At 46.0% G+C, this 359,944-nt stretch carries 386 protein-coding genes, 9 tRNA genes, 3 rRNA genes, 1 other RNA gene, 3 pseudogenes and 3 riboswitches; of the genes and pseudogenes, 182 read left to right on the plus strand and 220 right to left on the minus strand.

Going from position 1 to position 359,944, the window contains the following annotated elements; all coding sequences use genetic code 11:
* Positions 1-148, minus strand: a 148-nt coding sequence (locus ICN47_RS02290; protein WP_304608913.1) for a ubiquinol-cytochrome c reductase iron-sulfur subunit N-terminal domain-containing protein, incomplete at its 3' end; no start/stop codon positions are given.
* 137 nt (positions 149-285) lie between these two features.
* On the opposite strand from ICN47_RS02290, the gene mscL reads away from it, so the two are divergent.
* Entirely contained in the window at positions 286-708 is a 423-nt protein-coding gene (gene mscL / locus ICN47_RS02295) for a large conductance mechanosensitive channel protein MscL (protein ID WP_216218305.1), read from the plus strand.
* Positions 708-1,886 carry a trypsin-like peptidase domain-containing protein gene (locus ICN47_RS02300; RefSeq protein ID WP_216218306.1) on the plus strand — a complete coding sequence of 393 codons (1,179 nt, stop codon included), beginning with the start codon at positions 708-710 and terminating at the stop codon, positions 1,884-1,886. The genes mscL and ICN47_RS02300 overlap by 1 nt, the downstream gene beginning before the upstream one ends.
* A 3-nt stretch (positions 1,887-1,889) precedes the next feature.
* On the opposite strand, the gene ICN47_RS02305 is transcribed toward ICN47_RS02300, so the two are convergent.
* The 4 genes from ICN47_RS02305 to ICN47_RS02320 are packed head-to-tail and all read right to left on the minus strand — an operon-like array spanning position 1,890 to position 5,097.
* A complete protein-coding gene (locus ICN47_RS02305; protein ID WP_216218307.1) occupies positions 1,890-2,624 on the minus strand; it encodes an amino acid ABC transporter ATP-binding protein in 735 nt (244 codons plus the stop codon).
* 39 nt (positions 2,625-2,663) lie between these two features.
* Entirely contained in the window at positions 2,664-3,332 is a 669-nt protein-coding gene (locus ICN47_RS02310) for an amino acid ABC transporter permease (protein WP_216218308.1), read from the minus strand.
* An 11-nt stretch (positions 3,333-3,343) separates the two neighbouring features.
* Positions 3,344-4,132 (minus strand): amino acid ABC transporter permease, encoded by a 789-nt coding sequence (locus ICN47_RS02315; protein WP_216218309.1) that lies wholly within the window; start codon positions 4,130-4,132, stop codon positions 3,344-3,346.
* A 56-nt stretch (positions 4,133-4,188) separates the two neighbouring features.
* Entirely contained in the window at positions 4,189-5,097 is a 909-nt protein-coding gene (locus tag ICN47_RS02320) for an amino acid ABC transporter substrate-binding protein (RefSeq protein WP_216218638.1), read from the minus strand.
* 204 nt (positions 5,098-5,301) lie between these two features.
* Here ICN47_RS02320 and ICN47_RS02325 point away from each other — a divergent pair, with 204 nt between their 5' ends.
* The gene (locus ICN47_RS02325; RefSeq protein WP_216218310.1) at positions 5,302-7,377 is read left to right on the plus strand and encodes a tetratricopeptide repeat protein; all 2,076 of its coding nucleotides are present in this window, start codon (positions 5,302-5,304) and stop codon (positions 7,375-7,377) included.
* A gap of 17 nt (positions 7,378-7,394) precedes the next feature.
* Here the strand turns inward: ICN47_RS02325 and ICN47_RS02330 are convergent, their stop codons facing one another.
* The gene (locus ICN47_RS02330; protein WP_216218311.1) at positions 7,395-7,538 is read right to left on the minus strand and encodes a hypothetical protein; all 144 of its coding nucleotides are present in this window, start codon (positions 7,536-7,538) and stop codon (positions 7,395-7,397) included.
* A gap of 133 nt (positions 7,539-7,671) precedes the next feature.
* On the minus strand, positions 7,672-8,856 hold the full coding sequence (locus ICN47_RS02335) for a porin (RefSeq protein ID WP_216218312.1): 1,185 nt from the start codon (positions 8,854-8,856) through the stop codon (positions 7,672-7,674).
* A gap of 208 nt (positions 8,857-9,064) precedes the next feature.
* Here ICN47_RS02335 and ICN47_RS02340 point away from each other — a divergent pair, with 208 nt between their 5' ends.
* The gene (locus tag ICN47_RS02340; protein WP_216218313.1) at positions 9,065-10,546 is read left to right on the plus strand and encodes a tetratricopeptide repeat protein; all 1,482 of its coding nucleotides are present in this window, start codon (positions 9,065-9,067) and stop codon (positions 10,544-10,546) included.
* On the opposite strand, the gene tatC is transcribed toward ICN47_RS02340, so the two are convergent.
* From tatC to hisB, 12 genes are all read right to left on the minus strand, one after another.
* Positions 10,522-11,313, minus strand: a complete 792-nt coding sequence (gene tatC, locus ICN47_RS02345; protein WP_216218314.1) for a twin-arginine translocase subunit TatC — start codon at positions 11,311-11,313, stop codon at positions 10,522-10,524. The genes ICN47_RS02340 and tatC overlap by 25 nt on opposite strands.
* Before the next feature lie 7 nt (positions 11,314-11,320).
* Positions 11,321-11,797, minus strand: coding sequence for a Sec-independent protein translocase protein TatB (gene tatB, locus ICN47_RS02350; RefSeq protein ID WP_216218315.1), 477 nt, complete (start codon positions 11,795-11,797; stop codon positions 11,321-11,323).
* 37 nt (positions 11,798-11,834) lie between these two features.
* Entirely contained in the window at positions 11,835-12,068 is a 234-nt protein-coding gene (tatA, locus tag ICN47_RS02355) for a Sec-independent protein translocase subunit TatA (RefSeq protein ID WP_216218316.1), read from the minus strand.
* Positions 12,069-12,084: 16 nt separating this feature from the next.
* Complete coding sequence (locus ICN47_RS02360; protein ID WP_216218317.1) at positions 12,085-12,441, minus strand: histidine triad nucleotide-binding protein; 357 nt, start codon at positions 12,439-12,441, stop codon at positions 12,085-12,087.
* A gap of 3 nt (positions 12,442-12,444) precedes the next feature.
* Positions 12,445-12,846: a phosphoribosyl-ATP diphosphatase gene (locus ICN47_RS02365; protein WP_216218318.1), complete on the minus strand. Its 402-nt coding sequence runs from the start codon at positions 12,844-12,846 to the stop codon at positions 12,445-12,447.
* Between the two features lie 17 nt (positions 12,847-12,863).
* Complete coding sequence (locus ICN47_RS02370) at positions 12,864-13,256, minus strand: type II toxin-antitoxin system VapC family toxin (RefSeq protein WP_255538899.1); 393 nt, start codon at positions 13,254-13,256, stop codon at positions 12,864-12,866.
* Entirely contained in the window at positions 13,256-13,513 is a 258-nt protein-coding gene (locus ICN47_RS02375; RefSeq protein ID WP_216218320.1) for an antitoxin, read from the minus strand. Before ICN47_RS02375 ends, ICN47_RS02370 begins: the two co-directional genes overlap by 1 nt.
* A gap of 86 nt (positions 13,514-13,599) precedes the next feature.
* Entirely contained in the window at positions 13,600-13,995 is a 396-nt protein-coding gene (hisI, locus tag ICN47_RS02380) for a phosphoribosyl-AMP cyclohydrolase (RefSeq protein ID WP_216218321.1), read from the minus strand.
* Positions 13,996-14,016: 21 nt separating this feature from the next.
* Complete coding sequence (hisF, locus tag ICN47_RS02385; RefSeq protein ID WP_216218322.1) at positions 14,017-14,775, minus strand: imidazole glycerol phosphate synthase subunit HisF; 759 nt, start codon at positions 14,773-14,775, stop codon at positions 14,017-14,019.
* On the minus strand, positions 14,775-15,536 hold the full coding sequence (hisA, locus tag ICN47_RS02390) for a 1-(5-phosphoribosyl)-5-[(5-phosphoribosylamino)methylideneamino]imidazole-4-carboxamide isomerase (RefSeq protein WP_215358861.1): 762 nt from the start codon (positions 15,534-15,536) through the stop codon (positions 14,775-14,777). Before hisA ends, hisF begins: the two co-directional genes overlap by 1 nt.
* A gap of 20 nt (positions 15,537-15,556) precedes the next feature.
* A complete protein-coding gene (gene hisH / locus ICN47_RS02395; RefSeq protein WP_216218323.1) occupies positions 15,557-16,216 on the minus strand; it encodes an imidazole glycerol phosphate synthase subunit HisH in 660 nt (219 codons plus the stop codon).
* Positions 16,217-16,267: 51 nt separating this feature from the next.
* A complete protein-coding gene (gene hisB / locus ICN47_RS02400; protein ID WP_216218324.1) occupies positions 16,268-16,855 on the minus strand; it encodes an imidazoleglycerol-phosphate dehydratase HisB in 588 nt (195 codons plus the stop codon).
* 116 nt (positions 16,856-16,971) lie between these two features.
* Between hisB and hisC the strand changes: the two genes are divergently transcribed.
* Entirely contained in the window at positions 16,972-18,039 is a 1,068-nt protein-coding gene (hisC, locus tag ICN47_RS02405; protein ID WP_216218325.1) for a histidinol-phosphate transaminase, read from the plus strand.
* 14 nt (positions 18,040-18,053) lie between these two features.
* Here hisC and hisD read toward each other — a convergent pair whose 3' ends face one another.
* The 16 genes from hisD to ICN47_RS02485 form a co-directional block, all read right to left on the minus strand.
* The gene (gene hisD, locus ICN47_RS02410) at positions 18,054-19,379 is read right to left on the minus strand and encodes a histidinol dehydrogenase (RefSeq protein ID WP_216218326.1); all 1,326 of its coding nucleotides are present in this window, start codon (positions 19,377-19,379) and stop codon (positions 18,054-18,056) included.
* 11 nt (positions 19,380-19,390) lie between these two features.
* A complete protein-coding gene (hisG, locus tag ICN47_RS02415; protein ID WP_216218327.1) occupies positions 19,391-20,017 on the minus strand; it encodes an ATP phosphoribosyltransferase in 627 nt (208 codons plus the stop codon).
* A 20-nt stretch (positions 20,018-20,037) separates the two neighbouring features.
* Positions 20,038-21,312 carry a UDP-N-acetylglucosamine 1-carboxyvinyltransferase gene (gene murA, locus ICN47_RS02420; protein ID WP_216218328.1) on the minus strand — a complete coding sequence of 425 codons (1,275 nt, stop codon included), beginning with the start codon at positions 21,310-21,312 and terminating at the stop codon, positions 20,038-20,040.
* A 47-nt stretch (positions 21,313-21,359) separates the two neighbouring features.
* On the minus strand, positions 21,360-21,608 hold the full coding sequence (locus tag ICN47_RS02425) for a BolA family protein (protein ID WP_216218329.1): 249 nt from the start codon (positions 21,606-21,608) through the stop codon (positions 21,360-21,362).
* An 11-nt stretch (positions 21,609-21,619) separates the two neighbouring features.
* Positions 21,620-22,408 carry an ABC transporter permease gene (locus ICN47_RS02430; protein WP_216218330.1) on the minus strand — a complete coding sequence of 263 codons (789 nt, stop codon included), beginning with the start codon at positions 22,406-22,408 and terminating at the stop codon, positions 21,620-21,622.
* Entirely contained in the window at positions 22,405-23,157 is a 753-nt protein-coding gene (locus tag ICN47_RS02435) for an ABC transporter ATP-binding protein (protein WP_216218331.1), read from the minus strand. Before ICN47_RS02435 ends, ICN47_RS02430 begins: the two co-directional genes overlap by 4 nt.
* A 4-nt stretch (positions 23,158-23,161) precedes the next feature.
* Entirely contained in the window at positions 23,162-23,419 is a 258-nt protein-coding gene (locus ICN47_RS02440; RefSeq protein ID WP_216218332.1) for a lipid asymmetry maintenance protein MlaB, read from the minus strand.
* Between the two features lie 26 nt (positions 23,420-23,445).
* On the minus strand, positions 23,446-24,078 hold the full coding sequence (locus ICN47_RS02445; RefSeq protein WP_216218333.1) for a phospholipid-binding protein MlaC: 633 nt from the start codon (positions 24,076-24,078) through the stop codon (positions 23,446-23,448).
* A gap of 64 nt (positions 24,079-24,142) precedes the next feature.
* The gene (locus tag ICN47_RS02450; protein ID WP_255538900.1) at positions 24,143-24,847 is read right to left on the minus strand and encodes a VacJ family lipoprotein; all 705 of its coding nucleotides are present in this window, start codon (positions 24,845-24,847) and stop codon (positions 24,143-24,145) included.
* Between the two features lie 41 nt (positions 24,848-24,888).
* Complete coding sequence (gene mlaD, locus ICN47_RS02455; RefSeq protein WP_216218335.1) at positions 24,889-25,371, minus strand: outer membrane lipid asymmetry maintenance protein MlaD; 483 nt, start codon at positions 25,369-25,371, stop codon at positions 24,889-24,891.
* 21 nt (positions 25,372-25,392) lie between these two features.
* Positions 25,393-26,187, minus strand: a complete 795-nt coding sequence (gene mlaE, locus ICN47_RS02460; protein ID WP_370626257.1) for a lipid asymmetry maintenance ABC transporter permease subunit MlaE — start codon at positions 26,185-26,187, stop codon at positions 25,393-25,395.
* 2 nt (positions 26,188-26,189) lie between these two features.
* Entirely contained in the window at positions 26,190-27,041 is an 852-nt protein-coding gene (locus tag ICN47_RS02465) for an ABC transporter ATP-binding protein (protein WP_216218337.1), read from the minus strand.
* Positions 27,042-27,050: 9 nt separating this feature from the next.
* The gene (locus ICN47_RS02470) at positions 27,051-28,514 is read right to left on the minus strand and encodes a glutamate synthase subunit beta (RefSeq protein ID WP_216218338.1); all 1,464 of its coding nucleotides are present in this window, start codon (positions 28,512-28,514) and stop codon (positions 27,051-27,053) included.
* A 38-nt stretch (positions 28,515-28,552) separates the two neighbouring features.
* Positions 28,553-33,298: a glutamate synthase-related protein gene (locus ICN47_RS02475; protein WP_216218339.1), complete on the minus strand. Its 4,746-nt coding sequence runs from the start codon at positions 33,296-33,298 to the stop codon at positions 28,553-28,555.
* A gap of 195 nt (positions 33,299-33,493) precedes the next feature.
* A complete protein-coding gene (locus ICN47_RS02480) occupies positions 33,494-34,198 on the minus strand; it encodes a transposase (RefSeq protein WP_216218340.1) in 705 nt (234 codons plus the stop codon).
* A gap of 12 nt (positions 34,199-34,210) precedes the next feature.
* Positions 34,211-36,544, minus strand: a complete 2,334-nt coding sequence (locus ICN47_RS02485) for a penicillin-binding protein 1A (protein ID WP_216218341.1) — start codon at positions 36,542-36,544, stop codon at positions 34,211-34,213.
* A 126-nt stretch (positions 36,545-36,670) separates the two neighbouring features.
* On the opposite strand from ICN47_RS02485, the gene ICN47_RS02490 reads away from it, so the two are divergent.
* Genes ICN47_RS02490 through aroB form a run of 4 tightly spaced genes read left to right on the plus strand, consistent with a single transcriptional unit; the run spans position 36,671 to position 40,112 of the window.
* Entirely contained in the window at positions 36,671-37,378 is a 708-nt protein-coding gene (locus ICN47_RS02490) for a hypothetical protein (protein ID WP_216218342.1), read from the plus strand.
* The gene (locus ICN47_RS02495) at positions 37,375-38,484 is read left to right on the plus strand and encodes a secretin and TonB N-terminal domain-containing protein (RefSeq protein ID WP_255538901.1); all 1,110 of its coding nucleotides are present in this window, start codon (positions 37,375-37,377) and stop codon (positions 38,482-38,484) included. The genes ICN47_RS02490 and ICN47_RS02495 overlap by 4 nt, the downstream gene beginning before the upstream one ends.
* 12 nt (positions 38,485-38,496) lie before the next feature.
* Positions 38,497-39,021, plus strand: a complete 525-nt coding sequence (locus ICN47_RS02500) for a shikimate kinase (protein WP_216218343.1) — start codon at positions 38,497-38,499, stop codon at positions 39,019-39,021.
* An 8-nt stretch (positions 39,022-39,029) separates the two neighbouring features.
* Positions 39,030-40,112 carry a 3-dehydroquinate synthase gene (gene aroB, locus ICN47_RS02505; protein ID WP_216218640.1) on the plus strand — a complete coding sequence of 361 codons (1,083 nt, stop codon included), beginning with the start codon at positions 39,030-39,032 and terminating at the stop codon, positions 40,110-40,112.
* Between the two features lie 6 nt (positions 40,113-40,118).
* On the opposite strand, the gene cyaY is transcribed toward aroB, so the two are convergent.
* Positions 40,119-40,532 (minus strand): iron donor protein CyaY, encoded by a 414-nt coding sequence (cyaY, locus tag ICN47_RS02510; protein WP_255538902.1) that lies wholly within the window; start codon positions 40,530-40,532, stop codon positions 40,119-40,121.
* A 17-nt stretch (positions 40,533-40,549) separates the two neighbouring features.
* On the opposite strand from cyaY, the gene ICN47_RS13080 reads away from it, so the two are divergent.
* Complete coding sequence (locus ICN47_RS13080) at positions 40,550-40,744, plus strand: lipoprotein (protein ID WP_223146611.1); 195 nt, start codon at positions 40,550-40,552, stop codon at positions 40,742-40,744.
* Positions 40,734-42,032, plus strand: coding sequence for a diaminopimelate decarboxylase (gene lysA / locus ICN47_RS02515; RefSeq protein ID WP_216218344.1), 1,299 nt, complete (start codon positions 40,734-40,736; stop codon positions 42,030-42,032). Before ICN47_RS13080 ends, lysA begins: the two co-directional genes overlap by 11 nt.
* 67 nt (positions 42,033-42,099) lie before the next feature.
* Here lysA and ICN47_RS02520 read toward each other — a convergent pair whose 3' ends face one another.
* Entirely contained in the window at positions 42,100-42,825 is a 726-nt protein-coding gene (locus tag ICN47_RS02520) for a cytochrome c (protein WP_216218345.1), read from the minus strand.
* 115 nt (positions 42,826-42,940) lie between these two features.
* On the opposite strand from ICN47_RS02520, the gene yihA reads away from it, so the two are divergent.
* Both yihA and hemB read left to right on the plus strand, forming a co-directional pair.
* Positions 42,941-43,573: a ribosome biogenesis GTP-binding protein YihA/YsxC gene (gene yihA, locus ICN47_RS02525; RefSeq protein WP_216218346.1), complete on the plus strand. Its 633-nt coding sequence runs from the start codon at positions 42,941-42,943 to the stop codon at positions 43,571-43,573.
* Between the two features lie 10 nt (positions 43,574-43,583).
* On the plus strand, positions 43,584-44,609 hold the full coding sequence (gene hemB / locus ICN47_RS02530; protein WP_216218347.1) for a porphobilinogen synthase: 1,026 nt from the start codon (positions 43,584-43,586) through the stop codon (positions 44,607-44,609).
* A 7-nt stretch (positions 44,610-44,616) separates the two neighbouring features.
* Here hemB and dsbD read toward each other — a convergent pair whose 3' ends face one another.
* The 53 genes and pseudogenes from dsbD to ICN47_RS02795 all read right to left on the minus strand — a co-directional run bounded on the left by dsbD (position 44,617) and on the right by ICN47_RS02795 (position 84,695).
* Complete coding sequence (dsbD, locus tag ICN47_RS02535) at positions 44,617-46,290, minus strand: protein-disulfide reductase DsbD (protein WP_216218348.1); 1,674 nt, start codon at positions 46,288-46,290, stop codon at positions 44,617-44,619.
* Positions 46,287-46,637: a divalent-cation tolerance protein CutA gene (gene cutA, locus ICN47_RS02540; protein WP_216218349.1), complete on the minus strand. Its 351-nt coding sequence runs from the start codon at positions 46,635-46,637 to the stop codon at positions 46,287-46,289. Before cutA ends, dsbD begins: the two co-directional genes overlap by 4 nt.
* Before the next feature lie 69 nt (positions 46,638-46,706).
* Positions 46,707-47,102 carry a 50S ribosomal protein L17 gene (rplQ, locus tag ICN47_RS02545; protein WP_216218350.1) on the minus strand — a complete coding sequence of 132 codons (396 nt, stop codon included), beginning with the start codon at positions 47,100-47,102 and terminating at the stop codon, positions 46,707-46,709.
* 16 nt (positions 47,103-47,118) lie between these two features.
* The gene (rpoA, locus tag ICN47_RS02550; protein WP_071464451.1) at positions 47,119-48,099 is read right to left on the minus strand and encodes a DNA-directed RNA polymerase subunit alpha; all 981 of its coding nucleotides are present in this window, start codon (positions 48,097-48,099) and stop codon (positions 47,119-47,121) included.
* A gap of 23 nt (positions 48,100-48,122) precedes the next feature.
* On the minus strand, positions 48,123-48,746 hold the full coding sequence (gene rpsD / locus ICN47_RS02555; protein ID WP_216218351.1) for a 30S ribosomal protein S4: 624 nt from the start codon (positions 48,744-48,746) through the stop codon (positions 48,123-48,125).
* Between the two features lie 117 nt (positions 48,747-48,863).
* A complete protein-coding gene (gene rpsK, locus ICN47_RS02560) occupies positions 48,864-49,271 on the minus strand; it encodes a 30S ribosomal protein S11 (protein ID WP_011901923.1) in 408 nt (135 codons plus the stop codon).
* A gap of 18 nt (positions 49,272-49,289) precedes the next feature.
* Complete coding sequence (gene rpsM / locus ICN47_RS02565; protein WP_096673340.1) at positions 49,290-49,655, minus strand: 30S ribosomal protein S13; 366 nt, start codon at positions 49,653-49,655, stop codon at positions 49,290-49,292.
* A 24-nt stretch (positions 49,656-49,679) separates the two neighbouring features.
* A complete protein-coding gene (gene rpmJ, locus ICN47_RS02570; protein WP_012357167.1) occupies positions 49,680-49,796 on the minus strand; it encodes a 50S ribosomal protein L36 in 117 nt (38 codons plus the stop codon).
* 34 nt (positions 49,797-49,830) lie between these two features.
* Complete coding sequence (gene infA, locus ICN47_RS02575; protein WP_068320132.1) at positions 49,831-50,049, minus strand: translation initiation factor IF-1; 219 nt, start codon at positions 50,047-50,049, stop codon at positions 49,831-49,833.
* A 4-nt stretch (positions 50,050-50,053) separates the two neighbouring features.
* Positions 50,054-51,391 (minus strand): preprotein translocase subunit SecY, encoded by a 1,338-nt coding sequence (gene secY, locus ICN47_RS02580; RefSeq protein WP_216218352.1) that lies wholly within the window; start codon positions 51,389-51,391, stop codon positions 50,054-50,056.
* Positions 51,392-51,409: 18 nt separating this feature from the next.
* Entirely contained in the window at positions 51,410-51,850 is a 441-nt protein-coding gene (gene rplO / locus ICN47_RS02585) for a 50S ribosomal protein L15 (protein ID WP_216218353.1), read from the minus strand.
* A gap of 24 nt (positions 51,851-51,874) precedes the next feature.
* Positions 51,875-52,066 carry a 50S ribosomal protein L30 gene (gene rpmD / locus ICN47_RS02590; protein ID WP_216218354.1) on the minus strand — a complete coding sequence of 64 codons (192 nt, stop codon included), beginning with the start codon at positions 52,064-52,066 and terminating at the stop codon, positions 51,875-51,877.
* A gap of 24 nt (positions 52,067-52,090) precedes the next feature.
* Positions 52,091-52,609, minus strand: a complete 519-nt coding sequence (gene rpsE / locus ICN47_RS02595; protein WP_068947703.1) for a 30S ribosomal protein S5 — start codon at positions 52,607-52,609, stop codon at positions 52,091-52,093.
* Between the two features lie 18 nt (positions 52,610-52,627).
* Positions 52,628-52,981, minus strand: coding sequence for a 50S ribosomal protein L18 (gene rplR, locus ICN47_RS02600; protein WP_215360615.1), 354 nt, complete (start codon positions 52,979-52,981; stop codon positions 52,628-52,630).
* 13 nt (positions 52,982-52,994) lie between these two features.
* Entirely contained in the window at positions 52,995-53,528 is a 534-nt protein-coding gene (gene rplF / locus ICN47_RS02605; RefSeq protein WP_216218355.1) for a 50S ribosomal protein L6, read from the minus strand.
* 10 nt (positions 53,529-53,538) lie between these two features.
* Entirely contained in the window at positions 53,539-53,934 is a 396-nt protein-coding gene (rpsH, locus tag ICN47_RS02610) for a 30S ribosomal protein S8 (protein WP_216218356.1), read from the minus strand.
* 24 nt (positions 53,935-53,958) lie between these two features.
* Positions 53,959-54,264, minus strand: coding sequence for a 30S ribosomal protein S14 (gene rpsN, locus ICN47_RS02615; protein WP_216218357.1), 306 nt, complete (start codon positions 54,262-54,264; stop codon positions 53,959-53,961).
* Positions 54,265-54,273: 9 nt separating this feature from the next.
* Positions 54,274-54,816: a 50S ribosomal protein L5 gene (gene rplE, locus ICN47_RS02620; RefSeq protein WP_015420243.1), complete on the minus strand. Its 543-nt coding sequence runs from the start codon at positions 54,814-54,816 to the stop codon at positions 54,274-54,276.
* Between the two features lie 16 nt (positions 54,817-54,832).
* A complete protein-coding gene (gene rplX / locus ICN47_RS02625; RefSeq protein ID WP_011901911.1) occupies positions 54,833-55,141 on the minus strand; it encodes a 50S ribosomal protein L24 in 309 nt (102 codons plus the stop codon).
* Positions 55,142-55,150: 9 nt separating this feature from the next.
* Entirely contained in the window at positions 55,151-55,519 is a 369-nt protein-coding gene (gene rplN, locus ICN47_RS02630; RefSeq protein WP_011901910.1) for a 50S ribosomal protein L14, read from the minus strand.
* A gap of 183 nt (positions 55,520-55,702) precedes the next feature.
* Complete coding sequence (gene rpsQ / locus ICN47_RS02635) at positions 55,703-55,972, minus strand: 30S ribosomal protein S17 (protein ID WP_011901909.1); 270 nt, start codon at positions 55,970-55,972, stop codon at positions 55,703-55,705.
* Positions 55,973-55,984: 12 nt separating this feature from the next.
* Positions 55,985-56,179 (minus strand): 50S ribosomal protein L29, encoded by a 195-nt coding sequence (gene rpmC, locus ICN47_RS02640; RefSeq protein WP_215362451.1) that lies wholly within the window; start codon positions 56,177-56,179, stop codon positions 55,985-55,987.
* 14 nt (positions 56,180-56,193) lie between these two features.
* Positions 56,194-56,607, minus strand: a complete 414-nt coding sequence (gene rplP / locus ICN47_RS02645) for a 50S ribosomal protein L16 (protein ID WP_100379479.1) — start codon at positions 56,605-56,607, stop codon at positions 56,194-56,196.
* 2 nt (positions 56,608-56,609) lie between these two features.
* Positions 56,610-57,437 (minus strand): 30S ribosomal protein S3, encoded by an 828-nt coding sequence (gene rpsC / locus ICN47_RS02650; RefSeq protein WP_216218358.1) that lies wholly within the window; start codon positions 57,435-57,437, stop codon positions 56,610-56,612.
* A gap of 8 nt (positions 57,438-57,445) precedes the next feature.
* Positions 57,446-57,778, minus strand: a complete 333-nt coding sequence (rplV, locus tag ICN47_RS02655; protein ID WP_216218642.1) for a 50S ribosomal protein L22 — start codon at positions 57,776-57,778, stop codon at positions 57,446-57,448.
* 7 nt (positions 57,779-57,785) lie between these two features.
* Positions 57,786-58,064, minus strand: a complete 279-nt coding sequence (rpsS, locus tag ICN47_RS02660; protein ID WP_046329379.1) for a 30S ribosomal protein S19 — start codon at positions 58,062-58,064, stop codon at positions 57,786-57,788.
* Positions 58,065-58,084: 20 nt separating this feature from the next.
* Entirely contained in the window at positions 58,085-58,915 is an 831-nt protein-coding gene (rplB, locus tag ICN47_RS02665) for a 50S ribosomal protein L2 (RefSeq protein WP_216218359.1), read from the minus strand.
* Between the two features lie 2 nt (positions 58,916-58,917).
* The gene (gene rplW / locus ICN47_RS02670) at positions 58,918-59,232 is read right to left on the minus strand and encodes a 50S ribosomal protein L23 (protein WP_216218360.1); all 315 of its coding nucleotides are present in this window, start codon (positions 59,230-59,232) and stop codon (positions 58,918-58,920) included.
* Positions 59,229-59,849, minus strand: a complete 621-nt coding sequence (gene rplD / locus ICN47_RS02675; RefSeq protein WP_011901901.1) for a 50S ribosomal protein L4 — start codon at positions 59,847-59,849, stop codon at positions 59,229-59,231. The genes rplW and rplD overlap by 4 nt, the downstream gene beginning before the upstream one ends.
* 11 nt (positions 59,850-59,860) lie before the next feature.
* The gene (gene rplC / locus ICN47_RS02680; RefSeq protein WP_216218643.1) at positions 59,861-60,517 is read right to left on the minus strand and encodes a 50S ribosomal protein L3; all 657 of its coding nucleotides are present in this window, start codon (positions 60,515-60,517) and stop codon (positions 59,861-59,863) included.
* A 197-nt stretch (positions 60,518-60,714) separates the two neighbouring features.
* The gene (gene rpsJ, locus ICN47_RS02685; protein WP_011901899.1) at positions 60,715-61,026 is read right to left on the minus strand and encodes a 30S ribosomal protein S10; all 312 of its coding nucleotides are present in this window, start codon (positions 61,024-61,026) and stop codon (positions 60,715-60,717) included.
* 115 nt (positions 61,027-61,141) lie between these two features.
* Positions 61,142-62,332, minus strand: a complete 1,191-nt coding sequence (tuf, locus tag ICN47_RS02690) for an elongation factor Tu (protein WP_011901887.1) — start codon at positions 62,330-62,332, stop codon at positions 61,142-61,144.
* 50 nt (positions 62,333-62,382) lie between these two features.
* Positions 62,383-64,485, minus strand: coding sequence for an elongation factor G (gene fusA / locus ICN47_RS02695; RefSeq protein WP_216218361.1), 2,103 nt, complete (start codon positions 64,483-64,485; stop codon positions 62,383-62,385).
* 27 nt (positions 64,486-64,512) lie between these two features.
* Positions 64,513-64,983, minus strand: coding sequence for a 30S ribosomal protein S7 (gene rpsG / locus ICN47_RS02700; RefSeq protein WP_015420229.1), 471 nt, complete (start codon positions 64,981-64,983; stop codon positions 64,513-64,515).
* A gap of 150 nt (positions 64,984-65,133) precedes the next feature.
* A complete protein-coding gene (gene rpsL, locus ICN47_RS02705) occupies positions 65,134-65,514 on the minus strand; it encodes a 30S ribosomal protein S12 (protein ID WP_011901896.1) in 381 nt (126 codons plus the stop codon).
* 177 nt (positions 65,515-65,691) lie between these two features.
* On the minus strand, positions 65,692-69,954 hold the full coding sequence (gene rpoC, locus ICN47_RS02710) for a DNA-directed RNA polymerase subunit beta' (protein ID WP_215362448.1): 4,263 nt from the start codon (positions 69,952-69,954) through the stop codon (positions 65,692-65,694).
* A 1-nt stretch (position 69,955) separates the two neighbouring features.
* Positions 69,956-74,056, minus strand: a complete 4,101-nt coding sequence (rpoB, locus tag ICN47_RS02715) for a DNA-directed RNA polymerase subunit beta (protein ID WP_216218362.1) — start codon at positions 74,054-74,056, stop codon at positions 69,956-69,958.
* A 227-nt stretch (positions 74,057-74,283) separates the two neighbouring features.
* Positions 74,284-74,661 (minus strand): 50S ribosomal protein L7/L12, encoded by a 378-nt coding sequence (rplL, locus tag ICN47_RS02720; RefSeq protein ID WP_215293444.1) that lies wholly within the window; start codon positions 74,659-74,661, stop codon positions 74,284-74,286.
* Positions 74,662-74,820: 159 nt separating this feature from the next.
* A pseudogene (rplJ, locus tag ICN47_RS02725) lies at positions 74,821-75,336 on the minus strand (50S ribosomal protein L10); the annotation flags it as partial.
* Positions 75,337-75,572: 236 nt separating this feature from the next.
* The gene (gene rplA / locus ICN47_RS02730; protein ID WP_215348179.1) at positions 75,573-76,274 is read right to left on the minus strand and encodes a 50S ribosomal protein L1; all 702 of its coding nucleotides are present in this window, start codon (positions 76,272-76,274) and stop codon (positions 75,573-75,575) included.
* A gap of 2 nt (positions 76,275-76,276) precedes the next feature.
* Complete coding sequence (gene rplK / locus ICN47_RS02735) at positions 76,277-76,708, minus strand: 50S ribosomal protein L11 (RefSeq protein ID WP_011901890.1); 432 nt, start codon at positions 76,706-76,708, stop codon at positions 76,277-76,279.
* A 166-nt stretch (positions 76,709-76,874) separates the two neighbouring features.
* Positions 76,875-77,447 (minus strand): transcription termination/antitermination protein NusG, encoded by a 573-nt coding sequence (gene nusG / locus ICN47_RS02740; protein WP_255538903.1) that lies wholly within the window; start codon positions 77,445-77,447, stop codon positions 76,875-76,877.
* 9 nt (positions 77,448-77,456) lie between these two features.
* Positions 77,457-77,834, minus strand: a complete 378-nt coding sequence (gene secE, locus ICN47_RS02745; RefSeq protein ID WP_216218364.1) for a preprotein translocase subunit SecE — start codon at positions 77,832-77,834, stop codon at positions 77,457-77,459.
* Between the two features lie 20 nt (positions 77,835-77,854).
* A tRNA-Trp gene (locus ICN47_RS02750) sits at positions 77,855-77,930 on the minus strand.
* Between the two features lie 14 nt (positions 77,931-77,944).
* Positions 77,945-79,135 (minus strand): elongation factor Tu, encoded by a 1,191-nt coding sequence (gene tuf, locus ICN47_RS02755; protein WP_011901887.1) that lies wholly within the window; start codon positions 79,133-79,135, stop codon positions 77,945-77,947.
* Positions 79,136-79,198: 63 nt separating this feature from the next.
* A tRNA-Thr gene (locus tag ICN47_RS02760) sits at positions 79,199-79,273 on the minus strand.
* Positions 79,274-79,291: 18 nt separating this feature from the next.
* Positions 79,292-79,365: transfer RNA gene (locus tag ICN47_RS02765), tRNA-Gly, on the minus strand.
* A gap of 5 nt (positions 79,366-79,370) precedes the next feature.
* Positions 79,371-79,455: transfer RNA gene (locus tag ICN47_RS02770), tRNA-Tyr, on the minus strand.
* Positions 79,456-79,560: 105 nt separating this feature from the next.
* Positions 79,561-79,674, minus strand: a 5S ribosomal RNA gene (rrf, locus tag ICN47_RS02775).
* Positions 79,675-79,779: 105 nt separating this feature from the next.
* Positions 79,780-82,653: ribosomal RNA gene (locus tag ICN47_RS02780) — 23S ribosomal RNA — on the minus strand.
* A 267-nt stretch (positions 82,654-82,920) separates the two neighbouring features.
* Positions 82,921-82,996: transfer RNA gene (locus ICN47_RS02785), tRNA-Ala, on the minus strand.
* Between the two features lie 30 nt (positions 82,997-83,026).
* A tRNA-Ile gene (locus ICN47_RS02790) sits at positions 83,027-83,103 on the minus strand.
* Positions 83,104-83,162: 59 nt separating this feature from the next.
* A 16S ribosomal RNA gene (locus tag ICN47_RS02795) occupies positions 83,163-84,695 on the minus strand.
* The 16S, 23S and 5S rRNA genes sit together here with 5 tRNA genes alongside, the layout of an rRNA operon.
* Before the next feature lie 483 nt (positions 84,696-85,178).
* Here ICN47_RS02795 and ICN47_RS02800 point away from each other — a divergent pair.
* Positions 85,179-85,835 carry a GNAT family N-acetyltransferase gene (locus tag ICN47_RS02800; RefSeq protein ID WP_216218365.1) on the plus strand — a complete coding sequence of 219 codons (657 nt, stop codon included), beginning with the start codon at positions 85,179-85,181 and terminating at the stop codon, positions 85,833-85,835.
* On the opposite strand, the gene ICN47_RS02805 is transcribed toward ICN47_RS02800, so the two are convergent.
* The 3 genes from ICN47_RS02805 to ICN47_RS02815 are packed head-to-tail and all read right to left on the minus strand — an operon-like array spanning position 85,832 to position 87,459.
* Positions 85,832-86,179 carry a c-type cytochrome gene (locus ICN47_RS02805; RefSeq protein ID WP_216218366.1) on the minus strand — a complete coding sequence of 116 codons (348 nt, stop codon included), beginning with the start codon at positions 86,177-86,179 and terminating at the stop codon, positions 85,832-85,834. The genes ICN47_RS02800 and ICN47_RS02805 overlap by 4 nt on opposite strands.
* 15 nt (positions 86,180-86,194) lie before the next feature.
* Positions 86,195-86,839, minus strand: coding sequence for a BON domain-containing protein (locus ICN47_RS02810; protein ID WP_216218367.1), 645 nt, complete (start codon positions 86,837-86,839; stop codon positions 86,195-86,197).
* Between the two features lie 17 nt (positions 86,840-86,856).
* The gene (locus tag ICN47_RS02815; protein WP_216218368.1) at positions 86,857-87,459 is read right to left on the minus strand and encodes a phosphoheptose isomerase; all 603 of its coding nucleotides are present in this window, start codon (positions 87,457-87,459) and stop codon (positions 86,857-86,859) included.
* 107 nt (positions 87,460-87,566) lie between these two features.
* Between ICN47_RS02815 and rsmI the strand changes: the two genes are divergently transcribed.
* Entirely contained in the window at positions 87,567-88,469 is a 903-nt protein-coding gene (rsmI, locus tag ICN47_RS02820; protein ID WP_216218369.1) for a 16S rRNA (cytidine(1402)-2'-O)-methyltransferase, read from the plus strand.
* A 45-nt stretch (positions 88,470-88,514) separates the two neighbouring features.
* Here the strand turns inward: rsmI and ICN47_RS02825 are convergent, their stop codons facing one another.
* Positions 88,515-89,006 carry a cytochrome c5 family protein gene (locus ICN47_RS02825; protein WP_216218370.1) on the minus strand — a complete coding sequence of 164 codons (492 nt, stop codon included), beginning with the start codon at positions 89,004-89,006 and terminating at the stop codon, positions 88,515-88,517.
* Between the two features lie 103 nt (positions 89,007-89,109).
* On the opposite strand from ICN47_RS02825, the gene ICN47_RS02830 reads away from it, so the two are divergent.
* The 3 genes from ICN47_RS02830 to ICN47_RS02840 all read left to right on the plus strand — a co-directional run bounded on the left by ICN47_RS02830 (position 89,110) and on the right by ICN47_RS02840 (position 90,637).
* A tRNA-Arg gene (locus tag ICN47_RS02830) sits at positions 89,110-89,185 on the plus strand.
* Between the two features lie 82 nt (positions 89,186-89,267).
* Complete coding sequence (locus ICN47_RS02835) at positions 89,268-90,410, plus strand: fatty acid desaturase (protein WP_370626245.1); 1,143 nt, start codon at positions 89,268-89,270, stop codon at positions 90,408-90,410.
* Positions 90,411-90,451: 41 nt separating this feature from the next.
* Positions 90,452-90,637, plus strand: a complete 186-nt coding sequence (locus ICN47_RS02840) for a hypothetical protein (RefSeq protein ID WP_129560400.1) — start codon at positions 90,452-90,454, stop codon at positions 90,635-90,637.
* 52 nt (positions 90,638-90,689) lie between these two features.
* Here ICN47_RS02840 and ICN47_RS02845 read toward each other — a convergent pair whose 3' ends face one another.
* Positions 90,690-91,334 carry an MBL fold metallo-hydrolase gene (locus tag ICN47_RS02845; RefSeq protein WP_216862598.1) on the minus strand — a complete coding sequence of 215 codons (645 nt, stop codon included), beginning with the start codon at positions 91,332-91,334 and terminating at the stop codon, positions 90,690-90,692.
* A gap of 81 nt (positions 91,335-91,415) precedes the next feature.
* Here ICN47_RS02845 and gcvH point away from each other — a divergent pair, with 81 nt between their 5' ends.
* Complete coding sequence (gene gcvH / locus ICN47_RS02850; protein ID WP_216218371.1) at positions 91,416-91,808, plus strand: glycine cleavage system protein GcvH; 393 nt, start codon at positions 91,416-91,418, stop codon at positions 91,806-91,808.
* Between the two features lie 10 nt (positions 91,809-91,818).
* On the opposite strand, the gene priA is transcribed toward gcvH, so the two are convergent.
* The 26 genes from priA to dnaA form a co-directional block, all read right to left on the minus strand.
* Positions 91,819-93,948, minus strand: coding sequence for a primosomal protein N' (gene priA, locus ICN47_RS02855; RefSeq protein ID WP_216218372.1), 2,130 nt, complete (start codon positions 93,946-93,948; stop codon positions 91,819-91,821).
* A gap of 264 nt (positions 93,949-94,212) precedes the next feature.
* Complete coding sequence (gene hemE / locus ICN47_RS02860; RefSeq protein WP_216218373.1) at positions 94,213-95,325, minus strand: uroporphyrinogen decarboxylase; 1,113 nt, start codon at positions 95,323-95,325, stop codon at positions 94,213-94,215.
* A gap of 15 nt (positions 95,326-95,340) precedes the next feature.
* The gene (locus tag ICN47_RS02865; protein ID WP_215299186.1) at positions 95,341-95,757 is read right to left on the minus strand and encodes a F0F1 ATP synthase subunit epsilon; all 417 of its coding nucleotides are present in this window, start codon (positions 95,755-95,757) and stop codon (positions 95,341-95,343) included.
* A 21-nt stretch (positions 95,758-95,778) separates the two neighbouring features.
* The gene (gene atpD / locus ICN47_RS02870; protein WP_011901874.1) at positions 95,779-97,179 is read right to left on the minus strand and encodes a F0F1 ATP synthase subunit beta; all 1,401 of its coding nucleotides are present in this window, start codon (positions 97,177-97,179) and stop codon (positions 95,779-95,781) included.
* 55 nt (positions 97,180-97,234) lie between these two features.
* Complete coding sequence (gene atpG / locus ICN47_RS02875) at positions 97,235-98,104, minus strand: F0F1 ATP synthase subunit gamma (protein ID WP_216189007.1); 870 nt, start codon at positions 98,102-98,104, stop codon at positions 97,235-97,237.
* A 17-nt stretch (positions 98,105-98,121) separates the two neighbouring features.
* A complete protein-coding gene (gene atpA, locus ICN47_RS02880; protein ID WP_216218374.1) occupies positions 98,122-99,663 on the minus strand; it encodes a F0F1 ATP synthase subunit alpha in 1,542 nt (513 codons plus the stop codon).
* Between the two features lie 45 nt (positions 99,664-99,708).
* Positions 99,709-100,245 carry a F0F1 ATP synthase subunit delta gene (locus tag ICN47_RS02885; RefSeq protein WP_216218375.1) on the minus strand — a complete coding sequence of 179 codons (537 nt, stop codon included), beginning with the start codon at positions 100,243-100,245 and terminating at the stop codon, positions 99,709-99,711.
* Between the two features lies 1 nt (position 100,246).
* On the minus strand, positions 100,247-100,717 hold the full coding sequence (locus ICN47_RS02890) for a F0F1 ATP synthase subunit B (protein WP_215360594.1): 471 nt from the start codon (positions 100,715-100,717) through the stop codon (positions 100,247-100,249).
* A 63-nt stretch (positions 100,718-100,780) separates the two neighbouring features.
* Positions 100,781-101,047, minus strand: a complete 267-nt coding sequence (atpE, locus tag ICN47_RS02895; RefSeq protein WP_028818346.1) for a F0F1 ATP synthase subunit C — start codon at positions 101,045-101,047, stop codon at positions 100,781-100,783.
* A gap of 42 nt (positions 101,048-101,089) precedes the next feature.
* Complete coding sequence (gene atpB / locus ICN47_RS02900) at positions 101,090-101,980, minus strand: F0F1 ATP synthase subunit A (protein WP_216218376.1); 891 nt, start codon at positions 101,978-101,980, stop codon at positions 101,090-101,092.
* Between the two features lie 34 nt (positions 101,981-102,014).
* The gene (locus ICN47_RS02905; protein WP_216218377.1) at positions 102,015-102,503 is read right to left on the minus strand and encodes an ATP synthase subunit I; all 489 of its coding nucleotides are present in this window, start codon (positions 102,501-102,503) and stop codon (positions 102,015-102,017) included.
* Positions 102,496-103,389 (minus strand): ParB/RepB/Spo0J family partition protein, encoded by an 894-nt coding sequence (locus tag ICN47_RS02910; RefSeq protein WP_216218378.1) that lies wholly within the window; start codon positions 103,387-103,389, stop codon positions 102,496-102,498. Before ICN47_RS02910 ends, ICN47_RS02905 begins: the two co-directional genes overlap by 8 nt.
* A gap of 22 nt (positions 103,390-103,411) precedes the next feature.
* Positions 103,412-104,182, minus strand: a complete 771-nt coding sequence (locus ICN47_RS02915; RefSeq protein WP_216218379.1) for a ParA family protein — start codon at positions 104,180-104,182, stop codon at positions 103,412-103,414.
* 19 nt (positions 104,183-104,201) lie between these two features.
* Positions 104,202-104,870 carry a 16S rRNA (guanine(527)-N(7))-methyltransferase RsmG gene (rsmG, locus tag ICN47_RS02920; RefSeq protein ID WP_216218380.1) on the minus strand — a complete coding sequence of 223 codons (669 nt, stop codon included), beginning with the start codon at positions 104,868-104,870 and terminating at the stop codon, positions 104,202-104,204.
* A complete protein-coding gene (gene mnmG, locus ICN47_RS02925; RefSeq protein WP_216218381.1) occupies positions 104,867-106,786 on the minus strand; it encodes a tRNA uridine-5-carboxymethylaminomethyl(34) synthesis enzyme MnmG in 1,920 nt (639 codons plus the stop codon). Before mnmG ends, rsmG begins: the two co-directional genes overlap by 4 nt.
* 106 nt (positions 106,787-106,892) lie before the next feature.
* Positions 106,893-107,630 carry a TSUP family transporter gene (locus tag ICN47_RS02930; protein ID WP_216218382.1) on the minus strand — a complete coding sequence of 246 codons (738 nt, stop codon included), beginning with the start codon at positions 107,628-107,630 and terminating at the stop codon, positions 106,893-106,895.
* A 123-nt stretch (positions 107,631-107,753) separates the two neighbouring features.
* The gene (locus ICN47_RS02935; protein ID WP_216218383.1) at positions 107,754-108,683 is read right to left on the minus strand and encodes a branched-chain amino acid ABC transporter permease; all 930 of its coding nucleotides are present in this window, start codon (positions 108,681-108,683) and stop codon (positions 107,754-107,756) included.
* 2 nt (positions 108,684-108,685) lie between these two features.
* Entirely contained in the window at positions 108,686-109,606 is a 921-nt protein-coding gene (locus ICN47_RS02940; RefSeq protein ID WP_216218384.1) for a branched-chain amino acid ABC transporter permease, read from the minus strand.
* Positions 109,607-109,624: 18 nt separating this feature from the next.
* Positions 109,625-110,845 (minus strand): ABC transporter substrate-binding protein, encoded by a 1,221-nt coding sequence (locus tag ICN47_RS02945; RefSeq protein ID WP_216218385.1) that lies wholly within the window; start codon positions 110,843-110,845, stop codon positions 109,625-109,627.
* 22 nt (positions 110,846-110,867) lie between these two features.
* Positions 110,868-111,572: an ABC transporter ATP-binding protein gene (locus ICN47_RS02950; protein ID WP_216218386.1), complete on the minus strand. Its 705-nt coding sequence runs from the start codon at positions 111,570-111,572 to the stop codon at positions 110,868-110,870.
* On the minus strand, positions 111,569-112,330 hold the full coding sequence (locus ICN47_RS02955; protein ID WP_216218646.1) for an ABC transporter ATP-binding protein: 762 nt from the start codon (positions 112,328-112,330) through the stop codon (positions 111,569-111,571). The genes ICN47_RS02950 and ICN47_RS02955 overlap by 4 nt, the downstream gene beginning before the upstream one ends.
* Before the next feature lie 101 nt (positions 112,331-112,431).
* Positions 112,432-112,656: a DUF3717 domain-containing protein gene (locus tag ICN47_RS02960; protein WP_216218387.1), complete on the minus strand. Its 225-nt coding sequence runs from the start codon at positions 112,654-112,656 to the stop codon at positions 112,432-112,434.
* Between the two features lie 15 nt (positions 112,657-112,671).
* Positions 112,672-113,166 (minus strand): SET domain-containing protein, encoded by a 495-nt coding sequence (locus tag ICN47_RS02965; RefSeq protein ID WP_216218388.1) that lies wholly within the window; start codon positions 113,164-113,166, stop codon positions 112,672-112,674.
* 3 nt (positions 113,167-113,169) lie between these two features.
* On the minus strand, positions 113,170-115,668 hold the full coding sequence (gene gyrB, locus ICN47_RS02970) for a DNA topoisomerase (ATP-hydrolyzing) subunit B (RefSeq protein ID WP_216218389.1): 2,499 nt from the start codon (positions 115,666-115,668) through the stop codon (positions 113,170-113,172).
* A gap of 11 nt (positions 115,669-115,679) precedes the next feature.
* A complete protein-coding gene (gene dnaN / locus ICN47_RS02975) occupies positions 115,680-116,795 on the minus strand; it encodes a DNA polymerase III subunit beta (protein ID WP_216218390.1) in 1,116 nt (371 codons plus the stop codon).
* A 264-nt stretch (positions 116,796-117,059) separates the two neighbouring features.
* The gene (dnaA, locus tag ICN47_RS02980) at positions 117,060-118,487 is read right to left on the minus strand and encodes a chromosomal replication initiator protein DnaA (protein ID WP_216218391.1); all 1,428 of its coding nucleotides are present in this window, start codon (positions 118,485-118,487) and stop codon (positions 117,060-117,062) included.
* 222 nt (positions 118,488-118,709) lie between these two features.
* Between dnaA and rpmH the strand changes: the two genes are divergently transcribed.
* The 7 genes and pseudogenes from rpmH to mnmC form a co-directional block, all read left to right on the plus strand.
* Complete coding sequence (gene rpmH, locus ICN47_RS02985) at positions 118,710-118,844, plus strand: 50S ribosomal protein L34 (protein WP_011903922.1); 135 nt, start codon at positions 118,710-118,712, stop codon at positions 118,842-118,844.
* Between the two features lie 8 nt (positions 118,845-118,852).
* Entirely contained in the window at positions 118,853-119,170 is a 318-nt protein-coding gene (gene rnpA / locus ICN47_RS02990) for a ribonuclease P protein component (protein WP_255538904.1), read from the plus strand.
* A gap of 1 nt (position 119,171) precedes the next feature.
* On the plus strand, positions 119,172-119,405 hold the full coding sequence (gene yidD, locus ICN47_RS02995; protein WP_216218392.1) for a membrane protein insertion efficiency factor YidD: 234 nt from the start codon (positions 119,172-119,174) through the stop codon (positions 119,403-119,405).
* A 15-nt stretch (positions 119,406-119,420) separates the two neighbouring features.
* Positions 119,421-121,094: a membrane protein insertase YidC gene (yidC, locus tag ICN47_RS03000; protein WP_216218393.1), complete on the plus strand. Its 1,674-nt coding sequence runs from the start codon at positions 119,421-119,423 to the stop codon at positions 121,092-121,094.
* Between the two features lie 43 nt (positions 121,095-121,137).
* A complete protein-coding gene (gene mnmE, locus ICN47_RS03005) occupies positions 121,138-122,499 on the plus strand; it encodes a tRNA uridine-5-carboxymethylaminomethyl(34) synthesis GTPase MnmE (protein WP_216218648.1) in 1,362 nt (453 codons plus the stop codon).
* Between the two features lie 90 nt (positions 122,500-122,589).
* Positions 122,590-124,455: a phosphoenolpyruvate carboxykinase (GTP) gene (locus tag ICN47_RS03010; RefSeq protein WP_216218394.1), complete on the plus strand. Its 1,866-nt coding sequence runs from the start codon at positions 122,590-122,592 to the stop codon at positions 124,453-124,455.
* Positions 124,456-124,495: 40 nt separating this feature from the next.
* Positions 124,496-125,497 (plus strand): annotated as a pseudogene (gene mnmC, locus ICN47_RS12920) (FAD-dependent 5-carboxymethylaminomethyl-2-thiouridine(34) oxidoreductase MnmC); the annotation flags it as partial.
* A gap of 59 nt (positions 125,498-125,556) precedes the next feature.
* Here mnmC and ICN47_RS03015 read toward each other — a convergent pair.
* Together ICN47_RS03015 and dprA are read right to left on the minus strand one after the other, a co-directional pair.
* On the minus strand, positions 125,557-128,229 hold the full coding sequence (locus ICN47_RS03015; RefSeq protein WP_370626246.1) for a DNA topoisomerase III: 2,673 nt from the start codon (positions 128,227-128,229) through the stop codon (positions 125,557-125,559).
* Positions 128,230-128,434: 205 nt separating this feature from the next.
* Entirely contained in the window at positions 128,435-129,121 is a 687-nt protein-coding gene (gene dprA, locus ICN47_RS03020; RefSeq protein WP_255538905.1) for a DNA-processing protein DprA, read from the minus strand.
* Between the two features lie 71 nt (positions 129,122-129,192).
* On the opposite strand from dprA, the gene def reads away from it, so the two are divergent.
* Genes def through ICN47_RS03050 form a run of 6 tightly spaced genes read left to right on the plus strand, consistent with a single transcriptional unit; the run spans position 129,193 to position 135,615 of the window.
* The gene (gene def / locus ICN47_RS03025; protein WP_216218396.1) at positions 129,193-129,708 is read left to right on the plus strand and encodes a peptide deformylase; all 516 of its coding nucleotides are present in this window, start codon (positions 129,193-129,195) and stop codon (positions 129,706-129,708) included.
* A gap of 7 nt (positions 129,709-129,715) precedes the next feature.
* A complete protein-coding gene (gene fmt / locus ICN47_RS03030; protein WP_216218397.1) occupies positions 129,716-130,729 on the plus strand; it encodes a methionyl-tRNA formyltransferase in 1,014 nt (337 codons plus the stop codon).
* The gene (gene rsmB / locus ICN47_RS03035) at positions 130,726-132,039 is read left to right on the plus strand and encodes a 16S rRNA (cytosine(967)-C(5))-methyltransferase RsmB (protein ID WP_216218398.1); all 1,314 of its coding nucleotides are present in this window, start codon (positions 130,726-130,728) and stop codon (positions 132,037-132,039) included. Before fmt ends, rsmB begins: the two co-directional genes overlap by 4 nt.
* Positions 132,036-132,617: a DUF4390 domain-containing protein gene (locus ICN47_RS03040; protein WP_216218399.1), complete on the plus strand. Its 582-nt coding sequence runs from the start codon at positions 132,036-132,038 to the stop codon at positions 132,615-132,617. The genes rsmB and ICN47_RS03040 overlap by 4 nt, the downstream gene beginning before the upstream one ends.
* Positions 132,614-134,929, plus strand: coding sequence for a PAS domain-containing sensor histidine kinase (locus ICN47_RS03045; protein WP_216218400.1), 2,316 nt, complete (start codon positions 132,614-132,616; stop codon positions 134,927-134,929). Before ICN47_RS03040 ends, ICN47_RS03045 begins: the two co-directional genes overlap by 4 nt.
* A 2-nt stretch (positions 134,930-134,931) precedes the next feature.
* A complete protein-coding gene (locus tag ICN47_RS03050) occupies positions 134,932-135,615 on the plus strand; it encodes a response regulator (RefSeq protein WP_216218401.1) in 684 nt (227 codons plus the stop codon).
* Between the two features lie 26 nt (positions 135,616-135,641).
* Here the strand turns inward: ICN47_RS03050 and ICN47_RS03055 are convergent, their stop codons facing one another.
* Positions 135,642-136,226, minus strand: coding sequence for a DNA-3-methyladenine glycosylase I (locus ICN47_RS03055; RefSeq protein ID WP_216218402.1), 585 nt, complete (start codon positions 136,224-136,226; stop codon positions 135,642-135,644).
* A 116-nt stretch (positions 136,227-136,342) separates the two neighbouring features.
* On the opposite strand from ICN47_RS03055, the gene ICN47_RS03060 reads away from it, so the two are divergent.
* Positions 136,343-136,418: transfer RNA gene (locus ICN47_RS03060), tRNA-Phe, on the plus strand.
* 130 nt (positions 136,419-136,548) lie between these two features.
* Here ICN47_RS03060 and ICN47_RS03065 read toward each other — a convergent pair.
* The 3 genes from ICN47_RS03065 to ICN47_RS03075 all read right to left on the minus strand — a co-directional run bounded on the left by ICN47_RS03065 (position 136,549) and on the right by ICN47_RS03075 (position 137,631).
* Entirely contained in the window at positions 136,549-136,896 is a 348-nt protein-coding gene (locus ICN47_RS03065) for a DUF3024 domain-containing protein (RefSeq protein ID WP_072582001.1), read from the minus strand.
* 103 nt (positions 136,897-136,999) lie between these two features.
* Positions 137,000-137,311 carry a helix-turn-helix domain-containing protein gene (locus tag ICN47_RS03070; RefSeq protein WP_370623372.1) on the minus strand — a complete coding sequence of 104 codons (312 nt, stop codon included), beginning with the start codon at positions 137,309-137,311 and terminating at the stop codon, positions 137,000-137,002.
* Positions 137,308-137,631, minus strand: a complete 324-nt coding sequence (locus ICN47_RS03075) for a type II toxin-antitoxin system RelE/ParE family toxin (protein WP_072582000.1) — start codon at positions 137,629-137,631, stop codon at positions 137,308-137,310. Before ICN47_RS03075 ends, ICN47_RS03070 begins: the two co-directional genes overlap by 4 nt.
* A gap of 237 nt (positions 137,632-137,868) precedes the next feature.
* Here ICN47_RS03075 and ICN47_RS03080 point away from each other — a divergent pair.
* The 4 genes and pseudogenes from ICN47_RS03080 to ICN47_RS03095 form a co-directional block, all read left to right on the plus strand.
* Positions 137,869-138,114: pseudogene (locus ICN47_RS03080) on the plus strand (BrnT family toxin); the annotation flags it as partial.
* 11 nt (positions 138,115-138,125) lie between these two features.
* Positions 138,126-138,335, plus strand: a complete 210-nt coding sequence (locus tag ICN47_RS03085) for a BrnA antitoxin family protein (RefSeq protein WP_068949841.1) — start codon at positions 138,126-138,128, stop codon at positions 138,333-138,335.
* Positions 138,336-138,471: 136 nt separating this feature from the next.
* Complete coding sequence (locus ICN47_RS03090; RefSeq protein WP_216218403.1) at positions 138,472-139,578, plus strand: patatin-like phospholipase family protein; 1,107 nt, start codon at positions 138,472-138,474, stop codon at positions 139,576-139,578.
* A 145-nt stretch (positions 139,579-139,723) separates the two neighbouring features.
* Positions 139,724-140,155, plus strand: a complete 432-nt coding sequence (locus ICN47_RS03095) for a DUF3106 domain-containing protein (RefSeq protein ID WP_216218404.1) — start codon at positions 139,724-139,726, stop codon at positions 140,153-140,155.
* Positions 140,156-140,234: 79 nt separating this feature from the next.
* Here the strand turns inward: ICN47_RS03095 and ICN47_RS03100 are convergent, their stop codons facing one another.
* The gene (locus ICN47_RS03100; protein WP_216218405.1) at positions 140,235-140,585 is read right to left on the minus strand and encodes a DUF3147 family protein; all 351 of its coding nucleotides are present in this window, start codon (positions 140,583-140,585) and stop codon (positions 140,235-140,237) included.
* A 362-nt stretch (positions 140,586-140,947) separates the two neighbouring features.
* Here ICN47_RS03100 and ICN47_RS03105 point away from each other — a divergent pair, with 362 nt between their 5' ends.
* The 10 genes from ICN47_RS03105 to ICN47_RS03150 all read left to right on the plus strand — a co-directional run bounded on the left by ICN47_RS03105 (position 140,948) and on the right by ICN47_RS03150 (position 148,417).
* Positions 140,948-141,640: an ion channel gene (locus ICN47_RS03105; RefSeq protein ID WP_370626259.1), complete on the plus strand. Its 693-nt coding sequence runs from the start codon at positions 140,948-140,950 to the stop codon at positions 141,638-141,640.
* Positions 141,640-142,224, plus strand: a complete 585-nt coding sequence (locus ICN47_RS03110) for a uracil-DNA glycosylase family protein (RefSeq protein WP_216218407.1) — start codon at positions 141,640-141,642, stop codon at positions 142,222-142,224. The genes ICN47_RS03105 and ICN47_RS03110 overlap by 1 nt, the downstream gene beginning before the upstream one ends.
* Positions 142,225-142,328: 104 nt before the next feature.
* Positions 142,329-142,742 (plus strand): DUF2306 domain-containing protein, encoded by a 414-nt coding sequence (locus ICN47_RS03115; protein ID WP_216218408.1) that lies wholly within the window; start codon positions 142,329-142,331, stop codon positions 142,740-142,742.
* A gap of 105 nt (positions 142,743-142,847) precedes the next feature.
* A complete protein-coding gene (locus ICN47_RS03120) occupies positions 142,848-143,228 on the plus strand; it encodes a VOC family protein (RefSeq protein WP_216218409.1) in 381 nt (126 codons plus the stop codon).
* A gap of 154 nt (positions 143,229-143,382) precedes the next feature.
* Positions 143,383-143,772 carry a tautomerase family protein gene (locus tag ICN47_RS03125; RefSeq protein ID WP_216218410.1) on the plus strand — a complete coding sequence of 130 codons (390 nt, stop codon included), beginning with the start codon at positions 143,383-143,385 and terminating at the stop codon, positions 143,770-143,772.
* Positions 143,773-144,023: 251 nt separating this feature from the next.
* Positions 144,024-144,590 carry an SRPBCC family protein gene (locus tag ICN47_RS03130; protein WP_216218411.1) on the plus strand — a complete coding sequence of 189 codons (567 nt, stop codon included), beginning with the start codon at positions 144,024-144,026 and terminating at the stop codon, positions 144,588-144,590.
* Positions 144,591-144,762: 172 nt separating this feature from the next.
* The gene (locus ICN47_RS03135) at positions 144,763-145,719 is read left to right on the plus strand and encodes a sodium-dependent bicarbonate transport family permease (protein WP_216218412.1); all 957 of its coding nucleotides are present in this window, start codon (positions 144,763-144,765) and stop codon (positions 145,717-145,719) included.
* A 149-nt stretch (positions 145,720-145,868) separates the two neighbouring features.
* Positions 145,869-146,552, plus strand: a complete 684-nt coding sequence (locus ICN47_RS03140; protein WP_216218413.1) for a DUF2461 domain-containing protein — start codon at positions 145,869-145,871, stop codon at positions 146,550-146,552.
* 102 nt (positions 146,553-146,654) lie between these two features.
* Positions 146,655-147,563: a DMT family transporter gene (locus ICN47_RS03145; protein ID WP_216218414.1), complete on the plus strand. Its 909-nt coding sequence runs from the start codon at positions 146,655-146,657 to the stop codon at positions 147,561-147,563.
* A 38-nt stretch (positions 147,564-147,601) separates the two neighbouring features.
* Complete coding sequence (locus tag ICN47_RS03150; RefSeq protein ID WP_216218415.1) at positions 147,602-148,417, plus strand: carotenoid biosynthesis protein; 816 nt, start codon at positions 147,602-147,604, stop codon at positions 148,415-148,417.
* Between the two features lie 23 nt (positions 148,418-148,440).
* Here ICN47_RS03150 and ICN47_RS03155 read toward each other — a convergent pair whose 3' ends face one another.
* A complete protein-coding gene (locus ICN47_RS03155; RefSeq protein WP_216218416.1) occupies positions 148,441-148,761 on the minus strand; it encodes a cupin domain-containing protein in 321 nt (106 codons plus the stop codon).
* A 150-nt stretch (positions 148,762-148,911) separates the two neighbouring features.
* On the opposite strand from ICN47_RS03155, the gene ICN47_RS03160 reads away from it, so the two are divergent.
* The 12 genes from ICN47_RS03160 (at position 148,912) to ICN47_RS03215 (ending at position 158,153) form a co-directional block, all read left to right on the plus strand.
* Entirely contained in the window at positions 148,912-149,673 is a 762-nt protein-coding gene (locus ICN47_RS03160) for a YoaK family protein (RefSeq protein WP_216218417.1), read from the plus strand.
* Positions 149,674-149,888: 215 nt separating this feature from the next.
* Entirely contained in the window at positions 149,889-150,572 is a 684-nt protein-coding gene (locus ICN47_RS03165) for a haloacid dehalogenase type II (protein WP_216218418.1), read from the plus strand.
* 10 nt (positions 150,573-150,582) lie between these two features.
* Positions 150,583-150,981, plus strand: coding sequence for an MAPEG family protein (locus ICN47_RS03170; RefSeq protein ID WP_216218419.1), 399 nt, complete (start codon positions 150,583-150,585; stop codon positions 150,979-150,981).
* Positions 150,982-151,024: 43 nt separating this feature from the next.
* Positions 151,025-151,591 (plus strand): hypothetical protein, encoded by a 567-nt coding sequence (locus ICN47_RS03175; RefSeq protein ID WP_216218420.1) that lies wholly within the window; start codon positions 151,025-151,027, stop codon positions 151,589-151,591.
* Between the two features lie 28 nt (positions 151,592-151,619).
* Complete coding sequence (locus ICN47_RS03180; protein WP_216218421.1) at positions 151,620-151,877, plus strand: EF-hand domain-containing protein; 258 nt, start codon at positions 151,620-151,622, stop codon at positions 151,875-151,877.
* Positions 151,878-151,997: 120 nt separating this feature from the next.
* Positions 151,998-152,390: a nuclear transport factor 2 family protein gene (locus tag ICN47_RS03185; protein ID WP_216218422.1), complete on the plus strand. Its 393-nt coding sequence runs from the start codon at positions 151,998-152,000 to the stop codon at positions 152,388-152,390.
* 38 nt (positions 152,391-152,428) lie between these two features.
* On the plus strand, positions 152,429-153,268 hold the full coding sequence (locus ICN47_RS03190) for a hypothetical protein (RefSeq protein WP_216218423.1): 840 nt from the start codon (positions 152,429-152,431) through the stop codon (positions 153,266-153,268).
* A gap of 21 nt (positions 153,269-153,289) precedes the next feature.
* Positions 153,290-154,126: a DUF5522 domain-containing protein gene (locus ICN47_RS03195; RefSeq protein ID WP_216218424.1), complete on the plus strand. Its 837-nt coding sequence runs from the start codon at positions 153,290-153,292 to the stop codon at positions 154,124-154,126.
* A 36-nt stretch (positions 154,127-154,162) separates the two neighbouring features.
* A complete protein-coding gene (locus ICN47_RS03200; protein ID WP_216218425.1) occupies positions 154,163-154,903 on the plus strand; it encodes a hypothetical protein in 741 nt (246 codons plus the stop codon).
* 34 nt (positions 154,904-154,937) lie between these two features.
* Positions 154,938-155,084: a hypothetical protein gene (locus tag ICN47_RS03205; protein ID WP_216218426.1), complete on the plus strand. Its 147-nt coding sequence runs from the start codon at positions 154,938-154,940 to the stop codon at positions 155,082-155,084.
* A gap of 132 nt (positions 155,085-155,216) precedes the next feature.
* A complete protein-coding gene (locus ICN47_RS03210) occupies positions 155,217-156,494 on the plus strand; it encodes a glutamate carboxypeptidase (protein ID WP_216218427.1) in 1,278 nt (425 codons plus the stop codon).
* Between the two features lie 75 nt (positions 156,495-156,569).
* Positions 156,570-158,153, plus strand: a complete 1,584-nt coding sequence (locus ICN47_RS03215) for an alkaline phosphatase (RefSeq protein ID WP_216218428.1) — start codon at positions 156,570-156,572, stop codon at positions 158,151-158,153.
* Between the two features lie 6 nt (positions 158,154-158,159).
* On the opposite strand, the gene ICN47_RS03220 is transcribed toward ICN47_RS03215, so the two are convergent.
* Complete coding sequence (locus ICN47_RS03220; protein WP_216218429.1) at positions 158,160-158,933, minus strand: amidohydrolase; 774 nt, start codon at positions 158,931-158,933, stop codon at positions 158,160-158,162.
* A 51-nt stretch (positions 158,934-158,984) separates the two neighbouring features.
* On the opposite strand from ICN47_RS03220, the gene ICN47_RS03225 reads away from it, so the two are divergent.
* The 3 genes from ICN47_RS03225 (at position 158,985) to ICN47_RS03235 (ending at position 161,358) form a co-directional block, all read left to right on the plus strand.
* A complete protein-coding gene (locus tag ICN47_RS03225) occupies positions 158,985-159,947 on the plus strand; it encodes a tripartite tricarboxylate transporter substrate binding protein (protein WP_216218430.1) in 963 nt (320 codons plus the stop codon).
* 28 nt (positions 159,948-159,975) lie between these two features.
* A complete protein-coding gene (locus tag ICN47_RS03230) occupies positions 159,976-160,770 on the plus strand; it encodes a substrate-binding domain-containing protein (RefSeq protein ID WP_216218431.1) in 795 nt (264 codons plus the stop codon).
* Between the two features lie 24 nt (positions 160,771-160,794).
* Positions 160,795-160,885: riboswitch (glycine riboswitch) on the plus strand.
* Between the two features lie 3 nt (positions 160,886-160,888).
* Positions 160,889-160,992, plus strand: a riboswitch (glycine riboswitch).
* Positions 160,993-161,166: 174 nt separating this feature from the next.
* Positions 161,167-161,358 carry a hypothetical protein gene (locus ICN47_RS03235; protein WP_216218432.1) on the plus strand — a complete coding sequence of 64 codons (192 nt, stop codon included), beginning with the start codon at positions 161,167-161,169 and terminating at the stop codon, positions 161,356-161,358.
* Positions 161,359-161,417: 59 nt separating this feature from the next.
* On the opposite strand, the gene ICN47_RS03240 is transcribed toward ICN47_RS03235, so the two are convergent.
* From ICN47_RS03240 to ICN47_RS03250, 3 genes are read right to left on the minus strand one after another with little or no spacing between them, the layout of a single operon-like run.
* Complete coding sequence (locus ICN47_RS03240; RefSeq protein WP_216218433.1) at positions 161,418-162,062, minus strand: histidine phosphatase family protein; 645 nt, start codon at positions 162,060-162,062, stop codon at positions 161,418-161,420.
* A gap of 21 nt (positions 162,063-162,083) precedes the next feature.
* Complete coding sequence (locus ICN47_RS03245) at positions 162,084-162,479, minus strand: GNAT family N-acetyltransferase (RefSeq protein ID WP_216218434.1); 396 nt, start codon at positions 162,477-162,479, stop codon at positions 162,084-162,086.
* A complete protein-coding gene (locus ICN47_RS03250; protein ID WP_255538906.1) occupies positions 162,476-163,000 on the minus strand; it encodes an MOSC domain-containing protein in 525 nt (174 codons plus the stop codon). The genes ICN47_RS03245 and ICN47_RS03250 overlap by 4 nt, the downstream gene beginning before the upstream one ends.
* Before the next feature lie 62 nt (positions 163,001-163,062).
* On the opposite strand from ICN47_RS03250, the gene ICN47_RS03255 reads away from it, so the two are divergent.
* Positions 163,063-163,935, plus strand: coding sequence for a DMT family transporter (locus ICN47_RS03255; RefSeq protein ID WP_216218435.1), 873 nt, complete (start codon positions 163,063-163,065; stop codon positions 163,933-163,935).
* Between the two features lie 42 nt (positions 163,936-163,977).
* On the opposite strand, the gene ICN47_RS03260 is transcribed toward ICN47_RS03255, so the two are convergent.
* Positions 163,978-164,160, minus strand: coding sequence for a hypothetical protein (locus tag ICN47_RS03260; RefSeq protein WP_216218436.1), 183 nt, complete (start codon positions 164,158-164,160; stop codon positions 163,978-163,980).
* Positions 164,161-164,304: 144 nt separating this feature from the next.
* Here ICN47_RS03260 and ICN47_RS03265 point away from each other — a divergent pair, with 144 nt between their 5' ends.
* From ICN47_RS03265 to ICN47_RS03275, 3 genes are read left to right on the plus strand one after another with little or no spacing between them, the layout of a single operon-like run.
* Positions 164,305-164,649 (plus strand): DMT family protein, encoded by a 345-nt coding sequence (locus ICN47_RS03265; protein ID WP_370626260.1) that lies wholly within the window; start codon positions 164,305-164,307, stop codon positions 164,647-164,649.
* Positions 164,646-164,870 (plus strand): DUF2798 domain-containing protein, encoded by a 225-nt coding sequence (locus tag ICN47_RS03270; RefSeq protein ID WP_216218437.1) that lies wholly within the window; start codon positions 164,646-164,648, stop codon positions 164,868-164,870. The genes ICN47_RS03265 and ICN47_RS03270 overlap by 4 nt, the downstream gene beginning before the upstream one ends.
* A complete protein-coding gene (locus ICN47_RS03275) occupies positions 164,867-165,106 on the plus strand; it encodes a hypothetical protein (RefSeq protein WP_216218438.1) in 240 nt (79 codons plus the stop codon). Before ICN47_RS03270 ends, ICN47_RS03275 begins: the two co-directional genes overlap by 4 nt.
* A gap of 18 nt (positions 165,107-165,124) precedes the next feature.
* Here the strand turns inward: ICN47_RS03275 and ICN47_RS03280 are convergent, their stop codons facing one another.
* A complete protein-coding gene (locus ICN47_RS03280) occupies positions 165,125-166,753 on the minus strand; it encodes a peptide chain release factor 3 (protein WP_216218653.1) in 1,629 nt (542 codons plus the stop codon).
* Between the two features lie 58 nt (positions 166,754-166,811).
* Positions 166,812-167,549: a pseudouridine synthase gene (locus tag ICN47_RS03285; protein ID WP_216218654.1), complete on the minus strand. Its 738-nt coding sequence runs from the start codon at positions 167,547-167,549 to the stop codon at positions 166,812-166,814.
* Positions 167,550-167,649: 100 nt separating this feature from the next.
* Between ICN47_RS03285 and ICN47_RS03290 the strand changes: the two genes are divergently transcribed.
* A complete protein-coding gene (locus tag ICN47_RS03290) occupies positions 167,650-168,978 on the plus strand; it encodes a dicarboxylate/amino acid:cation symporter (RefSeq protein ID WP_216218439.1) in 1,329 nt (442 codons plus the stop codon).
* A 20-nt stretch (positions 168,979-168,998) separates the two neighbouring features.
* On the plus strand, positions 168,999-169,622 hold the full coding sequence (locus ICN47_RS03295; RefSeq protein WP_216218440.1) for a carboxymuconolactone decarboxylase family protein: 624 nt from the start codon (positions 168,999-169,001) through the stop codon (positions 169,620-169,622).
* Positions 169,623-169,628: 6 nt separating this feature from the next.
* On the opposite strand, the gene ICN47_RS03300 is transcribed toward ICN47_RS03295, so the two are convergent.
* The 4 genes from ICN47_RS03300 to can are packed head-to-tail and all read right to left on the minus strand — an operon-like array spanning position 169,629 to position 173,413.
* A complete protein-coding gene (locus ICN47_RS03300) occupies positions 169,629-171,047 on the minus strand; it encodes a serine/threonine-protein kinase (RefSeq protein WP_216218441.1) in 1,419 nt (472 codons plus the stop codon).
* 14 nt (positions 171,048-171,061) lie between these two features.
* Positions 171,062-171,814, minus strand: a complete 753-nt coding sequence (locus ICN47_RS03305) for a metallophosphoesterase (protein WP_216218442.1) — start codon at positions 171,812-171,814, stop codon at positions 171,062-171,064.
* A 38-nt stretch (positions 171,815-171,852) separates the two neighbouring features.
* Complete coding sequence (locus tag ICN47_RS03310; RefSeq protein WP_216218443.1) at positions 171,853-172,740, minus strand: lipid A biosynthesis acyltransferase; 888 nt, start codon at positions 172,738-172,740, stop codon at positions 171,853-171,855.
* Between the two features lie 7 nt (positions 172,741-172,747).
* The gene (gene can / locus ICN47_RS03315; protein WP_216218444.1) at positions 172,748-173,413 is read right to left on the minus strand and encodes a carbonate dehydratase; all 666 of its coding nucleotides are present in this window, start codon (positions 173,411-173,413) and stop codon (positions 172,748-172,750) included.
* A gap of 22 nt (positions 173,414-173,435) precedes the next feature.
* Between can and ICN47_RS03320 the strand changes: the two genes are divergently transcribed.
* The 3 genes from ICN47_RS03320 (at position 173,436) to ICN47_RS03330 (ending at position 174,637) form a co-directional block, all read left to right on the plus strand.
* Positions 173,436-173,732, plus strand: a complete 297-nt coding sequence (locus ICN47_RS03320; protein WP_216218445.1) for a DUF167 domain-containing protein — start codon at positions 173,436-173,438, stop codon at positions 173,730-173,732.
* 141 nt (positions 173,733-173,873) lie between these two features.
* A complete protein-coding gene (locus ICN47_RS03325; RefSeq protein ID WP_216218446.1) occupies positions 173,874-174,239 on the plus strand; it encodes a hypothetical protein in 366 nt (121 codons plus the stop codon).
* Positions 174,240-174,316: 77 nt separating this feature from the next.
* Complete coding sequence (locus ICN47_RS03330; protein ID WP_011903860.1) at positions 174,317-174,637, plus strand: HU family DNA-binding protein; 321 nt, start codon at positions 174,317-174,319, stop codon at positions 174,635-174,637.
* 69 nt (positions 174,638-174,706) lie between these two features.
* Here ICN47_RS03330 and rodA read toward each other — a convergent pair whose 3' ends face one another.
* The 5 genes from rodA to ICN47_RS03355 are packed head-to-tail and all read right to left on the minus strand — an operon-like array spanning position 174,707 to position 180,274.
* Positions 174,707-175,858: a rod shape-determining protein RodA gene (gene rodA / locus ICN47_RS03335; protein WP_216218447.1), complete on the minus strand. Its 1,152-nt coding sequence runs from the start codon at positions 175,856-175,858 to the stop codon at positions 174,707-174,709.
* The gene (gene mrdA, locus ICN47_RS03340) at positions 175,840-177,747 is read right to left on the minus strand and encodes a penicillin-binding protein 2 (RefSeq protein ID WP_216218448.1); all 1,908 of its coding nucleotides are present in this window, start codon (positions 177,745-177,747) and stop codon (positions 175,840-175,842) included. The genes rodA and mrdA overlap by 19 nt, the downstream gene beginning before the upstream one ends.
* Positions 177,748-177,755: 8 nt before the next feature.
* A complete protein-coding gene (mreD, locus tag ICN47_RS03345) occupies positions 177,756-178,280 on the minus strand; it encodes a rod shape-determining protein MreD (RefSeq protein WP_216218449.1) in 525 nt (174 codons plus the stop codon).
* Complete coding sequence (gene mreC, locus ICN47_RS03350) at positions 178,277-179,206, minus strand: rod shape-determining protein MreC (protein ID WP_216218450.1); 930 nt, start codon at positions 179,204-179,206, stop codon at positions 178,277-178,279. The genes mreD and mreC overlap by 4 nt, the downstream gene beginning before the upstream one ends.
* 24 nt (positions 179,207-179,230) lie before the next feature.
* Positions 179,231-180,274 carry a rod shape-determining protein gene (locus ICN47_RS03355; RefSeq protein WP_011903855.1) on the minus strand — a complete coding sequence of 348 codons (1,044 nt, stop codon included), beginning with the start codon at positions 180,272-180,274 and terminating at the stop codon, positions 179,231-179,233.
* 61 nt (positions 180,275-180,335) lie between these two features.
* Here ICN47_RS03355 and gatC point away from each other — a divergent pair, with 61 nt between their 5' ends.
* The 12 genes from gatC to ICN47_RS03415 all read left to right on the plus strand — a co-directional run bounded on the left by gatC (position 180,336) and on the right by ICN47_RS03415 (position 191,640).
* The gene (gene gatC / locus ICN47_RS03360; protein ID WP_216218451.1) at positions 180,336-180,629 is read left to right on the plus strand and encodes an Asp-tRNA(Asn)/Glu-tRNA(Gln) amidotransferase subunit GatC; all 294 of its coding nucleotides are present in this window, start codon (positions 180,336-180,338) and stop codon (positions 180,627-180,629) included.
* Complete coding sequence (gene gatA, locus ICN47_RS03365; protein ID WP_216218452.1) at positions 180,626-182,143, plus strand: Asp-tRNA(Asn)/Glu-tRNA(Gln) amidotransferase subunit GatA; 1,518 nt, start codon at positions 180,626-180,628, stop codon at positions 182,141-182,143. Before gatC ends, gatA begins: the two co-directional genes overlap by 4 nt.
* Positions 182,143-183,612: an Asp-tRNA(Asn)/Glu-tRNA(Gln) amidotransferase subunit GatB gene (gene gatB, locus ICN47_RS03370; RefSeq protein ID WP_216218655.1), complete on the plus strand. Its 1,470-nt coding sequence runs from the start codon at positions 182,143-182,145 to the stop codon at positions 183,610-183,612. The genes gatA and gatB overlap by 1 nt, the downstream gene beginning before the upstream one ends.
* A 33-nt stretch (positions 183,613-183,645) precedes the next feature.
* Positions 183,646-184,320: a DUF484 family protein gene (locus tag ICN47_RS03375; RefSeq protein WP_216218453.1), complete on the plus strand. Its 675-nt coding sequence runs from the start codon at positions 183,646-183,648 to the stop codon at positions 184,318-184,320.
* The gene (locus ICN47_RS03380) at positions 184,301-185,302 is read left to right on the plus strand and encodes a tyrosine recombinase XerC (RefSeq protein WP_216218454.1); all 1,002 of its coding nucleotides are present in this window, start codon (positions 184,301-184,303) and stop codon (positions 185,300-185,302) included. Before ICN47_RS03375 ends, ICN47_RS03380 begins: the two co-directional genes overlap by 20 nt.
* 66 nt (positions 185,303-185,368) lie before the next feature.
* Complete coding sequence (locus tag ICN47_RS03385; RefSeq protein ID WP_216218656.1) at positions 185,369-186,412, plus strand: GTP-binding protein; 1,044 nt, start codon at positions 185,369-185,371, stop codon at positions 186,410-186,412.
* Between the two features lie 233 nt (positions 186,413-186,645).
* Complete coding sequence (gene dksA, locus ICN47_RS03390) at positions 186,646-187,023, plus strand: RNA polymerase-binding protein DksA (RefSeq protein ID WP_216218657.1); 378 nt, start codon at positions 186,646-186,648, stop codon at positions 187,021-187,023.
* 13 nt (positions 187,024-187,036) lie between these two features.
* Complete coding sequence (gene argB / locus ICN47_RS03395; protein ID WP_216218455.1) at positions 187,037-187,939, plus strand: acetylglutamate kinase; 903 nt, start codon at positions 187,037-187,039, stop codon at positions 187,937-187,939.
* Positions 187,940-187,948: 9 nt separating this feature from the next.
* Complete coding sequence (gene slmA, locus ICN47_RS03400) at positions 187,949-188,599, plus strand: nucleoid occlusion factor SlmA (RefSeq protein WP_216218456.1); 651 nt, start codon at positions 187,949-187,951, stop codon at positions 188,597-188,599.
* Complete coding sequence (locus ICN47_RS03405) at positions 188,596-189,735, plus strand: homoserine O-acetyltransferase (protein WP_216218457.1); 1,140 nt, start codon at positions 188,596-188,598, stop codon at positions 189,733-189,735. The genes slmA and ICN47_RS03405 overlap by 4 nt, the downstream gene beginning before the upstream one ends.
* A complete protein-coding gene (gene metW, locus ICN47_RS03410; protein WP_216218458.1) occupies positions 189,732-190,325 on the plus strand; it encodes a methionine biosynthesis protein MetW in 594 nt (197 codons plus the stop codon). Before ICN47_RS03405 ends, metW begins: the two co-directional genes overlap by 4 nt.
* Positions 190,288-191,640: an MFS transporter gene (locus tag ICN47_RS03415; RefSeq protein ID WP_370626248.1), complete on the plus strand. Its 1,353-nt coding sequence runs from the start codon at positions 190,288-190,290 to the stop codon at positions 191,638-191,640. Before metW ends, ICN47_RS03415 begins: the two co-directional genes overlap by 38 nt.
* A gap of 2 nt (positions 191,641-191,642) precedes the next feature.
* Here the strand turns inward: ICN47_RS03415 and ICN47_RS03420 are convergent, their stop codons facing one another.
* Positions 191,643-192,431, minus strand: coding sequence for an exodeoxyribonuclease III (locus ICN47_RS03420; RefSeq protein ID WP_216218459.1), 789 nt, complete (start codon positions 192,429-192,431; stop codon positions 191,643-191,645).
* Positions 192,432-192,439: 8 nt separating this feature from the next.
* Between ICN47_RS03420 and pyrE the strand changes: the two genes are divergently transcribed.
* Positions 192,440-193,108 carry an orotate phosphoribosyltransferase gene (gene pyrE, locus ICN47_RS03425; protein WP_216218460.1) on the plus strand — a complete coding sequence of 223 codons (669 nt, stop codon included), beginning with the start codon at positions 192,440-192,442 and terminating at the stop codon, positions 193,106-193,108.
* On the opposite strand, the gene dapF is transcribed toward pyrE, so the two are convergent.
* Genes dapF through ICN47_RS03440 form a run of 3 tightly spaced genes read right to left on the minus strand, consistent with a single transcriptional unit; the run spans position 193,105 to position 195,798 of the window.
* Positions 193,105-193,986: a diaminopimelate epimerase gene (dapF, locus tag ICN47_RS03430; protein ID WP_255538919.1), complete on the minus strand. Its 882-nt coding sequence runs from the start codon at positions 193,984-193,986 to the stop codon at positions 193,105-193,107. The two genes, pyrE and dapF, sit on opposite strands and share 4 nt — an antisense overlap.
* 29 nt (positions 193,987-194,015) lie before the next feature.
* Entirely contained in the window at positions 194,016-194,915 is a 900-nt protein-coding gene (locus ICN47_RS03435; protein ID WP_216218461.1) for a lipid A biosynthesis acyltransferase, read from the minus strand.
* A gap of 22 nt (positions 194,916-194,937) precedes the next feature.
* Complete coding sequence (locus ICN47_RS03440) at positions 194,938-195,798, minus strand: lysophospholipid acyltransferase family protein (RefSeq protein WP_216218462.1); 861 nt, start codon at positions 195,796-195,798, stop codon at positions 194,938-194,940.
* A 202-nt stretch (positions 195,799-196,000) separates the two neighbouring features.
* On the opposite strand from ICN47_RS03440, the gene metK reads away from it, so the two are divergent.
* The 3 genes from metK to metF all read left to right on the plus strand — a co-directional run bounded on the left by metK (position 196,001) and on the right by metF (position 199,711).
* Positions 196,001-197,167, plus strand: coding sequence for a methionine adenosyltransferase (metK, locus tag ICN47_RS03445; protein WP_216218463.1), 1,167 nt, complete (start codon positions 196,001-196,003; stop codon positions 197,165-197,167).
* Positions 197,168-197,234: 67 nt separating this feature from the next.
* Positions 197,235-197,340: riboswitch (S-adenosyl-L-homocysteine riboswitch) on the plus strand.
* Between the two features lie 61 nt (positions 197,341-197,401).
* Positions 197,402-198,847: an adenosylhomocysteinase gene (ahcY, locus tag ICN47_RS03450; protein ID WP_216218660.1), complete on the plus strand. Its 1,446-nt coding sequence runs from the start codon at positions 197,402-197,404 to the stop codon at positions 198,845-198,847.
* A gap of 27 nt (positions 198,848-198,874) precedes the next feature.
* Entirely contained in the window at positions 198,875-199,711 is an 837-nt protein-coding gene (metF, locus tag ICN47_RS03455) for a methylenetetrahydrofolate reductase [NAD(P)H] (protein ID WP_216218464.1), read from the plus strand.
* Here metF and ICN47_RS03460 read toward each other — a convergent pair.
* Entirely contained in the window at positions 199,694-200,311 is a 618-nt protein-coding gene (locus tag ICN47_RS03460; RefSeq protein ID WP_255538907.1) for a 5-formyltetrahydrofolate cyclo-ligase, read from the minus strand. The two genes, metF and ICN47_RS03460, sit on opposite strands and share 18 nt — an antisense overlap.
* 82 nt (positions 200,312-200,393) lie before the next feature.
* On the opposite strand from ICN47_RS03460, the gene ICN47_RS03465 reads away from it, so the two are divergent.
* The 3 genes from ICN47_RS03465 to ICN47_RS03475 are packed head-to-tail and all read left to right on the plus strand — an operon-like array spanning position 200,394 to position 204,408.
* Positions 200,394-202,352 (plus strand): lytic transglycosylase domain-containing protein, encoded by a 1,959-nt coding sequence (locus ICN47_RS03465; RefSeq protein ID WP_216218465.1) that lies wholly within the window; start codon positions 200,394-200,396, stop codon positions 202,350-202,352.
* Positions 202,353-202,372: 20 nt separating this feature from the next.
* Entirely contained in the window at positions 202,373-203,284 is a 912-nt protein-coding gene (locus tag ICN47_RS03470) for a complex I NDUFA9 subunit family protein (RefSeq protein WP_216218466.1), read from the plus strand.
* Positions 203,281-204,408 carry a polynucleotide adenylyltransferase gene (locus ICN47_RS03475; protein ID WP_216218467.1) on the plus strand — a complete coding sequence of 376 codons (1,128 nt, stop codon included), beginning with the start codon at positions 203,281-203,283 and terminating at the stop codon, positions 204,406-204,408. Before ICN47_RS03470 ends, ICN47_RS03475 begins: the two co-directional genes overlap by 4 nt.
* A 4-nt stretch (positions 204,409-204,412) precedes the next feature.
* Here the strand turns inward: ICN47_RS03475 and ICN47_RS03480 are convergent, their stop codons facing one another.
* Complete coding sequence (locus ICN47_RS03480; protein ID WP_216218468.1) at positions 204,413-205,600, minus strand: class I SAM-dependent methyltransferase; 1,188 nt, start codon at positions 205,598-205,600, stop codon at positions 204,413-204,415.
* Between the two features lie 25 nt (positions 205,601-205,625).
* Between ICN47_RS03480 and ICN47_RS03485 the strand changes: the two genes are divergently transcribed.
* From ICN47_RS03485 to ICN47_RS03520, 8 genes are all read left to right on the plus strand, one after another.
* Positions 205,626-206,444, plus strand: coding sequence for an SDR family oxidoreductase (locus ICN47_RS03485; RefSeq protein ID WP_216218469.1), 819 nt, complete (start codon positions 205,626-205,628; stop codon positions 206,442-206,444).
* Positions 206,445-206,465: 21 nt separating this feature from the next.
* Positions 206,466-206,861 carry a dihydroneopterin aldolase gene (locus ICN47_RS03490; RefSeq protein WP_216218470.1) on the plus strand — a complete coding sequence of 132 codons (396 nt, stop codon included), beginning with the start codon at positions 206,466-206,468 and terminating at the stop codon, positions 206,859-206,861.
* Positions 206,862-206,890: 29 nt separating this feature from the next.
* Positions 206,891-207,799, plus strand: a complete 909-nt coding sequence (gene ttcA, locus ICN47_RS03495; RefSeq protein WP_216218471.1) for a tRNA 2-thiocytidine(32) synthetase TtcA — start codon at positions 206,891-206,893, stop codon at positions 207,797-207,799.
* A complete protein-coding gene (glmU, locus tag ICN47_RS03500) occupies positions 207,796-209,283 on the plus strand; it encodes a bifunctional UDP-N-acetylglucosamine diphosphorylase/glucosamine-1-phosphate N-acetyltransferase GlmU (protein ID WP_216218472.1) in 1,488 nt (495 codons plus the stop codon). Before ttcA ends, glmU begins: the two co-directional genes overlap by 4 nt.
* Positions 209,283-211,115, plus strand: coding sequence for a glutamine--fructose-6-phosphate transaminase (isomerizing) (gene glmS, locus ICN47_RS03505; RefSeq protein WP_216218473.1), 1,833 nt, complete (start codon positions 209,283-209,285; stop codon positions 211,113-211,115). Before glmU ends, glmS begins: the two co-directional genes overlap by 1 nt.
* Before the next feature lie 129 nt (positions 211,116-211,244).
* Positions 211,245-212,786: an efflux transporter outer membrane subunit gene (locus ICN47_RS03510; protein WP_216218474.1), complete on the plus strand. Its 1,542-nt coding sequence runs from the start codon at positions 211,245-211,247 to the stop codon at positions 212,784-212,786.
* Positions 212,764-214,095: an efflux RND transporter periplasmic adaptor subunit gene (locus tag ICN47_RS03515; RefSeq protein WP_255538908.1), complete on the plus strand. Its 1,332-nt coding sequence runs from the start codon at positions 212,764-212,766 to the stop codon at positions 214,093-214,095. The genes ICN47_RS03510 and ICN47_RS03515 overlap by 23 nt, the downstream gene beginning before the upstream one ends.
* A 7-nt stretch (positions 214,096-214,102) precedes the next feature.
* Positions 214,103-217,138 (plus strand): efflux RND transporter permease subunit, encoded by a 3,036-nt coding sequence (locus ICN47_RS03520; RefSeq protein ID WP_216218475.1) that lies wholly within the window; start codon positions 214,103-214,105, stop codon positions 217,136-217,138.
* A gap of 7 nt (positions 217,139-217,145) precedes the next feature.
* Here ICN47_RS03520 and ICN47_RS03525 read toward each other — a convergent pair whose 3' ends face one another.
* Genes ICN47_RS03525 through ICN47_RS03535 form a run of 3 tightly spaced genes read right to left on the minus strand, consistent with a single transcriptional unit; the run spans position 217,146 to position 218,630 of the window.
* Positions 217,146-217,808 carry a glutathione S-transferase family protein gene (locus tag ICN47_RS03525; RefSeq protein ID WP_216218476.1) on the minus strand — a complete coding sequence of 221 codons (663 nt, stop codon included), beginning with the start codon at positions 217,806-217,808 and terminating at the stop codon, positions 217,146-217,148.
* A 28-nt stretch (positions 217,809-217,836) separates the two neighbouring features.
* Entirely contained in the window at positions 217,837-218,337 is a 501-nt protein-coding gene (locus ICN47_RS03530; RefSeq protein ID WP_216218477.1) for a flavin reductase family protein, read from the minus strand.
* A gap of 8 nt (positions 218,338-218,345) precedes the next feature.
* Positions 218,346-218,630 carry a hypothetical protein gene (locus tag ICN47_RS03535; protein ID WP_216218478.1) on the minus strand — a complete coding sequence of 95 codons (285 nt, stop codon included), beginning with the start codon at positions 218,628-218,630 and terminating at the stop codon, positions 218,346-218,348.
* Positions 218,631-218,717: 87 nt separating this feature from the next.
* Between ICN47_RS03535 and ICN47_RS03540 the strand changes: the two genes are divergently transcribed.
* Positions 218,718-219,701 carry an MDR family oxidoreductase gene (locus ICN47_RS03540; RefSeq protein WP_216218479.1) on the plus strand — a complete coding sequence of 328 codons (984 nt, stop codon included), beginning with the start codon at positions 218,718-218,720 and terminating at the stop codon, positions 219,699-219,701.
* Positions 219,702-219,717: 16 nt separating this feature from the next.
* Positions 219,718-220,803, plus strand: a complete 1,086-nt coding sequence (locus ICN47_RS03545; RefSeq protein ID WP_216218480.1) for an MBL fold metallo-hydrolase — start codon at positions 219,718-219,720, stop codon at positions 220,801-220,803.
* Here ICN47_RS03545 and ICN47_RS03550 read toward each other — a convergent pair.
* Positions 220,715-221,161 (minus strand): PhaM family polyhydroxyalkanoate granule multifunctional regulatory protein, encoded by a 447-nt coding sequence (locus ICN47_RS03550; protein WP_216218481.1) that lies wholly within the window; start codon positions 221,159-221,161, stop codon positions 220,715-220,717. The genes ICN47_RS03545 and ICN47_RS03550 overlap by 89 nt on opposite strands.
* A 74-nt stretch (positions 221,162-221,235) precedes the next feature.
* Between ICN47_RS03550 and ICN47_RS03555 the strand changes: the two genes are divergently transcribed.
* Both ICN47_RS03555 and metH read left to right on the plus strand, forming a co-directional pair.
* Positions 221,236-222,300 carry a homocysteine S-methyltransferase family protein gene (locus ICN47_RS03555; RefSeq protein WP_216218482.1) on the plus strand — a complete coding sequence of 355 codons (1,065 nt, stop codon included), beginning with the start codon at positions 221,236-221,238 and terminating at the stop codon, positions 222,298-222,300.
* Entirely contained in the window at positions 222,297-225,047 is a 2,751-nt protein-coding gene (gene metH / locus ICN47_RS03560) for a methionine synthase (RefSeq protein ID WP_216218483.1), read from the plus strand. Before ICN47_RS03555 ends, metH begins: the two co-directional genes overlap by 4 nt.
* Here metH and ICN47_RS03565 read toward each other — a convergent pair.
* Positions 225,044-225,361, minus strand: coding sequence for a DUF1840 domain-containing protein (locus ICN47_RS03565; protein WP_216218484.1), 318 nt, complete (start codon positions 225,359-225,361; stop codon positions 225,044-225,046). The two genes, metH and ICN47_RS03565, sit on opposite strands and share 4 nt — an antisense overlap.
* 35 nt (positions 225,362-225,396) lie before the next feature.
* Here ICN47_RS03565 and argS point away from each other — a divergent pair, with 35 nt between their 5' ends.
* Genes argS through ICN47_RS03580 form a run of 3 tightly spaced genes read left to right on the plus strand, consistent with a single transcriptional unit; the run spans position 225,397 to position 228,406 of the window.
* Positions 225,397-227,124 (plus strand): arginine--tRNA ligase, encoded by a 1,728-nt coding sequence (gene argS / locus ICN47_RS03570; protein WP_216218485.1) that lies wholly within the window; start codon positions 225,397-225,399, stop codon positions 227,122-227,124.
* 38 nt (positions 227,125-227,162) lie between these two features.
* Positions 227,163-227,765 (plus strand): SPOR domain-containing protein, encoded by a 603-nt coding sequence (locus ICN47_RS03575; protein WP_216218487.1) that lies wholly within the window; start codon positions 227,163-227,165, stop codon positions 227,763-227,765.
* Entirely contained in the window at positions 227,762-228,406 is a 645-nt protein-coding gene (locus tag ICN47_RS03580) for a thiol:disulfide interchange protein DsbA/DsbL (protein WP_216218488.1), read from the plus strand. The genes ICN47_RS03575 and ICN47_RS03580 overlap by 4 nt, the downstream gene beginning before the upstream one ends.
* Positions 228,407-228,409: 3 nt before the next feature.
* Here ICN47_RS03580 and ICN47_RS03585 read toward each other — a convergent pair whose 3' ends face one another.
* Genes ICN47_RS03585 through ICN47_RS03605 form a run of 5 tightly spaced genes read right to left on the minus strand, consistent with a single transcriptional unit; the run spans position 228,410 to position 233,197 of the window.
* Positions 228,410-229,186: an SDR family oxidoreductase gene (locus ICN47_RS03585; RefSeq protein WP_216218489.1), complete on the minus strand. Its 777-nt coding sequence runs from the start codon at positions 229,184-229,186 to the stop codon at positions 228,410-228,412.
* The gene (locus tag ICN47_RS03590; protein ID WP_216218490.1) at positions 229,183-230,472 is read right to left on the minus strand and encodes a cyclopropane-fatty-acyl-phospholipid synthase family protein; all 1,290 of its coding nucleotides are present in this window, start codon (positions 230,470-230,472) and stop codon (positions 229,183-229,185) included. The genes ICN47_RS03585 and ICN47_RS03590 overlap by 4 nt, the downstream gene beginning before the upstream one ends.
* A complete protein-coding gene (locus ICN47_RS03595; protein WP_216218491.1) occupies positions 230,469-231,254 on the minus strand; it encodes a DUF1365 domain-containing protein in 786 nt (261 codons plus the stop codon). Before ICN47_RS03595 ends, ICN47_RS03590 begins: the two co-directional genes overlap by 4 nt.
* Positions 231,255-232,643: an FAD-dependent oxidoreductase gene (locus ICN47_RS03600; RefSeq protein WP_216218492.1), complete on the minus strand. Its 1,389-nt coding sequence runs from the start codon at positions 232,641-232,643 to the stop codon at positions 231,255-231,257.
* The gene (locus tag ICN47_RS03605) at positions 232,640-233,197 is read right to left on the minus strand and encodes a glutathione peroxidase (protein WP_255538920.1); all 558 of its coding nucleotides are present in this window, start codon (positions 233,195-233,197) and stop codon (positions 232,640-232,642) included. The genes ICN47_RS03600 and ICN47_RS03605 overlap by 4 nt, the downstream gene beginning before the upstream one ends.
* Positions 233,198-233,303: 106 nt before the next feature.
* On the opposite strand from ICN47_RS03605, the gene rfaE2 reads away from it, so the two are divergent.
* The gene (rfaE2, locus tag ICN47_RS03610) at positions 233,304-233,792 is read left to right on the plus strand and encodes a D-glycero-beta-D-manno-heptose 1-phosphate adenylyltransferase (RefSeq protein ID WP_216218494.1); all 489 of its coding nucleotides are present in this window, start codon (positions 233,304-233,306) and stop codon (positions 233,790-233,792) included.
* On the opposite strand, the gene ICN47_RS03615 is transcribed toward rfaE2, so the two are convergent.
* Positions 233,789-234,601, minus strand: a complete 813-nt coding sequence (locus tag ICN47_RS03615; protein WP_216218496.1) for a type III pantothenate kinase — start codon at positions 234,599-234,601, stop codon at positions 233,789-233,791. The two genes, rfaE2 and ICN47_RS03615, sit on opposite strands and share 4 nt — an antisense overlap.
* Positions 234,598-235,398, minus strand: coding sequence for a biotin--[acetyl-CoA-carboxylase] ligase (locus ICN47_RS03620; RefSeq protein WP_216218498.1), 801 nt, complete (start codon positions 235,396-235,398; stop codon positions 234,598-234,600). Before ICN47_RS03620 ends, ICN47_RS03615 begins: the two co-directional genes overlap by 4 nt.
* Positions 235,399-235,435: 37 nt before the next feature.
* Between ICN47_RS03620 and ICN47_RS03625 the strand changes: the two genes are divergently transcribed.
* From ICN47_RS03625 to ICN47_RS03655, 7 genes are read left to right on the plus strand one after another with little or no spacing between them, the layout of a single operon-like run.
* Positions 235,436-236,530 carry a VanZ family protein gene (locus tag ICN47_RS03625; protein WP_216218500.1) on the plus strand — a complete coding sequence of 365 codons (1,095 nt, stop codon included), beginning with the start codon at positions 235,436-235,438 and terminating at the stop codon, positions 236,528-236,530.
* A gap of 16 nt (positions 236,531-236,546) precedes the next feature.
* Positions 236,547-236,855, plus strand: coding sequence for a ferredoxin (locus ICN47_RS03630; protein ID WP_216218502.1), 309 nt, complete (start codon positions 236,547-236,549; stop codon positions 236,853-236,855).
* A 22-nt stretch (positions 236,856-236,877) separates the two neighbouring features.
* The gene (locus ICN47_RS03635) at positions 236,878-237,594 is read left to right on the plus strand and encodes an alpha/beta hydrolase (RefSeq protein WP_216218503.1); all 717 of its coding nucleotides are present in this window, start codon (positions 236,878-236,880) and stop codon (positions 237,592-237,594) included.
* Between the two features lie 19 nt (positions 237,595-237,613).
* Complete coding sequence (locus ICN47_RS03640; RefSeq protein ID WP_216218505.1) at positions 237,614-237,880, plus strand: DUF493 family protein; 267 nt, start codon at positions 237,614-237,616, stop codon at positions 237,878-237,880.
* A gap of 10 nt (positions 237,881-237,890) precedes the next feature.
* On the plus strand, positions 237,891-238,535 hold the full coding sequence (gene lipB, locus ICN47_RS03645) for a lipoyl(octanoyl) transferase LipB (protein WP_216218507.1): 645 nt from the start codon (positions 237,891-237,893) through the stop codon (positions 238,533-238,535).
* Positions 238,532-239,542, plus strand: coding sequence for a lipoyl synthase (lipA, locus tag ICN47_RS03650; RefSeq protein ID WP_216218508.1), 1,011 nt, complete (start codon positions 238,532-238,534; stop codon positions 239,540-239,542). The genes lipB and lipA overlap by 4 nt, the downstream gene beginning before the upstream one ends.
* Entirely contained in the window at positions 239,535-240,122 is a 588-nt protein-coding gene (locus tag ICN47_RS03655) for a hypothetical protein (RefSeq protein ID WP_216862600.1), read from the plus strand. The genes lipA and ICN47_RS03655 overlap by 8 nt, the downstream gene beginning before the upstream one ends.
* A gap of 11 nt (positions 240,123-240,133) precedes the next feature.
* On the opposite strand, the gene ICN47_RS03660 is transcribed toward ICN47_RS03655, so the two are convergent.
* Positions 240,134-240,388 (minus strand): accessory factor UbiK family protein, encoded by a 255-nt coding sequence (locus ICN47_RS03660; RefSeq protein ID WP_216218509.1) that lies wholly within the window; start codon positions 240,386-240,388, stop codon positions 240,134-240,136.
* Between the two features lie 259 nt (positions 240,389-240,647).
* Between ICN47_RS03660 and ICN47_RS03665 the strand changes: the two genes are divergently transcribed.
* From ICN47_RS03665 to ptsP, 8 genes are all read left to right on the plus strand, one after another.
* Positions 240,648-241,496 (plus strand): TorF family putative porin, encoded by an 849-nt coding sequence (locus ICN47_RS03665; RefSeq protein ID WP_216218510.1) that lies wholly within the window; start codon positions 240,648-240,650, stop codon positions 241,494-241,496.
* A gap of 25 nt (positions 241,497-241,521) precedes the next feature.
* Positions 241,522-241,860: a P-II family nitrogen regulator gene (locus tag ICN47_RS03670; protein WP_011903792.1), complete on the plus strand. Its 339-nt coding sequence runs from the start codon at positions 241,522-241,524 to the stop codon at positions 241,858-241,860.
* A 13-nt stretch (positions 241,861-241,873) separates the two neighbouring features.
* The gene (locus tag ICN47_RS03675; protein WP_304608912.1) at positions 241,874-243,358 is read left to right on the plus strand and encodes an ammonium transporter; all 1,485 of its coding nucleotides are present in this window, start codon (positions 241,874-241,876) and stop codon (positions 243,356-243,358) included.
* A gap of 104 nt (positions 243,359-243,462) precedes the next feature.
* Entirely contained in the window at positions 243,463-244,761 is a 1,299-nt protein-coding gene (gene gshA / locus ICN47_RS03680; protein ID WP_216218512.1) for a glutamate--cysteine ligase, read from the plus strand.
* Between the two features lie 28 nt (positions 244,762-244,789).
* Positions 244,790-245,731: a glutathione synthase gene (gshB, locus tag ICN47_RS03685; RefSeq protein WP_216218513.1), complete on the plus strand. Its 942-nt coding sequence runs from the start codon at positions 244,790-244,792 to the stop codon at positions 245,729-245,731.
* 1 nt (position 245,732) lies between these two features.
* Positions 245,733-246,155 (plus strand): PTS sugar transporter subunit IIA, encoded by a 423-nt coding sequence (locus tag ICN47_RS03690; protein WP_216218514.1) that lies wholly within the window; start codon positions 245,733-245,735, stop codon positions 246,153-246,155.
* Between the two features lie 14 nt (positions 246,156-246,169).
* Complete coding sequence (locus tag ICN47_RS03695; protein WP_216218515.1) at positions 246,170-246,439, plus strand: HPr family phosphocarrier protein; 270 nt, start codon at positions 246,170-246,172, stop codon at positions 246,437-246,439.
* Between the two features lie 2 nt (positions 246,440-246,441).
* Positions 246,442-248,193 carry a phosphoenolpyruvate--protein phosphotransferase gene (gene ptsP / locus ICN47_RS03700; protein ID WP_216218516.1) on the plus strand — a complete coding sequence of 584 codons (1,752 nt, stop codon included), beginning with the start codon at positions 246,442-246,444 and terminating at the stop codon, positions 248,191-248,193.
* A gap of 3 nt (positions 248,194-248,196) precedes the next feature.
* Here the strand turns inward: ptsP and ICN47_RS03705 are convergent, their stop codons facing one another.
* Genes ICN47_RS03705 through gpmA form a run of 3 tightly spaced genes read right to left on the minus strand, consistent with a single transcriptional unit; the run spans position 248,197 to position 251,108 of the window.
* Entirely contained in the window at positions 248,197-248,949 is a 753-nt protein-coding gene (locus ICN47_RS03705) for a HesA/MoeB/ThiF family protein (RefSeq protein WP_216218517.1), read from the minus strand.
* Between the two features lie 24 nt (positions 248,950-248,973).
* Positions 248,974-250,407, minus strand: coding sequence for a S41 family peptidase (locus tag ICN47_RS03710; protein WP_216218518.1), 1,434 nt, complete (start codon positions 250,405-250,407; stop codon positions 248,974-248,976).
* Between the two features lie 11 nt (positions 250,408-250,418).
* Positions 250,419-251,108, minus strand: a complete 690-nt coding sequence (gene gpmA, locus ICN47_RS03715; protein ID WP_216218519.1) for a 2,3-diphosphoglycerate-dependent phosphoglycerate mutase — start codon at positions 251,106-251,108, stop codon at positions 250,419-250,421.
* Positions 251,109-251,130: 22 nt separating this feature from the next.
* On the opposite strand from gpmA, the gene ICN47_RS03720 reads away from it, so the two are divergent.
* Genes ICN47_RS03720 through ICN47_RS03735 form a run of 4 tightly spaced genes read left to right on the plus strand, consistent with a single transcriptional unit; the run spans position 251,131 to position 253,388 of the window.
* Positions 251,131-251,544 carry a rhodanese-like domain-containing protein gene (locus ICN47_RS03720; protein WP_216218520.1) on the plus strand — a complete coding sequence of 138 codons (414 nt, stop codon included), beginning with the start codon at positions 251,131-251,133 and terminating at the stop codon, positions 251,542-251,544.
* 8 nt (positions 251,545-251,552) lie between these two features.
* Positions 251,553-251,807, plus strand: a complete 255-nt coding sequence (gene grxC, locus ICN47_RS03725) for a glutaredoxin 3 (RefSeq protein ID WP_216218521.1) — start codon at positions 251,553-251,555, stop codon at positions 251,805-251,807.
* Between the two features lie 32 nt (positions 251,808-251,839).
* Positions 251,840-252,343 (plus strand): protein-export chaperone SecB, encoded by a 504-nt coding sequence (gene secB / locus ICN47_RS03730; RefSeq protein ID WP_216218523.1) that lies wholly within the window; start codon positions 251,840-251,842, stop codon positions 252,341-252,343.
* A gap of 22 nt (positions 252,344-252,365) precedes the next feature.
* Positions 252,366-253,388, plus strand: coding sequence for an NAD(P)H-dependent glycerol-3-phosphate dehydrogenase (locus ICN47_RS03735; protein ID WP_216218525.1), 1,023 nt, complete (start codon positions 252,366-252,368; stop codon positions 253,386-253,388).
* Between the two features lie 3 nt (positions 253,389-253,391).
* Here ICN47_RS03735 and trmL read toward each other — a convergent pair whose 3' ends face one another.
* Together trmL and ICN47_RS03745 are read right to left on the minus strand one after the other, a co-directional pair.
* Entirely contained in the window at positions 253,392-253,862 is a 471-nt protein-coding gene (gene trmL / locus ICN47_RS03740) for a tRNA (uridine(34)/cytosine(34)/5-carboxymethylaminomethyluridine(34)-2'-O)-methyltransferase TrmL (protein WP_216218526.1), read from the minus strand.
* A gap of 7 nt (positions 253,863-253,869) precedes the next feature.
* Positions 253,870-254,628: a ComF family protein gene (locus ICN47_RS03745; protein ID WP_216218527.1), complete on the minus strand. Its 759-nt coding sequence runs from the start codon at positions 254,626-254,628 to the stop codon at positions 253,870-253,872.
* Between the two features lie 23 nt (positions 254,629-254,651).
* Here ICN47_RS03745 and ICN47_RS03750 point away from each other — a divergent pair, with 23 nt between their 5' ends.
* The 7 genes from ICN47_RS03750 (at position 254,652) to ICN47_RS03780 (ending at position 260,241) form a co-directional block, all read left to right on the plus strand.
* Positions 254,652-255,452 carry a class I SAM-dependent methyltransferase gene (locus ICN47_RS03750; RefSeq protein ID WP_255538909.1) on the plus strand — a complete coding sequence of 267 codons (801 nt, stop codon included), beginning with the start codon at positions 254,652-254,654 and terminating at the stop codon, positions 255,450-255,452.
* Between the two features lie 181 nt (positions 255,453-255,633).
* A complete protein-coding gene (gene coxB, locus ICN47_RS03755) occupies positions 255,634-256,791 on the plus strand; it encodes a cytochrome c oxidase subunit II (protein WP_216218529.1) in 1,158 nt (385 codons plus the stop codon).
* Positions 256,792-256,831: 40 nt separating this feature from the next.
* Complete coding sequence (ctaD, locus tag ICN47_RS03760; RefSeq protein WP_216218530.1) at positions 256,832-258,451, plus strand: cytochrome c oxidase subunit I; 1,620 nt, start codon at positions 256,832-256,834, stop codon at positions 258,449-258,451.
* 1 nt (position 258,452) lies between these two features.
* On the plus strand, positions 258,453-258,566 hold the full coding sequence (locus ICN47_RS12930) for a cytochrome oxidase small assembly protein (RefSeq protein ID WP_255538910.1): 114 nt from the start codon (positions 258,453-258,455) through the stop codon (positions 258,564-258,566).
* A gap of 15 nt (positions 258,567-258,581) precedes the next feature.
* Positions 258,582-259,166, plus strand: a complete 585-nt coding sequence (locus ICN47_RS03770) for a cytochrome c oxidase assembly protein (RefSeq protein WP_216218533.1) — start codon at positions 258,582-258,584, stop codon at positions 259,164-259,166.
* Positions 259,163-259,357: a DUF2970 domain-containing protein gene (locus tag ICN47_RS03775; RefSeq protein WP_216218534.1), complete on the plus strand. Its 195-nt coding sequence runs from the start codon at positions 259,163-259,165 to the stop codon at positions 259,355-259,357. The genes ICN47_RS03770 and ICN47_RS03775 overlap by 4 nt, the downstream gene beginning before the upstream one ends.
* A gap of 29 nt (positions 259,358-259,386) precedes the next feature.
* Positions 259,387-260,241, plus strand: a complete 855-nt coding sequence (locus tag ICN47_RS03780; RefSeq protein ID WP_216218536.1) for a cytochrome c oxidase subunit 3 — start codon at positions 259,387-259,389, stop codon at positions 260,239-260,241.
* Positions 260,242-260,305: 64 nt separating this feature from the next.
* Here ICN47_RS03780 and ICN47_RS03785 read toward each other — a convergent pair whose 3' ends face one another.
* Positions 260,306-260,518, minus strand: coding sequence for a twin transmembrane helix small protein (locus ICN47_RS03785; RefSeq protein WP_216218537.1), 213 nt, complete (start codon positions 260,516-260,518; stop codon positions 260,306-260,308).
* A 24-nt stretch (positions 260,519-260,542) separates the two neighbouring features.
* Between ICN47_RS03785 and ICN47_RS03790 the strand changes: the two genes are divergently transcribed.
* The 5 genes from ICN47_RS03790 to ICN47_RS03810 are packed head-to-tail and all read left to right on the plus strand — an operon-like array spanning position 260,543 to position 264,596.
* A complete protein-coding gene (locus ICN47_RS03790) occupies positions 260,543-261,334 on the plus strand; it encodes an SURF1 family protein (protein ID WP_255538911.1) in 792 nt (263 codons plus the stop codon).
* Positions 261,331-261,984 carry a hypothetical protein gene (locus tag ICN47_RS03795; protein WP_216218538.1) on the plus strand — a complete coding sequence of 218 codons (654 nt, stop codon included), beginning with the start codon at positions 261,331-261,333 and terminating at the stop codon, positions 261,982-261,984. The genes ICN47_RS03790 and ICN47_RS03795 overlap by 4 nt, the downstream gene beginning before the upstream one ends.
* Positions 261,984-263,114, plus strand: coding sequence for a heme A synthase (locus ICN47_RS03800; protein ID WP_216862601.1), 1,131 nt, complete (start codon positions 261,984-261,986; stop codon positions 263,112-263,114). Before ICN47_RS03795 ends, ICN47_RS03800 begins: the two co-directional genes overlap by 1 nt.
* Complete coding sequence (gene cyoE, locus ICN47_RS03805) at positions 263,111-264,004, plus strand: heme o synthase (RefSeq protein WP_216218539.1); 894 nt, start codon at positions 263,111-263,113, stop codon at positions 264,002-264,004. The genes ICN47_RS03800 and cyoE overlap by 4 nt, the downstream gene beginning before the upstream one ends.
* 1 nt (position 264,005) lies before the next feature.
* On the plus strand, positions 264,006-264,596 hold the full coding sequence (locus ICN47_RS03810; RefSeq protein WP_216218540.1) for an SCO family protein: 591 nt from the start codon (positions 264,006-264,008) through the stop codon (positions 264,594-264,596).
* Between the two features lie 9 nt (positions 264,597-264,605).
* Here the strand turns inward: ICN47_RS03810 and rpoH are convergent, their stop codons facing one another.
* The gene (gene rpoH / locus ICN47_RS03815) at positions 264,606-265,529 is read right to left on the minus strand and encodes an RNA polymerase sigma factor RpoH (RefSeq protein WP_216218541.1); all 924 of its coding nucleotides are present in this window, start codon (positions 265,527-265,529) and stop codon (positions 264,606-264,608) included.
* Between the two features lie 92 nt (positions 265,530-265,621).
* Positions 265,622-266,512, minus strand: a complete 891-nt coding sequence (gene ftsY, locus ICN47_RS03820; RefSeq protein WP_216218542.1) for a signal recognition particle-docking protein FtsY — start codon at positions 266,510-266,512, stop codon at positions 265,622-265,624.
* Positions 266,513-266,575: 63 nt separating this feature from the next.
* On the opposite strand from ftsY, the gene ICN47_RS03825 reads away from it, so the two are divergent.
* The 5 genes from ICN47_RS03825 to ICN47_RS03845 are packed head-to-tail and all read left to right on the plus strand — an operon-like array spanning position 266,576 to position 270,736.
* Positions 266,576-267,943, plus strand: coding sequence for a pitrilysin family protein (locus ICN47_RS03825; RefSeq protein ID WP_216218544.1), 1,368 nt, complete (start codon positions 266,576-266,578; stop codon positions 267,941-267,943).
* Complete coding sequence (locus ICN47_RS03830) at positions 267,943-269,292, plus strand: pitrilysin family protein (RefSeq protein WP_216218546.1); 1,350 nt, start codon at positions 267,943-267,945, stop codon at positions 269,290-269,292. Before ICN47_RS03825 ends, ICN47_RS03830 begins: the two co-directional genes overlap by 1 nt.
* A gap of 3 nt (positions 269,293-269,295) precedes the next feature.
* On the plus strand, positions 269,296-269,919 hold the full coding sequence (rsmD, locus tag ICN47_RS03835; RefSeq protein WP_216218547.1) for a 16S rRNA (guanine(966)-N(2))-methyltransferase RsmD: 624 nt from the start codon (positions 269,296-269,298) through the stop codon (positions 269,917-269,919).
* 36 nt (positions 269,920-269,955) lie between these two features.
* Complete coding sequence (coaD, locus tag ICN47_RS03840) at positions 269,956-270,462, plus strand: pantetheine-phosphate adenylyltransferase (RefSeq protein ID WP_216218548.1); 507 nt, start codon at positions 269,956-269,958, stop codon at positions 270,460-270,462.
* Positions 270,463-270,469: 7 nt separating this feature from the next.
* Complete coding sequence (locus tag ICN47_RS03845) at positions 270,470-270,736, plus strand: YfhL family 4Fe-4S dicluster ferredoxin (RefSeq protein ID WP_216218550.1); 267 nt, start codon at positions 270,470-270,472, stop codon at positions 270,734-270,736.
* On the opposite strand, the gene pth is transcribed toward ICN47_RS03845, so the two are convergent.
* The 6 genes from pth to ICN47_RS03875 all read right to left on the minus strand — a co-directional run bounded on the left by pth (position 270,733) and on the right by ICN47_RS03875 (position 275,664).
* Entirely contained in the window at positions 270,733-271,323 is a 591-nt protein-coding gene (pth, locus tag ICN47_RS03850; RefSeq protein ID WP_216218552.1) for an aminoacyl-tRNA hydrolase, read from the minus strand. The two genes, ICN47_RS03845 and pth, sit on opposite strands and share 4 nt — an antisense overlap.
* Positions 271,324-271,418: 95 nt before the next feature.
* Positions 271,419-272,066 (minus strand): 50S ribosomal protein L25/general stress protein Ctc, encoded by a 648-nt coding sequence (locus ICN47_RS03855; protein ID WP_216218553.1) that lies wholly within the window; start codon positions 272,064-272,066, stop codon positions 271,419-271,421.
* A 136-nt stretch (positions 272,067-272,202) separates the two neighbouring features.
* On the minus strand, positions 272,203-273,159 hold the full coding sequence (locus ICN47_RS03860) for a ribose-phosphate pyrophosphokinase (protein ID WP_216218555.1): 957 nt from the start codon (positions 273,157-273,159) through the stop codon (positions 272,203-272,205).
* Between the two features lie 64 nt (positions 273,160-273,223).
* Positions 273,224-273,300 (minus strand) — tRNA-Gln (locus tag ICN47_RS03865).
* A gap of 5 nt (positions 273,301-273,305) precedes the next feature.
* Positions 273,306-274,190: a 4-(cytidine 5'-diphospho)-2-C-methyl-D-erythritol kinase gene (ispE, locus tag ICN47_RS03870; protein ID WP_216218557.1), complete on the minus strand. Its 885-nt coding sequence runs from the start codon at positions 274,188-274,190 to the stop codon at positions 273,306-273,308.
* Entirely contained in the window at positions 274,183-275,664 is a 1,482-nt protein-coding gene (locus ICN47_RS03875) for an outer membrane lipoprotein LolB (RefSeq protein ID WP_216218558.1), read from the minus strand. Before ICN47_RS03875 ends, ispE begins: the two co-directional genes overlap by 8 nt.
* Positions 275,665-275,699: 35 nt before the next feature.
* Here ICN47_RS03875 and mutM point away from each other — a divergent pair, with 35 nt between their 5' ends.
* A complete protein-coding gene (gene mutM / locus ICN47_RS03880; RefSeq protein ID WP_216218559.1) occupies positions 275,700-276,536 on the plus strand; it encodes a bifunctional DNA-formamidopyrimidine glycosylase/DNA-(apurinic or apyrimidinic site) lyase in 837 nt (278 codons plus the stop codon).
* Positions 276,521-277,663, plus strand: a complete 1,143-nt coding sequence (gene mutY / locus ICN47_RS03885) for an A/G-specific adenine glycosylase (protein ID WP_216218560.1) — start codon at positions 276,521-276,523, stop codon at positions 277,661-277,663. Before mutM ends, mutY begins: the two co-directional genes overlap by 16 nt.
* Here mutY and rapZ read toward each other — a convergent pair.
* The 9 genes from rapZ to ICN47_RS03930 all read right to left on the minus strand — a co-directional run bounded on the left by rapZ (position 277,608) and on the right by ICN47_RS03930 (position 284,015).
* Complete coding sequence (rapZ, locus tag ICN47_RS03890) at positions 277,608-278,498, minus strand: RNase adapter RapZ (RefSeq protein WP_216218562.1); 891 nt, start codon at positions 278,496-278,498, stop codon at positions 277,608-277,610. The two genes, mutY and rapZ, sit on opposite strands and share 56 nt — an antisense overlap.
* 3 nt (positions 278,499-278,501) lie before the next feature.
* Positions 278,502-279,488, minus strand: coding sequence for an HPr(Ser) kinase/phosphatase (gene hprK, locus ICN47_RS03895; RefSeq protein ID WP_216218563.1), 987 nt, complete (start codon positions 279,486-279,488; stop codon positions 278,502-278,504).
* Positions 279,485-279,946, minus strand: coding sequence for a PTS sugar transporter subunit IIA (locus ICN47_RS03900; RefSeq protein WP_216218564.1), 462 nt, complete (start codon positions 279,944-279,946; stop codon positions 279,485-279,487). Before ICN47_RS03900 ends, hprK begins: the two co-directional genes overlap by 4 nt.
* Before the next feature lie 35 nt (positions 279,947-279,981).
* Positions 279,982-280,305: a ribosome hibernation-promoting factor, HPF/YfiA family gene (gene hpf / locus ICN47_RS03905; RefSeq protein ID WP_216218565.1), complete on the minus strand. Its 324-nt coding sequence runs from the start codon at positions 280,303-280,305 to the stop codon at positions 279,982-279,984.
* A 182-nt stretch (positions 280,306-280,487) separates the two neighbouring features.
* A complete protein-coding gene (gene lptB, locus ICN47_RS03910; RefSeq protein ID WP_216218566.1) occupies positions 280,488-281,255 on the minus strand; it encodes an LPS export ABC transporter ATP-binding protein in 768 nt (255 codons plus the stop codon).
* Positions 281,252-281,800, minus strand: coding sequence for an LptA/OstA family protein (locus ICN47_RS03915; protein WP_216218567.1), 549 nt, complete (start codon positions 281,798-281,800; stop codon positions 281,252-281,254). Before ICN47_RS03915 ends, lptB begins: the two co-directional genes overlap by 4 nt.
* A 1-nt stretch (position 281,801) precedes the next feature.
* A complete protein-coding gene (gene lptC, locus ICN47_RS03920; RefSeq protein WP_216218568.1) occupies positions 281,802-282,443 on the minus strand; it encodes an LPS export ABC transporter periplasmic protein LptC in 642 nt (213 codons plus the stop codon).
* Positions 282,444-282,446: 3 nt separating this feature from the next.
* The gene (locus tag ICN47_RS03925; RefSeq protein WP_216218569.1) at positions 282,447-283,019 is read right to left on the minus strand and encodes an HAD family hydrolase; all 573 of its coding nucleotides are present in this window, start codon (positions 283,017-283,019) and stop codon (positions 282,447-282,449) included.
* A 3-nt stretch (positions 283,020-283,022) separates the two neighbouring features.
* Complete coding sequence (locus ICN47_RS03930) at positions 283,023-284,015, minus strand: SIS domain-containing protein (RefSeq protein ID WP_216218571.1); 993 nt, start codon at positions 284,013-284,015, stop codon at positions 283,023-283,025.
* Between the two features lie 11 nt (positions 284,016-284,026).
* Between ICN47_RS03930 and ICN47_RS03935 the strand changes: the two genes are divergently transcribed.
* The gene (locus ICN47_RS03935) at positions 284,027-286,009 is read left to right on the plus strand and encodes a monovalent cation:proton antiporter family protein (RefSeq protein WP_216218572.1); all 1,983 of its coding nucleotides are present in this window, start codon (positions 284,027-284,029) and stop codon (positions 286,007-286,009) included.
* A gap of 30 nt (positions 286,010-286,039) precedes the next feature.
* Here ICN47_RS03935 and uvrA read toward each other — a convergent pair whose 3' ends face one another.
* Positions 286,040-288,928: an excinuclease ABC subunit UvrA gene (gene uvrA, locus ICN47_RS03940; RefSeq protein WP_216218573.1), complete on the minus strand. Its 2,889-nt coding sequence runs from the start codon at positions 288,926-288,928 to the stop codon at positions 286,040-286,042.
* A 37-nt stretch (positions 288,929-288,965) separates the two neighbouring features.
* On the opposite strand from uvrA, the gene ICN47_RS03945 reads away from it, so the two are divergent.
* The gene (locus tag ICN47_RS03945; RefSeq protein WP_216218574.1) at positions 288,966-290,150 is read left to right on the plus strand and encodes an MFS transporter; all 1,185 of its coding nucleotides are present in this window, start codon (positions 288,966-288,968) and stop codon (positions 290,148-290,150) included.
* Positions 290,151-290,230: 80 nt separating this feature from the next.
* A complete protein-coding gene (ssb, locus tag ICN47_RS03950) occupies positions 290,231-290,686 on the plus strand; it encodes a single-stranded DNA-binding protein (RefSeq protein ID WP_216218575.1) in 456 nt (151 codons plus the stop codon).
* A 51-nt stretch (positions 290,687-290,737) separates the two neighbouring features.
* On the opposite strand, the gene queF is transcribed toward ssb, so the two are convergent.
* The 3 genes from queF to ilvA are packed head-to-tail and all read right to left on the minus strand — an operon-like array spanning position 290,738 to position 294,018.
* Complete coding sequence (queF, locus tag ICN47_RS03955; protein WP_216218576.1) at positions 290,738-291,565, minus strand: NADPH-dependent 7-cyano-7-deazaguanine reductase QueF; 828 nt, start codon at positions 291,563-291,565, stop codon at positions 290,738-290,740.
* 5 nt (positions 291,566-291,570) lie between these two features.
* Positions 291,571-292,482 carry a 5'-nucleotidase gene (locus tag ICN47_RS03960; RefSeq protein ID WP_216218578.1) on the minus strand — a complete coding sequence of 304 codons (912 nt, stop codon included), beginning with the start codon at positions 292,480-292,482 and terminating at the stop codon, positions 291,571-291,573.
* 15 nt (positions 292,483-292,497) lie between these two features.
* Positions 292,498-294,018 (minus strand): threonine ammonia-lyase, biosynthetic, encoded by a 1,521-nt coding sequence (gene ilvA / locus ICN47_RS03965; RefSeq protein ID WP_216218579.1) that lies wholly within the window; start codon positions 294,016-294,018, stop codon positions 292,498-292,500.
* 134 nt (positions 294,019-294,152) lie between these two features.
* Here ilvA and ICN47_RS03970 point away from each other — a divergent pair, with 134 nt between their 5' ends.
* The 13 genes from ICN47_RS03970 (at position 294,153) to rnpB (ending at position 309,982) form a co-directional block, all read left to right on the plus strand.
* On the plus strand, positions 294,153-297,992 hold the full coding sequence (locus tag ICN47_RS03970; protein WP_216218580.1) for an FAD/FMN-binding oxidoreductase: 3,840 nt from the start codon (positions 294,153-294,155) through the stop codon (positions 297,990-297,992).
* Complete coding sequence (locus ICN47_RS03975) at positions 297,993-298,391, plus strand: gamma-butyrobetaine hydroxylase-like domain-containing protein (protein ID WP_216218582.1); 399 nt, start codon at positions 297,993-297,995, stop codon at positions 298,389-298,391.
* Entirely contained in the window at positions 298,391-299,134 is a 744-nt protein-coding gene (gene ubiE, locus ICN47_RS03980) for a bifunctional demethylmenaquinone methyltransferase/2-methoxy-6-polyprenyl-1,4-benzoquinol methylase UbiE (protein WP_216218583.1), read from the plus strand. Before ICN47_RS03975 ends, ubiE begins: the two co-directional genes overlap by 1 nt.
* Positions 299,135-299,201: 67 nt before the next feature.
* Entirely contained in the window at positions 299,202-300,119 is a 918-nt protein-coding gene (locus ICN47_RS03985) for a Tim44 domain-containing protein (RefSeq protein WP_216218584.1), read from the plus strand.
* Between the two features lie 53 nt (positions 300,120-300,172).
* A complete protein-coding gene (locus tag ICN47_RS03990; RefSeq protein WP_216218586.1) occupies positions 300,173-300,793 on the plus strand; it encodes an SCP2 domain-containing protein in 621 nt (206 codons plus the stop codon).
* Positions 300,794-300,796: 3 nt separating this feature from the next.
* Positions 300,797-302,386 carry a ubiquinone biosynthesis regulatory protein kinase UbiB gene (gene ubiB, locus ICN47_RS03995; RefSeq protein ID WP_370626250.1) on the plus strand — a complete coding sequence of 530 codons (1,590 nt, stop codon included), beginning with the start codon at positions 300,797-300,799 and terminating at the stop codon, positions 302,384-302,386.
* A 40-nt stretch (positions 302,387-302,426) separates the two neighbouring features.
* Positions 302,427-303,080: a DUF502 domain-containing protein gene (locus tag ICN47_RS04000; RefSeq protein ID WP_216218587.1), complete on the plus strand. Its 654-nt coding sequence runs from the start codon at positions 302,427-302,429 to the stop codon at positions 303,078-303,080.
* 15 nt (positions 303,081-303,095) lie between these two features.
* Positions 303,096-304,895 (plus strand): aspartate--tRNA ligase, encoded by a 1,800-nt coding sequence (aspS, locus tag ICN47_RS04005; protein ID WP_216218588.1) that lies wholly within the window; start codon positions 303,096-303,098, stop codon positions 304,893-304,895.
* Positions 304,896-304,917: 22 nt separating this feature from the next.
* Positions 304,918-305,361, plus strand: a complete 444-nt coding sequence (gene nudB / locus ICN47_RS04010) for a dihydroneopterin triphosphate diphosphatase (protein WP_216218590.1) — start codon at positions 304,918-304,920, stop codon at positions 305,359-305,361.
* 37 nt (positions 305,362-305,398) lie between these two features.
* Positions 305,399-307,222 (plus strand): ABC transporter ATP-binding protein/permease, encoded by a 1,824-nt coding sequence (locus tag ICN47_RS04015; RefSeq protein WP_216218591.1) that lies wholly within the window; start codon positions 305,399-305,401, stop codon positions 307,220-307,222.
* Between the two features lie 9 nt (positions 307,223-307,231).
* The gene (locus ICN47_RS04020) at positions 307,232-308,566 is read left to right on the plus strand and encodes a glycerate kinase (protein ID WP_216218592.1); all 1,335 of its coding nucleotides are present in this window, start codon (positions 307,232-307,234) and stop codon (positions 308,564-308,566) included.
* Between the two features lies 1 nt (position 308,567).
* Positions 308,568-309,626, plus strand: a complete 1,059-nt coding sequence (pyrC, locus tag ICN47_RS04025; RefSeq protein WP_216218593.1) for a dihydroorotase — start codon at positions 308,568-308,570, stop codon at positions 309,624-309,626.
* A 49-nt stretch (positions 309,627-309,675) separates the two neighbouring features.
* An RNA gene (gene rnpB / locus ICN47_RS04030) (RNase P RNA component class A) lies at positions 309,676-309,982 on the plus strand.
* On the opposite strand, the gene ICN47_RS04035 is transcribed toward rnpB, so the two are convergent.
* Positions 309,983-310,405: an OsmC family protein gene (locus ICN47_RS04035; protein ID WP_216218594.1), complete on the minus strand. Its 423-nt coding sequence runs from the start codon at positions 310,403-310,405 to the stop codon at positions 309,983-309,985.
* A 409-nt stretch (positions 310,406-310,814) separates the two neighbouring features.
* Between ICN47_RS04035 and rplM the strand changes: the two genes are divergently transcribed.
* From rplM to erpA, 4 genes are all read left to right on the plus strand, one after another.
* Positions 310,815-311,243 carry a 50S ribosomal protein L13 gene (rplM, locus tag ICN47_RS04040; protein WP_011903721.1) on the plus strand — a complete coding sequence of 143 codons (429 nt, stop codon included), beginning with the start codon at positions 310,815-310,817 and terminating at the stop codon, positions 311,241-311,243.
* Between the two features lie 9 nt (positions 311,244-311,252).
* Positions 311,253-311,654, plus strand: a complete 402-nt coding sequence (gene rpsI, locus ICN47_RS04045; protein ID WP_072582726.1) for a 30S ribosomal protein S9 — start codon at positions 311,253-311,255, stop codon at positions 311,652-311,654.
* A gap of 120 nt (positions 311,655-311,774) precedes the next feature.
* A complete protein-coding gene (gene argC / locus ICN47_RS04050) occupies positions 311,775-312,833 on the plus strand; it encodes an N-acetyl-gamma-glutamyl-phosphate reductase (protein WP_216218595.1) in 1,059 nt (352 codons plus the stop codon).
* A gap of 80 nt (positions 312,834-312,913) precedes the next feature.
* Positions 312,914-313,288, plus strand: coding sequence for an iron-sulfur cluster insertion protein ErpA (gene erpA / locus ICN47_RS04055; RefSeq protein WP_068319574.1), 375 nt, complete (start codon positions 312,914-312,916; stop codon positions 313,286-313,288).
* 19 nt (positions 313,289-313,307) lie between these two features.
* On the opposite strand, the gene ICN47_RS04060 is transcribed toward erpA, so the two are convergent.
* Complete coding sequence (locus ICN47_RS04060) at positions 313,308-314,438, minus strand: anhydro-N-acetylmuramic acid kinase (protein ID WP_216218596.1); 1,131 nt, start codon at positions 314,436-314,438, stop codon at positions 313,308-313,310.
* Between the two features lie 86 nt (positions 314,439-314,524).
* On the opposite strand from ICN47_RS04060, the gene tyrS reads away from it, so the two are divergent.
* The gene (tyrS, locus tag ICN47_RS04065; RefSeq protein ID WP_216218597.1) at positions 314,525-315,757 is read left to right on the plus strand and encodes a tyrosine--tRNA ligase; all 1,233 of its coding nucleotides are present in this window, start codon (positions 314,525-314,527) and stop codon (positions 315,755-315,757) included.
* 11 nt (positions 315,758-315,768) lie between these two features.
* Here the strand turns inward: tyrS and ruvB are convergent, their stop codons facing one another.
* The 10 genes from ruvB to ICN47_RS04115 all read right to left on the minus strand — a co-directional run bounded on the left by ruvB (position 315,769) and on the right by ICN47_RS04115 (position 325,320).
* Entirely contained in the window at positions 315,769-316,836 is a 1,068-nt protein-coding gene (gene ruvB, locus ICN47_RS04070; protein ID WP_216218598.1) for a Holliday junction branch migration DNA helicase RuvB, read from the minus strand.
* A gap of 17 nt (positions 316,837-316,853) precedes the next feature.
* Positions 316,854-317,435 carry a Holliday junction branch migration protein RuvA gene (gene ruvA, locus ICN47_RS04075; RefSeq protein ID WP_216218599.1) on the minus strand — a complete coding sequence of 194 codons (582 nt, stop codon included), beginning with the start codon at positions 317,433-317,435 and terminating at the stop codon, positions 316,854-316,856.
* 29 nt (positions 317,436-317,464) lie between these two features.
* Entirely contained in the window at positions 317,465-317,983 is a 519-nt protein-coding gene (gene ruvC, locus ICN47_RS04080) for a crossover junction endodeoxyribonuclease RuvC (protein ID WP_216218600.1), read from the minus strand.
* A 15-nt stretch (positions 317,984-317,998) separates the two neighbouring features.
* Positions 317,999-319,579, minus strand: coding sequence for a bifunctional phosphoribosylaminoimidazolecarboxamide formyltransferase/IMP cyclohydrolase (gene purH / locus ICN47_RS04085; protein ID WP_216218601.1), 1,581 nt, complete (start codon positions 319,577-319,579; stop codon positions 317,999-318,001).
* Positions 319,580-319,634: 55 nt separating this feature from the next.
* On the minus strand, positions 319,635-319,874 hold the full coding sequence (locus ICN47_RS04090; RefSeq protein WP_216218602.1) for a helix-turn-helix domain-containing protein: 240 nt from the start codon (positions 319,872-319,874) through the stop codon (positions 319,635-319,637).
* A 49-nt stretch (positions 319,875-319,923) separates the two neighbouring features.
* On the minus strand, positions 319,924-320,940 hold the full coding sequence (gene dusB / locus ICN47_RS04095; protein WP_216218603.1) for a tRNA dihydrouridine synthase DusB: 1,017 nt from the start codon (positions 320,938-320,940) through the stop codon (positions 319,924-319,926).
* 153 nt (positions 320,941-321,093) lie between these two features.
* The gene (locus ICN47_RS04100; RefSeq protein WP_216218604.1) at positions 321,094-322,251 is read right to left on the minus strand and encodes an FAD-dependent monooxygenase; all 1,158 of its coding nucleotides are present in this window, start codon (positions 322,249-322,251) and stop codon (positions 321,094-321,096) included.
* A 1-nt stretch (position 322,252) separates the two neighbouring features.
* A complete protein-coding gene (pepP, locus tag ICN47_RS04105; protein ID WP_370626252.1) occupies positions 322,253-323,608 on the minus strand; it encodes a Xaa-Pro aminopeptidase in 1,356 nt (451 codons plus the stop codon).
* Positions 323,601-324,323, minus strand: a complete 723-nt coding sequence (gene murU / locus ICN47_RS04110; RefSeq protein ID WP_216218606.1) for an N-acetylmuramate alpha-1-phosphate uridylyltransferase MurU — start codon at positions 324,321-324,323, stop codon at positions 323,601-323,603. Before murU ends, pepP begins: the two co-directional genes overlap by 8 nt.
* Positions 324,316-325,320 (minus strand): aminoglycoside phosphotransferase family protein, encoded by a 1,005-nt coding sequence (locus ICN47_RS04115; RefSeq protein ID WP_216218607.1) that lies wholly within the window; start codon positions 325,318-325,320, stop codon positions 324,316-324,318. Before ICN47_RS04115 ends, murU begins: the two co-directional genes overlap by 8 nt.
* Positions 325,321-325,353: 33 nt before the next feature.
* Between ICN47_RS04115 and ICN47_RS04120 the strand changes: the two genes are divergently transcribed.
* Genes ICN47_RS04120 through rsmA form a run of 4 tightly spaced genes read left to right on the plus strand, consistent with a single transcriptional unit; the run spans position 325,354 to position 331,097 of the window.
* Entirely contained in the window at positions 325,354-327,858 is a 2,505-nt protein-coding gene (locus tag ICN47_RS04120; protein WP_216218608.1) for an LPS-assembly protein LptD, read from the plus strand.
* Positions 327,855-329,336, plus strand: a complete 1,482-nt coding sequence (locus tag ICN47_RS04125) for a peptidylprolyl isomerase (protein WP_216218609.1) — start codon at positions 327,855-327,857, stop codon at positions 329,334-329,336. The genes ICN47_RS04120 and ICN47_RS04125 overlap by 4 nt, the downstream gene beginning before the upstream one ends.
* On the plus strand, positions 329,314-330,312 hold the full coding sequence (gene pdxA, locus ICN47_RS04130; protein ID WP_216218610.1) for a 4-hydroxythreonine-4-phosphate dehydrogenase PdxA: 999 nt from the start codon (positions 329,314-329,316) through the stop codon (positions 330,310-330,312). Before ICN47_RS04125 ends, pdxA begins: the two co-directional genes overlap by 23 nt.
* An 8-nt stretch (positions 330,313-330,320) precedes the next feature.
* Positions 330,321-331,097 (plus strand): 16S rRNA (adenine(1518)-N(6)/adenine(1519)-N(6))-dimethyltransferase RsmA, encoded by a 777-nt coding sequence (rsmA, locus tag ICN47_RS04135; RefSeq protein WP_216218611.1) that lies wholly within the window; start codon positions 330,321-330,323, stop codon positions 331,095-331,097.
* Positions 331,098-331,119: 22 nt separating this feature from the next.
* Here the strand turns inward: rsmA and ICN47_RS04140 are convergent, their stop codons facing one another.
* The 9 genes from ICN47_RS04140 to ICN47_RS04180 are packed head-to-tail and all read right to left on the minus strand — an operon-like array spanning position 331,120 to position 341,078.
* Positions 331,120-331,854, minus strand: coding sequence for a 1-acyl-sn-glycerol-3-phosphate acyltransferase (locus ICN47_RS04140; RefSeq protein WP_216218612.1), 735 nt, complete (start codon positions 331,852-331,854; stop codon positions 331,120-331,122).
* 7 nt (positions 331,855-331,861) lie between these two features.
* Positions 331,862-332,434, minus strand: coding sequence for a D-glycero-beta-D-manno-heptose 1,7-bisphosphate 7-phosphatase (gene gmhB, locus ICN47_RS04145; protein WP_216218613.1), 573 nt, complete (start codon positions 332,432-332,434; stop codon positions 331,862-331,864).
* Positions 332,431-334,569, minus strand: coding sequence for a glycine--tRNA ligase subunit beta (glyS, locus tag ICN47_RS04150; RefSeq protein WP_216218614.1), 2,139 nt, complete (start codon positions 334,567-334,569; stop codon positions 332,431-332,433). Before glyS ends, gmhB begins: the two co-directional genes overlap by 4 nt.
* A gap of 13 nt (positions 334,570-334,582) precedes the next feature.
* Positions 334,583-335,467, minus strand: a complete 885-nt coding sequence (gene glyQ / locus ICN47_RS04155; RefSeq protein WP_216218615.1) for a glycine--tRNA ligase subunit alpha — start codon at positions 335,465-335,467, stop codon at positions 334,583-334,585.
* A 60-nt stretch (positions 335,468-335,527) separates the two neighbouring features.
* The gene (lnt, locus tag ICN47_RS04160; RefSeq protein ID WP_216862602.1) at positions 335,528-337,048 is read right to left on the minus strand and encodes an apolipoprotein N-acyltransferase; all 1,521 of its coding nucleotides are present in this window, start codon (positions 337,046-337,048) and stop codon (positions 335,528-335,530) included.
* 8 nt (positions 337,049-337,056) lie between these two features.
* Entirely contained in the window at positions 337,057-337,896 is an 840-nt protein-coding gene (locus tag ICN47_RS04165) for an HlyC/CorC family transporter (protein WP_216218616.1), read from the minus strand.
* A 56-nt stretch (positions 337,897-337,952) separates the two neighbouring features.
* On the minus strand, positions 337,953-338,423 hold the full coding sequence (gene ybeY / locus ICN47_RS04170) for an rRNA maturation RNase YbeY (protein ID WP_216218617.1): 471 nt from the start codon (positions 338,421-338,423) through the stop codon (positions 337,953-337,955).
* Positions 338,407-339,759, minus strand: coding sequence for a tRNA (N6-isopentenyl adenosine(37)-C2)-methylthiotransferase MiaB (gene miaB / locus ICN47_RS04175; protein ID WP_216218618.1), 1,353 nt, complete (start codon positions 339,757-339,759; stop codon positions 338,407-338,409). The genes ybeY and miaB overlap by 17 nt, the downstream gene beginning before the upstream one ends.
* 56 nt (positions 339,760-339,815) lie before the next feature.
* A complete protein-coding gene (locus tag ICN47_RS04180; RefSeq protein WP_216218619.1) occupies positions 339,816-341,078 on the minus strand; it encodes a putative Na+/H+ antiporter in 1,263 nt (420 codons plus the stop codon).
* 58 nt (positions 341,079-341,136) lie between these two features.
* Between ICN47_RS04180 and ICN47_RS04185 the strand changes: the two genes are divergently transcribed.
* Positions 341,137-341,556 carry a rhodanese-like domain-containing protein gene (locus tag ICN47_RS04185; protein WP_216218620.1) on the plus strand — a complete coding sequence of 140 codons (420 nt, stop codon included), beginning with the start codon at positions 341,137-341,139 and terminating at the stop codon, positions 341,554-341,556.
* A 7-nt stretch (positions 341,557-341,563) separates the two neighbouring features.
* Positions 341,564-341,953: an OsmC family protein gene (locus tag ICN47_RS04190; RefSeq protein WP_216218621.1), complete on the plus strand. Its 390-nt coding sequence runs from the start codon at positions 341,564-341,566 to the stop codon at positions 341,951-341,953.
* Positions 341,954-342,021: 68 nt separating this feature from the next.
* Here ICN47_RS04190 and ICN47_RS04195 read toward each other — a convergent pair whose 3' ends face one another.
* Both ICN47_RS04195 and ICN47_RS04200 read right to left on the minus strand, forming a co-directional pair.
* On the minus strand, positions 342,022-342,309 hold the full coding sequence (locus tag ICN47_RS04195) for a glycine zipper domain-containing protein (protein ID WP_216218622.1): 288 nt from the start codon (positions 342,307-342,309) through the stop codon (positions 342,022-342,024).
* 46 nt (positions 342,310-342,355) lie between these two features.
* Positions 342,356-342,718, minus strand: a complete 363-nt coding sequence (locus tag ICN47_RS04200) for a Rap1a/Tai family immunity protein (protein WP_216218623.1) — start codon at positions 342,716-342,718, stop codon at positions 342,356-342,358.
* 135 nt (positions 342,719-342,853) lie between these two features.
* Between ICN47_RS04200 and ICN47_RS04205 the strand changes: the two genes are divergently transcribed.
* Genes ICN47_RS04205 through ICN47_RS04215 form a run of 3 tightly spaced genes read left to right on the plus strand, consistent with a single transcriptional unit; the run spans position 342,854 to position 345,557 of the window.
* The gene (locus tag ICN47_RS04205; protein ID WP_216218624.1) at positions 342,854-344,056 is read left to right on the plus strand and encodes an ammonium transporter; all 1,203 of its coding nucleotides are present in this window, start codon (positions 342,854-342,856) and stop codon (positions 344,054-344,056) included.
* 43 nt (positions 344,057-344,099) lie between these two features.
* Entirely contained in the window at positions 344,100-344,624 is a 525-nt protein-coding gene (locus tag ICN47_RS04210; protein ID WP_216218625.1) for a gamma carbonic anhydrase family protein, read from the plus strand.
* Between the two features lie 3 nt (positions 344,625-344,627).
* The gene (locus tag ICN47_RS04215; RefSeq protein ID WP_216218626.1) at positions 344,628-345,557 is read left to right on the plus strand and encodes an AEC family transporter; all 930 of its coding nucleotides are present in this window, start codon (positions 344,628-344,630) and stop codon (positions 345,555-345,557) included.
* Here the strand turns inward: ICN47_RS04215 and maiA are convergent.
* Positions 345,528-346,205: a maleylacetoacetate isomerase gene (maiA, locus tag ICN47_RS04220; protein WP_216218627.1), complete on the minus strand. Its 678-nt coding sequence runs from the start codon at positions 346,203-346,205 to the stop codon at positions 345,528-345,530. The two genes, ICN47_RS04215 and maiA, sit on opposite strands and share 30 nt — an antisense overlap.
* A 90-nt stretch (positions 346,206-346,295) precedes the next feature.
* On the opposite strand from maiA, the gene ICN47_RS04225 reads away from it, so the two are divergent.
* On the plus strand, positions 346,296-346,925 hold the full coding sequence (locus ICN47_RS04225) for a trimeric intracellular cation channel family protein (RefSeq protein WP_216218628.1): 630 nt from the start codon (positions 346,296-346,298) through the stop codon (positions 346,923-346,925).
* Here the strand turns inward: ICN47_RS04225 and ICN47_RS04230 are convergent.
* Positions 346,912-348,510 (minus strand): gamma-glutamyltransferase family protein, encoded by a 1,599-nt coding sequence (locus ICN47_RS04230; protein WP_216218629.1) that lies wholly within the window; start codon positions 348,508-348,510, stop codon positions 346,912-346,914. The genes ICN47_RS04225 and ICN47_RS04230 overlap by 14 nt on opposite strands.
* Before the next feature lie 210 nt (positions 348,511-348,720).
* On the opposite strand from ICN47_RS04230, the gene ICN47_RS04235 reads away from it, so the two are divergent.
* The gene (locus tag ICN47_RS04235; RefSeq protein ID WP_216218630.1) at positions 348,721-350,391 is read left to right on the plus strand and encodes an MFS transporter; all 1,671 of its coding nucleotides are present in this window, start codon (positions 348,721-348,723) and stop codon (positions 350,389-350,391) included.
* A gap of 52 nt (positions 350,392-350,443) precedes the next feature.
* Here the strand turns inward: ICN47_RS04235 and ICN47_RS04240 are convergent, their stop codons facing one another.
* Both ICN47_RS04240 and ICN47_RS04245 read right to left on the minus strand, forming a co-directional pair.
* A complete protein-coding gene (locus tag ICN47_RS04240) occupies positions 350,444-351,055 on the minus strand; it encodes an MOSC domain-containing protein (protein ID WP_216218631.1) in 612 nt (203 codons plus the stop codon).
* Between the two features lie 34 nt (positions 351,056-351,089).
* Positions 351,090-351,869: a transporter substrate-binding domain-containing protein gene (locus ICN47_RS04245; protein ID WP_216218632.1), complete on the minus strand. Its 780-nt coding sequence runs from the start codon at positions 351,867-351,869 to the stop codon at positions 351,090-351,092.
* Positions 351,870-351,963: 94 nt separating this feature from the next.
* Here ICN47_RS04245 and ICN47_RS04250 point away from each other — a divergent pair, with 94 nt between their 5' ends.
* Both ICN47_RS04250 and ICN47_RS04255 read left to right on the plus strand, forming a co-directional pair.
* Positions 351,964-352,371 carry a hypothetical protein gene (locus ICN47_RS04250; RefSeq protein WP_216218633.1) on the plus strand — a complete coding sequence of 136 codons (408 nt, stop codon included), beginning with the start codon at positions 351,964-351,966 and terminating at the stop codon, positions 352,369-352,371.
* Between the two features lie 295 nt (positions 352,372-352,666).
* Positions 352,667-353,878 (plus strand): site-specific integrase, encoded by a 1,212-nt coding sequence (locus ICN47_RS04255; protein ID WP_216218634.1) that lies wholly within the window; start codon positions 352,667-352,669, stop codon positions 353,876-353,878.
* Between the two features lie 132 nt (positions 353,879-354,010).
* On the opposite strand, the gene cadR is transcribed toward ICN47_RS04255, so the two are convergent.
* Positions 354,011-354,409 (minus strand): Cd(II)/Pb(II)-responsive transcriptional regulator, encoded by a 399-nt coding sequence (cadR, locus tag ICN47_RS04260; protein WP_068949421.1) that lies wholly within the window; start codon positions 354,407-354,409, stop codon positions 354,011-354,013.
* 98 nt (positions 354,410-354,507) lie between these two features.
* On the opposite strand from cadR, the gene ICN47_RS04265 reads away from it, so the two are divergent.
* The 3 genes from ICN47_RS04265 to ICN47_RS04275 all read left to right on the plus strand — a co-directional run bounded on the left by ICN47_RS04265 (position 354,508) and on the right by ICN47_RS04275 (position 358,242).
* On the plus strand, positions 354,508-356,688 hold the full coding sequence (locus tag ICN47_RS04265; RefSeq protein ID WP_215311369.1) for a heavy metal translocating P-type ATPase: 2,181 nt from the start codon (positions 354,508-354,510) through the stop codon (positions 356,686-356,688).
* A gap of 41 nt (positions 356,689-356,729) precedes the next feature.
* A complete protein-coding gene (locus ICN47_RS04270; protein WP_068949419.1) occupies positions 356,730-357,230 on the plus strand; it encodes a hypothetical protein in 501 nt (166 codons plus the stop codon).
* A gap of 445 nt (positions 357,231-357,675) precedes the next feature.
* On the plus strand, positions 357,676-358,242 hold the full coding sequence (locus ICN47_RS04275; RefSeq protein ID WP_216218635.1) for a site-specific integrase: 567 nt from the start codon (positions 357,676-357,678) through the stop codon (positions 358,240-358,242).
* A gap of 24 nt (positions 358,243-358,266) precedes the next feature.
* Here ICN47_RS04275 and ICN47_RS04280 read toward each other — a convergent pair whose 3' ends face one another.
* Positions 358,267-359,214 carry a hypothetical protein gene (locus ICN47_RS04280; protein WP_216218636.1) on the minus strand — a complete coding sequence of 316 codons (948 nt, stop codon included), beginning with the start codon at positions 359,212-359,214 and terminating at the stop codon, positions 358,267-358,269.
* 143 nt (positions 359,215-359,357) lie between these two features.
* Between ICN47_RS04280 and ICN47_RS04285 the strand changes: the two genes are divergently transcribed.
* The coding region (locus tag ICN47_RS04285) for a hypothetical protein (RefSeq protein ID WP_216218637.1) at positions 359,358-359,944 on the plus strand (587 nt) is incomplete at its 3' end.

Consider the following 359,944-nt stretch of genomic DNA (forward strand, 5'->3'; position numbering starts at 1 on the left):
CAGCGGCTCCGGCGGCTTTAGCGCGCTCGGAAGGCTCAAAACTGTCCACAAAAGGGTAAAGGGCTGCGGCTGCACCTACGCCACCAACCGCCGATGTGGCGATCAGCCAATTACGGCGATCCTTGTCCATACTGGGCTTGTCACTCATTTACAAAATTCCTAGAAAGGGTATTTATGGGTGGAAATTGCTTAAAGGTAGGATTTTAAAGTAAAAAGTGGGGTAAGCAAGAAAGTTATGGGGTTAATCTCGGGTTAATCTGTATACAAGCAGAAAGGAAGGCAATTATGGGCGTTTTAAAGGAGTTTCGGGACTTTGCCGTCAAGGGCAACGTCATTGATTTGGCCGTTGGTGTGATTATTGGTGGGGCTTTTGGAAAAATCGTCGATTCCCTGGTAAATGACATCGTGATGCCGGTTATTACGACCCTTTTGGGTGGTCACATTGACTTTACGAACCTGTTTATCGTTCTGGGTCACGTACCAGAGGGCGTACCCAGAACCTTTGACGCCCTCAAAAAGGCTGGGGTTCCCATATTTGCTTATGGCAATTTCATCACCATTTCCATTAATTTCATCATCTTGGCTTTTGTCATTTTTCAAATGATCAAAGTGGTTAACAAGATTCGCATCATCGATGCCCCACCAGCTCCGCCAACACCAGAAGATATTGTGTTGCTACGTGAAATTCGCGATAGCCTCAAAAAATAATGTTCAATCGACTTTGGTTACTCTTTGCCCAAGCAGTCACCATTTTTTTGGCTGCCTGGTTTATTGCAATTACGCTCAAGCCAAATTGGTTATCAGGCATTCAAAGCACCTCCTTAGTCGATAGCATTACCTTAAGAGAAGGTGCTTATGATGCAGGCAGCATTAGCCCCGGGTCCTATCATGATGCAGTTAAAAAATCGATGCCAGCAGTCGTTAATATTTTTACGAGCAAAGCATCTAGCAAATCAAAAACTCGCAAAGGCAGTAATGGCAATCCTGCAGATCCTTTGTTTAAATTCTTTTTTGGTGATCAGCCTCCAGACGAGGAGCCCAGTTCCAGCCTAGGTTCTGGAGTATTGGTGAGTCCTGAAGGGCTCATTCTGACAAACCATCACGTCATTAGTGATGCAAGTGATATTGATGTTGCATTGGCTGATGGTCGTAAATTAAAAGCGCAAGTCATTGGTAGCGATCCCGAAACAGACATTGCTGTTTTAAAGATTGAAGCAAAACATTTACCCACTCCAATCACGCTTGGAAAAATAGAGTCTGTTCATGTGGGCGATGTAGTGCTTGCCATCGGCAATCCATTTGGTGTTGGTCAAACGGTTACCTCAGGAATTGTTTCTGCGATGGGTCGTGATCATGTAGGTATCAATACCTTTGAAAATTTTATTCAAACGGATGCAGCAATTAATCCCGGTAATTCGGGTGGCGCTCTCATTGATACCCGCGGCAATCTCATTGGAATTAATACCGCTATCTTTTCTAACAATGGCGGCTCGATGGGCATTGGCTTTGCGATACCCGTCAATCTAGCTAAACAAGTAATGGAATCCATCCTCAGCAATGGCGCTGTCACACGCGGTTGGATTGGAGTCGAGCCCCAGAACCTTTCTAAAGAGCTTGCAGAGTCTCTTGGCTTGGCAGGTAATACTGAGGGCGTAATACTGTCTGGAGTGCTTGAGGGTGGGCCTGCAGACCGGGGTGGAGCTAAGCCCGGAGATGTCCTTATCGCCGTGAACAATCAGACCACCAAAGACGTCCGGCAATTACTCAATCAAATTGCTCAGCTCGGGCCTGGTAATGAGGCCACAATTAAGGTTTTACGCAAGACGAAAGAATTGGAGCTCAAGGTCAGCATTGGCAAACGACCTAGGCCCAAAATGCACGGCTAGAATTTAGTTCGACAATATCTTAGATAAAAAGTCTTTTGCCCTAGACGAGCGTGCCTCTGGATTGCCGAAGAATTCATCCTTACTGCAATCTTCAATAATTCTGCCCTGATCCATAAAGATCACGCGATTACCTACTTTGCGCGCAAAACCCATTTCGTGCGTCACGCAGCACATCGTCATACCTTCATTGGCTAGCTTCACCATAACATCCAACACTTCTCCAACCATTTCTGGATCAAGCGCGGAAGTTGGCTCATCAAATAACATGAGGATAGGATCCATACTTAAAGCTCGCGCAATGGCTACCCGCTGTTGCTGACCCCCAGAAAGTTGGCCAGGATATTTATCTTTCTGCGCAATTAAGCCCACCCTTTCAAGATACTTCAGGCCATGGGTTTTGGCTTCATCAGCAGAACGTCCTAATACTTTGATTTGAGCAAGTGTCAGGTTTTCCGTAATGCTTAAGTGTGGAAATAATTCAAAATTTTGAAATACCATACCAACACGTGAGCGTAATTTAGGAAGATTAGTTTTAGGGTTATGGAGATCAATTCCATCAACCGTAATTTCACCTGCCTGAAAAGGCTCCAAAGCATTGATCGTTTTAATCAGCGTTGATTTGCCTGATCCTGATGGACCGCAAATCACTACTACCTCACCTTTGTTGATTGAGGTGCTGCAATCCGTTAGAACCTGAAAGGAGCCATACCATTTCGAAACGTTTTGAAGTTCAATCATGATGGTCTATGTAGTGTGTAACAAATATAGAAAAATAAATTAGCGAATGATCGCAACTTTGGCCTGAATCTTACGAACAATTTTAGAAAGCGAGAAGCAAATAACAAAATAAGTCGCAGCCGCCAAGATATAGGTCTCAATCGGACGACCATAGTTTTTGCCAGCAATTTCAAAGCCTTTAAGCAAGTCGTAGGCACCAATGGCATATACCAAAGAAGTGTCCTGGAACAAGATAATGGTTTGAGTCATAAACACTGGGATCATGTTCCGAAATGCTTGGGGCAAAACAATTAAGCGCATGTTTTGACCGTAGGTCATGCCCAATGCTTCACCAGCATAAGTTTGCCCTTTAGGTACCGACTGAATACCAGCGCGGACAATCTCCGAAAAGAAGGCTGCCTCAAAAGCAATAAAGGTAATCGTTGCAGAAAGGTCGGCACCAATGGGTCTGCCAATCAGCATTGGAATAAGTAAGAAGAACCAGAGAATCACCATGACCAACGGAATCGAACGCATGGTGTTCACATAAATCGTTGCTGGATAGACTAAGGCCGGACGTCCAGATAAACGCATTAAGGCCAAGAAAGTACCCACCACAATGCCACCAACAGTAGCCAGTACGGTTAACTGCACACTAAATACCAATCCCTTGAGGATGTATCCGGTAAATAGTTCCCAGTTGTAGAAGCTTAGATCTAGACTCAACATATCAGATCCATTTAATGTGCTACAGCATCGTTAGATGCACTGATAAAGCCTGGTATGCGACTTCTCTTTTCGATCAGCGCCATCACTCGGTTTACCCCGAAAGCAGAGAGCGCGTATAAGGCAGTCACTGCTAAATAAATTTCCACGCCATGAGATGTCTCTTCTTGCGCTTGCATTGCAAACAAGGTGAGCTCGGGAACAGATACCGCAAACGCCACTGAAGAATTTTTAACTGCGTTCATGCTCTCTGAAGTCAATGGTGGAATCACAATCCGCAAAGCCATTGGCAAGATGATGTAACGATAGGTTTGCGCTGTAGTTAAACCTAAGGCAGTGGCTGCAGCGCGCTGACCACTAGGTAGTGACTGTATGCCCGCCCTCACTTGTTCCGCAATCCGTGCAGAAGTGTAAAAGCCCAAGGCAATACTGACTAACCAATAGGAGGGCAGCAACTTCAAAGGAACAATAAATGCGGGGATGACGTGATACCAAAGAAATACTTGAACTAAGACTGGGATATTTCTAAATAACTCTACCCAAGCAGTAGCAAAACGCACTAGCACTCTGCTGCCTCTGCCGGTATCCGGAAGGGTGCGTAACGTACCCATGACAGCGCCCACTATCAGCGCGATCGTCAGTCCTAGGCCAGCAACTGCCAAGGTCCAACCCCAGGCCTTCATTAACCAATCTAAATAACTTGGATCAGCGTTTTGGCCCAGCCCAAATAAAGCGGAGAAGCAGTGATCAACCACTTCTCCGTCTAAAGTGCTTTTACAAAAAATGCCTAAATCTAATGCCATATAGTTAGCTCGCCATTAAGAGGGTTTTTCTATGTTGACGAGCAACACTGGAAAAATTATTTCTTCTGCTGATAATCTTCCGCCGGTTTGTCATTTGGGTTAGCCCAAGCATTTTTAGTCGCTGGAGATAACTCAAGACCCACTACGATATTTTTTGGTGGAATTGGCTTTAAGAACCACTTGTCCCACAACGCAGGCATTTTGCCATTTGCAACAATCTTCGCAATCGCAGCGTTTACAGCAGCTTTGAATTCTGGATCATTCTTTGGAACCATGATGGCGATTGGCTCTGTGCTCAACACTTCACCAACAATTTTGTAGTCTTTTGGATTTTTTGAGTTAGCGATGTTGCCTGCCAAGATGGAACCATCCATCACGAATGCGTCAGCACGGCCAGACTCCAAGAGCAAGAAGCTATCAGCATGGTCTTTGCCATACACTTCATCGAAGTTCACGCCATTGGCTTTTTCATGTTTGCGCAATAACTGAACAGATGTAGTGCCTGTTGTTGTTGCTACTTTTTTGCCTGCCAACTGAGAAATAGAATTAATTCCAGAGTTTGCTTTAACGGCAATACGCACTTCTTCAACATACAAAGTGTTAGCAAAACCAACATCTTTTGCACGACCTGCATTGTTCGTTGTTGTTCCGCACTCAATATCCACCGTACCATTTTGAACCAAGGGCACACGATTTTGTGATGTGACTGGCTGGTAGTTAATACGCAATGTGCTCATGCCTAATTTGTCTTTAATATCACCCAAAATCATGCGGCAGATTTCAACGTGATATCCATCAAAGCGGCTATCGCCAGTGGTGTAGGACATCGGAATAGAAGATTCGCGAACGCCCATGGTGACTGCGCCGGATGATTTAATTTTGTCCATGGTGGCACTTGCAGCAACGGTAGCGCCTGAAATTGCCACGAGGGCTGTCAAAGCAAAAATCTGGCTTATTTGTTTCATTTTCATGAGGTGCTCTTCCAATAATAAGTAAGGGGTGAACCAATTTAAATGGCTAAAAATGCCACATCGGTTTCAATCTAGCATTATCTACAATTATTAACAATTGTCATCTCTACCAAGGCCGAATGTGCCCCAAAATCAAGCCTCCCAAAGAGCTCTGAATATATACAACATTCAAATATTGTTTTTATGGACAATGGGCATATGTCGCCATTCATTCTAAAAATCATTGAAACTCTTCGCCAAAGCAGTGCTGCTCTGCCGAAAGAGCTGATTTTGGAAGCCATCAGTGAAAATGCTGAAAATCTCGATACGCTATTTAATATTGCGATCGAATGCGCTCAAAACAACCGGCTTGAGCAAGCAATAGGCATATTGACCCAATTGGCCCAATTCAGAAAAGAGGATCCTGGGATTTTTTATAGCCTGGGGTTTATTGCCTCCCTCAAACACGAGCATGAAAAGGCGATTGAGCTTTATGACAGAGCCATTGAATTAGATCCGCAAGATCCAGCGGCGCTAATCAATAAGGGCGCCTCACTCAATGAGCTAAAGCGCTATGAAGAGGCCTTAATTGCCCTAGACAAGGCCATTGCCTTAAATCCTGGCGCTGGACAAGCTTGGTCAAATAAGGGTACCGCACTAAATGCGCTGAAGCGCTATGAAGAGGCTCTCGCCCACTATGACAAAGCGCTCAAACTAAATCCTGGCTATGTAGAGGCCTTACTCAACAAGGGCGTGACCTATGCCGAGCTGAAGCGCTATGAAGAGGCTCTCGCCCACTACAACCAGGCTCTTGCACTTCATCCTGGCGATGTAGAGGCCTGGTCTAACAAAGGTACTGCACTCCATGAGCTCAAGCACTATCAGGCTGCTGCGGAGAGTTTTAAAAGAGTCATAGAGCTAGATCCTCAATTCCCTTTTGGAAAGGGCGTTCTCCTACATGCCAAGTTGCACGCCTGTGATTGGGCCGACATTGACGATTTATACCGCAGCATTTGCAGGAATATCTCTGAAAATAAAAAATCAGCAGATCCCTTTGGGTTCCAAGGCATTTGTGATGATGAAGCTCTATTAAAAAAATGCGCAGAAATTTTCTCACTGGCCAAATTTCCGCCACAAAAAAAATTACATTCAGGGCAAGCCTCCAAAAATCATCCCAAAATTCGGATTGGCTATCTTTGCGGGGAGTTCAGAGAACAAGCCACTGCTATTTTGATGACTGAGCTCTGGGAGCTGCATGATAAAAAACAATTTGAAATTTATGCCTTTGATAATGGCTGGGACGATCAGAGCCCTAGGCGAAAAAGAATCGAAGATGCCTTTGATGGGCTGATAGACATCTCCCGAATGTCAGATGCGCAGGCAGCTAAGGCCATCTTAGATAAAGAAATCGATATTCTGGTCAATTTAAATGGCTTCTTTGGCAGACCAAGACAAGGCGTCTTTGCTAGAAAGCCCGCGCCCATTCAGGTGAATTACCTTGGCTTTCCTGGAACCATTGGCGCAGACTACATTGATTACCTCATTGCCGATAGCGTCGTCATTCCTGATGACAGCAGACAGCACTACTTTGAAAAAATCGTGCGCTTGCCGCATTGCTACCAAACCAATGACTCCAAAAAGATCATTTCCGATAAGCAATTTACTCGGGAAGAATTAGGCTTGCCAAAAGAAGGTTTTGTATTTTGCTGTTTTAACAATAGCTACAAAATTCTTCCGCAGACCTTTGATATCTGGATGAAGATACTGCACGCTGTTAAAGACAGCGTCTTATGGCTGATTGAAGATAACCAAGAAGCTAATCAAAATTTAAGAAAAGAAGCTCAGGCAAGAGGCATTGATCCAGCACGAATTATTTTTGCAAAACGCCTTTCGCTAGCCGATCATCTCGCAAGACATCGCTGCGCAGACTTATTCTTAGATACGCTTCCCTATAATGCACACACCACTGCGAGTGATGCACTTTGGGCTGGCCTTCCAGTCATTACATTAACGGGGAGCACTTTCCCCGGCCGAGTCGCTACAAGCCTACTGAAGTTCATCGATTTACCTGAGCTCATTACGAGCTCATCTGCAGCGTATGAAAACTTAGCGATTGAATTGGCGAATAACCCAGAAAGACTTGGGCAAATCAAACAGCAGTTAGATCGAAATCGACTCACTGCCCCATTATTCGATGCGCCGCTATTCACGAAAAATATGGAAGCGGCCTATGCAGCCATGCATCAACGCGATCTGGCGGGATTGCCGCCAGAGCATATCGATCTTAAAAACTAGCTTGCGCTAGCCCTCAATTAATTGCCGCCTATACAGGCAACCGGCATATCTAAAAATGGTGTGCCTTGAACGCAATTTACGCCCACAGGCGAAGTGCTCAAACATCCACTTAAAGCGACAGTGGTGATTGCCAATACAGTGAGGATTAGAGTCTTTTTCATAAGTGCACCTTTAGTTACCTGAATTTAATTCCCGCATAGAAGCTTCTAGGAATTAAAAAACCCACCGTGTTGCCACGGTGGGTTTTTGTACAACTGATTTCTAAATTCAATACTAGCTTACGCTAGCGTTAAATTAGAAAGTGTGACGTACACCAACTGCGAATGCTGAAACATTCAAAGATGGGTTAACTGGAGCAGCAGAGCTCTGGTTGTTTGAACCGTAGATACCATAAACGTTTGTACGCTTAGATAAATAGTAGTTCAAACCAGCTTGCCATGCTACAAAGTTAGATGATGGGTTGCTTGCACCGAAAGTAGTGATGCGACCGTTACCAACGTTAGCCCAACCTTCGATTGTTGGAGTAATGTATGAACGAACACCAATCTGTTGTGCACGACGTTGTGCGTAGTAGTTAGTGTTAACTGTATCTGTTGCTTTACGGTTCATGTATTGCAAGTAAGCCTTCAAGATACCGAAGTCATAAGTAGCTGCAGCATATGCTTGGTTGTCTTGTGTGTTTACGCCACCGTTAGGAGCAGACCAGAGTGATGGAGCTGGGTTTGTAACAGATGTTACGCCACCTTGTGTGTCGCTTGACTTGAGCTTGTTAGCAGCCAAAACAACATACAACTTGTTCCATGTGTAGTCAGCCTTAACGCCCCAACCAGTGTGGTTAGCTGATGTAGATGTTGTGTTTGTTGGAGTTACAGTTGTGCCGTTCTGTGTGTAAGAAGCGCCCAATGTGAAACCAGCAAAGTTGTCTGATTGTGCATTAACAGTGTTTGATGTACGAACTGTCAAACCGTCTGTTGCGCCGCCAGGACCACCAGCAGCTGCAAATGGTTTTGCACCAGCGTTACCGTTACTACCAGACATTGTCTGTGGGTAAACAGCAGAACCAGGCATGTTGTTAGTCTGACCTACGTCAGTTGCTGACAAAGCTTGGAAAGCTTGAGTGTATTGTGTACCGATTGTGAATGTACCAGCGCCGTTCTTTTTCAAACCAACGAAAGATTGACGGTTGTTCCATACAGAAGCGGATTCGTTAGTTGGCTGTAAACCAGTCTCAACTGTGAACAGAGCAGACATACCGCCGCCCAAATCTTCAGTACCTTTGAAACCCAAACGGCTTGTCTGCTCCATTGAAGAAGCGATGATGCTGTTTGAAGCTTTTGACTGCGCGTTTGTACCAGCACCGTCAGATTTTTGGTTTGCGTAACCAGCATCCAATACACCGTAGATTGTTACGCTGGATTGTGCTTGTGCTGCGCCAGCAATAGCTGAGAGCGCTGCAACTGCTAATAGCGATTTTTTCATTCTGTAAATCTCCATAAATTAAAAGTAATGCCCGAATAAAACTGGGACCTGTGAATTTTGCTTGTTTTGCTAGCCCAATCTCGTGGTCAGGGCAATTAGGAGCTCTTTTTGCTTGTCAAAAGGTAGTTTTTTGGCTTTCTTCGTTGTATCACGGCAACAAGACCACTGTTTTCTGTCATTTTTGGGCTTTGAATGCCAAAATTGTCATATGGCAAGCCGTGAATTCTTAAAAATCCTGAGTTCCGCCCGAATGGGTGATGTATTTGCGCAACAAAAACTAGCCTCAGCTTACTTAACAGGGGAGTTTAAAACCCCAATTCAGCCCTCCAATGCCTTGATTTGGTTAGAAAAATCCTATATTTCCATTCAAAATCAAGGACTTAAAGAAAACATCTCAAATGAGGCTCAAATTTTGGAGCTTTGGGGCCAAGTTGCCACTATTCCACTCATGGAGACCTTCAATTCCCCTTCATTCCAGTTTGGCTGGGAGGTTTTTTGGAAGCTTTCTACAAATGAAGTGGTGTCTGACGCCCAGCTTGCTGCGAAATGGCAGCTAGCCAACTTACTGATCAACCCTGAATACAGCGCGACACAATCTCAATTAGTAGATTGGCTGAAAAAACAAACAGCGATTTCTGTAGAGCAAATATCCAATTTGGATTTTGTGGGTTTGCAAAAACTCGCCAAGCAATTCTTGCAAGAACTTGCAGACAGCGAAACATCGCATTCGGTTGCAGCAAAAGAACTTCTCATCAAACTACAACCCAAGAATGAGGCACTCTCTTCTCTCTGGGCGGCATGGATTGAAAATCAAAATGAAGAAGCGCTAGCCCAAGCTGCTGAATTAGGTCTTACTAGCGCAAGATTCACCTTAGGTTTGCGTCTTGCACAGCTCGATGATGTCAGTATCACTCCGGATAATGTAAAAGCCTCCAAATCAAATGCCTCTCTTAAGAAAGCAGCTTACTGGCTAGAGCTCGCTGCTAAGGATGGAGATCGCGACGCGTGGTATGCGTTAGGTGAGATTTATCGTCGCCCCCAATTTTCTGGATACAACGCTGCAGAAAGTGATCGCTGCTTTGATAGTGCTGCTGATCTAGGTCATCCACAAGCCCAATTTCGTAAAGCGGCAAATTTATGGCGCAAACGCGAGAAGCTTGATGAAAAGGTGCGAGGACTCCAGGCATCGTATTGGGTATGGCATGCACACCAACAAGGTGTGGCTGAAGCAAAAGAACTACTCTCGAAAATTTTAGAGAGCTGCCCAGTCCCCAAGAAGAATGAATGGCGTGAATTAGCGCTTTGTGCTGAGCAGGCTTTAAATCATCATGCAGAACATAAATTAGATCTGGATTGGATTTTGTTGTGCCATCGACTCATCATCGCCAATCAATTTAATTTCACCAAGGCGGAATTACTGCTTTCTGATGTTGGTCAACTTCAACATGAGCACTGTGTCGTAGTAGATATCCGCTGGGAGTTACCCAAAATATTGCCGCGTCTGATTCAGATTGAAACGATTCAGCAACGACGCGCCCTACTTGCTGCAGGCAAGATCTTTGCTGGCTCAGAATTAGATATTGAGGGGAACTTACGCCAGAGACGCTATCGCTTTGATCGCGTTACTCAATGGCTGACGTCTACCTTCTCAAAAAACCTCGTAAATCAAGAAGACGCTGAGTTGGCCTGAGAATCTGCAGTATCGTCTTCAGAGGGTTTTGGAACGTATAAGCGCGCAACCAACAAACCCAGTTCATATAGCAAGGTCATCGGGACCGCTAAGAGCAGCTGGGATAAAACGTCTGGGGGCGTTACAACTGCCGAGATCACAAAAGCCCCAACGATTACATAAGGACGAATTTCTCTAAGCTTGGCCAATGGGACGATCCCCATGCGCACCAGCACCACAACCACTACTGGAACCTCGAAGGTAATGCCGAAAGCCAAAAAGGTTGTCATGGCAAAGCTAAGATAGTTATCAATATCTGTAGACATCTCCGCACCTAAGGGTGCGTTGTAGCTAGCCATGAATTTAAATATGGTTGGGAAGACTAAGAAGTAAGCAAACGCCATGCCGATGATGAATAAGGTGTAGCTACTAACGACCAAAGGCAAAATTAGTTTGCGCTCATGCAGATAAAGTCCGGGCGCAATGAATGCCCAGATCTGATACATCACTACCGGCAGCGCAATCAAGAATGCCACCAACATCGTCACTTTCATTGGTACAAAAAATGAGCCAGTTACATCGGTCACGATCATCTTGCCGCCAGCAGGCAATGCCTCTAAAAGCGGCTGTGCGAATAGATGAAAAATATCTGGCGCCCAATACACCAAGCAAATAAAGACGGTGATGATGGCCAAGGCGGCCTTAATGACGCGATCGCGCAACTCAAATAGGTGCGAAAGGAAGGATTCTTGTAAACCTGAATCTTCAGTGGAATTATCTTGCGTCATGAATTAATTATTTGCCTGCTGTGTGATGAAAGCGCTTCATTCTGGCTGCGCCTGATTGCACACGAGTACGAATTCCTGCTGAGCGCTTGAACCAAACCGGCCTAGCAGCTCGGCGCACACCCCAACTACTCCTACCCTGACGTTTTGTTTTACGCAAAACCTCCTGCTCATCGAGCGGCGTTTTTTCAAAGGTCGTTTCAAAAATATCTGCTTGATCGCTCAGATGCGTGCCAGCCTCTTGAACGGTTGAGTTAATACTGTTTTCAACTTCTTTGAGCGCTGAGGCGCTTTCTTCTCGGAGCTTTTTAAATTCCTCAATCTCCATTTGGCGATTGACTTCCGATTTGACGTCGGCCATATAGCGTTGAGCTCGGCCAAAGAGATTACCGGCCATACGCGCTACCTTTGGTAGGCGCTCTGGTCCAACTACAACTAATGCCACAACTGCAATCAGCGCAAGTTTTGAAACTCCAAGATCAATCATTTAAGAACCGCATGAATTTCTATCTGCGCAATGGCAATTATTTATTTACATCTTTAGCGTGAACATCAACTGTCTTATCTGCAGAAGCAGCGCTTTGTTGAAGTTGTTCGGCTGTTTGATCTTTAGATTCCTCAGATGCCTTCATGCCATCTTTAAAACCTTTAACAGCACCACCCAAGTCTTGGCCAATATTGCGCAATTTCTTGGTGCCAAACACCAACATCACGATGACCAACACAATTAACCAATGCCAAATGCTAAATGAACCCATTCTTAATCTCCTAGGATTATTTGTTCCAAGGACGCGGACCGCCCATCACATGCAAATGCAAGTGATAAACCTCCTGCCCTCCATCTGCTCCATTATTTACCATTAATTTAAAGCCACCATCCTTACCCGGACGGCAACCTTGCTCTTTGGCAAGACGGGACGCTAATTCCATCATTCTACCCAGCAAAGGTGCATCTATGCTTTCCACAGACTCCAACATGGGGATATGTTTTTTGGGAATCATCAAGAAATGCACGGGTGCTGCTGGGTGGATATCTTTAAATGCGTAGATTTCCTCGTCCTCATAGACCTTTTGTGACGGGATCAAACCCTGCGAAATCTTACAAAACAGGCAATTTGGATCATGACTCATGGCCTATTCCTTGCCAGATGCTTTGCGTGCTGCCTTTTCCTCAATGCCTGAGGTGCCTAAACGACGATCCAGTTCTTCAATGACATCCTCTGGGCGCAAATTGAACTGAGATAGAGCAATGAGGCAGTGAAACCACAAATCCGCCATTTCGCCCACCAGCAGCTTTTTTTGCTCAGAAGCGAGATGAGAGCTGCGAACATCTTTAGCAGCCATCACTGTTTCAGTGGCTTCTTCACCAATCTTTTTCAAGATGCCATCATCGCCCTTAGAAAAGAGTAAGGCGGTATATGAAGTCTTGGGGTCTGCCTGACCAGATTTAAATGCATCACGGCGTTTGTCAACTACATCAGCCAGATGCGCGAAAGCGGAATCCAAATTTTTAGGTGTTTTATTGGTGCTATCCATCGTTATTTTTTGAACAACTATGTCCAATCTTCAACTTTCAATTTTTTGACTCTTGTAAAAGCCTTGTCATTTGTTACTAAGATGGCGCCTATTGAACATGCATGTGCTGCTATCAGCATATCAAGAGCTCCAAGACTATCGCCTTTAGCCTCTAGCTCTGCCCTCAAGTTACCATAATGCTGAGCCGCATCGCTGCTCCAAGTTAGTACATCAACTCTTTTTAAAAATTCTTGCACAACCTTATGAAGATTTTTAGCTTCTGGCTTACGAGCCAATCCGTAGCGCAGCTCTCCCTCGGAAATCACTGACAAGCATAGACTATTCAAGGGTAGCTCAGTAATTCTTTTGGTAACGCCTGGATGTTGCTTCAGAAAATAACTTACCGTATTCGTGTCCAACATATATGTCATCACTTAAGTCCATCCAAAGGATCGCGATTTTGTACTCCTTGCTGACGATCTTGGGGGCTCAAGAAATCCGCCGGAACCTCGGCCTGCTGCAGGGCTAGGAAAAAGTCACTCCAGTTATCTGGTTTACGCGAGAGAATGAGGTCGCCAGTAGCGGGATCGCGCCGAATAAATACCTCCCGTCCCTCAAAGCGAAATTCGGCAGGCAAACGTACGGCCTGGCTCCGCCCATTCATAAATATCTTTGCAGTTTGACCCATCGCTTAAACTCCTTGGTATATATCAAAGTATATACCATTTTATCAAATCAGCTCGGCAATATCTACCTTTTATAAGGTCTATTGGGTCAGTCTTTGCTGATTTTGCTCCAATTGGATTGCCCACTATCCCATTGCCTAAAGAAGCAACTGTGCTCCCCAGTATGGCAAGCAATGCCATCCTTCTGCTCAACCATCAGGACGATCGTATCGCCGTCACAATCTAAACGAATTTCTTTTACTTTTTGCGTATGGCCAGACTCTTCGCCCTTGTGCCATAACTTTTGTCTTGAGCGAGTCCAATAAACAGCCTCACCTAAACGCAAGGTTGCTAATAAAGCATCGCGATTCATCCAAGCCATCATCAAAATATCTTTGCTACCGACTTCTTGTGCAATGACTGGAACCAAACCTTGCTCATTCCAGGTGACCGCGTCTAGCCATGGGCCAGCTGGTAAAGAGGCAATAGGGGTAAATGTGCTCATGGATTAACTTTACCGCGATTTTTAAATGCGGACTGGAATACCTTGCGACGCCATGTATTCCTTGGCTTGCTGTACCGTATATTCACCATAGTGAAAAATACTTGCAGCTAATACTGCATCTGCGTGGCCCTTAGTGATCCCATCGACTAAATGCTGTAAGTTACCAACACCCCCCGATGCAATCACCGGCACAGATACAGCATCACTAACAGCAGCAGTGAGCGCTAAATCAAATCCATCTTTACTACCATCACGGTTCATACTGGTTAACAAAATTTCTCCAGCGCCACGCTGTGTAACTTCTTTAGCCCACTCCACGACATCTTTGCCCGTAGCCGTGCGGCCGCCATGGGTAAACACCTCCCAATTGCCCGCCTCAGTTTGCTTGGCATCAATTGCCACCACGATGCATTGCGAACCGTAATAAGCTGCCGCATCAGATACTAAATCAGGGTTAGCCACCGCAGAAGAATTCATACTTACTTTATCGGCACCGGCATTGAGTAAGCGACGCACATCCGCTACAGCACGTACGCCACCGCCAACAGTGAGCGGAATGAAGACTTGAGATGCAACATCTTCAATGATGTGTAAAATGAGATCGCGCCCATCGGAAGTTGCAGTGATATCTAAAAAGGTAAGTTCGTCTGCGCCTTGAGTGTCATAACGCTTAGCAATTTCTACAGGATCACCTGCATCGCGTAATCCAATAAAGTTGACGCCCTTAACTACACGTCCTGCTGTGACATCAAGGCAAGGAATAATTCTTTTGGTTAACACTAGATAATTTTCTTTGCGTACTTGAGCGTTAACTCATCAGCATATTTTTGCGCAGCTGCGAGATCCAGATCGCCGGCATAAATAGAACGCCCTGCAATCACACCCATCACACCCTCTTCTTCAGCTTTGCATAGTGCTTCGATATCTTGATTATTCGATAGGCCACCACTGGCAATTACCGGAATACGAATGGCTTGAGCCAATTTAATGGTAGCTTCAATATTGACGCCCTTGAGCATGCCATCTCGACCAATGTCAGTATAGATAATGGCTTCAACGCCCCAATCTTCAAATTTCTTGGCCAGATCAATCACTTCATGGCCTGTAATCTTGCTCCAACCATCGGTTGCTACCTTGCCATCACGTGCATCCAAGCCAACCATGACATGACCAGGAAATGCAGTGCAAGCATCTTGTACAAAGCCTGGATTTTTAACAGCGGCCGTTCCAATAATGACGGTACTAATACCATCATCAAGTAAGCGCTCAATCGTTTCGAGGTCACGAATGCCACCACCCAATTGCACCGGAATTTCATTGCCCACTGCCTTCAGAATAGATTTAATAGCAGATTCATTTTTTAGTTTGCCGGCAAATGCACCATTCAAATCGACTAGGTGTAAGCGACGCGCACCTTTGCTAATCCAATGGGCTGCCATAGCACCCGGGTCTTCAGAGAAAACCGTGGCTTTATCCATGTCACCTTGTTCCAATCGAACACAGTGGCCATCTTTAAGATCAATTGCGGGAATGAGCAGCATAGAGAGACGTTAGTAATAAATTAAGGTTGCCAAGAAACAAAATTTTTATAAAGCTTTAAACCGTATTCCGCACTTTTTTCCGGATGAAATTGTGTTGCAAAAATATTACCCCGCGCCACCGCAGAAGTAAACCAATCACCATATTCAGTAGAACCCGCACAATCTTCTTGGCGCTGCGGTACAACATAGTAGCTATGGACAAAGTAAAAACTGCTTAAATCTGGAATGCCTTCCCAAAGGGGGTGTTTGCCATCCTGACGTACTTGATTCCAGCCCATATGGGGAACCTTATAAGCAGATCCGTCAACCTGTTTTTTACCAAGCAACTCAAAGCGACGCACCTCACCTGGAATCAGGCCTAAACAAGGTGTCCACTGCTCTTGGCTAGAACGCACTTCAGCACTCTGATCAAAAAGCATTTGTTCGCCGACACATACCCCTAAGAGTGGCTTGCTTTTTGAAGCCTCAAGCAATGCTTCTAACAAGCCAGACTCTTCGAGATGTTTCATGCAATCGGGCATCGCGCCTTGACCAGGCAACACCACACGATCTGCTGAGCGAATATCTTCAGGCTTGTGCGCAATCAAAACATTGTCATCAGGAGCGACATGATGAAATGCCTGATACACGGAACGTAAGTTACCCATTCCGTAATCGACGATCGCAATGGTTTGCGCCAAAGTTAGCCTATTGTCTGCTGTTGTCTACTGGGCAACTAGGGGGTGTCTAAATTAGAGACTACCTTTAGTTGAAGGAACGGCACCAGAAGCACGTGGGTCAATTTCTAAAGCCATACGCAATGCGCGGCCAAATGCCTTGAACACGGTTTCAATCTGGTGGTGCGCGTTAATGCCGCGCAAATTATCGATGTGTAAAGTCACGCCAGCATGGTTCACAAAACCTCGGAAGAACTCAATACTGAGATCAACGTCGAAGTCCCCCACGCGGGAACGGGTAAAGGGCACATTAAATTCCAATCCAGGACGCCCAGAAAAATCGATTACGACTCGAGATAGGGTTTCGTCCAAGGGAACATAAGAATGGCCATAACGGGTAATACCAGCTTTATCACCTACTGCCTTGGCAAAAGCCTGACCTAGGGTGATGCCAACATCCTCAACTGTATGGTGATCATCAATATGTGTGTCGCCTTTGGCGACCACTTTTAGGTCGATCATGCCGTGACGGGCAATCTGATCGAGCATATGATCCAAAAATGGGACTCCAGAGGCTAAATCAGCCTTACCGGTGCCATCCAGATTGATGGCAATTTGAATTTTGGTTTCCGAAGTGTTTCGGGTAACGTCGGCTTGCCGCATGCTTCATTGCGCCGCGAGGCGAAGTGTTGATTGAAGCCTCATAATATCATTCCTAGAAGACTTACAAATGCAGATATTGCCTCACTTTCTTTCTGATTTTTGACCCGAGTACCCTCATGAGCCGTTTTTGGAGCCCTGTTGTTCAAACCTTAACCCCCTACGTTCCCGGGGAGCAGCCGCAAATGCAGCGGCTAGTAAAGCTCAACACCAATGAGAGCCCCTATGGGCCCTCCCCAAAAGCACTTGCTGCAATTGGCGACCAAAACACTGCGGATTTACGTCTTTATCCAGATCCAGAAGGTGCAAAGCTCAAACAAGCGATCGCTAATTTGCATGGCTTAAATCCAAACCAAGTGTTTTTAGGTAATGGCTCCGACGAAGTATTGGCCCATGTTTTTGCTGGCCTACTGAAACAAAGTAAGCCAGTGCATTTTCCAGATATCACCTATAGCTTTTATCCGGTGTACTGCAAGCTCTTTGGCATTGATTACCAAACCATTCCGCTTGGCAAAGATTTTGAAATCAATCTAGCCGATTACAAAACATCGAATGGTGGAATTATTTTCCCTAATCCGAATGCGCCAACCGGCAGAGCAATTACTCGTTCAGAAATTGAAACACTTCTGGCGCGCAATACAGATTCAATGCTGGTGATTGATGAGGCTTACGTAGATTACGGAACTGAATCTTGCATCCCGCTTTTACAAGGTGCGCAATGCCCAGAAAATCTATTGGTGGTGCATACACTATCAAAGTCACGGGCACTGGCGGGACTCCGCGTTGGATTTGCGGTAGGTCACCCCGCCTTAATTGAAGGCTTAGAGCGAGTCAAAAATAGCTTTAACTCCTATCCACTGGGGCGCCTGGCGCTTGCAGGCGCTACTGCTGCCATTGAAGATCAAGCCCATCTAGAAGCTAGCTGTGCAAAAGTGATTCAAACGCGACAGACCTTAGTAGCCGCACTAGATAAGCTGGGATTTGTCACACTACCTTCAACGGCAAATTTTATTTTTACGCGCCATCCTCAACATGCTGGCGCAAAAATCTATCAAGCCTTGCGTGATCGCGGCATTATCGTGCGCCATTTCAAATTGGCACGTATCGAAGAATTTCTGCGCATCACCATCGGTACAGATGAGCAGAGTCAAGAATTGATTTCTGCCCTACAAGAAATTCTGGCTTAGTTTCTTTTCTGAATTTACTTTTTGAGACGCATCTCAGCAGCACGAGCATGCGCTTGCAAGCCCTCGCCGTGAGCTAGGGTACTGGCTACTGCGCCTAAGGTTTGCGCACCAGCTTCGCTGACTTCAATCATGCTCGAGCGCTTAATAAAATCATAAACACCCAGTGGCGATGAGAAACGTGCCGTGCGTGCTGTAGGTAAAACATGATTCGGGCCAGCGCAATAATCTCCGAGGGATTCGCTGGTGTAATTACCCATAAAAATGGCGCCAGCATGACGAATTTTCTCAGCCCACTTGCGTGGCTCTGCTGCACAGATCTCTAAGTGCTCAGCAGCGATGTCATTGGCAATATCGCAAGCTTCATTCATGTCTTTTACCTGAATCAATAAAGCGCGATTTATCAGCGAGGCTTCTATAACCTTGGCTCTAGGCATTTCAGGAAGTAGCTTGTTAATACTCGCTTGCACTTGCTCAATAAAGGCTGCATCAGGGCACAACAAAATAGATTGGGCCTGCTCATCATGTTCAGCTTGTGAGAACAAATCCATGGCTACCCAATCTGGATTACTCGTGCCATCGCACAGAACCAAAATTTCTGATGGGCCAGCAATCATGTCAATGCCAACAGTGCCAAATACTCTGCGCTTTGCGGCTGCAACATAGGCATTGCCAGGACCAACAATCTTATCGACAGCAGGAATCGTCTGTGTACCAAAAGCTAGCGCACCAACAGCTTGAGCACCACCAATAGTGAATACGCGATCAACGCCTGCCAAGTAGGCAGCAGCCAAGACCAGCGGGTTACGAGCGCCCTCAGGAGTAGGCACTACCATGATGACCTCTTTAACGCCCGCCACTTTTGCGGGAATTGCGTTCATTAATACAGAAGAGGGATAAGCCGCTTTGCCGCCAGGAACATAAATCCCCACACGATCAAGTGCAGTCACTTTTTGACCTAGACGCGTACCATCCGCTTCTTCATATTCCCAAGAATGACAACCCGCTTCAATTTTTTGCTTTTCGTGATATGCCCGCACCCTTTGCGCAGCTGTATCTAAAGCGATTTTTTGATCTGCAGGCAAGGCCACGTAAGCTTGCTCTAAATCTTTGCGAGAAATTTCTAATTCGGAAACGCTAGCAGTATTTAAACGATCAAACTGCTTAGTGAAATTGAGTACTGCCTCATCACCCTGAGCCTTGACTGCTGCCAAGATCTTCAAGACTGCAGCATCAATGGCCTCATCATCTGCCATTGGCAATGAAAGACTAGACAATAAAGTATCTTTAAAGCCTGGCTCCAGACTATTGAGACGCTTTACTTGAATGGGAGTAGAAGACATTTAAATGGGGCTTATTTCAGCAACTCAAAAATTGGCTGCAGCTGTGCATGCTTCCGCTTATACGAAGCTTGATTGACCACTAAACGCGCACTGATATCAGCAATCGGCTCAACCTCAACCAAGCCGTTTGCACGCAACGTATTTCCGGTAGAAACCAAATCCACAATCGCATCTGCTAAGCCCACTAAAGGCGCAAGCTCCATCGATCCATAAAGGTGGATCGTATCAATATGGACGCCTTTATTCGCAAAGTGTTCTTGCGCGCAATTGACATACTTGGTGGCCACTTTTAAACGAGAGCCTTGTTTCACTGCCGCAGCATAATCAAAACCTTCGCGTACGGCCACTGACATACGACATTTCGCAATGCCCAAATCAAATGGCACATAGAGACCCGCAGTGCCCTTTTCCATCAATACATCAAGGCCGGCAACCCCAAAGTCTGCTCCACCAAATTGCACATAAGTCGGCACATCTGAAGCGCGCACAATAATTAAACGCACATCCGGATTGGTTGTTTCAATAATGAGCTTGCGTGACTTTTCTGGATCCTCGAGCGGCACAATACCGACCTTCGATAGGATCTCTGCTGTTTCTTCAAAGATGCGCCCCTTCGATAGGGCTAGAGTCAATTTCATGGACTAATTATCCACTAGGCTTACTTTATGCGCTGAATATTGGCCCCTAAGAGGGTCAACTTTTGCTCCATACGGTCATAACCACGGTCTAAATGGTAAATCCGATCCACCTGAGTTTCGCCTTGAGCAGCCAAACCAGCAATCACCAAACTTGCTGATGCCCTCAAATCGGTCGCCATCACAATAGCCCCGGAAAGCTTTTCTTCGCCCTGCACAATTGCAGTATTGCCCTCAATTGCAATTTCAGCTCCGAGGCGATTGAGCTCTTGAACGTGCATGAAGCGATTCTCAAAAATGGTTTCAGTAATCGTCGAGCTTCCATTGGCTATTGCGTTTACCGCCATGAGCTGAGCCTGCATATCCGTTGGAAACGCGGGGTATTCAGAAGTACGAAAGCTCACAGCTTTAGGACGCCCTTGCATGGACGCTTTAATCCAGTCGGGCCCAACTTCCATTTCTAAACCAGCATCTTTGAGTTTGACAATGACTGCATCCAAGGTATCAGGACGGCAATGCTTTACCAATATCTCACCACCAGCAGCAGCTACCGCGCATAAAAAGGTTCCTGCTTCAATGCGGTCAGGAATGACTGAGTGTTCTGCACCGTGCAGTTTTTCTACTCCTTCAATGACTAAACGATCGCTACCAATTCCTGAAATCTTCGCGCCCATCTTCACTAGCAGTTCTGCTAGGTCACCAACCTCTGGTTCGCGCGCTGCATTTTCTAAAACGGTTGTTCCTGATGCAAGGGTTGCTGCCATCAGTAAATTTTCTGTTCCCGTCACCGTAATCATGTCGGTCAAAATAGAAGCGCCTTTTAATCGACCAAGCGGTGGCTTCGTTTCTGCTTGTATATAGCCACTCTTGATCTTAATGGTGGCCCCCATAGTCTTGAGGCCTTTGATGTGCTGGTCAACAGGGCGGGCACCAATAGCACAGCCACCTGGTAAAGACACCTTGGCACTATGCATTCTAGTGAGCAAGGGGCCCAACACTAGAATGGAAGCACGCATGGTTTTCACCATCTCATAGGTTGCTTCAGAACTTTTGATAACGCCGGCATTTAAAACTAAATGGCTGTGATCGGCCTGATCAGGAAATGTTACTGTCACGCCAATTTCTTGCAAAAGCTTGAGCATCGTGCGCACATCTTGCAGATCTGGAACATTGCGCAAAACAATGGGCTGGTCCGTTAACAAGCATGCGCATAGAATGGGGAGTGCTGCGTTCTTAGCGCCAGCAATGACAACCTCACCCTTCAGTGGGGTTCCGCCAACCATTCTTAATTTGTCCATGAAACGATTCCAGTAAAAACTTTTATGTAATAAAGAGTCAAGCTATTTTATGCGGCAGGATTTTGCGCAAATTCTTCTGGGGTATATGCCTTAATGGATAAAGCATGCACTTCTGCCTTCATACGATCGCCCATTGCCCCGTATACCAACTGATGGCGCTGAATCAAGCGCTTACCCTCAAACTGGGGGCTGACAATTGTGGCAAAAAAATGTTGTCCATCTCCCTCTACCTTAATGTGGGTGCACTCTATCCCTTGCTGGATATAGCCCTCAATCTGTTCTGGGGTTGGCAACATCTACTTCTCCTTTAATGTCTGAGCTTATAGCCCTTTTGTAGCATCCGTAAAGCAATAGCCGCAACCACTACAAAGAAAGAGCCTACGATCAATAAACTTGTCCATGGGGAAATATCAGACACCCCAAAGAACCCATAACGGAATCCATCAATCATGTAGAAAAAGGGATTGAAATGCGACACCGCTTGCCACGCTGGTGGCAAAGAATGAATGGAATAAAAAACGCCCGACAGCATCGTAGCAGGCATGATGAAAAAGTTTTGAAAAGCGGCTAGCTGATCATACTTATCCGCCCAAATACCAGCGATCAAACCCAAGCTTCCTAAAATTGCTGCACCCAGGAAAGCAAATATAAAAATCCATAGAGGATATTCAAGGCCAGGCAAACCATACCAAGCGGTAATGAGAAAAACACCTAAACCGACCACGATCCCACGAAATACTGCAGCTAGGATGTAGGCAGCATAAAACTCAAAGTGGCTTAATGGGGCTAGCAATACAAAGACTAAGTTACCAGTAACCTTCGATTGAATCAAGGAGGATGAGGTATTGGCAAAAGCGTTTTGCAACACCGTCATCATGACTAAACCCGGAATCAAAAAGGCGGTGTAACTCAGACGCCCATAAATTTCTTTACCTTCAAGCACATGACCAAAAATCATGAGGTACAAAATTGCTGTGAGTACTGGTGCTGCTACCGTCTGAAAAGCAACCTTATAAAAGCGCTTGATTTCTTTACGCAATAAAGTCGGAAAGCCACTGCCGTATTCCAAAACAGGCTTATTCAGTGCATTTTTCATCTAGCACCTCCCGACATGATGTTCACAAACACATCTTCTAAATCGGTTTTACCTTCGCCATCCTTCTTCACAGAACCATAACGAGTCAATAAGTTTGCAGTGGTATCCAAGGCAACAATCTTGCCTTGCTTAAGCATGGCAATGCGTTGGCACAAAGCTTCCGCCTCTTCTAAATAGTGAGTGGTCAACACAATCGTGTGGCCGTCTTGATTAAGTCTGCTAATAAATTGCCACAAGGATTGACGCAACTCAACGTCCACCCCTGCAGTAGGCTCATCCAAAATAATGACTGGGGGGCGATGTACCAAAGCCTGAGCAACTAAGACTCGACGCTTCATACCGCCCGATAAGGAGCGCATATTACTATCGGCTTTATTGGTGAGATCCAGGTTAGCCATAATCTCATCAATCCAAGCATCATTATTCTTAATGCCAAAGTAGCCTGACTGAAAGTGCAAAGTCTCACGCACAGTAAAGAAGGGATCAAAGACTAACTCTTGCGGCACAACACCCAACATACGGCGGGCATCACGAAAATTCTTTTGTACGTCGGCACCCATGATGGCGGCATGCCCATGATCTGGTCTGACCAAACCAGCCAAGATAGAAATTAAAGTAGTTTTACCAGCGCCATTGGGGCCAAGTAAACCAAAAAACTCGCCCGGCTCAATAGCCAATGAAACATCATTTAGGGCCTGAAGCGCGCCATAGTTTTTGGAAATACTCCGTATAGAAATTGCTGAGTGCATGCTGTTACAAACCTAGCAATGCAGAGACGCCATAGACGCCAGACAAGACTTTTAATTTTTCAGGTGCATGCACTACAGAAATAGATTGACCTTGAGCTTGCAAGGTTTTCTGCCAAGACAATAAAACTGTCAGAACGGTTGAATCAAAATCTTTCAGGGAAGAGCAATCAATATATGTCAACGTCGCAAGATTAGATAAGCCCTCTTGTTGAATTTGCAGGGCATTTTCCTGCGTGACTACCTGAGGCAAAAAGAAGGGCATGTTTATCTATTTCTAAAGGTAGGTGATTATTTGCCAGTCGCCAACTGCTTGTTGCGATCTTGTAAAAACTTAACTAAGCCATCGATACCATTTTGGCTAATCTGATTAGAAAATTGATTACGGTAAGCCTCAACTAGCCAAGCACCCATGATGTTCATGTCATAAACCTTCCAGCCATTGGCGCCTTTTTCCAAGCGGTAATCTAAAGGTACTGGATCGCCACGACCAATCACAACGGTTTTAACAATAACTTCTTTGTCATCAGGGGCGGCACGCAGCGCTTTAAATTGCACCGTCTGGTCACGCAGTTGACTCAATGCTCCAGAGTATGTGCGCATCAATAAATTTTTAAATTCAGCCGTAAGAATGGCCTGCTGCTCAGGCGTTGCTTTTTTCCAATTAGGACCCATCGCCATCTCAGTAGTGCGGCGCATATCGGTAAAAGGAACAATCTTCTTCTCAACCAAATCCATGACTTTGGGGATATTGCCTTTTTGAATATCAGGATCTGATTTCACAGAACTCATAACATCAGACACGACCATTTTGATCAAAGCATCAGGAGGGGTATTTTGATCAGGAACTTGAGCAAAGAGCGCCCCAGAAGACAGGATTAATCCTGCAGCAATCCATTGAAAAATTGTTTTAGTGATTTTCATAAGCTTTCGTCCGATTAACGCTATGTACATTAAGGCTAATTTTAGCCCTTTCAAGGCGCAACAGTTATTCGTAAGGATTTTCGTAAACCGGCATCAAAGGCTCTTCATCTTCGCGACCTTCTTTAATCTGATACTCACGACGCTGCAGATAGGCATCGCGCATAAAGCTATATTTATCAATAGCGGCACCGTCCAATAGATCGCCCGCTTCGTAATAGGTGTTGCGCGTATTTACAACCCGCAAACCAGTGATGCTATTGCGTAGACCAACATCAGGAATGTACTTAAACAAGTAATCAGACTCTAAATCGGCGCCCGTACCAAAAGTGTCACGCACCGTGCTGGGCCCAAAAAATGGCAGCACAACATAAGGACCGGCGGGGATACCCCAGACACCAAAAGTTTGACCCCAATCTTCTTTATGCTTCTCCAGACCCCCAGGTGTTGCCACATCCATCAAACCACCAATACCAAATATGGTATTGACGGCGACGCGCATGATGTCATTGAAGGCATAGTCAGGTTTGCCTTGTAAAAGATTTTGCAAGGCGGTGTAAATATCGCTGTAGTTACTAAAAAAGTTATAAATGCCCTCGCGCACAATCTCTGGCAAGATAAACCGATAAGCCGCCACTACAGGCTTTAGCAGATATGCATCAAGTCCTTCGTTAAATTCAAATACCGAGCGATTGAAGGGCTCCCAAGGATCATTCGGGGACGGCTCAACACCAGCAGGTATCGATGCGCAGCCTACAACGAGGCAGGTCATGCTAAGCAATAGCAAGCGCTTTAGTCTAACCATCCAAGGAATCACTTTGCTGCGCCCTTATCTTGGCCACTATCAGCAGCCTTGTTATAGAGGAACTGACTAATTAAATTTTCAAGCACTACTGCAGATTGCGTCTGGCTAATTTTTCCGCCTTCTGCCAACATATCGTCAGAGCCACCAGCTTCGAGACCAACGTATTGCTCACCCAATAAACCAGAGGTCAAAATTTTTGCTGCAGAATCTTTTGGAAATTTATAAGAATCTTCAATGGTCATCACCACAGTAGCTTGATATGTTTTGTCATCAAAGGAAATATTGGCAATCCTTCCAACAACGACACCAGCACTCTTGACTGGTGCGCGAGGCTTCAGGCCGCCAATGTTGTCAAATCGTGCAGAAATTTTATAAGTAGGTGCAAATGACACAGCGTTCATATTGCCTACTTTTAATGCCAGAAAGAAAGCTGCCAACAAACCAATAGCAACGAATAATCCGACCCAAACATCAATTGCACTTTTTCTCATAAGAACCTCAGTTTATTCTTTCTAATTTGAGAACATCATGGCAGTTAGCAAGAAATCTAATGCTAAAACCGCTAATGATGAAATCACTACCGTACGTGTTGTTGCTTGCGAAACACCCTCTGGTGTTGGTCGTGCTTCGTAGCCTTGATAAAGTGCGATAAATGTCACAGCCACCCCAAACACAATGCTCTTAATGAGGCCATTACCAATATCAGAAAATAGGTCAACGCCGCCTTGCATCTGAGACCAAAACGCCCCGGAATCTACGCCAATCAAAGGAACGCCCACAAAGTAACCGCCGATGACGCCCACAGCTGTAAAGATAGTTGCCAGGATTGGCATAGAAATAATGCCAGCCCATAATCTTGGCGCAATCACACGTGCCAAAGGATCTACCGCCATCATTTCCATTGCGCTAAGTTGCTCGCCCGCTTTCATCAAACCAATTTCTGCAGTCAATGAAGTTCCTGCGCGACCCGCAAACAATAGTGCGGTTATTACAGGACCTAATTCTCGAGTCAAAGACAGGGCCACCAATAGACCCAAGGCCTGTTCAGAGCCATAACGATTTAAGGTGTAGTAACCCTGAAGCCCTAATACAAAACCAACAAATAATCCGGAGACAGCAATGATGACAAAGGAGTGATTGCCAACAAATAAAATTTGATCGATCACTAAACGCGGTCTTTTCAGTAAAAATCCAGAGCGCCAAATAACTGCAAAAAATACTCGTGCTGCAAGACCCAAAGCGCTGATATTGCTGCGAATAAAAAATCCGAGGTTGCCCAGCACATCCAAAATTTTAGATAGCGCCATCATCAGACCTTCACTCCAAAATCTTCTTCCAAGGTATTTCCTGGGTAGTGGAACGGTACTGGACCATCCGGTGAAGCATCTAAAAACTGTCTTACGAAAGGATCTGAAGAGCGGCTGAGTTCTTCGGGAGTGCCTTCTGCACCAATACGGCCATTGGCAATAAAGTAAACGTAGTCCGCAATTTCAAAGGTTTCTTCAACGTCATGCGTGACCAACAAACTGGTAGCACCCAGGGCGTTATTGAGATCACGAATTAAGCGCGCCGTAATGCCAAGTGAAATCGGATCCAAGCCAGCAAAAGGTTCGTCATACATAATCAAAGGGGGATCTAGAGCAATCGCTCTAGCAAGGGCAACGCGTCTTGCCATCCCGCCAGAAATTTGGGAAGGCATTAAATCACGCGCACCGCGTAAACCGACTGCATGCAATTTCATAAGCACCAAAGAGCGCAATAACTCTTCACTCAAATTGGTATGCTCGCGCAAAGGAAAAGCAACATTCTCAAAAACACTGAGGTCAGTAAATAAAGCGCCAAACTGAAACAGCATTCCCATACGGCGTCGAGCTGCCATAAGCTCAACGGTGTTCATCTTGCCAATATCATGACCTTCGAATAAAACCTGACCTGATTGCGCTGTGAATTGACCGCCGATGAGGCGAAGAATAGTAGTCTTGCCGCAACCCGATCCACCCATAACCGCCACAACTTGACCTCGTCTGAACTCCATGTTGAGTCCAGACAAGATTTGGCGACCGCCAGGGGAGTAGGAAAAGTCAACGTCCTTGATGGCGACAACGACTTCGCCAGCGACTTTTTTACCTAAATCCAAAGAGTTTGACTGACCACTGTTCATATCTCCCTATTATCTAGGCAAAACAGATGACCCCATTAAATACTGGTCTACTGCTTGGGCACACTGACGACCCTCGCGAATGGCCCAAACCACCAGGGATTGGCCGCGACGCATATCGCCTGCAGCAAATACCTTCGGAACGTTCGTTTGATAGGCATTTTGACCCTCAACAGTCGCTTTTGCATTGCCGCGGGCATCTTTTTCAACACCAAAGGCATTTAACACTTGCTGCACTGGAGACACAAATCCCATCGCTAAAAGCACTAAGTCGGCCTTAATCTCAAATTCAGAATTTGCCACTTCTGCCATTTTTCCGTCTTTCCACTCCAGGCGGACGCCAATGAGCTTCTCGACTTTGCCATTTTTACCTTCAAAACGCTTGGTTCCTACGGACCAGTCACGCTCACAACCTTCCTCATGGGATGAAGAAGTGCGTAACTTGGTTGGCCAATATGGCCAGACCAAAGGCTTGTTTTCTACTTCTGGTGGCTGTGGCAACAATTCAAATTGGGTAACTTGTGTAGCACCATGACGGTTAGATGTACCAACGCAATCAGATCCCGTATCGCCACCACCAATAACCACCACATGCTTATCCGTTGCACGAATTTCATTTTTAAAGTCGCCGGCATTCTCTTTGTTCTGCGGAATTAAAAATTCCAAAGCATAGTGAACGCCAGATAATTCACGACCAGGCACAGGCAAATCACGTGGCTGCTCAGCGCCACCTGTAATTACCACGGCATCAAAATCTTTCATCAACTGTTCAGGTGAAACAGTCTTGGTGGAGTAATTCTTGACCTCAACACCCATTGCTTCTTTGCCAACAAAGACGCCTGTTTCAAATTTGACGCCCTCAGCTTGCATCTGCTCAACACGACGATCAATCAACCACTTTTCCATTTTGAAATCGGGAATACCGTAACGAAGTAATCCACCAACGCGATCGTTCTTTTCAAATACCGTTACATCGTGTCCAACGCGCGCGAGTTGTTGAGCTGCCGCCATACCAGCAGGGCCGCCACCGACAATCGCTACTTTTTTTCCGGTCTTGGTTTTAGAAGGTTGTGGTTTAACCCAGCCGCTTTCCCAGCCCTTATCAATAATTGCATGCTCAATAGACTTAATGCCCACCGGCGCACGGTTGATGCCCAAAGTACAAGCCGCTTCACAAGGTGCTGGACAAATACGGCCAGTGAACTCAGGGAAGTTATTGGTTGATTGCAAAACATCTAAGGCATTTTTCCAGTCATTATGGAAAACCAGATCATTGAAATCAGGAATGATGTTGTTGACTGGACAACCGTTATTACAAAACGGAATACCGCAGTCCATGCAACGCGCGCCTTGAACCTTTGCTTCCTCGTCCGTTAATGCAGCAACGAATTCTTTGTAGTGATGGAGACGTTTAACGGGCGCTTCGTATGTTTCATCGACACGCTCAAACTCCATAAATCCAGTGACCTTACCCATATCTAATCCTTAGTATCTTTTCTTAATAGCCGTATTAATTAAGCAGCAACTGTTTTGTTTTGAGTCTTTTCCCACAGCTCACCTAAAGCACGCTTGTACTCGGTTGGGAGAACTTTGATAAAGCGACCACGAGCATTTTCCCAATCAGCCAAGAGCGCTTTTGCACGCTCTGAACCAGTGTGACGGAAATGACGCTCAATCAATGTTTTCAAAATTTGCTCATCGGTTAAACGCTCGCCACCATCTTTGACATCAAGTGGGGCATGCCATTGCGCCTGAGGCATCTTGGCAATTTGCTCAGCAGAAGGCAATACTTTTTCTAAAGTGGCCATGCTGGTATTGCAACGCTTCTCAAACAAGCCATCCTCGTCATAGACATAAGCGATACCGCCACTCATACCGGCAGCAAAGTTACGACCAGTTGTACCCAGTACCACCACGGTTCCACCAGTCATGTATTCACAACCGTGGTCGCCCGTACCTTCGACAACCGTAGTAGCGCCAGAGTTACGAACCGCAAAACGCTCACCTGCAACGCCGTTGAAGAAAGCCTCACCAGCAATCGCACCATACAAAACGGTATTGCCAACGATGATGTTCTTCGCAGTATCGCCACGGAACTCATGTGGCGCGCGGACAATCACACGTCCGCCAGATAAGCCCTTACCTACATAGTCATTGCCATCGCCTACTAAATCCAAAGTGATGCCATGCGCCAAGAAGGCTGCGAAGCTTTGTCCAGCGGTGCCATTTAATTGAATATGAATGGTGTCATCAGGCAAACCGGCATGACCATAACGTTGAGCAACTTCTCCTGAGAGCATTGCACCTACAGTACGGTTTACGTTCTTCACAGGAACAATAAAGGAGACCTTTTCGCCACGCTCAATCGCCGGCTCGCTCTTCTCAATCAAAATATTGTCGAGTGCGCTAGCCAGGCCATGATCTTGAGTAAGCACTTGATAACGTGGCACATCAGCAGCCACCTTCGGCTCAGCAAAAATCTTGGTGAAATCTAAGCCATGAACTTTCCAGTTATCAATACCCTTGCGAGCATCCAAGAAATCAACACGTCCAATTAAGTCATCAAACTTACGGATACCCAATTGCGCCATGATTTCACGAGCCTCTTCCGCAATAAAGAAGAAGAAATTCACAACATGCTCTGGCTTGCCAGAAAACTTCTTACGCAATTCTGGATCTTGTGTAGCAACACCGACAGGGCAAGTATTCAAATGGCACTTACGCATCATGATGCAACCCTCAACCACCAATGGGGCTGTCGCAAAACCAAACTCGTCAGCACCCAAGAGGGCACCAATGACTACGTCACGACCGGTCTTCATCTGACCATCAGCTTGAACCCGAATGCGGCTACGCAAGCCATTGAGAACCAAGGTTTGCTGTGTTTCAGCCAAACCCAACTCCCATGGTGAACCAGCGTGCTTGATTGATGACAAAGGAGAAGCCCCAGTACCGCCATCATGACCAGCAATCACAACGTGATCAGCTTTAGCCTTGGCAACACCCGCAGCAATCGTGCCAACACCCACTTCAGACACCAACTTCACAGAGACGTCCGCTTTTGGATTGACGTTCTTTAAGTCATGAATCAGTTGGGCAATATCTTCAATCGAATAAATATCGTGGTGTGGAGGAGGTGAAATCAAACCGACACCTGGTACTGAGAAGCGTAACTTACCAATATAGTCAGTCACTTTACCGCCTGGTAATTGACCACCCTCACCTGGCTTAGCACCTTGTGCCATCTTGATCTGCAATTGATCAGCAGAACGCAAGTATTCAGCAGTGACGCCAAAGCGACCAGAAGCAACCTGTTTAATTTTGGAGCGCAATGAATCGCCATCCAACAATGGGATATTGGCCTCAACAACATCGCTTCCCAAAATACTCGATAAGGTTTCACCCTTCTTAATGGGAATACCCTTAAGTTCATTCACGTAGCGATTTGGATCTTCGCCACCCTCACCAGTATTAGACTTACCGCCGATACGGTTCATCGCAATCGCAAGTGTTGCATGCGCTTCGGTAGAAATAGAACCTAATGACATCGCGCCCGTAGCAAAACGTTTGACGATTTCTTTAGCTGGCTCTACTTCATCCAATGGAATTGCTTTTGCTGGATCAATCTTGAACTCAAACAAACCGCGCAAAGTCATCTGGCGCTTAGTTTGATCATTAATGATGTTCGCGTACTCTTTATAAGTCTGATAGCCCTTATCCGCACCGATACGAGTCGAATGCTGCAATTTAGCAATGGTGTCTGGAGTCCACATATGGTTCTCACCACGAATGCGGAAAGCATACTCACCACCAGCATCTAACATATTGGTCAAGACTGGATCGCTACCAAACGCTGCGCTATGCATACGCAGCGCTTCTTCAGCCACTTCAAATACACCAATACCACCCACATTGGACGGGGTACCTTTGAAATACTGATCAATCACATCATGATTCAAACCAATGGCTTCAAATATCTGCGAACCGGTATAGGACATATAAGTCGAGATGCCCATCTTGGACATGACTTTTTGCAAGCCCTTACCAACTGCTTTAACGAAGTTCTTAACAGCCTTTTCACCAGACAACTCACCTGACAAACCTTTTGCCATCTCTGCCAATGTTTCCATTGCGAGGTATGGATGAACTGCTTCAGCGCCATATCCAGCCAAGAGTGCAAAGTGATGTGTCTCGCGAGCGCTACCAGTTTCAACCACCAGACCAACGCTCGTACGCAAACCTTTTTGTACCAAATGCTGATGAATTGCTGAGGTTGCCAACAAAGCAGGAATAGCTACATGGTTCTCATCAACCTGACGATCACTCACAATCAAGATGTTGTAGCCAGAACGCACTGCATCCGCTGCCTCTGCGCACAAAGAAGCTAGGCGAGCTTCAATACCAGCCTTGCCCCAAGATGCTGGGTAGCAAATATCCAATTCATATGAGCGGAATTTACCGTTTGTGTAATGCCCAATATGACGGATCTTAGTGATGTCATCAAAATCTAGAATTGGCTGACTCACTTCCAAGCGCATTGGAGGGTTGATGTTGTTTGTGTCTAACAGGTTCGGCTTAGGCCCAATGAAAGACACCAAAGACATCACCATGTTTTCGCGGATAGAGTCAATCGGAGGATTGGTCACTTGCGCAAACAATTGCTTAAAGTAGTTATAGAGTGGCTTGTTCTTGTTAGATAGCACCGCCAATGGGCTATCGTTGCCCATTGATCCAATTGCCTCTTCACCATTCATCGCCATTGGCGCCATGAGGTATTTAATATCTTCTTGGGTGTAACCAAAAGCCTGCTGACGATCAAGTAATTTTGCTGCTGGACGAATATTGGTTTTCTCGTCTACCAAATCCGCTTTGCTTGCGTCCACTTCGTCAAGCTTCACACGAACTGCATCAATCCAGCTCTTATAAGGCTTGGCTTTTGATACTGCATTCTTGAGCTCAACGTCATCAATAATGCGACCTTGCTCCATGTCAATCATGAACATCTTGCCAGGCTGCAAACGCCACTTTTGAACAATCTTGCTTTCCGGAATAGGCAGTACACCTGCCTCAGATGCCATGATCACTAAATCATCATCCGTTACGTAATAGCGCGCTGGACGCAAACCATTGCGATCTAAAGTTGCACCAATTTGACGACCATCGGTAAATGCCATTGCAGCTGGGCCATCCCATGGCTCCATCATGGCAGCGTGATATTCATAGAAAGCACGGCGATTGTCATCCATCAATGCATGCTGTTCCCATGCCTCTGGAATCATCATCATCATGGCTTGAGCCAATGGATAACCTGCCATTACCAATAACTCTAAACAGTTATCAAAGCATGCTGTGTCTGACTGACCTGGATAAATTAATGGCCACAATTTTTTTAAATCATCGCCCAATACTGGGGAACTAATAGCACCTTCACGGGCGTTCACCCAGTTCACGTTTCCTTTAACAGTATTGATCTCACCGTTGTGCGCAATCATGCGATACGGGTGAGCTAATTCCCATGCAGGGAACGTATTGGTAGAAAAACGCTGATGCACTAAGGCTAGTGCGGATACGGTGCGCTTATCTTGCAGATCTTGGTAATAAGCACCTACTTGATTTGCTAAGAGCAAACCTTTGTAAACAATCGTACGCGCTGACATAGATGCAACAAAATATTCTTTGCCATGCTTCAAATGCAAATCTTGAATCGCATGACTTGCTGTTTTACGAATCACATATAACTTACGCTCAAGTGCATCGGTCGTCATGATGTCGCGGCCACGACCAATAAAAATTTGCCGAATAAAAGGTTCAGTCATCTGTACAGTTGGGGACATCGGCAACTTCACATCCACCGGAACATCTCTCCAACCCAACACAACCTGACCCTCTAAACGGACTGTGCGCTCTAATTCTTGTTCGCATGCTAAACGGGAGGCATGCTCCTTAGGCAAGAAAATCATACCGACGCCATACTCACCGAAGGGTGGCAATGTAACGCCCTGCTTAGCCATCTCTTCGCGATAGAGCGTGTCAGGAATCTGAATCAAGATTCCGGCACCGTCACCCATCAAAGGATCGGCGCCGACTGCACCGCGGTGATCTAAGTTCTCAAGAATCTTCAAGCCTTGAGCAACAATCTCGTGCGATTTTTTGCCTTTGATGTGGGCAACGAATCCTACGCCACAAGCGTCATGCTCATTTTGGGGATCATATAAACCATGAGCGATTGGACGAAGATCTGAATTGAATTGTGTAGTCATAGTATTTCCGAGGGGCGACAAAGGCCTGATTACTTTTGGAGGATCAAATATAGGTGAATACCCATGCTGATGCAATAGAAATAAAATTAATCTGTCCCATTTAATTATGTGCCGCACCAAAATGAATTACTGAAAAAGGGACAGAGTCAAGAAAATCACCTCGGCAAGGTAAATTTAGTACAACTTAAAAGCTTTCTAAGCTTTTGAATTTAAAGTAATTATTTTTCTCGGGCGCCCACGGTGACGAATTTGGGCCAGCTCAGGGCTGTCTTTAAAGAGCTTTTGGGCGTAAATATCACTCACCCAAGGTTTGGAACGAACCAAGGACTCGGTGATTTGCCTGTCTTCCCAATGGGGTGCGCCCTCTTTTACAAAGGTAGCCCAACCCATTTGCCTTTCAAAAGGCGTATTACCTAATCGCCAAAAGTTCTGATGATCGACTAACCAGGGTTCAGAGTTTCCGCCAATGTGACTAACAAAACTTGTCCAACTGGAGTCTTGTGGACTGGATTCATAACCAGATCTCACTGGATTTAATTCAATGTAACGCTGGCAACGTAAAAAATAATCAGGATCAATTAAGGACGAGCGATAGCGTCCTTCCCAAATAGTTCCTGATCGTTTGTGCTGTTGATTGAAATATTGCGCATAGCGCCTTCCCAAAGACTGCATGGTTTTTGCAAGTGAATCTTCTTTTTGCGGGGTTAACAATAAATGCACATGATTGGGCATTAATGCAAAAGCATGTACTGAGCAAGAAAATTGCTTAGCAGCTTCTCGCAGCCACTCTAAATAAATACGGCGATCTTCTTCGCTAAAAAAAAGTACTTCTCGATTATTACCACGCACCATGACATGCATTGCCTGACCTGGTATGACCGTGCGCGCTTGCCGAGCCATGATGTCAATACGCTACTGAAGTTCGCGTACGCCGCCGCCGTTAGAGAACTCAGGGATAAACCAATCGCCATCGACCTGTGTTACTCCACTGGGCACTTCACGTGCCTCTTGTGGCACATCCTTCAAGGCAATACCCATATAAGAAATCCACATAGGCAAAGCCAAGCCACCACCAGTTTCACGATCACCTAAGCTCGCTGGCTTATCAAAACCAATCCACGCGATCGCTACAACTTTAGGGTTGTAGCCAGCAAACCAAGCATCATGTGATTCATTGGTTGTACCGGTTTTTCCAGCAATATCATTACGGCCTAACTTAGCACGAGCGGATGCTGCAGTTCCCGTCTTCGTTACCTCTTGCAGCATGCTATCCATCACAAAGGCAGTGCGAGCGTCTAAGACTCTTGTTGCATCTTCGCGAGCATGGGTTGGCTTCGCTTCAAATAAAACTACGCCTTTGGAGTCGACCATCTTGTCAATCAGAAATGGGTCAACGCGATAGCCGCCATTGGCAAATACGCTATAGGCTGATGCCATTTGTAGTGGAGTAACAGATCCCGCGCCCAATGCCATTGTCAAATAGGGTGGGTGCTTTTCTGGTTCGAAACCAAAACGCTGAATATATTCCTGTGCATAAGAGGGGCCAATAGCGCGAATGATGCGTACTGAAACTAAGTTTTTAGATTTAGCTAAGGCATTGCGTAAACGCATCATGCCGTCATACTTCCCATCGTAATTCTTTGGCTCCCAAGCTTGGCTGCCAGTCTCCATGCTGCCGATAGATAGAGGTGCATCATTTACGACAGTGCTTGGAGAAAAACCTTTTTCAATTGCGGCTGCATAAATAAAAGGCTTGAAGGAGGAACCTGGCTGACGCAGGGCTTGAGTAACGTGATTGAATTGATTGCGGCGGAAATCAAAGCCACCTACCAAAGACAGGATGGCTCCGGTTTCAGCGTTCATAGAGACAAAAGCAGCCTCTACTTGCGGCAACTGCGCCAACTTCCACACTCCACCATCTGATAGCAATCTCACGATCGCGCCTGGACGTAAACGTTTTTTAGGCTGAGCGCTATCAGTGAGCGATGCTGTAGCCAACTTCAGACCTTCGCCTTTAATTGCAATCACATCACCTGTTGAAATCATGACCTGCATTTCTTTTGGTTTGACATCGAGCACAACACCAGACTGCAAATCATCTAACTGTGGGTAAGCCAAAAGAGCTTCATCGATTGCGCGTTGACGTTTTACGGGATCCTCAGGCAGTGTGATGAATCCCTCTGGTCCGCGATAGGCATGACGTAAGTCGTACTCAAAAATGCCACGGCGCACTGCTTTATAAGCCGCTTCCTGATCAGCCTTCAAGATCGTCGTATACACATCGATACCTTGAGAGTAGATTGCATCGCCATACTGCGTAAAGAGTAATTGCCGAACCATTTCAGCAGGGAAATCTGCCCGCACACTGAATTCATTGCCTAGGCCGCGAATATGTAACTCCTCAGCGATCGCCTTTTGATAATCCTCTTGTGAGATATAGGACAAATCGCGCATCCGCTGCAAGATATATTCTTGACGAATCTTGGCGCGCCGGAAATTGGTCACGGGGTTATAGGCTGATGGCGCCTTAGGCAATCCTGCCAACATAGCCGATTCTGCAATAGTGATGTCTTTTAGTTCTTTACCAAAGTAAATTTGCGCCGCACTAGAAAATCCGTAAGCCCTTTGGCCCAAGAAAATCTGATTCATATAGATCTCAAGGATCTTGTCTTTGGTCAGTTGTGATTCAATTTCCCAAGACAATAAGACTTCATATATTTTGCGGCTAAATGTTTTCTCATTGCTGAGAAAGAAATTTCGTGCGACTTGCATCGTGATAGTGGAGGCGCCCTGAGAAAGGTTGCCACGCAGATTGGTCACTGCCGCCCTAAGGATGCCAACATAATCAACACCCCCATGTGAATAAAAACGATCATCCTCAATAGCGAGAACTGCATTACGCATACTTTGTGGAATCTCATTCAAAGGAATCACCTTACGGCGCTCCTCACCAAACTCACCAATCAAAACCTTATCCGCTGTATAGATCCGCAAAGGCGTTTTCGGGTTGTAATCCGTTAAGGCAGAAATCTTGGGCAAATTGGGTTTAGCAATTAAAAATGCATAGCCCATTAATAGCGCCACCACCACTGCAAACACCACGCCAATAATGAGTAGGGCTTTGACTAATGGATTGCTAGAAGATCTTTGAGGATGTGCTTGTGCCCCATATTGCCGAGGACGTCTGTCAGGCTGACGGGGGGTTCGCTGATTGATCGGCGGCTTGTCTTTAGGGGGTAGAGCCATATGTCCAAATTATAGGGCGCTTAAGCAATTCCCTTAAAAGCTCCAAAACCCTGGTTTTAGAGTTTCCCAAAAGGCGCTTTCCGATCCCAATTTAAGCTTTAGCCGATGGTTTTTATATTCCAAGAAATGAAGAATATTGCCATGCCATCACGCCATATTTCCCCACAATCTTTTGACTCTATTTTGAGCGAACTCGGTGATGATCCAGCCATCCCAGATCCCCATGGAATTCGTAAATCTGGCGCCCCAAAGACCGCCATTCCTCAAGCCCCAAACCCTTCAAAATCTCCCTCTTTTTTCGATCCCGTACGTCAGCCTGAACTCCTCAATCAAGTAAAAAAATTAGGGGCTTTCTTAGCTTTAGCCCTGTGTTTTGTGGGCTTGATCTTCGGCTTATTTTTGGCTTACGACAGCTCTAAAAGCAGCTCAGATACACAAGCCGGGGACTCCAATATCCAGATATTGAAACTACAAACGGAATTGGCCTTAATGCGCAAGGAGCTTGATGAAGATTTTGATTCTCTATATGAGGAAATAGAATTATTAGAAGTGAGTATTCACTCATTAAAGGAGATAAAGCCCAATTCCAAGGCATTCACAAAGCCAAAACCCCATCCTCATGAGCAGGAGTTACGTCGTTGGCGTTATTTAGGCAGCAGTCAAATGGGGGACATCCAGCAGGCCCTTTTCCATCAGGGCAAATCTCATGCCCTGTTTTCTAAAGGCGCTTTGGTTCTAGGTGAATGGCGTCTTACTTCAATCGAAAAAGAGCTTGTCACCCTTACTCACCCACAAGGCAAATCTCTTGTTCTTCACACCATGAAAAGCGAATGACTAAAACCCAAAAAAGATGGCTTCACCTACTGCTGACCCTGGTCATTTCTATCTCCTTTTTAGGGCGCCCAAGCTACGGAAATATGCCAAGCCAAAACTTGGCACAAATGCCAGTTAGCTTACATTTCTCAGATATCGAAGTTACCGAGCTTTTACAGGTTTTGGCAAAGCTTGGTGGCAGCAACTTTTTACTGAGTGATTCCATCAAAGGGAAGGTTTCTATCAACCTTAACAACACCCCTTGGCAAACCGCACTTCACTCCATTTTGGCTAGCAGGGGTTTGCGCATTATTCGTAATGGCGATATTTATTGGATTGGACCACATGCTGAAATCCTGGCTTTTCAAAAATATCGTCGTGAGGATGCAGCACTTCCTTTTGGAGGAGATCACATTCATAGCCCAAGACAAATTTTGATCGAAGCTCGGATTGTTGAGGCGGATGAGCGCTTTGCAAAGGAGCTTGGGGTTAAGCTGGGATCTCAGGCCAATGCCCTTGGTGGCAATACCGATCGAAACATCGTTGGCAGCCTAGATTTGAGTGGTGCTGGTCTGAGTGGATTTAACCCTGCGAGCATGGCGGCAACCCTGGTTTCTAAAAATGCTCAGCGGCTTTTGCAGATCGAACTCTCCGCCCTGGAGTCAGAGGGACAAGGCAAGATTTTGTCCAACCCGCGCATCATGACAGGGGATCAGGTAAAGGCCACGATTGAACAAGGTACTGAGCTACCCTATCAAACGACCTCACAAAGCGGCAGCAAACTCCAGTTCCGAAAGGCCAACTTACGTTTAGAGGTACTTCCGAAGATTCATCCAGATGGAAAAATTTCCATGCTCGTTGGGATCAATAAAGACACTATTGGCATGAAAACTGAGCAGGGATATGCCATTGATACCAAAAGCCTGAGTTCAGAGGTGACCGTAGAAAACGGGGGCACCGCCATTATTGGCGGAATATTTCAAACTACAGAGCGGGAGGATGAGGTGAAGGTTCCGCTCTTAGGAGATATTCCTATTATTGGTCACTTATTTCGCCATAAATCCACATTACAAGATAAAACGGAGCTACTAGTCTTCTTAACACCCACCGTTCTAGACAAACCCTAATAAAATCGAAGGGTGAACTCTTCAACCAACAATATCTTCCTGATTGGCCTCATGGGCGCCGGAAAGTCGACCGTTGGTAAAGTGCTGGCAAAAAAATTAGGGCGCCGATTTTTAGATGCTGACCATCTGATTGAAGATCGTTGTGGCGTGAAGATTCCCGTTATCTTCGAAATGGAAGGTGAAGAAGGATTTCGCAAACGCGAAGCACAAACCATTCGTGAAGTGACTGCCGAACATGACATTATTTTGGCAACAGGTGGTGGTGCTGTTCTTCTGCCAGAAAATCGTCAAGCACTCAGCGAACAGGGCACCGTCATTTATTTGCACGCTAATCCCATTGAACTATGGCATCGCACTAAGGGTGGCGAGGGACGTCCTTTATTAAAAAGTGGTGACCCTAAAAAAATTCTAGAAAACTTATATGCGGTTCGCGACCCTCTCTATCGTGAAATTGCTGACCATGTCATTGAAACTGGAAAACCCAGCGTTAATCAATTGGTCAACACCTTAATCATGCAGCTTGAACTTTCGAACTAAATACGATGATGAAAACACTTGAAGTTGATCTTGGTAGCCGTAGTTATCCTATTTACATTGGGGCTGACTTAATTGATCAACCCGCTTTATTTAGCGCCTGTGAAAAAGCAACTTCCATCTACATTGTTACCAATACCACCGTTGCCCCACTGTATGCAGAGCGGCTTACGAAAACCTTAGCAAGCTTTGGTAAAGCGGTAAAAACAATTGTCTTGCCAGATGGGGAGTCTTACAAAGACTGGAAAAACCTTCAACTCATATTTGATGATCTTTTAAAGTTTGGTGCTGATCGCCAAACCATGTTGGTGGCATTAGGTGGTGGTGTGATTGGGGATATGACTGGCTTTGCTGCGGCGAGCTTTATGCGGGGCGTGCGCTTCATTCAGGTGCCTACGACATTATTAGCGCAGGTAGATTCTTCAGTCGGCGGAAAAACGGGCATCAATCATCCGCTTGGGAAAAATATGATTGGCGCGTTTCATCAGCCAGCCGCAGTGATTGCCGATTTAAATACCTTAAAGACATTGCCTGCCCGCGAACTCTCTGCTGGACTAGCTGAAGTAGTAAAGCATGGCGCTATTGCTGATGCCGTCTTTTTAGATTGGATTGAGGCCAATGCAAGTGCTTTGTTGGCATGCGATACCGATGCTATGGCTCATGCTGTTTTACGCTCCTGCGAAATTAAATCTGCTGTGGTCTCCGCCGACGAGCGTGAGGGAGGCATTCGAGCGACTTTAAATTTTGGCCACACTTTTGGTCATGCTATCGAAGCAGGCATGGGCTATGGCGAATGGTTACATGGTGAAGCCGTAGGTTGCGGCATGGTCATGGGCGCCAATCTATCCTGCCGACTCAATCACATTAGTCAAGACGATGTAGCACGGTTGACCAAGATTATTCAGTCCATGAACTTACCGATCGTGCCCCCCAAATTTGGCGCAGCCCGATATATGGAATTGATGCAAGTTGATAAAAAAACAGAGGGCGGACAAATTCGCTATGTGATTCTTGAGAAGATCGGCAAAGCACAAATTAAGAGTGTGCCCGATGCACAGGTGATTGAAACTTTAGCAGCCACAGGGGCTGCTTAAAAGAGCTTAGTTTTTTTCCAATTCAATATTGATAGCCTGACCTGCTTGAGCACTAGCAAACTGCGACAGATCACTCAATAGCTCGCATCCCGTTTTAGTATCGAGCCATAAAGGTTGAGCCATAGATCCAGCCCAGCGATAGTGATACCCACCCGATTTAGCGGCAACCCAAATCTCGTGTAAAGGCGGCTGGGTATTGACTACGATGACGCTTTTATCCCGAAAGCGAATATTGATGACATTGCCACCTTGACGCTCAACATCTAAATCCAGATCCAGCGCATCATCTGCCGACTCAAGCGCCATTTCTATAGAGTGTAATAAATGGGCTCCTAACTGATGGAATTGCTTGTCATCAATGCTTTCAACGCTTAAATTATTTGGATTCATCCCAGAGCCCTGCATGCTATATTCAATCATTCGTTTTAGAGACATTCATGATAGCGATTATTCATAGAGCCCTTGGCATTAGTTTCCTAATATCCCTTGTTGGATGTGGGGTTAGGGGTCCATTGGTTTTGCCAATTATTCCGCCAGTTCCTCCAGCGCCCACCGCGCCCGAACCCAAGGGAATCCTCTATCCACCCCAGGCTCCTGAAGCCGCCCAAACACCAACAAGCAATGACAAGTAAAGCCATACCACTACCACAATTAGCTGGATTTACGGAGCGTAATGGCTCTTGGTATGCTGAAGAAGTTCCTTTGGCAGATTTAGCGAATGAATTTGGCACCCCGCTTTACGTCTATAGCCGTAAAGCCCTCACCGAAGCCTATCAAGCGTATGACCGCGCATGCGTAGATGCAAGCGGTAAGCGTCGCGCACGAGTTCATTACGCCATGAAAGCCAATAGCAATTTAGCGGTAATTGATTGCTTTAAAAAATTAGGCGCTGGCTTTGACTTAGTGAGTGGCGGAGAGCTGGCTCGTGCTTTAGCAGTTGGCGCCGATCCTAAAAGTCTGGTCTTTGCAGGCGTTGGTAAATCAGCTGCAGAAATTGCACAGGCTCTTGAGGCCGGTGTGAAATGTATCAACGTGGAATCGATCGCTGAGCTTCATCAGATTAATCGCGTTGCTAGCAAGCTCAATTGTCGCGCGCCGATTTCCATACGAGTCAATCCAGATGTGGATGCACAAACACATCCTTATATTTCCACGGGATTAAAGGGGAATAAATTTGGTATTGCGTATCACGAAGTTTTAAATACTTATCGTGAAGCGACTCAACTCTCTCAGATTGATGTTGTTGGAATTGATTGTCATATTGGCTCTCAAATTACGACTACTGCACCCTACTTGGATGCTCTAGATAAAGTCTTGGACTTAGTAGAGCATTTAAAGAAAGAGGGCATTGTCATTCACCACCTTGATCTTGGTGGTGGGCTGGGCATTTCTTATAGCGATGAAACGCCGCCTGATATCACCGAGTTCACCAATACCTTGCTCAATCGCGTAGCCGAGCGTGGTTTTGGACATCTCGATGTTGTATTAGAACCCGGTAGATCTCTTGTAGGTAATGCCGGCATCTTGCTAACCAAGGTGGAGTATTTAAAGCCTGGTGTTGAAAAGAATTTTTGCATTGTGGATGCAGCGATGACTGAGCTCATGCGCCCCGCTCTTTACGAAGCGCATCATGGCATTGTTCCAGTGCAAAAAAAGGCGGCGAAGGCCTCTACTTATGATGTCGTTGGCCCCGTTTGCGAATCTGGCGACTGGCTTGGAAGAGACCGTAATCTTGCAGTGGAAGAAGGTGATCTGCTCGCAATTCTATCGGCAGGTGCTTATGGCTTTGTAATGGCCTCTAACTACAACACCCGTCCAAAACCTGCTGAAGTCATGGTCGACGGAAAAAATGTTTATGTCATTCGAAAGCGTGAAAACACCAAAGACTTATTTGCTAGCGAGACAGTGCTACCAAAATAAAACTGAAAAAAATTGGCAATAAAAAACCCCGCTACATCAGCGGGGTTTTTGTTTTTTACTGAGTGGCTTAACGCAAACCAGCCATGTAATCAGAAACAGCCTTCATTTCTAAATCAGACATTTTGCCCGCAATCGTCGTCATCATCGGACCATTTTTACGAGTGCCATTACCAAACGCAAGCAATTGGGTATATGAATACTCAGCCCATTGCCCACCCAAACGTGGATACTGATTTGGAATACCAGCACCAGTTGGGCTATGACAAGCAGCACACGCTGGCACGCCTTTAGCAGCGATACCGCCGCGATAAATACTTTGACCTAATTCGATCGTGTCTTTATTTTGAGCAACGCCTAATGATGGCTCTTGCTTAACTAAGAAAGCAGCAATATTGTTCATATCTTGCTCAGTCAAAGTAGCAGCCATACCCATCATGACTGGATTTGCACGAGTGCCTTCTTTAAAGTTTCTGAGTTGCTTTGCAGTATAGGCAGCATGTTGAGCAGATAACTTAGGCCATGTTCCTGTGGCGCTCTGACCCTTAGGGCCATGACACGTAATACAAGCAACTACGCCACGGCTTGCGTCACCAGCAGAATACAGAGCCTCACCGGCAGCTGGATCGACTTTAGGCTTGCCTGGAACTGCAGCTTTAGCTTCAGCCATAGGTGCTGCGGGCGCAGCATCTGCAGCATTCGCAAGACCAGCAATACCTGTCAATGCAAAAAATGAGAGGGCTACAAATCCAGCGCGTAAGCTAGTTAATTTGGAGATTTGGGAGGTTTGACGCATTATGTTTACCTTGGCAAAAATTCCTAAAAGTGTTTGGGCCCTACATTTACAACCTTTTTACCCAACACCATGAGATATTTCATGATTTTGCGTGATTTTACAATAGCTTCTGGACATGTCTAAACTCTTTCAAGCCCGCTTCGCGACCACAGTCAATGACACCCATTGCCTGCCTGCCACTCCACTCCGTGAGGTGGCTTTTGCTGGTCGATCCAACGCCGGTAAATCCAGCGCTATAAACGTCCTGTGCAACCAAAAAAGGCTGGCTTTTGCTAGTAAAACCCCTGGTCGCACCCAACATATCAATTATTTCGGTCTTTTTGCTAAAGATGACCTTTTAGCCTATTTAGTCGACTTGCCAGGGTATGGCTATGCTGCGGTTAATCATGAGACCAAATACCACTGGAATGCCCTCCTAAGCGATTATTTGCAGGAGCGTGAGCAGTTAGTCGGGATGGTGCTGATTGTGGATGCTAGGCGTGGCATTACCGACCTAGATGAACAAATGATTCAATGGTTTGTGCCAACCGGCAAACCTATTCACATATTGCTTAGTAAATGCGACAAACTGAACAATAGTGAATGTAAGCATGTCCTTGAAGCCGTTCGCAAGCAACTCCAGCAATATGATCCAGCTTTACCAGAGGGCACAGGGGACTCAAAACAACTTACGGCACAATTATTTTCAAGCACCAAACGCATTGGTCTTGAAGAAGCCGATAATTTAATTATTAAATGGTTATTTTAAGCAGAAACTCATGAAGATGAAATCACCAACTAATTCTGTATTGCAATTTCCGGCTCACCGTCCACGTCGTATGCGTCGTGACGATTGGTCTAGACGCCTGATGCAAGAAAATCATCTTTCAGTCGATGATTTAATTTATCCCGTGTTCCTGCTTGAAGGTAAAGGGCAATCTCAAGCCGTCGCTTCAATGCCTGGTGTCAATCGTGTATCCCTAGACCTGCTGTTGCCTGTTGCGCAAGAGTGTGTAGATTTAGGCATTCCAGTGATGGCGCTTTTTCCAGTAATCGACGCCCCTCTCAAAACTCCCGATGGAAAAGAAGCAAGTAATTCCAACGGCTTAATTCCAAACGCGGTTCGTGAACTCAAAAAACTGTTTCCGAATTTAGGCATCATGACTGATGTTGCCTTGGATCCCTATACAAGTCATGGACAAGATGGTGTACTTGATGAGCATGGTTGCATTCTGAATGATGAGACCACCGCCATCTTGGTACAACAAGCACTTACACAAGCAGAAGCAGGCGTCGATATTGTTGCGCCCTCAGACATGATGGATGGACGTATTGGCAAGATTCGTGAAGCGCTTGAACAAAAGAAATTGATCCATGCGCGCATCATGGCTTACTCAGCCAAATATGCCTCTGCGTTTTACGGTCCCTTTAGGGACGCTGTGGGCTCTGCAAAGAACCTTGGTAAGGCAGATAAAAAAACCTACCAAATGGACTACGCCAATACTGACGAGGCTTTGCGGGAGGTTGCCATGGATATTAGCGAAGGTGCTGATATGGTCATGGTGAAGCCAGGTATGCCTTATCTAGATATTGTTCGTCGGGTTAAAGAAGAATTTAGTTACCCCACTTTTGCCTATCAAGTCAGCGGTGAATACGCCATGCTTAAAGCAGCCTCACAAAATGGTTGGTTAGATCACGACGCAGTCATGATGGAATCTCTGATGGCATTTAAGCGTGCCGGCGCTGATGGTGTTCTCACTTACTTTGCGCTAGAGGCTGCACGCTTAATCAAGTCAGCAAAGTAATTCAGGTTTACTGCGACTCAGATATCTTTTTGAGTCGCTCAACAAAGCGTTGTGGAGGCATATAACCAATCACACGCTGATCTTGTAACTCCTGGGAATCTTGATTGAATATCAAAATTCCGGGTGGCCCAAACAATCCAAAACGTTTTAATAAAGCCTGATTGTCCGGGCTATTTTTAGTGACATCAGCTTGTAGCAATACAAACTGTTGCAAGACCTTACTCACCTCAGGATTTGAAAAGGTATTGACTTCCATTTCTTTACAACTGATACACCAGTCTGCATAAAAATCTAGGAGTACTAATTTTTTTGCTTCTTTTGCTGTACGCAGTTGTGCTTCAAGTTGGGTCGGAGACTGAATCACTACAAAAGACAAATCCCCCACCTGATGAACGCGCTGACCATTTACTGTTTTGGCTGAATCAGCAACATTGTTTTTTTGGAGCAAAGGTGAAGCAATCCAAGCTGCAGTAGCGACCAACAAAACACCTAAGGTGCGTTGTAACCAGATCATCCAAATCCCTGTTGAGGGAATTAAAATTCGGGCCTCAACAGCAATAAAGAGTAATGGCAGTCCCATACCCAAAGCCATGATGAAGAGCAGGCCTGCTCCCAAGCTGATAGAGCCTGTTTGCGCAATAAAGGCCAAAACACCTGCTAAAGGCGCTGTAATACAGGGACTGGCCACCAGCGTGGAAATACCCCCCAAGGCAAAAGCCCCTATGACATTGCCACCTTGATGGCGCCCTGCTAACCTATCTACCTGCTGATGCCAAGAATGAGGCAACCTGAGCTCATACAGACCAAATAAACTGCCTGACAGGGCTAAGAGCAGTACAGAGAAGGCGACCAAAGCAATTGGGCTCTGTAAAGCTCTTTGAACGCTAGCACCGAGCGCCGCCATCAAGACGCCAGCCAAAGCGTAGACCAGAGCCATCCCCAAAACATAAGACAGCGCCAAAACACTGGCACGAGACTTAGAAACAGTTTTGCCACCTTGTGATCCAAAGATCACGCTCGACAAAATCGGCAACATGGGCAATACGCAGGGTGTGAATGCCAAGGCCAAACCCAAAATAAAGAATGCTAAAAATAAATAGGTTGTTGACGTGCCCTCTAAGAATCGGCCAATAGCATTAACGTCATCACGCTCACGCCACAAGTCTGCCAAACCAAAATTTCCGGGCGTGCTTTGAACTGGTGGATTTTCCAGCAGCTCAGGTATAGGTGCGGCTTTGACGCCAGGGCCCGCGAGTAAAAATTTTAGGGTCATTGGCGGATAGCAAATACCCGCTTCAGCACAACCTTGAAGTGATACTTCAATATGGATAGGCTTGCCCGGTAGCGGCTTCACTTCCAATAAAACCATGAAAGGCTGCTTGTAGATCTGTAATTTTTTCTGAAAAGTTTCATCAAACTTTTCGATTCCCATAGGCAGAGAGGGCTTTATATTCATTAGCTTCTCAGCTTGCGAGCCAGCCTCAAATTTTAAGGACTCTTGATAAATGTAATAGCCCTTGGCTGGAAGAAATTCAATTTCAATTTGATTGGAATTCTCAAGCCAAGTCGCTTCGACCCGAAAGGCTTTTTCTGGCGGCAGAAAATCTTGTGCGGCAAATACATGGACTGACACCAACACCAGTAATGCAAAAACTAATTTAAGGAATGATCGAATTCTCATACCTTTGAATTTACCTCAGCTTGCACCCACTTGCCGTATTGCTGTGCATATTGCTCTGGCGAAAATGCGAGGATCTCTGGAAGATCGTAGGGATGATGTTCTTGGATATATTTAGTAATCTCTGGCCACTTGCTCTCGGTAGTTTTTGCGGACAAGAGAACTTCATGGTCTTCGCAAACATTACCTTCCCAACGATAAACAGATTGCATGCCATCCACCAGTTGCACACAAGCTGCCAATCTCGCCTCCACTAATGCACGGGCCAATTCCTTAGCAGCCACCATATCAGGCAGGCTTGTAACTACCACGAGCAGCTTATTGGGATTAACCGGAGGGTTTTGAGACATACCGTATTTATAAACCTATCAATGAAAAAAGCCAGACCGAAGCCTGGCTTTTCAACGCAACTGAAAGACTTAAGCCTCTTCAGCTACTACTGCTGTTTCATCCACTTCTGGGCGATCAACCAACTCAACCAAAGCCATTGGCGCGTTATCGCCATGACGGAAGCCAAACTTCAAGATACGAAGGTAGCCACCTGGACGTGTTGCATAACGTGGGCCGAGCTCTGTAAAGAGTTTGGTCACGATATCGCGATCACGTGTGCGATTGAATGCCAAGCGACGGTTTGCCAAGTTGTCTTTTTTACCCAAGGTAATCAAAGGCTCAACAACCATGCGCAATTCTTTTGCTTTTGGCAAAGTCGTTTTAATGACTTCGTGCTCCAAAAGTGAATTGGACATGTTGCGCAGCATCGCCAAGCGATGTGAAGATGTTCTATTTAGTTTGCGTAAGCCGTTTCCGTGACGCATGATGCTTCCTTTCTAATTATTTCTCGAGGTTAGCTGGAGGCCAGCTTTCGAGTTTCATGCCAAGACTTAAGCCACGAGCAGCCAATACATCTTTGATTTCATTCAAAGATTTACGACCCAAATTAGGCGTCTTCAACAATTCATTCTCTGTACGTTGAATCAAGTCACCGATGTAGTAAATGTTCTCAGCCTTCAAGCAGTTTGCAGAGCGAACTGTGAGCTCGAGATCATCAACCGGACGCATCAACATTGGATCAACCATTGAAGAGCGGCTTGGTGCGAGATCACCAGAAACTTCGCTGCTTTCGAGGGCTGCGAATACAACTAACTGATCAACTAAGATGCTAGCTGCTTGACGAATTGCTTCCTCAGGAGACAACACACCGTTAGTTTCGATAGTCATTACGAGACGATCGAGGTCGGTACGTTGCTCAACACGAGCAGACTCAACAGCATAGCTAACACGACTTACTGGACTAAATGAAGCATCCAATACGATGCGACCAATGATCTTAGTAGTTTCGTCGTTGTATTGACGAACGTTACCAGGAACATAGCCACGGCCTTTTTCAACCTTGATCTGCATGTCCAACTTACCACCAGCAGATAAGTGAGCAATAACGTGATCAGGATTAATGATTTCTACGTCATGTGGCAAATCGATATCTTTTGCGGTAACAACGCCTGGGCCTTCTTTGCGCAAATTGATAGTAACTTCGTCACGTGACTGCAACTTAAATACGATACCTTTGAGGTTGAGCAAAAGGTTTACAACGTCCTCTTGAACACCATCTAATGTGGAGTACTCATGAACTACACCTGCAATAGCTACTTCAGTTGGCGCATAACCAACCATCGAGGACAAAAGTACGCGACGTAATGCGTTTCCGAGTGTGTGGCCATAGCCACGCTCGAACGGCTCCATAACAACCTTAGCTTGGTTGGCGGTAAGCGCTTCAACAGAAATAATTTTTGGCTTGAGCAAATTTGTTTGCATATTTTTTCCTTGAGAGTGCCTAATTAGCGTGAATACAATTCGACGATCAAACTTTCATTAATTTCACCGCTGATATCTTCGCGGTCAGGCACTTGCTTAAATGTTCCTTCGAGCTTAGTTGCATCAACTGACACCCAAGTAATGGCGGCCATTTGTCCAACTAAATTCAGTGATTCAGTAATACGTGCTTGCTTCTTCGCTTTTTCACGAATAGCAACAACATCACCAGGCTTAACCTGAATAGATGGAATATTCACTGGGCTACCATTGAGCAAGATTGCGCAATGGGATACCAACTGACGTGCTTCAGCGCGTGTTGAACCAAAGCCCATGCGATAAACCACGTTGTCTAAACGTGACTCAAGCAACTGGAGCAATGTTTCGCCAGTGTTGCCCTTACGACGCTCAGCTTCTGCGAAGTAACGACGGAATTGACGCTCTAATATTCCATAGATACGCTTAACCTTTTGCTTTTCACGCAATTGATTACCGTAATCAGATGTTCTTGAGCCAGATGTACGACCATGCTGACCAGGCTTAGTATCTAACTTGCACTTGTCTGACAGGGCGCGACGTGCGCTCTTTAAAAATAAGTCGGTACCTTCCCGACGTGCTAATTTGGCCTTAGGCCCTAAGTAACGTGCCACGATGCTTTCCTTTCTTTGCCGCAGTCTTTCGACCGGCGGTGAGTTCACCCTTTTAAATCAGGCGAACAGTGGGCTTTAATAAAAAACTACTAAAACTTGTACTGCCTACTTCCTAGCTTAGATACGACGACGCTTAGGAGGACGGCAACCATTGTGTGGAACTGGAGTAACGTCTTGAATCTCAGTGATCTTGATACCCAATGAGTTCAATGCACGAACAGCGGATTCACGACCTGGGCCTGGACCCTTGATCTGAACTTCCAAGTTCTTGATACCGCATTCAACGGCTGCTTTACCAGCAACTTCAGCAGCTACCTGAGCAGCAAAAGGTGTTGATTTACGTGAGCCCTTGAAGCCCTGGCCGCCAGAAGTTGCCCATGAAAGCGCATTTCCCTGACGATCAGTAATCGTAATAATGGTGTTGTTAAAAGAAGCGTGAACGTGTGCAATACCGTCAGCAACGTTCTTTTTAACCTTCTTACGAGCGCGCTGTGAAGCGGCAGAAGCGGATTGTTGTTTTGCCATGTCAATAAACTTTCTTGATTATTTCTTCAGTTGCACGCCAGACTTGCGTGGGCCCTTACGGGTGCGCGCATTAGTCTTAGTACGTTGACCACGTACAGGCAAGCCCTTACGATGACGTACGCCACGGTAGCAACCTAAGTCCATCAAACGCTTGATGCTCATAGTTACTTCACGACGAAGGTCACCTTCAGTGATGAACTTACCTACTTCATCACGCAACTTTTCCAAGTCAGCGTCAGTAAGATCTTTTACTTTTTTGTCGATAGCAACACCTGTGGTTTTGCAAATTTTGTTAGCACGAGTAGTGCCAATGCCAAAAATTGCTGTCAAACCGATGACAGTGTGTTGATGATTTGGGATATTTACCCCAGCGATACGTGCCATGAGATTTCCTCTTAATTAACCAGATCAGCCTTGACGCTGCTTATGACGTGCATCTGAAGAACAGATCACACGCACAACACGTTTGCGCTTAATGATCTTGCAATTTCTGCAAATACACTTAACGGATGCTAAAACTTTCATAACTCACCTCTTAAAAATAGGTACTACTTAATCTTTACTTCGCGCGGAAAATAATTCTGGCTCGCGTCAGGTCGTAAGGAGTCATCTCCACCGTCACCTTGTCTCCCGGCAAAATTCGGATGTAATGCATCCGCATCTTTCCGGAAATGTGGCCTAGAACTACATGTCCGTTTTCCAGCTTCACGCGAAACATCGCGTTCGGCAAATTCTCTACAACTTCTCCCGCCATCTGAATGACATCGTCTTTTGACATTCAGTTAAGCGCCCATCTTAAAGTTAGCTTTTTTCATCAAAGAGCCGTACTGCTGTTGCATAACAAATGACTGAACTTGCGCCATGAAATCCATTGCAACAACAACAATAATCAACAACGAAGTGCCGCCAAAATAAAACGGCACGTTGTACTTTAAGACCAAGAATTCTGGCAACAAACAAACCAAAACCATATAAATAGAACCAGCCAGGGTTAAACGCACCAAAATCTTATCGATATAACGCGCTGTCTGATCACCAGGACGAATACCTGGAACAAATGCACCACTCTTCTTCAAGTTATCTGCAGTCTCACGGCTGTTAAAGACCAGTGCGGTGTAGAAAAAACAGAAGAAAATGATTGCAGCTGCGTACAAAATTGTATAAACCGGTTGTCCTGGGGCCAATGTTGCTGCCAAATCTTTAATAATTCTGCTGAACATATTGGTTGGCTCGCCAGAAGTAAACCAGCCGGCAATCGTTGCAGGGAACAAAATAATCGATGAAGCAAAAATTGGAGGAATAACACCGGCCATATTTAACTTCAATGGGAAGTAAGAAGATTGGCCACCATAAATCTTGTTGCCAACTTGGCGTTTAGCGTAGTTCACTAAGATACGACGCTGACCACGCTCTACAAACACCACAAAATAAGTCACTGCTACGCAAATAACAACGATGAGCAATGCAGAAATAATATTCATTGAACCAGTACGTACCAGCTCTAACAAGCTAGCTAATGCATTTGGCAAGCCAGAAACAATACCGCCAAAAATAATGATGGAGATACCGTTGCCTAAGCCGCGCTCAGTAATTTGCTCACCAAGCCACATCAAGAACATCGTGCCGGTTACCAAAGTAACTACAGTATTTACTTCAAACATTAAGCCTGGGTTAATTACTAAACCTGGTTGCGCTTGCAATGCAACGGAAATTCCTAAAGCCTGGAAAGTTGCCAACAACACAGTACCGTAACGGGTGTATTGGGTAATCTTACGTTGACCAGCTTGACCTTCTTTTTTCAAAGACTCCAAAGAAGGAACAACAATCGTCATCAACTGCATGATGATCGATGCAGAGATATAAGGCATGATTCCCAAAGCGAAAACCGTAAAGCGTGACAACGCTCCGCCTGAGAACAAGTTAAACATTCCCAAAATACCGTCTTTTTGGCCAGCAAATAATTGCGCCAACTGATCAGGGTCGATACCAGGAACTGGAATATGAGCACCCAAACGGAACACGAGCAGGGCCAACACCAGGAAAATCAAGCGATGGCGTAATTCGCCAAACTTGCCTCCTGCTGCTGCAGTGCTTGCGTTATTGGTAGGTGCTAATGCCATATTTATTAAAGTGACCTATTAAGCCAATTCAACCAATTTGCCGCCAGCTGCTTCAATAGCTGCTTTTGCGCCAGCAGTTGCTGTGATGCCCTTTAGGGTCACAGCAATCTTGAGTTCACCAGTTTTAATAACTTTAATAGCGTTGATTTGCTCACCAGCAAAGCCATGAGCCTTCAATACCAAGAGATCTACCTCTGGCAAGTTGATTTTTGCTAAGTCGTTCAAAGTAATTTGACCAACGTGACGACGTGTCAAAGACACGAAACCGCGTTTTGGCAAACGACGATACATAGGCATCTGACCGCCCTCGAATCCGACCTTATGGAAACCACCAGAACGGGATTTTTGACCTTTGTGACCACGGCCAGCAGTTTTACCAAGACCAGAACCAATGCCGCGTCCAACGCGACGACGGTTTTTCTTGGAGCCTTCTGCAGGTTTGATTGTGTTGAGTTGCATATTCTTCGCCTATTTACTTGCTAGTTATGAGCCAATGACTTTAACTAGATAAGAAACTTTATTAATCATGCCGCGAACAGCTGGGGTGTCTTCCAATTCAGAAACTGAATTGATACGACCTAGGCCTAAGCCACGTACAGTTGCACGATGGCTTTCGCGTGTACCGATCAAGCTGCGTACTAATTGCAGTTTGACTTTGGAGTTAGATGTTGTCATTTGTATATTCCTAATCTTTTGGTCTTAGCCGAGAATCTCTTCAACTGACTTACCGCGCTTAGCAGCAATCTCAGCAGGAGTACTCATCTTGCTCAAACCATCAATCGTTGCACGAACCAAGTTGTATGGGTTTGTAGAGCCAAGTGACTTAGCAACCACGTTTGTAACGCCCATTACGTCGAAGATCGCGCGCATTGGGCCGCCGGCAATAATTCCAGTACCGTCTTTAGCAGGTGAAATCAAAACACGTGATGCGCCATGCTGGCCAGTAACCGTGTGTTGCAAAGTACCCTTGCGCAAGGAAACTTTGATCATCTTGCGACGAGCTTCGTCCATTGCCTTTTGAACAGCAACTGGAACTTCTTTTGATTTGCCCTTACCCATGCCGATGCGACCATCGCCATCGCCAACTACAGTGAGAGCAGCGAAGCCGAGAATACGGCCACCCTTAACCACTTTAGTCACACGATTAACAGCGATCATCTTCTCGCGAAGACCATCATCACGCTCTTCGTTTTGCATCTTAGTTTGCATTTTTGCCATGTTTTTTCCTAAACCCTATTAGAACTTCAGGCCGGCTTCACGCGCAGCTTCAGCTAAGGCCTTAATACGGCCGTGGTAACGATGACCGGAACGATCAAAAGCAACATCAACAACGCCTGCCTTAACAGCACGCTCAGCAACTAACTTGCCGATTTGTTTTGCCGCTTCAGCGTTGCCGCCGTTTTTGATCGCTTGGCGCAAATCTTTTTCCATTGTTGAAGCAGCTGCTACAACTTTGGTTCCGCATGGGCTATAAACCTGAGCAGAAATATGTGTATTGCTACGGATAACTGTTAAGCGATTTGCCAATGCTTCGGCAATGCGAATACGAGTCTGCCGAGCACGTCTTTGTCTGGATTCGTCTTTATTCATTTTCTAATCTCGCTTACTTCTTCTTGGTTTCTTTCAGATGCACAACTTCGTCAACGTAGCGAACACCTTTGCCTTTGTATGGCTCTGGTGAACGGTATGCGCGAACTTCAGCAGCGACCTGGCCAACTTGCTGCTTGTTGGAGCCTTTAATAATGATTTCAGTTTGCGATGGAGTCTCCGCTTTTACACCCTTTGGCAGGTTGTAAATAATGTCGTGTGAGAAACCCAACTGCAATTTCAATGTTTCGCCTTGGGCAGCAGCACGGTATCCAACGCCTACTAAACTGAGCTTGCGCTCAAAGCCAGTAGTTACGCCAACAACCATGTTGTTAACCAAAGCACGTACTGTACCTGACTGAGCACCAGCTTCTGGTGAGTCGTTATTTAAAACAACTGTCAATACGCCATCTTCTTGTTTCAAACCAACAGAAGGATGCAAGTTATGAGTCAAAGTACCCAATGGGCCTTTAACAGTAACGGTTGCACCGTTGATGTTGATTTCAGCGCCCTTAGGAACTGTAATTGGTGATTTACCTACGCGGGACATATTTCGCTCCTTAAGCTACGTAGCAAATAACTTCGCCGCCCACGCCTGTTGCACGTGCTTTACGGTCTGTCATTACGCCTTGAGGGGTTGAAATAATTGCAATGCCCAAGCCATTCATTACTTCTGGAATGTCATGACGGCCTTTATAGATACGTAGACTTGGTGTTGAAACACGGTCAATACGCTCAATAACAGGACGGCCTGCATAGTATTTGAGATCAATATGGAGCACTGGCTTAGCTGCTTCACCTTTGATTTCAAAATTCTCGATATAGCCTTCATCTTGCAACACTTTTGCGATGGCTACTTTAACTTTTGACGACGGCATCAAGACTACGGGTTTCTGCACTGCTTGCGCATTGCGGATCCTTGTCAACATGTCGGCGATTGGATCGCTGATACTCATGAGTTCTCCTAATTCTTTCGCCGCTTACCAGCTGGCCTTGGTTAAACCGGGGATTTCGCCACGGAAGGCGATTTCACGAATCTTGCTACGAGCCAAACCGAATTTACGGAATGTGCCACGTGGGCGACCGGTTAATGAACAACGATTTCTTTGACGAATCGGGCTTGCATTACGTGGAAGTGCTTGTAGCTTCAAGCGTGCTTCGTAGCGCTCTTCATCGCTACGAGCTTGATCAGCAATGATCGCTTTCAGTTCAGCACGCTTGGCAGCGTACTTCTCTACAGTTTTTGCGCGCTTATTCTCGCGCTCAATCAGGGATAGTTTTGCCACGTTAGCCTCTTAATTGCGGAAAGGGAATTTGAATGCTGCCAACAAAGCTTTTGCTTCTTCGTCGGTTTTAGCAGTCGTCGTAATACTGATATTGAGGCCGCGAAGCGCATCAATTTTGTCGTATTCGATTTCAGGGAAAATAATCTGCTCTTTAACGCCGATGTTGTAGTTACCACGGCCGTCAAATGCCTTACCGGAGATTCCACGGAAGTCACGTACGCGTGGCAATGCAACAGTAACGAAACGATCCAAAAATTCGTACATGCGCTGACCGCGCAATGTCACCATGGCACCAATTGGGTAGCCTTGACGAATTTTGAAACCTGCAATAGCCTTTTTAGCTTTAGTTACTACTGGCTTTTGGCCTGCAACTTTAGTTAAATCACCAACTGCATTTTCGATAATCTTCTTGTCGTTCACTGCATCGCCTAGGCCCATATTTAGGGTTACCTTGGTGATACGTGGAACTTCCATTACTGACTTGTAGCCAAACTTAGCGATCAAATCAGCAACAACTTTAGCTTGATAGTGCTCTTGAAAACGTGTGCTCATAATTTCTCCGTGCCCCTTATGCGCTTAACGTTGCGCCGGTGGTTTTGAGGAAACGCTGTTTTTTACCATCAACGAGTTTGATACCAACACGTGATGGCTTGCCGTTACCGTCAACCACTGCCACATTAGAAATGTGAACAGGCATAGTCTTGTCAATCATGCCGCCGGTTACACCTGCAGCTGGGTTTGGCTTAACGCTCTTTTTATAAATATTTACGCCTTCGATCACTAATTTGTTCTCGAGAACGGCCGTTACTGTTCCTTGCTTGCCCTTATCGCGGCCAGTCAACAGAACTACGGAATCACCTTTACGAATCTTTTTCATATCAGCCTCTTAAATAACTTCGGGGGCGAGAGAAACGATCTTCATGAACTTTTCAGTACGCAACTCGCGCGTCACTGGTCCAAAGATACGTGTGCCAATTGGCTCTAACTTAGCGTTGAGCAATACCGCAGCGTTTGCATCGAACTTAATCAATGAACCGTCTGGACGGCGAACACCCTTAGCAGTTCTCACTACTACGGCGTTATAAATGTCACCTTTTTTTACACGGCCACGTGGAGCAGCGGATTTCACGCTTACTTTGATGACATCACCGATACTGGCGTAACGACGCTTAGAGCCGCCCAATACCTTGATGCACAAAACTTCACTGGCGCCAGTATTATCGGCAACCTGTAATCTACTTTCGGTTTGTATCATTTCTAATCCCCAACTTATTGGCCAAAGGCAAACAGTCTTGGTTCCGTCTATGGGCTTTAACGAAAGTTAGAGCCCGGAATTAATGAAAAACACTGCTTCTCCAATAAAACTAGAGAAGCCTTCTATTCTACTACGCAAAACAGGGATTTGGGAAGAAACTTCGCCAAAATCCCCAATATTTCTTTAAATACCTTTTGAAGCTTCAACTAAACGGGTCACAACCCAAGATTTAGTACGTGAAATTGGCTTAGATTCAGCAATTTCAACGGTATCACCCATCTTGTATGTGCCAGCTTCGTCATGAGCATGGTACTTTTTGGATTGGCCAACATACTTACCAATCACTGGATGCTTAACTTGACGCTCAACTAATACCGTCACAGTTTTTTGCATTTTGTCACTAACAACGCGGCCCACGAGGGTGCGGCGCAAGGGTTTAGATAATTCTGTCATATCCCTTTTTCCTTATTTCTGTGCAGTCTTTTGGGCGATAAAAGTCTTCACACGAGCGATGTCGCGCTTATTTTTACCCAATTGGCTGGTATTTGTGAGTTGCTGAGTGCCTTTTTGCATGCGGAGCTTGAAACCGGTCTTAAGCAACTCGGTTAACTCTGCATTCAAAGCAGTCAGATCTTTTGAAGCTAATTCTGTATTTTTCATAATCTCTATCCCGATCAACCTAAGTGGCGAATCACGAAAGTGGTCTGTAAAGGCAACTTAGCAGCAGCAAGCTTAAACGCTTCGCGCGCCAAAGTTTCGTCCACTCCATCCATCTCGTACAAAATCTTGCCTGGTTGAATTTCAGCTACGTAGTACTCTGGATTACCTTTACCGTTACCCATACGTACTTCAGCAGGTTTTTGTGAAATTGGCTTATCTGGGAAAATGCGAATCCAAATACGGCCACCACGTTTAATGTGACGAGTCATTGCACGACGTGCTGACTCGATTTGACGCGCAGTTAAACGACCGCGTCCAACGGCTTTTAATCCAAAGTCACCAAAGGCTACAGAACTACCGCGTGTTGCTACGCCAGTGTTACGACCTTTTTGTTCCTTACGATACTTACGACGCTTTGGTTGTAGCATGCTTACTCTCCTGACTTCTGCGTATCTGCGGCAGGTGTTTCAACCTTGCGCACACGCTTTACTGCTGGCTTAGCAGCAACTAATGGCTTGTCAGCGCCAGCAGCTGGTTTACGAGCAGCTGTTTTGCTTGGAGCACGACGAGTTTTCTTTTCTTCGGCAGCAGGTTCAGCGGATGGAGTTGCTACTTGAGCTTCTGCACCACGACCTAATGTGTCGCCTTTGTAAACCCAAACTTTTACACCAATAATGCCGTATGTTGTTTCAGCTTCTGATGTTGCGTAATCAATGTCAGCCTTCAATGTATGAAGCGGAACACGACCTTCACGGTACCATTCGCGACGAGCAATTTCAGCGCCGTTCAAACGACCAGAAGACATGATCTTGATACCTTGTGCACCAAGACGCATTGCGCTTTGCATCGCACGCTTCATTGCACGACGGAACATGATGCGCTTCTCTAACTGTTGAGTAATAGAGTCAGCAATCAATTGCGCGTCAACTTCAGGCTTACGAATTTCTTCGATATTCACATGAACTGGAACGCCCATACGCTTTTGTAATTCGCGGCGGAGAACTTCAATATCTTCGCCTTTTTTACCGATTACAACACCTGGACGTGAGCTATAGATAGTGATGCGTGCATTCTTTGCAGGACGCTCGATAACTACTTTGCTTACTGATGCATTCTTCAACTTCTTCTTGAGATAGATGCGGACATCTACGTCCTCTTTCAGCATCTTTGCGAAGTCAGTATTGTTTGCATACCAACGTGATGTCCAATTCTTCGTTACCGCGAGTCGGAATCCGGTGGGGTTTATCTTTTGGCCCATATATTTCCTTAGTTACTCAAGGTCACGCTAATGTGACAAGTTTGTTTTTCAATTTGATTGCCACGACCCTTAGCGCGTGCGGTAAAGCGCTTCAATGAAGTGCCTTTATCAACAATAATTGCTGAAACCTTGAGCTCATCAATATCAGCACCAGAATTGTGTTCAGCGTTGGCCATTGCGGACTCAACAACTTTCTTCACAATGAAGGCAGCTTTCTTAGGGCTGAATTGCAAAATGTTTAATGCGCGAGCAATTGGCAAACCACGAATTTGGTCGGCGACCAAACGTGTCTTTTGCGCAGAAATGCGGGCACCCTTGTGAATAGCTTTAACTTCCATCATCATCCCCTTACTTCTTCGTTACTTTCTTGTCAGCAGCGTGACCTTTGAAAGTACGGGTCAAGGCAAATTCGCCTAACTTATGACCCACCATGTTTTCTGATACATAAACCGGAACGTGCTGACGACCGTTATGAACAGCAATTGTCAGACCAATAAAGTCTGGAAGAATTGTTGAACGGCGTGACCATGTTTTGATCGGCTTCTTGTCTTTGTTGGCTTGTGCGACTTCAACTTTGTTTACCAAGCTGGCTTCGCAAAATGGGCCTTTTTTAGCTGAACGTGTCATATCTATTTTTCCTTAATCGCTTAGCGCTTTTGACGGCGTTGAACGATCATCGATGTTGTACGCTTGTTACGACGTGTACGATAACCTTTGGTTGGAGTGCCCCATGGAGATACAGGTACACGGCCTTCGCCAGTTTTACCTTCACCACCACCGTGTGGGTGATCTACTGGGTTCATTGCCACACCGCGAACGGTTGGGCGAATACCACGCCAGCGATTTGCACCTGCTTTACCGATAACTCTCAGGCTATGCTCTTCGTTACCAACTTCACCAATGGTGGCGCGGCACACAATCAGAACACGGCGAACTTCACCGGAACGCAAACGAACCTGAGCGTATACACCTTCACGCGCTAACAATACTGCTGAACCACCAGCAGAACGGGCTACTTGAGCACCCTTACCCGGCATGATTTCTACGCAGTGAATTGTGCTACCAACTGGAATATTGCGAATTGGCAAATTGTTTCCAGATTTAATTGGCGCTTCTGAACCGCTCATTAAAGATTGGCCAACAGTCATACCTTTAGCAGCAGGAATATAACGACGCTCACCATCAGCAAACACGATCAACGCAATGTTTGCGCTGCGGTTTGGATCGTATTCCAAGCGTTCAACTTTTGCTGGAATACCATCTTTGTCGTTGCGTTTGAAGTCAACAACACGATAGTGATGCTTATGACCACCACCTTTATGACGGGTAGTGATGTGACCGTTATTATTACGGCCCGCTTTTTGGAACTGTGGCTCTAGCAATGGTGCAAAAGGTTTACCTTTATGGAGGTCAGGATTGACCACCTTTACCATTGAACGACGACCTGGTGAGGTCGGTTTTGTCTTCATCAAAGGCATGATTAATTCGCCTCCGCTTCAAAGTTAATTTCTTGACCTGGCTTCAAATTCACGTAGGCCTTCTTAGTGTGGTCACGACGACCTTCAAAACGGCCATAGCGCTTAGGCTTACCCTTTTGATTTACGATTTGAACTGAGTCAACTTGCACTTTGAAGAGCAATTCAACTGCCTGTTTTACATCGCTCTTGTTTGCGTCGCGAGCTACTTGGAAAACTACTTGTTCGTTCTTCTCTGCAACCATAGTGGCTTTTTCAGAGATAACCGGTCCAAGCAGAACCCTCATCAGGTTGTGATCGTTTTTACGGACTTGGCTCATTTCAGCAACTCCTCAATTTTTGCGATCGCAGCTTTGCTTACTAATACTTTTTTGTATTGAACCAAAGCTAATGGATCAGCATGCTGTGGCTCACATACAGCAACCTTATGCAGATTGCGTGATGCCAAGTACAAATTCTCGCTAACCTGATCAACAATAATCAAGACTGAATCCAAGCCCATTGCTTTAACTTTGTCAGCCAAAACTTTAGTCTTTGGAGCGTCAAGAGAAAATTGATCAACTACATTCAAACGACCTTCGCGAGCTAACTGAGACAAAATAGATCTCATACCAGCGCGGTACATTTTCTTGTTTACTTTTTGGCTGAAATTCTCTTCTGGAGAATTCGGGAATATACGACCACCCCCACGCCACAGCGGGGAAGAGCTCATACCAGCACGTGCACGACCAGTACCCTTTTGACGCCAAGGTTTTTTGGTTGTGTGCTTAACTTGCTCACGGTCTTTTTGCGCACGGTTACCACTACGTGCATTTGCTTGATAAGCCACTACAACTTGGTGTACCAATGCTTCGTTATATTCACGTTCGAATACTTCTGGTGAAGCTTGTACGCCTGCACCTAAAGTACCGTTGTCTTGGAGAAGCTTAAGTTCCATATTCGCTCTCCTTATTTCTTCTTCAACGGTGTCTTCACCGCTGGAGTAACAATAACTTTACCGCCTGGGGCGCCTGGAATAGCGCCTTTAACCATGATGAGATTACGTTCTGCATCAATGCGTGCGATGACTAAATTTTGAACTGTTTTGGTAACGTCACCCAAGTGACCAGTCATGCGCTTACCAGGGAAAACACGACCTGGATCTTGCGCCATACCGATTGAGCCTGGTACGTTATGTGAACGTGAGTTACCGTGGGATGCGCGACCAGAAGCGAAGTGATAACGCTTAATGGTTCCGGCGTAGCCCTTACCGATAGATACGCCTTGCACGTCCACTTTTTGACCAGCAGTAAAAGCAGCTTCAGCAGGAATTACTTGTCCTGGTGTCATTTCTGCGATTTTTGCTGCATCTAATGTGAATTCGTTGAGACCGTTACCAGCCATCACCCCTGCTTTAGCGAAGTGACCAGCCATTGCTTTGGTAACGCGAGTAGCTCTACGTGTGCCATGTGCCAACTGGATAGCATCATAGCCATCAGTTGCCTGGGTCTTGATTTGAGCGATTCTGTTGTCGCTCACGTCAATTACGGTTACAGGGATTGAATCCCCTTCGTCCGTAAATAGACGGGTCATGCCGACCTTGCGGCCGATTAAGCCTAAGCTCATATTCATGCTCCACGCCGACTTCGATTGGTCGGCAAAATTAATTTAAGTGATTTACAAGTAAAAGTACTTCTAAATCAATAACTTATAACGTTTTTAATGCTGATAAAACCTTCAAATTCGCCCAAATAATTGAGTGAAGCCTTAGATTCTATCCCGAAAAGCCAGTCTTGACAAGCAAAAAGACTGGAAACAACAAATTACTGCAACTTAATTTCGACGTCCACACCTGCTGGAAGATCTAATTTCATCAAAGCATCTACAGTTTTCTCTGTAGGATCAACGATATCCATCAAACGGAGATGGGTACGGATCTCTAACTGATCACGGGATGTCTTGTTCACGTGTGGTGAACGCAAGATATCAAAACGCTCAATACGGGTTGGCAAAGGTACTGGACCCTTAACAACTGCACCGGTACGCTTAGCTGTATCAACGATTTCAGCTGCAGACTGGTCAATTAAACGGTAATCAAATGCTTTAAGGCGAATACGAATTTTTTGGTTTTGCATATTAATTCCAAAGAGCGTTGTGGTGCTGCCACGTTATACATCTAAAGAGCTCGGTGACATCAGCAGCACTGATGTCACCGGTTAGCAAACCGCTAAATAATTTAATACTGACTACTTAAGCCAAAATCTTTGCAACCACGCCGGCGCCAACAGTACGGCCACCTTCACGGATCGCAAAACGTAAACCTTCTTCCATCGCGATTGGTGCGATGAGTTTTACGGTAATTGTGACGTTATCACCAGGCATCACCATTTCTTTGTCTTTTGGCAACTCGATTGAACCCGTTACGTCCGTTGTACGGAAGTAAAACTGTGGACGATAGTTGTTAAAGAATGGTGTATGACGACCACCTTCATCTTTACCCAAGATGTAAACCTCGGCTGTAAAGTGAGTATGTGGGGTGATTGAACCTGGCTTAGCCAATACTTGGCCACGCTCAACTTCTTCACGTTTTGTACCGCGCAATAAGATACCAACGTTATCGCCTGCTTGACCTTGGTCGAGCAATTTGCGGAACATTTCAACACCAGTACAAGTGGTCTTGAGTGTTGGCTTGATACCAATAATTTCAATCTCTTCACCAACCTTAACGATACCGCGCTCGATACGACCTGTAACAACAGTACCGCGACCAGAGATAGAGAACACGTCCTCTACTGGCATCAAGAACGCACCGTCAATAGCACGCTCTGGAGTTGGGATGTAGGTATCTAAAGCTTCAGCCAATTTCATGATGGCTTCTTTACCCATTGGGCCTTCGTCGCCTTCTAAAGCTAACTTAGCAGAACCTTGAATGATTGGTGTGTCATCGCCTGGGAAGTCGTATTTAGATAGAAGTTCACGAACTTCCATTTCTACGAGTTCTAACAATTCAGCGTCATCAACCATGTCGCACTTGTTCAAGAAAACAACGATGTAAGGAACACCAACTTGGCGTGCCAAGAGGATGTGCTCACGAGTTTGTGGCATTGGGCCGTCAGCAGCAGAGCAAACTAAAATTGCGCCGTCCATCTGAGCAGCACCAGTAATCATGTTCTTAACGTAGTCAGCATGTCCTGGGCAATCGACGTGAGCGTAGTGACGGTTTGCTGTCTCGTACTCAACGTGCGCTGTATTAATCGTAATACCGCGTGCTTTTTCTTCAGGAGCAGCATCGATCTGATCGTATGCTTTAGCTTCGCCACCGAATGCTTTTGAAAGCACGGTTGCAATTGCTGCTGTCAAAGTCGTTTTACCGTGGTCAACGTGACCGATGGTGCCTACGTTTACGTGCGGTTTTGTCCGCTCGAATTTTTCTTTTGCCATTTTTGTCTGCCTTCTTTAGCTAGTCAATATTCAAAATTAATGTGGATAGATTACTTCGCTTTAGCAGCCATGACTGCTTCAGCAACGTTCTTAGGTGCTTCGGAATAATGCTTAAATTCCATGGTGTAGGTAGCGCGACCTTGGGTCAACGAGCGCAAGCCAGTTGAGTAACCAAACATCTCTGCCAATGGCACTTCAGCACGAACGATCTTGCCGCCGCCTGGAATGTCATCCATACCTTGCAAAATACCGCGACGTGATGAGAGGTCACCCATTACGTTACCCATGAAATCTTCTGGTGTTTCTACTTCAACAGCCATCATTGGTTCTAGCAACACTGGTGCTGCTTTGCGCATACCGTCTTTGAATGCCATTGAACCCGCCATCTTAAATGCGTTTTCATTGGAGTCAACGTCATGGTATGAACCGAAAAATAATGTTGCTTTGATATCTACAACTGGATAGCCAGCCAAAATACCGGAGTTCAATGTTTCGCGAATTCCTTTTTCTACTGCAGGGATGTATTCACGTGGAACTACACCGCCCTTAATAGCATCAATAAATTCAAAACCTTTTCCTGGCTCTTGTGGCTCAAGCTTCAATACCACGTGACCATATTGACCACGACCACCAGATTGCTTAACGAATTTACCTTCGATTTCTTCGCAAACCTTGCGAATAGTTTCGCGGTAAGCAACTTGCGGCTTACCAACAGTAGCCTCAACGCCAAATTCACGACGCATACGGTCAACCAAAATTTCCAAATGGAGCTCGCCCATTCCAGAAATAATTGTCTGGCCAGACTCTTCATCTGTCTTAACGCGGAAAGAAGGGTCTTCTTGTGCCAAGCGGTTCAAAGCAAGGCCCATTTTTTCTTGGTCAGGCTTAGTTTTTGGCTCAACAGCCTGTGAAATCACTGGCTCTGGGAATACCATGCGCTCCAAAATCACGATGCTATCTGGATCACACAAAGTTTCACCAGTAGTTGCGTCTTTTAGACCAACTGCTGCAGCGATATCGCCTGCGTAAACTTCTTTAATTTCTTCACGTTGGTTTGCGTGCATTTGCAACAAACGACCAACACGCTCTTTCTTACCCTTGATAGGGTTGTAGATAGTGTCGCCAGATTTCATTACGCCTGAGTAAACACGGAAGAAGATGAGCTGGCCAACAAATGGGTCAGTCATGATCTTAAATGCCAATGCAGAGAATTTCTCAGCATCATCAGCTTTACGGGTTGTTGGTGTCCCATCTTCCAATTCACAAGGAACTGGTGGAACATCCAATGGGGATGGCAACAACTCAACCACCGCATCCAACATCGCCTGAACGCCTTTGTTTTTGAAAGCAGTTCCACACATCATTGGAATGATTTCGTTAGCAATCGTGCGTTGACGCAATGCTGTTTTGATTTCTTCTTCAGTCAGCTCTTCACCGCCGAGATACTTTTCCATCAACTCTTCTGAACTTTCGGCGGCGGCTTCAACCATCTTTTCGCGCCACTCATCTGCAGATGCTTTTAATTCAGCAGGAATTTCTTCGTAGGTAAATTTAGTTCCTTGTGAAGCCTCATCCCAATAGATAGCCTTCATCTTTACCAAATCCACAACGCCTTTGAAGTTTTCTTCTGCGCCGATAGGAATTTGGATCAAGATAGGGTTTGCCTTCAAGCGCAACTTCATCTGGTCATAGACCTTGAAGAAATTGGCGCCTGTACGGTCCATCTTGTTTACAAATGCCAGACGTGGCACTTTGTACTTGTTAGCCTGACGCCAAACAGTTTCTGATTGTGGCTGTACACCACCTACCGCACAATAAACCATGCAAGCGCCGTCCAAAACGCGCATTGAGCGCTCAACTTCAATAGTGAAGTCTACGTGTCCTGGGGTATCAATAATGTTGATACGGTGCTCTGGGAAATTACCAGCCATGCCCTTCCAGAACGTAGTAGTAGCAGCAGAAGTAATCGTGATACCACGCTCTTGCTCTTGCTCCATCCAGTCCATGGTTGCAGCGCCATCATGCACTTCACCAATCTTGTGATTAACACCGGTGTAGAACAAAACGCGTTCTGTTGTTGTTGTCTTACCTGCGTCAATGTGCGCAGAAATACCGATATTGCGGTATTTGTCGATAGGGGTTTTACGTGCCACTGTTGGTGCCTTTTCTTTACTATTTGATTAGAAGCGGAAATGTGAGAAAGCTTTGTTAGCTTCTGCCATACGGTGAACTTCTTCACGCTTCTTCATTGCGCCGCCACGACCTTCAGCAGCCTCTAATAATTCGTTGGCCAAACGTTGCGCCATCGATTTTTCACCGCGCTTTTTAGCGGCTTCGCGCACCCAGCGCATTGCCAAAGCTGAACGGCGTGATGGGCGAACTTCAACAGGAACCTGGTAGTTAGCGCCACCAACACGACGGCTCTTCACCTCAACCATTGGCTTAACGTTGCCCATGGCTGTTGAGAATACTTCGAGTGGCTCTTTATTTGCTTTTTTCTCGATGTGATCAAAGGCACCGTAAACGATACGCTCTGCAACCGATTTCTTGCCGTCCAACATGAGGACGTTCATGAATTTAGCTACTTCTACATTACCGAATTTTGGATCCGGCAAAATTTCCCGTTTGGGAACTTCACGACGACGTGGCATAACAACTCCTTCAGTTCAGTTAGGGGTGGCCCACATGGATCACCCGCTCCGGTTGTCCTACTATTTAGAAAAACTTCTAAACGGAACAACCACTTACTTGTCTTTTAAGTCTGACAAACGAAGACTTACTGCAAATACTTTAAGTTGCTATTAAGCAGCTTTCTTAGCGCGCTTAGCACCGTACTTAGAACGTGATTGCTTACGGTCTTTAACACCTTGCAAGTCAAGCGAACCGCGAACGATATGGTAACGAACACCTGGCAAATCCTTTACACGACCACCGCGAATTAACACTACTGAGTGTTCCTGGAGGTTATGGCCTTCACCACCAATGTATGAAATAACTTCAAAACCATTGGTTAAGCGAACTTTGGCTACTTTACGAAGCGCAGAGTTAGGCTTTTTAGGAGTGGTTGTGTACACACGTGTGCAAACACCACGGCGCTGCGGACTGTTTTCCAGTGCAGGGCTCTTGCTTTTAACGATTAGCCTGGATCTTGGCTTGCGTATTAATTGATTAATTGTTGGCATAAAATAGCTCGGTTAGTACTTCTTTGTTGCTTTCTTCAAGAAAATCAATGACTTAGAGAATTTCTAGGTCAAAAAGACCCTCTTCTGAATCAGTAGAACTCAGCATTCTAGCCTGGCCAGCCTTTTCCGTCAACCTAATGGGGAAAAAACTGGCCATTTCTGGCCAAAAACACCAAATTAGCTTGGATCAGCCTCCCCAGCAGGAGCAACGACTTCAGCCTCGATTTCTACAGGCATATTGGCCATTGCTTCTTCTTCAGCGGCAATCATTTGAGCGCGATCGCGCTCGAATTGCTCTCTGACCTTGCGGGCACGGCGATAAGACAAGCCGGTACCAGCTGGAATCAGACGACCAATAATGACGTTTTCCTTGAGGCCACGGAGCGTATCGGTCTTGCCCATAATTGCGGCTTCGGTCAATACACGGGTGGTTTCTTGGAAAGAAGCCGCTGAAATAAAGCTGTCTGTCGACAAGGACGCTTTGGTAATACCCAATAAAACGTTCTCAAACTGAGCTGGGCGCTTACCTGCAGCGATCACTAGATCGTTAGCATCGTAAAGTTTTGAACGCTCAACCTGTTCACCAGTGATGTAAGCGGTATCGCCACCATCAGTGATTTGTACGCGGCGCAACATTTGACGCACGATTACTTCAATGTGCTTGTCGTTAATTTTTACGCCTTGCAAACGGTAAACGTCTTGAACTTCATCCACGATGTAGATAGCTAATTCTTCAATACCTCTGAGTGTCAAGATATCGTGCGGATCGGCAGGGCCTTCCACAATCATCTCGCCCTTATTCACAACTTGACCGTCATGAACGAGAACTTGCTTCTCTTTAGGAATCAAGAATTCATTAGCTTCGCCATCCATATCGGTAATCACTAAACGCTGCTTACCTTTGGTTTCTTTACCGAAGGAAACTGTTCCAGTGACTTTCGCCAATACGGCTGCATCTTTTGGTGAACGTGCTTCGAACAATTCTGCAACGCGTGGCAAACCACCAGTAATGTCGCGAGTCTTTTGTGATTCGATTGGAATACGTGCCAGTACTTCACCGACTTCAACTTTTTGACCATCTTTAACGGTGATCAAAGCGCCCACTTGGAGGCCGATGTTTACTGGATGATCTGTACCGGCGATCATCACTTCGTTACCCTTGTCATCAACTAAGTTGATCATTGGGCGAACGCCTTTGCTTGCTGCAGAACGACGCTTACCGTCAATTACCACCAAAGTGGAAAGACCGGTAACTTCGTCTACCTGCTTAGCAACAGTTACACCTTCTTCAACGTTGTCGAAGCGAGCGATACCAGCGTACTCAGAAATAATCGGACGTGTTAAAGGATCCCAAGTTGCCAAACTTGCGCCGGCCTTGACTGCTGCATCTTCTTTTAACAAGAGCGTTGCGCCGTAAGGCACTTTATGACGCTCACGCTCACGACCATTCTCATCAACGATCAAGGCTTCACCAGAACGTGAAATCACGATCTGCTCACCCTTCGCGTTCTTCACAACACGCATCGTGCCGGAGAACTTCAATGCACCGTTAGATTTGGCTTCAATATTGCTTGCAACCAAAGCACGTGACGCTGCACCACCGATGTGGAAGGTACGCATAGTCAACTGTGTGCCTGGCTCACCGATAGACTGGGCAGCGATCACGCCAACTGCTTCACCAACGTTGACCAAACCACCGCGACCTAAATCACGTCCGTAGCACTTAGCGCATAAACCAAAGCGAGTTAAGCAAGACAATACTGTGCGAACTTTAACTTCGTCGATACCCAATGCAACGATTTGATCAACATGATCTTCGTCAAGCAATGTGTCATTCGGAACGATCACTTCTTGTGTATCCGGGTGAACGATGTCACCGATACATACGCGACCCAAAATACGATCACGCAATGCTTCGATAATTTCGCCGCCTTCAACAAGCGCCTTCATAGTTACACCATTGGTTGCGCCGCAATCATCTTCGATCACTACGAGATCTTGAGTAACGTCGCACAAACGACGTGTCAAGTAACCCGAGTTCGCTGTCTTCAACGCGGTATCAGCCAGGCCTTTACGAGCGCCGTGGGTTGAAATGAAGTACTGCAATACGTTCAAACCTTCACGGAAGTTCGCAGTAATTGGGGTTTCAATGATGGAGCCATCAGGCTTAGCCATCAAACCACGCATACCAGCCAACTGACGAATCTGCGCCGCAGATCCACGCGCACCAGAGTCCGCCATCATGTAGATAGAGTTAAAGGATTCTTGACGCACAGTTTTACCGTTACGGTCGAGTACGTCAACGTGTGATAACTCATCCATCATCGCCTTACCAACCTGGTCACCAGCAGCACCCCAAATATCAACCACGTTGTTATAACGCTCTTGATTGGTTACGAGACCTGACATGAACTGCTTGTCATACTCTTTAACCTTGGCAGAAGCCTCAGTGATGATGCGCTCTTTAGATGTTGGGATCAACATATCGTCAATCGCAACAGAGATACCTGCGTTGGTTGCCAAACGGAAACCAGACTGCAAGAGGCGGTCAGCAAAAATAACAGTTTCACGTAATCCACACTTACGGAATGAAGTGTTAATCAAGCGTGAGATTTCTTTTTTCTTCAAAGGCTTGTTGATTTCCTCGAAAGACATACCTTTAGGCAAAATCTCAGACAAGATTGCACGGCCAACTGAAGTTTGATAGATCTTGGTTTTTTCAGCAAAACGGGCATCGCCCTCTGCTTTCTTATCCACGATCTCAAACTCAGTAATACGGACAGCAACGCGTGAGGCCAATTCAACTTGACCTGCTTCGTATGCGCGCACTACCTCAGTAATATTAGCGAAAACCATGCCTTCGCCTTTACCGTTGATCTTGTCGCGAGTAGCGTAGTACAGACCCAACACCACGTCCTGTGAAGGAACGATAGATGGTTCGCCGTTAGCTGGGAACAATACGTTGTTCGAAGCCAACATCAATGTACGTGCTTCCATTTGCGCTTCGAGCGACAAAGGAACGTGAACCGCCATTTGGTCACCGTCAAAGTCGGCGTTAAATGCCGCGCAGACTAATGGGTGCAATTGGATTGCCTTACCTTCAATCAGCATTGGCTCAAAAGCCTGAATACCAAGGCGGTGCAATGTAGGCGCACGGTTCAACATGATTGGATGTTCACGAATCACTTCTTCGAGAATGTCCCAAACGATTGGAGTCTGACTTTCAACTTCTTTCTTCGCAGCCTTAATCGTGGTTGCAATTCCTAAAGTCTCAAGCTTGTTGAAAATGAATGGCTTGAACAATTCCAAAGCCATCAATTTTGGTAAGCCGCACTGATGCAATTTCAATGTAGGGCCAACCACGATGACTGAACGACCAGAGTAGTCAACGCGTTTACCCAACAAGTTTTGACGGAAACGACCGCTCTTACCTTTAATCATCTCAGCCAAGGACTTGAGCGGACGCTTGTTAGCGCCAGTCATAGCCTTACCGCGACGACCGTTGTCGAGCAATGAGTCAACCGCTTCTTGCAACATCCGTTTTTCATTACGAACGATGATCTCTGGAGCGCGCAACTCTAACAAACGCTTGAGACGATTGTTACGGTTAATAACGCGACGATAGAGGTCGTTCAAATCGGAGGTAGCAAAGCGTCCGCCATCCAATGGCACCAATGGGCGCAATTCTGGTGGCAATACTGGCAATACTTCCATGATCATCCAGTCAGGCTTAATACCTGAAGTCTGGAACGCCTCGAGCACCTTTAAGCGCTTAGCGTATTTCTTGATCTTGGCATCACTACCAGTGGCTTTTAAATCAGCACGAATAGTCTCTACTTCACGATCGATATCAATCGAACGCAAGAGATCACGAATACCTTCAGCGCCCATGATGGCGGTAAATGCACCGTCACCATACTCTTCAGTCTTAGCAATGTATTCATCTTCAGACATGATCTGACCGCGCTTCATTGCGCCTTCAGGAGTCATACCAGGATCTACAACTACATATGCTTCAAAGTAAAGAACGCGCTCGATATCCCGCAATGTCATATCGAGAACCATACCTAAACGGGATGGTAAAGATTTCAAGAACCAAATGTGTGCTACAGGGGCTGCCAACTCAATGTGGCCCATGCGCTCACGACGTACCTTAGCGAGAGTAACTTCAACGCCGCACTTCTCGCAGATAACGCCACGGAACTTTAAGCGCTTGTACTTACCGCATAAGCACTCGTAGTCTTTAGTTGGTCCAAAAATCTTGGCGCAGAACAAACCATCACGCTCGGGCTTAAAAGTCCGGTAGTTGATGGTTTCTGGTTTGCGTACTTCACCAAAAGACCATGAGCGAATTTTCTCAGGAGATGCGAGACCAATTTTGATGACATCAAACTGCTCTTCGCCCTGCGTTTGCTTAAATAAATCGAGCAATGCTTTCATATCAGTTGCGCTCCATGTCAATGTCAATACCCAACGAACGGATTTCTTTTACCAGCACGTTGAAGGATTCGGGCATGCCAGCATCAATCGTGTGCTCGCCCTTGACGATGTTTTCGTAAACCTTAGTACGGCCTGCGACGTCATCGGACTTCACTGTCAGCATTTCCTGCAAGACATATGAAGCACCGTATGCTTCGAGGGCCCAAACTTCCATCTCACCAAAGCGCTGACCACCAAACTGGGCTTTACCGCCCAATGGCTGTTGCGTTACTAATGAGTAAGGTCCGGTTGAACGTGCGTGCATCTTGTCGTCGACCAAATGGTGGAGTTTCAAGACATGCATTACACCGACAGTCACTGGACGCTCAAACTGATCGCCAGTGCGGCCATCGCACAAAATCATTTGCTGACGCGATGGTGTCATCTTCAAAGATGTCGCAACATCTTGTGGATAAGCCAACTCGAGCATGCGTCCGATTTCTGCTTCTGTAGCACCGTCAAACACTGGAGTTGCAAATGGCAAGCCTTGGCGGAGATTCTCAGCCAAAACAGTAATTTGCTCATCAGTGAAGTTGTCGATGTCTTCAATGCGGCCGGTTTCGTTGTAAAGCTGCTTTAAGAACTTACGCAGTTCAGCTTGTTTAGCTTGCTCACGAACCATCTCGTCGATACGCTTACCAATACCTTGGGCAGCCCAACCTAAGTGGGTTTCCAAAATCTGACCAACGTTCATACGGGAAGGAACACCCAGTGGGTTCAAGACGATATCTACTGGACGTCCGTCAGCCATAAATGGCATATCTTCGGCAGGCGCGATTTTAGAAACCACCCCTTTGTTACCGTGACGACCAGCCATCTTGTCACCTGGTTGCAAGCGACGCTTAACAGCCAGATACACCTTAACCATCTTCGTTACGCCAGGCTGTAAATCATCGCCTTGGGTAAGCTTAGTACGCTTCTCTTCGAAAGCCTCGTCAAACTGCTTACGTTTTGCTTCGATAGAAGATTTAATGGCTTCAACTTGTGAGGCAATTTCCTCATCCGCTGGACGAATATCAAACCAATGGTATTTTTCCAAATCAGCAAGGTAACCCTTGTCAATCTTGGTGCCTTTAGCTAATTTCTTAGGGCCGCCGTTAGCAACTTTGCCAATCAACAGCTTTTCTAAACGCATGAAGGCATCGCCTTCAACAATACGCAGCTGGTCGTTTAAGTCCAAACGATAGCGTTGTAATTCTTCTTGAATAATTGCTTGTGCACGTGCATCGCGCTCAATACCTTCACGAGTGAAGACCTGAACGTCAATAACAGTACCAATCATTCCTGAAGGAACGCGCAAAGAAGTATCTTTTACGTCAGATGCTTTTTCACCGAAGATCGCACGGAGGAGCTTCTCTTCAGGAGTGAGAGTTGTCTCGCCCTTTGGAGTTACCTTACCAACCAATACGTCACCAGCTTCAACTTCAGCACCGATGTACACAATACCGCTCTCATCCAAACGGGAGAGTTGTGACTCTGCCAAATTGGAAATATCGCGTGTAATTTCTTCTGAACCAAGCTTGGTATCGCGCGCAACAACCGACAACTCTTCAATATGGATAGAGGTGTAGCGGTCATCAGCAACCACCTTCTCAGAGATCAAGATTGAATCTTCGAAGTTGTAACCGTTCCATGGCATAAATGCCACAGTCATGTTTTGACCCAAAGCCAATTCACCTAAATCGGTAGATGCGCCGTCAGCAACTACGTCGCCACGGGCTACACGATCGCCAACCTTTACGATTGGGCGTTGATTGATGTTGGTATTTTGGTTTGAACGGGTGTACTTGATGAGGTTGTAAATATCCACACCAACTTCACCGGCTGCTGTTTCGTCATCGTTTACACGAATAACAACACGGTTTGCATCAACGTAATCGACGATACCGCCGCGATTAGCCAATACAACAGTGCCTGAGTCTACCGCAACAATACGCTCTAAACCCGTACCAACCAATGGCTTATCTGGACGCAAGCAAGGAACTGCTTGACGCTGCATATTCGCACCCATCAACGCACGGTTCGCATCATCGTGCTCTAGGAATGGAACGAGTGAAGCAGCAGCAGAAACGATCTGGCTAGGAGCAACGTCGATGAAATCGATACGCTCTGGGCTAACCATCATGGTTTCACCAGCTTGACGAGCAGAAACCAATTCGTCAGCCAACTTACCATTTTTGTCGATCGTTGCGTTTGCCTGAGCAATCACATACTTCGCTTCTTCAATCGCGGAGAGATAAACCACTTCATCGCTTACCTTGCTATTGGAAACTTTACGGTATGGAGTCTCTAAGAAACCATGCTCATTCAAACGCGCAAATAACGCGAGTGAGTTGATCAGACCAATGTTTGGTCCTTCTGGAGTTTCAATTGGGCAAACACGTCCGTAGTGGGTTGGATGCACGTCGCGCACTTCGAAGCCTGCGCGCTCGCGGGTCAAACCACCAGGTCCCAATGCAGAAATACGACGCTTGTGCGTGATCTCTGAGAGTGGGTTAGTTTGGTCCATAAACTGGGACAGCTGTGAAGAACCGAAGAACTCACGAATCGCAGAAGAGATTGGCTTGCTGTTAATCAAGTCATGCGGCATGAGGTTTTCTGTTTCGGCTTGACCGAGACGTTCTTTAACCGCACGCTCAACACGTGATAAACCAGCACGGAATTGGTTTTCAGCCAACTCACCGACGCAACGTACACGACGATTACCTAGGTGATCGATATCGTCTACTTCGCCTTTGCCGTTACGCAAATCTACGAGTGACTTAATAGTGTCAAGAATATCCTCGTTCGACAGAACCATTGGGCCTTCCATTTCTGGACGGTTCAAACGGCTATTGACCTTCATGCGACCAACACGTGACAAATCGTAGGTATCTTCGCTGTAGAACAGGCGCTGGAACAAGGCTTCAACAGCATCTTCTGTTGGAGGCTCACCAGGACGCATCATGCGATAGATAGCGATACGCGCCGCTGTTTGATCAGCAGTTTCATCAGTACGTAATGTCTGAGAAATGTATGCGCCAGAATCCAAATCATTGGTGTAGATGGTTTCTAATTGCTTGATACCTGCATCACGTAATGTCGCCAACAACTCTTCAGTGATTTCATCATTAGCGTAAGCCAAGATTTCACCTGAGTCTGGATCAACAATATTGCGTGCTACTACACGACCTACTAAATAGTCATCTGGAACAACAATGTTCTTAGTCTTGGCTGCTTCGAGTTCACGAATATGCTTTGCATTGATACGCTTGTCCTTTTGAATAACGACAACGCCATTCTTATCAAGCACATCAAAGTTAGCCAGTTGGCCACGTAAACGCTCTGGAACAAATTCCATTGAGGCGCCATTAGCGGTCAATGAGAAATGATCAAAGTTGAAGAAGTTCGCAAGAATCTGTTCGTTGTTTAAACCAATTGCTTTGAGCAAAATGGTGACCGGCATCTTACGACGACGGTCAACGCGGAAATAAAGGATATCTTTTGGATCAAACTCGAAATCGAGCCATGAACCACGGTAAGGAATGATACGTGCTGAGAACAGCAACTTACCAGAACTGTGGGTTTTGCCCTTATCGTGCTCAAAGAACACGCCTGGGGAACGGTGCAACTGAGAAACAATCACGCGCTCAGTACCGTTAATCACAAAAGAGCCATTTTCTGTCATGAGTGGAATTTCACCCATGTAGACTTCGCTCTCTTTTACCTCTTTAACCTTAGTAGGCGCTTCGCGATCATAAATAATCAAGCGAACTTTTGCGCGTAAGGCTGAGTGATATGTGTAACCACGTTGTTGACATTCTTTTACGTCAAACGGCGGTTGTGACAACTGGTAAGACACGTATTCCATACGTGCATAGCCATTGTTAGACACAATTGGGAACGCTGAAGTAAAGGCAGCTTGAAGTCCCTCAGTAAGACGAGACATTGCTGGCTTTTCAGCCTGTAAAAATTTAGCGTAGGATTCCAGCTGCGTTGCGATCAGGTACGGAACCTGGTGGTTGTTAACTCGCTTAGCAAAGCTTTTACGGACTCGCTTGCGTTCGGTGAAGCTATAGTTCATTTCATCTCCGAATTCAGCGACTGTACAAAGATTTGGCGATTGGCCACTACCAATCACTGGCGGACAACACTAAATCGTTTCGATCTAGTGTCCGACCAAACTTGCATTCTGCAGTCGTATCAGAAGGCAAACCCGATTTCAATCAGAAATGAAATCGGGTTTGACCACTAATGGTCAAACCCAACATAGCTAACGCTCCTTTTTGAGAAGCGCTAGCGGAGTTTGTATTACTTGAGTTCTGCTTTGGCGCCAGCTTCTTCAAGCTTCTTCTTAGCTTCTTCAGCAGTTTTCTTGTCAACAGCTTCTTTGATTGGCTTCGGTGCACCGTCAACCAAGTCCTTAGCTTCTTTCAAGCCAAGACCAGTAATTTCGCGAACTGCCTTAATTACTGAAACCTTGTTTGCGCCAGCTTCGAGCAAGTTAACAGTGAATTCTGTTTGCTCTTCAGCAGCAGCACCGCCACCACCAGCACCAGCAGGACCAGCAACAGCCATCGCTGCAGCTGAAACGCCAAACTTCTCTTCGAACGCTTTAACCAAGTCGTTCAAATCCATAACGGACATGCTACCTACTGCTTCAATGATTTCTTCTTTAGTAATCGCCATTTTTAGCTCCTAATACTTAAATAGTTAATCTGTCGCTTATTCAGCGGCAGGGGTTTCGTTTGCTTCTGTTCCAGCTTCTGGGGCTGCGGCTGCAGGCTCAGCGGCTGCTTCTGGAGCGGCGGCTTCAGCAACAACTTCTGCTGGGGCTGCTGCTTCAACTGCAGGCGCTGCTACAGGAGCGGGCGCTCCTTCTGCCTTTTGTGCTGCTACTGCGCCCAATACGCGAGCCATCGCAGAAACAGGTGCCAACATCACACCTAACAACTGAGATAACAACTCGTCGCGGCTTGGAATTGTTGCGAGGGCTTTTACGCCTGCAACGTCTAACAACTTGCCGTTATATAAGCCAGCTTTAATGACTAGCAAATCTTGAGTCTTAGCAAAACTCTGCAATACTTTTGCCGAAGCAATCGGATCAGCAGAGATGCCGTAAATCAAGGGGCCAACCATCGAATCAGCAAGAGGCTCAAACTGTGTGCCTTGTGCAGCACGGCGTGCCAATGTGTTCTTCAAAACGCGAAGATATACACCTTGGTCACGTGCGCTAGCACGTAGCTTTGTCAACTGCTCTACTGGAATACCACGGTATTCAGCGAGCACGACAGTTTGGGCTCCAGCCAATTGAGCGCCGACATCAGCAACAATCGCTTTTTTGTCTTGTACATTCAAAGGCACGGTTTAACTCCATAAAAACCAACTGTTTCCAGTTGGGGTTACACACCAGCGTCTGATCATTTGTTCACAAAGTTCTTGTGAAAATCTTTTCAGGGTCGCCATCTGCGCTGGCTATTACTTTCGTAACGATTAAGAATTAACTCTTTACAAGCAACTAATTCACCAACGGTCTTTGATGTTCGACTCTCACTCAAAGAGCAGGAGTCGACCCAAAGTTCTTTTTTGTTACAAGCTAATTAAGCTGCAGCCTGTAACGATGCTTGGTCAACACGTACGCCTGCACCCATGGTGCTGCTTACGGCAACCTTCTTTAAATAAATGCCCTTAGATGCAGGAGGTTTTGCTTTATTCAAAGCCTCAAGCAATGCGAGCAAGTTGGATTTCAAAGCGGTTGGCTCGAATGAACGGCGGCCAATGCTTGCATGCACGATACCGGCTTTGTCCACACGGAACTGAACTTGACCTGCTTTTGCATTCTTAACTGCAGTAGCAACGTCAGGAGTAACGGTTCCAACTTTTGGGTTCGGCATCAAACCACGTGGGCCCAATACTTGACCTAAAGTACCAACAATTTTCATTGTGTCTGGAGATGCGATCAAAATATCAAAATCAATTTTGCCGCCTTTAATTTGCTCAGCAAGATCTTCCATGCCAACGATTTCTGCGCCAGCAGCTTTAGCTTGTTCAGCCTTCTCGCCTTGAGCAAAAACAGCTACACGAACATGCTTACCTGTACCAGCTGGGAGCACTACTGCGCCACGCACAACTTGGTCAGATTTCTTAGCATCAATACCCAACTGAACAGCAACGTCGATAGACTCATCGAACTTTGCAGTTGCACACTCTTTAACGAGGTTCAATGCATCGTCTAATGAATAGAATTTATTGCGATCAACTTTAGATTGAATTGCTTTAACGCGTTTAGATAACTTAGTCATGATTAGAGACCTTCCACAGTGATGCCCATGGAACGGGCGCTACCAGCGATTGTTCTAACAGCTGCGTCCATATCGGCCGCTGTCAAATCTGGCATTTTTGCTTTAGCGATTTCTTCCGCTTGAGCACGTGTAATTTTTCCTACCTTATCGGTATGGGGACGTGGTGATCCTTTTTCGATCTTCGCGGCCTTCTTAATCATGATGGTTGCTGGAGGAGTCTTCATGATGAATGTGAAGCTCTTATCAGCGAACGCTGTAATCACGACTGGAATTGGCAGGCCTGGCTCCATGCTCTGAGTTTGAGCATTGAACGCCTTACAGAATTCCATAATGTTAAGGCCGCGTTGACCCAAAGCTGGACCTACGGGTGGTGATGGATTTGCTTTACCTGCAGGGATCTGCAGTTTAATAAAGCCAATAATCTTCTTTGCCATGTGTGCTCCTTAAAGCGCGCCTAACCTCAATAGGAAAGACCGCTGTTGAGTAAACGCTTCGCTAGTTTTTGGCTTTCTAGCTCCGCTCCTCGGTTAATTACAAAAACTAAATAACCACCTAAAACTACTAACTGCTGCACTGCAAAACTGGACTAAGTCCTTGTTTTTACATCTTTTCTACTTGACCGAACTCCAGCTCAACTGGGGTACCGCGGCCAAAAATTGTAACAGAAACGCGCAATCTTGACTTCTCATAATTGACTTCTTCGATATTTCCGTTGAAATCAACAAATGGGCCTTCTTTAACGCGTACGATCTCACCAACCTCAAATAGGGTCTTCGGCTTCGGTTTATCCACCCCAGCCTGCATTTGATCCATGATTTTGGCTACTTCAGCCGTCGAGATTGGGCTTGGGCGGTTACGAACACCACCTACGAAACCCGTCACTTTTGGCGTATTTTTCACCAAATGCCAGCTCTCATCGGTCATTTCCATTTCAATCAGGACATATCCCGGGAAGAAACGACGCTCAGAGACTGATTTTGTGCCGGATTTGATCTCAACAACCTCTTCGGAAGGGACCAAAATACGACCAAACTTTTCTGGCATGCCAGAACGAGCAATTCGCTCTTCAAGCCCTTTTTTCACACTTTTTTCCATTCCGGAATAAGCATGAATAACATACCAGCGCATATTGCCAGTTGCTTGTGGGTTTACGGCCAATTCAGAATCAATCATTTTTCTTACTCACTTCCAGCCTAGTAGCACTGAAAAAACTAGCCATTCAATTAATTTGTCTGCAAGCCATAAAAATAAGGACATGATCAGAACAAAGCCAAATACGACTAGAGTCATTTGGGTTGTCTCTTTACGAGTTGGCCAAACAACCTTTTTTACTTCATACCAAGAATCTTTTGCATAGGCAATGAAACGACGCCCATCCGGTGAAATTGCCACAATCATCACTGCAGCTGCAATGCCGCCAAACAAAACTGCTAAGCGCACCAATAAAGATTGGTTGACCAGCGTGTAATAAAGCACTAACGCTGCAACGACAATTAAAGCAGCGAGTACGGATACCCAGCTACTTTTTTCTTCAGAGTGACTTGCTGTTTGTTGAGACATATAACTTTCAGTTCAAATCGTGGCAGGGGCGGAGGGCATCGAACCCCCAACCTTTGGTTTTGGAGACCAACGCTCTGCCAATTGAGCTACACCCCTTTATAAAAAACTACTTAAGCCAAAATCTTTGCAACCACGCCGGCGCCAACAGTACGGCCACCTTCACGGATCGCAAAACGTAAACCTTCTTCCATCGCGATTGGTGCGATGAGTTTTACGGTAATTGTGACGTTATCACCAGGCATCACCATTTCTTTGTCTTTTGGCAACTCGATTGAACCCGTTACGTCCGTTGTACGGAAGTAAAACTGTGGACGATAGTTGTTAAAGAATGGTGTATGACGACCACCTTCATCTTTACCCAAGATGTAAACCTCGGCTGTAAAGTGAGTATGTGGGGTGATTGAACCTGGCTTAGCCAATACTTGGCCACGCTCAACTTCTTCACGTTTTGTACCGCGCAATAAGATACCAACGTTATCGCCTGCTTGACCTTGGTCGAGCAATTTGCGGAACATTTCAACACCAGTACAAGTGGTCTTGAGTGTTGGCTTGATACCAATAATTTCAATCTCTTCACCAACCTTAACGATACCGCGCTCGATACGACCTGTAACAACAGTACCGCGACCAGAGATAGAGAACACGTCCTCTACTGGCATCAAGAACGCACCGTCAATAGCACGCTCTGGAGTTGGGATGTAGGTATCTAAAGCTTCAGCCAATTTCATGATGGCTTCTTTACCCATTGGGCCTTCGTCGCCTTCTAAAGCTAACTTAGCAGAACCTTGAATGATTGGTGTGTCATCGCCTGGGAAGTCGTATTTAGATAGAAGTTCACGAACTTCCATTTCTACGAGTTCTAACAATTCAGCGTCATCAACCATGTCGCACTTGTTCAAGAAAACAACGATGTAAGGAACACCAACTTGGCGTGCCAAGAGGATGTGCTCACGAGTTTGTGGCATTGGGCCGTCAGCAGCAGAGCAAACTAAAATTGCGCCGTCCATCTGAGCAGCACCAGTAATCATGTTCTTAACGTAGTCAGCATGTCCTGGGCAATCGACGTGAGCGTAGTGACGGTTTGCTGTCTCGTACTCAACGTGCGCTGTATTAATCGTAATACCGCGTGCTTTTTCTTCAGGAGCAGCATCGATCTGATCGTATGCTTTAGCTTCGCCACCGAATGCTTTTGAAAGCACGGTTGCAATTGCTGCTGTCAAAGTCGTTTTACCGTGGTCAACGTGACCGATGGTGCCTACGTTTACGTGCGGTTTTGTCCGCTCGAATTTTTCTTTTGCCATTTTTAATCTGCCTTTAGTTAACTCTTAAACCAAACACGAAATACACAATTAATAAATCAAACATGGTGCCCATGGGCAGGATCGAACTGCCGACCTCTCCCTTACCAAGGGAGTGCTCTACCACTGAGCCACATGGGCGAAATCACAAACAAATTCTGGAGCGGGATAAGAGAATCGAACTCTTGACCGAAGATTGGAAATCTGCTGTTTTACCATTAAACTAATCCCGCACATCTGGTGGAGGGGGTAGGATTCGAACCTACGTAGGCATAGCCAACAGATTTACAGTCTGCCTCCTTTAGCCGCTCGGACACCCCTCCGCGAACCCAATATTCTGACTCCAAATGGAGTTTCTGTCAATCACTCTAAACGCTTTGCACAAGTAAAAACGCCCAGACCTAAAAGGGTCTGGGCGTCGCATTGGTGCCCGGCAGTTACCTACTTTCACACGGGTAATCCGCACTATCATCGGCGTAGAATCGTTTCACTGTCCTGTTCGGGATGGGAAGGAGTGGTTCCAATTCGCTATGGTCACCGGGCGTAGAGGGTCGAGTTGCTGATAAATCAACAACTCTATTTGAGTAAGCATGTAATAAGGATGCAGATTAAATCCGGCAAACATCCAACACAATAGTGCTGGTTATAGGATCAAGCCTAACGGGCAATTAGTATCGGTTAGCTTAATGCATTACTGCACTTCCACACCCGACCTATCAACGTTGTGGTCTTCAACGACCCTTTATGTAGGTTAAACCTACGGGAGATCTCATCTTCAGGCAAGTTTCCCGCTTAGATGCTTTCAGCGGTTATCTCTTCCATTCATAGCTACCCTGCGATGCTTCTGGCGAAACAACAGGTACACCAGCGGAATGTCCACTCCGGTCCTCTCGTACTAGGAGCAGCCCCCGTCAAATCTCCAACGCCCATGGCAGATAGGGACCAAACTGTCTCACGACGTTTTAAACCCAGCTCACGTACCTCTTTAAATGGCGAACAGCCATACCCTTGGGACCGGCTACAGCCCCAGGATGAGATGAGCCGACATCGAGGTGCCAAACACCGCCGTCGATATGAACTCTTGGGCGGTATCAGCCTGTTATCCCCAGAGTACCTTTTATCCGTTGAGCGATGGCCCTTCCATACAGAACCACCGGATCACTATGACCTGCTTTCGCACCTGCTCGACTTGTCGGTCTCGCAGTTAAGCACGCTTTTGCCATTGCACTTTAGGTACGATGTCCGACCGTACCAAGCGTACCTTCGTACTCCTCCGTTACACTTTGGGAGGAGACCGCCCCAGTCAAACTGCCTACCATGCACTGTTCCCGACCCGGATAACGGGCCAAGGTTAGAACCTCAAATAAATCAGGGTGGTATTTCAAGGTTGGCTCCAGCGAAACTAGCATTCCGCTTTCAACGCCTCCCACCTATCCTACACAGACCGATTCAAAGTCCAATGCAAAGCTACAGTAAAGGTTCATGGGGTCTTTCCGTCTAGCCACGGGTAGATTGCATCATCACAAACATTTCAACTTCGCTGAGTCTCAGGAGGAGACAGTGTGGCCATCGTTACGCCATTCGTGCAGGTCGGAACTTACCCGACAAGGAATTTCGCTACCTTAGGACCGTTATAGTTACGGCCGCCGTTTACTGGGACTTCAATCAAGAGCTTGCACCCCATCATTTAATCTTCCAGCACCGGGCAGGCGTCACACCCTATACGTCCACTTTCGTGTTTGCAGAGTGCTGTGTTTTTATTAAACAGTCGCAGCCACCTTTTTATTGCAACCCTTTCGTCCTCCCCTTGTACAGGGTCAAACTACCAGGGCGTACCTTATCCCGAAGTTACGGTACAAATTTGCCGAGTTCCTTCTCCTGAGTTCTCTCAAGCGCCTTAGAATACTCATCTCGCCCACCTGTGTCGGTTTGCGGTACGGTCTTGTTAGACTGAAGCTTAGAGGCTTTTCTTGGAACCACTTCCAATTGCTTCGCGAATAAATTCGCTCGTCTCACGCCCTTGAATTACGCTACCGGATTTACCTAATAGCCATCTCCAACGTAAGAACCGGGACTTCCAACACCCGGACAACTTTCCGCGATCCGTCCCCCCATCGCATCTAACAATGGTCAAGGAATATTAACCTTGTTCCCATCAGCTACGCATCTCTGCCTCGCCTTAGGGGCCGACTCACCCTGTTCCGATGAACGTTGAACAGGAAACCTTGGGCTTACGGCGAGGGGGCTTTTCACCCCCTTTATCGCTACTCATGTCAGCATTCGCACTTCTGATACCTCCAGCATCCTTTACAAGACACCTTCACAGGCTTACAGAACGCTCTCCTACCATCACATTGCTGTGATCCGCAGCTTCGGTTATATGCTTAGCCCCGTTACATCTTCCGCGCAGGACGACTCGATCAGTGAGCTATTACGCTTTCTTTAAAGGATGGCTGCTTCTAAGCCAACCTCCTGACTGTTTTAGCCTTCCCACTTCGTTTCCCACTTAGCATATATTAGGGACCTTAGCTGGCGGTCTGGGTTGTTTCCCTCTTGACACCGGACGTTAGCACCCGATGTCTGTCTCCCGTGCTTGCACTTGTAGGTATTCGGAGTTTGCTATGGCGCAGTAATCCGCAATGGACCCCACTACCATGACAGTGCTCTACCCCCTACAGTGATACACGAGGCACTACCTAAATAGTTTTCGGAGAGAACCAGCTATTTCCAGTTTTGTTTAGCCTTTCACCCCTATCCACAGCTCATCCCCTAACTTTTCAACGTTAGTGGGTTCGGTCCTCCAGTACGTGTTACCGCACCTTCAACCTGGCCATGGATAGATCAACTGGTTTCGGGTCTACACCCAGCAACTAGCGCCCTATTCGGACTCGCTTTCGCTACGCCTTCCCTATTCGGTTAAGCTTGCTACTGAATGTAAGTCGCTGACCCATTATACAAAAGGTACGCAGTCACCCCTTACGAGGCTCCTACTGTTTGTATGCACACAATTTCAGGATCTATTTCACTCCCCTCCCGGGGTTCTTTTCGCCTTTCCCTCACGGTACTTGTTCACTATCGGTCGATTACGAGTATTTAGCCTTGGAGGATGGTCCCCCCATATTCAGACAGGATTTCTCGTGTCCCGCCCTACTTGTCTCTAGCCTAGTACCACTCAATGATTTTCACATACGGGACTATCACCCTTTATTGTTGGACTTTCCATTCCATTCTGTTAATTACTGAGCTATCACTAGAAGGCTCTTCCCATTTCGCTCGCCACTACTCTGGGAATCTCGGTTGATGTCTTTTCCTCTTGCTACTTAGATGTTTCAGTTCACAAGGTTCGCTTCTCATACCCTATGTATTCAGGTATGGATACCACAAAAGTGGTGGGTTTCCCCATTCAGAAATCCCCGGATCAAAGCTTATTTACCAGCTCCCCGGGGCTTATCGCAGGTTATAACGTCTTTCGTCGCCTGTAATCGCCAAGGCATCCATCATGTGCACTTATTCACTTGATCCTATAACGAGCACCATTGCTAGTACCTGTTACAGGTTTACTTCTACTTCTGACATGTTTGCCGTAATCCAAACTGTAAGTACTTTGTTAAGAACTTGGTAAAACTCGTTTGTATTACTGATTGATGATTCAATCTTTACCCTTATTACATTGTCAAATGTCCTCTCAAAGAAACATTTGACACTTTGCTTACTCAAATTTTTAAAGAACAGCCATAAATGGCAAAACTAAACAATCGTTAGATCGCTTAGTTTTGACATTTAGATGATGGTGGAGGATGACGGGATCGAACCGACGACCCCCTGCTTGCAAAGCAGGTGCTCTCCCAGCTGAGCTAATCCCCCAACGTCCCACTAAGTCTTGTTTCTGGCTGGTGGTGGGTCTGGTAGGACTTGAACCTACGACCCCTGCGTTATCAACACAGTGCTCTAACCAGCTGAGCTACAGACCCGTGGCTTTTATTGTCAACCGATAAGTGTGGGCACTATAGCTCCAGCATCTTTTCTCTAGAAAGGAGGTGATCCAGCCGCACCTTCCGATACGGCTACCTTGTTACGACTTTACCCCAGTCATGAACCCTGCCGTGGCAGTCGCCCTCCTTGCGGTTAGGCTAACGGCTTCTGGCAAAACCCACTCCCATGGTATGACGGGCGGTGTGTACAAGACCCGGGAACGTATTCACCGCGACATTCTGATCCGCGATTACTAGCGATTCCAGCTTCACGTAGTCGAGTTGCAGACTACGATCCGGACTACGATGCATTTTCTGAGATTAGCTCCCCCTCGCGGGTTGGCAACCCTCTGTATGCACCATTGTATGACGTGTGAAGCCCTACCCATAAGGGCCATGAGGACTTGACGTCATCCCCACCTTCCTCCGGTTTGTCACCGGCAGTCTCTTTAGAGTGCTCTTGCGTAGCAACTAAAGACAAGGGTTGCGCTCGTTGCGGGACTTAACCCAACATCTCACGACACGAGCTGACGACAGCCATGCAGCACCTGTGTTCACTTTCTCTTACGAGCACCTAATGTATCTCTACTTCGTTAGTGACATGTCAAGGGTAGGTAAGGTTTTTCGCGTTGCATCGAATTAATCCACATCATCCACCGCTTGTGCGGGTCCCCGTCAATTCCTTTGAGTTTTAATCTTGCGACCGTACTCCCCAGGCGGCTGACTTCACGCGTTAGCTACGTTACTCAGGATGTAAATCCCGAACAACTAGTCAGCATCGTTTAGGGCGTGGACTACCAGGGTATCTAATCCTGTTTGCTCCCCACGCTTTCGTGCATGAGCGTCAGTGTTATCCCAGGGGGCTGCCTTCGCCATTGGTATTCCTCCACATATCTACGCATTTCACTGCTACACGTGGAATTCTACCCCCCTCTGACACACTCTAGCTATACAGTCACAGGCGCCATTCCCAGGTTAAGCCCGGGGATTTCACGCCTGTCTTGTATAACCGCCTGCGCACGCTTTACGCCCAGTAATTCCGATTAACGCTCGCACCCTACGTATTACCGCGGCTGCTGGCACGTAGTTAGCCGGTGCTTATTCTTCAGGTACCGTCATTCCCGGACTGTGTTAGAGCCGGTGTTTCTTCCCTGACAAAAGAGCTTTACAACCCGAAGGCCTTCTTCACTCACGCGGCATTGCTGGATCAGGGTTTCCCCCATTGTCCAAAATTCCCCACTGCTGCCTCCCGTAGGAGTCTGGGCCGTGTCTCAGTCCCAGTGTGGCTGATCGTCCTCTCAGACCAGCTACTGATCGTCGCCTTGGTGGGCTTTTACCCCACCAACAAGCTAATCAGGCATCGGCCGCTCTAATCGCGCGAGGTCTTTCGATCCCCCGCTTTCCCCCTCAGGGCGTATGCGGTATTAGCACAGCTTTCGCTGCGTTATCCCCCACGATAAGGTACGTTCCGATGTATTACTCACCCGTTCGCCACTCGCCACCAGGTGCAAGCACCCGTGCTGCCGTTCGACTTGCATGTGTAAGGCATGCCGCCAGCGTTCAATCTGAGCCAGGATCAAACTCTTCAGTTTAATTCCTGTGATCCTTGCGGATCGTCGCACTCATTCAAGAAATTGACTTGGTAATAAAACCAAATCTTTTTACTGTCTATGAGTACTATTTATTTACATCTGTCCCGAAGGACTGGATGCTTTCACTTAGTACCCACAATTATCGGTTGACTAATTTTTAAAGAGAGCTGACTTGTTTCGTATTTCAAAAAACATTCAGCGGAGAGGTGAAACTATAGCGCACTTATTTCGGGTCGTCAACACCTTTCGTAGTCTTTTTCCTTAAAAAGGCGTAGTTTTTTCTGATCCTTAAAATAAACTCAATGAAATCAGACAGATAGAAATTAAAAAAATATTTCACTTTTTTTAAAAATTTCAGGGTTTTGGAGCATTTCCATCCTTTTTGCTCTCTAAGCCTTCGTTTTTAACCCTTCAAATGCAGTATTTTGGCCACACCCTAGGGAAAACCCTGAATTTTTCACCAAACCCTGCTAATATATTGCTATGCACAATAAATTAGCGAATGATCACTTACCTAGCCAGCCCTACACGGCAGGACAGGCGGTCCCTGTACGCGAGCTTCATGCCGGACACAGGGCCGAGATCCTGAATCATTTATTACAACTAAATGAAGATGATCGCCGCCTCCGATTTGGTACACAAACCCCGGATGAGGTGATTGCCCACTATGTTGAGCACCTAGACTTCAATAAGGACAATGTATTTGGCGTATTTGATGACGACCTTCGCTTGATTGGTATGGCCCACTTGGCATATTTGCCAGAAACCAAAGGTCAGGCGCGTGCCGCAGAATTTGGCGTTTCAGTATTGCCAGAAGGGCGCTCGCAAGGGCTTGGAACAGCACTTCTGCAACGCTCTGCCGTGCATTCACGCAATACCCGCATTGAAACCTTGTATGTACATTGCCTTGCAAATAACAAAGCCATGATGCATCTGGCCCAGAAGGCCGGTATGCGCGTTGAATATGCCTACGGTGATGCTGATGCTTACTTGAAGCTATCGCCTGCCAGCCCTGCAACCATAGTTGAAGAAGCAGCAAATGAGCAATGGGCTGACTTGGACTACGCAATGAAAGCCAACCTCAAGAAATCTAATCAAGCATGGTGGTGGTTCTTAGGCAGACCTGGTCTAGCGCGCTAATTTGCGCTTGGCGCGCCGCGCAATATCCAACTCGTTAAGAGAGATAAATCAGCGTCGCTTAATTTGGTATTTGCAGGCATGGGCACAACGCCCCATGAGCCTGCGCCACCTTTCAATATCTTATTTTTTAAAAATGATTGCGCACCGGAATCATTTTTATATTTCAAAGCAATCGATTCAAAGCTTGGGCCAACAATTTTTTTATTAATTGCATGGCAACCTAAGCAAGCATTTTTTTTCGCAACTGAAAATGCATTCTGATCCTCGCTAGCTGCATGAGTGGTTTGCAAACAGAAAACCAAAACAACAAAAATTATTTTGGCAAAAATTTGCAGCGCACTCATCAGACTTATTAAAAATTACTGGAACTTCGGCGGGCTAGAGGGCTGCGCTTCATCAGCCTTACCGGCATTTTCTAAACGTGTTTTTTCTGCATTAGAAATAATGTCAAAGTATGCGTACACATCTTTCACGCCATTGGTATTGCTCGCAATTTTTTTAGCTAAGTCTGCTTCACCTTGAGTCAAAATTCCCATCAAATAAACGCTGCTTCCTTCCGCAACAATGACCATGGAGTTAGATGGCAGCTGTTGCGTAAAAATCATTTGTGTTTTGATTTTTGACTCGAGATAGGTATCGTTTGCGCGCATGGTGTATGTGCTATTCGGCCCAATGATGAGCTCATTAAATACAGAGCGTGCATTCTTCATGCCCTTGATATAAGACTCAGCATCGCTTTTGATTGCTGCATCTTTCACCTCACCAGTTAACAACACCTTCTGATTAAATGAGGTCACGTTAATATGCGCATTGTCACCAAACTTTTTATCAAATGCGCCATTTGCCTCTAGCTCTATACCCTTATCAATGGCCTGTACACCGGGCGTACGACGATCAGCCAGCACTGTTGCTGTAGCAGCTACACCGCCTACTGCAATCACCCCGCAGGCGGACAATTGTGAAACAGCAATACAGGCGACCAATAACTTACTGAAGTTTTGCATTTGATACTTTCTAAAAATTAATCGAGCAGAAGATGGTCGACGCCATCACATAATCCATGAAGTAACACTAAGTGGGTTTCTTGAATGCGCGCAGTTCGAGTAGATGGTGCACACAGATGAATATCGTCAGCATCTAAAAGGCTTGCAATTTTTCCACCACCGTTACCAGTCAAGGCGATAATTTTGATGTCCATTTTTTTGGCTGCTTCGATAGCCTTCACGACATTCTTAGAATTGCCTGAAGTAGAGATTCCCAAAAGAATGTCGCCTTTTTTACCCAAGCCTCTGACTTGCTTACTAAAGACTTCGTCGTAGCTGTAGTCGTTACCAACTGCGGTCAAGATAGAAGTATCTGTGGTGAGGGCAATTGCTGCTAGTTCTTGGCGCTCTCTTTCAAAGCGTCCAATTAACTCCGCTGCAAAATGCTGAGCATCTGCTGCAGATCCGCCATTACCGCAAGCCATAATCTTGCCGCCTGCACGCAAGCAATCAACCATGGCTACTACGCCACGGGCAACCGCTTCTGGAAGAACTTTTTCAGCCTCTTGCTTTACTGCAATGCTGTCTAAAAAATGTTGGGATGCTCTTTGGCGCAACCGTTCAATTGTGTTTTTATCCATAGCAATATTATGCGCCAAAGGCCGAACAAGTCGCTATGAGGGCAGGGGAAACCAAAAGCAACGTATCCTCTTACCTATTGACCTTTCTTACGCACAAAATACCCCCTATGGACGCTGGCGCATTCGAATTTTTAAAGCAGCAGGATTTACCTGCTGGAGCGCTCTATATGGTTGCGACCCCAATAGGAAATTTAGGGGACATTACTTTGCGCGCCCTGCACGTCCTTAACACAGTGGATGGTATTGCCTGCGAAGATACTCGTCATAGCGCATCACTCTTGCAGCAATTTGGCATCCACAAAAAATGTCTTGCGCTCCATGAGCATAATGAGATCAGCGGTGCTCAAACGGTGATTCAACATTTAGCCAACAATGAACGCTGGGCCTATATATCGGATGCAGGCACCCCTGGAGTATCGGATCCCGGTGCACGGCTGGTAAATGAGGTTGAAAAAGCAGGTTTTAGAGTCATTCCCATTCCTGGGGCGAGCGCTGTTGCTGCATCTATTTCAGTATCTGGTTCTGTGATGCTCAACTCTGAAGGGCGCTTTCAATTCCTAGGATTTTGGCCTAATAAAACAAAAGAGCGTGACAGTCTTTTACAAGACATCAGCGCTAGTAAAAAAACGAGCATCTTTTTCGAGTCTCCGCACAATATTCGAGAAACACTAGTGCTTTTAGCAAACCATTTAGAGCCCGGGCGAAAAGTATTGGTTGGTCGCGAACTCACTAAAAAATTTGAACAAATTGTTGCGCTTGAGGCGGCTCAATTAACGCAATGGGTAAACGATGCTGAAAGCTTAAAGGGGGAGTTTGTTATTTTGATAGCAGGGCGCCAAGCCAGTTCTGATGAGGCTCCAGACCATGCTGCTCTATTAAAGTGGGCTAATGCCTTAAGTCCTTATTTAGGTAGCAAAGAAATTGCAGCCGTCCTTTCACAAGCCCTGGGTCTTCCTAAAAAAGAAGCCTATCAGGTTGCGCTAGATGCGAAAGATGCCAGCAAGTCATAAGAAAAAAGCTGGCCTATAGCCAGCTTTTTGTAATGCCGCAATGAATTATTTTGCAGCTGGTGCGCTTGGCTCCGCCAACTTACCGCCAGCAGAATTTGCTAGGTAGACAACAGCACGCCCTAATTCGTAATCACTAATGTCTGCAGGGTTTGAACCGCCACGCGCCGGCATTGCCCCTTTACCCTTCAGCACGGAAGTCATTAGGCCATCATAGCCCTTACCTAAGCGTGCAGACCAGGCGCTCGTATCACCAAATTTAGGTGCGCCAGCAGCACCGGTAGCATGGCATGCAGCACAAACTGCTTTATAAACTTGCTCGCCCGTTTGCATCTCGCGTGGGCCGCTTGCATCTTTAAAATTTAATTGGCCAACCGGCTTAATCAGCTGCTCGGTGGTGGTTGAAGCATCGCCACGCTTACCATTATTAACAAATATCATTAGCAACAAAATAATGATCAAGGGTACAAAAAAGCTTGCAAACACCATGATGATGAGTTGTTTTGGGGACTTAATTAGATTTCCGTGCTCGTTACTCATAGGAATTTATCGTTTGGGGTGTTTAAGGTTGTTTTGCCGTGATTATAACTAGAGAGTAGGGGTATAGGCACTTACAATAGCGGGGTATCCGTTTTTTCTGCTGGCGCCCGTAGCTCAGTGGATAGAGTATTGGCCTCCGAAGCCAAGGGTCGCAGGTTCGATTCCTGCCGGGCGCGCCAAAACTGTGGGGTTTTTTGACCTATGTCATGCGTAAAATCGTGAAAACCGCTATCATTTGCGTCTAACTTATTGATTCTTATCGTGTCTACACATCTAAATTCAGCCCTTTCAGAGCCCTCTTTAACTAACCCATTGCCTCCTGAGGCGCCATTACCACACCGAAAAATCATTCGGGGCTGGTTAATTCCAATGGCTCAAGGCGAGACCGGGCGCGCAATCATGCTTTTAGCCATTGATGCGGCTTTATGGCTTGGCTGTATTGCTGGCACGATTTTTGTTGAAAACATCCTGCTCAAAATCATTTTTGGATTGATTGCTGGTTTTGTTACAGGCCGCATTTTTATTTTGGGCCATGATGCCTGCCATCAAAGCTTCACCCCTAACCGCGAGCTTAATAAAGTTCTGGGTCGTATTGCCTTTTTGCCATCTCTAACCCCATATAGTCTTTGGGATGTAGGGCATAACGTAGTTCATCATGGTCAAACCAACTTAAAGGGTTTTGACTTTGTCTGGGCGCCTTTGTCAAAGGCAGAATACGACGCGCTATCCCCAGGACGTAAGGCTCTAGAGCGCCTTTACCGTAGTGGCTGGGGGCCTGTGTTCTATTACCTCCTAGAGATCTGGTGGAGACGTGAGTATTTCCCAAACGCTAAGAACAAACCTGGCGATCGCCCTATTTTCTTAAAAGACAACTTGCTTGTGACTGCTTTTGCAATCGCTTGGATCGGCTGTCTTATTGCTGGCGCAATCGCAACTGACCAATCTATTTGGATTGGTTTAATTACTGGCTTTGCCGTTCCTTTTCTGTTCTGGAATGGGATGATTGGTTTTGTTGTCTACGTACACCATACCCATCCTAATGTGTCTTGGTATGACAAAAAATCAGAGTGGTTACGTGCGCAGCCTTTTGTATCCACAACCGTGCACCTGACCTTTAACTGGATTTGGGGTTCATTAATGCACCACATCATGGAGCACACCGCCCATCACGTGGATATGAGCGTACCCCTCTATCGCCTGCAAGAAGCCCAAACAACCCTGGAAACTATCCTTCCTGAGCGTATATTTGTACAAAAGTTCTCTTGGGGTTGGTATTTCGATACCGCCCGTAAATGCAAGCTATATGACTTTGAGAACAAGGCTTGGCTCGATTTTGATGGCAATAAGACGGCTGATTCCGTCCAAGTTGTGCTCAGCCCAGCCCCAGTGGGACAAAACGGGTAAAATAGATCTTCTGTATAAGATTTTCCTTACCCGGATTGCCCATGACTACCTCGACTCCTGCTGCTACCCAAGACACTTCCCAGAGCCTTAAATTTTGCTCTTCTTGCAGTCGCGAAAAGCGACTAGAGGGTGGCACATGGATTCCAACGAGCAATCGTAAGCAACGCTGGATCTGCGCTAGCTGTTTATACAATCGTACGCACCGTACTGGCTCTGCAAAAACCTAATCTGTCGTTTTTGCTTTTTTAAATTCAGAGTTTAATTCTTAGGCGCTAGCTTCTACGCGCCATCTCCTACATATGGGTTTGTTTTGCGTTCTGCGCCGAACGTAGACATTGGCCCATGTCCAGGAACAAACTGTACATCATCTCCTAATGGCCACAACTTCGTTTTGATTGCATGAATTAAATCGGCATGATTCCCACGAGGGAAATCGGTTCTCCCAATTGAGCCAGCAAATAAAACATCGCCAACAATTGCAAGGCGATCAGCCTTGTCAAAAAAAACTACATGTCCAGGTGTGTGTCCGGGACAATGAAAAACTTCAAGATCAACATTACCCAGTTGCACATGATCTCCATCGCTTAACCAGCGATTAGGCTCAAATACTTTGGCATGACCAAATCCAAATCGCACGGTTTGCTGGGGTAACTGATCAATCCAAAAACGTTCATCCACTTGCGGCCCCACGATAGGGACTCCTAGCTGGTCTGCAAGATCCTTGGCTGCGGCACAGTGATCAAGGTGTCCATGGGTTAACAAGATCTGCTTTACGGTACCGCCCATCTGTTTGACGCCTTCCAAAATCTTATCAAGATCGCCTCCAGGATCAACCACGGCAGCATCACCAGTCTCTTGACATACCAAAATTGAACAATTTTGTTCATACGGCGTTACGGGAACAATTCCTAATTTGATTGGCATAAGCAGAGGACAGAAAAATTAATTGTTTGTGAAGTGCACAGTGTAGGGGACTGAGCATAAAATATTCCCAAAGGATAAACAATGAATACCCAAGACACTTTTAAATTTGCAGAAACGCACGAGTGGGCTGACCCAGAAAATGATGGCCTCGTTTGGGTTGGTATCAGCAACCATGCACAAGAAGCATTGGGTGATGTGATGTTTTTTCAGGCGCCCAAGATTGGCCAGCAAGTAAAGCAAGGTGAAGCCATTGCAGCAATTGAATCTGTTAAAGCGGCAAGTGACATACATGCGCCCGTTAGCGGTGAAATTGTTGCGCTAAATGATGCAGTAGATGCAGCGCCTGAGCTAGTCAATGAAAAGCCTTACGCAGTGTGGCTATTTAAAATTAAACCTGACTCCAATGCCTCATTATCTTCAGAGCTTGAACAATTGATGAGCCTTGATCAATACCAATCCGGCCCAGGGGCGTAAGCCAAGTCGATTAGATCGCAATCGGGTCGCGCTCGATAAGCCAGCGAATGCGTTCAAGTTTGCTAATGCGCCCTTGAGACCCTTCTCGTAAATCACGATCCACCGCCTCCAATACCTCTTGAAGTAATTTACGGTTTTCTGACTCAATCACGAGTTGTGCCCGTTCCGTTCCTGCTACACGCATCACTGCCTTAGGCACTGGGTCATAGACCTTGAGCCCTTGAACCATCAGTCCTCCAGCCCGTAAGCGGCCTTTGAGCTCAGTCAAAAACTGAAGGGCCTTCGCTAGGCTTTTGGCTTCTGCGTGAACTAGGCCCTGATAAGAGAAGGGGGGCAATTTTGCTTCATCTCTTTCATTGGCCGTATAGGCTAAAAATCCATCAACATCGTGACGTAATAAATACTGAAAAACGGCTGCCTCTGGGTACTGTGTTTCGATATAAATATCACCACCTGCTTGACCTTCTACGCCAGCCCGGCCTGCACGACCAGCTACTTGCACTAACTGTGCAAACAATCTTTCGGCCGCTCGAAAATCTTGTGAGAATAATCTGCTATCGGCATCGAGCACAGCTACCAATCCAATGTTTTGGTAATCATGTCCTTTTGCGATCATTTGGGTTCCCACCACGAGATCTACATTACCAGCATGAATCTCCTGAAACAGTTCTTCAGCGCCTTTGCTCTTCTTACTTGAATCGGTATCAATTCTCAGCACTCTTGCGGCTGGCCATATTTCTTCGATGGAGTCCTCTATTTTTTGCGTTCCTTGACCCAGGACCTTGAGGTCAGCATTTCCACAATCGGGACAATGCTCTGGAATAGCCTTCACTAAACCACAATGGTGGCAACTTAATACGGGCTTTCTGCTTAATGCCCCCGCTTTATGCATCACCATATAGAAGCTGCATTGTTGGCATGAAGATAGCCACGAACAGGCGCTGCAACTCAATACCGGTGCGTAACCTCTTCGATTAATCAATATTAAGCTTTGCTTCTTCTGCTCTAAATTTTTAGTAATGGAATTGACTAGCGTCTTAGTGATGGGGCTTTTATTTACCGGCCTGCCAGCATCTCCTGGACTAAATTGATTTTGTGGATCTCGGGTGTTGATGAGATGGACTTTCGGCAGACTTGCTCCCTGGGCGCGCTGATCTAAACGAATATATTCATAGCGTCCAGCCCTAGCAGCCATCCAGGTTTCGAGCGAAGGCGTTGCAGATGCAAGAAGGATTGGTGCCTTCACATCATGCGCACGCCATATAGCTAAGTCTCGCGCTGAATATCGAATGCCATCTTGTTGTTTATAAGATGGGTCATGTTCTTCATCCACCACAATCGCTCTTAAGTTTGGCATGGGCGTGAGCGCTGCCAACCTTGTTCCCAAAATAATTTGTGCCTTACCTGTCAATGCCTCATACCAGGCAACACCTCTTTGCTTTTCAGGAACAGCACTGTGTAAGACCGACATTTTTTTATCTGGAAAATAGGCGCGTACACGTCTCTCAAGCTGGGGAGTTAAATTAATTTCCGGCACCAGGATTAAAACCTGTGCGCTCTCATCCTCTAGGATTTCACTTAACCAATTTAGAAATACTGCCGTCTTCCCGCTACCGGTTTGACCCTGCAACAAAATGGCTTTGAATTGTTTTTCTTTACTGCAATTGCTTAATGACTCTAGTGCGCGCTTTTGTTCTTCATTTAATTGCGCCGTACTAATGTATCCCTCACTCAGAGCGTTTTCATTTTTTTTCTTTTTGCGTACTTCGGCAGCAGCTAATTTCTGAGGAATTTTTTCCCAGTCTTCAGGCTTTTTCCACATCTGCGGAATAGTCGGAATGATAGTTTCGCCAAGAGCATGAATGTAATACTGGCTAGCAAAATTCATCAGCCTCAATGCCGCAGGATCCAAAGGTGGCAGTGGAGCAATAGCCTCGACCTCTTTTAATTTTTCAATATCAAAATCAGAGTGAGCGCTTACTTTAATTACCATACCAATCAATGAGGAGCGTCCAAAAGGAACTTCTACAAGTTGGCCGATTGTTGGCTTAAGGCCTAGTTTTTGAGCACCCCATATGTAGTCAAAGCCCTGGGCCAAGGGCTTATCTACAACTACTTGAACTACGATGGGAGGGCTCATTTTTTACTTCGATTTTCTATTTTGCTTGTGGATAAGTCTGTGGATATCATCCGATGATTCTGATTTTTAAGCTAATTTACCAGCAATTCAATTTTGCACTCTTTTGGAGCTTTTTATTTATTTTTTATATAAATCAAAAGCTTAAGAGACTATCCGAAAGTTATAGATCACATTTATTGCCAATCTCACTGAATTTCGAATGGTGAGCCAATCTGTGCATAACTTTCAATCAAAATTTGATTTCAAGTTAGCAATTACTCAGGATTAGTGCTTTGATCTAAGAGCCTTGGAGTGATTGATGACCGTTTCGGCCAAAACAGAAACACTTTCAGGGGGGGTAAATTGGGAGATGCCGTGACCTAAATTAAAGACATGGCCATCTAAAGAATGAAGGCCAGGTTTTAGGGCTGGGGCAGCCGCCAAGTCGTCCAGCAGCAGACTAGCCTGTTTAGCTATTTGCTCAGGCTCAGAAAAGAGAATGAGGGGGTCTAAGTTGCCCTGTAGTGCAAGCGGTTTACCTAGGGCAAGCAGCTGTTTCCGGGCTTTGCTCAGGGACATCATCCAATCGATGGCAATCACATCTGCGCCAACTTGAGCCATATCGTTTAGCCAAATACCGCCACCCTTGGTGAACATAATGACAGGGATTTTTTGACCCTCAAATTCACGAGGCATTAAGGCAATCACTTTTTGCATTGCAGCCAAAGACATTGTTTGATACCAACCATCTGGGAGCATGCCACCCCAAGTATCAAAAATCATTAATGCTTGCGCACCTGCTTTAACTTGTTCAATTAAATACGCCGCAACAGACTGTGCGTTGATATCCAAAATATGTTGCAACAAATCTGGACGACTAAACATCATCGTTTTAGCATGACGAAAATCATCTGCGCTAGAGCCATCAATCATGTAGCATGCCAATGTCCATGGGCTTCCGGAAAAACCAATCAATGGAACGCGTTGCTTGCCATCAACCATTAATGCTTTGCGAATTTCTGAAACGGCATCAAATACGTATTTCAGCTGATCCATATCCGCTACACGCAACTTCTTGACGGCTTCTTCATCGCGCAATGGATGATCAAAACTGGGGCCTTCGCCTGCAGTAAATTTCAAGCCCAATCCCATCGCATCGGGGATGGTCAAAATATCGGAGAACAAAATAGCCGCATCCAAAGGATAGCGATCCAAAGGCTGAAGGGTTACTTCAGTTGCGTATGCAGGATTTTTTGCAAGCCCAAGAAAGCTTCCAGCTCTAGCTCGGGTGGCATTGTATTCGGGGAGGTATCGGCCAGCTTGACGCATGAGCCAAAGCGGTGTTTGATCAACCGCTTCGCCCAGGCAGGCCTTTAAAAACCGATCATTTAACAACAAGGAAGTGACCGGTAATTATTTTTTACGACGGAAACGAGCAATTGCAGCCAACTGTGCCGCTGCCATTGCAAACTCAGATTGGGCCAAAGCCAAATCAAAGTCAGTGCCACGATTTTGCATTGCTTCTTCAGCGCGCTTTTTAGCTTCAGTTGCTTTAGCTTCATCGAGATCATGACCACGAATAGCAGTGTCTGCCAATACAGTCACATGGTCTGGCTGAACTTCTAAATAGCCACCCGCTACGAAAACAAACTCTTCATCACCATCGGCTTTTTCAATACGAACTGAGCCTGGACGAATACGTGTAATCAAAGGAGTGTGGCCGCGTAAAATGCCGAGCTCACCACTTTCGCCAGGAAGCGCAACAAACTTGGCTTCCCCGCTGAAAATAGACTGCTCAGCACTTACTACATCGACGCGTATGGTTGACATAATTTCCCTAGATGAATTCGATTAAAGCTTCTTAGCTTTCTCGATGGCTTCATCAATTGAACCCACCATGTAGAACGCTTGCTCTGGCAAGTGATCCAATTCACCGCTACAAATCATCTTGAAGCCGCGGATGGTTTCTTTCAATGGCACGTATTTACCTGGTGAGCCAGTAAATACCTCAGCAACGTGGAAAGGCTGTGACAAGAAACGTTGAATCTTACGAGCACGTGATACAGCCAACTTGTCTTCTGGTGACAATTCGTCCATACCCAAAATCGCAATAATGTCGCGCAATTCTTTGTAACGTTGCAATGTCATCTGTACGTCGCGAGCAACTTCATAGTGCTCTTGACCAACCACTTGTGGGTCGAGCTGACGGCTAGTTGAATCCAATGGATCAACCGCTGGGTAAATACCCAATGCTGCGATGTCACGTGACAACACCACTGTGGAGTCTAAGTGTAAGAAGGTTGTCGCTGGTGATGGATCGGTCAAGTCATCCGCAGGAACGTAAACGGCCTGAATAGAGGTAACGGAACCAGTCTTAGTAGAGGTAATACGCTCTTGCAATTTACCCATCTCTTCAGCCAAAGTAGGTTGGTAACCCACAGCAGAAGGCATACGACCGAGCAACGCAGAAACTTCAGTGCCGGCCAAGGTGTAACGGTAGATATTATCAACGAAGAACAAAATGTCACGGCCTTCGTCACGGAACGCTTCCGCCATGGTCAAACCAGTCAACGCAACGCGCAAACGGTTGCCAGGAGGCTCATTCATCTGACCAAACACCATCGCCACTTTGTCGATAACGTTCGATTCTTTCATCTCGTGATAGAAGTCATTACCTTCACGAGTACGCTCACCAACACCAGCAAACACGGACAAGCCTGAGTGTTGCTTAGCGATGTTGTTAATCAATTCCATCATGTTCACGGTCTTACCAACACCCGCACCACCGAACAAGCCAACCTTACCGCCTTTAGCAAACGGGCAAACTAAGTCAATAACCTTAATACCGGTTTCTAACAAGTCAACAGAAGGTGAAAGCTCATCAAACTTCGGTGCTGGCTGGTGAATTGCACGACGCTCTTCAGTTGCAATCGGACCGGCATCGTCAATTGGGCGGCCCAAAACGTCCATAATGCGACCTAATGTAGCTGGACCAACAGGAACAGAAATTGGCTTGCCAGTAGATTTCACTTCCATGCCACGACGCAAGCCATCGCTTGCACCCATGGCAATAGCGCGAACTACGCCGTCGCCGATTTGTTGCTGAACTTCAAAGGTCAAACCTTTTTCAGCAAATGATTTTTCACCGCTCTCAACTAATGTCAACGCATCATAGATGTTTGGCATTTTGTCACGTGGGAACTGAATGTCCACCACTGGACCGATACATTGCACGATATTTCCGTTACTCATCGCATTTCTCCGCTTTTAATTCCTGAATTCTTTCGTATTCCTAAACGCTGACCGCTTAAACCGCAGCCGCTCCGCCAACAATTTCTGACAACTCTTTGGTAATAGCAGCCTGTCGTGTTTTGTTGTATTCCAATTGCAATTCGCCAATCACGTTCTTTGCGTTATCTGACGCGGCCTTCATTGAGACCATACGAGCAGATTGCTCAGAAGCCATATTTTCAGCAACAGCCTGATAAATCATTGCTTCAACATAACGCTTTAGCAAGCCATTCAAAATCGACTCAGCGTCAGGCTCATAAATGTAATCCCAAGAGTTTCCTGCTTTATCTTCAGGCGCCAGTGCTGCTGGCTCCAAAGGCAAAAGCTTCTCTAAAACAGGCTCTTGTTTCATTGCATTCACAAAGCGGTTGTATGCCAAATAAACAGCATCAATCTCGCCTCGCTCAAACGCCTCTAATTGGGCAACAATTGCGCCAATCAAAACATCCATATGGGGTGTATCGCCAATCTGGATTGTTTGAGAAATCAGTTTTGCTTTTGAGCGATTCAAAAACTGCAGGCCTTTTGAACCTATTGCCGTGTAGACAATCTCAATATTCTTTTCCTGCAAATCGCGCACTTGGTTGGTGATAAAGCGCAGCACGTTGGTATTTAAACCGCCGCACAAGCCTTTGTCTGTCGTAACCAAAATGGTGCCAACTTTCTTAACTTCACGAGTAGCCATGTAAGCAGGGCGAAACTCTGGATTAGCTTTTGAAAGGTTGGCAACAATCTCACGAATTTTTTCGGCATAAGGGCGCGCATTACGCATGCGCTCCTGGGCGCGACGCATCTTGGATGCGGCGACCATTTCCATTGCCTTCGTGATCTTGCGCGTGTTTTGCACGCTCTTGATCTTTGATCGTATCTCTTTTGTGCTTGCCATGATTTATGCGAGCCCTCTTAGAAAGAGGCAGAACGCTTGTAATCCTCAATTGCAGCACGCAAAGCAGCTTCGTCATCTTTGCTCAAGTCTTTGGTTTCTTCAATACGCGCAACTAAGTCAGCATATTTAGATTTCAAATGGTCTTGCAAACCTTTTTCGAATGCCAATACGTTCTTCACTTCGAGGTCATCGAAGTAGCCATTGTTCACTGCGAACAATGAAGCGGCCATTTCCCAAACTTGGAGTGGCTTGTATTGAGCTTGCTTACACAATTCAGTAACGCGACGACCACGCTCGAGCTGCTTACGGGTTGCTTCATCAAGGTCAGAAGCGAACTGAGCAAACGCTGCCAATTCACGATATTGCGCCAAGTCGGTACGAATACCACCAGACAATTTCTTAATGACTTTAGTTTGTGCAGCACCACCAACGCGAGATACAGAGATACCAGCATTAATCGCAGGACGTACACCAGCGTTAAACAAGTCAGTTTCCAAAAAGATCTGACCGTCAGTAATCGAAATCACGTTCGTTGGAACGAATGCAGAAACGTCGCCAGCTTGAGTTTCAATAATTGGCAACGCTGTCAAAGAACCAGTCTTACCTTTTACTGCACCGTTAGTGAACTTCTCAACATATTCAGCATTTACACGAGCAGCGCGCTCGAGCAAGCGTGAGTGGAGGTAGAACACGTCGCCAGGATAAGCTTCGCGGCCTGGTGGGCGGCGGAGCAACAAGGAGATTTGACGATAAGCAACTGCTTGCTTGGTCAAGTCATCGTAAACAATCAAAGCATCTTCGCCGCGATCGCGGAAGTACTCGCCCATGGTGCAACCTGCGTATGCAGAGAGATACTGCATCGCTGCAGACTCAGAAGCACTCGCTGCAACAACAACGGTGTACTCCATCGCGCCCAATTCTGTGAGCTTACGAACAACGTTAGCAATAGTGGAAGCTTTTTGACCAATCGCCACGTAAACGCAATAAACGCCTTTACCTTTTTGGTTGATGATCGCGTCAACCGCAACTGCTGTCTTACCAGTTTGGCGGTCACCAATGATCAACTCACGCTGACCGCGGCCGATTGGAACCATCGCATCAATCGCCTTCAAACCTGTTTGCACTGGCTGACTAACGGATTGACGTGCAATAACGCCTGGAGCCACTTTTTCGATAAAGTCAGTTAACTTGGTATTGATTGGGCCTTTGCCGTCAATTGGTTGACCGAGAGCGTTAACAACGCGACCGAGCAACTCTGGGCCGACTGGAACTTCCAAAATGCGGCCAGTACATTTAACTGGATCGCCTTCTTTAATGTGGGTGTACTCACCCAAAACTACAGCACCAACAGAATCACGCTCAAGGTTCAAAGCGAGGCCGATAGTGTTGTTAGGAAACTCCAACATTTCGCCCTGCATCACACCAGACAAGCCATGAACGCGGCAAATACCGTCGGTCACTGAAATTACAGTGCCTTCGTTGCGAACTTGGGAGTCAACGCCCATTTCGCTAATTCGGCTTTTGATCAGCTCGCTGATCTCGGAAGGGTTGAGTTGCATTACTTACTCCTGGGTCTTATTTCGTATGTTCTTAATAGGGATAACTTATGCGCCAAGACTTGCTTGCATTTGAGCTAACTGTGCTTTCACTGAACTATCCATTACCTCATCACCAACTTGAATGCGAACACCGCCAATCAATGTAGGATCAACCTGAATAGTAGGGCGCAATTCTTTACCCCCAAAGCGCTTCTTCAAACTTGACAACAAATCATTTAGTGCAGAACCCTCTAAAGGGAATGCACTGGTAATCATTACTTCTGCTGCACCTTCGCTCTTGTTCTTCATTGCCTCAAATTGACTTGCAATTTCAGGCACGGCTGCCAAGCGATGGCTCTGGTTTACCAAATTCAAAAAGCTGGCAACCGTAGGATCTAACTTGGTTTTCACCATGCCAGAAAGTAGTTTGCTCAAATCATCGGCGGAAACTTTTGGATTGTTGGATAAAGCAGCAACCTCTGGCAAAGCAGCAAGCTGTGCCAACTCGTTTAACTGCTCCAAAGATCCAGCAAGCTGCGCCGGCTTTACGCTTTGAAAAAGCGCTTCAGCGTAAGGACGTGCAATGGTGGCTAATTCAGCCATATCAAAGTTCTGCCTTTAGTTGATCAAGTAATTGGCCGTGTGCTTTTGCATCAACTTCACGACGCAAAATTTGCTCGGCACCTTTTACGGCAAGAACAGCTACTTCAGCACGCAACACTTCACGTGCGCGTGTTACTTGTTGTGCTGCATCTTGCTGCGCTTGAGAAATGATTCGAGCGGCTTCAGCTTGTGCGTTAGCGCGAATTTCTTCGGCTGACATTTGTGCACGTTTTTCAGCTTCAGCAACGCGTTGAACACCTTCTTGGCGTGCTTTAGATAATTCTTGCTCCGCTTCATTGCTGGCTAATGCAAGCGCTTCTTTGCCGCGCTCGGCAGCAGCTAAGCCATCAGCAATTTTGCTTGAACGCTCATCTAATGCCTTAACAAGTGGTGGCCACACAAAACGTGCAACAACCCACCATAAGACAAAGAAAACGATCATTTGCGCGAATAGGGTCGCGTTCAGATTCACGATATTCCTTTCAGTATTGTTGAGAACCGTTGGATGACCCGTTGGTCACCCACGCCAAAACAATTACTTAATAACTGCGAGCAGTGGGTTTGCGAAAGCAAACAACATTGCAACACCAACGCCGATCAAAAACGCAGCGTCGATCAAACCAGCCAAAAGAAACATTTTGGTTTGTAATTCGTTGATCAATTCTGGTTGACGGGCAGCGCCCTCAATGAACTTACCACCCATTAGGCCAATGCCCAAACAGGCTCCTAATGCGCCGAGGCCGATGATGAGGCCAATACCGATAGCGGTTAGTCCTTGAATGTTGGCTAAGAATGCTTGCATGTTTACTCCTAAGTATTGAAGGTGAGGTTAAAAATAAAAAAGTTAATGGTGACTATGGGCTTGCCCAATGTAAACCAAGGTCAACATCATGAAAATAAATGCTTGTAACAAAATAACCAAGATGTGGAATATCGCCCAAGCCGAGCCAGCAATAACGTTGCCAACAAAGCCAAGCATGTACAAATCTAAGTTAAAGGTCCACATACTTCCCAAGAGGGCGATGAGCAAAAAGAGTAGCTCACCTGCGTACATATTTCCGAAAAGTCGCATCCCCAAGGAAACGCCCTTGGCAATGTATTCGATAATGTTTAAAACCAAGTTGAAAGGTGCCAAGTACCACTTTGCGCCAAAAGGAGCGGAAACCAACTCGTGCAAAAATCCTCCTAGGCCCTTTACTTTGAAGCTATAGAAGAAAACTAGTAGTAGAACTGAGAACGATAAGCCGAAGGTGGCATTTAGATCGGTAGTAGGCACGATCTTGTGGTGCGGAACGTGAACGCCAAAACTGCCAATAAATTGATTTACGCCAAAGATCCAATCTACTGGCACTAAATCCAAAGTATTTAGGAGAATGATCCAGCAAAAAACGAATAGGGCTAGCGGCGCAATGAAAGTGCGGTCGCCATGAACAATGCTCTTAGTTTGGTTATCAACCATCTCAACCAGCATTTCCACTAAACACTGAAAGCGTCCTGGCACCCCAGGGGATGCTCTGCGAGCAGCAAGAACCAAGAGAAAAACGGTAATCAACCCCATTAAAGAGGTCCAAAAGATAGTGTCTAAGTTAATAACACTGAAATCAATGACTGAGTTTTGCGCCCCACCAATATTATTCAGGTTTTGTAAGTGCTCAGCAATATAAGCAGTAGGTGTAAGCGGTTCGCTAGCCACATGATGGGCTACCTCTGCTGCTGCGTTGACTTCGCTAGACATCTCTGAACTTGTCCTTATCTATATTTACCACTTGTTACCTCCAAAACCACGCTAACAAATAACACTTAAGCGTAGCTAAATAGGTGACAAGCAATGGAATCCATTTCAAATCAGGTTGCTTTAGGGCAAAGCCAATAAACAGGAGAATGGTTGCTAGGATTTTTAAAAATTCGCCAGAAACCACTGCCGCTAAATATCCACCAGGGCTTGATTTGACATTCTTTTTTGCTGCATCTAAGCGCACCAAAAACAACGCAGAGGGCAAAAACCCAATCAAGCCACCCACTAAAGCCGAATAAGTATAAACGACTCTTTCTGCCGATTCAGAAAAAAAATAACAAAAACTAGCAATAATCAGGGTAAGCACCACCTGACTTGTAACAACGAGCCATCCATTGATTGAAGTAAAGCTTTTAGGCTTTGCTTTTCGCAATGCATCCATCTCAGACTTGCTGAGGGTCTTAAATGAGTCGTCGTCTAGATCTTCCCATTCGATAGCCTTGATGGGGCGTTCTTTATTCAAGGCCTATACCCAACTTTTTTAGTAAAGAATCTAATTCATCAAATTGACTAAAACGGATTCTGAGCTCGCCCCCCCTACCTTGGAGCTTAAATTCAGTGTTTAGCCCAATCAAATCTGCAATTTCCTGCGTTAGACGGTGCATGTCAGGATCGTGATTTGGCGAAACAATACCCATCTTATTTTTTGCTTTTTTATCCCCAATCTGCCCCCCAGCGATAGCTAAAGCAGTAGACATTCTTTCTGCCTCGCGGACTGAAAGGCCTTGCGCAGCGATTCTTTGCGCCAAAGCAACCTGGCTAGCACCCGGCAAAGGCAAAAGCGCGCGGGCGTGACCCATATCAATATCGCCAGCCAGTAGCATGGCCTGTACTGGTTTTGCCAATTGAGCCAAGCGCAGTAGGTTTGTAATGGCGCTGCGAGACTTACCAACCGCTTTTGCTGCCTGTTCGTGCGTAAACCCAAACTCTTCAATCAGTCTGGCTAAGCCCTGAGACTCCTCCAAAGGATTTAAGTCTTCGCGCTGCATGTTTTCAACCAAAGCCATTGCTGCAGCGGCCTGATCGTCAGCGCTAGAAACCAACACAGGAACCTCTGTTAAGCCGGCAATCGTTGCCGCTCTAAAGCGTCGCTCACCAGCGATGATTTCATATTTACCAGCGCTCACTAAACGCACTAGCAGCGGTTGCATCACACCTTGCTCACGAATACTTTCCGCTAACTCCTGCAGGGCGCCCGCTTCCATTTTTTGACGCGGCTGATATTTACCCGCTTGTAAGGCAGACAATGGCAAACGATTAATTTCAGCTGAAGAAGATGCTTTCTGCGACTTCTCTCCAAGTAGCGCTTCTAATCCTCTACCCAAACCTTTTTTCTTAATTGCAACCATGGTCTTTTAATCTTTCCAGAAATTACATTTGCTTAATACGTTCAATCATTTCGGAGCCAAACTCTAGGTAGGCTTTTGCACCTCGCGAGGATTTATCAAAAGCCACCCCTGGAAGCCCGTAGGACGGGGCTTCAGCCAAGCGGACATTACGCGGAATAATCGTCTTAAATACTTTATCGCCAAAATGCTCGAGCAACTGCTCTGACACTTGCTGTTGCAGCGTCATGCGTGAATCAAACATCACGCGCAGCAAACCAATAATGACTAAGTCTGGATTTAAATTTGCATGGACTTGCTTAATGGTATTTACTAAATCGGACAAACCTTCCAGCGCAAAATATTCACACTGCATTGGAACGATGACGCCATTGGCAGCACACAATCCATTTAAGGTTAGCAATGACAATGCAGGTGGGCAGTCAATCAAAATAAAGTCATAGTCATTCGCAACTTGTGCAAGCGCATCTTTCAAGCAAGATTCGCGCGCATCCATATCCACCAGTTCAATTTCAGCGCCTGCTAAATCTCGATTAGCAGGCAGTACATCGTATGCAGAACTTTCGCAGCGTTGTGCGCAATCTTTTACCGAAGCAAGCCCTATCAATACTTGATAAATACTTCCGCTGAGGTCAGCCTTTTCAATCCCAGACCCCATGGTCGCATTACCTTGAGGATCTAAATCGACTAGTAATACTCGTTGGCCAAGTCCTGCCAAACCAGCGGCTAAATTAACAGCTGTCGTGGTTTTACCAACGCCGCCTTTTTGATTTGCGATACAGAATATTTTTGCCATAGCTGCTTTGTAACTTTGCCTAAGGGGTGAGGGGGGATTTTCTCATGGGGCGCAACACCAAAAGGCGACGCTCCGCGGATAAATTAGGAATGTGCAGCGGTTCATCGGCCAACAACTGCCAATCGTCCATGCAAACTTCTTGCATTTCTTCGTCTGCACGCTTGCCTTTCATGGCAAATACCAAGCCACCGGCCTTAAGCAATGGCAATGAAAGATCTAAAAAGCGTGCAAGGCTTGTAAATGCACGAGAAATAACAGCATCAAATTGGGCTGTTTGCTGCACTGCAACATCTTCAACCCGCTCACTGAGCACTTCAATGTTTTTTAACTTCAACTTTCCACGCACATGCTGCAAGAAAGCAGTCTTCTTACGAACGGCCTCTATTAAAGTAAGTTGCCACTCGGGCTGCACAATAGCAATCGGTATTGCTGGAAGGCCGCCACCCGATCCCAGGTCAGCAATCTTGGGGCTTGAATCGCCCAGAAATTGCCTCATGATTGGCAAAACAGCAATAGAATCAATAAGATGGAGCCTTACAGAGTCTTGCTCACCCTCAATTGCCGTCAGGTTATGCACCTGATTCCAGCGGCCCATTTCTTGCAAAAAGAGCTCTAAATCAGCGATGTTAGTGTCACTTAAATTCAGACCCAACTCCTGAATACCTAGAGCAAGTAAGCCCTCGTTCATGCGGTTTCCTGGGAGCGTCCCAAACCCTTTTTGAGGTGAACCAATAACAAAGAAAGCGCCGCAGGAGTGACTCCTGAAATTCTACCAGCCTGACCCAGAGTGGCGGGCTTGTGTAAGTTAAGCTTTTGCTGAACCTCTTTAGAGAGGCCCAATACCTGGGTGTAGTCCAAGGACTCTGAAAGGGGGAAGGACTCATTGTGCTCTTGACGAGCAATTTCCTGCGCCTGACGGTCAATATAGCCTTGGTACTTTACCGAAATCTCGACTTGGTCACTAATTTGGGCAGCCAAACCCAGGTCATCATCCAACACTCCTGGAGACCATATTCCATTACCCAAAGCAGTAATTGCCTCATAAGTAACGCCCGGACGCCTCAAAAGCTCGGCCAAACTGCATTCATGGGACAGGTCTTGGCCCAATAAATTCGAAACTAGGGGCGCAGCCTCATGTTTTGGCCCAATCCAAATATCTTGTAAACGAGATGTTTCACGTGAAACAGCCTCTTGTTTTCTGCAGAAGACTTCCCAACGATAGTCGTCTACCAATCCAAATTCGCGCCCAATAGTGGTTAAACGCATGTCTGCGTTATCTTCACGAAGGCTCAAGCGATATTCGGCCCTGCTAGTAAACATACGATAGGGCTCTTGTACTCCCCGAGTAATTAAGTCATCCACCAATACGCCTATGTAGGACTCGCTGCGCTTTGGAATCCACGGCTCTTTACCTTGGGAAGCCAATCCAGCATTAATTCCAGCCAACATCCCCTGTGCAGCAGCCTCTTCATAGCCTGTTGTCCCGTTGATTTGACCCGCGAAATACAAACCTCCGATAGCTCGGGTCTCCAAGCTATGGCGTAATTGGCGGGGATCAAAGAAGTCATACTCAATGGCGTAGCCTGGACGAACAATCACGGCGGCCTCTAAACCACGAATACTGCGAACCAAATCCCACTGAACATCAAAGGGTAGGCTGGTGGAGATTCCGTTTGGATAAAACTCGTTTGTTGTGAGACCCTCAGGCTCCAAAAAGATTTGGTGGCTGTTTCTAGAAGCAAAGCGATGAATCTTGTCTTCAATAGAAGGGCAATAGCGGGGGCCTACACCCTCAATCACGCCGGTATACATTGGAGAGCGATCTAGACCACCCCGAATAATGTCGTGGGTCTTCTCATTTGTATGAGAAATCCAACAGGGAACCTGCTTTGGGTGCTGCTCCGGACGACCCAAATAGGAAAAGACTGGAACCGGGTCTAAATCACCCGGCTGTTCTAGCATGACTGAAAAATCAATCGTGCGGCCATCAATGCGTGGGGGCGTTCCTGTCTTGAGCCTTCCTTGTGGGAGCTTTAACTCTTTTAATCGTGCAGATAAGGAAACGGCTGCCGGATCTCCAGCGCGGCCACCCGCATAGTTGTTTAAGCCTACATGAATCTTTCCATCCAGAAAGGTTCCTGCAGTTAAGACCACTTTTTTAGCTGAAAACTCCAGGCCCATTTGGGTAACAACCCCCTGAACCTGGTCACCTTGAACTAAAAGGTCGTCAACAGCCGCTTGAAAAAGGGTTAGGTTTTTTTGATTCTCAAGACGTCGGCGAATTGCTGCTTTATATAAAACCCGATCGCCCTGAGCGCGAGTTGCTCTTACGGCGGGACCCTTGCTTGAATTCAGGATCCTAAACTGGATACCGGCCTCATCGGTTGCGGCCGCCATTGCACCGCCCATAGCGTCAATCTCTTTAACCAAGTGGCCTTTACCAATGCCGCCAATCGAGGGATTACAACTCATAGCGCCTAGGTTCTCAATGCTATGGGTAATTAATAGGGTATCGCATCCCATGCGCGCTGCAGCGAGGGCAGCCTCAGTCCCGGCATGACCGCCGCCAACTACGATGACATCAAAACTTTTGGAATAACGCATGATTTGCCTCAGATAGGGCGATGATCATAGCATTTTGTTTGTTTCACGTGAAACAAAAAGAGGGTCTATTTATCAGCTATAAAAATAAATTTTTTAAGTCATTGATTTAATTGATGAAATAGGCATTCCATGCCGATTTTGCAATCAATACACTCACAATAAGCAGAAAAGCTTTTCTGACAAACGCGCTTCCATGCTTAATTGCCAGGCGGCTACCGAACTGACTACCAACAATATTGGCAATCATCATGGCAAAGCCAAGCGTCCAATTAATTTGGCCTAAGCTGGCCAACATCAGAATTGCAGCCAAATTGGTTGCCACATTCACCAACTTAGTTGCTGCAGAGGCATGCAAAAAATCAAACCCAAAAAAGCGCACAAAGCCAAATAACAAAAAGCTCCCAGTTCCTGGACCAAAAAATCCATCATAAAAGCCAATGATTAAACCGAGTAACACGCCCTTAATTTGCTGGTAACGACTAACGCCTTTCGGGGCATGCGCCTCGCCCAAGGAGGGTTGGAACCATGTGTAGAGAAGAAGAAACAATAAAACAAACGGCAAAGCCTTGCGCAAAGGTTCTGCTGGAAAATTACTAACTGCGTTTGCCCCCAATAGCGAGCCCACAAAACCAGCAACAATGGCAGGACCCACAATCCCCCACGGAAGCGCAACATGGCGCAGGAATCGCCGCGCAGCATTAAAGGTCCCACCAACCGCGGCAACCTTATTCGTCGAAAGCAAAGTTGCAGGCGTAACATTGGGGTACGCAGCAAAAAGGGCGGGGACCTGAATCAGCCCGCCGCCGCCAGCAACAGCATCCACAAGGCCTGCGAAGAAAGCCATCGCCAAAAGCAATGGCCATATAAAGATAGAAAATTCGATGAGAGTCTCTTTAGGTTCTTTTAATTAAATGAGTGCGGCGATTGCGCCGCACTAAAACCAAATAATAAAAGGAAAAACAAAAAACTAGTTTTTGTTTTTGAAGTGCTCAGCAATTTCACCAACTACGCCACGACGGAATGCCAAAACACAAATTACAAAAATGAATCCAGTTGCAATCGTGCTCCACGAACCAATGTTGGCTAAATAGTTTTGTAAACCTACAACGATGCCTGCACCCACTACCGGACCCAGAATGGTTCCCATGCCACCAAGCAGTGTCATCAACACGACTTCGCCTGACATATGCCAGTGAATATCGGTCAGCGTTGCCAACTGAAATACTAAAGACTTCATAGACCCAGCCAAACCCGACAAGGCTGCGGAGATAACAAAAGACATTAACTTAAAACGGTCTACGTCGTAACCAAGAGAAATAGCGCGAGGCTCATTTTCGCGGATAGCTTTTAAGACCTGGCCAAAAGGGGAATACACAGCGCGCATGATGATGGCAAAGCCAATCAGGAAGACGGCCAACACAAAGTAATACATTGCCACGTCATTCTTTAAATCAATCAATCCAAATAAATCTCCACGTGGCACGCCCTGAATGCCATCTTCGCCACCAGTAAACGGAAGCTGCACCGCCAAGAAATACACCATCTGGGAAAGCGCCAAGGTAACCATCGCAAAGTAGATACCCTGTCTGCGAATAGCTAAAGACCCAATTAAAAATCCTAAGGCGCCCGAACCCAAAACACCGAGAAGAATTCCTAGCTCGGGGGAAAAGCCAGCCTCTTTACAAAGGTAAGCAGTGATGTAGGCTGACGTTCCAAAAAATGCCGCATGACCGAAAGATAAAAGTCCGGTAAAGCCCAATAGCAAATTAAATGCACAAGCAAAGAGGGCGAAACACAAAACCTTCATTGCAAAAACCAAATAAATGAAATCTTGGAATGGGAGCAGCAACGCAATCACCACCAAGATGGCATAAAGTAATTTTGTTTTTGAGTTCATGATTATTTTTCCCGCCCAAAAAGTCCAGCAGGACGAATCAATAAAACAATTGCCATGATCACAAAAATCACAACGCCTGATGCTTCTGGGTAGAACACTTTTGTCAGACCTTCAATCAATCCCAAAGCCAGGCCAGTCAAAATGGCGCCCATGATGGAGCCCATGCCGCCAATCACCACCACAGCAAAAACAACAATGATGAGGTTTGAACCCATCAGAGGATTAACTTGAAAAATTGGGGCGGCTAATACACCTGCAAAACCGGCAAGTCCTACGCCATAGGCATAGGCCAAAGAAATCATCAGCGGCACATTAATACCGAACGCTTGCAATAGTTTTGGGTTCTCGGTTCCGGCACGTAAATAAGCGCCTAATTTAGTTCTTTCAATCACATACCAGGTGGAGAAACAAACTGTCAGAGAGATAAAGACAACCCAAATTCGGTACTTGGGCAAAATGATGCCAATGGACTCTAAAGGGATTGCGCCTTGCAATATCTCTGGGGCTGGATAGCTCTCACCAGAGATGCCATACCAATGGCGGAACATGCCTTCAATAATTAGCGCTAGACCGAATGTCAGCAATAGGCCGTATAAATGGTCAAGGTGGTACAAGCGGCGCAACATCGTACGCTCAAGAATCAGTCCGAAGCCAGCCATCACCAGCGGCACCACAATTAATGCAAACCAATAATTAATGGATAGTTCTGGAAAGCCTAACCATTGACTGATTTGCGTTAGACCAATCCAGGCAATAAAAGCACCCATGGTGTACTGAGCACCGTGGGCAAAATTAATGATGTTGAGAAGGCCAAAAATAATGGCCAATCCCAAACTCAATATGGCATAAAACGAGCCATTAATAAGCCCCACCAAGAGCTGGGCTACCAGCCCTTGAGGGGTAATTCCGAGAAGTTCAAACATTCTTGATTTCTAAGTTGCTTACTTGTTAACTAATTTGCACTTCGATTGTGAAAGTGGCAACGTAGCTTCTGCTGCCGGAATCACTGCGCGAACATAGTAGTAGTCCCATGGGCTCTTAGAGTCTTCAGGCTTCTTGACTTCAAGTAAATACATGTCGTGCTCAAATTTACCGTCAGCACGGATCTTGCCTTTAAACAAACCATCATCAATGTTGGTTGATTTAAGAGCCTTCATAACAGCCTGAGTATCATCAGTGCCGGCTTTCTGAACTGCATTTAAGTAAGCAAGAACGGATGAGTAAACGCCTGCCTGGACCATTGTTGGCATACGCTTGTGTTGCAAGATAAAGCGCTTAGAGAATGCGCGTGTTTTGTCATCTTTATCCCAATAGAAGCCCTCTGTGAGGAACATACCTTGTGCAGCAGGTAGACCCAAAGAGTGCACATCGGAGATAAACATTAACAAAGGAACAACGGTTTGCTTTTTGTTAATACCAAATTCAGAAGCCTGTTTAACAGTATTGATGGTGTCTTGACCCGCATTTGCTAGGGCCACCACATCAGCGCCACTAGCCTGAGCCTTTAACAAGTAGGAGGAAAAATCGCTATTTGGGAAAGGGTGCTTACTGGTTCCCAAAACCTTACCGCCATTGGCATTTACAACCGCTGTCGCATCTTTCTCAAGAGCTGCGCCAAAAGCATAGTCAGCGGTAATGAAGTACCAATTCTTCTTGCCCTGCTTTACAACTGCCTTACCAGTGCCGTTTGAGAGCGCATAAGTGTCATAGGCCCAATGAACGTTATTGGCAGTACATTTTTCATTGGTAATGGGTAATGAGCCAGCGCCTGAAACCAAAGTAATTTTGTTTTTTTGCTCTGCTACTTCCATTACAGCCAAGGCCACGTTAGTAGAAACCAACTCCACGATGACATCGACGCCATCTTTGTCGTACCACTCGCGAGCCTTATTGGCCGCAATGTCTGCTTTGTTTTGGTGGTCAGCACTTACAAGCTCAATCTTCTTGCCGAGCACGGTACCATCTTTAGAAAAGTCAGCGATTGCCATCTTTGCAGCAATCACTGCTCCAGGGCCCGCTAAATCTGAATAGGTTGAAGACAAATCAGTCAACACACCAATCTTAACCGTGTCATTGCTGACCTTTGACGCTTGCGCAAATGCTGGGTTTGAACCAAAAATGGTTGCCGCAACCAGACATGCGGTTATTTGCTTTAACTTCATTCCTATCTCCTATAGAAAACAACTAAACACCAAGGTACTCATTTAATAGAGCCGCCTTTTCAGTCAACTCATTTTGATTTACTACCTCAACCACATTGCCGTGCTCAACCACATAATGACGATCAGCCAGGGGCGCTGCAAAGCGGAAATTCTGCTCAACCAGCACAATCGTGAAGCCCTTATTGCGCAGGCTAGTAACAACCTCCCCTAGTTTTTGCACAATGACGGGCGCCAAGCCTTCAGTGATTTCATCGAGCAAAAGTAGTTTTGCGCCTGTTCTCAAAATCCGAGCCATGGCCAACATTTGTTGCTCGCCGCCAGACAATCGAGTGCCCGGGCTGTTGCGTCTTTCGTAGAGATTGGGAAACATCTCATAGATTTCATCTAGGCCCATGCCGCCTGGAGCAATCTCAGGCAAAAGTAATAAATTTTCCTCCGTACTAAGGCTGGCAAAGATGCCCCGCTCTTCTGGGCAAAAGCCTACGCCAAGTCGGGCAATCTTATATGTTGGCATGGAGATTGTTTGAGTGCCGTACACCTCAACCGAGCCAGTCCTTTTGCTAGTTAACCCCAAAATCGTTTTGAGGATGGTGCTACGTCCGGCGCCATTTCTACCAAGCAAGGTGACAACCTCACCATCACGAACAGCAAAATTGACACCGTGCAGAATGTGGGACTCGCCATACCAAGACTCTAGGTTTTTAACCTCTAGCGCCAAGTTGCTCATAAAGTCTCGCTCCCATGGCTTCCCATATAGGCCTCGACCACCAATGGGTTGTTGGAAACCTCGTGGTATGAGCCCTCAGCCAACACTGAGCCGCGCTGTAATACCGTAATACGATCCGCAATTGAAGATACAACCTTCATATTGTGCTCAACCATCAAAATCGTGCGGCCTTTGGCCACGCGATCAATCAATTCAGTCACACGTTCCACATCCTCGTGGCCCATACCCTGAGTTGGCTCATCCAACAACATCAGTTCAGGCTCCATGGCCAAGGTAGTTGCAATTTCAAGCGCTCGCTTACGGCCATAAGCCAAATTAAGCGTTTCTTCATTAGCAAAGCCTTCAAGACCAACCTCGTGCAACAACTCTAGAGCGCGCTCATTGAGAACATTAAGTGAGTCGCCAGATTTCCAAAAGTGGAATTCGGTGCCAAGCCCTTGCTGCAGAGCAACACGAACATTTTCTAAGACTGTTAAATGGGGAAAAACCGCCGAAATCTGAAAAGATCGAATAACCCCGCGACGGGCAATTTGTGCGGGCGCTTCTTTTGTGATGTCCAATCCATTAAACAAAATTTGCCCGCTACTAGGCTCTAAAAATTTTGTCAGCAAATTAAAGCAGGTGGTCTTGCCAGCCCCATTGGGGCCAATCAAGGCATGTATGGTTCCCCTGGTGACATCTAAGTTGACGTCACTTACCGCAGAAAATCCCTTGAAAGATTTTCCTAATCCAATTGTTTTTAATATTGTTTCTTGCAATCTCGTACCCTCTACCCCTTCTTTGGGGCAAGACACCGAGGATACCGCAAGATGGTCTTGCTTTATATAGCGATAACCCTAAATTTAAAGGGGATGAAGACCTATGAGGATTGGTTTGTTTTTATAAACTGCTGAATAGCAGCTTGTGCAACGGGATCCAAAACATCCACCGGCATGCGTTGGGCGCCTTGAATAATCATGAGTGCATACGGTTTTGCGAGCGCGGTTGCCTGGGCACAAAGGCGTAACTCCTCACCTTCTGCAGGTGACTGAGCGCGCCAATAATTTATAGCCGCCTCAAGCTCTTGAATGGTTACGTAAAGCATTGCGAGCTGTTCAGATTATTTATCGTCGAGCGCGAGCATGGTGCCACGACATTTCTTGGCACCACAGCGACACTCATAATCTTTTTTCATTTGCTTGGTAATCCGACCCTCAATATCTAACGAGTAGTCGTAAAACAATTCTTCACCCACTTTTAACGCGCGCTTGGCGTAAATAAATACGCGCGGCTCACCATTAATCTTGTTTTCCTTTGTTTCGCAGCTTGGTTTGCAGGAGTGGTTAATCCAACGAGCGGCGTTGCCGCCATATTTCGCATCAATAACGCGACCATCATCTAAGGAAAAGTAAAAGGTGTGATTTGGATCTTTTGGATCGTGTGGGTGGCGCTTCTCCGCCAGCTTCCAACTAATTCGCTCGCCTTTATATTCAATAATGGCTTGGCCTTTTTTGATGGGCTTGACAACAAATACCCCCTTGCCATGAATTGGCGAGGTTTTAACAACAATAGAGGATCGATCCACTTTAGGTGGTTTTAGTTTTTTAGATTTCATAACTTAAACGTCTAGGTTACGCGCAATCAGTGCGTTCTTTTCGATAAATGCTCGACGCGGCTCCACCTCATCACCCATGAGTGTTGTAAAGACCTGATCCGCAGCAATAGCGTCCTCAATCTTTACTTGCAGCAGGGTACGAGAGCTTGCATCCATTGTGGTTTCCCAAAGCTGGGATGGGTTCATTTCTCCCAAACCCTTGTAGCGCTGACGACTCAAAACACGCTCAGCCTCTGACAGCAACCAAGAGAAAGCCCCCCGGAAATCGCTAATCGTTTGCTCTTTTTGGTTTTTATCTGGATCACCGCGGCGAACCTTAGATCCCGGCAAAACCTTGCCAGATAAAACTGCCGCAGCATTAGCAAGGCTTTGGTAGTCGTCGCCATGAACAAAATCAGAATTAATTGAAGAGAGCTTTAGGTTTCCGTGAATGCGGCGGGAAAGCAAAAGTCTAAAGCGCTCAGTACGGTCTTCTTTTTGAACAATGATTTCTGGTGGTAATGCTAGTGCATTTAAGGACTCTGCTAAAGCCAATCTTAGGCGCTCGGCAGACTCGTTGGCAGAAGCTTCGGTATCAAGATTTAATTGGGTTCCAGATGCAATGGCACGCAACGCATCCTCATCAATAGTACGGGAAAGTCGATCAACAATCGATTGAATCACTTGATAGTGTTTTGCCAACTCATTTAAAGCTTCGCCTTCGATTACTTCACCTGTTGGAGTTTGAAGTGAGGCTGTTTCTAACGCAATCTTCAATAACAACTGATTCAACTCGGCATCATCTTTAATGTATTGCTCATTCTTACCAAACTTCACTTTGTATAAAGGAGGTTGAGCAATATAGATATGACCACGCTCAATCAACTCTGGCATTTGTCTATAGAAGAAGGTTAACAGGAGTGTGCGGATGTGACTTCCATCAACATCCGCGTCGGTCATGATGATGATGCGGTGATAACGCAACTTATCCGCCTTGTACTCTTCAATACCAATTCCTGTACCCAAGACGGTAATTAAGGTGACCACCTCTTGGCTTGCCAGCATTTTGTCAAAGCGGGCTTTTTCTACGTTAAGGATTTTTCCTTTGAGTGGAAGAATGGCCTGAAAACGACGATCGCGACCCTGTTTAGCAGAGCCGCCAGCGGAGTCGCCCTCAACAATAAACAGTTCAGATTTAGTTGGGTCTTTTTCTTGGCAATCCGCCAATTTTCCAGGTAATCCAAGGCCATCCAAAACACCCTTGCGTCTTGTCATATCGCGCGCTTTGCGAGCCGCCTCGCGTGCACGTGCAGCATCAACAATTTTTCCGCAGAGAATTTTTGCGTCTGCGGGACGCTCTTGAAGATAGGAGCTTAAGGCTTCGGCAACAATTTCTTCTACTGGCCCACGAACCTCGCTGGAAACCAATTTGTCTTTAGTTTGGCTGGAGAATTTAGGTTCTGGCACTTTGACTGAAAGCACACAAGCCAAACCTTCACGCATGTCATCACCAGAAATCTCCACTTTTGCCTTCTTGGCAACTTCATGCTCATCAATATATTTATTGATAACACGTGTCATCGCGGCGCGTAATCCAGTGAGGTGGGTTCCACCATCACGCTGAGGAATGTTGTTGGTGAAACACAGTACTTGTTCACTAAAGCTGTCATTCCATTGCATAGAAACTTCAGCAGTAATTTGTCCACCTAGATCCGATGGGCGATTTCCTTCAGCATAAAAAATATTTGGGTGTAAAACGTTTTTATTTTGGTTGATGTATTCAACAAAACCTTTAACACCGCCCGAGAATGCAAAATCTTCTTCTTGACCGGTGCGCTGATCAATCAACTTAATGTGTACACCGTTATTTAAGAAAGAAAGTTCGCGAATACGTTTTACTAAGATCTCATAATGAAATTCTACGTTGCCAAAAATGGTTTCGTCCGCTAAAAAATGAACTTCTGTTCCTGATAGCTCTGTATCACCGGTAACGGTGATTGGTGATGTAATAACGCCATTCTCATCTTGAATGTTGCGATTTTGAATAACGCCGCGCGCAAACTCCATGTAGTGCGCTTTGCCGTCACGACGAATGTTGAGCTTCAACCATTTCGAGAGTGCGTTAACGCAACTAACGCCCACACCGTGAAGACCGCCTGAAACTTTATAGCTGTTCTGGTCAAACTTACCACCAGCATGCAACTCAGTCATCACAATCTCAGCAGCACTGCGTTTGGGTTCGTGTTTATCGTCGTATTTAATGCCAGTTGGAACACCGCGTCCATTATCAACAATAGAAATGGAATTATCTGTTTGAATGACTACGGTAATTTCAGAACAGTAACCCGCTAATGCTTCATCAATCGAATTATCTAAAACCTCAAACACAAGGTGATGAAGACCTGTTCCATCAGAGGTATCTCCGATATACATCCCTGGACGTTTACGAACAGCCTCAAGACCCTCTAAGATTTGAATCGATGCGGCACCGTACTGCTCAACTACTTTTTTTTCTTCAGTCATTTTTTTCTAAATTAAATACGCATTGGCATCACAACATACTTAAAGTTCTCTGAGCCAGGCAGAGTAATTACAGCACTGCTGTTTGCATCACCCAAACTAATTTGAATCTTTTCATTCTTTAGGTTTGATAAAACATCAAGTAGATAACTTACGTTAAAACCAATTTCTACCGCATCACCACCATATTCAACTTCAATCTCTTCTTGTGCCTCTTCTTGCTCAGCGTTGGTGGATTGAACTGTAATGCGATTTGGTGATAAAGAAAAACGTACGCCCTTAAATTTATCGGTGGTCAAAATCGCAGCGCGCTGAAGAGCGGCTTGCAAAACATCACGGCCGACAACTAAAGAGTTCTTTTGACCTTTTGGAATCACTCTTTGGAAATCTGGAAATTTACCTTCAACCAATTTTGAAATTAGCTCGATATCACCAAAAGTAAATTTCACTTGGTTTGCGGTTAAGCTAATTTCCAACATCTCATCCGAGTCCTCAAGAAGGTGTTGACACTCTAAAATTGTTTTACGAGGAATAATGATTTCCTGTCTTTGACCAGATCCTGATGGAGCTTCTGTTAGCTCAACACGAGAATAGGCAAGACGATGCCCATCAGTAGCAACTGCAACCACCTCTTTACCTTCAACAACAAGCAACATACCGTTTAAGTAATAACGAATATCTTGCTGTGCCATTGAAAAGTGAACTTGACTAATCAACTGACGAAAACTTTTTTGCGACATCTTCCAGGCGGCAGTAACCTCGCCAACGCTTTGTATCACTGGAAATTCTGTTGCAGATAAGGTTTGTAAAGAGAAACGGCTTTTGCCGCTCTGAACAACCATACGGTTGTCTTTTAAATTCAATGCAACAGGACCTTCAGGTAGGGCCCTCAAAATATCTAGTAGTTTGCGTGCTGCAACTGTTGTTGTTACATCTTCAGAGCCAACGCCAAAGTTTGCGTTGGTTGTAATTTGGATTTCAATATCTGTGGAGATAAAAGAAACTTTCTCACCATTCTTTTTAAATAAAAGATTAGCCAAAATAGGCAACGTATGTCGACGTTCAACAATGCCACTAACAACCTGAAGGGGTTTTAGTAGGTTATCGCGAGAAGTGTTAACTAGTTGCATTGCTTTTAAATCCTTGTATATATCTTATTAGTAGTAGTAATAAGGCGCTAAATTTCGGTGGATAAGTCAAAAACCTTATATAAAACAACAGACTAAAGACAAAAAAACCTGTGGAAAACCTTTGTATAAACACTGAATAAAATGGGGATAACTTTTATTCAACACCCTATTTTTGCATGAAGCGTGAGCTTTCCACAATTTATCCACACACAATCCCCAAACTTATCCCTAGGGTTGTCCACAACCTTATCCACAGACCAAAAACTAAGCCTTTAAGGTTTGCTCAATCACATGGATTTCATGGTTGAGCTGACTATCGTGTGAGCGCTCCTCTGTAATCTTTCGAACGGCATGTAAAACCGTTGTGTGATCGCGCCCACCAAACAGTTCCCCGATCTCAGGAAGGCTTTTTTGAGTCAACTCTTTTGCCATAAACATCGCTATTTGGCGTGGCCGCGCTATATTGGCAGGACGCTTTTTAGAGTACATATCTGCCACCTTAATGCTGTAGAAGTCTGCCACTGATTTTTGGATATTCTCTACGGAAATTTGGCGGTTTTGGATTGATAGGAGGTCTTTGAGGGCCGTTCTGGCAACCTCAATAGTGACCTCTCTGCCATGAAAGCGTACAAAGGCCAGAATCTTGCGTAAGGCCCCTTCTAATTCGCGCACGTTAGAGCGCAGGTGCTTGGCAACAAAAAACGCCACATCCTCGCTCATCGGAATGCCTTCGCTAATAGCTTTTTTCATCAAAATAGCCACCCGCATTTCAAGCTCTGGCGGCTCAATTGCTACGGTGAGGCCAGAGTCAAAGCGGGAAATGAGGCGATCATCAATGCCGGCCATCTCTTTCGGGTAAGTATCACTTGTAATAATGACCTGTGACTTATTGCTTAAAAGGGCTTCAAAGGCGTAAAAGAATTCTTCTTGAGTGCGAGATTTACCACTAAAAAACTGAATGTCGTCTATTAGCAAAAGATCTAAGGAGTGGTAATAACGCTTAAATCGATCGAAAGCCTTTTGTTGATATGCACGCACCACATCAGATACATATTGCTCAGCGTGGATGTAACGAATTCTGGCGTTTGGCTTCTCTTTTAAAAGATGATTGCCGATAGCGTGGATTAAGTGCGTTTTACCTAGCCCAACACCCCCATACAAGAACATGGGGTTATACGAGGTGCCTGGGTTATGTGCAACCTGAATAGAGGCAGCGCGGGCCAGTTGATTGGCTTTTCCGGTAACAAAAGTCTCGAACGTGAGGTTGGGATTGAGTTTTGAGTGATCTTCAATTTCAAAAGATTGCTCCTCAACCAAAATGACTGACTCGGTTTCAAGGGGTTCATTGGGCTCAACCACCACTAACTCAACCGTCGGGCTTGGTTTGGCGCTTGAGGCGCCACCCTCTACATCTAGTACAAAATTGACATTAATTGGGAGACCAAAATACTGAGAGGCAAGCTCTTGGAAGCGATCCGCAAACGTTTTTTTAATCCAATCTAACTTAAAGCGGTTAGGAGCGCCTATTGTTAGTGAGTGACCACTCTCTTCATAAGACATGAAGGATAGAGGCTGTATCCAGGTTTTAAATTGTTGTGGCGATAGTTCGCGGGATAGGGCGCCAATGGCGCTATCCCAAAAACCCAGGGGGCTAATTGAATTCAAGGCGGGGGGATTTTGTAAGTTGCTCATATTTTTGGAGGATCCATTGTAGCGATGCCACAAAGTTATCCACAAGCTTAAAAATCGTGGAAAAGCTGTGGATAACTTGTGTATAAGGAGAAAAATACCTTTTAAATTAAGGATTTAAGGAAAAATCACACAAAAATAGAGAAAAACACCTACATATTCGTTAGGATAGGTTGACCTTTTGCTCCGCAACAAGGAAAATACTTGGTTTTCCCGGGATCTATCATGAAAAGAACATACCAACCCTCAGTAACACGTCGTAAACGCACCCACGGTTTTCGTATTCGTATGAAAACAAAAAGTGGACGCGCAGTTTTAAATGCTCGTCGCGCAAAAGGCCGCAAACGTCTGGCCGTTTAATTTAGACATTGAACAGCGCAAGGATTTCTGAATTACTAAAAACACGCCCCAAGACAAGTTTGTATTGGGGTATGTATTTGGCTTTGGCCGAAGAAGGTAAAAAGCCAGATCTGGGAGTAGCAGTTGCCAAGAAGTTGGCCAAGCGAGCAGTTGATCGAAATCGCTTAAAGCGAATGATTCGTCAGCTGGTTTGGACGGCTCAAGCTACAACGCTAAATCGCGATGTGGTGGTGAAGCTGAAAAAACCTATCGGGCGCGAAACCCGCGGCAGACTCAGAAAAAAAGAAAAAGATCTTTTGCGCCAACAAATGACCGAGTTGATTTAAAGTGCGCCTTTTAAATGCGTCAGCAATCAAGCTGGTCAAACTCTATCAATTGGTTTTAAGTCCTTATTTAGGTGTGCATTGCAAGTACGTACCTAGCTGCTCTCAATACGCTTGTGACTGCTTTACGCATTTTGGTTTTATAAAAGGCCTTGGCCTTAGTGCTTGGCGTGTGTTGCGCTGTAACCCCCTGTCACACGGCGGTTATGATCCTGCGGTAAAACAAACATCTCATTAATTTAAGTGAACACAAATGGATTTTAAAAAAACAATTCTTTGGGCCGTGTTTTCAATGTCGGGCCTCATGCTCTACAACAACTGGCAAGTTCACGAAGGTAAGCCCTCTTTATTTGGTGGCACCCAAGTTAGCGCTCCAGTGGGCGCCGAAAAAGTAACCAGCAGCAATAAGGCAGACCTACCCGTACAAATTGTTGGCAATACCGCCCCACCAGCTGAACCAGTGGTCAGCACTGCGAGCATTGAAAATACAGAAAAGTTTGTTTTACAAAACGATGTGTTGTCTTTGGAAATTAGTTCTAATGGCGCCAGCGTGATTGATGCAAAGCTATTAAAAGAATTAACTGCTGACCAAAAGCCAGTTGAAATTTTTCAACACACACCAACACACACCTACATTGCACGTTCAGGCTTAATTGCACTAGGAGCCAACAATCTGCCTAACCACACCAGTATTTTTAAATTGGTTCAGTCGGGTAAAGACGGTTCTGGCAGGCCCTTCTTGGTTCTCGCGAGCGAAAAAGATGGCGTTAAATTAGAAAAAACCTTCATTCTCAATCCTGGTAGTTATGTTGTTGATGTAGGACACCGAGTTACTCAGGCCAAACCTTCAGCTGCCCCGTTGGTTTTGTATACCGAGATTGTTCGTGATGCATCACAAGAGGCAAAAATTGGCCCCTTCGGTGGCGCCTTCTCTGCTAGCACTTTTACTGGCCCAGCAATCTATACCGATGGCGACAAATTTAAAAAAGTTCCGTTTACTGATATTGAAAAAAATAAATTTACTCCGCCAGCCCAAATCTCTGCAGGCCATCCTGCTTGGGTTGCCATGGTGCAGCATTACTTTGCTAGCGCCTGGATTCCTGGAGATAAGTTAGTACGTGAGATTTATTCGGGGAAGATTGATAACAACCTATATCGGGTTGGTATCCAAACCCAGTTGGCAGGTCTCGAGCCGGGCGTGGTATTTGTAGAAAAAGCACGACTATTTGTTGGTCCACAAGAAGAGCGTGTTTTAGAAACCATTGCTCCCGGCCTTGAGTTATTAAAAGACTACGGCTATCTCACTATTTTGGCTAAACCGATTTTTTGGTTGCTTGAAAATATTCATACCTATGTTGGCAATTGGGGTTGGTCCATCATCCTCCTTACGATTTTGATTAAGTTGGTGTTCTTCCCACTGTCTGCTGCAAGCTATAAATCAATGGCGCGCATGAAAGAGGTGCAGCCCCGCTTAACGGCGATGAAAGAGCAGTACAAGGGAGAGCCACAAAAGCTTAACCAAGCCATGATGGAAATGTATCGCAAGGAAAAAATTAACCCTTTAGGCGGTTGTTTACCAGTAGTGATTCAGATCCCAGTCTTCATCTCCTTGTATTGGGTGCTCTTGTCGTCCGTCGAAATGCGTGGCGCCCCTTGGATTCTATGGATACATGACCTTTCAATCCCTGATCCTTATTACATCTTGCCTTTGGTGATGGCCGTTTCCATGTTTGTTCAAACAAAGCTGAACCCAACACCACCAGACCCAATTCAGGCCAAGGTGATGATGTATATGCCGATCGTATTTTCAGTCATGTTCTTTTTCTTCCCTGCTGGTTTGGTGTTGTATTGGGTTGTTAATAACCTATTGTCAATCGCACAGCAATGGCAAATTAATCGGATGTTTGGAAAAAAACACACCAAGTAATTTTTTATCAGCATAACGATCCAATGGAAAATGCACAGCAATGATGACAAGACAATTGCCCATCATTGCTGTAGCAACAGCTCCCGGTAAGGCCGGGGTTGGTGTGGTCCGCATCAGCGGAAAAAATTTAGAGGCCATTACAAAGGCGCTCTTTCAAAAAACACTCAAGCCAAGACAAGCCAACCTTCTTACCTTGCGTGACTACGATGGCCAAGCCATCGACGAGTTGATTGCTATTTATTTTTCCGCACCCGCTTCTTTTACTGGCGAAGATGTCTTAGAGCTTCAGTGCCATGGCGGCCCACAGCTCCTTGAGTTAGTGATGCGACGCTGCCTTGAGCTTGGAAAAGGCGAAGGGCTGGTCATTGCTGATCCTGGAGAGTTTACGCTCCGCGCTTATCTCAACAACAAGATTGATTTGGCTCAGGCAGAGGCAATCGCAGATTTAATCGATGCACAAAGTGAGGCCGCTGTTCGTGGGGCGGCACGCTCCTTACAGGGTGCTTTCTCTGACGACATCAATGCCTTGATTGAGGAGATTACGCAGTTAAGAATCTTGGTTGAATCTACCTTAGACTTTCCAGAAGAGGAAATTGAGTTCTTAGAAAACGCGCAAGCACGCCAGCGTCTGTTGGTAGTAAAAACAAAGTTACAAACTTTGCGAGCGGGAGCTAAGCAGGGAAAAATTTTGCGAGATGGTATTCAGCTCGTCTTAGCTGGAGCGCCGAACGTTGGCAAAAGCTCTCTCTTAAATAGGTTGGCTGGCGAAGAGGTTGCCATCGTGACGCCGATTGCTGGTACGACGAGAGATCGCGTAAAGGAAAGCGTCAATATTGAGGGCGTCCCGATTCACATCATTGATACCGCTGGCCTAAGGGAGACCCAAGATGTGGTCGAGGCAAAAGGGATTGAAAGATCTTGGGACGCCATTCGGACTGCCGATTTAGTCATTTTTTTGAATGATGCTGATACAAAAACAGATCTCAATGGTCTTCGAGAGCAGATTTTGGGCCAAATTTCCTCAAAATGCCCTGTTTTAGAGGTATTTAACAAAATGGATTTGCTGTCAGAGGTGCCCAAAACCTCCCCAGCGAATGCTTTATTCATTTCCGCCAAAACTGGCGATGGAATAGAGACTCTTAAGCAGAAAATTCTAGAGGCCGTAGGCTGGGGCGGACCCCAAGAGGGGTCTATTTTGGCCAGAAGAAGGCATTTAGATTGCATAGGGCGTGCTGCTGAACATATTGAAAAATCAGAAGAATTCGCTGCAAATGGCAACAATTCGCTTGAATTATTCGCAGAAGAGCTCTTTTTGGCCCAAAATCACCTGGGTCAAATCACCGGAAAGCTTCTTCCAGACGATCTTTTGGGCAAAATCTTCAGCCAATTCTGCATTGGTAAATAAAGGGTTCACCCCCTCCGAGGCCAAAGGCGCAAATATGTTCAAAATGTTAAAATCGTCGGATTAAAAAATTTAATCTTCATAGGAAAACACATGACCACAGCTACCAGCGGACAAATGAACGTCAATGCGCCAGCTTACGTAAAAAATAAGCGCTTAATTGATTGGGTTGGTGAAGTTGCCGCCCTGACAAAACCAGATCACATTCGCTGGTGCGATGGATCTCAGGCTGAGTACGACGAGTTCTGTGAGTTATTAGTTCAGGCGGGTGTATTCAAGCGCCTCAATCCAGCAAAACGTAAAAATTCTTTCTTGGCCCTTTCTGATCCTGAGGATGTGGCCCGCGTCGAAGATCGTACTTTTATTTGTTCCGCGAAAAAAGAAGATGCCGGTCCAACCAATAATTGGGTTGAGCCAAGCGAAATGCGTGCGACATTACAACCACTGTTTGATGGTTGCATGCGCGGTAGAACAATGTATGTAGTGCCATTCTCAATGGGCCCAATTGGCTCACCAATTGCACATATCGGCGTTGAGTTATCTGACAGTCCTTATGTTGCAATCAACATGCGCTTGATGACCCGTATGGGTAAAGCGGTGATTGATCAGCTTGGCGCTGATGGCGAGTTTGTTCCTTGCATTCACACTGTTGGTAAGCCATTGGCTGCCGGCGAAAAAGATGTTGCATGGCCCAACAATAAGAACAAGTACATCGTGCATTACCCAGAAACTCGTGAGATCTGGTCCTTCGGTTCAGGTTACGGCGGCAACGCGCTGCTAGGTAAGAAGTGTTTTGCATTGCGCATTGCTTCTACTATGGGCCGTGAACAAGGTTGGTTGGCAGAGCATATGCTGATTTTGGGCGTAACTTCCCCTGCTGGTAAGAAATACCATATCGCGGCTGCATTCCCATCTGCTTGTGGCAAAACAAACTTCTCCATGATGATTCCTCCAAAAGGATTCGATGGCTGGAAAGTAACAACGATTGGTGACGACATTGCTTGGATCAAGCCTCGCAAAGACCCTGTTACTGGCAAAACCCGCTTGTTTGCTATTAACCCAGAGTCTGGATATTTTGGTGTGGCTCCTGGCACAAACCGTCAAACCAATCAAAACTGTATTGATTCATTAAACCAAGACGTGATTTTCACCAACGTTGGTTTAACGGATGATGGTGATGTTTGGTGGGAAGGTCTGACAGAAACACCTCCTGCACATTTGATCGACTGGCAAGGCAAAGACTGGACCCCTGCTGATGGCGCATCTGGCCGTAAAGCTGCACATCCAAATTCACGTTTCACTGTTGCTGCAACGAACAACCCTGCAGTTGATCCTAAGTGGGATGATCCAGAGGGCGTTCCAATTGATGCGTTCTTGTTTGGCGGTCGTCGTTCAAACACAGTGCCATTGGTTAGCGAGGCGCGTGATTGGGTTGAAGGCGTTTACATGGCTGCAACTCTGGGCTCCGAAACTACAGCTGCAATTACTGGCCAAATTGGTGTAGTACGTCGTGATCCGTTTGCCATGATTGCATTCGCTGGCTACAACATGAGCGATTACTTCCAGCATTGGCTGAACATCGGTAAGAAGTTAGAGGCTGATGGCGCAGTATTGCCGAAGATTTATTGTGTAAATTGGTTCCGTAAAGATGAGAATGGCAAGTTTGTATGGCCGGGCTTTGGTGAGAACATGCGTGTTCTTTCTTGGATCTTGGAGCGTGCAGAAGGCAAAGCAAGCGGCAAAGAAACGCCATTTGGTATTACTCCTGAGTACAGCGATATGCACTGGGGCGGCCTTGATTACTCTGCTGATAAATTTACTAAGGCCATTACCGTTGGAATTGACGACTGGAAGAATGAGCTGAAGTTGCATACAGAGTTGTTTGATCACCTTGGCGATCGTTTGCCAAAAGAGATGAAAGAAACTCGCGCAAAAATCGAAGCACGATTAAACGCTTAAGTTTTCAATAGCACTAAACGCTTTATCTAGATTCAGTTAAATGACCAAACCCCAACACCATGAAATAGTGGTGATTGGGGCAGGCATTTGTGGTGCAACCATTACCAATGAGTTGCTCGAGCGCGGCAAAGCAGTTTGTATTGTCGATGCTGCACCCTCCCCTGCAAGCGCTTGCTCAAGTCATGCATACGCAATCGCACATCCCCATATAGGTAAAGGCTCTCCGCGTTTATTGCGCTTAACGCGCATTGCATTTTTATTGGCCCAATCTCGTTGGGGCAAGGTATGGAATCAACATGGCATCTTTCAGCCCACCAAAAAAGATAAAGTGTTTGATCGCGCAGAGATGCTTGACTACCTCAGCGCTTTAGAGCTTGATGGAAGTATGGCGTTGCCATTAAGTGCAGATGAAGCAAGTGAGATTTGTGGAATTGCGCAAAGCGGGGTTTGGCTACCGCGTGGTGCGTCTTTAAATTTATCTGATGCTACCAATCAGGCATTAAAGAATCACGATCGCCTAAGTTGTATTTGGAATACGCGCGTAACGCGTTTGGAAAATCTCAATAATCAATGGCTTTTATTTAACGAAAAGAATGAAGTCATTGTGTCAGCCGATAAGCTAGTCATCGCCGCGGCCATGGAAAGCAAGGCGCTTCTAAACGGCATTGGAATTCGAGTGCCATTAAAGCCTGTGCGCGGCCAATTGAGTATTTTTTCTATTGAGAAAAATGATCCATGGGTAGAAAAATTACCAAATGTTGGCATTTCAGGGGATGGCTACTGTCTACCGGCAGAACAAATGTCCGATGGCAGTTATCGCTGGATTGTTGGTTCGACTTTCGATGAAGGAGAGGATGACCTTTCTTCCCGAGGTGTGAGCGATGACTTCAATCGCGAGCAGGCCAAAGGTTTGGTAGATTATTCGCAAGGCAAGCGCGAGGGCTTGCAGAGCTCAGGTGATTTTGTTGGGGTACGTTGTGTGGCCGGCGATCGCTTGCCGATGATTGGGGCCCTTACGCAGCGGCCCGGAATCTATTTGGCTACCGCCCTGGGCTCCAGAGGAGTTCTCTGGTCAGCCCTGGCGGCCAAGTTAATCAGCGCTCAAGTGCTAGAGGAAGACTTGGGCTTGCTGACGCGCTTTGGTTTTGCTGCAGATTTAGTTGCGGCACTAGCGCCCGCCCGTTTTTTTGCTGGTGCCTTAGCGGCGCCTGCAGCCTTAGGGGCTTTAGCCTCAAATTCAAAACCTGTTTTTCCTTCGGCACCCAAAACAAGATAGGCTTTAAAGCCACGGCCAGTACGGTTTGACTTAAAGTTGGTCAACAGATCTGTGCGGCCTTCTTTGAGTAGCTTCTGAATTTGTTCCGCAGAAATTTCTTGCTGCAAAACGACTTTGCCAGTTTTGAAGTCACAAGATTTATTAGGGCCGGTATTGTTTTCGCAAACATAACGCATGCCATCTTCATAAACGGCACCAGAACATTTTGGACAAACGCCCAATGCTAGGCGGCCTGTGAAATCAATCGCCTCAGTTTCTTCATCTTGAGTATTACCAAAGTCAAACTCAAGCTTGAAGCCTGCGTTTGGATAGTCGGCATCATCTTCTGGAATTTCAGATAGTTTGATGATGGCGGCAAATGGACGCCCCATTTTGCTACGGAAACCTTGCAGTGGGCCAATGGTTTTTTCACGCAATAGTTCTTCTACTTCTGGATATTCAAATGCGCGTCCACCAGGCGTCTTGCTGATAGTAAAACCACATTTTTCACAAGCAAACCGGCGATAGTTTTCTTTGACCGAACCCTTACAGTGTGGGCACGGCGTAGACATCGTCGCATAGTCACCCGGAATCGTATCGCTGTCGTATTCTTTGGCGCGCTTGACGATGCGCTGAGTCATCTGCGCAATCTCTTGCATGAAGGTGTCGCGATTCATCTTACCTTGCTCAATCAGCGACAGCTTGTTTTCCCAGCTACCAGTAAGGTCTGGGCGAGTGAGCTCTTCTACGTCCAAGCCGCGCAGCAAAGTCATCAATTGAAAGGCTTTGGCAGTTGGAATCAGCTCACGCGCTTCACGAACCATATATTTTTCTGCTAACAGTCCTTCAATGATTGCCGCGCGAGTAGCAGGGGTGCCAAGGCCTTTTTCTGCCATAGCTTCACGCATCTCATCATCATCAACCCACTTACCGGCACTCTCCATTGCTGAGAGTAAGGTCGCTTCGGTATAGCGAGCCGGTGGCTTGGTTTTAAGTGGTACTGCAGCGATGGTTTCTGTTTGAACGCTCTCACCTTCTTGTACAGGTACCAACTCATCGTCTGCCTGATTAGATCTGCCGTATACGGTTAGCCACCCTGGATTAACCAGTACACGCCCTTCAGTTTTGAAGTGATGGCCAGAGGCTTCGGTGATACGGGTCGTGACCCGGAATTCTGCGGCTGGATAAAAGACCGCCAAGAAACGACGTACGACCAAGTCATATAACTTAAATTCAGGCTCACTTAAATTCTTTGGTGTTTCCAGCGTTGGAATAATCGCAAAGTGATCTGAAATTTTGGTGTTATCAAAGATGCGTTTGTTTGGCTTGATCCAACCATAACCCGCCTTTGCTTTTGGATCCTTCGGATCGCCCTGCAGAATTTGTTTAGCAAAAGGACGATATTCTTGTGAGTGCTCAGCCAGGATTTCCATGGTTTGCTTCACGGTATCCAAATAATCCTCTGGCAATGCTTTTGCATCGGTACGTGGATAGGTCAATACTTTATGACGCTCATAGAGCGCTTGGGCCAAACCCAAGGTATTTTTTGCAGAAAAACCAAAGCGGGCATTTGCTTCGCGTTGCAAGCTCGTTAAGTCAAAGAGCTGTGGCGCGAGTTGAGTTGCGGGTTTGGCCTCTTCGGTGACGGTGGCCTTCTTATCGCGGCAGGCAGCAACAATGCTTTGCGCAGCCGCTTCGCTCCACAGGCGATTCTCGCGTGCGTCGGGTTCGGTCACATCTTTCTTAAATTTGGGATCAAACCAGCGACCCTCGTAGATCCCAGCCGAAGCAATAAATTCTGCTTTTACTTCCCAGTAGTCTTTAGAAATAAATTTTCGAATCAACTCTTCTCGCTCAACCACAATAGAGAGTGTAGGCGTTTGCACACGACCTACTGTAGTTAAGAAAAAACCACCACTCTTGCTATTAAAGGCTGTCATGGCGCGCGTGCCGTTAATGCCTACGAGCCAATCAGCTTCAGAGCGACAACGTGCTGCATCAGCCAAGGGTTGCATTTCTACATCTGAGCGAAGATTTGCAAAGCCATCTCGGATGGCTGCTGGCGTCATCGATTGCAACCAGAGCCTTTGGATCGATTGCGATGCTTTGGCGTGTTGTGCAATCAAGCGAAAAATTAACTCACCCTCACGTCCCGCGTCACAGGCATTAATTAATGAAGTAATGTCTTTGCGTTTAATTAACCTTTGAAGGACTTTGAGACGCGATTCGGTTTTGACGATCGGGCGCAAATCAAAGTAAGGGGGGACAACTGGCAAATTGGCAAACGACCACTTACCGCGTTTAACGTCAAACTCTTCGGGGGCTGCTATTTCTAGAAGGTGGCCAACAGCGGATGAAATAACGAAGTCGTCGTTCTCAAAATAATCCTCATGTTTGGTAAATCCGCCAAGTGCTTTAGCAATGTCATTGGCTACCGAGGGTTTCTCGGCAATGATCAGGGCCTTGGGGTGATCCACGGTTGAGGTTTTGGAGCTGCTTTTGGTAGATGCTTTAGCCACGCGTTTGCCTAAATTTGAGTCTGAAATGATGTTTTTAATAGCGAAAAAGGTGAACCAATTTAACCTAGAGGGGGCTTTGGTCCGCTACTTACCCCTTTTTTATTATTAACCGATAAATTAAGAAAAGTCCAAAATAGCGCCATTTTGACCTTATGTCGCCCCTAGTTTTTAAGGATTTTTGCTTAAAAACCCACTTTAAAGTACCTTAAATAGGGTTTTTCCTAAAAATGAGCTCCTCCAGAACCTCTTCTGGATTGCAGACCAGCTTGGCCCCTTGCTGGATGAGCTTATGGCAGCCGCCCGAAAGTGGGTTATTAATAGCGCCAGGAAGGGCAAAAACCTCTCTTCCCATCTCAGCAGCAAGACGTGCGGTAATGAGTGAGCCAGACTTTTCTGCGGCTTCAATGACTACCACGCCCAACGCGAGTGCTGCAATGAGGCGATTTCGCCTGGGGAAGTGAAAAGGTTTTGGCCCCGCACCCAAGGGGAGTTCAGAAATTAGGAGCCCCTGCCGACTGATGGCCCTTGCAAGGCCCACATGCTCCCTTGGGTAAGTAAGGTTTAGGCCTGTCCCACAAACTGCTGCTGTTAAGTGGCCCTGTCCAAGCCTAAGGACTGCTTGATGTGCTGCCCCATCAACCCCCTTAGCAAGCCCCGAGATGACCAGGGCGCCCGCTTTTGATAGCGCTTGCGCGAAGAATGCAGCATGGCACAACCCGCTGCTGCTGGCTGCACGAGAGCCCACAATTGCAATCATGGGCATATTCAATAGGTGAGCATCTCCATGGATGAAGAGTTGCTTCGGGGGGTCATATAAGTCGTTCAGGCGCACAGGGTAACAACTATCGTTTCGCTGGATTTGTAGGATTGGTCTTGGGCAGAGGTTTTGCATCAAATGATTTTGACTTTCAAAAAAATTGCCACAATCAGCACGAGCTGATTGGTCTGTTGGATAATTCCGACATGGCTTTATTAACTGTCCTTTGCTATCCAGATCCGCGTTTGCATAAAGTTGCCAAACCCGTGGCACAAGTAGACTCGCGCATTAAAAAAATTGTGGCTGACATGGCTGACACAATGTATGAGGCGCCGGGTGTAGGTTTGGCCGCAACACAAGTAGACATTCATGAGCGCATTGTGGTGATTGATGTCTCAGACGAGCAAAATGAATTAATGGTTTTTATTAATCCAGAAATTACTTGGGCGAGTCCTGAAAAAAAATCATGGCGTGAAGGATGTCTCTCTGTTCCTGAGTTTTATGATGAAGTGGAGCGTCCTGCCCAAGTCAAAGTAAAGGCCCTAGACATTAACGGCAAAGAGTTTGAGATTGAAGCCGATGGTCTTTTGGCCGTGTGCTTACAGCATGAGTTAGATCATCTTCAGGGAAAAGTATTCGTTGAATATTTATCTATGCTCAAGCGCACGCGCATTTCACAAAAACTAAAAAAGCGCGCCAAAGAATTATTGGAAGAGCGCTAAGCGCCCCATGAAAATCGTCTTTGCTGGAACTCCACAGTTTGCTGCGCAAGCACTGCGGGCTATTGTTGATGCAGGCCATGAAATTGTATTGGTTCTAACGCAGCCTGACCGTCGTGCAGGTAGAGGCATGCATTTGCAAGCTAGTCCCGTTAAAGAATTTGCGCTTGAAAAGAATATTCCGGTTCTGCAGCCACAGACGCTTAGACGTAACAGTGCTGATATACAAAAACAAGCAGAGGCGGAATCTGCTTATCAGCAGTTATCTACGATCGAGTTTGATGTGATGGTGGTTGTGGCTTATGGCTTGATATTGCCGCAAGAAATTTTAGACATTACACAGCGTCCTGCGCGCTATGGAAGTTTTAATATTCACGCCTCTTTGCTGCCGCGTTGGCGGGGTGCCGCCCCCATTCAGCGAGCGATCGAAGCGGGCGACTCTAAGACGGGTGTTTGCATCATGAAGATGGATGCTGGTCTAGATACAGGCGATACCGTGTTGGTTGATGAGCTTGTCATTAATCCAGAGGAAACTAGCGCCACGCTGCATGATCGATTGTCGGCAATGGGCGCTAAGCTCATTGTGGAGACCTTAAATGCCTTAGAGCAAACAAAGGCGCTGAATAGCACACCGCAAAATTCCGATGGCATTACTTATGCTGAAAAGATCTTAAAAAGTGAAGGCGAGATCGATTGGTCATTTAGCGCACAGGAGATTGATTACAAAATTCGCGCCTTTAATCCCTTCCCGGGCGCAACAGCCACTATCGATGACCTCTCTTTAAAGTGCTGGACCTCTCGTATTCCTACCAAAGGGTCTTATAGCGAGAACGGACATGTGGGCGAAGTGTTAGGGTTTAGTGAAGAGGGCGTCCTTATTCAATGTGGACAAGGCGTCATTGAAGTTTTAGAAATGCAAAGACCTGGCGGAAAAAAAATGAGTGCAACTATGTGCATGCAATCACTGCTAGACCAAGAAAAAGTTTTACGCTTTCAGGCAATAACTCAGAGCAAATCCATTTGACCGATCAAACAAAACTCCGCAGCCTTCCCCTTTCTGAAGCCATTACTATCGCTGCACAGGCTGTGGGAGAAGTGTTCAGTGGTAGATCGTTAACAGAGGTTTTAGATCAGCTAGAGGCGCATGAGCGCCCCATTGTTCAAAGTCTCAGTTTTGATGCATTACGTAAGTGGGTGCGTTCACATGAGTTGATCAAAGAGTTCATACCTAAGCCACCACCGCCAGAGGTAGATCATTTGCTAAGCGTTGCCATTGCCTTATTTTTGCAGGGCAAAGAAGATGGCAATCATTACCCTGCACACACCATTGTTGATCAAGCCGTCAAAGCCTGTAGTGAATACGACAAAACCATGTATGCCAAAGGCTTGGTAAATGCCGTTTTGCGTAAAGTGAGTTTGCTAGTACAAAAATTAGAGAGCGATCAATATCCTCCTGACCCCATCCCGATGTTTGCACCGGCATGGTGGCGTGCAAATCTGAAGCGACATTATCCAAAGCAATGGCAATCAATATTGTTTGCTCAGGCAAAGCGTGCGCCCTTAATTTTGCGAGTGAATCAAAAACAGCACACACGTGTCGAATATCAGAACCTATTGAACGATGCCGGTATTTCCTCTGTTGGAGTTGATGAGGTCGCTGGAGTTCAACTGCCGTCAGCGCTGTTGTTGACTAAGCCAGTCCCTGTTGGAGAATTGCCAGGTTTCTACACCGGGGCAGTGTCCGTTCAAGATGCCGGTGCGCAGTTAGCTGCCGTATTGTTAAATCCACAACCTGGAGATCTGGTGTTAGATGCTTGCGCTGCACCAGGCGGCAAGACTGCGCACTTGTTAGAGCTAGCCGATTGCAAATTGCTTGCCTTGGAGCTGGATCAAGAGCGCTTGGGAAAAATTGGTGGAAATTTAGATCGTTTGCGCTTGCAGTCGAATTCCGTTCGCATCCAACAGGGCGATGGTTCTAAGGCTGGTTGGTGGGATGGCATAGCTTTTGACAAGATATTGCTAGATGCACCTTGCTCAGCATCAGGGATTGTGGCGCGTCATCCAGACATTCCATTTTTGAGGCGTGAGGCAGACATCAAGTCTTTACAGCAAAAACAGCGCGCCATTCTGAATCAAGCATGGAAGATGCTCAAGCCAGAGGGACTCATGCTCTATGTCACCTGCTCAATCTTTCCAGAAGAGGGTGAGGAGCAGGCTATATGGTTTGCTGCAGAGCATAGCAATGCGGTACGATTAGCTGCTCCAGGGCAAATTTTGCCTACAGAAGTAAATGACGGGTTTTACTACGCCTTGTTTAAGAAAAATGGACCATGAGCCACAGAATTAAACAATTTGTCCTTTTGGGTTTGATGTTGTTGGGCATCTTTGCGACAACAGTCAACGCCGAAGGAATCAAAATTAAATCCTTTGAGTTAGAAAAGGTAGAGGGCGACTGGCTATTAAGCGCGTCTTTTCAGATCGAGCTAGCACCAGGCTTAGAGGATGCAGTAGAAAAAGGCGTGGTCTTATATTTCCAAACAGAGTTTGAGTTAACCCGTGGGCGCTGGTATTGGTTTGATGAAAAGTCCGTGATCGCTCAACGACAAACGCGGCTTTCTTATCAGCCACTGACACAGCAATATCGAATTGCTTCAGAGGGCTTTACATTTTCAGCGCCAACCATTGCTGAGGCGCTACAAGCAGTTGGAAGCGTTGGCGGCTGGCACGTTATTGATAACGCTCAGCTTGACCAAAGCAGATCCTACCAGGCAGGCCTGAGGATGAATCTGGATCTGAGCAAGTTACCAAAACCGTTTCAGGTCAATGCATTAAATAATCGCGATTGGAGTGTATCCAGCGACTGGTACCGCTTTCCTTTCTCACCTACAGGCCCCAATTTAATTAAGCGATGAGATTATTTAAGCTCGACTTTTTGGTAACCAAATCTTGGAGAAAAAAAGTCATTCCAATGGCGATCGGAATGATTGGCGCTTTTGCTTTGCTCCTATTGGTATTGCTCTCTCTCGCATCATCCAATACTCAATTTTTCGATAAGTACTTTATTTGGCTTTATGCCGCCAATGTAGTGATCGGCATTTGTTTAATGCTGGTTATTTTGATATTGGTTGGGGTAATTGCGGTTCGTTGGTATCGAGGACACTTCGGTACACGCTTAATTGCCAAGCTCGCCATGATCTTTGCTTTGGTTGGCGTGGTTCCGGGTTTAATCTTATATGGCGTTTCATTGCAGTTCGTCTCACGGAGTATTGAAACTTGGTTTGACGTTAAGGTTGAGTCTGCGCTGGAGGCGGGCCTAGAGCTAGGTCGCGCCACATTGAGTAGCTCCTTGTTTGAGCTTCAAGATGAGGGGCGAATTGTGATTGAACAGATTCGCAGTATTCCCAATCAAGCAAGTCCAGCTGAACTAACGCTGTTGCTATCGCGGATGCGGGATCAGTTCGGCATTCAAGAAATTACCATTTATGACAGCCATCAGGCTGTAGTTGCAACGGCCGCCTTCGGAGCGCTATTAAAGCAATCGCCATCACCAAGCGCTGAGATGATGAATCAAGCATCTAAGATTGGTGCCGTCAAATATATTGAAGAACCTTCTGCCTTGAATGGCTCGCAAGAATATCAATTGCGTGTGATCCTGCCCCTAGTTAAAGACGGCACCACAAGCACGCGGGGTTTTGGACTTAATACTCAATACCAAAAAGAACTTTGGTATTTGCAATTGGTAAAAACAGTTCCCGAAGGCATTACTAAAAATACCCAAGCAGTCCAAGCCGCCTATAGCGACTACCAAGAAAAGTCCCTGGGTCGATCAGGGCTACGAAAAATGTTTGTTGGAACGCTCACGCTGACTTTGTTCTTTGCCGTGTTTGTGGCGATTACCTTAGCGCTTACCTTGGGGCGTCAATTAGCGCGTCCTTTATTGATGCTCTTAAAGGGCACCCAAGCAGTTGCGCAGGGTGACTTATCGCCCAAGCCAGAACTCGATACGGGTGATGAGTTAGGGATGCTCACTAGGCAATTTAATGTGATGACCAGACAGCTGGCCGATACACGCACTTCTTTGCAAGAATCCAAATCCTTCTTAGAGACCGTGCTGGGAAATTTAACGGCTGGCGTATGTATCTTTGATAAAGATTACAACGTGGTTTCTAGTAATGCAGGAGCAGACCGTATTTTTGGGCAAGACCTCGCCAGCATAGGAGGCATGCCTTTAAGCCACAGTCCAACCCTCTTGGAGTTTGAAGAAGCGATTAAGGGGGGTTTTGCCACCATGAAGCTTGCGGTTGCGAGTGAGGGTACAGATAAGCCTAGTAAGACGGATAAAGCCCAAGCCAGTGGCGCAGTCTGGCAAAAACAAATTCAGCTACATGCTACCAACGAGTATGAGAATGAGCTTGGCGTGACTTTGTTCGTTCGCGGCACGGAGTTAACGCCTGAATTGCGTATGGTGGTTTTTGACGACATTACCGACGTAGTAACAGCGCAAAGGTCTATCGCTTGGAGTGAAGTAGCGCGGCGTTTAGCACACGAGATTAAAAATCCATTAACGCCGATTCAGCTCTCCGCAGAAAGACTGCAACATAAGTTGGCGGGTAAGTTGAGTCCTGAGCAAGAGGACATGATTAATCGGAGTACAGAAACCATCATTGGCCAAGTGCAGGCTATGAAAGAGATGGTTAATGATTTTAGAGATTTCGCGAAGACACCAAGTCCGCAGCTAAAGCCTATTTCCATCAATACCTTGACCAAAGAGATCTTGGGTTTGTATGAGGGTAGCCCCATTCGAACACAGTTGGATCCAGGTTGTCCCGATATCATGGGCGACCCTACACAATTGCGACAAGTGATTCACAATTTGCTCCAAAATGCCCAGGACGCTACGCTAGAAGGTGAAAATCCTGATGCATCTGTTGAAGTAAAAACAGAGTTGGTGCCTTATGGCGAGCAAAGTGGAAAAGTACAAAATGCAGTGCGCTTAACAATAAGTGATAGTGGAACTGGTTTTCCAGCTAAGATATTGGCAAGAGCATTTGAACCATATGTAACGACGAAGAGCAAAGGTACTGGATTAGGTTTGGCAGTGGTTAAAAAAATTATTGAAGATCACTCTGCCAAAATCGAAATACGAAACCGTATGCAGGGAGATGTAGTGGTTGGCGCACAAGTATCAGTTCTATTTATGAATCTAGCAAAAGAGGCAGTCTAAGCATGGCTAGTATTTTGGTTGTGGATGACGAGATGGGAATTCGTGAGCTTCTCAATGAGATTCTGACGGATGAGGGGCACACTGTTTATTCGGCAGAGAGTGCGGTACAAGCTCGTACCATTCGCGAGCAGATGCGCCCTGATCTCGTGCTATTAGATATTTGGATGCCAGAAACCGATGGGATTACTTTGTTGAAGGAGTGGTCTAAAACTGGTCACCTCACGATGCCAGTAGTCATGATGTCTGGCCACGCCACGATTGATACTGCAGTTGAAGCCACGCGCATTGGCGCTCTGAATTTCTTAGAAAAGCCTATTGCCCTTCAAAAGCTACTGAAGACAGTGAACAAAGCTTTAGAGCTTTCACCAAAATACGTTGAGCCCGAAGAAGAAAAAGCAATTCAAGCTAGTGCTAGCGCTGTACCAAAAGCTGCGGCAAGTGAAGCGCCTGCTCAGGCAGCCCCCGAAGGCGAATACATCAGTGGGATTGCAAAAACGTATTTTGATCTGCCTCTTAGAGAAGCCCGTGATCTCTTTGAGAAAGCCTACTTTGAACATCAAATGCAAATGATGGGCGGTAGCATGACCAAGATTTCTGACTACACTGGTCTCGAGCGTACCCACTTGTATCGCAAGCTCAAAGCCTTGGGCATTGACACCTCGCGCAATAAAGGTGAAAGTCAATAAAGCACCCCCAATCGCAGTAAAGAGCCTTAAGCATCCTCATTCTTTTTTACAGCAGAATATCGATGACAAGAGACGAGATGATCATTGATCATTCCGCTAGCTTGCATAAAGGCATAACAAATAGTTGTGCCTACAAACTTAAAATCAGCTTTTAGCAATGCCTTGCTCATAGCATCTGATTCGGGCGAACTTGCCGGTACCTCGCTTAAAGAACGACGCTTATTTTGAATAGGTTTGTTTTTAACAAATGACCAAAGAAATTGATTAAATGGTTGCCCGCTTTTTTCTAGCGCCAAATAAGCTTTAGCGTTACCAATCGTGGCGGCTACTTTAAGGCGATTGCGAATGATTCCAGGATTTGATAACAATTCTGTGACCTTCTGATCGTCATATTGAGCGATCTTCTTTGGGTCGAAATGGTTAAATGCTTCGCGATAACTTTCACGTTTCTTTAATACGGTAGACCAAGAAAGGCCAGCTTGGGCACCCTCTAATATCAGCAATTCAAATAACTGCCTGCTGTCATGAAGTGGAACCCCCCATTCAGTATCGTGATACTGGCGATACAGATCAAAACCCTCACACCAGGGGCAGCGAATCAGTGTTTTCATAGCTTGATTCTAAGGGGTTGATTAGACGGCGATAAAAGACCAGTTCGCCCTAGACCAAGCAGAGTAAACAACCTTTTCCAGCCTAAATGATAGTTTCATTTATAATTCCCAGTCTTGGCCTGGTAGCTCAGTCGGTAGAGCAGAGGATTGAAAATCCTTGTGTCGGTGGTTCGATTCCGCCCCGGGCCACCAAGAATTCAAAAAGAGAGCTTCTAGCCCTCTTTTTTCATTTGAAAGTTAGCATCGACACTATAAATCTTTTTTTTATTCTGGAGTAGCTAATAGTCAAGGCAATGCAACTAGGGTGACTAACCCAAGCTTGTTATCCAAAGAAACAGCCATATTGATCGGCATCAATAACTTGTAGTGCCTCATTGAGATCTTTTGAGATTGGATTTGGCTCATAGGCTTGCCATTTTCCGCTGGCTCGCATCCAATAAATATGCCACAGAGCCTCAGACTGTATATACCGAAATTTTACAAACGGTCGTCGAGTTAACTCTCCTGGTTTTCCACGCCACAAAGGGCGAACTTCAAAAACACTTACAGTCTGGCCATCGATTTCGTAATCGTAATCAAGATCTTTTTTGATTTCAAGTGGAGCCAGAAGCAGACACCACTGCCCGACCAAATAGTCAATATCCCCTAGCTGTTCAATGCTAAATGCCATATCTGATTAGTTGTCCCAGAAAGTAAAACTGATCAATCAATTTTATTTCAAACATAGCCATTATGAATTATGGGTGAAATGATTACAGTAGATATAGACGTCCTCAGACTAAATGAAGCTCAACTCTCTTGCCCAAGGCCGCCGCATACTTTCTTAGGGTAGTTAGGCTTGGGGAATGTTTGCCGGTAGCCAGAGAGCTTTCTAATCTAGCAATAGCCGGGGTTTGCGTTCCCATCTTTTTTGCCACTTGAGCTTGCGTTAATCCAGCCTCTTTCCTTGCCGTAAGAATCTCATCAAGAATAGCAAATTCAGTGCGATCAAGTTCTTTGACTGCGGCTTTTACAGCTGGCTTTTTAAGCATTTTGCTTATCATTTGTTTATGGGTAAGCATTTTTGTTTTCTTCTGTGTTGTCATTTTTTCCACTCCTTCATACGTGCTTTCGCAATCTTTAATTCTTTCTCAGGCGTCTTTTGAGTCTTCTTAATAAAGCTATGGAGCATCACTATTTCTTTCTCCACCATCGTACAAAAGAAAACTCGGGCGATACCTTCAGCCCCTTTAAGTCTTAATTCAAATAAGCCGCCGCCAAATGAATCCGTATGAGGCAAGCCTAAATTCGGCCCATGCTCAATCATTCGAGTGGTCAATCCAATATAGCGAGCTTGAAGCGTGTCGGGAAGATTCATAATGTCTTCTTGAACCTGCTCGCTGTAATAAAGGATGGAATAGCTCATCCGTGTATGTTAACAAATTTGTTAACATTGAGCAAGAGTAAATTGTCTTTTAAAGCAACAGTCTAGAGGCGGAATTAAACATCCTCGGCCCTGGTCTATTCCGCCCCGGGGCACCAAACTCAAATAATGCCCTGCTTCGTGCGGGGCATTTTCTTTTGGTCAGGCGGACTTGTTCCTTCTAATTAATATATGTACAATGTACATATAACTTAGTTACGATTTGAATGGGAACCCAGAAAAGCTTCAGCCAATCTGAAGAAACACGGTATTTCATTTGAAGAGGCGAAATCTGTGTTTTATGATGAAAGTGCTAAGTTAATTTCCGACCCCGATCATTCGGAGGACGAAGACAGATTTATCTTGCTGGGAGCAAGCCATTCTCTTCGTGTGATTTTGGTTTGCCATTGTTATCGAAGCGAGGGTAATATCGTTCGTATTATTTCGGCTCGTAAGGCAACCCCTAAAGAGTCAAAAGCTTATTAAAGGTGATGAAGATGCGTAAAGAATATGATTTCTCAAAAGCCCGTAAAAATCCATATGCTTCTATGCTCAAGAAGCCCATAACCATAAGATTGGATGAGGATTCAGTGAGTTACTTCAAATCTGTATCAGAAGAAGTTGGAATTCCTTATCAAAGCCTCATTAATCTCTATTTGAGAGATTGTGCCGCTTCGCATAAGAAATTAAACCTTAGCTGGAAGTAGTCTAGGGGTAGGATGAGAATCTCCTAAGGTCTTGGTCGATTCCGCCCCGGGCCACCAAGAAACACCAAAACCACCTTCGGGTGGTTTTTTATTTGTGGAGTCTGCTATAAATTGACTAATCATCAATGGAGCCGATATGACCCAATCTTCGCGCCGTAATTTCTTAAAAACATCAGCCATTAGTTCTGTGGCTATTGCTGGGAGCTCTGGGGCCGTAATTGATTATGCTCAAGCACAGACAAAAACTTCAAAATTCAACATTGATCAAAAAGCAGCAGAAATATCTAAAAAATTATTTTCTACTGATGGCCTCGCAATACCAATTGCTACCAAGCCCACTATTTCAAAGCTAGCAACGGGCTTAGATCGCACGATGGTACTTGGTGGTGGCGGAGAATATTACATCGCTTGGTATTGTGGATTTTTTCATGGACTGTATGAGGCCGGATTGGATATGGCTCAAATACCAGAAATGGTTGTCGGTACCTCTGCTGGCTCCTACGTAGGATCATCGCTGCTATCTGGCGAGTTTTATCGCCTGCGCAAAGAGTTTGATTTTTTTGGAAAGTTCCCAGAAATATTTTCTAAAATGGCGCCAGTAGCGACTCCCAATATTAGCCAGATGAGAGCCGATCAAATTAATATGAGCGCTACTGATGGCAGTATTGAGACACGCAAAATAATTGGTGCTGCTGCCTTAGCCGCTGACAATAAATTAAATAGTAATCGCATCGAAAAATTAGCGGCATTATTAACAGGCGATAGTAAAACAAATTGGCCGGTCAGTAGGATGTTTACAACGGGGATAGATTGCTATACGGGCGAGCGTTTGGTTGTAGGCCAGCAAACTGCCCAAAAAAATAATATTGCTTTAGCACATGGCGCGGCGGCAAGCAGTTCATTGCCGGGGGTTGCTGGACCAACATTATTGGGTCAGCGCTATGCTATGGATGGTGGTATTTGTTCTAATCCTGCCCATGTAGATTTGGTAGCTGGATCCAAGAGAGCATTGATAATTACATTGACTAACGGCTCTACAGGAGCAATTCTGACAACAATTCCACACCCAATTGCCCAAAATATTAAAGACGTTGAGATAACAGGCACAAAGGTAAGGTGGATTATTGCGGGCACGCCTCCCGGCGTCAATCTTCTTGATCCAAAACAGATTGAGGGTGCGTTACGAACTGGGTATGAGCGCTCAAAAATTGAGGCCCCAGGTATTAAGGCGTTTTGGGCGTAGGATTGGCATCCCAGGTCCTGGTCGATTCCGCCCCGGGCCACCAAGAAATACCAAAACCACCTTCGGGTGGTTTTTTATTTGGGCCGACGGATGAGGATCTATTGGTCGGGACTAGAATGAGGAATAACCAACAAGAGGGGGTGTTATGAGTTCTAAGAAATTTGTAGTTGGACTGCTATTTGGCCTTTCAGTGTTTTCCTTGGCCGGTGCGGCAATGCCCGAACCACCAAATCCATTGGCAAACAGCAACCTGACATTTGATCAACGCCTTGAGCAAATGAAACAAACTGATGCCGCATTGCTTAAGGCAACTCCAGAAGAGCGTAAAGAATACTGGCATAAGATGCGCGATCAAATGAAGGCTTTAAGCCCTGAAGATCGCAAGTTGGTTCACGAGAAAATGAAGGCTCAATGGCAATCAATTACTCCTGAGCAAAAAGAAAGAATGAAAGCCGAGAGAAAGGCTTTCTTTGATGGATTAACGCCTGAAGAGCAGGCTGAGATGAAGGCCCGTAAAGCCAAATGGGAAAATATGAGTCCAGAAGAAAAACAGAAGTGGCATAAGCAGTCTAGCTAGGATTGGGCATCTTAGGTCCTGGTCGATTCCGCTCCGGGCTGCCAAGAAATATCAAAACCACCTTCGGGTGGTTTTTTATTTACAACAGATTTATTCCAAAACTTTTCATCACCAGGGCAAATAAGCCAAAGCAGATGGCTGTTGCCACTACACACGCACCCATGGCCACCCAGAACCCTAGCCTTGGTAGCAAGTAAGGAAACAATAGAAACATTGGTAGCGTTGGAATCACATACCAAAATGTGTAATAGGCGTGATTAGCAATTTTTTCATCAGGTTGATTTTCTACATAGAGCCATACCAGAGTTAAGAGTGTCATTAGTGGCAATGCCGCAATAAAACCACCTAACCTATCACTTCGTTTGGCAATCTCAGAAATGAATACAACCATTCCTGCTGTTAATAGATACTTTGTAATGATCCAGGTCATTTGGGCCTTTAGGGGAAATAGTTATTCAATAGTCTAAAGCAGGATTAAGCATCGTTTACCTTGGTCGATTCCGCCCGGGCCATCAAGAAACACCAAAACCATTTTTGGGTAGTTTTTAATTTGTGCCTTAGAGTTTTATGTGTGCTGGCAGGCTCTATGGGTTAAGCTATTTCCATGGATAAAAATAATTTCATGAATACCCCTGTCAAGCGATCTTCAACATCACTGTTTTCAAATGCGTTTATAGATTTCTATCATTTAGTGGTGCAGATGACATGGCCACGTTTTTTAGCTTCTTTCGCCATTGTATTTTTAGCCATTAATTTATTTTTGGTTTTTTATATTGTCTTCAAAGCGACTCCATTAGCGGGCTTAAAGGTATTGGGTTTCTAGAGTATTTTTTCTTTAGCGTTCAAACCTTAGCCACTATTGGTTATGGAAGCATGTATCCCCAAACACTCTACGGACATATTTTGGTCACTCTTGAGGCAATGATTGGGTTGTTGGGTGTCGGCATGTTTGCGGCCCTCGCATTTGCCCGAATTTCATTACCAAGGTCGCGTGTGGTTTTTAGTAATACAGCAGTAATAAATAATTTTGAGGGTCAACCAGCCCTTATGTTTAGGACGGCCAATGAGAGAAACAATCGCATCATTGGCGCTGAAGTAGAGTTGAGCCTGTTCATACAAGAGACCACTAAAGAAGGCCAAAGCATGAGGCGGATATATGACTTAAGTCTAGCCCGCAACCATACGCCTATGCTGGCTCTAACATGGCTTGTGATTCATCCGATTGATGAGAAGAGTCCTTTATCAAAGATGTCTCAAAAGGATTTATCAAAAGCAGACTTTGCTTTAGTCGCAACCGTTAAAGGTTTGGATGAGACTGTTTCACAAACAATTCATTCCAACCACACCTATACATTTGAAGATATTCGGTGGAATCATCGCTTTGTAGATTTGTATCATAAAAATGAGTCAGGCATGAAAGTTCTTATTGATCAGACTTTGATTCACGATACGATAGAAGAAGCAAGACAGCCTAATTTCAACTGATGACCCAAGTCCTCACCAAGCTGGTTAAAGAAATCCGTTCTTGTACCTTGTGTACAGAGCATTTACCTTTGGGCCCAAGACCCATTATTCAGGTGAGTAGCTCAGCAAAGATTCTTGTTGTTGGCCAAGCCCCCGGTAGCCGAGTTCATGAAACCGGAATTCCATTTAACGATCCTAGTGGCGATCGTCTTAGAGAGTGGATGGGCATTGATAAAAATGCCTTTTATGACTATAAGAAGATTGCTCTTGTTCCCATGGGCTTTTGTTTTCCCGGAACAGGTAAGTCAGGCGATCTACCTCCAAGACCGGAATGTGCCGAAACATGGCGAGTAAAACTATTAGAGCAACTGCCCAATATCAAGCTAACGATTATTGTTGGTCAATATGCTCAAGCATGGCATTTAGACAAAAGCAGTAAAGAGAATTTGACTGAAACAGTTATGGCATGGAAGAGCTATTGGCCCAAAGTGATTCCTTTGCCACATCCAAGCCCCAGAAACAATATTTGGCTAAAGAAGAATCCCTGGTTTGAGGAAGAGGTTTTACCTTCGCTCAGAAGGAAAGTGAAAGCGGTATTGAAGTAGGGTTGGACATCTTTAGCCCTGGTCGATTCCGCCCCGGGCCACCAAGAAAAATTAAAACCACCTTCGAGTAGTTTTTTTCATTTCTCCAGCAGTAGAATTCTTTGATGAATTTAGTCCTATTTTCCGAAGCTAGCCCAATAATTCTTCTCCATCTGATGTTTGCCGTGTTGGTAATAGTCATTGGGGCAATACAGTTTATTTGTAACAAAGGCACAACCCTTCATAGGGGGTTAGGTTACGTTTGGATTATCGCAATGCTTGTGATTTGCCTTTCTTCCTTTGGGATTAAGACAATCATGCCCAGTGGAATTTTTGGCGACTTTTCCCCAATTCATTTATTAAGTATTTGGGTTTTATTTCAGTTGGCACGCGGCATCTACTTTGCTCGCAAGCATGAGATTGCTCGTCATCGAAAGTGTATGGTCTATACCTATGTTGGAGGACTTCTTATAGCCGGGGCATTTACATTAATGCCAGGTCGTTTTTTATATAAAGTGCTGCTAGCGCCCTGGATCTAGGGTTAGACATCCTCGGGCCTGGTCAATTCTGCCCCGGGCCACCAAGAAACACTAAAACCACCCGAGAGTGGTTTTTTCATTTGGGGATTTAGATAGAATTTAGTTATGACACCCCAAACAAACCCCGTCACTTGGTTCGAAATCTACGTTGAAGACTTGGCTAGGGCCAAAGCCTTTTATGAAGCAGTCTTTAGCTGTTCTCTGGCATCGGAAAAAACGAATGGTAGTTTTGAGGCTTATCGATTTCCTGGGGGCATGCCCGGTAACGGCGCAATGGGTACATTGATGAAGCATCCAATGCGCAAGCCATCGCATGAAGGAACGCTGGTTTATTTTCATTGCGATGATTGTGAAATCCAGTCTGAACTTGCTAAGAAAAATGGCGGTCAAGTTTTTAGGCCAAAGTGGAGCATTGGTAAGGAAGGATTTATTGCCATTATTGGCGACACAGAAGGCAACGCCATTGGACTTCATTCATTTAAATAAATCAGGATTGAGTATCCTCAGCCCTGGTCGATTCCGCCCCGGGCCACCAAGAAACACCAAAACCACCTTCGGGTGGTTTTTTATTTAGGGCTCGCTTAAGCTGGGCGCAATGAAATGAATCTGTTTAAGATGGATGAATCTAGGGAGGATGGTGATGCCATTAGTCAGAATTGATTTAAGCAAAAAACACTCTGAGAGCTTTGCTCAGCAAGTCGGAGATATTGTCTATAACGTGATGCAAGAGCAAATCAATGTTCCTGAAGATGACAAATTTCAGATTATCACTAGACATGATGCATCGGAATTCAATATTCCAAAAAGCTATTTAGGTATTGAATATTCAGAGGACATCATTTTTATTCAGGCAACCATCAGCTTCGGCAGATATACGGATCTTAAGAAGAATCTGTATAAAGCCATTTGTGAGGCCTTAGTAAAAAATCTGAAGGTCAGACCTCAGGATATCTTTATAAATCTGCTTGAAGTAAATAAAGAAAATTGGTCATTTGGGAATGGCGAAATGCAGTATGCCGATAAGGATTAAATGTCCTTACACTCGATTTCGCCATCCTGTAAGAGCTAATAAAAAACTATAGGAAATGGAGATTTGGCGATTGCTAGCTGTAAGTTGGAAAGCAGAAAAACTTCTTACTTATCGCATCCTCTGATGTCTGCTTGACCATCCCTTGGATTACTTTATAAGATTTACTTCGAAAGACGTGTTCTGCAGCACACATTGGCCTATCCGAGGCGTCTTTTAAAACGGCAAAATCCATAAGATTCTAAAATCAGCTAATGAAATGGTTTTTAACAATTGCCTTAGCCTTCTTTATCTCTCAGAGTGTTGCTCAAGAGAATTTCAATCCCTTTGATGTTCGGGTGAATGTGACCCTAGTTGATGGTCGCTTTCATACTCAGGCAAGTTATTCCGTGCCAATGAATATTTGTAGTGCCTATGCATTTATTACGGACTATGAGGGCTCAAAAAATATCCCAGGAATAATTGAAGCAAGGGTTATTTCAAGAGTTGGCAATAAGGTTCGCGTATACAGGGTGATTGAAGAGCAAATTCTATTTTTTCCTATAGAGATGAAATCAACAGTCGAATATATAGAGCTAGCGAATAAATCCCTCGCTTTTGAGCAGATCAGTGGGGACAATAGGTCCTATAAAGGAACTTGGAAATTACTAGAGGAAAAAGATAAAACAGTCTTTAAGTATGACGCTCAAATTGAACCTAACTCAATCGTTCCCTCAGCCATCATTGAGTATTTTATAAAAAATAGTATGCGGGGACGATTTGAAGTCATGGCACAAAAAGCCAGTCAATTTAAGTCTATTGAAGCCATAGCCTGTAAATAGCTGTCGCTCTTTCTGCGCGCATTGACTCAATTAGCAGCACCACTTGAGGATCTGATTGAGCACGACTCTGACCACCTAGAGGCAATAGAAACCATCTTCTGGTGGTTTCTATTTAGTCCCCAGATTGCATGGGGCTAATGCGAGAATCTCCAAAATTGCCTAAGATGTCGATATGAATAATTTCTTAGATCCAGCAATCCTCTTTTTTGTTTTTGGTGCTTTTGCGGGTGCTGTGAAATCGAATTTAGAAATTCCTCAGCCCATCGCCAGATTTTTATCTTTATATCTCTTAATGGCTTTGGGTTTAAAGGGTGGCTTTGCGCTTCATAAATCGGGTTTTACTCTTGAGATTGGTTTAGCGCTTGGATTGGCTGTATTTCTAGCAATCATCATTCCTCTAATGGGTTATACAGTTTTAAGAGCCAAGCTCAATGACTATGATGCGGCCGCTATTAGCGCTACTTATGGCTCTGTTAGCGCTGTTACTTTCATCACCGCCACACAAGCACTTGATCAATATGGCATTGCCTTTGGTGGACACATGGCGGCGGCAATGGCCTTGATGGAATCGCCCGCCATCATTCTCGCCATCTTATTGGCAAATAAAGCGAGAGCATCCGCTACGAATTCAAAACAGGCCACAGGAATGTCAAAGATTCTTCATGAATCATTTACGGATGGCGCACAACTTCTTTTGTTAGGATCAATGTTGGTTGGTTTAGTGAGTGGTGACGCTGGCCAAAAAATAATGGCGCCATTTTCAATCGACTTATTCAAGGGGATGCTCGCGTTCTTTCTTCTTGATATGGGCTTGATGGCGGCCAAGAACTTTGAGGGATTAAAAGGCAAGCCTCCAATTACTTTGTTTTATGCAATTGGAGCGCCTTTAGTTCATGCGTCTATTGCATTAGGGCTATGTAAGTTGCTAGGCTTACCGCTCGGCGACACAGTCTTGTTAATGGTCCTGGCTGCCAGCGCCTCTTATATTGCTGTGCCGGCCGTATTAAGACATGCACTTCCCGAGGTAAATCCTGCTTTATATATGGGGATGTCATTGGGAATTACTTTTCCCTTCAATATCATCCTGGGAATTCCGCTTTATACCTATGTTGCTGGGCTTACTTATTAATTGGATTCACATCCTTTTGACTCAGGTGCGATTCTGTTCCGGGTCGCTAAGAAACACCAAAACCACCTTCGGGTACTTTTTTCATTTGTGGGTATGATTAATCGTACTTCTTTATTGCCTATAAATTAAAAGATAAAAATCATAATTCGATGACAAGTTTTTCTGGATTTGATCCAAAAGCATTTAAATTTCTCGAAGAGTTAACCCACAACCAAAATAGAGTATGGTTTGGTGAACATCGCTCTGAATACGAACAGTTTGTGCGCGAGCCAATGAAGTGCTTTACAGATGTTTTGTCTGAAAACCTCGCCAAGAAAGAAGTGCCTGTATGGGGCGATCCCAAAAGGTCTCTTTTTAGAATAAATCGTGACGCGCGCTTTTCAAAAGCCAAGCACCCATACAACATGCATGCCAGTGGTTTATTTACCAGAACCGGTGACAAACATTCCCCCGGCGTTTTGTATTTTCGTTTAGATCCTCTCGGCAGTAGATGTGCTGCGGGATATCTTCAGCCTGAAGCCCATATTCTGAAAAAACTTAGACTGGGCATTCTAAATAATCCAAAATCTTGGATAGCTTTGGAAAAAGCACTAAAGCGAAAAGGCTATGAGCTTGATTATTCGCATACCTTGGCCCGCATTCCTAGAGGTTTTAGCGATGTGCCAGCAGATCTAGAGCGAGCTATCAAATTAAAGGGATGGATTATTAGAAAGCAGTTGCCACGGTCGGTGATTTGTTCGAAAGAATTAATTAAAGAGGTAACCGGCTTTGCTAAAGATATGCTGCCATTATTAAGTTTTGGTTGGCATGCTTTAGAAAAGTTTTCTGATTAGAGTCAGAGTCTCGCGCCCTAGCGCACCAAGAACCACTCAAACTACTTTTGAGTGGTTTTTTCTTTTGGCGTTAGATGAACTCATCTACAGTATTCTTCGAAGATGAAAACAGCCAATTTCTCACAGATGACGCCCTTACTGGCTTTAAAGCTGGTGATGGTTGCCGCATTGTGGGGCGGTACTTTTATCGCGGGAAGGGTCTTGGCTCAGTCATTGCCTTTAACGATAGCGGCGTTTGGCAGATTTTTTGTGGCCTCAATACTGCTGGTCATTGTTGCAGTAAAGATGGAGGGTAAATTACCACGCCTAAACCGTGAGCAAATGTTTTTAACTGCCGCTTTAGGTTTTACAGGGATTTTTCTTTACAACATTTGTTTTTTTGGCGCATTAGCAAGAGTACCCGCGGGCCGCACTTCTTTATTTGTAAGCCTTACTCCAATTGTGACGGCGGTTTTGGCCGGCCTCATTTTTAGCGAGAGACTTGGGTTGCGTCGCTGGATGGGCATAGTGGTGGCGCTATTTGGGGCAATGGTTGTGATTACACGCGGCGATTTGATCAGCAGTTTTACTGACATCGGTCAATCGCTTGGACTGGGTGAGTTCATGATGTTGGGAGCCGTTTTTAGTTGGGCTGCTTACACATTAATTTCACGTAAGGTCTTAGAGACGCTCTCTCCCATCATTGCTAGCACTTACGGCATCTTATGGGGCTTTGCGTTTTTAAGTATTGGCGCAATTAGAGAGTTCAAAGATATAGATTGGATGCTTCTGGATTGGCGTGTATGGACTTCAGTTTTCTACTTAGGTGCGTTTGGTACTGTACTCGCATTCGTTTGGTATTACCAAGGTATTCAAGCGGTAGGACCTTCGCGCACAGCCATCTTTACCAACTTGGTTCCGGCATTTGGTGTTCTATTTTCGGCAACATTGCTTGGTGAGCCCATATTAATTTCAATGGTGGTTGGTGGCCTTATCGCAGTCTTAGGGGTTTCGCTGGTGAACAAGAAATAGCGTTATGCTAAAACCATAGATATCTAAAGGAGGCTTGAATGAAGCTAATCACATGTTGGATCTTGCTTTTGCTTTGTTTAATTGCCAGTCTTTATCCGTTTCCCAGCCCTACACCTTTAACAACTTTTGCTGCTTCTAATATTGCCGTTGTATTTTGCTTACTACACTGCAGTATGTGGGCTGGGTGGTCAACAACCATCAAGATATTCCTTGTAACCTGGCTGACCGGTTGGTTTACTGAGGTGCTTGGCGTTAACTTTGCATTTCTGTATGGACCCTATCACTACGCTGACTTACTTAGCGGCCCCTTGGTGCTTGGCGTACCACCCATGGCAATGTTGATTTATTTCCCGCTGGGTTATGCCTGCTTCATTATGGGGAGGGCGATTGTTGGGGGTTTGTCAACCAAGGTATCTGGGATGCGATTGCTGGGCGTTGCTATTTTTGCTGGACTGGCAATGACAACGCATGATTTTTCGAATGACCCATTTATGTCTACCGTTAAAGGAATATGGGTGTGGCCCAATGGCGGCGCTTACTTTGGCGTTCCTCTTCAGAATTTTATTGGGTGGTTCGTGTTGACGAGCTTCTTTTCAATCATCGTTGGATTGATAGCCAATGGCGCTAAGGCCATGAGCTATGTATCTATTCCCAAAGCACCCACCTTCTTCTTGCCAGCAATCTTGCTGTATTTAATATTTGAACTGCCACAGATGTTGCGCCCCATTTTGCTGGAAGCAACACCAATCAATTTATCCGGATCTGGAATCGCCATGTTTGCCACAACCATTCCAGTGATGGCCGCTTTACTTGCTCTTTATGGCCAACATGCTCAAGAAGAAGGGCGTCAATAGATCGCCCGATTCAACAGCTGAAATTAACTGGCCCTCTCAACAGAAAAGAATCTCATCTTTTCGCTTAAAACTTTGGGTCGATGTTTGTGCGCTTCTCCTTCGGGCACGATGAACACATCTCCAGCCTTATAGCTAAATACTTTTCCAGCGATATCGAGCTCAACCCCTCCTTCGATGACGTAGCCAATATGCCCCTTTAGGCACCAATCGGCGTGAACCATTGCTTTGTCCCACTCAACCAGCCTCACCTGAGTTTCGCCTTGTTGAATGCGCTTGTAGCGCATTCCATCTCCCGCCTCAAACCAGGGTATGCCATCGAACACAATTTTATAATTTTGGGGCATATTCATTTTTAATTTCCTATATGGCTTATCGATACCAATATTTAAACAGCATTCACGATTGATTGGTTTATTTATCCTTAGTTCGGGTAGATTCCGCCAATGGCGATCAACATAGGGCTTATGTAGTGTGGGTCGTAGAATAGAGACTCAATGCCAATTCAGTTCATTCAGCTTTTAACCAGCGCACAAAGGTCTCATAAGACTAACATTCAGCTGGGGGCGTATATGGCATTCGTTGCTGGCGCAGTAAATGCTGGTGGATTTCTGGCGATTGCTCGTTACACCTCTCATATGAGCGGCATCATTTCGGCAATTGGGGATGACCTAGCTCTCAATGACTTTATTTCTGTTTTGGGCGGCATCTCACTTTTATTCTCATTTCTATCAGGCGCCGCAACCACTGCCATTATTGTTAATTGGGGCCATCGAAGGAAAATTCACAGTGAGTTTGCTCTGCCCTTATTGGTTGAGGCTGTCTTACTGTTGGTATTTGGTTTGGTTGGCGCCAATCTGAATGTATATCTGCCTTTAACGGTCCCAGCGATTGCCCTGCTTTTGTGTTTTGTGATGGGCTTACAAAATGCTATCGTTACAAAGGCCTCTAGAGCTGAAATTAGAACCACGCATATGACAGGTGTCATTACCGATATCGGCATTGAGCTAGGTAAATTAATCTACTGGAATAAATCTATTGAGGCCAATCAGCTGAGTTATGTCAAAGCAAATAGAGAAAAGCTCAAAACCCACTTATTCATTTTTGGAATGTTTTTAGTTGGTGGAATTATTGGGGCAGTTAGTTTTAAGAAGGTTGGCTATATTTCGGTGGTGCCGCTTTCCCTATCTCTCGTCTTTATTGCCGGCTTACAGATTTACCGAGATATAAGAGCAATGATGAGGGATCGATCGTCCTGAACCCCATGGCCTACTAAGAAATACTAAAACTATCCTCGAAAGACTATCCAGTCAATGCCGGTGTCGGTATCCCCAAGATTAGCGGACTTAAGTTAGTGTTGTTAACAAAGCAGCTTTCCTAAGCCTCAGTCGATTCTGCGACTGGTGAGTATTTGCATTCATACCATGAAGACGTTTTTTAAACGACAATATAAAAAATAAATGCTGGAGACAAAATGTATAAATTAATAGCGTTTGATGCTTATGGAACATTATTTGATGTCTATTCCATGGGGCAGTTGGCAGAAGAATTTTTTCCGGGCCATGGACAAGCTTTTGCTTTGATGTGGCGCGATCGTCAAATTGAATACACCCGCTTGGTAACCATGAGTGATCCAAATCCTCATGGCAGCAAGTACTACCTCCCATTTTGGGAGCTGACGATTCGCTCCTTGCGATATGTATGCAAGCGGATGGACTTAAATCTTAGTGCCGATAAAGAGCGGCGCCTGATGGATCAGTATGCCAAGCTCACGGGTTTTGAAGATAGCCTAAGTGTTCTTAAGACAATCAAGCAAAAGGGAATTTCTACGGCTATTTTGTCTAACGGCAGTAGAGAGATGTTGGCAACGGTGGTTGAAAGCAATGGCTTAAAGCCATACTTAGATCAAGTGGTCACTGTCGAGGAGGTGCGTTTATTTAAAACGGCTCCACAAGCCTATGCGCTATTGCAAGAAGCGTTTCCTGTGAAGAAAGAAGAAATTCTCTTTGTATCTAGTAATGCCTGGGATGCGCTAGCGGCAAAGTGGTTTGGTTTTGATGTATTTTGGGTCAATCGTCTTGGTCATCCTTTTGAAGAGATTGGTGAAGTGCCAAACTATGAAGGCAATTCGCTAAGCAAAGTTTTAGAAGTTATTTAGGGAGAAATGAATGCTAATAGTTACCTCAATCATTGCCGCTGTATTAACCATCATCTTCGTCAGACTATCGTTTGCCGTCATTGGCCTGAGAAGAAAGAATAAGGTTGGCTTAGGAAGTGGTGGCCACGAAGATCTCGAAAGGGCCATTCGTGCCCAGGGTAACTTTGCTGAATATGTTCCATTCGGCATCATCTTGATTGCTTGCCTTGAAGTTAATGGAGCGCCATGGTGGTTAGTGGCTATTCCCGGGATTACCTTAATCGCCGGACGCCTCATTCACGCCAAAGGTATTCAGGTGCCTCCACCAGATTTTAGTAAGCGCGTATTGGGCATGAAATTGACTTTTGTGACGCTTATCACGTTAGCCGTTTTAAATGTAATGTGGACCCTATATACATTACTTGGATAGCATCCATTTAGTAGGGGCAGCTGATTAATGGTAAAAAGTAAGCATGGGCCAATATTTTCAAAGCTTCAAATTATTAGCAGTGCTTACTTTGGGGTATGGCCTTTTCTATTTTGCAAATAATCTCTCGACTGAATTTTTATATTTAACCCCGGGTGCGCACTTAGTTCATTTGCCAAGTGGCATCAAAATATTGATGACTTTGATTGCTGGCCCCATTGGCGCCCTTGCAATCTTTATTGTTTCTAATGTTTGGGGTGTCTTGATACCCTTCCCTGGACAGTTTGGGCTAGTATTTTTGCTATCTATTGGCAGCGCAGGTGTGCCCTGGCTTGTTTGTAAGATTTGTGCTGAGAAGTTCAGACTTCATGGGGATCTCTCTAATCTGACGATACGCGCTCTAGTCAGCATCTCATTAAGCTATGCCATTTTGAATAGCCTAGTAACCCAATCTATTTTGTATTTAGGCGGCGAGTCTCCAGACTTATGGGGCGGTATTGGAGTAATGGTATTGGGAGACCTAACGGGTATCCTGTTAATAGTCTCGCTGGCTAGACTATTAGCTCCTAGCATTAAAGCGCGCGCGTCAAGACTTGATCATGATCAAGGCTAGCGTTTATAAAAAGCAAAAAAGGATTCAAATGAAAACTATCAATGCAGTAATCGCTGCCCTATTGCTAGCGCCTCTTATGGCTATGGCGCAATCTCCTGCCCCAGCTGATGCAGGAAAAGCTAGCCCAGCTCCACGCTCATTCGTGGTGATCGATAAAAATAAGGATGGCCACATTTCTAGAGAAGAAGCGCAGCAAGCGGGCATCTCTACCGTAAATTTTGATGCTGCCGATAAAGATAAGGATGGCAGATTAAATTTGAGCGAATGGACTTTAATCAAGTTTTAATGCCGCAGGTGCTTTGGGCCTAAAGCAGCTGCATCTCCCATGGGAATGTTCTTGGCCTTGCTTTGCTCCAATGCTTGCAAATAGACTCTTGTATGATGAGTTTCATCACTTGGGAAAATTATGGATAAGCAGACTGATCAAGGTAATATCGCGCTAGAGGCCGAAGCATTGGAGCGTCTTTCAGTCAAGCTTATTCAAGATAAAAATTGGGATGCCCTTGAAAAGATGCTTGATCCTGCATGGCAATTTGTTAGCATGAATGGCGCCTGCGATCGCGCTAGTACGATGTCTTTGATGAAACAAATGAATCTTGGCCCAGTTAAATTTAAAGACTTCAAGGCTACGCAGGCAGGCGACAATCTTATTGTGAGCTTTTGGCTTGCGGCCTTAGAGTTCTGTGATGGGAAAGAGCTCTCCCCAAATTATTCTCCGCGCTTAAGTGTTTGGAAAAAAGTGACCAATCAGTGGTTGTGTATTGCCTATGCTGATCTCATTGCTAAGAGCGGCAATTGAGATAAAGATTTCATTCTTTAGTTGCCAAGAATCATTTGATGAAGAAATTGAATATTTGCCTTGTGAGGCCCGATAACTATATTCACTCCTATGCTTTTTTGGAGTTGGGTGAGTTACTCTTTTTCTCTTTAAAGGAGTTGGGCTATGAGGCAAACTTTGGCTTTAATCATGTTGATCCTGATGCCAGCAATATATTGATTGGTTGTCATTTGCTGGACCCTAGCTTCATTCCGCAAATCCCCAGTTCCACCATTATTCTGAATACCGAACAAATCTATAGCGATACGGGCGCATGGAATGAGGCTGTCTTTCCCTGGGCCAAGCAGTTTCAGGTATGGGATTACAGCCCCAGAAACATTGAAAAATTCAAAGAGCTTGGTATCGATGGAGTAAAGCTTTTGAAGATTGGCTATCAGAAGGAGCTCGCCAGACTCAACACTTCCCCTAAGACAAAAGACATCGATGTCCTGTTTTATGGCTCTGTAAACGAAAGACGCAAGGTAATATTAGATGCGTTAGAGGCCAAGGGCCTAAAGGTAAAGGTCTTATTTGGGGTATATGGCAAAGATCGTGATGAGTGGATTGAGCGATCAAAAATTGTGTTGAACCATCATTACTATGAGGCTCAAATTTTTGAAATCATTCGGGTGTTTTATTTGTTGACGAACTCGGTGGCGGTTGTAGGGGAGGTCAATGAAACGACCTCAATAGATTTGATGTGCAAAGAAGGTATTAGCCCCGCTACATTTGAAGACTTAGTGAGTCACTGCGTAGAGTTAGTTCAAAATGATGCCTTAAGAGAAGGCTTACAGCTTCAGGCCTTTCATTCGATCGCAAGATTTCCGCAAGCATTGTTTACTCAAGCACTACTTGAGTAAAGATCGGCAAGTAAAGTACCTATGTCTAATATTGAAGCGCTACATCTTGCTGCCTGTGAGGCAGGTCGGGATACCTATCTAGATCCTGCAACGGGATACCAGGTGCTCACTAGTAAGGCTTTACTCAGACAAGGCGCTTGTTGTGGAAACTCCTGCAGACACTGTCCCTACGGGCATATTAATGTCAGCGATCCTAATCGTATCAAGCAACAATTGGCTTCACCCGTTCTGATGAATTGGTCAAGTAAAGCAAAATCGATAGACGTATTGTTTTGGTCTGGCGGCAAGGATAGCTTCTTGACTCTCGCAGGTCTACTACAAGAAAAACGCACTGTTGTGCTGCTCACAAGCTTCGGGTCTATAACCAATCGGGTTTCGATCCAAAATATCCACATTAAAAATATTGCTAAACAGTCCGAGTTTTTGAAGCTACCCCTTTGCTTGGTTCCGCTAGCTCCCAATACTGACTACAAAGCCAGCATTCAAGAGGCTTTACAAATGATCATTGCTCAGACCGGAGCCAAGATAGAGCGCTTGGTATTTGGTGATCTGCATCTGCAGAGCATTCGTCAGTGGCGGGTTGATACATGGCCTGAATATGAAATTGCTACACCGCTTTTTGATCTTCCTTATGAGGGGCTCTTGAATAGGCTGTGGCAATTACAAAAAGAAATGGATTTATCGATTACGCTTTCTACAGAATTAAGTTTGGCCAAAGAGACGCTGGCAATAGGGACGCCCTATACCCAGTTGCTGGTGGAGCAGCTCAAGGAAAACAATGTAGATGCGATGCTTGAAAACGGCGAAGCACATACTTTAGTTTTTCCCAGAGCTTGGAAAATATTTCAACCGGAGTAAGTGTTGAGTTCTAAACAAATACATAAACTTCTTGTAATGGCTGCTTTATTGCTGGTGACTATTTCTAGTCGTACACAAGGAATTGAAGACGCTCATTTAAGTTGGGAAAATGCGATTGTATTTGCTGCAGATCATTCAGAAATTAAAACAGTACTGCAGCTATCTAGCTTAAAGACACGCTTTCCCGTAGTAATTTATTTACATGGGTGTGCTGGCATTAATAAAGATGCTTTAAGTTGGGGCTCTTATATTTCCTCGTTAGGATTTATTGTTATTTTGCCCAACAGCATGGCCCGTACTGGACGAGTATCTAATTGTGATCCTAAGCTTAAACAAGGCAATGGAAAATTTCCTTTAGCGAGAAAGTATCGACAAGAAGAAATTACCTATGCACTCCAGGAGACCCTTGCTAGTCCATGGGCCCAGATAAGCAATATTTTTCTGATGGGGCATAGCGAAGGCGGCATTGCTGTTGCACAGTCTCCACATTCAGAGTTTGCGGGAGAAATTATTTCTGGCGCTACTTGTACAAATAAAAACAATCCTCTGTACGATGCTATTTATGCGCCCTTAAATATGCCTGTCCTCGCAGTGGCATCGCTCCAAGACGAGTGGCACGATAATAAGCCAGCGGTGATGGGAAGGTGTATAGATAAGGCACGCGGTAGATCCTATTTTGTGCAGGTAGATTTACCGGGAAGTGTTCATCCTACCTATGGAAGCCCTATAGCTAGGAATGCAGTAAATGACTTTTTGATGAATTTTTTAAAGAAATAAACTCAATGCTAATGTTGTGCAGATCGAGGTCTATATGAAAAAATTATTTTCTTTCGTAGCATCTTTGTTGCTGGCCATGCTTCTCACGGGTTGCTTAGCGAGTAGCTATTCGCCGGTTGGCGTTAACTGCGTGCCTGGCACACCCTTTTTAGATATGCCAGTAGCCTGCATTGGCTTTTAATCTAGAACTGGTAGCCCAGACCAAAAAGTAGGTTTGTTGTAGTTGCGGTGACTGTTGAATTCAGTAATGCGTTTAGATAGAGGTTGAGTTTGGGCGTAATATATCCAAAATAATAAACACCAGGGGACAGCAATGAAAAAACGAATCCTAATATTAAGCATGCTAATCGCAGGTGCGTCCGGGGTTTTTGCGGCACCTCAAGAGCCAGTATTTGCGGTAGTAGAGAAAGAACAAACGCCTTACTTAGGTACGCTGAAAGAGTTGGTATCTATTGAGTCAGGAAGCAGAGATCGCGAAGGCTTAGATAAGATTTCTCAACTCATCTTTAATAGATTGAAGGCTTTGGGTGGACAGGTTGAGTTCATCGAGCCCGGGGCCGATATGTATCGGATGCATGACACCCCAGATAGGCCTGGTCGTATGGTTAAGGCTGAATTTAAAGGGGCAGGTACCAAAAAGATTTTATTGATTGCCCACATGGATACCGTGTATTTAAAGGGCATGTTGGCAAAACAGCCCTTTCGGATTGATGGCGATCGTGCCTATGGGCTAGGTATCTCGGATGACAAGCAAGGCATCGCCTTAATTTTGCATACCCTAGATGTTTTAAAGAAAACAAAATTTAATGAGTATGGAAAGATCACTGTTCTTATTAACGGTGATGAAGAGATTAGCTCTCCTGCGGCCAGAGCGTTGTTTTCAAAGTTGGGCGCTGAAAACGACGTGACATTCTCATGCGAGGCATCTCAAGCAAAATCTGATCGTATTGCTTTAACTACTGCTGGTATTGCTGCGGTGAATTTAAACATCACTGGTAAGGCATCTCACGCTGGCGCTGCGCCAGAATTAGGCCGCAACGCCTTAGATGAGTTGTCATTCCAGATTCAGCAAATGCGCGACTTATCTGATCCTAAAGAAGGCATCAAAATGAATTGGACCTTGGCGACTGCGGGCACCAATCGCAATGTCATTCCTTCAGTAGCATTTGCTACGGCAGATGTCCGGGTCATGAAAAAAGAAGATTTTGATGTGGTGGAGAAAAAGGTCCAGGAGCGCGCTAAAACTCAACAAATCCCTGATACTAAAGTTGCTGTGAGCTTTGAACGCCGCCGCCCACCTTTGCTTACAAGTCCCCAATCATTGCAAATGGCTGAGTATGCAAAAAAAGTATATGCAGAGTTAGGCAAGGATTTGATATTGGGCACTGTGGCTGCGGGTGGCGGAACCGATGCTGCATTTGCCGCATTTAATACTCAAAATGCAGTCATTGAGAGCATGGGAGTACAGGGCTTTGGCGCCCATTCTAATGATGATGAGTACATTTTGATTAACTCTATTACCCCAAGGATGTATTTGCTCTCACGCATGATCATGGACGTCTCTCGAAATAAAGTGGGCGGCCAGAACTAAGTAAAGCTGGGTTTAATTAGGACATAAATAGCCCACTTGTTGGGCTATTTTTTTAGGCGCACAATGGATTCAATCATGAGCGGGCTACAGAAAACGAGAAGAGAGCTGATAAAGGCGCTAGCGTTAGCGACCATTGCAATACCTTTATCAAATTCAGTTTGGGCTCAAAAAAAGTTTGACAAGAATCCATTTATTCTTGGTGTGGCTAGTGGCTCGCCTACTGATCAATCCATTGTGTTGTGGACTAGGCTAGTTGATGAAGGCGTATTCGGCAGTAATTTACCCAATGAGCCAATAGAGGTGAAGTGGGAGTTGGCATTAGATCGAGAATTTTCTAAGATCATAAAGTCTGGCGTTTCACTGGCTGTACCAGCACTTGCCTACTCCGTACATACTGAAGTCAAAAAGTTGCCAGCCAATCAATGGTTCTTCTATCGATTTCAGGTGGGCGGTGCAATCAGTTCGGTTGGTAGGACTAGAACGCTTCCTGCAGCCGATCAAGCGGTGGCACAGCTAAGGCTAGCTTACGCATCCTGTCAGCAATATGAGCATGGGTTTTTCAGTGCCTATAAACACATGCTTGCTGAAAATCTAGACCTAGTTCTATTTTTGGGCGATTACATTTATGAATATGGTCCGAGCTGGAAAGGCGTACGAGTACACGATTCTCCCCCAGTGATTTCGCTGGAAGACTATCGCAAAAGATATGTTCTGTATAAGCAAGATACAAATTTACAGGCCATGCATGCCGCTTGTCCATGGCTTATGACTTGGGATGATCATGAAGTACAGAACGACTATGCAGGATTAAATCCCGGTACATTTGGCCCCTACGTTTCTGACTTCCCCAAGCGGCGTGCAGCAGCCTACCAGGCCTACTACGAACACATGCCAATCCCTTCCTCAGCATTGATAGACGGTGTCGATGGCCTTATAAAAGGCTCCGAGATGCGTATTTATGGTGACTTTCGTTATGGAAAGTTGGCCAACATTTGCGTATTGGATGATCGCCAATATCGAGATTCAGATGTTTGTACGCCATCTGGCAATGGTTCCTCTACCTTCGATCCAAAGACTTGTCCAGAGCTCGAGAATGCCGGTCGAACGATCCTGGGTGATACACAAGAAAAGTGGTTAGTGGGAAAGCTAAAGGATTCTGATAAAAATATTTGGAATGTCGTAGGTCAGCCAACGCTATATGCTCAGCGATACTTGCCGAGCAGCGATAAATTGCTGATTTGGAATGATGGTTGGGATGGATTTCCGGCGGCTAGAAAAAGAATTGATCAAGCGCTCATCGATAACAAAGTAAAAAACCTGGTTATCTTCGGAGGCGATGTTCATGAAAACTGGGTGGGCTATATAAAGGCCGACTACAACAAGCCTGATAGCACAGTATTGGGGGTGGAGTTTTGCGGCACCAGCATTACCTCGATCGGTGATGGCGGAAAATATTTAGACGCACGTTTAGCCAGAAATCCCCATTTTGTTTTTGCTGAGGCTACTAAGAAAGGTTATGGAGTAGCAGAGTTCACCCCGAATGCTTTAACCGTCAATCTCAGGGTAGTAAGCAATGCCCAGCAAGAAGATGCCACCATTGAAACACTGGCCAAGTTTTTGGTTCGCGCCGGATCCAACAAGATTGAGCGCATATCTTAAGTTTGATTAGAGGTGGTATAAATTTTGTGGATTTGCCGTCAATATCAGACGAAGCAGTTGTTCATCGCCCGCTAATTTTTGGAGATCGACTAATTGTTGAGAGTATGTTTGACTTGTCTCAAAGCGGGTGTGCGGCCAATCACTTCCCCATAATAGTTTTGTATCGCCAATACATTGACGCCAATAATCTAAGATCTTCGCATGATCAAGCTGTGGAGTTCTGTATTGAGCACTGAGCTTAACCCATAGCTTGTTGACATGTTTTTGAATACCTGCGTCCTCGAGAGTAAATTCTGAATTTGTTTTGGGCCTGCCAAAGTGATCTACAACAATCACCGTATCTGTTGGTATCTCTAGCAGCAAGTTATTGAGCAAGCCGTCATCATGATGGATCTCTAGATGTAGCTCAGACTCATTGAGTAGTTCAATGAGTTTCCAGTTTTGATGGATGATGGTTGATGGGTCTGATTCACCATAAAGATTGAGGCGGGCGCCAACAATGCCCTGATCCTGAAACTCAAGCACCTGGGCTCTAGAGGCACTTGGTTCAAGTACGGCGATGCCCCGGAGCTCTTTTGGACTCTGTTGCAGCGCGCCGAGCAAGAATGCGTTGTTAAATCCCAGAAAGCTAGGCTGCACCAGAACTCCACCATCGATGCCTTCTTTCGCCGCCAAGGTCTGCCATTGATCAATCAGAGCATCGTAGCAAACGGGATAGCGACTTTTGGTCTGATCGATTGCATCAGCTAAAAAAACATGGAAATGGGAATCAATTTTCATTTTGAGTATGCTACTTTATATTCCACATAAAAATGAGAACTTGGAGACACCATGAAGTTGCTGGCAAAAGCCCTATTTTTATTGCTATTGTTTGGCGCAGGTTCAGTGCATGCCCAAGAATGGCCTAATCGCCCCATTAGCTTGATCGTGAGTTACCCGCCAGGCGGAACTGCAGATCTCATGGCTAGAACGATTGCCGGCCCTTTAGGTAAAGCCTTAGGTACTTCGGTCGTCGTTGAGAATAGGCCAGGGGCCAGCGGTCAGATTGCGGCAGCGTATGTATCTAAAGCCAGTGCTGATGGGTATACCTTGATGCTAGATGCCTCCTCCTATTCTGTGAATCCCTCTTTATTTCCAAAGCTGCCTTATGACCCTAATCGTGACTTCAAAACTTTGGGCATCCTGGCCCAATATCCAAATGTACTTTTAGTGCATCCTAGCTTTCCTGCTAAATCCGTAAAAGACATGGTTGCCCTGGCAAAAGCCAAACCGAATGGAATTGCGTATGCATCCTCTGGCAATGGATCGGCACAACATTTAGCGGGTGCATTGTTTGAGGTCAAAGCTGGCGTTGAGATGCAGCATGTTCCCTATAAGGGCGGCGGTCCAGCATTAAATGATGTGGTTGGGGGTCAGGTGCCAGTATTTTTTGGCAGCGTTGCATCCACTAAGCAGTACGTAGAGACTGGCAAATTAAATGCTTTGGCCGTCACTGGAAAAAAACGGGCTTCATCGATGCCGAACGTTCCAACCATGGCAGAGGCAGGAATAGTGGGTTATGAGGTTTATGAGTGGAATGGCATCTTTGCACCTGCAGCGACTCCTGCCGTCATACTGACAAAAATTTCAGATGCCATTGCAAAGGTAATGCAATCTCCCGAAGTCAAAGAAAAGGTAAGCAGTCTGGGCGGTGAAGTATTTCAGGGCAATGCAGACACTGCAGATAAGTTTATTAAAGCGCAGATGGTGGAATGGTCAAAGTTAGTCAAGAGCGGAAAAATTTCTGTTGATTAATATTCATAAAAGAATTTTTAGAGCATTCATGACATTACAGAACACCATCAAAAAATCTGCACTTGTTTCCCTGGCCAGCTTATTTTTTGTAAGCACGACATTTGCTGCTGATATTCATGTCATTACCTCCGGCGCCTTTGCAGAGGCATTAAAAACCTTAGTCCCGGAGTACGAAAAGCAATCACCCAATAAAGTCATAATTTCTTATGGCTCGTCGATGGGTGCGGCGCCCGATGCCATTCCTGCTAGATTGGGGCGGGGCGAGAAGTTTGATGTTCTGATTCTGGCAGGGCCTGCTTTGGATGACTTTATTAAAAGTGGGGCCGTGCAGCCTGGCACTAGAGTAGACCTAGTTGCTTCGGTGATGGGGGCGGTAGTCAAGGCCGGAGCGCCTAAACCTGATATCAGTACGATGGAAAAATTAAAGCAAGCATTGATTAATGCAAAGTCAGTCGCTCATTCGGCTAGCGCTAGTGGCGTGTACTTATCAACAGAACTGTTCCCTAAGATGGGCATTGCTGAGCATATGAATAAAACCGCCAATAAGATTCATAGTGAACGCGTTGCATCAGTAGTCGCAAGAGGCGATGCAGAGTTAGGTTTTCAGCAAGTAAGTGAATTACTTCCTATTCCTGGGGTGGAATTCATTGGTGAGTTACCGCCTGAAGCACAAAAGACCGTATTGTTTTCCGCAGGTATCACAACTAATGTCAGCAACTTAAATGCATCACGAGACTTAATTGCTTTTCTAGCATCACCTAAAGCTGCGCCCACTATTCAAAAAGCAGGCCTTAAGCCAGTATTGCCAAGTTTGCCTTGGTAAATCGCTAAAAATATCAGGATATAATTTACTGAAGCAGGAGAGTGAGGGGTATCCCTCCACCGAAGGCGCAAACTCCCATGAACGCTCAGGTATCCAACAGGAAGGTACTGCTTATCCTAAATAGCCGTCTGGAGAGTCACCATCTTTATGGTGCGCCGAAGGAGCAAGCACTAAGCCAGGCTTAGTGTGAATCTCTCAGGTATCAGGGACAGGGGGAGCGGCATCCATCCACATGCATGGCATGTGTCTGATGGGCTGCTATTGGGAGAATCTAGAATGCAAAACCTTTGTAATTAATTCAGTAATGACTTTCATGTTTTGAAAAGTCGTTTTTTATTTCTTAATTTGTTCTATTGCTGATGAGCAATAGGGCGCTTACTGATTAAAGGTATCTGTATGACAAACAAATTTGTTGAAGAAGCACCCTATCACCCAGGTTATGAAGATGCTAGTTTTAAAGGTCAAGTTTCGCCAATCGCTGCCGAATTGGATGGCTTTAGAAAAAGTAATTCTCGCTATTTAAATTTTGCTGATGTGATTGTTGATTTCTGCGCATCAGAGCAGAATAAATTTCATCCAGTTAGATAAGTATTCTCTTGAACAAAACACTTATTGAGGATCTCTTCAATAAGTGTTTTTTGTAGGTGCTAGAGATCTAAGTTATCAAGAGCCAAACTCTCGAGATGGGTGGTATCTGCCCAGCGCTCTACCGTCCAAGCATTGCCATCATGGCTTATCCAGTTGAGGGATGCATTAGGTACTGATACTGCTTTCTCTGCCTCTAAGGGCTGATTGCTGGCCAGTCGATACATCATGTCCAAAGCGCCACCATGACTCACGAGCAGGATTGTTTTGCCGAGATGCTCTTGGCGGATTGCTTCTAGCGCAGATTGAATACGCTGTGCAAACTGCGTAATACTTTCGCCACCACGTAAATCTTGATGAATGTCTCTGCTGATGTGACTTTTCCAGAGTTCAGGTTCGCGCTGCGGCGCTTCATCTGTTCTAAGTCCTTGTAATACGCCGAGGTGACGCTCTCTTAAGGAGGCATTCACAATGGCCTTGGTATTAAATAGTTCTTCTATAGCGCCAGCAGTCTTTGCTGCACGCTGAAGGTCGCTGGTATAGAGCACATCAAACTTTAGATCGATGGCTTTAATAGCTTTAGCCATTTGCGCCGCCTGCGCTTCACCGCGTTGGTTTAAATCAATATCGGTGTGGCCTTGCATGCGCCTTTCAGCATTCCAATCGGTTTCACCGTGACGAACTAAACAGAAGCGAGTTGTTTTCATGCCGCCATCATAAAGGCTAATTTATTTTTTAAGCATCCAAGCGCGTGGGTTGTGCTCAAAGCCAAGATGCGGATAGTAGTCGTTAGCCTTAGGTGCTGCCAATAAGACAATCATGCAATGTGGACCTAGTCGTATTTTGGTTTCTTCAATGAGTTGTTTGCCAATACCCTGCTGTTGGTATTCTTCGTCGACTGCAAGGTCTGCAAGATAGGCTACATAAGCAAAATCAGTCAGTGTGCGGGAGATACCAACCAGTTTTTCTCCATCCCATGCGCTAACTGTAAGATTTGCGTGCTTTAGCATGGCCTCAAATGTTTCGGGATGATCGATTGGTCTACGCTCACCCAAGGTAGAGCGAACATACAAATCAATCGCCTGATCTACGGTAATGTCAGCATGATCTTTGTAGGTAATCATGAAGATGCCTCCTGGATGTAAGTAAGTAGATCGCCAATGTTGATGGATCCTGACTGAAGAATCTCGGCACGTAGGCCGCCGCGCCCTTCAAAGGCATCCATAAAGCTAGGCTTATTTACAAGCTGGGCAGGTCTTTGGCAGGGGGTGCAGAGTTCAGTGCCCTTGCATGCGATATTGCCCAATAAGAAAGTTTTGCCAAGCAGTTGATTGAGCTCATCCGGAGAGATATTGCTCAGCACAATATTGCGACGAGTTTCAGAATCAGAAAATTGTGGCTCTTCCCCGGACTCTAACCATTCATTGGCAATGGCAATACCAGCTTGAGCAATCAAACTAATATGCCGAATTTTGACTGGCTGACTTTGTGAAAATGCTCCCGTCCCTTGTGCATACCGATCTCCCTGGATGCCTTGGCCTGGAATGAGATTAGCTTGCTCTAGTGCCTGCATAGGGGCACCAGCACTAGATGCGATATAGATGGCGTGTATTCGAGGGCGGGTTGTCATCATAGATCTTGACATATTACATCCCATACTTCGGTGTTTCTTAATACAATCGATTCAATAAAACTAAAAGGGCAATAGTGAATAAAGAGACCAAGGGAATGCTCATCGGCTTTGTTGGCATTCTCATTTTTAGTCTGACATTGCCTGTTACTAAGCTCGCTATTCTCAGCTTCAACCCATACTTCATTGCATTTGGTAGGGCAACTCTTGCTGGTGCAGTCGCTTTAGCCTATCTTGCCCTTAAGCGTGAACCCATGCTCGCTAAGGCAGACATCAGTAAATTTGTAGTAATCGCTTTGGGAGTGGTATTTGGTTTTCCTATTCTCACAACAGTTGCGATGACGCATGGCTCTTCTTCCCATGGAGCGGTCATTCTGGGAATGATGCCCCTAGCCACCACTGTAATAGGCGTAGTCCGCTTTGGAGAGCGCCCTTCACTGGGCTTCTGGCTCGTTTCCCTTTTGGGTGCAGCGCTGGTAGTGATCTATGCCCTTGTAAAAAGTTCCGGCAGCTTTACGCTTGTCGATATTTTGTTGGTGCTAGGAGGCATATGCGCCTGTATCGGCTATGTTGAAGGCGGAGAACTCTCTAGAAAGATGAACCCTCGTGCAGTGATATCTTGGGCCTTAGTCATTTCATTGCCCTTCAATATTATCTTTAGCTATTTCACTTTTGATTCGGCTTACTTTGATGCTGGAATGAGTGCCTGGACTATTTTCATCTATCTGAGTTTGTTCCCGATGTTTATTGGATTTTTCTTTTGGTATGAAGGGCTGGCGATTGGAGGTATTGCACGAGTGAGTCAAGTGCAGTTGATACAACCTTTCTGTACCCTGGTGGCAGCCAGTATCTTATTGGGCGATTCGCTGACCTGGATGAATCTCGTCTTTGCTGTCTTAGTAGTGTCGACGGTCATTCTTGGCAAGAAAATGCTCATTAAGAGGGCGTAAAAAAGCCCCGATAAACGGGGCCTAGAGCTTGATTTCTGAGCTTTAAGCTACAGCTACAGTCATCTTATTAAGTGCTCGTTGGATCTTAGCTTTTTCTTTTGGTTTGGTGCTTGTTTCTATTAATTTAGTTAATTGAGCAAGATTCAATGGGCCTAAACGTGTCTTCCCTGTTTTGGTGAGCATTGAATTACTTTTTCTATTCTTTTGATTTTGATTTACAGCCATTTGATTTTCCTAGATGAATGGAATGATGAATCAGAGAGACTTGCTCTGAAGATCCCCCTGTCTAGGGCGCACAATAGTGATCACCAATTCAGAATAACAGTTAAAGCAATCAAGCGCTATGATTACGGGACCGTGAATTTATCTATCTTTAACAACCAATACGGGTTTGTAGTCTTGCTGACCCTTTCTAATGTCTTTATGACATTTGCTTGGTATGCGCATTTGAAGAATTTGTCTGCTAAACCGTGGTGGATAGCAGTATTGGCAAGCTGGGCGATCGCTTTATTCGAATATGCATTACAAGTACCTGCCAATCGTATTGGGTATCAGCACTTTAATCTTGGACAGCTCAAGATTGCACAAGAAGTCATTACCTTGAGTGTGTTTGTACCGTTTGCCGTGTTTTATATGGGCGAGCCTTTTAAAACTGACTATATCTGGGCGGGCATCTGCCTGCTAGGGGCGGTCTACTTTATGTTCCGATCATGATTAATCTTCCCGACTTTGTCTTTTCTCTCGTCATGGGATGCTTAATGTCATTAAGCATTACTTTTGTAACGACATTGGCCCGCTTAGGGGTGACGGATGGTTTTTTTGGGGTGTGGCTTGAAGTTTGGCTAGTAGCTTATCCTGTCGCAGTTATTTGTATTTTGATATACAAACCATGGGCTGGTAAGTTGACCGCTAAGCTTCTTGAGAAAATGAAATGAATATGAAGACCTACCTATTAACCGCATTCGTTTCGCTTGGCTTGGTGGGGTGCGCTGCAGTATTTACGGACGCTTCTGATGCAAATCAGGTGACTTACATTAATAGCAATGGCGAATCTCTGGAGCAGCTAACTGGTAACGCAAATGCCTATTGTGGGCAGTTTGGCAAGACCGCTTCTTATAGAAACAGCGACACCCAGTTTGTAGTAGTTTTTGATTGCAACATGAAGCGCTAAGCTTCTAATGTTTGGGCGTTAACCCGCCAAATCAGACTGATAGATTAAGCCAGCATGCTCTCGCAGAGCATGGAACTGAATGGACTCCCAACGCTGTTGAGCAACGTCTAATTCAGACTTGTGGGTTGCTAAAAATACGGCAGCCCCCACAACGTCTTCAGCCATGCGATGAATATTTTCTTGGGTAAATTTTTTCAGGGCAACAGGATCATCTGAGCTCACCCAGCGCGCAAGACTATAGCGCGATGGAAGTAGGCGAACCTCGGCACCATATTCAGTTTGTAGACGATGGCTCACCACTTCAAATTGCAGTTGACCAAAAGCACCTAAGAGCATTGTGCCGCCTGCCATTGGACGGAATACCTGAATAGCACCCTCTTCACCCAATTGCATTAGGCCGGTTCTTAGCTGCTTGGAGCGCAATGGATCGGCAGACTCAACCATGCGGAAAATTTCTGGAGCAAAAAATGGCAGTCCAGTAAATTGCAGTTGCTCACCTTCAGTCAAGGTATCGCCAAGTCGCAGCAAGCCATGATTGGGTAAGCCAATAATGTCTCCGGGAAATGCTTCGTCCAAAATGTCACGCCTTTGGGACAAGAAAGACAATGCATTGTTGGTTCGAACTTCTTTGCCATTGCGACAAATTTTTAGTTTCATGCCGCGCTGAAAATGGCCTGAGCAGATGCGTAAAAATGCTACGCGGTCACGGTGAGCCGGATCCATATTGGCCTGGATCTTGAAAACCACTGCAGAGAATTTATTTTCTGCGGGGCTGACTTCACGCTGTAGGGCCTTGCGTGAGCCTGGAGATGGGGCAAGCTCCACCAGGGTGTTGAGAATTTCACGAACACCAAAATTATTAATGGCAGAGCCAAAGAAAACCGGTGATTGACGTCCAGCCAAGAACGCCTCTTGATCAAATGCTGGCATCGCGCTCTTAATCAAATCTACTTCAGCTAAAGCATTTTCTAGGTCGGTACCCAGGCGCTCTTTCAATGCAGGATCATTGATGTCCACAATCGCATGTGAATCTTCGGTAACGCGATCTTCACCAGCTTTAAACATGCGCATTTGCGAGTTGGCAATACCAATCACACCAGCAAATGATTTACCCATGCCTACTGGCCAAGTAAAAGGAACCACTTCAATACCAAGCGCAGTTTCAATTTCGTCCATCAACTCCATTGGCGGCTTCACTTCACGATCCATCTTATTGATGAAGGTGACAATTGGCGTATTGCGTGCGCGGCATACTTCTAGCAAGCGCAATGTTTGTGACTCAACACCGTTTGCAGCGTCAATCACCATGAGGGCTGAATCTACCGCAGTAAGGACTCGATAGGTATCTTCTGAAAAGTCTTGGTGGCCTGGAGTATCGAGAAGATTAATAATGCAATCGCGATATTCCATTTGCATGACAGAGCTCGCAACAGAAATACCACGTTGCTTTTCAATTTCCATCCAGTCCGATGTTGCATGTCGACTTGCCTTACGCGCTTTAACGCTACCGGCGATTTGAATCGCTCCCGCGTATAAAAGAAGCTTTTCCGTCAGCGTAGTTTTACCCGCATCTGGGTGAGAGATGATGGCAAAGCTGCGACGTCTTAAGACTTCTGCGCCGGGGGTATTGGGGGTGGTGGTATCGATGGTAATTCTGCGCTGAATAGTCTAGGTTTGGTCAGGATTATAAGCGGGTCAGCGTTGCTTAGAACTGCTCGCCAGGCTTTAAGAAACGCCATTGCCCTGGCGGTAGCGGTCCTAAGGAGATGCGCCCCATTCTGACGCGTTTCAGTCCAATAACTTTGAGGCCAACCATTTCACACATGCGTCGAATTTGACGCTTGCGACCTTCGCGCAACACAAAGCGAAGTTGATCCTCATTTTGCCAACTTACTTGTGCAGGTTTTAAAGCAACCCCATCCAGCGAGAGTCCATGCTTTAAACGATCTAAGTCTTCAAATGACAGCGCACCCTCTACGCGTACCAAATATTCTTTTTCTATTGGGCTGTTTTCACCAATTAATAATTTGGCTACACGACCATCTTGTGTAAGGACTAGCATGCCGGTAGAGTCAATATCTAAGCGGCCTGCAGGGGCTAAGCCCTTGGTATTAAAGCGCGGATTCTTACCCTTATCTAAAGGGCTGGCAAAGTAATTTTCTGGCGTAATTAAAGACGCGGCAGGTTGGTACTCTTGCTCATCGTCATAATGAGAAATAAATCCCACAGGTTTATTTAAGATGACCGTGATACGTGAAGCCTGTTGAGCTTTAGCTACTGATTGGAGTTCGATCTTTTGATTTCTAAATGCACGCACGCCCAGCTCATTGACGACTTCACCATCAACGGTGACTAAACCTTGTTCAATATAAGAGTCAGCCTCACGCCGAGAGCAGAGACCTAATTCAGACAGCAGTTTTGAGACGCGAACTTTTTCTTCCATGACAGCATTATCCGACAAAGCTCATTTTTATATGGTGCGAGGCAGCATACCTTAGTAGGTAAACTACGAAATTGACAACTCCTGGCCACGTAAAAACAAAATGAAGCCCATTCTAAAAAAACCACCTTTCTATAAAATTCTTTATATACAAGTACTTACGGCTGTGGTCTTGGGGGTTTTGTTGGGCCACTTCTATCCTTCTTTGGGTGTGGATATGAAGCCATTTGGAGACGCATTTATCAAAGGCATCAAGATGTTGATTGCCCCTATTATTTTCTGTACGGTAGTTATTGGAATTGCCGGCATGGAAGACATGAAAAAGGTAGGCAAAACAGGCGGTATAGCCCTTTTATATTTTGAGATTGTCAGCAGCATTGCATTGATTGTTGGGCTAGTTGTTGTGAACGTATTGCAACCGGGTGTTGGTATGAATATTGACCCCGCTAGCTTGGATACTAAGGGAATTGCAGCCTATACGGGCCCTGGAAAAATGGGCACCACTACAGAGTTTTTACTTAATATTATTCCAAGCACTGCAGTTGATGCATTCGCAAAAGGTGAAATTTTGCAAGTGCTCTTTATTGCAGTGTTATTCGGATTTGCTTTGCATAAGTTTGGCGGCCGCGGGACGATGATCTTTGATTTAATCGAAAAGACATCCCATGTGTTATTCGACATTATTGGCATCATTATGAAATTTGCGCCTATTGGCGCATTTGGGGCAATGGCCTTCACCATTGGTAAGTATGGGGTCGGATCTTTATTTTCCTTGGGCAAGTTGATGGGCGCTTTCTATATCACCTGCCTCCTCTTCGTATTTGTTGTGCTCGGGATCATCGCCCGCCTAAATGGATTTAGCATTTTTAAATTTGTTCGCTATATCAAAGAAGAGCTATTAATTGTTTTAGGGACCTCTTCATCGGAATCCGTATTGCCACGCATGATGGAAAAAATGGAACTATTAGGGGCTAAGAAAAGTTGTGTGGGCTTAGTCATCCCAACAGGTTATTCATTTAATCTTGATGGCACCTCAATTTATTTAACAATGGCGGCCGTATTTATAGCCCAAGCTACAGATACTCCAATGACCATTACTCAGCAAGTAACACTATTGCTGGTTTTGTTATTGACATCTAAAGGGGCTGCAGGGATTACGGGTAGCGGCTTTATTGTGCTGGCAGCAACACTCTCGGCAGTCGGTAATGTACCTGTTGCGGGATTGGCAATCATTTTGGGCATTGATCGATTTATGTCTGAAGCGCGCGCATTGACCAATTTGGTAGGTAATGGTGTTGCCACAATCGTGGTAGCTAGATTCACTGGTGAATTAGATCAAAAGCAGCTCTCTAGGGCTCTGAATGGTGATAGCTGGATAGAGGCACAAGATCCAGAGTTGATATTAGATCAGCAACAAGAAAAGATGAAATAGACCACTTATTGGGAGTTCACATGAAACAAAAATATCTTTGGCTCGCATTGCCTTTGTTGGCGCTGGCCAACCATTTGGCATTTGCTCAAACCCGCCTTCCAGAAATTCCCCTCGAGCAATATAGTGCCGAACAAAAAGCAGCTGCTCAAGAGTTTGAGGCGGCGCGTAAAAAAGCGCCATGGGGCCCATTTGCAATGCTGATGTACAGCCCGCAAATGATGAATAACGCACGTTCAATGGGCGACTACTTGCGCTATAAAACGGCGTTTGATAGTCACCTCAGTGAGTTTGCTATTTTGATTACGGCTCGTGAGTGGCATCAAGATTATGAGTGGCATATCCATTACCCTATTGCGATTCAGTCGGGCTTGAATCCTGAAATCGCTAAAGCCATCAAAGAAGGTAGAAGACCAGAAGGAATGAGTAGCGATGAATCGATCGTCTATGACTTCACGATGGAATTGCAGAGAAATAAACGAGTCTCAGACACTACTTTTGCTAAAACAGAAAAACGTTTTGGTAAGAAGGGCGCTGTCGATTTGGCTGGCATCGCTGGCTATTACACCTTCTTGGCGATGGAGATGAATATGGCTCGCCACCCAGTGCCAGGGGGCGGCGAACGCTTACCCCGCTTCCCAGATTAAAGAGTATTAAGTTCGAACAATGTGAACGCTGCAGGGGGCCTCTTCAACGATTTTTGTCATTGAGGTTCTCCACGGCGTTACTTTGTTTGGAATTTTGTGCGATGCGCCGATCAAGATTAGCGAAGCATCATTATCTTTAGCAAACTCCACAATGCGTGAAGCAGGATCCAGCGCTTCCAGTACGTGATAGGAAATTCTTTCGGGCGGTAGTTTGAGTGGTTTTGCCCAATCCATTAATTGCACCAAGTGCCCACGCACAATACCGCTGGCGGTTTCATTTTCCTGATTGCCTTCAAAGGTTGGCGTGCTACTAATGGTGCTTATGCAAATTAAGCGACTTTCTGGATAGGCTTGTAATAAATTTTTAGCCGTTGTTTGCATCCGCTCACGCAAATCTTCATCGGATTGCCGTGTATCGATAGCAGCAATCATTAAAGGCGCATCCTGATTTCCCATGCTAGGGCGAAGGCTGGGAGAGGGTTCATAGCCTGCGGCTCTAAACATGCGCTTGAGGTTTTCCCAAAAACTCAAAGGCTCTACCCTATCAGCGCGCTCAGTTAGTTTGACGCTTTCATGATCACGCAATACTTGGCGCAAGCGGGTGGCGCTTTGGTAGCGATCATCTGCTCGGGCCTCTAGGCATCTCAAAATGACTTCTTGTAGCCAACGCGGAATTTCTTTACGAATTGCGCGTGGCGGGAAGGCTTCTGCCCACATTCTTTTGCGGAGGCCGCTCATAGTTTGAGGATTGCCGAATGGCAGCTCGCCGGTAAGTAGCTCATACATAATCACGCCGATAGAAAAAATATCACTACGTGAGTCTGATCGAATTCCGGCAACTTGTTCAGGTGAAATATACGGAGCGGATCCAACGCCCTTACGCATTGCTTCCGCTAGCAAATCTGGATAACGAGCATGATGTGACAAACCAAAATCAATCAGCGTAAGTTTGCCTTTGTCGTCAATCAGTATATTTTCTGGTTTGATGTCCAAATGAATCGCATCTTGAGCGTGCAGCGATTGCACTGCTTGCGCAAGATCTGCGCCAATGCGCACTACTTCATCAATTGAAAATACTTTGCCTTCTTTAATAAGATCTTCTAATGGACGACCTTCTACCCGCTCCATCGCGATATAGGGACGTGCCGCCATATTGCCTGAGCCCAAGTACTTGGGTACATAAGGACTTTTTAGGGAGCGCAAAATTGTCAGCTCAGTTTCAAAACCAATCAAACTTTCGACTGGCTGATCCCTTCCTACTCGAGGAATTTTAAGCAAGATAGGTACATCAATGCCCTCTTTCGTGGCTGAGAACAAGCTGGCCATTCCACCGCGATGCACTTCTTTGCCTAATATAAAACCGTCAACGACTTTGCCTTCTTGGAAGATGTCATCTACGGCTTCAATATCAGTATTAATAGGCATCTAGTATGAAGTGTTTATTTGCCGGTGATAAGGCGGTTGGCTAAGTCATCCGGCAGCCCTGCGCGCCGAACTTTATTTGCAGCGGTGAAGTGATCGTAGCCAACGCGATGAAAGGTCAGCACTTCGGATTCAGGTTCAAACACGGCAAAACAAGCTTCTGGATTGCCATCGCGCGGCTGCCCTAGGGAGCCGACCACGCCAACCCATTGGCGATGCTGAAGCACTGGAATTTCATCTCCGGGATGCGGTGCAAACCGAATGAGTTTGCCAACAGCGCTTTGATAAAACAGCGCTTGCTCATGTGCATGACCAACAAAGGTATAACTCTTCCCAGAATTTTGTACACAACGCCATGCGCTCATACTATCGGTAATGTAATTCCAGTCAGAGGGGTTGTGTGCAGATGCATGCACGTAACAAATTTTCTCTTCTTTAACTATCAGCGGCAATCCTTTTAAAAATTGCACATGACTTTCTTGTAGCTGCGTTTTGGTCCACTCAATTGCCGCGTTCGCGCTGGCATTCATTTGATCGCGATAGTCTTTAAAGATGGCTTCATCATGATTGCCTACGATGGCAATCGCTTTTTTAGCCTCTACTAATCCAGCCACTCTTTCAATAACCGCAACAGGATCAGCGTTGTATCCCACAATATCGCCCAAGAAAACCATCCGCGTGACCCCAAGCTCCTCAGCTCTGGTCATACATGCCTCAAAGGCTTCTAGATTGCTATGAAGATCGGCAAATAGCCCAATACGCTCGCTCATTCCTTAATGATAGGACAAAAGTCCCCAATTCAGAAGGGCTAATAGGGGCTTGCTTCCCCAGAAGGGCGATTTTTAAAGCGCTTATGAACCCAGTAGTATTCAGCCGGGCGAAGTCGAATTTCTTTCTCAAAATACTCGTTCAAGCGAGCAGTATCTTCCTTGGAATCTGCCCCAGGAAAATTTTCTAAGGGCTTTGAGATTTCACAAAGATAACCAGACTCATCTTTTTTCAGCGTAGTGGTCATGAGGCAAACTTCAGCACCAGTAATTTTTGCCAAGCGTGAAATGGCGGTGATCGTATTAGTCTGGATTCCAAAAAATGGAACGAACTCGGAATCTTTTAGACCCAAATCAATATCTGGAGCAATGATGATGAAGCTCCCCTTTCGAATTTCACGAATGATTTCGATGGAGTTGCCTTGACGATCAATCGAGTTCCCGCCAAAGCGATTGCGCCAATCAATAATTTTTTGATTGAAGAAGGGGTTCTTCATTCTTTGAAAAAATCCAGAAGTACTTGGCCAATTTTTTTCTTTTGCTAAGGCGCTCAGAATGATGCTGCCTTCTATTCCAGTGAAGTGCATGTTTACCAAAATACGCGGCTTTCTACTGGCAAGATCAACTGCAGATTTCACCTCAATCATGTCGCTTAATTTTTTTACGCTCCCATGCCAGATGATGCTTTTCTCAGCAATGCTGCGGCCCAATAAGCGCCAGTGACGCTTGGCAAGCCGATCTATTTCAGTAGGACTGAGATTTGGAAAGCAGAGACGGAGATTCGTTTTAACAACTGTATTGCGCTCGCCTGGAGCATGAGAGGCAAGATAGCCAAGGCCATGGCCAAAAGAAACCACGGCGCTGTAAGGCAATAGCGACACGAGCTTTAAAAAGGCCAGCCCTGTGTAATTGGAAAGGGGTTTAAGCAAGCTGACTTTATTCTGCGTTGTAACGTGTCAGTGTTTTTGCGTACCGAGTCTTCATCTCTTCGATTGAACTACAAGACATGCCCAAGTCATTTACAAGGCCAGTATCAAGGCGATATGCCCAACCATGCACGGTGAGATCTTGGCCGTTAGCCCAAGCATCTTGCACGATTGTGGTTTCGCAAACATTGACCACTTGTTCGATGACATTGAGTTCGCATAAACGATCTTGACGTTTTGGTGTTGGCAGCACCTCTCCCAGATAGCGCTCATGTTTTTGATGAACATCTTTCACATGTCGCAACCAGTTGTCAGCCAAGCCAACGCGTCGATCACTTAAGGCGGCGTGTACACCAGCGCAACCATAGTGACCAACCACTAATATATGTCTTACTTTGAGTAATTCAATAGCAAACTGAATGACGGATAAGCAGTTAAGGTCAGTATGTACTACGACGTTAGCAACGTTGCGATGAACAAACAGCTCGCCAGGTTGCAAATTCACAATCTCGTTGGCGGGAACGCGGCTGTCAGCGCAGCCTATCCAAAGGTATTCGGGAGCCTGTTGATTTACTAGGCGTTTAAAGAAATCGGCATCTTTAGCGATCATTTCATCAGCCCATTCACGATTATTCGCAAATAGGTGATCTAATGCTTTGGAGTTCTTCATAATCATTCTCCAAGTTTAAAGTACTTTGATGACACCTATTTGGTTAAAGCAAACCCCCACCGGAATTACGTTAAACCTCCATTGCCAGCCTGGTGCTAAGCAAACTAAGGTGGTGGGTCTTCATGACGGCTGCCTCAAAATCTCCTTGCAAGCCCCTGCTGTAGAAAACAAAGCCAATGAGCTTTTATTGGCATGGCTTTCAAAACAGCTAAAAGTGCCGCAAAAGCAAATTCAGTTTATTTCTGGTCAAAATAGTCGAATAAAACGGATAGAAATTTGGGGCTCCATTACCCCAGAACAAATTGCCCAAATTTTGAAACCTTAAATTTTAACCAGCAGCAAATGCGCGCTGAGTTTTAAATGCCTATCAATTAAGCACAGCAGCAGGATGCGAATATACTTAATTGATGCAATTCAAATACCTCATTAGGGTTAATGTGGATGATTCATTGGGAGGAAATATCGCATGAATGGCTTTACAAAAGGGCTCTTAAGCCTTGTTTTAATTGGCTTAGTTGGTATTTCAGCATATACGTGGGCGATGCTCACATGGAGCTATGGAAGCGGAGAGCGAGCGGGCTATGTTCAGAAATTCTCTAACCGTGGTTATATCTGTAAAACCTGGGAGGGTGAATTAGCAATGGTTTCGATGCCTGGAACAATGTCAGAAAAATTCTTCTTTACGGTGCATGAAGATGCGGTAGCTGAAAAAATTAATGCTAATTTAGGTAAAAAAGTGGCTCTAAAATACGAACAGCATATTGGCTTGCCGACAAGCTGTTTTGGGGATACAGAGTATTTTGTTTCCGGAATAGTAGTTTTGGATGAATAATATGTAGTGGTAGTAAAAAATTGCTGTTACGCAGCTTTATTTTTGTAATTTTTTGTGGTTAAAATCATGTAAGCGCAATGTGCGCCGACATCAATATTTATAAGGAGCTTCACTTGAACAAAGCCGAACTAATCGCAGCGATTGCTGACGACGCGGAGATCTCAAAAGCCAAAGCTGAATTTGCATTGAATTCAGCTATTGACACAATCATTAAAGCTGTTACTAAGGGTGATTCAGTACAACTGATCGGCTTCGGTACTTTTGCTTCTGGTAAGCGCGCTGCACGTATGGGCCGCAATCCAAAAACTGGCGAGCCACTCAAAATTGCTGCTGCTAAAACTGTTAAGTTTTCTGCTGGTAAAGCATTTAAAGATTCAGTTAACAAGCGTAAGAAGTAATTCTTCCTTTGTTGATAAAAAAGCCCGGTATACCGGGCTTTTTTATTGTCTACATTTTTATGTAGAGTCTTAACTCGGCACTAAGCGACGATGACGATGAATACTCATCAAGATGCCCGCACCAAACCCTAGTGTGACCAAGGCAGTGCCCCCGTAACTAATAAAGGGAAGTGGAACGCCAACAACTGGCAGTAGTCCGCTCACCATACCAATATTGACAAAAGCATAAGTAAAAAAGATCAGCGTTACAGAGGCGCCCAATAAGCGAGTAAATAAATTAGGCGCACTTGCTGAGATAGCCAGACCTCTTTTTATCAAGGCAAAAAATAGCGCTAGCAAAATGAGGTTACCTATAAAGCCGAACTCTTCAGAGAAGACGGCAAAGACAAAGTCAGTATGCTTTTCTGGAATAAATTCCAAATGCGCTTGTGTACCTTGAAACCAGCCCTTGCCAAAGAATCCACCAGAGCCAATGGCAATCATCGACTGAATGGTGTGAAAGCCTTTTCCAAGGGGGTCGCTGCTAGGATCTAACAATGTACAAATGCGATGCTTCTGGTAGTCGTGTACGAAAGGCCATACAACATCATGGGCGCAGATGGTGCTGCCAAAAATAATAATGAGAAGAATGCCAATGATACCGATGGCAACAAAAGGCAGAATCCACTTCCAGGGCAAGCCCGCCAGAATGATGACGTAAAGCCCTGCAGCAAAAACAAGCAAGGCAGTGCCAAGGTCTGGTTGACGCGCGATTAAGAAAACCGGGATTGTAAGAATGATTGCAGCAACTGCATAGTCCCAAGTCTTTTGAATGCCTTCACGTTTTTGAAAGTACCAAGCGAGCATCAAAGGCATTGCAATTTTCATGAGCTCAGATGGCTGAATGACAACGCCAACATTAAGCCAGCGACGTGCGCCTTTTTTAATTAACCCAAATGCAGCAACGGCAATGAGTAGCGCCACTCCCAAGCCATAGATCCACACTGCACCCATTTCTAACCACTTTGGTGGAATGCGAGATACGATCCACATGACAACAAATGAAAGCGCAAGATTGCGTAACTCATCAGAAATTTGAACGGGTGTATTTTGGCTGGCTGATAAAAAAGTAAAAAAGCCAACAGCCGCTAAGCCAAGCAGAATAAGGCATAGCTGGCGATCAAGCCCTGAAAATAAGCCATAAAAAAGACTCTTGAATTTTTTTATGGAGCTCTTTTCCATTCAGGAACCTCCTTGGGCCACTTGCCTTCGATATAAAAATCTAAAGCTTTGCGAGCGATTGGTGCAGCATATTGAGCGCCGAAGCCAGCATTCTCTACAACCATCGCAATAACAATAGTGGGTTTTTCTGCGGGCGCGAATGCAATGTATAAAGCATGATCACGCAAAAACTCTGCCGTTGCGCCATGTTTATATTCTTTTGAATTCAAGCTAAAGACTTGGGCTGTACCAGTCTTTCCGCCAACGACATAACCCGTGCCTTTGAACGCGGCGGCAGATGTGCCTGAATTGTTTACTTCAATCATTGCTTTTTTAATGACCTCAATATTTTCTTGGTTGAGATCAATCCGATAACTTTCTTTGGGTGTGGTCAAGGATCGTTTGCGTGTAAATGGATCTTCAATCGCTTTTACTAGGTGCGGCTTCATCACAACGCCATTATTAGCAACGTTTGCCATTGCATGAGCCAATTGCAAAATGGTAAAGGAGTTATATCCCTGGCCAATACCAAGCGAGATTGTTTCGCCTTCATACCATTTTTGTTGCTCTGGCTTCTTGAAAGTATTTTTCTTCCACTCTGTTGAAGGCAATACACCTTTAGATTCACCTTGCAAATCAATACCAGTGATCTGCCCAAGACCTAATGGCTTCATAAAATCATGGATCATGTTCACGCCCATGTCTCTGGCTAACATGTAGTAATAAGTGTCGCAGGATTCAACAATCGACTTTTGCATATCGACTATGCCATGACCGCCTTTTTTATCATCGCGGAAAGTGTGATTACCAAAATCAAAGTAGCCTGGATCAGATATTGTTTGTGAAGGTGTGCGTTTTTTATTTTCTAAAGCAGCCAATGCCATAAATGGCTTATAGGTTGAGCCTGGAGGATAAATGCCTTTGAGTGGACGGTTGTATAGCGGCTTTTGCGGAGAGTCATTTAACTCTTTCCAGGTGACTGAATCGATTCCTTCAACAAAATCATTTGGATTGAAGTTTGGTTTGGAAACGAATGCTAATACATCGCCCGTCTCAGGCTCAATCGCTACGAATGCGCCACGGAAATTTCCATAGAGCTGCTCAACCAAGTATTGCAATTTGATATCAACTGAGAGCACGACATTTTTACCTGGCACTGATGGTGAGCTTGCTAAAGTGCGTACAGGTTTCCCGCCGGCGGTAATTTCCACCTGTTCGTATCCAGGTACGCCACGCAATACGGGCTCGTAACTTTGTTCTAAACCAATTTTTCCTACGTATTGGATACCAGGCAGAAACGAGGCTTGTAATGCGTCGGGATCATCGGTTTTTGCGCCCTCAATTTCGGCATGCATCCGCTCTTTATCCCTTTGAGAGACTCGGCCGATATAGCCTACGAGATGGGAGGCTAACTCGTTGTAGGGGTACTCTCGAAAGCTTCTGGCGCGAATTTCCACCCCTGGAAAGCGGTAGCGATTAGCCATAAACCGAGCTGTTTCTGCTTCAGTGAGCATCGAACGCAGGGGAAACGTGCCCATATTGCGGGAATCTTCCAGAGAGCGCTTGAAATTACGACGATCTCTTGGTGAGATCAGGACAATTTGCGAGAGGTTATCAATCAACTCATCCACATTGCCTTGCACTTCCTCGGCATTGACATCTAAGGTGAGTGCTGAATAATTTCGGCCAATCACGATGCCATTACGGTCAATGATGAGGCCACGGTTTGCGGGAGCTGGAACGAGAGCAATCCGATTGCTCTCAGCTAATAGGTGATATTTGTTATGGCTGACAAGTTGAAGCCAAGCTAAGCGAGTGACTAACAGTAAAAAGCAAACTGTGACAAATAGCGTCGCAATATGAATACGCTCTTGAAACGTATTAAGGTTAGGTTTTTTAAAAGAAACCATGCCGCTTCTTAGAGTGGTCGATTGTGATCAACGTCTATTGGACGGCGCTGTGGAGCGAGCAACAAGCGCGTGGCTATGGGCCACAGAAGCGCCTCGATGATTGCCTGAATACCGCCCGTCAAGCCCCACCAGTAAAGGGATCCGCTGAGTAGCCAGTGTACCAATACCGGAAATAAAGAGACCAATAAAAAGATTGGCAGCAAGTGAAGTGCTTGTGATGGCACGGTTAGCGCAACGATGCGGCGATGCCATGATACGGCAATGTAGGAGACGAGTGAGTAACAAAATGCATGAAGCCCAAGCAAATCTGAATTGTGTACATCCATCATGAGGCCCAAGATGAATGCTGTGAAGACGTTAACGTAACGATGCTGGTGAATATTCCAAAACACGATGCATAAAATCAACCAATCGGGTACCCAACCATAATTACCTATGGGAAGTAGATTGAGCAGTAATGCGCAAAACAAACTGAAATAGATGAAGACCGGATTAACCGGACGCAGAATATAGCCGCTCTGAAAGTCAATCATTGCATTCCTCGAGCGCGGGTTTGGCGACGTCCGGGAGTGTTGCTTAAAGTTCCGCCGGATTTATTGGTATCAGCGGGGGCTTTAGCATCAAATTTTGGGTCGTATAAAAAGGCTAGGGCCTGACGATAGCGATTAACAGGTGCAATGGGCACACAAAATACATTTGAGGAGTTTTTATCCAGATTGCGCTCAATTTTGCTGATGACGGCCACTGCAAAGCCTGGCGGATATACGCCATCAATGCCCGAGGTCAGCAGGACATCGCCTACCTCTAGATCGCTTGCTACCGGCAAATAGCGTAGTTCCAAGGGATTTCCCCGCCCAGCCCCAAATACTGCGGCCCGCAAGCCGTTTCGGGCAACTTGGACGGGAACAGCAAAGTCACGATCTTCCAGCAGAGATACTTCGGCGGAGTGGTCATAAAGACGAACAACCTGACCGAGAATACCGGCATCGTTTGCGATTGGGTTACCCAGCTTAAGCCCATCTTCACTGCCTCTATTAATGACGATCCGCTGAGAAATAGGATTACTTGGATTAAATAGAATCTCTACTGGCAGTGTTTTAAATGGCACCTGTTTTTGCAGCGACATCAGTTCGCGCAAATTTTGGTTTTCTACCATCAAGAACTCAGATTGGTTCGCAAGCAAAGAGAGTTCGGCTTGACGTACTTTTAATGTTTGATTTTCTTTATCGAGCGTACCGCGCGTTGTGAAATATTCTGTGCTCGATTCGTAAATATTACGAGGCATCATCATGACGTATTCAAGTGGACGCAAGATCCAGTTGACGTTATTACGAATGGGGTCGAGTGCTTTAAAGCGAAAATCGATCAGCATTAGAGCAATGCTGATCGACAGACAGACAATCAGTTTAAGTAAGGCCGGAATGCCCTGTCTGAAAAGTGGTGGAGCGCTATATTGCAATGCCCTGATCGACGTGTATGTCGCTTACTCGTGCGAGAACACTCCGCCTAACTTATCCATGCGCTCTAGTGCAATACCGCAACCACGAGCGACGCAAGTTAATGGATCTTCTGCCACATGAATTGGCAAACCAGTTTCTTCTAGCAAAAGGCGATCAAGGTCGCGCAGTAAGGCGCCCCCGCCTGTGAGCATCATGCCGCGCTCAGCAATATCAGAGGCTAATTCTGGTGGAATTTGCTCGAGAGCTGCTTTCACTGCGGTAACAATTTGATTGAGTGGATCGGTTAATGCTTCCAAAACTTCATTGCTTGTCACAGTGAAGCTACGCGGAATACCCTCGGATAGATTGCGACCTTTTACTTCCATCTCACGCACTTCAGCGCCAGGGAATGCAGAGCCAATAGTCTTCTTAATCAACTCAGCTGTTTGCTCACCAATCAACATGCCGTAGTTGCGACGAATGTAGTTAGTAATGGCTTCATCAAACTTATCGCCACCAACGCGCACGGATCCTTTGTAGACCATGCCACCTAATGACATCACGCCAACTTCAGTTGTGCCGCCACCAATGTCAACCACCATGGAACCGGCAGCTTCCGAAACTGGTAAGCCAGAACCAATTGCAGCAGCCATAGGCTCTTCAATCAAAAATACTTGTGATGCACCAGCGCCTAGGGCGGATTCGCGAATTGCACGACGTTCAACTTGGGTTGATCCACAAGGAACGCAAATAATGATGCGTGGGCTTGGTTTTAAAAGTTTGCTTTCGTGCACAAGTTTGATAAATTGCTTGAGCATTTGTTCGGTGATGGTGAAGTCAGCAATAACACCATCTTTCATAGGGCGAATTGCCTCAATATTTCCAGGAACGCGACCCAACATCGCTTTTGCCTCTTTTCCGACGGCCAGAATGGTTTTTTTGCCATTGGGGCCACCTTCTTGGCGAATTGCCACAACAGACGGCTCATCGAGGACAATACCCCGCTCACGCATGTAAATTAAGGTGTTGGCGGTTCCTAGGTCGATGGCTAGGTCATTGGAAAAGTAGCTGCGGAAAAAACCAAACATGATGTAGTGGGAAAATAGTAGATGTTAATAAAAATATATAGGAATGATACTCCAGCGCCCTATGAAACTTGATGATTTCCAGCGCATTGCGCACCTTTCTAGACTTGAGTTAGATCAGGCAGAAGCTGAGGCAGTTTTGCCTCAGTTGCAGGCTATTTTTTCCCTGGTGAAAGAAATGCAGGCAGTCGATACCAGTGGCTTAGAGCCCCTTGCTCACCCCATCCTATTTTTGCGTGAATTAGCTCAACCCTTGCGGGCTGATCAAGTGACCGAGTCGGATCACCGCGCTGAGAACATGCAATCTGCTCCCGCACAGCAGGACGGATACTTTTTAGTGCCAAAGGTGATTGAATGAGTTGGCATAACACCCCTATCGCTTTAATGGCCAAAGCATTGGCTGCAAAAGAGGTTACTAGTACCGAGCTCACTCAGTACTTTTTAGACCGAATTGAGGCAGGCAAGCGCTGGAATGCTTATCTTGATGTGAATGCTCACTTAAGTTTAGAGCAAGCATCTAAAGCAGATGCTTTGATTTCTACTGGTAAAGCAGGCAAGTTAACCGGCATTCCAGTTGCGCATAAGGATGTCTTCGTAACTCGCGGCTGGAAGTCAACGGCCGCTTCCAAAATCTTGGCTGGCTACCAGAGTCCTTTTGACGCTACTGTGGTTGCTAATTTGGGAATTCCGGATGAATCCAATCCCAATGGCGCCGGCATGGTTTGTCTTGGAAAGACCAATATGGATGAGTTCGCGATGGGCTCCTCCAATGAAAATTCTGCCTATGGGCCAGTCTTAAATCCCTGGAATCCAGAGCATGTGTCTGGTGGATCTTCGGGTGGGTCTGCAGCCGCTGTTGCTGCCGGCTTAGCCCCCATTGCAACCGGTACTGATACGGGCGGCTCAATTCGTCAGCCTTCTGCTTTTTGTGGACTGACCGGCATTAAGCCTAGTTATGGGCGCGTTTCTCGCTACGGCATGATCGCTTATGCCTCTTCGCTGGATCAAGCAGGCCCGATGGGTAAGACGGCTGAAGACTGCGCGCTGTTACTTTCCGCAATGTCTTCACATGATCCACGCGATTCGACTTCTTTGGCCGATTCAGGGGAAGACTACGGTCGATACCTCAATCAGCATTGGCAAGAAGGCAATGCAAATTCAGCAAAGCCATTAGCAGGATTGCGCGTTGGTTTGCCAAAAGAATTTTTTGCTGAAGGTTTGGCAAGTGATGTTGCGAACTCCGTTAATGCGGCAGCTAAGTTGCTCGAAAATTTAGGAGCAAGCTTGGTAGAGGTGAGTTTGCCCAAAACAAAGTTGTCTATTCCGGTGTATTACGTTTTAGCTCCAGCCGAAGCCTCTAGTAATTTAAGTCGTTTTGATGGTGTACGTTACGGACATCGTGCAAATGAATACAAAGACCTTGGTGATATGTATCAGAAGTCTCGCACCGAAGGTTTTGGTGCCGAGGTGAGACGCCGAATTTTGATTGGTACTTATGTGCTCTGCCATGGTTACTATGATGCTTACTATTTGCAAGCTCAAAAAATTCGTCGCATTATTGCGGCAGATTTTCAAGCTGCATTTAAAGAGTGTGACGTCATCCTTGGCCCTGTGGCACCTGATGTGGCCTGGCGCCTGGGGGAGAAATCAAAAGATCCAGTGCAAATGTATTTAGAAGATATTTATACGCTGTCGACTAATTTGGCAGGCCTGCCTGCAATGAGTGTGCCGTGCGGATTTAGTTCTAATAATCTACCCATCGGAATGCAATTGATTGGTAATTATTTTTCTGAAGCCCGCTTATTGCAAGTAGCGCATCAATATCAGCAAGCCTGTGATTGGCATTTGCGAGAAGCCGGCGGGGTGGCATGATGCAATGGGAAGTCGTTATTGGTCTAGAGACCCACGCACAGTTACAAACGCAATCCAAAATCTTTAGTGGTGCAAGTACGCGTTTTGGTGCTGAGCCCAATACACAGGCATGCCCAGTCGATTTGGCATTGCCTGGTGTTCTGCCGGTGTTGAATCGTCAGGCAGTAGAGCACGCCATTTGTTTTGGTTTAGCGGTGGGCGCCAAAATTTCACCAGCCAGTATTTTTGCTCGTAAGAATTATTTTTACCCTGATCTGCCCAAGGGATATCAAATCAGTCAGATGGAGTTGCCGATTGTGGTTGGCGGCCATGTTGAGATTCTGGTTGGCGATGAAGTTAAGGTTGTTGAATTGACTCGTGCGCATATGGAAGAGGATGCCGGCAAGTCAGTCCATGAGGAGGGCTTTTTGGGTCCTCATGGTGAAGCATCTAGCGGCATTGATTTGAATAGAGCTGGCACGCCCTTACTGGAAATCGTCACTGAGCCTGTCATGCGCAGTGCTGCAGAAGCGGTTGCTTATGCAAAGGCGCTGCATACCTTGGTAGTTTGGTTGGGTGTGTGTGACGGTAATATGCAAGAGGGCTCTTTCCGCTGTGATGCGAACGTCTCTGTTAGACCAGTGGGTCAAGCAGAATTTGGTACCCGTTGCGAAATTAAGAACTTGAACTCTTTCCGCTTTTTGGAAGAAGCCATTCAATATGAAGTGCGCCGCCAAATTGAATTAATTGAAGATGGCGGCACTGTTGTGCAAGAGACGCGCCTATACGATCCTGATCGCGGGGAAACTCGCAGTATGCGTAGCAAAGAAGATGCTAATGACTATCGCTACTTCCCGGATCCAGATTTGCTGCCAGTGGTTATTGATGATGCGTGGATTACTAAGGTTCGCAGTCAGATGCCAACACTACCAGCTCAGCTGCGCGAGCAATGGCAAAGTGAGATTGGCCTCAGTGCATACGACGCGCAGTTATTGACACAAGATCGTGATATTGCTCAAGTATTTGAAGCGCTCCTAGCGATTGTTGGTAAGCCATTGGCAAAGGCAGCGGCCAATTTGATTGCTGGTGAATTTGCTTCTGCTGTCAATCGTGCTGGTATGGCCACTGCAGACGCCCCGCTAACGGCGGAGCATTTAGCACCCTTGCTAACCCGCGTTGCGGACGGCACCATCTCTAACAAGATTGCTAAAGATATCTTTGCGATTCTTTGGGATGAGGCCTTGGCTGGAAAAGCGATTAGTACTGTCGATCAAATTATTGACACCAAAGGACTCAAGCAGATTAGCGATAGCGGCGCCTTAGAGGCCATCATTGATCAAGTGCTTGCTGCTAATCAGAAATCGGTCGAAGAGTTCCGCTCAGGCAAAGAAAAAGCTTTCAATGCTTTGGTGGGTCAAATCATGAAAGCTTCTCAAGGCAAGGCAAACCCTGGCCAAGTTAATGAACTATTACGTAAGAAATTGGGTTGATGCAGTTCAATACAAAATTCAAGAAAGAAATAGATGAGCGCAATTGATCCAAAGCAGGCCGAACAAGAAGAATTAGTTGCAGAGTGGTTACGTTCTACCCCCGGGTTCTTTGAGCGCTATGCCGATCTGTTTAATGAAATTCGGATTAAGCATCCACATGAAGATCGTGCCATTTCTTTACAAGAGCGTCAGATGACGGTGCTTCGTACCCAAAACCAAGAACTTAATCGCCGCTTAAGCGAGATGTTGCACTTTGGTAGTCGTAACGACAAGACCCAACAAAGCTTAGTCGCCTGGCTTATGCGCCTGATGAAGGCCAATAACAAGGCAGACGTTGAGGCGGCGATTACTGCTGGTTTGGCCGAAGTATTTGAAGTGGAAGCAGCGCAATTACTTTCTCCGAACTCTGCTTTTGGTCCATGGATTGATACGCCGCTGTGCGGTTCTGGAAAAGAGCTGGCCGCTGCCAGCGTTGATTTATTGGCAAGCCAAACTACGATTGATCCCGAGTGGCAAAGTATGGTGGCGATTGGCTTACCTCTAGGTAAAAGCATTAGCGTCAATCAGTCTCCGGCGGTGCTATTGCTAGCCAGTAAAGATGAGACACGCTTTACTGCTGATATGGGCGCATTCTATTTACGTCAGATTGCTGAACTCACCGCCGCAGCTTTGGATCGTATCCAAGCTTATGAAATTACAGTCAACTGATTTACATCCCCTCGTGCAAGAGTATTTGCATGAGCTGCACGTATTGCGCCAGCTTTCAAAGCACACGTTGTCCGCATATCAATTAGATTTGAGCGAACTGCAACAGTTTGCCGAAGAAGACTCCATCGAATTATTAAAGGTAAGTAATGGGCATGTGCGTCGTTGGGCTGGCCGCTTACATTCCAAAGGCAAGTCATCTCGCAGCATTGCAAGAGCGCTTTCTGCATGGCGCGGTTGGTATTCATGGTTGACTGAAAAAGATGCGCGCAGGGATGCTCGCGCTGGCAAAGTGGCAAGCAATCTCATTGCTAATCCAGTGGATGATGTGAAGGCGCCAAAGCGCCTCAAGTCGCTACCAAAGGCGCTTTCTGTTGAGCAAGCATTGTCTTTGGTGAATCAGGCCGTTAAAGAAGCGGAAGAGAAAAAAGATCTGGAGTCCATTCGAGATGCAGCGATTATTGACTTGCTGTATTCCTCAGGACTGCGTTTATCTGAGCTGCTGGGAATTGATGTCATGCAAAGCAAAGACCGTCAGCAGGAATCGGCTGGCTGGTTAGATTGGGATGCTGCGGAAGTGACTGTTTTAGGTAAGGGCGGCAAAAGGCGCTCGGTTCCGGTTGGGGCGCCTGCCATGAAATCGCTTCTGGCATGGCGGGAGCTGCGAGATAAAGGTGCTTATCCTGAACACTCTATAGGCTTGTTTCTATCCGCCACAGGCAAACGCCTCTCGCCACGTACCGTTCAGGCGCGCTTGCGGACCTTGGCTATGCGTGCAGGCCTACCCACCCATGTACACCCGCACATGATGCGTCATAGCTTTGCCAGCCATGTTTTGCAGTCTTCTCAGGACTTGCGGGCAGTTCAGGAAATGCTGGGGCATGCCAGTATTGCCAGCACCCAGATTTATACCTCCCTGGATTTTCAGCATCTAGCCCAGGCATACGATAAAGCGCATCCACGCGCAAAGGCTGGCAAAGGCTGAGGAACTCGGTAAGATATAAGGTTTCCCGCTTTGGGATTGCATTACTTCTAGATTTTGATTGGATCATTGATGGCATTAATTCCGGTAACCATTTTGACGGGCTTTTTAGGAAGCGGTAAAACCACTTTGTTAAAGCACATTCTTACCGAAGAGCATGGCAAAAAAATTGCTGTGATTGAAAACGAATTTGGTGAAGAAAATATTGATAACGATATTTTGGTTCAAGACAATCAAGAGAATATTGTGCAGATGAGCAATGGCTGTATCTGCTGCACGATTCGAGGTGATTTAGTTGAGGCGCTGAATGAGCTATGGGAGCAGCGCAAAGACAAGAAGATTAGTTTTGATCGCGTGGTGATTGAAACAACGGGAGTTGCTAATCCAGGCCCAGTCGCACAAACTTTCTTTATGGATGATGACGTTGCGGATCACTATGTCTTGGATGCCGTGGTTACTTTAGTAGATGCTAAGCATGGCCCCCAGCAACTTACGGAGCATGAAGAGGCTCAGCGCCAAGTAGCCTTTGCCGACCAAATTTTTATTACCAAGACAGATTTAGTTACGCCTGTGGAAGTAGAAGCTTTGCGCAGCCGTCTCATGCACATGAACCCAAGAGCACCCATTACTGGAATTTCGAAAGGCGTAGTGCCTTTAAATGCAGTTCTGGACCTCAAGGGATTTAATCTCAATGCCAAGTTAGATATTGATCCGCATTTCTTGGAGCAAGATGATCACGACCATAGTCATGATCACGACCACAGCACTTGTGGCCACGATCATAGCCATGACCATCATCATGGTCATGCAGGGCATACGGATCGTATTCAATCCTTTGTTTTTCGTAGTGATAAACCCTTTGATCATAAAAAATTGGAAGATTTTTTAGGGGGCATTTTGGAGGTCTTTGGAGAGAAGATGCTGCGTTACAAAGGGGTGCTCTATGTGAAGGGTAGCAACCGAAAAGTGGTCTTCCAGGGGGTCCATCAGATGATGGGCAGCGATTTAGCTGGTCCATGGGGTACTGAACCCAAGCAAACCCGGATGGTGTTTATTGGCATTGATTTGCCTAAGGACACCTTGCTGGCAGGGCTTGAGGGCTGTTTGGCCTAGCAAGATTCGGGTACAATCCGCCGCCATGGCCAATATTGCGAAATCTTGAAGAATATTGGTTGAAGGGCAGCAAAACTTTGGCAGAATGGGGCAATAATGCTTCAAACCCAGGAAAGAATGAAATGACGGTAAAAACAGCAACAAAACCAGCAGCAGCTCCAAAAGCTAGCAGCAAGACTGCAAGCGCTAAGGTCCCAAAGGGTGCGCCTTTAACTGAAGCTGAATTGCTCAAGATGTCCGACAAGGACTACATGAATGCTGCGCAGTTGGATTTTTTCCGTCAAAAGCTGTTAACGCTGAAAAATGACATTCTCAAAAATGCATCGGAAACTACTGAGCATCTGCGTGAAAATATTTTGGTTCCTGATCCTGCGGATCGCGCAACGATTGAAGAAGAGCATGCATTGGAATTGCGTACTCGTGATCGTGAACGCAAGCTCCTGAAAAAAGTTGAGCAAGCCTTAGCGCGTATTGAATCCAGCGACTATGGTTGGTGCGAAGAAACTGGCGAGCCGATCGGCTTGAACCGTTTAATTGCAAGGCCTACAGCCAATTTATCTCTTGAGGCTCAAGAGCGTCGCGAACTCCGTCAAAAATTATTTGGCGAATAAATTTTAAGCTGCAATGACTAAGCCTTTACCTACCATTAGTGATATCTCGCCTTTATTAAAGGCGGAGATTCTTGCCGAGGCTTTGCCTTATATTCGCTCGTATCACGGCAAGACAATTGTGATCAAGTACGGCGGAAACGCTATGGTCGAAGAGCGCCTGAAAGAAAGTTTTGCGCGCGATGTCATTTTGCTCAAGCTCGTTGGTATGAATCCAGTAGTAGTTCATGGCGGCGGTCCGCAAATTGATGAAGCGCTCAAAAAGATTGGCAAGGCTGGTACTTTTATTCAGGGCATGCGCGTCACCGATGAAGAAACCATGGAGGTTGTTGAGTGGGTTCTCGGTGGTGAAGTGCAGCAAGACATTGTGATGTTGATTAACCACTTTGGTGGTCAGGCTGTTGGCTTGACTGGTAAAGATGGTGGCTTGATTCGCGCCAAGAAAATGTTGGTTCCGGATGATAAGCAGCCAGGCAAGATGATTGACTTAGGGTTTGTTGGCGAGATTGAGGCAATTAATCCAGCGGTTGTTAAGGCATTACAAGACGACGCTTTTATTCCGGTGATCTCCCCGATTGGATTTAGCGAAGAGGGTCAGGCCTTCAATATCAATGCAGACTTGGTTGCTGGCAAGATGGCTGAAATTTTGCATGCTGAAAAATTGGTCATGATGACCAATATTCCTGGTGTGATGGATAAAAATGGCACGCTGTTGACTGACTTAACAGCGCGCGAGATTGATGGCCTATTTGCCGACGGTACGATTTCAGGCGGCATGTTGCCTAAGATTTCATCCGCTTTGGATGCGGCAAAAAGTGGCGTTAATTCCGTGCATATCATTGATGGCCGAATTGAACATTCTTTATTGCTTGAGATTTTGACCGAGCAAGCATTTGGAACGATGATTCGTTCAAGATAATTGGGGACTATGCGCGATTCTTTAGAGACTACAGATGTTGATGGCGGTAGTGCGGATGCAGGTAAGACGCGCAAGCGCCCGCGTCCTGGCGAACGCCGTCTACAAATTCTGCAAGTCCTCGCTGAGATGCTCCAAAACCCAAAGGGCGAGCGCGTTACAACTGCTGCCTTAGCAGCCAAAATTCAAGTATCAGAAGCAGCGCTCTATCGACACTTTGCCAGTAAAGCGCAAATGTTTGAAGGCTTGATTTCTTTTATTGAGCAAACAGTTTTTGGTTTAATTAATCAAATCAATCAAAAAGAAGAATCAGGACTCGCACAAGCGCGCGGTATTTTGCAGATGCTCTTATTCTTTGCTGAAAAAAATCCCGGCATGACACGTGTTCTCTTGGGTGATGCTTTGCTGCAAGAGGATGATCGTTTGCAAGAGCGCATCACCCAGGTCCTGGACCGCGTAGAGGCTTCGCTGAAGCAAGCATTACGTATCGCTCAGACCCAAGGCGGTGTATGGGCTCAGCTAGGTCAAGAAGAAGTGAGCATTCGTGCTGCCATGTTGATGAGTTTTGTTTTGGGTCGTTGGCATCGCTTTGCTCGCAGTGGTTTCAAAAAGTTGCCAACAGAAGCCTCTGATATTAGTTTGCGCATCCTTCTCTCAGAATGAGCGAGCTACATCTCTCTAGAAATACGATCCATTTTGCCGAGCCACTTCCTTTGCAGAGTGGCGCCATCTTGTCTGGCTATGATTTAGTCATCGAAACTTACGGCAAATTAAATGCCGATAAAAGTAACGCCGTCTTAATTTGCCACGCATTAAATGCGTCGCATCATGTTGCCGGTCCAAGCCCTGAAGATCCAGAAGATATCGGCTGGTGGGACAACATGATTGGTCCTGGCAAGCCAGTCGACACCAATCATTTCTTTGTCATTGGCGTTAATAACTTGGGCTCTTGCTTTGGATCTACTGGCCCCATGAGTATTAATCCGGCATCGGGCAAACCTTACGGCGCGGACTTTCCAGTGGTGACCGTCGAAGACTGGGTCAATACGCAGGCCCGCCTGGCGGATAAATTAGGTATTCGAAAGTTTTCTGCTGTCATGGGTGGAAGCTTGGGCGGTATGCAGGCAATGGCTTGGGCTATCCAGTTTCCGAAGCGCTTGGAGCATTGTGTGGTTATAGCATCAACCCCGAGATTGAGTGCGCAAAATATTGCTTTCAATGAAGTGGCGCGTAACGCCATTTTGTCTGACCCTGATTTTCATGGTGGCAATTACTACGAGCATGGTGTTGTGCCAAAGCGTGGCCTGCGCTTAGCACGTATGGTGGGTCATATCACCTACTTATCAGATGATGATATGGCCGAGAAATTTGGGCGCGAGTTGCAGCGTCCTCATGGTGAGTCCAACGACTATCGATTTAGTTTTGATGTGGAGTTTGAAGTAGAAAGCTACTTACGTCATCAAGGCGACAAGTTTTCAACCTACTTCGATGCCAATACTTATCTGCTGATTACGCGCGCACTGGATTATTTTGATCCAGCACGCCGCTATGAGGGTAGTTTGAATCGAGCCTTGGCCGAAGTCCAGGCGAAATTTTTAGTGGTGAGTTTTTCTACCGACTGGCGTTTTCCGCCAAACCGTAGTCGCGAGATTGTGCAATCTTTGCTGAGCAATAAGAGCGAAGTAAGTTATGCAGAAATTGATGCGCCACATGGACATGATGCTTTCTTATTGGATGATCCGAGATATCACAATTTGATCCGTGCCTATTTTGAAAAAATGCTTGAGGCGCAATCATGACAGTGATGACTCAACGCGCAGACTTTGCAGCTATAGCCAATTGGATTGCACCTGATTGTCAGGTCTTGGATTTGGGCTGTGGCGATGGTAGCTTTTTAGAGTTCTTGCAAAAACAAAAACCAGTGCATGCCTATGGTGTAGAGATCGACGATGCGCGAGTATTGTCATGCGTACAAAAAGGTTTAAATGTTATCCAGCAAGACTTAGAGGGTGGTCTAGCGCTGTTTGAAGACAACAGTTTTGATACGGTTGTTCTATCTCAAACTCTGCAGACTATTCATCAAACTGAAAAGATCTTGCGTGAAGTTGTGCGCGTTGGAAAAGAGTCGATTGTGTCTTTTCCGAATTTTGGTCATTGGTCGCATCGTTTGGCAGTGAGCTTGGGTCGTATGCCCGTCTCTAAAAGCTTGCCATACCAGTGGTACAACACACCTAACGTGCGCGTCTTAACGGTTGCTGACTTTGAAAAGCTTGCCTCCAGTATTGGATTAAAAATCGTAGACCAATGCATCTTGCATGAGGGTCGACAAGTGACCTTGTTGCCGAACTTCTTTGGTAGCTTGGCACTGTTTCGCGTTCGCCGTGCCTAAAGCCATTCGTTCTTGGCTGAGTGATTTTCGGGTTTACCTCGAATGGCCTTGTCTGCGAATGTTGTTTCTGGGTTTTTCTGCAGGCCTCCCGCTTTTGCTGATTTTAGGAACTTTGAGTTTTTGGCTGCGTGAGGCTGGGATTGATCGCAGCACCATTGGATATCTCACCTGGGTAGGCTTGATCTATGCCTTCAAGTGGATGTGGGCGCCCCTGGTAGACCGCTTACAAATTCCTTTATTAACCAAGTTGCTCGGCCGTCGGCGCAGTTGGTTGCTCTTTGCTCAGGCACTCATCATTATTGGTCTTGTGGGGATGTCTAGTGTTGATCCAAAGCAAGCTCTTAATGCGGTCGTATGGTGCGCACTATTGGTGGCATTTGGATCGGCCACGCAAGATATTGCCTTGGATGCTTTTCGGATTGAGTCTGCTAATAGTGATCATCAGGCAGCTCTGGCGGCAACCTATCAAACGGGTTATCGCTTGGCGCTCATCTGGGCTGGCGCTGGTGTTCTCTGGTTAGCGGCTCGTGCTGAAACTGGTTCAGGATCTTATGAAGCAAGTGCTTGGCAGTTTGCCTATCTTTGTATGGCAGCTTCCATCGGTGTTGGCGTACTCACTACGCTATTGAGTAAAGAGCCTATTCGAGTTGAGTTGCCTAAGGCCCGCAATGCTAAGGCCTGGATACATCAAACCCTGATTGAGCCCTTCGCAGAATTTATTCAGCGCTATCGTTGGCATGCTGTTTTGATTTTGTCTTTGATTGCGGTCTATCGCATTAGCGATGTTGTGATGGGCATCATGGCTAACCCCTTTTATGTCGACATGGGCTACACCAAAGATGAAGTTGCTGCGGTAAGTAAAGTGTTTGGTGTCATCATGACTTTAGTTGGCGCATTTATTGGTGGCGTCTTAACGTTACGATTTGGCGTCTTGAGAATTTTGTTCCTTGGAGCAATTCTGTCAGCCGTCAGCAATGTATTATTTGCTTGGTTAGCAACCCAAGGCCATGATTTGCACGGCTTGATTTGGGTAATCTCTGCTGACAACCTCAGCTCAGGTATAGCTAGCGCGGCTTTTATTGCCTTCTTGTCGGCGTTGACGAATATCCGTTACTCCGCAACGCAATACGCATTATTTAGCTCCATGATGCTCTTGCTGCCTAAATGGCTTGCGGGCTTCTCAGGGGTATTTGTAGATTCATTTGGATACCCTGCATTCTTCTACGGCACTGCCATCATTGGTGCACCAGTACTGCTATTGATCTGGGCAACGATTCATTTCAAAGTCGTGCAGATCAAATCCGCAGCAGACTAATTTTAAGCATTCATTTTCCAGTCGTAGTCGACTGTGAGTGGCGCATGGTCTGAGAAGCGTTCGTCTTTATAGACGGCGGTTTTCTTGGCGGTGCTACCTATACCGGGAGTGCTAATGTGATAGTCAATACGCCACCCAACATTTTTTGCGTAGGCCTGGCCACGATTGCTCCACCAGGTATAGCAAGACTCGGTTGCTTTGGGTTCTAACGCACGATACACATCTACATAACCGACCTTATCAAATAGATTGGTAAGCCAGGCGCGCTCTTCTGGAAGAAAGCCTGAGTTCTTCAGATTCCCTTTCCAGTTTTTTAGATCAATTTCTTGATGGGCAATATTGACGTCACCGCACAGAATAATTTCACGTCCGGATTTTTTGAGTTTGACTAAGTGAGGCAAAAAACTATCGAGATAGCGATATTTAGCTTCCTGCCTCTCGGGTGAGCTCGATCCTGAAGGCATGTATACAGAGATCACTGAGAGCCCTTTAAAGCGGGCCTCTACATAACGACCCTCAGCATCAAACTCCTCGTCTCCATAGCCATAAAGGACTTCATCGGGCTTGTGTGGGGTATAGATGCCACATCCGCTGTAGCCCTTTTTCTCCGCATGGTGAAAAAAGCCATGCATTCCATCGGGATTCAGAATGGCGTCTTCTAAGTCATCGCGCTGGGCTTTGAGCTCTTGCATGCAAATAAAGTCTGCTTTTTGCTTTACAGCCCATGGCAGGAAGCCTTTTTTAACTGCGGAACGGATACCGTTGAGGTTCGCGGAAATGATGCGTAACATGTAGGCCTATGAGCTCAAAAAATTCTAATCAAGATAACTTTATTCGTTTTGCCTTAGAGGCAAAGGTTTTGTCGTTTGGGGAGTTTAAAACTAAAGCTGGACGACTTTCACCTTATTTCTTTAATGCCGGCGGTTTTAACGATGGTGCGCGATTAAGTGCCTTGGGCCGTTATTACGCCAACGCTTTAAAAGAATCCAAGATTGCATTCGATATGCTTTATGGCCCTGCCTACAAAGGCATTACTTTGGCGGCCGCTACAGCGATCGCATTGGCAGACAGCGGTACTAATGTGCCTTATGCCTATAACCGCAAGGAAGCCAAAGACCATGGCGAGGGCGGTTCACTTGTTGGGGCTTCAGTAAAAGGCAGGGTAGTGATTATTGATGATGTGATTTCTGCTGGAACATCTGTGCGGGAATCGGTCGACCTGATTCGGGGTGCAGGTGCAGAGCCTGCAGCCGTATTGATTGCCTTGGATCGTATGGAGCGCTCTGGCAATGCTACTGAGGTGGGTGAGAAGTCTGCAGTGCAGGCTGTAGAAGAAGAGTTTGGTCTGCCGGTGATCGCCATTGCGAACTTGGCTGACTTGATGTCATTTTTGACGGCCTCTAGCGATACGGAGTTAACTGCTTATCTTCCTGCAGTAAAAGTCTACCGCGAGAAGTACGGTATTTAAATTACCGTTTCACCTTCGAAGACTGTAATCGCAGGACCGGTCATGATGACAGGTTGCGCTACGTCATCAATCATGCCAGCCCAAGCTATTTGCAGATCTCCGCCACGGGTATGTACGGTGACTGGTGAATCTAATAAGGCGCGGCGAATGCCTGACACTACTGCTGCACAAGCGCCAGTGCCACAAGCTAAAGTTTCTCCAGCACCACGCTCAAATACGCGCAACTGAATTTCATTGCGATTGATTACTTGCATATAACCAGCATTTACTTTGTTTGGAAAAGCTGGATGACTTTCAATCGATGGCCCTTCCTCTAGAACGGGGGCGCTATCGACATCAGCAACTACTTGAACAGCATGGGGATTGCCCATCGAAAGAACGCCAACCCAGTCATCATGTTCTGCTGGAGCATTCAGTGCCAGGGCATAGAGCGTTTCATGGAATTCTTGCAGGCTTGGTAGTCCATCGGGCTTGAATGGAACCAGTGCAGGTTCAAAAATTGGTGCGCCCATATTCACCTCTACCTGACCATCAGCTTGGGAGGTGAGAGTGAGTACGGTGTGGGCTACTTCAACCCGCAGTGGATTTTTATTCGATAGTCCGTGATCTAAAACATAGCGCACAAAACAACGTGAACCATTGCCACATTGCTCTACTTCTCCACCATCGGCATTAAAGATGCGATAACGAAAATCGGCATCTGGGCGGGTTGCTTTTTCAACCAACAGAATTTGATCGGCACCAATACCAAATTGACGATGGGCTAAGGCTTGCCATTGCTCACGCGTGATGCTACTCAGGTCTTGATCAATCCCATTGAGCACAATGAAATCATTACCAGCACCATGCATTTTGGTGAAGCGAATTTTGCGTGCCATCGTTGAAGTTGTACTCAAAAGATTTCCGTTTACTTGTAAAGACTGGGTTCACCAGGCGGTCTGTGTTTGAAGCGTTTATGTACCCAATAGTACTCTGCCGGTCTTTGACGAACAAGTTCTTCGATGTAGCCATTTAATCGCGCAGTATCTTTTTCCACATCATCGCTTGGAAAATTTGGAAGCGGTTCGCTGATGTTGCAGGTATAGCCTTTACCATCTTTGTTAAGAGTGGTGGTCATTAAACACACCTCAGCACCACTGAGTCTAGCTAAGCGCGACACGGATGTGATGGTATTGGTTTGAATACCAAAGAAAGGGACAAAAATAGAGTCCCGTGGCCCTAAATCAATATCAGGCGCAATAAAAATAAAGTTCCCCGTCTGAATTTCACGAATCAAATCTCGCAAACGACTTTGTCTTTCAATGGATTTGCCGCCAAAGCGATTGCGCCATTCAATCATTTTTTGATTGAAGAAGGGGTTCTTCATATTCTGATACAGGCCTGCTCCACGGGGCCAGTCATATTGGCTGGCTAATACTGAGAGTGCCATGAAGCCACCTTCAAGCCCAACAAAATGGGGGTTGATGAGCAAGCGTGGTTTGCGATCCCCCAAAGTAATGGCTGAATTAATCGATACGATATCTGTAATTTGCTTACCACTGCCGAGCCAGATGCGACTTCTTTCAATGACGCTGCGGCCAAATAATTTCCAGTGCTCTAGAGCAAGTGCATCAATTTCTTTTTCATTTAGCTTGGGAAAGCACAAACGCAAATTCGTTTTGACAACTTGGGCGCGATCACTGGGTAAATGTGCGGCAAGCCATCCCAGTCCATATCCCGCTCGGACGGTAAGGCTATATGGTAGAAAAGCAAAAAGGCGCAGGAGACTGAGCGCTAAAAAATTGAAGAGGTTATGTAACCAGGTCATTCTAAAAATGATAATGAGTTAATTAGCTCTTGGGTGGCAATTCTGCACCAGCTGGATGCTTATAGCGGTTATAGGACCAGATAAATTGTTCGGGCGCCACCAAGACGGCGTTCTCAATCGCTACATTGAGTTCAGCAGCACTAATGGTGGCATCTTCAGATAACGGCGAGAGTCGGGTGGCTTGCATCAACCAACCCTTGCCTAGGCCTTTACGTTTGGCGGTAAACATCACGACTGGCGTGTTGTTACGGTTCGCTAAACGTGCCGGTAGCGGCGTGGTGTATGCAGGGCGACCAAAGAATGGCACCCAGACTCCTTCGCCGCCGCTGGGAACTTGATCCGGAAGAATACCAATAGCCTCACCCCGAGTCAGCGCACGAGTCATTTGACGAACACCGTGTAGGTTGGTTGGCACGAAATGCATATTGGGATAGGCACGCCCCTCTTCTACAACCTCATTGAGCCATGCTTGGCGTGAAGGGCGGTACAGGATCGTGGCTGGAAAATGTTGTGCCAAAACGCGGGGAATAATTTCAAAGCCACCGAGATGGGGCGTCAACATCACCAAGCCATGACCTTCGTTAATGGCGGTCTCCACTACATCCCAGTTTTGTACCTCAACCAAAGTAAGGGCTTTTTGGGGATTTCGCCAAATCCATAAACTATCTGAAAACAGCATTCCAGAGGCCCTAATAGCAGCCCATAACTTAAGGGGAAGATTTCTGGATTCGACTACAGCCTCGTACTGCGGGCGGAAGAGGCTGCGGTATTGCTTAGATCCTACATAGGCCAGCAAGCCCATAGAGGCCCCAAAAAGCTGAGCTACTGTAAGGGGCAGCGCGGCAATAGCGTTAAGACTAAGTTTTAGAAGGGGTTTTCGCACCCCCTAATGATATTCAATGCTGCCGTAAGGGCCAAATTTGATTTGATCTTGGTGAATTTGATGTTTTTCAGATAAAATTCATCTATCGCTGAGTTAAGACAACTTGCAGGGCGATTCATAAATTCTGCTAAAGCGTCGCCGTTGTAGTTCCTGGCACGTCGAGTTGTCCCATAGATCGTGTTAATTTTATAAGGAATATGCAATGGCAAACGATTACTTCTTTACCTCAGAGTCCGTTTCTGAAGGTCACCCCGATAAAGTAGCAGACCAAATTTCTGATTCCATCTTGGACGCCATCTTGGCCCAGGATCCAACGGCACGTGTTGCTGCAGAAACTTTGTGTAACACCGGCTTGGTTGTATTGGCCGGAGAAATCACTACCAACGCTAACGTTGACTACATCCAGGTAGCACGTAATACATTGCGTGAAATTGGTTACGACAACACTGCATACGGTATTGATTACAAAGGTTGCGCGGTGCTGGTTGCTTATGACAAACAAAGTCCTGATATTGCCCAAGGCGTTAACAATGCACATGACGATGGGCTTGACCAAGGCGCCGGTGACCAAGGTCTGATGTTTGGCTATGCTTGTGATGAGACCGCAGAACTTATGCCTTTGCCGATTCACCTCTCGCACCGTTTGGTAGAGCGCCAATCTCAGCTGCGCCGCGATGGCCGCCTGAACTGGTTAGGGCCTGATGCGAAGTCTCAAGTGACCATACGTTACGTTGATGGCAAGCCAGACTCAATCGATACTGTTGTGTTGTCAACTCAACACCATGAAGACATTGAACTTGATAAATTGCGCGAAGCCGTAATCGAAGAAATCATCAAACCAGTATTGCCTAAGCATTTGATCAAGGGTGCGATTAACTTCTTGGTAAACCCAACAGGTCGCTTTGTTATCGGCGGTCCACAAGGCGATTGCGGATTAACTGGTCGCAAAATTATTGTGGACACCTACGGTGGTGCTGCTCCTCACGGTGGCGGTGCTTTCTCAGGCAAGGATCCCTCTAAGGTTGACCGCTCTGCTGCTTACGCCGGTCGTTATGTTGCGAAGAACGTGGTTGCTGCAGGTTTAGCAAGCAAGTGCTTAATTCAGATTTCATACGCGATTGGTGTTGCTAAGCCAACGTCTGTGATGGTGAGCACGTTTGGCACTGGCAAAATCTCCGATGAGAAGATTGCTCAGTTGGTATCAGAGCACTTTGACTTGCGTCCAAAAGGTATTGTGAAGATGCTCAATCTCTTGCGCCCGATTTATCGTAAAACTGCTGCTTATGGCCATTTCGGTCGTGAAGAGCCAGAATTTACTTGGGAGCAGACTGATAAAGCGCCAGCATTACGCGCCGCAGCGGGGCTCTAAGCATCAAATATGCAGTATTGAGTTGTACTGAAGCCAAATATGGCGTAATTGTTTACAATTACGCCATACCTTCAAGGAGCGTTGCAAGGAGTGCTGAGACCCAGTACTTCCCCAGGCTTGAAGGGAGTGGACTCCTAAACGGAGTTTGCTAATTGCAACCGCGCTCGCTAACCCATGATTCAATGGCTAGCGAGTTTCTACTCCAGCATTGGATCGTATTTAGCTGGAGCATTAATGAATACCGTTTCTGACTTAAATAACTTTGTAGCAACTCGTTGCGCAATCGCTGATATCTCCTTGGCTGATTTTGGCCGTAAAGAAATCGCGATTGCTGAAACTGAGATGCCTGGCTTGATTGCTATTCGTGACGAATTTGCATCACAGCAGCCATTACGTGGTGCGCGCATTACTGGTTCATTGCACATGACCATTCAAACTGCAGTATTGATCGAGACCCTTGAGGCGCTTGGTGCAGAAGTGCAGTGGGCATCTTGCAATATTTTCTCAACCCAAGATCACGCAGCTGCTGCAATTGCTGCTAACGGCACACCAGTATTTGCCATTAAAGGTGAGACGCTTGAGCAGTATTGGGACTTTACTCACCGTATCTTTGAGTGGGCCGATGGCGGTTACACCAATATGATTTTGGATGACGGTGGCGATGCTACTTTGCTTTTGCATCTCGGTGCGCGCGCAGAAAAAGATCAAGCATGCTTGAATCATCCAACGAGCGAAGAAGAAACCATTTTATTTGCTGCCATTAAGAAAAAATTGGCACAAGATCCAACTTGGTATTCAACACGTTTAGAAAAAGTAAAAGGCGTTACAGAAGAAACAACTACTGGTGTACATCGTCTGTATCAAATGTTTGCCAAGGGTGATCTGAAATTCCCAGCAATTAACGTGAACGACTCAGTAACTAAGAGTAAGTTCGATAACCTCTATGGTTGCCGTGAGTCTTTGGTAGACGCTATTAAGCGTGCTACAGACGTGATGGTTGCTGGTAAGGTAGCAGTAGTTTGTGGATATGGCGACGTGGGTAAAGGTTCAGCCCAAGCCCTGCGTGCCTTATCGGCTCAAGTTTGGGTAACTGAGGTTGATCCAATTTGCGCATTGCAGGCTGCTATGGAAGGTTACCGTGTTGTTACGATGGATTACGCTGCTGACAAAGCAGACATCTTTGTATCGGCAACAGGTAACTACCATGTGATCACGCATGATCATATGGCGAAGATGAAGAATCAAGCGATTGTTTGTAACATTGGCCACTTTGATAACGAGATCGATGTTGCCGGTATTGAAAAATACAAGTGGGAAGAGATCAAGCCACAAGTGGACCATGTGATTTTCCCGGCAGCAAACGGTAAGCCAGAGAAGCGCATCATCATTTTGGCTAAGGGTCGTTTAGTGAACTTAGGTTGCGGTACAGGCCACCCTTCTTACGTGATGAGCTCATCATTTGCAAACCAAGTGATCGCACAAATCGAATTGTGGAATGCTGTTGGCACCAATAAATACCCAATCGGTGTTTACACATTGCCTAAGTACTTGGACGAAAAAGTAGCTCGCTTGCAATTGAAGACTTTGAATGCTGAGTTAACAGTGTTGTCTGATCAGCAGGCTTCTTATATTGGCGTAACGAAGGAAGGCCCATACAAGGCTGACCACTATCGTTATTAATCCACTAAGAAAGACAGGCCTAAGATCATGGAATTAAGTGTCGAATTTTTCCCACCAAAGACACCTGAAGGTGAGAAGAAGTTGCATCTCGTGCGTGAGCGTTTGAGTGAGACCCTCAAGCCCTCGTTTTATTCCGTGACCTTTGGTGCCGGTGGCTCTACTCAGTCTGGCACATTAAAGGTGGTGAGCGATATTCATGCGGCGGGAGCCGCAGTAGCGCCTCACTTATCTTGTGTTGGTAGTTCTCGTGAGAGCGTTCGTGAAATGCTGCAGCAGTACAAGGCGTTGGGCGTAAAACGGATTGTCGCGCTGCGGGGCGATTTGCCTTCTGGCATGGGACAGTATGGCGAGTTTCATCATGCCAATGAGTTGGTGGAATTTATTCGTACCGAGACTGGCGACTGGTTTCATATTGATGTTGCTGCTTATCCGGAAACACATCCTCAGGCTAAATCACCAGCCAATGATGTGGACTTCTTTGTACAAAAAATGAAGGCTGGTGCAAATTCTGCAGTCACTCAGTATTTTTATAACAGTGATGCTTATTTTCGTTTTGTCGATGAGGCTTATGACTTGGGGGTAACACAGCCAGTCATTGCCGGCATCATGCCCATTACCAATAGCACTCAGCTGCTACGCTTCTCAGATACTTGTGGGGCTGAGATCCCTCGCTGGATTCGTCTGCGTTTGCAGTCTTATGGCGACGATATTGCGTCTATTCGTGCATTTGGTGAAGAGGTAGTTACAGATTTATGTGACCAGCTCTTAACTGCAGGTGCTCCTGGATTGCATTTCTACTCTTTAAATCAGGCCGATGCTGTTTTAGCGATCGCCGATAACTTAGATTTAACCAAAAACGCCTGATTCAGTAACCAGAATATCGAGTGGTTCATCATGCGTTTGCGCCGACCACTGAGCATCATCTAGTTTTTGCCAATCAAAGGCAATCCCGATGCAAATCAGGTTTGGCTTATTTTTTCTCAATTGCGCCAAGGTGCGATCAAAGTATCCGCCGCCATAACCAAGGCGCCAGTAGTGCGTTTTGGAGCCAGTGTTCGACTTAGACCAGCCTACACAAGGAATCAATATGCAGTCTGGGGTAATCACGGGTCTTTGAGGATTGCTTGGATCAGGCTCTGGTACGCCGTGCTGACTAGGGGTGAGGCGATCACCGGCTTGCCATTGATAAAAATCTAGATGTTTGTCAGGGCGCGCAAAAGGTAGCGCTAATTGTCTGCCTGAATCTGAATTCACCCACCCTAATAAGGCAGTTCGTAAATCCACTTCATCCTGAATAGGCCAGTAAAGGGCGATTGACTGGATCAAATTGCCATCACCAACCAAGAAATCATTTAGTTTTGTAATCAGGTTTTCTGTTGCTAGGGCGTGATTTTCCCCGGCTGCAAATTCTTTGCGTTGTCTTAACAAATCCTGCCTAAGCGTTTTTGGCGAATTACCGTGCATATCCATGATTATCGGGCGAAAATTAAAAGATATAGTAAGTACCTTAACATCAAGTAAATATGCATAGGGTTAGATAGTGAATATGAAGTCTGCTATTCGGAAAAGCAAATGTCATCAGGCAATCGGAATCTTTATTTTGGGGTTCTCTTTAAGCCTATCTCATGCCTTTGCTGAAAAAACAAAAAAGCCTAAGTTGCCGAAGTCTTATGAGAGCAAAGTAGCGCCACCCGAAATTACAGATGCAGATCGCATGTTCATTGATTTGCGCGAAGCTGCCAAAAAAAATGACGTGTTTCGGACCCAACAACTTGCAGGAAATCTCGCCAACTATCCCTTTGATGATTATGTAGCGTATTTTCGGATTAAGCCCCAGCTGTTTGATGGTGCCGGTGGTCCGAGAGGCGACTACAGCGCTGATGCGCAGGTTGTGGCTTTCTTAAATCAATATCAAGGCACCGCTTTAGCGGATCGTATGCGTAATGACTGGCTCTTGGTTTTGGGTAAACGAAAAGATTGGTCGCGCTTTGACATGGAGTACGCCAAGTTTGTATTGGATGACGATACTCAGGTGAAGTGTTATGCACTCCTTTCAAAATTATCCCAAGGCGAAAATCCAACGAAATTAGCCATAGATTCGCGCGCCGTGTTATTGGACCCTAGTTATTTTGGTCAGGCTTGCCAAGAGTTAGTTCCTTCTTTGGTGGCTGCTGGCGGAATGACGCCTAGTGAGGCTAAAGCGATTGGGCGAGCTGCAAATGAAAAGGGATACGACACCATGGCTAGGCGTCTTGGCGGAGAAGATCCTATTGCAGAAATTGTGAAGGCTGCAAAAGCAGATCCTGCTAAGGCATATAAGGACTTCTCACAAAATGCTTCGCGTTACAGCAAAGAGAATCAAGCGGTAGCATGGGGTGTTATCGGCCAATTTTTGGCCAAGAAGCTCGATTCAAATGCAGATGATGCCTATCGCATGCAGCAGGAGCTCGGGTACAACGAATTGCTTTCAGCAGAGAGTCAAGAGTGGAAAGTGCGAGCAGGCCTACGCGCTAAAGATTGGGCTTTGGTGAAAAACGCTATTGAGGGCATGAACCCTGCAGTGCGAAGCCGTGATCCTGCCTGGACTTACTGGTATGGACGTTCACTTAAGGCGGATGGACAAGATGTCAAAGCGAAAGAAACTTATGAGCTCATTGATGATCAATACAATTTTTATGGTCAGCTTGCTCGTGAGGAGTTGGGTAAACCCAATCATGCGCCTGCGCGCACCAAAGTGAGCGATCAAGAGATTGATGCGATGGCAAGTCGCAAAGGCTTTATTAGAGGTGAAAAGCTCTATTCAATGAATTTGCGCTTTGAGGGTAATCGCGAGTGGAATTGGGAACTGCGGAATATGTCTGATAAGCAATTGCTTGCTGCAGCTGAATACGCCAAGCGAATCAATTTGTACGATCGCGTTGTGAATACGGCTGATCGTACAAAACAAGAGCATGACTTTAGCTTGCGCTATCCAACCCCCTTTCGAGATGAGCTTTCTCCAATCGCACGACAGATTGATTTAAATCTGGCTTGGGCTTATGGCTTGATACGTCAAGAATCACGCTTCATTATGAATGCCGCCTCTTCAGTTGGGGCCTCTGGCCTGATGCAGGTGATGCCGAATACTGCCAAGTATGTCGCTAAAAAAATTGGCATGACAAATTACACTAACGACAAGTTAAGCGACACCAATACTAATTTGATTCTTGGTAGTAATTATCTCAATATGGTTCTGATTGATTTAGATGGCTCATGGGTTTTGGCTTCAGCAGCCTACAATGCCGGCCCTTCTCGATCAAAGCTCTGGCGTGAAAAGCTGACGAGCCCCACTGAGGGTGCTATTTTTGCTGAAACGATTCCTTTTACAGAAACACGTGTTTATGTAAAGAATGTTTTATCGAATGCCAATTACTATTCATCTGTTATTAGTGGACAAACACAATCCTTGAAGCAGCGCCTTGGGGTCATTGCTCCGAAGGCGGCTACTCAAACAGAATTACCATAAGCATTCATAAAGGGCCTCACATGAAATACGACATTCTTCTCATTGGTGGTAACGGTTTTGTCGGTCGTGTTCTAGCGGCTCAATTGCAGTCAGCGGGCTATTCGGTGCTGATACCTACTGGACATCTGGCGGCGGCCCGTGAGTTGCGAATGCTGCCAAAGGTACATCTAGAAGAGGCAGATGTTCATGAATTTGATGAGCTACAAGCCTTGTGCTCGCGCATTCATCCAGCAGGAGCTGTGATTAACTTGGTTGGTGTATTGCATGACAAGCCAGCACAGCCTTACGGAACAGTATTTAAAGCTGCGCACGTAGAATTGCCAAAAAATATTATTACCGCAATGCAAATGCACGGACTAAAACGTTATTTGCATATGAGTGCTTTGGGTGCAGCCTCAAATGGCCCATCCATGTATCAACGCAGCAAGGGCGATGGAGAGGCGGCTGTTAAGGCAAGCAATTTAGATTGGACTATTTTTAGACCTTCAGTCATTTTTGGTGCACAAGATCAATTTATTAATCTCTTTGCGAAGTTGACGAAGTTATTTCCGGTATTGCCATTAGCCAATTGCAATGCCCAATTTCAACCTGTTAGTGTTGATGATGTAGCGACTGCATTTTCAATGTCACTGAAAATGCCACAAACTATTCGTCAATCTTATGATTTGGTGGGCACTACTGTGTACACCATGCAAGAAATTGTAGAGTTGGCAAAACGCAAAGTAGGTGCCTCTTGTAAGATTATTCCCGTGCCAGCATTTGTAGGGTATTTGCAGGCGCTCGCCTTTGAATTTTTGCCAGGCCCTACTTTGATGTCGCGTGACAATATTGCATCGATGCAAATCCCGAATGTATTGCCTGCAGGATCTCCAGATGCCCTCGTAGAGACTTTTAAGATGAGCCGTCGCAGCCTAGAAGGCATGCGGTCATGAAGGTGTATGCCGTTGGCGGAGCCATTCGGGATACCCTCATGGGGTTGCCGGTGAATGACGTTGACTATGTCGTGGTGGGGTCCAGTATTGAGGAGATGCTTGCTCAAGGGTTTCGTCCTGTAGGTAAAGATTTCCCGGTATTTCTGCATCCAGAAACTCAGGCTGAATATGCGCTTGCCCGCACTGAGCGAAAAACGGGTACTGGCTATAAAGGCTTTCATTTTTATGCTGATCCAACGGTGAGCTTAGAAGAGGATTTGCAGCGTCGCGATTTAACGATTAATGCCATGGCGCAAGAGGTGGGTCCAGATGGTAAATGGTTTGGCCCGATTATTGATCCCTATAACGGACAAGCAGATTTGGCGGCTAAGGTATTTCGTCATGTATCAGATGCTTTTGCTGAAGACCCCTTACGCTTATTGCGCATTGCACGCTTTGCTGCTCGCTTTCCAGAATTTTCAGTAGCCGATGAAACCCTCTTTGCGCTTAAGGCAATAGTTCAATCGGGTGAATTAAGTGCGCTATCTGCAGAACGCGTTTGGCAAGAGCTCGCAAGAGGTTTAGTGGCTAGTAAGCCAATGCATATGTTTCAGGTATTGCTCAATACTGGGGCTGCCCAAGTGTTATTACCATCAAATCTAACAGCCAATCTTGCTGAAGAAGTTTTTCGTGAGCAGTTAATCGCGAATTTCGAATTGGCAGGAGCAAACTTAGATGAGCGCTGCGCTATTACCTTGATGGACCTATCAGCAAGCTCAATTCGTTCTTGGGCTGATGCTGTTCGTATGCCGATCGAAGTGCGTGACTTTAGTGAAATCTTTAGTGATCTGAATCTGCTCGTTAAGCGTTCCACCAATGGTATTTATCAAGCGGTGGTGGTATTGGCTTGGTTTAACCGAGCTGATGTCTGGCGCAAGCCTGATAGGGCGCAAGAGATTTTGAGTCTTGCTCAAAAAATAGGATTTCAAGTGTCTGCTTTAATTCTGGCAATGCGAAACGCGCAGGCATTAAATACTGCAGATATTATTGCCGGCGTTGAAGCGCAAGATCGCTCAAATGGTGAGCGTATTGGTGGTGCATTTGAGTCAGCAAGATTGGCAGCAATCACAGCTGCGCTCAATTAGATCTTTAGAGTCTGTTTCTGCCTCGTAGGCCCGGCAGGTCTTCCAAGGCATATCCGGGCAAGATGGCATTGAGATTCTTAGAAAATGCAAAGACCTTAAACAATTCACCCATCTCTGCTTCGGATAATAATTTTTGTAATGCGTTAGAAATGGGTAGAAATGTTTCTGGATTACTTGGGTCGCCGATATCTAGAGCGACATCTCCAATGCCGGCATCTAGTAAGTAGCCAGCTTGATTGGAGAGATAAACGTCATCTACATGCTCAGCAAGTGCGCTACGTGCAATTTGTGACCACTCCACATGGGTGGTTAAATCACATAGGCCGGGCAAGTAAAACGGATCTTGAATTGCATGATGGCGATGATGCGCCATCAGGGTTCCTTCGAGTCTTTGCGGGTGGTAGTACTCACTTTCGGGAAAGCCATAATCGAAAGTTAAAAATAAACCCGCCTCTAAATTTTTTGCCACTTGATGCATCCAAGCATTGGCAGGGATATGTAATTCTGTGACATAGCCTTCAGAAAAATTTCCACCCAATAGACTTTCAGATAATAAATTTTGCTCTACGGGCTTGCCCGCTTTCCATGCAAATTTCCCATCTTCAAAAATAACGCCATGCCAATACCAAAACCCATTTTGAAAAATGATGGCATCACAGGGGATGGCGTCAATCACTTCGTTAGCCAAAATAATGCCCTGGTAATTTTCAGGTAAGGTACTTAGCCATTGGCATTGTGTTGACGCTCCAGTATCAGCAAGCGTTTTATCTAAGAGCTCTTTTTGGCGTTGAGCTAGATCCGGTGAAATTTCAATAATGTCGTAACGGTCTAATGAAAAACCAAGCTCATTCAAGCGGGTCACAATGGATTGCGCTAACTTCCCAGTGCCTGCGCCAAACTCCAAAATCTGGGTGGATAAACCTTTTGCCTGCAGACCCTCTAGTACTGGCAAGAGTGTTGAGCAGATGGCGGCACCAAAGAGGGGGCTGAGTTCGGGTGAGGTGGTGAAGTCGCCACCAGCCCCCAGTTTGTGAGCCCCAGCGCTGTAGTAACCCATCCCAGGCTCGTAGAGGGCCATCTCCATATAACGTGAAAAAGCCATCCAGCCGCCTTCTGAGGCGATTTGGGAGGCTATTTTGTCGCTTAGAAGCTGGCTATGCTCCGTTTCAAGGCTGGTCAAGGTAATATCCATAGCTCGCTAGTCTAAGAGAATTTAATTGAACCCGAGTTCAACACCCCCATCCCAGCAAAATAAGGCCGTTTTAGTGACTGGCGCTGCAAAGCGCCTTGGCCGTGAAATTGCCCTAGAGTTCGCACGTCAGGGCTGGGATGTTGCCGTTCATTATGGGCGATCTGAGGCTGATGCCCATGAAACCGTTGCCCAGATTCAAGGTCTTGGACGACAAGCTCAGGCTTTTGCTGCAGACCTAGCAAATGAGGCGGCTATTGCAGCTTTATTTAATGATGTGACTACACAATTTCAGAGCTTGCATTGCTTGGTAAATAGCGCCTCCATCTTTGAATACGATCGCGCCAATTCTGTTAGTCCATTGACCCAAAAAAGTTTGCAAGAGCATATGCAGGTCAATTTGACCGCGCCCATCTTGCTTTCGCAACTCTTGTTTGAATATCAGAAAACGAAAACCGAAAAGTCAGCTGGAGATTCCTTGCCATCGGTTATTCAGTTGCTAGATCAAAAACTGATTAATCTCAACCCAGATTATTTGTCATACACATTATCTAAAGCGGCACTTTCAACTTCTGTAGAAATGCTGGCTTTAGACTTTGCTCCCATTCTGCGTGTTGTGGGTTTAGCCCCAGGCATTTCGCTACCTTCAGGCGACCAAACCAATGAAGGTTTTGCAAGCGCTCATCAAATGACGCCCCTGGGAAAATCCTCTACGCCTCTAGATGTTGCGAAAGCCGCAGTCTATTTAGCCGGAGCAAATGCTGTTACAGGAACGACTTTATATGTAGATGGTGGGCAACATCTTTTGCCGTCTACACGGGATGTCATGTTTAAAACCAATTCATAAGAACAAAAAAGACAATAAATCATGCATGCCATTCTTTCCCACCCCGCCTTAGTTGATTGCCGCCGTTTATTTTTGCAGGACTACGAAATTTATATCAATATCGGTGTTCATGATTTTGAAAAGAAGGCGGAACAACGCGTTATTTTGAATGTGGACTTATACATTCCGCTTGCAATGAACACGCCGACAAATGATCAGCTAGATGAAGTGGTGGACTATGACTTTATGCGTGAAACCATTAAGGCACGGGCTTCCCAAGGCCATATTCATCTACAAGAAACATTTTGTGATGACATCGTTACGGCGATGCTTCTACATCCAAAAGTATTGGCTGCACGCGTGAGTACTGCGAAGCCGGACGTATATCCAGACTGCCATTCGGTCGGGGTTGAAGTTTTTCGTATTAAGCAAGCTTAATTAAGAGCTAAGAAAAGAAGTTAAAGATCATGGGCGATATTCGTAAAGTTATTTTCGAGGAAAACAAGCTTGAGAAAAAACTCTGTCGCTTAGTCGGTCAAGCGATTGGTGACTTTGGCATGATTGAGGATGGCGATAAAGTCATGGTGTGCGTCTCGGGCGGCAAGGATAGTTATGCCATGCTCGATATTCTCTTAAAGTTGCGTGAACGAGCGCCAATCAATTTTGAAGTGGTAGCAGTGAACTTAGATCAGAAGCAGCCTAATTTTCCTGCAGAAATTCTCCCAAATTATTTAAAGGGTTTAGGAGTTCAATATCACATTGAAGAGCAAGATACCTACAGCATTGTGAAGCGCGTCATTCCAGAAGGTAAGACAACTTGCGGATTGTGTTCCCGTTTGCGTCGAGGAATTTTGTATCGTGTTGCCGATGAGTTGGGTGCAACCAAAATTGCCCTAGGCCACCATCGTGATGACATTCTTGAGACGCTCATGCTCAATATGTTTTTTGCTGGAAAATTAAAAGGCATGCCGCCTAAATTACGCTCTGATGATGGGAAGCATATCGTCATCCGACCTATGGCTTATGTTCCTGAAAAGTTATTAGAGCGCTATGCGGCAGATATGAGTTTCCCGATTATTCCTTGCGATCTATGTGGCAGCCAGCCAAATTTACAGCGTCAGACGATGAAGCAGATGCTGCGAGATTGGGAGAAGCAATTCCCTGGCCGGGTTGAGAATCTCTTTAGATCCATGCATCACATTGTGCCGTCCCATTTAATGGATGGTGAAGCCTTTGACTTCCAAAATTTAGAGATTTCTACCCAGTTGTCTGGGATTGCCGCTAGATCTTCTGGGGACAAGGCAATTGATGAGGCCGAATTAGATGAGTTAGCCTGTGGAACCCTCATTCAGGGGACTTATAATCCCCCTTTATGAATATCGTCATATTGGCTGCGGGGCAAGGAAAGCGGATGAAATCCGCTTTGCCCAAGGTTCTGCAAACTTTGGCAGGAAAACCCCTTCTTCAGCATGTATTGAGTACTGCCTTAGACCTCCAAGGTAAAGCATCAAAAAACGGCCCTATTGTTGTTGTAGGACATGGTGCTGCAGATGTAAAAGAATTCTTGGCTAATACCAGCCAGACAAACCCTGCCTTTGGCAAAGTGAGCACGGCGCTGCAAGCCGAACAAAAAGGCACAGGCCACGCATTGCTGCAAGCGCTCCCAAAATTAGATATTCAAGAGCCAACTTTGGTTCTGTACGGAGATGTGCCGCTTACTAGCAAAAAAACTTTGAGTAAGTTAGCAAAGTTAGCCGATGGTGTGCGCGGTAAAGATTGTGCATTGGCACTATTGACTCAGAACTTAAGCAATCCAACGGGTTATGGCCGTATCGTGCGCGACGCTGATGGTTCAGTGCAAGAGATTGTCGAAGAAAAAGATGCAACGCTTGTACAAAAGGCAATTCAAGAAATTAATACCGGCATCATGGTGCTGCCAACTAATTCTCTAAAGAAATGGTTAAAGGCTTTACGTTCTAGTAATGCACAAGGCGAGTACTATTTAACGGATGTGATTGCGATGGCTGTAAAAGATGGCGTGCCTATTCGCACTACTCAAGCTGATGATGAATTTGAAACGGTTGGCGTTAATAGTCGCGATCAATTGGCTGCGCTTGAGCGAGTACATCAACTAAATATTTCTCAGCAATTAATGGATGCGGGTGTATCACTTGCAGATCCAGCACGCATAGATGTGCGCGGTACGCTCGTATGTGGCGCAGACGTATTCATCGATGTGGGTTGCGTTTTTGAAGGTGCAGTAACCCTGGCCGCTGGCACAAAGATTGGCCCTTATTGCGTAGTGCGTAATAGCGCGATTGGTAAAGGTGTAGCGGTACACGCTTATAGCCATTTAGATGGCGCTAAAGTTGGCAATCAATCCGTCATTGGTCCTTATGCGCGTCTACGACCTGGCGCTGATTTAGCAAATGATGTTCATATTGGTAACTTCGTCGAAGTGAAGAACAGCAAGATTGCTGCGAATAGCAAAGCCAATCATCTCGCTTACGTAGGTGATGCAATCGTAGGCTCCAGAGTCAATATTGGCGCTGGTACGATTACTTGTAATTACGATGGTGTCAATAAACATCAAACCATTATTGAAGATGATGTCTTTATTGGGTCAGATACACAATTAGTTGCTCCGGTCCGTGTAGGACGCGGTGCTACGCTTGGTGCAGGTACGACGCTGACAAAAGATGCGCCGCCAAATCAACTGACCGTATCTCGAGCCAAACAAGTTTCATTGCAGTGGCAACGTCCCGTGAAGAAAGTTCAAAAGACTGCAGTAAAAAAAGTGGCCAGAAAAAAAGTGGCTACTAAGAAATCTGCACCTAAATCCACAAAGGGTAAAAAATAATGTGTGGCATTGTTGGTGCGGCATCGCATAAAAATATCGTGGATGTTTTGGTAGAAGGCTTACGTCGTCTGGAGTACCGGGGGTATGACTCTTGTGGCTTTGCGGTGATTAATGCCGATGATGCTAAGCACCCCATTGAGCGTGCACGAACTACTGCAAGAGTTTCAGAGTTGGCAGAGCAGGGTAAGGAATTTCATGGCACTTTAGGTATTGCGCATACTCGCTGGGCTACTCACGGTAAGCCTGATACGCAAAATGCACATCCCCATACTTCTAATGGACTCATTGCGGTTGTGCATAACGGCATTATTGAGAACTACGAAACACTTCGTACTGAATTGAAAGCGGCTGGTTATGAATTTACTTCTGAAACAGATACGGAGGTGATCGCGCATTTAATTCACCAAGCGTATGTTGCGCAAGACAAACAAGATCTACCTGCCGCAGTACGCTCTGTTCTCCCACAGTTACATGGCGCTTATGCCATTGGTGTGATTGCACAAGATAGCCCACAGACTTTGGTTGGCGCACGCGTAGGATCACCCTTAGTTGTGGCGCTTGGTGAACATGAAAACTTTTTGGCATCCGATGCGCTGGCATTAGCAGGACGTTCGCAAGCCATGATGTATTTAGAAGAGGGCGATGTTGCTATCTTGCAAGCCGATAGCGTACAAATTATTGATCAGAGCGGTAGCGTTGTTCAAAGAGATCGTAAGGCCATGCCTGCCCAAGCAGACTCAGTGGATCTAGGCCCTTATCAGCATTACATGCAAAAAGAAATCTTTGAGCAGCCCAGGGCGATTGGCGACACCTTAGCCAATATCACCTCCTTTGGCCCTGAATTATTTGAGGCCGACCCTGAAGCGTGGAAAGCATTCGATCAAATTTTGATCTTGGCATGTGGCACTAGCTATTACTCAGCTTGCGTTGCTAAATACTGGCTTGAAGATATTGCTGGCATTCCGACGCAAGTGGAAATTGCAAGTGAATATCGTTATCGCACGACGGTACCAAATCCTAAAACCTTAATTGTGGTGGTTTCGCAATCTGGTGAAACTGCTGATACCTTGGCGGCACTGCGGCACGCCAAAGCTTTGGGTCACCCTTATACCTTGGCTATTTGTAACGTAGCAAGTAGCGCCATGGTTCGTGAAACAGGTTGGCATTTCTTGACCAAGGCTGGAGCAGAGATTGGCGTTGCTTCAACTAAGGCATTTACGACTCAGTTACTGGCCCTATATCTTTTGGCAGTTTCTGTTGCTAAGCGCTCGGGAAGAATTTCTGCGGAAAAAGAAAAAGAGTTGCTGCGTGAATTGCGCCACTTACCAAAAGCGCTGCATGCTGTTCTTGCACTTGAGCCACAAATTATTGCGTGGAGCGATGCCTTCTCTAAATGTGAGAATGCTTTGTTCTTAGGTCGTGGTCTGCACTACCCCATTGCCTTAGAAGGCGCATTAAAGCTAAAAGAAATTTCTTATATTCATGCGGAGGCTTATCCAGCCGGTGAGCTCAAGCATGGTCCATTGGCTTTGGTAACTGACAAGATGCCGGTGGTGACAGTTGCACCTAACGATGTGCTCTTAGAAAAACTCAAATCCAATATGCAAGAAGTAAAGGCAAGGGGTGGCAAACTCTACGTTTTTGCAGATCAAGATACGCAGATTGTGAGTAGCGAAGGCATTAACGTCATTCGTCTCCCTGAGCACTACGGCAGCCTCTCACCAATCTTGCATGTAGCACCCCTCCAATTGCTGGCGTATCACACGGCCTGCGCACGGGGCACTGATGTAGACAAGCCCAGAAATTTAGCCAAGAGTGTCACGGTCGAATAATTTTTCTTGGGCTTGACTCTTACTCAGACTTGTGAACAAAATTCACTATAAAAATCAGCGTGTTACAAAGTCATGATTTGAAATCTGTGGTCAAATAACTCTTGTAAAAGAGGATATTTGTTGCAAGCCATGGTTTTTTCTAAAGCACGCCTTCTGTCACGAAATTATTGGTTTCTGCTGATTACTGCAGGACTACTTTCCGCGTGCGCCGTCGGACCAGACTTTAAGCAACCAGATCCTCCAGAAACTTCTAGCTATACCGAATATCCCCTCACGCAAAAACTCACGACAGCTCCAGGTGTGCCTGGCGGTACCGATCAAGAGTTTGTTGAGGGTGCCGATATCGAAGCGCAATGGTGGGAGCTTTATAAATCCCCAGAATTAGATGTGCTCATTAAAAAAGCGCTGCAACAAAATCCTAGTCTAGGTGCTGCTGATGCAGCTCTTCGTGTGGCACAAGAAAATGTGAATGCGCAGATTGGCGGCCAATACTTCCCCGCTATTGGCTTAAATGGCGGAGCTAGTAGACAGCTGCAACCGTCGGCAATCTATGGCCTGCCTTATGGTTCTGATACTTACAATCTATATAACGCCTCAGTAAACGTAACTTATAAGTTGGATGTCTTTGGTGGTGCACGTCGTGCTGTAGAAGGTGCCAGAGCTCAAGCTGAGATTGCACAGTTTCAATTAGAAGGCGCATACCTTTCTTTGACAGCCAATATTGTTACTGGCGCTGTTCGCGAAGCGGCATTGCGAGCGCAGATGCAGGCTACAGAAGAAATTCTGAAGGCTCAAACGAATTTGGCTGAAGTGACTGAAAAGCAATTGGTAATTGGTACGGTCTCTAAAGTGGATGTGACATCGCAAAGAACTTTAGTATCGAATTCTCAAGTAGATTTATTTAATTACGAACGAAATTTAGCGTTCGCCCGTAATCAATTGGCGGTTTTGGTCGGTGAGTTACCTAGCAATGCAAACATCACTCAGTTTGATTTAAGCAAATTAAATTTGCCAGAAAAATTACCCTTATCTGTACCTTCAAACCTTGTACGTCAGCGCCCCGATGTGCGTGCTGCCGAAGCGCAACTCAAATCAACAAATGCATTAGTAGGGGTTGCAACCGCCAACTTATTGCCGCAATTTAATATCACTGGCGCCATTGGTTCAGCTGCTTTAACGAGTGCGGCTTTATTTGGTCCCAATGCAACTTTGTGGTCTATTGCTGGCGGTATCTTTCAACCCCTCTTTCAGGGTGGCCAATTATTAGCGCAACGCCGTGGCGCCATTGCAAACTACGAGCAAGCGGTTTACCAATATCAAGGCACTGTGCTGAAGGCATTTCAAGAAGTTGCCGATGCGCTCCGCGCCCTAGAGACTGGCTCACAAGCATTAAAAGCAGCTTCTGATGCTGAGCGTTATGCCTACGAAACTTTAGATTTGGTTCAGCAGCAGTACAAATTGGGTACAGCAAGTTACTTGGCCGTTTTGTATTACCAAAATCAATATCAATTAGCTAAGGTGAAATCCGTTTCTGCTCAAGCAACTCGTTTTTCAGATACCGCAGCATTATTTGCAGCACTGGGTGGTGGTTGGTGGAATCGAACTGGCCCTGCCTTTCAACCAAAAGACATAGTGAACAAAGATCAAAATGAAACTTCTGGAAAAAATTAAGACTAAGGTTCTTGCGGCAATAGTTGCCATCTGGGCATGGGTGAAGCTTAAGGCTGAAGATTGGAAGTTGCGAGACAGGGCGCTGGCTACTTGGGCAAAAGTAAAAACCTTTTGGGCTCGCATGGGTGAAAAATGGCGTAATACTAAAGCTCACAAAAAGCTGATGGCGATGGAGCCGCTGCCACGTCGTATGACCATGATGTTGTGCGGTGTCTTCCTCTTATTGGGCTTGATCTTTGGCTTTAATCAACTCAAGACCTTCATGATCAAGCATTTCATTGCTGGTATGGGTCTTCCACCTGCAACGGTTTCTACATTGGTAGTCACAACATCTGAGTGGCAGCCTAAATTAACTAGCGTTGGTAATGTACGTGCTTTTAGAGGTGTTGAGTTAAGCACCGAAGTGGGTGGATTAGTCGCAACGGTCCCGGTGAAATCCGGCCAAGATGTTAAAGAAGGTGATCTGCTCATTAAATTAAATGATGCATCAGATGTTGCTCAATTAAATTCCTTAAAAGCGATGGCTGATTTAGCAAAGGTGATTAATGAACGAGACAGACAGCAGCTAGCAATTCAAGCGATTAGTAAAAACGTATTTGATACTAGTGCAGCAGATGCCAAATCAAAGCAAGCGCAAGTGGAGCAGCAAACCGCTTTAGTGGCCAAGAAAAATCTCAAAGCGCCATTTTCTGGTCGAGTGGGAATTGTTTCTATTAATCCAGGTCAATACGTTAACTCAGGTGATAAGTTGCTGACTCTGCAAACCTTAGATCCTATCTTTGTAGACTTTAATTTGCCACAAAACAATGCAGAGCAAATTCAGGTTGGACAAGAGGTTGAGGTGACTACTGATGCATTTAAAGATGCAAGCTTTACTGGCAAGATCACCGCAGTGAGTCCAAAGGTCGATACCAATACTCGTAATATTCAAGTGGAAGCTCAGCTTGCGAATCCTGACAAGAAAATTCTTCCCGGGATGTTTGCTAACGTGAATATTAAGTTAGGTGATCAAGTGAAGTTGCTGACCCTCCCGCAAACAGCAGTCACTTATAACCCTTATGGCTCGACTGTCTTCTTGGCTAAACCTACTGGCAAGAAGGATAAGCAAGGCAAAGATGCCTTAGAGGCGCAACAAGTCTTTGTGACCACTGGCGCTACACGCGGCGATCAGGTGGCGATTCTCAAAGGTATTGATGAGGGTGCAACAGTGGTTACTAGTGGACAACTTAAGCTGAAAAACGGCACACCATTGATTATTAACAACCAGGTGCAGCCAGCAAATTCACCTAATCCAAAGCCGCAGGAATAAGTAGCTAATGAATTGGACTGACATATTCATTCGCAGGCCAGTGCTCTCACTGGTCGTGAGCGCGGTCATCTTGGTATTTGGCTTGAAGGCCATTGGTTCTCTGCCGGTGAATCAGTATCCACAGACTCAAAATGCGATTGTGACGATCACGACTGCTTACTACGGTGCTGATCCAGAAACTATCGCAGGATTTATTACGCAACCGCTTGAGGCCTCCATCGCCCAAGCGCAAGGCATTGATTACCTATCCTCTGCAAGCGTAAGCGGTGTCTCGACAATTATTGCGACGTTGAAGTTAAATTACGATTCCAATGCGGCGCTAACGCAAATCCAAACGCAAATTGGCGCGGTTAAAAACCAATTGCCACCGCAAGCTCAGCAGCCGGTATTAACTGTCCAGGTTGGTCAATCCACGGCAGCCATGTATATGGGTTTCTATAGCGATGAGATCCCAAATAATGCGATTACGGACTATTTGCTGCGCGTAGTAAAGCCCAAGCTAGATTCAGTTGAAGGCGTTCAAAATGCTGAGATCACTGGAGGTAGAAAGTTTGCTTTGCGCGCTTGGTTAGATCGTGAAAAGATGGCGGGCTTGGGTGTGGGCGCAGATGATGTTTATAGCGCGATGTCAGCTAATAACTATTTGTCTGCAGTAGGTAGCACTAAGGGCGACATGGTTGCAGTTGACTTGGTTGCCGGTACTGACTTGCATACTCTGGATGAGTTTCGTAAGTTAGTGGTTAAAAAAGATGGCGTCAATATTGTTTATCTCGACCAGGTGGCTACTGTCACCTTGGGGTCTGAGGACTACAACACCAACGTAGCCTTCAGCGGTAAAAAATCGGTCTTCATTGCCATCAAGGTTGCGCCACAGGCCAATCTTTTAGATGTGGCGCAGCGAATCCGGGATATCGTTCCAGATATACAAAAACAGTTGCCGATCGGTATGACAGGCAAGGTCGTATATGACTCCACCATGTTTATCACTAGCTCTATAGATGAGGTGGTCTCTACTTTATTAGAAGCCTTATTGATCGTGACTGTTGTGATCTATCTATTCTTGGGTAGCTATCGTGCAGTTGCGGTGCCAGTGATTGCAATGCCACTCTCACTCATTGGCACCTTCTTCTTGATGCAGGTATTGGGTTATTCAATTAATTTATTGACCTTACTTGCTTTAGTTCTGGCAATTGGATTGGTGGTTGACGACGCCATCATCGTGGTAGAAAACGTCGACCGCCATATGAAGGAAGGGAAGTCTCCCTTAGAAGCCTCCTTAATTGCTGCCCGTGAATTAGGTAGTCCAATTTTGGCAATGACGGTGGTATTGATTGCGGTCTATATTCCTATTGGCTTTCAGGGTGGTTTAACCGGTGCACTCTTTACAGAATTTGCGTTTACATTAGCTAGTGCGGTAGCGGTGTCAGGTGTGATTGCGTTGACACTCTCGCCGATGATGTGTTCCCGCATCTTTACTGAAGAGCAAGAGGCGTCACCATTTGTACAAAAGATTGATCGAATCTTTGATAAGGTGCATCACAGCTATCAAAGTACTTTGCGTGATTTATTGACTACCTGGCAAGTGATTATTGTGATGGGTGTCATCCTGTTGGGCGGCGTTGCGTATCTCTATGCCACTGCTCGTGCAGAGCTTGCTCCTACAGAAGACCAGGGCATTGTTTTGATGCAGGCTTCTGGACCGCCAAACAGTACCGTCAATCAAATGCAGACTTATGCAGATCAGATTTATCAAATCTCAAGTGCAGAGCCTGAGTACGAACAAATGTTCCAAATCACCAGCCCAACGAGTAGCTTTGGCGGCGTCTTGTTAAAAGACTGGGGCGAGCGTAGTCGTAATGCCACCAAGTTCCAAGAAGATATGCAGCAAAAGTGGAATACGATCGCCGGTGCCAGGGTGGCGGCATTCCAGTTCCCAGCATTGCCTGGAGCACAGGGTTTGCCTGTGCAGGTGGTGATTAATACCACAGAGTCATATGATCAATTAAATGAAGTATCTCTAGCGGTTTTGGATAAGGCGCGTCGGAGCGGAAACTTCTTCTTTGTGGATTCAGATCTCAAGATTGATAAGCCCCAAGATGTTTTAGTGATTGATCGCGAAAAAGTGGCGGCCTTAGGAATGACGCAACAACAAGTGGGTTCTGCACTATCAGCTGCCTTAGGAGGTGGATACGTCAATTACTTCTCTGTTTCTGGCCGTTCATACAAAGTGATCCCACAAGTAAAACAAGTCGATCGCTTAAACCCAGATCAGATTTTGGATTACTACATTCGCACTCCAAGTGGTGCGATGATTCAGGCGCGCACGATCGCTAGCATCAAGCAGAAGGTGGTTCCACAATCGATCAATCACTTTCAGCAATTAAATTCAGCAACGATTTCGGGTGTTAGTACACCATTTATTTCACAAGCTGATTTGCTGGAGTTCATGCGCCAGACTTTGAAAGAAGTGGCGCCTAATGGCTATAGCATGGACTATGCGGGCCCTTCGCGTCAGTTCATGGCGGAGTCGGGCGGCTTCTTAGTCACTATGTTCTTTGCGATTCTGATTGTGTTCTTGGTGCTGGCCGCTCAATTTAATAGCTTCCGCGACCCGATTGTGATTTTGGTATCTGTTCCGTTGGCATTGTTCGGTGCGCTAATCTTTATCAATCTCGGCTTTACTACGCTCAACGTCTATACCCAGGTAGGCTTAGTGACGCTGATGGGCTTGATTAGTAAGCATGGCATCTTGATTGTGGAATTTGCTAATGAATTGCAAGAGGCGGGGCGCAGCAAGCTCGATGCGATCATTGAGGCTAGTAGCGTTCGTTTAAGGCCTATTTTGATGACTACTGCAGCGATGGTGCTTGGCGTGTTGCCTTTGGTAATTGCCTCAGGCGCAGGCGCAGCGGGCCGTAAATCCATGGGAATTGTGATCTTCACTGGATTATCTATCGGCACTTTGTTCACATTGTTTGTGGTTCCAGCGATGTATTTGCTAATGGGCGCTGATCACCACCAAAACAAATTTAAGCAGCAATAAAAACAGACTACTTAATAATATTGAGTTGTTTCTCGGCAATATTATTAAAGTCTGTTTCTGCTTCTAGGCGTTTTAGCCAAGCGTCGACATTTTTTAAGTTTGGACGTGGGCCAGTTTTATCTGGGAAAGTTTCGTTGAGCAAAATCCAACGGCCAACGCAAAGTCCGAGAGCAATATCGCCGATATTAAATCTCTGCCCTGAGCAATACGCTTGATTCGCGAGAGTGGTATCAAGCAAACTCAATAAGTTATTAGCGTCCTCGTAACCCTTTTTAATTGCTTGGTAGTTACGTTCATTTTCAGGAACCCGCGTCAATCCTAAAAACGGTGTGCGCAATGCAGGCCATAAGCTACCTACTTGCCAATCCAGCCATTTTTCTGAACCATACTGACTAGTAATATCGCTTGGGAAACGTCCATTCTTATCGTGCTGGCGGATGAGATAACGCATGATGGTATTCGATTCCCAAAGGACGATATCCCCGTCTTCTAGGGTCGGTACGAGTCCATTTGGGTTGAGTTTTAAAAACTCGGGTGTTCGGTTTACTCCAAAGTGAAGACCTGCATCAATACGCTCAAAGTCTTTGCCTTCTTCAAGTCCAAGTTCTGCAAGACACCATAATACTTTTTGAACATTGATGGAACTTTTGCGACCCCATAGACGTAGCATGGCTATCCTTCTTGTATTTGAACTTGAATTAAGAAATTTTAATTTCGGCTAAATCAAGACCAACAAATTTACTGCGCGCAAAAATGAGCGGCTCTTTGTCGGGATGATTTTTTAAATTGAGTACCTTGGCAACAATAATGTTGTGGTCTCCACCAGTGTGTACTGATACTGTTTCACATTCGTAATAAGCAACGCAATCATTGATTTGACAAAGTCCACTATTAGCAACTTGGTGGTCGATGCTAGCAAACTGATCTAATTTCACAGTTGCAAAATGCATTGCTAAATCTTCTTGCGAGCGTTCCAGTACATGAATGAGGTGCTTCTTGCCTAATTCCACCCAAGGCATTAAACGCGAATGCTTCTTCAGGCTCCAAAGAATGAGTGGAGGCTCTAGAGAGACGGTATTAAAAGAGCTGATGGTAATGCCATGATGATTCTGTTCTTCATCAAGACAGGTAATGACCGTGACCCCGGTTGCAAAAGAGCCAAAGCCTTTGCGTAGCTCTTGTGATGTAAATGGGGTCATCTGTACTTTTACTTAGTTTCAGGAGTGATCGTGGTTCCAGGAATTGGAATCAAGATTTCATTTTCATCAGCTTTTACGCACTTAAAGCGATATTCTTTGCCAGCTTTTGAAAGAAAGCTAGCGCCCTGGTAAAAGTCATCCCGACAAGTGGTCGTTGCGAAGTCCATAACGTCTTGTGGATCAGCGCTAGAGCTAATGAGACGCATATTGCCCATAGACATATTGAGCTGGGTTGAGGAGCAGCCAACCAGTAGCAAGCCAGAAACTGAAGTTAATAGTAGAATTTTTTTCATGGAAACCTCCATAATCATCAATGCTCGTTAGGATAAACCTATTACGCATTTGTTGCGGGGAAATGCTCCGCTCTAAAAGGAAGAGACATGTTTAAGGCTATTTTGGTAAATAAGGATGAACAGGGCTATCGCGCCGAATTGGCGCAGGTCGATGAGGCCAGCCTGCCTGAGGGTGAAGTGAAGGTTCAGGTGCAGTATTCCACCCTGAACTACAAGGATGGCCTCGCAATTACTGGCAAAGGTCCCGTTGTGCGAAATTTCCCGATGGTTCCTGGAATTGACTTTGCCGGAGAGGTTTTGGAGAGCAGTAGCCCTGACTTTAAGGTTGGCGATATGGTGCTTCTCAATGGCTGGGGTGTTGGTGAGGCGCATTGGGGCGGATTGGGTCAATTGGCCCGGGTGAAGGCCGACTGGCTCATTCATCTACCTCAAGGCCTCACTGCCAAGCAGGCTCTGGCAATAGGGACTGCCGGCTATACCGCGATGTTGTGTGTCATGGCCTTGCAGTCCCATGGCCTAAAGCCAAGTGATGGCGAGGTATTGGTGACGGGTGCTGCAGGCGGCGTAGGTAGCTTTGCGATTGCCCTCTTGAGTAAGTTGGGATTTAAGGTGGTGGCAAGTACTGGACGCATGGCAGAAGCGGATTATTTAAAGCAACTGGGCGCTACCGAAGTGATTGATCGCGCGACTTTATCTGCTCCTGGTAAACCGTTGGCAAAAGAACGCTGGGCAGCTGTTGTGGATAGCGTTGGCAGTCATACCTTAGCTAATGCCTGCGCACAAACTAAGAGTGACGGCGCAGTCGCTGCATGTGGTCTTGCCCAGGGTATGGACTTTCCATCCTCTGTCGCACCTTTCATTTTGCGCGGTGTGACTTTGTACGGCATCAACAGCGTCACGGTCCCAAGAGCTAAGCGGATTGCCGCTTACGAGCAATTAAGCAAGTTGGTTGATTTAAAAACACTCGATGAAATTTCTCATGAAATCAATCTTGAAGATGCTTTGAAATATGCACAAGAATTGATGGCAGGTAATGTTCGTGGGCGCGTGATTGTGAACGTCAACACATAATTTTTTAAAGAACAATATGAATAAAAAAATTCCGCTCCCTTCGGAAAGCGCTATCCATTACCCCTTAGGCGATGTATTGCCAGAATTGGGTAGCAGCATTGAGGTAGCGCCAGGAGTGCGTTGGCTCAGAATGAAGCTGCCATTTGCTTTAGATCATATTAATTTATGGCTCTTGCGCGATGAAATTGATGGCATTGCCGGATGGACTATTGTGGACTGTGGGATTGCCAATGATGAGACGCGAGACTCATGGGAGAAAATTTTTGCCACCCAGCTGGAAGGCTTACCAGTATTGAGGGTGCTCGTCACGCACATGCATCCAGACCATGTGGGTTTATCTCAGTGGCTATGTGAAAAGTGGAAGGTACCCCTCTGGATTTCTATGACCGACTTTCTCACAGCTCAGTGGTTGAGTCATAAGGAAGGTGGCGCTGCAATTGGCGCTCGTGCTGGCGGTGGAGGATCTGCAGACCATTTTCAAAAACATGGTTTATCAGCACCAGAGGATTTAGAAAAAATTCGGGGGCGTTCGAATTACTATAGCAATATGGTGCCCGGCGTACCAAGACAATATCGCCGCATCATGAATGGTGAAATTATTTTGATTGGTGGCAGAGGTTGGCAAGTCATCATGGGGTATGGTCATGCGCCAGAGCATGCATCGCTCTTTTGTAAAGAGATTGGGGTTCTGATCTCTGGCGATATGTTGTTGCCACGAATTTCAACAAACGTGAGCGTCTTTGATGCAGATCCGGATGCAGATCCGTTAGGTCTTTATCTTGCCTCTTTGGATGAATACTTGCCTTTGCCTGATGAAACTTTAGTGCTGCCTTCCCATGGCAAACCATTTACCGGCATGAAGCCCCGCATTGGTCAACTCAAACAGCATCATGATGAGCGCTTAGCTGAAACGCTTGGCGCATGTGAAAAACCGGCAACTGCTCGAGAGATTGTGCCGGTTTTATTTAAGCGGGAATTAGATATTCACCAACTCACCTTTGCGATGGGTGAAGCTATTGCTCATCTGAATTACCTACTTCGTCGAGGTAAGTTGCATCGCCAGCTTTGCGACGACGGCGTGTTGCGGTTTTCCGTGGTTTAGCACTTGCTTTAGCCTCTGCGGCTTCAGTTGGGTTGCTGGCTGCTGCACTGGCGGCAGACACTGCATCACCAAATGACTTGAGAGCCATCATGGTGGCGTGTTGAACTTCAAGGCCTTGGATGGTCGATTTGAGGATGTTCAGATTCAGATTGAGCCAGTTTTCAACGCTCTTAAGGTCCTTAATTCGTTTTTCAAGCTCATCTACATCGAGTCCCGGAAACGCTGAACCAAAGCCCCCTGCAGCCTTAGAAGCGTCGGCGGTAAAGGGAAATTGCCCAGCCTGTCCAGCCGCGCCTTGTCCCCACATCGTTTTAAACATTTCAAGACTTTGATTGAATTCTGGAATGGTTCCAAACATAAGGGCTCCGGGGTAAATGAAAAGTGGCTTTTCCAATAGAATAAGGGATTCTAGAGATTATTCCCGGTTAAATAATGCAATTTAATGGTTTATCCCAGCCTTATACGCGTGGTCAGCAACTCCCTGAGCTGCTGAAGCAGCGCATTCTTATTTTGGATGGGGCCATGGGAACGATGATTCAGCAGTACAAACTGTCTGAAGATGATTATCGGGGTCTCCCTGCAAATACCCGCTTTGCCGATCACCCGGGTGATCTCAAAGGCAATAATGAATTATTGGTATTAACTCAGCCACATATCATCAGCAAAATTCACGAGCAGTATTTGGATGCTGGCGCTGACATTATTGAGACCAATACTTTTGGTGCAACATCCGTTGCGCAAGAAGATTACAAAATGCCTAGCTTAGCTCGCGAAATGAATGAAGTTTCAGCTAGACTGGCTAAGGCAGCTTGCGATAAGTACAGCACGCCAGATAAGCCGCGCTTTGCTGCCGGCGCTATTGGGCCAACACCAAAGACCGCCAGCATTTCTCCTGATGTGAACGATCCTGGTGCGCGTAATGTGACCTTCGATGCGTTACGCGCCTCCTATCGCGAGCAGATTGAGGGGCTCTTTGCAGGTGGTGTTGATTTATTTCTGGTCGAAACAATTTTCGATACCCTCAATGCTAAAGCCGCCTTATTTGCTTTGGATGAATTTTTTGAAGAGACTGGCGAACGTTTGCCAGTGATGATTTCTGGAACCGTGACCGATGCATCGGGACGAATTCTTTCTGGTCAAACGGTTGAAGCATTTTGGAATAGCTTGCGTCACATTAAACCACTGACCTTCGGTTTGAATTGCGCTTTAGGTGCCGCACTCATGCGCCCCTATATTGCAGAGCTTGCACGAATCTGTGATGCCGCAGTATCTTGCTATCCCAATGCGGGTTTACCTAATCCTATGAGTGATACCGGATTTGATGAAACTCCAGACATTACCTCAAGCCTGGTAGATGGTTTTGCTAAGGATGGTTTGGTCAATCTGGTAGGTGGTTGCTGCGGCACGACGCCTGATCACATCCGTGCAATTGCAGATGCAGTTGCTAAACGCAAGCCTCGCGCTTTTTATCGTGAAGATACTGAGGCTGCAGCATGAGTAAGCTTAATCAGAATCCATTGTCAGCTATGAAGCTCTCGGGTCTAGAGCCGTTTAATGTGACTGCCGATGTGGGCTTCGTCAATATTGGTGAGCGCACGAACGTCACGGGCTCCAAAGCGTTTTCTCGCATGATTTTGAATAATCAATTTGATGAAGCGCTCGTAGTAGCTCGTCAACAAGTTGAAAATGGTGCACAGGTCATCGATATTAATATGGATGAGGCGATGCTCGATTCTGAAGCGGCGATGACGCGCTTCCTAAACTTGATTGCCTCAGAGCCTGATATTGCTCGAGTACCTATCATGATCGACTCCTCAAAATGGAGTGTGATTGAGGCGGGCCTGAAATGTATTCAAGGCAAGCCGATTGTAAATTCGATTTCCTTAAAAGAAGGCGAAGAGCCTTTTAGAAAGCAAGCCCGCTTAATTCGTCGCTACGGTGCTGCTTCTGTGGTGATGGCTTTTGATGAAGTCGGTCAAGCCGATACCTTTAAGCGCAAGACAGAAATCTGCCAACGCTGCTATGACATTCTGGTAAATGAAATTGGCTTTCCTGCAGAAGATATTATTTTTGATCCTAATATTTTTGCGATTGCTACAGGCATTGAAGAGCATGACAATTACGCGGTAGATTTTATTAATGCCACACGCTGGATTAAAGAAAATCTTCCGGGCGCTAAAGTTAGCGGCGGCGTTTCTAATGTGAGCTTCTCTTTCCGCGGCAATGATCGTGTACGTGAGGCTATTCATACCGTTTTCCTGTATCACGCCATCAAGGCCGGCATGGATATGGGTATCGTAAATGCTGGCCAGCTGGGTGTATATGCCGATTTAGATCCAGAGCTGCGTGAGCGCGTTGAGGATGTTGTCCTCAATCGCTTTAAAGAAAAAGATGGAAAAACGCCAACAGAGCGTTTATTGGATATTGCTGATCAATTTAAGGGTGGCGGCGCTAAGCAAGTAGAAAACTTAGTTTGGCGTGAAGATCCAGTACGCGAGCGCTTAACGCATGCGCTTGTCCATGGCATCACCACTTTTATCGAAGAAGATACCGAAGAGCTGCGCGCGCAAATTATGGGTGCAGGTGGTCGACCTATTGAGGTTATTGAAGGCCCGCTCATGGATGGCATGAATGTCGTTGGCGATTTATTTGGTGAAGGCAAGATGTTCTTGCCGCAAGTAGTCAAAAGCGCTCGAGTCATGAAGCAGGCTGTAGCTATTCTGATTCCTTATATTGAGGAAGAGAAGCGTTTACATATTGCTGGAGGTGGCGAAGCAAAAGCCAAAGGCAAGATTGTGATGGCCACCGTGAAGGGTGACGTACACGATATTGGCAAGAACATCGTAACCGTGGTCTTGCAATGTAATAATTTTGAAGTAGCTAATATGGGTGTGATGGTTCCTTGTGCAGAAATTTTGAAGCGCGCCAAGGAAGAGAAGGCCGATATTGTTGGTCTCTCAGGCTTAATTACTCCTTCACTTGAAGAGATGACTTACGTTGCGCAAGAGATGCAACGCGATGACTACTTCCGCGAGCGTCAAATTCCATTGATGATTGGTGGTGCTACAACATCACGCGTTCATACTGCAGTCAAGATTGCCCCGCACTACGATGGCCCAGTGGTTTATGTGCCAGATGCATCACGCTCAGTATCGGTGGCTTCTAGCTTGCTCTCAGACGAGAGTGCAAAAAAATTCATACAAGATTTGCGCGATGACTATGTTCGTATTCGTGAGCAACATGCGAATAAAAAAGCTGCACCTACTATTTCATTAGAAGCTGCGCGTAAAAATCGCGAGCTCATTGATTGGTCTACTTATGTCCCTGAGAAGCCCAAGTTTATTGGCCGCCGCATCTTTAAAAACTTTGCCCTCAGTGATATTGCGAAGTACATCGACTGGACACCATTCTTTCAGACCTGGGATTTAGCAGGCAAGTTCCCAGCCATTTTAGATGATGAGGTGGTCGGAGTTGAGGCACGCAAAGTATTTGAAGATGCTAAGACTTTGCTAGAAAAGCTAATCAAAGGCCAATGGCTGCAAGCCGATGCAGTCGTCGCTTTTTATCCTGCGAATGCAGTTGGTGACGATATTGTTTTGTATAGCGATGAAGCTCGCGAGCACCCATTGTTTGTTTGGCATAACTTACGTCAACAAGCTGAGCGCCCTGTCATTGACGGCGTTCGCCGCCCAAATCGTTGTCTTGCGGATTATGTTGCTCCCAAGGATTCTGGTGTAGCCGATTACTTAGGTTGCTTTGCTGTTACGACCGGTCACGGTGTTGAGAAAAAGGTTGAAGAGTTTCAAGCCAAACATGACGACTACAGCGCAATCATGTTGAAGGCTTTAGCCGATCGCTTGGCTGAGGCTTTTGCTGAGTTGATGCACCATCGCGTTAGAACCGATTTGTGGGGCTATGCTACCGATGAGATTCTGACCAGCGATCAAATGATCAACGAAGAATATCGCGGTATTCGTCCAGCCCCTGGGTATCCTGCATGCCCAGCGCATGAGGTGAAACAAGATTTATTACGCGTGATGGGTTCTGAAGATATTGGTATGACTTTGACCGAATCGATGGCTATGAATCCTGCCTCTAGCGTAAGTGGCTTCTATTTAGCACATCCTGATGCGCGCTACTTTAATGTTGGTAAGTTATCAGCAGACCAGGTGGAAGACCTGGCGCTACGCCGCGGCGAATCGATTGAAGATGTACGCCGTCAGCTATCGAGCTCCTTAGATTAAACGCCCCACATGACGGGTTCGTCTTTGGCCTTGCTTTGCTTCATTAACTCCAGGAATGGGTAAGCTCTTTGGCCTAGGCGATCTGCTAGTTTGGGTTTGTCCTTCGGTTCGTCGGCCTGATCTTTGGTCTGCGAGCGCTCTTCAAGGTCTTTCAGAATGGCGGTTTCTAGGGCAGTAATGTAAGCAGGTAGCTGCTCCACCGTCAAAATTCCCCTGGGCTCTATTGGGCGCCCCAAGATATCAAAAATCCGCAGGGTCAAATCAGCCAGCATGATGACATCTGGACCTGCTTTTGAACGAAATTGATAGATCATTTCGATAGCTTACCACCTGATAAACTCACTGTTCTATGTTGTTGACCAATAAAAATCGATTAATTGAGATGCTCGGCAGAGCCTTGCAGGAGCTCGCTCAAGAGCGAGGCCTTGGCGACGTGCCGCAGCCCCATTTAGAGCGGCCAAAAGCGGTAGATCACGGCGACGTGGCCTGCAATATCGCCCTGCAACTTTCCAAGGCATGGAAACTGAACCCCAGAGATTTGGCACAGGCTCTCGTAGAGCGCTTGCAAAAGCAGCCTGGCTTTCACCAGCTGATTGCTTCTTGTGACATTGCCGGTCCTGGCTTCATCAACTTTCGACTTAGTAATGCAGCTAAAACCGGGGTAGTGACCGAAATTTTGTCGACAGGGCCCCAGTTTGGTCAGATCCCAAGCGGCCAGGGTCCCGTTGCTAGTGCCATGATTGAGTTCGTTTCTGCAAATCCTACGGGACCGCTTCACGTCGGTCACGGCAGGCAAGCCGCCTTGGGTGATGCATTGGCCAATCTACTAGCGACGCAAGGCATCAAAGTTCATCGTGAGTTTTATTACAACGATGCTGGCGTACAAATTGCTAATCTGGCTTTATCTGTTCAGGCGCGCTTAAAAGGCTTAAAGCCTGGTGATGCAGCTTGGCCTGAGCAAGCTTACAACGGCGAATATATTACGGAAATTGCCGCAGCCTTTAAAGCCTCTGATCAATATCAAGATGATCTTGAGGCAATCCGTCAATTTGCAGTTGCTTATTTACGCAATGAGCAAGATATTGATTTAAAAACATTCGGCGTGAAGTTTGATTGCTATTACTTAGAGTCTTCTTTGTATACCGATGGTAGCGTTGCACAAATCGTTGAAGATTTACAAAGCATTGGTAAAACTTATGAAGGCGAAGGCGCTCTCTGGCTAAAGACGACAGATGATGGCGACGATAAAGATCGTGTCATGCGCAAATCCGATGGCAGCTTTACTTACTTTGTTCCTGATGTGGCGTATCACGCTAGCAAATGGAAGCGTGGCTTCGAAAAAGTAATTAATGTGCAAGGTAGTGACCATCATGGCACGATTGCTCGCGTCCGCTCAGGCTTACAGGGCGTGGCTCAAAAGCGCGGTTGGGATATTCCGAAGACCTATCCTGATTATGTATTACACAAGATGGTGACAGTGATGCGCCATGGTGAAGAGGTCAAAATTTCTAAGCGTGCAGGCTCTTACGTTACCGTACGTGATTTGGTTGAATGGTCAGGAGGGGTTACTCCTGAAATGACTCCAGAAGAAAAAGAGGTATCACTTCAGCGTGGACGCGATGCAGTGCGATTCTTTTTAATTTCACGCAAAGCAGATACTGAATTTGTTTTTGATATTGATTTGGCGCTCCAGCAAAATGATGAGAATCCCGTCTTTTATGTGCAATATGCATATGCTCGGATTAGTTCAATCTTGCAGCAGTGGGGTGGTCAAACTTCTGATTTAGCAACAGCAGACTTATCCCTGCTCGATAGCAAGGCATCTGATCATTTGTTAAGACGCTTGGCCGAGTATCCGGAGGTATTAACTGACGCTGCAGCCGACTTGGCGCCACATGCTTTAGCCTTTTATTTACGTGACTTGGCAGGGGATTTCCATACCTTCTATAACGCTGATCGTGTTTTGGTGGATGATCAGAATTTGAAGTTAGCCCGTTTGGCGCTTCTTTCTGCAACCCGCCAAGTATTACAAAATGGTTTGAAAGTATTAGGGGTATCCGCTCCAGCGAAGATGTAGTAGCGGTGAATGCAGTGAAAATGTAAGATGAGGGAATCATGAAAAAACCGAATCAGCAAACTGGCTTCATACAGCACTCCCATAGCAATGCTCAATACGGTGGGACGATTCTAGGTTTTATTCTAGGTCTAGGCGCTGGATTAGGAATTGCATTTGTAATCGCCTTTTATCTTTCTAAAAATACGCCACAAGAAAGACCGGGCGTTCGCGCCCCTAATTTACCGCTCAATATTATTAAGCCAGCAGCCCCATCTGCTGAGGGCGAATCTGTTAGCCCAGCTGAACCAGTAGATTTGAATAAACCCCTACAGGGCAAATCAAGTCCGAGTCCTGCAGCCGATCCTATCGGCGATTTAGTGAATAGCAAAAAGTCAGCCGATAGCTCTGCAGCTACAAAGTCAGATGCCCTGTACTACTTGCAAGTTGGAGCATTTTCGAAGCGTGCAGATGCAGATGCACAAAAAGCAAGCTTAGCTATACAAGGTATTCAGGCTTCGTTAAGTGAAGTGACTAGCGAAGGCAACAGTTTATGGAGGGTCCGCGTCGGCCCCTACGGCAGTTCAGAAGAAAGCAACCCTGTGCGTGATAAGTTGAACGGCATGGGCATTAAACCAACCCTTATTAAAACTAGTAAATCATGATTTCAATTAGCAAAAGATTCTTTACCGTATTGACCTTGCTTTGTTTAAGTGGGGCTGCTATTGCACAAAGCCAAAAGATTGAAGAGGGTTTTGATTATCGGGTTTTACCGATTCCTCAGCCCGTGGAAACTAAAGGCAAAGTCGAGGTTATTGAGTTCTTTTGGTATGGTTGCCCGCATTGCTATGACTTTGAGCCAGAGCTGAGTAGTTGGGTAAAACGTCAGCCTAAGGATGTTGTATTCAAAAGAGTGCCCGTTGCGTTTCGGGATGACTTTATGCCACATAGTCAGCTTTTCTATACGCTTGAATCGCTTGGTAAGGGTGACGCACTGAATGAAAAAGTGATGTACGCCATGCATAAAGAAAATAAGCGCCTCTTAACCGAAACGGAAATTGCTGACTGGGCTGCATCTCAAGGCATTGATCGCAATACGTTTTTGGCTACCTACCGGTCATTTGCAGTGACTTCAAAAGCCCGCGTAGCAAAGCAGCTAGCCGAAGCTTATCGCATTGATGGCGTCCCAACGATTGTGATGCAGGGAAAATATGTCACCTCACCATCGATTGCTGGTACTAAGGCCAAAGCGCTTGCCGTAATGGACTATCTCGAAGAAAAAATCCGTAAAGATAAATACAAGTAAAGCTTAGATTTTTACAAAGCGACGGACAATCCAAAAATACAATGGATAAGGCAGGATTCTGAGGAATTTTAAGAATCCTGAAAATCGTTTTGGAAAGTGAATATCAAATTCACCCTTTTCAATCCCGGATAAAATTTCAGAAGCGGCTTGATCCGCAGTAATTAATGCAGGCATTTCAAAATCATTTTGAGCTGTTGCCTCTGTAGCAACAAAGCCTGGTGAGATCATGTGAACGCTGACTCCTTGTGGCAATAAGTCGTAATACAAAGTCTCGCAGAAGTTGATAATGCCCGCCTTGCTGGGTCCGTATGCCAGGGCTTTTGGTAGTCCACTATAGCCAGCTACACTGCCCACAATCGCGATATGGCCCGCATGTTCTCTCAGCATCCCTGGCAATACTGCCGCTACTGCTCTCATAGGCCCTAAAAGATTGGCGTCAATTGTCTGTTCCGCAATGTAGATATCAAAGTTATCGGCGCGCAAGGGAACATACATGCCGGATACAAAGAGGAGAAGATCTACACCGCCCCAATTTTTTAGAATATTTTGATGGGCGGATGTCATTTGCCCTTGAATAGTTACATCCAGCGGCAAGATGAGAGTTTGCTCTGGTTTGGCGGTCCGAGCAATTTGCTCGAGACGCTCTTGACGACGACTTGAAAGCGCCACTTTGGCGCCCAATTTGAGTAGTGCATTGGCACAGGCTTCACCAATGCCGCTAGAGGCGCCAATGATCCAAACGCGCTTACCAGAGAAGTTATCGATACCTAATTGCTTCATGCGCTTAGAGCATCAGCTGAGGGTGTGGGAGCATCGTGGCTCAAAGTAAATTGCACAACATCAATATTACGCTCTGAGAATCCAGCGGAGCAATACATCAGGTAGAAATTCCAAAGTCGGATAAATGCCTCATCAAAGCCGAGTTGTCTAACTTCTTGCAATTTTTGATTAAAACTGTCTCTCCAAATACAGAGTGTTTTGGCGTAATCAGCGCCGAATGCAAATTCTGCTTCGACTTTTAAGCCAGCTTGCGCAGCGCTCGCCCTAAAGCTTGTGCGAGATGGAAGCATGCCCCCTGGAAAGACATATTGCTGAATAAAGTCGGTGTTATGTCGATACCGCTCAAAAAGTTCTTCAGCTATCACAATAGTTTGAATGCAGGCTTTACGACCCGCCTTGAGACGTGCGGCAATCGTTTGAAAATATTCTGGCCAGTGTTTTTCGCCAACGGCTTCGAACATTTCAACAGAGACGATTCCATCGAATTGTTCCTGACAGTCACGGTAGTCTTGAAGACGCACTTCAAAGGATGTGGTTTGTCCGCTAGAGGCTTGAATATTATTTAAGCGCATATCAGCAAATGCTTTTTGCTCAGTAGATAAGGTCAGACCTGTGATGGCAACATTGCTATGAAGTGCTTGTTCCATTACGCCACCCCATCCACAGCCGATTTCAAGGATATGGTCAGTTACTTTGGTGTCTATCGAATTGAGGATGCGCGCAATTTTTGCACGCTGTGCATCTGCAAGGGATTGCTGATCACCCTCAGAAAACCAGGCGCTTGAATAACTCATAGTGGGATCAAGCCATAGGGTATAAAAAGCATTTCCTAGGTCGTAATGTGCATGGATATTTTTACGACTGCCTGATTTGGTGTTATCTCTTAGCCAATGTTTAATGCGATAAAAAAGTGAGCCATACCAGTTGCCATAAATGGCTTTCTCCAAAATTGTTCGATTCCGAATCGCTAGCTCTAGGAGGGCCTTCAGATCAGGAGTATTCCATTGCCCGCGAATATAGCTTTCAGCAAAGCCAATATCGCCATGAGACATGACTTGCTTAAATACTGACCAATCCAAAATATGTATTTCAGCATGCAGCGCATCGGCAGGATTACCAAACTCTTTTCTTTCCTGATTCGGCAAGGTGATTTTCAGGTGGCCGCTACGCAATTGCGATAGGAGCTGCAATAGAGCTTCAGCGCTAAATCGATATTGCTTTGAAGATTGTTCTTGTGGCCGAGCAAAATTCAGGCGAGAGAGTAAGGATTGTCCAGGGCGATTCATCGGCTAACTTCGAATTCAGGAGGTTTAGGTTTTGAGTTAAAGGGTACACCCTTTAGCCATAATTTCAACGCTTGCCAGTGGATTCGGAAAATCACACCTAAGCTCATTAAGGGGTGGCTGCTAAAGGCTAAATAGAGATTGGCGCGGCTGAGCGGCCGGCTTTGGCCACTAATGCTGGTATTGATTAAAGGATATCCATCCTCATGGAGTTCTATTCGGCATACAGAGTGGCAACCCGAACTGCTTTCGTGAGGAAAGAGGAAGCGGAAATGGTATTCCCCGCGGATCTCGCAAAATGGAGAGACATGAAACACCTTTTTGCTAGTCAATGTCTCGCCTGAGCGGAGTGCATTACCAGAATCCTTGTGGAGTAAATAGCAGTGCCGTTCACCAAAAGTGTTATTTACCTCGGCTAATACTGCTTGAACCTGCCCATTTGCACCAGTACAAATCCAAAAACTCACAGGATTAAATACATAGCCTAAAATCCTTGGAAAAGTTTGTAACCAAATTTCTCCATCTATATTGCTTACTTGGTTTTCCTTTAGAACCTTTTCAATCCATGCCAAGCTATTGTCTTCGCCTTGACCGTGATCCTTATCAAAGAAGGAAACTAAGCCAAAGCGATTATCTTTGAGCCCACGTTCATTGAGGAGGTCAGAATTTTGACTGCGGGCCCGCATGGGAATGGAGACTGTGAAAACACCATATCCAAAAGCATTTGGCGCCGGGCGAAAGCGGCGATGCTTTACAACTCCAAAGTTAATCTTTGGTTGATTCATTTATTGAGCATCTTGCTTAGGACTATTTTTAATGGGTGAGCGCAGGCTTTCCAGTAAGGCTTCTGCAACCAACTCACCAGAGCGCAATCCATCTTCATGAAATCCGAATCCAGTCCACGCACCGCAATACCAAATAGAGGAGTTGCCTTGTATCAGCGGCAATTCTTTTTGTGCTTGGATGGCGCTCATATCAAAAACAGGATGCGCGTAATGAATTTCTTGGTGCACTAGTTTTGGGTCAGGATCGGTTAATGGATTCAGGCTAACAATGATTTGCAAATCTTTAAATTCTGGTGGCAGAGGCTGCAAACGATTAATGAGATAGTTCACACTGACGTGTTGTTTTGCTGATGGCATAGCGCCAGATTTAGCGGTGTAATTCCAAGCCGCCCAACAACGTTTCGCTGAGGGTAAAAAACGAATATCAGTATGTAGAATCGCACGATTCTTTTGATAGGGAATAGCGGCGAGAATATTTCTAGCATCTTGTTGTATTCCGTGAACTAAATCAAGAGATTGATCGCTATGGCAAGCCATCACCACCTCATCAAACCATGCTGAGCCAGACTGCGTGATTACTTCAGCTTGCGCTCCCCCATCCTTACTAGCATTCACGCGCAGAACGGCCTCACGTTGAATGGTGACTTGATGCTTTTCTAAGGCATCTACAAGGCGTTTGACATATTCACGTGATCCCCCAGTAACCGTTAGCCACTGAGGACGATTTTGGATTTGCAGCAAGCCATGATTATGGCAAAAACGCACCATAGTTTGAATCGGAAATTCCAGCATTTGCTCAACAGAGCAAGACCAAATAGCGCCAATCATGGGTAAAAAGTAATTCTCTCTGAAGCTTTGACTAAAGCGATTGCGATCTAAGAAGTTAGCGATCGACTCATCTGGCTCAGCATAGTGATGGCCCGCTTCAATTTGCTTATTCGCTAATTGAGTGGCCATTCGATTAAATCGCAGAATGTCGTAGGCCATTCTCCAGAAAGAAGGCGATAGTAGATTTCTTCGTTGACCAAAGAATGAGTTGAGATCATTACCAGCCCATTCAATGGTGTCAGGTTTCTGAGATTTTTCAGAGCTCTCAATCGAAACAGAAAAAGACATTTCTGAAAGTGCAATAGGAACTTGAATTTCTTCAAAGAGTCTTACTAGGCGTGGATATGTTTTGCGATTAAAGACTAAGAAGCCTGTATCAACCCCATGCGTAATTTCTTGATTGCCAATCTGATGGCTAAAGTTAACTGTATTGCTATGACCACCAATGTGGTCGCCGCCTTCATATACCGTGATCTCTAAATCACGGTGTTGCCTAAGCGCATAGGCGCATCCCAGGCCGGAAATACCAGCGCCAATAATGGCAATTCTTTTTTTACTCACTGCGCCTTTTCCTTGAGAAGCTTCTCAATATCATTGGTGATGGTATTGCTCGTAGGCTTGGTTGTACTGTTATAAGAATCCACAACATTACCGTTACGGTCAATCAGATATTTGTAGAAATTCCATTTTGGAGTGGTGCCTGTTTTAGCAATCAACATCTTAAAGAGAGGATTAGGATTGCTTCCAGAAACAACGCTCTTAGCAAACATTGGAAATTTAACGTCATAGGTATTTTTACAAAAGTCAGCAATTTCTTTGTTGCTACCAGGCTCTTGCTGACCAAAGTCGTTTGAAGGAAAGCCGAGTACTACCAAACCCTGGTCTTTATATTTGGCATAAATTTTTTCTAAGCCATCATATTGGCTGGTAAACCCACAGTAACTTGCTGTATTAACTACCAAAATGACTTTTCCTTGATATTGGCATAGGCTTTGGGGCGCTTCATCTTGTAGGCGTGGAAAGGTGTGGCTTAGCAATGGACTGCAACCAGGGGCTGCATTTACACTCTGAGCACCTATTGCAAAAGCAGATAAGCTTATTAGCCATGTCAACATTAAACGGAGCATCTTGTGCCTTCGGGATTAGGGGTGAATAGTGCTCAAGTCTAAGACATTCTAGGCAATATCACAGGGGTTAGTGCAATGCTATTAATATTGAGTCATGACAACTTTGCCACCCCCTTCTTTTGAGTCTAAAGTCTGCTCACCAGAGCAGTTGGTGTCTCGAATTGCGAGTCTGCCACGCCCACTGGTTTTTACCAATGGCGTCTTCGACATACTTCATCGCGGCCATGCTAGTTATTTAGCCCAAGCACGAGCCTTGGGCGCGAGTTTGGTGGTGGGCGTGAACTCAGATGCTTCAGTCAAGCTGTTGGGCAAGGGCGATGACAGGCCAATTAATACGGAGGCTGATCGTCAGGCTCTATTAGCAGCGCTTGAAAGTGTGGATATGACGATTGTGTTCACCGAGCAAACCCCGGTCAATCTGATTGAGAAAATTCGTCCCGATATTTACGTTAAAGGCGGCGATTACGAAATCGATACTCTGGCAGAAACGAAGGCGGTGAAGAGTTGGGGCGGCAAAGCAGTGGCGATCCCATTTATTTATGAGCGCTCAACCACCAGCTTATTAGGGAAAATTCGCTCTTAAAGGTTTTGCAGTAACCATGCCCACGTGCCTCGAAGCACTAAGCCTTCAATCGTTTCGATTGCAAAAGATCCTGTAACTTGAGACTTCATTATTGCCTGTGCTAAGACCTTAGCATTGCCACCATCGAGCCAAATTTTTTCCACAGGATGATTCAGATGTTTTGCGATGTGAATCGCCTGAGTGATGGCGCCGATTTGCGCAGCATCACATCCTCCGATAATGGCGTCGTTTGTATTGATGCCAAAACCCATGTCTGTGTTTGCTCGCTCAGCTAGAGGCAATTGAGCAGTATTAGTGCGCAAGCTTTCTTGCATCATGCTTAGGCCTGGCAGAATCCAACCGCCGTAATGGACACCATTGCCGCCTAGTAAGTCAATAGTCGTGGCCGTGCCAGCGTTAACGATTAAGGTATTGGTATTGGATAGGGCGCGTGCACCAATGACAGCCGCCCATCGATCTGCCCCTAATTTTTCGGGATCCTGATACAAGGTACGCATGCCTTGGTACTGGCTATTTCCAGTAAGTTGTTTCCAAGCGAGATCATTCCATTGAGGGAAAAGCGATTGAACATTGCCAATGGCTTGTGGCCCAGCAACGCAGGTAAAGGCTATCGCATCAGGCTTTGGTAGCGTTTTAGCAATGTAATCTGCAAGTTCACCTCGAGCCTCCGCTGATTGCAAAGCATTACTAGAAATAGATCCAGAGTAAGCCCATAATTTCTTTTGGCGAGTGGATGGGTGTTGAGAAGATTCAACAGCTGCCCATTTCAGGCGGGTATTGCCGACGTCAAATAATAGATAGAGACTCATGATTGAATACGCAAGGAAACATCACCCGCATGAATAGGAATAGTTTGGTTGTTATGCTGCAATAGTAATGCGCCATTGTGGTCTATACCTTTTGCTACGCCATCCATAGGTTCGTTATTCGCGCCGGAAATCACCACCTTTTGATCTCGGAATGCATCCCAACGCTCCCATTGATTTTGGTACTCAGCAAATCCTTGGCGATCAAAATGACTCAGGTGACGCTCTAAAGATTCAATGAGTTTGAGCCATAAGAATTCCACGTCTGGAAGTGATGCAGTTTGGGGAATCAGTTGATCAAGGGCGCTCACTTGCTGTGTTGATTGATTTGCTAAATTCGTTTCAAAGTCTTTGGCATTTCGCAAATTAATGCCAATGCCAATAATCATCCAGGTAGGATCGCCGGGCTTAGCTTGTCCACCTTCAATCAGAATGCCACCAAGTTTGGCATTATTTAGCAACAAGTCATTGGGCCACTTTAGGCGAAGACCTAATTGGTAAAGTGCATTCTCATTCAGATTGCATGCCTGAGCGATGCCTGAAATTGCCGCTAGACCGACTAGTAGGCTCAGGCCACTCAACTCTGCTGGACTTCTTTGGAAAGGATAGGCCAAAGAAAAGCTGATGGAATCATTAGGCACAGCAAGCCATGAGCGACCAGCCCTACCCTTGCCAGCAGTCTGGTGATGCGCAATACGCGCCACCGGATCAATCAGCTCACCAGCTCTCCAACGAGCCAGGAGATCATCATTGGTAGATTTGGTTTTGGCAACGCGTTCAAGGATGCAATTGGCAGTCATTTCGCCATTGTAGAAAGGTCTGACCTAGAATTGCGGAATGCATCCGGAAGAACAACGCCCTCGAAAATTGGTTTGGCCTTTGCAGGCAATGCCTTTGGCGAGGGCAATTGGCTTGAGTTATGCCCTATTGATTGTGTACGTGAGCCTGAATCCTTTTGATTTCGACTTTAGTAATGGGGTCTCGGCCTGGGCATGGTTAGACGCTCCAGCCCCTCGTTTTATTACCCTTTTCGATGTTTTGGTCAATATCTTGGCTTATATTCCTTTTGGGCTTCTGATCGTATTTGCGGCCTACCCACGCTGGAGAAACTTTGTGGCTTTGGGCTTAGCTTTCACCTTGAGTGGCTTGTTGGCTTTCAGTGTTGAAACCCTGCAGGCGTGGTTGCCAACTCGAATTCCTAGCCAGATGGATTGGTGGGCCAATGTTTTTGGGGGCCTTCTAGGTGGCTTACTGGCAATCCCTCTGGGACCTCAGTGGCTCTCAGGAAGCGCCATTCGCCGCCGTTTTGATCAATGGTTTGGTTTGGACTGGGCAGCATGTGCGCTGTTTATCTTGTTTCCCTGGTCACAAATTTATCCGCAAAGTTCTTGGTTGGGCACTGGGGTGTGGGGCCATGCCATTTTTGGATCAGTTGACTGGGGTACTGTTGTTATCAATCATGTGGCACAAGAAACCATCATCACGGCGCTATGTTGGCTTGGAGTCGCACTCCTCCTGTCTCTCGGAATGCGTACCAAGGCTCCCCAATGGCGCATTCTGAACGGCTTACTGTGTTTTACCGTACTGATTAAAACGATTTTTACTGCGCTTCAGTTTGGAGGTGAATTCGGCTTTCTCTGGTTAACCGCAGGAGCGCTCTGGGGAATGTTGTTTGCGAGTCTTCTGTTAAGGTGGGCTTTACGTCTTCAGCAGAGAGCAAAATTTTGGCTGGCTCTATCCTGTTTAGTCTGCGCCACTATTGCGATTAATGTATTGCCTGATAATCCTTATTTCATTCTGACCCTAAGGCATTGGTATCAAGGACGCTTATTGCATTTTAATGAGCTCATGCAATGGGTATCCGTAGTATGGTTACCACTGGCTTTAATCTGGATGATTCGTAGCGCTCTTGAATTTAAACCCAAGCATTGATGAATATAATTTTTCTATGAGCTTTTCACACCACTTATTTTTTTGTTTGAATGAGCGCAAAAATGGCGAAGATTGTTGCAATCGTCACAATGCGTTTGCTCTATTTGAGTACGCCAAAAATAGGGTGAAAGAACTAGGCCTATCCGGTCCCGGAAAAATCCGCGTCAATAAAGCGGGTTGCTTGGATCGTTGCGCTGATGGACCTGTGATGGTGGTGTATCCAGAGGGCACTTGGTATACCTTGGTGGATACCGAAGATGTTGAAGAGATTATTCAGTCTCATCTTATGAAAGGCCTACCAGTAGAGCGCCTGCAGTTAGCTTAGTAACAGTTGAAAGATTTTTTCCATGAATAGTCGTACAAAAGTAATTCATATTGAAGGCATCGTTGGATTGATGGAGATGTCCATCGATCTTCCAGATGAGTTAAAGAGTGATCCTCACTTTGCTGTTCGTGGTTTAGCTTTAGTAGCGCACCCACATCCATTGATGGGTGGCACGATGGATAACAAAGTCGCACAGACTATGGCGCGTGCTTTTAATCAACTAGGTTATGTCAGTGTCCGTCCAAACTTTCGTGGTGTCGGCGGAACTGCGGGAGTGCACGATGATGGCGTCGGCGAACTAGATGATTTATTGCATGTAACCGATTGGATGCGGACCCCTTCAAGTTGGGGTCAGTTTGAAGCCACCGCCCAGCAAGCATGGATAGCAAATGCAAATACCTTGCCCTTAGTGGTTTCTGGTTTTTCTTTTGGCAGCTTTGTAGGTAGCCATTTGGTAGAAAAGCTTGCAGAATTAGGGCGTCCTGCTGAACGCTTAGTAATGGTAGGTAGCGCTGCAGGAAAGTGGAATCTGGCTGCAGTACCTGCCGACACCATAGTGATCCATGGCGAAGTCGACGAGACAATTCCACTGTTGGATGTATTGGATTGGGCGCGTCCGCAAGAACTTACGGTACAGGTAGTGCCTGGAGCAGATCATTTCTTCCATCGCAGATTGCATTGCATTCGCAACATTATTACTGGCGCTTGGTTAGGCATGCCAGATCATCGCAACTTATAAAAAGGTCTTTAAAAACGCTATGACCGAAGAAAAATCACTGATTGAATATCCTTCCCAGTTTCCGATTAAGGTAATGGGAAAAGCAAACCCAGAATACCTGCCTGCAATTATTCATATTGCAAAACAGTTTGACCCTACTTTTGATGAAAGCAAAGTTGAGCAACGACCATCAAAAGATGGAAATTATTTGGGACTTACTTTGCCGATTACCACTACAAGTCGTGAGCAATTAGATGAGTTGTATCGAACGCTTTCTACGCATCCCTTAGTTAGCATCGTTCTTTAACTCACATGACATGCCATTCCTAGTTAAGCATCTTGGTTTGGCGGATTACGCATCTACCTATGAGGCGATGCGTGCCTTTACTAAGGAACGTGATGCAAGTACCCCCGATGAGATTTGGGTATTGCAGCACCCTCCGGTATTTACTTTAGGCCTTGCTGGAGATGCGGCAAATTTGCATTCCCCCAGCCAACAAATTCCGCTGGTACAAGTTGATCGTGGCGGTGAGATTACGTATCACGGACCTGGCCAAATCGTTGTGTATCTTTTGCTCGATCTCAAGCGTCTAGGAATATTCGTAAAAGAGTTGGTATCTCGCATCGAACAAGCAGTTATTGATACGCTGGCTGAATACGGAATTCAGGCGGAAAGACTTCAAGGCGCCCCAGGGATTTATGTGGCTGAGCAAGCGTGGATTCCGGAGGAGTGGTTTGGAGCCAAGGTGGCTGCTTTGGGGCTCAAGGTCTCTAAAAGCTGCTCCTATCATGGGCTAGCGTTGAATGTTGCAACTGATTTGGATGCATTTTCCCGTATCCACCCTTGCGGCTATGAGGGTTTAAGGACGGTTGATATGCAAACCCTTGGGATCAAGGACAATATAGACACTATTAGCCAAAGGCTTTTGGAGCATTTACAAAAGCAACTGATGTCACCATGACCATAAATAAGACCGATACCGAACAGTTAAGCGAACTTCGTCAAGACCTGAATTACGATGCCACTCGTAAGCAAAAGTCGAGCGAAAAAACCGCGCGCATTCCAATCAAAATTGTTCCCCTGGAGCAGGTTCTCAAAAAACCAGATTGGATTCGCGTCAAAGCTGCTTCAGGCAATTCCCGTTTTGCAGAAATCAAAAAGATCTTACGTGAAAACGAATTGGTTACTGTTTGCGAAGAGGCTAGTTGCCCCAATATTGGCGAATGCTTTGGTAAGGGCACTGCCACTTTTATGATCATGGGTGATAAGTGCACTCGTCGTTGTCCTTTTTGCGATGTCGGTCACGGTAGACCTGATCCATTGGATGTAAAAGAGCCTGCTAATTTGGCTAGAACAATCGCAGCACTGAAATTAAATTACGTCGTGATTACCAGCGTTGATCGTGATGATCTGCGGGATGGTGGTGCGATGCATTATGTTGATTGCATTTCTCAATCACGTGATGCCTCACCCAATACGCGTATTGAGGTTTTGGTGCCAGATTTTCGTGGGCGCTTAGATAAGGCCCTGGATATATTTTCTGAGCATGCACCCAACGGCTTGCCTGATGTGATGAACCACAATCTTGAAACAGTTCCGCGTCTCTACAAGCAAGCACGCCCTGGCGCTGACTATCTGCATTCACTCAAGTTATTAAAAGATTTTAAAGAGCGCTTTCCCCATATTCCGACCAAGAGTGGTTTGATGGTGGGACTTGGCGAAACAGATGAAGAAATTTTGGAAGTGATGCGTGATATGCGTGAGCACAATATTGATATGCTCACCATTGGCCAGTATCTTGCACCATCTGGTCACCACTTGCCTGTTCAGCGTTACGTTCACCCAGATGTTTTCAAGCGTTTTGAAGAAGAGGCATATGCAATGGGCTTCTCCCATGCGGCGGTAGGGGCGATGGTGCGCTCTAGCTATCATGCAGATCAGCAGGCTCATGGCGTTGGCATTGTTTAAAAAAGGACTCAGAATTAGCTGTTGTTGTATTGCAGCTACTTTCCTATTAAGTGCCTGTAGTCCTAAATTAGATTGGCGAGTGGTTCAGTCTCCGCAGGAAAGATATAGCGCTTTATTTCCGGGCAAGCCAGACAAAATCCAAAGGCGTGTGAGTTTTCAAAATCAAGAGCTATTGCAATCTCTTGAAGCGCTCAAGATTGATGATGATATTTATTCCATCAGCGCAACCCAAATTCCCGCTGGCCAATCTTCTTTACTCCCAATACTCATGATGCAATTGCAAGATAGCGTATTGGCTAGGGCAAAAGCGCTTGGTGGCGAAGTTATCTCTGAAGATATTCTTTATCAAACTGCCGCGAAACAAAAGCAGGCTAGCAAAGAGTTTTGGATTCAATTCAAGTCTAAGGGAACGAGTGAGCAATGGATGCGAGTTCGTTGGATCACTCGTATTGCACCAGATGGCAGTATTTGGATTTATCAGATCTCGGTGCTGCATGCTAAAGCAATTCCAAGTGAGGCAAAAACGTTTTTATCTAAAGAAGAATATTCAAACTTTTTTGACGAGTTTTATCCCGAGTAAATCTGAAAAAATTAAGATTTTTCTAGTGCGGCTACTTTAGCCTCAAGTGCCTCTAATTTTTCTCTGGTTTTGGCTAAAACTTTTGATTGCAATTCAAATTCTTCTCGTGTGACGAGATCCATTTTCTGAAATCCCTGGTTCATCATGGCGCGGACATTTTTTTCAATCTCTTGCGCAGGTGAATTGCGAATGGCATCACCCACTTTGCTTTGCATATCGTTCGCGATGCGTTGAAATTGCTCGAAGATTTCGCCTGGTTTTTGCATAATGGGGTTTCGCAGTTCTGGTTAAAGTTGCATAAAAGATACACCTCGTATTTTATGTTCAGCCTGAAAAATGGGCTGAGCAGGCTTTAAACCGTGAAAACGCATCAATTTTGCCCTAAAGATGGGAATATTTAGCACCATTTAGGTGCATTGGCTTTAATTCGGTGAATCGACTGGAAATGACTTGTCATAGAACCTTCATCATCACTCCATTCAATCAGTATTTATCCCTTTTCATTACACAGCGAGGAGTTACAACATGAAGAAATTATACAAGACAGCAATCTCTGCGGCAGCAGTTGTATTGTTGGCTGGTTTAGCCAGTGCATCTGCCTTTGCGGCCGATACACCAGAAAATCCAGAGGACGCAGCAGCACCAAGCCCGATCGCTGCAAACGTTACTGTGGTGAGCGATTACCGCTACCGCGGTATTTCTCAAACAAACTTTAAGCCTGCTATACAAGGCGGCTTTGATTACGCTCATGAGAGTGGTTTCTACATCGGTAACTGGAACAGCTCAATCAGCTGGGTTTCAGACGCTAATAGTGCTGGCGGCAAAAATAACGTTTCTGCTCCAGTGGAGATGGACTTCTATGCTGGTTTCAAGAAAGAGTTGATCGGCGAAGGTTTTGCTTCTGACCTCGGAGTTTTGCAGTACTACTACCCAACTACTGGTATGCCAAGCAGTGCTACCAATCCAAATACAACTGAGATCTATGCAGCCCAAAACTACACCTTTGGTCCCGTAGCTGGTTTCGTTAAATTCTCATACGCAGTTACTAATACTTTCGGCTATTCAAACTCTAGCGGCTCTTACTATCCAGATTTGACAGCAAACTATGACACTGGTATTTGGGGCTTGGCTGTAAATGCTCACGTTGGTTACCAGAAGATTGCTGGTCAAAATGTTGTTGCTGGCGTTCCAACAGCGAGCTACACAGACTGGAAGCTTGGTTTGACTAAAGACTTTGGCGGTGGCTTAGCTTTGGCAGCTGCTTACATCGGTACCAATGCAGCTAAGAGTGGCAGCACCTATGCTTATCAGAGTCCATCAGGCAAAAACTTGGGCGGATCTACAGGCATCGTTTCACTCACAAAAACTTTCTAATTTCCACCTCTGAACGGAGAAACACATGAAATTAATTACCGCAATCATCAAGCCATTTAAGCTTGACGAAGTGCGCGAAGCTCTCTCGGAAGTGGGAGTTTCGGGCATTACCGTCACTGAAGTTAAAGGCTTTGGTCGTCAAAAAGGTCACACTGAGTTGTATCGCGGTGCTGAGTATGTTGTCGACTTCTTACCTAAAGTAAAAATTGAAGCTGCTGTTGAAGATGGCATCTTGGAGCGTGCGATTGAAGCAATTGAAAAATCTGCACGTACTGGCAAGATTGGTGATGGCAAGATTTTTGTCTCACCAGTTGAGCACGTCATTCGTATTCGTACCGGTGAAACCGGTGCGTCAGCACTTTAAAGAGAGGTTCAAAATGTTAACTTGGATGAAACGACTCGTTGCTGGTGGTGCTATGGCCTTGGCCATTGGTGCTACTGGTGTAATAGCTACTTCCCCAGCCCATGCTGATGAAGTCAAGAAGCCTGCTGTAACTGCGCCAGCAGCAACTCCTGCTGCGGCAGAGCCTGCCCCAGTACTTTGCTCTGAAAAGTGCAATAAAGGAGATATCGCTTGGATGATGGTTTGTACAGCATTGGTGCTGTTGATGACTCTTCCTGGTCTGGCTTTGTTCTACGGTGGTTTAACCCGCAGTAAGAACATCTTGTCTATCTGCATGCAATGTTTCATGGTCTTCTCCTTGATTACAGTGCTATGGGCTATTTATGGCTATAGCTTTGCATTCACGGAAGGCGGAGCTTTTGTTGGTGGACTAGATCGTCTGTTCTTGGGTGGTATGAATCCAGAATCAGTAGCGGCAACCTTTAGTAAGGGTGTTGTTATTCCTGAGTATGTATTTATGGCTTTCCAAGCAGTGTTCGCAACCATTACTTGCTGTTTGATTATTGGCTCTTTTGCTGAGCGCGCTAAGTTCTCTGCGATCTTAGTGTTCATGGTAATTTGGTTTACTTTCAGCTATTTGCCAATCGCTCACATGGTTTGGTTCTGGCCTGGTCCTGATGACATCAAAGATGCTGCATCACTTGAAGCAATTACAGCTCGTGCTGGTTGGTTATGGCAAAAAGGTGTTCTCGACTTTGCTGGTGGTACTGTTGTGCACATCAACGCTGCTATCGCTGGCTTGGTTGGCTCCTTTGTTATCGGCAAGCGTTTGGGCTACGGCAAAGAAGCAATGAAGCCACATAACTTAGTTTATGTAATGACTGGCGCTGCTCTCTTGTGGTTCGGTTGGTTTGGTTTCAATGCTGGTTCAGCACTTGAGGCAAATGGCACTGCTGGCTTGGCATTCGTGAATACTTATTTAGCTACCGCTGCTGCTGTATTGGGCTGGTCAGTTGCTGAGTGGGTTCTCAAAGGTAAGCCATCCATGTTGGGTGCTGCATCCGGTTGCGTAGCAGGTTTGGTTGCAATCACTCCTGCGGCTGGATTTGCTGGCCCAATGGGTTCAATCATTATTGGCTTAATTGCTGGTGTAGTTTGCCTCTGGGGTGTTACTGGTCTCAAGAAGATTTTGGGTTCAGACGACAGCTTGGACGTATTCGGTGTTCACGGCGTAGGCGGTATCACTGGTGCGTTGTTGACTGGTGTTTTCGCTGATCCAGCATTGGGCGGCTCTGGTATTTGGGATTATGTGGCTAACGCTGTTGCTCCTGATTACTCTATTGCTAGCCAATTGTGGATTCAAGCTCAAGGCGTGATTACCACTGTAATCTGGTCCGGCGTAGTTTCTTTTATCGCCTTCAAATTGATCGATATGGTGATTGGTTTGCGTGTTAAGGAAGATGAAGAGCGCGAAGGCTTGGATATCAGCTCACACGGTGAGGCTGCGTACGAGTCTTAATTAGTCGATTTACCCCTCACCCGGCGGCTTTTACGAGCTGCCAGGTTTTAAGCGCGGGATCCTAGGATCCCGCGTCTTTCTTTTAATAATCTTACAATGGTGAAATGGTCCCACATCTCATCACTGCCCTTAGCGGCCCTTTGCTCGAATTAGAGTCAAAGGTACTAGAAGCAACCCCAACAATTGAGCGCTGGTTTAGGCTGGAGTGGCAAGAGCACACCCCACCGTTTTATTGCTCGGTTGATCTGCGCAACTCTGGCTTTAAATTAGCCCCGGTTGATACCAATTTATTTCCAGGTGGTTTTAATAACTTATCGCCACAAATGTTGCCTTTGGCTGTGCAAGCTGCAATGGCTGCGATTGAGAAGATCTGCCCGGAAGCTAAAAACTTACTACTCATACCAGAGCGTCACACGCGCAATACCTTTTATCTGCAAAATATTGCACGCTTATCCTCGATCTTGCGTCAAGCGGGTTTGAATGTACGCCTGGGTACGTTCTCTGAAGAAATTAAAAAGCCTACATGGATTGAATTGCCTGACGGCAATCGACTCTTGATGGAGCCTTTATCCCGCTTAGGTTTAAAGAAGCAGCGTTTGGGTTTAAAAGATTTTGATCCTTGCTCTATTTTGTTAAATAACGATTTATCTGCTGGCATTCCTCCGATTCTGGAAAATATTCATGAGCAATATTTATTACCAGGATTGCATGCAGGCTGGCACATGCGCCGTAAATCAAATCATTTTGCTGCCTATGATGAAGTAGCTAAGAAGTTTGCAAAAGTCGTCGATATTGATCCTTGGATGATCAACCCGTATTTTGCTAGCTGCTCCAATGTAAATTTTCATGAGCGTAAAGGCGAGGAAGAGTTGCAGGCCGCCGTTGAGCAGGTCTTGAAAAAGACGGCCAAGAAATATCGCGAATATGGCATTAAAGAAAAGCCTTATTCAGTAGTGAAGGCAGACGCTGGCACTTATGGCATGGGTGTGATGGTGGTCAATGACCCCGCGCAGCTAAAGGGCCTGAACCGTAAAGACCGCAACAAAATGAGCGTGGTTAAGGAAGGTCTTGAGGTCAGTGATGTCTTGATTCAAGAGGGTGTTTATACCTTTGAAAAAGTCAATGAAGCGGTAGCAGAGCCAGTGGTTTATATGATTGATCGCTATGTCATCGGTGGCTTCTATCGCGTACATACGGATCGTGGCCCTGATGAAAATCTCAATGCCCCTGGTATGCACTTTGTGCCTTTGGCTTTTGAGCAAAACTCAATGCCGGATATGAGTGCTAAGCCAGGTAGCGCAGCGCCTAACCGTTTCTATTTGTATGGCGTGGTTGCGCGTTTGGCATTGCTTGCAGCTTCATTGGAGCTTGAGCGTACCGATCCTGATGCTGAGCCCGTTTAATTTAGAGTACATCGATATATAGGTCTTCATGGATTTTTTATTCATTGCCGATCCACTTGAATCATTTCAGATTCAAAAAGATTCCACCTTAGCAATGATGCGCGTGGCTCAAGAGGAAGGGCATCGTTTATGGTTTTGTCAGAGCCGCAATTTGTTGTGGAAAGATAATCTAGTTGTTGCAGATTGCCAATCATTAGTTGTTAAACCTAGTTCAACTTCTTGGTTTGAGTTGGGCAAGATTGAGAGTCGCGCATTAAATAGTTTTTCAGCAGTGATGATGCGTACTGATCCACCATTTGATATTGAGTATCTCAATAGCACTTGGTTACTATCTGCTGCTGTTCGGCAAGGCGCAAAAGTATTTAACAATCCATCAGCAGTGCGCGACCACTCTGAAAAAATTTCGATTACTGAGTTCCCGGAATTTATTCCTCCTACTTTAATTACCCGTGAATTGAGTGCAGTTGAAACTTTTCACCAAGCCCATCGTGACATTGTCATTAAGCCCCTGGATGGTATGGGTGGCATGGGGGTCTTTAGAGTAGGGCCTGATGGCCTGAATTTAGCCAGTATTGTGGAAACCTTGGGTGAAAATGGCGCTAGAACCTTGATGGTGCAGCGCTTTCTGCCAGAGATTGCCCAAGGCGATAAACGCGTTCTATTGATTGGCGGTGAAGTGGTGCCTTTTGCCTTGGCTCGGATTCCTCAGGGTAGTGAGATTAGGGGAAATTTAGCCGCAGGCGGTAAGGGTGTTGCCATGGCTTTGAGTGATGCAGAAAAGAAGATTGCGCAATACCTTGCTCCCATACTGAATGAGCGTGGATTATTTTTGGTGGGGCTAGACCTCATTGGTGGTTTCGTAACCGAAATCAATGTCACTAGCCCAACCTGTTTTGTTGAAATTACTGATCAAAGCGGATTTGATGTTCCGCAGTTTTGGCTAACCAAGCTTGAAAAGGCGTTGTCATAAGATGCCCGGAATCGTTATTGTTGCCCACACACCAGTTGCTAGTGCGATGTTGGGTTTTGCGGAGCATGCCTTCGGAGTTGTTCCTGAGCGTATTAGGGCTGTAGATATCCCTCCTTATGAGGATATTAAAGTGAGTTATGACCGCGTACTGGAGGCTGCCAAAGGCGTAAACAGTGGCAACGGAATATTGATTCTGACTGATGTGATGGGTGCTACACCTGCAAACGTAGCATCGAAGTTAGATACCCCTGGACCAAGTGTTGCATTGGGTAATGTCATTGTGTTGACCGGATTAAATTTACCCATGTTGTTGCGCTGTATTACTCATCGCGGTGATACGCTCGAAGAGTTAGCGCATAAGGCGCTTCAAGGTGGGCACCACGGAATCTTGCGTCTTGGCGCAAAAGTGAATGAATCAGATTAGAGAAATCAATAAATATGCCTGTTGCTGAAATAGAAATTATTAACAAATTGGGCTTACATGCTCGTGCTTCTGCCAAGCTATCCCAATTAGCAGCTCAATTCCCTTGTGAAATACTGTTGTCACGGAATGGGCGTCAAATTAACGCTAAGAGCATTATGGGTGTGATGATGTTGGCTGCTGGCATTGGTAGCAAAGTGACGCTCGAGACGGTGGGTGATCAGGCAGATGAAGCAATGGCTGCATTGACAGAATTAATTAACAACCGCTTTGGTGAAGGCGAGTAGAGATGACTTTTTCCTTGCACGGAATTCCAGTATCGAAAGGCATTGCCATTGGCAAAGCGGTACTGATTTCGCGTGCAGCTTTAGAAGTTAGTCATTACCTAGTAGAGCCAGGAAAAGAAGAGGCGGAAGCACAGAAGTTGTTAGATGCTTTTGATCAGGTTCGCCAGGAACTAGAGCAGCTGCGTCTTGGTTTGCCAAAAGATGCGCCTCAAGAAATGGCTGCGTTTTTGGATGTACACGGCATGATATTGGCTGACCCAGCCTTAGCTGAAAAGCCGATCAAGTTAATCCGTACGCAGCGTTTAAATGCCGCATGGGCATTAACTACCGAATTAAATGACTTGCTGGAGCAGTTTGCAGAAATCGAAGACCCTTATTTAAAAGAGCGGGCCAACGATATTCGTCAAGTAGCTGAGAGAGTCATTAAAGCTTTAAATGCACAAAAGAAGGATGCCCTAGAAGAAGCCGCACTCTTATCTCCCAGTGATATTGGAGTGGATTCCATTGTGGTGGCCCACGATATTGCCCCGCACGATATGCTGCGCTTCAAAGATCATGCTTTCACTGGCTTTGTGACCGACTTGGGCGGCAAGACTTCGCATACTGCGATTGTGGCTCGCAGCATGGAGATTCCGGCGGTAGTGGGCGTGCGCCATGCTAGTGAAATGATTCGACACGGCGATTGGTTGGTCTTAGATGGTGAGCGTGGTGTTGTGGTCGTAGCTCCAGATGAGCAATTACTCTCTGAGTATCGCAAGCTCCAAGCGCTGGGTCTGAAAGAGGCGCGCAAACTACAGCAGTTAAAGCATTCCCCAACTGTTACAGCAGATCATGTTGAGATTGAACTATTTGCCAATATTGAGTTACCAGAAGATGCGGTTCAGGCGGTAGCTCTTGGTGCAGTCGGAGTTGGCTTATTTCGCTCTGAATTCTTATTCATGGATCGCAAGCAAGCGATGCCTGATGAGGAACAGCAATACCAGGAATATCGCAAAGTAGTCGATTTAATGCATGGCCTTCCTGTCAATATCAGAACGATTGACGTTGGCGCTGACAAGGCCTTGGGTGCTGGAGGAGATGTCTCACAGACAGGTACTTCCCCCTTGGGTTTACGGGCGATTCGTTGGTCTTTAACAGAGCCAGAAATCTTCTTAACGCAGTTAAGAGCAATTTTGCGTGCTTCGGCATATGGGCAAGCACGCATCATGATTCCGATGCTCGCACATGCTAAAGAAATTGATGAGACTTTTCGTTTGATCGAAAAAGCCAAACAGCAATTACACCAACGTGGTCAGTCTTTTAATCCCAATATTCAAGTTGGTGCCATGATCGAAATTCCGGCCGCTGCTTTGGTATTACCTTTATTTATTAATCGTTTTGATTTCTTGTCTATTGGTACGAATGATTTAATTCAGTACACCTTGGCAATTGATCGTGCTGACCATGCTGTCGCGCATCTCTACGATCCCTTGCATCCTGCCATTTTGTATTTGCTCGATAGCATCATTACTCAGGCTAAGCGCGCAAATGTGCCGATTGCTGTTTGTGGCGAAATGGCTGGCGACCCTGCATTGACTAAGCTTTTGCTTGCTCTAGGCTTGACGGACTTTTCAATGCACTTTAGTCAGCTCTTGTTGGTAAAGCGCGAAATCTTGAAGGCGAACGTAGGGCTGTTGAAGGCGCGTATTTCTAGAGTGCTTAAGGCCTATGAGCCGGAGGATCAGGCTAAGGCTTTAGAGCGATTGTTCTCTTAGGCCTTAGTGGGCTTTTCCGCAGACCGGACAATCGGGGTTGCGAGTTATGCGAATCTCATCAATCTGGGTATTAAGTCCATTCCAAAGTAGTAAGCGACCTACCAGTGGCTCGCCAAAGCCAATGAGCACTTGCAGTGCTTGTGCAGCTTGCATGCTGCCAATAATTCCGACGAGTGGTGAAAATATGCCCATACTCGCGCAACTCACTTCATCAAAAGATTCTTCTGGAGAAAAGATGCAGGCATAGCATGGTGATGCTGAGTTTCTTGGATCGAAGACGCTCATTTGTCCATCGAAGCGTATGGCGGATCCTGACACCAACGGCTTTTGATGTGCAACACAACGGGCATTAATCAGATGCCGAGTCGAAAAATTATCGGTGCAATCTAGTACGACATCTACACTGGGTAGTAGTTCATCCAGGAGCGCAGCTGTCGCTTTGGCTTCAATGGTTTCAATGTGAATACTGGAATTGAGGCTTTGTAAGAAACGTTTGCCAGAAGCCACTTTGCTTTTGCCAACGCTAGTTTCAGAGTGCATGATTTGTCGCTGGAGATTGGTAATCTCAACAGCATCATGATCAATCAGGGTAATGTGCCCAACGCCTGCTGCTGCAAGGTAGGGGGCGACAGCGCTTCCTAAGCCACCTGCACCGATGACTAGGGCATGTGACTGCAATAGTTTTTCTTGGCCTGCTACATCAATTTCATCAAGGAGTAAGTGCCTTGAGTAGCGCAGTAACTGCTCATCATTCATGTGCAGGCTCGAGAATAAGTGGGTCTACTCCAGCTTAGATGAAGAGCGCTTCACCGGCTGACCATTAATAAAGGCAACTGCTTGAGAAAGCATGAAGTCATCAGCACTGCCTAATTCAGGAGGCTTCTTATTCTTTTCCTTCTCTTTTTCCTCTGGAGTTTTCTTGGCATTTTTTTCTTCAATGCGTTGCATCTCTTCAAGACGACGTTGCTCACGATCTTTAATCAGCTTATCTTCTGCTGATTGTTTATTGCGTAAGTGCTTCTCACTATCGATCTCACGGGTAATCAGGACATCATCTGGATCCCCATCTTTATTTTGATCTACTGGGATATCCGGTTTAACACCAAAGGCCTGAATCGATTTGCCACTAGGAGTGTAGTAATAAGCAGTGGTGATCTTCAAAGCGGAATCATTGGTAAGCGGGCGTACCGTTTGTACGGAGCCTTTACCAAAGGTGGTTTTACCAATGATGGTTGCTCGTTTGTAATCTTGTAAGGCTCCGGCAACAATCTCAGAGGCAGAGGCTGAGTAGGCGTTCACCAAAACTACCATTGGGAGTTTTTTAAACATTTCTGGCACGCCGGCTAAGGGGTCTCCAGGCTCATTTAAGCGATACATCGCAGGCGTCGCATTAAATACTTGTTTGGAATCAGGGGCTTGGCCTTTGGTACTCACAATCACTGAGTCAGGCGGTAGAAATGCCGCGGCAACGCCCACTGCGCCTTGCAAGAGGCCGCCACCATTATTGCGAAGGTCAAGGATGATGCCCTTAAGCTTTGGATTCTGGTTCGCAATCTCTGTGAGTTTTTTGGCGAGATCTGGAATAGTGCGCTCTTGAAAACTGGTGACGCGAACCCATGCAATATCGTTATCCAAGATTTTGGTTTTAACGGATTGCACTTTAATTTCTGCGCGTGTGATAGTCACTGGGAAGCTACGTTCTTCACTCTTACGAAATACGGTTAAGGTAATTTTGGTGCCAGGTGTGCCGCGCATCGTGCGCACCGCTTTATCCAAAGACATTCCGCGAACAGGTTTGTCATCTAAGCGCGTAATGAGATCACCGGCCTGTAGACCTGCGCGTGCAGCTGGACTATCTTCAATTGGGTTGAGAACTTTAACAACACCATCTTCAGAAGTGATTTCAATTCCAAGGCCAGCAAATTTTCCTGACGTTTGCTCTTGCATCTCGGAGAAATCTTTTTTATCCAAGAAAGTGGAGTGAGGATCAAGACTGCTCACCATGCCTTTAACGGCATCGGTCAGCAATTGCTTATCTTCAATAGGCTCTACATACTCACGTTTAATTTGCGCAAATACATTAGATAGCGTTCGCAGCTCATCGAGTGGCAGCGTAGAGCCCTGCTGGGCCGTGGCTGACAGCTGAATGGTGGCTGCAACCCCGGCGATTAAGCCTACGGCAATCAGAGCAAAGTTCTTCAAAAATTGACGCATGGTTTTATTCCCTAATCCAAATAGAAATGTTGAATGGGTTTAAGGTTGTCATCCAACTCATAAACAAGTGGTACTCCGTTTGGAACGTTTACTTCCATGATGGCTTCATCTGACATTTGATCTAGATACTTAATCAAAGAACGAATGCTATTGCCATGTGCCACCAATAAAACGCGTTTATTAGCTTTCAGGGCTGGAGCGATGGATTCATTCCAAAGTGGCAAAACACGATCTACGTTGTCCTTAAGGCATTCACCAAGTGGAACATCTGTAGCAGTCAGTTTGGAATAGCGCGGATCTTTTTGGGGATTGCGCTCATCATGCGCCTCTAATAGTGGAGGGCGAACATCGTAAGAGCGACGCCAAATATGAACTTGTTCGTCGCCATACTTCTGGGCAGTTTCTGCTTTATTCAAACCAGTTAGGGCGCCGTAATGACGCTCATTTAATCTCCAGCTGTGCACTACGGGAATCCACATCAGATCCATGGCTTCCTGCACATGCCAAAGCGTGCGAATGGCACGTCTTAGAACAGAAGTGTAGGCAACATCGAATTCATACCCTGCTTTACGGAGATTTTCTCCAGCACTAATGGCCTGTTCGGCGCCCTTAGGGGTTAAGTCAACATCCGCCCAGCCAGTGAAGCGGTTTTCAAGGTTCCAGGCGGATTCGCCATGACGAATAAGGACAAGTTGTTTCATAGAGCCATTCTATAATCCGGTGATGAACTTTCTCACGCAAATTGATAATTTAGCGCTTATTGCCCTTTTAGTCGTTTCGGGCATAGCGCTTTTCCTACCCACATTATCTACGCTTATTGGCGGAAAAGGCTTGTCGCCTACCGAAGCCACTATTTGGATAAATCGACGTAAGGCGGCAGTCCTTGATTTGCGTCCTATCGACACCTACAAGGCAGGACATTTGCCTGGGGCAAAGCATATTGATGTTGCAGGCATTACCGCTGCCATTGAGAAATTGAAGTTAGATCGCAAAAACCCCGTTGTGATGGTTTGCGAAACAGGTACCCAATCGCGTAAGGCGCTTGCCGAGGTCCAAAAATTGGGCTTTGTAGAGGTAGGCTCCTTGGACGGCGGCGTGCAAGCCTGGAAGGCAGCTGCACTGCCATTGATTAAATAGGATAAGAGATGCCACAAGTAACGATGTATAGCACACAGGTTTGCCCATATTGTGTGATGGCAGAAAAGTTACTCCTAAAAAAAGGCGTAGCTAATTTAGAAAAAATTTTGATCGATCGTGATCCCGCTCAACGTGAAGCGATGATGACTCGAACAGGGCGCCGCACTGTCCCCCAAATTTATATTGGCGAGACGCATGTTGGTGGATACGATGATTTAGTAGCTTTGGATCGCGCTGGTAATTTAGATCCACTATTGGCTTAATGCATTAATACCTAAAGAAAAGAAAGTTAGCGATGACTGAACAATCTTCTGCACCCCAAGCGGGCAATGAAAGCGCGAATGAGCCTGGATTTCGGATTCAAAGAATTTATCTAAAAGATTTGTCATTAGAGCAACCAAATGCTCCACAAATTCTGATGGTGGGCGCTGAGCCGCAAATTCAAGTAGAAGTCGATATTGCAGTGATGCCCCTGAGCGAAGGTATTTTTGAAGTGACCTTAAGCTCCACTATCACTGCAAAAGTAGAAGCTAAAGTCTTGTTCTTAATTGAGGCTAAGCAAGCGGGTATTTTTGAATTTAGCAATATCCCAGTCGAGCAGATCGATCCTATGTTAGGGATTGCTTGCCCAACCATTTTGTTCCCGTATCTGCGTTCAAACATGGCCGATATCATCAGCCGTGCTGGCTTCCAACCAATCCATTTGAATGAGATTAATTTCCATGGCATGTATGAGCACCGCTTGATGCAGGCTCAACAGGCAGCTGCTGAGGAAAGCAAGGGCGCTGTTTCTAACTGAGTCTGAGACAGGCCCACAGATCATGAAAGTGACGCTGCTCGGTGCTGGAGCCTGGGGAACAGCAATGGCTGCCCAAGCCGCTCGCTATCTGCAAAATCAGGATGTCTGTTTATGGTCACGAAGCGCTAATCAATTAGCGCAGATGGAGGCAAGTGGCGTCAATCAAGCGTACTTGCCAGGCATTCAGCTTACCAAAAACTTGAAACTCGAAAGCGATTTTTCTAAAGCGATTAAGAGGCTCTCATCACAAGATTTATTGGTAGTTGCTACGCCAATGTCTGGTCTTTCAGAAACCATTGCGCAGGCTCTAAAAGAAGCTGAACATCCCCTGAATATTATTTGGTTGTGTAAAGGGCTAGAGCCTCAAACGACATTTTTGCCTCACCAAGTTGTAGAGCGTGAAAATAAATTACACAGTCATGGCTTAAATCATTCCTTTGGGGCCTTATCAGGTCCAAGCTTTGCGCGCGAAGTTGCTGCAGGAATGCCATGTGCATTAACTGTTGCCAGTAACTCACAGGATTTATGCGCCATTGTACAAAGCGCTTTTCATCACGGCAATATGCGTATCTATTCAAGCGACGATTTAATTGGTGTTGAATTGGGTGGTGCTGTGAAGAATGTGCTGGCGATTGCTGCTGGTATTGGTGATGGCTTAGATTTGGGTTTGAATGCACGCGCCGCGGTGTTAACGCGTGGTCTAGCTGAGATGATGCGTTTGGTAAAGGCTGCTGGTGGCCGATCAGAAACTTGCATGGGCCTCACCGGAGTGGGCGACTTAATTTTGACTGCCACAGGAGATCTATCCCGCAATCGTCGTGTAGGTCTTGAGCTGGCTGCCGGCAAGCCCCTGCCTGAAATATTGAGTGGCTTGGGTCATGTGGCTGAAGGGGTGCTCTGTGCCTCGGCGATTGGAGATCTGGCAAGAAGTCTAAAGGTCGAAATGCCGATTACCGAGATGATGGGTGAGGTCTTAGCTGGCAAGCTTGCAGCGCAAGAGGCTGTTAAAAAACTCATGGGGCGCGATCCCAAGATCGAAGCCTAAGATTTAGCTCCCGCCTGCTAAGTCATTCTGACGCCAGGCTTCGTACACCACAATTGCTACCGTATTCGATAAGTTCAAACTGCGACTGCTATCTTGCATGGTGAGGCGCATGCGATTGCTCACAGGAATCGAGTCTCGAACTTCATCGCTAATGCCTTTTGTTTCAGATCCAAAAACAAAATAATCATTTGGTGAATATTTACCCTCATGAAACTTCCCCACTCCTTTGGTGGTTAAGGCAAAGAGATGTTGGGGGTCCGGCTTTTCATCCGCCAGAAACTGGGCCCAATTAGGATGCACTTTGACTCTAGCAAACTCATGGTAATCAAGGCCTGCCCTGCGTAACTTGGCATCCTCCATTGGAAAGCCTAAGGGTTCAATTAAATGCAACATCGCACCGGTGTTGGCACACAAACGAATGATGTTGCCAGTGTTAGGTGGAATTTCAGGTTCGAATAAAACGATATTAAACATAGTGTGCTTACAGGCTACTTTCATGGATGGGTTTAGTGGTTCTGAGTAAAACCCAATTAATGACGCGCGATACGCCATTGTCCTTCAGAACGCGAGCAATTTCATCTAAGGTAGAGCCACTTGTCATGACGTCATCAAAAACAATGACCGCTTTATTCTGCAAAAGACCAATGACGTTTGGGTCGAGATAGAAAGTGTCGCGTACTTTAGATTGACGCACATTGAGGGGGCTCCCCGCTTGCTGCTCAATACGGTGATGCCGCTTTAACGCATGAGGTAATTTTCGAATCTGGGGGCCACATCGAATACGCCTTGCCAATTCCCAGCTTTGATTAAATCCTCGCATACACAGTTTTTCTGTACTCAGTGGCACGGGGAGTAAATAATTTTCTGGAGCTTGTATTAATTGCTCAGACAGAGCGTTATTCCACGCAATAGCTAATCCATGCGCAAAGGCAATACGCTTTTGATATTTAAGTTGGTGTAAAGCATTTTGCAAAACGCCGTCGTAACGATCTAGACAAATTGTTTCGTCAAAGTGAGGTGGACTTATTTTGCATGAGTCGCATCGCTTTTGGATAAGCTCTGATTGCTTCAAAGGAAGTCCGCATTGATAGCAACATTCGTAATGACAAAGCGCATCTTCTTGCAGCGATTGCTGACATTGTTTGCATACAGTATCGGCCTGAAACTGATCGCAAATAATGCATGCTGTTGGGAGCAGCTGGGAACAAATCGATTGAAAGATATTGTCTAGAAATTGCATGGGGCGCTGAGTATACTGAGCCAATGACCCAATCAATCACATGGCTACAGGATGAAATTGCAGATCGCATGCTGCAAAAGTTAGACATTGTGAAATTAGATGTCAAAGATGTCTTGCTGATTCCAGAATTTCCAGGACGCTATTTGACTGCATTGGCCAAGCGATTTCCAGGCGCCTGCATTCATGGTATTTCTGAAGAGCCTATGACGGGTTTAGGGGCCTTACGTTTTCAGGCAAAGCAACTCTGGCGTCGCTTATTTCAGGGAGGCAGTAGCCGCCCCTTATCCGTTTATCTCAAATCCGGAAAACTAGATCTTCCAGATAATTCGGTGGACTTAATTTTTAGCGATCTCTTATTGCAAGATTTGGCTGATCCACGCCATTTTCTCCAAGAGTGCTGGCGAGTCCTAAAAGAGGGTGGTTTGCTGAGTTTTAGCTATTTAGGCCCTGATACCGGTAAAGAATTACGCGCCCTAGATGCTGCTGTATTGAAATCGAAGAATTTGTTGAGCCCCTGGGATATGCACGATATGGGCGATGCGGTCCTAGGTGAGCGTTTTTCAGATCCCGTTATGGATATGGAGTTCCTCAATTTGGACTATGCGTCAGATGCACTTCTTTTGAACGATGCACGGGCTTTAAAACTCCTCCAGCATGCCCCTGACCAAGCGTTTAAAAGCGGCTTTTTGCCCCAGAAACTGACTTTAGAGGTGGTTTATGGGCATGCTTGGGCGATTGGAAAGCACCTTGCTAAAGCGCAGGACAACGTTGCTTATATTGATATAAATCAAATTGGACACAAGACTAGGCGGGATTCTGCTTAAGTGTAAGTGCTTACTATCATTTAAAGCTTTGCCAAGATTGGATGAAGCTGGGTTAACCCGGTTTGTTCTTGTATCCAATTAACCCTATAATCACCGCTGGATGTATTGGCTTTAGACCGCATTTTGGGCATTTAGGTGGTGTTTTTTGCTGCCATGCTCGCGACCATAAACAGAGAATAAGATGAATTTATTTGGAAAAGTCACTAGGGCTTCGCTCTATTTAGTAGCAGCCTTCGGTTCTGCATTAGCGTTTGCAGCAGAAAATATGCCTGGCGGCCCTGCTGTGAATCAGCTGAATTTCACTGCTCCAGCAACCAAAATCATGCAAGAAATCCATTGGCTTCACTGGATGATGTTGGTTATTTGCGCATTGATTTTTATCGGCGTCTTCGGGGTAATGTTTTATTCGATTTTGAAGCACCGCAAATCATTGGGTCACAAATCAGCCTCTTTCCACGAAAGCACAACGGTTGAAATTATTTGGACCGTGATTCCATTGCTCATCGTGATCGGTATGGCATTGCCAGCAACCAAAACAGTTGTGGCGATGAAAGACACAACCAATTCAGATATCACTATTAAGACCACTGGTTATCAGTGGAAATGGGGTTACGACTACATCAAGGGTGAAGGCGAAGGCATTAACTTTGTTTCAACCTTGGCTACTTCACGTGAAGCAATCAACAACTTGGCACCTAAATCAAATACCTATTTGATGGAAGTTGACAATGAAATGGTTGTGCCAGTTGGTAAGAAGATTCGGTTGATTACCACTGCGAATGACGTGATTCACTCTTGGACCGTCCCAGCTTTTGGTGTAAAGCAAGATGCAATCCCAGGCTTTGTACGTGATACTTGGTTCAAGGCTGAGACTATTGGTACCTTCCGTGGTCAGTGTTCTGAGTTGTGTGGCGCTGAGCACGCTTTTATGCCTATCGTTGTAAAGGTAGTGTCACAAGAGGATTACACCAAGTGGGTTGAAGGCAAGAAGAAAGAAATGGCGTCTACCTCTGATGATCCAGCAAAGGTTTACACCTTAGATGAGCAAAAAGAGCGTGGCGCAAAAGTGTATGCATCAAATTGCGCTGCATGTCATCAGCCAAACGGTAAAGGTGCTGGAGCATTCCCGGCGCTTGATGGCAGCAAGGTGGTGAATGGTCCGAAGGAAGGCCAGTACAACATTTTGATTAACGGTAAAAATGCAATGCCGAAATGGGCTGGTGTGATTTCTGATGGCGATATCGCTGCGGTCATTACCTATACCCGTAATTCATGGGGTAATAAAACGGGTGAAGTGATTCAGACCCAAGAAATTATTACCGCACGTGGCGGCAAGTAATCCATTCACTAATACAGATAAAACGAAACCGGAGTAATCCATGAGCACAGTCTCTACTACCCACGATCACGCACACGATCACGCACACGACGATCACACGCCACATGGTTGGCGCCGTTGGTTGTTCGCGACTAACCACAAAGACATCGGTACGATGTATTTGATCTTCTCGTTTATCAGCTTGCTAGCAGGCGGTACGATGGCCTTGGGAATTCGTTTGGAATTATTCCAACCAGGCTTGCAATTCTTCCGCCCTGAGTTTTTTAATCAACTTACTACCATGCATGGTTTAGTCATGGTGTTCGGTGCGATCATGCCGGCCTTTGTTGGTTTTGCAAACTGGATGGTGCCTTTGCAAATCGGCGCATCGGATATGGCGTTTGCTCGTATGAATAACTTCAGCTTCTGGATTCTTCCAGTAGCTGCAACTTTATTGTTTAGCTCTTTCCTAGTTCCTGGAGGCGCTCCTGCAGGTGGTTGGACAATCTATGCTCCACTAACCTCTCAGATGGGCCCTGGTATGGATATGGCAATTTTTGCCCTCCATTTATTGGGCGCTTCTTCCATCATGGGTTCGATCAACATCATCGTGACTATATTGAACATGCGCGCTCCTGGCATGACTTTGATGAAGATGCCAATGTTCTGCTGGACATGGTTGATTACTGCTTACTTATTGATTGCTGTAATGCCTGTATTGGCAGGCGCTATCACTATGGTCCTCACTGACCGTCATTTTGGTACCTCATTCTTCTCCGCAGTTGGCGGTGGCGATCCAGTCATGTTCCAACATATTTTCTGGTTCTTTGGTCACCCAGAGGTTTACATCATGATTCTTCCTGCATTCGGAATCGTCAGTGAAATCGTTCCAGCATTCTCCAGAAAGACATTGTTTGGTTACAGCTCTATGGTTTATGCAACCGCATCGATTGCGATCTTGTCATTCATCGTTTGGGCTCACCACATGTTTGCAACAGGTATGCCGGTAACTGGGCAACTGTTCTTCATGTACGCAACGATGTTGATTGCTGTGCCAACCGGCGTGAAAATTTTCAACTGGGTTGCAACCATGTGGAAAGGTTCAATGACCTTTGAAACTCCAATGTTGTGGGCAATTGGCTTTATCTTCGTATTTACGATGGGTGGCTTTACGGGTTTGATCTTGGCAATGGCCCCGATTGATATCGGTTTGCAAGATACTTACTATGTTGTAGCCCATTTCCACTATGTATTGGTAGCGGGCTCATTGTTTGCAATGTTTGCTGGCTTCTACTACTGGTGTCCTAAGTGGACTGGTTACATGGCCAATGAAACCCGTGGCAAGATCCATTTCTGGACTTCCATGATTTTCTTCAACATCACTTTCTTCCCGATGCACTTCTTGGGTCTCGCTGGTATGCCACGTCGCTATGCAGACTACCCAACACAATTTGCTGATTTCAATATGGTTGCTTCAATCGGCGCATTGGGTTTTGGTTTGTCACAAGTGTATTTCTTGTTCTTTGTAGTGTTGCCAGCGTACCGCGGTCAAGGCCAAAAGGCACCAATGAAACCATGGGATGGCGCAAAAGGTTTGGAGTGGACTATTCCTTCGCCTGCTCCACACCATACTTTTGAAACTCCGCCTAGTGCAGAGCAGATGCGTGAAGCAGGAATCTAATTTGTCTTCGAAACAAGTGCTGGCGGCGAATAATCGTCGCCTTGCCTTGATTCTGCTGAGCATTGCGATCGTCTTTTTCATCGGTATTGTGATGAAATGGAGTGTTCTGGGATAAGCCCAATCAAAGATAATGGTTTCTACTCAATCACTCAATCGTCAAATTTTATTAAAGCTCTTAATTGCAGCATTGATGATGTTTGGCTTTGGCTACGCATTAGTTCCTTTGTATAAGGCCTTATGTGAGGTCACTGGCATTAATGTGGTCACCAATAAGAATGATTACGGTGTCAGAGCCTTTAGCCCGAATAAGGTTGGCAATACGCAGGTTAACTATGCTCGTACAGTGACCATTGAATTTGACTCCAATAGTCGCGGGCCATTTACTTTTAAGCCGGTGAAGAACTTCTTAGAAGTGCATCCCGGTGAAATGACTGAGATTGTTTATGAGGTCACTAATAATCAGAGTCGCTCTGTAAGAGCACAGGCAATACCAAGTTATGCGCCTAAAAGCGCAACAGAGTTTTTTACGAAATTAGAATGTTTTTGTTTTCAGGAACAAACATTAGCGGCTAATGAAACGAAGAAGATGCCGGTGGTTTTTGTGATTGATGCAGGCTTGCCTGAGGATGTGAAAACAATTACTTTGTCATACACCTTCTTTGAGTTGGGCTTAGGCGGCACACCCCCCGCTCCTAAATCAAAGGTGGTTTCATGAAGAAGAAAAGTAGCTTTATGCAGTCTATGAAAGCCGTGATGTGGGGTTTTCTGGGAGTGCGTAAACAATCAGGTTTGCAGGAAGATGTAGCTTCACTAAGTTTTGTACACATTATCATTGCGGGTGTAATTGGGGCCTTGATTTTCATGGCCGTCCTGTTATTGATAGTAAAAGCAGTTGTTTCCCATTGATTATTTTTTGATTGAATAGAGAGAATAAGATGTCATCCAATTCAACCCCATACTATTTCGTCCCTGGACTATCTAGACATCCTGCAATGGCCGCTATTGGCTTAATTGCCTTTGGTTTCGGTATGTCCGGCTGGGTTAATCATGCCTCTTGGGGCGGCCCTCTGAGCTTGGTTGGTGTGGCCTGGATTCTATTTGTTCTCTATAACTGGTTTGGCGATACGATTGCTGAATCCAATTCTGGTCAGAATGGCGTCAACGTAGATATTTCTTATCGTTGGTCGATGGCATGGTTCATCTTCTCTGAGATCATGTTCTTCGGCGCTTTCTTTGCTGCCTTGTTCTATGCGCGTAATATCGCGATGCCTTGGATGGGTGATGTTGAGAGCAAACTGATTTGGCCTAATTTCCAGGCTGTTTGGCCTAATGATGGCCCTGCTGGTTTGGTTGAGAAATTCACCACCATGGGTCCATGGCCAATCCCAACAATCAACACATTGCTATTGCTCAGTTCTGGTGTAACGATTACTTATGCTCACCATGCCTTGGTAGAGAACCATATGAAGAAAGCCATTATTGGCTTAGCTCTAACCGTAGGTTTAGGTTTCATCTTCTTGTGCTTCCAGGGTTACGAGTACTACCATGCTTACCATGAGCTCAATTTGAAATTGACTTCTGGTATCTATGGCTCAACCTTTTTCATGTTGACCGGTTTTCATGGTTTCCACGTGTTCTTGGGTGGCACGATGTTGGCAATTGTTTTGCGCCGTATGATTCGTGGCGACTTTACCTCTAAGCACCATTTTGCTTTTGAGGGCGCTGCTTGGTACTGGCACTTTGTCGACGTTGTCTGGCTTGGCCTCTACATCGCTGTTTACTGGATGTAAATGGCATACAAAATCGGGGCGTAAGCCCCGATTTATTTTTCAGCCCCAATGATTTGGCAGCTTTTTAATTAGTGCCTACTTTAATGCCAGTGGCTTCAATCAGGTCAAAGTAGTGGGCCAAAAGAATCCCCAGAAACAGGGCAATAGATAGTCCGATACGCAGCATGAGTGAGTGAACCATTCGGGAGCTATTGCCCTTATCTTTCATCATGTAATACAAGGCTGATCCTAAGCTAAAAACAATCATTAGTAGGACAATCGGAATAAGCCACTTCATCTCAAATCCTTATTTATAAATCTCTTGAATAGTCTTTTTACTGCCCTCATTACTAAGCGCATAGTTGCTACTGTATCAGCCTTGCTGATCATCGTGATTGGCTGTGCTGCCGGTATTTGGCAGTTGGGGAGGGCTGAGAGCAAAATTGCTTTAGCCGCCAATTTGCTGGCTCGCCAGCAAATGCCAATTCTGAGTGCGAATGACCGCGCATGGACTTTGACGGAGGCTAGTGAGCGTCGTATGACTGCTCGAGGGCGTTATCTCCCTGAGGCTGCGATTTGGTTAGATAACCGACCCAGGCCTTTACCAGAAGGCGGCTCTGGAAATGCTGCTCAGGCTGGCTTTTATCTGCTGATGCCTTTGAGATTAGAGGGCGGTGATGAGATCCTATGGGTAAACCGAGGTTGGGCACCACGTAATCAAGAGAATCGCGAAACCTTGCCGCCTATACAAACTCCCGTAGGGCCTGTGAATGTTGAGGGAATCGTTTTTGCTCACCCTGGCAAGGTCTATGAGCTAGGGTCTAGCAAATCTGCGCCGCCACTCAATGGACCGCGTATAGAGCAAAACCTAGACTTAGAGAGTGAAGCAAAGTTGCGCGGCTGGGCGCAAAGTCCTTTTATCTTGCGTCTCGAAGAATCTGGAATTCCAGATGGCCTACTGCGAGAGTGGGCGCCTCTGACAACTGGAGTCGATCGCCATTATGCTTATGCATTCCAGTGGTTTGCTTTGGCTTTTGCTGGATTTGTATTTTGGTTGGCGAGTGGACTGCGGCAATATAAACGTCCGGACTTAAAAAGTGGGGATCAAGGGTGAGTGATAAAGATTTATTAATTCCAGCATCGCAGACGGATTCTGCAATTAATGCGCGTACTCGTCGTGGCCGCATACAGATGCTGTTATTGCTCTTAGCTTGTGCTTCGCCAGTGATTGCATCTTATTTGGCTTACTACGTATTTAAGCTCGAAGGCGGCAAAACAAACTTCGGCACCTTGGTCTATCCAGCGCAAGAATTTAATCCTGCATGGATTACAACCCCTGTACAGGGTAAGTGGACTTTATTGATTGCCCGTCCTGCGGGCGAATGTCAGATCAAAGATGAAAAGTGTATTGAAGCGCTATTTTTAATGCGCCAGACCCGTGTTGCTATGGGCAGAGAGAGTAAGCGCGTTCAACTACTCTGGGTTAACACCGACGGCAAGCCAGTAGATCCAGAGGTGGTAAAGATTTACGATGAGAAAAATGCAGGCTTACAAGTCGTAGCTATGCCTGCGGATCCTAAGAGCCGAGCTGACTTTGAGGGATGGCTAAATAAAGAGGGTGCTGGTCAGCAGATTCAGTTAATTGATCCAAGTCCAGCCAAGATGATGTATTTCCCAATCACAAATTCTCCTAAAGAATTTTCTGCGATGAAAAAAGATTTAGAAAAACTCCTGAAACTCAATCACAAGGGCGAAAGTTTGTAATGTCGAGTTTGATTGTGTACCTAGAGTTGGCAGCCATCGCAATGATTTTTGCAGGCTTACCATTGGCCTATCTTTGGACTAGGCCAGGGTATAGCTTTCTCCAAAAGCTCAATTGGGTTTTGGTCTTCATGACCTTTGATTTAATTGTTTTTGGCGCGTTTACACGTCTGACAGATTCTGGCTTGGGCTGTCCTGATTGGCCTGGATGCTATGGCACCTCAAACCCCATTCATGCTCTTGGCGATATTCAATTGGCTGAGAATGCTATGCCCACTGGGCCTGTGACGGTGATGAAGGCATGGATAGAAATGATCCATCGTTATTTGGCCATGACTGTGGGCGCGTTAATTTTGGTGCAAGTTTCCTTAGCGTTTAGCAAAGTGAAGTCTTTAGGAAAAGCCCCATTCATTGCTAGCTTGGGATTACTTTTCTTGGTTTGCTTGCAAGGTGCATTTGGTGCATGGACTGTCACCCTGAAATTGCAGCCCATCATTGTGAGCTTGCATTTAATTTTGGCTTTAATTCTTTTAGCTTGCTTGACTGCTTATGCTCAGCAAACTTGGGAAGTGAGTTCTTCTGTTGTGCGGACTTTGCGTGTTCAACCCGTGCCTGCAGCCCTAGTTGCCATTGCCCTGGCAGTCTTATTCATGCAAGTCTTTTTAGGTGCCTGGGTGAGTACAAATTATGCGGTGTTAGCCTGCCCTGATTTTCCGACCTGCCTAGGCTCTGCTTGGCCTGAGACAAATTGGGCTGAAGGATTTACCTTATGGCGTCAATTGGGCTTAAATGCGCAAGGTGAATTTATCTCGCCGGTGGCATTGCAAACGATTCATTGGGCGCATCGTGTCTTTGCGATTCTGGTTTTGCTTTGTCTGGGTTTCTTAGGGCTCACAGCATACCGTCTTGCAACTCCAGCAACCCCAACGCTCAAGCGTTTTGCAAGATTGCTTTTTACGCTTTTGCTATTACAAGTCATTACCGGAATTTCTAATGTGGTATTCCAGTGGCCTTTGATTGCTGCCTTAATGCACACCGCAGGTTCTGCTGCTTTAGTATTCTGTTTAGTCAGAATGGCTTATTGGGCTTCATGGAAGTCACCCATTCAACTAAAGATTGCAAAGTCATTATGAGTACTCCTAAAACCTCTGCTCCAGAAGCGATGCCGCGCTGGCGCCAGTACTGGGTTCTCACTAAGCCTAGGGTTACTCAGCTTGCTGTATTTTGTGCGGTGATTGGGATGTTCTTGGCCACGCCAGGTATGGTGCCTTACCCCGTTCTTTTTGGTGGAATTGTGGGGATTTGGTTATTGGCTGGTGCTGCCTTTGCAGTGAACTGTCTCATTGAGCAAGCGGTAGATGCCAAGATGAAACGCACAGCATGGCGTCCCTCGGCGACTGGCGAAGTAACGCCTTTCCACATCATTATTTTTTCAATCATTCTGGGCTCGCTTGGGATGATCATTTTGTGGAACTTTTGCAACCCCTTAACCATGTGGTTAACGCTCGCTACTTTTGTGGGTTATGCAGTGATCTACACATGGTTATTAAAGCCTGCAACGCCACAAAATATCGTGATTGGTGGTCTTTCTGGCGCAATGCCCCCTGCGTTAGGCTGGGCTGCAGTGACGAATACCCTCTCCGCCGAAGCTTGGCTTTTAGTCTTAATTATTTTCGTTTGGACGCCCCCACATTTTTGGGCTTTAGCGTTGTATCGTCGCGATGACTATGTGCAGTCAGGCTTACCAATGTTGCCAGTAACTCATGGTGAACGGTTTACCCTTCTAAATATTTTGCTTTACACCCTCATCTTGATTGCTGCAACTCTCTTGCCTTATATCTATGGCATGAGTGGCATGGTGTATTTGACCTCTGCCATTGTTCTGGGTCTGATGTTCTTGGCTTACGTGATTGCCTTGTTTGTTTCTTATAGTGATGCACTGGCGAAGAAGACCTTTCGCTTCTCTATTACGTATTTATCCCTGCTCTTTGCAGCATTACTGATCGATCATTATTTTCTCTAAGATGAAATTCACCACCTTACGTTCTTGCTTCATTGCAATTTTATTTTTAGCCTTAGCTGCTTGCAGCCCTAAGCCAGAATTTAAGAATATCGATATCACTGGTAGCACTGCTTTTGGAAAAGACTTTAGCTTGCTCGATCCAGATGGAAAAGTCAGAACGCTTGCTGACTTTAAGGGCAAGGTCGTAGTGATGTTCTTTGGTTACACCCAATGTCCTGATATTTGCCCAACGACCTTAACCGAGATGCAGCAAGTAATGACCTTGCTAGGCCCTCAGGCCGATAAGGTGCAAGTACTTTTTGTGACGGTGGATCCGGCTCGCGATACGGCTGCTATTTTGAAGCAGTATGTTCCTGCCTTTGATTCACGCTTTTTAGGCTTAAGACCAGCAGATGACGCCGCTCTAGAGAAAGTTACCAAAGACTTTAAGATCTATTACAAAAAAGTACCCGGCAGCAGCCCTGGCTCTTACACCTTGGATCATACAGCGGGAAGTTATGCATTTGATCCGGAAGGACATTTGCGTCTATACATCAAGCATGCGCAAGGTCCAGAGACCTTGGCGCACGATTTGAAGGAGTTGTTGAAGTAGTTTGCTAACTTAAGCGGCTTGCAACATGCCGCGCATCTTCTTCAGCGCAGCCATTTCAATTTGACGAACGCGCTCTGCAGAAATGCCGTATTCACTGGCAAGATCATGCAAGGTTTTTGTGCCATTGCCATCAGCATCCATGGCTAGCCAACGAGACTGCACAATATTTCGACTGCGCTCATCTAAAGCCATCAATGCTTGATCCAGTTTAGGACCTTGCAGTGCATCGGTTTCAGCGCTGGCGATCATTTCTGTTGGCTCTTGGCTATTGTCAGCAAGCCAAGCAATTGGGGCGTAAGCAGATTCATCATCACTGTCATCGCCCTCAAGCGCAACATCACCACCCGCAAGGCGCATTTCCATTTCTTTAACGTCTGAACCCTTGACATCTAGGGCTTTGGCCAAAGCTTCTACTTCGCCTGGAGTGAGTGCGCTCAAGGTAGGTTTGTTGCTTCGCAAGTTAAAAAATAATTTACGCTGTGCTTTGGTCGTTGCTACTTTGACTAAGCGCCAGTTTTTGAGAATGTATTCGTGTATCTCTGCTTTGATCCAATGAATCGCATATGACACTAAACGAGCCCCATTATTTGGGTCGTAGCGTTTTACTGCTTTCATTAAACCAATATTGCCTTCCTGAATCAGGTCTGCGTGCGGAATGCCATATCCGAGATATTGACGTGCAACCGAAACAACTAGACGCAAATGCGAGAGCACTAAAGTTTTAGCGGCGTCGACATTTTCAGTACGACGAAATTCTTGCGCAAGATGTAATTCTTCCGCAGCGCTCAGCATGGGTACGCGATTCACGTACGCAATATAGGAATCGAGTGTGCCAACCCCAAGGGATGGCAACATTGGAAATGCAGAGGCCGCCGCAGTCTGCGCGACGGGCAGCGTTTGCAAGTTCGGTTGATCAGCTTTCTTTTGAACCATTTTTTTTATAAATATGAGGTGTTAATAGAGGACTATTTTAGCACTCTTGTCAATAGAGTGCTAATCCTTATAAATATCTGTAAGTCTATGATTTAGTTGAATAATTCTGAGGAGTATTGCTCTGCTGTGAAGGGGGCTAAATCGTTAATTCCTTCACCTTTGCCTAGGGCTAAAACTGCAGGTTTTGGACCTTCTTGGAGGGTATGGGCCAAAGCGCAGATCACACCACCCTTGGCGGTCCCATCTAGCTTGGTTACGATGATTCCGGTAAGCCCCAGAGCTGCATGGAAGGCCTTAACCTGGCTTAAACCGTTTTGTCCTGTATTGCCATCTAAAACCAAAAGCGTGTGGTGTGGGGCCCCAGGAAGGGCTTTACCAATGACGCGTTTTACCTTCTTAAGCTCTTCCATTAGGTGATCTTGTGTTGCAAGACGACCGGCGGTATCAATAATCAAAATATCGCTCTTGCGAGAGATGGCCGAATGAATCGCATCATGCGCTACTGCAGCAGCATCGCCACCTTCTTGGGTGATGACGTCCACTTGGTTTCTACCGCCCCACTCTTGTAATTGATTGCGCGCTGCAGCTCTGAAGGTATCCCCAGCAGCGAGCAGTACTGATTTATTTTGCGCCTGAAATAGGCGGCAAAGCTTACCGATCGTCGTTGTCTTGCCGGCGCCATTCACGCCCACGACTAGCCAAATCTCTGGAATAGCTGCTTTGTCAGCGATAAATAGGGGGTTGACTGCAGACTCTAAGGGCTTGAGTAGTGCGCTAACTTCAGTAATGAGTAGCGCTTGTAGCTCCTCAGGAGTAGAAACTTTTTCTGATTTAGCAGCCTTGCGTAATTTACCGATCAATTGTTCGGTCGTAGGCAGGCCCACATCACTTTGAATCAGTGATTCTTCTAAAGTTTCAAACCAGGCTTCATCAGTCTTGCCTGATTTAAAAAGAGATCCGAGGGTTTTACGTAAGCCGAACATAATCGATACAATTTAAACCTTGTATCTTATCAATTTAATTCTAGGGATATGGTGATTTAGCAGATGCGATCAAATTTACTCCGAATTTCCTTTTTCCTGTTCTTATTTGCGCCTTTGTCATGGGCAGCAAGTGGTCAACCGGCCGACACCCATGAGTTCAATTTAGACAATGGCCTTAAATTGATTGTTCGGGAAGATCATCGTGCCCCAACAGTCGCGCATATGGTTTGGTATCGCGCAGGCTCCATGGATGAAACCAATGGCCGCACGGGTGTTGCGCACGTACTTGAGCACATGATGTTTAAGGGTACTCATCAAGTGAAAGCAGGAGAATTTTCTCGCTTGGTAGCGGCAGTGGGTGGGCGCGAGAATGCTTTTACTTCACGTGACTACACTGCGTATTTTCAGCAAGTGGAAAAATCCAAATTAGAGGATGTGATGAAGCTTGAAGCTGACCGCATGTCTAATCTCAATTTTGATGATGCAGAGTTTGCGAAAGAAATTCAGGTCATCATGGAAGAGCGCCGGCTTCGCACGGAAGACAATCCAAGTAGCCTTCTAAATGAATCACTGATGGCCACCGCATTTATGAGTTCACCTTATCGTCATCCTGTCATTGGTTGGATGAATGATTTAGTCAATATGAAAGCTGCGGACGCGCGTGATTGGTATCGTAGTTGGTATGCACCCAATAATGCGACAGTAGTCATCAGTGGTGATGTGGACCCACAGCAGATTTATAAGATGGTTCAGAAATATTATGGGTCTGCCACTCCACATGAGCTCCCAGTTCGGAAGCCCCAGATAGAACCACCGCAAAAAGGCATCAAACAGGTGTTAGTAAAAGCAGCTGCCGATAACGCGCAATTGGCGATGGCCTGGAAAGTGCCCCGTCTTGAGTCGGGCAAGCTAGATGATCCAGAGCCCTATGCGCTTGAGCTTTTATCCGCTGTACTCGATGGCTATGACAATGCGCGTCTTAATCGAGTGCTGGTGAAACAAGAGAAAGTCGTCAACGATGTGGGCGTTTCGTATGACATGGTGTCTCGTGGCCCCGAATTATTTCTGATTGGGGCTACGCTAGCCAAAGGTAAGACGGTTGATCAAGCACAAGCCAGTATTCGTAAAGCCTTGGATGATCTGAAGCAAAAAGGAATCTTAGAGTCTGAGTTAAAGCGTATTCAGGTGCGTATTTTGTCCGAGCAAATCTATAAGAGAGATTCCATCTTTGGTCAGGCTATGGAAATTGGTAGCAATGAGATGGCAGGATTTTCCTGGAAAGACATTGAGTATATGTTGGAGAAGATGCAAACGATTACTCCTGCACAGGTTCAAGCGGTCGCTAAAAAATATTTAGTCGATGAGGGTTTAACAATTGCCGTATTAGATCCCCAAGCTCGTAAATCTGAACCAGCTAAGGAGAGTAAATAATGGGCGCTCTCAAAAAATTATTTGCTGTTGGTTTATTGGCTTTAGGTCTGGTGCACAGTGCTCATGCTGTTTTGCCGATTGAAAAGCTAGACTCCTATAAGGGTGCAAAGGTATACCTCGTTCAAACAAAAACTTTACCAATGGTTGATATTGAAATCAGTATTGATGCGGGCGATCGTTATGATCCAAGCGGCAAGAGTGGCTTAGCGGATATGAGTGCTGCCCTGATGAGCTATGGGGTACGAGGCGATAGGGGAATTTTGACTGAAGCCCAAATTGCCGATGAAATTGCTGACTTAGGTGCCAATATTGGGGTTTCCGTTGGCGGTGAGCGCGCGATTATGCGCATCCGCAGTTTGAGTCGAAAAGATTTGCGTGACAGGGCGGTGCAATTGGCGGCCTCTATGCTGAGTTCACCCCTATACGACGCCAAAATTCTGGAGCGAGAAAAGCAGCGCTCTATTACTAACTTACTTGAAGCAGAAACAAAGCCAGAATTTACTTTGGAACGCCGTTTTAAGAAAATGGTTTATGGCAACAATCCTTTGGGAGATTCTCCCAGTGTTAAATCGGTTGGCTCAGTAAATGTTGGTGATCTAAAACAGTTTCATAAGACTTTCTATCGTGGTGACCGGATGATTGTCAGCATTGTTGGTGACGTGAGTCGTTCTCAGGCGGAGGAGGTCGTGCAAGCTCTGTTGCAAAAGATTCCAGCAACTGGACCCGCAATTGCGCAATTACCACCATTGCCACGTTCCCCGGTAGAGCCCTTGTCAGAGCGGGAGGTGCGAATTCCGTTCGACTCGCAGCAGGCGCATATTGCGATGGGTATGACCGCTATACCCCGCAATAATCCAGACTACTTTCCCCTGCTGGTAGGCAACTATGTATTGGGTGGTGGTGGTTTCGTATCGCGCTTAATGTCTGAGGTTCGAGAAAAGCGTGGGCTAGCCTATAGCGTATTTAGTTACTTCGCTCCAGGTAAAGACACAGGTATTTTTCAGGCGGGTTTGCAGACTAAAAATGATCAAGCAGCTTTAGCGCTTGAAGTCATGAGTGCGACGATTGCCAAATTTATTGCGGAAGGTCCTACGCCATCCGACTTAGTGGCGGCGAAGTCTAATTTAATTAATGGCTTCCCCTTACGTATTGATAACAATCGCAAGTTATTGGATAACGTTTCATCTATCGCTTGGAATGAGCTACCGATCGATACACTCGAGGTTTGGACCAAGCAGGTTGAAGCAGTAACCTTGGAGCAAGTGACAGTGGCCTTTCAAAAGTATCTTGCCATGGATCGCATGAAGATCGTGGTCGTAGGTGCTCAGAGCAAAGCTGCTCCTCAGTAAGATATGAATAAAGTCGTTCATAAAAAAGGACAACAATCGGAGCCCCCTAAAAAGGTGAGGGTGATTGGTGGAGTGTGGCGGAGTAGATTGCTCACCGTCATTGATTTGCCGGGATTACGCCCAACTACGGATCGCGTTCGGGAGACTTTATTTAATTGGCTTGGACAAGATCTCAGCGGCCTACGTTGCTTGGATTTATTCGCGGGAACAGGCGCATTGGGATTTGAGGCTGCTTCGCGCAATGCTCAGGCAGTTGTGCTGTTAGAGAAAGATAAAAAAGCCCACGCTCAGTTACAGGTGAACTTTAAACTTTTGCAATCATCTCCTGTCTCTGGTGTAGTAGAAATTTTGCAACGAGATAGTTTGGAGTATTTGAAACAGCAAGCGGATCGCTCTAGCCATTTGATTTTTATTGACCCCCCTTTTCAGGATGCGCATTTACTCAACAATACCCTGATTGAGGCTGCTAGGGTCTGTGATGACTCTCAAGGTGGGGGTATTTATGTCGAGTTTCCCTCCATTCGCTCACGCGACGAAGTAGAGGCCCTCCTTCCTGAGTGGCATTGTGGAAAATACTTAGAAGCGGGGGCCGTAAAAGCCTGTCTATTTCGGGGTAGAAGAGGCTAAACTCTTGCCTGTAGCTGATAAAGCCCTAGGAGATTTATGACTGTCGCTGTATATCCAGGAACATTTGACCCCTTTACGCGTGGTCATGAAGATTTGGTGCGTCGCGCATCGAGTATTTTTGACGTGTTGATTGTTGGTGTTGCCTCTAGCCGCAGCAAGCACCCCTTCTTTACCCTGGAAGAGCGCATTGATATTGCTAAGGAAGTTTTAGGGCATTACTCCAACGTCAAGGTGGTTGGCTTTAACGGCCTCTTAAAAGACTTTGCTCGCGAGCATCAGGCCCGTGTGATTGTGCGTGGTTTACGTGCAGTATCAGATTTTGAGTATGAGTTTCAGATGGCCGGCATGAACCGTTACTTGTTGCCTGATGTCGAAACTTTATTCTTGACGCCTTCAGATCAGTACCAATTTATTTCGGGCACCTTCGTTCGTGAAATTGCCTCGATGGGTGGCGATGTCAGCAAATTTGTTTTCCCATCTGTCGAAAAATGGTTGGTGAAAAAGACTGCTGACAATGCATTAAATAAAAAGTCAGGTGAATAGGTAATTCATGGCTTTAATGATCACGGACGAATGCATCAACTGTGATGTGTGCGAGCCCGAATGTCCCAATGATGCTATTTATATGGGGCTGGAGATTTATGAGATTCACTCAGATAAGTGTACTGAGTGTGTCGGACATTACGATGTGCCGCAATGTCGCCAGGTTTGTCCAGTAGACTGCATTCCTTTTGATCCGGCACATAAAGAAAACCAAGTGCAGTTAATGGCCAAATACAACTTGTTGATGGCTCAGAAAAAAGCGGCCTCCACTTAAGCTTTTGAGTGCAGCTCCAACATGGCGCCTGCAGTATCACCCTTCAAAAAGAGCGGCAAAATCTGTAAGCCATTTTCAATGCTGGCATCAATGAGCTTTTGTTCGGCTAATTGGGGTCTGCGTAAAACATAATCAGCCACATCCATTGGGCGCCCGTCTCCTGCTAAATCTCTTGGGTGACCTATGCCTAGGCGTAGGCGCCAGTATTCTGGGGTTCCTAGGTGGGCCTGGATATCCTTAAGGCCGTTATGGCCACCGGTACCACCACCTAACTTAATGCGCGCAGTGCCCGGCTTTAAATCAAGCTCATCTTGAACGACTAAAACATCCGCAGGCAAGACTTTATGAAAACGGCACAGTGCACCAACCGCTTGGCCACTGAGGTTCATATAAGTATTTGGCTTTAAAAGAAAGAGATCTTCTCCTTCCCATTTGGCTTTAGCCACTTTTCCATGAAAGCGTTTTTCTACTTCAAAGCGAACGCCCAATTGTTTGGCCAAGGCGTCAACAAACCAGAAGCCAGCATTGTGCCGATCTTCTTCATGTTCATCGCCAGGGTTACCAAGGCCAACAATTAATTTAGTCATGATGCGAGTTTAAAGATAAAAAGTATTTCTACAAATAGAAAAACGAAAGCCCGCTTACGCGGGCCTTCGTTTGCAAAAGATGGAGCTCTAAATCATTAAGCCTTGTCTTTTGCAGCGTCAGCAGCGGCGGCTGGAGCTGCAGCAGCTGCAGGAGCAGCCTCTTCAACTTCGGCAGCTTTAACGCTTGGAATACGTGCGTTTGCAAGCACTGGGTTCTCTTGCTCAACATGCAATACCAATGAAACACCTTTTGGCAATGCGAGGTCTTTAGCATGGATTGAGTGACCCACTTCAATTTTGCTCAAGTCCACTTCGATGAACTCTGGCAAGTCTGCTGGTAAGCAAGAAATTTCGAGTTCAGTAGTGATGTGGCTAATAGCAGCGCCTTGCAATTTCACAGCAGCTGAAGTTTCAGCGTTAGTGAAGTGCAATGGAACGCGCATGTGAACTTTTTCAGTCGCGGATACGCGCTGGAAGTCAATGTGCAAAACCAATGGCTTAAATGGATGCATCTGGTAATCACGCAACAACACTTTCTGTGTTTTGCCGCCGATTTCCAAATCTAGAATGGAAGAGTGAAATGCTTCCTTGCGGAGAGCATGAAACAGCGCATTGTGATCTAACTCAATAACAGCTGCTTGTTCTTTACTACCGTAAACGATTCCCGGAGTCTTACCGGAATTGCGCAGACGGCGGCTCGCACCCGTTCCCTGTACGCTTCTTTCAAAGGCTACAACTTTCATATTAAATTCCCTAGTTAAGGTTAATTTCCGTTCGCGACCAAACAGAAAAGCCTTCGATTATATCGTGGGAATGGGGATTTTTGCCTACAAATGCCTCGGAACTACCAAAAAACGGGGTAAAACAGCGTTTTTTGGCTTATTCGGCAAACATGGACATGACAGAATCGCCCTTGCTAATGCGGGAAAGGGTTTCGGCCAGGATGTGGGCTACGCTCAATTGACGAATTTTGCCAACTTTCATTGCTTCAGCGGTCAAAGGAATAGTGTCGGTGACAACGAGCTCATCTAATTCTGAGGCTGCGATACGGGCTACCGCACCGCCTGATAGAACGGCATGAGTACAGTAGGCGGTAACACCCTTAGCGCCACGCTCTTTGAGGGCTTCAGCAGCCTTACAGAGGGTTCCACCGGTATCGATGATGTCATCCATGATGACGCAATGACGGCCTTCTACTTCGCCAATCAGGTGCATTACTTCAGAGACATTGGCTTTAGGACGACGTTTATCAATAATCGCTAAATCGGTACCCAATTGCTTAGCCATAGCGCGAGCACGGACAACGCCTCCAATGTCTGGAGAAACAATGATTAAATCTTTTTTGGTCTTCTGTGCCTCGAGGTCAGCCAGTAAAACCGGAGACGCGTAGATGTTATCTACAGGGATATCAAAGAAGCCTTGAATTTGGTCGGCATGCAGATCCATCGTCAGAACGCGCTCAATGCCAGCTACTGACTGGAGCATATTTGCCACGATTCGGGCAGAGATAGCAACCCGTGCAGAGCGGGGGCGGCGGTCTTGGCGAGCATAACCGAAGTAAGGGATCACTGCGGTTATGCGGCTTGCTGATGCTCGTTTCAGGGCATCAATCATAATCATGAGCTCCATCAAACTATCGTTTGTCGGAGCACAGGTGGATTGGATTACAACGACATTTTTACCGCGGACGTTTTCTTGAATTTCTACCTGAATCTCACCATCTGAGAAGCGACCCACAAAGGCTTTTCCCATGGGGAGATTGAGCTCTTTGGCAACAGCCTGTGCCAAAACCGGATTTGCGTTGCCTGTAAATAGAGTCAATAAATCAGCGTTCATGGGGGCGGTATGGGTTTGGGTAAGGGTTAAGGTCGTGTGGTTTCTTAAGCGTTTCTACAGTATTTGGCAGGGGAAGAAGGATTCGAACCTTCGCATGCTGGAATCAAAATCCAGTGCCTTAACCAGCTTGGCGATTCCCCTACAGGTCATTCTGAAGAAATCAAATTGTAAGCGGGATTTTTATTTAACCCCCGAACAATCCTACCTACCCACCCCTTGGGAAGATTTTGCAAAAGATTTTGGAGTTTTGCGTGATCGGTCTTAGGGTCTAAGACGGCAAAAACGCTACTTCCAGAGCCAGACATTCTGGGCGCTGAGCCCGGTACTGCCTGACTAATCCAATCCAAAGCTTGCTTCACTTCAGGGCATATCCGCATCGCAACCGCCTGACAATCATTGGATTGATTCAACTGTGGTGATGCAAGAAAGCCATCAATTGTAATCGGAGCGTGGTCTCGGGTCAATTCAGGGTCCTGAAAAATGCTGACGGTCGGGATACCCTGATTTGGAAAAATCACCAAAAAGTCTTGGGTTTCCAGGGAAATTTCTTGAATTTGCTCCCCGATGCCCTCAACAAAGGCATTTTTGCCAAAAATAAAGAAGGGCACGTCAGCCCCCAGTTTTAATCCCAGCATGTTCAAGGTCTGCTCATCCAATTTCAGATCCCACAGCGCATTTAAGCCAATCAAAGTTGTAGCAGCATCAGATGAGCCGCCACCTAAGCCGGCACCCATCGGAATTTCTTTTGTGAGGCCAATTTCAACACCGGACTCCACTTTACAAAAATCTTTCAGTAGCTTTGCTGCGCGGACAACTAAATCTTGTTCTGGAGGAACTCCAGGAATTGGATTAATACGACGCACTTCATTTTCTGGAATGACTTTGAGGGAGAGGGTGTCACACCAATCGATCAATTGAAAAACAGATTGCAGCAAGTGGTAGCCGTCAGCTCTGCGCCCCACAATATGCAGAAAAAGATTCAGTTTTGCAGGCGAACGCAGTACTACATTTTTTTGCAGCAACTTACTCATTGGGGCGATCAAACACTAAACGAATATCGATCGAGCCCACATTAGAGCTGCGAGTCATGATGAGTTTTTCGAGACGATTAGAGTCATCCCAGCTATACACTAAATTCCAACCGTCTTGATCAATTTTGCTGACCTGACCTTTGGCATTTCTTTCAACGCTTGCATTGCTTCCTGGACGAATTTGTCCACGTAACCAATCGGATAGTCCACGCGCTGGTAGCGGAAGTCCTAAGGTATTTTGAACCAGTGAATCTGCATCGATTGCAGTGACTACTTGGCCATCACGTTCGAGGCTAGCTTCTCCAGGAGTGATCGTAATCTTGGCAATCGAGCCACCAACAGGATTGCGAATCTCTAAGATGTCTTTCAGTTCATCCTGTGTCAGAGTAAATCCACCAGATCCTCCTTGATTCTGCGTGTTTGTCAGCCCAGTCACTTTTACGGCAAAGCGGCCATCCCAAGTGCCCTTAGCGCCCTGCTCTGCTACTGACCAATTGGGCTTCAAGCGTTTTAAGGTTTCTTTAAGGGTGGGATTATTGGCGTCTAGCTTTTGACCTTGACGCCAAATTTCTTCAGCTTGGTTTGGTTGATTCATCACCCACAATACCTCGCCCAAATGCGCAGCTATATCTGCCTCTGGTTTTGTGTTGTAGGCCTGCTGAAGTTGTTCTAAAGCAAGTGCATTCTTACCCATGCGAAAGTTCACCCAACCCAAGCTATCTAAGATGAAGCTATCTTTAGGAGAGAGTTGATGTGCTTTACTGATGAGTACAAATGCTTCGGGCAATTTGAGATTGCGATCTGCTAATGAATACCCTAAGGCATTAAGTGCATTTACATCGTTAGGATTTTTACGCAATACTTCACGCAAGGTCTTTTCCATCACATCTAAGCGACCTATTTTTTCTGCCGCCATTGCATAGGTGTAAAGCAGGTTAATGTCTTTAGGTGAAATTTTTACAGTAGACGCGATTTCATAAAAAGCAGTCAGTGCACCGGTTTCATCTTTGGATTTAGCAAGCAAGGCCTGCAATTGCATGAGGGTATTTTCTTGCTGAGCAGGCGTTTGAAGTTTTAATAAGTTGATTGCTGGTTTGACGGCATCTGACCAGCGGTCGCTCAAGATTAATAAAGTAATTAAAACCTCTTTGGGTTTTGTGTCAGAAGCGGGTACCAGGCTATCCCACGATTGGGCAGCTTGAAGCGCTAAATTCGGTGAGCCTGCAGCAATCGCAATTTCCATAGCTCTTTGGGCAAGGCGAGGGTCCTGATACTGACGAGCCATTTCTAGATAGGTACTGAAAGCTAAGCCTGCTTCACCTCGTTGTAAGGCAATCTCAGAGGCAAGTACCTCAAAAATAGCTTCCCCAGACTGCAATCCGTCCGTTTGAGCGCTCGCAGGAAGACTTACTCCGCCAGCCAGTGCCGCAAGCAGTAAACCTTGTAAAAGTGACTTAAATCTCAATTTACTCATAAGCACATTCTAATCCGCGAATCTACAATTCATTTATGCCAGAACTCCCAGAAGTAGAAGTCACCAGATTAGGAATTGCGCCCCACTTGCTAGGATGCAAGATTACGGCTGTCAAAGTGATTGATGGGCGCTTACGCTGGCCAGTGCCGCGCAACTTGCCCAAGATCTTGCAAGGTCAACAAGTTCATTCAATTGAGCGTAGAGGTAAATACCTTTTAGTGGAGTTAGATCTGGGATATTTGCTCTTGCATCTAGGGATGACGGGTACTTTGCGGGTATTGCCTAGCTCAGAGCCCCTAAAACTACATGATCGGGTCACATTTGAATTTGGCAAGTTGAGCTTACGTTTGCATGATCCACGGAAGTTTGGCGCTGTTTTGTGGCATCCCAAAACAAAAGGTCCGATTGAGAAAAATTCTTTATTACTCAAATTGGGCGCGGAGCCATTCTCTCCCGATTTTGCGGGCGAGCTCGGCGCTAATATTCTGTATCAACATTCCCGTGGACGCAGTATTGCCGTCAAACAATTTTTATTGGCAGGTCAAGCCGTTGTAGGTGTCGGTAATATTTATTGCTCTGAAAGTTTGTTTGAAGCGGGCATTCATCCGGCAAAAGCGGCGGGTAAGTTGACTCGGCCTCAATGTACTCGCCTAGCCAATGCAGTCCGACTGATATTGAAAAAAGCGATTGCTGCTGGCGGTAGTAGTTTGAAAGATTTTGTAAATAGCGATGGGGATCCTGGCCACTTCATGGTGCAAACCAAAGTCTACGATCGTAAAGATCAACCTTGTAAGATTTGCAAAATACCCATTAAGCAAATTGTGCAGGGACAGCGCTCTACTTATTTCTGCCCGCAATGTCAAAAGCGTTAATCCAGCATTTTTCTAAAACCTTAATTGCTTGGCACAAGCAAAGCGGGCGCTCTGGCTTGCCATGGCAAGGTACCCGCGACCCTTATGCAGTATGGGTTTCAGAAATTATGTTGCAGCAAACACAAGTGGCTACCGTGCTAGAACGTTATCCACGGTTTATGAAGCGTTTTCCGACAGTGAAAAAGTTAGCAGCTGCTTATATAGATGAAGTATTGGCGGAATGGGCTGGCCTCGGTTACTACTCACGCGCTAGAAATTTGCATGCTTGTGCACAACAAGTGGTCGATCAATTTTCTGGGAAATTTCCGAGTGATCCACTATTGCTTGAGCAGCTTAAAGGAATAGGGCGCTCTACAGCAGGCGCGATTGCTGCTTTTGCTTTTCATGCGCGGGCACCAATCTTGGATGCTAATGTCAAACGCATTCTTGCGCGCCTGTTTGCGGTAGAGGGAGCATTGCAAGATAAAGTAGTGAACGATCGTCTCTGGCAATTGGCTGTTGATTTGCTCCCAGCAGAGCCAAAAAATATGCCGGTATATACCCAAGCCCTCATGGACTTTGGTGCCACCTGGTGCACTTCACGTAAGCCTGTCTGCGTGAGTGGCGAGAAGAAGTGCCCTTATCTGAAAGATTGCCAAGCCAACTTGAGTGGTCAAGTACTTTTATATCCACAAAAAGTGGTGAAAGCAAAATCACCCGAGTTCAATTGCGATATGGTGCTCATGAGAAGTGCCAACCATATTTTGTTACAAAAACGTCCTAGTAAAGCCATCTGGGGTGGACTCTGGTCATTACCAGAAGGGCCTTGGGAGTCGAGGGCATCGACCAAGCATTCTGATATCAATGCAAAAGATTTGCTAGCAGCGGCATTACCTGATGAAAAGACTACGACCCTATTAAAGACGTCCCAAAAAATGATTCAGGGTGAGCAAATTAAACATGTCTTTACTCATCGTCGTTTGTGGATGCAGATCTGGGAAATCAATTTATCCAAGCCGCATGAATTTTCAGGATCAGACCTAAAATGGGTGCCGCTTCGTCAATTAGGCAAGTACGGCCTGCCGCAACCGATCAAAGTGCTTTTGCAGAAATTGAGTCTAACTCGCGGTGACGATCTAAAAAATTAAGCTGGAGCGCTGCAAGATCTTTTTGTGCTCGGAAATGCTCGCTGATGCGATTGACCAAATAGACAGAGCGGTGCTGTCCTCCAGTGCACCCGATGGCGACGGTTAAGTAACTACGCCCGTCCGCAATATAGTGCGGCAACCATTTTTCAATGAAGAGCGTGATGTCACTTTCCATACTGACGACTTCTGGAATTTTTTCTAAGAATTCTTTTACGGGCTTGTCGTTGCCAGTAAGTGGACGTAAGACTTTGTCATAGTGAGGATTCGGTAGACAGCGCACATCAAACACTAAATCAGCTTCGCTCGGAACTCCCTTTTTGAATCCAAATGATTCAAAAATAACTGTTAGGCCAACTGGCTTATCTTTGAGAAGGTCCTGAATCCAAGAGCGTAATGCGTGAGCGGGGATGTTGCTGGTATCAATACTGTGCGCTTGTGCGCGCAACGGCTCAAGTAGCTGACGCTCGCTATTAATCGCTTCAATTAAAGTCGCTGACTGAGATTGTTTGGCGTGAGTAGATAAGGGATGGCGACGCCGTGTCTCCGAAAAACGTTGCACTAAGGTATTGGTATCTGCATTTAAGAAAACGACCCGGACTTGATGATTACGGCGCAGGTTTTCTAGAATCGAAGGCAGATTCTCAATCGACTGACCGCGGCGAGCATCAATGGCTACAGCAACCCGCTCACATTTTTCTTTTTCGAGGGTGCTGATGAGACTTTCTAACAAGGAAACAGGCAGATTGTCTACGCAATCGTAACCAGCATCTTCGAAAGCCCTCAAGGCTACTGATTTACCTGAGCCTGAGATTCCGGTAATCAGATTGATTTGCATGGTTTAAAGCAAACGACCTTGTGACTTGGTGGAATCAGCTTCAGCGTTCATTTGAACGCGCTGACGTTCAATAAATTCTTTTAAGGTATCAATGCCGCGCAATTGCAAAATCGTATTGCGTACCGCTGCTTCAACTAGTACAGCTAAGTTTCGACCGGCAGCTACCTGAATTTTGACGGTGCGAATCGGCACACCCAAGACATCAATGTGTTGCGCCTCTAAGGGCAACCTCTCAAATTCACCATCGGTTCTGCGAACCAACTGAACAATGAGACGTAATTTGAGTTTGCGACGGACAGCAGTTTCACCAAAGATGGTGCGGATATCGAGGAGGCCTAGACCGCGTACTTCGAGTAAGTTCCGCAAGATCACTGGGCAACGACCTTCTATGTAGTCAGAGCCTAAGCGGGCAAAGTCAACAGCATCATCCGCAACCAATCCATGGCCGCGAGAAATTAATTCCAAACCCAATTCACTTTTACCCAAACCAGATTCACCGGTGAGCAAAACACCCAATCCAAGGATGTCCATAAACACACCGTGCATTGTGATTTGGGGCGCGCCAATTTTGGTTAAGTAAATACGTAGATGGTCAATGACCTCGGCCGCAGAAATATTCGTAGTGAACAGCGGCGTGGAGGAGCGTTGGCAAAAGAGTTGTAAATCAGGATCTGCTGATTTGCCATCGGCAACGATGACGCATGGTGGCGTCTTCGAAATTAAGCTGGAGATTTGATCTTGCTTTAGTTTTGGTTCGAGCGCCGCATGATAGTTAACCTCTTGCTCACCAAAAATCTGAATGCGACTGGGGTGAATCAGATTTAAGTGACCTACTAAGTCTGAACTGGCGGCTGCAGCCTTGACTGCTTCGGGCGGAAATGTGCGTTCAGCACCTTCTAAACCACCAATCCAGGACAGTTTGAGATCAGAAACATTGTCATCAAAAATCTGCTGGGCAGTTACTCCATCTAAGAGTAAAGGCTGAGTCATTTTGGCAAGCCCCATTGTTGGAGCAACTCACAGACTTTGCTTAAGTTATTTTCAGATGAAAGGAGTTTGCGAGCATCTGCATCTGATAATAGTTGCGCTATTGAGGACAAAATTTCCAGATGTTGTTGGGTGGCTTTTTCGGGCACCAACAGAAAAATCAAAATAGAGACGGGTTCACCATCCGGTGCAGCAAATTCAATTGGGGTTTGCAATCGCATGAAGGCTGCAATCGGTTGTTTAAGGCCTTTTACGCGCCCGTGGGGAATAGCAACACCAGCGCCTAGTGCAGTCGATCCTAAATCTTCACGCGCATTGAGAAACTCCACTACTGCGCTTGAATCGATTCCAACTTGCTTGGAAAATAATGCCCCCGCGGCTGCAAATACATCAGTCCTGTTATTGGCGGGACTATCTAATGCAATGCAGTCGGGGGTAAAAAGATTAGTCAGGGCATTCATATGTCAAATGATTATAGGTGTCCTGACGCAAGACCTTACTCAAAATGCTTTTCGTGATGGTGATCTTGGATTTTTTCTTTGTGCTTCACCACTTGACGTTCGAGTTTGTCCACTACTGAGTCCATTGCATGGTACAGATCAGCGTTATGTGCTTCAGCGAACAGTTCCTTACCTTTTAGGTGAAGTGTGATCTCAGCACTTTGACGCAAATCCTTTTCTTTCGCGTTATCCACAACAAGAAAGGCTGATGCATCAATCACATGATCAAAGTGCTTGCGAATTTTGGCCAAGCCCGCCTCAAGGTGGGTTCGCATAGCTGGCGTAACTTCTACGTGACGGCTGTTAATTTTCAGATTCATCAGCAACTCCTTTTATGTACGCGTGCGCATGCTCATGCCGGGGGTGCGCAGCAAGCCCCTGAAATTGATAGGTTGTTTCTTTGGAAAGGAAATTCATGAACCTCCAGCGTATCAGCGAATTTGCTGAAAACCAAGAGGGAAACCAATTTTTATTGCATAAAGGGCTGGGACACTTGCCCAGCTTACATTCGGAAGTTTTCGCCTAGGTAGACTCGGCGTACGGCGTCATTCTGAATAATTTGATCAGGTTTGCCTTCTGCCAGTACGCTTCCTTCGCTGATGATGTAAGCGTGGTCACAGATACCCAGGGTTTCTCGAACGTTATGGTCAGTAATGAGGACGCCAATTTGACGGTCCCTGAGGAAGCGCACAATCCGCTGAATTTCCCCAACCGCAATAGGGTCAACACCGGCAAAGGGCTCATCTAACAAAATAAATTTTGGGGAAGAGGCTAGTGCTCTCGCGATCTCCACGCGTCGACGCTCGCCACCTGATAAGGAAAGGGCGGGGTTGTCACGTAAGTGGCTAATTTGTAGTTCGCCCAAGAGCTCATCGAGGCGCTTGGCAATATCAGCCTTGCTTAAGGGTTTGCCGCCTTGTACTTGAAGCTCAAGTACAGCCTGAATATTTTCTGCAACATTGAGTTTGCGAAATACAGAGGCTTCTTGAGGAAGGTAGGACAAACCCATTCGTGCACGCTCATGAATAGGGAGGTGGGTAATGTCAGCGCCATCCAAGACAATATTGCCGCCATCCAATGGCACCAATCCAACAATCATGTAGAAGGAAGTTGTTTTGCCTGCACCGTTAGGACCAAGCAATCCGACTACTTCGCCACAACGAACTTGTACGGATACGTCGCGAACCACAGTTCTCGAACCATAGCGTTTTTGCAGATGGTGCGCAGAAAGGGTGGGGGGATTGTTTGTTTGGGCTAAATCCGCTGTCATTTCTTTACTAGGGCTTTTCGTCTTGGTGTAATGACTGCTCTCGCCATGGGCAGATCATCTGGTTTTGCATCTTTTGGGGGGAAAACTCGATAGTACTGCTTTACATCATCGTACTCAATTTTCCAGCCATACAATTTGTCGAGCATTTGCATATTGAGTAGGCGCTTGAGGCTAGCGTCACCCGTGAGTGTCAGAATTTCTGTTTTCGCATTATAGGTAGCATGTGCTCCAATTCCTTGCATGAACTCATTGGCGATTCCTTCGCGTCGTTGCCTAAAGGTGGCAACCGCTTCAGGAGTTCCTTTAACGTCTATGAATTCATAACCCTCTGGATCAATTTGGATATGGCCATCGTCACCTGTGACGATGATGCTGCCTTTAATTAACAAGACCTCACCATTCAGATCGTAGACTTGAGACGTGTCGTTACCAGAAACTTTTTCTGCCTCAAGAATGATGGGTTTATCTTGATCTGCTTTTTCGGCATAAGCTATGTTGGCAATAGAAGCCCAAAGTAGCACCAAGATGGTTAAGTGTCTCAGCATCTTATTGAGCTCCCTTGGGAGCGCGCTCAATGCGACCTTTGACTTGTCCAGAAAGCTTCATGCTTTGATCCACATTATTGAAAGTGCCTCCTGCAGTGGAGTTCATGATGGACATCCCTTGCTCTAAGGTAACGGGTCTATCCGTTTCAATAATGTCATCGTTAATAAAGACTTTGAAATAGCTGGAAGAGGCAAGCATTCTCAGGCTGGCAGGCTGAGTTTCCGTGGCTGCTTGTGCTGGACGAAAAATTTCAGCGTTGTCATATAAGTCCATGATGGTGAGATCGCCATCGAGATGCCCAGTGTCTGCTTTGACGGTGACTGGTGCTTTATCGGTCTGAAAGAGGCGCATGCGTGGCGTCAAAATATCGATCGAAGCATCATCATCATAGTGAGTGAGTTTTTTCCCGAGGACGCGATATTTAGTACCGCCTAGTTCATTGAGTGCGGAGAGTGTGCCATCTTTAATGGTGTAGTCAGGCTCATGAAGGCGTACACGCTCTACAGCAGATTTTTCTTGGGGGGTGTTTTTTTCAACCAAATAAAAAGTGACGAGTGTCCAAAAGCCCATTAAGAGCAAAGGCGTTAAGCCTAGCAATGCGCGTAAAACACCTACTTTAATTTGTTGAGAATTTAAAGCCATTCCTTACTGACGAGCCTTGTTCAGAAGTTCTTCGTAGCGATTTTGTGCTTTGAGAATCAGGTCGCAGGTTTCGCGTACAGCACCGTTACCACCAGCATGAGAGGTCACATAGTGTGCAAACTCTTTGACCGCTTCATGGGCTTGCGCTGGACAAACTCGAAAGCCTGCATGCTTCATCATGGCAAGGTCTGGCCAATCGTCGCCCATAACGGCACAATCTTTAGCGCTTAGTCCCAGGGTTTTTAAAACTTCATCCAGTGCAATCGCTTTATTTTCTACGCCCATATGAACCTGTTTAATTCCAAGTTCTTCGCAGCGCGCCAAAATCATTTTGGAATTCCGCCCCGTGATGATGGCTGTTGGAATTCCGCATTGCTCTAATAATTTAATTCCCAAGCCATCTTGAATATCAAATGCTTTCAGAGATTCTTTACCATCAGCGCCAATAAATACTTGGCCGCTAGTCAAGACGCCATCAACATCCAAAACGAGTAGCTTCACATTGCCTGCCCGTTCCCAGGCTTGAGGGTATTGGGTCGCAGGGTTGGTGATGTGAGTAGTAAAAGCGTTAGGCATGAATTAAATCACTTTGGCTGCAAATAAGTCATGAAGATTGAGTGCACCTAGGAGGATGCCTGCAGCATCAGTCACCACTAATTGATTGATGCGGTATGTCTCCATCATCTCAATGGCTTCTTCAGCAATTAATTCTGGTGGAATGGTGCGTGGCTTAGATGTCGTTGCATCTTTAATGGTAACGCCAGCAAGATTACTTGTTTTCTCAAGTAGGCGACGTAAGTCCCCATCGGTAAAGATGCCAGTCACTTTATTGGCGTCATCAAGTGTAATCACCATACCCATCCGCTTAGATGTCATTTCTAGTAAGGCTTCTTGCAATGAAGCGTTGATGGAGATCTTTGGAGTCTCTTCTAGTGGGCGCATCACTTCGCTAACGTGCATCAATTGTTTGCGTCCTAAGCGACCGCCGGGATGCGAGCGAATGAAATCTTCTGCTTCAAAACCTCTAGCATCTAATAAAGCGACTGCTAAAGCATCACCCATCGCTAAAGATGCAGTGGTGCTAGTAGTGGGCGCCAAATTTAATGGGCAAGCCTCTTTCTCGACACTAGTGTCCAGATGGGCATCAGCCAATTTAGCAAGTGAAGATTCTGGAGCGCCAGTCAGTGCAATAAGTTTGGCACCAGTTCTTTTAACAATGGGAACAATCGTGAGCAACTCTTCGGTCTCACCAGAATTCGAAAGTGCAACAAAAACATCATCACGAGTCACCATGCCTAAATCGCCGTGGCTGGCTTCGGCAGGATGTACAAAAAAGGCTGGGGATCCAGTGGAGGCAAAAGTGGCTGCAATTTTGCGGGCAATATGACCAGACTTACCAATACCCGAGACCACAATGCGACCTTTGCAAGCGTGCAGGAGGTCGACGGCGAGTACGAGGGCATCAGCATTGGGGCCCTCTAGGCGATCGCGCATGGTTTGCAGTGCAGCAGCCTCAATAGTGAGGGTATCGCGCGCAAGCTTTAGGGTTCGTTCACGAGTCTTAGCTATCATCGAGTAAGTATATGCCGTCAGTCCTTCAGTTAACCCTCATTCTCTTGGCCTCAGGTGTGGCCGGAGTGGTTATTTTCCGCTATTTTGGCTTACCCCCTATTTTGGGCTATCTAGCCATTGGCGTCTTGATCGGGCCCAATGCCCTAGGCCTTGCCAGCGATACCGCCACCGTGAAGTATTTAGCGGAATTTGGGGTGGTTTTCCTGATGTTCTCGATTGGCCTGGAATTTAATCTTCATAAGCTGCGGGCAATGCGGGCCACCGTATTTGGTCTTGGCGGTAGTCAGGTGATCCTGACGATGCTGCTAGCAGTGCCGGCAAGCCTATTGATGAACTGGATTTACCCGATCTCTTGGCATGCGGCGATTGCTCTAGGTGGTGCATTGGCAATGTCCTCAACAGCGATTGTGACAAAGCTCATTTCTGATCGCTCGGAGTTGGAAGCTGAGCATGGTCGCAATGTCGTGGGTATTTTGCTATTCCAAGACTTAGCCGTAGTCTTTTTACTGATTTTGCTGCCATCCCTCGGTAAAAATTCTGCCGACCTATTTGTTGCATTAACGACAGCTTCAATCAAAATCACCGTCGCATTGGTCTTAATTTTCTTTATTGGCCAATCGTTGATGAGTCACTGGTTTAGATTGGTTGCCAAGTTACGCTCGCAAGAGTTGTTCATGCTCAATCTCTTATTAATTGTGTTGGGCATGGCCGGCCTGACTGAGTATTTTGGATTGTCTTTGGCTCTAGGTGCTTTCTTGGCGGGCATGTTGATTTCAGAGACGCCTTATCGCCATCAAGTTGAAGAGGACGTAAAACCCTTCCGCGATGTGTTGTTGGGCCTGTTCTTTATCACGATTGGAATGCTGCTCGACTTCAATGTGATTCGTGAGCAGTGGGTTCTAGTTTTGTTATTGTTGGTTGGCCCTCTGATCTTCAAGTTCGGTCTGATCGCCATTCTTTCGCGCGCATTTGGTTCAAGTCTTGGCGTATCAATCCGTACAGGCTTATGTTTAGCGCAAGCGGGGGAATTCGGTTTTGTGTTACTCAATCAGATTGATGGTTTAGATTTAATTGATCCCACGCTGAGCCAAGCTGTGTTGGCAGCCATGTTGCTCTCCATGTTCTGCGCACCTTTCTTGATTGAATACAGCGATCGTATAGCAATGCGCTTCTCGAGTAACGAATGGTTATTACAGTCTCTGGCACTCACCCGCGTCGCTGCGAAAAGTGTTCGTAATGAAAACCATGTCGTGATTTGTGGATTTGGACGCTCGGGCCAAAGTTTGGCTCGCATGCTTGATCAAGAAAAGATTCCCTATATTGCTTTGGACTTGGATCCAGATCGCGTGAAAGAAGCCGCCGCTGCTGGCGACAATGTGGTCTATGGCGATGCCAGTCGCGAAAATTATTTAAATGCCGTAGGACTCAATAGAGCAAAAGCGGTTGTCATTACATATGCAGATACTGCAGCAAGCATGCGTGTACTCAGGCAAGTAGAGCATTTACGTCCAGGCATGACAGTCTTAGTGCGTACCCGTGACGATGCAGATATCGGCAAGCTTCAAGCGGCTGGCGCCACCGAAGTCATCCCTGAGTTAATTGAAGGCAGTCTGATGATTGCATCTCATGTGCTGCTGATCATGGGCGTGCCAATGCGTAAAGTCGTTAGAAGAATTACGACTGCTAGAGAAGAGCGCTATAGCTTATTGAGAGGTTACTTCCGCGGTTCAGCGGATGATGACTTTGGCTCTAATGAATCGTGGAGATTGCATTCAGTCACCCTGCTTCCGAAATCCCAGGCAGTTGGGAAAACCCTGGCTGAGCTGGATTTAGAGAATGAAGGGGTCAGTGTTCAAGCAGTGAGGCGCAAGGGCCGTAACGCTGACTATGTGAAATTGCCTTTATCACCAGAACTGCAATTACAGGCTAATGATATTTTGGTGATCTCAGGTAATTCTGAAGCAACCGATTTAGCGGAAGCAAAATTACTCTGAGATCTAACGGCTTTAAAGACTGATAGCGACTTACTTTTTCTTCTTAGCTGGCGGCGCTTTACGAGTTAGAAGTGGTGCTAAGTAGTGACCAGTAAAGCTTGCTTCATTCTTAGCAACATCCTCAGGCGTACCTGTAGCAATGATCTGCCCACCACCGGCGCCACCCTTAGGTCCCAGGTCAATAATCCAGTCCGCCGTTTTAATCACATCTAGATTGTGCTCAATGATGACGATGGTATTGCCTTGTTTCTTCAGGGTTTGAATCACTGTAAGTAGCAGCTGAATATCGTGAAAGTGCAAACCGGTTGTGGGTTCATCCAAGATGTACAAAGTTCGACCGGTATCGCGTTTGGACAGTTCGAGCGAGAGCTTAACGCGCTGTGCTTCACCGCCGGATAGAGTGGTGGCGCTTTGTCCTAGCTTGACATAGCCTAAGCCGACATCCAGTAGGGTTTTGAGTTTGCGCTTAACAACCGGAACAGCTTCAAAAAATTCATGCGCTTGTTCGATGGTCATCGAAAGCACTTCATGAATATTTTTACCTTTGTAGCGAATATCCAAGGTCTCACGGTTGTAGCGTTTGCCATGACAAACATCGCAAGGAACATAGACGTCCGGTAGGAAGTGCATTTCTACTTTGAGAACCCCATCACCTTCGCAGGAGTCACAGCGTCCACCTTTGACGTTAAAGGAGAAGCGGCCCGCTTCATAACCGCGCTCGCGAGAAGCAGGTACGCCTGCAAAGAGTTCGCGTATCGGAGTAAATAGGCCGGTATAGGTTGCTGGATTTGAGCGCGGTGTTCTGCCAATGGGTGACTGGTCAACGCTAATGACCTTATCAAAATTCTCTAAGCCTTTCATGGCATCGTGAGCAGCAGGCTCAGCATTGGAGCCATAGAGATGTTGGGCAACCGCATGATGCAAGGTGTCGTTAATCAGGGTAGATTTTCCGGAGCCGGAGACGCCTGTAACGCAAGTTAATAGTCCAACAGGAATCTTGGCGTGAACAGATTGCAAATTATTGCCACGTGCGCCGATGATTTCTAAGAAACGATCATTTACTGGAATGCGATTTTCAGGAACAGCGATTGCTTCACGTCCAGAAAGATAGGCGCCAGTCAGTGAATTGGGATTTGCTTCAACTTCAGCAGGGGTACCCTGTGCAACCACCTCTCCACCATGAACACCTGCGCCAGGTCCAATATCGATTACCCAGTCAGACGCGCGAATCATATCTTCATCATGCTCAACAACAAGAACGCTATTACCTAAGTCACGCAAATGCTTCAAGGTTCCAATCAAGCGATCGTTATCTCGTTGATGTAAGCCAATAGAGGGCTCATCAAGCACATACATCACGCCTGTTAAGCCTGAGCCAATTTGGGAAGCAAGGCGAATACGCTGGGCTTCACCACCAGATAGGGTGTCAGCACTGCGCTCTAAGGATAGGTAATCTAAACCAACGTCATTTAAAAAGCGTAGACGTGCGCCAATTTCTTTCACAATCTTGTCGGCGATTTCTCGTTTAGCACCTTTGAGTTCAAGGGTTTCAAAATACTCTTTTGCTTCTTTCAGTGGTAGTGCGCTGATTTCATAAATGGCGCGAGACTGTTTCTTCTCGCCTACTTTGACAAAGCGCGCTTCTTTACGTAAACGACTGCCATTACATTCTGGGCAGGTCTGTACGTTTTGATAGCGCGACAATTCTTCACGCACCGTCATCGAATCAGTTTCGCGGTAGCGTCTTTCAAAGTTTGCCACAATGCCTTCGAAGGCATGCTCGCGAATACTATTTTTACCGCGCTCATTAATGTATTCGAATGGAATGGTGACATCGCCAGAGCCTAATAAAACCAGGTCTTGCTGTTTCTTGTTCAGAGTCTCAAAAGGCTTCTCTACATCAAAGCCACCATGCTTAGCAAGGGTTTGTAAAAGCTTGAAATAAAACTGATTGCGGCGATCCCAGCCTTTAATGGCACCGGATGCAAGCGATAAGTCAGGGTGAGCCACGATGCGTTTTGGGTCAAAGAAAGACTGATGTCCCAAGCCATCGCAAGAAGGACAGGCACCCATCGGGTTATTAAACGAGAAGAGGCGGGGCTCTAACTCTTGTAAAGAATACGAGCAAACTGGACAGGCAAATTTGCTGGAGAAAATCATCTCTTTGCCGGTATCCATATCAACGATCATGGCTTTGCCATCTGCAAGACGTAGTGCTGTTTCAAAAGATTCGGCAAGACGTTGTTGAATATCAGGACGTACTTTAATGCGGTCTACAACCACTTCGATAGAGTGCTTGTCGTTTTTCTTCAGCGTTGGTAGCTGATTGACTTCGAAAATTTCTGCTTTAGCAGTATTGGTGGTGCCCCCACCCGAGCGCACTCTAAAGCGGACAAAACCTTGGGCTTGCAAGTCTTGAAATAAGTCGACGAACTCACCTTTACGCTCACTGACAACTGGCGCAAGAATCATGAGCTTGGTGTCTTCTGGCATGGCGAGCACGGTATCAACCATCTGAGAAACGCTCTGTGCTTCAAGTGGTAAATCGTGATCTGGACAATGCGGAGTACCAGCGCGTGCGAATAGCAGGCGTAAGTAATCATGAATTTCAGTAACGGTACCAACGGTAGAGCGAGGATTATGACTCGTTGCTTTTTGTTCAATCGAAATCGCAGGCGATAGACCTTCGATCGTATCAACGTCTGGCTTTTCCATTAACTGTAAAAACTGGCGGGCATAGGCAGAAAGGGATTCCACATAGCGGCGCTGACCTTCCGCATATAGCGTATCGAACGCTAAGGAGCTTTTGCCTGAACCAGACAAGCCAGTGAGGACAACCAGCTTCTCCCTAGGGATGTCTAGATTGATATTTTTGAGGTTGTGGGTGCGGGCACCGCGGATCTTAATTTCGTTATTCATGATTTTTTAGCGTAACTTGTTAATATAGCTCTTTCCCATGAATCCTTCTGAACTTCGCTCCACTCTGGCCTTAGCAGGCATCTTTGGCCTCCGCATGCTGGGCCTTTTCTTGCTTTTGCCGGTTTTTAGCATTCATGCACGGGGCTTGCCTGGTGGTGAGCATGCACTCTGGGTTGGTTTGACCCTAGGTATCTTTAATATTGTTCAGGCCTGTTTTTATATCCCCTTGGGGCGTCTTTCAGACCGTATTGGCCGCAAGCCCGTAGTTTTATGGGGTCTTTCCTTATTTATAGCTGGAGCACTCATTTGTGCAGCTAAAGATGACCTCCTTTGGATTGCCATTGGCCGAGGGGTTATGGGCGCGGGGGCAGTCTCAGCGGCAATTTCTGCCTGGGTTGCCGATTTGACCCGTGAGCAGGTCCGTACCAGAGCGATGGCTTTGGTTGGAGGCAGTATTGCCCTTTCTTTTGCCTTATCTCTCGTGATTGCTGCGCCGATCTATCGGGTGATTGGCTTAAGCGGAATTTTCATCGTCTTGGCGATTTTGGGTGTGATCGCCATGTTTGTTGCTTACTACGTCTTGCCCACAACCAAGCCTGAAGCCAAAGTACACCAAGCCTCTTTGAAAGAAGTTTTCTTGCGTCACGAGTTGATGCGTTTGAACTTGGGTGTATTTGTATTGCATGCAACTCAAGTAGCCATGTTCTTAGTAGTGCCACGATTATTGGTGCAAGCTGGCTTGCCGCTTTCTTCCCATTGGGAAATTTATCTACCTGTAGTGCTGCTTTCTTTTGTGTTCATGGCGCCCGCAATTATTTACGGTGAAAAGAAACAAAAGTTAAGAACAATTTTGTTAGTTGCGATTGTGTTGCTATTTATTGCAGAGCTAATCTTTACACAAGCCAATTCAGTCATGACGATTGCAATGGCCTTACTCGTTTATTTTGTAGGATTTAACCTGCTCGAAGCTTTGCAGCCCTCTTTGGTGTCTCGTTTTGCTAAAGAATCAAAAGGTACTGCATTAGGTGTTTACAACACCACTCAATCGATTGGCCTGTTCTCAGGGGCTGTCATTGGGGGGTATTTGATGGATAGCCATGGCGATTTATCGGTCTTTGCCATGGGCGCAGTGCTCTTAGTTTGCTGGCTTATAATTGCTTGGTCGATGGGTGAAATGCCAACGAGAGCAACAGAATCAAAGGATGCAGCCACAAAGACATAACCCTAGCTTCATGGTTTTAATTCAAGTGAGTTTTAATTTTTAGCGGTAATAACAGCAGTATTTTTTCTTCGGGAGACAACATGGCTTCGGTAAATAAGGTCATCATCGTAGGTAATGTAGGACGTGATCCAGAAACACGTTATATGCCAAGCGGCGACGCAGTTACGAATATTTCAGTAGCAACATCAGATCGCTACAAAGATAAGCAAACTGGCGAAATGAAAGAAACCACAGAATGGCACCGCGTTGCATTCTTTGGCAAGCTTGCAGAAATCGCTGGTCAGTACCTCAAAAAAGGTTCACAAGTGTATGTTGAAGGTCGTTTACGTACACGTAAATGGACTGACGCTAGTGGTCAAGAAAAGTATTCCACTGAGATCGTTGCAGAAACAATGCAAATGCTTGGTGGTAAGCCAGTAGGTGGCGGGGGCGATGGTGGCGAAAGCTATAGTCGTTCAAAGCCCTCTGAGCAGTCAGCACCAGCAGCATCAAATGCTGCCTCACTCGGCGCAATGGATGACGACATTCCGTTTTAAGTAATACCGCAATAGCAAAAACCCCTTCTAGGATTTCCTACAAGGGGTTTTTTATTGGCGGGCGTGGCGGGTATTCTCCGGCCATGGAGCATTGTGATCGGTGCGGAAAGGATTGATATCCAATCCACCGCGCCTGGTGTAACGAGCATAGACCGATAATTTATCTGGCTTGCATTCACGCTTAATGTCGCAAAAAATTGTTTCAACACAATGTTCGTGAAATTCACCCAATTGTCTAAAACCAATTAAATAGCGCAGCAATCCCTCTTCTAATATCGGGCGCCCCTGATAGCGGATTTGCACACTTGCCCAGTCTGGTTGACCGGTGACAGGACAGTTGGACTTCAGTAGGTGCGATACCAAGCATTGCTCAATGGGGCCAAAGTCTTCATTGACGCCAAGTAAAGCAGGATCCGCTGGGGTGTGTGGATCAATCTCAATATCAAGACGATCTAAAAGAACGCCGCCCATTTCTTGTATGCCTTTTTTAGCAATCGGTTCAGTTGCACTGATGCGGGTCGTGATTTTGCTACCAGCGGCAGCTGATAAATCGGTAATTAGTTGTTCGCGTACTGCGTTCTCATCTTCGAAGCGCGCGTTATTTAAGCTGTTGAGATAAAGCTTAAAAGATTTAGACTCGATCATGTTTGGTGAGTCTGCAGGAATTTGAAACTCAGCTAATCCAATTTGAGGTTTACCTTTGAGATTTAACCAACTTAATTCAAATGCATTCCAAATGTCTACGCCAACAAAGGGCAAGGCTTGACCTTCCTTGATGTTTAGCTTGAGGCGGTTCTCTGAGCGCGGTATTTGAAACAGCAGGCTAGGATCATATTGATCTGGGTATTGCGTAGCTTGACCAAGAGGAAGTGTTGCCATAGGTGCTATTTGGATTTAGGTTGATTCGAGACTCCGGAAACAACATGACCGGTGGGCGCCACAGAGGCAGCCGACTGGCAGTGACCGGTTTGATCATCAAAGAAAAAGTCAGGCTCAAATTCGCGGAGGAATTCACTTTTGGATAAACCGCCTAAGAACATTGCCTCATCGACATCGATGCCCCATGCCATCAGGGTACGGATCGCGCGCTCGTGTGCCGGCGCAGAGCGGGCAGTTACTAAGGCCGTACGAATGCGCATGCCATTCTCACTAGTGGAACGCTGCAGTCTGTGAAGGGCTTCTAGTAATGGCTTAAAGGGGCCTGGAGGCAAAGGAATATCAACCTTTTTGCTCTCGTGATCTACAAAAGCTTCAAGCCCTTTTTTCTGAAACACTTGTTCGGCTTCATCCGAGAACAGTACTGCGTCTCCGTCAAAGGCGATGCGGATTTCATTGGGGTGAGATTCCGCTGTTTTGCTCGATTCTGGGAAGACGCGCGCTGCTGGAAAGCCTGCATCGATTGTGGCTCTAACATCATCTTCGTTTGCCGATAAAAAGAGATTGGCATGCAAAGATCGCAAGTAGTGATAAGGGGGACGACCACGCGTAAATACACCGCGCTCAAGATGCAGGCCATGATGCTCTGCTGAGCGGAATACTCGCAAACCACTGACTGGATCATTACGCGAGAGAATCACTACTTCAACACGTTGCTCACCTTCTTCATTAAAGGCAAGAAGTTTCTTGACGAGTGGAAATGCAACGCCTTTTTGCGCCGCCTCACCAAGACGTTCAAGCTGGAGCTTCATATAGGCGCTGTCATCTGCAGATTCAAAGATGTGATTCTCTTCTTCAAAATCAAAGAGCGCGCGCGAAGAAATCGCAACAACAAGTTTTCCGGTCAGTGTGTAAGACATCTCAGGAATTGCATCTCATTTTAGGAATAAGCGGTAAGCAGGATTATTGGTTTCATCCCAATGTGGGTAACCAAGAGTCGCTAAAAATTTCTGAAATTTCTGCTGCTCATTTTTGGGTACCTGCATGCCGACTAAGATGCGACCATAGTCTGCGCCATGGTTGCGATAGTGAAAGAGGCTGATATTCCAATTGGGCGCCATGCTGGTTAAGAATTTCATTAAAGCGCCTGGGCGCTCAGGAAATTCAAAGCGATAGATCAACTCATCTTTGGCAAGTGCAGAATGGCCGCCAACCATATGGCGTAAGTGTGATTTAGCCAATTCATCATGGGTCAAATCGATAGTGGCAAATTTTGCTTTACGGAAATGTTTAGCAATGGCTTCGCTGTCACCAGCCTTTTGGGTGCTGATGCCAACAAAAATATGCGCTTCACTTTGATCACCAATGCGGTAATTAAATTCAGTGACATTGCGCTTGCCAAGTAATTCGCAGAAGCGTTTAAAGGAACCACGTTCTTCAGGAATGGTTACAGCAAAGACGGCTTCACGGAACTCACCTACATCAGCGCGCTCAGCCACAAAGCGTAGACGACTAAAGTTCATATTAGCGCCGCAAGCTAGTGCAACTAAAGTCTTTTTCTTGATGCGTTTTTTCTCAACATACTTCTTCATACCCGCAATGGCTAAGGCTCCAGCAGGCTCAAGGATGCTACGGGTATCGGTAAAGACATCACTAATAGCAGCACAGATCTCATCGGTATCGACAGTGATGATTTCATCAACTACTTTTTTACAGATCCGGAAAGTTTCTTTGCCAACCAATTTCACAGCAGTGCCATCTGAGAACAAACCCACATCTTTCATTTCAATGCGCTTGTTTGCTTTCAATGAGCGATTCATGGCATCAGAGTCAGAGGCTTGAACACCAATTACTTTGGTTTTAGGGCTAACCGCTTTGACGTACTCGCCAATTCCAGAAATTAATCCGCCACCACCAATAGCGACGAATACCGCATCAATGGGTTCTTGGTATTGCTGAAAAATTTCTTGGGCAATCGTGCCTTGTCCGGCAATGACGTCCGGATCATCAAAGGGGTGAACAAAGGTCAAACCCCGTTTTTTCTCCAAAAGCTCTGAATATTGAAAGGCGTCGCTATAGGACTCTCCGTGCAAAATGACCTCTACCCATGAGCCTCCGCGAGCCTTGACGGCATCGATCTTGAGGCTGGGGGTGGTCACCGGCATCACGATGACGGCTTTGCACTTCATTTTCGCAGCAGATAGGGCGACACCTTGAGCATGGTTTCCTGCAGAGGCCGCTATCACCCCGCGTTTAAGGGCTTCTGGGCTTAAATGGGCCATTTTGTTGTAGGCGCCACGCAATTTGAAGGAGAAAACCGGCTGGTTATCTTCTCTTTTGAGCAAAACCTGGTTACCTAAGCGCTTGCTGAGTTCCGGGGCCAGTTGGAGCTCGGTTTCTCTGGCCACGTCATAGACGCGAGCCGATAAAATTTTCTTTAAATAGTTCGTTGCCATCTAATGAGCGTACCACGGATGGCCTCTAAGCCCTTAAATTTGCAAGGGTTTATGACTTTGGCCAACATCTTTCCCTTATTCCTGCCACTATCAGGTTTGCTCTATTAAAATGCTTATTTATCAAATATGTCGCTATGAATGCACCATTGGCTTTGAACCAGTTGTTGGACGCTGAAGCGGGCTCGCCCCGTTTGCGCGAAATTCCCTACAACTACACCTCCTTTTCGGACCGGGAAATCGTTATTCGCCTATTAGGCGAGGAGTCATGGCGTGTTCTCAACGAGCTGCGCGGCGTTCGCCGTACCGGCCGTTCTGCACGCATGCTATTTGAAATCTTGGGTGATATCTGGGTCGTTCAACGCAACCCCTTTTTGCAAGATGACCTATTAGATAGCCCAAATCGCCGCAAGCAATTAATTGATGCGCTTTGGCATCGCTTGGGTGAAGTTAAAAAACGCAATAGCGGTGAATCTGCTGAACAAGTCGACATTTTATTAAGCGCCGCTTACCGCGCGATTGAAAATTTTGAGAATGGCTTTAAAGAAGTGGAGCAGATTCGCAAGCGCGCTCGCAAAGAGTTGGGACGTCATACTGCTGCCGACAATATTTGTTTCGATGGTGTATCGCGTGCTGCGCATGTAACTGATGCTACCGACTGGCGCGTCGAGTTTCCATTGGTTGTTTTAAAGCCAGACTATGAATCTGAAATTCCGGGCTTAGTAAAGGCTTGTGTTGAATTAGGACTCACGATTATTCCGCGTGGAGGCGGTACTGGTTATACCGGTGGCGCTATTCCGCTCTATGCCTTGTCAGCAGTAATCAACACCGAGAAGCTAGAAAACATTGGTGGTGTGAAGAGCACTCGCTTGCCAGGCGTTAAGCATGAAGTCTCTACTATTTTTACGGGCGCAGGCGTAGTCACACGTCGCGTCGCAGATGCTGCAGAGCATGCTGGGCTTGTGTTTGCTGTTGATCCTACCTCTGCCGATGCGAGTTGCATTGGTGGCAATATCGCCATGAATGCCGGTGGTAAAAAAGCGGTTCTTTGGGGCACTGCTCTAGATAACTTAGCTAGCTGGCGCATGGTGGATCCGCAAGGTAATTGGTTAGACGTCGTGCGCCTTGATCATAATTTGGGAAAAATTCATGAAGTAGACCAAGTTCGCTTTCAGTTAACCTGGTCTGATGGTTTAAGTGAGCCTGGTGAACGTATTCTGAAAACAGAATTACTTGAAGTAGAAGGCAAACGTTTTCGTAAAGAAGGGTTAGGTAAGGATGTAACTGATAAGTTTTTATCGGGCCTACCTGGTGTGCAAAAAGAAGGTTGTGATGGCTTGATTACAAGCGCAACCTGGATATTGCATCGCATGCCTAAATTTATGCGCACCGTTTGTTTAGAGTTCTTTGGTCAAGCGCGCGAAGCAATTCCGAGCATTGTTGAAATCAAGGCTTATCTTGATGGCTTGAGCAAGCAGGGTGGACCTATTTTGGCTGGCTTGGAGCATTTAGATGACCGCTACTTAAGAGCGGTAGGTTACTCAACTAAGTCCAAACGCAATAGCCTGCCTAAAATGGTGTTAATTGGCGATATTGCTGGTGATAACGAAGAGGCTGTAGCAGCTGCGACTAGTGAAGTAGTGCGCATGGCTAATTTGCGAGTGGGCGAAGGCTTTGTCGCAGTTAGTCCAGATGCTCGTAAGAAATTTTGGTTAGATCGTGCCCGTACAGCCGCAATTGCTCGCCACACCAATGCTTTTAAGATCAACGAAGACGTCGTTATTCCTTTGCCACGCATGGGCGAGTACACCGACGGTATTGATCGCATCAATATTGAGTTATCCCTCAAAAATAAATTACAAGTTCTAGATGGTCTAGAGTCCTTCTTGAAAAAGAGCCCGCTACCGCTCGGTAAGGGTGATGAGGATTATGAGATTCCGACCGCGGAAATTTTGGGTGATCGAGTTCAGCAAGCTGTCGAACTGATTGAGACAGTACGGGCGCGCTGGTCTGAGTGGATTACTCAGATGGATACGTATTTCCCGCAACTGCAGAACTATAGTTTGCGCGCCTCATGGAAAGAAGAGATTCGTGCAGAGTTGCGGATTATCTTTGGCGGTTTAGCCTTTGAGCCAATTCTCAATGAGCTCGAAGCCATTCATAAAAAGATTTTGCGCAAGCGTGTATTCGTAGCCCTGCACATGCATGCAGGTGACGGCAACGTCCATACGAATATTCCGGTCAACTCTGATGACTATGAAATGTTGCAAGATGCACATCATGCAGTAGATCGCATCATGAAACTTGCGCGCTCATTAGATGGTGTTATTTCTGGTGAGCATGGCATTGGTATTACTAAGCTGGAATATCTCACTGAAGATGAATTAAAAGATTTCCGTGCTTATAAGAACCGCGTTGATCCAGAAGGCCGCTTCAATAAAGGCAAACTTATGCCGCATGCCGACTTGAGCATGGCCTATACGCCTAGCTTCGGTTTGATGGGGCATGAATCGATCATCATGCAACAAAGCGATATCGGTGCTATTGCTGATAGCGTAAAAGATTGCTTGCGTTGCGGTAAATGTAAGCCAGTCTGCTCAACACATGTACCCCGTGCTAACTTGCTGTACAGCCCACGCGACAAAATTTTGGCTACTTCATTATTGATAGAGGCCTTCTTATACGAAGAGCAAACTAGACGTGGCGTTTCTATTCGCCATTGGGAAATGTTTGATGATGTCGCAGCGCATTGCACGGTTTGTCATAAGTGCCTAACGCCTTGCCCAGTGAATATTGATTTTGGTGATGTCACCATGAATATGCGCAATCTCTTGCGCAAGATGGGTCAACAACGTTTCAACCCTGGCACTGCTGCTTCAATGTTCTTCCTCAATGCTACCAGCCCAGAAACGATTCATCTGGCTCGCAAGACCATGATTAGCTGGGGCTATAAGTTGCAGCGTTTAGGTAATGATGTGTTGCGTAAGTTTGCTAAGCAGCAGACTGCCCACCCGCCGGCTACAGTTGGCAAGCCGAGCGTTAAAGAGCAGGTGATTTTCTTTGTCAATAAGAAGATGCCTGGCAATTTGCCTAAGAAAACTGCCCGTGCGTTGTTGGATATTGAAGATGCGAACTATGTTCCGATTATTCGTGATCCTAAAACCACCTCTGCCGATACTGAAGCTGTCTTCTATTTCCCAGGTTGCGGATCTGAACGTCTCTTTTCGCAAGTAGGCTTGGCGACGCAGGCAATGTTGTGGAACGTAGGCGTGCAAACAGTCTTGCCACCAGGATATTTATGCTGTGGCTATCCACAACGTGGCAATGGGGATTTCGATAAAGCGGAAAAGATGATTACGGACAATCGTGTCCTATTCCATCGTGTTGCTAATACCCTGAACTATTTGGACATTAAGACCGTCGTGGTGTCATGCGGCACTTGTTACGATCAATTGGCAGGCTATCAGTTTGAACAGATTTTCCCGGGCTGTCGGATCATTGATATTCATGAATATTTACTCGAGAAGGGCGTAAAGCTTGCTGGAGTCAGTGGTGTGAAATACATGTATCACGATCCTTGTCATTCACCAATGAAGTTGCAAGATCCGATGAAGACGGTGAATGAACTCATTGAGATGGCGGATGGTAAGGCGATTAAAAAGAATGATCGCTGCTGCGGCGAGTCAGGAACCTTGGCAGTTACACGCCCTGACATTTCTACTCAAGTTCGTTTCCGCAAACAAATTGAGATGGAAAAAGCCGCCACCGATTTACGTAAAGATAACTTTACGGGCGATGTGAAAGTCCTCACGAGCTGCCCATCATGCTTACAAGGCTTAACTCGTTTTGATGCTGATAGCGATACAACAGCGGATTACATCGTTGTTGAAATGGCGCAAAAGATACTGGGTGAGAATTGGATGAAGGACTATGTGGAAAAAGCCAATCAGGGTGGCATTGAAAGGGTTCTGGTTTAGATGATTCCAAAAAATGTCGTCGTACATCAGCAGTCCAAAGTTTTAGAGCTTGCATACGAGGACGGCAACACCTTTCGTTTGCCATTTGAGTTATTGCGAGTGCTCTCACCCTCTGCTGAGGTGCAAGGTCATGGACCGGGTCAGGAGACGCTGCAGACGGGTAAGCGCGAAGTCTTAATCGCTAGCCTAGAGCCTGTCGGCCACTATGCCCTCAAGCCTAGTTTTTCAGATGGACATGACTCAGGTTTGTATTCTTGGGATTTTTTGCGCTACTTATGTGACAACCAAGAGCAGTTATGGAAAGAGCATTTAGATAAATTACAGGCGGCTGGTCTGGACCGTGATGCCCCCATGACTAAGGCAGGTCATACGCATGACCATTCTTGTGGAAGTCATTAATGAGTAAAACCCACTTCGGTTATCAAAGTGTTGATGAGGCAGAAAAGGCTGGCAAGGTTGCTGAAGTCTTTCATTCTGTTGCTAGTAAATATGATGTGATGAATGACTTTATGTCATTTGGTTTACATCGTCTCTGGAAAAAAATGACCATTGCTCGTGCTCAGGTACGCCCTGGTCAAAAAGTGCTTGATATCGCTGGTGGTACGGGTGACTTAGCCGCTGCTTTTGCTAAAGCGGCACATTTTGGAAGTAATGCGGATGCACAGGTTTGGTTAAGTGATATCAACGCCTCTATGTTGGGCGTGGGTCGAGATCGTTTATTGGATCGTGCCATGGCCTTACCTTGCGTTCAGTTCGATGCCGAAAAGATTCCTTTTCCTCAGAATCATTTTGATGTGGTTACGGTAGCCTTTGGGCTGCGCAATATGACTCATAAAGATGTTGCTTTAGGTGAGATGCTGCGTGTTATCAAGCCTGGAGGTCGGGTTCTCGTGCTGGAATTTTCTAAGCCTGATGCTTTTTTACAGCCCGTCTATGATGCCTATTCCTTTAAGGTGCTTCCATGGTTGGGTGAGAAAATTGCCCAAGACTCAGAGAGTTACCGTTATTTAGCGGAATCAATTCGGATGCACCCCGATGCAGAGGCTTTGAAGGAAATCATGCTGGGGGTTGGTTTTGATGAAGTAGAAACCCATAGAATGACTGGGGGTATCGTTGCCTTACACATTGGTATTAAATACTGATAGTTGTCTAGTTTTTAAACTTTTAAAAACTAAAGATACAGAGAAGTTATTGAGGGGTTAAATAAAAATGAATAAACATTTTTTTAAAGCAGTGATATTAAGTGTGAGCTTAATAGTTGCCTCACTGGGCACGGTTGATGCTGCTCGCTTAGGCGGAGGAAGAAGCATTGGGCGTATGCCAAGTGCACCAATTCAGAGACAAGCTGCACCTATTCAAAAGCCAGCGCAACAAGCTGCGCCAGCGACTGCCCCTGCTCCTGCTGCTGCACCACAAGCTCCCACGCCTAGCCGTTTCGGTGGCATGGGAGGAATCTTAGGTGGCTTAGCTGCTGGACTCGGTATCGGTTATTTGCTTTCCCATTTCGGTTTGGGTGAAGCAGCCTCATCTTTGATCACTGGATTATTGATTGCGATGTTGGCTGGTTTTGCCATTATGTTTGTGATTAGAAGATTACTTCCAGCAATGTCAGGCGCGGGTCAAAGCAGCAATGTGCCTAGTGCCGGCATGCAACGCAATGTGCAAGAGCAACCGCGCCAGGAGCCTGCTTTTAACCCTGCTGCTAGCGCATTCGGTGGTATGAGTGCAGAACCTGAAAAGTTTCAATCCACACTTCCGCCTGGATTTGATGAGCACACCTTTTTGGAAAATGCGAAGCAATACTTCGTTGGTTTGCAAAAAGCCTGGGATTTAGGTGATCTTGCCGCTTTGCGTGAATTTACGACCCCAGAAATGTTTGCCACTATTCAACAGGATTTAGCCGGTCGCACGGATGGCGCAAACCAAACTGAGGTGGTCAGTATTCAGGCGCAACTCTTGGGAATTGAGACGAGTGATGCGCACTATTTCTGTAGCGTTCAGTTCACTGGGATGATTCGTGAGCAGTTAGGGGCACCTGCTAGCAACTTCTCTGAAATCTGGAATCTCAGCAAGCCAGTAGAAGGCCCTGGCGGCTGGGTACTGGCAGGTATCTCTCAGTTGGTTTAAGCTTGAGCCAGTTTCCATTGGAAAACCCGCACTAGTGCGGGTTTTTTACACTCATGAGCACACCTTTTTCTTCTACCCATACGATTGCTGCTGGCGCTATATGCCGGGCGATTAACCATGTTCTGAGTACTGAGCCTTGGGCAACGGGTGAGTTATCAAAGCACGCAGGCAAGTCAATCTTATTAAAGCTCCCATTCGGTGACTTATGTTGCGAGATTGGGGCTGGTGGACTGCTGACTGTTTTCAAAGCAGCCGAAACTCCTTCCCTTACTTTGGAGGTCTCCGCTAAGGCCTTAAGCGATTTAGCGGGTAGCTCCGGCAGTTTGCGTGAGCAGGCCTTTAAGGCAGTCAAGATTACGGGTGATGCAGACTTAGCGCAACTCATTGGACGTCTCGCCGGCCAAGTCCGCTGGGAGTACGAGGAAGATCTTGCAAAGTTGTTTGGCGATGTCCCTGCGCACTTCGCAGTGAAGCAAGGCAAGAAATTTGTTTCTGCCACTCGCGCTGCTGCAAGTGATTTACTGGACAATGTAGTGGAGTACGTTAGCGAAGAAAAAAAAGTGTTGTTAAATCAACGGGATTTTAAGATTCGCAAAGCGGAATTAAATGATTTGCGGGATTCTGTAGATCGAATGGAAAAACGAATTCAATTTTTAGAGCAAAAGGCTAAATAAATCGTGCGTCGAATAGCTCGTCTTTGCTACATCTTTTTTACTGCTTGGCGCTTCGGCTTATTGCCTCTTTTGCGTGATCTATTAAAGCCTGGATTACGCCGCAGCTTATTAAGTATTTTGTGCTGGGTTTCTCCTGGTAAGCATCTCCCTAGAGGTGAGCGCATTCGTCTCACGCTTGAAGCGCTTGGCCCCATCTTCGTTAAATTTGGTCAAGTGCTCTCTACACGTCGTGACTTATTGCCCGAAGATATTGCAAATGAGTTGGCGAAGTTACAAGATCAAGTACCGCCATTCTCCAATGAAGAGTCTCGCCGTTTGATTGAAGAGGCGCTAGGGCAGTCTATCGAAGAAGTCTTTATTAGTTTTGATGCCACTCCAATAGCCAGTGCATCTGTTGCACAGGTTCATTTTGGGGTTTTACGGGCTACAGATAAACATCCTGAGTGGGCTGGGCAGGCAGTGGCTATCAAGGTATTGCGCCCTGGTATTTTGCCGGTGATCGACGGCGATCTTGCCTTGATGTATGACCTAGCAAAAATTATTGACAAGAGTTCTGAAGATGGACGTCGTCTCAAACCTCGCGAGAACGTTGCGGAGTTTGATACGTATTTGCATGATGAGTTAGATCTCATGCGCGAGGCTGCGAATGCAAGTCAATTGCGTCGCTATTTTGTAGATTCACAGAAGTTAATGATCCCAGAAATGTATTGGGATCTCTGTCATACCAATGTCATCGTCATGGAAAGAATGTATGGCATTTCTATTGGACGCACTGCTGAGTTACAAGCTGCTGGAGTAGATTTTAAAAAATTAGCAGCGGATGGAGTAGAGATATTTTTTACTCAGGTATTTGAGTATGGATTCTTCCATGCCGATATGCATCCAGGCAACATCATGATTAGCTTAGAGCCGGAAACTTTTGGCCGTTTTATTTCTTTGGATTTTGGAATTGTTGGCGCACTTAGTGAGTCTGATAAAAATTATCTAGCACTTAATTTCTTAGCTTTCTTTAATCGCGATTACCGTCGGGTGGCTGAGTTACATATTGAGTCAGGTTGGGTTCCAGCCGAAACTCGGGTAGAAGAATTAGAAGGCGCGGTTCGTTCTGTATGTGAACCGTACTTTGATCGACCCCTAAAAGAGATTTCTTTAGGTATTGTTTTGATGCGCCTATTCCAAACATCGCGTCGTTTTAAGGTGGAAATTCAGCCTCAGCTCACCTTATTGCAAAAAACCTTATTGAACGTGGAAGGCTTGGCTCGCCAGCTGGATCCCGATTTGGATCTGTGGAAGACGGCTAAACCTATTTTGGAAAAATGGGTTGATAAACAGCTTGGCTGGCGTGGTTTGATCGATGGCTTGAAGGCCGAAGCGCCCATGTGGGCCAAAATCCTGCCTACTTTGCCCCGTTTGCTTGCTGATAGCTTGGCCCAGGCCGGACTGCAGCAAAAAAAGGTCGAAACTGGCGAATTAGAGGTTTTAAAGGCACTTTTGCTAGAAGAAAGGCGCACTCACCGCCTATTAGTGGGCACATTACTCTTTGCTGGCGGGTTTTTGGCGGGAATTTTGATCATTACCCTTGGTGTTCACTAAGGTGGTCCCTAACCCGCTAAAATAGCGGGTTAGGCAGAACATGAAAAAATACTTTATTGCAGGCATCCTGGTTTGGGCACCATTAGCGATCACCATTTGGGTGATTTCGTGGGGCCTGGGTTTGCTCGACGGTGTTTTTGGGTCGGTAATGCACGCGATCATTGTGGTTCTTCCGCATGATGCCGCTTTGGATATGCAGCATTTCCGCGATCTCCCCGCTGTTGGAGTATTGATCGTCATTGCCATCATCATATTGACTGGATTTTTAGCAATTAGTTTTGCTGGTCAATGGTGGCTAAAAATATGGGATAGATTTGTTAACCGCATTCCAATTGTGCGCTCGATTTATTCCAGCGTCCAACAAGTGTCATCCACATTATTTTCGGGTAGTGGTCAGGCTTTTAGTAAGGCCTTGCTAATTCGTTATCCGCATGCAGATTCATGGGCAATCGCCTTTCAAACCGGTGTTCCTGCAAAAGAAGTTACTGCGAAGTTGGGTGAAGATTACGTTAACGTATTTTTACCAACAACCCCAAATCCAACCTCTGGTTTTTTTATGATCGTGCCTCGCGCACAAACCATTGAACTAGAGATGAGTGTGGAAGAGGCTTTGAAACATATTGTTTCAATGGGATCTGTGCCACCAAATAGTTCAAGTGGATTGACAGCTATTGGGTCAACCAAACATTTTTGATTTATAGGAAATATTATGTCGATGCGAAGTCATACCTGCGGTCAGGTAACTGATTCTTTAATTGGTCAAGAAGTCACTCTCTCTGGATGGGTGAATCGTCGCCGTGACCACGGAGGCGTCATCTTTATTGACTTGCGTGATCGCGAAGGTTTTGTACAAGTAGTTTGCGACCCAGATCGTCCTGAGATGTTCGCGCTGGCTGAGCAGGTTCGTAATGAGTTTTGTATTCAGATTAAAGGCTTAGTGCGGGCACGTCCTGCCGGCACGGAGAATACGGATTTGGTTAGCGGTAAGGTTGAAGTTCTTTGCCATGGTTTAGTTATCCTGAATGCCTCGATTACGCCTCCATTCCAATTGGATGATGAGAATTTATCTGAGACAACGCGTTTAACGCATCGTGTATTGGATTTGCGTCGTCCGCAGATGCAAAAGAATTTGCGTTTGCGTTACAACGTAGCCATGGAGTGCCGTCGTTATCTAGATGATGCTGGCTTTATTGATATTGAAACGCCAATGTTGACCAAGAGCACACCCGAAGGTGCTCGTGACTATTTGGTTCCATCTCGTGTTCATGATGGTCAATTCTTTGCATTGCCACAATCGCCACAACTCTTTAAGCAATTGTTGATGGTTGCAGGTTTTGATCGCTACTACCAAATTACTAAATGTTTCCGTGACGAAGATTTACGCGCTGATCGTCAGCCTGAATTTACTCAGATCGACTGTGAAACTGCCTTCTTAAGTGAAATAGAAATTCGCGAACTCTTTGAAAACATGATTCGTCATATTTTCAATAAGACCATGAATGTCGAGTTGCCAAATCAATTCCCAACGATGCCTTATTCAGAAGGTATGGCACGCTTTGGATCTGACAAGCCGGACTTGCGCGTGAACTTTGAGTTCACTGAATTAACGGATTTGATGAAAGACGTCGATTTCAAGGTCTTCTCTGGTGCTGCTAATCAGGTGGGTGGCCGTGTGGTTGGTTTATGTGTTCCTGGCGGTGCTGAAATTAGCCGTAGTGAAATCGATGACTACACGCAGTTTGTCAGTATTTATGGCGCCAAAGGTTTGGCATGGATTAAGGTGAATTCGGTTGCTGAAGGTCGCAACGGATTGCAATCTCCTATCGTGAAGAATTTGCATGATGCGGCAATCGAAGGCATCTTGAAGCGCACTGGCGCTAAAGATGGCGATATTATTTTCTTCGGTGCTGATAAAGAAAAAGTAGTGAATGATGCAATCGGTAATTTACGCTTACGCATTGGTCATTCCGCTTGGGGTAAAGCGCATGGTCTCTTTACTGAAGGCTGGAAGCCATTGTGGGTTGTTGATTTCCCAATGTTTGACTATGACGAAGGTGAAGCACGTTGGGTTGCTTGTCACCATCCATTCACTAGTCCTAAAGATGAGCATATGAAGTATCTGGAGACTGATCCAGGTAAGTGCTTGGCTAAGGCATATGACATGGTATTGAACGGTAGCGAAATTGGTGGCGGTTCTGTGCGTATTCACCAAGAAGCTGTGCAGAGTCAGGTATTCCGTGCGCTGAAGATTGGTGCTGAAGAGGCTCAAGCGAAGTTTGGCTTCTTGTTAGATGCCCTTCAATACGGCGCGCCTCCGCATGGTGGTATCGCATTTGGTCTAGATCGTATTGTGACCATGATGACTGGTGCTGAATCGATTCGTGATGTGATTGCTTTCCCTAAAACCCAACGTGCCCAATGCTTATTGACTCAGGCTCCTAGCCCAGTAGATGAGCGTCAGTTGCGGGAATTGCATATCCGCTTACGCCAAGCTACACCAGCTGCGTAATACAAGTTAAGTAGTACACGTCTTGAAAATCCCTATCTCGGTTCTCGTAGTTATCTACAAATCGAATAGGGATGTTTTATTAATAGAGCGCGCAGATCGCTCTGGTTTCTGGCAGTCGGTAACTGGTAGCTTAGATGCCCCTGATGAAGATCTTGCTTTAGCTGCTGCCCGAGAAGCTTTTGAAGAAACGGGTATTGCAGTCGAGCATTTACCACCTGGTGCATTAAGAAATCTGCATCATCACATTGAGTATGAAATCTATCCCGAGTGGCGCTTTCGTTATGCGCCCGGCGTGACTAAAAATACGGAGCACTGGTTTGCTCTAGAAGTGCCTGACGATACTTCTGTTCGTCTAGCCCCCAGAGAGCATGTTGCCTATGAATGGCTGCCCTTTGAAGCGGCTGCAAAAAAATGTTTTTCGCGAAGCAATGGCGAGGCGATTCTTAAATTGTTTTCTGCCCAGTGAAGCATCAGAAATAAAGAATAAGGAATAAGATAGGGCGATGAGACATTCATCGGGACGCCATCACAGTAGTGCAGATTCAAAAACACCAGGACGAGGTGATTGGCGCGTCATTCGCGATCTCTTACCCTATCTTTTAGAGTATCGCTTTCGAGTCATCATTGCGCTGAGCTGTTTAATAGCCGCAAAAGTTGCCAACTTAGGCATTCCAATTGTGATGAAAGAGTTAATCAACTCTTTGGATGTCAATGCAAGCTCACCCCAAGTCCTTCTAGTAGTTCCTTTGGGGATCATTCTGGCCTATGGCTTACTGCGAATTTCTGCATCTCTGTTTACGGAATTGCGCGAAGCCTTATTTGCAAAGGTAACGCAGAACGCGGTTCGAAAAGTGGCCTTACAAGTTTTTGAGCACTTACATTCATTAGCGTTGAGCTTTCATTTGGCGCGTCAAACTGGTGGCGTGAGTCGCGATATTGAACGTGGCACTCGTGGTATTCAATCACTGATTTCGTATTCTCTATATAGCATTCTGCCAACACTCATTGAGTTCTGTTTAGTGCTGGGATATTTTGCCTACTCCTATGACATTTGGTTTGCAGCTATTACTCTAGCTGCTCTAGTGATTTACATTGGCTTTACGATTGTGGTGACTGAATGGCGTACCCATTACCGCCGCACCATGAATGATATGGATTCCAAGGCCAATCAAAAAGCAATCGATTCATTATTGAATTTTGAGACGGTGAAGTATTTCGGTAATGAGGCTTTTGAAGCTAGCCGCTATGACGAGAACCTTTTACGTTATCAAGCTGCGGCTGTTAAGTCGCAAAAGACTTTGGCCATCCTTAACCTAGGCCAGCAAATCATTATTGCTACCGGCTTGATGTTGATTCTGTGGCGATCTACTGTTGGAGTAGTTAATGGCAGCATGACATTGGGTGATTTGGTTCTGGTGAATACCTTGATGATTCAGCTCTATATTCCGCTCAATTTCCTTGGCGTTATCTATCGAGAAATTAAACAATCCCTAACGGATATGGATCGGATGTTTTCTTTACTCAATACTGAGAAAGATATTGCTGATTCACTAGATGCAAAGATATTGCAAATCCATAATCGTGAGCTTGGCCCCGATGTGCGATTTGAGCACGTGTCTTTTCATTACGAGAGTAAGCGAGAGATTTTGCGCGATGTGAGTTTTAATATCCCTGCCGGTACGATCACTGCCGTAGTTGGGCAAAGCGGCGCAGGCAAAAGTACTCTCGCTAGATTGTTGTTCCGTTTTTACGATGTGCAGACTGGAAAAGTCTTAATTGATGGCCAGAATATTGAGGATGTTACTCAGGCAAGCTTACGCAAGGCCATTGGTATCGTTCCTCAGGACACAGTTTTATTTAATGACACGATTGGCTACAACATTGCCTACGGTAATCCATCAGCATCCATCGAAGAAGTGCACGAGGCTGCCCGGGCCGCTCAAATTGATGGCTTTATCAAACGCCTACCGGATGGATATGACACTCAGGTGGGCGAAAGGGGCTTAAAGCTATCCGGCGGCGAGAAACAGCGAGTGGCAATTGCAAGAACTTTGCTTAAAAAACCAGCCATGCTCATTTTTGATGAGGCGACTTCCGCCTTAGATTCCAAAACTGAGCGCGCCTTTCAGGATGAGTTGCTCAGCTTAGCTAAAAACCGAACTACCTTGATCATTGCTCATCGTTTATCAACCATTATTCATGCCGATCAAATCTTGGTGATGGAGCATGGGCAAATTGTCGAGCGCGGAACCCATGTAGAACTGCTGGCGGCAAATGGTAGATATGCAGAGATGTGGCAAATGCAAGAGCGTGCAGCGCTTGATTAGAATAATTAAATGACAATGTCCTTATCTACAGAAGATATTCTTAAGAATGCCTTTGCTGCAGCGGTAGCTGTCGCTGACCCCCAAGTCATTGTTCCGCAGTATTTAGCAAAAATATTTCCTGCTGGACAAGAGCCCAAAGGCAAATGCTTAGTAGTTGGGGCAGGTAAAGCAAGCGCTTCTATGGCAAGCGCTTTAGAGGCTTACGCAAAAACCCATTGGCCTACAGTTGAACTTGAGGGCGTCGTGCTAACACGCTACGGACATGGCTCTCCAACTACTTCTATTCGTATTGTTGAGGCAGGTCATCCAGTGCCTGATCAAGCGGGAATGGATGGCGCAAAGGCTATATTGGCTTTAACTAAAGCCTTAAATGTAGGCGATGTATTGATTGCTCTCGTTTCTGGAGGGGGCTCTAGTCTACTGACCTTGCCGCAAGAGGGCATCAGCATCGACGACATGCGCATGACGACCGAGGCCCTGTTACGCAGTGGTGCGCCGATCGAAGAAATGAATGTTGTACGCAAACATTTATCTGCCATTTTGGGGGGTAACTTAGCAAGGGTTGCTACTGCTCAGGGTGCGCGTGTTGAAGCGCTATTGATTTCGGATGTCACTGGTGACCAGCCTGCAGATATTGCTAGCGGTCCCTTTGCAGCTGATTACTCCACATATCAAGATGCCTTCGATATTTTGCAAAAATATGGCCTCGGTAAGGATCTTATTCCGGCTTCAGTTCTGAATCATTTACAACAAGGGGTTGCAGGAGAAAAGCCAGAGACTCTTAAAGATGCAGACTTGCTGAATGCACAAGTAACTAATCACGTAATTGCCACTTCCTATAAAAGTTTAGAAGCTGCAGCAGACTATGTTCGAACTCAAGGTTATGAGCCAATCATTTTGGGCGACACGATTACTGGCGAGGCGCAAGAAGTTGGTATTAGCCAAGCGAAGCTTGTTCATGAGCATTTGACCAAAGACAAAACAGAGAAACCTTTAGCCTTAATCTCCGGTGGTGAGTGCACAGTCACCATTCCGGTGGGTTTCAAAGGGCGAGGTGGTCGCTGTAGTGAATATTTGCTTTCTCTATTTGCTGCTACCCAAGACCTACCTACTATTGCTGGCTTAGCAGCTGATACCGATGGTATTGACGGTAGCCAGAAGAATGCCGGGGCTTGGTTCACGGGGGATACTCGTAAAGCTAGTCAGGCTAAAGGCATTTCACCAGAGCCCTTCTTAAAGGCGCATGACTGCTTTGGCTTCTTTGCAGAATTAGGCGCTTTAGTGGAAACTGGCCCTACACTTACGAATGTGAATGATTTCCGCATCATCTTGCTCAATAAATAATATGTCTAATAGCCCTACACAAATTCAACTGACTCAGCCAGACGATTGGCACTTACACATTCGTGATGGCGAGGTCATGAAAGATGTGTTAGCAGACACCGCAAGACAATTTGCGCGTGCCATCATCATGCCGAACCTCAAGCCACCAGTCACCACTGTAGATTTGGCTCAGGCTTATCAAGCGCGTATTCAAACAAACCTCAATCTATTGGGAGTCACTAGTTTTACGCCGTTGATGACTTTATATCTCACCGACAATACTTCTGCAGAGGAAGTGCGTAAGGCTAAGGCTGCAGGTATTGCAGCGTTTAAGTTATACCCTGCAGGCGCAACAACAAATAGTGATGCTGGCGTAAGCGATTTGAAGCATTGTCATGCGGCATTAGAGGCGATGCAAGCTGTAGGCATGCCACTCTTGGTTCATGGTGAAGTCACGAGTTCTGACATTGATATCTTCGATCGTGAAGCCGTCTTTATCGACACGGTGCTAGATCCTTTACGCAAAACGTTTCCAGATCTCAAGATTGTGTTTGAGCACATCACTACCAAACAAGCAGCGCACTATGTGCGTGATGCCGCGACCGGTGGGAAAAATACCATTGCAGCAACTATTACTCCACAACATTTGTTGATGAATCGCAATGCGATATTTGCTGGTGGAATTCGTCCACACAATTATTGTTTACCAGTGCTTAAGCGTGAAGAGCATCGAGTAGCTTTATTAGATGCCGCGACGAGTGGTAATCCCCGTTTCTTTTTGGGAACCGATAGCGCCCCACACGCGAAGGGTGCTAAAGAAGCTGCCTGTGGATGTGCAGGTTGCTATAGTGCTTTCAATGCTTTAGGTTTATATGCTGAAGCATTTGAAAGTGTTGGCAAGTTAGATCAGCTGGAAGGGTTTGCGAGTTTCTTTGGGCCAGATTTTTATTCCTTGCCGCGCAATAGCCAAAAAATTACTTTAGTAAAGCAAGCTCAAAATATTCCTGCTGAATTGCCATTGGGTGATGCCACTATTGTTCCGCTGCGTGCTGGCGAAACCATTGCTTGGTCCCTCGTTTAATTACACAATCTTTCGCTAAATTTCTCCGACTGCGTTAGACTGCAGGCGCAGAGTCAATTGGGCAATCGCCGCCTCTTTATTGAGGGGGAGGAAAGTCCGGACTCCATAGGGAAGGGTGATGGCTAACGGCCATCCACGGCGACGTGAGGAATAGGGCCACAGAGACGAGCGTATTTAGTTACGGTGAAACGCGGTAACCTCCACCCGGAGCAATCCCAAGTAAGCAGGCGATGAGGCGTCCCGCTGAGTCTGCGGGTAGGGAGCTTGAGCCGTCAGGTAACTGCCGGCCTAGAGGAATGATTGCCCCTAGATGCAAATCTAGGCGACAGAATCCGGCTTATCGATTGACTCTGCACTTATTCTGAAACGATATCGATGCTGTAGGTAATTTCCGCCGTCTTTGCCAGCATGGTGGTTGCTGAGCAGTATTTTTCATGGGAAAGCTTTACAGCCCGCTCAACTTTGGAGCGCTCGAGGTCTTTGCCCGTTACCGTGAAATGCAAATTGATCTTGGTAAATACCTTGGGCTCAACTTCAGCCCTTTCGGCAACCAGCTTGACATCACAAGCGCTAACCGCCTGTTTGGCACGCTGTAGGATTAAAACCACATCAAAGGCCGAGCAGCCGCCGGTTCCAGCCAGAATCAGCTCCATGGGCCTTGGGGCGCTATTTTGACCACCTGCGTCAGGTGGTCCATCCATTTTGACGGTATGTCCACTTCCAGTTTCAGCTGAAAAAGCCATTCCGCCATTACCCAACCAAGTTACTCGACATTCCATATTAGTAATTCCTACATTTTAAAAATTAATCAATGATATCAATAGTTTAGATACTTCGCTGATGCAAAAGTTGTTGCACAGCAACATAAAAGTCTTGATTTTGGTCAAGATTCTTGCACCGCACCAAGTTTTTTGTGTAGAATAACCATATTGGTAGTCAGTCTTATACAAGACTGCGACTTACCTCCCAGTGTCTCCTCCACCCAAACATAGGTGGATTCCAACCCAGGACTCGTTCCTGGGTTTTTTTTAGGTTACAATTCAAGGCTTTACTGAATTACCGAACCAGTCAGCGGTAATTGTTTTACCAGTGAAATTGCAGAATCTGCGAGCTTGCAAACATAAGCAGGGCCAAGGTGGACGTAGTTTTGTTGAAGTAATTTTTTTGACTATAACAATTTGAGAAATCATGAAAACTTTTTCTGCAAAATCCCATGAGGTAGTGCATGAATGGTTCGTGATTGACGCTACGGACAAAGTCCTCGGTCGTGTCGCCAGTGAAGTGGCACTCCGTCTACGCGGCAAGCACAAGCCTGAATACACCCCACACGTTGATACCGGCGACTTCATTGTTGTCATCAACTCTTCTAAGCTGCGTGTTACAGGCACAAAAGGCTTGAACAAAATTTATTACCGTCACAGCGGATACCCAGGTGGTATTAGCTCGACTAACTTCGACAAGATGCAAGACCGTTTCCCAGGCCGTGCTTTGGAGAAGGCTGTGAAGGGTATGTTGCCAAAAGGCCCACTAGGCTATGCCATGATCAAGAAATTAAAAGTCTACGGCGACGCCAATCATCCGCATGCGGCTCAACAGCCAAAAGCGTTAGAGATTTAAGGAAACCAAATGGCTATTAATTACGGAAATTGGAATTACGGTACCGGTCGTCGCAAGAGTTCTGTGGCGCGTGTATTCATTAAATCTGGCAAAGGCGAAATTATCGTTAACGGTAAGCCTATCGATGCTTATTTTGCTCGTGAAACATCACGCATGATCGCTCGTCAGCCTTTGGCTCTCACAGCCCACTTAACGACCTTTGATATCAAAGTAAACGTTTCTGGTGGCGGTGAAACTGGCCAAGCTGGTGCAGTTCGTCATGGCGTTACACGTGCATTGATCGACTACGACAACGCATTGAAGCCAGCCCTGTCTAAAGCAGGTTTGGTTACTCGCGATGCTCGTGAAGTTGAGCGTAAGAAGGTTGGTCTGCACGGCGCGCGTCGTCGTAAGCAGTTCAGCAAGCGCTAATTCTTTCAGTCGCTTCAGTTTTATCGAAAGGGTCGCGCAAGCGGCCCTTTTTGTTTCTACAATTGAGGTATTCAGAAGTTTGAAAGAAAACTTCTCATGGTCAGTAATTTGGAGAATCACATGATTAAGGTTGGCATCGTTGGCGGTACTGGTTATACCGGAGTGGAATTGTTGCGTTTATTAGCGCAGCATCCTGAGGTACAAATTGTTGCCATTACTTCTCGGACAGAAGCTGGCATGCCGGTAGCTGAGATGTTCCCATCTTTGCGTGGCCGTGTTGATTTGAAATTCACGACACCGGATGAATCTAACCTAAATCAGTGTGATGTAGTGTTCTTTGCAACGCCGCATGGTGTCGCCATGGCGCAAGCAAAAGAATTACTTGCGAACAATGTCAAAATTTTGGATCTCGCTGCAGATTTCCGTCTCAAAGACACTAAAGAATTTGCTAAGTGGTACGGTATGGAGCATACCTGCCCCGATATTTTGGCTGAAGCAGTTTATGGTTTGGCAGAGATCAATCGTGAAGCAATTAAAAAAGCGCGCGTGGTGGGATTGGCTGGCTGCTATCCAACTTCAGTGCAGCTTGGCTTGGCTCCATTGCTTTCGCCAAAGTCGACTGGCGGTAAACAGTTGATTGATGGCAATCACATTATTTCTGACTCTAAGTCTGGCACTTCTGGTGCTGGACGCAAAGCAGAAATCGGCACTTTGTTGTCAGAGGCAAGCGATAACTTCAAAGCTTATGGAGTCAAAGGCCATCGCCATCTTCCAGAAATCGTCCAAGGCTTAAAAGCCATTGCTGGTCATGACCAGATTGGTTTGACATTTGTGCCGCATCTCACGCCAATGATCAGGGGGATTCATTCGACCCTGTATGTGCGTTTGACTGATGCTGGTAAAGAGCTTGATTACCAAAAGCTTTATGAGGATTTCTATAAAGGTGAGCCCTTCGTGGATGTTATGCCTGCTGGCAGCCATCCTGAGACCCGTTCTGTCCGTGGTAGCAATGGCATTCGGATGGCGATCCATCGCCCAGGTGGTGGTGATACTTTAGTTATTTTGGTGGTTGAAGACAATTTGGTGAAGGGGGCTTCAGGTCAGGGCGTTCAGTGTATGAATCTGATGTTTGGCTTCCCTGAGACAACAGGCCTCACCCAGATTGCGGTATCCCCATAATTGGGCAAGTAATGACCCTTCAGCACGCGGGACATTAAAAGCCTAAAATGATTCATTGCCTTTTGAATTAGGAGTAAATCATGACCGAATTAGCTACGCAACCTGCACAAGATTTAGCTGAGCCACCAACCCCATTGGTGTTCACGGATAGCGCTGCTGCCAAAGTGGCTGACTTGATTGCTGAGGAAGGCAATCCAGAGTTAAAGCTGCGCGTATTCGTTCAAGGTGGTGGATGCTCTGGTTTTCAGTACGGCTTCACTTTCGATGATGCTGTAAATGAAGACGACACTTTGTTTGAAAAGAATGGCGTTACGCTTTTAGTAGATTCAATGAGCTTCCAATATTTAGTTGGCGCTGAGATTGACTACAAAGAAGATATCAACGGATCACAGTTTGTGATTAAGAATCCAAATGCACAAACTACTTGTGGCTGCGGATCTTCTTTCTCTGCTTAAAGTAAAACTAAGCATCGTATTAAGCGGGATAACAAGCGCCTAGAATTCTAGGACCCTTCGCTCCCGTAACGGCTGGCAAATTTGCTGGCCGTTTTTCTTTGTGGGCCCAAGCAAGCCATGCAAAAGCAAGACCTTCAACGAGTTGTGGATCAATGCCTGCAGTATCACTCGTTGTAATTTCTAATGCTTCTTTAAAGAAATCACCCGCTTTAGTTTTGAGTAAATTCATCAAGGCAGTATTTTTAGCGCCACCTCCACAGACAATCAGCTTCTGGGTTTGCGGGGCATGACGTGCCAATGCTTCTAAGATGGTATGCGTAGTTAAATGCAGTAAGGTAGCTTGCACATCTTCTGCTAAATAATTTTCGTTACCTAATTTTTCATCGAGCCAGTTCAGGTGAAAGTCGTCGCGACCTGTGCTTTTTGGTGGAGGCTGAATAAAGAATGGATCATTGAGTAACTTTTTGAGAAGCCCATCATTGACTCTACCTTCTGAGGCCCAGCTACCGTCTTTATCAAATCGATTTCCTTGCTGCTCAAAAATCCAAGCATCCATCAGCATATTTCCGGGGCCACAATCAAAGCCTGTCACAGAGCCATCTTTTGGCAAGAGGGTAAGATTAGCAATGCCACCAATATTCACAATTGCAACATTGTTTGTGGATGCAAATTGCTGCGCATGAAACGCGGGCACCAATGGAGCACCATGACCGCCTGCGGCTACATCACGACTTCTAAAATCTGCTACGACATCAATCCCAGTTTCTTCCGCCAACAAGGCGGCATTTAATGTTTGATGGGTATAGGCTAAATTTTCCCCAAGGTCTGGTTGATGGCGAATAGTCTGACCATGGGCGCCAATCGCGCTAATATCTGCCGGCTTTAATTTCGCTTGATTCAATAGCTGCTTTACGGCTTCGGCATAGGCCAAGGCCAAGGCATTAGCAGCTTGTTTTTCCCGATGTAATTCGTTTGGTCCCGGGCTTTGGAGTTCCACTAGGGCCTGAAGGAGTCCTGGGGAGAATGGAGTGCTGACGGCCATTTGCGCGCTTGCCTCGCCATTTGGGCCTATCTTGGCTAGAACGGCATCTATCCCGTCTAAGCTGGTGCCAGACATTAGGCCAATGTAGAGGGAGTGGGGTTTGCTCATGCGGTTCTGGGTTTTGCTCTCAGGAATGCGACAATTATGCTTTAGCAATTTAAATACTAAATAACTGTATCAGCATCCGAATCAGCATGACGGCTAAACCAGAACAAAAATACCCATTGACCCCTGAAGTGTTCGCAGCACTCGAAGTGACTAAACGTGGCTGCGACGAACTATTAGTTGAGGCTGATTGGGTTCAGAAGCTTGCGCGTAGCCAGGCTACCAAGACACCTTTGCGGATTAAGTTGGGTTTAGACCCTACTGCGCCAGATATTCATTTGGGTCATACCGTTGTTTTGAACAAATTACGCCAGTTGCAAGATTTGGGACATACGGTGATTTTCTTGATTGGTGATTTCACCAGCATGATCGGTGATCCCTCTGGTCGGAATGCAACACGCCCACCTTTGACTGCTGAAGAAATTGCGGTCAATGCCGAAACCTACTATCGCCAGGCAAGCATGGTGCTTGATCCTTCTAAAACTGAAGTTCGTTACAACAGTGAGTGGTGCGATCCATTAGGTGCACGCGGCATGATTCAGTTGGCAGCCAAACATACGGTTGCACGAATGCTAGAGCGTGATGACTTTACTAAGCGCTACCGCAGTGGTGTACCGATCTCTATTCATGAGTTCTTGTATCCACTGATGCAGGGCTATGACTCTGTGGCACTCAAGAGTGATTTAGAGCTTGGTGGAACAGATCAAAAATTTAATCTCTTAGTTGGTCGCGAGCTTCAACGCGAGTACGGCCAAGAGCCTCAATGTATTTTGACCATGCCTTTATTGGTTGGTTTAGATGGCGTTGAGAAGATGAGTAAATCCAAAGGCAATTACATTGGTATCAGCGAGCCTGCTGGTGAAATGTTTGGTAAGCTTTTGAGCATCTCAGATGATTTGATGTGGGACTATTTCACATTACTTTCATTCCGTCCGATGGCTGAAATTGATTTGATGAAACAAGAAGTGGCTGCCGGCCGCAATCCAAAGGATTGCAAAGTGCTGCTCGCGCAAGAAATTGTTGCGCGTTTCCACTCGCAAGCCGCGGCAGAAAAAGCCTTAGAGGACTTTAATCACCGCGCCAAAGGCGGTGTGCCGGATGAGATTCCAGAGGTAAGTCTTTCTGGGGCTCCTATGGGAATCGCCAGCTTGCTCAAGGCTGCAGGATTAGCACCATCTACATCTGAGGCAATGCGCAATATTGAGCAAAACGGCGTGAAGATAGATGGCGCAACGGTATCTGATAAACAGGTAAAGATTGAAGTGGGGACCTATGTTGTGCAGGTAGGTAAACGCAAGTTTGCGAAAGTGACGCTGAGCTAAGCGCTCTATTACTAATCTAAGTGAGTGTTGTTGCTAGGTGGCGTTAAGCCAAAGTGTTCATAAGCCTGACGTGTTGCTACTCGACCACGTGAGGTTCTTTGTAGATATCCCTGCTGAATCAGATAAGGCTCTAAGACATCTTCAATAGTGTCGCGTTCCTCGCCAATCGCAGCGGCTAAGTTATCAATGCCCACGGGGCCACCATCAAACTTGTGCAAGATTGCTTCTAAAAGTTTTCTATCCATAATATCAAAGCCGCTCGGGTCGACATCAAGCATCTTCAATGCAGCATCTGCCATCGCCTTGGTGATGGTGCCGGTACCTTTTACTTCGGCATAATCGCGCACTCGGCGTAACAAGCGGTTGGCAATACGAGGAGTGCCGCGTGCACGCTTAGCAATCTCTACCGAACCTTCTGGATCAATATCTGCTTTGAGTAACTTAGCCGAGCGCTCAATAATTTTAGTGAGCTCTTCAGTGGTATAGAACTCCAGTCTGGCAACAATCCCAAAGCGATCGCGCAGAGGATTAGTCAGCATGCCGGCACGGGTAGTGGCGCCAATCAGTGTAAAAGGCTTGAGGTCTATCTTGACGCTACGGGCTGCAGGCCCTTCGCCAATCATGATGTCTAAGCTGTAATCCTCTAGTGCGGGGTAGAGAATTTCTTCAACAACTGGAGAGAGGCGATGAATCTCATCAATGAAAAGCACATCATTGGTTTCAAGATTTGTCAGTAAGGCAGCCAGATCACCAGGTCTATCTAAAACGGGGCCACTGGTTTGACGCAAGTTAACGCCAAGCTCTCTGGCAATGATGTGGGCAAGAGTAGTTTTACCAAGACCTGGAGGGCCGAAGAGTAGGACGTGATCTAAAGCTTCTTGGCGGGCTCTGGTGGCGGTGATAAAAATTTCTAATTGAGCGCGCGCTTTGGTTTGACCAACGTACTCATCTAATTGTTTTGGGCGTAATGCGCGTTCAAATACAGCCTCTGCATTACCTGCGGAGCCGCTAACGATGCGATCATCCTCCTGCGGTAAATCTTCAGGGATAGCGCTAAGGTCGTCTGTATGAATTGCCATGTTGCAAGTTTAGTGCTTTAAGCCTTAGATAGATACTTCAAGCCCATGCGAATGCCATCAGACACTGTGCTGTCTGCAGGTATCTGTTTGAGAGCAAGCAGGGCTTCTTTTTCGGAATAACCCAAAGCTAATAAGGCCTGCAGCACTTCGCTGCTAGCTTCAACTGTCTGTGGTTTGCCGCTACTGATGCCCAGGTCTGGCGCTAGCTTGCCTTTGAGTTCTAGGCAAAGACGTTCAGCAGTCTTTTTGCCAATACCGGGAACCTGAGTCAAGCGACCAGCTTCTTGTAAGGCAATGGCTTGAGCCAATTCATTGACACTCATACCGGAGAGAACGGCTAGGGCAGTACGTGATCCAACACCGCTAATTTTAATGAGCGCTCTAAAAGCTTCCCGCTCAGTTTCAGTGGCAAAACCAAACAGTTGCTGCGCATCTTCACGAACCTGAAAGTGGGTTAGCAAAGTAATTTTTTGATTCACCTCTGGTAATTGATAGAGGGTGCTCATCGGTACGTCGATTTCATAGCCAACGCCTTGGCAATCCACCAAGAGTCGTGGTGGATGAACGGAGACGAGAGTACCTTGTATGCGACCAATCATGTAGAGATCTTAACCTGTGATGTGTATTTTTACTTGCCGCGTTTCTTGGGGGCTAAGGCCGCGGTAATTGCTTTTGGTATTTGAGCATGATGCGCTGCGCAGATAGCAACGCCTAAGGCATCAGAGGCATCGGTTCCAGGGGCACGCGTAAGCCTGAGTAGACGCTTCACCATTTCTTGCACTTGGGGTTTGGCAGCGCGACCAGTGCCTACAATTGATTGCTTGACTCTGAGGGCGCTGTATTCAGCGACAGAGAGTTTTTCAGAAACCAGTGCGGCAATCACCGCACCACGCGCCTGACCCAGCATGAGGGTAGAGCGAGGATTCACATTGAGGAAAACTTCTTCAATAGCAGCAGCTTCTGGGTGATAGGTTTCTAGCACTTCTTTAACGCCGGCATAGAGAGCACCAAGACGCACTGGCAGACCTTGGGCAGGATCGCCACTTTCAATCGTTCCTGAGGCTACGTAGGTCAGTTTCTGGCCATCTACATCGATGATGCCAAAGCCAGTGGTACGTAAACCAGGATCAATTCCTATCCAGCGCATGTTTACTGAGTTTTCTTAATGGCGGAAGTGACGGGTGCCAGTAAAGATCATGGCAATACCATGTTCATTAGCTGCTGCAATGATTTCATCATCACGCATACTGCCACCGGGCTGAATAGCGCAGCTTGCGCCACCATTCACAACCACATCTAAGCCATCACGGAAGGGGAAGAAGGCATCGCTAGCAACCGCAGATCCTTTTAAGCTTAAGCCAGCATTCTCAGCTTTGATACTTGCCATTCTGGCGGAGTCTACGCGACTCATTTGGCCTGCACCGATACCGAGAGTCATACCGTTTGCGCAATAGACGATCGCATTGGATTTAACAAACTTCGCGACGCGCCAAGCAAACATCATGTCATTCATCTCGCTTGGTGTTGGCAAACGCTTGCTCACAACACGCATTTCGCTTTCCAGTACGTTCTTGGCATCAGGTGACTGAACGAGCAGACCACCCCCTACGCGTTTGAAATCAAATGTATTAAATGCGCTACCCAATGGAATCTCTAAGAGACGAACATTTTGTTTGGCGGCAAAGATTGTTTTTGCTTCAGCGCTAAAGCTTGGTGCGATTAAGACCTCAACAAATTGCTTAGAAATAGCCTCAGCTGCAGCGCCATCACAGGGAACATTAAAAGCAATAATGCCGCCAAAAGCAGAACTAGGATCGGTTTTGAAGGCCTTCTGATAAGCCTCAAGTGCACTTGCACCCACTGCTACCCCACAAGGGTTGGCGTGCTTAATGATGACGCAAGCTGCAGCCCCGCCTGCATTATTGGAAAAGCTCTTCACGCATTCCCAAGCAGAATCCGCATCGGCAATATTGTTATACGACAGTTCTTTTCCTTGGAGCTGCTGGTAATTTGCTAGTGCACCCTCAACTGGGGAGATATCTTTATAAAACGCTGCTGATTGATGTGGGTTCTCGCCATAACGCATCTCTTGGACTTTTTGAAAAGCGAGATGCAATGTTTCTGGATAGGCAGAGCGTGTCGTGTGATCAAGTTCATCACCCAAGGATGAGAGATAGTTTGCAATCGCACCATCGTATTGGGCTGTGTGTGCAAACACTTTCTTGGCTAATGACAAGTTCGTTTTGTAAGACACTATGTTGCTATTGGCTTTCATTTCCGCCAATACTGGTGCGTAATCTTCAGGGGAGATCAGCACAGTCACGTCTTGATGGTTCTTGGCGGCAGCACGCAGCATGGCTGGGCCCCCGATATCAATATTTTCTACAGCATCCTCGAATGAGCAGCTCTCTTTAGCAACAGTTTCATTAAATGGATAGAGATTGATAACGAGCATATCGATGGTGTCGATTCCATGCTCTTTCAAGGCTGCCATATGCTCCGGAAAATCTCTGCGGGCCAATAAACCACCATGCACCATTGGGTGCAGGGTTTTAACGCGACCATCTAACATCTCTGGAAACTTGGTTAAAGAAGAGACCTCTACTACAGGCAGTTGATGTTCAGCCAAGAGTTTTGCAGTGCCACCTGTGGAGATGAGCTTGATACCTTGCTCATGCAGGGCTTTAGCAAAGGGGACGATGCCATTTTTATCGGAGACGGAGAGAAGTGCTGTACGGATCATTGAGGAATAAGTATGAGATTAGATGAATAAAAGAATGCTGGGGATATTGATAGGCTTACTTGAGCAGTTGATGCTCAACCAATTTTTTATGAAGGGTATTGCGATTAATGCCCAGGTATTGAGCCGCTAAAGATTGGTTTTGTTTGGCATGCTGCATGACCAACTCTAGCATTGGCTTTTCAACTACAGCTAATACCATTTGGTAAAGATCAGTCGGCGGTGTGCCTTTGAGGTCATCGAGATAGCCTTGTAACTGAGTCTCAATACATTCGGTAATAGGGTGTTTAGTGGTCATAACAATCAATCAATACAGAATCTAAAAAAGAAAATAACAATACAAAAAATTAAGCGGCTTCTAAAAAGAGCAAGCGGTCAGAATGGGATTTCATTTCATCAAAATAATCATTCACCATCTGCAATTGCGTCTTGCAATCATCGGCGGTATTCATGCGCTGACGAAATGCGTGTGAATCACGCAAACCTTTGCAGTACCAGCCAATATGCTTACGAGCAGTACGCAGGCCAATATGCTCGCCGTAGAATTCGTAGTGGTCTAAAAGGTGCGCATTCATAATGCTTTGAATCTCATTGATCTCGGGGGTGGGGAGCTTGCCACCAGTCTCAAGGTAGTGGTTGATTTCACGAAAGATCCAAGGACGCCCTTGGGCTGCGCGACCAATCATGATGGCATCAGCCCCAGTGGTCTGTAGTACAAACGCTGCTTTTTCTGGGTTAGTGATATCGCCGTTCGCAACGACTGGTATTGCCACACTATTTTTAACGGCAGTAATCGTTTCGTATTCTGCTTCGCCGTGATACAGGTCAGCCTTAGTGCGTCCATGCACAGTCAACATCGAGATACCCGATTTTTCTGCGAGTTTGGCAATGTCGATTGCATTTTTATGTTCACGATCCCAGCCGGTACGAATCTTTAGTGTCACAGGAATAGCGTCAGGTCCAACACCCACTGCTTGCACCACAGCTTCCAGTATTTTTTGTACAAGGGGCTCGTCACGCATCAAGGCAGAGCCTGCAGCAACATTGCACACTTTCTTTGCTGGGCATCCCATATTGATATCGATAATTTGCGCGCCATGATCTCGGTTGAGTTTGGCAGCGGCTGCCATCATCGCCGGATCAGCGCCAGCAATTTGTACGGCGATTGGTTTGAATTCACCAACGTGATTTGCGCGACGCTGAGTCTTCTCGCTCTTCCAGAGTAATGCATTGGAGGCGACCATTTCTGAGACGGCATAACCAGCACCCAGCTTTTTACAAAGCTGTCTAAATGGACGATCCGTTACCCCAGCCATAGGGGCGACAAATAGTCGATTTGCGAGGAGGTGAGGGCCAATCTGCATGAATGGGGTTTTGGGCGCTAAATGTCGGTTTAGTTCTGCGTGGAAAGGCTGTCACTTTAGCACAGTTGAGCCTAAATCTGCCTAAAAAATAGGCAGATTGCATGATGTAAGTCAAATGGGTGGAGAACTTCTTTAGGGGGCGTTTTAAGCGTGTTAGCGCCTACCAAACATCATCTGGCGAGCTAAGGCTGTTTTCACTGGGGGAAGCCACTGAAGGGCCGATAAAGCCAGTCCGCGGGCTAGCACAACAGGCGTTAAATTCGAGGTGAAGACTCTGGCCATAAAATCTGTAAGTCCGATAGTGGCGGTGCGGTCTACTTTGCGGCTTTGCGCATAATTTTCAAGGGCATGTTGAATATTGACTAAGGAATGCTCTTCTGTAGGCCTTGCAAAAACCTCTACCAATTTTTCTGCTAGAAGATAAGCATCACGCAAGCCTAAGTTCAGACCTTGACCGGCTACAGGGTGCAAAGTTTGTGCGGCATTACCAATCCATACTTCGTTGTCTTTAGTAATCTGTTTGCGATAGTTTAAACCTAATTCATACAGTCGTCTATCTGAAATTTTTAAGAAGCGACCAATTCGAGAACCAAATTCATTTTGTAGACTCGCTAAAAATTCTGCATCGTTCAATTGCAAGCGATGTTGTGAAGACTCGGGTGATCCACACCACACCAAATTCAAAATGTTGGGTCCGTAGTGACTTGGTAAAACCGCGAGCGGACCTTCAGCCGTAAAACGTTCCCAGGCTTGGTGGGGCGCAGCATTTTCAACCTCAACCAAACCGACTAAAGCGGATTGTCCGTAGTCACGCCCTGATTCAACCCAATCTTGCGTTTTGAATAAGCCACCTTCTGCATGCACAATGCATTTAGCGTTATTGCTAGACGGCTCATGATCATCCTGGATGTGCTGCCAAACAAAATTGGGACTCGTTTTTTGTATTACTCTGAGTGCTTGCCGAAGTGCAAGGTGAATATCCCGATAACGAACGATGTGACCTAATGCATCTTGCTGAAGCTCTTCTCGAGTCATGAGGGCGCGACCAAAACGGCCTGCTTGAGAAACATGTACCCGATGAATATCAGCACATTCACTTGGCCATGCATGAATGGTGTCGAGCAAAATTTTGCTGCCGTGAGAAAGCGCAATGCCTCTGCTATCAGCAGCCGCTAAATCAGCGTCATCTAAAGGGTTGCGATCGAGTAAGGTAATTTTTGCTTCAGGATATTTTTGTAAACACCAAGCAGCGCAGGCAAGGCCTACTGGGCCTCCCCCTTGAATCAAGATATCGCGATGACTTGAACTCATTTTAAGACTTCATGAGTGCTTCAATTTCATCGGCTTTAACGGGTGCGCCGCGAGAAATCAGTTCGCATCCAGAGTCATTCACGACGGCATCATCTTCAATGCGAATACCAATATTCCAAAAAGCTTGATCGACATCATCTGCCGGTCTGACATATAAACCAGGCTCTACAGTGATGACCATGCCACTTTGCAAAATGCGCCAAGGCTTGTCTGCTTGATCGGCATTTTCAATTGTCTCGCGATAGGAGCCAACATCATGCACATCCATGCCTAACCAGTGTGAGGTACGGTGCATATAGAAGCGACGATAGGCGCCACTTTCAATCGCATTATCTAGTGAGCCTAAGTCAGCAAGTTTAAGTAATTTTTCATCGAGCAAACCTTGAGTTAATACTCGCAGTGCAGCCTCATGTGGTTGCATAAAGGTATTGCCCGGCTTCGTCATCGCCACGGCTGCTTCTTGTGCAGCTAGGGTGATGTCATAAAGAGTACGTTGTGGTCCTGAGAACTTGCCGTTGACTGGAAAGGTGCGTGTGATATCTGAGGCATATCCATCTAGTTCGCAGCCCGCGTCAATTAAGCAAAGTTCACCATTGCGCAACTCTGTAGAGCCAGCGCGATAATGCAAGATACACGTGTTTTCACCACCTGCAACAATGCTGTTATAGGCCACGCTCTGAGCGCCGCTATTGCGAAATTCATGGAGTAGCTCAGCTTCTAATTGGTATTCGCGCATGCCGGGTTTGCAGATCTGCATTGCCCGAATATGAGCTCGTGCAGAAATGGCTGCAGCCTTACGCATGATGTCAATTTCATGTGCATCTTTAAATAAACGCATTTCATGAATGAAGGCTTCAACATCATGAAATTCTGAGGGTGGATTGACGCCGGCCCGCGCTTGTCCGCGCACTTGTTTCATCCAGTGACGTAAGCGACGATCTGCTTCAGCGCTCTCTGCTAAACGAATATAGACAGCATCTTGATCAGCGAGTAACTCACCGACTTTTTGATCCAGCTCATGATTGCTATGAGCAAATTCCACACCTAATTTTTCTGGAGCTGCCTCTGGCCCAAGACGGATGCCATCCCAAATTTCTCGCTCGGGATCTTTGGGCCTGCAAAATAAATGGGTTTCGAGTGCTCCATTTGCTGCAACCTTTAAAACAAGGGTTGCGCCAGGCTCTTCAAAACCGCTTAAGTAGTAAAAATCACTATCGTGGCGGTAAGGAAATTCACTATCGCGATTGCGGGTGAGCTCAGGTGCAGTAGAGACCACAGCAATACCACCACCCGTTTTAGATGAGATCTGTTTTGCTAGTGCGATTCTGCGTTGTTGATAGATATTTGTCTTATTCATAGACTGCATTGAGTTCTTGCAAGCGCTGTGGGCTACCTACATCGTGCCACGGACCCTGATATTTTTCACCAGTCACCCTATTTTCACTCATTGCTTGTCTTAAGAGCGGAGCTAATTTTGCAGGAGCTCCCCTTTCTAAGTCCTTAAATAGGTCTTTGTGATAGATCCCAATTCCCGAAAAGGTCAGTTTTTCAGCCCCTGCCGACGCTTGGTCAGTTACTTTGGCGTCATTTAAGTAAAAGTCGCCATCGGGGTGTTGAATGGGGTTGGGCACCATCAATAGATGGGCCAAAGTCTTGCTGCCATTCTTCCGGATTTGGCCTACGGTGTCTAAAAGGCTAGAAATCGGTAAATTGGGGCTAAAAACATCCCCATTAATGACGAGAAAATAGTCACTTGGATTGATAAGGGGAAGCGCCTGGCAAATGCCCCCGGCAGTTTCCAGAGCGTTCTCTTCGGGTGAGTACTCAATTTCAAGCCCAAATTGCTCACCCTTTCCTAGGGCAGCTTCAATTTTGGAGCCTAACCAAGCATGATTAATCACCACATGCTGAATTCCCGCATTCGCAAGCGCTTCTAAATGCCAAGCCAATAAAGACTTCTTTTGAATGGTGAGCAGTGGTTTTGGCAACTCATCGGTCAGAGGGCGCATCCGCTCACCTCTTCCGGCAGCCAATAAAAAGCAGGGAAGACTATTAGTCAAGTTCTTAGCCATTCTGAGCTTGACGAGTGGATTCCAAAATCCGCGCTAAGGGTTTTAATTCGATATAACGATTCGCTGTTGCAATTGCATATTCGAGTACGAGCGGGATATCTTTGAGATAGCCATCCTTACCATCGCGATGAAAGAGTCTTGCAAAAATTCCCAGAACTTTGAGATGTCGCTGCAAACCCATCCATTCAAAATCTCGATAGAACTGTCCAAAATCATTTGGCATTGGTAATCCTGCTTTGCGACCCTCTTCCCAAAACTTAATGACCCAATCAATCACGCTTTCTTCTGGCCATGCAATGTAGGCATCGCGCCATAAGGAAGAAGCATCGTAAGTAATCGGTCCATAGACTGCATCCTGAAAGTCAATTACTCCAGGATTATTGACTTCGGTGACCATCAAATTGCGGGAGTGATAGTCGCGGTGTACATACACTTTGGCCTGCGCCAAGTTGTTTTCGATAATCAGCTCGAAAGACTTTTTGAGTTGCTCTTCCTGTAGCTTGCTCAATTCAATATCCAAATGCTTTTTTAGATACCATTCGGGAAATAAATCTAATTCACGATGTAACAATGCTTCATCGTAGTTTGGCAATACATCTGGTTTGCTGGCTAACTGCATAAGTACTAAAGCATGAGTCGCATCTTTGTATAAAGCATCAGCTGTCTCATCATTGAGCTGCGCAAGATAGGTTTTATTGCCAAGATCATTGAGCAAAAGAAAGCCCTCAGAAATATTTTTTTCTAAAATTTCTGGGACGTTAATTCCTGCCTCGGAGAACAATAAATCGACCTTAATAAAGGCGTCCAAAGGCTCGTGTTGGGGAGGGGCATCCATCACAATTAACGTAGCAAATTTAGGGTTTTTGCTCTCAATCCGGAAATAGCGACGGAAGCTCGCATCGGCAGAAGCGGGCGCTAGGGAGCTAAGATCCAATTGCCAGCTAGGCTCAAGGCCTTTTAGCCATTGAATGAGGGTGTTTAGGCGTGCGTCAGTCATGGTCGATTCGTATAATAAGACGGGTCTGGAACTATGAGTCATTATCGCCGTTGCGCTGGTCTTTGCGCCCCTCTTTTTATAGCTGTAACCCTGCGCGCAATGATAGGGGTGGCATCGCTCCAATTTTCATCTCTGGCGAGTGCGCAAACACCCCCTCCTTTACCAACAATGTCTAAGCCTGCAGAGGCTCCTCCGATCCTTCCGGATCGTGGCAATGTCACCGTTTTGAAGTTGGATGATCAGTTGCGTCTTGGTCAGCCGATTGAAGACAGCAAGGCTCTGACCTTTACTGCGAGTGACTCCATTAATGGCGTCGTGGATCGTGAGATGCGACTCAAAGATCGCGCGCAAATTCGTCGTAATGGAACAGTGGCAAAAGGTAATGAAATTATTTACAACCCTGACACCGATATTGCCGACTTAATTGGTAACGCAGAGTTAATCAAAGGAAATACGAGCTTCAAAGGACCCAATGCGCGTCTAAAAGTAGATGCGCGTGATGGAGAAATGGAATCACCGGTTTATGAAATTGGCGATAGTCGTGCAAGTGGTAAAGCAAAAAAATTAACTATTGAGACTGGCGACGTTTTTGTTTTTGATAAAGCGACTTACACCACTTGTACTCCTGAAAATTTAGATTGGTATTTCACGGCCAACAAAATTGAAATTGATAACGAGCAAAAAGAAATGAAGGGGCAAGATGGGGTAATGCATTTATTTGATGTCCCCGTTGCTTACGTTCCTTACTTTAGTTTGCCCACAGGAAAAGAAAGACGTTCTGGAATTCTGCCTCCTATTGCTGGCTATAACTCTAAGAACGGCTTTGATGTTACGCAACCCTATTACGTCAACATTGCTCCGAATCGTGACTTAACAATCATGCCGCGTTACATGAGTCAGCGTGGTGTGCAGTTAGGTGCTGGGTATCGTTTTATCGATACCACTTACTCTGGCAACGTGATGGGTGATTACTTACCTAGTGATCAAAAGGCAGGTGGTATTAGTCGTTGGCGATATGACTGGCAACAGCGTCAAACTTTGGTAGGGTCGTCGATGGGTGGACCCGGCTCAGTAAATGCTTATATCAATGCTGCCAAGGTATCCGATAACCTGTATCCAAGCGATTTCTCACAAACAGTGGCTGGTGCTGTCACTAGCCAGTTCCGCCAAGAGGTGGGTGCCGTATCGCAATTGCCTTCCAGATTGAGTAATTGGACAGTTTCTGCTAAAGCGTTGACATTTCAAACTCTGCAGCCCAATTTGCCTAGTACGGTTGGAGCGCCATATAACATCTTGCCTCAGGTTACGGCGGTCTATCGCAGCAACCTAGTGCCACCATCTTCGGGGGCTGATGGTCGTTATATCAGCTTGCCTACCGGCCCACAAACAATGCTATCGACCGATTTCTCTCGGTTTTCATACAACATTGCGAGCAGCATTCCTAATACAGCGCCGGGTATTTTTAGTCAAGCAGATCGTACGGTAGTGAAGGGGGTCTTAGAGTATCCGACGATCACGCCTGGTTACTACGTGCGTCCGAAGCTAAGCTTTCAGTCTAATACCTATAGCGCCACCGCCTATCAGGCTGGTTACTTGCCTGCTCAGGGCTTCTTAATTCCTACTGCAAGCTTGGATACTGGTTTAGCACTCGAAAGAGACGCCTTAGAGATGGGCAGCTTCTTTGGTCAAAATATGTTACTTAGTCTTGAGCCACGTGCTTTGTATGTGTATACGCCTTACGTTAATCAGGCTAATACCCCATTGTTTGATACTGCAGATTCTGGTTTTGGAATCGGCCAAATTTTTAGTGAAAACACTTTTATTGGTAATGACCGTGTATCCGATAGCAATAAAATGACTGTCGGCATAACAAGCCGTATTACTGAATCGAATACGGGTGCCGAGAGAGCGGTCTTTACGCTTGCGCAACAACAGCAATTTAAAGGGCAGCAAGTGGGTTTGACGGGCAATATTGTCAACCCAACCACCTATTCAGACACTTTAGCTGCCGCTTCAGTTCGATTGATGGGTAACTTCAATGCCGACGTTTTTGGACAATACAACACCCAATTAAATCGTTTCGTGCAGACAACCGTGGGTGGTAGCTGGCGTCCAACGCCAGGCCGCAGCTTAAATTTTGGTTATCGAAATGTTTGGCAACCACCAATTTTGCCGTCCCCATTTAATCCTGTTGGAACACCAGGCGGAACAACAACGGATCAATATAATATTTCTGGTCAATGGCCTGTTACAAGAGAGATTTCTTTAGTGGGTCGTTGGGGGTATGATTCACTTAATACCAAGACTTTGAATACCTTATTGGCGGTTGAGTATGTGCGTGACTGTCTTGTTTTCCGTAGTGCATATTCTCAACTGCTATTGAACAACAACACGACGACTCAAATCTTGTTTCAGGTCGAGTTCAGGGGTCTTGGTGTTGCAGGAGACAATCCTGTAGATTTGATGAAATTAAATGTTCCTGGTTATTTGCCTACACCTAAGCCTTTACCTGCTTCAACCTATGAGAATTACCAATGATCTTTTGTAAGAAAAATCTGAAGCGCTTTATCACTTGTGCCATTTTTCCGATCGGCTTGGCACTGGTCGGCTTGACCTATGCGCAAGATTTAAGCCGTAAGGCTGCACCTGCTAGTGCTGTTTCTTCAGACAATAAAATTCGCAATATTGACGGTGTAGCAGCAGTCGTTAATACCGGTTACATAACCCGCAAAGAAATTGATGATCGCGTAGCAGCCCTTCAAAAGCAGGGTACAAAATTACCCGAAGGCGTTGATTTCAGAAAAGCAGTGTTAGAGCGATTGATCGTAGAAAAAATTCAGCTACAAAATGCAGATCAAGAAGGCATCAAGCTTACTAATAAAGAGTTAGACAAAATCATTGGTGACATTGCAGCAAAGAATAAGTTAAGTCTTTCAGAGTTCAAGGCAAGGGTGATTGCGTCTGGAACTTCTTTTGAGCGTTACAAAGAGTCTCTACGAGATGATGTCATTTTGACGCGTTTTCGTGAGCGAGAAGTGGATGCTCGCATAAAGATTTCAGATGCCGAGATCGATAACTTTATTTCTGAGCGTGCCCGCGCTATTACTGGTAAGGGTGCAGCTGCACCACGTTCAACAGCACCTGCTGCTGGCGGCGGCCCAGAAGAAATTGATGTGGCTCAGATCTTTATTCCTGTAGATGCTGCGGCGGGCGTGAGCGCACAAGCAGATGCAAAGAAAAAAGCAGAGGCACTCTTGATTGCAGCACGTGGAGATATTGACTTTATGCAGCTCGGCGAGATCACTGCCAAAGAAAATCCAAAGATTAAATTTCAGGAGCTTGGCTACCGTACTCCTGATCGTTTGCCGCAAATATTTTATGAAGCAGTGCGTAATACTGGTGGCGGCCAAACCGCTAAAGTGGTCGTCAAGAGCCCTGCAGGCTTTCACGTACTCAAGGTTCTAGATCGTAGGACTTTGGTTGCTGGTGCAGCTCCGCAGCAAGAGGCTCCTCCGCCAGAGCCAGCTTCAACGCCTCCTCAGGCTATCCCCATTACCCAAACAAACTCACGTCATATTCTGTTGCGCCTTCGTTCAGGATTTACCGATCAAGATGCTGAAAGACGTTTGCAAGGTTTCCGGGATCAGATTCGGGCAAAAACAGCTGACTTTGCTGAGCTTGCTAAGAAATTCTCAGAAGATGGATCTGCCCCTGCAGGCGGTGAGCTTGGTTGGATGAGTCCTGGTGATTTAGTTCCAGAGTTTGAGCAAGCGATGAACCGCCTTCAAATTGGTGAAGTGAGCAACCCAGTGAAATCAGAATTCGGTTGGCACTTAATTCAGGTAACTGATCGTCGTGAAGGCCAACTGACAGTTGAGAAGCAACGTCAATTTGCTCGTGCCAATATTCGTGAACGTAAATACGAACAGGCATATCAAGATTGGATTCGTGAATTACGCGATAGCGCTACTGTGAAAATTCTTAACGCAGAAGATGCCGCAGCAAGCCCCCGTTAATCTCGCCATTACTACTGGCGAGCCAGCCGGCGTTGGACCAGAGGTCTCGGTAAAAGCGGCTCTGGCTTTTTTAGCAGAGCAAGAAAATGCACGCATTACCTTGCTCGGGGATGCCAATTTACTCCAGCCCCCTCGGAGAACTAATCCCAGGCTAATAGAGCGCCTCCAGTTTGAACCAGTTCAGTTGGCAAAGCCAGTTGTTCCAGGGGTATTAGATTCTGCTAATGCTCCTTATGTAGTTAGTCTCTTGGATCGAGCGCTAGAAGGGTGTTTGCAAAAGCGCTTTGACGCGATGGTGACCGCCCCTGTGCAAAAAAGCATTATGAATATTGCCGGTCTTGCATTTACAGGACATACCGAATATCTCGCACAACATTGCGATGTAAAGCATGTCGTGATGATGTTGTGCGCGCCAATGCCAAAGGGCTTCTTAGGCCTTAAGCAGCCATGGGATCTGAGGGTTGCACTCGTCACTATTCATATGCCTTTACAAGCGGTTCCTGGCGCTATCACGCAAGCTTACGTTTTAGAAACCATTCAAATAGTTGCAAAAGATCTACAAAGCCGCTTTGGTCTTGCTAAGCCTGTCATTCGGGTGGCAGGACTGAATCCTCATGCAGGGGAGTCGGGTTATTTAGGGCGCGAAGAGATCGATGTGATTACACCAGCAATTAAAACGGCGCAGAGTTTAGGCATAGAGGTGTCAGGCCCTTTTCCGGGTGACACCATGTTTGATGCAAGCGCCTTGGAGTCGGTGGATATCTTTATTGCGATGTATCACGATCAAGGTTTGGCGCCCTTTAAATTTGTGACCTTTGGCGGTGGCGTTAATGTCACTCTGGGCTTGCCAATTATCCGCACTTCGGTAGATCACGGAACAGCTTTAGATATTGCAGGCAAAGGCTTGGCAGACTCTGGCAGCATGCTTGAGGCCTTGCGCCTAGCTTATCAATTAGCAATTAACCAAAGAAATTAATCTTAAGAATGCATCGTGCTCGTAAACGTTTTGGCCAAAATTTTTTACAAGATGACGGCATTATTTATTCCATTGTTTCTTTGATTCAACCTAGTGCTGGTATGCACGTGATAGAGATTGGCCCTGGTCTTGGCGCTTTAACCAGGCCCTTACTGAGAAATTTAGACCAATTGGATTTACTAGAAATCGATCGTGATTTAGTAGCCTACTGGAACCAGCAGAATTTACAGGGCCTCAAAGTGATCGAGGGTGATGCCTTGCAGTTTGATTTTTTGGCATGGGCTAAGAACCCTGAAGGTCGGACAGGTCTTTGTAAGGTCGTCGGAAATCTTCCGTACAACATTTCATCGCCTTTATTGTTTCATTTGGTAGGTGCTGCCAAAGAGATTGATGAGCAAGTGTTCATGTTGCAAGCCGAAGTAGTAGAGCGCATGGTAGCGGCAGCCGGCAGTTCAGATTTCAGTCGATTGTCGGTGATGCTACAAGCCCGCTACGACATGGAGCAGGTATTAGAAGTGCCTCCCGAAGCCTTTGATCCGCAGCCAAAAGTGAATTCGGCCGTCGTGCGTATGATTCCTCGCCAAGATTTCAACTTGAATGATGCACAGTGGAGCGCATTAGAGAAAGTAGTTGCTGCTGCGTTTTCCCAAAGAAGAAAAATGCTCCGCACCAATTTACAGGCTTTTGCTGACCGAATTCAATTAACGGAAACTGAGCTCAAAGCTAGAGCGCAAGATATTTCTGTAGACCGTTATATGGAGTGGGCTAGGATACTAGCCGCTTAAGACAGCAAATCTAGGATCCGTTTTATTGATACGCGCTTGGATCAATCACACGCATTTCTGCTTCAATCCAACCTTCAACTTCTTGTTGCAATTCTTTTCCAGATTTGCCTTCGGAGCGAATCGCCGGACCAATAGAGAAAATCACGGTCCCAGGCTGCTTCAGAAAACTATTCTTAGGCCAGAAGCGACCCGCATTGTGTGCAATCGGAATTACTAGCGCGCCTGTGGCGCTAGCAAGTCGTGCACCACCCTTACGATAGGGCTTAGTTGAGCCAATCAGCGTTCTGGTGCCCTCAGGGAACAACATAATCCATTTGCCCTCACTTAAGCGTTTACGTCCCTGGCTGGCCACGGAAAGCGCTGCAGTTTGTTTGCTAGCCCGATTGATATGGATCATCTTGAGTAAAGCAAGCGCCCAGCCAAAGAAGGGAATCCAGAGCAATTCACGCTTAAAGACGAAGCAAAGTTGTTTTGGTAGCAGCGCAATGTAAGCAATCGTTTCGTAAGCGGATTGATGCTTACTTAGAATGACAACGGGTTCATTCAACACAGCTTCCATGTTTTTCATCCCGCGAATTTCATAATGAATTCCGCACAGATGTTGGAGAACATAAATCACTACTTTGTTCCACAAGCCAATAAAGGTATAGCGGTTTTCTGGGCTTAAGAATGGAAAGGCTAGCATGCATAGAACAGACCAGATAGGTGTGAAGATCACCAGAAATATCGTAAAGAGCGTGGAGCGAATAAAAGTCATGATTGCTTTACACCTTATTTTCTAGAAGTGCATTGGCAAACGCCAAGAGATCAGTATGGATTTGTGTGCCCTCTGGCAAATTTCCTTTTGCAAGGGTCTTTTGACCTTTACCGGTAAGGACTAAGTGGGGTGTGGCTCCGAGGGTGATGCCAGCTTGTAGATCTCGTAAAGAGTCACCCACAATAGGAACCCCCAGTAATGGAGTTGCGCTATCTGCTCTTTTGTAACGCAGTGCAATTTCTTTCATCAAGCCAGGAAGTGGTTTACGACAATCGCATCCATGAGCATCTACATGTGGGCAAAAGAAAATACTATCGATATGACCGCCTAATGGCTTCAGGAGTTTATCCATCTTGGCATGCATCGCATGCAAATCATTGATAGTGAAAAATCCTCTAGACAGACCCGATTGATTGGTAGCAATCGCAATTTGGTAGCCAGCTTGATTAAGTAGGGCAATCGCCTCTAGGCTGCCTGGCAGTGGAATCCACTCATCAACCGACTTCACATAATCATCACGATCTTCGTTGATCACGCCATCGCGATCCAGAATAATGAGTTTAGAAGAGCTCAGGCTCATGCTAATTTGCCGAGATCGGCAACGAGATTCATTTTCTGGTGAAGTTGTTGCAGGAGCGCTAAGCGGTTATCGCGTAGTTCAGGATTAGGATCCATCACCATCACATCGGCAAAAAATTGATCAATGGGGGCGCTTAAAGCCACTAGCGCTTTAAGAAGCTCAACAAATTGACGCTGATCGTATGCCGCATCTAGGGCTGGAGTAGCTGCTTCTAAGGCTTGGTACAGAGCGGATTCAGCAGGTATCTGCAACAGCTTGCTAGAGCAAGCAGTCGGAATGGCTGTTGTCGTTTTCTTCAAGATATTGCTAATACGTTTATTGGCTGCAGCCAGTTGAGGCGCCTGAGGCAGCGCATTAAATTCACGCAAGGCCGTTAAGCGTGCAATCAGATCATTGATCTGAGCTGGTGATTGGCTTAATACCGCATCAATCTCAGCGCTAGTAAATGGTTTACCAGCCACCGCTTGATCCCGCAAATAAGCGCGCAGACGATCGATGATGAAAGCGTAAATATCAGCCGCTTGCGCTTTTTCTTGAACATCATTTTGCGGGAACTGCGCACGAGCTAGCTCAATGAGTACTGGCAGATTTAAAGAAAGATTTTTTTCTAAGAGCAGGCGGCAGATGCCTAAAGCATGGCGACGTAGCGCATAGGGGTCTTTATCACCGGTTGGCGCAAGACCAACCCCCCAAATACCGACTAATGTTTCGAGTTTGTCCGCAATCGCCAAGATCGTACCCGTTTGGGTTTGTGGCAAAGCATCGCCAGCAAAGCGAGGCATATAGTGCTCACTGCAAGCTGCAGCGACTTCAGCATTTTCACCATCATGCTTGGCGTAATAGTTGCCCATGATGCCTTGCAGTTCTGGGAACTCGCCAACCATGTCGGTCAGTAAATCGGTTTTGGCAAGTTCTGCTGCACGTTCAGCAAGTTTTTGATCTGCGCCTAATGTCTTGGCAATACCGGCTGCAATTCCTTGAACGCGTTTAGTGCGATCTAACTGATTACCTAGTTGGTTGTGATACACCACCTTGCCAAGGTCAGCTACTCGAGAGGCTAGCGGACGCTTTTGGTCTTGCATATAGAAGAAGCGGGCATCAGAGAGACGAGGACGCACGACGCGTTCATTACCAGAGACGATGGCATGCGGCTTATCAGTTTCGATATTGGAAACGATTAAGAAGCGATTACGTAATTTACCTTGCTTATCAGTCAGGGCAAAGTATTTTTGATTTGTCTGCATCGTCAGAATCAAGCATTCTTGTGGAACTTCTAAGAACTCTTCATCAAAATGACACTCATAAATTGCAGGCCACTCTACTAAGGCAGTGACTTCGTCTAGCAGGCTATCAGGCATTAACACTAAGTCATCACCAGCGGCTTTGAAAAGCGCTGCTTCAATTTGAGCACGACGCTTATCAAAGCTTGGGATCACTTTTGCTTTGGCTTGCAGGTCTGCTTCGTATTGATCAGCATTAGCAATGGTGATGGCTCCTGGAGCCAAGAAACGATGACCTTCTGTTTGATTATCAGCATCGATACCCAAGCTGCTGAGTTTGAGCGTGTTAGAACCATGCAATGCAATGATGCGATGCGCTGGACGTGCAAATTGCACATCAGCCAATTGACCATTTTTTTGTAGCACTTGATAGTGCATCATTTTGGCAATCGGCAACTTGTTTAAGGTTTGCTCAAGCGCTGCTTGAGCGGTTTGCTCTAAAAACGCACCTTTAGCAATAACATTGAGATACAAAGCTTCGTTCTTACCTTCACCCGCTTTTTCTAAAATGTTTAGATCAATATCAGCATAGCCCAAAGATCCCAACTTCTTAAGTAGCGGAGCAGTGGCTTTGCCATCTGCATCAAAGGCAATACTCATTGGTAATAATTTTTCCCGCACTGGGTAATCGGGTGCTTGATCGACAACATCTGTAATTAATACTGCAAGGCGCCGTGGCGTAGCAAAACCGGTGACTGTAGATGTATCTGTAGCTAATCCCGCAGCTTTTAAGGAGGTATATATTCCCTCGCCAAAGGCGTTACCTAGGCGGCGCAGTGATTTAGGAGGCAGTTCTTCTGTAAAGACTTCAATCAATAAATTCGCTGATTGAGAAGAGGAATTAGATGTACTCATAAATAGGTGTTACTTAAGCTTTAGCTTGGCGTTGGCACATCGGGAATCCCAGCTTTTCACGGGACTCAAAATACGCTTGTGCAACGGCGCGAGAAAGATTGCGGATACGGCCAATATAAGCGGCACGCTCTGTCACGGAGATGGCGCCACGGGCATCCAAAAGATTGAAGGTATGAGCAGCCTTTAATACCATTTCATAAGCGGGCAATGCCAAAGGCACTTCCATTAAGCGTTTTGCTTCGCTCTCATAGTTTGTAAAGTTTGCAAACAGTAAATCGGTGTTGGAGTGTTCAAAGTTGTAGCAAGACTGCTCCACTTCATTCTGGTGATACACGTCACCATAAGAAATACCGTCTGCCCAAACAAGGTCGTACACATTTGAGCAATTTTGAATGTACATTGCCAAGCGCTCAATACCGTAAGTAATTTCGCCGAGCACAGGCTTGCAATCTAAACCACCCACTTGCTGGAAATAAGTGAACTGTGTCACTTCCATGCCATTGAGCCAAACTTCCCAGCCTAGACCCCAGGCACCTAAGGTTGGGTTTTCCCAGTCATCCTCAACAAAACGCACGTCGTTTTCTTTCAGGTCAAGACCAAGGGCAGCAAGCGATCCAAGATAGAGCTCTAAAATATTTTCTGGGGCGGGCTTGAGAACGACCTGATATTGATAGTAGTGCTGCAAGCGATTTGGGTTTTCGCCATAACGACCATCTTTAGGTCTGCGTGATGGTTGAACGTAAGCTGCTTTCCAAGGCTCTGGACCGATGGCACGTAAGAAGGTGGCGGTATGGGAGGTGCCGGCGCCCACCTCGAGGTCGATAGGTTGCAATAGGGCGCAACCTTGTTGGTCCCAATAGTCTTGGAGTTTGAGAATGATTTGCTGAAAAGTAAGCATGATTAACCTGGCTAAGCCATTGATTTTACATGGCTAGGGCGGTACAGGAGCTAAAACTGATTAAAAACGCCTGTAGCGAATAAAGCCCCAGATCAACAGGATGCAAGAAATACTCAAAATCGGGAAATTTCCCCAGCGAACATAGGGTGTTTTGCCTGAGTAAGCCTGGACCTGGGTGCTGAGGTTTGCTTGGGTAAATTCTGGAAGAGAGGCGAGCACTTTGCCGTCTGGGCCTAATACTGAGGTGATCCCAGTATTCGTTGCCCGCAGAGCAGGTAGACCAGTTTCTAAAGAGCGCAGTTGAGATAAGCGCAATTGCTGTGAAGAAGCTTGTGATTTACCAAACCACGCTAAGTTCGTCATATTAATAAGTAAATTTACCGGCTTCTCGCTATTGTTAACGCGAGATGCTAATTCGCCACCAAAGACATCTTCATAGCAAATTGTCATTGCAGCATGGATGTCTGTTTGACCACTCCGCTTAATGGAGAAGGGCGCTTGCTCAATACTGCCTCGAGCGAAATCACTCATCGGAACACGAAAGGCCTCTACAAACCAATGAAAGCCTGGCGGAATAAATTCTCCAAAAGGCACTAGATGTACCTTATCAAACTGGTAAGGAGGTGAGTTTGGGGAAAGACCGGTAGCGCGATTGGTGTACTGTACTCCGGTGTTTGTCGGGATGTCACCAATTAAGCCAAGTAAGACATTGCTCTTACTTGCATTAGAGAAATCTTGTAAGTAATTTAATAAACCCGTTGGCAAATTATTTTGTGGCCAAGGAAAAGCAGTCTCAGGAATGATGATGAGATTGGCTGCTTCCTTTTTGATTTCACCGACATAAAAATCAATTTGCTGGCTAATTGCTTGAGGATTAAATTTCAAGGTTTGCTCAAAGTTACCTTGAATGAGGCGCACTGTGATCGGTTCAACAATGGGTTTGGTGAAAGTCATTAATCCTGCCAATTGAGAGAGGGTGATGACAGCGGCAATGCTCATTAAACTCATCACCGCATGCTTTTTGATCTGCAATATTTTCCAAGAAGTCCAAATGACGAGGAAGGTGCAAGCCAGTCCACCAAAGAATGGTGCGATCGGTGCAAAAGGGCCATTGAATTGACTCTCAGCTAAGCCCATCCAGGGGAAGCCAGTAAAGACATAGCCCCGCAAAAATTCCATAAGAACCCAACTCGCTGCTAAGAAGAGGCCCGTAAGGCGTGACTTGTGAAGGAGTGATAGCGTCAGTGTCGCCAGCGAGAAATACAGTGCCATATAGGCAGAAAGTAAAAATACCGCCATGCAAGATAGCGCTACATTCATGCCACCAACATCATGAAGGCTGATGTAAAGCCACCAAAGACCAAAGACAAAATAGCCTAAGCCAAAAATCAGACCAGATAAGAAACCGTGTTTTTTCGAGGTGTCATTTACTAAAGTGAGTTGCCACCAAATCACGCTGAGGATGGGGACTTGTATCCAGCCACCAAAAGGTAGTTCAGCGGCACCCGCTAATACTGCACCTAATACAAACAGTATGAGGTATTGAATTCCGAGTCGACTACGAGAATGCGTTTGAATCAAGATTGATCTCAGTCAGCTTTTTTAGAAATCTGACGCGCTAGCAAAATATGCACTTGACGAGGATCGGCGCGCAAGATTTCAAATTCAATACCATCCATTGAAACGCGTTCACCCACTTTGGGAACTCTACCGAGGTGTTGGATGACTAGGCCGGCAACCGTTTCGATATCTTCTTCTTTAAAGTGAGTGCCTAGCTTGTCGTTAAATTGCTCAAGCTCGGTAATACCTTTCACCCGAATATCGCCGTTATCTAGGGCAATCAGGTTATCGGCTTCTTCATCGATGTCATGCTCGTCTTCGATATCGCCAACGATTTGCTCCAGTACATCCTCAATCGTGATGATGCCTGCAACGCCACTGTATTCATCTACAACGATCGCTAGGTGATTGCGATTATCTTTAAAGTCACGCAATAAAACGCTGAGACGTTTTGATTCGGGAATAAAAACTGCTGGCCTGAGCCAATCGCGAACTTGAAAATCTTTTTCAGTGGCATGTCGCAGTAAGTCTTTGGCTAATAAGATGCCAATCACATTATCTTTGCTGCCTTCGTAAACTGGAAAACGCGAGTGGGCTGCATCAATGACGCTTTGAATGATTTCGGCAAGGCTAGTATTGATGTCGATCCAGTCGATCTGCGCTCTGGGAACCAAAATATCGCGTGCGCACAATTGGCCCACCTGAAAGACGCCCTCAATCATCGAAAGCGCATCTGCATCTATAAGCCCCTCAGATTGGGCCTCGCGCAAGGTTTCAATCAGTTCTTGGCGGCGCTCGTTCGGGCTGGTGGGTTGTGGCGTTAAAAAATCGGCGAGGCGATCTAGTAGGGATTTATTGGGGTCAGGCATATTGCAAGAATAGCTTAGAAATGTGTCAATTTTTCAATTGAACTGGTAAATGAGTTCTAGGAATCGAGGTAGGGATTAGGAAAACCTAATTTCTTCAGAATTTGCACTTCTAGGGATTCCATCTTTTTTGCCTCTTTATCATTTTCATGATCATAGGCTTGCGCATGTAGGCAGCCATGGATGATGAGGTGGGCAAGATGGGCTTTGAAAGTCTTGCCTTGCTCCTTGGCTTCCTTTTTTACAACCGGCAGGCAAAAAATAATATCAGCTAGTAAATGTGTTTTAGAGAGTTCATAAGGGAAAGTTAAAACATTAGTGGCCTTATCTTTATTTCGATAGGCCAAATTTAATTTCTTACCTTCTGAGGTATTTACAAAGCGCAGAGTCAGCATCCCGCTTTGATGCGTAGCAGCTTTAACCCACTTCTTCATTAGAGCTTCGGATACTTGCTCAGTAAGCGCTGCTTCGATAGAGGCGCTCGCATACTGAAAATCAATCACTAGCTTAGATTTAGAGAGCGCTTGCATGGATATTGAGGAGTTCGCCTCTGAGGGTGTAGTTAAGGACTTCGGTCACTTCAATATCAACCATATTGCCTATCAATGACTCGATATCTTGTTCTGCTGCCGTGAAATGAATCACACGATTATTGGCGCAGCGTCCTTGAAGATTGACACCATCTTTCGCCAAGCCTTCAACTAATACCTTTTCAATATTGCCCAGCATTTTTTGGCTGATTTGATTGGCTTGACTCTCGACGAGTGCTAGCAAAGTTTGTAAACGCTTGAGCTTAACTTCATAGGGTGTGTCATCACTTAAGTTTGCTGCTGGCGTGCCTGGGCGCGGACTAAAAATAAAGCAGAAGCTGTTATCAAATTGCAGATCTGCAACCATTTTGAGCAGCTTCTCAAAATCGGCTTCAGTCTCCCCCGGAAAGCCCACAATAAAGTCACTCGACAAGGTGAGATCAGGTCTCACAGCACGCATCTTACGAATAATGCTCTTGTACTCTAGTGCGGTGTAGCCTCGCTTCATCGCTGAGAGCATGGCATCAGAGCCATGTTGTACGGGAAGATGCAAATGACTCACAAGCTTAGGTACTTTGGCATACACATCAATGAGGCGCTGCGTAAATTCTTTTGGATGGCTGGTGGTAAAGCGGATGCGCTCAACACCAGGTATTTCTGCAATGTATTCAATTAACAAAGCAAAGTCTGCAATCTCTTCGGTATCACCCATCTTACCTAGGTAGGCATTGACGTTTTGACCCAGCAATACAATTTCTTTCACACCTTGACCTGCAAGTCCTGCTACTTCGGTGAGGACATCATCAAAGGGGCGCGACACTTCTTCGCCGCGGGTATAGGGAACAACACAGTAGCTACAATATTTTGAGCAACCCTCCATGATGGAAACATAGGCAGAACCGCGGGTCTGGCGTGAGGCAGGCAAGTGATCAAACTTTTCAATTTCTGGAAAAGAAATATCGACCTGTGAAACGCCGGTTTTGCGGCGCTCTGCGAGCAAGTCAGAAAGGCGGTGTAATGTTTGCGGACCAAAGACGACATCGACATACGGTGCGCGACTGACGATTTGCTGACCTTCTTGACTGGCGACGCAACCACCAACGCCGATGAGTAACTCTGGCTTGAGTTTCTTAAGCTCACGCAATCGGCCTAAATCAGAAAAGACTTTGTCTTCTGCTTTTTCTCGGATCGAGCAAGTATTGAGGAGGACAACATCCGCATCTTCTGGAGTGTCTGTCATGACCATGCCTTCATCGGCATGTAAGAGGTCGGCCATCTTGCCCGAGTCGTACTCGTTCATCTGACAGCCAAAGGTTTTGATGTAAAGCTTTTTCATATGCCGTTCTCAGGTTTATAGCTGGGGGCGAAGCCCAGATTTTACGGGATATGGACTTAGATCAGGCGATAAGCTGCAATAGCTACCAAAGTTGGCGGTATGGCCGCTATTAAGAGATATAGGGCTGAAACGGCGCCATTCGGAAAGTAGGCACGCAAAATAGCGATGCCTGCTGGATTAGGTGCATTAGCAATCACTGTCAGGCCTCCCCCCGCCACTGCACCACCCACCAGGGCGAGCTTAAATTCAGGAGTGGTGCCAGTCACTAGTGAGCCTAGATACGTTAGTGCGGCGTTATCGGTAATGGCGGTTAATGCCAGGCTGCCATAGAAGACGGCGGTAGGACTCATCATCTCCAAAATAGGTTGCAGCCACCAGCCTTGAAGCGATCCTAGGACAACCAGGCCGCCTAAGAAGAATCCAACCAAGAGCGCTTCTTTCAGAATGAGTGGGCTTTGATGTTTTGGGTAAGCAGTGGTGTAGCCAATAAAGAAAAGCAATAGCCACATGAAAATGACTGGGTCATGAGCGAACACCACTACGCCGAATAAAAATAGCAGATGTACTGCGATGACAGCTAAAGGAATTTTTGCTGGTTTCTCAACGGATTCAGAATCCAGTAACTGACGATGAAATAGCAGCGTTACAGCGAGAGCGTTAATAAAGATAGCGATGCAAGATTCGATACCGAAGTTCGCAAACATAAATGCGGAACTCCACTCCCAAGTCGTAGCGACCATTAATACAGGAGGCGCGGCAAAATTTGTTAGCGTTCCACCAATCGAAATGTTGACAAAGAGCACGCCGAGGGTGGCGAACATCAGAGTGATTGAGGGCTTGTGCTTGTATACCAAGTCACGTAGGAGGAATGCTGCCAAAGTCATGGCTGCTGGTTCGGTAATGACTGAGCCCAATAGTGGTGTGACAGCTAGGGTCAAAAAGTAAAGTGCTGGAGTGCTTCTAATACGCAGCAAAGTTTGCAGTACTTTGCCCAGTAAATGCAAAATTTTTGTTGCGAAGAACAAGATGGGTTTACTACCTGCCACGATCATGATCGCAAATACAAATAAAGGTTCAGTAAAGTTACGATGATTTATAAAAGCTTTTGCAGTTTCTAGATTGTCGATCAAGCTGATATAAATAATGAGAATTGCAGCCCAAAAGCCAAAGACAATTTCAACTTCACCCAGTAGGTGCCAGAGTCCTGCGTGCTTAGGTGATTTCCTAGCTAAAGTTTCAAAATAACCAGTGCAAAATGTATGCAATACGGCAATCGCAAAAATAATGCTTGCACCAAGTTCAGTCGGGGTAAAGTTCATAGCAGAATGGTAGCAGGTGCTTGCAATCATTAAGAGATTGTTACTTTGGGAGATTTTGGTGAAATTGAAGATTGGCTATCAAGAACTCATTGCGAACGCAATGGTGCAAATTGAAACCGTACCGCTAGATAAGGCAAGTCAATTATTGGACGACCCCAATACAGTTTTTGTGGATATTCGGGACGTTCGAGAATTAGAGCGAGAGGGCATGATTCCCAATGCCTTTCATGCGCCTCGGGGCATGCTGGAGTTCTGGGTGGATCCAGATAGCCCTTATTACAAGCCAATTTTTGGCGAAGGCAAGCGTCTTGTTCTGTATTGCGCCTCCGCATGGCGTTCAGCCCTAGCAACCGAGACCCTGCAAAAAATGGGTTTACCGGGTGTTTGCCATCTTGAGGGCGGCTTCAGTGCCTGGAAAAAAGCAGAATTACCGATTCAAGAAAAAGTGATAAAAATTAATCAGTCAAAACGAATATGAGGCAATCATGAGAAAAGTAGTCTCGCAGTTTGGAGAAGGACCACTCCAGCAAAAATTAACAACGGGTGATCTGCATTACGTTTCTGATGCAGAAGTTTCTAAAGGTGGTGGTGGCACCGGACCTTCTCCTCATGAATATTTAGGCGCTGCTTTAGCGGCTTGCACGAGTATGACTCTGAAGATGTATTCAGAACGAAAATCCATTCCACTGCAAAATGCCATCGTGACAGTAGATATCGAACGTCATGATGATGTGGAAATCTTCACGCGTGATATTCAATTGCTTGGTGACTTGGATGATGAGCAAAGAGCGCGCATGTTAGACATTGCGCAAAGATGCCCAATCCATAAAGCCTTGGCTGGCGAGATCCAAATAAAAACCCAGCTAGTAAATTAATACGCGCTGGGTCTATTAAAACAACACTCAACATTTCAACAGGCAAATTAGCCTGTTACTAACAGTGCTTAGTTAGGTGCTGTAGCTGGCTTGCCGGTCTTACCAGCGTTATATCCAGAATTGTACTCAGAAGCTTGTTCTTTCTTGTACGCATCGTAGATGTAACCAGATGCTGCACCAACGGCTGCGCCACCAACTGCACCCCAGATAGGGTTGCCGTGGAAAATGGCTGTGCCAATAGCACCAGCAGTTGCACCAATCGCACCACCTGAAACAGTGCGTTGTTCTGTATTGCTCATGTTGGAGCAACCCGTAATGGCGAGTGTCGCTGCAGTAATTGCGATAATTTTTTTCATATCAACTAATCCTTTGAATGTAATTTGAATGAGCTAGTTGCTCTGATTATTTTTTGCCGCAAGGGAAGCGCATTGCTAGGAAGCCAAGTGCAGTACCAGCAGCAGGCTTGTCAGCAGTTTGTGGATTCTCACCAGCCCACTTCACAAAATCAGCAATGACTTCATCGCGTTTTGGAGCAGGTTGATTCACGCAAATAAATGGCTTAGCGCGTTGTGGGTGACGTGTTGCTAAATAAGTTTCATAAATTCCACTGGTATAACCTACGCAGAAGCTACGGGACTCTGGGCTTGCAGGAAGCTTGCAAGTTGTCACTAGCTCTTGAGTGCTTAATACTTTGATTTGTTCCTGGGCTTGAACAGCGCCAGAAATTGCGCCAAGGGCAGCTAAAACAACTAGGGTTTTTTTCATGGGTTTTCCTTAGGGTGTATTTGAATCAATCATAAACCATCATTTGCACCGAATATATGCACTTATTTAGTGCAAGGTGCACCTAAATAGGTTTTTTATTCCTCATAATGATGCATAAAAAAGAGGGGAATTTTCATGGAAATCTTGAAATCTGGAAGTGATGCCTTATTTATCTTGCTTGGCGCCATCATGGTTTTGGCCATGCATGCCGGCTTCGCATTCCTAGAGCTGGGAACCGTTCGTAAGAAAAACCAGGTAAATGCCTTGGTCAAAATCTTGGTCGACTTCGCTGTCTCCACCATCGCTTACTTTTTTATTGGTTACAGCATTGCTTACGGAGTGAACTTTTTCTCCGGCGCGGAATTGTTGGCTGAAAAGAATGGCTATGAGCTAGTGAAATTTTTCTTCCTGCTCACTTTTGCTGCGGCGATTCCTGCGATCGTTTCTGGTGGTATTGCTGAGCGGGCTAAATTTAATCCACAACTCATTGCCACTTTTGTCTTGGTCGGTTTTGTATATCCCTTCTTTGAGGGGATTGCCTGGAATCAACATTACGGTATTCAGGCTTGGATCAAGGGTTTAACAGGCGAAGAGTTTCATGACTTTGCTGGATCAGTCGTGGTGCATGCCGTGGGTGGTTGGATCGCTTTGCCAGCAGTAATTCTCTTGGGTGCCCGTCGCGGTCGCTATACCAAGGAAGGTCAAATATCTGCGCATCCGCCTTCAAGCATTCCATTCTTAGCATTGGGCGCGTGGATATTGGCAGTAGGTTGGTTTGGTTTTAATGTAATGAGTGCGCAAACCATCGATAAGATCAGCGGCCTTGTAGCAATCAATTCCTTGATGGCAATGGTTGGCGGAACTTTAGCTGCTTGGGTGGTTGGTCGCAATGATCCCGGCTTTACGTATAACGGACCTCTGGCTGGATTGGTAGCGGTGTGTGCAGGTTCAGATTTGATGCATCCTGTTGGCGCACTGTTTGTTGGATTGGTGGCTGGCGGTTTGTTTGTTTATATGTTCACCTTAGTGCAAAACCGCTGGAAGCTCGATGACGTGTTGGGTGTTTGGCCTTTGCATGGTTTATGTGGCTTGTGGGGTGGATTAGCTGCTGGTATTTTTGGCGCCAAGGCGCTTGGCGGTATCGGCGGTATTACCTTTACAGGCCAACTGATTGGTAGTGCACTAGGGGTTGGGATTGCGCTGGTCGGTGGGTTTGTGGTGTACGGAACTCTGAAGGCTTTCATTGGTATTCGGATGTCGCAAGAACAGGAATATGAAGGCGCCGATTTAAGCGTGCATCGTATTTCTTCATCACCGGACCGCGAGCCAAACTGGTAATTTTTGAGTGGAAGTAGGCCATGATTCATCCCTATAATGAGTCATGGCTATTTATGAACTAGACGGGAATGCCCCTCAGTTATCTGAGGGCGCATGGGTTGCCGACAGCGCCGAAGTGATCGGCAAAGTTGAGCTCCATCAAAACGCCAGTATCTGGCCCAAGGTAGTTATCCGCGGCGATAACGATCTTATTCAAATCGGTGAAGGTAGTAATGTGCAAGATGCTTCTGTTTTGCATACCGACCCTGGTTATCCACTCATCATTGGTAAAAATGTCACGATAGGTCATCAAGTGATGTTGCATGGTTGTCAGATTGGTGACGGTAGCTTGATTGGTATCGGTGCTGTGATTCTGAATGGTGCCAAGATTGGTAAAAACTGTTTAGTTGGCGCCGGTGCATTGGTAACCGAAGGAAAAGAATTTCCAGATGGGTCCATGATCTTAGGGTCACCTGCAAAAGTAGCGAAAACTTTAACGTCGGAACAAATGGCTGGTATTGAAGATATTGCAGGACGCTATGTCAAAAATGCGCAGCGCTATATCAAGACTCTCAAAAAGATTGCTTAAGCATTGCTCTACGTATTTAATGTCGTTCTTCCCGTCTTTGCGCTCATACTGATTGGGTATGTCTGCGGCCGCACGGCCAAGTTGGGTGTGAATGCTTCGACTGAGCTCAATCGCTTTGTAGTTTGGTTAGCCTTACCAGCACAGCTATTTAACTTTGCCTCTAATAGCGGCTGGCAAACACTCTGGCAACCCGGCTTTATCACTGCTTTTTTCCTGAGCTGCCTTGCTGTATTTGTATTGGTCTTATTCATTAGTCGTTACCGTGGCCAAGACTTAGCTGCAGCTAGCTTTAATGGCTTGAGTGCTTCTTACTCCAACACGGGCTATATGGGCATTCCGCTATGTGTTCTGGCACTGGGACAAGATGGTTTAGCGCCAGCCATTATTTCTACTTTCATTGTCTTTGTGATGTTTGCTCTGGCAACAGTACTAATAGAGATTGGCATGCTCTCTCACAAGAAGTCCCATGAGATTTTCTGGAGTGCGACTAAATCGCTTTGCACTAACCCATTATTAATTGCACCAGTTGCTGGATTGCTGTGGTCTGCCAGTGATTTAGTTTTATACGATCCAATTGCGCAAGTTATTGCTTTTTTGGCTGCGGCAGCAACACCTTGTGCTCTGGTATCCATCGGATTATTTTTAATACAAAAGAGTCAGGCTTCAGCGAGCCAAACGTGGAGCATTACTTTTGCTAAGCTCATCATTCAGCCAGTGATTGCGTGGCTTATTGCTGGCCCTATTCTGGACTTACCAACTTTGTGGATCAATGCCATCGTGATCTTAAGTGCCTTGCCAACTGGCACCGGCCCTTTTATGTTGGCCCAGTATTACAAGGCTGATAGTAGTGTGATTTCTCGGGTGGTGCTCTTCACTACGATAGGCTCTCTGTTAACGCTTTCTTTATTCTTGTGGTGGAGCAGCGGGGTTTGATCCTTCTGCATCTATTTGCTTTTCCCAGGAAGCATCGATGAAGGCGGGCAGCTTCATGCATTCATGAAAGATTCTCATTAGTGCTGGGTAAGGACTGACGTCCATCTTAGAGCTCAGGGCATTAAATAGTTGGGGCACTAAGCAAATATCCACTAAACCCGGTTCATCGCCGCAAGTAAAACGTCCCACGCGTTGATCATTTGCCAGTTGCTTCTCTAAACTGGCGAGACCCAATTGGATCCAATGTTGATACCAGACGTCTCTAGCCTCATTACCAATGTCTAGTTTTTTTAGGTAGCGTAGAACGCGAACATTATTCATTGGATGGATATCACATGCAATATCCATGGCGAGCGATCGGACCCAGGCGCGATCTAGCGCTGATTTTGGTAAGAGTGGCGGCTCTGCCTGAATTTCATCTAAATATTCAATGATGGCTAATGATTGATGGATATGGTGATCGCCTTCTTCTAACAAGGGCACCAGGTGATTGGGGTTTTTCTCTCCATAAGCATTGCTCATTTGTTCGCCGCCATTTTTGAGGAGGTGTACTGGAATGACTTCGTACTCCATATCTTTGAGATTTAGGGCAATACGAACGCGGAAGGCTGCAGAACTTCGCCAATAGCTAGAGAGCTTTAGTTTCATCGGAAAATTTCCTTTATCAGTCTTGCCCTCAGTATATTGATGACAAGCAAATCAGTCATACACCTCCTAAAGTGCTTTAGACTCATTGCTATGGCAGAGATTAATTTTTGGATTGGCATTATTGCGACGATGGCTTTTGCGGTCACGGGAGTGCTGGCGATTACAGATCGTGGCGTAGATCTCTTTGGGGTTTTAGTTCTCGGTTTAATTACCGCTATTGGCGGAGGAACCATCCGCGATATTATTTTGGAGGCCCCCATTTTTTGGTCTGAGAACCAAGTGTATGTATGGCTTGCACTGGGCGCTAGTGTCCTCACCTTCTTTGCAGAGTCTTTTTTTACACAGCCGCAAATTTATCGTTGGATGCTTTACATGGACGGCTTTGGCGCCGCACTCTTTGCAATCCAAGGGGCTGATAAGGCTTGGAATATGCACTTTGGTCTACCGCTTGCCCCAGTGATTTTGGGTGTGGTGACTGCGATTGGTGGCGGTTTATTGCGCGACGTATTGGCAGGTCGAAAAACCCTCATCATGTCGCACGAGCTCTATGCCATTCCGGTGAGCTTCGGTTGTATTGCCTATGTACTGATACTAAATTTTTGGCCTCAATATACGCTCGAGGGTTCAGTCATCTGCATGTTGGGAATTTTTGGTTTACGCGCAGCCGCTATTCACTGGGATCTGCGCGTACCCAAAATGTTTATTTCTAGAACGCGCTAACAGCGCCATCACTTCGAGGATCCCAGCCACCGCGTAGCGTGCCGGACGGATCACGAATAATGCAGCCAGCATGACCAACGGTCTCATCAAAAGCATCTAGCATCTCAATTTCGTGACCCATGGCGTGCAATTCTTTTGCAACCCATGGACTAAAGCGTGATTCGAGCTTTAAGCTGTCACTCGTTTGACCCCAAGTACGACCCAGTAGCCAACGTGGGCGACTAATCGCATCTTGTGGATCAAGACCGTAGATAGCAGTGCGTGTAAATACGGCGCATTGCGTTTGAGGTTGGCCATCGCCACCCATTGTGCCGTACACCATCGAGCGTCCATCTTTGAATAAAGCCATTGCTGGATTGAGCGTGTGGAATGGTTTGCGATAGGGCTCGAGGTGATTGAGTGTTTTGGGATCCAGTGAAAAACTGCAACCACGGTTTTGCCAGTTCACACCTGACTTAGGCAACACAATGCCGGCGCCAAACTCGTGATAAATACTCTGAATAAAGGAAACGCAATTACCATCACCATCGATCACGCCCATCCAAATCGTGTCGGCTGGTCCTTTGCCTTGACCCCATGGAAGGGCTTTATCAGGATCAATGTTCTTGGCAAGCTTCTTGAGGAAAGCTGGAGATAAGAATGACTGTGCATGTTTCTTCATGTACGCAGGATCAGTCACAAACTGATCGCGAATCTTAAAGGCCTGCTTCGTAGCCTCTACACAATGGTGGACATACTCTGTGCTATCTACCTTAAAGCGCTTTAAGTTCAACTGATCCAAGATGCCAATGATCATGAGTGACACCACGCCTTGAGTCGGCGGCACCATGTTGTAGACATTTCCTAGGCTATGTTTAAGTTCGAGCGGGTCAATGAGCTTGGCATGATGGCGATGCAGATCACTTAATCTGAGTGGTGTACCAATATCAGTGAGTTCTTTTGCGATCAGGTCAGCGAGATCGCCGCGATAGTAATCTTCCGTTCCTTTGCGAGCGATTTGTCGCAAAGTGGTGGCGAGACGTTCTTGTTTGAAGAGGCTGCCAACTTCAGGCGCTTTGCCGTTCACTAAAAAAGTTTCTGCAAAACCCGGAATTGGGGAGAGCTCTTCACTTTTCTTAGCGGTCAAACTAGATTGGCTAAAGGTAACGGGAGTGCCTGCCTCAGCGTAATGAATAGCATCTGCTAAAAGACGAGAGAGCGGAATCTTACCGCCAAGTCCTTGCTTAGATAGTTGGTGTGCAGCACCCCAACCAGAGATAGTGCCCGCAACCGTATTTGCAGCAACAGGTCCACGAAAGGGAATCGCTTTGGTAATGCCACGATCTGCATACCATTGCTTAGTGGCTAGTCCAGCCGCTGCACCACAAGCATCAATACCGCCAATGGCTTTGCCGGGAGAGTGGATGACCCAGAAAGAGTCACCCCCAATAGAGTTCATATGAGGATAAACAACAGCAATGGTTACAGCTGCTGCCACCATTGCCTCTAAAGCATTGCCACCTTCACGCAGAACCGCTAGAGCGGACTCAGAAGCGAGGGAGTGCGGTGCTACTGCCATCCCTCGAATACCCCATTTTGCTTGCATACTAATTTTGTCTCCATTGATTGAAATGCTCGTTATCTATTCGATATTAAGTGAGTGAGTGTTGTGGTATCCCACCAGTTTGCTTACTTTTGGGGAAAACCCCAATCCCATTTGATGAGGAATAACCCTAACTAGTGGATTTCTTTAGATTTTTTCCCATCATAATCAATCCGTTGTTTTTTATTTAATAAAAATAGTTAGGAGCTTCTGATGTCAACATCAACTAAAGCAGCCCCAATGACCGCCGAAGAGCGCAAAGTTATTTTTGCTTCTTCATTAGGTACGGTTTTTGAGTGGTACGACTTTTATCTTTACGGTTCTTTGGCTGCCGTTATTGCCAAGCAGTTTTTCTCAGGCTTAGATGCAGGTTCTGCCTTCATTTTCGCTTTGTTAGCGTTTGCTGCTGGTTTCATCGTCCGTCCATTTGGCGCGTTGGTATTCGGTCGCTTGGGCGATTTGATCGGTCGTAAATATACCTTCTTGGTCACCATCTTATTGATGGGTGGCTCGACTTTTATCGTGGGTATCCTGCCTAACTATGCAACTATCGGCGTAGCTGCTCCAGTCATCTTGATCGCATTGCGTATGCTTCAAGGTTTGGCTTTGGGTGGTGAGTATGGCGGTGCGGCTACTTACGTTGCAGAGCATGCTCCTCACGGTCGTCGTGGTGCTTACACAGCTTGGATTCAGACAACAGCTACTCTTGGCTTGTTCCTCTCCTTGCTCGTCATTTTGTTCACACGTGAATTCACTGGTCCAGACTTTGATGTTTGGGGCTGGCGTGTTCCTTTCATCGTTTCTATCGCATTGTTGGCGGTTTCTGTATGGATTCGTTTGTCCATGAATGAATCACCAGCTTTCAAGAAGATGAAAGAAGAAGGAAAATTATCTAAAGCGCCTTTGACCGAGTCATTTGGTCAGTGGAAAAACTTAAAGATTGTTATCTTGGCATTATTTGGTCTGGTTGCAGGTCAAGCAGTGGTTTGGTACACAGGTCAGTTCTACGCTTTGTTCTACCTTACACAAGTATTGAAGGTAGATCCTAAGACTGCGAACTTGTTGATTGCTGCTTCATTAGTAGTCGGCACACCATTCTTCGTAGTATTTGGTAGCTTGTCAGACAAGATCGGCCGTAAGGTCATCATCATGGGTGGTTTGTTATTGGCTGTCATTACTTACATCCCTAACACTCCAGTTTCCGTGTTCAATGCTTTGACACACTTTGCTAACCCAGCGTTGGAAAAGGCAATGGCAGCTTCACCAGCAACGATTACTGCTGATGTGAATGAATGTACATTCCAGTTCAATCCAACTGGTACAGCGAAGTTCACAAGCTCTTGCGATATTGCAAAACAAGTGATGGCTGCTAACTCTGCTAGCTACAGCACTATTCCTGCAGCTCCCGGTTCAGTTGCTGTAGTGAAGATTGGTGATACAGAAATCACTGGCTACTCACCAAAAGGTATGGATCCAGCTGAAGCAAAAGCGAAAGATGCTGAGTTCAAAAAGCAAATTCGTGACGCGTTGACTGCTGCTGGTTATCCAACCAAAGCCGATCCTTCACAGATCAACTATTTTGCTGTATTCCTATTATTGTTGTACTTAGTGCTCTTGGTCACCATGGTTTATGGCCCAATCGCTGCGATGTTGGTTGAGATGTTCCCAACCCGCATTCGTTACACCTCTATGTCCTTGCCATACCACATTGGTAACGGTTGGTTCGGTGGCTTGCTGCCAACGATCTCCTTTGCCTTGGTTGCGCAAAACGGTAACATTTACTACGGTCTCTGGTACCCAATCATCATCGCTGCGATGACATTGGTAATCGGCACACTGTTTGTACGTGAAACCAAAGACGTGGATATCTACGCAAAAGACTAATTAAACTAGTTTGTATCCAATCAGAAACCCGATCAGAAATGGTCGGGTTTTTTTACGCCCACAAATCTAGTTGATTACGGCGGCCGAGAAGATTTTGGTTTTGCTGGGCAATGGAAGTTGTTCTTGCTCCAGGGGTGAGTGTGATGGTAGCGCCTGCAGCCAGTACGCCGGTTTGATTGACTCGCAGATACCAGCCAGAAAAACCAGACTGCAACATGGCCTTTGCTGCGCCTTTGTATTTCATCTTGGCATTGAACTTAAAGCAGGGTTCGCGTAGCTTCACCACAGAGAACTCGAGATCACCGATATGCAATACATCGCCAACAAAGACTTCGGTTTCTAGTAAACCCTCGATGGTAAAGTTTTCCCCGAGGGCGCCGTGTTGGAGCCCGACTATTTGTTTGGTTTCGCGGGTGAGTAGGGCGTTCCAAAACGTATAGTGTTCGGCTGGATAAACATAGATTGCTTTTTCTATCCCGCCGTGAACACTGAGATCGGCCTGCTCATCACCTTTTACTCCAAGCTTGGTGATTTCAATAGCAGTGGGTGCTAGTAAGTTACTTACCTGAGTTTTGACAATCGCCGAAGCGACTGATTTGTAGTCAGGGTGGTGATTGCCAAATAAGGGCGCAACTTTACCGCTAGAGATAGATAAAAGCCTCATGAGAAAAAGCTTTGCTAATAGCTGCTAGTAAGAATTACCTGCTCCATTTGAGCTCCATAGCCTGAATTTTTTCTGGGCCTAGTTCTGCGAGGTATTTATTAAAGTCGTCTCTGATAGGGGAGCCTTTAACAAAAGCAAAGCCCAATTTATCAGCGTAAGGAATTTGATAGCTACTAACTAAAGGCATCTTCATCTTGTTGACGTAAGTAAGCAGCATGGAGCTGTCTACGAAGGCTAGATCAAGATTGCCGTTATTGAGATCAGTCAAAGCCTCACTCATGGATGGATATAGCTTTACTTTATTAACTGGATAAATACCTTTGGGCGCCCATTCGTTTTCGATATAGCCCATGAAGACTGCGCCTGTTGGGAAGCCGATCGAGTATTTTTTGATTTGAGATAAATCAGTGATGTGAATATTGCGCTTGCTTACGCTAACCAAGTCCCAGCCATTTTGTACGTAGGGATTGGAGAACTCCATGACCTCTTCGCGCTTTGGCGTGATCGAAATTCCAGAGAAAGCAACATCAGCTTGTCCGCTAGCAACTGCACCAAGCATTCCTTGGAAGTCATATGCCTTTAGGTTGTAGGTATAGCCACGTGATTCGCAGAAGCCTTTAAAGATTTCGATATCAACACCAACTACTTGACCATTCTCTTCAAATGTAAATGGTGGAATAGAAGGGGAGATAGCAGCTTGCAAAACTTTTGATGTCTTATTGTCTGATTTTGAGCATCCCAGAGAAAATAACGCAGCTAAGACGCAAACACCGAGGAGTAATGATTTTAAGAATGGCGATGAGGTTTTGATCATGTTAGTTTTCGCTGAATGAACAACATTAAGAAAAGTGAGGCGCATCAATAGGTTTGACTGCTAAGATCACATCATAAATCGAAGAGAGTGGGATATGCGTCTTTATATAGGGCTGATGTTGGGGATTTTTTGCATGCTGGGCGGTCAGTCAGCATTTGCTAAGTGGGATGAAGAGCGCGATGTCACTGGTAGCGGTAACCAGGACCTCGTTTACTATTTCAAAACCAATGAGCAGGGACAGAAATTGGTCCTGGATAAATATGTGAAACGGCTGATATTCATTCAGCAGGATCGCTTTCATAAGCGCACGATTAAACAAATCAAAATTGACGGGGTGCCCCTCGATGTCATGAGTGACCCTTTTTCGCATTACCCGGCGCAAACGGCCATTACCTTTGAAAACAAGGATGAGGTGCTCAAAAAGCTATTTTTAGCCAAGAAAATAGAGATTGAGGTGCACTATGGTCGTGATCAGGGGGTTAGTGTTTTTCAGATTAAGTAGGCAAAGGCAGTCTATTTAGACAGACGGACGCCTATCATTTATAATTTCCAGTTCGGCGAATTAGCTCAGCTGGTTAGAGCGACGGAATCATAAAAATATTTTTGAGTACTAAAACAGTTTTAAAACATTGTTTTAAGCATACGCAAAAAATCCCGCCCACTACACACCACAAATATTGGCATCAAAAAATACTTACACGCATTAATCTGCGTTCGCAGAACATCGTGTGAGATTTTGACTACGAAGAAAAAATAATCGTCGTAGAAAATGCAAGACGACAGCACACTAAGCGTGTATGTCTAATCTCAATCAACTCTTTGCAAACCCCATCCCCGCAACCCCAAAGGCTATAAGGCTTATAGACGGGAAGGTGACTGTCTATAAGCGTCCCCAGTCGGCACAATGGCAATGCCGCTTTAAGCTGGCAAATAACAAGTGGCATTCGGCAAGCACTGGTACAGACGAGCTAAGCGAAGCTAGACGCAATGCCATAGTTCTTTATGAAACTGTCCGCATCAAAATCGATGCAGGGTTGGCACTCACAGAAAAATCATTTGGACAGTTGGCATTAGAAGAGATGGCAAATATGCGTCGCACTTCGAATGGCAAGAGAGGCGAGCGTAACTACAAAGATTATTTTTTTATCTGGCAAAAATATCTCATTCCATTTTTCGGAAAATACAAGGTTGGTGAAATCACGCAAGAGTTAGTTGCAGACTTTGAAGCGTGGAGAACTTCGGTCATGGGCAAAGAGTCAAAAGCAATCACCAAAAAACATCACGCACTGGCATACAACAGAGTAGTGACGTTAGCAAAAGAGCTTGGACAGATTTCGCAAAACAAGATTGTTCCGTTGCTAAACATTGCTGGTGCAAAGAGTGAGCCTCGTCCCGCTTTTTCGCAAGAAGAGTTAGAGCAGTTGTATACCTACTTTCCGATTTGGCAAAAAGACGTTCACCACAGACATTCGGGTGAAGTTAGGGTGCTATGTGCCGCTTACATTCAGTTTTTGGTGAATACAGGCATTAGGCACAGCACCGAGTCTATGCCGCTGAGGTGGAAGCACCTGCAATGGCACTATATCGGTGATAAGCGGTACTTACGCATATGGGTGAGTGGCAAGACGGGGCAGAGGTATTTAATCGCTAAAAACGCTGTTTTAGACGTTTTAGAGGGGTTAATGCACTGGCAGAAGCTCCCATATGCCAGTTTGGGGGAAATCATCGAAATAAAGCTCGATAGATTGATATTTACGCTCCCCACAGGTGAAATGCCCCATTTACTGGAAAACATCTTTCGGCACTTAATGAAAAAGAGTGGGTTGCTTAAAAATGGGGCAGGACAAAACAGAACGCTGTACAGCTTGAGGCATACGTATGCAACGCAAGCATTGGCTAGTGGAGTGGATATTCATACGCTAGCTAAGCAAATGGGCACAAGCGTTTTAATGATTGAGCGTCATTACAGCAAGATAACCCCAATGATGAATGCTGAGAAGCTGGCATAAACAAGGGGCAAAGGTGTCGTGTTTGACACGACAGGCTGATAAGGGGCAGACTCCAGACACTCAAAACAAGGTGTTTTCAGAGATTTGACTGGCGGAGAACGGCCAATAAGAGGCGGTAGTGTCACCTCTTTTTTACTTCACGGGTAGCGATAATTTATTTAAGATCCCGCAGTGTGCTGAGTCCTGATTCGCATGACATTGTTTTCTGAGCAGCTTTAATTGTCGCTCAAGTTGGCGTAGCTCATTAATTCGATTGCTTACACCTTCAATATGGGCATCAAGCAATTCATTTACTGCATCACAGTTTTCATCGGGCAAATCTTTTAAGCGAAGTAATTGACGAATTTCACTTAAGGTCATGTCCAGCGAGCGGCAGTGGCGAATAAATGTAAGGCGTTGCAGGTGCTGATCCCCGTAGATTCGGAAGTTACCCTCAGATCGAGCCGGTTTTGCTAACAAACCCTCTTGCTCATAAAACCGAATAGTTTCCACTTGAGTGCCTGTGGCTGTTGCTAGTTCACCAATTCTCATTTGACCTCCAAGTTTTTACATTTTTATTCTAATCCCTTGACTCTATAGTTACTATAGGGTGTTAAATGTTCTATGTCTTCATCATTTAGGTTTCCGCTATGAGCGAATGCAATACCTCCTGTAGTTGTTCTACATCAACCCCTGTGACAAAGGCTTCTGAGATACGGAGCAAGAATAAGGCCATCTATCGCATTGAAAATATGGACTGCCCAACTGAAGAGGCGCTTATTCGCAAAAAGCTAGTTAGTGTAAGCGGCATTGAGTCGCTGGACTTTAACTTAATGCAAAGGATACTCACGGTTGGTCACAATCTCAACTCACTTGACGCTATCGAGTCCGCTTTGGGTTCAATTGGAATGCAGGCGGTGCTACAAAGTGGTCAGACTTCTACAAAGGACAGCTCGATTGAGCCTATACCTAAAAAAAATTGGTGGCCATTGGCTGTTGCAGGTATCACTGCAACCTTGGCTGAAATCATGGAATTGCTGCAACTTGGTAATCAGTGGATTGTCATTGCTCTAGTAATCGCCTCAATTGCTTCAGGTGGCCTGACCACCTATAAAAAGGGCTGGATTGCATTAAAGAATGGCAATCTCAATATCAATGCCTTAATGTCAATTGCAGTCACAGGCGCGATGGCGATTGGAAGTTGGCCAGAAGCCGCCATGGTGATGTTCTTATTTACTCTAGCTGAAGTAATTGAAGCCAAGTCATTAGATCGTGCTCGTAATGCGATTCGTGGCTTATTAGACCTCACCCCTGAAACCGCAACCGTTCAGCAAGCCGATGGCTCTTGGGTGCTAACGGATGTAAAGGCTATCGCTTTAGGTGCTTTAGTTCGAGTGCGTCCTGGAGAGCGAATAGCTTTAGACGGCATATTAATAAGTGGTAACTCGGCAGTAAATCAAGCGCCAATCACGGGTGAGAGCCTACCCGTCGATAAGATAGTTGGCGATGAGGTATTTGCAGGAACGATCAATCAGACAGGATCGTTCGAATACAAAGTTACTGCAGAAGCGACTCATTCAACGCTAGCTCGAATTATTCATGCAGTTGAAGCAGCGCAAGGAAGTCGTGCGCCCACCCAGCGTTTTGTTGATCAATTCGCCAAGATCTATACGCCAGCTGTTTTTTTGCTTGCGGTGTTAGTCGCTGTTTTGCCTCCATTGTTAATAGCGCAGTCATGGCAAGAGTGGATCTATAAAGCATTAGTCATGTTAGTGATTGCCTGCCCTTGTGCTTTGGTGATCTCAACACCAGTAACGATTGTGAGTGGCTTAGCAGCCGCTGCAAGAAAAGGCATCTTAATTAAAGGAGGCGCTTTTTTAGAAGCAGGACGGAGCATGAAGGTCTTAGCAGTAGATAAGACAGGGACACTAACCTACGGGAAGCCTGCACAAACGGACTTTTTTGCATTAAGTAGCAATGACAAGCATATTCACGAAATTGCCATTAGTCTTGCAGCGCGATCTGATCATCCCGTATCTCTAGCAATTGCCCATGCTAATCAAGAGCAAAAGAATGATTTAAAGACTGTAGATAGCTTTGAGGCGATTCTGGGTCGCGGTGTCAAAGGCGTTATTGAGGGTAATTTGTATTACCTTGGCAATCATCGACTGATTGAAGAATTGGGTTTGTGCTCTGATGATATTGAGAATCGTTTATTACCACTAGAGCAGCAAGGCAAAACGGCCGTATTGCTTACCAACCAAACAGAGGTTTTAGCCATTATTGCGGTGGCCGATACTGTTAGAGAAACAAGCAAGCAGGCTATTGATGAGCTTCACCAATTAGGCGTGACTACCATCATGCTCACTGGTGACAATCAGCACACCGCTAAGGCAATAGGTAAACAGGTGGGTGTCGATGAGATTATGGGTAATTTATTGCCTGAAGATAAGCTCAAAATAATTGACAGTCGCCTAAAAAAGGATCCCAATGTAAAGGTAGGCATGGTTGGAGATGGCATTAATGATGCCCCCGCTTTAGCAAGAGCAAGTATTGGATTTGCGATGGGTGCGGCTGGAACCGATACTGCGATAGAGACTGCTGATGTTGCGCTAATGGATGATGATTTACGCAAGATTGCTACCTTTATTCGGCTATCCAAATCAACCGCTCTAATTCTGACTCAAAACATTGTTCTTGCTCTTGGCATTAAAGCTATTTTCCTTGTGCTTACCTTTACAGGGCAAGCCACGATGTGGATGGCGGTATTTGCGGATATGGGTGCGAGCTTGCTAGTAGTGGCAAATGGATTGCGGTTATTAAGAAGCTAGGTGTTAGTTCATATCAAGCAGTTAACTCAAGGAGTACTAAAATGAAAAAGCTAGGATGGGTTGCGATTTTAAGTTTAGGTGTTTTACTAAGTGCGCCCGTTTTGGCGCAAACAGCAGGGGCGGGCACTAAAGCCTCACAGACACAACAAAAAAATGTTGATGTAGCGGAGTTTGATAAGCAAGCCGCTCAAATTCAAGAGAACTTTAAAAAGATGCAACAGCAGATGGATCAGATCCGTGCAACTCAAGATCCGCAAGAAAGGCAAAAGCTGATGCAGGCTCACTGGAGCACAATGCAGGGCAACATGAATATGATGCAAGGCATGTGGGGTTCGGGAATGATGGGTTGTTGTGGTGGTAACGGCGGCATGATGGGTGGACACATGATGGGTTGGAATGGTATGGGCCCCTATTACTCTAAATTAACACCTGAGCAGTTAAAGCAACGCCAATACATGATGGATCAATACATGGGTATGCAGCAGAACATGATGAACCAAATGATGCAGCAGAACTATATGTGGATGGATCGGTCAAGGTAGTAACACACTAGGGGGATGAGTTACTGGACTTGTCCTCCAAGGTCCCCCTTGGGTCGAAAGTTGCCAGCGGTAAATATGTAATACAAACGACTGCTTTAAAGTAACAAGCAGTCGTTAAGTAAGGTGTCGTGTTAAACACGACATCACAACCCCCTCAAAAACCGTCTATACGCAAACTAATTGCGGTGCCAAATAGCCGTGCATCAGAGAACCCCTGTTTTAAGCGTGTAGAGCTGATTTGAGGCGTTTGCTTAAATTCGTAGTCTTAATCCCACAGATTTAATAAATACATTTAGCTCCACCAAAGATTATTACTATTTTCTTTGGCGGAGCTAAATGCTAAGTCATTGATTCTTGGAAAGATTATTGATCACACATTTTGGTCGTTCTTTTGAGCAAAAGAATACAAACTGTATACACAGTTTTATTTATCTAAAGGACAAAAATGGCTCAAGCAAAAACACTCACCACAGCAGAATTAGAACAAGTCTTACGCTACATTAGCAGCACAACTTATCCAGAACGCAATCGTGCAATGCTTCTTATGGGATATTGGGCAGGACTTCGCGTTAAAGAAATTGCTCAATTAAAAATGGGGGATGTATTAAATGACGATGGCTCGATTAAAAGTGAAATTCGTTTAAGTGCACAGCAAACTAAAGGGAATGACGGCAGAACGGTATTCTTGCCAGTAAAGTTAAAAGAAGAATTGGCTGTGTATCTCAAAACTCGACATATCACCATGCCTGATATTCCCTTATTCCATACATCTAAGCGTTTGGGCTGGACGCCTAATACCTTATGTCAGCACTTCTTTTGGCTTTATAAGCGAGCGGGTATTGCGGGTGCTAGTAGCCACAGTGGGCGCAGGCAATTTATTACAACCTTGGCAAACAAGGGCATCTCTGTGCGTATCTTGGCTAGCCTAGCGGGACACAAGAGTATTGCTGTAACGCAGAAATACATTGATGTAAATGACGATATGAAAAGGGCGGCCGTTGAGTTGATATAGCTGGTGCAGTATTAAGCACGACAATTAGTTATACCAAGCGTAGCGAATCTCATTAGAGTTAATTTTATTCACGGCATCCAAAACTTTAGTGCCACTAAGCTGCGATGTTAAATCCAAGTCCCACCAAAGTTTTTCTAGCTCTGCGTGGGACTCCCTTTGTTTTTTGCTAAATCTATCTACAGGTAAAGTTTTTTTAAATACGGGATATTTACCCAGCTCTACATTGCCAATCAACATCTTGGCCTTGCCTATGTAGCGACTTACAGTAGATCGCATACGATTTAATCGCTGGTGATGTAACTCAACATCTTCGGCCATCCCTTCATTACTTGGGCTTAATCGTAACGCTACACCAATACGATACAAGTCGCCTTTAGTTGAATATTTGTCTTTCGCTTGTTCTAGTGCGACTGGTTTCGCTACGACCTCTCTGTGAACACACCATATTTCATGCATTCTTTGTAGAGCGGGCAAGCGATACAACACGGGGTTAATGGGGAATTGAGATTGACTCATTTGTAATTTATTAGCAGGACGCATTGTTATGTGTTGCTTAAGAATGCGATTGATTTGACGGCTAATGGTTGCTTGGCTAAGGTCTAGTGGAATTTCCACTAATAACTTATCATCCCGCGTTTCTGTGAGATTGCTTAAATCCTCTACGATTTCTATGACCTTGGGAAGCTCCACTTGTTCCTTAAAAATATAGGTGCCAGTGCGCTCATACCAAGTATCAAAGTCGCTTTTATAAATATCCCCAAACTTGCGATATAGCCAGCGCATTCCATCATCTATGGTGCGTGGATTGTTGGCGCTAGAGCTGGTTTGGCAAATGAGCCAGTAGTCCTTACTAAGTCGTAAATATTCCCACCACCAACGCCGAACGCTAGTGCGGGCATAGCTGAGCTCTTCTTCAATAGTGCGCGAGCGTAAGCGCCCAATCCCCTTTTGAATGCCTCTGATATACCGCATAAGCCTTTACCTATATAGGATTAACAGTATATAACAACTATGACCAATTAAATAGTTAATGCGGATAGTAGGGGTTGTGGGCAGCGAAACAAACCAAAAGCAGTCCGCATATTTACTAACCCGTCATTAAAAGGAGAAACCTTATGACAATAGCAACTTTGGCAGTAAACGCAGTAAATCCTTCAATTAACTTGGCAGCCCTGAATGTGCCTGTAACGGTTGTCGTGTCAAACACGACACCTGCAGTTCAAGCAAGCTCTGTCGAACAATTGAAGTCCTTGGAAACTGCTCGTATCAGCTGGGAAACTACTGAGCTTGCCCAGTCTAATAATCGCTTGTATTCCATCTTGCAACAGGCTTACCAGTTTTACTTGGTAATGAAGCAGGACGAGAGCAAAGATATTCGTAAGGAAAAGCAAGCAGCATTAGATGCTTTTATTGAGGAGCATGGCTATACAAACAGCTTTGGCGCCACAACACACGATATGACTCGAGTTGTTAAGTGCGTATTTGGTGTTAATCGCCGTCGTGTCAGCGCTTATTCGATTGCTTTGCGTGAAGCCTTGCGTCAAGAGGTTGGAGTCAAAGACTTAATCGTCTTTATGCAAGAAAACGGTGGTGTTGAGCAAATTCGTATGGGTGGCACTAAGCCTTTGTCAGCTACCAAGCGTGCTGAGCTTGTTAAAGCCGAAGTAAGCGAAGCTGTGATCAGTAAGGTGAAGTTTGACGC

The sequence above is a fragment of the Polynucleobacter sp. AP-Latsch-80-C2 genome (assembly GCF_018882185.1).
Taxonomy (GTDB): Bacteria; Pseudomonadota; Gammaproteobacteria; order Burkholderiales; family Burkholderiaceae; genus Polynucleobacter.

Excerpts from the sequence above, each read along its gene's own strand:
- mscL (WP_216218305.1), top strand. The coding sequence starts at position 286 with ATGGGCGTTTTAAAGGAGTTTCGGGACTTTGCCGTCAAGGGCAACGTC.
- ICN47_RS02300 (WP_216218306.1), top strand. The coding sequence starts at position 708 with ATGTTCAATCGACTTTGGTTACTCTTTGCCCAAGCAGTCACCATTTTT.
- ICN47_RS02305 (WP_216218307.1), bottom strand. The coding sequence starts at position 2,624 with ATGATTGAACTTCAAAACGTTTCGAAATGGTATGGCTCCTTTCAGGTT.
- ICN47_RS02310 (WP_216218308.1), bottom strand. The coding sequence starts at position 3,332 with ATGTTGAGTCTAGATCTAAGCTTCTACAACTGGGAACTATTTACCGGA.
- ICN47_RS02315 (WP_216218309.1), bottom strand. The coding sequence starts at position 4,132 with ATGGCATTAGATTTAGGCATTTTTTGTAAAAGCACTTTAGACGGAGAA.
- ICN47_RS02320 (WP_216218638.1), bottom strand. The coding sequence starts at position 5,097 with ATGAAACAAATAAGCCAGATTTTTGCTTTGACAGCCCTCGTGGCAATT.
- ICN47_RS02325 (WP_216218310.1), top strand. The coding sequence starts at position 5,302 with ATGTCGCCATTCATTCTAAAAATCATTGAAACTCTTCGCCAAAGCAGT.
- ICN47_RS02330 (WP_216218311.1), bottom strand. The coding sequence starts at position 7,538 with ATGAAAAAGACTCTAATCCTCACTGTATTGGCAATCACCACTGTCGCT.
- ICN47_RS02335 (WP_216218312.1), bottom strand. The coding sequence starts at position 8,856 with ATGAAAAAATCGCTATTAGCAGTTGCAGCGCTCTCAGCTATTGCTGGC.
- ICN47_RS02340 (WP_216218313.1), top strand. The coding sequence starts at position 9,065 with ATGGCAAGCCGTGAATTCTTAAAAATCCTGAGTTCCGCCCGAATGGGT.
- tatC (WP_216218314.1), bottom strand. The coding sequence starts at position 11,313 with ATGACGCAAGATAATTCCACTGAAGATTCAGGTTTACAAGAATCCTTC.
- tatB (WP_216218315.1), bottom strand. The coding sequence starts at position 11,797 with ATGATTGATCTTGGAGTTTCAAAACTTGCGCTGATTGCAGTTGTGGCA.
- tatA (WP_216218316.1), bottom strand. The coding sequence starts at position 12,068 with ATGGGTTCATTTAGCATTTGGCATTGGTTAATTGTGTTGGTCATCGTG.
- ICN47_RS02360 (WP_216218317.1), bottom strand. The coding sequence starts at position 12,441 with ATGAGTCATGATCCAAATTGCCTGTTTTGTAAGATTTCGCAGGGTTTG.
- ICN47_RS02365 (WP_216218318.1), bottom strand. The coding sequence starts at position 12,846 with ATGGATAGCACCAATAAAACACCTAAAAATTTGGATTCCGCTTTCGCG.
- ICN47_RS02370 (WP_255538899.1), bottom strand. The coding sequence starts at position 13,256 with ATGACATATATGTTGGACACGAATACGGTAAGTTATTTTCTGAAGCAA.
- ICN47_RS02375 (WP_216218320.1), bottom strand. The coding sequence starts at position 13,513 with ATGGGTCAAACTGCAAAGATATTTATGAATGGGCGGAGCCAGGCCGTA.
- hisI (WP_216218321.1), bottom strand. The coding sequence starts at position 13,995 with ATGAGCACATTTACCCCTATTGCCTCTTTACCAGCTGGCCCATGGCTA.
- hisA (WP_215358861.1), bottom strand. The coding sequence starts at position 15,536 with ATGCTGCTCATTCCCGCAATTGATCTTAAAGATGGCCACTGTGTTCGA.
- hisB (WP_216218324.1), bottom strand. The coding sequence starts at position 16,855 with ATGCGGCAAGCCGACGTTACCCGAAACACTTCGGAAACCAAAATTCAA.
- hisC (WP_216218325.1), top strand. The coding sequence starts at position 16,972 with ATGAGCCGTTTTTGGAGCCCTGTTGTTCAAACCTTAACCCCCTACGTT.
- hisD (WP_216218326.1), bottom strand. The coding sequence starts at position 19,379 with ATGTCTTCTACTCCCATTCAAGTAAAGCGTCTCAATAGTCTGGAGCCA.
- hisG (WP_216218327.1), bottom strand. The coding sequence starts at position 20,017 with ATGAAATTGACTCTAGCCCTATCGAAGGGGCGCATCTTTGAAGAAACA.
- murA (WP_216218328.1), bottom strand. The coding sequence starts at position 21,312 with ATGGACAAATTAAGAATGGTTGGCGGAACCCCACTGAAGGGTGAGGTT.
- ICN47_RS02425 (WP_216218329.1), bottom strand. The coding sequence starts at position 21,608 with ATGTTGCCAACCCCAGAACAGATTGAGGGCTATATCCAGCAAGGGATA.
- ICN47_RS02430 (WP_216218330.1), bottom strand. The coding sequence starts at position 22,408 with ATGAAAAATGCACTGAATAAGCCTGTTTTGGAATACGGCAGTGGCTTT.
- ICN47_RS02435 (WP_216218331.1), bottom strand. The coding sequence starts at position 23,157 with ATGCACTCAGCAATTTCTATACGGAGTATTTCCAAAAACTATGGCGCG.
- ICN47_RS02440 (WP_216218332.1), bottom strand. The coding sequence starts at position 23,419 with ATGCCCTTCTTTTTGCCTCAGGTAGTCACGCAGGAAAATGCCCTGCAA.
- ICN47_RS02445 (WP_216218333.1), bottom strand. The coding sequence starts at position 24,078 with ATGAAAATCACTAAAACAATTTTTCAATGGATTGCTGCAGGATTAATC.
- ICN47_RS02450 (WP_255538900.1), bottom strand. The coding sequence starts at position 24,847 with ATGACCTGCCTCGTTGTAGGCTGCGCATCGATACCTGCTGGTGTTGAG.
- mlaD (WP_216218335.1), bottom strand. The coding sequence starts at position 25,371 with ATGAGAAAAAGTGCAATTGATGTTTGGGTCGGATTATTCGTTGCTATT.
- mlaE (WP_370626257.1), bottom strand. The coding sequence starts at position 26,187 with ATGGCGCTATCTAAAATTTTGGATGTGCTGGGCAACCTCGGATTTTTT.
- ICN47_RS02465 (WP_216218337.1), bottom strand. The coding sequence starts at position 27,041 with ATGAACAGTGGTCAGTCAAACTCTTTGGATTTAGGTAAAAAAGTCGCT.
- ICN47_RS02470 (WP_216218338.1), bottom strand. The coding sequence starts at position 28,514 with ATGGGTAAGGTCACTGGATTTATGGAGTTTGAGCGTGTCGATGAAACA.
- ICN47_RS02475 (WP_216218339.1), bottom strand. The coding sequence starts at position 33,298 with ATGACTACACAATTCAATTCAGATCTTCGTCCAATCGCTCATGGTTTA.
- ICN47_RS02480 (WP_216218340.1), bottom strand. The coding sequence starts at position 34,198 with ATGGCTCGGCAAGCGCGCACGGTCATACCAGGTCAGGCAATGCATGTC.
- ICN47_RS02485 (WP_216218341.1), bottom strand. The coding sequence starts at position 36,544 with ATGGCTCTACCCCCTAAAGACAAGCCGCCGATCAATCAGCGAACCCCC.
- ICN47_RS02490 (WP_216218342.1), top strand. The coding sequence starts at position 36,671 with ATGAAGAATATTGCCATGCCATCACGCCATATTTCCCCACAATCTTTT.
- ICN47_RS02495 (WP_255538901.1), top strand. The coding sequence starts at position 37,375 with ATGACTAAAACCCAAAAAAGATGGCTTCACCTACTGCTGACCCTGGTC.
- aroB (WP_216218640.1), top strand. The coding sequence starts at position 39,030 with ATGAAAACACTTGAAGTTGATCTTGGTAGCCGTAGTTATCCTATTTAC.
- cyaY (WP_255538902.1), bottom strand. The coding sequence starts at position 40,532 with ATGATTGAATATAGCATGCAGGGCTCTGGGATGAATCCAAATAATTTA.
- ICN47_RS13080 (WP_223146611.1), top strand. The coding sequence starts at position 40,550 with ATGATAGCGATTATTCATAGAGCCCTTGGCATTAGTTTCCTAATATCC.
- lysA (WP_216218344.1), top strand. The coding sequence starts at position 40,734 with ATGACAAGTAAAGCCATACCACTACCACAATTAGCTGGATTTACGGAG.
- ICN47_RS02520 (WP_216218345.1), bottom strand. The coding sequence starts at position 42,825 with ATGCGTCAAACCTCCCAAATCTCCAAATTAACTAGCTTACGCGCTGGA.
- yihA (WP_216218346.1), top strand. The coding sequence starts at position 42,941 with ATGTCTAAACTCTTTCAAGCCCGCTTCGCGACCACAGTCAATGACACC.
- hemB (WP_216218347.1), top strand. The coding sequence starts at position 43,584 with ATGAAGATGAAATCACCAACTAATTCTGTATTGCAATTTCCGGCTCAC.
- dsbD (WP_216218348.1), bottom strand. The coding sequence starts at position 46,290 with ATGAGAATTCGATCATTCCTTAAATTAGTTTTTGCATTACTGGTGTTG.
- cutA (WP_216218349.1), bottom strand. The coding sequence starts at position 46,637 with ATGTCTCAAAACCCTCCGGTTAATCCCAATAAGCTGCTCGTGGTAGTT.
- rplQ (WP_216218350.1), bottom strand. The coding sequence starts at position 47,102 with ATGCGTCACGGAAACGGCTTACGCAAACTAAATAGAACATCTTCACAT.
- rpoA (WP_071464451.1), bottom strand. The coding sequence starts at position 48,099 with ATGCAAACAAATTTGCTCAAGCCAAAAATTATTTCTGTTGAAGCGCTT.
- rpsK (WP_011901923.1), bottom strand. The coding sequence starts at position 49,271 with ATGGCAAAACAACAATCCGCTTCTGCCGCTTCACAGCGCGCTCGTAAG.
- rpsM (WP_096673340.1), bottom strand. The coding sequence starts at position 49,655 with ATGGCACGTATCGCTGGGGTAAATATCCCAAATCATCAACACACTGTC.
- rpmJ (WP_012357167.1), bottom strand. The coding sequence starts at position 49,796 with ATGAAAGTTTTAGCATCCGTTAAGTGTATTTGCAGAAATTGCAAGATC.
- infA (WP_068320132.1), bottom strand. The coding sequence starts at position 50,049 with ATGTCAAAAGACGATGTCATTCAGATGGCGGGAGAAGTTGTAGAGAAT.
- secY (WP_216218352.1), bottom strand. The coding sequence starts at position 51,391 with ATGGCATTAGCACCTACCAATAACGCAAGCACTGCAGCAGCAGGAGGC.
- rplO (WP_216218353.1), bottom strand. The coding sequence starts at position 51,850 with ATGCAACTCAACACAATCAAACCTGCAGAAGGCTCCAAGAAAAACCGT.
- rpmD (WP_216218354.1), bottom strand. The coding sequence starts at position 52,066 with ATGACAACATCTAACTCCAAAGTCAAACTGCAATTAGTACGCAGCTTG.
- rpsE (WP_068947703.1), bottom strand. The coding sequence starts at position 52,609 with ATGGCAAAAATGCAAACTAAGATGCAAAACGAAGAGCGTGATGATGGT.
- rplR (WP_215360615.1), bottom strand. The coding sequence starts at position 52,981 with ATGAATAAAGACGAATCCAGACAAAGACGTGCTCGGCAGACTCGTATT.
- rplF (WP_216218355.1), bottom strand. The coding sequence starts at position 53,528 with ATGTCCCGCGTAGGTAAATCACCAATTACAGTTCCTAAGGGCGCTGAA.
- rpsH (WP_216218356.1), bottom strand. The coding sequence starts at position 53,934 with ATGAGTATCAGCGATCCAATCGCCGACATGTTGACAAGGATCCGCAAT.
- rplE (WP_015420243.1), bottom strand. The coding sequence starts at position 54,816 with ATGAGCACACGTTTTCAAGAGCACTATCAAGCTAAAGTTGTTGCTGAT.
- rplX (WP_011901911.1), bottom strand. The coding sequence starts at position 55,141 with ATGAAAAAGATTCGTAAAGGTGATTCCGTAGTTCTGTTGACTGGCCGC.
- rplN (WP_011901910.1), bottom strand. The coding sequence starts at position 55,519 with ATGATACAAACCGAAAGTAGATTACAGGTTGCCGATAATACTGGCGCC.
- rpsQ (WP_011901909.1), bottom strand. The coding sequence starts at position 55,972 with ATGACAGAATTATCTAAACCCTTGCGCCGCACCCTCGTGGGCCGCGTT.
- rpmC (WP_215362451.1), bottom strand. The coding sequence starts at position 56,179 with ATGAAAAATACAGAATTAGCTTCAAAAGATCTGACTGCTTTGAATGCA.
- rplP (WP_100379479.1), bottom strand. The coding sequence starts at position 56,607 with ATGCTACAACCAAAGCGTCGTAAGTATCGTAAGGAACAAAAAGGTCGT.
- rpsC (WP_216218358.1), bottom strand. The coding sequence starts at position 57,437 with ATGGGCCAAAAGATAAACCCCACCGGATTCCGACTCGCGGTAACGAAG.
- rplV (WP_216218642.1), bottom strand. The coding sequence starts at position 57,778 with ATGATGGAAGTTAAAGCTATTCACAAGGGTGCCCGCATTTCTGCGCAA.
- rpsS (WP_046329379.1), bottom strand. The coding sequence starts at position 58,064 with ATGACACGTTCAGCTAAAAAAGGCCCATTTTGCGAAGCCAGCTTGGTA.
- rplB (WP_216218359.1), bottom strand. The coding sequence starts at position 58,915 with ATGCCTTTGATGAAGACAAAACCGACCTCACCAGGTCGTCGTTCAATG.
- rplW (WP_216218360.1), bottom strand. The coding sequence starts at position 59,232 with ATGAGCCAAGTCCGTAAAAACGATCACAACCTGATGAGGGTTCTGCTT.
- rplD (WP_011901901.1), bottom strand. The coding sequence starts at position 59,849 with ATGGAACTTAAGCTTCTCCAAGACAACGGTACTTTAGGTGCAGGCGTA.
- rplC (WP_216218643.1), bottom strand. The coding sequence starts at position 60,517 with ATGAGCTTAGGCTTAATCGGCCGCAAGGTCGGCATGACCCGTCTATTT.
- rpsJ (WP_011901899.1), bottom strand. The coding sequence starts at position 61,026 with ATGCAAAACCAAAAAATTCGTATTCGCCTTAAAGCATTTGATTACCGT.
- tuf (WP_011901887.1), bottom strand. The coding sequence starts at position 62,332 with ATGGCAAAAGAAAAATTCGAGCGGACAAAACCGCACGTAAACGTAGGC.
- rpsG (WP_015420229.1), bottom strand. The coding sequence starts at position 64,983 with ATGCCACGTCGTCGTGAAGTTCCCAAACGGGAAATTTTGCCGGATCCA.
- rpsL (WP_011901896.1), bottom strand. The coding sequence starts at position 65,514 with ATGCCAACAATTAATCAATTAATACGCAAGCCAAGATCCAGGCTAATC.
- rpoC (WP_215362448.1), bottom strand. The coding sequence starts at position 69,954 with ATGAAAGCATTGCTCGATTTATTTAAGCAAACGCAGGGCGAAGAGCAG.
- rpoB (WP_216218362.1), bottom strand. The coding sequence starts at position 74,056 with ATGAACTATAGCTTCACCGAACGCAAGCGAGTCCGTAAAAGCTTTGCT.
- rplL (WP_215293444.1), bottom strand. The coding sequence starts at position 74,661 with ATGGCGATTACTAAAGAAGAAATCATTGAAGCAGTAGGTAGCATGTCC.
- rplA (WP_215348179.1), bottom strand. The coding sequence starts at position 76,274 with ATGACTAAGTTATCTAAACGCGTTAAAGCAATTCAATCTAAAGTTGAT.
- rplK (WP_011901890.1), bottom strand. The coding sequence starts at position 76,708 with ATGGCAAAGAAGATTATTGGCTTTATTAAACTGCAGATCCCTGCAGGT.
- nusG (WP_255538903.1), bottom strand. The coding sequence starts at position 77,447 with ATGATTGATTCTGAATTGGCCGTAAACCCACAAGCAACTGGCAATATG.
- secE (WP_216218364.1), bottom strand. The coding sequence starts at position 77,834 with ATGTCTCAACAAACAGCAAGTCACTCTGAAGAAAAAAGTAGCTGGGTA.
- tuf (WP_011901887.1), bottom strand. The coding sequence starts at position 79,135 with ATGGCAAAAGAAAAATTCGAGCGGACAAAACCGCACGTAAACGTAGGC.
- ICN47_RS02800 (WP_216218365.1), top strand. The coding sequence starts at position 85,179 with ATGCACAATAAATTAGCGAATGATCACTTACCTAGCCAGCCCTACACG.
- ICN47_RS02805 (WP_216218366.1), bottom strand. The coding sequence starts at position 86,179 with ATGAGTGCGCTGCAAATTTTTGCCAAAATAATTTTTGTTGTTTTGGTT.
- ICN47_RS02810 (WP_216218367.1), bottom strand. The coding sequence starts at position 86,839 with ATGCAAAACTTCAGTAAGTTATTGGTCGCCTGTATTGCTGTTTCACAA.
- ICN47_RS02815 (WP_216218368.1), bottom strand. The coding sequence starts at position 87,459 with ATGGATAAAAACACAATTGAACGGTTGCGCCAAAGAGCATCCCAACAT.
- rsmI (WP_216218369.1), top strand. The coding sequence starts at position 87,567 with ATGGACGCTGGCGCATTCGAATTTTTAAAGCAGCAGGATTTACCTGCT.
- ICN47_RS02825 (WP_216218370.1), bottom strand. The coding sequence starts at position 89,006 with ATGAGTAACGAGCACGGAAATCTAATTAAGTCCCCAAAACAACTCATC.
- ICN47_RS02840 (WP_129560400.1), top strand. The coding sequence starts at position 90,452 with ATGACTACCTCGACTCCTGCTGCTACCCAAGACACTTCCCAGAGCCTT.
- ICN47_RS02845 (WP_216862598.1), bottom strand. The coding sequence starts at position 91,334 with ATGCCAATCAAATTAGGAATTGTTCCCGTAACGCCGTATGAACAAAAT.
- gcvH (WP_216218371.1), top strand. The coding sequence starts at position 91,416 with ATGAATACCCAAGACACTTTTAAATTTGCAGAAACGCACGAGTGGGCT.
- priA (WP_216218372.1), bottom strand. The coding sequence starts at position 93,948 with ATGAGCCCTCCCATCGTAGTTCAAGTAGTTGTAGATAAGCCCTTGGCC.
- ICN47_RS02865 (WP_215299186.1), bottom strand. The coding sequence starts at position 95,757 with ATGTCAACCATACGCGTCGATGTAGTAAGTGCTGAGCAGTCTATTTTC.
- atpD (WP_011901874.1), bottom strand. The coding sequence starts at position 97,179 with ATGAGTAACGGAAATATCGTGCAATGTATCGGTCCAGTGGTGGACATT.
- atpG (WP_216189007.1), bottom strand. The coding sequence starts at position 98,104 with ATGGCAAGCACAAAAGAGATACGATCAAAGATCAAGAGCGTGCAAAAC.
- atpA (WP_216218374.1), bottom strand. The coding sequence starts at position 99,663 with ATGCAACTCAACCCTTCCGAGATCAGCGAGCTGATCAAAAGCCGAATT.
- ICN47_RS02885 (WP_216218375.1), bottom strand. The coding sequence starts at position 100,245 with ATGGCTGAATTAGCCACCATTGCACGTCCTTACGCTGAAGCGCTTTTT.
- atpE (WP_028818346.1), bottom strand. The coding sequence starts at position 101,047 with ATGCAAGCATTCTTAGCCAACATTCAAGGACTAACCGCTATCGGTATT.
- atpB (WP_216218376.1), bottom strand. The coding sequence starts at position 101,980 with ATGTCTAGCGAAGTCAACGCAGCAGCAGAGGTAGCCCATCATGTGGCT.
- ICN47_RS02910 (WP_216218378.1), bottom strand. The coding sequence starts at position 103,389 with ATGGTTGCAATTAAGAAAAAAGGTTTGGGTAGAGGATTAGAAGCGCTA.
- ICN47_RS02915 (WP_216218379.1), bottom strand. The coding sequence starts at position 104,182 with ATGGCAAAAATATTCTGTATCGCAAATCAAAAAGGCGGCGTTGGTAAA.
- rsmG (WP_216218380.1), bottom strand. The coding sequence starts at position 104,870 with ATGAACGAGGGCTTACTTGCTCTAGGTATTCAGGAGTTGGGTCTGAAT.
- mnmG (WP_216218381.1), bottom strand. The coding sequence starts at position 106,786 with ATGCGTTATTCCAAAAGTTTTGATGTCATCGTAGTTGGCGGCGGTCAT.
- ICN47_RS02930 (WP_216218382.1), bottom strand. The coding sequence starts at position 107,630 with ATGGCTTTCTTCGCAGGCCTTGTGGATGCTGTTGCTGGCGGCGGCGGG.
- ICN47_RS02935 (WP_216218383.1), bottom strand. The coding sequence starts at position 108,683 with ATGAACTCAAAAACAAAATTACTTTATGCCATCTTGGTGGTGATTGCG.
- ICN47_RS02940 (WP_216218384.1), bottom strand. The coding sequence starts at position 109,606 with ATGTTTGAACTTCTCGGAATTACCCCTCAAGGGCTGGTAGCCCAGCTC.
- ICN47_RS02945 (WP_216218385.1), bottom strand. The coding sequence starts at position 110,845 with ATGAAGTTAAAGCAAATAACCGCATGTCTGGTTGCGGCAACCATTTTT.
- ICN47_RS02950 (WP_216218386.1), bottom strand. The coding sequence starts at position 111,572 with ATGAGCAACTTGGCGCTAGAGGTTAAAAACCTAGAGTCTTGGTATGGC.
- ICN47_RS02960 (WP_216218387.1), bottom strand. The coding sequence starts at position 112,656 with ATGCTTTACGTAACCATTCAAGAGCTTGAGGCGGCTATAAATTATTGG.
- ICN47_RS02965 (WP_216218388.1), bottom strand. The coding sequence starts at position 113,166 with ATGAAATCTAAAAAACTAAAACCACCTAAAGTGGATCGATCCTCTATT.
- gyrB (WP_216218389.1), bottom strand. The coding sequence starts at position 115,668 with ATGACTGAAGAAAAAAAAGTAGTTGAGCAGTACGGTGCCGCATCGATT.
- dnaN (WP_216218390.1), bottom strand. The coding sequence starts at position 116,795 with ATGCAACTAGTTAACACTTCTCGCGATAACCTACTAAAACCCCTTCAG.
- dnaA (WP_216218391.1), bottom strand. The coding sequence starts at position 118,487 with ATGAGCAACTTACAAAATCCCCCCGCCTTGAATTCAATTAGCCCCCTG.
- rpmH (WP_011903922.1), top strand. The coding sequence starts at position 118,710 with ATGAAAAGAACATACCAACCCTCAGTAACACGTCGTAAACGCACCCAC.
- yidC (WP_216218393.1), top strand. The coding sequence starts at position 119,421 with ATGGATTTTAAAAAAACAATTCTTTGGGCCGTGTTTTCAATGTCGGGC.
- mnmE (WP_216218648.1), top strand. The coding sequence starts at position 121,138 with ATGACAAGACAATTGCCCATCATTGCTGTAGCAACAGCTCCCGGTAAG.
- ICN47_RS03010 (WP_216218394.1), top strand. The coding sequence starts at position 122,590 with ATGACCACAGCTACCAGCGGACAAATGAACGTCAATGCGCCAGCTTAC.
- dprA (WP_255538905.1), bottom strand. The coding sequence starts at position 129,121 with ATGCAAAACCTCTGCCCAAGACCAATCCTACAAATCCAGCGAAACGAT.
- def (WP_216218396.1), top strand. The coding sequence starts at position 129,193 with ATGGCTTTATTAACTGTCCTTTGCTATCCAGATCCGCGTTTGCATAAA.
- fmt (WP_216218397.1), top strand. The coding sequence starts at position 129,716 with ATGAAAATCGTCTTTGCTGGAACTCCACAGTTTGCTGCGCAAGCACTG.
- ICN47_RS03040 (WP_216218399.1), top strand. The coding sequence starts at position 132,036 with ATGAGCCACAGAATTAAACAATTTGTCCTTTTGGGTTTGATGTTGTTG.
- ICN47_RS03045 (WP_216218400.1), top strand. The coding sequence starts at position 132,614 with ATGAGATTATTTAAGCTCGACTTTTTGGTAACCAAATCTTGGAGAAAA.
- ICN47_RS03050 (WP_216218401.1), top strand. The coding sequence starts at position 134,932 with ATGGCTAGTATTTTGGTTGTGGATGACGAGATGGGAATTCGTGAGCTT.
- ICN47_RS03055 (WP_216218402.1), bottom strand. The coding sequence starts at position 136,226 with ATGAAAACACTGATTCGCTGCCCCTGGTGTGAGGGTTTTGATCTGTAT.
- ICN47_RS03065 (WP_072582001.1), bottom strand. The coding sequence starts at position 136,896 with ATGGCATTTAGCATTGAACAGCTAGGGGATATTGACTATTTGGTCGGG.
- ICN47_RS03070 (WP_370623372.1), bottom strand. The coding sequence starts at position 137,311 with ATGACAACACAGAAGAAAACAAAAATGCTTACCCATAAACAAATGATA.
- ICN47_RS03075 (WP_072582000.1), bottom strand. The coding sequence starts at position 137,631 with ATGAGCTATTCCATCCTTTATTACAGCGAGCAGGTTCAAGAAGACATT.
- ICN47_RS03085 (WP_068949841.1), top strand. The coding sequence starts at position 138,126 with ATGCGTAAAGAATATGATTTCTCAAAAGCCCGTAAAAATCCATATGCT.
- ICN47_RS03090 (WP_216218403.1), top strand. The coding sequence starts at position 138,472 with ATGACCCAATCTTCGCGCCGTAATTTCTTAAAAACATCAGCCATTAGT.
- ICN47_RS03095 (WP_216218404.1), top strand. The coding sequence starts at position 139,724 with ATGAGTTCTAAGAAATTTGTAGTTGGACTGCTATTTGGCCTTTCAGTG.
- ICN47_RS03100 (WP_216218405.1), bottom strand. The coding sequence starts at position 140,585 with ATGACCTGGATCATTACAAAGTATCTATTAACAGCAGGAATGGTTGTA.
- ICN47_RS03110 (WP_216218407.1), top strand. The coding sequence starts at position 141,640 with ATGACCCAAGTCCTCACCAAGCTGGTTAAAGAAATCCGTTCTTGTACC.
- ICN47_RS03115 (WP_216218408.1), top strand. The coding sequence starts at position 142,329 with ATGAATTTAGTCCTATTTTCCGAAGCTAGCCCAATAATTCTTCTCCAT.
- ICN47_RS03120 (WP_216218409.1), top strand. The coding sequence starts at position 142,848 with ATGACACCCCAAACAAACCCCGTCACTTGGTTCGAAATCTACGTTGAA.
- ICN47_RS03125 (WP_216218410.1), top strand. The coding sequence starts at position 143,383 with ATGCCATTAGTCAGAATTGATTTAAGCAAAAAACACTCTGAGAGCTTT.
- ICN47_RS03130 (WP_216218411.1), top strand. The coding sequence starts at position 144,024 with ATGAAATGGTTTTTAACAATTGCCTTAGCCTTCTTTATCTCTCAGAGT.
- ICN47_RS03135 (WP_216218412.1), top strand. The coding sequence starts at position 144,763 with ATGAATAATTTCTTAGATCCAGCAATCCTCTTTTTTGTTTTTGGTGCT.
- ICN47_RS03140 (WP_216218413.1), top strand. The coding sequence starts at position 145,869 with ATGACAAGTTTTTCTGGATTTGATCCAAAAGCATTTAAATTTCTCGAA.
- ICN47_RS03145 (WP_216218414.1), top strand. The coding sequence starts at position 146,655 with ATGAAAACAGCCAATTTCTCACAGATGACGCCCTTACTGGCTTTAAAG.
- ICN47_RS03150 (WP_216218415.1), top strand. The coding sequence starts at position 147,602 with ATGAAGCTAATCACATGTTGGATCTTGCTTTTGCTTTGTTTAATTGCC.
- ICN47_RS03155 (WP_216218416.1), bottom strand. The coding sequence starts at position 148,761 with ATGCCCCAAAATTATAAAATTGTGTTCGATGGCATACCCTGGTTTGAG.
- ICN47_RS03160 (WP_216218417.1), top strand. The coding sequence starts at position 148,912 with ATGCCAATTCAGTTCATTCAGCTTTTAACCAGCGCACAAAGGTCTCAT.
- ICN47_RS03165 (WP_216218418.1), top strand. The coding sequence starts at position 149,889 with ATGTATAAATTAATAGCGTTTGATGCTTATGGAACATTATTTGATGTC.
- ICN47_RS03170 (WP_216218419.1), top strand. The coding sequence starts at position 150,583 with ATGCTAATAGTTACCTCAATCATTGCCGCTGTATTAACCATCATCTTC.
- ICN47_RS03175 (WP_216218420.1), top strand. The coding sequence starts at position 151,025 with ATGGGCCAATATTTTCAAAGCTTCAAATTATTAGCAGTGCTTACTTTG.
- ICN47_RS03180 (WP_216218421.1), top strand. The coding sequence starts at position 151,620 with ATGAAAACTATCAATGCAGTAATCGCTGCCCTATTGCTAGCGCCTCTT.
- ICN47_RS03185 (WP_216218422.1), top strand. The coding sequence starts at position 151,998 with ATGGATAAGCAGACTGATCAAGGTAATATCGCGCTAGAGGCCGAAGCA.
- ICN47_RS03190 (WP_216218423.1), top strand. The coding sequence starts at position 152,429 with ATGAAGAAATTGAATATTTGCCTTGTGAGGCCCGATAACTATATTCAC.
- ICN47_RS03195 (WP_216218424.1), top strand. The coding sequence starts at position 153,290 with ATGTCTAATATTGAAGCGCTACATCTTGCTGCCTGTGAGGCAGGTCGG.
- ICN47_RS03200 (WP_216218425.1), top strand. The coding sequence starts at position 154,163 with ATGGCTGCTTTATTGCTGGTGACTATTTCTAGTCGTACACAAGGAATT.
- ICN47_RS03205 (WP_216218426.1), top strand. The coding sequence starts at position 154,938 with ATGAAAAAATTATTTTCTTTCGTAGCATCTTTGTTGCTGGCCATGCTT.
- ICN47_RS03210 (WP_216218427.1), top strand. The coding sequence starts at position 155,217 with ATGAAAAAACGAATCCTAATATTAAGCATGCTAATCGCAGGTGCGTCC.
- ICN47_RS03215 (WP_216218428.1), top strand. The coding sequence starts at position 156,570 with ATGAGCGGGCTACAGAAAACGAGAAGAGAGCTGATAAAGGCGCTAGCG.
- ICN47_RS03220 (WP_216218429.1), bottom strand. The coding sequence starts at position 158,933 with ATGAAAATTGATTCCCATTTCCATGTTTTTTTAGCTGATGCAATCGAT.
- ICN47_RS03225 (WP_216218430.1), top strand. The coding sequence starts at position 158,985 with ATGAAGTTGCTGGCAAAAGCCCTATTTTTATTGCTATTGTTTGGCGCA.
- ICN47_RS03230 (WP_216218431.1), top strand. The coding sequence starts at position 159,976 with ATGACATTACAGAACACCATCAAAAAATCTGCACTTGTTTCCCTGGCC.
- ICN47_RS03235 (WP_216218432.1), top strand. The coding sequence starts at position 161,167 with ATGACAAACAAATTTGTTGAAGAAGCACCCTATCACCCAGGTTATGAA.
- ICN47_RS03240 (WP_216218433.1), bottom strand. The coding sequence starts at position 162,062 with ATGAAAACAACTCGCTTCTGTTTAGTTCGTCACGGTGAAACCGATTGG.
- ICN47_RS03245 (WP_216218434.1), bottom strand. The coding sequence starts at position 162,479 with ATGATTACCTACAAAGATCATGCTGACATTACCGTAGATCAGGCGATT.
- ICN47_RS03250 (WP_255538906.1), bottom strand. The coding sequence starts at position 163,000 with ATGTCAAGATCTATGATGACAACCCGCCCTCGAATACACGCCATCTAT.
- ICN47_RS03260 (WP_216218436.1), bottom strand. The coding sequence starts at position 164,160 with ATGGCTGTAAATCAAAATCAAAAGAATAGAAAAAGTAATTCAATGCTC.
- ICN47_RS03270 (WP_216218437.1), top strand. The coding sequence starts at position 164,646 with ATGATTAATCTTCCCGACTTTGTCTTTTCTCTCGTCATGGGATGCTTA.
- ICN47_RS03275 (WP_216218438.1), top strand. The coding sequence starts at position 164,867 with ATGAATATGAAGACCTACCTATTAACCGCATTCGTTTCGCTTGGCTTG.
- ICN47_RS03285 (WP_216218654.1), bottom strand. The coding sequence starts at position 167,549 with ATGGAAGAAAAAGTTCGCGTCTCAAAACTGCTGTCTGAATTAGGTCTC.
- ICN47_RS03290 (WP_216218439.1), top strand. The coding sequence starts at position 167,650 with ATGAAGCCCATTCTAAAAAAACCACCTTTCTATAAAATTCTTTATATA.
- ICN47_RS03295 (WP_216218440.1), top strand. The coding sequence starts at position 168,999 with ATGAAACAAAAATATCTTTGGCTCGCATTGCCTTTGTTGGCGCTGGCC.
- ICN47_RS03300 (WP_216218441.1), bottom strand. The coding sequence starts at position 171,047 with ATGCCTATTAATACTGATATTGAAGCCGTAGATGACATCTTCCAAGAA.
- ICN47_RS03305 (WP_216218442.1), bottom strand. The coding sequence starts at position 171,814 with ATGAGCGAGCGTATTGGGCTATTTGCCGATCTTCATAGCAATCTAGAA.
- can (WP_216218444.1), bottom strand. The coding sequence starts at position 173,413 with ATGATTATGAAGAACTCCAAAGCATTAGATCACCTATTTGCGAATAAT.
- ICN47_RS03320 (WP_216218445.1), top strand. The coding sequence starts at position 173,436 with ATGACACCTATTTGGTTAAAGCAAACCCCCACCGGAATTACGTTAAAC.
- ICN47_RS03325 (WP_216218446.1), top strand. The coding sequence starts at position 173,874 with ATGAATGGCTTTACAAAAGGGCTCTTAAGCCTTGTTTTAATTGGCTTA.
- ICN47_RS03330 (WP_011903860.1), top strand. The coding sequence starts at position 174,317 with ATGTGCGCCGACATCAATATTTATAAGGAGCTTCACTTGAACAAAGCC.
- rodA (WP_216218447.1), bottom strand. The coding sequence starts at position 175,858 with ATGGAAAAGAGCTCCATAAAAAAATTCAAGAGTCTTTTTTATGGCTTA.
- mrdA (WP_216218448.1), bottom strand. The coding sequence starts at position 177,747 with ATGGTTTCTTTTAAAAAACCTAACCTTAATACGTTTCAAGAGCGTATT.
- mreD (WP_216218449.1), bottom strand. The coding sequence starts at position 178,280 with ATGATTGACTTTCAGAGCGGCTATATTCTGCGTCCGGTTAATCCGGTC.
- ICN47_RS03355 (WP_011903855.1), bottom strand. The coding sequence starts at position 180,274 with ATGTTTGGTTTTTTCCGCAGCTACTTTTCCAATGACCTAGCCATCGAC.
- gatC (WP_216218451.1), top strand. The coding sequence starts at position 180,336 with ATGAAACTTGATGATTTCCAGCGCATTGCGCACCTTTCTAGACTTGAG.
- gatA (WP_216218452.1), top strand. The coding sequence starts at position 180,626 with ATGAGTTGGCATAACACCCCTATCGCTTTAATGGCCAAAGCATTGGCT.
- gatB (WP_216218655.1), top strand. The coding sequence starts at position 182,143 with ATGCAATGGGAAGTCGTTATTGGTCTAGAGACCCACGCACAGTTACAA.
- ICN47_RS03375 (WP_216218453.1), top strand. The coding sequence starts at position 183,646 with ATGAGCGCAATTGATCCAAAGCAGGCCGAACAAGAAGAATTAGTTGCA.
- ICN47_RS03380 (WP_216218454.1), top strand. The coding sequence starts at position 184,301 with ATGAAATTACAGTCAACTGATTTACATCCCCTCGTGCAAGAGTATTTG.
- dksA (WP_216218657.1), top strand. The coding sequence starts at position 186,646 with ATGTCCGACAAGGACTACATGAATGCTGCGCAGTTGGATTTTTTCCGT.
- argB (WP_216218455.1), top strand. The coding sequence starts at position 187,037 with ATGACTAAGCCTTTACCTACCATTAGTGATATCTCGCCTTTATTAAAG.
- slmA (WP_216218456.1), top strand. The coding sequence starts at position 187,949 with ATGCGCGATTCTTTAGAGACTACAGATGTTGATGGCGGTAGTGCGGAT.
- ICN47_RS03405 (WP_216218457.1), top strand. The coding sequence starts at position 188,596 with ATGAGCGAGCTACATCTCTCTAGAAATACGATCCATTTTGCCGAGCCA.
- metW (WP_216218458.1), top strand. The coding sequence starts at position 189,732 with ATGACAGTGATGACTCAACGCGCAGACTTTGCAGCTATAGCCAATTGG.
- ICN47_RS03420 (WP_216218459.1), bottom strand. The coding sequence starts at position 192,431 with ATGTTACGCATCATTTCCGCGAACCTCAACGGTATCCGTTCCGCAGTT.
- pyrE (WP_216218460.1), top strand. The coding sequence starts at position 192,440 with ATGAGCTCAAAAAATTCTAATCAAGATAACTTTATTCGTTTTGCCTTA.
- dapF (WP_255538919.1), bottom strand. The coding sequence starts at position 193,986 with ATGGCACGCAAAATTCGCTTCACCAAAATGCATGGTGCTGGTAATGAT.
- ICN47_RS03435 (WP_216218461.1), bottom strand. The coding sequence starts at position 194,915 with ATGACCTGGTTACATAACCTCTTCAATTTTTTAGCGCTCAGTCTCCTG.
- metK (WP_216218463.1), top strand. The coding sequence starts at position 196,001 with ATGGCAAACGATTACTTCTTTACCTCAGAGTCCGTTTCTGAAGGTCAC.
- ahcY (WP_216218660.1), top strand. The coding sequence starts at position 197,402 with ATGAATACCGTTTCTGACTTAAATAACTTTGTAGCAACTCGTTGCGCA.
- metF (WP_216218464.1), top strand. The coding sequence starts at position 198,875 with ATGGAATTAAGTGTCGAATTTTTCCCACCAAAGACACCTGAAGGTGAG.
- ICN47_RS03460 (WP_255538907.1), bottom strand. The coding sequence starts at position 200,311 with ATGCACGGTAATTCGCCAAAAACGCTTAGGCAGGATTTGTTAAGACAA.
- ICN47_RS03465 (WP_216218465.1), top strand. The coding sequence starts at position 200,394 with ATGAAGTCTGCTATTCGGAAAAGCAAATGTCATCAGGCAATCGGAATC.
- ICN47_RS03470 (WP_216218466.1), top strand. The coding sequence starts at position 202,373 with ATGAAATACGACATTCTTCTCATTGGTGGTAACGGTTTTGTCGGTCGT.
- ICN47_RS03475 (WP_216218467.1), top strand. The coding sequence starts at position 203,281 with ATGAAGGTGTATGCCGTTGGCGGAGCCATTCGGGATACCCTCATGGGG.
- ICN47_RS03480 (WP_216218468.1), bottom strand. The coding sequence starts at position 205,600 with ATGGATATTACCTTGACCAGCCTTGAAACGGAGCATAGCCAGCTTCTA.
- ICN47_RS03490 (WP_216218470.1), top strand. The coding sequence starts at position 206,466 with ATGCATGCCATTCTTTCCCACCCCGCCTTAGTTGATTGCCGCCGTTTA.
- ttcA (WP_216218471.1), top strand. The coding sequence starts at position 206,891 with ATGGGCGATATTCGTAAAGTTATTTTCGAGGAAAACAAGCTTGAGAAA.
- glmU (WP_216218472.1), top strand. The coding sequence starts at position 207,796 with ATGAATATCGTCATATTGGCTGCGGGGCAAGGAAAGCGGATGAAATCC.
- glmS (WP_216218473.1), top strand. The coding sequence starts at position 209,283 with ATGTGTGGCATTGTTGGTGCGGCATCGCATAAAAATATCGTGGATGTT.
- ICN47_RS03510 (WP_216218474.1), top strand. The coding sequence starts at position 211,245 with ATGGTTTTTTCTAAAGCACGCCTTCTGTCACGAAATTATTGGTTTCTG.
- ICN47_RS03515 (WP_255538908.1), top strand. The coding sequence starts at position 212,764 with ATGAAACTTCTGGAAAAAATTAAGACTAAGGTTCTTGCGGCAATAGTT.
- ICN47_RS03520 (WP_216218475.1), top strand. The coding sequence starts at position 214,103 with ATGAATTGGACTGACATATTCATTCGCAGGCCAGTGCTCTCACTGGTC.
- ICN47_RS03525 (WP_216218476.1), bottom strand. The coding sequence starts at position 217,808 with ATGCTACGTCTATGGGGTCGCAAAAGTTCCATCAATGTTCAAAAAGTA.
- ICN47_RS03530 (WP_216218477.1), bottom strand. The coding sequence starts at position 218,337 with ATGACCCCATTTACATCACAAGAGCTACGCAAAGGCTTTGGCTCTTTT.
- ICN47_RS03535 (WP_216218478.1), bottom strand. The coding sequence starts at position 218,630 with ATGAAAAAAATTCTACTATTAACTTCAGTTTCTGGCTTGCTACTGGTT.
- ICN47_RS03540 (WP_216218479.1), top strand. The coding sequence starts at position 218,718 with ATGTTTAAGGCTATTTTGGTAAATAAGGATGAACAGGGCTATCGCGCC.
- ICN47_RS03545 (WP_216218480.1), top strand. The coding sequence starts at position 219,718 with ATGAATAAAAAAATTCCGCTCCCTTCGGAAAGCGCTATCCATTACCCC.
- ICN47_RS03550 (WP_216218481.1), bottom strand. The coding sequence starts at position 221,161 with ATGTTTGGAACCATTCCAGAATTCAATCAAAGTCTTGAAATGTTTAAA.
- ICN47_RS03555 (WP_216218482.1), top strand. The coding sequence starts at position 221,236 with ATGCAATTTAATGGTTTATCCCAGCCTTATACGCGTGGTCAGCAACTC.
- metH (WP_216218483.1), top strand. The coding sequence starts at position 222,297 with ATGAGTAAGCTTAATCAGAATCCATTGTCAGCTATGAAGCTCTCGGGT.
- ICN47_RS03565 (WP_216218484.1), bottom strand. The coding sequence starts at position 225,361 with ATGATCTATCAATTTCGTTCAAAAGCAGGTCCAGATGTCATCATGCTG.
- argS (WP_216218485.1), top strand. The coding sequence starts at position 225,397 with ATGTTGTTGACCAATAAAAATCGATTAATTGAGATGCTCGGCAGAGCC.
- ICN47_RS03575 (WP_216218487.1), top strand. The coding sequence starts at position 227,163 with ATGAAAAAACCGAATCAGCAAACTGGCTTCATACAGCACTCCCATAGC.
- ICN47_RS03580 (WP_216218488.1), top strand. The coding sequence starts at position 227,762 with ATGATTTCAATTAGCAAAAGATTCTTTACCGTATTGACCTTGCTTTGT.
- ICN47_RS03585 (WP_216218489.1), bottom strand. The coding sequence starts at position 229,186 with ATGAAGCAATTAGGTATCGATAACTTCTCTGGTAAGCGCGTTTGGATC.
- ICN47_RS03590 (WP_216218490.1), bottom strand. The coding sequence starts at position 230,472 with ATGAATCGCCCTGGACAATCCTTACTCTCTCGCCTGAATTTTGCTCGG.
- ICN47_RS03595 (WP_216218491.1), bottom strand. The coding sequence starts at position 231,254 with ATGAATCAACCAAAGATTAACTTTGGAGTTGTAAAGCATCGCCGCTTT.
- ICN47_RS03605 (WP_255538920.1), bottom strand. The coding sequence starts at position 233,197 with ATGTTGACATGGCTAATAAGCTTATCTGCTTTTGCAATAGGTGCTCAG.
- rfaE2 (WP_216218494.1), top strand. The coding sequence starts at position 233,304 with ATGACAACTTTGCCACCCCCTTCTTTTGAGTCTAAAGTCTGCTCACCA.
- ICN47_RS03615 (WP_216218496.1), bottom strand. The coding sequence starts at position 234,601 with ATGAGTCTCTATCTATTATTTGACGTCGGCAATACCCGCCTGAAATGG.
- ICN47_RS03620 (WP_216218498.1), bottom strand. The coding sequence starts at position 235,398 with ATGACTGCCAATTGCATCCTTGAACGCGTTGCCAAAACCAAATCTACC.
- ICN47_RS03625 (WP_216218500.1), top strand. The coding sequence starts at position 235,436 with ATGCATCCGGAAGAACAACGCCCTCGAAAATTGGTTTGGCCTTTGCAG.
- ICN47_RS03630 (WP_216218502.1), top strand. The coding sequence starts at position 236,547 with ATGAGCTTTTCACACCACTTATTTTTTTGTTTGAATGAGCGCAAAAAT.
- ICN47_RS03635 (WP_216218503.1), top strand. The coding sequence starts at position 236,878 with ATGAATAGTCGTACAAAAGTAATTCATATTGAAGGCATCGTTGGATTG.
- ICN47_RS03640 (WP_216218505.1), top strand. The coding sequence starts at position 237,614 with ATGACCGAAGAAAAATCACTGATTGAATATCCTTCCCAGTTTCCGATT.
- lipB (WP_216218507.1), top strand. The coding sequence starts at position 237,891 with ATGCCATTCCTAGTTAAGCATCTTGGTTTGGCGGATTACGCATCTACC.
- lipA (WP_216218508.1), top strand. The coding sequence starts at position 238,532 with ATGACCATAAATAAGACCGATACCGAACAGTTAAGCGAACTTCGTCAA.
- ICN47_RS03660 (WP_216218509.1), bottom strand. The coding sequence starts at position 240,388 with ATGCAAAAACCAGGCGAAATCTTCGAGCAATTTCAACGCATCGCGAAC.
- ICN47_RS03665 (WP_216218510.1), top strand. The coding sequence starts at position 240,648 with ATGAAGAAATTATACAAGACAGCAATCTCTGCGGCAGCAGTTGTATTG.
- ICN47_RS03670 (WP_011903792.1), top strand. The coding sequence starts at position 241,522 with ATGAAATTAATTACCGCAATCATCAAGCCATTTAAGCTTGACGAAGTG.
- ICN47_RS03675 (WP_304608912.1), top strand. The coding sequence starts at position 241,874 with ATGTTAACTTGGATGAAACGACTCGTTGCTGGTGGTGCTATGGCCTTG.
- gshA (WP_216218512.1), top strand. The coding sequence starts at position 243,463 with ATGGTCCCACATCTCATCACTGCCCTTAGCGGCCCTTTGCTCGAATTA.
- gshB (WP_216218513.1), top strand. The coding sequence starts at position 244,790 with ATGGATTTTTTATTCATTGCCGATCCACTTGAATCATTTCAGATTCAA.
- ICN47_RS03690 (WP_216218514.1), top strand. The coding sequence starts at position 245,733 with ATGCCCGGAATCGTTATTGTTGCCCACACACCAGTTGCTAGTGCGATG.
- ICN47_RS03695 (WP_216218515.1), top strand. The coding sequence starts at position 246,170 with ATGCCTGTTGCTGAAATAGAAATTATTAACAAATTGGGCTTACATGCT.
- ptsP (WP_216218516.1), top strand. The coding sequence starts at position 246,442 with ATGACTTTTTCCTTGCACGGAATTCCAGTATCGAAAGGCATTGCCATT.
- ICN47_RS03705 (WP_216218517.1), bottom strand. The coding sequence starts at position 248,949 with ATGAATGATGAGCAGTTACTGCGCTACTCAAGGCACTTACTCCTTGAT.
- ICN47_RS03710 (WP_216218518.1), bottom strand. The coding sequence starts at position 250,407 with ATGCGTCAATTTTTGAAGAACTTTGCTCTGATTGCCGTAGGCTTAATC.
- gpmA (WP_216218519.1), bottom strand. The coding sequence starts at position 251,108 with ATGAAACAACTTGTCCTTATTCGTCATGGCGAATCCGCCTGGAACCTT.
- ICN47_RS03720 (WP_216218520.1), top strand. The coding sequence starts at position 251,131 with ATGAACTTTCTCACGCAAATTGATAATTTAGCGCTTATTGCCCTTTTA.
- grxC (WP_216218521.1), top strand. The coding sequence starts at position 251,553 with ATGCCACAAGTAACGATGTATAGCACACAGGTTTGCCCATATTGTGTG.
- secB (WP_216218523.1), top strand. The coding sequence starts at position 251,840 with ATGACTGAACAATCTTCTGCACCCCAAGCGGGCAATGAAAGCGCGAAT.
- ICN47_RS03735 (WP_216218525.1), top strand. The coding sequence starts at position 252,366 with ATGAAAGTGACGCTGCTCGGTGCTGGAGCCTGGGGAACAGCAATGGCT.
- trmL (WP_216218526.1), bottom strand. The coding sequence starts at position 253,862 with ATGTTTAATATCGTTTTATTCGAACCTGAAATTCCACCTAACACTGGC.
- ICN47_RS03745 (WP_216218527.1), bottom strand. The coding sequence starts at position 254,628 with ATGCAATTTCTAGACAATATCTTTCAATCGATTTGTTCCCAGCTGCTC.
- ICN47_RS03750 (WP_255538909.1), top strand. The coding sequence starts at position 254,652 with ATGACCCAATCAATCACATGGCTACAGGATGAAATTGCAGATCGCATG.
- coxB (WP_216218529.1), top strand. The coding sequence starts at position 255,634 with ATGAATTTATTTGGAAAAGTCACTAGGGCTTCGCTCTATTTAGTAGCA.
- ctaD (WP_216218530.1), top strand. The coding sequence starts at position 256,832 with ATGAGCACAGTCTCTACTACCCACGATCACGCACACGATCACGCACAC.
- ICN47_RS03770 (WP_216218533.1), top strand. The coding sequence starts at position 258,582 with ATGGTTTCTACTCAATCACTCAATCGTCAAATTTTATTAAAGCTCTTA.
- ICN47_RS03775 (WP_216218534.1), top strand. The coding sequence starts at position 259,163 with ATGAAGAAGAAAAGTAGCTTTATGCAGTCTATGAAAGCCGTGATGTGG.
- ICN47_RS03780 (WP_216218536.1), top strand. The coding sequence starts at position 259,387 with ATGTCATCCAATTCAACCCCATACTATTTCGTCCCTGGACTATCTAGA.
- ICN47_RS03785 (WP_216218537.1), bottom strand. The coding sequence starts at position 260,518 with ATGAAGTGGCTTATTCCGATTGTCCTACTAATGATTGTTTTTAGCTTA.
- ICN47_RS03800 (WP_216862601.1), top strand. The coding sequence starts at position 261,984 with ATGTCGAGTTTGATTGTGTACCTAGAGTTGGCAGCCATCGCAATGATT.
- cyoE (WP_216218539.1), top strand. The coding sequence starts at position 263,111 with ATGAGTACTCCTAAAACCTCTGCTCCAGAAGCGATGCCGCGCTGGCGC.
- ICN47_RS03810 (WP_216218540.1), top strand. The coding sequence starts at position 264,006 with ATGAAATTCACCACCTTACGTTCTTGCTTCATTGCAATTTTATTTTTA.
- rpoH (WP_216218541.1), bottom strand. The coding sequence starts at position 265,529 with ATGGTTCAAAAGAAAGCTGATCAACCGAACTTGCAAACGCTGCCCGTC.
- ftsY (WP_216218542.1), bottom strand. The coding sequence starts at position 266,512 with ATGTTCGGCTTACGTAAAACCCTCGGATCTCTTTTTAAATCAGGCAAG.
- ICN47_RS03825 (WP_216218544.1), top strand. The coding sequence starts at position 266,576 with ATGCGATCAAATTTACTCCGAATTTCCTTTTTCCTGTTCTTATTTGCG.
- ICN47_RS03830 (WP_216218546.1), top strand. The coding sequence starts at position 267,943 with ATGGGCGCTCTCAAAAAATTATTTGCTGTTGGTTTATTGGCTTTAGGT.
- rsmD (WP_216218547.1), top strand. The coding sequence starts at position 269,296 with ATGAATAAAGTCGTTCATAAAAAAGGACAACAATCGGAGCCCCCTAAA.
- coaD (WP_216218548.1), top strand. The coding sequence starts at position 269,956 with ATGACTGTCGCTGTATATCCAGGAACATTTGACCCCTTTACGCGTGGT.
- ICN47_RS03845 (WP_216218550.1), top strand. The coding sequence starts at position 270,470 with ATGGCTTTAATGATCACGGACGAATGCATCAACTGTGATGTGTGCGAG.
- pth (WP_216218552.1), bottom strand. The coding sequence starts at position 271,323 with ATGACTAAATTAATTGTTGGCCTTGGTAACCCTGGCGATGAACATGAA.
- ICN47_RS03855 (WP_216218553.1), bottom strand. The coding sequence starts at position 272,066 with ATGAAAGTTGTAGCCTTTGAAAGAAGCGTACAGGGAACGGGTGCGAGC.
- ICN47_RS03860 (WP_216218555.1), bottom strand. The coding sequence starts at position 273,159 with ATGAACGCTGATTTATTGACTCTATTTACAGGCAACGCAAATCCGGTT.
- ispE (WP_216218557.1), bottom strand. The coding sequence starts at position 274,190 with ATGAGTAAGTTGCTGCAAAAAAATGTAGTACTGCGTTCGCCTGCAAAA.
- ICN47_RS03875 (WP_216218558.1), bottom strand. The coding sequence starts at position 275,664 with ATGAGTAAATTGAGATTTAAGTCACTTTTACAAGGTTTACTGCTTGCG.
- mutM (WP_216218559.1), top strand. The coding sequence starts at position 275,700 with ATGCCAGAACTCCCAGAAGTAGAAGTCACCAGATTAGGAATTGCGCCC.
- mutY (WP_216218560.1), top strand. The coding sequence starts at position 276,521 with ATGTCAAAAGCGTTAATCCAGCATTTTTCTAAAACCTTAATTGCTTGG.
- rapZ (WP_216218562.1), bottom strand. The coding sequence starts at position 278,498 with ATGCAAATCAATCTGATTACCGGAATCTCAGGCTCAGGTAAATCAGTA.
- hprK (WP_216218563.1), bottom strand. The coding sequence starts at position 279,488 with ATGACTCAGCCTTTACTCTTAGATGGAGTAACTGCCCAGCAGATTTTT.
- ICN47_RS03900 (WP_216218564.1), bottom strand. The coding sequence starts at position 279,946 with ATGAATGCCCTGACTAATCTTTTTACCCCCGACTGCATTGCATTAGAT.
- hpf (WP_216218565.1), bottom strand. The coding sequence starts at position 280,305 with ATGAATCTGAAAATTAACAGCCGTCACGTAGAAGTTACGCCAGCTATG.
- lptB (WP_216218566.1), bottom strand. The coding sequence starts at position 281,255 with ATGACAGCGGATTTAGCCCAAACAAACAATCCCCCCACCCTTTCTGCG.
- ICN47_RS03915 (WP_216218567.1), bottom strand. The coding sequence starts at position 281,800 with ATGCTGAGACACTTAACCATCTTGGTGCTACTTTGGGCTTCTATTGCC.
- lptC (WP_216218568.1), bottom strand. The coding sequence starts at position 282,443 with ATGGCTTTAAATTCTCAACAAATTAAAGTAGGTGTTTTACGCGCATTG.
- ICN47_RS03925 (WP_216218569.1), bottom strand. The coding sequence starts at position 283,019 with ATGCCTAACGCTTTTACTACTCACATCACCAACCCTGCGACCCAATAC.
- ICN47_RS03930 (WP_216218571.1), bottom strand. The coding sequence starts at position 284,015 with ATGATAGCTAAGACTCGTGAACGAACCCTAAAGCTTGCGCGCGATACC.
- ICN47_RS03935 (WP_216218572.1), top strand. The coding sequence starts at position 284,027 with ATGCCGTCAGTCCTTCAGTTAACCCTCATTCTCTTGGCCTCAGGTGTG.
- uvrA (WP_216218573.1), bottom strand. The coding sequence starts at position 288,928 with ATGAATAACGAAATTAAGATCCGCGGTGCCCGCACCCACAACCTCAAA.
- ICN47_RS03945 (WP_216218574.1), top strand. The coding sequence starts at position 288,966 with ATGAATCCTTCTGAACTTCGCTCCACTCTGGCCTTAGCAGGCATCTTT.
- ssb (WP_216218575.1), top strand. The coding sequence starts at position 290,231 with ATGGCTTCGGTAAATAAGGTCATCATCGTAGGTAATGTAGGACGTGAT.
- queF (WP_216218576.1), bottom strand. The coding sequence starts at position 291,565 with ATGGCAACACTTCCTCTTGGTCAAGCTACGCAATACCCAGATCAATAT.
- ICN47_RS03960 (WP_216218578.1), bottom strand. The coding sequence starts at position 292,482 with ATGTCTTACACACTGACCGGAAAACTTGTTGTTGCGATTTCTTCGCGC.
- ilvA (WP_216218579.1), bottom strand. The coding sequence starts at position 294,018 with ATGGCAACGAACTATTTAAAGAAAATTTTATCGGCTCGCGTCTATGAC.
- ICN47_RS03970 (WP_216218580.1), top strand. The coding sequence starts at position 294,153 with ATGAATGCACCATTGGCTTTGAACCAGTTGTTGGACGCTGAAGCGGGC.
- ICN47_RS03975 (WP_216218582.1), top strand. The coding sequence starts at position 297,993 with ATGATTCCAAAAAATGTCGTCGTACATCAGCAGTCCAAAGTTTTAGAG.
- ubiE (WP_216218583.1), top strand. The coding sequence starts at position 298,391 with ATGAGTAAAACCCACTTCGGTTATCAAAGTGTTGATGAGGCAGAAAAG.
- ICN47_RS03985 (WP_216218584.1), top strand. The coding sequence starts at position 299,202 with ATGAATAAACATTTTTTTAAAGCAGTGATATTAAGTGTGAGCTTAATA.
- ICN47_RS03990 (WP_216218586.1), top strand. The coding sequence starts at position 300,173 with ATGAGCACACCTTTTTCTTCTACCCATACGATTGCTGCTGGCGCTATA.
- ICN47_RS04000 (WP_216218587.1), top strand. The coding sequence starts at position 302,427 with ATGAAAAAATACTTTATTGCAGGCATCCTGGTTTGGGCACCATTAGCG.
- aspS (WP_216218588.1), top strand. The coding sequence starts at position 303,096 with ATGTCGATGCGAAGTCATACCTGCGGTCAGGTAACTGATTCTTTAATT.
- ICN47_RS04015 (WP_216218591.1), top strand. The coding sequence starts at position 305,399 with ATGAGACATTCATCGGGACGCCATCACAGTAGTGCAGATTCAAAAACA.
- ICN47_RS04020 (WP_216218592.1), top strand. The coding sequence starts at position 307,232 with ATGACAATGTCCTTATCTACAGAAGATATTCTTAAGAATGCCTTTGCT.
- pyrC (WP_216218593.1), top strand. The coding sequence starts at position 308,568 with ATGTCTAATAGCCCTACACAAATTCAACTGACTCAGCCAGACGATTGG.
- ICN47_RS04035 (WP_216218594.1), bottom strand. The coding sequence starts at position 310,405 with ATGGAATGTCGAGTAACTTGGTTGGGTAATGGCGGAATGGCTTTTTCA.
- rplM (WP_011903721.1), top strand. The coding sequence starts at position 310,815 with ATGAAAACTTTTTCTGCAAAATCCCATGAGGTAGTGCATGAATGGTTC.
- rpsI (WP_072582726.1), top strand. The coding sequence starts at position 311,253 with ATGGCTATTAATTACGGAAATTGGAATTACGGTACCGGTCGTCGCAAG.
- argC (WP_216218595.1), top strand. The coding sequence starts at position 311,775 with ATGATTAAGGTTGGCATCGTTGGCGGTACTGGTTATACCGGAGTGGAA.
- erpA (WP_068319574.1), top strand. The coding sequence starts at position 312,914 with ATGACCGAATTAGCTACGCAACCTGCACAAGATTTAGCTGAGCCACCA.
- ICN47_RS04060 (WP_216218596.1), bottom strand. The coding sequence starts at position 314,438 with ATGAGCAAACCCCACTCCCTCTACATTGGCCTAATGTCTGGCACCAGC.
- tyrS (WP_216218597.1), top strand. The coding sequence starts at position 314,525 with ATGACGGCTAAACCAGAACAAAAATACCCATTGACCCCTGAAGTGTTC.
- ruvB (WP_216218598.1), bottom strand. The coding sequence starts at position 316,836 with ATGGCAATTCATACAGACGACCTTAGCGCTATCCCTGAAGATTTACCG.
- ruvA (WP_216218599.1), bottom strand. The coding sequence starts at position 317,435 with ATGATTGGTCGCATACAAGGTACTCTCGTCTCCGTTCATCCACCACGA.
- ruvC (WP_216218600.1), bottom strand. The coding sequence starts at position 317,983 with ATGCGCTGGATAGGAATTGATCCTGGTTTACGTACCACTGGCTTTGGC.
- purH (WP_216218601.1), bottom strand. The coding sequence starts at position 319,579 with ATGATCCGTACAGCACTTCTCTCCGTCTCCGATAAAAATGGCATCGTC.
- ICN47_RS04090 (WP_216218602.1), bottom strand. The coding sequence starts at position 319,874 with ATGACCACTAAACACCCTATTACCGAATGTATTGAGACTCAGTTACAA.
- dusB (WP_216218603.1), bottom strand. The coding sequence starts at position 320,940 with ATGCAGATTGGCCCTCACCTCCTCGCAAATCGACTATTTGTCGCCCCT.
- ICN47_RS04100 (WP_216218604.1), bottom strand. The coding sequence starts at position 322,251 with ATGAGTTCAAGTCATCGCGATATCTTGATTCAAGGGGGAGGCCCAGTA.
- pepP (WP_370626252.1), bottom strand. The coding sequence starts at position 323,608 with ATGAATAAGACAAATATCTATCAACAACGCAGAATCGCACTAGCAAAA.
- murU (WP_216218606.1), bottom strand. The coding sequence starts at position 324,323 with ATGGCTAAGAACTTGACTAATAGTCTTCCCTGCTTTTTATTGGCTGCC.
- ICN47_RS04115 (WP_216218607.1), bottom strand. The coding sequence starts at position 325,320 with ATGACTGACGCACGCCTAAACACCCTCATTCAATGGCTAAAAGGCCTT.
- ICN47_RS04120 (WP_216218608.1), top strand. The coding sequence starts at position 325,354 with ATGAGTCATTATCGCCGTTGCGCTGGTCTTTGCGCCCCTCTTTTTATA.
- ICN47_RS04125 (WP_216218609.1), top strand. The coding sequence starts at position 327,855 with ATGATCTTTTGTAAGAAAAATCTGAAGCGCTTTATCACTTGTGCCATT.
- pdxA (WP_216218610.1), top strand. The coding sequence starts at position 329,314 with ATGCCGCAGCAAGCCCCCGTTAATCTCGCCATTACTACTGGCGAGCCA.
- rsmA (WP_216218611.1), top strand. The coding sequence starts at position 330,321 with ATGCATCGTGCTCGTAAACGTTTTGGCCAAAATTTTTTACAAGATGAC.
- ICN47_RS04140 (WP_216218612.1), bottom strand. The coding sequence starts at position 331,854 with ATGACTTTTATTCGCTCCACGCTCTTTACGATATTTCTGGTGATCTTC.
- gmhB (WP_216218613.1), bottom strand. The coding sequence starts at position 332,434 with ATGAGCCTGAGCTCTTCTAAACTCATTATTCTGGATCGCGATGGCGTG.
- glyS (WP_216218614.1), bottom strand. The coding sequence starts at position 334,569 with ATGAGTACATCTAATTCCTCTTCTCAATCAGCGAATTTATTGATTGAA.
- glyQ (WP_216218615.1), bottom strand. The coding sequence starts at position 335,467 with ATGCTTACTTTTCAGCAAATCATTCTCAAACTCCAAGACTATTGGGAC.
- ICN47_RS04165 (WP_216218616.1), bottom strand. The coding sequence starts at position 337,896 with ATGCCTGACCCCAATAAATCCCTACTAGATCGCCTCGCCGATTTTTTA.
- ybeY (WP_216218617.1), bottom strand. The coding sequence starts at position 338,423 with ATGCAAGCGCTCTCTAAATCTAAGCTAGTGATTGATTTTCAGTATGCG.
- miaB (WP_216218618.1), bottom strand. The coding sequence starts at position 339,759 with ATGAAAAAGCTTTACATCAAAACCTTTGGCTGTCAGATGAACGAGTAC.
- ICN47_RS04180 (WP_216218619.1), bottom strand. The coding sequence starts at position 341,078 with ATGAACTTTACCCCGACTGAACTTGGTGCAAGCATTATTTTTGCGATT.
- ICN47_RS04190 (WP_216218621.1), top strand. The coding sequence starts at position 341,564 with ATGAGAAAAGTAGTCTCGCAGTTTGGAGAAGGACCACTCCAGCAAAAA.
- ICN47_RS04195 (WP_216218622.1), bottom strand. The coding sequence starts at position 342,309 with ATGAAAAAAATTATCGCAATTACTGCAGCGACACTCGCCATTACGGGT.
- ICN47_RS04200 (WP_216218623.1), bottom strand. The coding sequence starts at position 342,718 with ATGAAAAAAACCCTAGTTGTTTTAGCTGCCCTTGGCGCAATTTCTGGC.
- ICN47_RS04205 (WP_216218624.1), top strand. The coding sequence starts at position 342,854 with ATGGAAATCTTGAAATCTGGAAGTGATGCCTTATTTATCTTGCTTGGC.
- ICN47_RS04210 (WP_216218625.1), top strand. The coding sequence starts at position 344,100 with ATGGCTATTTATGAACTAGACGGGAATGCCCCTCAGTTATCTGAGGGC.
- maiA (WP_216218627.1), bottom strand. The coding sequence starts at position 346,205 with ATGAAACTAAAGCTCTCTAGCTATTGGCGAAGTTCTGCAGCCTTCCGC.
- ICN47_RS04225 (WP_216218628.1), top strand. The coding sequence starts at position 346,296 with ATGGCAGAGATTAATTTTTGGATTGGCATTATTGCGACGATGGCTTTT.
- ICN47_RS04230 (WP_216218629.1), bottom strand. The coding sequence starts at position 348,510 with ATGCAAGCAAAATGGGGTATTCGAGGGATGGCAGTAGCACCGCACTCC.
- ICN47_RS04235 (WP_216218630.1), top strand. The coding sequence starts at position 348,721 with ATGTCAACATCAACTAAAGCAGCCCCAATGACCGCCGAAGAGCGCAAA.
- ICN47_RS04240 (WP_216218631.1), bottom strand. The coding sequence starts at position 351,055 with ATGAGGCTTTTATCTATCTCTAGCGGTAAAGTTGCGCCCTTATTTGGC.
- ICN47_RS04245 (WP_216218632.1), bottom strand. The coding sequence starts at position 351,869 with ATGATCAAAACCTCATCGCCATTCTTAAAATCATTACTCCTCGGTGTT.
- ICN47_RS04250 (WP_216218633.1), top strand. The coding sequence starts at position 351,964 with ATGCGTCTTTATATAGGGCTGATGTTGGGGATTTTTTGCATGCTGGGC.
- ICN47_RS04255 (WP_216218634.1), top strand. The coding sequence starts at position 352,667 with ATGTCTAATCTCAATCAACTCTTTGCAAACCCCATCCCCGCAACCCCA.
- cadR (WP_068949421.1), bottom strand. The coding sequence starts at position 354,409 with ATGAGAATTGGTGAACTAGCAACAGCCACAGGCACTCAAGTGGAAACT.
- ICN47_RS04265 (WP_215311369.1), top strand. The coding sequence starts at position 354,508 with ATGAGCGAATGCAATACCTCCTGTAGTTGTTCTACATCAACCCCTGTG.
- ICN47_RS04270 (WP_068949419.1), top strand. The coding sequence starts at position 356,730 with ATGAAAAAGCTAGGATGGGTTGCGATTTTAAGTTTAGGTGTTTTACTA.
- ICN47_RS04275 (WP_216218635.1), top strand. The coding sequence starts at position 357,676 with ATGGCTCAAGCAAAAACACTCACCACAGCAGAATTAGAACAAGTCTTA.
- ICN47_RS04280 (WP_216218636.1), bottom strand. The coding sequence starts at position 359,214 with ATGCGGTATATCAGAGGCATTCAAAAGGGGATTGGGCGCTTACGCTCG.